Genomic DNA, 371357 nt, shown 5'->3' on the forward strand with positions numbered 1-371357 from the left:
GCGATCGGGGTCGGGCTGCTGGTACGCGGGTTTGGGGTCCTGGGCGAGTACCTGCTCGATCAGCCTGGGCAGATTGGTGCCCCACTCATCCCGATAGGCGGCAGCCTGCGCGCGGATTTGATCGGGAATCGATACGGTAACCGGCGCCGGCGGCGCGCCGGCAAACGCGCTCTGCGCATCGTCGAGTGCATCGGCGTAGGGAATATAGGGTTTGATATCCAGCACCGGGGTGCCATCCACCAGGTCGGCACCGCCGATAATCAGCTCGACTTTCGGATTGGTGCGCACTTCCAGCAGCCGCACCACCGACAGGCCGATATTGTTGGGGCGGAACGGCGAACGGGTGGCGAGAACGCCGAGTTTCTTGTTGCCACCGAGGCGCGGGGGACGCACCTTGGCGGACCACTGGCCGGCGGCCTGGTGGAACTGGAAGATCACCCAGATATGCGTATTTTCTTCCAGCCCGGCGACCGCGTCCGGCGTATCCAGCGGCGGCAACAGCTCAATTGAAGCGCGGCTGGCATCGGCCAGCAGCGGCTGGCGGGGAACGCCGAACTTCTCGCTAAAACAGGAGCGTACGCGCGCGATGGGTTCGACGTTCATTGAAGTCCGCAGTTATTTATCGATACCGCCGAGACAGAGGTACTTGATTTCCAGATAGTCGTCGAGACCGTACTTGGAACCCTCGCGGCCCTGGCCGGATTCCTTGACGCCGCCAAAGGGCGCCATCTCGTTGGAGACGATGCCCTCGTTGATGCCGACCATGCCGTACTCCAGCCCCTCGGCGACGCGCCAGATACGGCCAATATCGCGGGAATAGAAATAGGAGGCGAGACCGAACTCGGTATCGTTGGCCAGGCGGATCGCCTCCTCCTCGGTGGAGAATTTGAACAGCGGCGCTACCGGGCCAAAAATCTCTTCCTTGAACACGCGCATACTGTCGTCGACATCGGTCAGTACCGTCGGTGCATAGAAGCATTCACCCAGTTCGCTGGGACCGCCGCTGACAGATTGCCTGGCACCTTTCTGCAGCGCGTCGTCCACCAGTTCCTGCACGCCTTGCACCGCTTTACTGGTAATCAGCGGTCCGACTTCGGTGCCCTCTTCCGCACCGTTGCCCATCTTCAGCCCGTTGGCCGCTTCAATGAATTTTTTCGCAAATGCTTCGTAGATGCCTTCCTGCACAAAAATGCGGTTGGCACAGACACAGGTCTGGCCAGCATTGCGGTATTTGCAGATGATCGCGCCTTTGACCGCCTCATCGATATCCGCGTCGTCGAACACGATAAACGGTGCGTTGCCGCCCAACTCCATCGAGGTTTTCTTGACGGTCTCGGCGCACTGGGCCTGCAGCAGTTTGCCCACTGCCGTCGAACCCGTGAAGGTGAACTTGCGCACCAGCGGGTTGGCCGTCATCTCCGCGCCGATCTCGCGCGCGCTCCTGCCGGCCACCACGTTGAAGACGCCGGCGGGGATGCCGGCCTCTTCCGCCAGCACTGCCAGCGCCAGCGCCGACAGGGGTGTTTCCGATGCGGGTTTGGCGATAAAGGGACAGCCGGCGGCCAGCGCCGGAGCCATTTTGCGCGCGATCATCGCACTGGGGAAATTCCACGGCGTAATCGAACAGGTAACGCCAACCGACTGCTTGATCACGACGATGCGCTTGTCTTTGGATGGCGGCGCAATGACATCGCCGTAGACGCGCTTGGCCTCCTCGGCAAACCACTCGATATAGTTGGCGCCGTAGACGATTTCGGTCTTGGATTCGGAGAGCGGCTTGCCCTGCTCGGCGGTAAGGATTTTTGCCAGGTCGTCGGCATTGTCGATGATCAGGTCGTACCAGCGCCGCAGGATCTTCGCCCGCTCCTTGACGGTGGCATCGCGCCAGGCCGGCCAGGCCTTGCTGGCCGCCTCAATGGCGCGACGGGTTTCCGCAGCGCCGAGGCTGGCAACACTGGCGACTACCTCGCCGGTAGCCGGGTTGGTGACATCGAAGGTTTCGCCGGAATCGGCATCTATCCATTTACCGTCCACGTAGGACTGGTTGCGTAACAGCGAAGAGTTTTTCAGGTCCAGCATGGTGTTCTCCTTTTTTTACCCTCTCCCCAAGCCCCTCACCCACTAGTGGCAGAGGGGGCGCACAACCAGGTCCCGGGGAGGTCTCATCTAAAACCTCATCATTTATTTTTTCTTTTTAACAAACTTCATCAGGCGGCGCTTCTTGGCCTTCTGCCGATCGGTCAGTTTCTGTTTCTTGCCTGCATAGGGATTGGCCCCGGTGCGGAACTCGATCTTGACCGGCGTACCGTGCAGATCCAGGGCCTTGCGGAAAGTTTTCTCCAGGTAACGCACATAATGCGACGGGACCTGTTCGGTCTGGTTGCCGTGAATCACGATCACCGGCGGATTCTGGCCACCGGCGTGCGCATAGCGCAGCTTGATTCGGTGGCCGTGCACCAGCGGCGGTTGGTGCTCACTGACCGCCCACTGCAGGATACGCGTCAGGTGATTGGTGGACAGTTTGTCGGTCGCACTCTGGTAGGCCGACTCGATGGACTGATACAGGTTGCCGACACCGGTGCCGTGCAGGGCGGAAATAAAGTGAATATCGGCGAAGTCGACAAAGCGCAGGCGCCGCTCGAGCTCCGTCTTGACGAAATCGCGGTGATCGGCTTCGAGACCGTCCCACTTGTTCAATGCCACTACGAGCGCGCGGCCGGCCTGAATGACACTGCCCATCAGGTGCATGTCCTGATCCACCAGCCCCTCGCGGGCATCGATGACCAGAACCACCACATTGGCGTCTTCCACCGCCTGCAGGGTTTTGACGATGGAGAACTTCTCGACCGACTCCTTGATGTTCTTGCGCCGGCGGATGCCCGCCGTGTCGATCAGGGTGTAGGGTTTATCGTCGCGCTCGTAATTGATGTAGACGCTGTCGCGGGTGGTTCCGGGCTGGTCGTAGACGACAACGCGATCCTCACCCAGCAGGCGGTTCACCAGCGTGGACTTGCCCACATTGGGGCGGCCGACGATGGCAATCTTGATACCCTTGGCTTCTTCCTCCTCTACCGGCGCCGCCGCCTCCGGCAGATCCTCAACCACGCGCTCCATCAGGGCGCGCACGCCGCGGCCGTGAGTGGCGGTAGTGGGGAAAAGTTCGCCGATACCCAGCTCGTAGAAAGGGGCCAGCGCGATATCGGGATTGACGCCGTCTACCTTGTTGGCCACCAGGAACGTGGGTTTGGAACGCGTGCGCAGCTGGTCGGCAATCATCTGGTCGGCCGGTGTCAATCCGGCGCGACAGTCCACCAGAAACAGGACTATATCCGCCTCTTCAATGGCCTGCATCGACTGCTGTGCCATGGCCGCATCGATACCTTCTTCGCCGCCGCTGATACCGCCGGTGTCCACCAGGATGACATTGCGGCCGTTTATTTCCGCCTCGCCATACTTGCGGTCGCGGGTCAGGCCGGCGTAATTGGCCACCAGGGCATCGCGGCTCTTGGTGAGCCGGTTAAACAGTGTGGATTTGCCCACATTGGGGCGCCCGACCAGGGCGATAACAGGTAGCATAAAAATCTGGCTTGAGCCTATAGAAAAATTACAGTAACTACTCGTCCCCTCGGGACCCTGAAAAGAATGTCAGCCCTTTATGCGAAGGGCCTGATGCCGGTGGGCATTTGGGGAATGGTTGCCGATGAGGCTTTTTCCCAAATGGCCACCGCTAGCAGGGCCGCAAGGCCTTTCTTACTGGCATAAGGGACCAGCAGTTACAAAAATACAAACGCCCGCGCTAGGCGGGCGATCTTCATTCGCCTGCAAGCAGGCTCCTACCGCGGGCCTGCAGCCCGCCGGCGAACACAAGGTTCGCCATTACAAAATGACGGTCGATTTTCCGCGGAATTACTGGCGGCGCTCCAGGCGCAGGGCCACCAGCTTGCCGTCATCGGACAGCGCGAACAGGAGATCGCCATCCACCAGCATGGGGATACGTATCGGATCGCTGTCTACACGCTCGCGGCCGATAATGGTGCCTGAGACAGGATCCAGCACGTGCAGGTAGCCATCGAGGTCACCCACCACGAGCGTGTCGCCGAAATAGGCGGGCGCGCTCAGCTGGCGGCGCAGCAGGTCATCATTACTCCAGACGATCTGGCCATTGCCCACATTGTAGGCATAGACACTGCCGGAGGCATCACTCAAGTATACATTGCCCGCACCCACCGCCACGCTGTGGTTAGTGGAGGCATCGCGCGCCCAGAGGCCGCGGCCGTCTTCGCGGGACAGGGCCACCACGCGTCCCTGGTAACTGGCAGCGAAAACCAGATCACCGCGAACGACCGGCGCACCGTCGATATCCACGACACGCTCGAGTTCCGCGGAGCCCTGCGGGATCGCCACGCGCTGCTCCCAGCGCGGAACGCCGTCGCGCGCATCCAGGGCAATCAGCTTGCCGTTGTCGAGACCGGCGAGCACGTTACCACCGGAAATCACCGGCGCCGCAGTGCCGCGCAGCGTCAGAACCGGCAGCGCGGTGCTGTGGCTCCAGCGCTCCTCGCCGCTGGTGGCGTCCAGGCCGATCAGCTTGCCGTCGACAGTCTGCAAGACCACCACGCCGGCGCCAACCGCCGGGGCGGAAACCACTTCACCGGAAACCTGATAAGTCCACAGTTCCTTGCCGTCGTTCAGGTCCAGGGCCACTGCGCGACCGCGATAGTCAGCTACCACGACGATGCCGAGGCCAACGCCGACGCCACCGCTGATTTCGATGTCCAGTTCGGTTTTCCACTGGCGCTTGCCGGTGCTGCGGTCGAAGGCGAAAACGTCACCCTCGCTGTTGGCCGCCACCAACTTACCGGAGGCAATTCCCGGCTGCAGCATCGCGTACAGTTTGGCGTCGATATCGCCGATGCCGGCAGACCAGACCTTTTGCAGCTCGACACTGGGAGTGATGTCTACCAGCTCGACCGGATCAGTATCTTCCTTCTCTTCGTTGGAAGCACAGGCGGCCAGTGCCACTGCCAACGCTACGGCTGCGGCGCGGCTTGCCGCGCGGGAAAGAAATTTCATTGCTCGTCACTCTCCTGTGCCGGCTGGGTATTCTTTTCGCTGCTTTCCTCAGAGACGCCCGCTTCAGGCTGCGCGCTGCCCAGGTTATCGGCTTTCATGCGCAACAGTTGGGCGCTGCTCGCCTGCTCCGGCAGCAGCTGCGCCAGCGCCTGCTGGTAAGCGGCACGCGCGCCGTCTTTGTCACCCTTCTGCAACAGGATGTCGCCACGGGTTTCGGCATACAGCGCTGCGAAGGACGACGGTACCGAGCCGTCCAGCAGCTTCAGTGCTTCGTCGGGCTTGCCGCGCGCGGCCATTACCGACGCCAGCCGGCGCTTGGCCAGCAGCTGCAACGCAGTCTCATCGGCATTATCGAGTACCCACTGCAGTTCTTTTTCCGCAGTTTCCAGATCGTTGTTTGCCGCTGCCAGTGCCGCCAGGCGCAGGGATGCCTGACTCGCGTAGATACGTTTGGCAAAATCGGTCTTCAGTTGCTGGCCGATGTTTTTGGCGGTGGTCAGCTGCTTGTTATCCGGCGCCCCGTCGTTGGCAGAAACCGCCTCGACAAAACCCTGGTAGAGGTCGGAAGCTTCTTCCGCCTTGGCGCGCTCGGCGCCCTGCCACCACTGGTAGCCAAAGTAGCCCACCAGCGCCAGCACCACGCCAGTGACAATGCCCTTGCCGTTCTCCGCCCACCAGCGCTTCAGTGATTCTATTTGTTCTTGTTCGGTAAGATGGTCAGCCATTCGATAAATCGCCTTTCCTGTAAATTTTTAAATCTTCCCAGTGAAGTGGCCGCAGCCGCTTCCAGTTGTTTTGCCGGTCCGACCAGCGAGTTAGCTCTGCAGCAGCGCCGTCAATTCAGACAGTGCCACCGTTTGCTGCGGCGCCTCGGCGCGCAGGTATTTCACCGTGACCTGCCCCGCTGCAGCCTCGTCTTCACCTATGATCAGCGCATAGTCGGCGCCGCTCTTGTCGGCCTTTTTCATCTGGCTCTTGAAACTGCCTCCACCACAGTGCGTCTGCAGGCGCAGCCACGGCAATTCGTCGCGCAGGCGCTCGGCCGCGCCCAAGGCAGCCGATTGTACATCACCCACCGCCACCAGATAGGCATCCACCTGCTGGCCGAGTGCCTCCGGCAGTACCTCCAGGGTTTCCAGCATCAGCACCAGGCGCTCGACACCGAGCCCGAAGCCCACCGCCGGCGTCGACTTGCCACCCATCTGCTCCACCAGGCCGTCGTAGCGGCCGCCGGCGCAGACAGTGCCCTGGGCACCGAGGCTGTCGGTGACCCATTCGAATACGGTCTTGCCGTAGTAGTCGAGACCGCGAACCAGCTTCGGGTTGATTTCGTAGGCCACACCAGCCGCATCCAGCAGCGCGCGCAACTGATCAAAGTGCGCCGCCGATTCCTCATCGAGGAAGTCCAGTAGACAGGGCGCCTCCGCCAGCAGTTCCTGAGTCTGGGCGTTTTTGCTGTCGAGAATGCGCAGCGGGTTGCGCTCGAGGCGCCGCTGGCTGTCTTCGTCCAGCTGCTCGCGGCGGGCGGTCAGGTACTCGACCAGCGCCTCGCGGTAGGCGGCGCGGCTGGCGGAGTTGCCGAGGGAGTTGAGCTGCAGTTTGACATGCTCGCTGATACCCAGCTGGCGCCACAGGCGCGCGGTCATAATCAGGATTTCCGCATCGATATCCGGCCCCTCGATGCCGAACACCTCGACACCGAACTGGTGAAACTGGCGCAGGCGGCCCTTCTGCGGCCGCTCATAGCGGAACATAGGACCGAAATACCACAGGCGCTGTGGCTGAATCAGCAGGTTGTTCTGGATGGCCGCGCGCACGGTACCGGCGGTACCCTCAGGGCGCAGGGTGACACTGTCACCGCTCTTGTCGTCGAAAGTGTACATTTCCTTTTCGACAATATCGGTGGCTTCACCGACGGCGCGACTGAACAGCTGGGTGGCCTCCAGGTACGGAGTGCGGATCTCACTGTAGCCGTAGCGGGCGAAGAGTTCGCTCAGGGTGGATTCCACGTACTGCCAGACCGGTGACTGTTCCGGCAGCAGGTCGTTCATGCCGCGTATTGCGCGAAGCTGTTTCAACGGTGTTCCTTACTTTCCAACTCGAATGTATTCAATGCTGTTGTGTGGGCTCTACGCCCGCGATCAGCCTTGCGAATGGTCCCATAGACGGAGCCTGTGGCGGCCCCGCTGCCGGGAGCCTTTCGCTCAACAGCCCGATCGGCAATTGTTTCCCGAATGGCTCCCGGCAGCGGGGCCTTCGCATCAGGGTTGGGGATTTTGCCCCCCGGGCCTGCAATCACGCCTTGGCGATAATGTCTGCCTCGCGCTCTTCCTTGGCCGCGGCCTTTTCGCGGATCAGGCGCTCCAGGTCGTCGACCAGGTTGTCATTGGTAAACTTGCGGTTCGGCTGGCCATCGACATAGATGGCGTGGCTGGGAGTACCGCCGGCGAGACCGATGTCCGCCTCCCTGGCTTCACCGGGACCGTTGACGATGCAGCCGATCACCGCCACATCCAGCGGCGTGGTGATATCCTCGAGGCGCGTCTCCAGCTCGTTCATGGTCTTCACCACGTCGAAATTCTGGCGCGAGCAGCTGGGGCAGGCGATAAAGTTGATGCCCTTGGTGCGCAGGCGCAGGCTCTTCAGCAGGTCCCAGCCTACCTTCACCTCTTCGACCGGATCCGCGGCCAGGGATACGCGCAGGGTATCGCCGATACCGTCCAGCAGTAACGCGCCGAGGCCGATGGCAGATTTTACGGTTCCGGCGCGCAGGCCGCCGGCCTCGGTGATACCCAGGTGCAGGGGCTGCTCGATCTGCTGCGCCAGCTTGCGGTAGGCGGCGGTGGCCATAAAGATGTCCGAGGCCTTTACGCTCACCTTAAAGTTCTGGAAATCCAGGCTGTCGAGGATCTCCACGTGGCGCAGTGCCGACTCCACCAGTGCGTCCGGGGTCGGCTCGCCGTATTTTTTCTGCAGGTCTTTTTCCAGCGAACCGGCGTTGACGCCGATACGGATCGGGATATTCAGGTCGCGGGCCTTGTCCACCACCGCGCGAATGCGCTTTTCACGGCCGATATTGCCCGGGTTGATACGCAGGCAGTCGACGCCCAGGTCCGCCACGCGCAGCGCGATACGGTAATCAAAGTGGATATCCGCCACCAGCGGCACCGTCACCTGCTTCTTGATCTCACCGAACGCCTCGGCGGCGTCCATGCTCGGCACGGATACACGCACTATGTCCGCGCCGGCCTGCTGCAGGCGCTGAACCTGGTCCACGGTCGCAGCCACATCGCAGGTGTCGGTATTGGTCATGCTCTGCACCGAAATCGGCGCACCACCGCCGACGGGCACATTGCCCACCATGATCTGGCGCGACACGCGGCGAACGATGGGTGACTCGAATTGCATAGGGCTGACCTGGCAGTTTTACAGACTAAATATGAGGGGGGAGATTATAGAGAGATTGGGCGCAAACCTACAGGGTTCGCGCCCTCGGCAGGAAACAGAATACTATTCGCCGACGGTCAGGCGACGGGTACGGCGGCTGCCGATCGGGTCGCTGTCGATCAGCTCCCCCTGATAGCGCACATGAGTTCCGCTGGCATTGCCGAGCATCAGGTCGAAAGGTGGCTGCCCGGTCAGCACTGTCTCAGAACCGGCCGCCTGCAGCTTGGCCAGCAACACCGCGCCGCTCGCGTCCTTGACCTCGACCCAGGCCTCTTCGTCAAAATTGAGCTGCAGCTCCTCAACCACCGCCGCCGCAAAAGAAGCCGCGGGCACTTCCGCATCCGGCATCTCGGCAACTTCCGCTCCAGACACAGCCGCTGTGACAGCCGGCTCCGCGACCACTGGCTCGTCAGCAGCCACATCCTCTTCCGGCGCACTTGCCGACGCTGCCATCTCGGTAAAGTTACCCGCTCCCGGCTCCTCCTGCGCTGGCGCTGCAGCCACAACTGTGGCCGAGGCCTCATCACTGCCCGCAGGGGACTCAGCCTGCAAAGCCTGCGCCGGCTCAGTGCCTACAGCGGGCGACTGTGCCACCGCAGTGCCGGTCTCCCGCAGGTCCGACTCGTGCGCGGCAATTGCCATGTCTTCGCCCGACGGCTTCTGTGCAATAACTACCGGCGGTACCGCTTCGCGCCCGTTCATCCACCAGAAGACGCCACCGACCAGCAGCAGCGGCAACAGCGCGAGCCCCTTCAGGCTGCGTTTGCGCTCCGGCATCACGGGGCTGCGACTGACGTGGGCGACGATATTGCGGCTTGCCTCTTCGGCGGAGCAGTAACCGGCATAGGCCTGCAACACCGGCTCGGCGTCGATGCCCAGCTCCTTGCACGCATTGCGGATATAGCCGCGCACATAGATCGAACTCGGCAGGCGACTGTACTCGTCGCGCTCCAGCAACTCCAGCTTGTTGCCGACCATGCACAGGCGGCGGGACAACTCCTCCTGGCTCAGGCCGGCTTTCTCCCGCGCGCGCCGCAGTTGGCTGCCGGGCGAGTTATCGAGTAACTGCTCGCTGTCTGCCAGCGGGCGCTCTTGTGTAATTTCGGAAATGTTATCCGTCATTGGCCGTCATCTTTTGGTACTTCAGCGTTTCCGCCGAATAGGGATAAAGGTTTTTCAGCGCCAGGGCGTAACTCCTTTCCTTGTCCCGATTGCCAAAGATTTTCTCGATGCGGATACCCAGCCACAGTGACTGGGGAATCTGCCGGTTTTTAGCACTGTATCTGTCCAGGTAGTGCTTTGCCTGTGCATAGTCACCGGCGTCGAACTTAAGTTCCGCAAGCTCGAGCAGAGCCTGCGGCAGGTCGGCGCTCAGTGCCAGTGCACGGGTATATGCCGCTTCCGCCTCTTCCGGCTTGCCGAGCTTTACCGCGGTGCGGCCGTAGTTGGACAGGGCGTAGGAGCGACGGTTGTAAGTGAGATCCGCGGAGGCCTTTTCAAACTGCTCCAGCGCTTCCTCGAAACGCTCCTGCTGGTAGAGGAAGACACCGTAATTGGTGCGCGCCATCGAGAAATCGGCATCGTAGCGCAATGCCTTCTTGAAATGGGATTCGGCCACATCCAGCTCACCATCCGTCTGGTACAGCAGCGCGAGACCGTGATGGGCGCGTGGGTTTTTCTTGCCCAGCTCCAGGGCCTTGTTGAAATGGTGTCGCGCGGCCTCGCGGTTCTTGCCGTCCTGCAGATAGCGCAGGCCCAGCTGCACATGGGTCTCCAGCGCCTTCTCCAGATTGATTTCCGGGCGCGGCGGAAGACCGGTGGTCACACAACCACTCAGCCAGATACTGAGAATCAGTCCCGCCAGCGGCAGGGTTGGAATTTTCGCGAACACAACTTCACCCGTGTTTTTATAGTCTGTTTTAGCCCGGATATAAGACCGCCGGCCGCGCCCTCACCCACCTCTGCACGTTCAGCACATTTTCGCGGCCAATACGTGCAATAAGCGTGTATGTATGCCCTAAAAAACGCACTCTACGCACAGGACTCTGCGTGATCATCGCAGCCCGCGATGCCATGTCCGGACCTGTGGCGGCGTTGCTCAGCCGATAATGCGAACCGGGCTCTCAATATCGCCACGGCGCTCGGCGTTGCGATAGCGTTCGGAGCGGCGCGTGCGATCGTTGACACTGCCGGCCAGCTGGCCACAAGCCGCGGCGATGTCATCGCCACGAGTCGTGCGCACGGTTACCGTATAGCCTTTGTCCAACAAAATCTGTTGAAAGCGTCGCAAAGCATTGTTGCTGACCCGCTGATAGTCGGACAGCTCGAACGGATTGAAGGGTATCAGATTTATCTTGACAGGCACATCGCGCAGCAGCTCGGCCAACTGCTCGGCGTGTTCCGGGCGATCATTGATCTCCCGCATCATGGTGTACTCGATGGTCATCTTGCGATGGGTGTCGGGCATGCGCTCGATGTAGCGCTTGGCGCTATCGAGCAGCATCGCAATCGGGTACTTCTTGTTGATCGGCACCAGCTCGTTGCGCAGCTCGTCGTTGGGCGCGTGCAGCGAGATGGCCAGGCTCACGTCGGTGACATCCGCGAGGCGATCCAGCGCGGGCACCACGCCAGAGGTGGACAACGTAACCCTTCGCTTGGAGATGCCGTAGGCGTTGTCTTCCATCATCAGGTTCATCGCGTCGACCACATTGTCGAAATTGAGCAGGGGCTCGCCCATACCCATCATCACCACATTGGTCACTTTACGCGGACCTTTCGGTTGTAGCTGACCGAAAGACTTACAGGCAATCCACACCTGGCCGATGATCTCAGCCGCGGTCAGGTCGCGGTTAAACCCCTGCTTGCCGGTGGCGCAGAAGCTACAGTCCAGGGAACAACCCACCTGGGAGGACACACACAGGGTGCCGCGGTCACCGTCCGGGATATAGACCGTCTCGATCGCGTTGCCGCCCTCGACCTGGATCAGCCACTTGCGCGTGCCGTCGGCGGAATCCCACTGGCCCAGCACTTCCGGAGCGCGGATCTCGGCCACTTCTGCCAGCTTCTGGCGCAATGCCTTGCTGACATTGGTCATCTGGTCGAAGTCGTCCACACCGTTCTGGTGAATCCACTTCAGCACCTGAATGGCACGGAAACGCTTCTCGCCCAGCGATTCAAAAAACGCGGCCAGCTTGTCGACGGACAGGCCGAGCAGGTTGGTTTTGGACGTTTCGGTGATGCTCATGGATTCATTACCTCGACCCTAAGGCCTGTGGAGCGGTGCCGCTAGGAGACTCCCGGGCGGCCCTGCTACCGGGATTGGCTTGCGGGACACGCCGTGAATACATCCCTGTAGGCTTGTCGGCCGGGTCCCTCCGACCGACAGTCCCGCAAGCCAATCCCGGCATCAGGACCTTGCGCCTGGCTCACTGCTTCTTAATGAGCCAAGCTAGGCTTCAACCCAAATAGATCAACCGCGCGGGCAGATCTCGTCGTCGGCGAAGAAGTAGCTTACTTCGCGCGCGGCGGATTCAGCGGAGTCGGAACCGTGTACGGCGTTGGCATCGATGCTCTGGGCGAAATCGGCGCGGATGGTGCCGGCAGCAGCTTCCTGCGGGTTGGTAGCGCCCATCAGATCGCGGTTGGCCAGGACAGCGTTCTCGCCCTCCAGAACCTGCACGACAACCGGACCGGAAGTCATGAAGTCGACCAGATCTTTAAAGAACGGACGCTCTTTGTGCTCAGCGTAGAAGCCTTCTGCCTTCTCGCGGGACAGGTGCAGCATTTTCATGGCAACGATACGCAGGCCGGCTTTTTCGAAGCGGCTTTCGATTTCGCCGATTACATTCTTGGCTACCGCGTCCGGCTTGATGATGGAAAGAGTGCGTTCCAGGGCCATGTTGTTCTCCAATTAACAGTTTTTACATACAGAAAGAGCAACCTGATTAGTTGCTCTTCCCTGAATTCCCAGTTTACTCACGCTGTGAGCGCTCAAAAAACGAGCACCGCCATTTGCGGCGGGCGGATTATACGCATTACTGCGTGAACTTTGTACCGTTTCTCGCGACCGACTAATCCGTCTCTTCGATCCAGGCAGCCTGTATCGCCTCGAGGATTTTCTCGCCACAGCGGTCGGGATCGTCATCGAAATCGGGCAACTCCATGACCCAATTGCGCAGATCGACGAAATTGACCGTCAGCGGGTCGACGTTCGGATGGGTATCCACCAGCTCTATCGCGATATCGTTGATATCTGTCCATTTCATTGCGCTTTCCTCTGCTCGAGCTCGCGACCAATCGGTCAGTGTTTTTCCGAAACCTGATTGATAGTGTATTTGGGGATTTCGACTACCAGGTCCTCATCGTCCACAATCGCCTGACAGGACAGCCGCGATTCCGGCTCGAGGCCCCAGGCCTTGTCCAGCAGGTCTTCCTCGAGCTCGTCCGGTTCGCCGAGGGAGTCAAAGCCCTCGCGCACAATCACGTGACAGGTGGTGCAGGCGCAGGACTTTTCGCAGGCGTGCTCTATCTCAATGCCGTTGGCCAGCGCTGCGTCGCAGACACTGACACCGCTCTCCACTTCCACAACCTTGCCCTCGGGGCAGATTTCGGCGTGGGGTAAAAACACAATCTTCGGCATGGGTCACTGACTCTCTAGTGGTCTCAATTCGTAGCCGCCGCTGTTCACGACGCCAGTCTTGCGCCCGACCGGTGCCCGGTCGGGTCAGTCGTTATCAAATTCGTCCAGCGTATGGCCCTGCATGGCGCGCTTGATAGACGCGTCCATACGCCGCGCGGCGAAGGGTTCAGACAGCTGGTTTAGCGCGTCGATACGCTTGCGAATCTCTTCGGCATCACCGCCGTTGTGGGCGAGCTGCAACCCCTCCATGGCCCGCTCCAGCGCGGTCAACTCGCGCTCGTCGAGCAGCTCCGCGCCGTTTTCCTGCAGCGCAGCCAGCAGGCTCTCCAGCGCGCGTTCCGCCTCCAGCTGTGCCTCGCGCAGCGCCCGTGCGGCGATATCTTCCTGCGCGTGGGCATAGGATTCCTGCAACATGCGCGCAATGTCCTTGTCCTGCAGGCCGTAGGACGGCTTGACGCTGATATCCGCACTGACGCCGCTGCTCTTTTCCATGGCGGTCACCGACAGCAGGCCGTCGGCATCCACCTGGAAGGTCACGCGGATATGCGCCGCGCCGGCCACCATCGGCGGAATGCCGCGCAGTTCGAAGCGCGCCAGCGAGCGGCAGTCTTTGACCAGCTCGCGCTCGCCCTGCACCACATGGATGGCCATGGCCGTCTGGCCATCCTTGAAGGTGGTAAACTCCTGCGCCTTGGAGACCGGAATGGTCGTATTGCGCGCGATCAGCTTTTCCGCCAGCCCGCCCATGGTCTCGATACCCAGCGACAGCGGAATCACATCCAACAGCAGCAGGTCGTCGCGGGACTTGTTGCCCACCAGTACATCCGCCTGCAGCGCCGCACCGATGGCCACCACCTGATCCGGATCGATATCCGCGTGCGGCGCGCGGCCGAAGAACTGCGCGACCCGCTCGCGCACGCGCAGGGTGCGGGTGGAACCGCCCACCAGCACCACTTCCTGCACATCGTCGACCGACAGCTCGGCATCGCGCAGCGCGCGCTTGCAGGCGCGCAGCGTCTTGTCGATCAGCGGATCGAGCAGTTCGGCCATGGCGGATCGATCCAGGGTCCCGCTCCAGTCACCGTAACCCAGCGCCGCCTGCTCCTGCCCGCTCAGGGATTCCTTCGCCTCGCAGGCACTGTTCAGCAGGGCGCGCTGAGTCGCCACATCCAGGTTAGTGCCCAGGCCCGCCTGCCCGGCCATCCAGCCGGCAATCGCGCAGTCAAAATCGTCGCCGCCGAGGGCGGTGTCGCCACCGGTAGACAGCACCTCGAAGACGCCACGGGAGAGGCGCAGAATGGAAATATCGAAGGTGCCGCCGCCGAGATCGTAAACGGCGATGATCTTGTCTGCGGCGTCGACGCTCTCGTCACTCTGATCCAGGCCGTAGGCCACTGCCGCCGCTGTCGGCTCGTTGAGCAGGCGCAGTACTTTCAGGCCGGCGAGTTGCGCTGCGTCTTTGGTGGCCTGGCGCTGGGCATCATCAAAGTAGGCGGGGACGGTAATTACCGCACCATCCAGCTCGCCGCCAAGCGCCTCGCGACCGCGCCGCGCCAGTTCCTTCAGGATTTCCGCCGACACCTGCACCGGATTTACCGCACCTGCGACCGTCTCGATTGCGGGCATGCCACTGTCGGCAGCATCGCCACTGCCGTCTTGGGCAAACTTGTACGGCAGCTGATCGCCGAAACTCTTCACGTCGGCAATGCCGCGGCCCATCAGGCGCTTCACAGACAGCAGCGTGTTGTAGGGATCCTCGCCGGCGCGGCTACGCGCAGCAGCGCCCACAGTGACTGCGTTTTCCCCGTAGTGCACCGCAGACGGCAATATCACGCTGCCGTCCTCTGCGGCTATGGCCTCTGCCGAACCGCTGCGCACCGTCGCCACCAGCGAATTAGTGGTCCCCAGGTCGATGCCCACCGCGCGCTTGCGCTGGTGAGGTTCCGGGGTCTGCCCCGGTTCGGAAATCTGCAGTAATGCCATTGATTAACTCATCTTTGTAAAAGGTGACGTTAATAGCGGCGCACGGATGCGCCGCCGCTGGCCGTCGGCCAGCGCGAGCCCGTTAAATACCAGCAAGTTCGCACACTTGCGCCAGTATTTAACGGGCGACAATCCTGCAGGTCGGGATGACCTGCAGGATTGCCTAATAGTCGCCCAGTAAATCTTCTTCCAGTTCTTCTACCTGTCGCTGCAGTTTGACCAGAAACTGCAACTTGAGCAGGGAGTCTTTGGCTGCTGCGAGATCGCCCGCGGCGAAGACCTCGGCGAAATGCCTCTGCTCGCCGCTAAACAGGCCCTGCACCTCTTCACCCAGTTCTTCCAGCGCTGCGGCTGGATCCGTTTCAGTGGGCACTTCTTCCAGGCGCTCGCGCAGCAACATCTGCTGCATCAGAAATTCCACATCGGCAGTGGTCTGCTCGGGGCGCACTTCAACGCCTGCGAGCTTGAGCAAGTAACCAGCCCGCAAGACGGGATCGCGCAGAGTGGTGTGCGCCTCGTTGATGTGTGCGGCGTACTGCATGGCCAGCAGCTGCTCGCGGTCAGACCTGGACGCGTACTTGTCCGGGTGGAACTCCCGCTGCAACTCCCGGTAGCGATTCGCCAGCGCCGCGCGATCGACAGCAAATGCCGGCTTGAGACCGAATATTTCGAAGTAAGTCTGTTGCAGAGACATGTCGAATCACCCCTGGCATGCGGACACAGGCCAGCACTGCCGAATACTAAAAAGGCCGGCGTGCGCGACGCACCCGGCCTTACTGTGACGAGCGCCGCTCAAACGTGAAAGCTTTCGCCGCAGCCGCACTCGTTCTTCACATTCGGATTGGAGAAGGCAAACCCCTCGTTCAACCCTTCCTTGACGAAATCCAGTGCGGTGCCGTCCAGGTAGACGAGGCTCTTCGGATCCACGATCAGCTTGACGCCGTTCTGCTCGAACACCACATCGTCGGGCTCTGCTTCATCGACAAATTCCAGCACATAGGCGAGCCCCGAGCAGCCGGCGGTTTTCACACCGACACGGATGCCTATACCTTTGCCGCGGTTGGCGAGCTGGCGCTGGATATGCGCCTGCGCCGCCTCTGTCATGGTAATAGCCAAAACAATACCTTTACTGCTTCTTTGGGCCTTGCTGCCCGATGGCCTTAACCGGCCGCCTCTTCCTTCGCATCGCCCGCATCGGCGACCTGACCGCGCTTCTCACGGATATTGCGCACTGCCGCCTTGATGGCGTCTTCCGCCAACACGGAGCAGTGAATCTTCACCGGCGGCAGCGCCAGCTCTTCCGCGATAGCGGTATTCTTGATCTGCTCGGCTTCGTCGAGCGTCTTGCCCTTCACCCACTCGGTCAGCAGCGAGCTGGAGGCGATGGCGGAACCGCAACCGTAGGTCTTGAACTTCGCGTCCTCGATCACGCCGTTTTCGTCGACCTGAATCTGCAGGCGCATCACGTCGCCACAGGCGGGGGCGCCAACCATTCCGGTACCGACGTTTTCCGACTTGTCGTCCAGGCGGCCGACATTGCGCGGGTGTTCGTAGTGATCAATAACTTTATCGCTATAGGCCATGACTATTCTCCTAACTCTTGCTCGCGCTTAGTGGGCGGCCCATTCAATGGTATTTAGGTCGATGCCATCTTTGTACATATCCCAAAGCGGCGACAGCTCGCGCAGTTTCTCTACCGCCTTGCGCACTTCGGCCGCTGCGGTATCCACATCCTGCTCACTGGTAAAACGGCCGAAGCTGAAGCGCAGGGAACTGTGGGCCAGCTCGTCGTTGACGCCCAGCGCGCGCAGTACGTAGCTGGGTTCCAGGCTGGCGGAGGTGCAGGCGGAACCGGAGGAAATCGCCAGGTCCCGCAGTGACATAATCAGGCTCTCGCCCTCGACGAAGGCGAAGCTCACATTCAGGTTGCCGGCGACGCGCTGCTCGACGGAACCGTTGATGTGTACCTCTTCCATATCCTTGACCTGGTCCCAGAAGCGATTGCGCAGGGCCAGCAGGCGCTCGGATTCCGCCGCCATTTCCTCTTTGGCGATGCGGAAGGCCTCACCCATGCCAACGATCTGGTGGGTCGGCAGCGTGCCGGAGCGCATACCGCGCTCGTGACCGCCACCGTGCATCTGCGCTTCCAGACGCACGCGGGGCTTGCGGCGCACGTACAGGGCGCCGATACCCTTGGGTCCGTAAACCTTGTGGGCGGAGAAGGACATCAGATCCACCTTCAGCTCCTGCAGGTCGATCGGCAATTTGCCGGCACTCTGGGCCGCGTCCACATGGAAGATTATTTTTTTCGCGCGAAGGATTTCACCGATCGCGGCGATATCGTTGACCACGCCGATCTCGTTGTTGACGTGCATCAGGCTGACCAGGATGGTGTCCTCGCGCAGCGCTTCCTCGACCTGCTCCGGATAGACGATACCGTCGGCCCGCGGGTTGAGGTAGGTCACTTCGAAGCCTTCGCGCTCGAGCTGGCGGCAGGTGTCCAGCACCGCCTTGTGCTCGATCTTGGAAGTGATGATGTGCTTGCCCTTGCCCTGATAGAAGTGGGCGGCACCCTTGATCGCCAGGTTGTCGGATTCGGTCGCACCGCTGGTCCAGACGATCTCGCGCGGGTCGGCGTTGAACAGCTCCGCCACGTGGCGACGCGCTTCCTCTACCGCCTCTTCCGCTTTCCAGCCGAACAGGTGCGAACGCGATGCCGGGTTGCCAAAGTTGCCCTCCATCGTCAGCTGCTCCGCCATTTTGGCGGCGACGCGCGGGTCCACCGGGCAGGTAGCTGAGTAATCCAGGTAGATGGGAAGCTTCATAGTCATACCGATTCCGCTTAATAAATCTTCAAATCTCGCTGCCGGGCTCTTTTCAAACCGGGCAATTACAGGCCGCCGATCACGGCGATCCGCTCTTCCGGCGCACCGCGTAAGTCCTGGCGGCGCGCGACTTCCTGTACTTCCGCCCGCGCCACCAGATTGGCGAGGCTGATACCGCTCAGGAAGTTGTGAATCTGTTCGCTCAGGTCAGACCAGAGGTAGTGCGTCAGACACTGCTCGCCACCGGCGCAGTCCGCATTGCCGCCACAGCTAGTGGCGTCAACCGACTCGTTGACCGCATCGACTATCTGCGCCACAAAAATTTCTTCGCCGGACCGCGCCAGGCGGTAGCCGCCACCGGGTCCGCGCACACTGGAAACCAGGCCGGAATGGCGCAGGCGGGAGAACAACTGCTCCAGGTAGGACAGGGAGATACCCTGGCGTTTGGATATATCTGCCAGACTGATCGGGCCTCGATCGGCGTGCAGCGCCAGATCCAGCATCGCCGTGACCGCGTAGCGGCCTTTGGTTGTCAAACGCATCGTCAGCTCCCGACTGATCTACAGCCCGTTTTACGATCGGGGCGCGAGTATGGAATAACCTACCGGGTCAGTCAAGTATATAACCCCTGGGGGCAGTCAGGTATTCTCCCTTTCTCCATCCTTATTCAGGGCGACCCTAGTCCGGGCGACCCTAGTCCGGGCGACCCTAATCCGGGCGACCCTTGCCGCCGGTGCGATGGATGTAATTCTGGATCGCCGTCAGCCAGCCGCGCAGTATGCCCAGTTCCATATCGTCGGGGCGCACCCGACTGAACAGTCTGCGCAGGCGGGTCATTGTCTGGCGCGGGTTATCCGGATCGATAAAGCCGATCTGCCCCAGCGCCTGCTGCAGGTGATCGAAATAGAGCTCCATATCGCTGGCCTTGGCCGGCGGCCTGTCCCAGTCCGCGTAACTGAGTTCCGCCCCCTTCTCCGCCTCCAGTGCCGCCACGCGCACCTCATAGGCGAGCACCTGCACCGCGGTGGCCAGGTTCAGTGAGCTGTAGTCCGGATTGGCCGGAATATGGACATGGAAGTTACAGGCCTGCAATTCCTCATTGGTCAGCCCCCGGTCTTCGCGGCCGAACACCAGCGCCACCGGGTGGGTCGATGCCTCCGCCACGGCCCGCTCCCCGCACTGCCGCGGGGTCAGCAGCGGCCAGGGGATACGGCGTTCACGAGCGCTGGTGGCGACCACCAGGCCACAGTCGGCGACCGCTTCCTCGAGCGTGTCGACGACGACCACTTTATCCAGCAGATCCGCGGCGCCGGCCGCCCGCCAGACGGCGTTGGCGGCGGGGAATTCCCGTGGCGCCACCAGGTAGAGCTGGCTCAGCCCCATATTCTTCAGCGCGCGCGCGGCGCCGCCAATGTTGCCCGGGTGGGCGGTGTTCACCAGCACCACGCGCACATTGTCGAGCGCGGTGAGGGGGGAAGTGTCGAGAGGAGACTTGGCCATACTGTATGAATCGGATATCAGGTGTCGGGATAGCGCGGGCGCGCGAGTGTAGCAAATATGAGCGGGAATCCCTACAATCGCACCCGCCCGGCGAGCCCGCGGCCAGCTTTTTAACCCCTTCAACCACTTAGTGCGGAATAGTTATGGAACCCATGCTGAATATTGCCCTGCGCGCCGCGCGCAAGGCCGGTGAACTGATTGAACGAGCCTGGGAGCGCGGCGACCTGAAGCAGTTCGAGGAGAAGGCCCGCAACGATTTCGTCACCGAAGTGGACAAGGCCAGCGAGCAGGAGATCATCTACCACCTGCGCAAGGCCTACCCGAAACACAGTATCCACGGCGAGGAAACCGGCCTGCAGGAAGGCGCCGAGCCCGACTACGAGTGGATTATCGACCCCCTCGACGGCACCACCAACTTCATTCACGGCGTCCCGCAATTTGCGGTGTCTATCGCCTGCAAATACCGCGGCCGCATCGAGCACGCCGTGGTACTGGATCCGATCAAGCGCGAGGAATTCACCGCCAGCCGCGGCCGCGGCGCCGCCCTGAACGGCCGCCGTATCCGCGTATCGCCGCGCCAGAACCTGCGCGGCGCGCTGATCGGCACCGGCCTGCCTTTCAACGGCCCGGCCCTCGAGAATATCGATCCGTATCTGGACGCACTGAAAGAGATTGCCGGCCAGACCGCCGGTATCCGCCGCCCCGGTGCGGCAGCCCTGGACCTCGCCTATGTGGCGGCAGGCCGATTCGACGGTTTCTGGGAGATGTACCTGAACCCCTGGGATATCGCCGCCGGTTCACTGCTGGTAAAAGAAGCCGGCGGCCTGATCAGCGATTTCCGCGGTGGCGAAGACTACCTGGATTCCGGCCACCTGGTGTGTGGCACCCCGAAGGTATTCAAACCGCTGCTGCAAATCGTCGGTAAACACCTGGGCCGCGTGCGCTAAACCGGACAGGCATCCCTTGGCAAGGGCTGGGCGATCCGTGGGATACGCCCCGCCCTTCGCAATCCTCTCAGTCAATCACCGCAGCCAGCTCCAGCACCTCACTCTTCTTCGCTCCCGTGAGCAACTGCTCCAGCAACAGCGGCCGCCCGACATGGTGCCCCTGGATCAGGTCCACGCCGATGGTGCGCAGGCGCGCGGCGGTGGCTGCGTCTTCCACGTACTCGGCAATCGTCTTTGCACCCAGGCGGTGCGCCACCTGGTGAATGGACTCGACAATAATCAGGTCGACAAAATTGGACTCCACCTGCCGCACGAAGCTGCCATCGATCTTGATAAAGTCGATTGAGAAAGCCTTCAGATAATTGAAGGAACTGAGCCCGTTGCCGAAATCATCCAGCGCGACCTTGCAGCCCATCCTGCGCAGGGTGGCCACGAAGTGGCTGGCATTTTCCATCTGGTTGACCATCGCCGTCTCGGTGATTTCAAAACTGATCCGCGACAGCGGAATCGGCGTCTGCTCCAGTACCCGGATAACATGGGCCTGGAACTCCGAATCGCCCAAGGCATCTGCGGAGAGGTTCAATGCAAAGTTGATCCGCGCAGCGTCGACCTGTGCCGCGCGGCGAACCAGCACCTCATCCACCACCCAGCGGTCCACCTGTAACATCAGCCCATAACGTTCCGCCGCCGGAATAAATGCCGCGGGGAGAATCAGCTTGCCGCCGGCATCCACCATGCGCACCAAAATCTCGTAATGGTTGATCGCACTGATATCGCCGCCACAAGCAATCGGCTGGGCACAGAGTCGCAACTGCCCTTCATCGAGCGCCTCGCGCACTGCCGACGCCATGATGATCTCGCGGTGCTGCTCCGCGGCCGCACTTTGCTCCATTTCATAGATCATCACGGTGCCGCGGCTGGCATGTTTGGCGGAGTAACAGGCCACATCCGCCTGGCTTAGCAGGTCGCCGAGGCGGTCGTTGCGCCGGTTGATTTCCGTAATCCCGATACTCGCGCCCACGTCGTACACGCGCTCATTCCAGGGGAAGCGCAGTGTCACAATCTGCCGGATCAACTGCTCGCAGCGCAATTTAGCCTGCTCCTTGCTGCAGTTGCGAAACAGCAGGCCAAATTCATCGCCGCCGAGGCGCGCGACACTATCGGAGTTGCGCAGCAGTGCTCGCAGGTACTTGCTGACTTTCTTCAGCAGGGCATCGCCGGCGAGGTGCCCGGCACTGTCATTGATTACCTTGAAGCGGTCCAGGTCGATATATGCCAGGGCATGGCTTGTGTCACTGTCACGCGCATTTTCGATGGCATCGAGCAGTTCTCGCTTGAAAGCGTCGCGGTTGGGCAGGCCGGTGAGATCGTCATGAGAGGCCTTGTAACTCAGCTGCCGGATCAATTTGCGCGATTCGCTGACATCCTGGAATACCATGACCGCACCGAGTAAATCACCGCGCTCCGTCTTCAGTGGTGAGGCGGAATGCTTGATATCGTAGGTGCGTCCGTCACGGCTCTGCAGTACCGCGCCCTCGGTCCCGCGCACCGCTTCACCCAGCTGCAGACACTCCGCCACAGGATTGCCCAGCAACTCTCCTTCACGACCCTGCGTGACACGAAAGATGGCGCTGATCGGCTGGTTTTCCGCCTGCTGCAATGTCACTCCGGTCATCTGCTCGGCGATCGGATTCATGAAATTGACACACTGGTTGATGTCCGTGGAGATGACCGCATCGGCGATGGAGGAAAGAGTGACCTGCAACCGCTCCTTGGCCTCTCGCAGGCTGGACTCACTGCGTTTGCGCCAATCGATATCCTCTACCTGGGATACGGCATAGAGCGGCTCACCTTCAACGCCCCGCGCGAGGCAACAGGACAAATACCCCCATACCACTTCGCCGTCTTTGCGCACATAGCGCTTCTCCATTTGCGGTGCTTCCCGCTCCGCACCGAAGAGCTCCTCACAAAACGCCCGCGTATACGCCCGGTCGTCGGTATGAGTGATATCCACAACATTTCGCCCAACCAGCTCCTGCTCGTCATACCCGAGGAATTCACAAAAACTGCGATTGGCCCGCAGGATAGTCCCGTCCAGCCCCACCAGCAGCATGCCAATTCGGGACTTTTCCACCGCTGCGCGAAAACTGCTCTCCACTTCCACGATACGCGCGTTGCGAATGCGTTCGATGTTCGTATACACCGCCATAACATAGGCAGGGATTGCAGAACCGAAAATCGCCAGCACCAGAAGGCTGCCGGTTTGTTGCCCGGCTGCAGGAGTAATATGCGGGTTTGCGTGTGTATCAATACCGACATATGTCATTGTCAACAACAGGACCACACTGAAGATAACCGCCAGAGTCTGGAATAGCGGCAACCTCGTGGCCACCCAAATCAGCGGCAGAGCAACAAAGACAAAGTGCAGCAGTGCTACTTCAAGAATCAGGAACACGGCGACAATGGCGACAGCGGCCACAACCAGTAACCTGCCGAGCAGCGCGCGATCCAGCAGTCCCCGCAGCGACGCCAGACTGAAGTTCAGCGCAAGGGGCAGCAACACCAGAATGCCCGCGGCATCGGCCAGATACCAGGCTGGAAATATTGCGGAATATTCCATGCCGGTGCGTAACGACGCGATCGCCGAGCCGATACTGGCGCTAGCCAACGGCGGCAGCACTGCGGAAATCAGGATAAAGGTTGCCCAGCGCTCCAGGCTATCGAAGTAGCCTCCCGCTGGGAAAAAGCGCCGCAACATCAGGGCGGCGGGTAACACCTCGGCCAGCCCTGCCAGTGTATAGATCGAGGCCACACTGCCCTCGAACCCCATAGTCAAACCTGTCGTCACATTGACACAGAAAAATGTGCCGACGAACAGGGGCCAGTCGCGCAACCGGTGCCGGTACAGAAATGCGATGGCAACTGCATCTGCAAACCAGATAACCGCGCTGCCACCATTAAAGCTGAGGAACTGTTTACAGATAATGACAGAGGTAACGCTCAGTACGGCCATCAGCAGCACGGCGACCCAAAGGCGTAGTCGGGACTCCCGCCCTTCCGGGCGTCGATCCGGGAGCATTACAGACATCCACTTCCTCAGCTTATTAGTATCTTTCCGGGAATACGGCCTGATTATTTCTGATCAATAGGCGGTCTTGTGAAGACGCCAGTTTAGACGAGCGCGCGGCAATAAAGAATTGGATCTTCGTGCAAACACGTCCAATCCGCTGATTTATACCGAATCGGAAGCACAGCGCTCCAATACTTGGCACAACTGTACAAGTTCAAACTCTTCGGGGAGTGTCGCATCGAACTCCTCTTCGCGGCATTCACCTATGGCCACAAAGCGAATGGTTTTGGTCAGGGGATCGTCTTTCAGGATGCGCGCCAGATCGGCGGCCGACATACCCGGCACCGAACAATCGAACAACACGATATCCGGGCCCTGGGTTCGCGCGGTGAAAATCGCCTCCACCGCATCGGTTGCCACCAGGTGCTGGACCTGGGACGAGCCGCTCAACATGGATTTCAGGCGTTCAATTGCCGTGGGGCGGTTCTCGACCTGCAATAAACGACAGGGCGGCAACTTCACCGGTATGCTCGGCTGCGCGGACAGCAGCATCAGCTCGACTGGCGCATCTATCAAAGGAAACTCAATCCAGAAAACGGACCCCTGGTCCTCGTGGCTGTCGAAATCGATACGCCCCCCCATGGCCTCGGTCAGGCGCTTGGCGATCGCCAACCCGACGCCGGTACCTTCGATCTGTCCCTTTTCCGCCCCCAGTCGATTGAAGGGCTCAAATACTTCCGCGCGCCGCTCCTCGGGAATCCCCTTGCCCGTATCCAGGATACTGAGCCGCAGCCACCCCTCTGCCTGGGGTGCGAAATTGATCACCACGCGACCGTTCTCACGGTTGTATTTCACCGCGTTGCCGGCCAGGTTCAGCACCACCTGCTTAAAACGCACCGGGTCCGCGCAAATGAATGCGGACTCCCAGCCCAGGGGCTCAAAGATAAGGCTGACGCGGCGGGTTTCCGCGAGGGGCTCCAGCAGACGCTTGCAGTCGGCCACCAGTGCCGCGGGCTGCATCGGTTCCATAGACGGTGCCAGCCGCTGGCTGTCGATGCGAGCCAACTCCAGTACGTCGCCCACCAGGTGCAACAGGTGCTGGCCAGCGCGACGTATTTCGGCCAGCCGCTGGCGCTGGTCCGGGTTGAGGCTCTGGTCCAACTCCACCATCTGGCTGTAACCGAGAATCGCATTCAACGGCGTGCGCAGTTCGTGACTGAGGCTGAAAAGCAGGTCGGCGCGATTGGCGCTATCCTGGCGCAGCTGCTGCAGCTCCCGCTCGGCCCGCAGCAGTGCTTCCCTATTGCCGGTAATGTCCTGCAGCACACCCAGCACACGAACCGGTTCCCCGTCGCTGTTGCGCTGTGCCTGGCCGCGACAGCGCACCCAGACGATACCGCCGTCCCGGTGCCAGAGACGAAACTCAACATCGAGGGGCAGGCGCTCGCACACGTGATCCTTGAACGCCTGTGCGGCGCGGGGGAAATCTTCCGGCAACATCCGCGACTTCCAGTGTGACAGGGCGGTGCGCGCGTCCGTGTCCACCGGATTCTGCTCGAAACCGAGCATTGCCCAGCAGGCCCGATCCAGGACCACCTCATCGGCGCGGAGATCCCACTCCCAGAGACCGTCACTAACTCCGGCCAGGGCCTGCAGCGGGCGCTCACCGGGGAGTTTGCTCAGGTAGCGCCCCGAGAAGGCCTCGGTGTAGTCGGCGCAACTGCCGATAACGACACTTTCGCCATCACCGCCATCGACCGGCACGGCCCGCCCCCGGATTCTCAACCAATAGAGCTGACCGCTGCTATCGAAGGCGCGAAAGGCGGTATCGAAAGATCCGCCCTGGCTGCTGACGCGATGCCGCAGAGCGAGCAGCTTGTCGCGATCACCTGAGTGCACCAAACAGAGTTCGTCGCCGCTCCAGAGTCCGGCCAACGCCGCCGCTGCATCTTCCGCAAACATTGACCAGAACGCGCCCTGCGCCCGCCGCTGACCGCTGCGGGGATGCCACTCCCAGAGTCCACAGTCTTTATCCAGCAACAGGCTCTGTAGGTGGACCGCCTGCCGCGCCAACTGCTCGGGCGCGAGCGTATCCAGCTCGTCGGGCGCGGCCAGCTGCAGCGGCAAATCAGTAGTTTCGGGCGAGGATCCTTCGGACACGCGGGGCTCTTTTGATGCAATCGTCTTACCGACTAAGTGAATCATTTATGCCGAGGCGTGAAAAGAGGATCCTTCCACTCCAATAGAACGATGAAATCGTGGACAGCGAGGGCGGGCAGCAAGATTGGTTATAAAGCAGTCAAGGCGTGGGCCCGACCCCTGCTAAAAAAAGGCCCCGCAATGCGGGGCCTGAATCAGCGATGATGAGAGAAAACGGGAAGTCACGCAGTAATAACTATTTGCCATAACCCCGTGATGGATTCCCGGAGCGTGGATCTCGCGACCCACACCAGGGTTGTTGCAACCCCCATGCCAACTTTGTATTTAGCGAGATAGTAGGGTTCCCCGCCACACATTCGGATGCACAACCGACGGCAATTGAACCAACAATGCTCCCCTGCAGGCGAAGGCGCACCAAAAGCAGGCAAATTGTGACCGTACACCTTTAACAGTTCTCAAACTGCCGGCATCGGAGATGCCGAACTGCGGTCGATCGGTTAGCATCATCTGACAGTCGGGCGGCAAATGAATTGACTATACAGTCTCGGTTTACAATGAAGCACTACACAAGCCGACCCGCGCAGAAGCGTACATATAAGGTTGTTTTATGAATGCAGTCCCCGAAAAGTCCGGGCCGTCGACTCCACCTCGCCTGTGGGTGACCACCATCCTGTTTTCCAGTACAGCATTGGCCGCACTGATACTCGTGCCGCTGTACGGCGTGCTTTACGGCTATCACTGGTATCAGTGGCTGGCGTTCGCGGTTTACGGTGCTCTCTGTGGCTTTTCCATTACCGCCGGGTACCACCGCCTCTGGTCACACCGCACCTATGAAGCGCACTGGTCCCTGCGCCTGCTCTTCGCACTGTTCGGCGCCGCCTCCCTGCAGAACAGCATTCTGATCTGGTGCTCCGGCCACCGCCGCCACCACCGCCACGTCGACGACAACGAGCAGGATCCCTACTCCGCCAGGCGCGGTTTCTGGTTTTCCCATATCGGCTGGATGCTGCGCGATTACCCGAGTGGCAAAGTCGACTTTGACAATGCCAAGGACCTGCAGCGGGACAAGATAGTGATGTGGCAGCACAATCACTACATCGCTATTACGCTGGCGATGAACCTGGGCTTGCCGCTGCTGCTCGGCGTTTTGACCGGCGATATTATTGGCATGCTGCTGCTCGCCGGTGTGCTGCGGATCGTGGTCAATCACCACACCACTTTCTTTATCAACTCGCTGGCGCACATATGGGGCCGTCGCCCCTACACCGACGAGAACAGTGCGCGGGACAACGACCTGCTCGCTTTCTTCACCTTCGGTGAGGGCTACCACAACTACCACCACATCTTTCAGACCGACTACCGCAACGGTATCCGCTGGTACCAGTGGGATCCGACCAAGTGGCTGATCAAGTCCGCCAGTTGGCTCGGTTTGGCACGCAACCTGAAAACGGTGCCGACTATGCGCATCCAGCGCGCCATACTCACCATGCAGTTCAAGCGCGCGGAGCAGAAACTGCAACTATCCAGCCACAAAGAAAGCTGGCGCCAGCTGCTGGAAAAGGAAGCGCAGGAATTTTCCGCGGCACTGAACGAATGGAAGGAACTGCAGGCGCGCCGCTATGAGAACGCGCGTGAACGCCTTATGGCCAAGTGGGAGTCCGCCGCCATTCGCACGCGGGTCAAGGAGCTGGAATACAGCCTGAAGATGCAGCGCAAGCGCCTGCAGATCATGATGGAGCAGTTCCACCTGTGCCCGGTGTCAGCCACCTGAATAAAAAAGGCGAACCGATGGTTCGCCTCAGGTTGCTGACAAAGTTATGCAGTCAAAATTTAAGGCAAAGTGCTAGGACGAGTATTTCGAACCGTCGGCGACAGGGCCGAAGGCGCCGCGAATGCCTGCAGCGGCCGGACCGCCGCCGGAGCTTGCAGGGATGTATTCACAGCGTTTCGAAATGCTCTTCCTAGTGCTTGGCCGCCACCGCACCAGCTCAGAACCGGTTGCCGCTGACTTAACGTGTTCAGAGGTTCAGCGCCACAGATCAAATTTATTTTGCGGCGGCAAATTCCCGCACTGAATAGTTCACCCGATCTTCGACATTCTTTTCCAGCTGCTCCAGGTCCATCTTCTCGATATGCCTCAGGCGGGTGCAGAGCCCCACCCCATTGGCCACCTGAATCGCCAGGCCCGGCCGCGCATTGGCCTCCAGGAGTAGCGGGCCGCGCTTGCGGTCCAGCACAATGTCACAGCCGAGATATCCCAAACCCGTCATTTCGTAGCAGCTCGACGCCAGCCTCAGCAGATCGCGCCACCCCGGCACTTCCAGCTTGTCGAATGGCATCTCCGTATCCGGGTGCTTGTTGATACGCAGGCCGCGCTGTACGGCATGGCAGCTCTTCCCGGTGGCGAGATCCAGACCTACCCCGACAGCGCCCTGGTGAAGGTTCGCCTTGCCGTCGGAGTCGTGCGTGGAACAGCGCAACATGGCCATCACCGGGAAGCCGCGAAACACAATGACACGAATATCCGGCACGCCTTCGAACGAGTAGTTGTCGAAAATGGGATCAAAATCCACCAGGGCCTCAACCATTACCCGATCCGGCTTGCCGCCCAGGCTGTAGAGCCCGCTGGTAATGTTGCTGACATGCCGCAGAATATCCTCCGCCGTCACCTCGGCACCGGAGGGCTTCTTGTACCTGTCACCGTCACGGCCCACGATGACCAGGATGCCCTTGCCGCCGGATCCGCGCGCCGGCTTGATCACAAACTGCCACAGCGGTTCGATTATCTTCATCACCCGCGAACGGCTCGGCTGGGTTTCAAACGCAGCGATCAGCTCCGGGGTCGGAATACCGTAGCGCTTTGCCGCACGCTTGGTATTGAGCTTGTCATCGACAATCGGATATTTATCGCGGTCGTTGTAACGCGCAATGTAGTTGATATTGCGCGCATTCATTCCCAGGATCCCCAAGCGGTGCAGCGCCAGAGGCGAGACCATACCGCCGCGCAGCTTGGTGAGCATATGCTTCATGGAAAACCCGAGCATTTAACGCACCAACTGCCTAAAGCGCATCAGTTCGCCCAGCCGGTAGCCGGTGTAGTTGCCGATCACCAGGATCAGTGCCAGCAGCACCAGCAGCAGTTCGGGGAAATTGAATGTCCAGTGCTCGATATAGCTGTTGGTCATTACCCACCAGGCGAGCACCGCTACCAATAGGCTGCCGCCGGCCTGTACCACCACTTCGTAAGGGCCATCCTCCTCCCAGACGATGGACATGCGCTCAATGGTCCAGGCAAGGATGATCATCGGGAAGAAAGTTACCGTGAGGGCCTGTTCAATACCGAGCTTGTAGCTGATAACACTGATCGCCCCCATCAAGATCACCACCGTGACCACCACGGCGGCGATCCTCGCCACAAGCAGCAGGTTTAGTCGACTCAGATAGAAGCGCACCCACAAACCCAACACCAGGATCAGGGTAAAAATGGACAACCCGGTAAACAGCTGGGTTTCAATAAACGCAATGGCCAACAGGACCGGCATAAAGGTCCCTGAAGTGCGCAGCCCCACAAAGACTCGCAGGAGCACGACAACCAGCGCACCCACCGGCACCAACAGAATCAGTTTGAATATGCTCTGCTGCTCGATCGGCAGGCTGTAGATGGAAAAGTCCACCAGCGCCTCTTTTTCCTTGCTGGTGCTCAGCATCGATACATCCCGCGCCGGCACGTCGTTGGCGATCACCGAGAAGGTTACTTGAGAGTTGCGCCCCCCCTCGACGTCCAGCAGGCTCTTGCCACCGCGCTGCCAGATAAAAAAGTTCTTGGGCACACCCGGCGACCCGCTGGTAGGCTCAAACACCACCCAGCGCTTGCCGTCGTACACTTCGAGCAGGTCTTCCGGATCCAGTCGGCGGCGGTCGTCTTCAAGATACAGACCGCGAATACGATGCGCAGGGATATCCGCCGCCGCCAGCACGATCAGTGCCACGTCGACCAGGGAGCGATCCTTGTAATAGCCGAAAATGAGGTTGCGATCCTGATTTCCCTTGTCCGCCAGCGCGGTGAGAATCTGGGTCGTAAGCGTTCTGGGGTCGGAGGAGCGCTCGTGCGCGTTTTCCACCAGCGAGTATATGGCCAGGCGGACCGCTTCCTGTTCCCGCGCCTCCAGGAAAGGCTTCCGCACCTCGGTACTCAGGTCCAGCGGCTGCTCCAGCGGAGCCCCCGGCGTCTGGTGCACATCCAACTGATAGAACAGGGACTGAGCGCCACTGGCCGAGCGCCGCGACCACACGGCCCGGTACTCGTCGTTTTCCCGCACAATATTGAAGCCGTAGCCGGACGAGCTGAAGGTCTCGCCCAGAATCTCCATGTTGCGCTGCTCGCGCGGCAGAGTGAGAGCGGCCTTGACCGGACCCCCGTCCGCGTTGAAGCGCACCTTGGCCTCGATAGTCCAGACAGTGCGGTATTCTCCGGGCAAAAGCGGAAATCCGAGCTCCCGATTCTTGTAGATTGTGAGTCCCGCACCCATCAGTGCGAGCAGTGCAGCCAGAATATAGACCTGAGCGCGCGGCGACATTCGCCATTCCCCATAGTTCGAAAGGCGCCGGATATTCCGGGGCCCGGTATCTTTTCAGTTTATTTGGTGTTGGGCGCCTTGGGCTCGCCCTGGACGTTACGCCGGCTCACGTCGACAACCGCCGCGTCCTTGAGGAAATTGCGCCCGATCCGCATCGGCATATCGGAGCCGCTGCGATCGGTCAGGTTGACCTCTACCATGTGAGTGACTTCGCCCACAGTCAGGCTCATCTCTACCACCGGTCGCCGCTGGCTCTCAAAACCAGGACGCGCCACACGAATATGACGCTTGATCGGCAGTTCGACAGTCGTCAGATCTGCTTCGGCGCCGCTGTCAGGCGGCGCCAGCTTTAACCGCACCCACTCCTTGCCGTCACGTTCGAAACGCGTCAGCTCCTGCGCACTGAGTGTGGAAGTGGCAGAGCCGGTATCAATGACCGACTCGAGGAACAGGCCACCGGGCTCAATGGAAACGGTCTCGACTGCGCCCAGCACCAGCTTGTCTTTGGCGACGGGCACTTCGACCACCTTTTCGAATCTTCGTTCGATGACGCGCTCAACAACTTTCACTTCCGGCTCGGCACAGACGACCGCCACCGGTTCCGGACACTGAGCGCCCGGTCCTACGGGTTGCGACGCTTCGACAGTTTCAGTACCGGGCACAACGGTTGCCGCCCCCTTTTCCCAGGGAAAATGCAGCGACTCACAGCCCACCAGCAACTGAGAAACCAGCAACAACCATAGAGGGGAAAAAGTCCGCATTCTTATTAACTACCTTAGGGCCTTCTCGGCCGTCCCTGTGCGACTATCGCAATCTGGCTGTCCGTGCTTTTTATTTGCCGGAGAATCCCGCCTCCGCTTCATGCAAAGGGCGGATATTAGCGCATTCGCCCCGCCGCTGAACAGCGGGTCGCCCGGACAGGCTCCCGCCCGGCAAGGCCACGGTTCGCGACAGCGGGGCGGCTCGACGGGCGAAAGTATAGCCGGATCGACCGGTGGTCAGTGCTACCGAAGGCAGTGAATCCTCACTCACAAGCCGAGAAACCAGCGACCAGAAACTCCGCCGCCACGCACTGATTTCCGCGGAGTGCCATGACCCTGATGCTCCTACTTTGTATCCATCATCCCAGGGGGGTATAGTCGAGGGACATGGCTTTGTAGTCACAATAAGAATAAGACAATGACCGAGACAGCAAATCTGCGCGCCGCCAATGGCGGCCAGATTCTTGTACAGTGCCTGCTGACTCAAGGTGTAGAGCGCGCCTACTGCGTGCCGGGCGAAAGCTATCTGGCCGTGCTCGACGCCTTTGTAGACGCGCCGGAAATTCAGGTCGTCACCTGCCGGCAGGAAGGTGGCGCTGCGATGATGGCGGCGGCCGACGGCAAGCTCGCCGGTAAACCGGGAGTCTGCTTCGTCACCCGTGGACCCGGTGCCACCAACGCCAGTGCCGGGGTACACCTGGCGCGCCAGGCTTCGATTCCGATGGTGCTGTTTATTGGCCAAGTCGGCCGCGATACCCGCGACCGCGAGGCGTTCCAGGAAATCGACTATCGGCAGATGTTTGGCGGAATTGCCAAGTGGGTGGCGGAGATCGACAGCCCGCAGCGGGTCGCGGAATATGTGCAACGGGCGTTCGCGGTCGCCAGCGCCGGCCGACCCGGCCCGGTGGTGCTGGCACTACCCGAGGACATGCTTTGCGAAACAGTCCCATCCGCAGCCCCCATCCCTCCCCGCCACCCCAGAAGCCCGGCCCCCTCCGCAACCGATATCGAATATTTCCACCAACTGCTCAGCGCAAGCCGCCGGCCCCTGGTCCTGTGCGGTGAGGCGGACTGGTCCGGCGCGCGCGATGCGCTGCACGCCTGGTGCGAGAGCCAGCAGCTGCCGGTGGCAGCCGCATTCCGCTGCCAGGACAACTTCGACAACGACAACCCTCTGTACATTGGCGATATCGGCCTCGGCCTCAATCCGGCTTTGCGCCGGCGGATCGAGTCCGCAGACCTGGTAATCTGCCTGGGCGGCCGCTTCAGCGAGATCGTTACCCAGAACTACAGCATTTTGCAGGCACATACCGGGCAGAGAATCATCTATGTACACCCGTGTGCCGATGAACTGGCCGCGGCGCCGCCCGTCGATCTGGCCATCACCGCCAGCATGGAAAACCTGCTGCAAGCACTGCCTGTCAAACCTGTGCCGCCCACCTCTAGCGAGCGGCGCGAATGGATGGAAACCGCTCGCGCGGAATACGAGCAGTGGAACAGGCCGGGGGCGATTCCCGGCAGGCTGCAATACGGCGAGATAGTGGCCTGGCTGCGGGAGCAGCTGGATGACGACGCCATTATTTGCAACGGCGCCGGCAATTACGCGATCTGGGTGCATCGCTTTTTCCGCTATCGCCGCGCCAATACCCAGCTCGCCCCCATCAGCGGCTCCATGGGCTACGGCCTGCCCGCGGCGATCGCGGCCAAGTTGCGGTTTCCCTCCCGCCAGGTGGTCTGTTTCGCCGGCGACGGCTGCCTGCAAATGACGCTGCAGGAAATGGCCACGGCCTGTCAGTTCGGCGCCAACATCCTGCTGATCGTCGTGAACAACGGCAGTCTCGGCACCATCCGTATGCACCAGGAACGCACTTATCCCGGCCGCACCTCCGCCACCGACTTGTACAACCCGGACTTTGTCGCCCTGGCACGAGCCTATGGCTTTTATGCGGAATCCGTCGACGAAACGAAACAATTCGCCGCCGCCTATGCCGCCGCCATGGCCGCGAGCAGGCCGGCACTTCTGGAATTGAAGCTGCCGCTGGAGGCCCTGACACCCAACCTGAAACTTTCTGAGCTCGCGAAGCTCTCGGAACAATAGCGGGGAGAGACGATGGATTTGAATTTACTCGGCAAACGCGCACTGGTATGCGGTTCCAGTCAGGGAATCGGCCGAGCCTGCGCGGAACAGCTCGCCGCCCTGGGAGCATCGGTGGTGCTGTTTTCGCGCGACCGGGATAAGCTCGAAGCGGTACGGGAGACCCTGGACACCTCCGCTGGACAGGCGCACGCCGCACTGGTGGCGGACTTTGCTCACCCCGAACAGGTCAAGGCGGCCGTGGCGCAACTCCTGCAGGGAAGCGGCCCCTGCGAGATCCTGGTCAACAATACCGGCGGCCCGGCTCCGGGACCGGCCCACAACGCCGACCCACAGGCATTTGTCGACGCCTTCAACCTGCACCTGATCTCCAACCAGACTCTGGTACAGGCACTGCTGCCGGGCATGCAGAGCGCCGGCTACGGTCGCGTAATCAACATTATTTCCACCTCGGTCAAGCAACCCCTGAATGGACTCGGCGTTTCCAATACCGTGCGCGGCGCCGTGGCCAGCTGGGCCAAGACCCTGGCGAACGAACTCGGCCAGTTCAACATCACCGTCAACAACGTCTTGCCTGGCGCCACCGCCACGGTGCGCCTGGACGCCATTCTCGAAAACAAGACGAAAAAACTGGGCCAGAGCCGCGCAGAAGTGGAAGCAGCGGAAAAAGCGATGATCCCCATGAGACGCTTCGGCGAGGCAAGCGAAATCGCCAACGCGGTGGCCTTCCTCGCCTCACCGGCCGCCTCCTATATCAATGGCGTCAACCTGCCGGTGGATGGCGGCCGCACGGGATGTCTGTGATGACCACTCTGAATAACTGTATCGGCAACTTTATCGGCGGCGAAATCATACAGCCGGCGGCCGATGCGTCCCTGCTGGAAAATATCGAACCGGCCACCGGCCAGGTCTACGGGCACCTGATCGACTCGGACAATGCAGACCTGGAAGCCGCAGTGGCCGCCGCCGAGGGCGCCCTGCCCCACTGGCGCGCGCTCGAGCCGGACCAGCGCGCCCGCCATCTCGAGCGCATCGCCGACCTGATCGAGGAAAACCTCGACACCCTCGCCGAAGCGGAATCCCGGGACAACGGCAAGCCACTGGCACTGGCGCGCCGCGTCGATATACCCCGCGCCGCCGCGAACTTCCGCTTTTTCGCCCGTGCCATTACCCAGTTTGCGTCCGAATCCCACGCCATGGATGGTCGCGCGATCAACTATACCCTGCGCGCGCCACTCGGCATCGTCGGCTGTATCTCGCCGTGGAACCTGCCGCTTTACCTGTTCACCTGGAAGATAGCGCCAGCGCTGGCGGCGGGAAACTGCGTGATCGCCAAACCCTCGGAAGTGACCCCGACAACCGCCGGCATGCTCGCAGATATCTGCCGCCGCGCCGGCCTGCCCGCCGGTGTACTGAATATCCTGCACGGACGCGGCAACGGCATCGGCAGCGCGCTGGTGGCACACCCGAAAATCAAGGCCATTTCCTTTACCGGCGGCACCGCCACCGGTGCCCGAATCGCCGCCGCGGCGGCGCCCAGTTTCAAAAAGCTGTCGCTGGAGCTCGGCGGCAAGAACCCCACCCTGGTGTTTGCCGACTGCGACTGGGAGAAGACGCTCGACGGCGTGCTGCGCGCAGCATTGACCAATCAGGGGCAGATCTGCCTGTGCGGCTCCCGCATCTATGTGGAAGCTTCGATCTACGCGGAGTTCAAGGCTGCTCTGCTGGAGCGCGTGGCCAAGCTCCGTATTGGCGACCCCCTTACCGAGGTCGACCAGGGTGCATTGGTCTCCGCCGCCCATATGGACAAGGTGCTGAATGCAATCGCGCAGGCAAAAGAGGACGGCGGACAGATACTCTGCGGTGGCGAACGGCTGCAAATCGATGGACGCTGCCGGGACGGCTATTTTGTCGCGCCGACGCTGATCGAAGGGCTGCCAATCGACTGCCGCACCAACCAGAAGGAAATTTTCGGCCCAGTCGCCACCATCCAGCCCTTTTCCGACGAAAAGGAGGCGCTGCAGCTCGCCAATGGCACCGGCTATGGCCTGGCTACCTCCCTGTGGTCACAGAACCTGAGCCGCTGCCATCGCCTCGCCGAGCAACTGGATTTCGGCATTGTGTGGATCAACTGCTGGATGCAGAGAGACCTGCGCACCCCCTTCGGCGGCATGAAAAACTCCGGCGTCGGTCGCGAAGGCGGCTGGGAGGCGCTGCGCTTTTTTACCGAGGCGAAAAATGTCTGCGTTGATTATACGTGATCGCAAGGCCGAGCTCGGCAGGATCACGCCTGGATCGCTTCGCACGATACAAGGCCCTGATGCCGGTGGTCGGTTGGGAAATATTTACCGATCAGGTTTTTTCCCAAACGACCACCGGCAGCAGGGCCGATTCAAACCCCCGGCCAAGTCTCTACGCTTGAAGTTGAATGCAAACTGTAGGAAGAACAATGAGCGACGTTCTTAATTCCAGCAAAGCTCCCGAACCGGTAGGACTCTATCCGCATGCACGCCGGGTCGGCAACCTGCTGTTCCTGTCCGGTGTCGGCCCTCGTGTACGCGGCAGCAAGGAAATTCCCGGTGTGACGCTGAATCCGCAGGGGGAAATCGTCGATTACGATATCGCAACCCAGTGTCGCTCGGTATTCGACAATGTGCGCAACATTCTCGAAGAGTGCGGCTCCAGCTGGGAACAATTGGTGGATGTCACCGTGTTCCTAACCAATATGAAAGCCGATTTCCCGACCTACAACAGCATCTACGCCGAGTATTTCCGCAGTAACCAGCCGGCGCGAACAACGGTCGAGGTGCTGTCACTACCGACACCGATTGCCATCGAACTCAAATGTATCGCCACCATTGACTAGGCAGGGCCACCCCATGACAGACATCATGCCGCCGATCAATTTCCGTAAATGGATAGAAGAGCATCGCGAACAGCTGAAACCGCCCGTGTGCAACAAACTGGTCTTCGAGGAACAGGGCTTTTTTGTCATGGTGGTGGGCGGCCCCAACACGCGCAAGGACTATCACGTCGACGAGGGGCCGGAGCTCTTCTACCAGGTTGAAGGTGACATGCTGCTGAAGACGATTCAGCAGGGCCAAGTGGTGGATATCCCCATACGCGAAGGCGAGATGTTCCTGTTACCACCGCAGGTGCCCCACTCGCCGCAACGCTTTGAAAACACCGTCGGCCTGGTGGTCGAACGGAGACGCACCGACAGCGAGCTGGACGGACTGCAGTGGTATTGCGACCAGTGCAATCACCTGCTGTACGAAGAATTCTTCAAGCTGCGCAATATTGAACAGGACTTTCCGCCGGTATTCGACCGCTTCTTCGGCTCGGAGGAAAACCGCCGCTGCGACGCCTGTGGCCATGTTATGCCCCTGCCGGAAAAAGCATCCCACAGCAAGAGCGAAACATGCTGACCATCGATATTCACACGCACATACTCCCGGAAACCTGGCCCGACCTGAAAGAGCGCTACGGTTACGGCGGCTTCATTCACCTGGATCACCATAAGTGTGGCTGCGCGCGCATGATGCGCGAGGACAAATTTTTCCGCGAAGTGGAAAGCAACTGCTGGGATCCCCAGGTGCGACTGCAGGAGTGTGACAACTACGGTGTGCACGTGCAGGTGCTGTCCACCGTACCGGTGATGTTCAGCTACTGGGCCAAGCCCGAGCACACGCTGGACCTGTCCAAATTGCTGAACGACCACATCGCCGAAGTCGTGGCGGAGCAGCCGCACCGCTTCGTCGGCCTCGGCACCCTGCCGATGCAGGCCCCGGAACTGGCGGTCCGGGAGCTGGAGCGCTGCATCAACGAACTCGGTCTCGCCGGTGTACAGATCGGCTCCCACGTCAACGGCTGGAACCTGTGCGATGAAAACCTGGAACCCGTGTGGGCCGCAGCGGAATCTCTCGGCGCCGCCATTTTTGTCCACCCCTGGGAAATGATGGGCAGCGAGCAGATGCCCAAGTACTGGCTGCCGTGGCTGGTGGGCATGCCGGCGGAAACTTCGCGGGCCATCTGCTCGATGATCTTCGGCGGCGTGCTGCAGAGATTTCCCAAACTGCGCGTCGCCTTCGCCCATGGCGGTGGCGCCTTTCCCGGTACCATCGGCCGCATTGAACACGGCTTCGAGGTGCGCCCGGATCTCTGTGCCGTCGACAACGGTCACAGCCCCAGGAGTTATCTCGACAAGATGTATTTCGACTCGCTGGTACACGATCCACTGATGCTGAAGTACCTGATCGAACTGGCCGGCGCGGATCGAATTGCACTTGGCAGTGACTATCCCTTCCCGCTCGGCGAGCTGGAGCCGGGCAAGCTGATTAAATCCATGACCGTGGGCGACGACGTCAAAGCGCGCCTGCTGCACGGCACCGCACTGGAGTGGTTGGGACTGGAGCGGAGTCAATTCCTGCAAACACAGTGACCGCGGAGGTCGCCAGATGAAACTTACCGTGTCGTTGAATGGCTGTACCTATAGAGCAGATACCGAACAAGCGCAGAATATCGCCATACCGCTGAATTTCGATGGCGCGCAACCGAATCACTTCGGCGCACCTGTCGCCCGCGCCGAAACCCTCGAGGCAGAGGGATTCGTCGGCGATACCCGCCGCGGCGGCAGCTGTAATGTGTCCCAACTGACGCTGGTGCCGCACTGTAACGGCACCCATACCGAGTCCGTCAGCCATATCGTCGACGAACTGGTCCCCGTGGGCGAACTGCTCTCGCCGCTATTGCTCCCCTGCGTCGTCGTCAGTGTCAAAGCGGAGACACTCGGCAGCTGCAATGAATCCTATACCCCCAACCCCGAAACCGGCGATCTGGTAGTAAGCGGTAGACGGCTTGCCGAGGCACTCAGCCAGCAGCCGATGGCAAATTATTGCCAGGCAATTGTGATTCGCACGCTCCCCAACGACGAGGACAAATGTCGCCGCGCCTATACCGAAGGGCAACCGCCGGTATTTTTTTCCAGCGAGGCCATGGAATTGTTACTGACCTTCGATCACCTGCTGGTGGATTTCCCCAGTGTCGACAAGATGTACGACGACGGTGCACTGGATAACCATCATCGCTTTTGGCAGATAGCCGCAGGTAGTCACAGTATCGACTCAGGGGCGCGAAGCGAATGCACGATAACGGAGATGGTCTATGTAGCAGACTCGATGGCGGATGGTCTCTACCTGCTGAACCTGCAGATTCCCGCCTTCCGCACCGATGCCGCGCCCAGCCGCCCAGTGCTGATGCCCCTGGAAGAAATCGAGTAATTGCCGGATTCGAGACTCGGAAAAGAATGAAACAGCTGGATGCGAAGACCCTGATGCCGGTGGCCATTTGAGAAATGATTGCCGATGAGGCTTTTTCGCAGATGGCCACCGGCAGCAGGGCCGCCCGGGCCTCTCTTACCGACAACCAGGGCAAGTAGTTACGAATAATCAACAAAAAGAGTACCGCAGTATGCAATTCGAAGCAGGCCAGGAGTTCGCCCGCAAATTGGACCGCGAAGATCCGCTGGCGCGCTTTCGCGATGAGTTCAGTATTCCCACTCAAGCCAATGGCAGCCCCGAAATCTACCTGTGCGGCAACTCCCTCGGCCTACAGCCCAGGCGCGCGCGCGACTACGTCAATCAGGAGCTGGACAAGTGGGCGGCACTCGGCGTCAAGGGGCACTTCGACTGCGATTTTCCGTGGATGCCCTACCACGAGTTCCTCGCCGAAGCATCGGCGGATCTGGTCGGCGCGCAGACCGACGAAGTGGTGGTGATGAATTCCCTGACCGTCAACCTGCACCTGATGATGGTGAGCTTCTACCGGCCGACCAAACAACGCTACAAGATCGTTATCGAGGATCACGCCTTCCCGTCGGATCACTACGCGGTGGAAAGCCAGCTGCGCTATCACGGTATTGATCCCGCAGACGGCCTGCTGCTGCTGAAACCCCGCGCAGGCGAAGACCTGTTGCGCTTCGACGATATTGCAGCACTGATCGAGGAACAGGGAGACAGCATCGCCCTGATGTTGCTACCCGGTGTGCAGTACTACACCGGGCAGGTACTGCCGATGGCGGAGCTTGCCGAGCTGGCCCATCGCCACGGTATCCGCATCGGTCTCGACCTGGCGCACGCGGTGGGCAATATCCCGCTGCAACTGCACGATTGGAACGTGGACTTCGCCTGCTGGTGCAGTTATAAGTATCTGAACTCGGGCCCCGGTTCCGTGGCCGGCTGCTTTGTCCACCGCAGACACGCGCAGAACACCGACCTGCCGCGCTTTGCCGGTTGGTGGGGACACGACAAGCAGACCCGCTTTCGTATGGAGAACCGCTTCCAGGCGATACCGACCGCCGAAGGGTGGCAGCTCTCCAATCCGCCCATCCTGTCCCTGGCCGCTATTCGTGCCTCGCTGGATATCTACAGCGAGGCGGGTGGCATGGAGCCGCTGCGCAGGAAGTCAGAAAAGCTGACCGCCTATCTGCAGTTCCTGCTGAAAAGGGAAGTGAACCAATACATCTCCATTATCACGCCGGAGGATCCGGAGCAGCGCGGCTGTCAGCTTTCCCTGTGCTGCGATGCCAAACACCTGAGTGGCCGCGAGCTCTTCCAGCGCCTGGAAGAAAACGGAGTGACCTGCGACTGGCGCGAGCCCAATGTTATCCGTGTGGCTCCGGTGCCCCTGTACAACCGCTTCGAAGATATCTTTCGCTTCGTGGACATCCTCAAAACGGCTTGCAACGAATAACCGCGCAGACCATTCAGAAAGGGCTTTAGCTGATGCAGGAAAAAATCGTTATCGCCGGTGGCGGTCTGGTCGGCGCCATGGCGGCCGGCTTTCTCGCCCAGCGCGGCTTTCGCGTTGAAGTTTACGAGCGCCGCGAGGACTTGCGGGCACACGCTATCTCCGCCGGGCGCTCCATCAATCTGGCGCTGGCCAATCGCGGTATCTACGCGCTGGAAAAACTCGGCCTGATGGAGCGGGTATCGCAACTGCTGATCCCGATGCGCGGTCGTATGGTCCACGACGTAGACGGCAGTTGTAATCTCCAGCCCTACGGGCAGAGGCCGGAAGAAGTAATCTATTCCGTATCGCGGGGTGCACTGAACGGACTGCTGCTGGACGCCGCCGAAGCTTCCGGCAACGTCGACATTTTTTTCGAACAGGAACTGCTCGACATCGATTTCGACGACAAGCGCGCGCGCTTCCGGGACCACGCCGCAGACTCGGAAAAGCATGTACCCTTCGACCGCTTTATCGGCGCAGACGGCGCCGGATCGCGCGCCCGCACCCAGTTGCTGAATGAGGTGCACAGGGAGCAACCGGACAGCGAGTGCCGCGAGCAGATAGAACCGCTGGATCACCAGTACAAGGAACTCGAAATACCCGCCGGCGCCGACGGCGGTTTCCTGCTGGAAAGAGAGGCGCTGCATATCTGGCCGCGCGGCGGTTTTATGCTGATTGCACTGCCGAACCTGGACGGCAGTTTCACCGTGACCCTGTTCCTGCCGGCAAAGGCCAACGGCAGCCAACCCGGCTTCGATGCTCTGCAGACTGAGGCCCAGGTAGAGAACTTCTTCCGCCAATACTTTCCCGATGCTGCCGCACTGATGCCGACACTGCTGGAGGACTTCTTCCGCAATCCCTGTGGCCACCTGGGTACCGTGCGTTGCACCCCCTGGTGCTATCGAGACAGCGCGGTGCTGATCGGCGACGCGGCGCACGGCATAGTGCCCTTCCACGGTCAGGGAATGAACTGTGGGTTTGAAGACTGTGTTGCGCTGGACGACTGTATCGGGCAAACCCCCGGCAACTGGCGGGAAATTTTCCGGCACTACAGCGGGGCGCGCATTCCCAACGCCAACGCGATCGCCGATATGGCACTGGAAAACTACGTGGAGATGCGCAATTCGGTGCGGGATCCGAAATTTTTGCTGAAAAAGTCCATCGGCTTCGAACTGGAGACGCGCTTCCCCGACCACTTCACGCCCCGTTACGCAATGGTGATGTTTCACCGGCTGCCCTATGCCGAGGCCCAGCGCAAGGGCGAGATCAATCGGCGGATACTGTCCGAACTTGCCGACGGCATCGACTCTCTGGAGCAGGTCGACTGGGACAGGGCGAGAGTGTTGATAGAGGAACTGTTGCCGAATCAATAACCTCGATCTTTCCTGTAGGAGCCTGCTAGCAGGCGAATGACTGCGGAACTCCGCTCCTGTTCGCCTGCAAGCGGGCTCCTACAGGGGAGTTCACCGCTTGATTCGACGGTTTTTGGCACTAGCGCGGATATTGCACCAGCGGCCGCGATGATCGCGCCGAGATCTGTGCGTTCAGTGCACTTTGGCGGCGTACATGCATGCTTATTGCACGTATTAGCCGCAAAAATGTGCTGAGCGTGCAGAGATCAAGCGAGGGCGCGGCCAGCAGTGTTTGAGAACACTTTTTACCTCGACTAAAGCCTCAAAAAGTTTTTACAAGCAAAGACTTAGGTGCAATATCAAGCGGCCGGGCGCAATATCCGGGCTAGCCGCGCTGCAAGCGCTCGTCGATTTCCGCCAGCAGCTGGATCAGCCCGCCCGCGGTGTAGTCACCGCCGCGGAAGTACTCTTCCGCGATGGGCGCGATGCCGCACTGGTCCGGCAGTGGCCGCACATTCTCGATCAATTCGATCATGCGCGGCACAAACACGAACTGCAGCCATTGCGGCAGGGTGAGGGTATCCACACAGAAGGGTTCCGTGCTGGCCAGCGCCTCCGCGGGTGGCGCCTGGTCCTCCCACAGCTGCAGGCGGCGCAGCTCGGCCTCGAGCTTCAGCAACAGGGTGGCGACGTCATCGTAAATCGGGTTCATAGCTTTTACTTTAATCGATTCGACGGCTGAACGGCGGCAATGAGTCGAGAATCGCGCGCCCGTAGCGGCGCGTCACGACGCGCCGGTCGAGCAATGTAATGGTGCCGGTATCGCTCTCGGTGCGCAGCAGGCGTCCGCAAGCCTGTACCAGCTTCAGCGCGGCGTCCGGCACCGTGATCTGCATAAACGGATTGCCGCCCTTGGCCTCAATCCACTCCGCCAGCGCCGCCTCGATCGGGTCGTCCGGTACCGCAAACGGCAGCTTGGCGATAACCACGTGGCGGCAGTAGTCCCCAGGCAGGTCCAAACCCTCGGCGAAACTGGCGAGGCCGAACAGCACGCTGCTGCCACCCCCATCGACGGTTTCGCGGTGGATCTCCAGCAGCTGCTGGCGGGATTTCTGTCCCTGCATCAGGATGCGGTTGCGCCAGGTGCCAGGCAGTGCCTCGTAGACGGTTTCCATCTGCCGGCGCGAGGAGAACAGTACCAGCGCACCGCCGGTATCCTTCAGCAAGTCTGGCAGAGCGTCGATCACGGCATCGGTGTGCGCGTCGGCATTGCCGGCATCCACCGCACAGGTGGGTACTTGCAGGGTCGCGCGAGAGAAATCGAACGGGCTGGGCACCACCTGGTAGCTGGCGTTGTCCGGCGTTCCGGCGCGCATCTTCAGGCGATCGAATTTCCCCAGCGCCGTCAGGGTCGCCGAGGTCAGTACCGCGCCGTAGCAGCGACGCCAGAGGCTGTAGTCCAGGGTCTTGCCGGCCAGAATTGGCGAACTGCAGACTTCGAAGTCCGTCGAGCCACCCCAGTCCACCAGGGTGACCCAGCGCGCCTGCGGCAGGGCGCCGTCAGCATCCGGGCGGGAGTAATTGGCCCACAGCTGCAGGTTGGCCTCGGCGCGGCCATACCAGCTGCCCAGTTGCGGGTACCAGCGCTCCAGATCCACTGCCGGCACCGGCGAATGCGGATCCTCCAACAGCCGCTGGGCCGCCTGTAACATCTTGTTCAACAGGGATTCCAACTCATCGAAATCCTCGCGCAGCTTCTCCGCCAGCTGCATGATGGGCTCCGGCACCACGCCGCCCTCGAAGCGGTGGCGTACACCGCCGGGGCGATTGGGGCTGCCAGAGCGATTGGAGCCGCTGCCGCGGTCGTCCTCAAACTCGCACAGTTCCTCAATCAGCGGCCACATCTGCTCCAGCCCCTGCTTGGCAGACGTGAGCACGCCCGGTAGCTGCTCACCGCAGCGATCCAGTTCCGCACCGTCCCCGATCTCGCCGAGCATCTGGCCGAGATTCTTGTTCGCCTGCTCCAGCCAGCCGGTGGAGGCACCGACACGGCTGTGGTGGGAGAAGTGATTCAGGGCTTTTTCAGGCAGGTGATGCGCCTCGTCGAGCACATAGATGGTCTCCTCCGGCGGCGGCAGAATGGCGCCGCCGCCCAGGGCCAGGTCCGCCAGCAGCAGGTCGTGGTTGGCGACGATCACCTGGGTCTTGCCGAGGTTCTCGCGGGCGCGGAAGAAACTGCAGTTGGTCACGTGAGGGCAGCGCCGCCCGCTGCACTGACGATGGTCGGTGGTGATACGGCTCCAGTCTTCCACCTCGATGGTTTCCGGCCAGTTGTCGCGATCGCCATCCCAGCCGCCGGTGGCCAGGTTATCGGCCATGTCGCGGTACAGTTTGACGCTCTCCTCGCCAACCTGTGGCAATTCGTCTTCATAGAGGCCGAGGGAGATGCCGGTGCCGGTAGCTGAAGAGCTGGACAACAGCTGGTCCAGCTTGGACAGGCACAGGTAGCGGCCGCGGCCCTTGGCCAGCGAGAAATCGAACTCCAGGCCACTGAGGCGCGCCACTTCGGGCAGATCTTTGTGAATGATCTGCTCCTGCAGGGCCACGGTAGCGGTGGATACCACCAGTTTCTTGTCCTGGGCCTGAGCCAGGGGGATGGCGGCGAGCAGATAGGCCACCGTTTTGCCGGTGCCGGTACCGGCCTCGACCACGCAGATATGCTCGCCGTTGCATTTGGCGCTGTCGCGCTCGCCGCTGCCATCCTGAATGATGGCGCCCAGCGTGCGCGCGATGGCAGCTACCATCAGTTTCTGCCCATAGCGGGCCTTGAGGCCGCGCCCGGCGAGAAACTGGCTGTAGGCCGTCTGGATGGCTTTCTTGTCTTGGTCGTTTAGCAATGGAGAGATCTAATGCGGAATAATGAATTCGGAATGGTAACCGATTTCACTTCCTTACTCCGCATTCAAACTACTCATAGGCGAGCCGGGAAACCACCGGATTCGCGTAGCCCTGGATGGCAATGTCGCGCCAGCGCTCGTTGATGCGCGCCATGCGCTCCTCGAACTTCTGCCGGGTCTCTTCGTGTTCCGCCGGATTCCACGGCTTGGGCGGGTAGCCCACCGGCAGCGCGGGCACATCGCCGTAGATCTTCTCGTAGGCGATCAGGTTGGTGGGATGCAGCACGTAGTTGCCGATGACCTGGCGATCGATCTCCTCGGCGAGGGAATTCACATCGTGGAAATCCCCCTCGATCGGTTTGCCGAACGCGGCGTGTACATGGCCCTTCTGACCGATGACCCCTTTGGCGATGGCTCCCAGGTCCTCGTGCGCGCCCTTGCGGTACTCCTCCTTGTGCGCCTCGATATAGAGTTGCTTGGCCTTCTGCTCGTCACAGGGATCCCACTCGTAGGAGATGGACAGCGGCACTATGTGCAGCTTTCGCCAGAACTCGGCAAATGGCGTTTCCTTGTCCTTGGTCATGGCAAACATGGCCGCCAGCGCCGGATTGGTGCGGTCCAGGCCATCTTTGGCGCGGCCGGAACGCTGCGCAATCCACACGTGCTCGTTGTCGTTGACGATCGAGTAATAGATGTAGTTCGACAGCTGCACGGCGGATTGCAGCTTCTCGCGCCGGCTGCCGGCCTTGCGCTTCACGGTGAAGCACTTGTTCAGCTTCATGATGTCGGTGGCGAACTGCTTGGTGAGCAGGTTGTCGCCGATGGCGATGCGCGACGTCTCGTGCCCCTCTTTGAACATGGAGACAATCGAGAGCGCCGGATCCATGGCGATGTCCCGGTGGTTGCTGACGAACAGGCAGGCGCGGTCCCTCGGCAGGGTATCGAGGCCGGAGATGGTGAACTCGGTGGTGGTGCGGGAAATGACCTTGTCCATGTACTTTTCCACCACCTCCTGCACGCCGCGCACATCGTGTGCCTTGCGGAATTCAAAGCGCAGGAACATACGTACCAGCCAGGCCAGAGGGCGCTCCAGCTTGGCGAGTTTGGGTACCAGGAAGTGCGCAGCCGTACGTGACATCTCCGGATCGGCAATCAGCCGATCTATCACTTCGCGCACTTCTTCGTCGCGATACGGGCGAATATCCTCAAACTGAGCGGGATCCAACTCACTTGCTCTCATGAAATCACTACCTGCCGGGCCGCTGATATGCGGGATTGGCTCATTCTTATTGTGGACAACCGGCCCGAGTCGCGGGCCGGCGCAGAACATACCGGAAGCGCCGCCGAACTGCCAGCGCTGCGCCCGACCGGTCGGTTGACTGATCAGACAATGGCCACACGCTAAGTCGCCGCGAATCCAGCTCCGCTGGTCGCTCGAAGTGGACTTCACCGCCCACAGCCGGGAGAATAGACCGCTTAACTCCGTCGCCGACGGCTACAAGAAAGATAATGAACCCGGCCCCCGGGGCCACGCAGTAAACAGGGAGTTCACCTTGACCCAGTCCAGTTCCCAACACACCGAATCTGCAAGCGAGCCACGCGCACCCAGCCTGCTGGATGCCCTGATCCCCCTGGGGATATTGATCGCCCTCCTGTCCCTGTCGGTGTATTTCTACGGCGCCGACTCCTCCTACGGTCCCAACCAGATAGCGCTACTGCTCTGCGCCGGCGTCGTCGCGCTGATGGGCATGAAAAACGGCCACAGCTGGAACGACATGGAGGGCGGCATGCTGCACGGCATCGGCCTGGTGTTCGGCGCCATCCTCATTCTGCTGGCGGTGGGCGCGCTGATCGGCAGCTGGATCCTGGCGGGCACTGTGCCGTCGATGATCTATTTCGGCGTACAGATACTGTCGCCGCAGTGGTTCTACGCCGCCAGCTGCATCATCTGCGCCATCGTCGGCCTCAGCATCGGCTCCAGCTGGACCACCGCCGGAACCCTGGGTGTGGCACTGATAGGGATCGCCGGCGCGCTGGGCCTGGATCCGGCAATTACCGCCGGTGCAGTGATTTCCGGTGCCTATTTCGGCGACAAGATGTCGCCACTGTCCGACACCACCAATGTCGCCGCCGCGGTGACCTCCAACGATCTGTTCCTGCATATCCGCCATATGCTGTGGACCACCCTGCCGGCATTTTTCACCGCGCTGGTGATCTTCGCCGTGATCGGGCTTACCGCCGATACCGGCACTGCCTCGGCAACGGATATCGAGGAGCTACTGACGGCGCTCAAAGGCGAATTCAATATCTCTATCGTCAGCCTGCTGCCACTGGTGCTGCTGCTGTTTATGGCCTGGCGCAAGATCCCCGCCTACCCCACCCTGATTATCGGCGCGCTGGTCGGCTGCGCCATTGCGCTCATTTTCGAACCGGAGACCGCGCGCCGACTGGGCGGCGGCGAGGGCGCCCTGGCGGCGATCAAGGGGGCTTGGTATGCGCTGTTCGACGGCTACAAGTCCACCTCCACCAATGAGAGCGTGGCCGAACTGCTGTCCAAGGGTGGTATGAGCAGCATGCTCAACACCGTGTGGCTGATTATTTCGGCCATGGCCTTCGGCGGTGCCATGGAGCGCGCCGGCTTCCTGCAGGTTATCGTCGACTGGACCCTGTCTAAGGTGAAGACTGTCGGCGGCCTGGTGACCTCCACAGTACTGACCTGTTTCGGCATGAACGCCGCCGCCGGCGACCAGTACATGGCGATCATCATCCCCGGACGCATGTTCCGCGAAGCCTATGCCGACAAGGGCCTGCATGGCCTTAACCTGTCGCGCACGCTGGAAGACTCCGGCACCATCACCTCGGTGCTGATTCCCTGGAATACCTGCGGCGCCTTCATGAGCGGCACCCTGGGCATCGCCACTTTTAGCTATGCGCCCTACGCGCTGTTCAACCTGATCTGCCCGCTGCTGGCCATTGCCTACGGCTGGTTCCACTTCAAGCAGATGCCGCTGTCGGCAGCCGCTACTGCGCGCTGACAGCCGCAGGGCTCCGAATCGGCCCGCCAGCGGTGACCGCGCGAGGGAAAACACATCGGTAAATATCCCCCGCTCGGTCACCGCTGGCGGGCCTTATTCCTGGTCAGCCGGCATTCGGATGCACCCCGAGTTGAGTTATGAGTGAAAGTACAACCCTGAGCGCCCTGATCGGCGCAGCCAACTTCAAACTGCGCTGGTTCGATCTCGGCCGGCGCCTGCAGCCGGTGTCCCGCGCCACCGCCGATGCCTTCGAGGCCGGCCAGGCACCCTGGCCGTTTCCCTATCTGCGCCAGGCGTGGGCAGCGCTGCTGCTGTGGCCGGAGGAAGGCGGAGAGCCGGTCGTCTGGTTTCTGCGCCTGCCACTGGACGAACAGGGCAAGCTGCAGCTGCAGGCCAGGGACGCCTTTCTGCGCCAGCTGGCAATGAAACTCAAACAGAGCACGCCATCCGAATCGGCCGCGCAGCAGCTGCATGCGGCGCTCGAAGAGAGCGGCCTGCTGTTCACACCGGCGCCCGAGCGCCAGGCCAGCTTTCACTCCCGCGCAGCCCTGTTGCTGAAGCGGGAGCCAAGCTCGCACTACACAACCGCCCTGGCCTATTTCCGGGAGCCACAGTCTCTCCCTTGGGATCAACTGGCGATCCAGGGTATTGCCGATGTGGCGGCCCGCTGGGAAGCGGATCGCGAGATACTGCTGCAACAGCTGCCCACGCTGGCGCCGCCGGTGTTTATCAGCTTGTGCCAATGTCTGGAAAATGAAGCCACAGATCACCAGTTGGCGGCCGGGATCATCAAGCGTGCCGGCGTCGAGCTGGATAGCGACTCTCCGGACTTCGCCATTATCACGGCGGCTGTGCGCGGGGTCTCCCATTCTGTGGCCCGCGGGATGCGGCTGGAATTCCTGACGCGCCTGCTCAACTCAGCTGCCAGCGCGAATGGAGAGGTCCTCGCCGCCATTGGCAGCCGCTGTGCCTACGATCTCGCCGACCGCGAACTGGCCAGCCTCTGGCTGGCGGCGCTGGCGCAACTCGAAAATCAGTCGACTTTCAATCTGTTGATGTCCGACCTGATGTTCCTGCCCCAGGTTCGTTCGTCACTCCTGGACGCACTGCGGGACCCCGCGCGCCCGGAAGCACTCGCGCGCGCTTTCGGTGAATTTCTGCACGGTCCGAAACCAGTCCACTGAAGCGGATCGACAATCCGCCCGGGGCGACCGTGCCGCCCCTCCGCCGGGAATAATTCCAGCGGCCGCCTCAGCGCTAGCGCACAGGACCAGCGCCCACCTCCGCGCGCGGCGTGCCCCGGATCGCGAGTGGCCTACTATGATTTCTTGATTGCCACTCTTCGGCAAAAAAATTCCGCACGATTGCACCAACTCGATGAAAAAGCATTGCTCGGGAGCCGGCATCCTGGCCTGCGCCCTGTTGGCTGCGCCGGCCCTGGCGCAACCGCCGGAAATGATCGAACCCAGTATCCACTGGGCGTACGCTACTTTCTTCGGCACCGGCTGGTACAAGGTCAGCGACGAGAGCAGTGCCTATATTGTGCATGCCGCACCGCGCTGGATCCTCGGTGCGACCGGCGCCGACAATCCCGACGACCTCGACGTTACTTACAGGCTTCAGGTCCCACTGACGGTGGGAGTCGCCAAATTCGATTTCAATGACATCCCGGGCTTGATTGACCCCAACAACCTGAAGATCGCCAGTGCCGGACTCAGTCTCGACGCTGATATTTCCCTGACACCCCGCTTTTCAATTCGCCCTGCTATACAGACCGGTTACGGCAACGTGATCAACGACAGCGAGCACGCGTGGACCTACGCCACGGAGATCAGGAGCCGCTACAAATTTGAGTCAGGCAGGCTGGATTGGGCGATACTGGCTAATCTCGGTTACGTCGGTTACGACGCCAACGAGGGAGATTCGGATGATTTCGCATTTGCCGCCCTTGGCAGCGAGTTCGCCTACCCTGTCAACTGGCTGAGCCGCCCTGACAACCAGTCCATGTTCTACTGGCATCTCAGCTATATCGATTTTCTCGACAAGGTTCGCGTCAGGTCAGGTGTCGACCGCTTTGACTCTGTTGCCAGCTATTGGCAGGTCGGCGCCGCCATTGGCAGGCGCGAGAAACCGATTTGCATCGGCTTCCTGAAATTCGATCGCCTGGGGCTCGCATACAATTACAGCGCGACGGGTGAGTTGCGCGGCGTGAAACTTGTTTTCCGATCGCTGTATGATTTATGACATCAAAGCCCGGAGCAGCGGAACCGCTCAGGAAATTCCGCAGCTGTGCGACCGTCGAAAACTGGCACCAAAAATCACCACACCACCGCTGGAATAATTTTCCTCTCCATTTTTAAAAAAACCTTTCCGCCCACCGTGTCATGGACTACACACCAAATTGGCAGAAAACCCTTTAAATTTAGGTACGGTAGTACGACAAACTGGCACACAATTTATCCAGAGTTAACCGCTGGCGGCTATTTAAACCCTGCGCCTATTACACTCCATTGGGCGGTATCTTTGTAGAAAAGATTTTTACAAAGCAGACCAAACAGGTGACGTTTTATTGGCTATGCTAATGGCTGACATCAACGGAAAGGAGTTAGGGGATGAATTTCACTCCAGCCAAGTACTTAATGGGAATTATCAGTGCACTGGTTTTGGCGGGTTGCTGTGCAGCGCCTGCGCCACCGGCCTCCTGCCCTCCGGGCTCTGAACAAATTCCAATGTCTATGGCCTGCCCCGCAGACGCTGACTGCTGGATGGCTTCCGACGACGTGCGCTGCATGAAAGTGGTCAAGTAAGATCAGATTGCAGCAAAAACCGTGTGGTGATTCATACTCAATGAGGTTTTGAAGCGCGCCGGCACACAGCGGAATGAAACAGAGCCGCAGCCGCCGCAGAAGATCTGCGAAGCATCATTGATTATGAGTCACCACACCGAATGCCGCTTTTCGAAGCGGCATTTGTATTTATGGCCTCACCGTACGACTCGCCAAAAGAATCCAGTTCCCCAGCAGTCAGACGCTGGTCGGCCGCCCCATTTACCGTTAGCATTGACCGTCAGTGCAGGCCGACCAATCAAACGGCCTGCGATCCAGCTGCCGCAGGCCGCACCTTTCCGAAGAGCAATAAGCAACACTCACGATGACAAGCGAAACCCTTGCGGTCAGCCGCACCGCCGCACTTGCCCGACTGAAATCCCATCACGACAAGCACAAGTGGTCACTGCGGGAGCTGTTTGCCGGTGACCCTCAGCGGTTCGAGCGCTTCAGCGCCGAAGCGGCAGGTCTCTTCCTGGATTACAGCAAGAATCACCTGCGCGATGACACTCTGCGGCTTTTACTGGATTACACCGACCAGATCGACCTCAGCGCGCAGATTGCCGGGCTCCTCAGCGGTGCTGCCGTCAACAACACCGAGCACCGCCCCGCCCTGCACACTGCGCTGCGCTTCCAGGGCGAGCCCCGGACTGAACACGAGCAGGCGGTGGCTGATTGCCGCAACCAGATGCGGCAGTTCGCCGAAAAAATTCACAGTGGTGGCTGGCGCAGCTTCAGCGGCGAACCGATTCGCCACATCGTCAATATCGGTATCGGCGGTTCCGACCTGGGTCCGCGCATGGTGGTTGAAGCCCTGCGCCCCTGGCAGAGACCCGATATCTCCGTACATTTCGTGGCCAATATCGACGGTGCTGACCTGACGGATACACTGGCCGGACTGCGGGCGGAAGACACGCTGTTTATCGTCGCCTCGAAATCCTTCTCCACACTGGAAACTCTGCAGAACGCCCTGTCCGCACGCCAGTGGGTACTGGACGCCGGCTGCCGTGAAGACCAGCTGGCCCGGCATTTTGTCGCGGTCAGCAGCAATATTGTTGCGGCCCAGGATTTTGGCATCGCGGCGGAAAACATTTTCCCCATGTGGAACTGGGTGGGTGGCCGCTACTCGCTGTGGTCTGCCATCGGCCTGCCGATAGTGCTGGCCTGCGGTTTCGAAACCTATGAACAATTACTGGCCGGCGCCCATGCGATGGATGAGCATTTCGCCACCGCCGACTTTGCCGACAACCTGCCGGTGCTGCTCGCGCTGATCCACTTCTGGTACCGCCAGTGCTGGAATGCGTCCAGCCAGGCGGTGTTGCCCTATGCCCAGAGACTCGCCAAGTTTCCCGCCTGGCTGCAGCAACTGGATATGGAGAGTCTGGGCAAGGGCGTGGACCGCGACGGGCACCACCTGCAGTACCCGAGTGGCAGTGTTATCTGGGGCACGGAGGGCAGCAACGGACAGCACTCCTTCCACCAGCTGCTGCACCAGGGCACCGACCTGATCCCCGCGGACTTTATTGCCGTCAGGGAACCGACCTCGGCGTTGAAGGAGCAGCATCAGTGGCTGCTGGCCTGCTGTATCAGCCAGAGCCAGGCCCTGCTGCGCGGCAAGAGCCTGCAGGAGGCCCGCCAGGAGCTGGAGCAACAGGGCTATACCCACCGCGAGGCCCACGCGCTGGCACCGCACAAAGTGGTACCCGGCAACCGGCCGAGCAACACGCTGATTATGGAGCGACTGGATCCATTTAACCTCGGCGCGCTGCTGGCCCTCTACGAACACAAGGTATTTGTCGGCGGCTGCCTGCTGGGTATCAATCCGTTCGATCAGTGGGGCGTGGAGCTGGGCAAACTGCTCGGGGCACAGATTCACGCGGCGATCGGCGGCGAGGCGCCGCAAGACTGGGACGGCTCGACCCGCAACCTGCTCGAGCGACTCCTGTAATTTCGCGCAGTTACCAGGGCCTGTAGACACTAAGGCGCTGTTGGACTTCCCATTAGCGCCAGCCATCTCTCGATTCCCTTCAGGATCATATCCACCGCAAACGAGCCGGTGAACAGCGCCGTGATGCGCCCCGCCACCTCGACATATTTCCTGACATAGCGCTCCTGACGGGTCTGCACCCAGTCGTAGAGCATCTTCAGCAGAATCAGGGAAACCAGCGCGGCGGCCATCGCCAGGGTAATGGCCGCCGAGCCCCCTACGGCGCCCAGGCGGCTGCCGGCCAGGACGCTGGCACTGATGGTGCCCGGTCCGACAATAAATGGCATGGCGATAGCACCCGCCACTTCCTGCGAATGCAGGTTGATACTTTGAATCGGCGAACCGACGCCGAGGGTCAGGCGAATACCGATAATCAGGAACGTAATGCCGCCGAAGATCAGAAAGGCGAGAAAGCGCACCTGCAACACCTGATCGAATATCACTTCGCCAAACCACGCGAACAGCAAAAATACCGACAGACTGATCAGGAAGGCGCGCAGCAGCAGGCCGGAAAAAACCTTCAAATCCAGCCCGCGGATCAGGTCGAGCAGATAGACGCTCAGGATAAATGGGTTGAGCAGGACGAGCAGCAGCAGAAAGGATTTATTGAACTGCTCCAGGTCCAGTTCCATTGCCGCTCACTCGGTCTGTCAGGATTTTTCCGCCGCCATCTGTTTCATCAGCGGCTGGATCAGGTCCAGCGGCAGCGGGAATACAATCGTGGAATTCTTTTCGCCGGCTATATCGATCAGTGTCTGCATATAGCGCAGGGTGATGGCGTTAGGGTTTTTCGACAGCTGGTCCGCGGCCTCGGTGAGTTTTACCGCGGCCTGGGCCTCACCCTCCGCGTGAATCACTTTGGCACGCCGCGAGCGCTCCGCCTCCGCCTGCTTGGCGATCGCGCGGATCATGCTCTCGTCCAGGTCGATATGCTTGATCTCGACATTGGTGACCTTTACGCCCCAGGCATCGGTCTGCTCATCGAGAATCTTCTGGATATCCACGTTGAGCTTGTCGCGCTCGGACAGCATTTCGTCCAACTCGTGCTTGCCGAGCACCGACCGCAGGGTGGTCTGGGACAGCTGGCTCACCGCCTCGTGATAGTGCTCCACGTTGATGATCGCGGACTGCGGGTTGACCACCCGGTAGTAGACCACCGCGTTGACCTTGACCGAGACGTTGTCCTTGCTGATTACATCCTGGGTCGGCACATCCATCACCACCGTGCGCAAATCCACCCGCTCCATCGTCTGGATTATCGGAATGATAATAATCAGGCCGGGTCCCTTTACCGCCTGGAAGCGCCCGAGGAAAAACACCACGGCCCGCTCGTATTCCCGCAGGATACGAATGGCATACATCAGCAGCAGAACCACTGCTGCGACCAGTAACCCCATAAAGTAACTGACCATTCCGAACTCTCCTTATTTCGTTATTCCGTTGCGTTTGTTATCCCGGTTCCACGCGCAGGAACAGCCCGTGCTGCTCCACCACCTTGACCCGCTGCCCCGGCTGCAGCGGCTGGTCGCAGCGCGCCTGCCAGATTTCACCGTCCAGGTGCACCAATACATCGCCGTCCTGGATACCACTGACAATCGCTGTGCGCCCCACCAGGGCATTCTCGATCGCGACACGCGGCTTGCGCAGGCTCTTGCCCACCGCCATCAATATCCCGAGCAGCGCCAGCCCGCTGACACCGGCAATGGCGCCGATCAGTTTGCGCGACACCTGCATGCCCGGCACATCCGTATCGATCAGCATCACCGAGCCGATCACCAGCGCGATCACGCCACCGATACCGAGAGCGCCGAAACTCGGCATAAAAACTTCCGCGACGATCAGCAGTGCGCCGACAATAATCAGTGCCAGCCCGGCGTAATTGATGGGCAGCACCTGCAGTGCATAGAAGGCCAGTAACAGGCAGATGATGCCGACGATCCCCGGCACCAGTGCGCCCGGGTTGTAACCCTCGAAAATGAGGCCGTAAATACCGATCAACAACAGAATATAGGCTATCTGTGGGTTGGTGATCAGGGCCAGGATTTCGTTGCGCCAGTCCGGCTCGTAGGATTCCAGTGGCAGTTCGGCAATACTGGGGGAAATAGCAAGTTCTCCCTCTGCCAGGGCCACCTTGCGCCCGGCCACCTGCTTCAGTAGGTCCTCGTTATTCCCGGCCACTATGTCGATGACATTCTCTTCCAGCGCCTCGGTAGCCGTCAGGGTGGCCGCCTCGCGCACGGCCTTTTCCGCCCAGTCCGCATTGCGGTTGTGGCGCCTGGCCAGGCCGCGGATATAGGCCACCGAATCGTTCACCATCTTGCGTTCCATCGCGGTGCCGGAGGCTGGCGAGTCCTTTTTCTCGCCGTTTTTCCCCTCTTTGTCTTCCGTACTTTCTCCGCCTTTTTCTCCACTGGGTTTGTCGTCCGGTTGCTCGCCTGGCGCACCCGGCATGCCCCCCATCTGCACCGGAGTTGCCGCACCGAGCGTAGTGGCAGGCGTCATCGCGGCGATATGGCTCGCATAAAGGATATAGGTGCCGGCACTGGCGGCGCGGGCACCGGCAGGATGCACATAGGTAACGATGGGCACCGGCGAGGCGAGGATATGCTGGATGATATCGCGGGTGGCGGCATCGAGGCCGCCGGGAGTATCCATCTGCAGCACGATCAGCTGCGCGCCCTTTTCTTCGGCCTCTTCGGTGGCGCGGACGAAATAATCCGTGGTGGCGGGCCCTATGGGCCCGTCGATGGATAGCAGGGCCACATGGGGGCGTTCGATTGGCTGCGCGGCGGCGAGCGCCGCCAGCGCAACCAACAACAGGGTAAAACAAACCGGCAGCCGCCGGCGCGACCACAATGAATTCCGATTCGGCATGGCGTCAATCCTGGATACAGGAGAAGCGATAAAACCAGCCTAACAGATTGTCGCGAAAGCGGCGGCGCCCATCAGCTGTTCGCGACGGTTGTCGCCATCAAAGCGCCGCGCGCACAGGCTCCGGCAGCACAAGTACCCGCGAGACACCGCGCCCGCTGGACTGGGATGCCGCCTCCAGCTCGTCACCGTGAGCGACTATCACCTGCAGGTCTCCAAATCCATCTTGCTCCAGCTGATATCCCATGGCCTGCAGTGTCTTGTTCACCTCGGCGTCGAGACCACCCTGGTGGCGAATATGGTCTCTGGGCCACAACTGGTGATGGAATCGCGGCGTATCCACGGCGCGCTGCGCGTCCATACCGAACTCGACCACATTGAGCATCGACTGGTAAACGCTGGTGATGATTGTGGTGCCGCCGGGAGAGCCGGTCACCATTTTCACCGCGCCGTTTTCCAGCAGCATGGTCGGCGACATCGATGACAGCATGCGCTTGCCCGGGTGCACTGCGTTGGCCGCACCACCGAGCGCGCCGAAGGCATTGGGCACCCCCGGCTTAGCGCTGAAATCGTCCATCTCGTCGTTGAGCAGAAAACCGGCCCCCTCGACCACGACACCGGAGCCGAAACTCAGGTTGATGGTAGTGGTGTTGGAAACCGCGTTGCCCCAGCGATCGACGATGGAGAAGTGCGTGGTCTCCTCGCTCTCCGGCAATCCGGGCACTACTGCCGGTGTCGGGGAAATGGCGGCGAGATTGAGCTCCCGGCTGCGCTGCGCCAGGTAGTCGTCATCCAGCAGGCGCGCCACCGGGACCGGGTGGAAATCCGGGTCGCCGAGGTATTCGGCCCGATCGGCGAAAACCCGCTTGCCCACTTCCGCCAGCAGGTGCACATACTCGGCGCTGTTGTGTGTGGGAACCTGCCCCTCGAGTACACCATCGCGCACCCGGTCGTACATCTTCAGCCACTGGATGACGGCAATGCCGCCGGAACTCGGCGGCGGTGCAGAGACGATGCGGTAGCCGCGCCAGTCGGCCATCAGCGGCCGGCGCCATTTGGCCCGGTAATCGAGCAGATCCTTTTCCGTGATCAGGCCGCCGTTATCGCGCATAAAGTCCGCAATCAAGCGGGCCGTTTCGCCGCGGTAAAAGCCCTCAGCGCCGCGGTCGCGGATACGCGCCAGGGTGGTAGCCAGCTCCGGCTGGCGAAACAGCTTGCCGGCCCTGAGCTCACCGAAATAATCGGAGAAATTGACCGACGGATGATGTTCTTCCACATAGGTGGCAAATTCTTCGGCTTCGCGCGCCAGCGGCTCCGGCACCACAAAACCTTTTTCCGCCAGGGTCACCGCCGGCTGCACCAACGCAGCCCAGGGCATGGAACCGTGGCGCTGGTGCGCCTGCCACATCCCCTGCACAGTGCCGGGCACACCCGAGGCCAGGGAGCCGAACAGGGACAGGTCCGGCACCACTTCCCCGTCGTCATCGAGATACATGTCCCGATGTGCGGCCGCGGGCGCCACCTCGCGGTAATCGAGGAATTCCTGTTCGCCGTCCTTGTGGATCAGCATAAAGCCGCCACCTCCGATATTGCCCGCCTCCGGCAGCGTCACGGCAAGGACAAACTGCGCGGCGACGGCGGCATCCACGGCATTGCCGCCGCTCTGTAAAATCTGCGCAGCCACTTCGGCACTGAACGCATCGGGCATGGCCACGGCGGCCCGGCGCTCTTCGGCTTGGGCCAGTGATGCAACGGCAAACAGGAAAAGGAGACTGAAAAGGATGGTGCGCACGCGGAATTCCTTTTTTGTTTTTCTGCCAAGCTAACCCTGCCGGCCGGCAAACGCAACGATTGCGGCCAGCGGGGTTTGCCTACCGGACCGATCGGCAAACAATGACCGCGCTTGTGACAGGGCTGAATGGTGGGAGCTAGTGCACTACTCCCTTGCGGGAAGGCGTCGCCCGATACGCTTACCGGGACTTTTGACCGCTACCCCTGCGCCAACTCGGCGACGGGGGTAGCGAACAGGAGAGAGGCTTAGACTGGCGTGCGGCGCACGTGCCAGCGCACTTCGTGGGAGTACTGATCGACCTTGCCTTCCACCCCCAGCAGCAGCGCGAACAGCGCCATGCGTACCAGCAGGCCGTTGTCGGTCTGGCGAAAAATCGCCAGGCTCGGGTGTTCGTTCAGGTCGGTGTCCAGCTCGTTGGCCTCTGCGCGGGAGTCCCGCGGCAGCGGATGCATGATGACCGTGTTCGGCTGTGCGTGGCGGGTAAAGATTTCGCGGTTCAGACGGAAACGACCGCGGTACAGGTTGGCCTCTTCCTGGGAGGCGAAGCGCTCTTCCTGAATCCGCGTGGAGTAGACGATATCCACGTGGGAGATAGAGGCTTCCAGCTCATCAGACACGCTAACCTTGTGGCCGGCCGCGCGCAGTTTTTCCACCACATCTTCCGGCATCGCCAGCTCCGGCGGCGACACCAATACAATTTGTACATTGCTGAACAGGCACAGCAGTTTGCACAGCGAGTGGACGGTGCGGCCGTATTTGAGGTCGCCGATCATGGCGATACGGAACTCATCCAGGGAGCGACCGTGCGCTTCCAGCTCCTTGCGAATGGTGTAGAGATCCAGCAGTGCCTGGGTCGGGTGCTCGTTGGCCCCGTCGCCGCCATTGACCACCGGCACCCGGCTCGCGGCGGCAAACTCGGCCACGGAACCTTCCTGCGGGTGGCGCATGCAGATGACGTCGCTATAGCCGGACAGTACCCGCGCCGTGTCGTACAGGGATTCGCCCTTGGCCATGGCGCTGGCGGTAATGCCGACGGTTTCGCGCACGGTGCCGCCGAGCAGGTTGAATGCAGAACCGAAGCTGAGTCGGGTGCGGGTGCTGGGCTCGAGGAACATATTGCCGAGAATGGCCCCCTCCAGCACGCGGGTAACCTTCTCGCGGCGGGCGTAGGGGACCATGGTGTCCGCCACGGCGAAGACACGGTCGATATCACCGCGCTCGAACTGGCTGACGGAAAGGATATTGGCTCCGATAAAGTCCATTGTTACTCCAGTGATTGCGCCTTGTGGGCGCCAGTCTTTAGCGGGTGGCATTCTACTCGGGTGCCGGCAAAGCGCCTAGCGGCACGGGCCACAGCGACCCCGAACCCTACTTTTCCGGGTCCCGGGGCGGCGCCGCTGCCGGGAGCCGCCTGTTCAACAGCCTGATCGGCAATTGTTTCTCAGACGGCTCCCGGCAGCGGCGCCTTCGCATCCGGTTTCAGTGCGCTGATTTGGATCAGGCCAGCAGGCTGTCGCCCCAGCTCTCCAGCTGGTCGAGCAGCTCCACCTTCTGTGGAAACTGCGCCCGCAATGCGGCGATTTCCTCGAAATAGGCTTCCAGCGTGATGCTCGCGCCCGCGGCGGGATCGGTCAGGCGGCGGTAGCGCCACTGCTGCCAGCGCTGCTGTTCCTGCGCCGACAGGGTTTCCGGGAAGTTGCGCGCGCGCAGGCGGAACAGTAACTCCGGCAGACGCCGGTCGGCGAAGGGCACCTGCCCGGCCAGCGCCTCGGGGCCGCGCTCGGCGAGGTCGCGGTGCAGCTGGCGGCACAGGTCGCGGTCGTCGTCGTTGAGAAAACCGTCGTAGAGACTGGCTTCGACATCCCGCTGGGGGAATTCGCTGTCGAGAAACACCTGGTGCAGCTTCTCGGTCAGGTCGACGTCGCGCAGTTTCTGCCAGTTGGCTTCGCAGGCGGCCTTGTCGATGCCGAGTTCAGCCGCGCGCTTGTCGTCGAGCATCTTGGCCGGGGCCAGCACCGGACACTTGTTCAGGTACACCAGTTTCAACCCGACCGGCAATTCGCCCTCACCGAGCTTATCGCGGGCAGTGTAGAGGCGCTCGCGCAGGCGCTCCGCGTCGAGGCCGAACAGCGGCTCCGGATCCATGGCCAGGTTGGCGACGATGATCGCGTTGCGGTTCACCGGGTGGTTTGCCAGCGGCACTATGTAGGTGAGATGGCCCTGGGATGCGGGCACCTTGCCGGACACGTGCAGCAGCGGCGTGCGGTTGCGCAGATCGATCAGCTTGGCCGCCTCCTGCTTGCGCCGCAACCGGTAGACATAGTCGTACAGCTTGGGCTGTCTGCTGCGCACCAGTCGCGCCATATCGATGGTGGCACGCACGTCGGACAGCGCATCGTGCGCCCCTTCGTGGGCGATACCGTTGGCGGCGGTGAGTTCCTCCAGGCGGAAGGAGGGCACGCTCTCTCCGTTAGCGGCTTCTCGCTCCGGCCACTGGATGCCCTGGGGGCGCAGGGCGTAGGTGAGGCGCACCATATCGATGATGTCCCAGCGGCTGTTGCCGGAGCGCCACTCGCGCTCGTAGGGGTCCAGCAGGTTCCGGTAGAGGGTGTGGCGGGTCACCTCGTCGTCGAAGCGCAGGCTGTTGTAGCCGACGCCACAGGTACCGGGTGTGCCCAGCTCGGCGACAATGCGCTGGATAAACTCCAGCTCCGACACGCCTTCGGCCAGGGCGCGCTGGGGGCTGATACCGGTGACCAGGCTGGCCATCGGCTGCGGCAGGCAGTCGCTGGCGGGGCGGCTGTAGAGCATCAGCGGTTCGCCGACGATATTGAGATCCTCGTCGGTGCGGATGCCGGCGAACTGGGACGGCTTGTCCGCGCCCGGATCCGTGCCCCAGGTTTCGTAGTCGTGCCAGTAAAGTGTGGAATTGCTCACATGTCCCCCTGTTTTTGGGATGCATCATAGCATTGGGGGCTCGGGACTTAGACCGAAGTGTAGGATGGGCAAAGCGCAGCGTGCCCATCAATCGGCGCGGTGATGGGCACATCGCTGCGCTCCTTTGACTCGCGCCGTCCATGGCGCTCGCCCGCTTCGCGGGCGCCTTCCGCGTCCAAGTGGGCAGTCCCTGCCGATTTGTGCCCATCCTACCGGGCTCAGGGCTGGACAAAGATTCAAGCGCGGCACACCATTGCCCGACACTAATACAAGGAGAGTAGCCATGACCGTCAAACCCATTCCCGATGGATACCACAGCGTAACCCCCTACCTGAGCGTCAACGGCGCCGCCAGGGCGATAGATTTCTACGCGCAGGCGTTCGGCGCCCGCGAGCTGTTCCGCTTCCCGATGCCTGACGGCAGCATCGCCCACGCGGAAATCCAGATCGGCGACACCCGTATTTCGCTGGCCGACGACAATGAAGAGGGCGGTCTGCTGAGCCCGCAGGGCAGCTCGCCCGTCGGCCTGCTGCTGTACGTGGACGATGTCGACGCCGTCTTCACCCGCGCCGTCGAGGCCGGTGCCTCCGTCAAGCGTCCGCTGGAAGACCAGTTTTACGGCGATCGCAGCGGTACCCTGCAGGATCCCTTTGGCCATGTCTGGTTCCTGGCCACCCATATCGAGGATGTGCCGGAAGACGAACTGGAGCGCCGCGCGGCGGAACTCTCCTGAGCCGCCGGGCAACGGCTCCGGTCCTGCTGCTGGTGGCCAGTCGGGAAATATTTACCGATCAGGTTTTTTGCCGGCTGGCCACCAGCAGCAGGACCTCACGCAGTGCCGAAATCTCGGCGCCCGCTTGTCCCAAGTTCCGGGCGGCCGGTTGCAAAGCCGCCCCCGCCCATTAAAATCCCGCGTTCCCACGAATTACAGCAGCAGTCCCCTATGAATATTCGCCAACTCCTCTCCGACAAGTTCCAGGCCGCCATGCTTGCCGCCGGCATTCCCGAAGATTGCGGCCCGGTGGTGGCGCCGGCGAAGAAAGCGGGCTTCGGCGACTACCAGGCCAACGGCGCCATGGGCGCGGCCAAGCGCATGGGCACCAACCCCCGTGAACTGGCGGCGAAGATCCTCGAGCAGCTGGACCAGGGCGACATGATCGACAAGGTCGAGATCGCCGGCCCCGGCTTTATGAATATTCACCTGAGCGAACAGTGGCTGGCCGACAAACTGGCCGCCGCGGAGAAGGACGAGCGGCTGAATATCGCCGCAGTGGACCAGCCGCAGACGGTGGTGATCGACTACTCCCACCCCAACCTGGCGAAGGAGATGCACGTCGGCCACCTGCGCACCACCATTATCGGTGACGCCCTGGCGCGCCTGCTGGAATTCCAGGGCCACAAGGTAGTCCGCCAAAACCATATGGGCGACTGGGGCACCCAGTTCGGCATGCTGCTGGCGCACCTGTCCGACAAACTGGCCGACAGTGACGCCGAGGTAGCCTTGGCAGACCTGGAAGTGTTCTACCGCGAAGCCAAAGTGCGCTTTGACGAAGAGGAAGGCTTTGCCGACCGCGCCCGTGAATACGTCGTGAAACTGCAGGGTGGTGACGAGCAGTGCCTGAAACTGTGGCAGCAGTTTATCGATATCTCCATCAGCCACTGTGAGGAGATCTACTCCAAGCTGAACGTCACCCTCAAGCAGGAAGACGTCTACGCCGAGAGCCAGTACAACGACGACCTGCCGGTGCTGGTGAAGGAGCTGCTGGACCGCGGTATCGCCGTGGAAGACCAGGGTGCCATCGTCGTATTCCTGGAGGAAATGGCCGACAAGGAGGGCAACCCCAGCCCGATGATCATCCAGAAGAAAGGCGGCGGCTACCTGTATGCCACCACCGACCTGGCTGCCATCCGCTACCGTGCCAACCAGCTGCACGCGGACCGCATCCTCTACGTGGTGGACGCGCGCCAGTCCCTGCACCTGCAGCAGGCCTTTACCGCCTCGCGCAAGGCCGGCTTCCTGCCGGAGTCGGTCACTCTGGAACACTGCGCCTTTGGCACCATGATGGGCGACGACGGTAAGCCGTTCAAAACCCGCACCGGAGGCACGGTAAAACTGGCCGCACTGCTCGACGAAGCTATCGAGCGCGCCGAAAAGCTGGTGGCGGAAAAGAACCCGGACCTGGATGCCGACACCTGCGCCGAAATCGCGCGCAAGGTGGGTATCGGCGCGGTCAAGTACGCAGACCTGAGCAAGACGCGCACCAACGATTACATATTCGGCTGGGAAGCAATGCTGAGCTTCGAGGGCAACACCGCGCCCTACCTGCAGTATGCCTACACTCGCGTGCGTTCCATCTTCCGCCGCGCCGGCATCGAGCCGGGCGAACTGACCGGCGACATCCAGCTGGGTACCGCCGAGGAGCGCGCCCTGGCGGTCAAACTGTGCCAGTTTGGCGAAGTCCTGGATCAGGTTGCCAAGGACACCTTCCCGCACATGCTGTGCAGCTACCTCTACGATCTGGCCAGCGCCTATATGGCCTTCTACGAGGCCTGCCCGGTGCTGAAAGAAGGTGTCAGCGAAGAACAGAAAAACAGCCGCCTGCAGCTGTGCGACCTGGTCGCCCGCACCATCGCCACCGGGCTGGGCCTGCTCGGTATTGAAGTGATGGAGCAGATGTAACGCTCGCGCCCGCGCCAAGACCGGAATAGATTCCGGAGCGTGATGCTAAGGTCCTGTTGCCGGTGGCTATATGCCAGACCTTACGCGGCCAAGGATGGCCGCGTAGAGCGTACAGGGACGTATTCACAGCGTGTCTGGCATATAGCCACCGGCAATAGGACCGCCCGAAAACCGCGAACGAAAAACAAATCTTGAAAATACTGATCACCGGCGCCTCCGGCCTGCTCGGCCGCAGCGTCTTCAAGCAGCTCAATGCCAATCCCGCATTCGAGGTAACCGGCACCGCCTACTCCCGCACCGGCGACAACCTCCTACGACTGGACCTCACCGATGCTGCCGCCGTAGCGGAAATGCTGCGCAAGATTCAGCCACAGGTGGTCATCCACTGCGCCGCCGAACGCTGGCCGGATCGCTGCACACAGAATCCCGATGCGGCCTGGCAGCTCAATGTGCAGAGTACCGAGAAGCTGGCACAACTGTGCCGCGATATCGATGCACAGCTGGTGTATATCTCCACCGACTATGTGTTCGATGGCAGTGCGGCGCCCTACTCTGTCGACAACCAGCCCAACCCCATCAACTTCTACGGCCGCAGCAAACTGGCCGGCGAAGAAGCGGTACTCGGCAACGGCGATCACTGGGTACTGCGCGTGCCGCTGCTGTTCGGCCCGGTGACTTATCTGCGCGAATCCGGCGTAACCGCCCTGCTGGAAACCATTCGCAACCCAGAACCAACAGCGCTGGACGACTGGGCGATTCGCTATCCCACCAGCGTCGAGGACGTGGCCCAGGTTCTGGAACAGTGTCTGCTGAAGTCCAAGGCGGGCACCCGCTTTGCAGGCACTTACCACTGGAGTGGCGATATCGCCTGCACGCGCTACCAACTGGCCAAGCTCGTTGCGGAGAGCTGCGCGCTGACTGCGGACCACCTGTCGGGGGACTCCGCCCCGCAGTTTAACGAGCCACGCCCGTACAACTGTCAGCTGGACAAGTCGCGCCTTGCCGATATGGGGATTGAGGCCGGCGAACCGCTGCCGCAGCAGCTGGCGCGCTACCTGCAGCCGTTTCTGTAAACGGGCGCAACAGTAAGAAACCGCAGTGAAACTAGCGGAAACCGCCGTCAGGCGATTTCCGCAGGTGGGGATGAAGACGAGGAAATCCGGCTGGCCACCAGGGTCAGCCCGGGCATTTTTTCCAGCTGCCCGATAGGGGCCCGAATCGCTTCCGCAACCAGCGCATCCTCAAGCAGCTGCGATGCGGCGCTCAGTTGGTGGTTCTGCAAAACCCACAATTCCGAATACCAGGCCAGGGGGCCAGTTTCCTCCTGCGGTACGTCGACCACAGATTTTTGCATCAGAACCGAGATTCCAGCCTGTTCCAGCAACGTAAACAGGTGACAAACGAGCAATTGGTCGCTGGCGATGAAGATCCGTTGCGCCATGATCAGAATTTCCGCAATCCTTGCCGGCTGGCAGCCTCAGCAACTTCGTTATCTTTATATTTATCGCTTTCAGTGCCTCGAATAACGCCGAAAAAATATTCGAGTACCATTTAAGGTAGACCAGCAGCGGGAATTTCGCGACGCAATGCGGAGACCTGAAGCGCAATAACGCGCCAGGCTGCTGCCGAGGCGACGGCACCCGTACGCCGCTAGAATAAAATTGCACCAAAGTCGCAAAGACAGGATTTCGCGCACGTTTTTCTTCAAAAAACAGCACTTTTGACGCTAAAAACCGGCAGATTGCCGGCATCGCTCGCGATTGCTAAGATGCGCGCCGGCCGATACGGCTGCCATCCCGTTCTTTCCCAGGATCTGTTCCCCGTATATCCGCTGTGCGGAGACCGCGGACCTATTGAGAAAGCGGGACAGAGACCAGGTGCTATTTTTAACCGCGAGCGCACCAGCGACGACTCCCTGCGATTACAGGAACGAAGTTTATGACCCAGCCATCTCTTCAGCAGTTGGAACAACACGACGCCTTTATCTCCCGCCATATCGGCCCCGACGCCGAGCAGGTTCAGGCGATGCTGAAAACCCTCGGCGTCTCCAGCCTTGACGAGCTGATCGAGAAGACAGTACCCGAGGCTATCCGCAAAACCGACGAGCTGGACCTCGCGGATGCGGTCAACGAGGTAGAGGCGCTGGCTGAGCTGAAAGCACTGGCGGGCCGCAATAAGATTTACCGCACCTTTATCGGTATGGGTTACCACGACACCATCACGCCGAACGTGATCCTGCGCAACGTGCTGGAGAACCCGGGCTGGTACACCGCCTACACCCCGTACCAGCCGGAGATCGCCCAGGGCCGCCTCGAAGGCCTGCTGAACTTCCAGCAGATGATCATGGACCTGACCGGTATGGAGCTGGCCAACGCCTCCATGCTGGACGAGGGCACCGCTGCCGCGGAAGCCATGGCCATGTGCAAGCGCCAGGTGAAGCGCAACAAGTCCAACGTATTTTTCGTCGATCGGGACTGCCACCCGCAGACCATTGCCGTGGTCAAGACCCGCGCCGAGCACTTCGGCTTCGAAGTCGTTGTCGGCGATGTGGAAAAAGAGTTGCCGGCGGATCTGTTCGGCGCGCTGCTGCAGTACCCGGGTACTACCGGTGTCGTGCGCGACCTGTCCGACATCATCGCCAAGGTGCACGAAGCCAACGGCCTGGTGACCGTCGCCGCCGATCTGATGAGCCTCGTTGCGCTAAAGGCGCCGGGCGACATGGGCGCGGACGTAGTGGTCGGCTGTAACCAGCGCTTCGGTATCCCGATGGGCTACGGCGGCCCGCACGCCGGTTTCTTCGCCTTCCGCGAAGCTTACAAGCGCTCCGCGCCCGGCCGCATTATCGGTGTCTCCGTGGACAGCAAAGGCAAGCGCGCCCTGCGTATGGCCATGCAAACCCGCGAGCAGCACATCCGCCGCGAGAAGGCCAACTCCAATATCTGTACCTCCCAGGTACTGCTGGCGGTAATGAGCGCCTTCTATGCGATCTACCACGGTCCCGAAGGCCTGAAGACCATCGCCGCGCGTATCCAGCGCCTGGCTGATATTCTCGCCGCCGCACTGAAGAAGGAAGGCTTCGACCTGGCCCACGACAGCTGGTTCGACACCCTGACCGTCACCGTCGGCGGCAAGCAGGGCGAGATCTACCAGCGCGCCCTGGATGCGGAAATCAACCTGCGCAAGGTCGGCGCCGATGCCCTCGGCGTCAGCCTGAACGAGACCACCACGCTGCAGGACGTGTCCGACATCATCAACGCGTTCACCGGCACCGCGCACAGCCTCGACCTGCGCGCACTGGACAGCGAGATCGCCGCCAAGGGTCCGCAGGGCCTGCCGAACTCCCTGGTACGCTCCAGCGAATTCCTGACGCACCCGGTCTTCAACACCTACCACTCCGAGACCGAGATGCTGCGCTACCTGAAGTCCCTGGAATCCAAGGACATTGCGCTGAACCACAGCATGATCCCGCTGGGCTCCTGCACCATGAAGCTGAACGCCACCGCGGAAATGATCCCGGTGACCTGGCCGGAGTTCGGCAAGCTGCACCCGTTTGCGCCCGCCGACCAGGCCCAGGGCTACGCAGAGATGTTCCAGCAGCTGGAACAGATGCTGGCGGCCTGTACCGGCTACGACGCCGTGAGCCTGCAGCCGAATGCCGGCTCCCAGGGCGAGTACGCCGGCCTGGTGGCGATCAAGAAATACTTCGAAGCCAAGGGCGAGACCCAGCGCGACATCTGCCTGATTCCGGCTTCCGCCCACGGTACCAACCCGGCTTCCGCGATGATGGTGAGCATGAAGGTGGTTGTGGTTGCCTGTGACAACAAGGGCAACGTCGACATCGACGACCTGAAGGCGAAGATCGAAGAACACGGCGACCGCATCGCCGCGCTGATGGTTACCTATCCGTCCACCCACGGCGTGTTCGAGGAAGGCATCCGCGAGATCTGCGACCTGGTGCACCAGGCCGGCGGCCAGGTCTACATCGACGGCGCCAACATGAACGCCCTGATCGGCGTGGCCGCACCGGGCCAGTTCGGCGGCGACGTTTCGCACCTGAACCTGCACAAGACCTTCTGTATCCCGCACGGCGGCGGCGGCCCGGGCATGGGCCCGATCGCAGTTGGCAAGCACCTGGAGCCCTACCTGGCCGGTCACCCGGTGACCGAGGTACCGGGCACCGACACGGCCAACGGCACCATTTCCGCAGCACCCTGGGGCTCCGCCAGCATCCTGCCGATCAGCTGGATGTACATCCGCATGATGGGCAAGCAGGGTATGAAGCGCGCCACCGAAATGGCGATCCTGAATGCCAACTATGTGGCCAGGAAACTGAGCGAGCACTACTCACTGCTGTACACCGGCACCAACGGCTTCGTCGCCCACGAATGCCTGGTGGACCTGCGCCCGCTGAAAGAGGCGAGCGGCATCAGCGAGGAAGATATCGCCAAGCGCCTGATGGACTTCGGCTTCCACGCCCCCACCATGTCCTTCCCGGTGGCCGGCACCCTGATGATCGAGCCGACCGAAAGTGAGTCGCAGGAAGAACTGGACCGCTTCATCATGGCAATGGCCACCATCCGCCAGGAAATCCAGGATGTCATCGATGGCAAACACAGCGCCGAGGACAACCCGCTGCACAATGCACCGCACACCCTCGACGACGTGATGGCGGACCAGTGGGCTCACAGCTACTCCCGCGATGTGGCCGGTCGCCCGGCTGCGTGGCTGAAGGAACACAAGGTGTGGCCGGCTTCCAACCGTATCGACAACGTCTATGGCGACCGCAACCTGATCTGTTCCTGCCCGCCGGTTGAGAGCTACATGGAGTAACCTCTGTCCCGCAGCGGATGTAACTGGTAAATCAAAAATGGCGAGCTTTCTAGCTCGCCATTTTTTTGTGCCGTTGTTTGTCAGAGGTAGCTCAACCACCAGTCTTTGCGCCGCGCCTTGACCGCGGCGAGCCAGCGACAGAACGGATACAGCAGCGCGACCACTCCCAACCAGATCACATACACCATCGGTAACGGCAGGCCATAACCCTCGGGGAATGTCCACCAGCCGCCGGCGGCTGCGCGCCAGCCGAAGCCCTGCCACTGCGCCAGTCCCAGCGCCAGCAGGTGCGCGATATAGATATGCAGTATGTAGTAGGCGAAGGGCACCCGGCCGAAGGTATTGATCACATCAACCACCGAACCGCGCAGCCGCTCCGACCATGCCAGCAGCAACAGACCCGGGCCCAGGGTCATCAACAGGTAGAGCAGCGAGGGCGGATACTTCTCGAGATTAAAGAAGCTGACCAGAGTCATGGCGAAGCTCTGCTGGGCCTCCCACACTTCGGGATCGCCGTAAACATTGAACAGACGTAGCAGCAGGAACAGCCCAATGGCACCCCCACCGAGCCAGACCAGTGCACGGCGGCGCGTTTCGTCCGGATCTTTGTAGAGATCGGCCAGCAGGTAACCCAGTGGCATCACCGCCAGCCAGGGAATCAGCGGATACACGACCACCAGTGGTATTCCGGCGACCCGCGTAAAGATATCCTCGTGCAAGCCGTACCAGAGCGGCGGCAGCCCCTGTTCCGGCATTGGCAGGCGGCCATCGAGCAGGTTGTGGCCGGCAATCAGCGCCAGGCTCAGCAGCAAAAGCGGCAGGCGCGGAAGATGAATGAAGGCGGCCATGCTGATCATGCAAAAGCCGATCATCGACAAAGTCGTCAGCACCAGCGCATAGCCCTGCGGCTGGACAAAACTCCAGCCAAACGACATCACGGTCTGCTCGATAAAAATCAACCAGACACCGCGGGTCAGCAGGAAAATACTCAGCTCGCGGGGCGAGCGGCTCGCCCGCATAAAGCCCGCGCCCATACCCGCCAGCAGCACAAACAGAGGCGCGCAGAAATGCGTGATCCAGCGGGTAAAGAAATAGGCCGGACTGGTTTCGTTTAGGTCTTCGGGAGAGAACCTGGCCGACGAAGTGAAATCGCGCACATGGTCGAGGGCCATAATGACCATCACCAGCCCGCGCGCGAAATCGACCGAGACCAGGCGCCCGGCCCTGACCTCCGCCGCTGCGGCGACTGCGGGTTCCTGTACGGCGGCGACAGCAGGATTAACTGAAGCGGGGTTTTGCATGGCTGCACCCGTTTTTTAGATTATTGAGTTTGGGACACCACGAAACGTCAATGACAAGCCGCTAGTGGTTCAAGCGGTAAATTCGGTAACTAAAGCTCACCGCCACAGGCTCCGGGGCAAGGCGAAAAAGCGCAGGACTAGCAGGGCTAATTCAAGCTTTTTCAACGCCGAACCGGGGCCTGTGGCGAAGAGATCGGTTACTGAATTTACCGCTTGGATCACTAGCAAAGACCATTCGCGAGCGGATTGCAAGGCCGGGCCATACCAACCACGCCGGCATCCGGCCTACCAATAAAAAAGCCGGGGCACACTGCAGTGTCCCGGCTTCGCTTTTTCCGCGTATTTCAAATACTTGTCAGCGCTGCACACCTTCCCGGCATTCACCGCGCACTTCGCCGTTCATCGGCGATACGCTGCGCTCTATCACGAAGTAGCCGTCGAGGCAGAAGCCTGTTTCCTGCAGTTTCAGATTCAGGGCGTGGTCGAAATCCAGCCCCCGATTGCCAGGCGGTTGGCGACCCGGCATATCCTGCGTGCGCACCATGCCGCCGCGGGCAGTGGGGCTCTGGGTATAGGGCCCGCGCACCAGGGGCGTCGTCATTTCCAGCGCGTAGGTGAAACGCTTGGAGCCATTAGCAGAAATCTCGGTGTGGAAGGATTCCTTCAGACCGGGATTGGGCGCCGCCGGAGTACTGGTACAACCAGACAACAGCAGCACTGCAGTGGCCGCCCCAAATAATCCCAGTATGGGTCTGGCAAGAATTGGGAAAAAACGCATTCGCACTCCTCTCAGTTCGGGTTACCGCAGTCTGCTGACGGCGCTGGTCAGCTGCGGCGTTATTGCTCTTTAAGATATTGAATCAGCAGCCTGCGCTGCTGCGGGTCCTCGATACCGGCAAACATCATGCTGGTACCCGGCGCGAAGGTCGCGGGATCGGCTAGAAAGCGATCCAGGTTTTCCTCGCTCCACCGCCCCTCCAGCGAGCGCAAGGCCGGGCTGTATCGATAATCTTCAGCTCCCGCAATGGGCCTGTCGATGACCTGCGCCAGATTTGGACCGATATGGTGACCCGCCCCGCGCTGGTTGCTATGACAGGCGCCGCAAGCCATCCACAACGCGCGGGCCTGCTGACTATTATCCAAATCTCCCGATTCCGCATCAGCTGCAGGTTCGACGCGGATAAACGTACCGCGGTCTGTCATCAGCAGCAAGCTGCCGTCGGCAGCCTGGGCCAGATCCCGCAGGCGATCACCTATCTCGATCCGCTCCGTACCGATGATATCCGTTCCCCTGGCCTCCAGGCGAATCAGCGAACGGCCGCCGAGACTGGCCATGATCAGGTCATCTCCCCAGCGCGTGAACCGGGAGCCGTCCAATCGAATCAGGTTTGAGGCCCCTACCGATCGGGCCCAGATATAGGCGGGATCCGCGTAATCGCCGTGTTCGCGCCAGTCGGCGCCCGGCGGATAGTCATAGCCGGCATACAAGGTACCGTAGCTCACGCGGGGCCAGCCGTAATTGGCCCCCGCGCGGAGTACATTCAGTTCGTCACCACCGCGCGGTCCGTGCTCGGTGGACCACCAATTGCCAAACTGGTCCCGGGTCAGGCCCTGCGGATTGCGGTGCCCCAAGGTGAACAGCGTGGCTTCTCCGGTGTGGCGGTTTACCAGCCAGGTCTTGCCGTAAGAGGCGGCGGGATCCTGCACCAGATCCGGATTGTGCAGGCCCTCCATGTAGTGGTCACCGATTGTCAGCAGCAACTGATCCGCGTCGTACTGCGCAATCCGCCCCCCGGCCTGCAGCAGGGTGTCGTCCTCCCCCAGCCGATTGACACCCGCGTCGATTTTCAGGCACGGCCGGCTTTCAAACAGTGTCTGCCATTCGTGTTCGGGAACATCCGCAAAGGCGTTCTCGGTAATGCGAATGCCCGACAACCTGAAAACCACGCACTCTTCCTGCTCTTTCCAGAAGTGGTGGCTGGCATAGATATAGAATCCATCTTCGGCCTTCAGCGTATAGATATCCTTGACCCCGAAATGCAGGGGGATACGGGGATGACGCTTGGTCACCGAATGCCGCAGAAACCTTTCCTTTTCCACCGGCACGCTATAGGGAAGCCTCTTCAACGAGGAACTGTCCGGCCAGTTCATTTCTGCATAATTCAACTCGCCCTTCCGTGTGGCGATCAGATAACCGTTGCCCAGTGGAGTAAAACCGACATTGTCGCCAGGATTTTCCGGCATTACTTCCAGGCTGGTGAGAGACAACTCCAGAAGGCTGCTTTCGAGGAAGGACTGATTACTCGGGTGCCCACGAACTTTGGTCACTACCGCGCGAATCATGGTTTCCGCAAAATCGATCGGCCCGTAGAGTGGCTGTATATGCAGTTTCCCGGCCAAGCCGCCGACCAAAAAAGCAGCCGCCATCATGCCCAGGGCCAACACCGTCACCACGCCTTTCAGGTAGAAATTCCGTTTCATTCCTTTGACTCCCGATTGCAAGCAATAAATTCCTTTTTTCCGACCAGTCTGGACCTACAGCGCGAACCGACTGAGACGCCCGTCAGTCGTGAACGATCACAACCTCTCTCCAATTAGTTACTGGATGCCGACCAACAGCGCCAAGCAAAACCGGAAGCTCAGCGCTTCGATGCGCACACCATCATTCGCCCCGCACACAATGTGTTGCAGGCTATTTGAAGACGACGGTCTTGTTACCGTGAATAAACACCCGCTCCTGCAACACCAGTTGCAGCGCGCGGCTGAGTACCGACTTCTCCACGTCCCGTCCGGCCGCAGCCATCGCCTCGGCAGAGTAGGCGTGATCCACATGAATAACGTCCTGCTCGATAATCGGCCCCTCATCCAGGTCATCGGTGACGAAGTGCGCAGTGGCACCGATGATCTTCACGCCGCGCTCATAGGCCTGCTGATAGGGCTTGGCGCCGATAAAGGCGGGCAGGAACGAATGGTGAATATTGATGATTCGACCGCAATAGCGGGCCACGAATTCCGGCGTCAGTACGCGCATATATTTGGCCAGCACCAGGTAATCCGGCGCATATTCGTCGACCAGTGCCATGACCTGCTCTTCGTGCTGCGCCCGCGCAAGACCCTCCGCCGGCAGGCAGTGGAACGGAATATCGAACTTCTCCACCAAACCGCCGAGATCCGGGTGATTGCCGATCACCGCGGCAATCTCCACATCCAGCGCCCCCGCATAGCACTTCATCAGGATATCGCCGAGGCAATGGGGCTCGCGGGTAACCATCAGCACCAGCCGCTTGCGCCCGCTGGCCACCAGGCGGCGCATGGCGCCCGCCGGCAGGGCCATATCCAGATCTTCCAGCAGCGTGGCATCGTTGAAGATGCCCTCCAGCGCGGTGCGCATGAAGAAGCGCCCCTGCGCGCGATCGACGAACTCGTCGTTCTTGATGATATTGAGCTGGTGCTTGTAGCAGATGTTGGTGATCTTGGCGATCAAACCCTTGGCATCCGGGCAGTCAGTCAGCAGTATCTTCTTTTCCATGGTCGAAATTCAGGCCAAATATCCAGACCCCAAACTATACACTACACCGTTGCGCTACCGTAGGATGGGCAAAGGAGCGAAGCGACGTGCCCATCTTCAGACGCGGTTGATGGGCACGCTGCGCTTTGCCCATCCTACGACTCTCGAACTCGCCAAGCAGGAAAACTCATGGACAAGAACCTCTACGCCGACCATATCGCCACCCTGCGCAGCCGCTACGACGACATCATGGAGCAGTGCGGCTTCGACACCCTGAACGTATTCAGCGGTGCGCCCAAGGTGCAGTTCCTGGACGACAACTACTATCCGTTCAAGGTCAACCCGCAGTTCAAGGCGCTGGTGCCGGTCACCGACAACCCGCACAGCTGGGTGATCTACCGCCGCGGCCAGAAGCCGAAGCTGCTGTTCTACCGCCCCGTGGATTTCTGGCACTATGTGCCGCCGGCGCCGCAGACCTTCTGGAGCGATCACTACGATATCGAGCTGCTGAGCAAACCGGCGGACGCCAAGGCGTTCCTCAGCGCCGACTCTTCCCATGAAAGGGCCGCTTTTCTCGGCGAGATCTCAAGTTTTGAACAACAGGGTCTCGACGGCTGGCCGATCGGCATCCCCAACCCGGAAGAGCTGCTGGCGCGCCTGCACTGGGCCCGCGCCTACAAGACCCCGTACGAATTCGCCTGCCTGCGCGAGGCCAACCGCATCGCGGTGCAGGCCCACCGCGCTGCCGAAGCGGCCTTCCGCAACGGCGCCAGCGAGTTCGAGATCAATCTCGCCTACCAGCAGGCCGCCGGCCAGGGCGAGAACCGCATGCCCTACGGCAATATCATTGCCCTGAACGAGCACGCGGCGATCCTGCACTACACCCACCTGTCGGATCAGCGCCTGCCGGAAGCCGATCTGAAGACCTTCCTGATCGACGCCGGTGCCGACTGCAATGGCTACTGCGCCGACATCACCCGTACTTACGCCTTCCGCGACGGTGAGTTCGCCGAGCTGGTGGCGGCTATGGATGAGAAGGAACAGGAACTGGTCGCCGGCCTCAAGCCCGGCCTGCCCTACCCGGACCTGCACCGCGAATGCCACCACAAGGTCGGCCAGCTGTTGAGCCAGTTCGGCGTGATCAAGACCTCCGCCGAGAGCGCGGTGGAATCCGGCCTGACCGGCACCTTCATGCCCCACGGCCTGGGCCACTTCCTCGGCCTGCAGGTACACGATGTCGGCGGTCACCAGACCGCACCGGAGGGCGGTATCACCCCACCGCCGGTGGAATACCCGTTCCTGCGCACCAGCCGCACCATCGAGGAAAACCAGGTCTTCACCATCGAGCCAGGGCTCTACTTTATCGACAGCCTGCTGGCTGAGCTGAAAGATTCTGACCTGGCGAAGGAAGTGAACTGGGATAAGGTCGACGCATTGCGTCCGTTCGGCGGCGTGCGCATCGAGGACAATGTGATCGTGCACAAGGATCGTGTCGAGAATATGACCCGGGATTGCTACACAAAATAGTTCAATTGACGGCAGCCACTCTACCTGCGGCTGCACCTCAAGGGGCATGCCCCCCCACACACTACGCTCGTCATCCCGGCGAAGGCCGGGATCCAGAGATACGAAGGACAAACCTGGATGCCGGCCTACGCCGGCATGACGAAGTCGTGGGGCGGGCCAGCTCCCCCTTTCGCCTGTTTCATCAGCAGAAAATAAAACCCCCGTACTACCTTGTCACCCAAGTACAATCGCAATGACAGTCTAGTCATAATTTTTGGCGTGCAGATTTTCACTACGCAAAAGTATCCCCTGGCACTATTGCCGAGCCCCTAAAAAGCATCCAATCTGGGATGGCCAATACCAACAAAAAAGGCCCCCCAATGAAGATCTCTACTTTCCCTGCGGTACTTGCGGCAACACTGATTGCTGCCGCAAGCCAGTTGCACGCGGAAACCATCGAATATGTTTTCTACGACAAAGAAGGTGTCGCGGGTACAGAGGTAATCACACAGGACGGCGACAAAGTTTCCGGCGAACTTAAACTGGGCTGGAACAACCGGCGCCTGAGCTTGACGGAAAGTTTTACCATCGGCGACGCCGCCATGCCCGATGAACTGCATATCGAAGGCATCAGTCCCTTCGGTGCACCGGTCGACGAAAAGTTTTCACTGCAGGACGGTGTAGCCAACTGGAGCAGTACCGACGAGCGCGGCAACGCAAATTCCTCCGAGCCACAGTTTTACGTACCGAAAAACTCCACGCTGGCGGTACAGGCACAGCTGGTCAAGGCACTGCTCGCAGATGAGGACAACAGTGTCAATCTGCTACCCCAGGGACAGGCGCAACTGCGCCAGCTCGACACCGTGACCCTGCGTCAGGGGGAACAGGAACAGACCGTCTTTCTCTACGGGATCAGCGGGCTCTGGTTTACCCCTGACCTCGCCTGGTACGACGAGCAGGGCAACCTGTTCGCCTCTGATGAGGGAGGGTGGTTTGCGATACTGCGCAAGGGCTGGGACAAGTCACATCTGGCCAACCTGAAAGAGCGCCAGATCCACGCGGCAGATATCTACCTGCAGGAGCTGGCCAGCCAGCACACTCACAAGTCCGCAAAACCCATCCTGATCAACAACGTCAACCTGGTCGATGTGGAGGCCGGCGAGTTGCTGGAACGGCGCCATGTACTGATCGAAGGCGGCAAGATCACCCGTATCAGCGCCGCGCCAATCGCTGTCGCCGGCGCTACGCGGATTGACGGGCGCGGCATGACCCTGATGCCCGGCCTCTGGGATATGCACGGCCACCTGTCACCCTCCGACGGCACGCTCAATATGGCCGCCGGCATTATCAACGTGCGCGATATCGGCAACACCCATGAAAATATCATGCGCGTCACCGAGCTGTTCGAATCCGACAAGGTCATCGGCGGCGATGTATACCGCGCGGGCTTTATGGATCGCGAAAGCGAAAATGCCATGCGGATGGGCAAGACCGCCACGAGCCTCGACAACGCCAAGGAGATCGTCGACTGGTACGCCGAACGCGGCTATCAGCAGATAAAGACCTACAGCTCCATGGAGCCCGAGTGGATTGCGCCGCTGGCCGAACATATTCACAGCAAGGGTCTGCGCCTCTCCGGCCATATCCCCGCGTTTATGACGGCGGAAGAAGCCGTGGATGCGGGCTTCGACGAGATACAGCACATCAATATGCTGTTCCTGAATTTTATGGGCCACATCGATACGCGCAAAAAACTGCGTTTTACCGAGGTGGGTGAACACGCGCACGAACTGGACCTGAACAGCAAGGAAGTCGCCGCGTTCCTCGACAAGCTCGCCCGCAAAGGTACCGTCGTGGATACCACCACGACGGTGTTCAGTTCCATGCTGCTGCGCCAGCCCGGCAAGCTGGACCCGGAATTTGCCGATATCGCCGATCACCTGCCGGTCAATGTACGCCGACAATTTATCGGCGCCGAACTCGATGTCAAACCGGAGCACCGCGAGGATTACGACCTGTCTGCCGAAGCCCTGCTGAAAATGGTGCGCAAGCTGCACGAGCACAAAGTGCCGATGGTCGCCGGCACCGACGGCATTCCCGGATTTACGCTGCTGCGCGAACTGGAGCTCTACGCCAAGGCCGGCATTCCCAACGCCGATGTACTGCGCACCGCCACAGTGGTGCCGGCGAGAATTGTCGGCGCGCTGAATCACAGCGGTACCATCGATGTCGGCAAGGATGCGGATCTGGTCCTGCTCGACGGCAACCCGCTGGAGGATATCAGCGCACTGCGCCGCACCGCGCTGGTGATCGAGGGGCAGAACCTGTATCGACCGGATCAGATTTACCAGGCCCTGGGTATCAAGCCGTTTTACGAGTCGATCCCGTTCAGGCTGAATGGCTCAACGACAGTCGCCGCCAATTAATAGCGCCTAGGAGCGGCAGTTTGTGTCAATGTCGTCGTACCGCGCAGGCCGGTACCCAGTTTCTGGGTTTTATTCTGGATCCCGGTCTGCGCCGGGATGACGACATGAAAAATTTCCTGCCACTCCTAAAAATTCTGCATTCGCCAATCAAAAAAGCCCTCAAGAAGAGGGCTAAGATGACGAGACTCGAGGAGAGGAAAAAATTTCAGCCGAAACACCTTATGTCCAGCTGCGCATCCTGTGTCCCTTAACGGCGTAAAACAGGATAAACAGGTAGCAGGGCAATGCGATCCAGTAGGCGCTTACTAGCTCACCGGCCACCTCGGCAATCCTGCCGAAGGCCAGCGGAACGACCGCGCCACCTGCGATGCCCATAATCAACAAAGCGGAACCCTGGGCGGTGTATTTGCCGAGTCCGTCCAGAGCAAGCGGCCACACCGCCGGCCACACCAGTGCGTGGGCCAAGCCCATCAGTGCCACAAAAGTTACCGTGTCGGGGATCGGCGGAATGCCGGACCAGCCCCAGAGCACGCTGGCAATCGCCGTGCTCTCCGCGGAACTGAACAGCACGCCGATCACGCACAATCCACCGCCAATCGCCGAGCCGATGAGCGCCTGCTGCTGGCTGATCCAGCGCGGAATCCCTACAACGCCAATCAGATAGCCCACCACCATAAATGCCATCGTATAGGAGGTCAGCGAGGAAAAATTCGCCACGCCCAGCTGCTCGCCGTAAAGGCCGATGGTATCACCGGCGATAACCTCCACTCCCACGTAGGCAAATAGCGCAACTGCGCCCAGCACCACCTGCGGGAACTGCCAGATGCCGGACCTGGGCTCGCTAGCGGAAGCGTCGCCCTCGTCGATCTCCGGCAGCCGGGAAAATTTGACCAGGCCGACCAGCAGGAACAGCAACACCGACATGGCGATATAGGGCGCAATCAGGCGATCGGCAACCTCTTGCATTTTTGCCGCGCGATCGGCTTCCGCCAGTTGCGCGACTGCCTCCGAATTGAAGTCCGCCAGGCCCGACAGCACCAGGGCGGTAAAGGCCACCGGCGCCAGCACGCCGGCGCTCTTGTTAATGATGCCCATGATCGAGATACGGGTCGCCGCGCTGTGCGCGGGGCCGACTTTCACCACATAGGGATTGGAAGCGGTCTGCAGAATCGTCAGGCCACTGCCGAGGCCGAAGAGTGCCAGCAGGAAAATTGCGTAGCTGCCGGTCTGCGCCGCGGGAATAAAGATCAGCGCGGCCACCGCCATGATGGCGAGACCTATCGCCATGCCATCCCGGTAACCGGTGCGACGCAGGATAAAGGACATGGGCAGCGCCATAACCGTGTAGGCGATGTAAAACACAAAGGTTACGAACAGTGCCTGAAAGTCGTTCAGGTCACACAGAATTTTCAGGAACGGAATCAGTGAGCCATTCAACCAGGTTACAAAGCCAAAGATAAAAAACAGTACCCCGATAATGGCCATCGGCAGCAGGCTGCCCCTCGACTCGCTCACTGCATTTTCGTGGGAAACGACAGTGCTCATTGATTCTCCCGTCTATATTTCTATTTTTGTATGCAGCCCCCCGGCAACCGGAAAAGAATACTAAAGCCAGATGCGAAGACCCTGATACCGGGGGAAGTTTGCGGGACATTTCACGGCCATGGATGGCCGTGGATAGCGTACACGGACGTATTCACAGCGTGTCCCGCAAACTTTCACCGGTAGCAGGGGCGCTCAGGCTTCTCTTACTACCGAAGGGGGCAAAGGGGTCTCCGGCCGTCCCGGAGGCCCAGTACGCGAATTAGAAATTCGCACTGACGCCGAGATTAACCAGGCGACCGTAGCGCGCCAGGTGACTCACCTGATCCGGCCGCATGATGTAACCCCAGTTGCGCTCGTTGGTAATGTTGTTCACGCTGAGACTCATGTTGATGCTGTCGCTCCAGTCGTAGTCCGCACTGAAGTCAAACTGGCCGTAGTCGGCATCCCAGCTGGGGCCACCCCAGGCTTCCGGGTTGGTCATCACCTTGCCGCGCCAGTTGTAAGCCAGCCGAGCCTGGAAGGCATCGCCCTCGTAGTAAAACACCGCGTTGTAGGAGTTTTTCGGCATGCCCTGGAACGGCAGACCCGCCTCGCGACGCTCGCGGTCGTCGTACTCGCTGTCCACATAGGTGTAGTTCAGCTGCGTTCCGAAACCGCCGAAAACCCCGGGGAGAATACCGGCGAAAGACTGCTGGTAGGTCAGCTCAGTACCGCGTATCTCAGCACCCTCGTCGCCGTTGATCGCGCTGTAGACGGCAAAGTTGTGACCGTCGATGGTGCGCGTGCCGTTGCGCCCGGATTCGATAAAGGACTCGATATCCTTGATGAAGACGGTGCCGGTCAGGGCGCCGTAGTCAGAGAAATACCACTCGAGTCCGGTATCGAACTGGTTCGCGCGCATCGGCTCCAGCCCCGGGTTGGAAGTGTAGAGTTCGAACTCCCGCAGGTTCACGTAGCTGTAGGCCGTGAGGGAGTCAATCTGTGGCCGGGTGATCACCTTGGCCGCACTGAAACGGTAGATCAGGTCGTCGCGCAGGTTCCATTTGAAGTTCAGGCTCGGCAGCACATCGGTGTAGGAATCCTCGAAATTCATCTGGCGCTGGTAGTCGGAGACATCGCCGACATACTGCAGCTCACCCGGCTCATCCGCCGCCTCGAAGCGCACCGCGTCCACATCCAGGGAATAGCCGGAACTGGTCACCGTGGTCTCTATCGCCCTCAGCCCCAGGTTCAGGGTATAGGGCAAATCCAGCAACTCGCTCTCCAGGTTGGCCTGCACATAGGCCGCCAGGGTGGACTCACCCACGGCAAAGGAATCGTTGGGGCGGAACTGGGCCTTGACCAGGTCGTTGGCAGCATCGGCGCTGATGCTCTGGTAGAAAGCGAACAGCTTGTCGTAGTCGAAGCTGGCCCAGGGGGCCGGGTGCGAACCCGCTTCGCCGTCGAGGAAGTTATCGAAGCGCGGTGCTACTAAAACGTCCGCGGGCAGACGGAAGAGATCGAAACCGGCGATATTCTCGGCCGCAGACATATCCGGGGTGTATTCCGGGTATCTTTCAAAGTGCGCGCCGGCATTGCTGAAGATGGACGGGTTAACCGAGGAATAGGAATCCCGCTCCTTGGTTTGGTCGCCGTAGTTGATGCCGAATTGCACCGACGAAACGATGGAGTCCAGCGGTGCCCAGTCGCCGTCGAACTTAAACTCAGTCACCTTATCCCGAATCTCGTCACCGTAGTTGTAGCTGTAGTGAGCGCCGAACGGAGAGTTGTGGGACAGCGCTGGCGTCATGGTGATATCCGGCAGCAGGTTGCCGCCGGACTGGTCGATGCGGATCTCATCCACGAAGCCGCGCGCGACGATATAGCGGTTGTCGCCGTTGTTGGTGTTTGCCGATTCCGAGTGGGAGATATCCACGGCCAGGGTCAGGTTGTCGCGGACATGCCAGGCCACATTATTGCCCACCTGGAAGGTCTCGGTCTTGCGCGGCCTGGAGGTATTCAGCAACTCGGCCATGGCGCCGTCGCTCAGGGTCAGTGCGTTGACCAGGCCGTCCTGGTCGAAGCCCAGGTCGCTGACATTGGGAATGCCCGGGGTCCAGCTCTCGTCGTAGGTGACAAACGAAATCTCGTACTGCTCGCCGTTGGTGTCGTAGGACGAGTAAATACTGTCGAAATTCACCTCTATGTCGTCCCGCGGCCGCCACTGCAGGGCCAGGCTGGCACCGACGCGCTCGCGGGTGTCCTGCCAGTTGGTGTAGCGCACATAGCCGGGAATGATCGAGCCGTACTCGTTGTCCACCGCCGGGTCGAACTCACCATTGCCGTCCACGTCCTGGCGCACGGTGATCCAGTTTTCGTTGCCCAGGTTGTAGAAACCCTCACCCTGGTAGGCGTCGGTGCGCAGCGTGCGCTCCGAGTAGACCGCAGTCAGCAACGCGCCGAAAGTGCCGTCGGCAAATGTGTTGCTGACCAGGAAGGACGCCTGCGGATTCATCTCCTCGGTGCGGTCCTCGTAGATGCCCTTGACCGAGCCGGACACAGTAAGACCGGAGAAATCCAGCGGGCGGCGGGTCTGGATATTGATGACCGAGCCTATGCCACCCTCCTGGGTCTTGGCCACCGGCGACTTGTATACCTCGACACCCTTCAACAGCTCGGCGGCGATCAGGTCGTAGTTAAAATCGCGGCTGCTGTGCTCGGAGGCCATTCGGCGGCCGTTGATGGTGGTCACGTTGTAGTCACCACCCAGGCCGCGCACAGTGATGTTCTGGCCCTCGCCGGCATTGCGGGTAACGGTGATGCCACTCATACGCTGTAGCGCCTCGGCGATATTCTGGTCCGGGAACTTGCCGATGTCCTCGGCCATGATCGCGTCCACGACATTGACCGAATTTTTCTTGATATCCAGCGACGACTTGATACTGCTGCGGATACCGGTGACCTCTACCTCTTCCACAACCGAATCCGAGACCTGCTGCAGCTGGTCGGTATCCCTCTCCGCATCGGCCTCCTGTGCCATAGCCTGCGATGCCAAGACCAGAGCACCGATTGCCAGACTGAGGGTGTGCTTTTTACTTTTAATCATGGTTCACCTTCCCTTTTATAGTTTTGAGAGTGGTACAGCTCGGGCGCAGTGCGCCGTAAACCTGGCAATCAAATAGGTCGTCCTGACCCAATTGATTGTCGCCCGCGAAATCCGGGCGCAGATGTATGGATCTGCAGGTATTTCGCAGTCTCGCGCCGGCCCAGGGCCGGCGGCGTCACATCCATGTGCCGCCATTAACCCGGCAATATTTATCGCCGGCTTAAAAACCGCGGGCGTACGGCGGCCCCTTCGCCAGTTGCAGGCGAATATTCGTTATCGTTCGATGGAACTCGGCGGCCTTATGCGGCCGGATTTATCCGGCGGGCCCAAGGCCCGCCAATGGTCAGCTGACGACGCCCAGCGGTGTACCTGTCTGCCAGGCTCCGCGGGTAAAGTCAGGGAAGTCTTTGCTGTTGCCGCGGTCTTTCACCGAGAGCTCGGACAGCGGGGTCACCGCGGACCAGGCGGCCGCATCGTAGACGTCCTGATCGAGGGGCTGGCCGTTACGCAGGCAGTAGACCATGCGCCAGAACATCAGGAAGTCCATGCCGCCGTGGCCACCGTTGAGTTCGGCCTCCTTGCCCATGCGACGCCACAGCGGGTGATCGTACTTCTTGTACCAGTAGTCCATGTCGTAGTCCCACTCGTGGTAGCTCTTGCGGCCACCCTCCTCCAGCGCGATGCGGTTGGGGAAACCGGCGAAGGCTCCGTTGGTGCCCTGGATATGGTTAAGGCGCGTGTAGGGCCGCGGCGTGGTGGTATCGTGCTGGACCATGATGGTCCTGCCCTTGGCGGTCTTGATCAGGCTGGTATTGATATCACCGGCGACATAGTTGAGCTTGTTGCGCTGGTGATCAGCGGGGAACTCGCGCTCGGCGTAGGCGGCGCGCCCCAGGGCCGGGCTGCTCATGGAGTTCAGGTAATCGAAGCGGTCGCCGCGATTGATGTTCATGTACTGGGCGATGGGGCCCAGGCCGTGAGTCGGATAGAGATTCGCATCGCGCAGGGCGTGCCACTTAGTGCGCCAGGAGCCGGTCTTGCGGTCCATCTCCTTCATCTGCCAGCGCAGCTCGTGGATATAAGCGGCCTCACCGTGCAGCAGGTCGCCGAACAGCCCCATGCGCACCATATTCAGTGCCATCAGCTCGTCGCGGCCGTAGCAGACGTTTTCGAGCATCATGCAGTTCCGCTGGGTCTGCTCGGCGGTATCCACCAGCAACCAGGCCTCGTCGATGGTCAGCGCCGCCGGTACTTCCACCATCGCGTGCTTGCCGCTCAGCATCGTTTCCACTGCCATGGGCGTGTGCCAGCGCCACGGCGTGGAGATGATCACTATGTCGATGTCGTTGCGCTCCAGCAGGTCGCGGTAGGCGTACTCATTCTTGCCGTACGCCGCCGGGCGCGGCAGTTCCTTGCCCACCACAATATTGACCGCGCGATCCAGCACCTGCTGATCGATGTCACAGATGGCCTTGATCTCGACGCCGTCGATATTGCAGAAGTGCTGAACCGCGCCGACGCCGCGCTCACCCACGCCGATAAAGCCAACCCGGACTGTCTCCAGCGGCGGCACCACCAGCCCCATCACCGACTTCTGGCCGGCGACGGGGGAACCGCCTTTCATCTTATTGGTGGCGGCGCAGCCGGCAGCCGTTGCGGCAGCGGCTGCCGCCAGGCCCGCCTTGAGGAAATTGCGACGATCGATCGAACTCATTTTTATATTCACCTCGTGTCCAGATGGCCCGTATTCGCAGGCCTCCGACAATAACCAAGTGCGACCCACCGTTCAATAAAAAAATGCTTCGAAAACTTTCACTTTTAGATGAGGCGAAACAAGGTTTTCGCAAATTTAAACAACTAACCTATTGATACAAAATAGATTCTACAAAACGAAAGCAATTGAAAATAAAATCTTATTGAAAGCAAATGAAAGTTTCGTAGAATAGCGAAAGAACAACGAAGGGGCTGACCCGTGGCGAAGAACACGATCGAGAGAAGACACGACATCATCCAGACCGCCGTCGATAGCGGGCGCGTGCTGGTGCCGGAGCTGGCGGAAAAGTACAGCGTATCCGCAGTCACCATTCGCGGCGACCTCAACTACCTGCACAAGCGCGGCCTGCTGGTACGGACCCACGGTGGCGCCGTGGCCAGCAACCGCGTGACCCAGGAGCTGTCCGTACAGGAGAAGGTCGCCGAGCACCTGGACGTCAAGCGCCGCCTGGCCGCAGCCGCGGTGCGGGAGATCCACGAACAGGACACCCTAGTGCTGGACTCGGGCACCACCACCGCCGAGATCGCCAAGCAGCTGCGGGACTTCAAGCGCCTGCTGGTGATGACCAACGGCCTCAATGTGGCGCAGCAGCTGCTGGACGCCGAGGGGGTGGAGGTACTGATGACTGGCGGCACCCTGCGCAAGAAGTCGCTCTCTTTCTACGGCCGCCCCGCCGAAGAAACCCTGCAGTGCTACCACTTCGACAAGGTATTCCTGGGCGTGGACGGCATCGACTTCCAGGGCGGCATCACCACTCACTTCGAGTACGAAGCCAACCTGAACCGGCTGATGTGCAAGGTGGCACGCCAGGTTATCGCGGTGACCGACTCCTCCAAGTTCAATCGTTCCGGCGTGCACAAGATCTGCGATTTCGCCGACATTGACATACTGATCACCGACGCCGGCATCCCCGACGCCTTCCGCGAGGTAATCTCCGAGGCCGGCGTAAAGGTGGTCATCGTCGACTGAGTCAGGATTTTGAGTATCCAGAAGAATCACTAACAACAAGGAATCTCCATGCTGCAAGAATTGATCGCCGCGAATCTGGGTGGGCAGCCGCGCGGAATTTACTCCATCTGCTCCGCTCACGGCCTGGTGCTGGAGGCGGCGATGGAGCAGGCCGTGGCCGATGACACGCCGGTGCTGATCGAGGCCACTGCCAACCAGGTGAACCAGTTCGGCGGCTACACCGGCATGCGGCCGGCGGACTTTTTCGACTATGTGATGACGCTGGCTGACCGAGTCGGACTGGACGCCTCCCGCGTGCTGCTCGGTGGCGATCACCTGGGGCCGGTGTGCTGGCAGACGGAACCCGCCGAGATTGCTATGGGCAAGGCCCGTGAAATGATAGATGCCTATATAGCGGCCGGCTTTACCAAGATTCACCTGGACTGCAGCATGCCCTGTGCCGACGATCAGCTACCGCTGGCAGACGAAATCATCGCGACACGCGCTGCTGATCTGTGCAAGGTTGCCGAGCAAGCTGCCAAGCGCCGGGGCAACAGCAAAGACATTGTCTATATCATAGGTACAGAAGTACCCCCGCCCGGCGGCGCAAAAGAGGCGATTGCCACACTCGAGGTTACCGCCCCGGCGCATGCACGCAACACCATCGACCTGCATCGCGAGGCCTTCGCCCTGCTGGGGCTGGACAGTGCGTGGCAACGGGTGATCGGCCTGGTAGTGCAGCCGGGCGTGGAATTCGATCACACCTCGGTCATCGACTACCGGCCGGCGAAGGCGGCAGAGCTGAAATCCCTGGCCGGAGAAATGGGTAATGTCGCCTTCGAGGCCCACTCCACCGACTACCAGACACCGCAAAGCTATACGCAACTGGTACGCGACCACTTTGCCATTCTGAAAGTGGGCCCCCAGCTGACGTTTGCCCTGCGCGAGGCCCTGTTTGCGCTCAGTTATATCGAGGAAGAATTACCGGGAATCGACGCAAAGTCCGGCCTGCGTGAAGTCTGCGAGCGGCGCATGCGGGCGGAACCCAAATACTGGCAGGCATTTTACGAAGTCGCGGAAGAGCAACTGCCGCTGTACCGCCGCTATAGTTACAGCGACCGCATCCGCTACTACTGGCCCGACACGGAGGTGCAGCAGGCCACCACCAAACTGCTCGACAACCTGTCGCCTCAACCGATTCCGCTGCCCCTGATTAGCCAGTTTTTTCCGGAGGAGTACCGCGAAATCCGCGCGGGCGGGCTTGCCAATAATCCTCGCGCGCTGGTAAAGGCCCGCATCCGCAAGGTTATCAGCGCCTATGCCACCGCATGCTGGAAGCAGTAAAAACAGGATAACAATGATGTCCAAATATCTAGCGATCGACACCGCAGAACTCGTCGAACGAAACGGCGAACACACCGCCCGCGAAATTACCCAGCAACCGGATGTATGGCTGCGCACGGCCGAACAGATAAAGCAGCAGCGGGCCGAACTCGATGACTGGCTCACCCCCCTTCTCGACCGGCAGAACCTGCGTGTCATCCTTACCGGGGCCGGCACATCCGCCTACGTGGGCAATACCCTGGCCCCCTACCTGACGCAGGCAATGGCGCGGCGCATCGAGGCGATCAGCACCACCGACCTGGTCAGCAATCCACAGGAATACCTGCTGCGGCGGGTTCCCACGCTGCTGATTTCCTACGCCCGCTCCGGCAACAGCCCCGAGAGCGTCGGCGCCTATGACCTGGCCAACCAGTGTGTCGACGAGTGCTACCATCTGGTGATTACCTGCAACCGCGACGGCGAGCTGGCGACCCGCGCGCGGAATAACGACAACAGCTATTCGCTGCTGATGCTGGAAGAGACACTCGACCAGAGTTTTGCCATGACCAGCAGTTTCACGGCCATGCTGGTGAGCACCCTGGAAATATTTGCACCCCGGGCGGGACAACTGGAAAGGCTGGCCGAGGTTACTCGCGCTTTCCTCGAAACCCAACTCGACAGCACGCGCGCACTGGCCGCGCGAAACTTCCGCCGCGTGGTATTTTTGGGCGCCGGCGGCCTCAAGGGCATAGCCACAGAGGCCGCGCTGAAGATGCTGGAACTCACTGCAGGCAAAGTGGGTTGTTACGCGGAGAGCCCGCTCGGCTTCCGCCACGGCCCCAAATCAATGCTCGATGACGCCACGCTGGTAGTCCTGTTTCAGAGCAACGACGCTTACTGTCGCCGTTACGACGATGACCTGTACGAGGAACTGCGCCGCGAAGGCACTACCGAGTGGGTGGTTTGCCCGGCGGACAGTGTCGATACCGCTGGCCTCGCGGATGCCTGGCTGGCCCTGCATTACATAGCGTTTGCCCAGCTGCTGGCCTTCTATAAATCTCTCGAGCTGGGCATCACCCCCGACAATCCCTGCCCTACCGGTGAGGTCAACCGCGTGGTGCAGGGAGTGACCATCCACCCCTATACAGCGGAGTGCGCCAATTGATCTACGGGGTAGATATCGGTGGCACCAAGATCGAACTCGCCTGTTTCGACGACGAACTGAACCAACTCGAAAGTGAGCGGGTGCCGACCCCCGTCGACGACTATCAAACTTTCGTCGACACCCTCGTGGACCTGGTGGAAGCAGCGGACCGCCGCCACGGCTGCCGGGGGAAAATCGGCGTCGGCATGCCCGGCCTGATCGACACCGAAGGGCGATCACTGTCGGCCAACGTCGCCTGCGCCACCGGTAAAAAAGTGGCGGAATCGCTCACCACAAGACTCGGGCGACCGGTTGCCATTGAAAACGACTGCCGCCTGTTCGCCCTGTCAGAATCCCGCGGCGGTGCCGGCGAGGGCTTCCGCAATGTATATGGCGCAGTGCTCGGCACCGGCGCCGCCGGCGGCCTTGCCATCGACGGCCGCCTGTATCGCAGCCGTCAGGGCATCGCCGGGGAATACGGCCACCATCCACTGCCCGCCAGTCTGCAGCAAAAATACAACCTGCCTGTCTTTCACTGTGGCTGCGGACTGGACGGCTGCCTGGAAACCTATATCGCCGGCCCGGGCCTCACGGCATTGCACCGGCACCTGGCGCAAGAGGAACTCACTGTGCCGGCGCTGGTAGAGCGCTGGCGCGACGGGGAAAAAAGAGCCCTCGCCACCAAAGCGGCACACCTAGACTTACTGGGTGCAGCTTTCGCCAACCTGGTCCTGGCGTACGACCCGGACATCATCGTGCTGGGCGGAGGCCTGTCCCGCATACAGGAGTTCTACCGGGAGCTACCCGGCGCTATCGAGAAGCACCTGTTTCCCGGCTATACCGCACCGCCGCTAGTGCCAGCGAAATTTGGCGATGCCAGCGGCGCCCGCGGTGCCGCCCTGCTCGCCCTCCAGACTGAAGAACCCGATAAAAAATGAAAGCGACAAACTGCTACCTCCAGGCTTCCCGCATCATCACCGAGACCGAGGACCTGCTCGACCACTGCCTGCGCATCGAACATGGCCGCATCACCGACATTGCCAGAACCCCCGGCAGCGACTTGCCACTGATCAGTCTGCCGGACGCGACCCTGATTCCGGGCATGATCGACCTGCATATTCACGGTCGCGAAGGCTGCGACGTGATGGACGCGACCCCCGCGGCAATCGACACCATCTCAACCTCCCTCGCCCGCCACGGTGTGACCGGCTTTCTCGCCACGACGGTGACCAGCAGCTGGGAGGAGACACTGGCCGCTATGGAAAACCTCGGTAACGCCGCGCTGCAGACCCAGCCCGGCGCCCAGGTACTGGGCGGTTACAGCGAGGGATTGTTTTTCGCCAGCGAGCACAAGGGCGCGCACAACGAACATTTCTTCCTCACCCCCACCCGCGAGCGCATAGACGCACTGCTGGAAGCCGCCCGCGGGCAACTGAAAGTGGTGGCCCTGGCTCCCGAAGTGGAGGGTGCCATGGAGATCATTCCCTACCTGAAAGAAAAGGGAGTGCGGGTCATGCTGGGACACACCAGCGCCACTTACGACCAGACTGCGGCGGCGTTACAAGCCGGTGCCTGTGGCGGCGTACACGTATTCAACGGCATGCGCGGAATCCACCACCGCGAACCCGGCTGCACTGGCGCAGTGTTAATGCACGACGCTAACGTGGAGGTGATCGCCGACGGCGTACACCTGCATCCGGTGATACTACAGATGATCTGCAAGTTGAAAGAAACCCGGCAAGTAACCCTGATCAGCGACTGTATTAATGCCGGCGGACTGCGCGACGGGCGCTACACGCTGGGAAAAATGGAGGTCGAGCTGCGACAGGGGGTCGCCCGCACCGATAGCGGCTCTCTCGCAGGGAGCACTCTCACACTGGAAAAAGCGGTGGCCAACCTGCAACAACTGGCCGGCATCGCACTGCGTGAAGCGGTGCATATGGCCAGCCTGTCGCCGGCAATATTTCTCGGCATTGACCACCGCACCGGATCGATAGCAAAAGGCAAAGATGCGGATATCGCCATTCTCGACGGCGAGGGGAATGTGCGGGCCACTCTATACCGCGGTGACCTGATCTACTGTGACGAGAATATAAGCAGCCAGTTTAAAGGGCATCTGGAAATAATATAGGAGTGGCCACAAGCGGATGGCCGCCCCGCCACTCCTATAAATTTATCGATATCGTCGTGCCGGCGCAGGCCGGCAGCCAGTTTCAGGGCACAATTCTGGATCCCGGCCTGCGCCGGGATGACGATATTGAACTTAGCTCAGGCCAGCTCAGCACGCGCCGTGCGCGCCGCTTCCACCATATTCAGCAGTGATGTTCCCACCTCGGCCCAGCTGCGCGTCTTGAGCCCGCAGTCCGGATTCACCCAGAGTTTCTCCAGCGGGATCACCTCGGCGATTTTCTGCAATCGCGCCACCAGCTCCGCCCGCTCCGGCACATTGGGCGAGTGAATGTCGTAAATGCCCGGGCCTATCTCGTTCGGGTAACCGCCGTTTTTACCGGCAAAGGCCAACAGCAACTGCAGATCCGAGCGCGCCGACTCGATCGTAATCACATCCGCGTCCAGCGCGACGATCGCATCCATGATCGCGTTGAAGTTGCTGTAACACATATGGGTATGGATCTGGGTTTCCGCTTTTACCTGGCTGCAGGTATAGCGGAAACAGGCCACCGCCCAGTCGAAGTAGCCCCGATGTTCCGACTGTCGCAGCGGCAGCCCCTCGCGCAGGGCCGGCTCGTCGATCTGGATAATGCCGATACCCGCTGCCTCCAGGTCCAGCACTTCCTGGCGCAGCGCCCTGGCAATCTGCAGGCAGCTCTCACTGCGAGGAATGTCCTCGCGCGGGAAGGACCAGTTCAGAATCGTCACCGGTCCGGTGAGCATGCCTTTGACCGGCTTCTTGGTCAGGCTCTGCGCGTAGCGGCTCCACTCCACCGTCATCGGCTGCGGGCGGGAAATATCGCCGAAAATAATCGGCGGTTTGACGCAGCGGGAGCCGTAGCTCTGCACCCAGCCATTGCCGGTGTGCACGAAGCCATCCAGCTGCTCGCCGAAATACTCCACCATATCGTTGCGCTCCGCCTCGCCGTGTACCAGCACGTCCAGGCCGAGGATTTCCTGGCGGCGGATCGCCTCGGCAATTTCTGCGCGCAAATGGTCGACGTAATCCTGCTCACTGATCTCGCCGCTGCGGAACTGCCTGCGCACCTGACGCAGCAGGTCCGTCTGCGGAAAGGAACCGATGGTGGTGGTCGGCAGCAGTGGCAGCTGCCAGCGCTGGCGCTGCAGCGGTGCGCGCTCGGCGTAGGGCTGCGGGCGCCAGGAATCTTTCAATTCATCCCCAACGGAATCAATGGAGTCAGATTCGAATCGCGTGTAGCCATCTGTGCTGTGGGAGCCTGCCCTGCAGACGATTGAGGCGGCGCTATTGGCAGAATCCGTTTCGCCAGCAGGGCTGGCTCCCACCACGGAATCAATGGAGTCAGACTCGAATGGCGTGTAGCCATCTGTGCTGTGGGAGCCTGCCCTGCAGGCGATTGAGCCGGTGCTATCGCCAGTATCTTTTTCGCCAGCAGGGCTGGCTCCCACAAGGTGCCCTGGTTGCAGCAGGGTTTGCAGCTCTTTCAGTTCACACAGCTTCTGCCGGCTGTAGGCCAGCTTCTGCAACTGCGCTTCCGGCAGTTTCTTTTCCGTGTCGAGATCCACCGGGCAGTGCAGCAGCGAGCAACTGGCGGAGAGCCACAGGCGCTCGCCCAGCCGATCGGCCAGCGGCTTCAGTTCGCGCCGCCACCTGACCAGGTCGGCGCGCCAGATATTGCGACCGTTCAGCACACCCACCGACAGTACCTGTTCGTCGCGCAGCGCCGCTGTTGCCGCCGGCAGTTCCTCCGAAGCGCGCACGCAGTCGATATGTACACCATCTACTGGCAGCTCGAAGGCCAGCGGCAGATTTTCCCGCAGTGGCGAAAAATAGGTGGCGAGCAGTAACTTCAGGGACTGTGCCGCATCACCGATACGGCGGTACGCACCTGCGAAAGCGTCGCGCCACGCGGCCGGCAGGTCCAGGCCGAGAATGGGTTCGTCTATCTGCACCCACGTCACCCCGGTATCCGCCAGCTGCTGCAGCAGCTGTTCGTAACACGGCAGCAGTGCCGGCAGCAGCGCCAGCGCGTCTCCCTCTGCGCGCCCCAGCCACAAATAAGTGAGCGGCCCGATCACCACCGGCTTGGCCTTGTACCCTTGGGACTGGGCCTCGCGCACCTCGTCCAGCAGCCAGTCGCTGTCCAGCGCAAACTGCTGGCCGGTTGAGAATTCCGGCACCAGATAGTGGTAGTTGGTGTCGAACCATTTCGTCATTGCGCTGGCGGCCACCGGCTCACCGGACGGCGCGCGGCCGCGGGCAACACGAAAATACTGGTCCAGCTTGTTGTCCGCGGCGCCCTGGGCGAAGCGGGCCGGCACCGCACCGAACAGCAGTGTGTGGTTGAGCACCTGGTCGTACCAGGCAAAGTCGCCGACGGTTACCAGCTCCAGGCCGGCATCGCGCTGTGCCTGCCAGTTGTTGCGGCGAATGTCCGCGCCCACCGCCAGCAGTTCCCGCTGCGAGATCTCCCCGCGCCAGTAGGCCTCCTGGGCCTTTTTCAGTTCGCGACCGGCGCCGATGCGCGGGTAGCCGAGGATATGTGTCTGAGCCATCTGTAATTCCCCAATGCATTCCATGTTCGCCCACCCGTGGAGGTGGAATCCGAAATCGGGGTTGATTCTGCGGGCACGCTGTTATTCAATCAATTTCATATTTTTTGCCAGAAACATGAATATTTCTAAAGATGATTGAACTGCGGCATTTAAGGGCACTGACGACCCTGCGCGAGACCGGCAGCATGGTGCGCGCCGCCGAGCGCCTGCACCTGACCCAGTCCGCCCTGTCCCACCTGTTCCGCGAGATGGAGGAGCGTCACGAGCAGCCGCTGTTCGTGCGCAAGTCGCGGCCGCTGCGCTTTACCAGTGCCGGCCTGCGCCTGCTGCAGCTCGCGGACGAGGTGCTGCCGCGCGTCGCGGTCGCCCAGCGGGACCTGGCGCGGCTCGCCTCGGGCCAGGCCGGCCGCCTGAATATCGCCATCGAGTGCCACAGCTGTTACCAATGGCTGATGCCGACGCTGGACAAGTACCGGGACGACTGGCCGGAGGTGGAACTGGACCTGTCCAGCGGCTTCCACTTCGCGCCGCTGCCGGCGCTGGTACGCGGCGACCTGGATCTGGTGGTCACGTCCAACCCGGATCCGGACCTGAAAGGCATCCACTACCAGCCGCTGTTCGGTTTCGAGATGGTGCTGGCCATCAGCCGCAAACACGCGCTTTCGGAAAAACGCTGGGTGGTGCCGGAGGACCTCACCGATGAAGTGCAGATCACCTACCCAGTCGAGCGCGAGCGGCTGGATGTCTTCCAGCACTTCCTCGATCCCGCCGGTGTCGAGCCCGCCGACGTGCGCACCGCGGAACTCACGGTGATGATGGTGCAGCTGGCCGCCAGCGGCCGCGGTGTCTGCGCCCTGCCGAACTGGGCACTGCATGAATACTTACAAAAGGGATTTGTTGCGCAGCTGCGCCTGGGTGAGAAAGGCTTGTGGAGCACTCTCTACGCCGCCGTGCGCGAGGAAATGCTGGAGCAGGCGTATGTGGAGGATTTTCTGCAGACTGCGCGGGATACCTGCTTCGCCAATCTGAACGGCATTCGCGCAGTTTGATTTCCGGTTCGATTTTCCGGCGAACGCCGCACCGGGCGGGAAACATTTCCCACAATCCGGCGCGAAAAGTGGATAAGATAAGCCACAAAGAAAATAGGGAGATAGTTCATGACCGAACGCGTAGAGAAATGGCACCCCGTCAGCAAGGGGCTGCACTGGCTGATCGCCATTCTGATTTTGTGCGCCTGGGCCTCCGTCGAATTACACGAGCTCTATGAGAAAGGCGATCCAATGCGGGCGTGGTGGGAGTACCTGCATTTTTCTATCGGCTTCACCGTCCTGCTGCTGGCGATGCTGCGACTCTACTGGCGCGCAACCCACCCCCGACCGAAACTCTACGGCAGCCGCTGGCAGCGCCCGGTATCACTGCTGGTAGAGGCTTTACTCTATGTCGCCATGCTGGGCATGCCGCTGACCGGAATGGCCATGCGACAGTTTGCCGGCAAGGAAACTCCGCTGTTCTGGCTGTTCAATCTGCCGTCGTTTGTGGAGAAAAATATCGACGTGGCCAAGCAGTTCGCCTTTGTACACAAGGAACTGTTGTGGAACGCGCTGCTGGCATTGCTGGTGCTGCACATCTGCGGTGCGCTCTGGCACCACTTCGTCACGCGCGACGACACGCTGCGGCATATGCTGCCGTGGGTTAAATCCAGCTGATGATTACCGACAAATAAAAAAAGGGGAACCAAGTGGTTCCCCTTTTTTGTTACTGCTGCGGCTTGCGTTTTCTTGGCTTGGCCCCGCCGGGCTTGCCACCGCGCGGCTTGCCGCCGCTCACTACCTCACCCAGCTTGGCAATTTTCATCGGCCGGCCGGCCACCCGCACCTGCTTCAGGTGCTGGAATATCTCCTTCGGCATGCCTTCCGGCAGGTCCACCGTGGTGTATTCCGGGTAGATCTCGATGCGGCCGATATAGGAACTTTCCAGGTCCACTTCGTTGGCGATGGCGCCTACAATGTTGCCCGGCTTGACGCCGTGCTGGCGGCCGACCTCGATGCGAAAGCGTTCCATGCCCACGTCGGGCGGCGGCATCTTCTTGTCCTTCTCGAAACCGCCCTTCTTGCGACCGCGGCCCTCGAAATCCTCATCGCGATCCCAGCGCTCTTTCCTTTCCCTCTGCGGGCGCTCCTGCTCTTTGATCAGCAGCGGCTGGTCGCCCTGGGCCATCGCCGCCAGGGCGGCGGCCACGTCCAGCGGATCCGCTTCGGTCTGCGCCAGGTATTCCTCCACCAGCTGGCGATACGGTGCCAGATCGGTGTCGCCTTCCATAGTACCGGTGATGCGCTCGCGGAAGCGCTGCATACGCGCGCTGTTTACCTGGGCGGCGCTGGGCAGTTCCAGCTGTTCGATCGGCTTCTTGGTGGCCTTCTCGATAATGCGCAGCATACGGCGCTCGCGCGGCGCGACGAACAGGATCGCATCACCCTCGCGGCCAGCGCGGCCGGTGCGGCCGATGCGGTGAATATAGGCTTCGGTGTCGTAGGGAATGTCGTAGTTGATCACGTGGCTGATACGCTTCACGTCCAGACCGCGCGCCGCCACATCGGTGGCAACGACGATATCCAGCTTGCCGCTCTTCAGCTTGTCGATCACCTGCTCGCGCAGGTTCTGCGCCATATCGCCGTTCAACGCCGAACTGGCAAAACCGCGTGCGGCCAGCTTGTCCGCCAGCTCCACAGTGGTGTTCTTGGTGCGCACGAAGATGATGGTGGCATCCACCGGCTCTGCTTCCAGGATGCGGGTCAGCGCATCCAGCTTGTGCAGGCCGCCCACCGGCCAGTAGCGCTGGCGGATGGTCTCGGCGGTCTCGGTCTTGACCTTGATCTTCACTTCCACCGGGTCGTGCAGGTGGTCGCGGGCGATGCGCGCGATTTCCTTCGGCATGGTGGCGGAGAAGAGCGCGATCTGGCGCTCTTCCGGAATCTGCTCCAGCACCCACTGCACGTCGTCGATAAAGCCCATGCGCAGCATTTCGTCGGCTTCGTCCAGCACCAGCGTCTTCAGGTTGGACAGGTCCAGGGTGCCCTTGCGCATATGGTCCATCACCCGGCCCGGAGTACCCACCACCAGCTGCACGCCGCGCTTAAGCTGCTGAATCTGGCCGCGGTAGTCGGCGCCGCCGTAGATTGGCGCCACATGGAAACCTTTCAGGTTGGCGGCATAGGACTGACAGGCCTCGGCCACCTGAATGGCCAGCTCGCGGGTCGGCGCCAGTACCAGCGCCTGGGGGCGACGATCCTTCAGGTCCAGCTGCGCCAGCAGCGGCAGTGCGAAGGCGGCGGTCTTGCCGGTGCCGGTCTGCGCCTGGCCCAGTACGTCGCGGCCCTCTAATAAGGAAGGAATGGTCTGCGCCTGAATCGGCGAAGGCGTCTCATAACCCAGCTTTTGGACTGCGTTAAGGATGTCGGACGGCAGGCCCAGCTGGTCAAAACCAACGGGATTGGGGGTATCGGTCATTTCGGAGTTCACTTGATTCTACATAGGGGCCGTGCGGGAGCCATGTGCCCAATGGGCTAACCATAGCTCACCGCCAAAGATTGCTGGGCGTGGAGAAGAGCCCAGTCATAGCACCCGCTATTTCAAGCTCGTTCAACGCAGTACAGGGGCCTGTGGCGAGGAGGTCTGTAACCCAATTAGAGTGTCCCTTTCAGGGGCCCTGACGGCCGGGGACAAAAGGCCGCGCAGTCTAACAGGTTCGGCCAAATATGCCAGTCTATTTTTTAGCCAGCCGCACGAGTCGCCGCCCGGCGCTACCTCGCCGTGGCGGCTTGTCCAGCACCTGCGGTTGTCCGGGGAAGCTCCTCCGGCATCGCGCCCGCAAGTTCAGCGCAGACGCGTTCGAGCCCCTGACGCCAGCTGGGCATTTTTGTCTCCAGCCGCGCTTCCAGCTTGCTGCAGTCGAGTACCGAATAGGCGGGCCTAGTTGCGACAAAGGGGTACTCTTCGCTGGTGATTTTCTGCAGCAGCGGCTCCTGCCGCAGCAGACCGCATGCCACGCCCTGCTCCATCACCGCCTGCGCGAATTCATACCAGCTACAGGGCTCGGCATTGCTGCAATGATAAGTGCCCCACCGCAAATTCCCTTCGCGTTGATAGCGCTCGATAAACTGCCCGATAACAAAGGCAAGGTCACCGGCATAGGTCGGGCAGCCGACCTGGTCCCCAACTACGCTCAGTTCACTTCGCTGGGCGCCAAGGCGAATCATCGTCTTCACGAAGTTGTTTCCGCGAGCGCTGAACACCCAACTCGTTCGCAGCAACACGTGCTTCCGATTTTGCATACGCAGCAATTGCTCCCCCTGGAGCTTGCTGTGTCCGTACTTGTTTAACGGGGCAACCACGCTGCCTTCATGGTATGGCGTGGTGGCACTGCCATCAAAGACGTAATCGGTGGAAACATGAATAGTGGGTATTTGCAGTTCTGCGCAGGCCGCCGCAAGCCTGCCGACACTGACGCCATTGACCAGCTCCGCCAGCTGCGGCTCCGCTTCGGCCTGGTCGACCGCCGTAAAGGCGCAGGCATTGACCACCAGCTGTGGGCGCAGGTTCTCGACGGCGGCGGCAACCGTCTCCGGCTGCGCGAAATCCACAAGGTCCCGGCCCGGCGTCAGCAGCGCCCAGCCCGCCTGACCCAAAACTTTTCGGCATTCCCTACCGAGCTGGCCGGTAGCGCCAAACAGTAGGACTTTCACGGCACGGACTCTTCCCGGATCCCGCAGACGTACTGGGCAAGCGTCGGCAGGGCGGCGTCTTTATCCGAGAGGATGGGGTTTTGCAGCTGCCAGTCGATGGCCAGCTGCGGATCGTTCCAGACAATTCCGGCCTCATCGCTGGGATCGTAGTATTCGGTGCACTTGTAGGCCACGTCGGCCACGTCGGACAACACGGCAAAGCCGTGCGCGTACCCGGGCGGCACCCAAAGTTGCCGCTGGTTCTCGTCACTGAGAATCACGGCCTCGTGACATCCAAAAGTTGCGGATTCGGGATCAATATCCACGGCAACATCCAGAATTTTTCCACGAATAACACGCACGAGTTTGCCCTGGGGGTTATGTACCTGGGAATGTAAACCTCTGAGCACACCTCTTACCGAGCGCGAGTGGTTATCCTGCACGAAAGCGGCATAGATCCCCAGTTCAGCCCGATAGCGCTCCGCCTGGAATGTTTCCAGAAAGAACCCCCGGCCATCCCCAAATACTTTTGGCTCGACGATCATTACACCGGGCAGACAAGTCTCGATCACTTTCATGATTCAACTCAATATTCCAGCAGGTCGAGGAGGTACTCGCCGTAGCCGCTCTTGCGCAGCGAGCCCGCCAGCATCTGCAATTGTTGCTTGTCGATCCAGCCCTTGCGCCAGGCAACCTCCTCCGGACAGGCGACTTTCAGGCTTTGCCGCTGCTCTATCGTTTGCACGAACTGGCTGGCAGCGAGCAGCGAATCGTGGGTGCCGGTATCGAGCCACGCGGCGCCGCGGCTCAACACCTCCACATTGAGCTCACCGGCTTCCAGGTAAAAGCGGTTGAGATCGGTAATTTCCAGTTCGCCGCGCGAAGAGGGTTTGACCTCCCTGGCCAGGTCCACGACCTTTTCGTCGTAAAAATAGAGGCCGGTTACCGCGTAGCGGGATATCGGCTTGATCGGCTTCTCGACGATGTCACAGGCGCGCCCCGCCTCATCGAAGGAGACGACACCGAAACGCTGCGGATCTTTGACCGGATAGGCAAAGACGGTAGCGCCGCGCTGGTTTTGCGCCGCGCGCTCCAGCGCCGGCGTCAGGCCCTGGCCGAAAAACAGGTTATCCCCCAGAATCAGCGCGCAGGCTTCGCCGTTAATAAACGGTTCGCCGATTAGAAAGGCCTGCGCCAAACCATCCGGGGAAGCCTGCACCGCATAGTGCAGACTCATACCCCACTGGCTGCCATCGCCGAGCATCTGCGAAAATCTCGGCGTGTCCTCGGGCGTTGAAATAATCAGGACTTCGCGAATACCCGCCAACATCAGGGTTGTCAGCGGGTAGTAGATCATTGGCTTGTCATAGACCGGTAACAGCTGTTTGCACACGCCACCGGTAATCGGCAACAGTCGTGTACCGGATCCTCCGGCGAGAATGATTCCCTTCATCAATGTACCTCCTGCACGGCGCTTTGCGGCAGCAGCCCCAGGCGTTCGCCCTGGTAATCGCTGTGCTCCAGAGACTGGTACCAGTCGCAATTTTCCAGGTACCACTCAACCGTTTTATACAGGCCGGACTCGAAGCTTTCCTGCGGTTTCCAGCCCAGCTCCGCATGAATCTTCCTCGAATCAATGGCGTAGCGCTGGTCATGGCCCGGCCGATCCTGGACAAAGCAAATCAGGTCCTCATAGCGCTCGACACCCGGGGGCTTGTGCGGAGCCAAAGCCTCCAGAAAGTCACAGATTGTCCTCACCACCGCAATATTCTTGCGCTCACAGTGGCCACCGACATTGTAGGTTTCCCCTACCCGACCATGGGTTAACACGCGATAGAGCGCATCCGCGTGATCTTCCACATAGAGCCAGTCGCGTATCTGGCAGCCATTGCCATAGACCTGCAATGGCCTCCCAGCCAGCGCATTGATGATCGTCAGCGGTATCAGTTTTTCCGGGAATTGATAGGGGCCGTAGTTATTGGAGCAGTTGGTAACGAGCGTCGGCAGCCCGTAAGTGCGGTGCCAGGCTCGCACCAGGTGGTCACTGCTGGCTTTGCTGGCGGAATAGGGTGAGCTGGGCGCGTAGGCCGTTTCTTCTGAGAAATATCCCCGCGCACCGAGATCGCCAAACACTTCATCGGTGGAAACATGCAGAAAACGGAAGCACTCGCGCGCCGTTGCGGGCAGGCCAATCCAGTAATCCCGTGCCGCCTCCAACAGGTTGCAGGTGCCGACGATATTGGTCGCGATGAAGTCGCCTGGGCTATCTATGGAGCGGTCGACATGGGTTTCGGCGGCCAGATGCAAAACGGCCTCAGGGCGAAACGACTCGAACAGCTGCTCCAGCCCGTCCCTGTCGCGAATATCCGTGCGCCGAAACAGGTAGCGGCCATCCGCAACGCGCGGAATCGACGCCAGACTGCCGGCATAGGTCAGCGCATCGATATTCAGAACTACATGATCAGTCTGCTTCAGCAGAAAACGAACAACAGCGCTACCGATAAATCCAGCGCCGCCTGTCACCATTATTCTCATGGACAAAATTCCAGAAATCACCGAATCGCTGCGGCTACGGCAGACACTTCGCCCGAACTTATGCCGCGTAGTTATGTGGTGCCTTTCTGTATAGCCCTAACGAACAGCGAGCGCCTGTAGAAAGCTGAAAGTAAGGTGGTGACTGGTGCCGACATAGTAGTCTGTTGGCGCGCGAGATCGCGCTGGGGGGTTCGGTTGCCGGGAAGGTCTTCGCGGCGGGAATCAGCGGCTGGTTAATACAGGCTTGAAAAGAAGAACAGAAAAGGGGCCTCTACAAGCGTTACCTGTTGGCGCGAAGTATGGCGCAGGGGGAGGCCGTCACCTGCGCCGCGCATCGAGACCTAACCGATCTCGGCCGCTCCGGGAACTGAAACCGCCGCGGTAACCGGCACTTTCTGACGCACCGGCACAACGTGCATCAGGCGCTGCCAAGCAGCATCCACGGTAAGATTGAGATGCTTGCAAAAGTTGCCATCCAGCTGCGTGTGCTCGTAGAGATAGGTGCGGAATCGCTGGAACAACTTGGCGTCCACCGCATTGGGCTGCCGCCAGAAGCTGTCGAGATCCCCCTGGTGAGTCAAGCCGGCCATATCGTAGAGCGCCCGCCCCAGCACCTTGGTCGGAACCCGGTGCAGCAGCGCGGAGATACCGACAGTACTGTTGATCGTCACCAGGCCCTTGGCGTGATCCAGCAAGGTCGGCAGATGCAGGTCGTGGCAGTAGATTACCCGGCCGGAAACCTTGTGTTGTGCAGCCAGGGCATCGATCAGTTTCCGGTAGTGGCAAAAGCCGCGGTCCATCGGGTGGTGCTTGATGACCAGGGCCTCGTCCGCGGCCGCATTGCGGGCAAACGAGCTGATCACCACATCAATGGTGTTCTCGATCGACAGCAGATCCGAGTGGGTGCGCAGCTGGAAGTCGTCGCGGGTCTGCAGCGGCAACAGGTAGAAGCGCCGATCAAACCGCTGCAGGAGCTGCGGCAATACAGCACGCTGGGTGATTTTATAGAGCCCCTTGCGGTAAAAGCTTTTCAGCCAGCAAACGGCCTCGCCTTTCCAGTCGCGGTTGCGGTGATGGCGGTAGGCAGGGAACTCCGAGCGTGCGAGACGCGCGGCTACATAGTATCGGCTGGCGTACCAGGCGCGCTGCCAGAAAGTCATGCCGACGCGCAGCGAGGGCGTGCGCCCGCGGGGCTGGTAACTATCGATGGCGTTGTGTGACCAGTCCGTGGAGGAATAGGCGTTGACCCCGCCCCACTCGAGCGTCACGAAGTCCGGGCGCAGATAGCCCTCTTCAAACACGCCGAACGAGATTCCGAGTTCCTCGCATACGGCTCGGGCCGCGCGGTGATACTGGCGGCAATCGCCATAAACGAAAACGGCACGGATAGAGTGCTCGAGAAGATAAGCGCGGAAGAAAGCCGGCCAGTCCTGTTCGCGGCCGGTGAAATCAACCTGGAAATCGGCCCAGCCGAAGTGCCGGTCCCCACCGTTGAAATTGATCTTGTGGGTTTCCACCCCGAACGCCGACAGGCGCTTCGCCAATTTGGCAAAGAACGGGCCATGCGGGCCCTGTAGAAAGACAGCCGAAGCCATGAGTTCCCCCGATTACCGGCAAGCGGCCATTGCGCCCCGGTAAGTCTCATCCCGTCCTCAACTCCCCAGTTGAGGGTTCTGCGCACCTGTGTTCGGTGCTTCTAAAACGGGATGTCCCCAAAAGACAGTGTTTATTGACTCTGCTCGGCTTCCATTCCCCGGCGCCCTGCAGCCCCATACTGCGAACGCCAAAACTCCAATGTCCTATCGGAGAGATTTCAGGGGCTGAATCTTACCGGGATTTGTGCGCCAAGTCTCATTTTGTAATGCCGTGTAATGAGATCGGCCAATTTGCGTACAAAGTCCTCACCCCAGGGTATGGCAAGCAAACTTTGTTCCAGCCGGGACGGTCATCAGGAGAATTAAAGGTTGGTATTTTCGCGGCTAAAATGCCCGTGAAAATTGCGCTGCTCGCCACTGGCGAGCTTGCCCCGGTCCAGCTTCACCAGCACCTTGCCCCATACCCATTCGAACAGCCGCCCCGTGCGCTGCGGCCACAGGGTAAACAGGGGGTTGAAGGGGTTGTCCCGGGCCTGCATCCACACGGTCATCCGGTTGGACTTCTCCAGCGCTTCGCCACGGCGGTGGAAACCATACACATTGCCGATCACGAGAGTATTAGCCGGCACGCAGAACTTGCGCCGGGCAAAGCCCATCTCCGCCAATTCCGCTGCGGAAACCCGGAAAGAGCCATCCCAATAGCGGCCCGGCGCGCGCGCCGACCCTTTCTTGCAGGCTTCCAGGCTCTGCCGGTACTCCCATTTCAGCCGCCGCCAGGAGAGGCGGTGTGAGCCGGGCACATAGATGTAGGGGCCGTTGCGGTCATCCACGGCATCAACATAGAGCCAGCCCTTTACACAGGGATGAAAGGTATCCGCGTGCATATCCCGCTGCGGATCCGGGCGCGGCGTGACATTGGCGTGGTTGCACAGATTCTCGATATAGAACAGCGGCGGCCGGTTCTTGGAGGAGCAATAGCGCATCAGGCGGTCAAGCCGGGGATCGCGCACCAGGGCCTGGAACTCCGGCAGGCCGGAACGGACATCGTGTGTCATGAAGGTGCGCTGCGTGAGTGTTGTACCCTCGACGAACTCGCGCACGTCACCCTCGTAACTCTCCAGCTCGCGCGCCAGCCGCGCAAACTGCTCCGGCGGCAAGAAGTTTTCTTTCAGCACATAGCCGTCTTTCAGGAAAGTGCGCCGGTCCTCCGCCGGCACCAGCGGCGCCAGCAGTATTAGCCGAAAGCGGAACAGCGCCTGGGCGACAACCACACGCATTACATGCAGGCCGCAGCGGTTCAGCCAGTAGCTGCCGATAATCGGGTTGTTCTTGAAGCTCTTACCCCAGGCAAACAGCTCCAGCAGCCACTTGGGCCATTGCCACAAAAATTTAATCGATGACCGGGCCATGTTCTGTACTCAACATCTGTTGTCATTAGTCCGCGCCTGCAAGCGGACCTGTAGGAGCCTGCTTGCAGGCGAACGGCTGCGGAGCGTCAACCTATTCGCCTGCAAGCAGGCTCCTACACCGGCGCTGTACCGATAGCTGAACCCAATTCGAGACTAGCGGCGCAAAACCGGTTGCGGTTCCAGCGGTACAGTTGCATCGCCCAACCCGCTTCACGCTTGGGCCATTGCCCCAATAATTTCACTGATGACCGCGCCATGTTCAGTACTCAATATCTGTTGTCTTTGGTCTGCGCTGCAAGCGGATCTGTAGGAGCCTGCTTGCAGGCGAACGGCTGCGCACATCTACCTATTCGCCTGCAAGCAGGCTCCTACACTGGCGTTGTGCAGATAGTGGAATCCGATTCGAGGCTAGCGGCGCAAAAAACGGTTGCGGTACCAGCGGTACAGCTGCGTCGCCCAACCCGCCTCGCGCTGCCGGCTGCGCATCTGTTGCAGCAGGGCAATCGCCGTTTCCACATTGATATGGTCACCAGTGTGCGGGTCGACATACACCGGATATTCCAGCAGTACACCCGCCACCAGCGCATCGAGGGTCAGCTTGCGGCGGCGTCTTTCCTGGATTCCGGCCAAGACTTGAGTGACCATTTTCGCTTCATCGTCATTCCGGCGCAGGCCGGAATCCAGCGCCCCAGATTCAGCAGGTTGCGACAAAAGCAGCCGATCCTCCGTCACCCCCCAGCCGGCATAAAACGGCAGGCCGTAAGTCACCACTTTGCGCCCGCGCAACAAGGCCTCAAAACCGCTCAGCGAACAAAGGGTATGGACTTCATCCACCCGTTGCAGCAGCGTCGGCATTGCAATATCCGTCACCAGTGCATCGAACAGCGACGCGCCCTCGGAATCCAGTTCACCGATACGGCCACCGCTGACCACATCCGGATGCGGCTTGTAGACGATAAACGCATCGGGCTCCGCAGCGCGCACCGCCTGCAGCAATTCCCGATTCGTCTTGTAATGCGGCGAACCACGGGCAATGGACGCATCCGTCTCCACCTGCCCCGGCACCAGCACTATTTTCTTTCCCTCAGCGGCAGCAAACGCCGGCAGAACCCCATCGCCGACGTTGTACTTGCTCAGGCCGGAGGCTAGTAACTGCTCACGCACTGCCCTAGCCCGCGCGAGCGTGACGCTATCGAAATCGCGGTGATTGAGCAGCCATTCCAGGTCACTCGGGCGGCTGGCATCGTAATAGATACCGCGGCGATCCATCACCAGCGACAGCGGCGCGATCAGGTCCGCCCCCAGTCCGACCGAGCGCAGGAAGCCGTCTTCCATACGCCACAGCCCCACTCCAGCACGGTCGCACGCCATAGCGAATTCCGGGCGCAGGCTGCTAGCCCAGGCCACAACTCTGGAGCCCGGACGAGCCGCACTTAGCGCTGCAGCGTTAGCGGCTGCGAAGCGTAGCGAAGCGCCCGATGTGGGAGCCTGCCCTGCAGGCGATTCTCCGCCCCCACCTGACGATCGCCTGCGAGGCAGGCTCCCACCGCCGCCGAGAAAGGCCGGGATAAAGCCGCGCTTCCACGGCGAGAAGCCCGCCGCCAGCCAATCACCGCGCCAGCACTCGCGCTGGCGCTTCTGTTCGGCGATCAGGTAGATGGTATCTTCCAGGCTGCAGCGATCGCACGTATAGGGATTGATATAACGGCTGTAGCGCAGATAGGCGGCCGCGAAGACCTGCTCCAGCGAGCGGGCGAGGTTGCGGCGCTCGCATTGCACCCGGTCTGCGGTCAGGCCCCAGCCGGCAAAAAACGGCAGGCCGAAACAGTGCACCTTCTTGCCGGCCAGCAGCGCATCAAAACCGAACTGGCTGGTAACCACATACACTTCCTGCACCGCATCCAGCAGCGCCCAGGGGCAGATATCCTCCGCCAGTAAGCGGCAGCCGTGTTGCCGGGCCAGTTCGAGCAGGTGGCCGCGCTTTTTGCCGGCGATCACATCCGGGTGCACCTTCACACACACTTCGGCATCCGGATGCTCGCGCAGGGCGCTCTCCAGCATGGTGGTAAAGCTCGCCGCCGAGGCCTTGCCGAACTCGATGGCCGCATCACCCGCAGTCTGGTCCACTACAAGAATGCGCGGGCGCGGATCCGGCCACTCGATCGGCTCATCCGGGGCATGGTTGTATTTCGACAGGCGATAGTGGCACAGCAGCGCCATGGCCTCGCGGGCGCGGGCCAGCTCCGCATCGTCGAAGGTTGCATCAGCAATCAGAGATTCGAGATCGCTCGGCCCGGTGGCGTCGTAGTAGATACCGGTTTCATCGACCACCATGCTGTGCAGGCGTGCCCCATGCACACCGAGGCCCGCCGAGCGCAGGAAACCGTCCTCGATACTGAGATACGGCAGCCCGCGCGCAGCAGCCACTTTCCGCGCGCGCAACGTGGTGGGCTTGCGCCCCCAGCCGGCAATATGGGTAACGGCAAATGACGGCCGCAGGCGAAAATACTCGCAGGGCGCCTCGAGCAGCTTGTCGAGATTGGGCACACGCGCGATACCGCGCGAGCAGTAGCCGATCACGCGATCCCCGCTTACAGACACGCGCGCGCGCCTGCTAACAGTTGCTCACGCAGCGCGCCGTCGTCGGCCAGGCGCAGGATCGCATCCACCCACGCGCGCTGATCCATCGGCACCAGCAAGCCGTTGCGCTCGTGCTCGACGATATCGCCGTACACAGGGCCGGACGCATAAACGCCGACGGCGCCGGCCTGGGTGATATCAAAAAACTTGGTGTGCGAGCGGGCGCGGTTGAATCGGCTATTTATAAGCGGCGCCAGGCCAATGGCGCGGCCGGGGCGTCCTACCAAAGCCTGGTACGCGGGCCACTTCATCGGGTGCAGCACATGCACCCGCGGCAGCCCCTTGAACAGGCGGTTCACGGCGGCATCGCCTATCACCTCGAACATCAGCTGCTCGTTGCGCGCCAGCACATCCGCAATCACCGGGCGCAGCCAGCGTATATCCGCACCGTGGGAGGCGGAACCGTGATAAAACACCGTCAGTGGTGATATTTGTTCCTGCGGCATCAGTGGCCGGGGCGGCAGCAGTTGCGGTTGCCACTCGGCGTATTTCTGTTGCAGGTAGGGCGTGGAAACCAGCAGGCGGGCCCCGACCGTCCGCAGCCATTTCTGATGCGACCAGCTGTAGCGGACAATCTTTGCCTGGTAGCGCAGCGGCATGGTCGCAAACGCGCGCCAGTCGAACAGGTCGTCGTCCATAAAGAAATAGACGTTGGCGATGTCAGCGCGATGACGATCGATGAGGGACTGCCAAGGCTTTGGTACATAGCGGACAAAAATCACAGCCGCACCGGCCAATTTTTCCACCGGCGGCACTTGGGCGAAAGTACAGCGCACGGGCTCTATGCCCCTTTCCCGCAGGAAGGGAATAACGAAGTAATCGGTAGAGGGATTAGCATTCTCCTCTACGACAAAAACCCGGTCCCCCGCTTTCAAGACTTACTCCGTATTTGCATTACTGATATCAACCTTCGCTCACAGGAATACAGCACGAGCCTCGCTGCTCTGCGGAATCGCCCCAACGACCAATCCCGCCCCTCGTCATACCGGCGCATGACGGTATCCAGCCCCTCGGATTCCTCTATCACTACAGGAGCCTGCTCTCGGCGCAACAGCTCCGCGACAGCAACGCCGAGCCGGACTCAGACGCAACTGCTTACCCTTCTCCACGCCTCGCCAGTTCTCGCAGCTTTTTAATATCGCGGGAGTCGGCGCCCTCATCCTTGGCATAGGCCAGGAGCTCGTCGTAATCAACGTCGCAATGGCTAGCCACCAAAACTGCCTGGTCCCAAGACTGGCGATCGTTCCAGTGCCAAAAAGCGGCCAGACGATCCATCACACACAAGGTTGGTGTTATGACACGCAGCGGCCCCCACTTCGTGTCCATCCTCGGTATATCGTCGTGCTGCACCATACGGCTGCCAAACTCCAGGGGTGCCGCCGGGAACTCCAAAAACAGGTCGGTGTGCGGGTGCGTAAAATGGCGCTTGTCGCTCGCCAACGTAAATCCTAGAGGCGCCAACGCAGAGGACAACCGATCACGCCGCTCTGACGTGACGAAATCCAGATCCTTCGACTCGTACTGGTTGTCGGAATAAATACTGACAGCGCCACCACCAGACAAAGTGGCTTTAATGCCCGCTGCTTCAAGAGCCTGGCTGACAAGAGCGGCCAGCTCTACTGCTGATGTGTCCGCCTTGATCGCCATGGGCTACAGCTCCTTACCGCTACGACGCGGCCGCTGGCGCTGGCGAAAGTATTGCCGGGTGATTTCCTCGGGCAGACGCTCCAGCTCGGCCTCGAGGAATTTACGCAAGTCCTTCACCGTGGCGCTACGCGGGTTCCACGTGAACACCCGCGCCCGGCCGACCTCTCGGCTCACCAATATGCCGTCGGCTTCCAGGCGCCTTAGCTGCCGCTGGATAGCCATATGCGACACACCGAAAGTATCTGCGATCCGGCGGGCGTGGCCCTCGCCATAGTTCTGCAGGAACAGCAAAGTCTGCGCCGCAGATCTGCTACCGAACAGGGCCTCGAGTGCGGGATTCATGGGGAGACTCCATGGCTACAAACTGTGGCCATATTGCCACAGCTTGTAGCCATATGGCTACAACGTTAGGCCAGCCCCACCCTATATCGTCATTCCGGCGACTCGACGGAGCAGCGCAGCTCACGCCGGACTGCGAAGGCAAGGATGCCGAAGCGAGCACGCGCAAAGCGCGTGGCCCACAGGGCGTGGTGCAGGAGCACCACCTAATTCAGGTGCCACCAAACTGGATACCGGCATTCGCCGGTATGACGAGTATTGTTGACCAGCACTCAAACAGTAAACGGAAACACCAGCGGCAACAGCGCCAGGACAGTAACCGAGTAAGCGATCGTCAGCGGCAAGCCCGCGCGCATAAAATCCCTCAGGTGATAACCACCGAGGTTCTGCACCATCAGGTTGGTCTGGTAACCGAAGGGAGTCAGGAAGCTGGCGCTGGCCCCGTAGGCCACCGCCATGACGAACGGCGTCCAGCTCACACCGAAGCTCTCCGCCAGGCTCCACGCCAGCGGAAATGCCAGTGCGGCGGCGGCGTTGTTGGTCATTAACTCCGTCAGCGCCACCGTCAGCAGGAAAATGCCCACCAGTGCAACAAAGGGCCCCGCCCCCTGCAGACTGTTGCGCAGCCCGTCGGCCAGCAAATCCGCCAGGCCACTACCGGAGAAGGCCTCCGCCAGCACCAATGCGCTGGCGATAATCATCCAGATCTCAAACGGGAAACGGCGCTGCAGTTCGGTGGTTGAAACAATACCCAGGGCGATCATGCCGCCGAGCAGCAGGATCATGCCTTTCAGCAGTGAGAAATAGCCCAGCGCGGCACCGGCGATCACCACACCAAAGCCCAGCCCCAGCAACCAGTTGTCCCGGCGGGAAAGCTGACGCTGCACCTCGCCGCCACTGATCACGTAGAAGTTCTTGTCAATATTGCGGTGGTGCTTGAAATCGGACCCCACCGCGAGCAGCAGCGCATCGCCGGCCTGCAACTCGATCTCACCGAGCTTGCCCGACAGCCGGTCACCGCCGCGGCGCATCGCCACCACGGCGGCGTCGAAACGGGTGCGGAACTGGCAGCTCTTCAGGGTTTGCCCGAGGATGCTGGAGTTAGGCGTCAACACCACTTCCGTCAGGTTGATGTCCAGCGATTTGTCTTCCAGCGCAAACAAGTGCAGGCCCTGTATATCCTGCAGGCGCCCCAGGTCGCGCACGTCGCCACTGAAGATCAGCTTGTCGCCGGACCTGATCACTTCCGTCGGCGCCACCGGGCTGATCACCTGCCCGCCGCGCACGATCTCGATCAGATAGAGGGTTTCCAGCTGGCGCAGCTGGTTCTGCTCCACAGTGCGGCCATCCAGCGGCGAATCCGCCACCACTTCCGCCTCCAGCAGGTACTCGGCCACCGGCTCCTCCGCGCCCCGCCCTTCGGGCAGCAGGCGGTTGCACAGCAGCAGCACCACCAGTCCCACGACCGCAGCCGCCAAACCCACCGGCAGGAACGCGAAAAAATCCAGCCCGGCGACACCGCGATCCAGCACAAAGCTGTTCACGATCAGGTTGGTGGAAGTGCCGATCAGGGTCAGGGTGCCGCCGAGTATTGCGGCATAGGACAGCGGCAGCAGCAGCTTCGCCGCCGGGTATTTGCGCTGCGCCTTTACGCTGGAGGCCAGCGCGGCCACCACCGCGGTATTGTTCAGGAACGCAGAGCTCGCTGCAGTCGCAAAGGTCAGGCGCAGCAGGCTGCCCTTGAGGGAACCATTGATCAGGCGATCGGAGATGGCCCGCAGCCAGCGGGTCTTCTCCAGCCCCAGCGACACCAGCAGCAGCGCCACCAGCGTCACCAGCCCCGGGTTCACCGCCTTCTGTAACACCGACTCCGCCGGCACCAGCCCGGTAAGGAAACAGGCGGCCGCCGCCGTGGCGAAAACCATGGAAGATCGGAAGCGCGTAAAGATGAGGGCGGCGATTACCAGGAAAAAGATACCGGCAACGACGAGCTGGGTAAGTGTCATGGAGTCATATTGCCGGTTGGGTCACCCTGTTCGAATGACTACTTTTTATACATTTGATGTGGAATGGGCAATTATGCCAAATCTGCCGCCGCCGCCCAAAGTATTTACAGCTATCAGCTTATAGCCGGACTTTTCCATCCCAATCTGAGCCGGAATATGGAATCAGGCCAGCGAAAAATCCTCGTGCACCAGAGTGAGGTTCGGGTTGTAGGCCGGATCCGTGTCCAACTGATTTCCCCAGCGCTTGCGCATATACTCCGCCTCGCGCTGCGCCCGGCGGCGCTTGGCCATGGTGTCGTCGGCACCACGGGACACGGACTCGTGGTGATAGAGTTCCGCATTAGGCGTCCACAGATTGCGGTAGCCCGCCTCACGTACTTTCAGGCATAAATCCACGTCATTGAACGACACGGCCAGGTTTTCTTCATCCAGGCCGCCGACCTCTTCAAATACCGACTTGCGCAGCAACAGGCAGGCACCGGTTACCGCAGAAAGATTCTGCACCAGATGCAAACGGGAGAAATAGCCGTAGTCGTGGCGGTGGAAATATTTGTGGGCATGCCCCGCCACGCCACCGATTCCCAGGATCACGCCACCGTGCTGGATGGTATCGTTGGGGTAATAGAGCTTGGCCCCCACGCAACCGATTTCCGGTCTGCAGGCCTGGCTCACCATCTCACGCAGCCAGTCGCCATTGATCGGCTCAATATCGTTATTGATCAGGCCCAGGATCTCACCTTTCGCCAATCGCGCACCGAAGTTATTGATGGCGGAATAATTGAAAGGGTAATCCCAGCGGTGTACCGATACCCGCGGATCCGCGCTCACCTCGCGCAGGTATGCCAGCGTCCTTTCGCAACGACTCTGGTTATCGAGAATCAGCAACTCGAAATTCGGATATTCGGTACGGGCCAGAATCGCATCGACACAGGGCTTCAGGATGTCATAGCCATCCCGGGTCGGAACCAGCAGGCTGACCAGTGGCGTCAGTTCGGGCAAATCCCAACGTACACAATAGGTATTGGGCGCGCTGCCCGGCTCGACCCTGGCGGGAAGCGACTCGCGCTGCAGGTAATCGGCGACGGCACGCAGCCCCGCCTTCATTGCATAACCTTTATTGGCGCCGGCCTGTGCGGTGGATCCGGAAATAGCCCGCCAGTGGTACAGGACTTCGGGGATATGTACTACGTTATCAGCGTTTAAATACGGCAGGCAGCGGAGCAGCAAATCATGATCCTGGCTGCCCTCGGTACCCTCACGAAAGCCGCCAACTTTCTTAACCACATCTGCCTTTAATACCGTCAAGTGGCAGATATAGTTCTGCGACAGCAGCAGATCCGGGTTCCAGGCTGGCTTGAAGTGCGGATCGAAACGCTCACCGGCCTCGTCGATCTTGTCCTCATCGCTGTAAAGCAGCGCGGCATCTGGATTATTCTGCAGCGCAGCGACCACCCGCTCCAGCGCATGGGGCGCCAGCGTATCATCGTGATCCAGCAGCGCGACGAAATCACCAGTCGCCATCTCCAGCGCACTGTTGCTGGCGGCCGCAATATGGCCGTTTTGCTGCCGGAACACCACCTGAATACGCGAATCACGGGCCGCGCATTCCACCAGGAACTCCCGTAACTGGCTATTCCGGGAAGCATCATCGGCGATACAGAGCTGCCAATGCGGATAGGTCTGCGCCAGTACCGAATCGATGCAGGCGCGCAACATGGCGATATCAGTATTAAACGTGGGCAACAAAATGGATATCTGCGGCCTGCCGCTCCCGCCCGTGGAGAGAACACTGGTGCGGCGCTGTTCCACCTCGTAGATCCACTCGCGGTAGTCCCGCCCCTGTTTGCGTCGAGCAAAAGTGTCGTCGTAACGCTCAAGAGCCAGATCCAGCCAATTCAACCCGAGTTCCTTGGCCTGCTCCTTTACCCGCACAACCACCTGCGCCTTATCCAGGTGGCGGTATTGGGCATGCATATTGCAAAGACGTTGCGCCAAACGGTCGCGCGCGAACCAGGGCGCCAAACGCACAAAGTGAAAGTGCTCAATGGAAAAAGGCCCTGCCGCCTCCATCGGATCGAAACGGATTGCACGGACTGGCCGCGGGAAGTAAACCAAGCGCTTGGCTATCTTCCCGGCTCGCAACGGAAGAGAGAACCTCTCCTCCTCGTTAAAGTCCCTACCGGTATCTACATAGAGGCAGGCATCGGCGCCAGATTTGCAGTGGGAAATCTTCAGCTCCACCATATACCAGCCCGCCGCGAAACGATTTCTGCGGACGGTAAATTGCGGATCGACACCGAGTGAACACCACTGATAATCACTTTCCTCTGGGCCCGCAGGTTCAATATCCGCGAGTGGCTTGAGGCGGCGCGCCAGGTTCACCCGGAAAAGAGATTTAATAAAATCGATCACAATATGAGAATTCTCTGATTACTGCTGAAAACTCAGGACGGAGACTGGATTTTCCACGGACTACGTACCAGCGACTGACCGCTGGATGCCACCACGCACTCAACGAGGTCACCCGGCTTCAAATGCGAGATGTCGAAGCTGAAACCCACGAAACCACCCCGGGCAACGCCCTTCTCACGCAATCCTGGCCGGTCCTGATTAGCTACCGCTTCAGCAATTACTTCACCATTCACCCTAGCTTGAACTGTTACCGGATCATCACCTTCGTCTGCGACGGCCCAGCCGTCAAGGTTCTTGTCGCCCGCACGCATCAGGGTACCGGCGACGAACGGTTCCTGCCGCTCAAATAGGCGCCTGCGCCATTCGAACTGTTCTTTGGCCAAATTATAAAAGCGGATTTCCGCCGCATTCAGGCGGCGCAGTTCTGCCTCCTGCTCGGCAGTGACTTCATAGGGCTCTGTATAGCTATCCCGGCTCAAATTCTCACTTAAGGCCGGGATTTGAAGCCCAAACTTATGGTTTAGCAATGCCAGTGATTCCTGATAGTGTTCCGTAAAACCAAGAAAACCCAATGCCGGCCAAGGGAGGTGATCCAAAATTCGGCGTTGCCGATTGATATTTTGCTTCGCCCTATAAAAGGCTTCGAAATCTCCTGTGAAGCCATTGTGGCGCACGAAATGTCTGAACTCCGAAATGGTGCGCTGTATTGGATCACGAAGAAAAGTCACCATGCGTCTGATGCCGAAGATAGGCGCATAGCGAACGGCATGAAAGTGACCCGTTAGAAGCAGATAGCCCTCATTTTCAAACGCCTTTTTAAATCTCCATCCATCCGGAACTTTTGTCACCCAATGGTTCACTATCTCACTGGTTTCCGGTGATTCCGGGCCATAGTCTCGACAAATGCGCTCCGGACCAAAAAACGCATCCGCACCGTAACGAAAGCTAGTGCCCGCCGTCTTGGGGATATGGATAAAAACAAAAGGTTTCACTAAAGAACACAACCTTAAAAATATAAACTTTACATCCAACTCGCATCAGTGCATGCGAAAAATCAAGTAAACTTTGGCATCAAATATTACACTAGCCCAATTAAAAACCGTCATCGAAAGGAATAAATGCCTAAATAGCCATCGAATCGTAGTACTGATGGCTATTCAGCCAACGCCGAGAGTCCATACCGGGATCATGAATTGAGCCCACGAGCGACTATCGCACAAACTTAAACCAAAGACATTCCCAAGTAACTTTACCCTGCCCCCATTATTGAGGTGACGCCGCGAACTATTGCAAGGACCAAAACTAATCGAGCAATGTCTACCGACTAACGCGCAAGACCTTCAAGCCTCTATTAGTCAACTGATTAAAAATCCCGTAACCTTCTGACCTTGCCAACGAAATACCCCCACCTAAAAACTTAACCCCGCCCCCTTAAACTTTAACCAGCGATTATTAATCAGGGTGACGACAATATTAGCCTATAGCTCATAGCCAAAAATACAACCTCAAAAAATTACCAGAAAAATAAATTACTCACACTTACTATACGCCCGCCATCAAATCTATTGATTCCAAAACATGATTAGATTCAACAGTCCAAGGAGAAAAAATTGGCTTGTTAACGTCCTGCAAATCGCCAAAAACAAAACCATACTTTTTCTCTGTCGAATCATAAATATGCGCGTGCTGTCGAACTGTATGAGTAAAACTCTCAATATCTACAACTTTTACCCCAGGCCTACTGAATACCGAATTCAGCATTCCGCTACCAGAGGGGCCCACAACAAACTCTGCGTTGCGCATTAACCTTATTTGCTGTGAAAACGATAACGTCTCTGGATACGCAATTGAAAAGCCCAGATCCATCAGGCTTCGCTCTACCTCATCCTCATTAATTAATGGCCGATAATTCGGCCTGTTAATTTTAGAAAGATTCCGGGACAGGTACACTTTTTTAGAAAACTCAAAGTCATCAGTCGCAGTGGAGCCTGTAAAATCTGAAAACTCATCAATTAATTCATAAATATTCGGGTGAAAAGAGCCCTCCACATCAGTCTGGCCAACTGCAAAAAACTTCTCTAGTGGAACACCACAAATTTCACTAAATTCATAAACACACAGATGATCTAGTCTCAATAACAAAAGTGCACTCATCAACCAGGGAGTTCTTTCAGGAACCACAATATAATCGATTCGATCAATTGCATATCGAGATAGAATCAATAATTGCGGAAGCATCCTAAATAGAAAAGAGCCATAATTTCCAGACTCCACGCCATGAACAACTATCCCCACCCCCTTAGGCTGAACTCCGGAGTGAGGGGCTCGGTATGTGATTGAAAGTGAGTTCCTTCTATGTTTCCAAATATAGCCCTTATGCTTATTTAGCGGCTTTTTAATAAAATCATCTATTAATTTACTGCCAGAAAAATCGATGAGACTATCACAGCTTGATAAAAATGCATCTCGCCCAACAACCCTAGCGTCATCCAACTCCAAAACAGATACTGGCGCTTTATTGACAACTTTCTTTGATACACCTTTTAAGCAATCACTATCAAATGGATTGCCAATGATAAATTCTGGACCACGATGCGCGGTTTGCACAGCGCCGTACAAATCAACACAAAAATCACTCAAATCGGACGAGTTAACAGAAGTATAAAGCACATCATTTCTGCAAATGACATCAGGTGCCAGTTTGCGCCCACTTAAAAAATCCTCTATATCTTTTGCGCTTAACATATAAAACCAAAATAATGATTAAGGAGCCAAACCAACAATAAATTATCCAAATTAAATGAGGTGCTCACCAATTGTTCTAAGGCAATGAAAAATAAGGGATTCGTCTTCACGCCTCAGGATTCTACCCTCATCAAAAACTGTTCTATCTTTAAACAGAAAATTTCTCTTCGGAAAAAATTTTTCTCGAACACATTCATTTATGTCATCAAATTTTCTCTGAACAAGAACGTATTTTTCTTTTGTTAATCCTAGCCCAGCGCCAGAGGCTCTATCTGAAAGGAGATTTAGCACTTCCCGCCTAACTCGAATTTTAGTATCACGATCATCCAATCCTTTAACCAACTCATTCACCGATCTCAGGAGAGACTGCCCAAGATGAGTCACCGACTCATTCATAACCCCAACATTTAAATCCAAGCATGAGACAATATTCGAATCAATCGAGGATACAAAATCAACGAGCAAGTCACCCTCAATAAATTCTCGCCTGCTAAAAATTTTTGGGACCAGGCTACCTTGAGAAAACACCGATGACCACTGCTCTAAAATTTTGGAATAATTGTAATAATAGTTTTCAGGGACACATGAATTAAAAACAAAATCTTCAAACCCCACAGACTTCCCACTTTTAAGGGCAGTGGTATACAGAGAAACCGCGACGTCAGCCTGAGGCCTAAGATATATTAGAATTTCAATTTCCTCGAAAAACTCAATCAGCAAGTGTTTGAGTGACTCAACCTCATCCAAGAAAACTGTCCGAGAGTGAAAATGCTCACTAGATATAATTACCGTATGAATAGTATTATCGAGTTCACACAACTCCCTTCGGAATTTTTCAATAAAACTCTTATTGAATTTATTCCTAGATTCCACATCCCTTATTGACCGAGAGGAGAAAAAATCATCATAGCGATTTTCTCTCATACAATATGCTGCTAAAGCTCTATTATTTTTCTCGCCGGCGCAACGTAAAAAATGAAACCCCAGGTTCGAAAGTGCAGCCCTATTTCTAAACAGGGCCTCCTGGATAGTAGTGGTTCCAGTCTTTTCAGTCCCAATATGCAACAGCAATTTCATGAAAGAAAAAACACCTTTTCACATTTACACCAAAACAACGCATGAAACGCAAACATAATTTTCAACCCATAAAAATTCAAAATAAAAAAATTTTCGGGCTCTCTATAAATATAACAAACCTACTAAAAACAACTAAACTTCATAGCCAAGTAGCTGCAATTCTTCCCCCAGCTCTCTCGCAAATATGGCAGCAACTGACTGTTCCATCTCAGTCTTCCAGCGGCCAACTGAAGCTCCTACACTACTACTTGTAAAATGATGTGCGACTGCTTTTTTTTGTGATTCGACTTTTCCATAATCAAGATTCAAGCCGATCCATTCCCCGATGCTATTTGTGATTTCATATGGGTTACCCATAAACTCTTCATATTTGACCAAAAACCTTCTCTCATCACGCTCAATATTTGCAATGTGACGCATAAAGTTCCTCCTCATATTACAAAGCTTCAAAGCGTAACTTTCATCCGTATCATCTTTTTGCCACCCAAAGCCATTAAAGCCACGCTTTTTGTTAAAACTTTTTACAGACAAGAATTCATCCCTGGGATCTCTAAAAAGAAATAGGTTTTTAGCTTCAACAATATTGTTTATATCATCGCAAATATCGTGGACCACCTTCTCTGCATAATAGATTGGCTTGCTATCATCTATTGATTCCGACTGACATGCCGCGACCTGATGAGAAAACCCATTCCAAAGACGCCTTAACAGGTCATCTGAGAGTTTCTTACGATCAAATATCTCCACTTCCTGATATGGAATGGGGCCAACCCTATTCAGGGAGGAATTAAAAATGGTATCAGGATTCCAATCGGAGTCATTGTCCGCATCTTTTCCAACGATATTCGCCAACCGATGGAAATATGTTAAATGTCTTTTCTCAAAAGGGTAATCTCTATCGAAAATTACATTCTTCGAAGATCCCAGTACCTGCATCAGCAAAGTAGAGCCAGACCGTCCAAAACTACGAAGCATAATTGGAGTAATCATTACTAAACCTATAAGCTATAAATTAACTAACTATATAATTTCAGGTGAGCGCCGGCACACTCCGAGATAGACAGCGGTCGATTGATAGATTTAACTAGTGCTGACCAGTCCTCCTCCAAAACGGCATTTTTAACCTGATAAGCTAACGCATTCGCACTTCTGCTTCTAAAATGAACGCCGTTTTCCAAATGGGCTATTTTCTCCTCCATCCCACCGATATCACTGGCGATCAATGGCCGCTTGTGATTAAACGCCTCCTGAATGACCATTGGCGAATTCTCCCACCAAACTGAAGGGATAACCACCCAGTCAGTTTGCTCCATCAATCGTCCAATTTCGTTGGATTCATACGGCCCGTGCAGCGTAACTAAATCACCAAGTTCATCTAATAAACCCCGGATCTTCCCCTGAAAATCCTCGGTTTGCCCCTCGAGGTTGGCACCGTGGATATCCAGATGCACCTTTTTCTTTATCTCTTCAGGTAGCAACTTAAATGCCTCAAGGAGTACATCCACGCCCTTGAAAGGATTGATCTGGCCGAAAAACGCAAAGCGCCCACGTTCTTCGCCCTCTGCCAGTGGGCGCGGCAGCGGAGCCTCCACTTTTGGTTGCCCATTTTCGATCATAACCATTTTGGTCTCAGGAATGCCCCAGGCTTTGTAACGGTCGATCAGGAAGTGGCTAGGTGACACGAATACATCCACCAAGTCGAAAATAGATTTGATGTATTTTTCACGCAGAAAAAAGTCCGCAGCTGAGCGCTCTGGAAAGCAACGTGCACAATCGGTTGGCGCGGATTTGTAACAGAGCTTCATCTGCTTGCCCGGCTTGACCATCTGGCCATTATTGGCACAGATAGCCAGGTATTCGTGCAATGTCAGCACGATGCGTGCATTCGGCAGCGTGTTCTTTACCTCGCGGATCAATTCCAGGCCCATATGGATATAGTGGTGGAAATGCACCACTGTCGGCTGATAGCGCTCCAGCAGCCCGCGGAAGTCCTGCCACACATGCTTCTTGTTGCCGGACTGGAACAAGAAAAAGTCCGACATATGGGTGTGAAACAGAATCTCCCGTTCTGAGTTAATCGTCGAGAACGCGGAGCCACCGTGGGACGGCTGATCGGTACGGGCGAGGAAGACGGTATCCAGGCCCTGACGCTCGTATTCCTTGAACAGGTTGTAGGCAGCCACTTCGGCCCCGCCCTTGCTGTGGTCAGGGTGGCCGTGTGACACGATCAATATTTTGTGGTCAGTCATTGGTACTACCTCACGCCACCAATTCTTCAATCAGAGCACCCCAGCGCTCGGTGTGCTGCCAGGCGTTATAGAGCGTGATCTTGAACTTCCAGTCATGGTTCTCGAACAAATTCTGTGATTGTCGCTCCAGGTGATACAGCTTTTCATCACCGAGGACATAGTGTCGGTACCCAGCCTTTCGCAGCTTCAGGCACAGATCGGAATCCTCGAAGTCGCCCAGCACATAAGTTTCATCCAGGCCACCAACGGATTCGTACAGTGCTTTGGAGATAAACATACAGGCACCGGTAACTGCGGGAGCCTCTTCGACCGTCTCAGGTGAAACCAGCCATTCGGGCTTGCCTTTTCCGGGATGCTCGTTGAGCCAAAGCTGTCCATACTCTGCACTGCGGGAGAAGCTCATGCCCAGGTGCTGAATAGTCCCGTCGTCGTACACGAGTTTCGGTGCCACCACGCCGACGCTTTCGAGATCCGTTGCTTTGTGCTCTATTCGTGAAAGCCAGCCGCCCTCACTCGGGATAATGTCGGAGTTCAGCAGCACCAACTGGTCGCTGGTTGCGTAGCGCGCGCCCAGATTGTTCGCGCCCGCGTAGCCCAGGTTTCTGCCGGCATAGACCACCTTGAATGAAACCGGGAACAGTGCCGCCGTGTCATGGCAGAATGGCATGAACGCCTCATAGAGGCGTGGATCGTCGAGCACGTAAATTAGCTCTGTCTCGGCGAAATCTTTGTCGCTGGTGAATTGCGCCACCTGATGTAACAAAAAGTCGTAACGACCATATAGGGGCACGATCACGGATCGTTTTGGCGCTTCTATCGGCGCGCCGAACTGCACAACCTCGACTTCCGGCTCACCCAGTAGGCTTTGGCGGTTTTCCCAGAGCGCAGCCAGAGCGGGACCGACATGCTCTCGCATTACCTTCTGATAATCGCGTGCGCGCACATTGAAATTCACCAGAATCTGCTGGCTAGCCAGGGTGATGTCTTCACGGACAATACGCTGCTGCAGCGGGAGAATGGTCACAGCGCCCTGCTTGGTCAGCATGACGATCTCCAGAGCAGAACGCTCCATCAGATGCGGCATTGGAATCCAGGCATATAGGCCGGCTTTGTAATCTGCCGGGGCGGTACCGGGAAAGGCATCGAGCACGTCCTGGCGTGCGTAGCGCACGGATCTGTCCAGCAACTCACTGCTGTAGCACCCGTCAGAGGAACGCAACACCATCGACGCCAGCTCCTTCTGGCCGTCGAGCAGCCAACCCGCGAGGAAAACGCCTCGGCCCGGCACAGCCAGCACATTGTCCCAGTGCCAATTTACATGGGCGCGCAGCTGGCCTTCCTGCATGTGTGGGAATCCCTCGATCTCGTAGACCTTGGAGCCCATGACTGTGCGCAGGAGGTTAAACAGCTTTTGCTTTTCTTCGGCATTCCAGGTCGCACAGTGGCCAAACAGAGCTCCACCTGCCAGTGGTTCGAAGGGTTTTAACTCGGCCAGTTTACGATCACGGCCAGCCTCTACGGATAAGCGCAGCTGCGTATGATCGATTTCCACGCCTTCCGGGCACTCGAGTAACAGGCTGTACCCCCACCGGCGTACGGCGCCCTGAAAGCCGAACTGTTTATTGACATCCAGGCGGGTCGTTCGCAGCGTATACAAAACACTATTAGCGGCAGCTTTCTCGTTGTCGCCTGCATCTCCTACCATACTGACAAGGCGGAAGTTTACCGATTCGTATGCGGGGTGGAACGCCCACCCCTGAATCAGCAGGTAGCGCTGCCCCAAAATACCGCAGACATCCACCCAAACATGCGGGATGCCATCGCGTGGCTCCGTTATGCTCTCGCTTTTATCTGCAAACAAGAGCTGTGTCAGCTTACCCATACTAATGCCCCCCCAAGGGCTAAACCTGTCGCTCTAAATCTTGGTCAGTTCCTGTAACTTCCATCCATGATGGCTTGCCACCAGGCCTCGTTATTCAGGAACCAGTAAACAGTTTTTCGAAGGCCCGCCTCAAAGGTTTCCACGGGCTTGTAATTGAGTTCTTCGTTGGATTTCCGTGGGTCAATCGCGTAACGACGATCGTGGCCTGGCCTATCGGTTACGTAAGTTATTAGCTTCTCTGCATTTCCCGCCTGCACTTGCGCCGCATGGGGGAATTTATCTGCGAGGGTTGAATCCTCCGCGAAGGCTTTATTCGTCAGGTCGCAGATGAGCTTGACGATATCGATATTGGCCCACTCATTGATACCACCGATGTTGTAACACTCGCCCACCTGCCCTTTCTTGATCACGAGATCAATGCCGCGCGCGTGGTCTTCTACATACAGCCAGTCGCGGATCTGCTGGCCATCGCCGTAAACCGGCAGCGGCTTGTCCTGCAGGATGTTGGTGATTACCAGCGGGATCAGCTTCTCGGGGAAGTGATACGGTCCGTAATTGTTGGAACAGTTGCTGGTGGTAACCTTCAAACCGTAGGTATGGTGGTATGCGCGCACCAGATGGTCCGACGCTGCCTTGCTGGCAGAGTACGGGCTGTTCGGCGCATACGGTGTGGTCTCGCTAAATGCAGGATCGGTCGGGCCGAGCGTTCCATATACCTCATCGGTGGAGACGTGGTGGAATCGGTGATTCTCTTTATTCAGCCCTTCATCCAGCCAGATTTTCTTTGCGGCTTTGAGCAGGCTGTGGGTGCCGATGATATTGGTCTCAATAAAAGCATCCGGTCCGCTGATGGAGCGGTCTACATGGCTCTCTGCAGCGAAGTGCACCAGGGTGTCTATGTGGTGCTCCTTTAGCAGGGTTTCCACCAGTTCTGTATCGCAAATGTTGCCATGGCAAAAAACAAAGTTCGGGTTTTCCGCGACTGGATCCAGATTGGCCTTGTTGCCGGCATAGGTCAGGGCATCCAGCACGACGACTTTGTCCTGCGGGTAGGTCTTCATCCAGTAGTGGACGAAGTTGGCACCTATGAAGCCGGCGCCGCCGGTTACCAGTAGGTTGTTCATGGGTTTCTGTTACTTCCGTTTTTTCTGGGTCCCGGCCTTTGCTGGGATGACAAATCTTTGTTTCTGGATCCCGGCGTGCGCCGGGATGACGATCTTCTTTTTTTTGCATTCCAGGCTGCGCTGGAATTACGAATCTCTGTTCCTGGATCCCGGCCTGCGCCGGGATGACGAGGGAAATAGTTGTTACGTATCGCTCGATGCTGTTTTACCTGCCTTTTCGGCCAGGGCCTGGCGCAGGGACTGGCGCCAGTGGGGTAATTCCATTCCCAGTTCGTTCACCAGACGGCTTTTGTCCAGCACGCTGTATGAGGGCCGCGCGGCTGGGGTTGGGTAGTCCGCTGTGGTGATGGGTTTGATCTGTACGTTTTTCTCCGCGGGCAGCAGGCCGGCCGCCTTGCCTTCTTCATAGATCGCTATGGCGAAGTCGTACCAGCTGGCAGCGCCGGCATCGGTGCAGTGGTAGATGCCTTCCGCTCCGCTCTCGCTCGCCAGTGCGTATAGCGCTTTGGCCAGGGTGCCGGTCCAGGTTGGTGTGCCGATCTGGTCGGCGACTACACCGAGCTGTTCACGCTCTGCCATCAGGCGCACCATGGTGTTCATAAAATTGTTGCCGTGGGCCGCATAGACCCAGGCGGTGCGGACGATGACGGCGTGCGGCAGAATTGCCCGAACCGCTTCTTCACCCGCCGCTTTGCTTTCGCCGTAGATACCCAGTGGTCGAACTTGGTCGTCAACGGTGTACGGACTGGATTTTTGTCCGTCGAACACGAAGTCGGTGGAAACGTGAATCAGCCGAGCGTCGAACTCTCTGCAGGCCAGAGCCACGCTCTCGGCACCATTGGCATTGATCGCATAGGCCAATTCTGCTTCGGACTCTGCTTTGTCTACTGCGGTATAGGCGGCCGCGTTGATTACTACCTCAGGGCGCACTTCTTTCAGTGTTGCCATGACCGCGTCGCGGTTGCTGATATCGAGTTCTTGGCGATCCAGGGCAATCAGCTCTACCTCTGCCGGGCAGCGCTTTTGCAGTTCTTGGGCCAGCTGGCCGTACTTTCCGGTGACTAATATTTTCATGGCTTGCTAGTGTTTGATGTTCGTTTTTTAACGCTTCATTGCCCGGGCAATGGTGCAATCGACTGGTCTTTCCTGTTCGTTCGCTGGATCCCGGCGTGCGCCGGGATGACGAGACTGAGGTGTCAGTCGAAGGTCACTGCATCCCTTAATAACTTGCCTTCGGCATCCTTGGCGGACAGCCTTGGGGGTTCGCCGTGGACCAGGGGCCAGTCAATATTTAGGTCCGGGTCATCCCAGCGGATGGAGTGTTCGTGTTCTGGTGCGTAGTAGTCGGTGCATTTGTAGACGAACTCGGCGGACTCGCTGGTGACGTAGAAGCCGTGTGCAAAACCCTCGGGCACCCATAACTGGCGCTTGTTTTCTGCGGATAGAGTGACGCCTACCCATTGGCCGAAGGTCGGGGAGCTGCGGCGCAGGTCTACAGCTACGTCATACACTTCGCCCTGGGTGACGCGTACCAGTTTTCCCTGGGTTTGCTGGGTCTGGTAGTGGAGGCCGCGCAGGATGCCCTGGCCGGATTTGCTGTGGTTATCCTGTACGAACACGCGCTCCGCGCATTCGCGATCGAACACGTCCTGGCGGTAAGACTCGAAAAAAAACCCCCGTTCGTCACCGAAGACTTTCGGCTCAATAATTTTTACGTCCGCTATGGCGGTATCAATAACTTTCATACTACTGGTCTTGCATGTTTGTTTAGTGGCCGCGTTCTTTGCGCGGCCTTTCTATAAGCGCCTTAACAGCCTAGTTAGCGGGCAAACAGGTGATCGCTTTGGGATTCCGCTAGCACCTGTAGCAGGTATTGGCCGTAACCGCTCTTTAGCAGCGGCTGGGTCTGCGCTTCCAGTTGCTCGGCGGTGATAAAGCCCTTGCGGAAGGCCACTTCTTCCGGGCAGGCGACCTTGAGCCCTTGGCGGCGTTCGATCGTTTGCACAAAATGTGCCGCTTCCAGCAGATTGTCGTGGGTGCCGGTGTCGAGCCAGGCGGATCCGCGTCCCATCAGCTCGACATTGAGCAAGTCCTGCTCCAGGTACATTCGGTTGAGGTCGGTGATTTCCAGCTCGCCGCGGGCGCTCGGCTGGATTTCCTGCGCCAGGTCGCAGGCCTGGTTGTCATAGAAGTAGAGGCCGGTAACTGCGTAATTGGATTTGGGCTGTTCGGGCTTTTCCTCGATGCTGATGACCCTGCCTTCTGCATCGAACTCGGCCACGCCATAGGCGCGGGCATCGGCCACGTGATAACCGAAAACCGTTGCCCCACTTTCGCGATTATCCGCATTGCGAAGCACGTCACTGAAACGTTCTGCGTAAAAGATATTATCCCCCAACACCAACGCGCTGGGATTGTTACCTACGTGTTCGCGCCCGATGATAAAGGCCTGCGCAAGGCCATCCGGCGAGGGTTGCACCGCATAGCTGAGGTTGATACCCCACTGGGTGCCGTCGCCCAACAGGTTCTGGAACAGGCACTGTTCCTGGGGCGTGGTGATGATCAAAATATCGCGAATGCCCGCCAGCATCAGTGTGGTCAGCGGGTAATAGATCATCGGCTTGTCATACACCGGCATCAGCTGTTTGCTGACACCTTTGGTCAGCGGATACAGGCGCGTACCCGAACCGCCGGCCAGAATGATGCCTTTGCGATCCGACACCGCAGAACTGTTGGTCAACATAGTAACTCTCTGTTGCTAAACGCAGCATTGCGGACTGCAGGCGTCGGCCCGGCGCAAATCATCCCCACAATGACCCGATCCGCCAGCCAACTGTCTGGCCTACAGACGCAGCTGCTTCCCCAATTGGCGGCACCGGGCCGCCATTTCCCCTTTACTAAATCACTCTGCCATTTTTAGAAAGACAGCACCGCCGCAGTACCCACCGCGATACGGTACAGAATTTCCGTGACGTCTTTGGTTACCTGCAACTCGCTGGACTGGATCTTCGGCATCACCATGATTTCGTCGCCCGGGCGCAGCACGCCTTTCAGGCGGCTGTTAAATTTCCCGTCTTCGATGCGGCTTATGGTGCCGTCCAGGTGCAGGATCACCAGCTCTTCCTGGTTGGCGTTATTGGCAAAACCGCCGGCCAGTTCGATGTAGTCTTTCAGCTTGCGCTTCTCGTTGAATACCAGCGAGGTGGGAAAGACCACCTCACCGACCACGGAAATCGTTGAGGCTCTGACCGGCACAGCCAGTTCATCGCCATCTTCCAGCAGCATGGCGCCGGCGTTTGGTGTGTTGGCCAACACCACCTGGCCGCGCGGTTTGGCCTTGCGTGCCTGGGCAATAAAGTTTTGGATCATGGCGGCGTTATCCCGTTGCGCGCCTTTTTCCAGTTCGGTGTTGGGCTGGCGTGTCAGTACTTCCATCTGCAGCGCATCCAGCGAGCGCTCAAGGGCGACACGCTGCTTTTCCGCGACACTCTTGCGATACAGCTGTACTGCGGAGCGATCTGCATTGGCGCGGAAACTCAGCTGCGCCAGCAGGTATTCCAGGGTCGCGCCGTAAGGCAATACAAAAGTGGCGGGGCCATCGACTTCGCCGCTGACGCTGACGGATATGGATTTGATGTCGTTATCCCGAACCAGCTCGACCCGCGCCCCCGGGTACAACGGCGTAGCCAATGCTTCCGACAGCGGCTGGTAACTCGCCTGCTGCCGGTCATCAATTACCTGGGTAATGCGGGCAAAGTTGGCCTGCGGATCCGGCTTGGTGACCAGCAGCATTTCGCCGAGCTGGGTGTAGGGGCCGATAAACTCGATCTGTGCCGCCTGCTGCACGGCGCCCTCGATGGACACGGCACCGTTGCGCGGGCCGACGACGATGGCGTCGCCATTGCGCAGCTGCAGCGCGGGCATGGTGCCTTCGACGAGGAAGTTATAAAGATTGACCTTCTGTAGCAGCTGGTCGCCGCGCAGGACCTTCACATCGATAAAGCTGCCGCTGTCGTGCTCAATTCCGTTGGCGCTATCCAGGTAATAGAGAATGGAATCGGACGAAAATCCGCTATAAAGCCCCGGGCTGTTGACGTAACCGGTGACGAACACCTTGACCGGCTGGCTGGCCTCGAGGTTCGCGTAGGAGCGCACATTGTTCTTGAAGACGCGCTTTACATGGCGAAGTACGAATTCATTGAGCTCACCGTTTTTCACCCCGGCGACGCGCACCGGCCCGACTTCAGGCACAAAAATATTCCCCTGCGGGTCTACCGCCAGTGTGGCACTGAAACTGTAAGCGCCCCACAATTGCAGGTTAATCTGGTCGCCGACGGTAATCCGGTAGTCCGGGTTGAAGCCGTTGAAAGGCTGGTCTTTGAAGCCCCCTTGGAACAGCGACTGGCCGAAAACCGGCACGCTGGACTCGGGGATTTCGTTGGACGCATCTTTGTCCAGCTGCTGGGTTTCCAGCGCCTGAGCGTTTGGCCATACCAGAGCGGTCATCAGCCCCAGTAGTCCCCCATAGATTTTCAGTTTTTTTGCGATCATTTTTTTCGATCTTAAATTTTGTGTTAGGTCTTTGTTCTCTATGCCCGGATTTCGGTTGGCATAGTCCGGGTTGTATTTTTTCGCTGTAGCGGTCTGCTTGTAGGCGAACGGCTACGGAGTTCTGTTCTTTTCGCCTGCAAGCAGGCTCCTACATGATGGGCACGTCGCTTCGCTCCTTTGCCCATCCTACAAGCTTCGGCGTCCAAATCGGCAATCCTGCCGATTTGTGCCCATCCTACGAGCTTCGGCGTCCAAATTGGCAATCCCGCCGCTTTGTGCCCATCCTACGGGCTATGCCCGGATTTCGGTTGGAATAGTCCGGGTTGTATATTTTTCGCTGTAGCGGTCTGCTTGTAGGCGAACGGCTACGGAGTTCTGTTCTTTTCGCCTGCAAGCAGGCTCCTACATGATGGGCACGTCGCTTCGCTCCGTTGACTCGCGCCATCCATGGCGCTCGCCCGCTTCGCGCGCGCCTTCGGCGTCCAAATCGGCAATCCTGCCGATTTGTGCCCATCCTACGAGCTGGATTCCGGCCTGCGCCGGAATGACGAACTAGTTAAATCCTGTGGTCGCGAATGCTGGATACCAGCATTTTTCCGATGCCGTAAATCAGCAGTAGTATCACTGCTAGGCTGGCCAGGTTATATAGCTTGCGCGGGTACTCCGCGTCTTCCGCCAGCGATGGCCGGCTGACGACCATCAGGTGCTTGAGTCGGCCGGAGGCTTCCATGCGCGCGGTTTCCAGCGCCTTCAGCGATGCGGCGTAGGCATCGGTGGCGAACTGCAGGTCCAGTTCCAGATTCTGGAAGTGGGCATTAAGGCTATTGAGGCGCTGCTCGCCCTGCACTTCCGAGACGCCGACCAGGCGCTCTTTCTCTTCTGCTATCTGGTTTTCCAACGCATCGATCTCCGCCTTCAGCGAGACGATCTGGGAGGAGCTGGGATTCAGGTAAGTCCTGGCCGCGGTGAGCTTGGCGCGCTGCTCGGCCAGCTTGGCCTCCAGCCCCTGGATAATGCCGCTGATGCCTTTGGTGAGCTCTTCCGGGCTGACCACCTTGTTGCGGTTCTGGAAATCGAGAATGCTCTGCTTGGTACTGCGCAGTTTGCTCTGCGCCAGTTCCAGTTCGCTGCGCACAAACGCAACCTGCTTGTCGGCCAGCTGGTTGCTGATCGCATTGACGAAATCTTCGGATTTCTGCGTAACCGTCTCGATCAGGCGCCGAGCAAACTCGGGCTCGAAGGCCTGCATTTCGATGGTGATAATGCCGGTCGTCTCGTCGTGGCCGACGGCGATATGGTCACGGTAGTACTCCAGGTAGTCTTCCTGGGTAGCATCTTCGGCGAGGCGCGAATACCAATCGTAGCGATCGCTCTTGTAGTACTTCGCGAGGCCCATCGCGTCATCCAGATACAACGCCATATCCAGGGACTGGATATAGTTGACCACCAGAAAGGCATCCTGGCTGTCTGTGCCCATGCCAGGCACTAGGAAACCGAGGGTGGACGACATGCCCTGGCTGGAGCTGTTGTCTTTTACGATCAGCTGGGTGCTGCTGACATAGCGGTCTGACACCCAGAGAAGATAGTAGGCGCTTACCAGCAACAGCGGCAACGCGACACAGAGCGCCAACCCGCGCCAGCGGCGGAAACCGGAATTCCGGCCCTGCTCCGCCTGCGGCTCATTGGCAGCGACCTTCACTGCCTCAGAGGCTCTTTTAAGCGCACCGGCGTCGGTCTTGGGCTGTTGCTCTGCTGCGAGCGATTCAGAAGTTTCCATGGCAGCGTCTTATGCATTGAGCGCTTGCGCGGCTCGATTTTGTTGTTGTGCTTGAGGCTTTGGCAGCCCCGCTTGATACAAGGCAATCGCCTCATCCACGGTATCGAAGATCTTCAGCCCTTCCGGCCCCAGATAGATTCCTACATCGCAGTTTTTCTTCAATGTCGGCATCGCGTGGGCGACGATGATGAAGTTGGCCGTCTTACGCTTTTCCGCAATGATCTGTTCGCACTTGTGCTTGAAGTGCGCATCCCCCACCGACATCACTTCATCCACCAGGTAGCAATCGAAATCCACAGCAATACTCAGGCCAAATGCCAGGCGAGAACGCATACCGGAGGAGTAAGTCTTAACCGGCGCGTCGAAGTAATTACCGATTTCGGCAAAGTCCTGCACTTTGTCCAGCACCCGGCGGCGACTCTCGCCCCAGATGCCATGAATACCACAGATAAAGGCGGCATTCTCGCGCCCGGTCATGCTGCCCTGAAAACCACCGGCGAGGCCCATCGGCCAGGAGATACGTTGGTCGGTAATCACCCGCCCGTAATCCGGGTAGTCGATCCCCCCCATAATGCGCAGCAGGGTGGACTTGCCGGCACCATTGCGGCCGAGGATGCCGATATTCTTCCCCTCCGGGAAAATCGCATTCACATCCTTAAACAGCACCTTGCGGCCCTGAGGTGTGCGATAGGACTTGGTGAGGTTGCGCAGCTCTATCATCGGCTGCGCACCAGATCGCGCCACTGGCTACGGTAAACGAGCAAGCCGAAGCCGAGCATGCCCAGCGAGCAGAAAGCGAAATAAGGCAGGTTTGCGAACATGCCGTGATAGCTGGCAAACAGGCCTTCGCGGGTCAGCTCCACCACATGCAGGATGGGGTTCCAGGCCAGGTACGGGTGGTATTGCTCTGGAATTTGCTCCAGGGAAAAGAAGACACCGGACATAAAGTACAGCGGCCGCACGATCATCGGGCCAAACTTAGCGGCTTCAGGAAAGCGCTCACCAGCTACGCATAGGGCCAGGCTCATACCCAGGCAGAAGCACAGGTACAGCACGTTTACCGCAACCAGTAACAGGAAATCGTTGAATGTGGCAGATACGCCGAACCAGGCCAGTATCGCCAGCAGCGCGACCGTACTGAACAGATAAATGGCGAACTCCAGCAGCACCCGGGTCACGACGGCATCGAAAGGACGCAGCTGACGGTAGTTGAACAACCCCCGATTGGATTCCACTGCTGCAAGGGCTTTGGAAAAACTGTGGTTGAAGAACAGGAAAGGGGCGATACCTGCCAGCATAAACAGCATGGTGGGGATGCCCGGATAGAACTCCCGGCCCGCAAAGCTGAAGATAAACGCCAGCAACATGATATGCATGGCAGGCTCCAGCAACACCCACGCGTAACCCAGCTTCCACTTGCCGAAGCGGGTTTTCATCTCGCGCACCAGCAGCGCATGGATCACATCGCGCTGGATTTGCCAGGGTGTACGGTGGACAGTCGGGCCCATATTGGTCTTTTTCTTTGGGCTGGATGATGTTCAAACAGCCAGATTAATTAACGACAACTGTAACGGGCAAGTCTGGAATTACCTGAAAAGGTGTATAGCCCCCCGAGACCCAAAAAGTTACAGCCCCTGTAAAATTGTGGTGCAATTTTCACCAGCTGTGTCAGGTAAGTCAAGATAGGATGACTAAAAATTGGACGATTTCTGGCGTCCCTCATCTATTGTTTTTTGCCCCAGCACCCATTCCCCCCAAATTACAGGCGAGCATTCTAACTAAGGGGGGCGGAGCATACACGTCCGGCGCATTACACGCCATTACATGTGCACTGGCGCACATTTTTGCCTGCTCGTCGGCTTTTGCCCACCCCCTTCGCAGTCGCCAGTGCGACTGTGCGGGCGTTCTGCGTCATCGCTTTGTGGTGCCTTGTGAACTGGGGGATTTGCCTCGAGCACGCAGCTTTGCCAAATAACCCCCCGCTTCCTTGGCGACCATTCGAGCCTGCGGCTAGATCTGGGCGTGGGATGATTCGCGAGCTTGCCCGCTCACCCCTTCGGGGACGCTCGAGCGCGAGCCCGGCCGTGCGGGCGCTCTGCGGCACCGCTTTGCGGTGCCTTGTGAACCGGGGGCTTTGCTTTCCCCTCCCTGCTGAAGCCATTTTCGTATTTGGTGGCATTAAGGCTGCGTGCCCCGGCGGTATCGAATCGCTGACCTCAACACTGCAAGCGAAAATTTTGCGCAACCGCAGGGCCTCACCTGGGCCCACAAAAAAAGCCCGCAAAGCGGGCTTTTTGTTGGGGAAGTCGCCGCGAGGCGCGGCTAGTGCACAATCGCGCTACCGCACATACGGCTACCGTTGCGAGTAATTGTAGAAACTACAGCGGCTCGCTTATACCCATGTTCCGCCTCTTGCGAGCTGAACTCAGATGCGCCTATAGCGGCTGTTCCACCTGTGCTCACAAGAATTCACGAAATGGCACAAACCTCCATCATTGATTAGCCCAACTTACTCACACCTTTTAAATAGCTGCTTCTGTCCGCACTTGCCAGCAAGAGCCGGTGCTGTAGACGACAACATTGATGACTGGCTCGGCAACCTTCTGGGTGATGGTATTTCTGGGCCGCAGGTTGTTTCCCGGGCTTTTGCCCGCTCACCTCTTTGGGGTCGCTCGCGCGCGAGCCCGGCCGTGCGGGCGCTTTGTGGTGTCTTGTGAACCGAGGCTTTGCCTCGAGCCCGCAGCTCCACCAAATACGAAAAAGGCCGCATCCGAAAGGATGCGGCCTTTTTCGTATTTGGTGGAGCTAAGGCTACGCGCCCCGGACTAGGCGCCCCCGCGGTATCAAACCGCTTTCAGCGGTTCGATCCTCGCCCGGCCAAACAAAAAAACCCCCGCACCTTTCGGTGCGGGGGTTTCTTTGTTTGGTGGAGCTAAGCGGGATCGAACCGCTGACCTCAACACTGCCAGTGTTGCGCTCTCCCAGCTGAGCTATAGCCCCAAATTGTTGTGCTTTCCGTCGAAAGCGGGGCGCATTTTAACAATGCGTGGACGCCTGTCAACAAGAAAAATAACTTTTTAATCAATTAGTTAGCGACCGGGGCGTCGCCTTTGGTATTGGGGCGGGCCAGGGCCCGCGCCGCCTCTGGCGTCAGGCCACTTCTGCAGCCTGTTGCTCCGCGCTGGCCAGGTATTCCCGCAGGGTGCTGCCCACTTCCGGGTGGTGCAGGCCGTATTCGAGCTGGGCGGTCATGTAGCCGGTTTTGCTGCCGCAGTCGTGGCTGCGGCCGACGATGCGGTAGGCTTCGACCGACTGCATCTGCAGCAGCTCGTCGATCGCGTCCGTCAGCTGGATCTCGCCGCCGGCGCCGGGCTGGGTTTGCTCCAGCAGGGTCCAGATTTCTGCGGGCAGCACGTAACGGCCCACGACAGACATATTGGATGGCGCGTCATCGACGCTGGGCTTTTCCACCATGCTGTCGATCTTGGCGGTGCCGCCGCTCTGCAGGTCTGCGCCGAGGCAGTCCACTACGCCGTATTTGTTCACGTCTTCCCAGGCAACCGGCTCGACCATGATCTGGCCAATTTGAGACTTCTCGAAGTTTTGCACCATGGATGCCAGGTTGGTCGAGCGCAGATCCGCGGCGTACTGGTCGATCAGGACATCGGGCAGCAGCACGGCGAAGGGGTTGTCGCCCACGACCGGGCGGGCGCAGGCGATGGCGTGGCCGAGGCCCCTGGCTTCCGCCTGGCGCACGGAGATCACGGTGACGTCCTGTGGAACGATGGAGCGGACCTCATCCAGCAGCTGGCGCTTGAGGCGCTTTTCCAGTTGGGCCTCCAGCTCGAAGGAGGTATCGAAGTGGTTTTCGATAGCGTTTTTACTGGCATGGGTGACCAGCACGATTTCCTTGATACCGGCGGCAACCGCCTCGTTAACGACATACTGGATAAGCGGCTTATCCACAATCGGCAGCATTTCCTTGGGGATGGCCTTGGTGGCTGGCAGCATACGGGTGCCGAGGCCGGCAACCGGAATTACGGCTTTTTTAACAGCGCTCATTCTTCTGTTCCTATTAATACAGATTATTTTTTGAGCGACGCGCTGGGTTCAGCTGCGTGTCGCAACGATTTGTTAACAGCGAAAATAAAAAGGAGAGAAAAGGAGGCTAACGAGCGCGCGTCAGAGCGCAGCAATTCCTGCCGATAAACCGTCGGGCGCAGTGGCTTTACCCCCTGGCCACTTACGCCTTTCGCATGTGGGCAACCCCAACCTGGCAATCCGTGCCTACAACTTTTCCTAAACCATTTATCTCTGCTGCTCCGGTCGACCGGCTATTGCTCTGGCCGAAACTGCTTTGTGACTTGCATCACACTTTAGCAGAGCACCCATTCCGTGGAAAATTTCACGCGACGTAATTCCCACGAGCAGAATCCATTTATTGCTTGTCGGTAGTAATACTAGCCTCGAGTGAATGGACGGAATGGGACGCTGGAACACGATCTGAATAACTTCCGCAACACCGGGCACCTGATCGGCTCCTCCAGTGAAACATAAATCCACTGACCCAAAATGCAATCGGGCGACCTGTTGGCCGCCCGAATTCGATGGAGTATTAGCGAAGCCGATTATGCCAGCGACGCGTACTCCTTCTCCCAGCGCTTCAGCACCTTCTTGCCGGCGCCGCCGAGCACCTCGACGGCCTGGCGCAGGCGCGCGCGGCTGAGATCGGGGCCCAGCAGGACCATGGCGTCCATCACGGAGAAGGAGGCCGTGGTGCCGCTGATTGCTACGAACAGCGGCGCGTTAAAGTCCTTCAGCTTGATATCCATTGCAGTGGCGAGGTCTTTGACCGTCGCGAAGATACTGTCGCGATCCCAGCTGCGCAGGGTTTCCAGGCGCCACAGGGCAAATTGCAGCAGCTTCTTCTGTTCTTCCAGTTCCAGCTTGTTGCCGCTGAAGCTCTCCTCGTTCAGGCCCAGCTTGTCGGCGGCGAGGAAGCTGACCAGCGGAGCGAAGTCGCCAAAGGTCTCCATACGCTCACGGGCGTGCGGCAGCACCTTCAACAGGTTGTCGCGGTTGAACATCCACTCGGTCAGGCGGTCGGCCAGCTGCTCGTTTTCCAGCTCGCGGATCCACAGGCCATTCAGCCAGGACAGTTTCTCGACGTCGAACACCGGGCCGCCGAGGGATACGCGGTAGATGTCGAAATGCGCCAGCATCTCGTCCAGGGAGAACTTCTCGCTCTCATCCGGCATGGACCAGCCCATGCGGCCGAGATAGTTCAGCAGCGCCTCGGGCATAAAGCCGGCGCGCTGGTAATAGAGGATGGACGTGGGGTTCTTGCGCTTGGACAACTTGGTCTTGTCCGGATTGCGCAGCAGCGGCAGGTGGCACAGCACCGGCATTTCCCAGCCGAAGTACTCGTACAGCAGCTTGTGCTTGGGCGCGGAGTTGATCCACTCCTCGCCGCGCAGCACGTGGGTGATCTCCATCAGGTGATCGTCCACCACGTTGGCCAGGTGGTAGGTGGGCATGCCGTCTGACTTGAGCAGGATCTGCGCATCGACTTGGCCCCAGTCGATCTCGATGGGGCCGCGCAGCAGGTCTTCCACCACACAGGTGCCGCTCTCGGGCACGTTCATGCGCACTACATAGGGCTCGCCGGCGGCGCGACGCTGCTCGAACTCTTCCTTCGACAGCGCCAGATCGCTCGGCTTCAGCGCGGTGCGGCCGGCCTCGCGCAGCTGTTCGCGCAGTTGCTCCAGCTCCTCGGCGGTGCGATAGCAGTGGAACGCATGGCCCTTCTCGACCAGCTCTTCGCAGTACTTCTTATAGATGTCGCCGCGCTCGCTCTGGCGGTAGGGCCCGTGGGGGCCACCCACATCCGGACCTTCCTGCCAGTCCAGCCCCAGCCAGCGCAGGCTGTCGAGGATGGCCTGTTCAGACTCGGGAGTGCTGCGCTGCTGATCGGTATCCTCGATCCGCAGAACAAACTGGCCACCCTGGGCGCGGGCGAAGCACTGGTTGAACAGGGCGATATAGGCGGTGCCCACATGGGGGTCGCCGGTGGGGGAAGGTGCGATTCGGGTTCTTACGGTGGTCATATCAAACCTGGTTGGGATTGAAGTGGATCAAATTTGATCGTTTTGAGGCGCGGGATTATAGCGCCGGCGGGGCTCCGGGCACAGAGACAGCCACGAAGCTGACTTTCTGAACTAACTGGCACAAATTACTGCTATTAGACAAAAAACATACACAAAAACCGTGACTTGTATCACGGAAAAAGTATCATTGGCGCCAAATGCATGGACTGCCTTGACCAAAACAATAACATTAGTCGCAGTAAGGTATTCGCCTGCTTAATCGTCTCATATCACCAACATGAATTTATGGTCCCAGGAAGATTTGCCATGAATAAGAACTTTATTCGCACATTGGCCGCGACGGCGGCTTTTCTAGCCTCAGCCTCCACTTTGGCATTCAAAGATGGTACTGCCGGTTCGACTTCAGAAGGCGAGCTAAATATCAATTTGATCGTCGAAAAACAGATCTCTATCGCAGGTTTCGATAAGGATCTCACTCTCGATTCGGGTAACAGCTACACCGATTCAGAAAATGTTTGTGTTGGCCGGTTCGCTACTGACAGTTACTCGGTCAGTTTCTCTGGTGCAAATGCGAATGCAGGGGTTCAAGAGTTCCGCCTGTCCGATGGCGCAGCGACACCGACGTATGTTATCTACGAGGTTCGCTTCGATGACGATACAGATGCCGCAGATGTAACTGCAGTAGACGCGACCACTGGTGTCTCAGCTGGTCCCTATATCACGACAAATAATCTGAACTGCACCGGCGCCGGCGGGGCTGGCGATACTGACAATGCTCAAATACAGGTCAGTGTGAGCGCAGCCGAAATAAACGCTGCCGGAAATAGCGGCGTAAGCAGTTTCTCCGACGTGCTGACCGTCACAGTAACCGCCCTGTAACTCGAAACTGTATCCAGATGGCAACCTCTACGAACTTAGAGGTTGCCCATTGCCCTATGAAACGCATCACATGGCACTTCGCCCTGTGCGGCGCTCTCCTTTCCAACAGCGCGCCTACCATAGCGGCCGCGGCTGCGGCGTTTATTATGGAGACTGCGCCGCCCGCGGGGTTCGAAGAACTCACCGAACCCACCCCGTTGGTCGTGGATGTCTATTATGGCGGACGCCTGATCGACCGTAATCAGCGCGCCCTTGTCAGCCCCACTACCCTGAAATTCGAGCAGCCGACGGCACTGCTCGACAAACTGCCCAAAACTATTGCCAGGGAAAAACTGCTCGGTCGCCTTAGCCAAACACTCCCCACTAACAGTCACCTAGTTTGCAGGAGTAATCAACGCGTTCGCTGTGGTGTCGTGGAAGCCGCTGTGCTTGACGTTATCTACGATGCGGATCGCTTCCGCGTGGATATCTTCATCGGCGCCGACTATCTGCCAACGCGACAGGTTTTGGACGACCCCTATCTGCCACCGGCCAGTAACCAGTTTGCCCTGAGTCAACGCCTGTCTGGCAGCTGGTCCGGCTCCCGTTCCGAGCCGGAGAGCGATAGCCGGGACAGCCAGAGCGCCAGCTTGTTCGGGGAGTCGATCCTGAGCTTCGGTGAAAGCTCGTTGCAGGGGCGCTGGTCGGTCAGTGATACCTCCGAACCCGCAACCCAGATCACCGACCTGTATTGGACGAGGGACTACCGCGGCAAGGCCTTTTCGGTCGGGTTACTGCAACCTCGAGGCAGTAACAGTCGATTTATCAATAGCGGGCCCTTATACGGTGTCGAGTACTACCAGTCCAACAACACCCGCGTGGACGGTGATCTGCGTACAGGGACGCCTCTGGAGGTGTATCTGCCTGTGCGTGGGCGGGTGGAAGTCTACCGGGACGACCGTCTGATCCACAGCCAATTGATTGAGGCGGGCAACCAGCTGGTGAGCACTCGCAGTTTCCCCCAAGGAGCTTATCAGGTGAAGGTAAAGGCCTTCGCAGAGGACGGCCGCCCGCTGGAAGAATTCGAGCAGTTCTTCGCCAAGGATTCACTATTGCCCGCACCCGGAGAGTGGCAATGGAACCTCATGCTGGGCACACCGGCCGAGCGTGTCGACAACAGCTCCTCGATTCCCGACGCGCAAAGCAACTACTTGTTGCAAGCCGGCCTCGGGCGCCGGCTACTCGACAACCTGGGACTATTCGCCAGCACAACCCTGGGCGAAGGATCCCAGGCGCTGGAATTGGGGGGGCGCTGGATCACCCCCAATATCGATATTTCTCCGAGTCTTATAGGTACTTCAGACGGGCGCAGCGGTCGACGGCTGACCGTATCTCTGAAGAGTTCCTGGGCAACGCTACTGTTGCAGGAGAGCTATCTGGATTCCGTAGACGAAGCTTCCGTAGAGGACGCCCTACTCGAGCGCGGCTATCACAACCGCAGTGCCGCACTGAATGTACCGCTCGGCAAAGGACGCTTGAGTGCGCGTTACTCAATGAGAGACGCGGGCCAGGAAATAAATAACAGCCAGCTGCAACTGGCTGACATCGCAGTAGGAAACGATCCTCTGCGCACTATCGAATACCAGTACCCATTTGCACGCGCAAAGTCCTGGAATGGCGACCTACGGCTCAGTTACAACGATAGCGGTGACGAGCAACTGTTCAGCCTTAATGTACAGTTTCGCTACAACGACGGACCCTGGAACCACGGGGCCAGCTTGCGCACCGACAGCGGAGTGGACGAAGAGCGCCGTGAATTTGCTGGCTTCAGCAGCAGCTGGACCGATGGCGACTTGTGGGCCAGCGATGTACAGCAGCAAGTTTATGGCGAGACTGACGGCGATGCACTGTCACTGCGCAGCAACACACGGGTGGCCGGCCGTCGCGGTTATTTTGCATCCGCCCTGAATTACCTCGACAGAAACAACAAGACTCTGAGCTATGTAGGCAGCTTCAGCACGACGCTGGCGACAGACGGCGATCACTTTACCTGGGGCGGCGAGCAATCTTACGGCAGTGGAGTACTGGTAGGCATCAACGGCGCCGACGAAGACCAGTTCGAAATCCTCATCAACGGCCAGCGCCGAGGTTATGCAACTGGCGGTGAACAAACACTCATTAGCGTGCCAGCTTTTGACACCTATGAAATAGCTGTCAGGCCCCTCGGACAGGGATTCTACGACTTCCAGGACAACAGCGAGACCGTCACCCTTTATCCGGGCAATATCGCCAGCACCAGCTATGACGTAAAATCGCTGGTACTGGTAGTCGGCCGTATCACTGAAAATGGCAAGCCGGTGACAGGAGCGAGATTCAAGCTGGCGGGGCAGGAAACCGTAACCGATCAATTCGGGCTGTTCCAACTGGAGTATTACACTGCGCCACAACGACTCAATTTTTCCTATATCAACTGGAACCACTGCCAGGTGCCGGTTGTTGAGCAGAGTTCAGATAGAGACTGGCTGAATCTGGGCACCATAGAACTCAGCCAAGCGAAGTGTGATCGCGATGAAATTGCCCGCAATTAATCACTTTTTCCTGACGGCCGCAGTCTTCGTGTTAATAACCACAGGCGGAAGAGACGCGGTGGCAGCTTCGACGAATCAGGATCCCTGTGGTGACGGCAGTACCTCCAGCGGCGATGATATGTACATCGGTATCTGCGGCCTCGAAAACCAAACTTTCAATTTCACCTACGACAACACGATCGCATCACAGGGCGACATTGGTTTTCAGATCCGTAGCTGTGGACCAAAGAATCAAAATCACGTTGGCTGCGAGTTTGCCGCCAATTTTGAAGTAACTATTGATGACGATTTCAGCTCCGGCAATAGCTATTTACTTCACAACGCCTATGGCCAGACGTTGCCGGTCCACCTGTTCTTCGGAGAGACGGCGGCCAATACAAACAAGCTTGTACCCAACCAGCGTTTTACGGGTAACAACTCGCCCTTCCCCGGAGCCAGCAGAGGTGCACTGACGGATTACTTTCTCCGCGTGGAGCTTGAGTCTTTAATCCTGACCGGTTATTCCGGGAACTACAGCGGAACGTTCTATCTTTCCATCGACCAGCAGGACTTCTGCGAAACTGGTAAAGACGGCATCACCTACTGCACCACAGAGCTGATAAGGCTGCCATTCACCATTTCCATAACGGTGCCCCCCGTCATCCGTATCGCCGGCCTCACAGATTTGACCAGCACGCTGAACACCGGCGGCGATACCGTGATGCAGGACGATTTCTGTGTGTACAATCTCGGCGGCGGCTATTTCAAAGTGCTCGGACTGAGCAATACGAGCGGCGGCAGCGGCACTTTTTTGCTGCAGGGCCCCGTCACGCAAATACCCTACAGCGTGAAGATAGAGGATACCGGGGGCAGTTTGCCGGAATATTTGACGGAGGGAACCGAGAGCATCAACAATTGGTTGGGCTCAGGCACCAACGTCAACTGCAATGCGGGCGAGGAGAATATGCGCCTGACTATCCTGGTCAAATTTGCCGATGCCCAAGGGGCCGAAAGCGGCACCTATCAAGACACTCTGACTTTGACGGTCACTCCCCAGTAGGCCGGTGACTACACCGGCAGCCTCTCTTCACTGCTTTCTTTACCGTCATAAGCGTTTAGTTTCAGATAGCCCTTTCCCTGAGGCAATTTCAGGGTTTTGTAGGCGCCTGGATAAATGCGCCCGGAAAGCGGAATGGACTCACAGCGAGTTTCAGCGCGGCAAAACTCCAGTTTCCTGATTTCCACATTGATGTTGCCGCTATTGCGGAGCTTCCACTCCTCTCCCTCTTTTGCCAACTCCAGTTGGTAAGCACCGTCGCGCGGCTGAACAAAAATCAGAGCCTGATAGGCAACAAGAATTTTTACTCCAGTTGCCTTGGTTGTGATATCACCTACAACGGGCTTGAAGGTCACCCTATACACTGCTTCTTGTGCCAGATCTCTCTCCACCGACATAAGACGAAAACGCTTCTGCGACCCAGGAGGAATTATGGCTCGAGTTGGACTCACCAACAGCTTGTAGTCCTTAGGATCGGTAATGGGGACGACCCTTTCGTTCTCCTGGCCAGGGTTATCCACACGAAAAATTTCCGTCTGTAAATAGAGGGGCTCTCTGTCCGGATTTGAAACCACCACGTCATCGCGGGCATTGGGAACGTCATCCAGATACAGGATCATCTTGTCGAGGGACATCCCGGCCAGAGCAGACTGGGCCAGCAACATCAGACAAGCGGCAATTAATCTTTGCATTTTGCTCGAAATAGAACGACTGACTAAGAGGAAGTCTATTCTAGCGCCTACCGGCCCGAAACAACTACTGCGCCGCGATAATGATCGACTCGACACTTCGAGTGGCATCAACAGTTAAGCAGGTGCTGCCACTTTGTCCTGGAAGCAGCCTACTAGTGCCTCTATCACTGGTAAGTTCGACTGAGAACTGCCGAACAGGGATATTACTGAGACACAGTTGTTCAAGATCCCCGCCATCAATCTGGTGAAACTCCACTCTTGAGGGGATTTGTAGGGTGATACGGACGGAGGCCGATGCACTTACGCTGTCTGCAGCCGCAAAGGCCGGCAGTAGGCTGGCGCTCAAAACAAGAGCGGCCGCGGTCCTTCCCTGCCCCATTGCTGTCATTGCTGATCCCTGACGCTGGATACACGAAGCGCCCGAACCGATCGGCCGGGCGACCAGCCTTCAGTCTAGTCGGCCTTGTCCGGGGCTCCCGCTGGAATTCCTTTCCGCGCCAGATTTTCCGCTGTCACCGGCTTGCAACCACCGCCTCACCGTCTATTTTTTCCTGTAGGGCCGGTGGCGATCGCCGGTCCGTTGTACCAGTGGATCTGCGAGTGAGCGACCGCTCGCGTCATGATGACAATAATTCCCACTATCCGGACCTGACTCTCATGCTGATTGCGCATCGAGGCGATAAAAGCCGCCACCCGGAAAACACGATTGCCGCCTTCGAGGCCGCCCACAGCCTTGGCGCCTGCGCGATCAAGTGCGACATCCGGATCAGCGCCGATGGCACTCCCTGGTGCTACCACCGCGACACGCTGCACGTACCGGGCAGCGGCAAGGTGCGCCCGTTTCACGAGTTGAGAGACCGCGAGCTGCGCCGGCTCCCCCTGAACACCTTTACCCAGCTGGTGGATTGGGCCAGCTGCCACCGCCACCTGGACTGGTATATCGAGCTGGCGGAATCGAGCCTGATCAGCATGGGCCCGGACATAGCCGTGGAAACCGTCGTGGACCTGATGCGCCGGGAGTGCGAATCCTTCGCCCTGCTGACCCGGGATCACCGTAGCCTGCGCATGGCGCGCAGCCTCGGCTGCCACCGGGTGGCCCTGCAGGTGAACAGCGTGGTCCAGTGCCTGTCGGCGAGTGTCGTCACCCTGGCGCCGGATTACCTGTTAATTCGCGACAGCGAGGTTGAGATCGATGAGCTGCCGCCCGGCCCCTGGCAATGGGTGGTCTACGAGATCAATTCGGCCGCGGACGCAGTGCGCTGGCGCGCGCGTGGCGCCCACCATATTCTGACCGGCGACCTGCCGCTGTTGATGCGCTCGCGAGAAGCCAGCGATGTCTACGGATTTTGATGTTCTGGTAGTCGGCGCGGGTATCCAGGGAGCGGGCGCCGCAGAGGCACTGGCCAAGGCCGGCTATCGGGTGGTGATGCTCGAACAGCTGGGCATTGCCACCGGCACCTCCTCCCGCTCTTCCAAGCTGATTCACGGCGGCCTGCGCTATCTGGAGAGCGGCCAGTTCCAGCTGGTCTACGAGTGCCTGCGCGAGCGGCGCTGGCTACTGGAGAACAAGCCGCAGCTGGTGCACATGGTGCCCTTCTATATACCGGTGTATCAGTACAGCAAGAGGCCGGCGTGGATGGTGCGGCTGGGGCTGACCCTGTATGCACTGCTCGCCGGGGTCAGCAGCGGCTATTCCCGGTTCCGCGCAGTGCGGCAACGGGACTGGAAAAGGCTTGCCGGTCTCAACTGTGACGACCTGGTGGCGGTTTACCGCTATTACGATGCGCAGACCGACGATGCCGCGCTGACCCGCAATGTGGTCGAATCCGCGATGCTCGAAGGCGCGCAGCTGATCTGCCCCGGCAGCCTCGTCGGTGCCGAGCTGACCAGCAGCGGGGTGCGCGTCGACTATGTTGCCGACGGCCAGCTCAGCACACTGCGCACGCGGGCGCTGGTCAATTGCAGCGGCCCCTGGGTTGCCGATACCAACTCGCGTTGCACACCGCCCGTGCCCCTGCCCCCTATCGACCTGGTGGCCGGTACCCACATCCAGGTTCCGCTGTCCCTGGGCGAAAAGATCTTTTACGTCGAGGCCGAGGACGGCCGCGCGGTATTTGTGATGCCCTGGCAGGGAGAGACCCTGGTCGGTACCACCGAGCGCAACTATTTCGGCGATCCCCGCGATGTGCAGCCGACCATGGAGGAAGAGAGCTACCTGCTGCGCACCCTGCAGCGCTATTTCCCGCAGGCCCGCGGCCTGCAGGTGCACGATATCAGCGACAGTTTCGCCGGCCTGCGGGTGCTGCCGCAGATGGCAAAGAGCCCCTTCGCGCGGCCGCGGGAGACACTGATCTCCTGCGACAACGAAAAGCTGCCGAGGATACTGGCAGTGGCCGGTGGCAAGCTCACCAGCTACCGCGCCACCGCGCGCAAGATCATGAAGAAATTGCGCCCGACCCTGGAGGCGGACAATGCCGGCGCTGACGAAGTCGTCGCGCGCTGCGCCAACAGCAGCCTGTCGGAGAAGGAGCGCAATCTTTAATCCCTGTGGGAGCCTGCCCTGCGGGCGATAGTCTCCTGCAATGGACACTGTGTTTGCCATCCATGGGCGCGACACTATCGCGTTCGATCTGGCCCCGGCCCCGCCATCCTTGGCGGGTCGCCAATCCGCGGACAACGTATCGCTTTGTAGGCGCACGTCTTGGCCCTGCGAGGCAGGCTCGCACAATTTAGGGCATCGGCAGCGCATCCCCTATAATGCGCGGGTCTTTTGATTTCAGTGCTTTCCCGACCGCAGTTTTATGTCCGATTCCCTCTCCCACCGCTTCTGCACCGCGCCACTCCTCGACTGGAGCGACAGGCACTGCCGCTATATGTGGCGCCTGTTCAGCAAGCGCGCCCTGCTGTACACCGAGATGGTGACCACTGGCGCTATCCTGCATGGCGACCGGGAGCGGCACCTGCAGTTCGATGCGGCGGAGCACCCGCTGGCCCTGCAGCTCGGCGGCAGCGATCCGCGCGAGCTGGCCGAGTGTGCCCGTATCGCCGAGGAGTGGGGCTACGACGAGATCAACCTGAACTGCGGCTGCCCCAGCGACCGGGTGCAGTCGGGCCGTTTCGGCGCCTGCCTGATGGCGGAGCCGCAAGTGGTGGCCGAGGGCCTGGCGGCGATGCGCGATGCCGTTTCGATTCCGGTGACGGTGAAACACCGTATCGGCATCGACGACATGGAGGACTACGCCGGCCTGACAGCCTTCGTCGAGGCGCAGGCTGCCGTCGGCATCGGCACTTTCATCGTGCACGCGCGCAAGGCCTGGCTGAACGGCCTCAGTCCGAAGGAAAACCGGGAGATACCGCCGCTCAATTACGACATGGTATTCCAGCTGAAGCGGGACTACCCGCAGCTGGAAATCGTGCTCAACGGCGGCATCAACTCACTCGAGGAGTGCCGGCAACATTTGCGCCATGTGGATGGTGTTATGCTGGGGCGCGCGGCCTATCAGACCCCAGCACTGCTCGCAGAGGTGGACAGCGCACTGTTCGACGGGGAACCCGGCCCGGATGCGGCCCAGGTCGTGCAGCAGATGCTGCCCTATATCGAGCGGGAGATGAGCCGCGGCCAGCGCCTGAACCACATCACCCGGCACATGCTGGGGCTGTTTCAGGGGCTGCCGGGAGCGCGCCGCTTCCGCCGCCACCTTAGCGAGAACGCCCACAGGAAAGGCGCCGGCCCGGACGTGGTGGAGCAGGCGCTGGCGCTGGTGACGCAGGCCGCGTAACGCCGATATTCAGGAATTCAAGAGACAAGCGAGGGAGAGGAATGAACAAGCTGGAGCAACTCAAGCAGCGCAGCCAGGTGGTAGCGGATACCGGTGACATAGAAGCGATCCGCCGCTATCGACCTCAGGATGCGACGACCAATCCATCGCTGTTATTCAAGGCGGCGCAGCTGCCGCAGTATCGCGAGCTGATCGCCGAGTCGCTGGCCTGGGCCGAGCATCACTCCAGCCATAGAGAGCCGGCGGATATCGCGAAACTGGCGGCGATGAAACTGGCGGTGGCGATTGGTGCGGAGATCCTGCAACTGGTGCCGGGTGTGGTTTCCACCGAAGTGGATGCCCGCCTCTCTTTCGACACCCGCGCCACCATCGATTACGCGCGCCGCCTGATTGCGCTCTATGAAGCCGCCGGCGTGGCCCGGGAGCGGGTGCTGATCAAGATTGCCTCCACCTGGGAGGGCATCGCCGCGGCCTCGGTGCTGGAGCGCGAGGGCATTCACTGCAACCTGACGCTGCTGTTCAGCTTCAGCCAGGCGATCGCCTGCGCCGAGGCCGGTGTCACCCTGATCTCGCCCTTCGTCGGCCGCATCCTCGACTGGCACAAGGCCAACAGCGGCCGCGACGACTTCACCGCCGCGGACGATCCGGGCGTGCTGTCGGTGCGTAACATCTACCATTACTACAAGTCCCGCGGTTACGACACCATCGTCATGGGCGCCAGCTTCCGCAACACCGGCGAGATCGAAGCGCTGGCCGGCTGTGACCGCCTGACGATCAGCCCGCAGCTGCTGCAGGAGCTGGAAGAGGACGGCACAGCCTTGGCGCAGGGCCTGCCCGCACATGTGGATACGGAGCCGCGCCCGGCGCGTACTCTGGGCGAGGCGGATTTCCGCTACCAGCTCAACAGCGACGCCATGGCCACGGAGAAGCTGGCCGAGGGCATTCGCAATTTCGTACAGGACCAGGAGCGACTGGAAATATTGCTCCAGGGGCAAATGATGGGACACAGGGAAACCGATGCTGCGACAAATTCGTAAGCTATTCGAACAGATCGGCAACGGCGCCGATCTTGAAGTGCGCAATGAAAAAGACGTCCGCATGATCAGCGCCGCACTGCTGGCGGAAGTCGCCACCGTGGACCAGAAGCTGGACCCACGCGAGCAGGTCACCCTCACCCACGTGCTGCAGCAGCATTACCAGCTGCAGCCGGAGGACGCGCGGGAGATCGTCGAAGAGGCGCTCGCCCACCGCGATAGGGCCACCTCCCTGTATGAATTTACCCAGACGGTAAACCAGCAGTTCGACGAGAAAGACAAATACCTGTTGATTCGCCAGATGTGGCAGGTGGCGTTTTCCGACGACGTGATCGAGGCCTTTGAAGAACACATGATCCGCCGGGTGGCAGAACTGATCTACCTGCCGCACGGGCTGTTTACCCGGGCGCGGGCCGAGGCGAGGGAGATGCGGAAAGCGGAATGAGGAATGCGGAATGCGGAATGCGGAATGCGGAATGCGGAATGCGGAATGCGGAATGCGGAATCATGATGCAGGAGTCAGCGGCAGTGCCGCGCGCAAACTCTGATCGCGGCCACCGGCGGATGGCCACCCCGCCGCTCCTACAAGGGAATGCCAGATCTCGTATTCAGCATTCCGCATTCATCATTCCGCATTAAAGATCTCAGTGCATCCGCGCCGAGGGCTTGCCGATCGGCTCGCACTCCAGCTCCAGGGTATGCACCAGATCGCGGAAGGTCTCCGCGTTCTGCTCGTTCATGCTCATCAACACGCGGTGGGCTTCCAGCACCTTTTCCCGCGCCGCGCACTCGTCCGGTGTCTTGCACTGCAGCGGCTGGGTCTCGGCCTCGAAGTCGCGGTGCTCATCGCTGATTTCGATCAGCGCGTCAAAACCCATGGCATCCAGCAGGTGGCGGATGCCTTCGTCCGCGGACACGGCCAGCGGCTTCTGGCAGCCGCGCTCCAGCGCGCGAATCGCGATTTTTGCCATCAATCCGAGGGTGGTGCTGTCAACGCCTTCGGCCTCGTGCAGATCGAACACCACATCGGTGAAGTCGTCGTGCGCAAACATGTTGTCGATAAAGCTATCGAAAGAGGTGCACAGGTTGAGCCGCACGTCACCGACCAGTTTGATGACGTAGACGCCCGCGTGGGACCCAACCATGATTTGCCCGGACTGCATAACAACCCCTGGCACATCCGCGCTGCGGCAAGTACTGCACACAAGCAGATGGCGAAAGTTCACTTGTGGAGAACACAACCGCCGACGGCCGGGTAAAGCCATCGTGTCAGTTTGTGCTTAAAGTGAGCGGAGCTTACTCCTGCCCGCCAAGGCTGGCAAGGGTACTAAAGTCGGGGGTTCCAGACCTACTGGTCACTATTTGGCCATATATTGCCGTGAGAGGGTGGCGGTAAAGCCGGCGGCGCGGTTCACGGAGTCCGGACGATGGGCCCCGTCCGATCCGGCCCCGCCATCCCTGGCGGGTCGCTAAACCGCGCACGGCGCGTTGCGCCGTACACGCGCGCCGCCCTGCGAGTACGAAGTGTTCCGAGGGGGGATTTTCGCCATCCTTGGCGCGACACGGTGCCTCCGTTCGGGCCCCGGCCCCGCCATCCTTGGCGGGTCGCTAAACCGCGCACGGCGCAGTGCGCCGTACACGCGCGCCGCCCTGCGAGTACGAAGTGTTCCGAGGGGGGATTTTCGCCATCCTTGGCGCGACACGGTGCCTCCGTTCGGGCCCCAGCCCCGCCATCCTTGGCGGGTCGCTAAACCGCGCACGGCGCAGTGCGCCGTAAACGCGCGCCGCTTTGCGAGTACGAAGTGTTCCGAGGGGTGATTTTCGCCATCCATGGCGCGACACGGTGCCTCCGTTCTGGCCCCGGCCCCGCCGTCCATGGCGGGTCGCTAAGCCGCGCACGGCGCAGTGCGCCGTAAACGCGCGGCTTAGCCCTGTCGGAGGGTTAGTATGGTTACGTCGTCTGGCAGCGCTTCGTAGGTATCTACATGCAGCGCCGTGCAGAGGCTGTCGAGGTCGCCGCGGCTCTTGTTGATGGCCTGCAGCAGCTGTTCTTCCTTCTGCAGCAGGTCGCCTTCGAGCAGTTCCAGCACCCCATCTGAACAGGTTACCAGCCGCCAGCTGGACGGGAGTTTGGCGCACATCACCTGCCAGTCGCCCTGCTCGAACAGGCCCAGCGGGCGCCCCTTGCCGGGCAACCACTCGGCACCGTGGGTGGTAACCAGCGCGGGCATCGGCACCTGGCCGGCGACGGCGTAGTGCAGTTGCCGCGCCGGCCCATCGATCACCCCCACGAACATGCTGGCGTGCTTGTCCAGACGAGTAGACAGCAGTTCGCGGTTGATCAGACTGAGAATCTCCAGCAGGTCGCTGTCGAGCGTGTCCAGCTGCGCAAACAGCGGCCGCTCGCGCAGCAGGTGCATGATGCTGTGCTTGATCAGCGCCGTGACCAGTGCCGAGGACACGCCGTGCCCGGAGACATCCACCAGGTAAAAGGCGACAAAGCGCTCGCCGAACAGGCCGTAGTCGATGAAGTCGCCGCTCAGGTAGAGGGAGGGAATCAGGCGATAGGCGGCTTCGATGCCGCCGGGATAGCGGTATGGGGTGCGCGGCAACAGGTGCTGCTGCAGCAGTCGCCCGGCCTGCTGGTCCCGCTGCAGCAGCTCGACGTGATCGCGCAGCTCGCGGTTGCGCCGCTCCAGCTCCTCGCGATACTCGAGGTTCTGCTGCGCCAGGGTTTCCGCATTGGTGATGCGGCAGATGGCGTGGTCGATGACCTCGGCGTCTTCGAGTGGTTTGAGCAAATAGTCGCTGGCACCGAGGCGCAGCGCCTGCACCACATCGCCGACTTCACTGTTGGAAGCCAGCACCACCACGGCGGTATCGGGGGATACCTGCTTGATCTTGCGCAGCACTTCCAGACCGCCGATGTCCGGCAGGTGCAGATCGGTGATCACCAGTTGGAACAGCCCAGGGGCAAACCGGCTGATTCCCTCGAGCCCGCTCTGCGCTTCCACCACCTGATAACCGAGGCGCGAAAGCGCACCCCGTACGAATTTGCGGGCGCGCTCGTCTTCCTCGATCAGTAACAGGCTTCTGCGGCCGGCCATTCAGTGGCTCTTCTAGCGGTGAAAAGGAGGTGCGGGGTAATCAGAAGCCGAATACATCTTCTTCGGCATCTTCTTTAGTCTCTTCTTCGGCGCCTTCATCGGTATCGTCGCCAAAATCATCGGCTTCGACATCGGCGCCGAAATCGTCATCCAGCTCGCCGTCGTTGACCAGATACTCGCGCCGCTGCATATAGGCATCGCGCAGCAGGACATAGCGATCCCCCGACAGCAGCGACTCCGCCTGCAACAGGGCGGCGCGGGTTTGCACGATATCGGCGACCTTGAGCGTGTAGCGCGTGGGATCGTGTTCGACATAGGTCAGCGGGTTGGTATACCAGTCAACCACCCTGCCAGGAACGTCGCGCGCCGTGGACGGACCGAAAAACGGCAATACCAGGTACGGCCCGGAGGGCACCCCCCAAACCGCCAGCGTCTGGCCAAAGTCCTCGCCGTCGCTCTCTTCCAGGCCGATGTGCTGAGCCACATCAAACAGGCCAACCACACCCACGGTCGTGTTGACGAGGAAGCGACCCGCATCGTTACCGGCCTGGCCCCACTTGCCCTGCAACGCACTGTTGAAGCTGTTGGTGACTTCGCGCAGGTTGTCGAAGAAGTTACTGACACCGTACTGCATGAAGATCGGGGTAATCTGCCGATAGCTGGTGGCCACCGGCTTCAGCACCCAGCGGTCAGCAGTGTCGTTGAAGCGGAACATGGCGCGGTTATAGCCTTCCCAGGGGTCGCGCGCCGCCGGCTCCTCGTCACTGGCGAATTCGTCCGCCGGATCGAAACCGTACTCATCCTCGAGCGAGGAAGACTCTTGCGTGGCGTTGTCGGTATCGGCAGTTGCCGCGTCGCTGTCGCCGGCTGGCGCAGCGCCAGTGTCGACGGATTCACTTTGCCCGGCGGGATCCTGTGGAGCGGCAACTTCCTGTTCCGTCTCCGCAAAAGGATCCTGTGCCGCAAACGACAATACCGGCATGACGGCCATTGTCGCGGGAATCAACCAGAGCGAGATCAATGTGCGTCCTAGCAAAACTCTGCTCCTCTCTATCAAGTTACACATTGCGGCGATTCTAACGCCCCCGCAATGTGTAAACCACCCTCGCCAGCATAGCAGCCGCTATTCATCAAAGATGCAGGAGTTTCGGGCAAGGCTAAGCCCCGCGATCACACCGACACGCAACAGTTTCTGTAACAGCTCGCGACCGAACTTTTGCAGCGCATCGCTGTCCGTCTGGGGCATTTCCCCGGCCAGCTTCTGCAACAACTGGCGTCCGCTCAGGGCTTCAGCCTCTGCCAGCTGCAACAGGCGCGCGGTGACGGCGTTGATTTCCATAAACCCCACTTCGTCTTCGCGATCGCGATAAACCAGAAGAAATGTAGGGGTTTTTGGCGGTTCCTGCGGCTGGTAAGCGGGGCCAATTCTGTGCACCGGATAGCGGTAGCTGAGGCTCCAGACCAGTGGCGATACCACCGGCACCGAGGCCATAACGTCACCATCGGCGAGCAATCCGGCGGGAAACTCGGCCTCACTGACATCCAGCGCCAACTCCACCCATTCGTAATGGGCCAGTTCCAGCAGGAAGGGCGGGTCCCCCGCCTGGGTGCCGCGCTCGTTCTGCAGATAGTGCAGGAACTCCTCACTGATCTGTAAAAAGTACGGGCTGTGAGAGGTATGGCGGTGCACGAAATCGCGCACCATAGTGTGCCAGCGCTCATTGCTGTACAAACTGCGCAACACCGGGAAGCCGCCGGCGATAAACGACTCGATATTCTTGTAGATCAGGTCGCGGTAGATACCCATGCGCCGGTCCTCGATCTCCGCGGGCGGCGCACAGATATCCGGCGCGCGGAGGTGGGCGGCGAACTCGCGCTGCAATCGCTGAAACTTGCGGGGTTTATCAACGGCCGTGGACATAGCTCGCCTCCACGGACTGGGCGGCCTGTATGGCGCGGATGCGCGCCACTTCTTTCAGCAGTTGCGGCAGCGGCGGTATGTTGAAGTCGCGCTCCAGCAGTGTCGGCGCTGTGCCGTGAATCTCGTAGGCCTGCTCGAGTAGCTGCCACACCGGGTCGATCACCGCGGCACCGTGGGTGTCCACCTTGAGGTCGTCGGCTTCATCGTAGTGGCCGGCGACATGTATATAGCGTATGCGTTCGCCGGGAATTCCGCGCAGGAACTCGAGCGGATCGTAGAGGTGATTGATGGCGTTTACGTAGGTGTTGTTGACGTCGAGCAACAGGTCGCAGTCCGCCTCCTGCAGCACCGCATTGAGGAATTCCAGCTCGGTCATTTCCTGCCCCGGTGCGGCATAGTAGGAGACATTCTCCATCGCGATGCGCTGTTCCAGCACATCCTGCACGACGCGAATGCGCTCGGCCACATAGCTCACCGCTTCGGCGGTGAACGGGATGGGCAGCAGGTCGTACAGGTGGCCGTCGTCGGAGCAGTAACTGAGGTGTTCGCTGTAACAGCGAATGTTGTTTTCGCGCATAAACGCTTTGATGGATCGGACCAGATCCAGATCCAGCGGTGCCGGCGAACCAATGGATAGGGACAGACCGTGTATCACGAACGGGAAACGCTCTGTGTACTGGCGGAACCAGCGCCCGTAGCGTCCGCCGACACCGATCCAGTTCTCCGGTGCCACCTCGAGAAAATCCACCGCATCCGACGACAGGTCCTCGCCCATCATCGAACGGCGCAGACCGAGGCCGGCACCTTGAACCGGATATTCTCTTGTAGCCAATTTTTTCATCACTTATTTTTGCTGGCGATTTCGAGGGGCGGCATGCAAAAACGCCGCCCCTCTATAGGGCTAGAACCGAATTATCCGCCGCACTTGCCCTCGCCGCATTTACCTTCTTTCTTTTTACCCTCTTCTTTTTTACCTTCGCCGCATTTACCTTCGCCGCACTTACCTTCTTTTTTCTTGCCTTCTCCGCACTTACCTTCGCCGCATTTGCCTTCTTTTTTCTTTTCGCCTTCCTGCTCCTGATCGTTCAGGGCGAGGCTGTAGCCACTTGACAGTTCTTCGGCCGCGAAGGGGTTGGCACTGTCAGCCGCGGCGGACACATTGATGGCTGCCGTGGCGAGGAAAGCCGCGCCGACGGCCGCTGCAACCGGGGAAAGATGCTTCTTGCTCATAACAATTCTCCTGAAAATTACCCTGAGTAATAAAAGACACACATTGGGCGTGCCAATCCTCTGCGGAGTATAGTGCTACCGCAGAAAAACCAGTCATGCGTTGAGACAGGGCGCTATTCGGCCAATGTATATCGCCGTTTCCGCACTTTTATCCCTTTCTCAACCTTTTTGTCGCGCGAGACGATGAGATATTACAGCGCCGACGAAACAATCTTGCACCCCTTCTCGTCGCTACCGTTGCGCCGCCAATAACGGGGCCGATTGCTGAATTTCCACCCAGAGCTTATGCAGGCGCTTGCCCGATACCGGCATCAGGGTTTTCAGGGTTTGGGCGAACAGGGAGATACGGAACTCTTCCAACATCCAGCGGTACTGGTTGAGCTGCGGTTCGGCGGCCAGTGTTCTGGCTGCGTAACGCTCCGCCAGAACAAGATATGGCTCAGCGATCTTGTGGAATTCACCTTGCAGCTTGCGGTCGCGGTTTGGGTCCAGTGCCGCTTTTTCCAGGCGCAGCGCTATGCCTTTCAGATAGCGGCCGTACTGCCGCAACCACTCCAGCGGCGTATCGAACAGGAAACCGCGGTAGAAGAGTCCGCTCAACTGCTGCTGCATGTCCCCCACCGCCATGGCGACCGCCAGGTTTTTCTGCTGCTTTATCTGCTTTCGCAGCGGTACCAGCTGCGCCAGCGCCTTGACCAGCAGCTCTGCTATTTCCTGCGCGACACCGATCAGCTCACCGCTTTTTTCCAGCGCGGCCATGAACTCCGCTTCGGTGCGCGGCCACTGCTCGTCGGGCCAGAAAACCTCCCGCGCGGCGGCGAGCAATACGTCATCCGCCACCTCTTCGCGCCGGCCGAGATCCGCCGCCGACAGGCCCAGCTCCTTGCCGCGCAATAATTCCTTGCGCAGGTATTTCACCGGCTCGGGCAGGTGCAGCAGTGCCAGGCGGCAGATGCCGGCGCGGGACAAGCGCTGCGCCTCGGCCGGATTGTCGAGGAGTTTCAGCGATACGCTGTCTTTTCCTTCCACCAGGGCCGGATAGGCCCGCACCTTGAGGCCGCCCTGTTGCAAAGTGTGCGTTTCCGGCAGGTGGCCGAAATCCCAACTGGTGATGCCGTCGCGCTCGAAATCGTCACCGGCACTGGCCAATTCCTTCTGCACGCGATCGCGATAGCGCGCCTGTAGCGCCGCCAGGTCCCGGCCCTGATCGAGCAGCTTGCCCTCCTCGTCCAGCACCTGAATATTGAAACGATAGAAATCCTCCAGCGACTGCTCCGCCGATTCCCAGGCGGCATCCGGCAGTTCCTGGGCGGTCTGGCGGTGCAGCTCTTTGGCCAGCGAGTGCCACAGCGGTGTATTGTCCGGCTGCAGTTTTGGCAGCGCGCGGTCCACTGCCGCCGGTACCGGTACAAACACCTTGCGCCACTGCTTTGGCAGCGCCTTGATCAGCGCAATGCACTTGTCACGCAGAATGCCCGGCACCAGCCACGACAGTCGCGCCGCCGGAACCTGATGCAGGGCGCCGACGGGCACCTGAATACTCACGCCATCGTCGACACTGCCCGGCTCGAAGTGGTAGCTGAGCGGAAATACGATGCCACCCGCCTGCAACTCATCCGGGAACTGCGCCTCGCCCACATGTTCGGCACTCTGCTGCATCAACAGCTCGCGCGGGATGAACAGCAATTGCGGATCGGCGCTCTCCACCTTCTTGCGCCAGTGTTCGAAGCCGGCCAGGTTGACGATGTCCGCGGGAATGCGCTCGTCGAAAAACTGGAAGATCACCTGGTCATCGACGACGATATCGCGGCGGCGCGACTTGGCTTCCAGGTCCTCGAGCTCATGCAGCAGGTCCTTGTAGTGAGTGATGAAGCGGCCCTTGCCGCGGTAGCGCTGCTCGACCAAGGCCTGGCGGATGAAGACTTCACGCGCCGTTTGCGGATCCAGCTTGCCGTAGTGGATGCGCCGTTTCTCTACCAGTACCAATCCGTACAGGGATATCTTCTCGAACGCCATCACCTGGCCGGCACGGGCATCGTAGTGCGGCTCGAAATAATTGCGCTTCACCAGGTGCGCGGATGCCGCCAGCACCCAGTCCGGCTCTATCTTCGCCACCGTGTGCGCGAACAGGCGGCTGGTTTCCAGCAGCTGTGCCGCCACTACCCAGGGCGGTGGTTTCTTGAACTGGCCGGAACCGGGGAAGATATGGAAGCGGCGGTTGCGGCAGCCGATAAACTCCTTGTTCTCGTCGCGCACGCCGATATTGCCGAGCAGGCCCGGTACTATGGCGCGGTGCACGGCGGCATAACCTTGGGCGGAGTCGTCGGCCGCCTCGCGATTCTCCTTCAGTTTCAGTTCCCGGCAGGCTATACGCAGTTGGTGGTGTATGTCACGCCACTCGCGCATGCGCAGCCACGACAGGAAATTCTTCTGGCACCACTTGCGCAGCTGGTTCTGGCTGAGCTCCTGGCGCTGCGCCTCGAAGGTGTCCCACAGCTGTACAAAGGAGAGGAAGTCGGACTGTTCGTGCCGCCACTGGCGGTGCTTTTCATCCGCGGCCTGGCGCTTTTCCGCCGGCCGCTCGCGCGGATCCTGCACCGCCAGTGCGCTGACAATTATCAGCACCTCGCGCAGGCTGCCGCACTCCGCAGCCGCCATCAGCATGCGGCCGAGCCGCGGATCCAGCGGCAGACGCGACAGGGCGCGCCCAAGTGGTGTCACCCTGCCCTCGCCGTCCACCGCCTGCAGTTCCTGCAACAGCTTGTAACCGTCGTTGATCAGGCGCGGATCCGGCGGATCGACAAACGGAAAATCGCGGATATCGCCGATCCTGAGCTGCAGCATCTGCAGAATCACCGCGGCCAAATTGGTGCGCAGGATTTCCGCGTCGGTGAACTCCGGGCGCTGCTCGAAGTCGCGCTCCTCGTACAGGCGCACGCAGACGCCGGCGCTGACGCGGCCGCAGCGGCCGGCGCGCTGGTTGGCGCTCGCCTGGGAGACGGCCTCGACCGGCAAGCGCTGGATCTTGCTGCGGTAGCTGTAGCGGCTGATCCGCGCGGTGCCCGGGTCGATCACATAGCGGATGCCGGGCACGGTAATCGAAGTCTCGGCGACATTGGTGGCCAGCACGATGCGCCGCCCCCTGGAGCCGGATGCAGAGTGAAACACCCTGGCCTGCTCCGCCAGGCTGAGGCGCGCATATAGCGGCAGTATCTCCAGCTGCGGAATCTGCGCGTCCCTGAGGGCCTTGGCGCACTCGCGGATCTCCCGCTCACCGCTCATAAACACCAGAATGTCGCCCCCGGTGTGCCGGCCACCGGGGTGCCGGCCACCGCGCCGGCCGCTGCTCTTCTCTTCATGCAGCAGTTCTTCCACCGCGGTGATCACCTGTTCATTCAGGTCGGCATCGCTGTCCGCCGGTGGCCGATAGTGGATCTCAACCGGGTAGGTACGGCCGGACACCTCGATAATCGGCGCATCGTCGAAGTGCCGGGAAAATTTCTCCAGATCGATGGTGGCCGAAGTAATGATCAGCTTCAGGTCCGGGCGCTTCGGCAGAATGGTTTTCAGATAGCCGAGCAGGAAATCGATATTGAGGCTGCGCTCGTGGGCCTCGTCGACGATCAGCGTGTCGTACTTGTTCAGCAGCGGATCGCGCTGAATCTCCGCCAGCAGTATGCCGTCGGTCATCAGCTTGATATGGGTGTGCTCGGTGCTGTGGTCGGTGAAGCGCACCTGGTAGCCGACCGACTCGCCGAGCGGCTGTTGCAGCTCCTCGGCGATGCGGTTGGCCACGGTGCGCGCGGCGATGCGGCGCGGCTGTGTATGGCCGATCTGGCCGAAGATACCGCGGCCCAGCTGCAGGCAGATTTTCGGCAGCTGCGTGGTCTTGCCCGACCCCGTCTCGCCGGCGACCACCACCACCTGGTGTTTGCCGATCAACTCGGCGATCTCTTCGCGCCGTGCCACCACCGGCAGCCCTTCCGGCCAACGCACCTCGGGCAGCTTGCGCCGGCGCGCTTCCGCCAGCGCCATCGACGCCTCCACCTGTTCCCCCAGCTGCGTCAGCATGCGGTCAACCGGCTTGCCCTCCTTCTGGCGTCGGCGCGCGTTATTGAGCGATTTTCTCAGGCGAAAGCGATCCCCCCCCATACAGTGGGCGATCTGCGTATCCAGTGCGCTCAGCGCTTGTTTGGCTTCGATGTGACTCATGATCCGGGAAGAAACTGCAAACGCGCGATTATACCTGCCGCGGCCGTCGCCTTCACTGCAGTGAGTTTGCGCTTTTTGGCGCTCAACTATACTTGGGCAGACGCACGACTTTCCCCGTGGTCGCGGTCAATCGCCGCGCCCGCGGATGCATGCCGTAACTTGCGAGCTGTACCTATGCAAGATCTCAAACCCAAACCGCCGGCCAGCGCCGGAGAAATGCTCGGTCATCCCAAGGGGTTGTTTTTGCTCTTTGGCACCGAGATGTGGGAGCGCCTCAGCTACTACGGTATGCGGGGTATTTTCGTCTTTTACCTGACCTCGGCGGCAACCGCCGCAGTATTCGGCTGGGAGGCCCTGTCGGATACCGAACTGCAATCCAAGGCCCTGAGCTACCTGGGCTGGTATGCGATGCTGGTCTACCTGACACCGATTATCGGCGGCTGGGTGGCGGACAACAAATGGGGGCAACGGCGCTGCATCATGTTCGGCGGTGTGCTGATGATGCTGGGCCAGTTCTCCCTCGGCTTCCCCCACAGCTGGCTGCCGGACGGATCCGAAATCTACATGCTGTGGCTGGGTCTCGCACTGATGATTATCGGCAACGGGTTTTTCAAGCCGAACATCTCCACCATGGTCGGCGACCTCTACGATGAGGGGGACCAGCGCCGCGACACCGCCTTCACGATTTTCTACATGGGCATCAACCTGGGATCCATCCTCGGCTACCTGGTGATCGGCTGGATTGGTGAGAAGGTCAATTACCAGCTCGCCTTCTTCGTCGCCGGGCTCGGCATGCTGCTGGGCCTGATATTGCAGATGACCCAGGCCAAGCGCTACCTCGGCGAGATCGGCAACCAGCCGTCGGCGAAACTGGGCTTGAAACAGGAATCCGTCGACAAGCACGCGCCGCTCACACAGGAAGAGCGAGACCGTATCAAGGTGATCCTGATTCTCGGCTTGTTTACGGTAATTTTCTGGGCCGGCTTCGAACAGGCCGCCGGCTCGATGAACCTGTTTGCCAAATACAACACCGACCTGCACGTGTTCGGCTGGGAAATCCCGGCGAGCTGGCTGCAGATGGTCAACCCGCTGTTTATCATCATTCTCGCACCGATCATCGCCAGTATCTGGGTCGGCCTCGGAGACCGCGAGCCCAATTCGCCGACAAAATTCAGCATGGGCCTGGTGTTCCTGGGCCTGGGCTTTGTCGCCATGGTCGGTGCGGCACTGCAGATCGGCGACTCCGAGACCGTCAAGGCGAGCCCCTGGTGGCTGATCTTCGCCTACATTTTTCACACCATCGGCGAGCTGTGTCTGTCCCCGATCGGACTCTCCATGGTGACCAAGCTGTCGCCGCTGCGCTACCTGTCGCTGATGATGGGGCTCTGGTTTGCCTTTATCGGTATCGCCAACAAGGGCGCCGCGGAAATCGGTAAGCTGGTCGGCGAGTCTGGCCCGCTGGCAACTTTCGGCGGCGTCGCCATCGCCGCGATTGCCGCAGGCATTATCCTGTTCTTCCTGCGCAACAAGCTGGTGGATTGGATGCACGGCGCGGAAGAGGTGCACGTCAAAGTGGGCGACACCACCAAAGAGGAAATCAGCATCACTGCCGATCACGAGGGTACACCGCCCAGACATTTCAGCGGCTGACAGGGAATGCGGAATGCGGAATGCGGAATGCGGAATGCGGAATGCGGAATGCGGAAGAGGATGTGGAGCCCTTGCCGCCAGTCAACTTGTTTTCCTTGGCTTAGCTTAGGCGCGAACCAAATGTCCACCCGCAAACATGTAGTCGAATCGCGTATTCCGTATTCATCATTCCGCGTTCCGCATTAACCTCACCGCCCCTTCACCAGACAGGCGATCGCCCGGTCCAGCCCTTCCAGCGTCATCGGATACATATGATCGTGGACGAGGCGCTTGGTGAGGCCGATGCTCGGCGTGTACTGCCAGTATTCCTCACCGACCGGGTTCAGCCAGATTAACTTGCCGTAGGTATCGGTCACCCGCTCCATCCAGGCCGCCCCCGGCTCCTCGTTCATATGCTCGACACTGCCGTAGCGGCTGGTGATTTCGTAGGGCGCCATCGATGCATCGCCGACGAAGATCACCTTGTAGTCCTTGCCGTAGGTGCGCAGCACTTCCAGCAGGGGTGTTGTCTCGCTGTAGCGGCGCTGGTTGTCCTTCCACACGTGCTCGTAGACAAAGTTGTGGAAGTAGAAATATTCCAGGTGCTTGAATTCGGAGCGGCACGCGGAAAAGAGCTCTTCGCACACCCGCACATAGGGATCCATGGAGCCGCCGACATCGAAAAAGATCAGCACCTTCACTGCATTGTGGCGCTCCGGCACCATCTTGATATCCAGCAGCCCGGCGTTGCGCGCGGTCGAGGAAATGGTGTCATCCAGGTCCAGCTCCTCCGCGGCGCCGGTGCGAGCGAACTTGCGCAGTTTGCGCAGGGCGACCTGGATATTGCGTGTACCGAGGGCAATGCTGTCATCCAGGTTTTTGAACTGGCGCTTCTGCCACACTTTGGCCGCTGAGCGATTGCGACTGCTGCCGCCCACGCGGATACCCCCGGGGTGATAGCCGCTGTTGCCGAAAGGGCTGGTACCGCCGGTGCCGATCCAGCGATTGCCGCCGCTGTGGCGCTCTTTCTGCTCCTCGAGGCGCTTCTGGAATTCCTCCAGCAGCTTTTCCAGGCCGCCAAGACTCTCGATCTTGGCTTTTTCCTCTTCGCTCAGCTGCTTCGTGAATTCCGCTCGCAGCCAGTCTTCGGGAATCATCTGCTCGAGAATATCGTCGAGGGTTTCCAGGTCCTTGAAGTAGGCATCGAAAGCGCGATCGTATTTGTCGAAGTGTTTTTCGTCTTTGACCAGGCAGGTGCGCGACAGGAAATAAAACTCTTCCAGGTTGGCAAACACCAGATGCTGCTGCAGCGCCTCCAGTAGCGAAAGCAGTTCGGTGATGGAGACCGGCAGTTTGTAGCGGCGCAGGTTGAGGAAAAATCCGATGAGCATATCAGTTCCGACGTAGCCGAATTCGGGCTGTAGGAGCCTGCTTGCAGGCGAACAAGGGCGGAGTTCTGTAGCCCTTCGCCTGCAAGCAGGCTCCTACAGGGAAGATCAAGGATCTACCGGTTTTCCCGGCGAGCCATAAATGCCAGGCGTTCGAGCATGTGCACGTCCTGCTCATTCTTCAGCAGCGCGCCATACAGCGGCGGAATTGCGCTGCTGCTATCGCGGTTTTTCAGGACCTCTTCGGGAATATCGTCGGCCAGTAGCAATTTCAGCCAGTCGATCAGCTCGGAAGTGGAGGGTTTTTTCTTCAGCCCCGGTACGTCGCGCAACTGGAAGAAAATATCCATCGCCTCGCCTACCAGCTGCCCCTTAATACCCGGGTAGTGCACATCGACGATCTTGTGCATGGTGTCGCGGTCGGGAAAGCTGATGTAGTGGAAGAAGCAGCGGCGCAGGAAGGCGTCCGGCAGTTCCTTCTCGTTGTTGGAGGTGATGATCACGATCGGCCGCTGCCTGGCCTTGACGACTTCGCCGGTTTCGTAGACGAAAAACTCCATGCGATCCAGCTCTACCAGCAGGTCGTTGGGGAATTCGATATCCGCCTTGTCGATCTCGTCGATTAGCAGCACCACGCGCTCTTCCGCAGCGAAAGCCTCCCACAGCTTGCCACGTTTGATGTAATTGCGGATATCGTGCACCTTGTCCACACCCAGCTGCGAATCCCGCAGACGGGACACCGCATCGTATTCGTACAGGCCCTGCTGCGCCTTGGTGGTGGACTTGATATGCCACTGGATCAGCTTCAGTCCCAGGCTGCGCGCGACCTCCTCGGCCAGCAGTGTCTTGCCGGTACCCGGCTCGCCTTTGATCAGCAGCGGCCGCTGCAGGGTAACCGCCGCGTTGACCGCCATCTGCAGGTCTTCGGTGGCTACATAGCTATCGGTGCCGGTAAATTTCATCGTCACTCCAGTCCTGTTCGCACAAATCATCTAGTTGAGGCGAATATTAAATGATCAGGCGGGAGTGACGAAAGGCGGGAACGATCAAACTGCATGACATGCCCGCGTTGACGGGCATCGCTGAAGAATAGTGACTACTGCGCGTGACCAGTCAGGCCATCTGGGTGCGGCGGCGGTGTACGACCTGGCGCCCCTTGTCGGTGATATACCAGCGGATACCCAGGTGGCTGTGAATCTTGCCGACCATTTCCAGTACCAGCAGGCTGTTCAGGGCGCGGGCGGCGGAGTTGGTCTCCATACCGCCCTCCTGCACCATGCCGGAAAGGGAGCGGAACACACAGTCACCATTGTTCAGCAGGTTGAGCACATGCAGGGCATTTTCGTCCAGCTTGCGGATCTGATTGAAATCCAGTGCCGGGCCCTGGTCCGGGTCGCCCTCGATCTCGTGCTCCAGCAGCGGCATGATTTCCAGCTGCATGGCGCGCAATTCCTGCTCCAGGTTCTCGACCCGGGCGCGGGCGATGCTGGCATCGCGCAGCTGGCGGCGCGCGGCGTTGAAGACGAACATACGCGAGGCGATGGCGGCCAGCAGGCAGTAGCCGGTGAAAATCAGCAGGCGGGACGGATCACCCTGGATTTCGATCAACAGGTCGCTCTGGGTGAATTTCAGGAAAATCGGTACCATCAGCGCGCCGCAGAGCCCCATGATCAGGCAGCGCGCGAGGCCGGCGGGGTCTTCCTCGGTAAACAGCATCTGGTAATAGTTCACCAGGCCGCCGAGAATGCCCGAAACCAGCATTACCGCGGTCAAAATGAGCAGATGGTCGAGCATCCGTATTCCTCTGCCATGCACAGTTAGGACGATGCTGGCATTTTTCTAATTGGATCGACTCCGCGCCAATGGCGGAGCCAGCCTTATAGATATAGCAGCTGTCACCGTGGACAGTGGAGGCGGAGAGGGGATGCGGCGCCATTGATCAGGTATTGAGACGAGCGCCTCAGTCACCGGTGAGCAGGTGGCTCACTGCTCATTGAAATAGGGATCGTCCTCGAAGCGACGGCGCTTTTCGCGACGGTAGCCCAGGTACAGGGAAATCAGCCCCCAGATTGTCATCAGGCCCAGAGCCCCGCCGGTGGCAAACACCAGGTTGGCCGTCACTTCCGGAGAAGCCCCTTCCTCCTCGAACACAGTCTGGTAGACGAAGAGCGGCAATACCGGCAGGGCCACGGAGTCCTGCACTGTGCCGCGCGCGGGTATCAGCAATGCAGCGGCGAAAGTTACCAGCAGCGTGCGGCGCAACCAGCTCCACTTCCAGTTCCGCATAAACCACCACCCGGCCAGCAGCAACACCAGGGTGCCCGCAGCGTAAATCATCCATGCAATTCGAAACTCTTCGGACATTCAAATATCACCATTAAATAACTGTAAGAACCTCTGAAAAACGTAGCGAGCGGGTGACTGGTGGTGATCGCCGGAGCGCAGCAACCGGAGCGTACTTTAGTACGTGAGGATTGCGAGCACCGCCGGACGCCGCCAGGCGCACGCGCAGTAGTTTTTCAGTGGTTCGGCTCGTCACCTACCCATTGGACAATATGCTCTTCAAAATCGTCCGGGTGCACAAACTCTTCGCTCACCACGCATCCACGTACCGAGATACCCGCTTCGTGTATTGATTCGCTGCGCCCCGATACCAGCGGGTGCCAGTCCGCCAACGATCGCCCCTCGGCCAGGGTGCGGTAGGCACAGGTCGCCGGCAGCCAGCCGAATCCCTGCACATCCTGCGCGCGCAACTGGATACAGTCCGGTACATGCTGCTTGCGATGCTCATAGTCACCGCACTGGCAGGAATGTGTATCCAGCAGGCGACAGGCCACATTGGTGGTGTAGACCTCACCGCTATCCTCATCTTCGAGGCGATGCAGGCAGCAGCGACCGCAACCGTCGCAGAGTGATTCCCACTCCGCCTCGCTCATCTGTTCGAGGCTTTTGCGCTGCCAGAAAGGCTGGTCGGCCATAGCGTTCAACCTCAACGCTGCAGCTTGCTGTTTTTCGCTGCGATGGCACTCATCTCGGAATCGGCCACTGGCGGCATCTGCAGATAATAACCGCGCTCGCAAATCTCATTCAGGACCTTGTTCGCATCGGCGCGGGCCAGTTTCTTTTCCGGTGTCACCAGCATGGTGGTGACATGCTGCGGTTTGCCGAACAACTCCAGTAAATTTTCCGGTACCCGCAGGGTACCCTCGCGCTTGTCTACGTACAGGTACATATCGTCTTTCCGCGGACTGCGGTAAATATCGCACAGGATTTTCACGTAAGGGCAACTCTACTAACTGCTTGTCGTCTCTGGCTTTCTGGCTGGTTCGCAATCGAGGCGCAACTTCGCAGGCATGCTGACGCCTGTCAAGAAGTTGCAACGCTGAGTGCGGGCCAGCCAGAAAGCCCCGAAGGGCGCGGCCTGACAGGCGCTATCGCCGCGTTGGCTCGCTTGGCAAGGGCACCAAGCCTTCCTCTGCGCAAGCCGCCTTGCGATAGCGCCTGTCAGGTTGCGCAGAGGCACAATCATTTAATAGAGGTGCCCTTACCTTCCTCGTCACGCAGTGTCTTTAATACTTCGAGCAGCGGCTTGCCAATCACGTCACCGCGCCAGCCCTCGAGCCGCCCCTGTAATTCCGGGCGGGGGGCCTGCACCAGCACCTCCAGCTCTTTTTTGCGCACCAGAATTTCCGGGGGCAGGTGTTCCAGTTCGGCAATCGCATTGACTTCCTGCCGCAACAACTTGAGCCACTCGCCCTGGCGCCGGCTCAGGGGCTGCGGCAATCGCGGCGGTATCTCTTCACGCTCGGAGGCACTGGCAATAATCTGCAACAGCGTATCGCCGTGCTCGCGCAGCGTACGGCCCTCCAGGCCCGGCTGCGCCAGGGTAGCCTTGTGCTGGGGCAACTGCTGGGCCAGGTTCATGCAGACATTTTCTTTCAGCAGGTGATTGCGCGGCAGGTCCCGCAATCGCGCCTCCCGCTCACGCCAGGTGCACAGATCCTGTAGCGCCGCCAGCTGCTTGCCGCGCAGGCGCCAGGCGCCCTTCACTTTTTGATAGTAGAGCTCAGGGGGCTGCGGGTTTCGCGCAGCGGCGACCAGTGCAGCACAATCTTCCTGCAGCCACTCCAGGCGCTCCTGCTCCCGCAGTCGCTTCACCAACACGCCGTAAAGCAGTGGCAGCCAGGCGACATCCAAGGCGGCGTAATTTTTCTGCGCGTCACTGAGCGGGCGCTGCAGCCAGTCGGAGCGGGTTTCGCTCTTCGGCAGATCGATATTGAGCAGCTCCTTGACCGTTGGCGCATAGCCCAATCCTGCCCCCATGCCGGTGAGGGCGGCAGCGATCTGGGTATCGAAAATCGGTTCGGGAATCGCGCCCAGCAGTCGTTCCAGCGTTTCCAGGTCTTCACTGCAGCTGTGCATGATCTTGGTCACGCTGGTATCCAGCAGCAGCTCGCGCAGTGGCTGCAGGTTTTTTATCGCCAGGTTGTCGATCAGGTAACAGCGCTCGCCGTCCCCGACCTGCACCAGTGCCGGCTGCGGGAAAAAGGTGCGGCTGCGCATAAACTCGGTATCCAGGGCCACCGCATTCTGCTGCCGCCAGCGCGCGCACAGTTCCGCCAGCTGCTCCGCGCTGTCGATCCAGATTGGCGTCGTATCTACGTTGATCATCAGCGCCCTCAGCCGCCCGGAAAAAAGGAAGTTCGGCTGTTAAAAGCGTGGGCCAGGGTACCGCCGTCGATGTATTCCAGCTCGCCACCGATGGGAACGCCGTGGGCAATGCGGCTCACGCTGACCCCGCGCGCTCTGGCACGCTCGGCAATAAACTGCGCTGTGGCCTCGCCTTCGACGGTGGGGTTGGTGGCGATAATCAGTTCTTCCAGCGGCTCATTCGCCAGGCGCTGCTCCAGCAGGTCGATGCCGAGGTTCGCCGGACCAACACCGTCGATCGGCGACAGGTGGCCGTGCAATACGAAATAGCGACCGTGGTAATTGCCCGCCTGCTCAATCGCCAGCACATCCGCCGGTGTTTCCACCACACACAGGGAGTTCGGGTCGCGCCGGCTGTTGTTGCACAGGGCACAGATTTCCTGCTCGGTAAGGGTGCGGCACTGGCTGCAGCGGCCGACCTTGTCGACGGCCAGCTCCAGAGTGCGCGCCAGCAGACCGGCGGCATCGCGGTCTTTTTCCAGCAGATACATAGCCATGCGCTGCGCCGACTTGGGGCCAACGCCGGGCAGACAGCGCAGCGCGCGTATCAGGTCTTCAATTAGGGGACTAAACATAAATGTTGGAAATTATTCGCCAAAGTGCGTCTTAGAAAGGAAACTTGAAGCCTTCCGGCAGGTTCATGCCGGCGGCGAGGTTGCCCATCTGCTGCTTTTGCAGCTCCTGCGCTTTCTCCTCTGCACGGCGCACCGCATCGTTCACCGCCGCGGCCAGCAGGTCTTCCAGCATTTCCTTGTCTTCACTGAGCAGGTCCGGATCGATCTCCACCGAGATAACGTCGTGGCGACCGTTCATGGTGACCTTGACCATACCCGCGCCGGACTCGCCGCAGACGCGCAGATCGTTCAGCTCTTGCTGCACCTTCTGCATTTTTTCCTGCATCTCGGCCTGCATCTTCTGGGCCTGCTGCATCAAATCGCCCAAACCTTTCATATTCTGCTCAACCTCTATGATTTTCGGTGCACTCGCACCCAAATGGCATGATTAAAATCCGTCACTCGGCATCCACCAGGGACTCCACCGAATCGGGCTGGAGTTCAGCGCCGAGCTCCTGCTGCAGCTCCTGCACCAGCGGATCCGCCGACAGGGCATCGCGGGCGGCAGCCAGGCGCGCCTCGCGCGTCGCGGCGGCCAGGCGTGCCGGGGTGGTCCCCTGTACCTGTCCCACTTGAATGTGCACAGTGACCGACTGCTGGAAAAAGTCCCCCAGCAGGTCAGCGAGGCGCCGCTGGTGCACCTCGTCGTACAGACTGCTGTAGGACTCGTCCAGGGTAAAGGAAAGTATATTGTCATGCCGTCCCACCAGCTCCAGGTGGAAGGCAATGGAATGCAGGATACCGCTGACCCCGAGCTGACTGTAGAGTGCCGGCCAGCTGCCCGGTGACAGGGCATCGAGACGCGCACTCGCGGGCTTCTCGGCAACCGGCTGTTGCGGCTGCGGCCTGCTTTCCTGCGGCGGCACCGGCGCGGACTCGACCTGAGCCACCTGCTGTCGCAGCTGCTCTCGCAGTGCCGCGCGCGCATCCTGCTGTGCGGACAAATCTGGCGCGGCCGGCGGCGGAGGTACTGGCGCCGGCGGCTGGGGAGCGGGTGACGCCAGCTCCTCGGCAACCGCAACCGGTGCAGGCACCGGCTCCGGCGATCGCTCCACCACAGCCGCCTGCGGCGGCGTCACTGGCCCGGCAGTTTCGGCGGCCTGCGGTGGCATTGATTCCGGTTCAACGAGGGGCGGCGCCACGCGTTCCGCTGCCGGCGGCTCTGCCTGCGACTGCTCCATTCGGTGCGCTACAGCTTCGACAGGCGCCCCACCGGCTTCAGCCGGTTCCGGGTTCGTCAGGGGCTTTTTTTCCGCAGTCACCTCCGCAGCCGCCTCGGCTCCGGGCGTCCCTGCTGGCCGCTCGGCTGCCGGTTGCGGCTGCGCCGCATTGCTGTGCGGCAGGCTGGCGCGCGGGATATCTGCCACCCCCTGTGGGCGGAAGGCCAGCATGCGTAGCAGCGCCATCTCGAAACCGCTGCGCGGGTCCGGCGCCAGCGACAGGTCGCGACGCGCAAGCAACGCCATCTGATAATAGAGCTGCACATTTTCCGGGGCGATGCGCGCGGCATGCTCACTCAGGCGTTCGCCGTCACCCAGGGCGTTGTCGACGGATTGCGGCAGCACCTGGGCTACCGCAATACGGTGCAGGTTATTGGCCAGCTCTGCCAGCGCGGCGCTGTAGTCCGGCGCCTGCTGTGCCAGTTCCTCGACGGCGGCAAACAGGGCCGGCGCGCTCTCGTCGGCGAGCGCCTGCAGCAGCTTCCACACCAGGCCGGAATCGATGCTGCCGAGCATGGCTCGCACTTCCGCCTCGCTGATCTTGCCGCCGCCAAAGGCGATCGCCTGGTCCGTGAGACTCATGGCATCGCGCATACTGCCGTCGGCGGCGCGCCCGAGGTGCCACAGGGCCCCCTCCTCGAAGGGCACCATTTCCTGCTCCAGCACGAAGCGGAGGTGCTCCACCACCCGCTCCGGGCTCATATTCTTCAGATTGAACTGCAGGCAGCGGGACAATACGGTAACCGGCAGTTTCTGCGGATCGGTAGTGGCGAGCAGGAATTTGACGTGGGGCGGCGGCTCCTCCAGAGTCTTTAACAGCGCGTTGAAAGAACTGTTGGACAGCATATGCACTTCGTCGATCAGGTAGACCTTGTAGCGACCTCTCGTCGGTGCGTACTGGACATTTTCCAGCAGCTCGCGGGTGTCCTCCACCTTGGTGCGCGATGCCGCATCCACCTCGATCAGGTCGACAAAACGCCCCTCCGCGATCTCACAACAGGCCGTGCACTGACCACAGGGTTCTGAACTGACACCGCTTTCACAGTTCAGGCACTTGGCCAGGATGCGCGCGATAGTGGTCTTACCCACACCGCGGGTACCGGCAAACAGATAGGCGTGGTGCAGACGGCCATTATCCAGGGCATTGATCAGCGCCTGGAGCACATGCTCCTGCCCCACCATCTCCCGAAACAACCGTGGCCGCCACTTGCGCGCCAGTACTTGATAGCTCATCCGCTCTCCAGCGCCCGCCGGCGCCATTGCTGTGTCTTGAATTTTGGCGCCACTGGCGCGGGGGCCATTATACCGGCATAGACGGTGAGGCATAGCCAGGCCCGGTTAAGGCTTGATTCGATGGCCCCGCCCCTTCGGGTTGGGCCCTGCACAGGACGGCAACGCGGCTATCGAATTAAGTGTTATCAGGCCCTCAGCCCCTCGTCGCCGAGCGGAAGCCTGTGATATAACTGTGCGCCAGCTCGCAATACAACAACGATCCCAAAACCACAGCGGGCGCAGTACGGGGAAACCTCTTAGTAATGAACAAAGCTCGGAAAACGCTTCTGGAAAAGCTGTTTGCCGAACACGGCCAGGCATTGGTGCGCTTTGTGGCACGCATTGTCAAAAGCACCGAAGATGCCGAGGACATAGCCCAGCACGCCTACCTGCGCCTGCAAAAACTCAGCGACGAGAAAGAGCTGGATAACCCGCGCGCCTACCTCTACCAGATTGCAAACAACCTAGCGGTGGACCAGCTGCGCCGGGGCAAGCTGCATATGGAATACATCAGCCAGCAAATGCCCGCGGAAGGCGAAACCATTAGCGACGAGCACGCCGATCACCAGTCCCCTGAGCGGGTACTGGCGGCCAGACAGCAGTTACAGTCCATTTATGAGGCCATGGACAGCCTGCCGATCAAGTGCCGCCAGGCCTTCCTGCTACACCGGACTCGCGGACTTTCCTACAGCGAAATAGCCCAGGAAATGAACACCTCAGTCAGCAGCGTGGAGAAATACATACTGCAGGCACTCAAGGTGTGCCGACGCCGGGTTGAGGTAAATAGGTAGTCCCCGGGGAACAGGGCAGCAGTAAACGCATCCAACAACCCCGAATAGTTACTGCTACTTGGGCGCAGTTTTTATCCCTTCTATCGCAAATGAATTGCGGAAATGCGGACCGACGCACAGGCTTTGTGCACAGCCGTACCGAACTATTCACAAATTTACTTGAGGGAGACACCCGGTCGGTCGTCTTATCTCAGAGGCCGGTCATTTGAGCACAAAAACCGGCGCAAAGAACAAACAAAACGCTAAGATTGCGCGGCATTGGCAAAACTTATTGCGCCAGACGTGCAAAGCACGAAAAAAATCGCGCCAAATAGGCCGATTCAATAGAATGCACCAAAATAAAGCAGGACCGGGACGTCCTGACGGGGCGGGAAAGGACCAAACAAGGTAAACAGCGGTGAACACAGCGGGCGTACAAAACGTACAAAATGAAGACAGGCTGGACCAGGCATGCGCCTGGATCGCGCGCCTGCGCTCCGACACCGTCAGCGCCGCGGATCGCCGCGACTTTGCCGCATGGCTAACAGCGTCTGTCGAAAACCGCCACGCATTCGATGAAGTCACGGAACTGTGGGGCGACCTGGGTGCTCTTGCCCATATGCCGATTGACGAGCTTTACCCCGAGAGCCGCCCGACCGCTCAATCCTCTACTCAGCCCGGTAAGCACAAAGTGCGCACCTCACCTGGTGGCGCAGTGGCCGCCGATGGCTGGAACTTCGCCCAGTGGCTGATGGGTGGCGGCCTGGTTGCGGCCTGCCTGGTCGTGACCCTCTGGGTCGGCAACCAGTGGCTGACCGGTAACAAGGTCCGCGAACAGTCGTTTATTACCCAGGTTGGCGAAACCCGAACCGTAACCCTGGCCGACGGCTCCCAGATTCAGCTCAACACCAATACCGAATTACACGTGGCCTTCAGCCGCGAAGAGCGCCGCACCCAACTGGTGCGCGGTGAGGCCTACTTCGACGTAGCCCGCCAGACGGCCCGCCCCTTTACCGTTGCGGCGGGCAAGGCCAACATCCGCGTCCTGGGTACAGAGTTCAATGTGGAACGCAATCCTGACAGCACCCGTGTATCGGTAACCGGCGGCGTCGTATCAGTCAGCGAGGCCGAAAGCGCGCCGGGGCTGCAACCAGAGTCGGTCAAGCTGGTGAAGAACCAGAAAGTCAGCGTTTCCAGCGGCGGCCTGAGCGCTGTAGGTCGCACCTCCACAGAGGAAGCTCTCGACTGGACCCGCGGCGTACTGGTTTTCGAGCAGACCCCACTGGCGGAAGCACTCGTAGAGTTGAACCGCTACCTTAAGGTTCCCGCCGAAGCCGACCCCAGTGTGCGCGACCAGCTGCTGTCCGGCACCTTCGAGCTCTCCGACCCGGACAACACCCTGAAAGCCATATCAACGGCACTGAACCTGCACCAGGACCACAGCGATCCTAACCTGACTCTCTTGTCTCCCAAGCGCAACTAAGTTATAAAAGCCGCTTGGGCGATCGTTTATTGTACAGCCGCTGTACGCCCGCCCGACAACAACACTGAAATACAACAAAGTGTCCCGCGCAGCGTCGCGTGAGGGCATCATTGGCGAAACGGGCACACTCCATTGATTTCTCGGCACCGGGCCTCACTGTCGCTAGCGACTTTGCTGCTGCTCTCTGAAGGAGCCGTTGCCGCCTGCCCGAATTCCGGTGTCCACCTGCCCGCCGGCAACCTGGAGCGGGCACTGATAACGCTGGGTCGCGAGTGCAAGTTCTCGGTATTGGTACAGACCTCCTCCGCCGCGAGCTATAACCTGCCGGAGAAAATCCTCGACAGCGAGAACGGTGAGTTCGAGCAGGCCCTGCAACAGTTACTGCGGGGTTCACCCTTTACCTATGAACGCGTTGGACCCAGTGCCGTCGCGGTACTGACCCGCCCCGCCGAAGCGGAAGACGATACTGAAGCCCTGCCGGCACACACCGAAGAAATCACCGTTACCGGCCAAAGTCTTACCGGCAGTCACCTGCGCCACCTGCAGCTGGACAGCTACGCCCCTATCGACGTACTGGCTCAGCCGGAACTGGAGATTACCGGCGCCCAGACGATTGCCGAACTGCTGAAATTCCTGCCTGCTGTTTCCGGCAACTCCACGAGCACCTCGGTCAGCAACGGTGGCGACGGCACCGCCACGGTGACACTGCGCGGCCTGCCCGCCAGCAATACCCTGGTGCTGATCAATGGTCGCCGAATCGTCAGCAATGGCTTTGGTGGCGAAGCTGCCGACCTGAATACAATCCCGCTTTCGGCCGTGGACCGCGTCGAGATCCTCAAGGATGGCGCCTCTGCCGTTTACGGTTCAGATGCCATTGCTGGAGTGGTCAACATTATCCTGCGCCGCGACTTCGAAGGGCTGTCCCTGAACAGTTATTACGGCCAGGCCCAGCGCGGTGATCAACAGACGGAATCCCACCACATCACCTGGGGCAAAAACGGCGAGCGCGGCCACCTGATGCTGAGCCTGGCCCACTACAGCCAGGGCGCCCTGATGAGCCGCGACCGTGAATTGTCCGCATCCGCCGACAATCGCCCCCGCGGCGGCACCGATCAGCGTTCTTCCGCATCCCCTGAAGGATTTATCGCCCTGGACGGGGGCGAGATTCTCACCAATGCCGAAAATGACGGTTACCGGCAGTGGTCTTCGGATGACCGTTACGACTACCGCGAATACACCTCAGCGGTAGTGCCGTCTCAGCGACACTCAGCCTACCTGGAAGGCAATCTGGACCTGGGCGAGAACACGCTCGCTTTCGTCGAGGCCATGGGCATCCGTACGTCTGCCAAGACCACGATGGCGCCGACGCCGGTTTTCACCCGCTTTGACAATGGCGACCTGACTATCGCCGCTGACAACGTCTACAACCCTTTCGGTGAAGAGGTCGTCGACGTGCGCAAACGAGTGCTGGAGCTCGGCCCGCGCATTCAGAAGAATCGCACTGAAACCTGGCGCCTTAACTCCGGCCTGAAAGGTATGTGGGACAGCTGGGAATGGGAACTGACTGCAGCCTTCCACTACACCCGCGCGTCCGAGAGCCTGAACAACCTGATCGACCCCCTGGCCCTGTCACGCAGCCTGAAAGGTCCGGAAATCTGCGACCCGAATACTGGCTGCGTCGCGACCGACCTGCTGGGGCCGAGCGGCAGTATCGATGCCGCTCAGCTCGACTTCATCCGCGGCGGAAGCGTGGTCGAAGGAACAACTCGCATGTCGTCGCTGACCTATATCGTCAACGGCCCCCTGGGAAGCAACTATGCCGGTGATGTGCTCGCCGCCGCGGGCGCGGAGTTCCGCCGGGAAACCATCGACTTTCGCTCCAATGACGCGGGCGGGCTTTCCTTTATCGGCGGACACGCTTCGGGTTCAGCCGAGGGCGATCGCGTTATCGGCGAGGCTTTCGCAGAAATATCTGTACCGCTGGCGGAAGACAGCCTGTGGCTCGACGGCGCGATGCGCTTTTCCGATTACAGTGATTTCGGTCATACCGCCAATCCCAAACTGGCACTTCGCTGGCGCCCATCACCGTCGATGATGGTGCGCGCGAGCTATGCAACCGGCTTCAAGGCGCCGACACTGATCGATATGAACCAGAGCGGCTACCAGAGCCAGGAGTATCTGTTCGATCCCTGCACGCGCAGTGACGCCAATACCCTGCCCGGCTGCCGCGGCCAGGCCGATGTCGCGCGAATTCAGTACCTGACGGAATTCGGCGGCAACCCGAACCTGCAACCGGAAACCTCGGATAACCGCTCGCTGGGCCTGGTATGGACACCACGACGCTTGCAGGGATTCAGTGCAACGCTGGACCTGTTCGATATCCGCCAGAACGACGTTATCGATACCAGCCCGCAATATCTGATCGATAAAAATGCTTATTCGGCCCTGTTTACCGACCGGGTACTGCGCGACGACAGTGGCGACATCACCAAAATCTTCGCGACGCGCCTGAATATCGGCGCGCGCGAGGTAAGCGGCTACGACCTGACACTGCGCTACGAACACAACTCCGCAGAGATCGGCCAGCTGCGCTGGTCGCTGAACGGCAGCCACATGCGGCACTACCTGAACCAGGCCGCACCGGGCTCACCCGAGGAAGACCTAGCCGGCACCTTTGTCGACGCAGCGAGTGGCGGTGCCGGGTCACTCCCTCAATGGAAAGCCAACACCGGCGTCTACTGGCACAAAGGACGCTGGGAAGGCGGCTATACCGTTCACTATGTCAGCGAATTGGAAGAATCCTTTACGCTCAATGAAAAGCGCGTGACGCGCAAAATTAACAGCTGGTCAAGCCACGACCTGCAACTCGCCTACGCACTCCCCCTGGGGCTCCGATTTGCCGTTGGCATCGACAACCTGCTCGACCGGGATCCTCCTTTTGCCGCCACCGCGTTTAACGACAATTTTGACGGCCGCACTTACGATCTCAGCGGCCGCTACTGGTATACCACGCTGGCGTATAATCTCTAAACGCGACTCGCCCGCGCAAAAAAACGTTAAATTTTCCCGCCATTCATTCGACTTTCACTGATCGCAAAGCGGTTGCTTTGCCGACACAAAATTCTCTTGCGCGCCACACTTACGCGAACAAACTGAAGTGCACAAACGTACCAATAGACGCCCAATTGTTCGCTCGATCCGTTGACTGATGAAAAAATGTTCTAGTGTTTTAGCAAGCCTCTGTTGATAGTAGTTTGCAGTTGTCAGGGAGGGCACTGCCGCATTCGGCGTTTTGAACCGGTATCAGGAGAGGTATACCATGGACAGATCCCGTCTATCCCGGGCAATTAAGGGCGCAATCGCTGCCACGGCCGTTTCCACCAGTTTTGCTACTTTGTCGTTTGCTCAGGAAGTGGAGGAAGTTGTCGTCACTGGTACACGCATTCAGCGCGCTACCGACGCCCAAAGTGCGACTCCGATCAGTGTATTTGACGCCGCCGCACTGGAAGCATCCGGCCAGACTACGCTGGAGGACTTCCTGCAGGAAGTGCCATCCATGACCGGTGGTCAATTGGGTTCAACGGTCAACAACGGCAACCCCGGCCTCGCAACCGTGTCACTGCGCGGCCTCGGCTCATCGCGAACCCTGGTCCTCATGAACGGACGGCGCCTGAGCTCCTCCGGCCCCTCCACCGGCGTGGTAGACCTGAACACCATCCCGACTACCGCGATTGAACGTGTCGAAATTCTCCGCGACGGCGCCTCCACCATTTACGGTTCCGACGCCATTGCCGGCGTTATCAACATCATCACCAAGAAAAATTTCGAAGGTGCGGAGGTCAGGTTTGACGCGGGCACCTCGCAGGAAAATGACGGCCAGGAATATCTCGCAGCCTGGACATTCGGTACTAGCGGGGACGACGGGCACGTAATGCTGAACGTGCAGTACACCAAGCGTCAGGATATTTTCCAGGGCGACCGCAAATTTTCCGATTGTCCCCTGTTCGAATCCGGCGATCAGGTATTGTGCGGCGGCAGTGGCACGACCACTCCCGCGCGATTCTTTATCCCCAGCGAAGATGCCGGCCTGATAGTCGATCCGATCACCGGAGATGTACGCCTCTTTGACACGGCCCGCGACGGATTCAATTTTGCCGAAGTCAGCTACCTAGTTACGCCGCAGGAAGTGGTGACCTTTTACGGCTATGGGCAACAACAACTCTGGGACTGGAAGGACTTTACGACCTTCGAAACCTTCGGCGAAATACTCTATGCCAACCGCCAGTCCGATCAGCTGCTGGCCGCGGAAGGCACCTTCTTCCAGCCGACCGCGCCCGCGAGCAACCCGGGCAATCCCACCGGTGAGGATGCGATTATCGCCAGGCGCCTTGCCGAGACCGGCGGCCGCTCGTTCAACCAGGACCTCAACATGTGGCGCGGCGTTGTCGGCTTCATGGGCGAATTCTGTAACGAGTGGACCTGGGATATTTCCTACAACTACGCCCGCTGGATCGACTCCCAGATAGATCGCGGCCGTGCCAACCCCGGCCGCTTCACCACTATCCTCGACCCGGACCTCTGTGCCGACGACGAAGAATGCTCCGCGGCAGCCGATGCGGCCGGCGCAACCGCATGGAATCCGTTTGTCTCCGGTACCTTCACCCAGCCCTGGCAGGACTATGCCCTGGTAACCAACTCGCCGGTGGAGAAAGCCACACTGAACAGCCTGCAAGCCAACATCGTCGGCGACTTCTATGGCTGGTCAATGCCCAACACCAGCGAAGCAGTCCAGTGGGCTGCAGGCTACGAACGTCGCCGGGAGCGCACCGAGACAACCGTGGACGGCGCTGCCGCCCTGGGACAGATTTACTTCGTCAGTGGCGTAAACTGGGGCGGTGCCTACGACGTGGATGAGGTTTATGGCGAGGTACGCCTGCCGATCATGGAAGGCTGCGACTGGGCCGATTTGCTCGCAGTGGAAGCCTCCTTCCGCTATTCCGACTACGACAATATTGGCAGCCACACTGTTTGGGCGGGTGTCGTCGACTGGGCACCCATAGAGCAACTGCGCTTCCGTGGCACCTACGCCGAGGGCTTCCGGGCGCCGGGACTGGACGACCTGTTCCTGCCGCCCACCCAGTCCGCAGAGACCTACACGGACCCCTGTGTGAACTGGGGCGGCAGCTCCGACCCGAACGTGCGGGCCAACTGCGCCGCCGACGGGCTGCCACCGGACTTCGAGCTGGGCAGCTCCCAGGCCACCGGCCTGTTCGGCGGCAACCCGGACCTGGACCCAGAGACATCCGAGAGCTGGACCTTCGGCATCGTCTGGACACCCACTTTCGTCGAGGACCTGAGCTTCACGATGGACTATTGGAGAATCAAGATTGAGGACGCCATCGGCACCTTCAATACCAATACCATCGTCAGCAATTGCTACACCAGCCCAAATTTCAGCTCGCCGTCGTGCGACCTGATCACCGGCGCCGGGGCTGTCGGTGTGGCACCGCTGCCCACCGCACCCACCCGCCGCGCCCGAGACTTCACTATCGCCGGCCAGCTGCTGAACGGCCAGAACATCTCTACCTTCGAGACCGATGGCGTGGATCTGGGCGCGGACTACAGCATGGAGCTGGGCCCGGGAACATTCACCTTCAGCGGCAGCGCCACTTGGCTGCATGAATGGAAGTTTCAGGCCAGTGAGTTCGAACCGGAGGTAGATCTGGCGGGCAAATTCGGCGTCGACCCGGTAACCACGCGGATCGCAGCCTTTCCCGAATGGAAGATCTACACCAGCTTCGACTATGAATACGACTGCTGGGGAGCCACCACTATCGTGCGGATGGAAGGCGACGTGGACGATGTGAATCCCCGCGACACCGACCTGGCCACCCACGTGGACACCACCTGGTATATGGATTTCAACTTCCGCTACTTCCGCTGGGAAGGCATCACCATCGCTGGAGGCATCCGCAATATGTGGAACCAGCAGCCGCCCTACGTCACCAACAACGATGACATGAACACACTGCCGCTGAGCTACGATACTGTCGGACGCTTCTATTACGGCAGCGTGACCTTCAAGTTCTGATCCCCTTCGCCCCGCCCTTCCGGGCGGGGCATCTTTCCCCACTCCCAGCCCACGATTGGTTATTTTTCAACCAAAACAACCTCCCCAACCTGACATTACGAAGAATTGGAAAAAAAGTTGCGATTTCTTTGAGGGATCCCTGCGCCCGCCCGTCATTACCTTTGTTGGGAGGGAAGTGGCCGCTTGGGGGTAGCCATTTCCACAATCGCCATTCAAGGCAAAAGACTATAAATCCAACGATCAAGAGAGGATTTACAATGAAAAAGAACCTCCTGTCTGTAGCTGTTAAAGGCGCTCTGGGCCTGACCGCAGCTGCAATCATGGTTCCGGCTATGCCCGCCTTCGCTCAGCAAGACGCGGAAATGGTGGAAGAGGTTGTAGTTACCGGTTCGCGTATTCAGCGCGACGCCAACGAAACAAGCGTTAGCCCGGTAACTTCTGTAAATGCGGAAGACTTCAAGGCAACTGGTGTTGTCCGTGTTGAAGATCTGCTCAACGACCTGCCGCAAGTAGCAGCCACTCAGACCGCAGGCCAGGCCAACGGCGCAACCGGTACTGCCACTGTGGACCTGCGTGGCCTGGGCGCCCAGCGCACCTTGGTGCTGATCGACGGTCGCCGCATGCCGGCTGGCTCTCCGATTGCTGGCGGCGGCTCTGCTGACCTGAACCAGATTCCGGGCGCACTGGTAGAACGAGTAGAAGTACTCACCGGCGGTGCATCCGCAGCTTACGGCTCCGACGCGATCGCTGGCGTTGTGAACTTCGTCATGATGGACGACTTCGAAGGCGTTCGCTTCGAAACCCAGACCAGCGTCTATCAGCACAACAACGACAACAGCGACATGCAGGATCTGGTTACTGGCAGCGGCTTTGACGTCGCCGATGGCAGCGTAACCGACGGCGAAATCAACGATTTCTCCATGATCATGGGTGCCAACCTGGACAGCGGCCGCGGTAACGTTACCGCCTACGCCAACTACCGTAAGATCGACGCTGTTCTGCAGTCCGACCGCGACTACAGCGGCTGTGCACTGGGCGTCAGGACTCCGCCGAAATCAACCGTTACCGGCGTTCCAACCTCTGCCGATCTGAGCGATCGCTGTGGCGGCTCCGCTACTATGCCCACAGGCCTGTTCACTCCTTTTGATGGCGCCAACTACTACACCGTTTCCGGTGATCAGTTCGTACCTTGGGATGGCAGCCTCTTCAACTACGGACCGCTGAACTACTTCCAGCGCCCGGATGAACGCTGGACTATGGGTGTATTCGGTCATTACGACATCAACGAAAACGCTACCGCCTACACTCAGCTGTCTTATGCTGACGACCGCACTGTTGCGCAGATCGCACCGTCCGGTAACTTCTTCGTTACCGACAGCATCAGCTGTGACAACCCGCTGCTGTCCGCGCAACAGCGCGACACCATCTGTGGTGGACTGGGCGCCGGCGAGAGTGTTCCCTATTACATCGGCCGTCGTAACGTAGAAGGCGGTCCGCGTCAGGACGACCTGCGTCACACCAGCTTCCGCGGCGTATTCGGTGTACGCGGCGACATCAATGAGACCTGGTCTTACGATGCCTACGCCCAGTACGCTGAAGTAAGCATGGAAGAGACCTATCTCAACGACATGTCCGGGACTCGCATCATCCGCGCACTGGATGTGGTTACCGATAACCGTTTGGACAGCGACGGTAATCCGCTCGCAGCATCTTACGGCCAGCCGGTATGTCAATCCGTCCTCGATGGATCCGATCCGACCTGTGTGCCCTGGAACATCTTCCAGGAAGGCGGCGTGACCCCGGAAGCCCTCGATTACCTGATTCTGCCGCTGTTCGCACGCGGTACTACTGAGCAGGAAATCTACTCTGCGTACGTAACCGGTGACCTCACTGACTACGGCGTGAAACTGCCGACCGCCGATAGCGGCGTCGCGGTAGTAATGGGTGCTGAAACTCGCCGCGAGGCGCTGAACTTCAGCCCCGACAGTGGCTTCCAGTCCGGCGACGGCGCAGGCCAGGGCGGCCCGACCAAGCCAGTCAGCGGCTCCCTGAGCGTGAAGGAATTCTTCACCGAAGCCAATATTCCGCTGGTAAGCGGCATGACTGGTGCCGAGTACGCTGGTCTGGAAGTAGCCTATCGCTACTCCGACTATGACACTGGCGTCACCACCGACACCTACAAGTTCGGTCTGGACTGGCAGCCGGTTTCCGACCTGCGCGTCCGCGCCAGCTTCCAGTCTGCCGTTCGTCACGCCAATATTCGTGAACTGTTCACCGGCCAGGGTATCGCCCTGTTTGACATGAGCAGCGATCCCTGTGGCGGCGCAGCACCTTCGGCAAGTTTGGAAGAATGTGCGCTGACCGGCGTAACTGCAGCTCAGTACGGCAGCATTCCGAACTCTCCGGCGGGCCAGTACAACTACCTGCAGGGCGGTAACCCCGACCTGGCTCCGGAAGAATCCGAAACTATTTCTGCCGGATTCGTATTCACTCCGAGCTTTGTTGAAGGCCTGAGCGTGAGCCTGGACTACTTCAATATCGAAGTGACCGAAGCCATTAGCTTCGTAGATCCGCAAACCATCATCAGTCAGTGCATGGCGACCGGCGATGCAGCCCTGTGTGGTGCGATCAACCGCGGGCCAAACGGCAACCTGTGGATTGGCGATGCAAACGTTGTTTCCACCAACACTAACATCGGTTTCTTCGAAACTTCCGGTATCGATATCAACGCCAATTACGGCTTTGATCTCGCTTCCATGGGCTCTGTGGACCTGAACTTCATCGCCACTTACCTGACCAAGTGGGATCAGCAGGAGATTCCGGGCGCTGAAGTGGAAGACTGCGTTGGCCAGTGGGGCGGTTCCTGTGGTACTCCTACCCCGGAATTCGTCAGCACCCTGCGCGCGACCTGGGCCACTCCGGTCGGTGTTGACGTGACCGCCGCCTGGCGTCACATCAGCGAAGCTAACGACCTCAACACCATCGGTGTTAAGGATGTTAACGACGTAGTCCACACTGTTGACGTGAACCAGGACTTCGATGCGATGAACTACCTCGATCTGTCTGCCGCTTGGGCAGCCAGCGAGACCGTAGTGATTCGCGGTGGTATCAGCAATGTTACCGACGAAGAGCCGCCGCTGACCGCGAATGCTGGTGCCGGCATCTACGGAAACGGCAACACCTTCCCGGGCGTCTACGACTCTCTGGGTCGCTATGCCTTCCTGGGCATGACTGTAGACTTCTAATTCTAAGTAGTTAGATTAGAATTTCAGTCAAGAAGCGCGGCGGAGTTTTCCGCCGCGCTTTTTTTATCCAGCAAAATTGTTACAAGGACACATCAAGGCGATATAGTTACCTGTAGCAATAGTCCCAACATTAGTGAAAGTAGCCAAATCTGGACAAGTAATGCGAGAAGATCAGCCGGTAGTCGTAGAAAAGCTGTTTCAGAGCGCACACCGAGCTATGTCACAGAATCAGCCCCTAGTCGCGCGACATCACTTGGAACAGGCGCTTGCGATCGATTCCAAACAGGCAAAAATATGGCATCTCTTAGCAGATTCCCACCTCGCGACTCAAGACCTAGCCGGTGGTATCTCCATACTAGAAACTGCGCTGTGCCGCCACAACTTCACACCCGTAGAGCGAATTTCCCTCCAGATTCACCTTGCCAGCCTCTATATCAGGGCCGACGACCTAGGCGCAGCCTCCCAATGCATTGACCTAAAAGCGGTCATAAATCTGAAGAATCCCACACTGGCTGCACGGGCTGGCTATCTATTGGCAATATGTGAGGAGCACAGCGCTGCTCTGGCGGCTTTCGAAACCGCACTACCGTTACAGCCGAAGGACACTGAACTTCTGTTTAATACTGCTTCGACAAACCGGGCGATGGGCAACCTGGAAACTGCAGAATCAATGTACAACCGGGCCCTGAAATTAGCTCCAGACAACTATCCTGCCTACTGGCTGAGATCGACCCTCAGAAAACAGACAGAAGAAAGCAACCATATCCCCGAACTCGAAGTACTCGCATCAGCAAGTGCTACCCCTGCTGAAGGAAAAGTTCACCTGTACTACGCTCTAGCAAAAGAGCTGGAAGACCTGAAGCTGTATGAAGAAAGCTTTTCAGCCTTAATCAAAGGAGCCGAACTTAAAAAAAATTCCCTCGGATACAGCGTTGAACCTGACCTTATTGCAGTTGAGGAAATCCGTAAGACTTACAGCCCTGATACGATAGCCGACAAAGTAAATTCAAGTAATCAGAACGGGGAGGGCCTTATCTTTATTTTGGGTATGCCCAGAACTGGCTCCACCCTTGTTGACAGGATTCTCTCTTCCAACGAACAAGTAGACTCCGCGGGCGAACCAGACACCTTCGCCCAGATTTTTTACCGCGCAGCCATGCAGACCGCCCGTATCCGCGACTTCATCAGCGATTCGCAATTGCGCGCAATCCGCGGAAGCATCCAACTCGATTTTGAAAAAATTGGGCAGGATTATCAGCAAAAGCTCACATCAAGGGCAAAACAGAAAAACAGTCGCTATATTATTGACAAAAATCCAAGTAATTTCCTGTATCTTGGAGCAATCAAACTCGCACTACCTCACGCCAAAATAATACATATCAAGCGCAACCCAATGGACACGTGTTATGCGATTTTTAAAACACTGTTTAAGAATGGACACCCATACTCCTATGATTTACATGATCTCGCAGCATATTATTCCGCGTACGATCAACTAATGAACCACTGGAAGTCCATATTTGGCGCTGGCTACTTTGAGTTGAACTACGAAGATCTCGTCACTACTCCGGTGGAGACCTCCAAGGCGCTGATGCAGTATTGCGATCTAAACTGGTCTGAAAACTGCCTGGAGTTTCACAAGAATCGCGTGAAAGGCACTGCAACGGCAAGCGCTGCACAGGTGAGACAACCCATATACAGAAACTCACTGGAATTGTGGAAAAACTGTGAGAAGGGTTTGACGCCACTCAGGAGTCTATTGAAAGAAAAAGGGCTGATTTGACACCCGCAATGACGGCAATGCCGCTCACAGATACTTCTGCAGCGGCTCCAGATATTTTTCGTAATTCTTATGACGGCCTGAGGACTTCTTGTAAAGCGGCTTCCTGACCTGCCAAATGCTTGCAGTTTTTACCGAACCTTCGCCGCCGGTGAAATCCAGACAGGAATCCTCCCACTCGAGCCCTATGAATTCCAAAAGTCTTTCTAGATTCCCCCTGGGAGAACTCACAAAACTTTCATAATTCACCTCTTCGATAGAACTCGGAAACAGCGATTTCCAGTATTCCATCAGGCGAACATGTTGCTGGTAGTAATGTCCTATCGAGTCCAAGTCAACAGAATAGTTCATCGCATCCCCAAGCTGTTGAAAATAAATAGACAGGCAGTTATCCAGCAACTCTCTTCTTGTCCAAATGATTTTCGCAGCGGGGAATAAACTTTTGATCAATCCGACATGCAAAAAATTATCGGGCCGCTTGTCGGTCAAGTACTCCGGGCTGCCGAGCCTCTCCCGCAAAAACCGTCGGTATTCCCGAGCGGCGTTTTGGAAATATTCAACCTCCATCTTCCTCAGCGATCGCGGGTACCCACCACCAATCTGACGGACCAGCTGAGGGAAATATTCCAACTCACCACCAGCAGTTATCCGAGAGTGCCTACCAAGGAACTTTTCCAGTAATGTAGACCCTGACCGCAACATGCCGCAAATAAATATTGGGGTAAAATCAGTATTTTCAGAATGCGCGGAAGAGAACCAATTACTGGAAAAAGTCTCCATCAGTTCGGTTATGAATTTCTCTTGAAGATCCTTACGGTATTCGATAAATCTCGCGCGACCAATGTTATTCGCCGAATAATAAGCCTGAAACGCCTCCTCATAGCTAGCGCAATCATCCAGCACTTTCCCCAGCGCAAACCACAACTCTTCGCGCTCAAGCGGTGGAACCGAACTGTGTTGTAAAGCGGACTTTAGCTGCCTGATTATAGGATCATCTCGGCTCGTAACGTCGCCCAAATATGCCAAACGGCAAAGGGCCGGATAATAATCGTTCTGCTGCGCCAGCACATGGCGGTATAGAGACTCTGCTTTTTCCTTATGCCCGCGCTCCTCTTCCAAACCTGCACGATTGAATAGTGCAGGAGTGTAATTTGGATTTATGGTGAGTGCCCGCTCAAAACATTCCTCAGCTCGCTGCGGTTCGTTCAGCTCTGAATATACCAATGCAAGATTATTGAAAACCTCGTCTTGCCCACTGATTCCACGACTGATTGCTTCTTCATAGGCCTTTGCTGATTCGACCAACCTGCCAAGCTTTCTTAGCTGCAGAGCCAAGTTATACAGGCAATTAGGCAAATCTGGATTTAGGGACAGCGCCTGCTGGTAGGCACTCACACCTTCCTCCGGCAAACCCGCCGATATGCAAACAGATGCCAGCTTGATGACATAGTCAACACAAGTGGGATTAAGCCTCACTAAATCTTTCAGGATTTGGACGGCTTTTATTGTTTGCCCACTTCTCAAGTACAGCTGGCAAACTTCTGTGAGCACCTTTTCCCGCTCCAGACCGGAATTAAGCAGGGTGAGATATAGCTGTTCAGCTTCGGAGAAATGCGATGCGGCATATGCACTACGAGCACGCCGCAAAGTATCTACAAAGTTCGACCGATCTATCATTGCTCCAACCAAACAAGTCCGTAGATGAAAAATTATGGGATTGCAAACGATTAACCTAGACCACCTATTCAGGGTGCTTTTCACCTATCTATTGAATTAATTCAGGAAAGAACTCAACTCACCGCGGAGCGTTACGTTTGAATGCATCTCAGGAATAGCCTCGGGGGAGGAAGGGGAATCAACTCGAAACCAAACACTTCTCAAATAAAAATTGGATCGAAGCCAAACCAGCGCTTCAATACCAAATACTGACATTTGCCGCCTCTGAAGCCCAAACATAGTAAAAACCGAATATTTAGGAATCAGCCCTTCATCACAGGAGCCACCATGCAGCTTCAAATATATAGCCCCGACTTTGCATACCCTTCTAAATCTAGTGAATGCCTGATATCAGCCAGCTCATTATTGAATATAGACAGAACACTCATGACTTGTGACACAGCCATTTTTACTAAAAGCGGCTTTCGGTCCCGGCACTACAATCAACCATCAAAACCGCTTCTTTCTTAAGACATTACCGTTCAGTCATTTTTCATTTTACTGCGCGTATTTTTATCAAGCCCCTTTTTACTTTCGTACGCCATATTCTCCCACTCTTCGGCAGTCATGCAGGTCTTTTGCTTAAAGCGAGACCCTGTAATTGCGCGCACCTTGCAAATCTTGCCATCTTCCTCATTGGCAACCAGGCTGGCCGTTCCAGAACTCTGGGCCACGGGTGAAACAGGTTGTTCTTCACTCGCGCCCGATGTACAACCAGCTAACACACTGCAACTAAGCGCCAATGCCAAAAAGAATTTGATTTTCATATCGATACCCTTATATCAAAAAAACGACTTTAACAATCTTCCCTTTCAAGAAGCCGTAAAGCATTTTACCGCGCCAAATTATTTACGACCACCGGCAAATACAAAACACCTTTGACAAAGGTTCCCCCAACAAACGAACAAACACGTATTTCTCTTTCCAGACGAGCAGCCAGCTCTACCACACAACAGGAAGGAAGGGACGCCACAACCGCTATCACGAAGTTCTACCGCGGATACGCTAACTTGGCCGTAAAAGCTACCCTCCCCGTTTTCGGTCGCCTATCGATGAATCGCTCCAATACTCCATGCATACAAATGGAGATCTCAATAGACGTCGCTATGTTTGGCGCTGCAATGAGCTCGACAGCATCGCTGGGCACCACGCCATGACTACTGTCTATATCGGCCATGCCCAGATAAGAGCTACTGATGGGGATGACTGGAACAAGGCTTGCCAAAATCCACGCGCGGCGATGCGGCGTTGTCCACCGCAACCAAAAGCATCACCGGCTTTAACACTCCTACTGTATGCCCCAGCACGCGCGCCAATCTAGATCGGGCCCGGCATCAGGATTATTCCTCTTTATCGGTGATCGGATTATAAAGAAGAATGTGCCTCAAGTGCTTGTAGTGTCGGCAATTTGAGGGCTTAAATATACAGGCTTAAGTGCACCTAATTTTCTCACAGCAGTGCCGCGGTAAGGTACGACTAAAATCTATGCAGTCACACCGTGGCTTGCACACCAAATCAGCACCGAAATTCGATTTATCATGGACATTTGATGGATACACTAACCGCCTTCCTGACCCTCTTATTCGTCATGGACCCACTGGGCAACATCCCAGTTTTCCTCGCCGCGCTGAAGAACGTCCCGCAACGCCGGCAACTCTACGTCATCATGCGCGAACTGATCTTCGCGCTCATCGTGCTGCTGGTCTTCCTCTATGGCGGGCGCTACGTGCTGGCCTGGCTTGGGTTATCGCAGGAAGCCATACGCATTGCCGGTGCCATCATTCTGTTTTTGATCTCACTGCGCATGGTCTTCCCCACCGAGGGAGGCATCATGGGCGAGCGCCTGGAAGGAGAGCCATTCTTTGTGCCACTGGCAGTACCCTTGGTTGCCGGCCCCTCTACGATGGCCATCCTGATGCTGATGACAAACAGCGAGGGGGAGCAATTACTGGACTGGACGCTGGCCCTGTTGGGCGCCTGGGGTGTCTCTTCTGTAATACTGCTGGCGTCAGCGCCGCTGGCCCGATTGTTGGGGACCCGGGGCCTGATCGCTGTCGAGCGACTGATGGGAATGGTGCTGGTAATGCTGTCAGTTCAGCTATTTCTCGATGGGATGAAACAGAGCCTCGCCTAACGCCCTCCACTCTACAGCCTCCCTTGCAGGTAAGGGGGGCTGCTTATTTTTTAACCACCCAACACTCTTCACACCTCCAAGAAACTCCCTTCCCGACTCCATTGATCACTTTTCAACCAACAATCGCGAATTACTTGCAAACTTTACATTTAATATTCGCATACTCTTAAAGCATCAATTGAAATAAAAATATCATTTAAATTTTGCCTCAATAGGATGCACATATTTTCGCGCGATTATAAATAAACCATTAAGATCAAAATATAAACAGCAATTCGACCTGCTCAACGACGCCGCAATGTCACGATAGTTCCATAATGCTATTTGATGCATTAAAGTCAGCTCGCGCATTAAATGCTACAAGCTAATAAACGCATTATAAGTACCCTAAGTACATAAAAGGATGCATTATGATCAAGACCAAATTGAGCGTTGCCATTGCAGCTCTGGGCACTATCGCCAGCACTGGCGCCCTGGCCCAGGACGCAGTTCCCGGACCGGCAGTTGAAGAAGTAGTTGTTACCGGTTCGCGTATTGCCCGCGACCCTCTGTCTACTACAGGCCCTATTACTATTGTTGACTCCGAAGCGATCCAGCGCTCCGGTGTCGGCACCATCGACGAGCTGCTGAACCAGCTGCCGTCCATGGGTACCACCGGCATCAACGCCAACGACAACAACGGCGGTGCCGGCCTGTCTTTCGTGGACCTGCGCAACCTGGGCGCCGAGCGTACCCTGGTGCTGGTCAACGGTCGCCGCTTTGTATCCTCCAGCTCCGGCGTTGGTTCCGCGGTAGATATGAACAATATCCCGGTTGATATGATCGACCGTATCGAAGTGCTGACCGACGGCGCTTCCGCGGTATACGGCTCCGACGCCGTTGCCGGTGTTATCAACATCGTAATGAAGAAGTCCGTTGACGGCGTTCGTGTCAGCGCCCGCGCCGGCAGCAGCGAAAACGGCGGCGGCGAGAACGGCGAGTTCTCCATCACTTTCGGCAGTGAAGGTGAGCGCGGCAGCTTTATCGGCAATATCAGCCACGCACAGCGCGACGAAGTCACCTACAACGACCGCGATTGGGCCGGCCTGAACAGTTCCATGGGCCCCAACGGCAATATCTTCACCAACTACGGCAGCTTTACCGTTGGCGAAGACGGCAAGTCCCTGACTTCCGGCTACACCCCGTACAACATCGGTCAGCACATGTGGCTGGCTGGCTCCATGGAGCGCACCGCGGCGACCGTGAATGGCACCTTCTCCATTACCGATTCGGTAGAAGCCTACGGCGAAGCGAGCTACACGCAGAAGACCACCAACCAGCAGCTGGCCGCACAGCCGATGTACGCCGGTAACGGCCTGGCGCTGACCCCGGACCATATGCCGGCTGAAGTCCAGCAGCAGCTGCAGGATTCCTGGCAGGCAGCGGAAGACGCCTACCAGATCGAACTGGCCGCCTACAACGCCGCCTACGCCCAGTGGCAAGCCCAGGGCAGCCCGGCAGGTCTGGAGCCCAAAGAACCTTCAGCCGCTCACGGCACCGCCTGGGACGACGCAGGCGCCTTCGATGTACGCCTGCGTCCGGTCGACGGCGGCACTCGCGACTACGAGCAGACCACCGATACCTACCGCCTCATCGGCGGCCTGCGCGGTGACCTGGCCAATGGCTGGGGCTGGGATACCTTCCTGAGCTATGGCAAGAACGAAGGCGAGAACAGCATCACCAACTCGTACAACAAGGCCCGTCTGCAGGAAGTCCTGGACGGCACCTCCCCGATCGCCAACCCGCAGTTCCTCGGCGGCATCGGTGCGGACGTGATCGACTACATCCGCTACGACGACAAGGAAGACAACGAGTACGAACTGGTTAACTTCGGCGCCAGCCTGACCGGCGACATCGAAGCCATCCAGTTCCAGGGCGGCGCCCTCGGCTTCGCCACCGGTGTCGAGTACCGCGAAGAGTCCGGCGAGTTCAACCCGAGCGCCGAAACCCAGAGCGGCGACACCTTCGGCAACAAGCAGGACGCCACTGCCGGCGAGTATTCCGTGACCGAAGTATTTGCGGAATTCAACCTGCCGATCCTGGCCGGTGCCAAGTACGCGGAAGAGCTGTCTGCGGATATCGCGGTGCGTTACTCCGACTTCGACACCTTCGGCGGCCAGAGCACTGGCAAGATCGGCCTGGTTTACGCGCCGACCGAAGACATTCGCTTCCGCACCAGCCTGTCCACCGCGTTCCGCGCACCGGGCATCTATGAGCTGTTCAGCGGCGCCGCGCAGAGCTACGAGTACCTGATCGACCCCTGTGATAATGGCACCACCAACACCACTGGCGTAGGTTCTAACTGTCAGACGGAAATCGTTCAGTCTGGCAACCAGGTTCCGACCAATATTGGCGGCAACCCGGATCTGCAGCCGGAAGAAGCGACAACCTTCACTGCCGGCGTAGTGTGGACTCCGTCCTTCGCCGAAGATCTGTCCATCACCCTGGACTACTACGAGATCGAAGTGGAAGACGCGATCACCTCACCGGACCTGCAGCGCATCCTGGATGACTGCTACCGCGGTGGTATCGCGGCCGCCTGTGACCGCGTAGTGCGCAACAACAATGGCGCTGGCCAGATCATCGCCCTGGAAGGTGCACTGATGAACATCGGTGAAATCAACACCAAGGGTGTGGACATCGATGTGGTGCAGAACTTCCACTACGACGCCGGCCAGCTGGCCGTGCGCGCTCAGGCCACCCGCCTGCTCGAGTACGAGGAGTTCAACTCCCAGACCGGGCAGACCACCGATAAGCTGGACTATATCGGCACCTCCAACGAGGCCTACGTCAAGTGGCGCGGCCTGGCCAGTGCTACCTGGTATGCCGCTAACTGGGATCTGGGTGCGGAAGTCCAGCACCTGAGCGATGGTAAGAGCCCTTACCTGCGCCTGCCTTCACACACCTACCTGAACCTGCGTGCGGGTTGGGATGTGAACGACGCCACGCGCCTGACTGCGGGTATCGACAATGTGACCGACCGCGAGCCGGCAACCACCTCTGGTTCCGACTGGAACGGCACTTACGACTTCATGGGCCGTTACGCCTGGGCTGGTGTTAGCTACCAGTTCTAAGTGATGACTCAAGTAGTCGAAATGAGAAGGGGCGCCTCGGCGCCCCTTTTTTATTCTTGGTATCGCCTGCAGGGCAGGCTCCCACATCAGTAGCTGATTCTGTGGACAACCAACAGTGGGAGCCTGCCCTGCAGGCGATTTATCAGAGCCAGATAGCATCCCACAGCGGGTAGTCGCGCAAGGACTTTACCAGCCCAGCCCTCAGCGGATTCGCAACCACATAGCGTGCCATTGCAATCAAATCCTCTTCTTTCCTCAACGCGTGATCGTGAAAACCGCGCTGCCAGTTTCTATCCAGCTGCCGGTCTTGTCGTTTGAGCGCCTTACTGGTCTGTGATTTCACTTTCTGCACGATGGCTGAAAGTTCGGCGCCCTTTCGTATTTGCATCAGCCATTGAACATGATCAGGCATCACCACATAGCTCAGAGTTTCAGCTGATCGGCTTGAATGCATCAGCGCTCTCACAAACGCACGCCCCCGCTGCAAGTCAGAAAATATTGGCTGCCGCTGAAAGCAGTTGGCGGTAATCAGATATATACGGTTCGGCTCGCTGAATTGGCCGAAACGCAACCGGTGACTTTCGGGAGAGCTGTTCATCTTCCTTGAGTCGCCTGCAAGGCAGGCTCCCACACTGGCACCAACAGTTGTAGGAGCCTGCCCTGCAGGCGATTAATTACTGTGATTGTGCTTCGCGCTTCAGATAATCCAACTTGCGTGTGTAGGCATTAACCGTAGCCGGGTTATTCGCCAGGGAAAATGCCGCCCTGAAGCTCTCTCGGGAATCCTCAACTTCACCCAAGCGGAAGTTGGTCAGTCCCATCAGGAAATGAAAGCGGTGGTCATCCTCGTACTTCCACAGGGCACGGCGTAGCTGTTTTTTTGCCTGCTGATATTCGCCGTGCTCGTAGGCGTTGCGTGCCTGATAGAAGAGATAATAGGGATTGCGCTCGCGGTGATATTTCGCCCGCTGGGCGTAATGCTGGGCCAGTTCTTCACGACCACTGCGGCGGTAGAGACGCTCGAGGTTACTGATAGCCACCAGGTTGCCTGCGTTTAACGCCAATGCCTGGCGATAACTCTGCTCCGCTTCATATTGGTATTCAAAGCGGCTGTACAGAGCGCCGAGATTAGACCAGAGGTCACTGTCGCCGGGACGCAATTCCAACGCCTTGCGCAGATGCAGGAACGCCTGCGCGCGCTCGCCCTGCTGCATCAATTCGATTCCGCGATTACTGTAATACTGCGCAAAGGCGGCGATATCAGAGAGTTTGTACTGATCATAAATAGGGTCGTAGGCGGCAAGATTGAAATCCACCACCCGACGACCACGCGCACTTTCCGACACCATATTAATGTGGCGGTACACCACGAAAGTCTGCGCTTCGTCGTGGCCCCATACCGGCGGCACATCCACCTGATTGAAATACGCATCGGCACCCAGCTCGCGCGCCATGGCCACCATCATCAGCGTAAAGGCGAGGCAATTGCCGCGCTGCTGGCGATAGGTTTCCATCGCCGACAGGGTACTGCCCTCATCGTATTCGACGTGAAACTCGCGTCGCTCAAACGCGCGGGTCAGCGCCGCGAGCCGCTGGCGGGGACTGTCATCGGGGGCCACCGACGCCAGATAGACGCGCATTTCCGGCGTCAGCGCCAGCAGATCCTCATTGGGCAGGCCGGCCGTGTCGACAGGCTGACCGAGTATTACCGCGCCGCTCAGGGCGGATTGGATATTAATGTCTGCACTCCCGCTCGGCGGAGTGCTGGCGCAGGCAGTCAAGAAACACAGCAGAAGTATCAAGATCGGGGTTTTCATCATTATTTTCCCCTGTGGACCAAATTCTATACAGGATTTACCACTAAATGGGCCCGGTGTGAATACCCCCACGGCAAATCATACGGTTTCAACTGCAACGATTCGCCTGCCTATCAGACAACTGTTACACTTCTCGGGTTTTACTTGGAAGCTCTGGGCACAGTCCGCAATCCACTCGGGTGCGTTAACCAATGTGTTGGCTATCATCGCTCGAGACACCGGCTGACCGAGGTTCCCCATAACAATTACAGACAGAGGAACTTCTATGTCTTCTAATGTCGCGGACGTCACCACGACGGCCACTACTGCCGGCTCGGGCGAATTGCTCGGCCACCCCAAAGGGCTCTATATCTGTTTTGCGACCGAGCTCTGGGAGCGCTTCTCCTTCTATGGCATGAAGTATCTGCTCCTGCTCTACCTCACCAAGTATCACCTGTTTACCGATAGTGCCGGCTATGACGTGCTCGGCGCCTACGCCGGTCTCGTATACGCGCTGCCGCTGATCGGCGGCCTGCTGGCCGACCGCTACCTGGGTATGCGCAAGGCGGTACTGTTTGGCGGTATCCTGCTATGCCTCGGACACCTGCTGATGGCAGTGGAGGGCCACCAGGCCATTTCCTACGCGGCGGGCACCGTTCTCAGCGAAGCCATCACCCTGAATGACGGCACTGTGATTGCGGCCGGCACCACGCTGGCCAGCGATGTGGTGATTCAGGATGTGGTCGCCCTGAAGGTGTTCTTCATGGCGCTGGCATTGATCACCGTCGGTGTCGGCTTCCTGAAGCCGAACATCTCTACCATCGTCGGTCAGCTCTACAGCAAGAATGACCCGCGTCGCGACGCCGGTTTCACCATTTTCTATATGGGTATCAATATCGGTTCCTTTATCGCCACCCTGCTGTGCGGCTGGCTCGGGGAAACCTACGGTTGGGGCTACGGCTTCGGCCTCGCCGGTATCGGCATGGTGGTTGGCCTGATTACCTTCCTGTGGGGACAGAAGTACCTGGACGGCCTGGCCGAGCCGAGCCGCCCGGAAGTCTTGAAGGAGAAGGCTGTTGGCCCGATCAACAAGGAGTGGGCCGTGTACCTGGGCGGTATCGCCTCCCTGGCACTGGTCTGGTTCCTGGTGCAGAGCGAGCCGGTGGTACACCTGGCGCAAAACAGCCTGCTGATCGTCGCCATCGTCGGCCTGATCCTGTTCTCCATGCTGCACCAGGACAGCAAGGGCAAGGACATGATCGCCATCGGCATGGCCGCAGTGACCGCGGCGCTGGGCCTGATCTGGGCCTTCACCGACGTCGATGTCTGGCTGGGCGCCATGTTGCTGGGCCTGGTGGCCTTTATCGGCTACGGCTTCACCCGCCACTACAGCGAAGAGTTCTCCCGCACCGTGGTGCTGATGGTGCTGATCACGTCCACCATCGTGTTCTGGGCGCTGTTTGAGCAGTCCGCCGGCTCCATGACCCTGTATGCTGACCGCGTACTGGACCGCACCGTCGGCGACGGCGAGATCCGCGCATCCATGTTCGGCTCCCTGAATGCCGGCTTTATCATGCTGCTGGCCATTCCGTTCGCCGCCCTGTGGGTTTGGCTGGGCAAGCGCGGCTGGGAACCCAGCACGCCGGTCAAGTTCGGCCTCGGCATCATCCAGGCTGGCCTGGGCTTCGGCGCCCTGGTACTCGGCGCGGCCTTCCCGACCGAAGCCGGCAAAGTGGCAATGATCTGGCTGGTACTGGCCTACCTGCTGCACACCACTGGTGAGCTGTGCCTCTCACCGGTAGGCCTGTCCGCGGTGACCAAGCTGTCCATCGGCAAGGTGGTCAGCGTGAGCATGGGCACCTGGTTCCTGGCGACCGCCCTGTCCGAAACCGTGGCCACACGCATCGGCAAGATGGCTGCGGTGCCTCAGGACGGCGCTACCGATCTCGCCTCTACCCTGACCACCTACACCAGCCTCTACGAGTACCTGATGTGGTGGGGCCTGGGCGTCGGCGCGCTGATGATCATCATCTCGCCGCTGCTGAAGAAAGGCATGTGCGGCATCCGTTAATCGCGGATACCCAAAACGCAAAAAGGCCGCTGCGCAAACAGCGGCCTTTTTTATTTTTGTGGGAGCCTGCCCTGCAGGGCAGGCTCCCCCAGGCGAGTCCCGCGCCTCGATCATTATCCCAAAAGTAATCCGGCATTCAGCCAGATAAAGCGCAGCCCGATCACACACAGCAGACCGGCGAAACAGTTCTTCAGCAGCTGCGGTGACAACCGGTGAGCCAGGTTGGCACCGAAGCGGGCGAAGGGGGTACTGGCCAGCACAATGCCGAAAAATGCCGGCCAGTAGATATAACCGCTGCTCCACTGTGGCAGCAGTTCGTCGTCCCACCCCTGCACTGTAAAGCTGATGGCGCCGGCTACCGCGATCGGCAGACCACAGGCCGCAGAGGTGGCCACGGCGCGCTGCATCTGTACGTGACAGCGGGACAGGAAGGGTACTGTCAGCGAGCCACCGCCGATACCAAAGATTGCCGAGGCCCAGCCGATAAGCCCGCCGACACCAGTGAGAACCGGCGCTGCGGGAAGCCTGCCGCCGTCCTCCGGCAGCTGTCCGTGGCGCCGCCCTGCCAGCCACATCCTCACGGCAATCACCAGCGCGAAAATTCCGATCAACAGCTGCAGCCATGAGCCCGGCAGTAAGTGGGCGGTCACACCGCCGAGCCAGGACCCCAGCAATATACCCGGCGTCATGGACAGAAAGGTGGACCAGTCCACCGCGCCTTTCAGATGGTGAGTGCGGATAGAGCTGAGGGAAGTGATGACGATGGTGGCCAGCGAAGTTGCCACCGCCATATGGGTGAGGATTTCCGGTGCAATGCCCATGGCGGTGAACACCAGCACCAGTGCCGGCACTATGATCAGCCCCCCGCCAACACCAAATAGACCGGCGATGGTGCCGGCGGCGGCGCCGACCAGCAGGTAAATCAGCAGAGTTTCCATGCCCCCTCCCTCGAATGCTGCCGAATTGGACAATACTCCCTGTGGGAGCCAGCCCTGCTGGCGATATTAGAAGTGTTCAGTAGCGCGGCAGCTATCGCCTGCAGGGCAGGCTCCCACAGTGCGGACCGTTACTTAGCAGTCCCGCTTGTCGATCTGCAACCAGTCGAACCCCTGCTGCTGGCAGGCGAAAATACAGTTCGCAACGCGCTCGGCCGCGTCCGCCAGTGCCTCGCGGGCCAACGCTACGCTGTTGTTCTTTTCGCTGATATGGGCGACCACCAGGTGCTGCAACTGATCGCAGCCGACCCGCTGCAGAAAACCCGCGGCCTGCTGATTGCTCAGATGCCCGTAGGCTCCACCAACGCGGCGTTTCAGGGAGGGGGGATACGGCCCCTGGGCCAACATCTGCGGATCGTGGTTGGCCTCCAGCAACAGGGCGTCACAGTCGCCGAAAAATTCTTCGACATGGGGCGTTACGGTGCCGAGGTCGGTCAGCAATCCCAGACTGCTGCCTCGACTGCGGAACACGAACTGTGCGGCTTCACGGGCATCGTGGGGAACAGCCACCGGTGTGACGTGGATGTCCGCCACCGAAAACGGCTGGTGCCCCTCGATCAAGTGCAGCCTGGGCAATTTGCCGATATCGCGCGCGCGCAAGGTGCCGGGTGTCATGTAGACCGGCACCCCATACTTGCGCGCCAGCGGCGCCACCCCGGACAGGTGGTCGCTGTGCTCGTGGGTTACCAGGATCGCGGACAGGTCAGAGGGCGAAAGACCGAGCCGCGCCATACGCCGCTCGGTTTCCTTAATGGTAAAGCCGCAGTCCACCAGCAGGCAGTGGTCGCCGCTGGCGACCAGGGTGCCGTTGCCTTTGCTGCCGCTTCCCAGTGAGGCGAAGCGCAGGGCCATTGCCGGGCCCTTAAATCAGGTTCTGGCGGATGGCCAGCAGCAGTTGTGAAGCCTTGGCGCGGGACAACGGCTGGCCGCGGGTATTGCGCACCCTTACCTCGATCACGTCGTCGCCGCCGCGCAGCACTACCAGGTAGCCCGGGTACTCTGCCGCGGGTGCGCCACCGACACCGGGAATACCGGTAAACAGCGCCGGTTGGGCATCGCTGGTGGTGTCGATATTGGCCAGAATCTGCTGCAGGGTCACGCCCTCGGCGGCCTTGGCCTGCTTGTCCTCGCCCTTGCCGCCCCAGGAAAACCAGCCGCCCTCTTCTTCGGTAAGTTCGCGATTCTCGTCATAGGTGACATAGAAGATACCCATATCGGCATCTTCCCGGTGCAGACGGTAGGCCCCGGCATTGACGGCATGGGCCACTGTCGCCCAGGCGCGGTCCATTGCCAGTCCCATGGAGATATAGGGTTCGCGACCGGCCGGCTCCTGCACCTGGACCTTTATCGAAGTGCCGCCGATGGCCTGGGCCACCAGGGAAGCAGCGGCTCCGGTAGATTCTGCCGCGAGCGCAGACGACATCTCGTCGATCATCCAGCCCTCGCGCTCGGGATTGCTGGACTGTTCCGGCCAGTTAACGCTGGCAGTTGTCGGAGCCGAAGCCGGCAGCGAAAAGTGGCGCACGTGCACTTCGGTGGTGTCCGGCTGCACGCCCGACTCGATGCGCAGCTGGTATTTGTCTTTGACTTGCGGTGTTTCGTTAAAGGTGAGCCAGGTAGTCTCCATGATGCCCGCGCTGGCATCGGACGTTTCCAGTCGCAATCCGGACGTGCGCAGGAAGTAGTGCAGCTGCGGCCAGACTTCGGCCGGCGGCTGACTAACCAATACCCAGCGGCGGTTGCCCAGCTTCTGGATCTTGACCCTGTCCAGGCCCACATTGACCGACAGCGCCTGCGGGCGCGGCACCTCAAACTCGCTCTCGGCGAGCTGGTCACCGGCAATCTGCGGGACTTCGTACAGCTCCTCCTGGTGCTTGGCGGTTACACCGGCGGGCATCTGCAGCGGCGGCAGGCTGTCCGCGCGCTGGTAGTCGTTGCTGCGGTCGCGGAAATAGCCCTCTTTGCCGAACATGCCACAACCAGTCAGTGTGATACTGGCGATACAGAGTGCGGCTCCAGCGGTCAATCTTGTCATTATTGGGTTCCTAATTAGTCGTCGGTTCGCAGCGTCAGAGTACGCCTGCGCTGCGCAGTGCTTCGCGCACAGTGGCATGGTGTTCCGGGGAGAGGCTCGTGAGCGGCAGGCGGATACCACCGTCAATGCGCCCCATTTCCCGCAGTGCCCACTTCACCGGTATCGGGTTGGACTCCACAAACAGCACTTTGTGCAATATGCGGATGCGTTGATCGATCGCCCGTGCCGTCTCGGCGTCGCCGCGCAGTGCCGCCTCGCACATCTGCGCTACCGCAGCCGGCGCGACGTTGGCCGTCACACTGATATCGCCGTGACCGCCCATCAGCATCAGCTCCATCGCCGTGGCATCGTCACCGGAGTAGATGGCGAACTCTTTCGGCAGGGTTTCCAACAGCACCCGGGCGCGCTCCAGGTCACCGGTAGCCTCTTTGATGCCGACGATATTGTTGATCGCCGCCAGGCGCTGCACCGTCTCCGGCAGCATGTCCACGGCGGTGCGGCCCGGTACATTGTAGAGAATCTGGGGAATGTCCACGGCCTTGGCGACTGTCCGGTAGTGCTGGTACAGGCCTTCCTGGGTGGGCTTGTTGTAGTAAGGGGTGACCAGCAGGCAGGCATCGGCGCCGCATTTGGCGGCGTTTTCCGTCAGCTCGATCGCCTCGGTGGTGGAGTTTGCACCGGTACCGGCGATTACCGGGATGCGTCCGGCTACCTGGTCCACCACACGGCGGATCACTTCCAGGTGCTCGTTGACGTCGAGAGTGGCGGACTCACCGGTAGTGCCGACGGCGACCAGGGCCCGGGTGCCCTGCTCTATGTGCCATTCCACCAGGTTGTGCAGGCTGTCCCAGTCCAGGCTGCCATCTGCATACATTGGGGTAGCTAGCGCCACCATACTGCCGGTAAACATCCTTACTCCTTAACTATTGCACTTGGCCCGGGGGAAACACGCCGAAAAAAGAAACCGGTATGTTACTTAGGGCGCAGGATCTATGCCAGCGGCCAGGGCCTGATAATTCGGGAATCTATGGCCCTACTTCGCCGCTTTTCTGCGCTTCTTTTTCTTCTTGCGCACGCCTTCATAGACGTTGGGCGCCCCTTCCGGGCGGGTCTTGAAGCGGCGATGCACCCACATATACTGGTCCGGGTTCTCGCGCATGCGCGCCTCTACAAACTGATTGACCAGCACCGCGTCCTGCAGTTCGTCGCCGGACGGGATTTCCTCGATCGGCGGATAGACCTTGACCCGGTAGCCGGATCCGTCCTCGAGACGCGTCACCGTGTAGGGCACTACGAGCGCGCGCCCGACGCGGGCGAAGCGCGAGGTTCCCGTCACCGTTGCCGCCGGCACGCCGAACAGCGGTGCGAACACCCCCTGCTTGATGCCGTAGTCCTGGTCCGGCGCATACCAGACAGCGCGACCGCGCTGCAGCGCCCGCAGCATCCCGCGAACGTCCTTGCGCTGAAAGACTTCCGAATCCTCGCCGTGACGCTCGCGCCCCTTGCGCTGCATATAGTCATAGACCGGGTTCTTGTGCGGCCGGTACATGCCGTCGATCCTGTGGCACAGCGACATTAGCTGGGCACCGATCTCCAGCGTGGTGAAATGCATCGCCAGCAGCACCACCCCCTGGCCGCGGGACTGAGGCTCCTGCAGGTGTTCGAGGCCCTCGATGGTAAAGCGCTTGCGCAGCCAGCGGCTCGATCGGAACCAGGCCATGCCGGTTTCCATCAGCGCAATACCGTTGGAGTCGAAGTTGCGTCGCAGCAGCTCGGCCCGCGCCTCATCGCTCAGCTCGGGGAAGCACAGCGCCAGGTTGCGCTCGGCAATGGTCCGGCGACTCGGCGCCAGGCGCAGCATCAGGCGGCCCAGGGCGCGCCCGATGCCCAGTTGCCAGCGATAGGGCAGCTGGGCGACGAGGAACCAGAGCGCAAACAATAACCAGGTAAGCCAGTAGCGCGGGTGCAGCAGCGCCGCACGGAATCGGGGTTTTTCCATTGGATGTTGTTATCTGACCCGGGATTCAGGGCGCCGGGCGAGTTGGTCGAAAGCGGCGCATTATAGCGGAAGAAGGCGGGGACTGGGACGCAAGTGCGACAGGCGCCCCCGCGCTTCGATGCGCGGCGCGCCCGGGCATCACGAATCAGTGGCGCAGAAGGGTATCCAGCTCGTCGACCGCCTCACACCAGTCGGAATCATCCAGGATTGCCTCCTCCAGGAACTCGCGCTGTCCGTCGGACCAGAATGGCGCCTTGGACAGCTTTTCATCGCCCTGCAGATGGTGACGCGCCAGGAACTCGTCGATGGCAGCATCCTCCGAGGCCAGCCCCAGCTGGGCGAAGAGATCATTGAGGCTGTGATATCCGGTGGTTTCCATGGTTGCTCCCCGCTTGTGCGCTTGCCGTTCGGGCCGGCAAGCGAAAACCTATTCCATCAGTATAGATTGACGGGCCGGCAGCACTCAGGGAGCCGGATTGGGATTTGCCCCATGCACAGTCTCGATTGCGGCCAGTTGATCATCCGTCAAATTCACCTCTGCACTGGCGATGTTGCTGCGCAGCTGCTCCATCGTGGTCGCGCCGATGATATTTGAGGTCACGAACGGCTGCCGATTGACGAAGGCCAATGCCATCTGTGCGGGGTCCAGCCCGAACTCGCGCGCCAGCGCCACGTAGGCCTCGGTTGCCACTACCGCGCGCGGGCCGGTGTAGCGCTGGAAGCGCTCGTACAACGTCAGGCGTGCACCGTCGGGCTTGCTGCCGCCCAGGTATTTGCCGGACAGCACGCCGAAGCCGAGCGGCGAGTAGGCCAGCAGTCCGCACTGCTCGCGGATGGCCATCTCGGCACAGCCGATCTCGAAGGTGCGGTTCAGCAGGCTGTAGGGGTTCTGGATGGATGCTATGCGCGGCTTGTTGCCGTGCGCTGCCAGGCGCAAGTACCGGTGCATGCCCCAGGGGGTCTCGTTGGAGATCCCGATATGGCGCACCTTGCCGGCCTTTACCAGCTCGTCCAGCGCATCCAGGGTCTCGGCGATGGCGATGCCGTCGTCATCGCCGTGCTCGTAGCCGAGGCGGCCGAAGAAATTGGTCTGGCGCTCGGGCCAGTGCACCTGGTAGAGATCGATATAGTCGGTGCGCAGCCGCTGCAGGGAGCTGTCACAGGCCTCGAGTATCTGTGCGCGATTCAGGCGCGGGCCGCCGCGGACATGGCCGATCCCGGAGTTGGCTTCGCCGCGGCCGGTGACCTTGGTGGCGAGTACGAACTTGTCGCGATTGCCGCGCGCCGCCAGCCAGTTGCCGATATACGCCTCGGTGCGCCCCTGGGTCTCGGGCCGCGGCGGTACCGGGTACATCTCGGCGCAGTCGATAAAGTTCACCCCGTGATCCAGCGCGTAGTCCAGCTGCTCGAAAGCCTCCGCTTCCGTGTTCTGCTCACCGTAGGTCATGGTGCCGAGACAGATCAGGCTGACATTGAGATCGGTGGTGCCGAGCTGGCGGTATTCCATGGAGAAGCTCCTGCATCAAAGGGAGGATTATGCAGGCTTGGAGGGAGGAGTTGTAGGAGCAGCCTCGCGGCTAGCTAAATTCGGAGCGGCGTGAGGGTTAGAGCGCTTTTAGATAGTCATGGGGCGGCCCTGGTGCCGGGGGCGCTCGCTCAACAGCCTTATCGGCAATTGTTTCGCGAGCGCCCCCGGCACCAGGGCCTTCACTTCCGGGATCGGAAGCAGCAGATTATTTGAAATCCGCTTCGACTACCGGGCTGGTGTCCGCGTCGTAATCGACACCGTCGATACCGAAACCGAACAGCTTCAGGAAGTCCTGCTGATAGCCTTTGTAGTCGGTCAGGTCGAACAGGTTTTCCTCGGTCACTTCCGGCCACAGTTTCTCGATCTTGGCCTGGGTCTCCGGACGCAGTTCCTTGTCGTCCATGCGGAAACGGTTGGTGTCGTCCAGGCGCGGCGTATCGGTGTAGAGACCCTCGGTGTACAGGCGGTACAGCTGTTCGATACAGCCCTCGTGGGTGCCCTCTTCCTTCATCACCTTGTAGACGAGGGAGATATACAGCGGCATCACCGGGATCGCGGAGCTGGACTGGGTCACCAGTGCTTTCAGTACCGCCACATTGGCGTCGGCCTTGCCGCTGTCGCTGATCGCCTTGGCGGCGCGGTCCAGGTCTTCCTTCGCCTTGCCGATGGTGGCGTGGCCGTAGATCGGCCAGGTCAGCTTCTCGCCGATATAGGTGTAGGCAACGGTCTTGCAGCCGTCGGCCAGTACACCGGCCTGGTTCAGGGCATCCAGCCACAGTTCCCAGTCCTCACCGCCCATCACCTTGACGGTCGCGGCGATTTCTTCCTCGTTCGCCGGGTCGACGGAAATATCGGAGATTTCCAGCTTGTCGGTGTTCAGGTTCTTGGCGGTGTAGGACTTGCCGATCGGCTTCAGTACGGAACTGTACAGCTCCCCGGTCTTGGGGTCGGTGCGGCGCGGCGAGGCCAGGCTGTAAATCACCAGGTCGACCTTGCCCATGTCCTCTTTGATCATCTCAATGGCTTTGGCCTTGATCTCGTCGGAGAAGGCATCGCCGTTGATGCTCTTGGCGTAGAGACCGGCCTTATGCGCCTCTTCCTCGAACGCCGCGGAGTTGTAGTAGCCGGCGGAGGCGGTGCGCTTGTCGGTCGGCGGCTTCTCGAAGAAAACGCCCAGGGTCTTGGCACCGCAGCCGAAGGCAGCAGTGATGCGCGAGGCCAGGCCGTATCCGGTGGAGGCGCCCACCACCAGCACGTTCTTGGGGCCGTGCTCGATGGCCGGCTGGGATTTGATGAATTCAATCTGCTCGCGCACATTGGCGGCACAGCCCTGCGGGTGGGCGTTGGTGCAGATAAAACCGCGTACTTTCGGCTGGATAATCATGCCAGTCAGTCTCCCTCTTTCTCTGGGAATCGTGGTTGTTCGGTCACAAATTCGTCGGCGACGAATCTGGACGCCGTAGGCGACCGCCATGGATGGCGGGAGTGCAGATTTTGCAGGAGCGAAAATCTGCCGCCCGCCGGGCGAGCGCATCGACGCGCGAGTCACTTTGGTCACGCATTCTAATGGCAGATGCGCCCGAGTCCCATAGCGGCGGCCACAAGCTGGCGGAATCTCTGTCCAGAATATCCCCATACCCGGCCAAAGCGGCCACATCGACGGCATTCGCCCTATCCGGGGGCGACAGCCCTGCCACGGTGCGAGGTTGTATGGCACGACTGCGTCAATCTGGCGCCGATTTCACGGCGATCGGCGACATTTGTGTAACTTCGCGTTGGCACGCTGTATGCAATTCCATTGGTGGGATGGCGAGGAAACCGACAGAAAGTGCCGCTTTCGAGCCGTTCCGATGGGCGCGCAGGACAGCGCGGCCCGTTACTCGGCCCCGCACTTCAACCGGCGGGGCGTCACCAACCAAGGCAGGTAAGCGCCTTCAACTCAGGCAAGGTAGAGAGGTAAGCATGAAATACTACTCACGTCATTTCGTAAAACCCGGCGATCTCAACCCGGCACAACGACTGTTCGGTGGTCAGCTCCTGGCGTGGATAGACGAGGAGGCGGCGATCTTCGCCGGCTGCCAGATGGGCACGCCGATGGTGGTCACCAAGCTGATGTCGGAAATCGATTTCGTCAGCTCGGCCTTCTGCGGCGACGTGGTGGAGTTCGGCTTCGAGGTGGTGGCCATCGGCCGCACATCCCTGACAGTGCACTGTGAAGTGCGCAACAAGCAGACCCGCGAGCTGATTATTCAGGTGGAGCGCATCGTGTTCGTGGCCCTGGATGCACAGGGCAAACCGGCGCCGCACAAGAAAGCCGGCATGTCACTGGAGGAAGCACGCCTGGCCACACAGCGCGAGCGGGAGCTGCGGGAGCAGCGACTGGCCAGCTGATGTCTCTTAACTCTCGGGCTCCGCGCGGAGCCCGATCCCTTCGACGGCAGTATAATCACTCCTTTCCTGTACACGGCCACTGTCACCGTCATCCCTGTTTGATCTGAGATTCACCCCCAATGGCTGGGCAGTACCGGCCCTCGCCGATATCGACCTGGTGAATCTGCCCCGGGAAGAGATGAATCTCTTCCGGCAGTCCAAATAATTGAGCGGCCCGGTCGGCGGGTCATAACAACTCCCAAGAAGTAGACACTATGATTTTTCTACGCCGCTACGGCTTCCATATCGGACTGCTGACTGTCTTTGCCCTCACCTGGGCCTGGGCCGCCTGGCAACCGCTGCACCCGGACGACTGGCTGCTGGAAAATTACCTGGTGTTTATCGCGGTACCCATCGTGCTGCTGACCGCCCGCGCCTTCCGCCTGTCGAATATTTCCTATGCACTGATCACGCTGTTTATGTGTCTGCATGTGATCGGCTCGCACTACACCTATGCCGAGGTGCCCTTCGGCGCGACGCTGCAACAGTGGGTCGGCGCGGAGCGCAATATGTACGACCGCCTGGTGCATTTCTGCTTCGGCCTGCTGCTCGCCTATCCGGTGCGCGAGGTACTGATTCGCCTGGCCGGCCTGCGCGGCTTCTGGGCCTATTTCTTTCCCGTCGATGTCACCTTCGCGCTGTCCTCCATTTACGAGATCATCGAGTGGCAGGCGGCGGATCGGGTATCCCCGGAACTCGGCCTCGCGTTTCTCGGCAGCCAGGGCGACATCTGGGATGCGCAGAAAGATATGCTGCTGGCGGGTACCGGTGCCATTGTCGCGATGCTAATCGTGTTGCTGGCCAACCTGTGGCTGAATTCGCGAGCCTGGCAGGAGATCCGCAATAGCCTGCGCGTCCCCGGCGATGACCGCATCCTCGGCGAGGTGCGGCTCCGGGAGTGGTTGCGCAGGAGAGCGGGAAGGCAAGCTGCAAGGCTAGAAGAAAGGCGCGCTCGCCGCACGGCCGATGCCGAGCGTTAACCGGAAATGTAATTGAGCGGCAGCTGTGTGGTCTGCTTCATGGTTTCCATCACGAAGCTGGAGCTGACATCGAACAGATCCGCCTTGATCAGCTCCTTGTACAGGCGGTCGTAACCCGGCATATCGGTCACCACCGCCTTGATCAGGTAGTCCAGGTCGCCGCTCATGCGGTGCACCTCCAGGATCTCGGCGATACCTTGCACCACCTGGCTGAACTGCGCCGCCCACTGATCGTTGTGCTGGTTGGTGCGAATCGCGATATAAACCGTCAACGGCAGGTTGACCTTGTCCTGGTTCAGCAGCGTGACCCGCTCGCGGATTACGCCCTCTTCCTCCAATTTGTGGATTCGGCGCCAGCAGGCAGATTTTGAGATACCCACCCGCTCGGCAATGTCACCCACCGACAGGGTCGCGTCCCGCTGCAATAGCTCCAGTATCTGCCGGTCCTGCCGGCTTATCTTCGCCGCCACTGCCCCCACCCCCGTTTGATCGCGTCACCTGGCGTTCCCATTAGCATACCTTCAGTGAATAATCGTTCCGAGATTTAAGCATAAAAGAAACGATAGCTCGAAAAAAGCGACAGGCCCGACTCAGACAGAGACATTGTTTCGCTCCCAAGCCCCTACAGTATGCGCCTCGAACAAGCGTAGAGAAGTAGGGTATGAACGCACTAATAAATACGATTCGCGCATCGGTCATCGGGGATCTGCAGCCGGTCGAGACTCCCTTCGGCCGCAAGCCGCTGGTCTATGCCGATTACACCGCTTCCGGACGTGCGCTGGGCTTTATCGAAGACCATATCCGCACGCAGGTGCTGCCCTACTACGCCAACACCCACACCGAGACTTCCTATACCGGCGCCCAGACCACCGCCCTGCGCGAGCAGGCGCGCGACGAGATCCGCCGCGCGGTCAATGCCGGTGCCGACGACAAGGTGATCTTCTGCGGCGCCGGCGCCACTGCCGCGGTGCACAAACTGATCGATATCCTCAATCTGCGTCTGCCCGCAGACCTGGACCGCCGCTATCGGCTACAGGAGAAGATTCCACCCCAGGAGCGGCCGGTGGTGTTTATCGGTCCCTACGAGCACCACTCCAACGAGCTGCCGTGGCGGGAGAGCATCGCCGAGCTGGTCTGTATTCCGCTGGACAAAAACGGCATGCTGGATACGGAAGTTCTGGAAACCCAACTGCGCGCCTACGCCGACCGGCCACTGAAAATCGGCAGTTTTTCCGCCGCCTCTAACGTCACCGGCATCAAGACCGACGTGGATGCGGTCGCACGCCTGCTGCACCAATACGGCGCCCTGTCTTTCTGGGATTACGCCGCCGCCGCACCCTATGTCGCCATTGATATGACGGGTACAAAAACGGCGGAGGGCGACAGCAGTAAGGACGCCGTGTTTATTTCCCCGCATAAATTTATCGGTGGGCCCGGCACGCCGGGCATTCTCGTCGTCAAACAACAGGTATTGAACAATTCCGTGCCGGCAGTGCCCGGCGGCGGCACCGTGCTCTACGTGACGCCGGAGGACCACCGCTACCTGACCAACGCGGAGCGCAGCGAAGAGGGCGGCACGCCCGCGATTGTCGAGTCCATTCGCGCCGGGCTGGTCTTCAAGTTGCAGCAGGCGGTCGGCACCGACGAAATCGAAAAACGTGAGGCGGATTTCGTGCGCCGTGCGCTGGCGCGCTGGTCCAAGTGCGAGAATATCGAGATCCTCGGCAATCCGCAGGCGCCGCGCCTGTCCATTACTTCACTGCGCATCAAGTGGCGCGGCGACGATCTCCACTACGGCTTTGTCGTGGCGCTGCTGAACGACCTGTTCGGCATTCAGGCCCGCGGTGGCTGCTCCTGTGCCGGCCCCTACGGCCACGCACTGCTGGGCATGGATATGGACTACAGCAAGGCGCTGGAAGCCCAGTTGCTCGAAGGCTTTATGGTGTTGCGGCCGGGCTGGGTGCGCCTGAATTTCAATTACTTTATCGACGAAGAGACGTTCGAGTACCTGGTGCGCGCGGTGGAGCTGGTCGCGGAGCACGGCTGGAGACTGCTGCCCTACTACCGCTTCGACGGGTCACACGGTGTCTGGCGCTTCCAGGACATCAAGACCAGGCCCGCCGCCAGTCTGGCCGAGCTGGATTTCCACCAGCTCACGTTACCGGTCGAACCCACAGAAACCGACCCGGCCGACATCTCCCTGCGTGTGCAGCTGGCCGTGGCGGAACGGGAACTCTGCCGCGACAGACGCGATGCGGTGCGCTATAGCCTGGAACTGCCGGCGGAGGCGGAACAGCTGCGCTGGTTCGTGGCACCGCAGGAGGTAACGCGGGCGCAGGCACGTTAACGCGATCGCCGTAACCAACGGCTATCGCAGCTCCGGCGGGGTGGTATGCCTGATGGCCGCCATCCCGTCGAAAATCCAAGCATAAAACCACGAATAATTAATCTGGATGCCCCATGCTGTTGCGACAACTGTTCGATAACACTTCCTGTACCTTTACCTACCTGATCGCCGATGGCCCGGGCGGCCAGGCCCTGCTCATCGACCCGGTACTGGAAAAGCTGGAAACCTACCTGCGGTTATTCGACGAACTCGAACTCACCCTGGCCTACGCCATCGATACCCATGTACATGCGGACCACATTTCCGCATTGGGGAAACTGCGTGAATTTACCGGCTGTGAAACGGTGCACGGTGAGCGCTCACTCGCCCGCGGCATTAGCAGAAAGGTCGGCGACGGCGACTGGCTCCACCTGCAGCAGGTAAAACTGCAGGCCATCTACACGCCCGGCCACACCGATGACTCCTACTGTTTCCGGCTGCCGGCGAAGCCCGCCGACCTGCTGTTTACCGGCGACACACTGCTGATTCGCGGCACCGGCCGCACCGACTTCCAGCAGGGAGATGCCGAGGCGCAATACCGCAGCCTGATGGACAGAGTCTTGTGTTTCGATGACGACACTGTCGTCTACCCGGGCCACGATTACCGCGGTATGACCTCCAGCACCATCGGCGAGGAACGCCGGCACAACCCGAGACTCCAGGTCAGTGACCAGCGCGAATACGCGCAGCTTATGGGAGCACTAAAACTGGACAGGCCCGAGCACATGGATATTGCCGTGCCGGCCAACCTGAACGGCGGACTGCTGCGGGAAGCCGGATAACCGAGCCGCTGGTCGAGCGCCGCTCGACTAGCCGTGTACCTCGGATGGCCTGCCGTCGACTGCCTTGTCCGGCCGATAGAGGGTACCGAACAGCCAGTCGCCGATCGGGTAAGTGATATTGAAGTTGTACTTTTGCATCAGGCGCGGGTCGTGGTGCTGGGTATGCAGCCGGCGCAGCGCCGCCATGCCCGGTAAGCGACCAATCCAGGAATCCTCGCGCAGATGGTAGGCGAAGTGCAGCAGCTCGTAATTCAGGAAGTAGGCAAAGACGGCGGCCACATAGAGCCAGGCCACATTGACACCGAGCAGCCAATGCACCAGCAGCGCCGACGGTACCACCGTTAGCAACAGAAAGAACACTACCAGTACCGGAGGAAACAGCACCGCATGGAAATCGCGGCTGCCGTCAAAGGCCATGGCGTCGTGGCGAAAGAAGCGGTGATGGCGCAGGGTGTGACGCTGGTAGACACCACCGAGCCATTTGCGCCGGTGGTGCATCGGTCCTCGGTGCCCCCAGTATTCCATCAGATTGGTGTAGATAAAGGCGATGGGTACCGTTAGCCACTGATACCAGGTCGGCTCGCGAAGCTGTAACAGACTGCAGGCAATCACGGCGAGACTAGCGCTGACGGTAAAGGCCAGGTGCAACCAGCCGTTGTACCCGGCTCCGATAAACTCCGCCCGATAGCGCTGGCGGTATTCACTGAGGTTTTTATTGTTTTCCATCCGCGGCACTCATTCACAATAGTGATTGGTGGAGCCGCTGGAGCCCTCCTGCGGACACATCCCTAAAAACCTCTCGATATGCCACCCGCAAAACCGCCGGCAGGCTCCGGCAAGCGTAAGAAGCCTATCTTAACAGCAGCAGCGGTTGCTGAGTGCTCAGCAACATTTTCGCGGTAATACTGCCCAACAGCAGATCCCGCAGGCGGTTGTGGCTAAAAGCTCCCATCACGGTCAGATCGATATCGTGCTGTGCCTGGTAGGCGGTCAGCGCCTCGACGGTCTTGCCCTCGAGACGGCTTGCGGTCACCGCCAGGCCGGCATCGTCCAGCACCGCACTGGCTTCAGCCAGCAGTCCCTCTGCCGCTTCGGCGGGGCCGACAAAAACCAGGTGGCAGGAAAGCTGGCGGAACAGCGGGCTCCCGGCGACGAGTGCCAGCGCCTTGCGCGCCGCCTCGCTGCCGTCGTAGGCGAGCATGATGCGCTGCGGCGGCTGGAAATCCCGGTTCACCACCAGAATCGGCTTGTGCAGGGAGCGCACCACCGTTTCCAGTTGAGTACCCAGGCCCTGTTCTGAATCCTCACCGCGAATGCCCAATACCAGCACGCGAATACTGTCTTCCAGTTCGATCAGGGATTCGCTCAGACTGTCGTGGCGCTGGCAGGTGGCGACCTGCTCTACTCCTGCCTGCTCGGCGCGCTCCCGGGCCGCCTGCAACATCAGCTTGCCCTGCTCCACCATCAGGCGCGAACGCTGCTGCTCCAGCGCGGTCAGTTCTTCCAGCAGCTCTTCCTGGCTCCCCAGGCCGATACTGCCGGTGAGGTCGGCTACCGCCGGTACATTGCCGCGCTCGATATTGTGCAGGAGTTTCAGTGGCGCCGAGATTTTGACGGCAATCCAGGCCGCGTAGTCGCACACCGCACTGGTGTAACGGGAACCGTCGATACAGGACAGCACCAGCGGCCGCTGGCTGTGTCCGTTGACTTCTTTATTGTTATTGGCACTGCTAGTGACGGTCATCAGTGTCCTCCAAGGACTCTCTCGATTTCTTCCGGTTTATCGTGCACACCGAAGCGGTCGACAATGGTCTCGCTGGCCTCATTCAGGCCAATCAATTCTACCTGCGCACCTTCGCGGCGGAACTTGATCACCGCCTTGTCCAGCGCGTGCACCGCGGAAACATCCCAGAAATGAGCGCGGCTCAGGTCAATCACAACTTTATCCACCACTTCCCTGAAATCAAAGGCGGCGACAAACTTGTCGGCGGAGTTGAAGAATACCTGCCCTACGACTTTATAGGTGCGGCAGCTCTCGGCCTCGTCCAGCTCCCTGGTCACATACATAAAGTGACTCACTTTGTTAGCGAAGAACAGCGACGCCAGCAGCACACCGACAAATACACCATAGGCCAGGTTGTGGGTCCACACTACCACAACCACCGTGGCCAGCATCACCAGATTGGTGGACAGCGGCAGGCGCTTGAGATTCCGAATGGACTCCCAGTTAAAGGTGCCGATGGACACCATGATCATCACCGCCACCAGCGCGGCCATCGGAATCACCGCGACCCAGTCACTCAGGAACACCACCAGTGTCAGCAGGCCAACCCCCGCCACCAGCGTGGAGAGGCGACCGCGACCACCGGATTTCACGTTGATGACCGACTGACCGATCATCGCGCAGCCGGCCATGCCGCCCATCGCGCCGGCGGCAATATTGGCAACGCCCTGCCCCTTGCACTCACGGTTCTTGTCGCTCGGCGTGTCGGTGAGGTCGTCGACGATGGTGGCCGTCATCAGGGATTCCAACAGGCCCACGACCGCCAGGCCGGCGGAATAGGGGAAGATGATTTGCAGGGTCTCGAAGTTCAGCGGCACATCCGGCCACAGGAAGATCGGCAAAGTGTCCGGCAACTCGCCCATATCGCCCACGGTGCGGATATCCAGCCCCATAGTCACCGCCACTGCGGTCAGCAGCAGGATACATACCAGCGGCGACGGCACCGTCTTGCCGATCACCGGAATGTACGGGAACAGGTAGATAATGCCGAGCCCGGCCGCGGTCATCGCGTACACCTGCCAACTGCCGCCGATCAATTCCGGCATCTGCGCCATAAAGATCAGAATCGCCAGCGCATTCACGAAACCCGTCACCACCGCACGGGAGACAAAGCTCATCAGGCTGCCCAGCTTCAGGTAGCCGGCGATGATCTGCAGCACGCCGGTCAGCAATGTCGCCGCCAGCAGGTATTGCAGGCCGTGCTCCTTGACCAGTGTCACCATCAGCAGCGCCATGGCGCCGGTGGCGGCGGAGATCATGCCCGGACGACCGCCGACGAAGGCAATTACGACGGCAATACAGAAGGAGGCATAGAGACCGACTCGCGGGTCAACGCCGGCAATGATGGAGAAGGCGATGGCTTCTGGAATCAGCGCCAGGGCCACCACCAGGCCGGCCAGTACGTCGCGGCGGATATTGCCGAACCAGTCGGCTTTGGTTGAGGAGAGCAACATAGGAAGCAAATACGGAATTGGTCAAAAAAAGGCCGCGCACTCTACCACAAATGGCCCCCGACCCGCATTTCCCGCACAGGTCAGCAGCGCGGCTGTAATGGCGCCAAATGGAGCCTGTGTCCGCCGCCGCCAGGGGCGGACAGCGGACACCTGCAGCGGACACCTGCCAGGCTGTCCGCTGCCCCACAAAAATAAAAAAATCCAATTATTTCAATAAGTTGCAAAAACCTTAAAAACTGGCACAGCCCTTGCTCTAGTACCGGACAGGAAGGGACAAGGCCCGTCTTTCAGGCCCTGCATCCAAATTCGACTGCCGGCGCGTCACAACTTTCATAAGCACAGCGCCGGATACAAGAACTTAAAAAGAAACGCTGTACAGGAACATCGGCAATGATCAGAGACACCTCGGGGCAGGACGTACAAATCGCCGCAGTACCGCCGTGGAAAAACCCCAGAATACTGAAAATCGGCGGTGCCGTACTGGCGACCCTCGCCTTCCTCGCCTGGGGTATCAGCGCCTGGCGCGCCACCGGCTCGGTGGACAGCACCCTGTCGCTGTCGCGCATCAACGTCGCCCAGGTGGAGCGCGGCGATCTGGTCCGCGACCTGGTTGTTCAGGGTAAGGTAGTGGCCGCCAACAGCCCCACTCTGTATAGCCCGGCCCAGGGTATCGTCAAGTTCACCGTCAAGGCCGGTGACAATGTCGAGCGGGGCCAGCTGCTCGCCGAAGTGGATAGCCCGGAACTGTCCAATCAGCTGGCACAGGAGCAAGCCCTGCTCAACAAGCTGACCGTCGAACTGCAGCGCCAGAAGATCCAGGCCAAACGCCAGCAACTGGAAAACCAGCAGAAGGCCGACCTGGCCAAGGTCAATCTCACCGCCGCCCGCCGCGAACAGAAGCGCGCGGAATTATCCATGGAAAAGCAGATCATCTCCCAGCTGGACTTCGAAAAGACCGGCGACGATCTGGCGCGCGCACAGCTGGAATACGAACAGGCAGTGCAGAACGCCGAGCTGGAAAAAGAATCTCTCGCCTTTGAAACCCAGACCCTGGAACTGCAGGTCTCCCAGCAAAAACTGCAGGTCACGGACCTGGAACGCCGGGTGCGCGACCTGAAGATTCTGTCGCCGGTAAACGGCACCATCGGCAGCCTGGCCGTGGCCCAGCGCAGCGCCATACCGGCCAACGCCCCCCTGATCACCGTGGTCGACCTGACCAGTTTCGAGCTGGAAGCGGCGGTGCCGGAGAACTACGCCGACGACCTGGGACTGGCGATGGCAGTGGAAATCAACCTCGGCGGCAAGAAGCTGCCCGGTGAGATCACCGCGATATCCCCCGAAGTCATCGGTAACCAGGTACAGGCACGCGTACGTTTCACCGACGGACAGCCACAAAACCTGCGCCAGAACCTGCGCCTGACCGCGCGCATCCTGCTGGAAAACCGCAACGACGTAATGCTGGTCAAGCGCGGCTCCTTCCTCGACCAGAGTGGCGGCCGCTACGCATTTCGCCTCAATGAAGAGCAGCAGGCGGAGCGAGTGCCCATCCAGATTGGCGCACTCGGCTTGAGCCAGGTGGAAATCGTCTCGGGCCTGAAGGAAGGCGACCGCATTATCGTCTCGGCCGCCGAGGAACTGGAAAACGCACAACTGGTTGCACTCAAGCAATAAGTCACAGTTTTTAATCGAACAACATTCAACGAAAAATCAGAGTCAAAACAAAAGGGAAATTCGTCATGCTGAAAATGCACAATATCCGCAAGAGTTATCGCACCGATACCATAGAAACCCACGCGCTGCGCGATTTCAGCCTGCAAGTGAATGAAGGCGAATTCGTTTCCGTCACCGGCCCCAGTGGCTCGGGTAAGACCACCTTCCTGAATATCGCCGGCCTGCTGGAAACCCCGACCGGCGGCCAGTACCTGCTGGATGGCGAGGATGTCAGCAGCCTGAATGACCGCGACCGCTCGCGCCTGCGCAATGAAAAGATCGGCTTTATTTTCCAGGGCTTCAACCTGATCCCGGACCTGAACCTGTTCGATAACATCGACGTACCGTTGCGCTACCGCGGCTTCAACGCCAAGGAGCGCAAGAAGCGGATCGAGAAAGTACTGGAACAGGTGGGCCTGTCTGCACGTGCCAAGCATCTGCCGGCGCAGCTTTCCGGCGGCCAGCAGCAGCGCGTTGCCATCGCCCGCGCACTCGCCGGCGAACCGCGCTTCCTGCTCGCTGACGAACCGACCGGTAACCTCGATTCACTGATGGCCCGCCAGGTGATGGAGTTGCTGGAATTCATCAACGAGTGGGGCACCACCATCGTCATGGTCACCCACGATCCGGATCTGGCGCGCCGCGCGCACCGCAATATCCAGATTGTCGACGGCCAGGTTTCCGATCTGCAGCACGGCACCATCGGCGCCGCCCGTGAAATCGCCTGAGGGAGACTGACATGATCGGTTACTACATTTCCCTGGCGATGCGCAGCCTGCGCGGCACGCCGATACTGAGCACGCTGATGATCGCGGCCATCGCCGTCGGTGTCGGCGCATGTATGACGGTTCTGACCCTGAACTACATGATGTCGCAGAATGCGCTGGCCCATAAGGACGACGTGCTCTATGCGGTGCAGCTGGACGGCTGGGATCCGAACGAAGCGGCGGACACACCTAATGAGCTGCCGTGGCAGCTGACTTACCAGGACGCGACCGCGCTGCTGCGCTCGGATATTCCGACGCGCCAGGTTGCCATGCACCGTTTTGGCTTTACTGTCACGCTGGACGAGTCGGAGATGCGCCCGTTTACCGCCGAGGCCCGCATCACCACGGCGGACTTCTTCGGCCTGTTTGACGTGCCTTTCCTGTTTGGCGGCACCTGGGACGCGGCTGCGGATTTGTCTCCGGTGCAACAGGTGGTGCTGTCCAAAGCCACCAACGACAAGGTCTTCGGTGGAGAAATCAGTGTCGGCAAGACTATCAACCTGAACGGCGAACCCTTCACCGTGGTCGGGATCATCGATCACTGGGATCCATCCCCAAAGGTTTATGACCTGAACAACAGTCCCTTCGCCGAGAGTGAGGAAATCTACATACCGTTTGGTCTGCACCGCAAGTTCGAAATTTTCAGCTGGGGCAACACCAACGGTTGGTCCCATTCGAACGAAGAGGGTTACGAGGGATTCCTGCAGGGCGAGAGTGTCTGGATTCAATACTGGGTAGAGCTCGACTCAGCGGCACAGAAAGAAAAATACGAGGAGTTCCTGACCGGGCATATTCGCCAGCAGAAGGAGCAGGGCCGCTTCCAGCGCCCACTGAAATTTGCCCTGTCCAAGCCGTCCGAGTGGCTGGTGCTGAACGAAGTCCTGCGCGACGACAACCGCGTGCTCGGCTGGCTGTCGCTGGCCTTCCTGCTGGTCTGCGTCGTCAATGCGGTAGCGCTGCTACTCGCCAAGTTTTTGCGCAAGGCACCGGAGGCCGGCGTGCGCCGCGCACTGGGCGCCAGTCGCAACGCAATTTTTATCCAGCACCTGATCGAGAGCAGCTGTATCGGCGTGCTCGGCGGCCTGCTGGGTATTCTGCTGTCGCTGCTGGGACTCGGCGGTGTACGCCAGCTGGCCATGGGTAAGATCGACCAGATCGCCTCCATGGACTGGCTGATGGTACTCGCCGCAATCGGACTGGCGGTGCTGGCCAGCCTGCTGGCGGGCCTCTATCCGGCCTGGCGTATCAGCCGTACCAATCCCTCCATCTACCTGAAAACCCAGTGAGGACAGCGCCATGTTTGAATTGAAACCCATGTTGTCCGCCCTGTGGCGCAACAAGATTTCCGCACTGCTGATCGCGGTGCAGCTGGCACTGACGCTGGCGATCGTCAGCAACGCCACCGTGATTGTGCAGGACCGCCTGGAGAAAATGGCGCGGCCGACTGGCATAGCAGTCAGCGACATCATCTCCGTCACCTTTATGCCGGTGCCGGTAAATTACGATATGGCCGGCGCCGTTGCCGCGGACCTGGAATTACTGCGCAATATGCCGGGTGTCGTGGATGCAACCGTAACCAACCAGATCCCCCTGTCCGGATCCGGTTCGGCCAGCACCTATTTCACCGAGCCGAACCAGGAAATCGGCGGCGAGAACGCCAACTACTACCAGACCGATGAACACTTCATCGACACCCTGGGACTGAACCTGGTGGCCGGGCGCAATTTCACGCGCGCCGACTTCGATGTGATCGGTCCCAATGATACCTACGAACCGCGCGTCGCCATCATCACGCAGAAATTTGCCGACGTGATGTTTCCCGGCGAAGACGCCGTGGGCAAATACTTCTACAGCGGCGGCGACGGCGAACCGCGCGAGATCATCGGCGTGGTGGAGCGGCATCTGGGCGCCTGGCCCAGCTGGTCGAAGGCTGGCCAGGTGGCGTTCTATCCACTGCTGGTGACCGGCAATCACAAGCGCTACCTGATCCGCACCGAACCGGGCCAGCGCGACACGGTGTACAAGCAGATCGAGGAGAAACTGGCCGAGCGCGACCCGCAGCGAGTTATCCACCTGGATACTCTGTCCAAGAGAATGGCGCAGAGCTATATCAGTGACAATGTCATGGTGAAGGTCTTGTCTGCGGTGATGACACTGCTGACCTTTATCGTTGCCCTCGGCATTATCGGCCTGACAATTTTCTGGATTAACCAACGCAACAAGCAGATCGGTGTGCGCCGCGCTCTTGGCGCCACCCGCGCAAATATCAGCCGCTACTTCCTGGTGGAAAATACCCTGATTGCCGGCGCCGGCCTTGCGATCGGCATGGCGGCGGCGCAGGTGATCAATCACTTTATGGTGAACCAGTTCAGCCAGCCCGTCCTGTCGATACCGACATTGCTGGTCTGCGCGTTAATACTGCTCGGCGTCAGCGTAACTGCTGCCCTGGTTCCTGCCATTCGCGCGGCCAATATATCCCCGGCCATGGCCACCAGAAGCGTCTAAACGCTGTTTACTTCCAAAAAGTGCAAAAAGTAAGGGGGGGCGGATCCCCCCTTTTCTACTGTAACCACACTAAGGAAATCCCCATGCAAAAGCTGCTAGGAGTACTATTATTTTTTGCCATCCTCTCGGCCACGCTAGTTGCACGGGCCGAGGAGTACCCAGTAGTAGCCGGCCCGACAACACCCGAGAGCCTGATCGAGGAGATCTCTGCCGCAGACCACCAGCTTTTTAAAGCCGTTTTCAATGACTGCGACGTGCAAGCTTCGCAGGGCCTGGTAACGGATGATTTTGAGTTCTTCCACGACAAATGGGGCAAGACCGCCGATTCCGGTGCCGAGTTTCTGAACTCGATTCGCGATATGTGCGAAGGCCGCAAAACCGGCCGCAACGTGCCGGCGCGACGGGAGCTTATCGCCGACAGCGTCAAGATTTTCCCGCTAAATAATTTCGGAGCCATTCAAACCGGCACGCACAAATTTTACGGGCTGCCGCCGGGCAAGGCGCCGGTATTGCGTGAAACTGGCCAATTCACCCACGTCTGGCAAAAAGTATCCGGACAATGGAAGTTGGCCCGGGTTTTGAGCTACGATCACCAACCCGCCGCCGAGAGTTCCGAGTAACCTCCCGGCCCTCACAGCGCCAGGCGCCACCCACTGGCAGTAACGCCTGGCCGAACCAATCCCTTCTGCGCACCGCGTACCTGCCCGCCATTCCACGAATAGGGGTATGAAGGCATAATGTCAGCGCAGCCTCAATGACGGAACTCAATAGCGGCGAAGCAATGGAAAAGGTACTGATCATCGACGACAACCCGGGCATCATTTCAGCCCTTGAGTTGTTGCTGTCCCTGCACGGCATCGAGACAGTGAGCGCCGTCACCCCCCCAGCCGGCCTGCAGTTGCTGCGTGAAAATCCGGATATCAGCCTGGTCATACAGGATATGAATTTCACCGCGGACACCACGTCCGGAGAAGAGGGGCGCGAACTTTTCTTTGCCATCCGCGACATCAAGCCGGACCTGCCGGTAATTCTGCTCACCGCCTGGACGCAGCTGGAAATGGCCGTGGAGCTGGTCAAGGCCGGAGCGGCCGACTACCTGGGCAAGCCCTGGGATGACAACAAACTGATCTCGACTGTCAAAAACCTGCTGGAACTGAACGAGCTGCAGGAGCAACAGCGCAAGTCGCAGCTGCAGGCCCGACAGGCGCGCGAACAGTTGCGCCAGCATTTCGATCTGCAAAACATCATCTACCGCAGCGACGCGATGCAGAAACTGCTGGAAATGGCCACCCAGGTGGCCAGGTCCGATGTGGCGGTGCTGATCACCGGACCCAACGGCGCCGGCAAGGAGAAAATTGCCGATATCGTGCAGGCCAACTCGCCGCTGCGCGATGGCCCCTATATCAAGGTCAATGTCGGCGCGCTGCCGGAAGAGTTGATGGAAGCCGAACTCTTCGGTGCCGAACCGGGTGCCTATACCGGTGCCGGCAACCGGGCGCGCCAGGGCCGCTTCGAGACCGCCGACGGCGGCACCCTGTTTCTCGACGAGATCGGCGAACTCTCTGCCAGCGGCCAGGTGAAGTTGTTGAGGGTGCTTCAGACCGGCGAATTCCAGCGCCTCGGCAGCAGCCAGACACGCAAAGTCAAAGTGCGCGTAATCAGCGCGACCAACAGTGACCTGCCGCAACAGATTGCCGAAGGCAATTTTCGCCAGGATCTGTTCTACCGCCTGAATGTGATCGAACTGAAACTGCCACCGCTGTGCGACCGGCCCGAGGACATACTGCCTCTGGCCCGCCGCTTCCTCGACATGGGCCCCGGCGACGCGAAACAACTGTCACCGCAGGCGCAGTCGGCGCTGATGCGCTACCGCTGGCCGGGCAATGTGCGCGAACTGCAGAACACCATGCAGCGCGCAGCCGTGCTGAGCCAGTCCGATATCATCGACGAGCAGACCCTGGCACTGCCGGCCCAGCAGTACACCGAAAAGGTGGATGTCAGTTTCGAGCCCAGTCGCGAACTGCTCGAACAGACCCTGGCCAGCTGCAATGGTGTTATCGCGCAGGCGGCGCGGGAACTCGGCATGAGCAGGCAGGCGCTCTACCGTCGTCTCGACAAGTACGGTATTCCCTACTGATGTCCAAGCCGTTCTCTCTCGAAGGGCGCATTGCCGCCATCTCGGTCGCTGCGGTGATCGTCGGCACCAGTATTCCGTTCGCGCTGCTGTACTTCGGCATGGATGCACGCCTCGCATGGGCGGCGGGCCTTATGCTCGCCCTGCCGATCACCCTGTTCCTGCTCAGGTTTGTAACCGGCCCGCTCACCCGCACCCTGGGTGCCCTCGAAGGCGGACTGCTGAATTTCCGCGACGGCGATTTCTCGGTGTCGCTGGCAACAAAACGCGGTGACCAGCTCGGGCAGCTGACCAGTCTATACAACGAAGTCGGCGAGATATTGCGCCGTGAGCGCGCACATATCTACCAGCGCGAACTGTTGCTCGACACGGTTATCCAGAGTTCACCACAGGCGCTGCTGCTGGTGGACCAGGGTGATCACATCATTTACGCCAACAGCAGCGCCCGCCACCTGCTCAACAACGGCAAACCGATACAGGGCCTGACCCTCGAGCGCCTGCTGACAAGCTGCCCCGATGAATTGGCCGATGCCATAGCCAAGGGCGAAGACGGCCTGTTCGGTTACAGCGACGGCGACAACCGCCAGACACTGCATATCGGCAACAGTACCTTCGTACTCAACGCACAGAAACACCGCCTGATCGTTATTCGCGAAATGACCCGGGAATTGACCCGGGCCGAGGTGCAGGTGTGGAAGAAAGTGATTCGCCTGATCAGCCATGAACTGAACAACTCTCTCGCGCCCATCTCGTCGATGGCGCACAGCGGCAAGCTGCTGATCAAGCAACCGGGCAAGGAAGAGGCGCTGGAGAAAGTATTCGATATTATCGCCGAGCGCTGCCAGCACCTGACCGAATTCACCCAGGGCTACGCCCGCTTTGCCAAACTGCCGGCACCCAGCTGCGAGACAGTGCAGTGGCAGGAACTGATCGATCGTATCGCGCCGCTGCACGGGTTTACCTTGCAGGGCAGCCTGCCAAGCCGCCCCGGATACTTCGATCCGGTGCAGATCGAGCAGGCGCTGCTGAATCTATTCAAAAACGCCGCCGAGGCCGGCAGCGATAGCAGCAGCACCGAGCTTGAGATCAGTGTCAACTCTCAAGGACAGCTACTGATAGTGCGCGACCGCGGCTGTGGCATGAGTGAAAAAGTTCTGCAGCAGGCACTACTGCCCTTCTACTCCACCAAGCCCCAGGGTGTGGGGCTCGGACTCGCACTTTGCCGTGAGATTGTCGACGCCCACGGCGGCCATCTTCAGCTCCACAATCGCCCCGGCGGCGGCTTGCAGATCACTATCCGGCTACCCTGGTCAAAAGAATTCGATTAGTTTCGGCAAACTAATTTTCTTACTCTTTTAGGACAAAGTGTACCAACTTGGACCAAACCGGAAATTTATCTCACAAGTTGGCATCACATTCATTACGGTTAATCTCTCCCCACGCGTTAACCTAACAGTGGTCTGCGTGCATCAAGAATCACACAGGCCATTGCGGGCTAGGGACGGCTCGGAATCAGCGCAAGGCAGCGCTTATCTTCTTTTCCTCCCACGCATTCCGCCCGCCCGATCCATCCCTGGAAAATTTAAAAACAAGAGGGAATCATGCAGACACCATATCGTTTACTGGCGAGCAGTACGCTCGCGCTCAATCTACTGGCAGGCGGCGCCGTTGCTGCTGACAAGCCTATGCACACAGGTGGCCCCCTGGATCTCGCCGTCGCCAATGAAACCAAACTGATGGAGATGCTGAAGCGCTCCGGACGTATCAGCGAAAACGCCACCTTCACCGAAGCCGAACAGATTCTGCGCGATTATTTGAAAGAGCGCGCTGCACAGGGCCAGCTGCAGTCCAAAAAGATGGACTCTGAAGCTGGGCAAATGATGGCGAACTCCCACGGTGCCACCACGCAGGCATTGCAAAATGGCAACGGCAACAAACTGGGAATCGCCAAACAGCAGCGTCCCGCACCTTTGCAGCCTGAAAATTACGATGGCGAGACGCGCACCGCGCGCGTGCTCGCCATTCTGATGGAGTTCCCGGATTTCCCGCACAACAGCATCCAGGTCGGCGAATCCAATATGTATTACGAGGATTACACGACTGCACACTATAACGACCTGCTGTTCTCGAACAGCGGATTTACCGGCCCCGGGGGCGAAAACCTTCTGTCGATGCGGCAGTTCTACTGGCAGCAGTCCGGCAACAGCTATACCGTGGAAGGCGCCGTTGCCGGCTGGTATATGGCCGAGAATCCCGCTGCTTTTTATGGCAACAACGTAGACGGCGACGCCCGCGCCCTGGTCCGCGAGGCACTGCTGGCTGCGGCAGAAGATCCGGCAGTGAATCTGTCGGACTTCGATATCGAAGATCGCTACGACCTGGACGGCGACGGCAATTATTGGGAAGCCGACGGCCTCGTCGACCATGTCATGATCTTCCACTCTTCCGTCGGTGAAGAAGCCGGTGGCGGCCAGTTGGGCGAGGACGCCATCTGGGCACACCGCTGGGCACTGAGTTCCTACCTGGATGATGCTTTTCGTATTCCCGGAACTACGGCCGCGGTCGACTACTGGGGTGAAGAAAAGCCGATGGCGGCTTTCGACTACACCATCCAACCTGCTGATGCAGCAGCCGGGGTGGTCAGCCACGAGTATGGCCACGACCTGGGTCTGCCGGACGAATACGATACCCAGTACACCGGCCGCGGCGAACCAGTCTCCTCATGGTCTGTGATGTCCAACGGCAGCTGGGCGGGTGTGATTCCCGGCTCCGAGCCCACTGGTTTTTCCGCCTGGGCCAAAGAGTTCCTGCAGCACAACCACGGCGGCAACTGGCTGCACGGCGCCACTATTGCGTTCGAAGATATTCCCGCAGAAGGGCTGGAGGCATTGTTGGACGAAGCAGTGCACAAAGGCACTAACAACGATGCTGTGCGCATCGACCTGCCGCAAAAACGGTATGACATTACCGTGCCCGCCAGTGGCGAATACGCTTACTACAGCGGCAAGGGCAACAGGCTGAACAATTATATGCTGGTACCTGTGGACCTAAGCCAGGCCAGTAGCGCCAAAGTGACCTTCAAGGCCTGGTACGATATCGAACAGGATTGGGATTACGCATTCGTTGCAAGTTACGATACCCAAGGCCTGGTCTCCATCCCCGGGAACATCACCACAGACACCAACCCATACGGAAGCAACCCAGGGCACGGTATCACCGGCACATCGGGAGGCTGGGTGGATGCCGAGTTCGACCTCAGCGCCTACGCCGGCCAGCAGTTCTATCTGGTGTTTTTCTACTGGACCGATGCCGCTGTCGCCAACCCGGGCTTCTTCGCCGACGATATTCAGATCACAGTCGATGGCAACGCAGTGCTGGTAGATGATGCAGAAGCTAACAGCGCGTTTGGTCTGGCGGGCTTCACCCGCAACCCTGGCTACACGCTGCACGACCACTACTACCTGCTCGAGTGGCGCACTCATCGCGGTATCGACCAGGGGCTCGCCCATGTCAATGTCGCCGGCGAAATGCTGCCGTTTAACGAAGGCCTGGTTGTCTGGTACAGGGACACCATGTACGACGACAACTGGGTCGGCGTACACCCGGGCAACGGTTTCCTCGGCGTCGTCGATGCGGACCAGCACGCAAACACCTGGAACGACCACGCGGTGGCCTCTACCCGTTACCAGGTGCGCGACGCCGCCTTCGGTATCGACAAGTCAGAGAAAGTTACCCTCGACCTGATGGACAACTACAACCTGCTGCTGCGCGACAATCACACGCAGCGCAACGCGGTCTTCGACGATAGCAGTGATTTCAGCAACGCCGCGATTCCCGACGCCGGCCGGGCGATTACGTCATACGGTCTGAAGGTGCGCGTTGTATCGCAGAGCGATGACAAGTCTGTTGGCAAGGTACTTCTAGACCGCTAATCCTTCTATCGGGTTACAGGGCGGCACGCAATGTGCCGCCTCTCCAAATGAAACGAGATCGATTCTCAATTGCTTCTTGCCCCGCCTAATTTTTCCAATTTCGGCAAATTCTCTCGCTCAGACTAATCTGAAAGACAGAAACCCAATTCCCTCCCTCCAACTCTGCGAGGTCAACCTGTCATGAGTAAACGGAATCAGGGCATTACGCGGCGAAAGTTTCTCAAATTAACGAGTGGTTCGGTGGCGTTGTTGCCGGTTGCACTGATCGCCACCGACCGGGCGGTGGCGCAAGGCAAGGCGAAAAAGGAGGCGGTGCAATATCAGGACACGCCGAAGAATGGGCAGAAATGCATAGACTGCGTGCTGTTCGAGCCGCCCGAGGCATGCAAGGTCGTAGAGGGAAAAATTGCCCCCGAGGGCTGGTGCAGCCTGTTCGCGCCCAAACCCTCTTAATCAGAGCTAGCAATCAGGCGGGTACGCGCTGCTCGCCGCGCAACTTGCTCACATCGGCGCGCGGCGGCAGTCCGAACAGGCGGCTGTACTCGCGGCTGAAATGGGACGGGCTTTCGTAACCGACCCGGTAACTGGCCGAGGCTGCTTCGATTCCCTCGGTCAGCATCAGGCGACGCGCCTCGTGCAAGCGCAGTTTTTTCTGGAACTGCAGCGGCGACATACGCGTCACCTGCTTAAAGCTGTGATACAGGGACGACTCGCTCATGTTGGCCTCGTCAGCCAGGTCGCTGACACGCAGCGGTTCGGAAAAGCGATCCTTGAGAACCGCGATTACGCGCGAGATACGGTTGGCCTGGCTGTCCACCGAAGCGAACTTGCGCATGCGCGCGCCCATATCTCCCATCAATGCGCGATAGATAATTTCCCGACGCGCCAACGGCGCGAGTATCGGCGCATCGGCCGGGGAATCCAACAGACCCACCAGACGACTAACCGCATCGAGCATTCCCGCATCCATCTGTGCCACCGCAAGGCCACAGTTAATTTCGGGACATTCAAATTCCGCTTCCAGTTCCGGCGCCTTGTCGCCGAGTTCCAACACCAGGTCGGTAACTTCCTGCGGATCGATGATAAGCCTGATTGCCAGAAACGGGTGATCGGGAGAGGCGTTCTCCACATGGCCCAAAACCGGCAGGTGTACCGAGGACGCCACATAATTTAGCGGACCGTAGGAGATTTCCTTATCGCCCAGCTGCAGTGTCTTTTTCCCCTGCACAAGAAAACCGAGCGAAGGTTCATAAACGGAGGATACACAACTGGTGGCTTCATCCGAACGGATCAGGTCGACCCCGTCCAGAGCAGTTTCCTGCAGGCCCTGCTCCGGCGTCCAGCGCAGCATCTTGCTTACGAGGCTCTGGCGGGCCGTCTCCATATCCCTGGACATGGCAGCAGATTGCTTTAGTTCGATCGGCATTTTCATACCCCTCCCGCACCGGCATTCACCGGACAAAGTCATTCAGGTCTGCCGCGAGTATACGGAGATTTAGGCAAGCCGTTTAGAACATTGCAGAATTAGGCAATCACTCTGCAGTAATATGCAACTGCCTCACTCCTCTCCAGCCTTTGCCCTGCCTGCGCTGGCTGCAATGGACCCCTGCAGTGCTGCTAGCATAACTTTTTCGACTATAGAAATAACAGAAATAACGGTCGATCCCCCTCAAACCAACAACAGAATTAGGCAATCAATCCACAGTAACCGGATACCGTCCGCACACTTCCCACCGCTATGGTTTGCGTCCACTGGGAGAGAGGTTCCATCCCACCAGGAACAACGACAACTCTTCCGTAACCGAGGGAGCAAATACGTTATGGCAAGAAACCTGAAATTTATGCTGATCGGTTTGAGCGCACTGGTGCTGGCAGGATGCAGCACTGGGGAGTCAAACAGTCAGCAATCACCACCGCCGGCGGTGGAAGTGGCCGAAGTAGTGGCCGAGCCAACCACATTGTGGAGCGACTTTACCGGTCGTGTAGCCGCACCGGAAACCGTAGATTTGCGCCCCCGCGTCAGCGGTTATATTGACCGGGTGTCCTTTACCGAGGGCGATCTGGTGCAGCGCGGCGATGTGCTGTTTACGATCGATCAACGTCCTTACCGCGCGCGCGAACGCGCCGCGCAGGCAGAACTCGCCAGCGCACGCAGTCAACTGACCCTGAGCGAAGGGCGGGCGAAACGCGCGCAGCAGCTGCTGAACACACGCGCCATTTCCCGCGAGGAACACGACCAGCGTATAGCCGCGCGGGACTCCGCTCGCGCGGCGGTGAATGCCGCCGAAGCCGCACTGGAAACTGCGCGTCTCGAATTGCAATACACGGAGGTCAAGGCGCCGATCAGCGGTCGCGTCGGGCGAGCGTTCGTCACCCGCGGCAACCTGGCCAACGCGGACCAGACCCTGCTGACCACGCTCGTTTCCGTCGACCCCATGTATGTGTATTTCGAAAGCGACGAGCAGACTTTTGGCAGCAGCCGCGCGCTGCTGGCACAGGAGCAACGCCCACAAGTTCGCATAGGCCTGGCCGGTGAACAGGGTTATCCGCATCGCGGCCAACTGGATTTTATCGACAATCGCCTCGACAGCCGCACCGGCACCATGCAGTTCCGCGCGCTAGTGGCCAACCCCGACGGTATTTTTCAACCGGGCCAGTTTGCGCGGGTGGAAATGCCGACAGCAGAACTGGATCAGGCAGTACTGGTGAACAGCAAAGCCGTGCTAACCGACCAGGATCGCCGCTTTGTCTACCTGGTGAATGAAAACAATGTGACCGAACGCCGCGACGTCCAGACGGGCCCGCAGCAGGGTGAGATGACGCTGATCCGCAGCGGCCTGCAGCCCGGTGAGCGGATCGTGGTTAAGGGTGTGCAGAAAATTTTCTTCCCCGGCATGCCAGTGCAACCGGAACTGGTCGCGATGCGCACATCGGATGCTACCCAGCAACTGGCTGGTCGCTGATTCATTAAACCCGCCTCGCGGAGGCGGGTAACAAGGCGGAGCCGCCGCGATAGTTGCGCGGTTTCCGAACCACTCATCAAACCGTCATTTGGATCGCAAGATTAAAGTCGGTGCGACACTTGTGTCGTCGCACACGGGGTAACTGCGTATGAATTTTTCCCGCTTTTTTGTCGACAGACCCATTTTTGCGTCGGTGCTGTCGATCATTATTTTCGTCGTCGGCTTGATCAGCATTCCAGCCCTGCCCGTCAGCGAATATCCGGAAGTGGTACCACCGAGCGTTCAGGTGAGTGCGCGCTACCCGGGTGCCAACCCGAAGACCATTTCCGAGACCGTCGCCGCGCCGCTGGAGGAAGCCATCAACGGCGTGGAGAACATGATTTACATGAAGTCCGTTGCCAGCAGTGATGGCACTTTGGCTCTCAATGTCACCTTTGAGCTCGGCACCGATCCCGATCAGGCCCAGGTACAGGTGCAGAACCGGGTGGCGCAGGCCCTGCCGCGGCTGCCGGAGGACGTGCGCCGCCAGGGTGTCACCACGCAGAAGCAGTCTCCCAACCTAATGATGGCCGTGCACCTGATCTCGCCGGACGACCGCTTCGACGCGACCTATATCCGCAACTATGCGGTACTGCATATTCGCGACGAGCTGGCGCGCATCCCCGGTGTCGGTCAGGCGGGCCTGTTCGGCTCCGGCGACTATGCGATGCGCCTGTGGATCGATCCGCAGAAGGCCGCCGCGCTCGGAGTAACAGCGACCGACATAGTCGCTGCGGTGCGCGAGCAGAATGTGCAGGTGTCCGCCGGCCAGATCGGTGCGCAGCCGATGCCGGGGAAAAACGACTTCCTGATTTCCATCAATGCCAAGGGGCGCCTGGAAAGCGAGGAAGAGTTCGGCGACATTGTGCTGAAAACCGGCAGCGATGGCGAAATCACCCGACTCGCCGATATCGCCCGTATCGAGCTGGCCTCTTCGCAGGATGCCCTGCGCGCGCTGCTAAACGGACGCCAGGCGGTGGCACTGCCCATCTTCCAGTCGCCGGGTTCTAACTCCCTGGAGGTCTCCCAGGCAGTTCGGGAAAAAATGGCCGAACTGGATGACCAGTTCCCGGAGGGCCTCGAATGGGAAGTCGCCTACGACCCGACCGTATTCGTCAGCACCTCTATCCAGTCGGTGGTACAGACCCTGCTGGAAGCGGTGTTGCTGGTGGTACTGGTGGTTATCCTGTTCCTGCAGACCTGGCGCGCCTCGCTGATCCCGCTGCTGGCGGTACCGGTATCAATCGTCGGCACCTTCGCCGTGCTGCTGATGCTCGGCTTTTCCATCAACACGCTGACCTTGTTCGCGATGGTACTGGCGATCGGCATCGTCGTGGACGACGCCATCGTCGTGGTGGAAAACGTCGAGCGGAATATCGAAGAGGGGCTCACACCACTGGCCGCAGCCCACCAGGCCATGCGCGAGGTCAGCGGACCTATCGTCGCCATCAGTCTCGTGCTGTGTGCGGTGTTCGTGCCGATGGCATTTCTCGACGGCATTACCGGCCAGTTCTACCGCCAGTTCGCCACTACGATTGCCATTGCCACCATTATTTCCGCGATCAACTCGCTGACCCTGTCACCGGCATTGGCGGCGACACTGCTGAAGCCCCACGGGGCAGCGCCGGATGCGCCGGCGCGCCTGATCGATCGATTGTTCGGCTGGATTTTCCGCCCGTTCAACCGCTTCTTCCAGCGCAACTCGGAGCGCTATGAAGGGCTGGTCGGCCGCAGCCTGAAACGCCGCGGCCTGGTGTTCGGCGTCTATGCGGTACTGCTCGCCGGCACCTTTGTGTTGTTTAACCAGGTGCCGGGAGGTTTTATTCCGACCCAGGACAAAACCTACCTGGTGGGCAGTATTCGCTTGCCGGAAGGCGCTTCGCTGGACCGCACCGAGGACGTCGCCCGACGGGTCAGTGAGATCGCGCTCGCAACCGATGGCGTCTCCCATGCCGCCGCATTTGTCGGCTTCAACGCGCTGCAGAGCACCAACACACCGAACGTGGGTACGGTATTCGTGCTGTTCGACGATTTCAGTGAGCGCGATCGCAGCGCCCAGGAAATTGCCGCCGAACTGAACGGCAAGCTGGCACAGATCAAGGAGGGCTTCGCCGTCAGCTTTATGCCGCCGCCGATCTTCGGCCTCGGCGCCGGTTCCGGCTACTCGCTGTATGTGCAGGACCGCAGGGCGGCCGGCTACGGCGAACTGCAGAACGCCACCAACCAGCTGGCCGGCGCACTGAGTCAGGTGCCGGGACTGAGCTATCCGTTCAGCTCCTACCAGGCCAATGTGCCGCAGATGGATGCGGAAGTGGATCGGCTGCAGGCCAAGGCGCAGGGCGTGCGCCTGGACGACCTGTTCGGCACCCTGCAGCTGTATTTCGGCTCGATGTACATCAACGACTTCAACCTGTTCGGTCGCACCTATCAAGTGGTCGCGCAGGCGGATGCACCTTTCCGCGACGAGGTGAAAGACATCGGCAACCTGTACACGCGCAACGCGGATGGCGACATGGTGCCGCTGAATACCATGGTAGAGCTGCGCCAGAGCTACGGTCCCGACCCGGTGATCCGCTACAACGGCTATCCGGCGGCGGACCTGATGGGGCAATCCGATCCGAACATGCTGTCATCCGGTGAGGCACTGGCAACGGTGGAAGGAGTGGCCGGCCAGGCCCTGCCCCCGGGCATGCAGATTCAGTGGACGGATCTCAGCTTCCAGCAGGTCAACCAGAGCAACGCCGCCATGGTGGTGTTCCCGCTGGCCGTGCTGCTGGTGTTCCTGGTGCTGGCCGCGCTGTATGAGAGCTGGGTCATGCCCCTTGCGGTAATCCTGATCGTACCCATGTGTCTGCTGGCGGCGCTGTTCGGCGTGTGGTTGACCGGGGGCGATAACAACGTCTTCGTGCAGGTGGGACTGGTGGTGCTGATGGGCCTGGCCTGTAAGAACGCCATCCTGATCGTCGAGTTCGCCCGCGAACTGGAAATGAACGGTCACGATCCGGTGCGCGCCGCGCTGGAGGCCTGCCGCCTGCGTCTGCGCCCGATCATCATGACGTCCGTGGCGTTCATCGCCGGCGTGGTACCACTTGTATTCGCCAGCGGTGCCGGTGCGGAAGTCCGCAACGCGATGGGTATTACGGTCTTTACCGGCATGATCGGCGTCACCCTGTTCGGCCTGTTTCTGACGCCGGTGTTTTATGTAGCCCTGCGTAAACTGTCGCAGAAGGACAGCGCCGATACCGCTGGGGAGACAAAGGTGGAACGGGAAGTGCCACACCTGAACCAGCTGGCCGAGGCCGCGAACAGCTGACAGGCACGCAATCTAAACTGCCCGCTCTCGCCGGGCCGCCACGGAAGGCGGCCCGCCTCACAAATCCGATCCCGGCACCGACTCGCCCTGGGCTGCTATTGCAGCGGCCTCTCGTCGCCCCTGCTGGCGCGCGGGAAAACCAGCACGTACAGCCTGGTAACCACGGCTAGCGGAAGACAGGCGACGATAATGATGATCCCGAGCAGACCGCGCATAAAGTCGCTGCCCTCCCAGTGCTCCTCCTCGTCGGCCTCGAAAGAGCGCAGGCAATGTCCCGCCCCCTCGAGCGGCTCGAAGGTGAAATCAATGACTTTTTCCATCGTCTTCCACCAGGGGCGGAAAGGCGTTTCATGCTTGTTGGCAAAATAGCCGGTGCGCGCGGAGATGGTCGCATCGGGATTCCCACCGGCAATGGCATTGCCCAGCTGGTCGATCGCTATCAGTACGCCGCGAATCCAGCTCATTTTTTTATCATTCATAGGCGCTGCAGATCCTAAACGCCGTCGAAGAAATCCACCGCACCGGTTTCCAGCGAGTATTCGGCCCCGACAATCAGCAGCTCGTTCTTTTCCACCAGCTGCTCGAGAATCTGCGAGCCGCGACGCAGCTGGTTCGCCGACGCGCGAATATTGGCGCGCACGGCGCTTGGCGCCAGCTGATCGACATCCTTGCTGGGAGCGGCATCGAGTAGGGGTTCGACGGCCGGTCGAATACGGTCGACAATGGAACGCAGGTTCGGTGAACGGGTTTCCTGCGGGCGCACGAGCTGTTCCAGGGTGGCCTGAATCGCACCGCAGTTGGAGTGCCCCAGCACCACTACCAGCGGCGTGCCAAAGCGCTCGGCCGCAAACTCGATGCTGCCGATCTGTGAGGGCGCCACTACATTTCCGGCAACGCGTATCACAAACAGATCCCCGAGTCCCTGATCGAAAACCAGCTCCGCCGGCACCCGTGAATCCGAGCAGCCCAGAATAATGGCAAAGGGAGCCTGCCCCGCTACCAGCTCCTTGCGTTTACTTTCATCGATGCCGGAGTGTTCCCCCTGGCGACCAGCTACAAAACGTTGATTACCTTCCTGCAACCTTTGCAGCGCTTCCCGAGCCGACAACATATTCATTTCTCCTTCAGCACAATGGGCAAATTCTGAAAAAAACCGGCAAAGCATACACAAATTTGCCCGCAATTGTGCTGCGGCCACGCACATCAGGCCGAGCTGCAAGCAGAGGTCAATCTGAGGGTTTGTACGGAAATGCATGGCGCTCTAGTGGAACCTAGCGTCGAGACGCAGGCGCGAACCTGCGGCAACTACCCAACGCCCCATAGCATGGCAAGGCAAGACAAGGCACAACCAGGGTGCCGGTATCGACGACGCGCAGCAATACTACCGGTGTAGCGCTAGCTGATCGGCACCGTCATTACGGCCAGTTCGGCCGGTAGCTGATCACGAAAGGTGAAAAGGGACCCGCGCACCAGTTGCCATTGTCGAGCTGATAACAGTTCACGCCCTGCTCCATGCACTGACCCAAGCCGGACATGGGTACGTCATCGGCAATACAGAAACCTGGAAACGCCGGCATCTCAGCGACCGGCACCGTCCTGTAGGTATAGGCCTGCGGCGTACCGCACAGGTCGTCTCTGAAACCATCGAAGCTGGAGCCCGCACAACCAGCGATCATCAGCGCGGAAATAGGTGCAATCCACTGGCTACTTTTCATAATCGATACACCGACGGCCGCCAGAAATATCAAAACACTTGGCTGTTGCGGGGCAGATGGAACCGGGAGCCAGCTCCTCGGCATCGCCGGGACAAACAGAATCACCGGAGCTCTGGGCGGCGGGCGCTGCCGCGGGTGCCCGGTAGTCGCTGGGCGCCCGGTATTCCGCGGCGCGTGGAATCGGCCTGGTGGCCGGGTAAACCACCTCATCGCGGGTATCGGCAACGCCGCAACTGCCCAGCAGTGTGGCGGTGGCGAGAGCGGAAAAAACTATCGCACGATTTTGCATAGGCTGCGTCTCCGTCTTTGGCGCTCTCTGACCCGGCCGCACTCCTCCGCGAACAGAAGAGGACAGCAACGTCTTCAGGTAAAACCCGGGTGCAGTTCCCCGGGATTAATACACCCGAATTACCGGAAAAAACCAGCAGGCGGAGCCCACTTTACCCACTTCAGCATCTACCGAACAGTGCCGGCTGGCAGAGGGGGGCAGCTGGGAATTGGGCTGGTAGTGACCGACTTCGACAAAGTCGGCGCTGTGGCTGGCATCCTCGGGATCAAAGAAGAACGGGTCATCTCTGCCGTTGTTCTCGACGGGAAGAAATATGCAACCTTGCATCGCCAGTGCCGCCGCCAACGGCAAAGCGAATATCCCTATGCGCTTCATTTCCGAATACCTCTCGCTTTCAGAGCTGCGCTTTCGGTTGGTACATTTTCAGTTTAGTGGCGGCAGTTTCGGCCGGTGTCTTTACAGAAGGATTTATACGCAGAATTCTTTATTTTGGTGGAATGGCACGCCACCGATTCCGCTTGAGGGTTTTTGTGACAACTGAACACTGCGCGGGACACCAAGTTTTTGACCGGCGTCGCAAACCCGGTTTGGGGACATAAAAAAAGCGGCCGCAAGGCCGCTCTTTTTCAGACTGCTCAGTACATCAGAGCAGCAGGCGCCGCACATCGCCGAGCACACCGACCAGATAGGTCATAAAGCGGCCGGCATCGCCACCGTTGACTGCGCGGTGGTCGTAGGACAGCGTCAGGGGCAGCATCTGCCGCGGCACAAATTCCTTGCCGTTCCACACCGGCTTCACCGCCAGCTTGGACACGCCGAGGATACCCACTTCCGGTGAATTGACGATCGGCGTAAAGCCGGTGCCGCCAATGGCGCCGAGGCTGGAGATGGTGAAACAAGCGCCCTGCATGTCGCGCGGCTTCAGTTTGCCATCGCGGGCGGCAAGCGCCATCGCCGTGGCTTCTTCCGCCAGCTCGTACAGGCCCTTCTTGTCCACATCGCGGATGACCGGGACCATCAGGCCTTTCGGGGTGTCCACTGCCATGCCCACGTGCACGTAATCCTTGCGCACAATGTGCTCGCCGTCGTTGTGCAGTGACACATTGAAACTCGGCTCGGCGCGCAGGGCAGCGGCAACCGCTTTCAGCAGGAAGGGCACCGGCGTCAGTTTCACGCCGCGCTTTTCCGCCTCCGCTTTCATGGACTTGCGGAAGTCTTCCAGCTCGGTGATATCCGCGTCGTCGAACTGGGTGACGTGGGGCACGTTCAGCCAGTTGCGGGACATGTTGGCCGCGGTGATCTTGTGGATCTTGGTCATCGGCTCCACGTTGACCGGACCAAACTGGCTGAAGTCGATGTCCGGCATCGGCGCTATGCCAATACCGCCGCCGACACCAACCGCACCACTCTCGGCTTTCTTCACCTGTTCCTTGATATAGGCGTGCAGGTCGTCCTTGGTGACGCGGTTGCGGGGACCGGTGGGCTTCACCTTGTTCAGGGTCACCCCCAGCTCGCGGGCCAGCTTTCGCACCGCCGGGCCGGCATACACTTCCGCGGACGGCGTGAGGTCGCGCTCCAGCTGATAATCTTTCTGCGGCGCAGCCGGCGGCTCTTGTGAAACCGCTGAGGGCTCCTGTGAAACCGCTGAGGGCTCCTGTGACACCGCGGAGGGCTCCTGGGGAGCTGCCGCCGCCTCAGGTGCTGCGGCCGGTGCCGGAGCGGGGGCTGCTGCCGCGCCGCCGGCAACGGTTTTCATCACACCGATCACGTCGCCGGTGGAGACCTTGTCGCCTTCCTTCACGGAGATGGACACGATGGTGCCCGCCGCCGGCGAAGGTACATCCATGGAGGCCTTGTCGCCCTCCACCACGATCAGGGAATCACCCTCGCCCACTTCGTCGCCGGCAGCGACGGTGATTTCAATCACGTCCACCGCATCGGCGCCGCCGAGGTCGGGCACCTTGATTTCCTGTTCGGTTGCTTCGCCAGCGGGCGCTGCTTCCGCAGTCTCAGCCGGCTTCTCCTCTGCCTCCTTCTCGGCAGGCTCCTCTTTTTCCGGCTCCGCGGCGGGCTTTTCCTCCTCCGCCGCACCGGCGTCGGTCTCGATCTCACCGATCACGTCGCCCTCGGAGACCTTGTCGCCCTCCTTGATGGAGAGGCTCAGGATCTTGCCGGCCACCGGTGCCGGCACGTCCATGGAGGCCTTGTCGCCCTCGACGACAATCAGCGCATCCTCTTCCGCGACCGTATCGCCCACCGCGACGGAGATTTCGATTACATCAACCTGATCGGCACCGCCGAGATCAGGCACTTTAATGACTTGTTTTGCCATGTTGTTTGCCTTCCTTAATCAGCGGACCTTAAACCAGGCGCGGATTAACTTTTTCCGCGTCGACATTTAGTTTCTTAATGGCGTCCGCTACCTCGCTGGCGTCGATCACGCCCTGCTTGGCCAGGCCGGTCAGCGCGGCGATGGTCACATAGTTGCGGTCCACCTCGAAGAAGCGGCGCAGCTGTTCGCGGCTGTCACTGCGGCCGAAGCCGTCGGTACCCAGTGCGATCATGTCGCCGTCGATAAACTCGCGCAGCGGCTCGACATAGGCGCGGATGTAGTCGGTAGAGATGATCACCGGCGTTTCGTTGCCGGCAAACTGCTCGCTGATCCACGCCTGGCGCGGCGCTTCAGTCGGGTGCAGCATGTTCCAGCGCGCCGCGTCCTGGCCTTCGCGGGCCGCTTCGGTGGCGGAGGTCAGGTTCCACACGTCGGAGGTCACGCCGAACTGGTCGGCGAGGATATCCGCTGCCGCCAGTACTTCGCGCAGGATGGAACCGGCACCCACCAGCTGCACGTGCTTCTTCGCCGCCTTGCCCTTGCCGGGCTTGCGGGAGTTGCCTTCCAGCTTGTAGATACCGCGGATGATGCCTTCCTCGACACCCTGCGGCATTTCCGGCTGCAGGTAGTTTTCGTTCTCGATGGTGACGTAGTAGAAGAGGTTTTTCTGCTCTTCGTACATCTCCTTCAGGCCGTGATGCATGATCACTGCCAGGTCGTAACCGTAGGCCGGGTCATAGCTCTTGCAGTTGGGGATGGTGGCAGACAGCACGTGGCTGTGGCCATCCTGGTGCTGCAGGCCCTCACCGTTCAGCGTCGTGCGGCCGGCGGTGGCGCCGACCAGGAAGCCGCGCGCCTGCATGTCGCCCGCCGCCCAGGCCAGGTCGCCGATGCGCTGGAAACCGAACATCGAGTAGTAGATGTAGAAAGGCACCATCGGTACGCCGTGGTTGCTGTAGGCAGTGGCGAGCGCCATCCACGCGGACATGGCGCCGGCCTCGTTGATGCCCTCTTCCAGCACCTGGCCTTTCTTGTCTTCCTTGTAATACATGATCTGGCCGTGATCGACCGGAGTGTATTTCTGCCCCTGGGAGGAGTAGATACCCAGCTGGCGGAACAGCCCTTCCATACCGAAGGTACGGGCTTCGTCGGGCACGATGGGCGCGACGTTCTTGCCCATCTTCTTGTCTTTCACCAGCACCGACAGCGCGCGTACGAACGCCATGGTGGTGGAGATCTCGCGGTCGCCGGAGCCCTTGGTCAGCGCACTGAAGGCGTCCAGTTCCGGAATTTCCAGCTTCGCCACCTCGGTACTGCGGGACGGTACCGGTCCACCCAGCGCCTTGCGGCGCTCGGCCATGTATTTCATTTCCGGGCTGTCCGGCGCCGGGCGGTAATAGGGAACTTCCTCGATTTCCTTGTCGGTAATCGGGATCGCGAAGCGATCGCGGAAGCGCTTCAGCGCCTCGGTGTCCATCTTCTTGACGTTGTGGGTATCCATCGCCGCTTCACCGGCGGCACCGAGGCCGTAACCTTTTACGGTCTGCGCCAGGATCACTGTGGGCTTGCCCTTGCTCGCCATGGCTTCGGCGTAGGCCGCGTAGACCTTGTACGGGTCGTGACCACCGCGGTTCAGCTTCATGATCTCGTCGTCGGACATGTCCTTGACCATCTCAAGCAGTTCCGGGTACTTGCCGAAGAAATGCTCGCGGGTGTAGGCGCCGCCGTTGGCCTTGAAGTTCTGCATCTCGCCATCGACCACTTCGTCCATGACTTTCTGCAGCAGCCCCTTGTCGTCTTTTTCCAGCAGCGGATCCCACAGGCGACCCCACAGGACCTTGATCACGTTCCAGCCGGCGCCGCGGAAGACGCCTTCCAGTTCCTGCACGATCTTGCCGTTGCCGCGCACCGGGCCGTCCAGGCGCTGCAGGTTACAGTTGACCACGAACACCAGGTTCTCCAGGTTCTCGCGGCCGGCCATGGAAATGGCGCCCAGGGTTTCCGGCTCGTCACATTCACCGTCACCGAGGAATGCCCACACCTTGCGGTCGCCGCGCGGCGACAGGTCGCGTGCGGACAGGTAGCGCATGATGTGCGCCTGATAGATCGCCTGGATCGGGCCCAGCCCCATGGATACGGTGGGGAACTGCCAGTAGTCCGGCATCAGCCAGGGGTGCGGGTAGGAGGACAGGCCGGTACCGTTTACTTCACGGCGGAAGTTGTCCAGCTTGTCTTCATCAAAGCGGCCTTCCAGATAGGAGCGGGCGTAGATGCCCGGCGCGCTGTGGCCCTGGAAGAAGATCAGGTCGCCACGCTCTTCACCCTCGTTACCGCGGAAGAAGTAATTGAAGGCAACGTCGTACAGGGTGGCCGCGGAGGAGAAACTCGCGATGTGGCCGCCGAGGCTGTCACTGTTGGAGTTGGCGCGCACCACCATCGCCAGCGCGTTCCAGCGGATCAGGGAGCGAATACGGCGCTCCATGAACAGGTCGCCCGGCATACGCTTTTCCGCCTGGGTTGGGATGGTATTGCGGTACGGGGTAGTGATGGCCGCCGGCAGCTCCACGCCAATATTGGTGGCGCGATCAGACAGCTGCTTCAGCAGGAACGCAGCGCGCTCTTTGCCGCTGTGGCGGATGACCGCCTGCAGCGCGTCCAGCCATTCCTGCGTTTCCTGAATGTCAGTTTCTTCGTGCATCAAACAATGCTCCTCGGCGAATTGTGCGACGTCGAGTCGGTGTCTTGTTTCAGAGTAAATTTCGGAAACCGGGCAAAGTACAGAGCAGGCAGAAAATTGCTTCCTTTTTTCGGCTGTTCCGCCAATTCACCACCATCGTTGGCGGAAATGCAAAGTGGCGGGAACCGGTGAACAGGTACATGGCCTCACTCATCGGTTTCTCTGCCCACTTCTGCGGCGGAGAGGGGAAACGGCGCCTGTCTAATGCCGCGATTCTTTATCTTTGACTGTGAATTCTAGACCGGGCGGGGAGCCGCAGCGGCGGCCGAATTATCATCCCGGGCTTATAAGCGGGAGCGATTGTAGTATTACTACAAAACTTTTTCCAGATAGGACGATTAGTAACAATTAAAACCAAATCGCAAAACAAATATTTGCCATTCTGGCGTAAGCACGGAAGATATTGCGGGGGAAGGCGGAAATCCAACTACAAAATCCGGTCCCGAATTGATGGTTTGGTCACAACTGTACCGACTCGCCGCCGGGCAGATATTCCGCGTAGACGACATAGCGCAGCGGCCCGCCCGGATCGATCGCATTGAACGGATAGCAGGTGACCAGCAACAGCCCGGGCTCGGCGAAGATCGGCAGCTGCTCGCGCTCGCTGTCCACCACGCGCGTCGCAGTGACCCGGTAGCTGTGCCAGCGACCGCGATTGTCCTGCAGCTGTATCGGGCTGCCCGACTTGAGCCGGCCCAGCTCGCCGAAATGCGTATCGCGGTGCGCGGCGATCACCGTGGTGCGCGGTTCGGTGAGATTGCCGGGCTCGCCGGATCCCGCCAGCAGGCCCGGGCCGAATGCCAGTGCCTGGCCACTGGCACCGGCCAGCACTACCAGCGGATCCTGCGCATCGAGCTGCAACCGCGCCACCGGCCAGGTATCGGCCCACGGCCACGGCCTGGCCGCCTGCCCCGTCAGCAGTTGCTCTTCCCAGGCATCCTCGATCAGCACCTGTGCCAGCTCCGCCTTGGCCAGCAGCCAGGCAGCGCCGCCCAGCTGCCACAGGCCCGCGAGCAGACAAACGGCGTATAGTAAGGCACGCAGCATTAGCGAACCCTCACCCCGGCACCAACCGAGTCGCGCTCTATGGATCCGCGTACACAGCGCCCTGAAATGGTGGGCTGGGGCAGCAGCCTGCGCAGCAATTCCCGCAGGCGCCGCAGGGCGGCGCCCCTTGCCAGACGCCCCCGCCGCAATAGGCCGGCCATGGCGAGCAGGATGGCAGCGGCAAGCAGCTGTGCCTGCAGGCCGGCTGCGGTGCGCGGGTAGGTCTGGCGCTGCAACACCTGGCCGCGTGCTACCGCATTCGGCACCGGGCTTCTGGAGAGCCCCTCGCCCTGGGGGCGCACGACTGTTTGCTCCACCGCAACAAAGCTGGTGTAAGGACTCGCCAACTGGTGATTCAATGCCAGCTGCAGTATCTGTTCGCGCAGGGCCCTGCCCGCCTCATTGCTTTCACCCACCGACAGCTGCTGGTCGCGCAGCGCTTCTATTTTGCTTCGCGCCCAGACACTGCCGATACCCTTGCCAGTCTCGGCACCGCTGTGTTTGAGCGCCAGCTTCTGCACAAACTGCTGCCCGGCCAGGCGACCCCGCAGCTGCAGGTCGCCGCCCAGCTTGCCCCCATCGATTCTGGCCACCAGTTGCAGCGGCTCACCGCGATAGAGGTCCGGAATCCGCTTCGGGTAAGCATCGACAACCAGGCCGTGGGGCCAGCTCAACTGCAGGCCTGTGCTCAGTGGATTCTCCAACTTCGTGAACAGCGCCTGCATACGCTCCTGGACTTCGCCGAGGTCGCCGATAGTGACGGAGGTGCCGCGGCCGAACTGCGCCGCCTTGCGCATAAAGTGGCCGTTCGGCGCCGAACCAATGCCGACGGTAAACAGGCGCGTATTGTGCAGGGACTGCTGAATCAACTCGAACAGCGCGCGCTCATTGCCGACGGCGCCATCGGTGATAAACACCACCTGCCGCACCAGGCTGTCGTCGCCGGGCAGCTGCTGGCTCAGGGCCAGGCGCAGGGCCGGCGCCATTTCCGTGCCGCCGCGCGCCTGCAGCCCCTCGACCAGGGCGCGGGCGTGTCCGATATTGGCGCCAGTGGCCGCCACCGGGCGCGGAAACAACGCGCGGGTTTCACTATTGAATTCGATCACGTTGAAGCGGTCGCCGCCCTGAAGGCGCGACAACGCCAGCAGCAGACTCTCTTTGGCCTGGCGAATGGAATTGCCGCTCATGGAGCCGGAGGTATCGATTACATAGACCACTTCCCGCGGCAGGCGCCGCACCTGCGACGTAGCGTCCGGGGGCATTAACAAGACCTGCAGATAGGTACTCGCCTTTTGTTTCCCGCCTGCCGGACCGGCTGCGTCGGCAGGCGGCGCTGTGCGCTCGACAAACAGTGCCGCCCGCGGCTGTGCGGAAGGGCGCGGCCGCCAGTGCAGCGCAAAATCCCGGTCCATTACTGCCGGACCATTGCGCAACTGGACAGCGTAGCGACCATCGTCTTTCTTGCTGAAATCGATATCGTGATAAGGACTGGTAATCTCGGCCAGCGGCAGCCCGCTTTCGAGGTCGACTTTGATGGCAATTTTGTGGCTGCCGAGCTGCGTCAGTTCGGTGGCCGGCTGCATGACGGGTGTGATCTTATCGGCATCCGGCACCTGATCGGTGGGCAGCGCCCAGCCGCTGCTGTCGGCAGTCAGCTCCGCATTCACCACAGCGGAGCCCGGGATGTAGCGCGGCGTCAATGTTGTCGGCAACCGCAGGCTAAAGGCACCACCCTCATAGGCGACCGTTTGCAGGTAACGAATATAAACGCGCACCGTTTCTCCCGGCGCAATATTCGCCACCTTGTTGGTAAACAGGTTGGGGCGCTGCTGCTCCAGCAGTGCCGCGCGCTTGCCGGCGGCGCGGGCGGCGCGGTAAATCTTCGCCGCCTGCTCGCGCTCGCGCACTTTGCCGACAATGCGGCGATCGCCCACCTCAATTTCCAGGCCGGCAACGGCGGCCTGCTCTGGCAGCGGCAGCACATACACCGCTTCCCGCCAGGCGTCACTGCGGTTGGTGAACTCCTGCTGCAGGCGGACTTCCGCCACTAGGCCGCGCACAGAGATCTGCGCGTGACTGCCGAGGTGAACCGCCGGAACATAGCTGCCCTGCTGCGCGCCGCTGAACAGCAGGTCGCCGGCCTTCACATCGTTCAGCGTGACGGTTTCCGGCTGGGCCTGTGCCAGCGGCTCTGCCCGTGCGCCGACGGCGGCAACAAGCACCGCCAGCGCGGTTACCAGAAACAGCAGCCAGCGGCCGCGCTTACTGCTGCGGTAGCGGCGCCGATAATACTCTTCTGTCGGCAGCACCAGCAGCTCGCGCGGTATACGCTGGCCGGAAAAAATCGCCCTGCTCACAAGTGTCTCTCCAGTTTTGATTTGCACTGGTGACAATTAAAAGAAGGCAAACGGGCAAAAGCGGGAATGGATCAGGGCGGAATTGGGGGGGAATTGTGGCGAATTATGGCAATGGCGCAGCGTGCTGAAACAAAAAAACCGGCGCTAGCGCCGGTTTTTTTGTCTGCCAGGCGTTGGTCGCCCAGGCCCCTAATCGACCAAACCATAATCCTTGCGCAGGACCTCGATCAGTTCCGCCTTAGGATCGTCGGAAATTTCCAGCTTCTTGCCAGTGATCTTCTCGGCGATACCAATGTAAGTCGCGGATAAATCCATCAACAGGGATTCCGGTAGTTCGTTGCCGCGAGCCAGGGCCTGGCGCTCCGGCATGCGATCCTTGTTCAGCAGGATATCCGGATCCGGGAAGTGGTTCAGCAGTGCCTGGCGGAATCCTTCTTTGGAGTTTTCCACCACCTTGCCGTTGCGGTACTCCGCACCGTCCCAGATACGCGAGGAATCCGGCGTGCCCACTTCGTCCATATAGATCAGCTTTTCTTCACCGTGAGCATCGGTGACATAGCCGAACTCGAACTTGGTGTCGACGAAGATCTGGTCCAGTTTCTCCAGCTCTGCAGAGATTACCTCGAAGCCTTCCTTCAGCAGCTTTTCGTACAGGTCGATATCGTCCTGCGAGCGGAAGTTGAACGCCTCGAAATTGTCTTCAATATTGGCGCGGGTGATGTTCACATCGTCCGCTTCCGGCACTCCGGGAATACCTTTCAGGATGCCCTTGGTGGACGGGGTGATCAGCAGCTCAGGCAGCTTCTGGTCTTTCTGCAGGCCATCGGGAATTTCGATGCCACAGAACTCGCGCTCGCCCTTCTGATAAGAGCGCCACATGGAGCCGGTGATGTACTGGCGCGCAACCGCCTCGATCATGACCGGTCGCGCCTTCTGCACGATCCACACCAGCGGATGCGGGATATCGAGGATATGGCTGTCGGCCAACCCCTGCTCCCTGAACAGCTTGAACCAGTGATTGGAGATAGCATTCAGCGCTGCGCCCTTGCCGGGCACCCCGTGCATGCCGCCCTCGCCGGTCCAGATGCAGTCAAAGGCGGAGATGCGATCGGAGATCACCATTACCGCCAGCGGGGCGTCCGGGGCGACCGGATAACCCTTCTCTTCGATCAGGCGGCGGCTATCGGCTTCGGTCAGCCAGTAAACCGAGCGGACCTTACCGCTGTGAACGGGCTTGTCGGTGCGGATCGGCAGATCGTCGTTGACCGCCAGTACTTTACCAGCCAGGCTCATGGGTCATTCCTATTTGGGATGGGCTAAAAAGAAAGCGCGGGATTTTAGCAAAAGCCCCGGAAGCCAGACAGGGGGACAGCGCCGATTACTCGGCACCGCCCTCCGCAACTTCCTTGGCCTGCCACTCGGCCTGGTGCTCACTCGTCGGCCAGGCATTCATTATCGCCTTCAGCAGGGTCGCCAGCGGAATCGCAAAGAAAACGCCCCAGAAACCCCAGATGCCACCGAAGAAGAGCACCGCCAGAATTATCGCCACCGGGTGGAGATTGACCGCCTCGGAAAACAGCAGCGGCACCAGCACATTGCCGTCCAGCAGCTGGATAATGCCGTAGGCGATCATCAGGTAGAAGAACTCACTGCTCCAGCCCCACTGGAACAGGCCGATCGCCGCCACCGGGATAGTGACGACTGCTGCACCGATATAGGGGATCAGCACACTGAGACCCACCGCGACCGCCAGCAGCAACGCGTAGTTGACCCCCAACAGCAGGAAAGCCGCGTAGCTGACCGCCGCCACTATGCCGATTTCGATGACCTTGCCGCGCACATAGTTGGCGACCTGGTCATTCATTTCATGCCATATCTGGCGCATCATCGGCCGCTGCCGGGGGAGAAAGGCGGAGCACCAGTTAATCAGCTTGTCGGAGTCTTTCAGGAAGAAAAAGACCAGGATCGGTACAACCACGGCGTAGATCAGCAGACCCGCCAGAATCGGCAGATTGGCGAGGGAAAAGGTCAGCAGAGTCTGGGTCACGGAACCCAGCTCACTGCCGAGTGTATTGAAGATATCGTCAATCTGCTGCGCGGTAATCAGGCGCGGATAGCGCTCGGGTAGTAACAACAGCAGCTGCTGCCCCTGGTCGATCATATTCGGCAGCTCGGCGAACAACCGTACCAGCTGGCGCCAGATGATCGGCAGTACAACCAGGAACAAGGCGACGATGATTCCCACCAGCACCAGACAGGCCAGGCTGACCGCGAGCCAGTGGGGCACCTTCCAGCTTTTCAGTCGTTGCACCATGCCCTGCATCAGGAAGGCGATGATCAGCGCCGCCAGTACCGGCGTCAGCACCGGCCCCAATGTGGCCAGCACCACCAGCGCCGCCAGCAACAGCAGTACCAGCAACACCACCTCTTCCTGGCTGAAATAGCGGTTGATCCAACCTTTGACGATGTCGAGCATGAATTCCTAATTCTCGTTATTTGCCGGCACGCAGCCAGTAGTAAAAACAGTCTTCGGAGCGCTCGGCGCGCAGTAGCGACCTGCCGCTCAGTTCGGCGAAACTGTGGAAGTCGCGCCAGGAGCCTTCATCGCTAGCCAGCACCAGCAACAGCGTGCCCGCGGGATGCTCGCGCATGGCGCGGCGCATTGCCAGCAGCGGCTGTGGGCAGGGCAGTCCGCGCGCGTCCACCGTCACGGCGCCATCCCAGTCCGCGCCCCCATTGAGGTCGCTTTCGACGACGGATACTGTCATTTGCTCCTTGGTCACAATTGCTGTTTGCGGCGGATTATAGCGCGGATACTGCGCCAGATTCCGTGCAACCACAATGGCTGTGACGAACCGACGCAATAAGGCCGTGCGGTCACGGTTCACGAATTCGCGAACCTTCTCTCGCCCCACTGGTCAAATCCTCGACAGCCCGACAAGCTAGGGTATAGAGTTGGGCTATAGATCTCACCGAGGCAGACCGAGCAGTACTGAAAGATGACCGATCTCCACCAAATTGAGCCCCGGCGATCTGCCCGTCGCCCACTGCGGCAGCGCCTCAGCGGTGGCCTGGCGGCGCTGGGCATGGGATTCCTGCTCGGCGCCAGCCCCATCGCCGCAATCGCCGATGACAACCAGATCCAACTGCCCGAACTCGGCGACAGCAGCAGCGGCGTCGTGTCCCGCGCGCGGGAAAAAGAGCTCGGCCAGATGTGGCTGCGCATGTTCCGCAGCCAGGTACCTACGTCCAACGACGCCCTGCTGCAGCAGTACGTGGAAAACACGGTTAAGGGTCTGTCGGAATTCAGCCCGCTGGAAGACAAGAACATCGATGTGGTGGTGGTCAAGAACGACACCATGAACGCCTTCGCGGTGCCCGGTGGCATTATGGGCGTCCACACCGGCCTGTTTCTGTTCGCGGAGAACGAGGACCAGTTCGCCTCGGTCATCGCCCACGAACTGGGGCACCTGAGCCAGCGACACTACGCGCGATCGCTGGAGGCGCAGCGCAACAACACCATCCCCACCCTCGCCGGCATGCTCGGCGCCCTGGTGCTGGCCGCCACTGCCGGCGGCGATGCCGGCCTTGCCGCCATGACAGCCACCCAGGCGGCGGCCCTGGACAGCCAGCTGCGCTTCAGCCGCCAGAACGAGCAGGAAGCCGACCGCGTCGGCATCGAGACCCTGGCCAAGTCCGGTCGCGACCCGGAGGCCGCCGGAGAGATGTTCGAGCAGATGCTGAAGGCCACCCGCTACTATCGCCGGCCGCCGGAATTCCTACTGACCCACCCGGTTACCGAAAAGCGGATCGCCGACGCCAAACTGCGCGCCAGCCGCATGCCCGCCGCTCAAGAGAATGACAGCCGCGACTACCACCTGATGCGCGCACGCATCCGTGTGGCTGTGGAGCCGACGCCACAACAGGCGGTCAAACGCTTCCAAGCCGAACTGAACGGTATCAACGACAGCGAGGATGCGGCCCGCTACGGGCTGGTACTGGCGCAGACCGCCGCCGGCAAACCGGACTCGGCGCTGGAGACGCTGCAACCGCTGCTCGACCGCGAGCCCAACAAGGCCGCATTCGTGCTGGCGCGAGCCGATATCGATCTGACCCGACACGACTACACCAATGCCACCAAGCGACTGCAGCGCGCCCTGGACAGAAACCCCGGCGACCACGCCCTGACCATGGGCCTGGCCAATGCCCACTTCAAGGCGGGCAACTACCTGGCGGCGGAACGCATCCTGGCCAAACACAGCCGGCTGCGCAAGAAAGACCCCGCCGTCTGGTACCTGCTGGCAGAGACCCACGGCCTGGCCGGCGATATCATCGGCGTCCACGAGGCCCGCGCCGAGTACTACATTCTCAACGGGGTGTTCGACAAGGCCCTGCAGCACCTGCGCCATGGCATCCGCATGGCCAAGAGTGATTACCAGACGCACGCGATTCTGGAACAGCGTATGAAAGACGTGATCAAGATGCAGGAAAAAGCGAAAGAGCTGTAAAGAAATTTCCGGAAACAAAAAGAGCAACAAAAAGAGCGGCCATTGGCCGCTCTTTTTGTTTGGTATTGGGCCGATTAATCCAGCGGCTTGCGGAAGTCGAGCATCCGCTGCAGTGGCATCATCGCGCGCCGCCCCAGTTCCGGATCGACCAAAATCTCATTGTCGCCGCGCTCCAGCACGCCGCACAGATTCTCCAGTGAGTTCATTGCCATCCAGGGGCAGTTGGCACAGCTGCGGCAGGTCGCACCGGCACCCGCTGTCGGAGCGATGATCAGCTCTTTGTCCGGACACTGCTGCTGCATCTTGTAGAAGATGCCCTGATCGGTAGCGACGATAAAGCGCTTTTCCGGTCGCGTCTTGGCCGCGTTGATAATCTGCGATGTGGACCCCACCACGTCCGCCAACTCCACGACGGCAGCGGGCGACTCCGGATGCACCAGCACGACCGCGTCCGGGTACAGCGCCTTCAGGTCCTCGACACCCTTGGCCTTGAACTCCTCGTGCACTATGCATGAGCCATTCCACAGCAATACATCCGCACCCGTTTCGCGCTGCACATAGCTGCCCAGATGCTTGTCCGGCGCCCACAGGATTTTCTCCCCATTGGCATCCAGATGATCGACCACGTCCAGAGCGATACTCGAAGTCACCACCCAGTCGGCGCGCGCCTTAACGGCGGCGGAGGTGTTCGCGTAAACCACCACCGTGCGATCCGGGTGCTGGTCGCAGAAAGTGGCGAACTCTTCCGGCGGACAGCCGAGATCCAGGGAACAGGTGGCCTCCAGCGTGGGCATCAGCACGCGCTTGTTCGGAGTCAGGATCTTGGCGGTCTCGCCCATAAACTTTACACCGGCAACGACCAGCGTATCCGCCTGGTGCTCGGCGCCGAAGCGGGCCATCTCCAATGAGTCGGAGACACAGCCACCGGTCTCTTCCGCGAGCGCCTGTATCAGCGGATCCGTGTAGTAATGAGCCACCAGCACCGCATTCTGCTCTTTCAGCAGGCGTTTGATCCGCTCGCGCCACAGCTCCAGCTCCTCTTCGCTGTACTGGTGCACCGCCGGCTCTGCCAGGTGCGCCTGCACCAGCGAACGGGAATCTACAGTCTCTGCGGAAACTAACTTCTGACTCATGGCTAACTACCACTAGCGGAAAAGCGCGCATTATAGCGCATCGGCGTCACCTGCATCGCAATGGCATTCTAGTGCGAACAGAACCGCAATCCGCCTCTCCACCGCTGTGGGCGATGACAGAACGCGGTTGTCCGGGCAACCCGCGCACAGCGCAAAATTAAAAAAAAAGGGCTGCATCTGGCAGCCCTATAGAAGATGGTGGGTCGTGCTGGACTCGAACCAGCGACCAATTGGTTAAAAGCCAACTGCTCTACCAACTGAGCTAACGACCCGAAAGAGACGCGCATCTTACCGATCCGCAGAGAAAACTCAAGTCACTTCCGGTTTCCGCCAGCGGCGGGAGTGAACAATAAAAAAGGCCGCCTCTGGGCGGCCCTTTCGAAATATGGTGGGTCGTGCTGGACTCGAACCAGCGACCAATTGGTTAAAAGCCAACTGCTCTACCAACTGAGCTAACGACCCTTAGATGCCTCGACGTGAGGAGCTGCGTATCTTACGGATCTATTTCAAAAAGACAATAGCTACCCGTTAAAAAATCTAAAGAATTTAAGGGGTTAGCCCTGAACCGCACTGGGTTGAGGCCAGTCGCCATGTGGGAGCCTGCCCTGCAGGCGATGCAGATACTGCCCCTCTCCGGACCGTTCGCCTGCAAGGCAGGCTCCCACAATCAGCCGACATAGACCGTGGGGTCCGGCAGGCCGGCCTCGATGAATCCCGCCGCGCGCAGCCGACAGCTGTCACAGCGGCCACAGGCGGCGCCATTCGGCAGTGCCTGGTAACAGGATACAGTTAAACTGTAGTCCACTCCCAGTTCGGTACCACGGCGTACAATTTCTGCCTTGCTCATATGCATCAGCGGCGTGCGAACACTGAGTTTGTGCCCCTCCACACCCGCCCGGGTGGCCAGATTTGCCATTTTCTCAAAGGCCGCTATGTACTCCGGGCGGCAGTCCGGGTAGCCGGAGTAATCCACCGCGTTGACGCCGACGAAGATGTCCTGGGCCCCCAGCACTTCGGCCCAACCCAACGCGATGGACAGGAACACCGTGTTGCGCGCGGGCACATAGGTGACCGGGATGCCACTGGTCTCCTCCTCCGGCACCTCAATACTGTCGTCGGTCAGGGCAGAGCCGCCAATGGCACGCAGGTCCAGCTTGACCACCTTGTGCTCCCGCGCGTCCAGGTCCGCGGCCACCCGCTGGGCCGCCATCAGCTCGGCGCTGTGACGCTGGCCGTAGTCGAAGCCGAGGGCGAAGCATTCGTAGCCGTCCGCCCGGGCCATCGCCAGCACCGTGGCGGAATCCAGGCCACCGGATAGCAGAACCACTGCCTTTTTAGCCGTCATATCTTCCTCTTTGATCATTGCGCAACGACAGCCGCTGGCCGGGTCGAAGCGCCCGGCGAACTCCCGGCAGTTACACGCCGGGAATATCTCCCCACAGCAGTTTATGCAGCTGCATCTGCATGCGGACCGGCAGGCCGTCGTCGAGGATCCACTCCGCCAGCTGCCGCGGCTGCAGCTGTTCGTAGCTGGGGGAAAAGAGCACCTCACCCACCTTCTCCGACAGGCGGTACTGATCCAGCGTGAATCTGGCCCAGTCGTAGTCGCCGCGGTCACAGATCACGAACTTGATCTGGTCGCGCGCGGTCAGCGCGGCGATGTTCTCCATGCGATTGCGGTGCTGCTCGCCGGACGCCGGCGTCTTCAGGTCAACCACCCGCGAGACACGGGAATCCACATCCTCGATCGGCATGGCGCCACTGGTCTCCAAGGACACCGAATAGCCGGCGTCGCACAGGGCTTTTAACAGCGGCAGGCAATTCGGCTGTGCCAGGGGCTCGCCGCCGGTCACGCAGACATAGCGCGCCGGATAGCTCTGCACTTTCTGCAAAATCTGCTCCAGCGTCATGCGCTCGCCACCGTAAAACGCGTACTCGGAATCGCAGTAGGTGCAGCGCAGCGGACAGCCGGTCAGGCGCACGAATACCGTGGGCAACCCGGAATCCCGCGCCTCCCCCTGCAGGGAGTAGAAGATTTCGCTGATGCGGAGTGACTCCCCGCGCAAACGGTTTGACTCAGAGGACAGATCAGTCATATTCACCCGGCAAAAAAACAAACGCCCGGGCGGCTTTTGCCGACCGGGCGCGGGATCATAGAGCTTTTGTGATCAAAAAACCAGCGACGCCAAAGTCGCCAAGGTTCACAGATCTACTGGAAGTTCTGCTCCAGGTACTTCTTCGCCAGGTTCGAAGCGCGGGCATCGCTCGCGGCGACCTGTTCCAGCAATTCCCGGGCTTTCTGCTGGTCGCCGAGCTGGTGGTACACGGTACCCAGCTTATAGCGACCGTCCCACACCTTGGTGGAGTTGGGGTAGCTGTCCAGCAGCGCGACAAACCACTGACGGGCCTCTTCCAGGTTCCCCTGCACCAGAGCTATCTCACCCAGCCAGTAATTGGCATTGGGGGCGTACTGGCCGTTCGGGAAATCCTGCAGCAGGCGCTTGAATTCAGCGCTGGCGCCATCGTAATCACCGTTGCGGGCCATGCCGAAACTGTTCTGATAACGATCGCGTTCATCGGCGCTGGCCGCGGCGGGCTTGCCGTTGGTGGGGCGCTGCGCGCCGGCACCGGCACCGGCGCCCTCGCCATTTTCGGCGCCATTGCCGGAAGGCGGCTGCTGAGCGGGCTCAGTCCCCGACAGGCGGGCGATACGGCGATCCAGATCCATGTAGTCTTCGGTGCGCTGCTGCTTCAGGCGCTTGACCTCGTGACGCAGCTCTTCCACCGCACCGCGCAGCTCTTGTACTTCCTGCTGCAGCACCTGCATCTGGTAGTAGGCCTCCGCCTGGGGGTTGGCTTGGGCGGCATTCCGCTGGGCGCGTTGGGTGGACACCGATGCACGCGCTACCTGAGTCTGCGGATAGGCGGGTGCAGAATTAGTGGAATCCGGATACGAAGACGCCGACTGCTGCGAGCTGCCACCAGACAGGTCGACAATCGGCGCCTGAGAGAATACGGGCGATGCCGCAGCCATTACGGCTGCGGCGATCGCGACTTTTCTAATCGTAAAAGCCATTGGCATCCATTGACGATTAGTTAATCACAACGCGACGGTTCATTTTGCGCGCGCTTTCGCTGGAACCAGCTTGAGCCGGACGCTCTTCACCGTAGCTGATTACTTCCAGGTTAGCGGCGTCTACGCCCTGCAGCACCAGGAAGTCACGCACGGCGTTGGCGCGGCGCTCACCCAGAGCCAGGTTGTATTCGCGGGTGCCCAGTTCGTCAGCGTGACCTTCCAGGCGCACGGTTGCAGAGTTGCCGCGCATACGGTCAGCGTGCTGGATCAGCAGCTCGCGAGTAGTCGGCTTCAGCAGGGACTGGTCAAAGTCGAAGTAAACGACATTGTCCAGAGGTACTGCGGTTTCCTGGGCCGGGGTTTCAACAACCGGCTCTTGAACCTGGGTCATTTGCTGCTGCGCGCTGTCATCGGTGTCAGTGCTGGAACAACCAGCCAGTACTACCATTGCGCAAGCCAGGCCCAGGCCAGTTTTTACTGATTTCAACATAAGCTACTCCGCTTTTAGTGTTATCGAAAAATCGTGCAAGACTTTCATTTGGTCTTGGTTACAAGCCCGCCACAGGCAATGTGACGAGCACCCCGTTTCAATCAAAGTAAGGCGACCATGCCGGTTCGCGGACATCACCCCGCTGAGACGGCAAGTTGTACTTCACCCCGGCATCTAGCGATACCGCCGCTAGAATGCCCTTGTCCCCCCGCTTGGTAGCGTACATCAGCATGGCGCCGTTGGGCGCAATACTGGGGGATTCATCCAGAGTCGTCTCCGTGAGGACACGCATCCGGCCGGTATTGATATCCATCGTTGCAATCGTGAACACCCCCCTGCTGCGATGCACCACTACCAGCGTCTTCCCATCGGGTGACACACGCGGCCTTGCGTTGTAGTCGCCATCGAAGGTTAAGCGGTCTACTTGACCAGTGGCAAGGGTCAATTGGTAAATTTGTGGTTTACCTCCCCTATCAGAGGTGAAAACCAGTGATTTACCGTCCGGCATCCAGTTCGGTTCGGTGTCAATGGAGAAGTGGCGGGTCATCCGGGTGAATTTCCCGGTGTTCAGATCCAGCACATATATCTCCGGATTGCCGTCCTTGGAGAGCACCATCGCCAGTTTGGTTCCATCCGGCGACCAGGTAGGCGAGCTGTTGATCCCCTTAAAGTTGGTCAACTGCTGGCGCGAACCGGTGCTCAGGTTCTCGCGGAAGATCGCCGGGCGTCCGGTTTCAAAGGACACATAGGCGACTTCCTGCCCATTCGGCGACCACATGGGGGACATCACCGGCGCGCTGAAGCGGCGGATTTCCCGCGCCCGCGCCCCGTCGATATCGGCCCGCATCAGCGCATAGCTGGGGCGACCGCCGCGTTGTTCCTCCAGTACGTAGATCATTTCCGTGGAGAAGGCACCGCGAATACCGGTGATCGCCTCGAAGATCTCGTCAGCGGCGCGATGGGCAATATCACGCAGCTGGCGGCTGCCGCCGCTGACCTGCTTGGTGAACATTTTCTGTTGGCCGAAGATGTTCACCAGGTCAAAGGTCAGCAGGTAGCCTGCCGCCTGGGGCTCTATACGACCGGTAACAACGTATTCAGTTCCCAGAATTCGCCAATCGCGGAAAACAACTTCTTCCGGGTTCTTGGGAAACGACAGCATATCCGCCTGCGGCACCGGGGCGAACAGGCCACTGCGGCGCAAATCGGCGGAAATGATGCCGGATACATCCTCCGACAGCACGCCGCTGCCGGACCAGTTGAACGGCGACACGGCGATTGGCGTGGGATCGTCGATGCCGCTGGTGATATCCACCACCAGCTGGGCGCGGGCGCCCACGCTCAGCGATACGGCCACGAATACAGCAACTGTTTTCAGTAGGTTCTTCATCATTGGCGTAGATCTTCTACTCGAAAGTTCAATAGGGTCGTGCGGACTTCGCGTTCGAACACCGTCGGTTCCTCACGGGCCAGCTCCGCCACCTCGGGAAACACCTCGACCTTGCGAATGGCCTGCAATACCGAGCGGTCCAGGGCTGCATTGCCACTGCCCTCGATAATGTTGGTCGCCACCACCCGGCCGGTGGGTACAAAGTTGATTTGCACCACGGTGATCATGCCGTTACGCGCGCTGGGCGGTCGGCTCCACACGGATTCAATGCGCTGCTGGATTGCCTGGGCCACAGACATCACCGCCTGGACATCCTCCCGCGCATCCTGCAGCTCCTCCTCATCCTCGAGAGCTTCCTCAAAGGCGCTCTGGCGCTCGCGCTCCATCTGTTCCTTGCGTTCCTGCTCTTTGCGCTCCTTCTCGCGGCGGGCCTTCTCTTCGGCCGCCTTTTTCTTGCGTGCCGCCTCGGCCTTTTTCTTCGCCTCGGCTTCCGCTTTCTTCTTCTGTTCCAGTGCGGCGCGGCGCTTCTTCTCGGCCTCAGCCTGACGCTGGCGCTCGATTTCACGCTGCTGGCGCTGCTGGATCTTGTCGACCTTGGGCGGCGTCTTCTTCTTGGTCACCGTCGCGTCCACGGTGACCAGCTTGGCCTGCACAAACTTCGGCATCGGTTTGCGCTCCGGCTTGCTGGTCGCCTCCCAGCCGTATGTCAGCACGGCAATCAGCGCCCCGTGCAATACGAGACTGACAATGACCGCCAGTGCGTAAGAGCCTCCTTGGTATCTCATATAAGTACCAGCGCCCTACTCCTGTGGCGGTTCGGTGACCAGGCCGACACTGGGCGCCCCGGCCTGCTGCAGGTGGGTCATGGCGCTGACGATCAGCCCGTACTTGGCATCGGTATCGCCCCACACCAGCACCGGCGTCTTGGGCTTTTGACGCAAAACCTTGCCAACAGTTTCCTTGATCTCGGCCAGCGGCTTGGCCTGCTTCTCTTCCTCGCCCAGATTCAGGTAATAGGTACCGTCCGCGCGCACGGACACGATCAGCGGCTCGTCGTCGGTGTCCTCGATTGGCGCCGAAGGTGCATCCGGCAGATCAACCTTGACCCCCTGCATCAGCAGTGGTGCCGTGACCATAAAGACGATCAGCAGTACCAGCATCACGTCGATGTAGGGCACCACGTTGATCTCGGATACCAGCTTCTTCTTGGTTCCCTTGCGAAACACACTCATAGGGTTCGCCTATCTACTCAGCTGGAGTGCACTTTGCGGTGCAGGATGGAGGAGAACTCCTCGGCAAAAGTCTCATAGCTGGACAACAGCCACTCAGCCTTGGCCGAATAGCGGTTGTAAGCCATTACGGCCGGAATCGCCGCGAACAGCCCCATCGCCGTTGCCACCAGGGCCTCACTGATACCGGGCGCCACGGTGGCGATGGTGGCCTGGTGCATGGTGGCGAGGCCACGGAAAGAATTCATGATGCCCCAGACGGTGCCGAACAGGCCGATATAGGGGCTGACTGATCCGACGGTGGCGAGGAACGGCAGGTTCATTTCCACCTTTTCCTGCTCGCGGGACATGGCCACGCGCATCGCGCGCTCGGTGCCCTCCATGACGGCCTCCGGGCCGCTGCGGCCCTGCTGGCGCAGGCGGGTGAACTCGGTGAAGCCGGAGCGGAACAGCGACTCGACACCGTCGGTCTTGCCGCGCTCGGCGCGGGCATTGCCCTCGCGGAACAACTGGTTCAGGTCGGCACCAGACCAGAAGCGGCGCTCGAAGTTGTTCATCGCGCGCTTGGCGCGAGTCAGGTAGAGGCCGCGCTGAATGATCATGACCCAGGAGATCACCGAGGCCAGCAGCAGGAGCAACATGACCAACTGCACCAGCAGACTCGCGTTCTGTATCAGCCCCCACAGGGAGAGTTGTTCACCGGTTTCCATCTTCTATATGGCTGCCTTTAATGCTGAGTAAATGGGTTCGGGTAGCGCGCAGGGTCTGCGGCTGTCGTCCGAGACGCAGGCGACTTTGACCACAGCCTCGCAAATAATTTCATCGCCGCGCCATATTTTTTGCTCAAATGTCACCGCGGCGCGCCCCAGTTTGCCAATCGCGGCGCTGGCTCGCAATGCGTCGTCCAGCTGCGCCGAGCGGCGGTACTGGATTTCCGCCGAGTGCACCACCAGCAACAGCCCCTGCTGCGGCATGGCGGGCTTATCATAGCCGAGCGAGCGGACCAGTTCTGTGCGCGCGCGCTCCATATACTTCAAATAATTCACGTAATACACGATTCCGCCCGCGTCCGTATCCTCGATATAGACGCGGATGGGGATACTGAAAGCCTCTTTCACCCCTGCCCCTTCACTGTTCAGATGTTCAAATCGCGACCGGCGGCCGCGATGAAATGGTCATTATTTGCTGTCCGGCTTCGGCAGGCCGAAATGCTCATAGGCCAGCGCCGTCACCACGCGCCCCCGCGGGGTGCGGGCGATATAGCCCTGCTGGATCAGGTAGGGCTCGAGTACATCCTCGATGGTGTCCCGCTCCTCGCTGATCGCGGCCGCGAGGCTGTCGATGCCCACCGGACCGCCGTCGAACTTCTCGATCATCGCCAGCAGCATGCGCCGGTCCAGCTGGTCGAAACCGCGCGCGTCCACATTGAGCATATTCAGTGCGGCGTCGGCGATACCGCTATCGACGCTGCCGTCGCCCTTCACTTCAGCGTAGTCGCGCACCCGGCGCAGCAGCCGATTGGCAATCCGCGGCGTGCCGCGGGCCCGACGGGCCACCTCCAGTGCACCGCCCTCGTCCATTCCCACCCCCATCAGGCCGGCGGAACGGCGCACGATACTGGTCAGGTCGGCGACATTGTAAAACTCGAGCCGCTGCACGATACCGAAGCGGTCACGCAGCGGCGAGGTCAGCAGACCCGCCCTGGTGGTGGCACCGACGAGAGTAAACGGCGGCAGATCCAGCTTGATCGAGCGGGCCGCCGGCCCCTCGCCGATCATGATATCCAGCTGGTAGTCCTCCATGGCCGGATACAGGACCTCCTCAACATGGGGGCTGAGGCGGTGGATCTCATCGATAAACAGCACATCGCCCGGCTCGAGATTGGTCATCAGCGCGGCCAGATCGCCGGCCTTCTCCAGTACCGGTCCGGAAGTGGTCTTGATGGCCACATCCATTTCCGCGGCGATGATATTCGCCAGCGTCGTCTTGCCCAGCCCCGGCGGGCCGAACACCAGCGTGTGATCCAGGGCTTCACCGCGCAGTTTGGCGGCCTGGATAAAGATTTCCATCTGCTCGCGCACCACCGGCTGGCCGACATAGTCGGCCAAGGACTTGGGGCGCACGGCGCGATCGTACTGCTCTTCCTGGCCCGTAGGCCCTATGGGCTCGGGGGCGATGAGACGGTCGGCTTCGATCACAGAGGCCTCCTCGAATGCGGAATGATGAATGCGGAATGCGGAATACGCGGGCAGGCCCATTCCCGAAATCGAGCACTGTGCCCGCGGTCACGCGCTGTTGCCACCGTGGATTTTGATCGCGGCCATGGGCGGATGGCCGTCCCGCCGCTCCTATAGGGGGAGCGCGATAATTCATTCCGCATTCCGCATTCCTCATTCCGCATTTCTACACCCTTCCGCATTCATCAAGCCGGCGCCATGCTCTTCAGGGCGAGGCGAATCAGCGTGGCGCTGTCGGCGTCCGGCTGCTCCTTGCTCGCCTTCGCTACCATCTTGGTGGCTTCCGTCGGCTTGTAACCGAGCGCCGCCAGCGCGCTCTCCGCCTCGCCGGCGTGGTCGACCTTCGGCGCCGCTGCGGCCATCAGCGGGATATCGTTGGCGTCGCCGAACTGCGGCGCCAGCTTGTCCCGCAGCTCGATAATCAGGCGCTCGGCGGTCTTCTTGCCGACACCCGGCACTTTTACCAGGGCGGCGACATTGTCTTCCGCCACACAGCGGGACAGCGCGGCACCGTCGAGACCGGACAGTATCGCCAGCGCCATCTTCGGTCCCACGCCGTTGACCTTGATCAGGGTGCGGAACAGCTGGCGGTCGGCGTCGCGGATAAAGCCGTACAGTGTCTGCGCGGTTTCTGAAACCGCCAGATGGGTGTGCAGCTGCACCGCCTGGCCCAACTGCGGCAGCTCAAAAATCGTGGTCATGGGGGCGAGTACTTCGTAGCCCACTCCCTGCACATCCACCAGCAGCAGCGGTGGCTGAACCGCGGCCAGGGTGCCGCTCAGTCTTCCGATCATCAAAAATCGTCCCGTCTAGGAAATCTGGATTTGCACTGTAGGATGGGCAAAGCGCAGCGTGCCCATCAGCAGTGCCCGGAGATGGGCACGTCGCTGGGCTCCTTTGCCCATCCTACAAGTCGATTCAGTGCCACAGCCGCACACCATCAGGAGATACTCAGGCGGCCGCGGCGGAAGCGGCCGCGCGCGCCGCCGGCGGTCTGCACCAGGGTCTGCATCGTGTGCATATGGCAGAGGGCCACCGCCAGGGCATCGGCGGCGTCCTCCTGCGGCGATGCCGGCAGGGACAGCAGTGTCTTCACCATATGCTGCACCTGCAGCTTGTCCGCCGCGCCCGTTCCTACCACCGCCTGCTTCACCTTACGCGCCTCGTACTCGGCCACCGGCAGATCCGCATTGGTCGCGGCGACGATTGCCGCACCGCGGGCCTGCCCCAGCTTCAGGGCCGAACCGGCGCTCTTGGACATAAACACGCTTTCGATCGCCATCTGCGCCGGCTGATACTGCTGCGCTATCTGGCTTACCGCATCGAAAATAAGTTTGAGTCGCTCCGGCAGCGGTCCTTCCGGAATACGGATCACGCCACTGGCGACATAGGTGGCCTTGTTGCGCTGCACATCGATCAGGCCGTAGCCGGTTTTGCGCGAGCCGGGGTCTATGCCCAGGATGCGGGTCAAGGGCGGGTCCCCCGTCATATCTGTACGTTTATATAGTGGTGGGGAGTGTCCCAAGGTGGGGGGAAGGCGTCAAGGCAGTCGGTGGCGGATGGATTAAGGGGCGGACATAAGGCCGCCCCCTCGGACCCGGGTATCAGGCCAGCTGCTCCATCACCTCCGCGGGGATGTCGGCATTGCTGTAGACATTCTGCACATCGTCGAGGTCTTCCAGCATGTCCACCAGCGCCATCACTTTTTCGGCACCGTCCTTGTCCAGCGGCACGGTAGTGGACGGGATCATCGCGATCTCGGCATTGTCCGGCTTGAAACCGGCCTCGGTCAGCGCGTCCTTCACCGCCATATAGTCCTGGAACTCGGTGGTGACCTCGATGCTGCCGTCGTCATTGGTTTCGATATCCTCGGCACCCGATTCCAGGGCCGCCTCCATCAGCGCATCCTCGTCGACACCGGGTTCGAAATACAGCTGGCCCTTGCGCGAGAACAGGTAGGCCACGGAACCGTCGGTTCCCAGATTACCGCCGCGCTTGGAGAAGGCGTGGCGCACTTCCGCCACGGTGCGGTTGCGATTGTCGGTCAGGCACTCCACCAGGACCGCCACACCGCCGACACCGTAACCCTCATAAGTCACTGCCTCGTAGTTCTCGCCGTCGGCATTGCCGGCACCGCGCGCGATGGCCTTGTCGATGGTGTCGCGCTTCATGTTCGCGCCCAGCGCCTTGTCGATAGTCGCGCGCAGGGTCGGGTTGTCCTCAGGATTGCCACCGGCTTTCGCAGCTACGGTCAGCTCGCGAATGATCTTGGTGAAAACCTTACCGCGCTTGGCGTCCTGGGCCGCTTTGCGGTGTTTGATGTTGGCCCATTTACTGTGTCCGGCCATTTCTCGTCTCTCTTCAGTCAGCGTGTAGGATGGGCAAAGGAGCGAAGCGCGCGGAAAAATGCTCCCTACCATTTCCGCATTCCCGCCATCCATGGCGGGCTCGTGCCCATTACTACGATTTGATGGGCACGCTTCGCTTTGCCCATCCTACAAAATATCAGCCGATCTTCTCTTCTTTCTGGCGCAGGCGGATGCTCAGCTCACGCAGCTGCTTGGAATCCACGGTACCCGGTGCATCGGTCATCACACAGGCAGCACTCTGGGTCTTCGGGAAGGCGATAACATCGCGAATCGAATCGGTGCCGGTCATCAGCATCACCAGGCGATCGAGGCCAAAGGCCAGGCCACCGTGGGGCGGTGCACCGTACTTCAGGGCATCCAGCAGGAAGCCGAACTTCTCGCGCTGTTCCTGCTCGTCGATACCGAGAATGCGGAATACGACTTCCTGCATGGCCTGGTCGTGAATACGCACGGAACCGCCACCCAGTTCGGTACCGTTCAACACCATATCGTAGGCGCGGGACAGCGCACCCAGCGGATTCGCCTCCAGTTCCTCCGGGGAACAGGACGGCGCGGTGAACGGGTGGTGCAGAGCGGTCAGGCTGCCGTCATCGTCCTCTTCGAACATCGGGAAGGCCACTACCCACAGCGGCGCCCATTCACAGGTGTACAGGTTCAGGTCCGCACCCAGCTTGCAGCGCAGTGCGCCCAGGGCTTCCGACACGACCTTGGCCTTGTCGGCACCGAAGAAGATCAGATCGCCGTTCTCGGCTTCGAGGCGATCCAGAATGGCTGCGCGTGTCTCATTCGGCAGGAACTTAACGATCGGTGACTGCAGGCCGTTTTCCAGGTCGGACTTGTCGTTGACCTTGATATAGGCCAGCCCCTTGGCACCGTAGATACCGACAAACTTGCCGTAATCGTCGATCTGCTTGCGGGTCAGCTTGTCGTTGCCGCCGGGCACCTTCAGCGCGGCGACACGGCCCTTCGGATCGTTGGCCGGGCCGGAGAACACCTTGAAATCCACCTCGGTCATCAGATCCTTGATCTCGACCATTTCCAGCGGAATGCGCAGGTCCGGCTTGTCCGAGCCGTAGCGCAGCATCGCCTGGTAGTGGGTCATGCGCGGGAACTCGCCCAGGTCCACGCCCTTCAATTCCTGGAACAGGCTGCGCACCATGTCCTCGGTGATCGACATGATGTCCTCTTCATCGAGGAAGGAGGTCTCGATATCGATCTGGGTGAATTCCGGCTGGCGGTCCGCGCGCAGGTCCTCGTCGCGGAAGCACTTGGCGATCTGGTAGTAGCGATCGAAACCGGACACCATCAACAGCTGCTTAAACAGCTGCGGCGACTGCGGTAGGGCGAAGAACTTGCCCTCGTGGGTGCGGCTCGGCACCAGATAGTCACGCGCACCCTCGGGAGTGGCGCGGGTCAGGATCGGCGTCTCTATATCCAGGAAACCCTGTGCATCCAGGTAGTTGCGGATAGCGGTAGTCAACTTGGAGCGGAAGCGCAGGTTGCGCTGCATCTCGTTGCGGCGCAGGTCCAGGTAGCGGTACTTGAGGCGCACGTCCTCGCCCACCGCGGTGTGCTCGTCCAGCTGGAAGGGCACGGTTTCGGCGTTGTTGAGAATTTCCAGATCGGTGCCGTAAACCTCCACTTCACCGGTAACCATATTCGGGTTCACCGCTTCCGCTGCGCGCGCGCGCACGCGACCGGTGACCTTCAGCACATATTCGCTGCGCACACTGTCCGCGGTCTGGAAATGCTCCGCGGCGTCCGGGTCAAACACCACCTGTACGATACCGTCGCGGTCGCGCAGGTCGATAAAAATCACTCCGCCGTGATCGCGGCGGCGGTCTACCCAGCCGCAGAGGGTTACTACACGGTCGATGTCCGCGGATCGTAGGGCGCCACAGTAGTCGCTGCGCATGGATGCTTTCCCGTTGTTTTACGTTAGACGTTGTCGATAGATAAATAGAGGGGGCCGCCGTCCGGCACCCCGGGCTCAGCTGGCCTCGGCCGTCTTGGCCGCCGGCTTGTCGGACTTGGCCGCGTCCCCAGCAAGATTTTTCTTACCGCCGGTTTTGAAGTCGGTCTCATACCAGCCGCCACCCTTGAGGCGGAAACCGGCTGCGGAAATCTTCTTGCGCAGCTCCGCCTTGTCGCAGGCGGGGCAATCGGTCAGCGGAGCATCGCTCATGCGCTGCAGGGCCTCCATCTCGTGGCCGCAGGCATTGCACTGGTATTCGTAGATCGGCATGGCTCAATACACGGTACTTAAGGGGGGCGCAGATTATACATGAGCACTTCGGAGGGAAGAAGCAGTCCCCGCGAAGGAGCGCCCCGGGGAGCACCAGGGCCCAACTTCCGGGACCAAAATAGTAAAAAAAGCACTATTTTTCCCGTATTTTCCCGTGCGGGCGAACAAAAACTATATATACTTCCCCTCAACACCCGCTGTGGTGAGCCTGACCGGGCCACGACACAGCGGGGGTAAGAACACACTTTTCACTGGAAAAACACTAATAGAAGGAAGCTACTCATGGCCGCACGCAAGAAAGCCGCAGCTAAGAAAGCCCCCGCCAAGAAAACCGCAGCCAAGAAGGCCCCCGCCAAAAAGGCAGCAGCCAAGGCTGCTCCGGCCAAAAAAGTGACTGCAGTCAAAGAGAAGTACACAAAAACCCAGATCCTGAACCAGATCGCCGAGAGCACCGAGCTGTCCCGCAAGCAGGTTCAGGCGGTACTGGACGAGCTGACCAACGTGATCGAAGGCCACGTGAAGAAGCGCGCGGTTGGCGAATTCGCCCTGCCCGGCCTGCTGAAAATCACCACTGTGAAGAAGCCGGCCAAGAAGGCTCGCAAGGGTATCAACCCGTTCACCGGTGAAGAGACCATGTTCAAGGCCAAGCCGGCCAGCATCCAGGTGAAGATTCGCCCGCTGAAGAAGCTGAAGGAAATGGCCGAATCCTGATTCGCGCCCCTCGGCAAAAAACCCCGCCACGGCGGGGTTTTTTAATGGGCGACCCGGTCCCTGTCTCCCTCTCCCGCGGACATTTAGCGTAAAATGGCCGCCCCAGAAGCAAAAAACACTGAACAATCCCTATGCGCGCATCCCGCTATCTGATCGCCACCCAGAAAGAAACCCCCAACGACGCCGTCGTCATCAGCCATCAGCTGATGCTGCGCGCCGGCATGATCCGTCGCCTCGCTTCCGGCCTCTATACCTGGCTGCCCACCGGCCTGCGGGTCCTGCGCAAGGTGGAGCGCATAGTGCGCGAGGAAATGGATCGCGCCGGCGCACTCGAAGTGCTGATGCCGGTGGTGCAGCCGGCCGAACTGTGGGAGGAATCCGGCCGCTGGCAGCAGTATGGCCCGGAACTGCTGCGTATCCAGGACCGCCACGAGAATCCTTTTTGCCTGGGCCCGACCCACGAGGAAGTGATCACAGACCTGATCCGCAACGAGATCAGCAGCTACAAGCAGCTGCCGGCCAATTTCTACCAGATTCAGACCAAGTTCCGCGACGAGATCCGCCCCCGTTTCGGCGTGATGCGCGCGCGCGAATTTACCATGAAGGACGCCTACTCCTTCCATGTCGATGCCGATTCCCTGCAGGAAACCTACGACGTGATGCACGGTGCCTACTGCCGCATCTTCGACCGCATCGGCCTCGACTACCGCCCGGTACTCGCCGACACCGGCTCCATCGGCGGCTCCAGCTCCCATGAATTCCACGTGCTGGCGGCGAGCGGCGAGGACGATATCGCCTTCTCCACTGTTTCCCGCTACGCCGCCAACGTCGAACTTGCCGAAGCAATAGTGCCGGCCGGCGAGCGCCTGGCTGCGACCAAATCCATGGAGGAAGTGCACACCCCCGGGCAGAAGACCATCGCCGCGGTGAGCGAATTCCTGCAAGCGGATCCGGCGCACTCGGTGAAGACACTGATCGTGCTCGGCGAGTGCGACGAGGGTCCGGAATCAGAAGCCAGCGCACCGCTGGTAGCCTTGATTCTGCGCGGCGACCACGAACTCAACGAACTCAAAGCGGAGAAACTGCCGGGCATCGCCAGCCCGCTGCAGTTTGCCCCGGAGCAGCGCATCGCCGACGAGCTGGGCTGCGGTATCGGCTCTCTGGGTCCGGTGGGCCTGGAGATCGACATCGTCGTCGACCGCTCCGCCGCCCACCTGGCCGACTTTACCTGCGGCGCCAACAAGGACGATTACCACCTGACCGGCGTCAACTGGGACCGCGATGTAGAGCTGGGCCGCGTCGAGGACCTGCGCAACGTGGTCGCCGGCGACCCCAGCCCGGACGGCCAGGGCAGCCTGGAAATCAAGCGCGGTATCGAGGTGGGCCACATCTTCCAGCTCGGCGACAAATACAGCCGCGCGATGAACGCCAGCGTGCTGGACGAAAACGGCAAGGAACAGGTCATGGCCATGGGCTGCTACGGCATCGGCGTATCCCGCATCGTCGCCGCCGCCATAGAGCAGAATCACGACGATGCCGGCATCATCTGGCCGGACGCCATCGCGCCGTTCCAGCTGGCCATAGTGCCGATCAATATGCACAAGAGCGACGTGGTGCGCGAGAAGTGTGAGCACCTGTACGAATCCCTGCGCGACAAAGGGATCGACGTGCTGTTGATGGACGAGCCCAAGGCCCGTCTCGGCGCCATGCTCGCGGACGTCGAACTGCTGGGCATTCCCCACCGTATCGTCGTCGGCGATCGCGGCCTGGAAAAGGGCGTGGTGGAGTACAAGGGCCGCCGCGATGCCGAAAGCCAGGAGTTCGCCGAGTCACAACTGGAGGAGGTGCTGCTGAAGTTGATCGGCAGCTAACAACCAATACCATCGTCATGCCGGCGCAGGCCGGCATGGCGATTACGCGGCCCCCGACCCGCAATCCGCAATTGCCGCTGCCCTTCCTCCGCGCCTTTCCGTAAAATCCCCTGTCATGATAAGAAAAACCCTGATTACACTGCTGCTCGGCCTGCTTGTCGCCGGCGCCCGGGCCCAGGAGAAGATTCCGGAGATAGACCCGGAGCTGCGCCTCGCCCTGCAGGATGCGGTCACCCAGGCCGACAGCTTTGCCGACCGCTTCGACGCCGAGGTGTGGCTGATGGCCAAATCCCAGCCGCTGGCGCGCTACATCAAGGATCCCCAAAAGCGCATGCACGTACTCAAGGCGGTACACCGCGAGGCCACTCTGGCGGGGCTGCGCCCGGAAATCGTTCTCGCGGTCATCCAGATAGAAAGCGCCTTCGACCCCTACGCAGTGTCCCGGGTCGGCGCCCAGGGCATGATGCAGGTGATGCCCTTCTGGAAGAAGGAAATCGGCCGGCCCGACGACAACTTGATCGATATGGACACCAACCTGCGCTACGGCTGCACCATCCTCAAACACTATATTGGCAAGGCCAGGGGCAACCTCGCCAACGCCCTCGCCTACTACAACGGCAGCTACGGCCGCCACACCTACTCCAGCAAGGTGCTGGATGCCTGGGCGACGCGCTGGAGGTAAGTGATGAGTGTCAGCTATGTGTTTTTTACCGGCAGCGCCTGTGCATTGCTGCTGCTGGCAGTGGCCAAACTGGCGATCAGCTTCCGGCAGCAGGCGGCCGGCCGTTGGCTGATACTGCTGCTCGGCGGAGTCTTCTTTTACCTGCTGCGCCCGCTACTCCCGGTGGAGAACGCCTGGATTGAAGTACTACTGGACCTGCCCACCGACCTGGTGCCGGCCGCCTTCTGGCTGTTTGCGTTCACGCTGTGCAGTGAGTGCGACCGATTCCCGCGCTGGGGCTGGGGCCTGGTGGCGCTGTCGATCGCGGTCAGCACCGCGGCCAATCTCGACCTCAGCATCCTGGCGGGGCCCCACGAGGCGCTGTACATACTGTCGCAACCGTTCAAGCTGGGCCTGATCACCGCCGGCATGCTCGCACTGCTACAGCAGTTCCACTCCGACCTGGTGGAGGCCCGCCGGCGCCTGCGCGCCGTGCTGCTGATCGCGGTCGGTGGCTATATGCTGATCGTGATCTGCGCCGAATTCCTGTTCTCCTATCAGCCGGTGCCGGCAGGTGTGCCGACGCTGCACGCAGTGCTCGCCAGCCTGCTGACCCTGGCGGCCTGTCTGTGGCTGCTGGCTGTGTCACCCAGTGCGCTGGCGGAGTCCCTACCCCAGGTTGCGGAGCCGGAAATCGAGATCAACGAGACAAAAAACGAGCCGCCGTCGCTGGACGAACAGCAACGTCTGTTACTGCAGAAGCTGCAGGCGCATATGCAGAGCGGCGGTTACCGACACACGGGGCTGACCATCCGCGAGCTGGCCGATCAACTGCATGCGCGCGAGCATGTTCTGCGCGCGCTGATCAATCGCCACCTGGGCTATCGCAACTTCAACGAGTACCTGAATCAGTTCCGCATCGACGAGGCCAGCGCGCGCCTGGCAGATCCGGACCAGGCGCACCTGCCGGTGCTCACCATCGCCCTGGATATCGGCTACCGTTCCCTGAGCCCGTTCAATGCCGCCTTCAAGCGGCGCCACAGCCTGACGCCCACGGAGTACCGGCGGGAAAAACTGCCGGCCTGATACGCCTGTTTTCGGATTCCGTCAGCTCTTTTTTCAGTTTCAGCAAGCACTAGCGCCCGCTTTGCGCCAGACTCAGCGCACCACCTCGGGGCTTGCGACAAACGCTTCCCCTTGCAGAGGCTGGCACCAAAAGAATAAAAAGGTGAGGGTATGGAGTTCTTCTGGGAACTGTCGCTGGACTGGACGGATCACTTCCAGCGCGATCTTTTCCGCTACCTGCTGGCGGCGACCGCCGTCAGCCTGTCTGTAAGCTGGCTGTTCCGCGGCTGGATGGATAGGCGTCGCATTCAGAATCGCCGCGCCGGCTGGAAGGACATCCGCCGTGAGATCAGCTTCTCCATGCTCACCCTGGGCGTCTTTGCCACTGTCGGCATCATTACCAGCATCCTGCGGGACTGGGGTCTGGTGCAACTCTACTGGCAGTGGAGCGACTATCCGCTGTGGTGGAACCTGCTCAGCCTGCCCGTCGTCATCCTGCTGCACGACGCCTACTTCTACTGGACCCACCGGGGCATGCACCACCCGAAGCTGTTCAAGCATTTCCACCGCGTACACCACCTGTCGCGCACGCCAACCCCATGGGCCGCCTACAGTTTTTCTATCGGCGAGGCCGCCCTGATGGCGGTCTTCTCGCCGCTGATCCTGATGCTGATGCCGCTGCACGTGCTCGTCTGGCTGGCATTTATCTTCGTCATGATCTTCCGCAACGCCATGCTGCATGCCGGCTGCGAGTTCCACCCACGGAGCTGGGTGGACGGGCCGCTGGACTTTATGACCACCACTACCCACCACGATCTGCACCACCAGCGCTTCCAGGGTAACTACGGTTTCTACTTCACCTGGTGGGATCGCTGGATGGGTACCGAATTCAAGAATTACAAAGAAGAGTTCCGCCGTGCGGTAGACGGAAAAGCCAACGGCAAGGGAGATTCAGAGAAGACGTCGCCGCAGATTGCGGCCTGAGAATTGCGGCTGATCGGCAGATGTCCGCATGCTCTTGCGCGGCCCCTTGGGCCGCGCTTTTTTATGCACCGCTTTCAGTGGCCATACTCTAGCGGCAGCCAGCGCGTTTCGCGATAACAGAAAATCCCCCAGACCAACAGCAATAGCTCCAGGGCGAGAAAGACACTATTGCGCCAGTCGACGCCACTGATCATCAGCATGCCGTAAAGCCGCCCGCAGGCGAACCCCAGATAGGCCAGTACCAGTGAGGCGTAGGCCACCCTGCGGTGCTGCCTGATCGACAGCGCTATCGCCAACGCCGCTGCAATTGCCAACATGAATCCGCCAAATGTCGCGAGGAACTCCGGCACCGCAGTCGGCGCCAGGAAGCCGAGATCGATTCCAGCGGCAAGCTGCTCCGGGCGCACGAATGCCGCGACACCGATGGCTGCGTAAATCAATAGATTGACGACCAGGTAGGTCTTTCCGAAATATTTCAATCGCCGCTCCTGTAGATAACCTGTCGCGAAATATTCTCTGCGGTCGCTCGCGCAACTGTCGCTGCGTTTAGGATAGCGGCCTATCACCGGACTGCGCTACCAACGGGGTTGTCAAGAAAGTGAGAACAGATCCCAGCCCGCCACTGCCAGTGGCAAGTCCAGTTTCGCCATCCATACTTAGCTGTCTAACGCTCTTCCGCCCGTCGGGGCCAGAAGTGATTGGCCTGTTTTTCGGCTACTAAAGTGCAGCCACTCTCCCAGCGAGTAGCAGCGCTCCACGAACAAAAAGCGGAAGAAATCAGGTGACCGCACACACATCATCTATTTCGCCCCGACGAACGCGCGCACCGAGAAAAGGAATTCAGCAATGAGCAATAAACTGTTAGGCGACCCGCTGGTACATTTCATGCTGATCGGAGGACTGCTGTTCGGTATCAACGCGCTATTCAGTGAGGAAAACGCGGCCCGCGACGAGATCGTCGTCAGCCAGAGCCAGATCGACCACCTGGCTGCGGTATTCGAGCGAGGCTGGCAGCGCCCGCCCAGCGAGGGGGAGCTGGACGGGCTGGTGGAAAACTTTATCCGCGAAGAGGTCCTCTATCGCGAGGCGCAGAAGCTGGGGCTGGATCAAAACGATACCGTGATCCGTCGCCGCCTGCGCATGAAAATGGAGTTTCTCGCCAGGGACCTGGTCAACGCTGTTGAACCTGGCGACACCGTACTGCAAACCTACTTTGGCGAGCACCGCGAAAGCTATCGGCAGCCGGCTCGATTGACCTTTCGCCAGCTCTATTTCGATAGCGGCGCACGCGCATCGGCCAGCGACGACGCCCGCAGCGCCCTGATTCAACTGAATAACGGCGCCGAAGCCGATGACTTCGGCGACAGCAACCTGCTGCGGGCCGAGTACACGGAGGAATCCGCCGGCCGCGTAGACCGACTGTTCGGCGAGGGTTTTGCCGCCCAGCTCGGCGAACTGCCAAGCGGCCGCTGGGCCGGCCCGCTTCAGTCGGCTTACGGCCTGCACCTGGTATATCTGGAGGCATACGAACCGCAGCGGCCGGCGGCGTTCGCACCGGTGCGCGCGCAGGTACTGCGCGACTGGCAGCTGGAGGAACAGAAAAACATTCTGCGGCGCCAGTATGAGGCCTACCGCGCCACCTACGATGTGCGCATCGAGGGCGAGCTGCGCGACGGAACCGGACAGGTGGCCCAGCAATGAAACGCCTGCTCACGTTACTGCCGGCACTGCTGCTTCTGCTACTTGCGCTACGGGCCGGCGCCCACGAGCTGCGCCCCGCCTACCTGCAGATAGAACAGCGCACAGGACAGGAGTTCGCGGTTTCCTGGCGCGTACCGGCACGCGGCGACCTGCGCCTGTCGCTGAACGTCCGCTTCGACCAGGGTGTCACGCCCCTCGGGCCGCCCGTCGGCCGCATCGCCAACGGTTACTACACCGAGACCTGGTCAATCCTCCACGAAAGCGATCTGGCGGGTGTCTCCGTCACCATTGACGGGCTCCAGAACACCATGACCGATGCGCTGGCACACATCCGCTGGCGCGATGGGCGTGAACAACTACAGCGCCTGCTGCCGGACAGACCGCAGTTTGTCGTTGACCGCAAAGCCAGCAGCGGCCAGATCGCGACCACTTATCTCGTGTTGGGTATCGAGCATATCCTGCTCGGCCTGGACCACCTGCTGTTCGTGCTGGCGCTGGTATTGCTGGTCCGCAGCTGGAAGCCGCTGGTCGCCACGATCACCGCCTTTACCCTGGCGCACAGTATTACGCTGGCCGCAGCCGTGCTGGGTTTCGTGTCAGTACCACAGGCACCGGTAGAGGCGGTCATCGCACTCAGTATCGTGTTTGTGGCCAGCGAAATTCTGCAGAGAAGGCGCGGCCGCGACTCATTGGCGATCAGGAAACCCTGGCTGGTGGCCTTCGGCTTTGGCCTGCTGCACGGGCTCGGTTTTGCCGGCGCTCTCACCGAAATCGGCGTGCCCCAGCACGCCATTCCACTGGCACTGGCGCTGTTCAATATCGGCGTGGAGGCCGGACAGCTGGCGTTTATCGCAGCGGTCGCGGCTGTGTTCGTATTGCTACAGAGGCTGCCGCCGGTGCAGCAGTGGCAGCTGCGGACTGGCCAATCGGTGGTGACCGTCGCCAGCTGGCCCCTGGCCTACCTGGTGGGAGGGCTGGCGGCCTGGTGGCTGCTCGACCGGACCCTGTCGATGTTGATTTAAATAGGCAAATAAAAAGGGGGCGCTTCGCACCCCCAGATTGCTGACAAAGTTATGCAGTCAAAATTTAAGGCAAAGTGCTAGGACGAGTGTTTCGAACCGTCGGCGACAGGACGTCGCCGCCGGAGCTTACAGGGATGTATTCACAGCGTTTCGAAATACTCGTCCTAGTGCTTGGCCGCCACCGCACCGGCTCAGAACGAAATGCGGGGTTTATCAACAGTCTGGGGGCGCTTCGCGTCCCTTTTTCTAATCAAATTCAACCGGTGAACTCAGCCGGCAAGAAATACCCGCCTCAGTCCTGAAACAGCAGCTCCAGCGGATAGCCGGTAAACGGCTTGGTCTTCTCGATCACCAGGTGGGAAGTCATGCGCGAGATAGCCGCGTCTTCATTGGCCAACAGCTGCTCGGATACGCGGTTAAAGTCGGCCGCGTCCGGGCAGACGAAACGCAGCATATAGTCGAACTCTCCGGACATCTTCACGCAGGACACAATCTGCGGAATATCGTTGATGGCGCGGCGGAAGCTTTCGCTGGTGCGGGCATCCTGGCGCTTGAGCGCCACGTTGACGTAGAACTCGGCGTGGCGCACCTTGTCCAGATTGACCTCGGCGAGAAACTCGCGAATATAGCGCTCGCTGGTCAAACGCTTTACCCGCGCCAGACAGGCGCTCTCGGACAATCCGATCTGTTCACTCAAATTCAGGTTGCTGATGCGCGCATTGGTCTGCAGCACCTGCAAAATACGCAAGTTGTGCCGGTCGATTTTCACACTCTTGATCTTCCGTAAGAGAGGGTTCTGTTGCCTGGAAAAGGGGCAAGGATAGCGGCAATCGCCGGCGGCCGAAACATCCGCACCCACAACCGCCCCTTCACATGGGTGAATTCACACCGGGTGAAGCCACACCGGGTGAAGCCATACCGGCAGAAGCCGGTATGGCGGTTGTAAGATTCTAGCGGAGGTCAGCTCGCCTGGCGGCTGCCGGCGGTAACGAAGCGCTCGATGCGGTCCAGCGCACGGGAAAGCTCGCCTTCATCGGCGGCCAGCGTCAGGCGTATGTGGTTGACCGCGCTGGGGCCGAAAGGAGCGCCGGGCAGGACGGAAACCCGCTCGGCATCCAGCAGCGCCTCGGCAAAGGCCTGGCCGCAATTCCCCTCTTTCGAGTGGGCCACCTGGGACACGTCCACCATGACGAACATGCCCGCTTCCGGTGAGTAGCAGCTGAGGCCGGGGATCCTGCCGATGCGCTCGACGATCAGGTCGCGGCGCTTCTCGTAGGCATCGCGCATCTGCTTGACGAAATAGGTATCGAACTCCAGCGCGAAGGCGGCCGCCTCCTGGATGAACTGCGGACAGCCGAAGATGGTGGCGCCGGCGAACTCGATCAGGCGATCGACCAGCGGCCCGCGGGCAACGGCCCAGCCCAGGCGCCAGCCGCTCATCGCGTGGGACTTGGACAGGCCGTCGATGACGACGATATTGTCCAGCTCTTTCGCCGCGGTACGCAGGGAGGTGTGGCGGCGCGCGAAGGTGATCATCGAGTACATCTCGTCGCACACCAGCCAGATATTGCGCTCGCGGCAATAGGCGGCCAGTTCGCGCAGCTGTTCCGGCGTCGCCATGGCGCCAGTCGGGTTGACCGGGGTGTTGATCATCACCACGCGCGTATCGTCGCCAATGGCGGCCTTGATGGCTTCTACGTCGAAGGCGAAATTGTTTTGCGCCGGGCAGGCCACGCGCTTCACGTTCAGGCGCAGGGAATCACAGATGGGGACATAGCCGATATACATCGGCTCGGGGATGACGATCTCCTCACCCGGGTTCAGCAGGCAGGACAGCACCGCATAAATCGCATTGGTACCGCCGGGGAACACCACCACGTCATCGGGGTTACAGGGATGCGGTGACACCTTGCTCTCGATGTCGGCGATGGCGCGGCGCAGCATGGCCTCGCCCGCCGCCGGCGAGTAGTGCGTGCGGCCGACGCCCAGGCGGGCGCGGGCAAAATCGAGAATCGGTTCCGGCGTGTCGAAATTAGGATCACCCACACACAGGAAGATAACGTCCTCCCCCTTGTCAGCCAGTTCGTGGGCGCGATCACTAACTGCCCACACGTCGGCGTCGGCACTGTCGAGGGCTTCACTCTGGAGACTGAATCGAGGCTTGAACTTCGTCACGGACATCACTTTGCGGTTGTTATTCATACTTCTAACTTAACAACCGCGCGAGTAATCGATGGCGCTATAGCGGGGCAAATTGCGCATTCCCCACCATTTTTTTTGCAATTACCGCAGAAAATTCTGTGACATTTTTATTGCAGGAAGAAGTGTGACCACCAGGCTGTTTTCGTTTCCATCCCGCTTTTCCCTAGCGGCGGAGGCTAAAAACGATAGTTCAGGTTCACACCGCCTACGGTATCTTCCGGACGCACCAGGATATTGCCGGACAGCTGCAGTTTCTCGGTGATATTGAGCCCCACCAGCGCGCCGACGCCATTCTGGAAGAACCCGGCGTTCTGGCTGTCGTAGGCCGCCAGGTAGGCGCTGTTGCCGGGGATGGACTTGACCCCGATGCCCACTTTGGCGACGTCGTCACCGCCGTTGTGCTCCAGCCAGACTTCGCCGAACCAGCGCCAGTCGGCTTTCTCCGGTCCGTTGTAAAAGAACCCGGCGCGCAATCTATAGTACTCGCGGTCCTGGTGGCGCACGGCCAGGCCCAGCGGATCCACCGCCACTCCCCGGATGCCGATATAGGTCGGCTGCCGCCGGGTGTCTTCCCGAAAGCTGTCCACATCGACCTGGGTCCAGGCCGCAGAGATAAAAGGCCCGGCCTGGCACGGCAGCGCGGGTGCGGTGTCGTAGCCGGCGCGGGCAAATAAACTGACGGCATCGCCATCGGTGTCCGCATCGATCCTGGTACTGAACGTACTGCCGAGGCGGATACGGCGATCGACATCGTAGTAATCTGTACCGCTGAAGGTTACGCCGCCGTCGACAAAAAACCGCTCGTTATCCCAGCGCGCGAGCCCGGACAGGTTGAAAGAGCGCGCCTTCAGTGACAAGTCTCGCGGCGTGTAATAACTGTTGCCGAAGGAAATGGCCAGCGCCCACTCAAAGCTGTCGGTGGCGGCAAAGCTCATGCCGAGCAGGCCATCCCAGCCCAGATCCTCCTCGCTGGGGGCAGGCCCCTGACCGAGTTCGGTCGTGGCCAGCGTGCCACCGAAAAACACCGTGGTAGTCGGGTCGCGGAAACGCTGGGCCACCAGGTGATGATCGATATTCGTCTGGTGCAGGCGCGTATTCTGGTACCCCAGATCCGGCAGCATCGCAAAACCTACCGGCGCACTCAGCACCGAAAAATAGTAATCACCCAGGGCTTTCTGCGCCGCCACTGTCGGGTGGATACCGTCATTGAAAATTAGCTGGTTGGCATTAGGCGCGCTGCCGGTTTCGCTGTAGATCGGATTCGGATTGGCACAGCCGCCGGCGGCGTAACAGGTGGCGGACTGATTGATGTTGGCGAAACCGAACCGCGCCGGCTGATCGAGCGCCAGCTGCAGGATGCCCGCGGTGTCCAATATCAGCACATTGCCGACACGATTCAGATCTATACGCAGCCGGTTGTTGAACTGCACCGTGCCGGCATTGGCTGCGTTGACTGCCGCGGCGCCAAGATCGTTTAACCGCGGCGTATCACCGATCCATGGCACATTGGAAACCACCACATAGCGCGCGCCCGCCCGGCGCAACTCGCTCGCGGCGGTAACGAGAAAATTGACTGAACGCCGCACACGTTCGGGCGAGAGGGTGCCGCCGACAACACCGGCAAGGATGTCGTTACCGCCACCGTTGAGATAGTAGAGCGTGTTTCTCGCGACACCGTTCTGCGGCAGGTAGCCCTGGCCGGTGGCGAAGGGCACCCCAGTGAGAGTGATATTGTTGTTTGGATCGTCCACCAGTGCCTGTAGTGCCGCCGGATTGCCGAAGGCCGCCACCGCCTCCGCCACTTCTGCCGGCGACAGGTAGGGGCTCTCTCCGGCGGCCGGGTCGCAGACCCCATCGCTGCCGCAGCGGCTGGAATCGGGGAGAATCGTCGTCAGCGGGTTGTGATCGGCCACAGTGGTATTCGGAAAGAGCTGGCGAAAACGCTGCGGTCCGACCAGGTCCAACAATACGTCTGCGGTGCGATTGCCGCCTACCGCCCAGTCGTTGCCGTTGGCCAGTACCGAGCCGGCGACCTGCTGAAACTGCTGTTCCGGCGTGCCCGGAGCCGGTGCGCAGGGAATGGCACCACCGAATGCCGGCCCCAGCCCCGAACAAGACGGTGTCAGCGGTGCCAGCCCGAGGTCCTGCGCGAGAAAGCTGACCGAAGGCTGCTTCGGTAAAATACCGTCGGGATCACTGCTGGTAAAAATGCCCGCATTGCCGGCGTCCGACAGGCTGTCGCCGAACACGACGATATTGCGATAGAGCAGCGTGCTGTCATCATCGGCAAGTGCGGTGACGGCAACAGCGAAAGCCGTTGCCGCGCAAATTGATTTGACGGTGAACCCCATTGCGCACTCCATTGCGTACTCGTCAGATCGCGATGGGGCAAGTATAGCCACGCAGCTTCTTACCACGCAGATCCTCACCACGTGGCTGCGAGAGACTGCTAGCGGCGATGATCCCGCTTCATTTCAAAGCGGCAAAAACTTCTATCGCGTGTTTGCGACTCTGCCCGACATCGCAGATGGGAGGCGGGTAGTTCTGCGACGGCGGCGGACAGTGAATCTCGTCATCGCCGAGTTCACGCAGCTCCGGCACGAAGTCGCGAATAAATTCACCGTGACGATCGAATTTTTTCGACTGACTGTAGGGATTGAACACGCGGAAATAGGGCGCGGCGTCAGTGCCGGTGGATGCGGCCCACTGCCAGCCGCCGTTGTTAGCGGCAAAGTCCGCGTCCAGCAGGTGCTGCATGAAATAACGCTCGCCCCAGCGCCAGTCGATGAGCAGGTTCTTGCTCAGGAAAGAAGCCACCACCATACGCAGGCGGTTGTGCATCCAGCCGGTCTGGTTCAACTGGCGCATGGCGGCATCCACGATCGGCACGCCGGTTTTCCCGTCGCACCAGTGCCGGAACTTGTCCTGATCGTAGGACCAGGGCACCTTATCGGTTTCCGGTTTAAACGGTTTGTGCTTGCTCAGCTGCGGAAACGCGACCAGCAGATGGGTGTAGAACTCTCGCCAGATCAGCTCGCTCAGCCAGCAGCTGATACCGTCACTGCCACCGGCCCACTGGCCGTTGTTCAGTGTCAGCGCCATATGCGCGCACTGGCGAATCGAAATGGCGCCGCAATTCAGGTAGGGAGACAGGCGCGAGGTGGCATCGATGGCTGGATAATCGCGCTCATCCTCGTAGCCGTCGATGTCCTCGCGAAATTCCCGCAGACGCTTGGCCGCGGCTTTTTCGCCCGGCTTCCAGCCCAGCAGTTCCCCTTTTTTTTCCGGCACCGCGTGGTAGCCCGGCAATTGCGCGGGAATAGTCTGCACCAGGTTGTGTTCGCCCCGCACTTCGATCCAGCTGGGCCAGTTGTCGTCTTCCTCCATTGTGCGCGGCTGAGGCAGGGGCGCAAAATCCGTGCCGCCACACTGCTCGATAAAGGTGTGCTTGAACGGGGTGAATACTTTGTAAGCGTCACCGCTGCCGGTTTTTACTGCGCCCGGGGGCAGCAGGGTGCGATCGGTACAGTACTCTATCGGCACATCGATTTTTTTCAGCGCCTCGCGCACGTCGCTGTCGCGACGCCGCTCATTGAGCGGATACTCGGCGTTGGCAAACAGCGCATCGATCTTCAGTTTCTGCGCAATCTGCACCATCGCGCGCGGCACCTGCGCGAACTTCTGCAATTCGAGGAAGTAGAGAGGGATATGGCGTTCGGCGAGGCTCTGCTGCAGCTCGCGCAGGCAGGCCAGCCGAAAGGACACCACCGGATCGCCTTCGTCGTGACTGCGCCAGGTCTGAGGACAAGCGATAAAGATTGCCGCCACCTGCGCGCAACTCCTGGCCGCGTGATAAAGCGCAGTATTGTCCTGTATCCGCAAGTCGTTACGCAGCCATACCAGTCCGCGCTGAAAAGCAAAACGACTGCTCATTGCAATTGCTCCCGCAATTCTCGCAGCGCCAGCGCTGTCTCCGCGGGCAGCCGCCGGCAGTGCCGCCGCTCGATCAGTTTGTCGTGATCGCGACGCTGCAGATTGACGAATCCGCCCGCGAGCCACAGCGGTGATTTCAGGCTGCGCAGCGCCCGCTCCAGGCCGGTACCGAGTACGGCCATTGGCAGCGCATTGTGGCTATAGCAGATAACGCCGTCCGCTTTGAGCTTGTCCTCGGCGAAGGCGAGCTCACCCAGCTCCGCATCGGGCCCCAGGTTGATCACCTCGAGACCGGCGGCGATCAACACCGCGCAGAACAGCAGCGCAAACGCCTGCTGATCAGCGCCGGAAAAACCAACCAGCAGCAGTTTGTGTGGCCTGGTGCCACCGCGACGCAGGTTCTTGCGGCTGGCGCTGACGATCAGCGTCAGCTGTTCGATCAGCAGCTGCCAGAAAAAAGCCTGGGTGACACTGCAGCCAAAACGCCCCTGGCTGCTGAGAACCTTGTGTAGCGGTACCAGCCATCGATCCAACAACAGCGGCAACGGGTAACTGGACAGCAGTTGCTCCAGTTGCCGTTGCAGTTGTGGTGCCGAGAAATTGTCGATGGCCGCTGCGGTTTCCTGCACCAAACGGCTCCAACTGTCCGCGGGCTCGCCATTCACCAGCGCTTCACTTGCGGCCACGCCTTTTTCGCGCCCGTCTTGCAGCAGTGGGCGCACCTGGCCAATCGCCACGCCGCGGGCCAGCCAGGTCAGGATTTCCTCGATTCGCTGTACGTCCAGCTCACTGTACAGACGGTGTCCCTTGCCGGTGCGCGCGGGCACCAACAGGCCGTAGCGGCGCTCCCAGGCGCGCAGGGTTACCGGATTGACGCCGGTGCGCTCGGCCACTTCGCGGATCGGCAGCAGTGTGTCCGGTTGCAGTTCTGTATTTGCCATCGACTCTGTCTCAGCGAAACTCACACAGCCCCATTTCCGCCGGCTCCGCGGCGAGCAGTACCTGGCTGTGAATAAAGTGGTGCGGGCTGCGGGGCAGGTAGTGCCGCAGCATGGTCAGTGCCGCGGACAGGGGTTTTAGCCCCAGGCGATAGTCTTCGATCAGCTGCGCCAGCTCACTTCTCTCCTCATTGCTTAGAAAGGCTTTCAGGTGGCCCTGAATGTGCATCAGCGCATTGGTTCGCTCCTTGCGACTGGCCGGGTGGGCGAGAATTTCCATGATCCTGCCGCGCACCTCATAGGCAAACTGCTGCGGTTCCATGGCGCGCGTATTGGCCGCGAATTGCCCCAGCTCGCGGGTCATCTGCTGGTGGTGCGCCATCAGCAGGTACTTGTAGGCGGTATAGAACTCGATCACCCGCGCGGGCCGCGGGTCCGGCGCCACATAGCGGTGCCAGGCATCGTAGGCGAAGACGCGGGTGAGGAAGTTTTCGCGGATGTCGCTGGCATTCAGTCGCCCCACTTCTTCCAGCGGCAGATGCGGAAAGCGCTCGCGCAGGCGCGCGGCAAAGAGGCCGGCTCCGTGCCCCAGGGCATCCGGACCGTCAGCCTTGAAATGCGGTGTGGTGCGCAATCCGCAACTGGGTGACTTCTGCATCAGGATAAAGCCGCGCAGGTGCTGCACTTCCGGTGCAATACGATCCGCGTATTCCTCTAATGCATCGGTAACATCCAGGGTTCCATCATCGCGACCCACCGCGCGCAGGCGGTCGCTCACTATCAGGTGAATCGGCGGCCGCGGCACGCCCAGACCGATCGCGACCTCCGGGCAATAGGGGTGCAATTCGAAGCATTGGGCCAGGAGCTGGGTACATACCTTGCTGTGCTTGTGGCCGCCGTTAAACCGCACCGGGTCGCCGACGGCACACTGGCTGATACCCACCGGAATCTTCTGTGTCCGCAGTTGGATGTTCATGAAAGTTGTACACGCACGCCAATTTGTACAACTTTTATAGCGTGGCACATCAACTTATACAATATTTTTTCCTGTACAACCTGGTGACCACAGGCCCCTGAGCCCCGCACCGCTTGCGCAAACAGGTGCCGCAGCTACAATGCCAAACCCTCCCGAGAGCTATGGTTTTGGCCCATGATTCCAGCACTGCGCGAAGTCGACGAGGTACAGGCGCTTTACCTTCAGTATCTACAGGCATTGTCTGACGCTGGTTTTCGCGGCGATATCAGCCCCAGTTATGCCAGCCGCACCGTGCTGGCCACCGACAACTCCATCTATCAGGTGCTGCCCCAGGCGGTGGTCTACCCCCGCGACGTGCGCGACCTGCAACTGCTGGCAGAGCTGGCCGACCGCGACGATTTCCACCAGATAGTGCTGTCACCACGCGGCGGCGGCACCGGCACCAACGGCCAGTCCCTGACCGACGGCCTGGTGGTGGATATCTCCCGCCACATGAACCGTATTCTCGAGATCAATGCGGAACAGCGCTGGGTGCGCGTGCAGGCGGGCGTGGTCAAAGACCAGTTGAACGCTGCCCTCAGGCCCCACGGCCTGTTCTTCGCGCCGGAACTCTCCACCAGCAACCGCGCCACCATCGGCGGCATGATCAATACCGATGCCTCCGGCCAGGGCTCCTGCGTCTACGGCAAGACCCGCGACCACGTGCTGGAACTCTCCACCGTATTGCTGGGGGGGGAACTGTGGCAGTCGGCGCCGATCGATGATGCGCAGCTGCACGAGATCAGTCGCCGCGACGGCCGTGTCGGCAAGGTCCACCGCACCTGTGACGATATCGCGCGGGACAAGGCCGGGCTGATCGAACAGAAATTCCCCAAACTGAACCGCTGCCTGACTGGCTACGACCTCGCCCACCTGCGCACGGCCACAGGCGACGACAGCAGCTTCAATCTGAACAGCGTGCTGTGCGGTTCCGAAGGCACCCTCGGCTTTATTGCCGAGGCCAAGCTGAACCTGCTGCCGATTCCGCAATGTGTGGCGCTGGTCAACCTGAAATACGACCAGTTCCAGGACGCGCTGCGCGACGCCAATGACCTGATGCGGGCCGGCCCCATGTCCATCGAGACCGTGGACAGCAAGGTTCTGCAGCTGGCGATGGAGGATATCGTCTGGCACAGCGTCAGCGAGTTCTTCCCGGCTGAACCTTCCACCGGAGTACAACAGCGCCCGGTCAAGGGCATCAACCTGGTGGAGTACACCGCCGAAACGGAGGAAGAGCTGGATCGGGCGCTGGAAAAATTCACCGATCATGTCAAGGCCGCGATCGGCCAGTCGGGCAAGAGCTTCGGCTATTCCATCGCCCGCGGCCACGCCGAGGTGAACCGTATCTGGGCCATGCGCAAGCGCGCGGTCGGTTTGCTCGGCAATGTACAGGGCGAGAAGCGCCCGATTCCGTTCGTCGAGGACACCGCGGTACCGCCGGAGAACCTGGCGGACTTTATCGCCGAATTCCGCGCCGTGCTCGATGAAGCCGGCCTCAGCTACGGCATGTTCGGCCACGTGGACGCCGGCGTACTGCACGTGCGCCCGGCCATCGACATGAAGGATCCCGAGCAGGCGGCACAGATACGGCCGATCACCGACAAGGTCGTCAAGCTGACGCAGAAATACAAGGGCCTGCTGTGGGGCGAACACGGCAAGGGCGTCAGGTCCGAGTATGCGCCGGAGTTCTTCGGCGAACTCTACCCGGAGCTGCAGAAGATCAAGGCCGCCTTCGATCCGCGCAACCAGCTGAACCCGGGCAAGATTGCCACCCCCAGTCGCGCCTCCGGCCTGCTGAAAATCGACGAGGTCACGACCCGCGGCGAACTGGACCGGCAAATCCCGGTGCAGGTCTGGGACGGTTACAGCGAGGGGGTGCACTGCAATGGCAACGGCGCCTGCTTCAACTGGAATCCGGACGACGCCATGTGCCCGTCCTACAAGGCCACCCGCGAGCGCATCCACTCGCCCAAGGGCCGCGCCTCGCTGATGCGCGAGTGGCTGCGGCTGCTGAGCCAGCGCGATGTGGATGCCGTGGAAGTCGCGCGCAAGGTGCGCGAACAGTCTTTCTTTGTGGGGCTGCCCGGGCGAATCAAGAACTCCCTGGCCCGGGCCCGCGGCGAATACGACTTCAACCACGAAGTGAACGAGGCCATGCAGGGCTGCCTCGGCTGCAAATCCTGTGTCGGCCAGTGCCCGGTGAAGGTGGATGTACCGGAGTTCCGCAGCAAGTTTCTCGAGCTCTATTACAGCCGCTACCTGCGGCCGCTGAAGGACTACTTCGTCGGCGGCCTGGAATTTCTGGTACCGCACCTGGCGAAATTGCCGCAGCTGTACAATTTCCCCTTGGGCCTCAAGCCGGTGCAATGGCTGCTGGAGCGCGGCCTGGGCCTGGCGGACAGCCCATTGATGGCGGAGAAAACCCTGCGCGAGACCATGGACGAGCTGGGCGTCCCTCTTGCCAGTTCTGCCAGGCTCGACGCACTCGGCCCGGCACAGCGCGACCGTGCGGTGATCATTGTCCAGGACGCTTTCACCAGTTACTTCGATGCCGGGGTGGTCAGCGACGTGTTGCGGCTGCTGAAACAGCTGGACTTTGTACCCCTGGTCGCTCCATTTCGCGCCAATGGCAAGCCACTGCACGTACACGGTTTCCTGCGCCAATTCCGCCGCGTGGCAGAAGTTAACAGCCAGATGCTGAACGAGTTGGCCGCAAGCGGTGTACCGCTGGTCGGCGTGGATCCCTCGATGACCCTGACCTACCGCGCCGAATACCGGAAACTGCTGGGCGAAGGTGCGCCCCAGGTTCAGCTGTTGCAGGAGTGGCTGGCGACACAGCGGCAGCACCTCGAACAACAGCGCCCACGGGTGCGCCCCGGGAGTTTCCGCCTGCTGCCGCACTGCAGTGAGCAGACCAACGCGACTGCCTCCCTGCGGGATTGGCAGAGTATCTTTGCCGCACTGGGCCTGGAACTGCAGACCGAGAGCCTCGGCTGCTGCGGTATGGCCGGTACCTACGGCCACGAGACCGCCAACAAAGAGACCTCCCGAGTGATCTTCCAGCAATCGTGGGCGCCGCGACTGTCGCAGAACGGCACCAGTGATGGAGACCAGCTGCTCGCCAGCGGCTATTCCTGCCGCTGCCAGAGCAAGCGCTTCGCGGGTGTGTCTTTGCGCCATCCATTGCAAGGAATGCTGGCGCAGTTGGAAAAATAAGGGTTTACTGACAGGTAGACCCCAGACAACGCGGAGCTGCCGCTCCGCAACGCAGGCAATGCCTGCAGGAATGGCCGATGTACCGACCCCTGACCAACTTGCTGCTCTGCGCAGCGCTGCTTGCTCCGGGCGCCACCTTGGCGCAGGCCGAGCCGCAGCAGTTGGTCGACCAGGCAGAGGAGTTCGCCATCGAAGGTGATTTCGATGCCGCCCTGCCTCTTTACGAAAAGGCAATCGCCGCCCTCGCCCCCCAACCTAAACAGCAACAAGCTCTGCGCTACCGCTACGGTATTGTGCTCAACGCCCTCGGCGCACATGCGCGCCCCGACCTCTACCCTCTGGCGCGGGCGCAATTCGAATCGGTACTCAGCTACCTGGACGGCGGCGCAAGCCTGGAACACTCAGCCGCGCGGGTGCGTTCGGCGCTGGCCCACACCTACCATCAGCAGGCTGGCAGCGAAGAGGATCCGATTCAGCGCGCGCACCTGCTGCGCACCGCATACCTCGTGTACAGCGGTGCAGCCCAAGACCTGGCCGATGAAAGGGAATGGCACAACCTCGCCATCACCTATTTCAACCTGGGCCAGGTATGTGAGTGGCAGGGCAACCTGGAAGAGGCCGTCGAGTGGCTGGAAAAGGCGGTATCGCTGGACCGGCAACACGGCTTCCCAGACCTCGAAGAGGATCGCAACTATTTACTGGCCCTGCGCGAGCAGATTAACCCCCCGGCCCGCGCCAGCACCACCGCGCTTTAGCCCGCCCGGGCAAAGCCTTCCCATGGGACAAACGTCCTACAGCTGCTGTAATTTTCGCCGTTTCAGGTGCACCTTTTCCTACTAAAGTCGGTATTTAGCGGCTAAACAGCACTTCTTGAACCACCAGTCACAAATAATTACAGAGAAATTTTTTACTTTTACGCATCGGGTCGGCAAGCAGGTTCTGGGTAAATTTTACTCAAAAGTTAGAATGACATCGCTGTCAGTGGTTTTTGGGCTGCTGAAACCAATTACCAACGCTGTCATCTGTTTTTCGGTTATCCGGTTACAGAAAATTCATTTGCAAGGATCACTTTTCAGAATCTTTTTATTTTTAGCCATATTGTTCTAGCCACGTGAATTAGGCAGCCAATACATACGGCTTCCTGGCGATTCGCGGGGAAAAGTTGATCAGGGGTTCGTTGCCGGTAATATAGCCCTCAGCTGATTAATTATTGGTCAGTTATTTCCAAAGACTCTTGGAAATTTCGCGAGCACATTTTGGCTTGCGACCATTTGACACCTGGAGGTATCGGGACATGGTGAAACAGACTCTGCGCAATTCAGTATTTATTATGATCGCTGTCCTTTCGGCAGCCGTGAGCCTGAATGCATCAGCCGCCATACAAAAGACAATGACCGTTCACGCAACCGCCTATAACTCAGTACCGGGTCAGACTGACGACGACCCCTGGGTAGCGGCCTGGAACAACCGTCTGCGTCCGGGTGACAAAGTGATCGCCGTTTCCCGCGACCTGGAGAAACACGGCCTGACCAACGGCGCCAAAGTACAGATCGAGGGTCTGCCCGGCACCTACACGGTACGCGACCGTATGAACAAGCGCTTTAAGAACCGCATCGATGTGTGGATGGAAAAAGACATCAAGAAAGCGCGCAAGTGGGGCAAGAAAACTCTGAAGATCAAATTCAAGCCGGTCAAGTAACCCGCTCCCGCAAAGATTAATCGCCCGGGTTATCCCGGGCCCCTAGAAAGCCCCGCCCTCCAGCGGGGCTTTTTTTATCGCGGCTCAACGCAAAATACTCCCGCAAATGTTCAGGGTTCCGTTTCCGCGGTGATTCCCGGCAACTCTTCGCACTTGGCGTTTTCGGTGTAAAAAATACTTGGCTGGCGGTTTTCGTTGAAGCGGTGCTCCAGACCATCATCACCAAAGACAATCAGGTATTCGGATTTGATCCAGGTGTTGCCGTCTCGGTATTCACTCAGCCACAAGAGGGAAGGCTGGCCCTCATAACACTGGCCGTAAAACATGCGTGTTTTTTCCACCAGCTGTTTGCTCTCATAATCGAGATATTGACCGGGGTAGGTGTAGCGGTCGCTACTACCCGGATCCCCTTCTTCGCCGCTCACCCCGTTGCCCGGCCGCGGGATCTTGTGGATATAGATAGATGTATTCTCATCGCAGTCCACGCAACTGCGCCCGGCGACGATGGCATAACCGTGTAACTCGGAAATCAGCTTAACTTCTTTCAGCGCAGTCTTGAGAACCTGGTGGTCGGATAGCTGGATGTTTTCCGCTACCGCAAAGGGGCAGGCAAGCAGGAGAAGTGGAAAACAGAGCGCTTTCATCGGGAAGGCAACCGCCGGCTTGATCGCGCCGCCGGAGACAATCGTTCCGTGCTTGTCTCGCGACGGTGCTGTGATTGGGTTGTGCTATCACACTGTCGCGATTCCCTTCATCTCTAACGATAGCAGCCACTCTCCCGGTGCGCTCGATCCAGGCCAAAACGGCATAACTGCCAGTAGCAAACCGATATTCAAGGGAATAAGAAGTCGGCACCGGTCAATGCACCGGTGCCGGGTGGCGTGGTGGAGGAGTCTGGCCGGTCACACTACCAGCTCTCGTCGGTCTCCTGGACCGGGCCGACGAAGGTCTCGATGCCCTCGTCACGCAGCGCGTCGAGCGCCTCTTCCAGGGCTTCTTCTTCCGTATCGAACGAGTCCTCCCACACCGTGGAATTATTGTTGTCATCGACAACTTCCAGCAGCCAGCCGCCCTCGCCATCCTCGTATATATCGATATGGACGGACACTTCGCCTTCGCGGTAGCTCTGACTCAATTCCGACGCTTTCGGTGCAAATTCTTCGTCCATGGGGAAATGCCTCGCTGTGGCTTCTGACTCGTAGGGGCCAGACTGTGACAACTTGTAGCCCACCGGTCAACTAGATAGTTGCTGGACCGGTTGGGCCGCCCGATCGACCCGCCGGGCATGCCCGACTGCCTGATAAATGTACGACAGTTGCCGCGGATTGCGATAAAATGCGCGGCGATTTTTTATGCCCCGGATTTACGTTCCGGCCCGCAAAGAGGAACTCTTGTGAACCAACCCATGAACCAGATCGTCGTCTGTGCGTTGTATAAATTCGTCACCCTGGAGGATTTCACCTCCCTGCGTGACCCCCTGCTGAATGTCATGTTGGAAAACAGCGTGCGCGGCACCCTGCTGCTGGCCCGGGAGGGCATCAACGGCACGGTTGCCGGCTCCCGCGAGGGCATCGACTCCCTGCTCTCTTATCTGACGTCAGATCCGCGCCTGGCGGAACTGGACTACAAGGAATCCTATACCGACCAACTGCCGTTCCTGCGCAGCAAGGTCAAGCTAAAGCGCGAGATCGTTACCATGGGGGTCGAGGGCATAGACCCGCGCCGCACGGTGGGCACCTACGTGCGGCCGGCGGACTGGAACGCGCTGATCAGCGACCCGGAAGTGGTCCTGATCGATACCCGCAACGATTACGAGTACCAGGTCGGCACCTTCAAGAATGCGGTGAATCCGAACACCACTAGTTTCCGCGAGTTTCCGCAGTACGTCAGCGACAACCTCGACCCGGCCAGGCACAAGAAAGTTGCGATGTTCTGTACCGGCGGTATCCGCTGTGAAAAATCCACCGCTTATCTGAAGGAACAGGGTTTTGAAGAGGTTTACCACCTGCAGGGTGGCATCCTCAAATATCTGGAGGAAGTGCCGAAAGAAGAAACCCTGTGGCAGGGCGAATGCTTTGTATTCGATGAGCGCGTGACCGTCGACCACGACCTGCAGCGCGGCAACTACGACCAATGCAATGCCTGTCGTATGCCGGTAACCGCTGAAGAAATGCAGTCACCGAAGTTCGAACAGGGTGTCAGTTGCCCCCGCTGTTTCGACCAGGTCTCCGAGACCGACCGCGCCCGTTTCCGCGAGCGGGAAAAACAGATTCAGCTGGCCAAAGCACGCGGTGAGGAACACCTCGGACAGGAAGCGCGGCAACTGACCGCTGCGCGCCGTCACCAGAAGCAGGAAGACCGCCGCCGTCAGGCGGAAGCGCAGGACGCCTAAGCGGTTACCGATAGTCGCGACGCCAGGGACGGCGACTCATCTTTCGTCTGCAGTAGCCAGGCTTCCGCTTCTGCCTCAATATCGAATTCCCGGGAGCTGTGCCCGCGCGATTTGGCCTCGCTGGCAACCATCAGCGAGGAATAGCGATTCCGGGAATACAATACGGCGATATGTGCCCTACCCAGCACAGGATGCTCGGCGAGGAAGCGGCCGAGCCGGCGCTGCTCTTCCGGCGCGATCACCGAGCGTGCGTAGCGCAGATCCACCAGCAGCCGCAACGGTGTGCGATGTTGGAATTTCTCCGCCACTATTCCGACAGCTTCCATACGTTCCGCCAGCCCGACGGTGCCGTAAAACAGTATCCGGGCGATGCCGACTTCGGGTCTATAAGTGATGTGAAAATTCATCGCTGCGAAGCACCTGCGCCTCATCATTGTTATTTTTAGTGAACCACTTCACATCTGTGGTGAGAACAGAATCACCAGTATAAATATCTCCCTTTCCGAGTACACCCGAATTTGCACGATTGTGAGCTGCGAAAAGCAAAATGACGCCTAATGGCAAGAATGAAGGCGGCGCAAGTCCCGGAAGAGAGGAAACCATCACCACCGCAGAGATGCAGTGGCTCATAGTCGAGAGGCTACTAGCGGGAATGGCAGGTCCACCTGGTCGCCGACCGTTGGCTGCACAACCACGCCAACGCTTCGGACTCCACCAGAAATGGCCTGATGCTGTCACTGCGCCCGGACATCCGCTGCGCCATCAGTGCCACCGGACTGCAACCGGTGCGATACAGTACCGCGATCCTGGCCCGCCGCAGGACCGGATGCCCCAGTACAAAGTCGACAAACTGGCGCTGCTCGGCCGATGTCATCGCAGTTTCCGCATAGCGGGTATCGACAAACAGGCGCAGCTGCCGCAGGTGACGGAACTTCGCCGCTACCTGACCGGCAGCCTGCAGGCGCTCGGCCAGCCCCACCCGGCCGATAAAATGAAGCCGGACAATACGCCCGGCCAGTTGGTAGCGGATTTGGAAATTTCGGGACATCCAGTTTTCCGTGTGAACTGCAATTTCACCACTCCCGAAAACCAGTGGCGCGAAAGTATTGCCCTGAATATATTAGGAACGATATCCCGCCAAAACCACTTCGTTAAAAAATTTATCCGTTTGTGAACCGATTCTCGAGTCCACTCAACTTATTTCGATTTCCGGTAACAGCTCGTCGCCGACACTGAGCCAGATCTGAGCGGCGGCGCGACGGGCAATGTCGCGGTAAAAACCGGCGATTTCCCCCTGCGGTTCCGCGGCGACACTGGGCAGGCCGCTGTCGGTCCCCTCGCGGATTGCCATTGCCAGCGGCAGCTGTCCCAGCAGGCGCGTGTCGTAATCGGCGGCGATACGCTCACCGCCGCCACTGCCGAAGATGGGCTCACTGTGTCCGCAATTGGTGCAGGTGTGCAGCGACATATTCTCGACGATGCCCAGTACCGGCACCGATACCTTGCGAAACATCTCCACGCCCTTGATCGCATCTTTCAGCGCGAGATCCTGGGGTGTCGTCACAATTACCGCGCCGGCGAGCGTAGTTTTTTGTGCCAGCGTCAGCTGAATGTCGCCGGTGCCCGGCGGCATGTCCACAACCAGATAATCCAGTTCTCCCCACAGCGTCTGCGTCAGTATCTGATTCAGCGCGCCGCTGGCCATGGGGCCGCGCCAAACCGCCGGTGTATCCTCGGTCATCAGGTAGCCGAGGGACATGGTCTGCAGCCCCTGCACCTCAACCGGGACGAAGAACTTCTGCTCCTTCACCTGAGGGCGCGCGCCCTCGGTACCGAGCATGGTGGGCAGGCTGGGGCCATAGATATCCGCATCCAGCAGGCCGACACGGGCACCCTCGGCGGCCAGCGCCAGGGCCAGGTTCACCGCGGTGGTGGACTTGCCCACGCCGCCCTTGCCGGAGGCCACCGCGACGATATTCTTTACGCCCTGCAGGGGTCCGGGTACATCGCCCGCCGGCGTGGCCGGTATATCGCTGAACAGCTCAAACTGCAGCTGGCTGCCGCCCAGGGGGCCGCCCTTCAGCAGCGGCAGGCAGGCCTCGTGCACTCGCGCGCTCCAGCTCTCTTCCTCGCTGGCGCAGGGGTAGCCCAGCGTGACGCCGACAAACACCGTGTCGCCCTCGAAGCCGACCTCGATCTCCGCATCCAGCTCGTCCAGCGGCAGGCTGGTAGCCGGGTCGTGCAGCTGGCCGAGGCACTCCGCCAGGCGCTCCAGTTCCGTCTGCACCTCTTCCGGCAGGTCTTGGTGGTCGTGGTCGTGCTGGTGATCGCTCACTGTGTTTCCCTCGCGGTGAATACTCGATGGGCGGCATTGTGTCGGATAGGCCCCGCCAGCGCCAGCGCGTCCCACCGGCACCACTTCTCCGGGTGCCGCCACAGGCCCATTTCTGCTATATTCCGCGGTCTTTTGACGATGTCCGGCCGCTTATCTGCGAGCCCTGGCCACAACCCCTCAGCCGATGGAAGAACCGATGTCAGAAACGCGCCCCGCCCCGAGAAAAATCCTCGTTACCAGCGCACTCCCCTATGCCAATGGCTCCCTGCACCTGGGCCATGTGCTCGAATATATCCAGACCGACATCTGGGCGCGTTTCCAGCGCGCGCGCGGCCACGACTGCCTGTATATGTGCGCCGACGATGCCCACGGCACCGCCATCATGCTGAAGGCCGAACAGCTGGGGCTGACCCCGGAACAGCACATCGCCAAGATGCAGGCCGAACACGAGCGCGACTTCGCCGACTTCCTGATCGGTGTCGACAACTACCACTCCACCCACTCGGCGGAGAACCGCGAGCTGTCCGCGATGATCTACCAGCGCCTGAGCGAAAACGGCCATATCGCCTCGCGTACCATTACCCAGGCGTTCGATCCGGAGAAGCAGCTGTTCCTCGCCGACCGCTACATCAAGGGTACCTGCCCGCGCTGTAGCACGCCCGACCAGTATGGCGATAACTGCGAGGCCTGTGGCGCCACCTACAGCCCCACCGAACTGATCGACCCGGTCTCCGCCATTTCCGGCGCGACCCCGGTAGAGAAGGAGTCCGAGCACTTCTTCTTTACCCTGCCGGCCTTTACCGACTTCCTGAAAGACTGGACCCGTTCCGGCACCCTGCAGGACGAAGTGGCGAACAAACTGGCGGAGTGGCTGGAGGAAGGCCTGCAGGAGTGGGACATCTCCCGCGACGCGCCCTACTTCGGCTTCGAGATCCCGGACGCACCGGGTAAATACTTCTACGTATGGCTGGACGCGCCGATCGGCTATATGGCCAGCCTGAAAAATTACTGTGACCAGAACGGACTCGACTGGCAGGAGTACTGGAAGAAGGACAGCGACGCCGAGGTGTATCACTTTATCGGCAAGGATATCGTCAACTTCCACGCCCTGTTCTGGCCGGCGATGCTGGACTCCGCGGATTTCCGCACGCCGACCAAGGTGTGCGTGCACGGCTTCCTGACCGTGAATGGCAAGAAGATGTCCAAGTCCCGCGGCACCTTCATCAACGCGCGCAATTACCTGGACCACCTGAACCCGGAATACCTGCGCTACTACTTCGCCGCCAAGCTGACCGCCGGCGTCGACGACCTGGACCTGAACCTCGACGACTTTATCGCCAAGGTGAATTCGGACCTGGTGGGCAAGGTCGTCAATATCGCCTCGCGCACCGCCAAGTTCGTCAGCAAGTCCGGCGGCGAACTGGCCGCAGAACTGGCGGATGAGAAACTGTGGAACCAGTTTGTCGAAGCTGCGCCGCGCATCGCCGATTACTACGAAAACCGCGAATACGCCCGCGCCATGCGCGACATCATGGCGCTGGCGGATGCCGCCAATGCCTGGATCGCCGACAAGGCCCCCTGGTCGCTGGCCAAGGAGGAAGGCAAAGAGGCTGAAGTACTGGCCATCTGCTCCCAGGGCGTCAACATGTTCCGCGCCCTGATGACCTGGCTGGCACCGGTGCTGCCGAATACCGCGGCGAAAGCGGCAGAGTTCCTGAACTGCGAACTCGACTGGCACGCCGCAACCACCCCGCTGGCCGGCCACGCGATCAGCAAATTCAATCCACTGCTGCAGCGCGTGGAAAAAACCCAGGTGGACGCCGTTATGGAAGCCGCCAAGGAGTCCCTGGCGCAGCTGCAGGCGGAAACCAAACCGGCCGGCACCACGGGCGCCGTGGACAAGGGCCCGCTGGAAGACGAGCCGATCGCCCCGCAGATCGAATTCGACGATTTCGCCAAGGTGGATCTGCGCATCGCCCTGATCGCCAAGGCGGAACACGTGGAGGGCGCCGGCAAGCTGCTGAAGCTGACCCTGGACCTCGGCGGCGAGACACGCCAGGTGTTCGCCGGCATCAAGAGCGCCTACAAGCCGGAAGACCTGGAAGGCAAGCACACCGTCATGGTGGCCAACCTGGCGCCGCGCAAGATGCGCTTCGGTGTCAGCGAGGGCATGGTCCTGGCTGCCGGCCCCGGCGGCAAGGACCTGTGGATCCTCGAACCCCACGTCGGCGCCAAGCCGGGTATGCGCGTGATGTGATCGCGAGCAGCAGCAACTATCGTAAGGGCGAACTAATGGTTCGCCCTTTTGCCATCGACAAGGACTGAATCATGCGCGGCGTTTTCCTCGATACCCTGACCATGAAGCTGGACGAGCTGGACACCTCGGCCCTGGAGAAATCCCTGGACCACTGGGATTTTTACGAAACCACCGCGCCAGAGGAAACGGCCGCGCGCATTAAGAGTGCGGATGTGGTCATCACCAACAAGGTGGTACTGGACCGCGCGATTATTGAAAAATCTCCCCAGCTGAAACTCATCTGCGTTTGTGCCACCGGCACCAACAATATCGACATGGATGCGGCGCGGGAGAGCAAAATCCCGGTGCGCAACGTACAGGGCTACGCCGGCGCATCGGTGCCACAGCATGCACTGACGCTGATCCTCGCCCTGGCCACTCGCTGGCACGATTACCACACCGATGTCCGATCCGGCCATTGGACTCGTTCCCCCATCTTCTGCCTGCTGGAGCACCCGGTGATGGAACTGGCCGGCAAGAACCTCGGCATTATCGGCTATGGCGATTTGGGCCGCAAAGTTGCAGACCTCGGCCGAGCACTGGGAATGAATATTCTGGTGGCCGAATCGTTTGTCGGGCAACAGCAACAGGACCGGGTGCCGCTGCAGCAATTGTTGGCAGAATCCGATGTAATCAGCTTGCACTGCCCGCTGAGCGAACACACGGAGAAACTGGTCGACAAAGCTTTTCTCGCTGCAATGAAACCCGGCGCGCTGCTGATCAATACCGCCCGCGGTGGCCTGGTGGATGAAACGGCGCTCGCCGACGCGTTGCGCAGTGGTCACCTCGGCGGCGCAGCGCTCGATGTACTGAGCGTGGAGCCGCCACCCGCGGACCACCCGCTGCTGGCCGATGATATCCCCAACCTGATCATCACGCCGCACAACGCCTGGATCAGCCGCGAGAGCCGCCAGCGATTACTGGATGGCGTGGTGAAAAACATCCGGGAGTGGCGCTCGGCAGAGTGAACCGATAACGCAGTCGTTTGCATTTTTCCCGCTGTTCTAGTTGCGCTACCGGACAGGAAAAGCTATCCAGTGCAGTGGATTCAGAACAGCCCCGCCTGACTGTTTCTGTACGAATCTCTGGCCCGCCACAGGCAGCAACCGATTTCGCGCGGCGACTGCCGGAGCAACTGCACCGCCTCGAATATGCTGTAACTAATTCACCGGCCACCTTGCTCAAAGGGATAGCATGAGTCACCTCGGCTGGGCGCTCGCGATTGCCCCACTCGCATACATACTGGTCCGCGTCCGGCAATAAAACTGGGTGGAGACGGTGACCACAGTTTTCCGCGCACATCGCTATCAGATGTCCGGCATTCCAGTACCGGCCAGTCGGTGACCCACAAGTCTGCAAAATCTGACTTGAATCGTGGTGATCGACCGCCGCGACTATACGATATGGGGACAATCCAATCGCTTGTAAGGAGAGTCTTATGGCGACCGCAAAATCTCCCTATGGCAATAGCCAGGAAAAGTTGAAACAGGCCTACCACCTAGCCGGTGAGGCTGCGCACGATGCGGCAGACAATCTTAAAGCGCGTGCAAAAACTTCCGTGGAGACAAACAAGAAGCGCGCGACTGATATGGCCGAAAGAGCGGAATCCTCAATTCGACAGCATCCTGTCCTGAGTGTTAGCTGCGCCTTCGCGGTTGGTTGGGTGATCGCAAAACTGTTGAAGTAGCAACGATCAGTCAATGGCTGTGGGGAGCCTGATCAATGGCAAACGCAAGAAAGCCCGAACATTCAGACGAGACACCGGAACCGGCTGCGCAATCGCGCAGCCGGGACCAATTCAGCTCGCCACCTGAAGATGGAGATGACTCGGAACCCAGTGCGCTGGCACGCGCCGATGCCACGCTGACCCTGCTTTCCGCCTGGCTCACAAACTTCCAGGCACTGATGCGACTGGAATTCAGCCGCACGATTGCGGCCAGCAAGCGGATCATCGCCTTAAACCTGCTGCTGTTGCCTCTGGCGGTGACATTCGTGCTGAGCCTATGTGGCGGTGTCGGCCTGATCGGCTATCGGCTGTCGCAATCTGTCTATATTGGATTTTTCGTCTTTATTCTGACACAGCTTGCAGTTCTGGCGGCGATTCTCCTCTACCAGAGAAAGTTGAGCTCGATGCTGGGCTTCGACGAAACCAAACGACAGGCGCACCAGGCAAAAGAGGCATTGAGTGATGTCTTTGAGAGCTTTAAATAAACGTATTCAGAACTGCAGCCGGGACATGGACCGGCAGCGCAGCTGTGCGCAGCGATTGCTGAATCAACAGAAAAGCGATTTTCTTCAGCAGGTGCCGACCATTCCGCTGCCGGCCGCTATTGGCCTGGCGTTCGTCGGGGGTTTTGTCGCCGAGCGTATCCTTAAAACCTCGGCCCCCTCACGTCTGTGGCACTACTATCTGACCTGGCGGGCATTTTAATCCGGCAGTGGTAATCGCCCTCCACGTGCACGGACACCACCCTCCAAAGCCGCCACTTTGACCCCAGCGCCGGCTCCGCTAAAGTTATGGCCGTAGCAACAGGTTCTACTGCCATGACTCCCAGTACCCCAATCCCGGCCACGTCGGCACCAGCGCCCACGCAGCAGGCCCCCACGGCCGTTGAAGAGGCTGCGGAACGCCTCGCCGGATTTATCCACCGCCATCCGCGCCTGCTGATTCTCACCGGAGCCGGTGTCAGTACGGACTCCGGCATTCCGGACTACCGCGACCAACAAGGCGCCTGGAAACGCAAACAGCCAGTGCAGCACCAGGATTTCATGGGAAGTGCGGCAACCCGCCAGCGCTATTGGGGACGCAGCCTGATTGGCTGGCCGGTGATTCGCAATTCCCGCCCCAATCCAGCCCACCGCTATCTGGCGGAGCTGGAGCTACGGCAGCACACGGAGCTGCTGGTCACCCAGAATGTAGACCGGCTCCACCAGCGTGCGGGCAGTGAGCGGGTGCTCGACCTGCATGGACGCGCCGACCAGGTTGTGTGCATGGCCTGTGGTTATCGCTGCGATCGCCAGGAAGTGCACGATCGCTGTTTTTCACTGAATCCAGCCTTTCAGCAATATCAGGCCGCCACGGCGCCGGATGGCGACGCCGACCTGGAGGCGGATTTCAGCAATTTCCACGTCGCCGACTGCCCAGACTGCGGCGGCATCCTGAAGCCGGATGTGGTTTTCTTTGGCGATAACGTACCCAAAGACCGCGTACAGCAAGCGCTGGATGCGCTGCAGGCCAGTGATGCGCTGCTGGTTATTGGCTCGTCACTGATGGTGTATTCCGGCTTTCGCTTCTGCCGTTATGCGCAGCAGTGGCACAAACCGATGGCGGCGCTGAATCTGGGCCGCACACGGGCTGACGACCTCCTGGATCTCAAGCTAAATGCGCGTATTGCCGAAACACTGCGCATTGCACTGGCTCGTCTGTAGCGCGCCGAAAGCACATCGAAAACGCTCGCCAAACCTCGTCTCACACATCAGAGTCAGACGGCATCATGCACAGCATCTCCCCGTACGGCCCACAAAAAATTGGCACTTGGTTTGCCACGCAAGAACTGATTTTTACCAAAATCTACTGACTGATCGCACGGCGCATATGCGCTTCGTCCTTCTAGATAGCTAATAAACCTGATCGTCCCAAGCGCCGGAGACTCCGCATTACCACCTGCTAGCCGTGCGATCTCCAGCCCCATCAATAAGATCTGCATCGCCGAGTAACATGGACATAATGGAAGAGATCAACGATACACGCACAGCAACCAGACAAGCCTCGCCGCGTGTATATAGCCCCGAAGAAACGCGCCTGGACGTACCACAAGATCCGCTTATCGAACGCAGCGTGACCGGCGCGCGAACACTGCTCGAATCCTGGGAGCGAACTGACCACAATGGCGCTCCCCGCGTTGCACAGGCCGCGGCGAATTTTTATCTACCTTCCCTGCCCAAATGCCCGGGGCACAACACGCCACATATCGTGCTGTGGGAAAAAGATGGATTACCCGACGGCATATTGATCGGACATCGCAGTGTCCGGCGATCCCGGCTATCGCTCGCCAAAATCCCCATCCCGATGCCGCGCCTGCGCCGGCTGGAGGTCACCACCGGCGGGCTCGAAACACACTCCCGTGAAACCGCCCGCCGCCAGGCGGCATATCTGCGCCGGCTCCTGAGATCCCGCGAATTCGACTGCATTACGATTTGCAACTTGCCACTGGATAGCGAAATTGGCCGTATCCTGAACGGCGGGCTGAGATTCCCCGGCGATGGCAAGCCCGACGTTGCAGGCCACTGGTTCACTGAACTGACCGACGAACGCGGGCACCCCATCGTCTCTCATTCCGCAAAAACACGCGGCTCCTTTCGGCGCATGGACCGCAAACTGTGCAAGTTGTTTGCTGACCGGGTGGAACTGCGCGAATTCCACGCTCCTGACCAGGTAAAGGAATTCATCTCTGCGGCGGCGCGAATCGGCGAGTGTAGCTACCAGCACGCTATGGGTGTCGGTGTGCAAAATGATGCATCGTGGCGCGAAAAACTCAGGCTTTACGCAGATTACGGCAGCCTGCGCGCCTACCTGCTGGTGGGCGATGGCAAACCCCTGGCCTACGCGGTGGGCGCTCTGTGGGGCAATACCTATTCGGGAATTGCGACTTCTTTCCTGCCGGAGTTTGCCACTGTATCACCCGGAGGCTATCTGCTCCGCAGGATGATCGAACAATTTCAACAGGCGGGCATTCGCTGGTTCGACCTTGGAGTTCCGGACTACGACTACAAGAAAGTCTACGGCACCCTGCGACGGGAAGTCGCAACATTTTGTTTTTTTGCAACAACACCGGCAGCAAAGACGGCGACCTTACTCGATAGCGGCGTCGCGAACTTACGGAAAACCGTGCGTCGCTTACGATCGAGCAAGGAGTGACATGCCGGTTGCGGCGCGAATTGCGGCGGTAAAATACAAGTTGCCAACTGCGCGCTCCTGCATCGGCGCCCCCGTGTGATTCGATGATCCCATGCATCCCACGGGCCATTTATCGCGGGCATCCACCGCCGTCAAATAGCGCTCGTCCGGCGATCACCCCAATTAACTATCTTCACTATCGCCGAGCTTATCCTGGGTGCGGGTTTCGAAATCTGAGGCGTGATGGCGCTCGTGCAACTGGGAACTCGGTTCGCCCCAGGTGCGATTGACCATGCGGCCGAGCTGCACTGCGGGTCGCTCGGCAATCTCTTCGGCCCAACGCACCACATTTTTGTAGGCGTGCGCCTCGAGGAATTCGGCTGCCTCATAGACCTTGTTCTTGACCAGTGCGCCGTACCAGGGCCAGATCGCCATATCGGCAATGGTGTATTCACGGCCGGCGATGTACTGGTGCTCGGCCAACTGCCGGTCCAGCACGTCCAGCTGCCGCTTCACCTCCATGGCATAGCGGTCGATCGGGTACTCATATTTTTCCGGCGCATAGGCATAGAAATGGCCGAAACCGCCGCCGAGAAACGGTGTACTACCCATCTGCCAGAACAGCCAGTTCAGCGTCTCCGTGCGCTGCGCCGGTGTGTGCGGCAGGAAGGCGCCGAATTTCTCTGCCAGGTAGAGCAGGATGGAGCCGGACTCGAACACCCGAATCGGCGGGTGCATGCTCTGGTCCACCAGCGCCGGAATCTTGGAGTTGGGGTTGATGTCGACGAAACCGCTGCTGAACTGATGCCCCTCGGAGATATCGATCAGGTAGGCATCGTATTCGGCGCCATCCTGCCCCAGCGCCAGCAGCTCCTCCAGCATGATGGTCACCTTTACCCCGTTGGGTGTTCCCAGCGAATACAGCTGCAGCGGGTGCTTACCCACAGGAAGCGCCTTGTCGTGGGTCGGGCCGGCGATGGGGCGATTGATATTCGCAAACTGCCCGCCGCTGGCTTTGTCCCAGGTCCAGACTCTGGGCGGGGTGTAGGTTTTGTCCGTCATACATTGACTCCGCTTTGATGTATTTGGCCGACCGTGTGCACCGAACAGAATATACCGGCCGATGCAGCCCACTGACATACGAATACTGCCACAGGGAATAGCCAGTTATACCAGTTCGGGCCTGAGGCCCGCGGTGACACGGGGTCACCGGCGAGTGGCAACATATCGCGAAACATCAAACGCCGTCATTGCTCAATACTGGAAAAGAATTGCGGAGATCTGCGCTAGATCACCCCAACTCAAACGTGGTGATACCGTAGATCCTTTCCATCGGCTGCTGCGGGTCTTCGCCTGAATACATGCGCGCAGTCTCAAACACCATCTCCATCTTGTGCCGCTCTACCAGTGCCAGGGCGTGCGCATTCGATTCAGGAATGTCCAGAAATACCTGCCGACCTGTCGGCACACTGGCCGTCAGCGCCTGATAGAGCCGCTCGGCAATGTCGGAGTTGTCCGCGAACAACGGCCCTATCTTGTAGCCTTCCTGGCAGGTGCGCAGCACCCCGTAGCCGCGCAACTGTTCGTCCTCGACGCACCCGAGCGCCACCGAGTCCGGCTGGTTGATCCAGACACGCAGGAAGGCATCGCGCGGCCCGGGAAACAACTGCCGATCGTAGGCCACCAGGCTATCGAAGGGCACCCAGGACAGCGGCACGACCGCGTGCGTGTCCGGTGCCGCGCCGACCGCCTGTCCGGTCAGCCCGAGGTAGCGCATATTGCGGTAGGCGAGTATGAAGCCGGATTTGCGGTAGCTTTCCTGCATGGCAACCACCCCATCGAGGCCCATGTTTCGCTGCCCCAGATGCTCCATCGCCACCCTGGCGAGTTGCTCCCCATAACCCTCACCGCGGTGCGCGGGATCGACGATATAGAGGCCGAGAAAGCCGAAATCCTCGCCATAGCGCACAGCGGAAACACAGCCAACGGGCTGGTCGTCGAGCAGGCCGAGAAAGAAACCCTGGGGATCCGCCGCATAGAAGCAGCCGGCATCGTGCAGCCCCGGATTCCACCCCTCCCGCGCGGCCCATTGCAGCGCGATGTTCAGTTCGGATGGTTCCATGGGCCTGATGGTGAACCTGGAAGTTGCCATATCAGAGCGCCTCCCGCCGCAAATTAACAACTCCCATTTATTATGGTCGTCGTCGCAGTGACGGCAGTGAACCGCACCAATTCGGCGCCCGTGTTGAAGGCACCCCGGCACTCCCCCATAATACCGGCCCTGCGCGGCATTCCACGGTCGCTCGAGGCCCGGTGCTAGTCTGATTAGGCACCGAACGGCTTTCCGACCTCGGTTCGCAATACCTCCGCCGCACGATTCAAACCGGACTATCTATGACCGAATTTGCCGTCATCCTGCTCAGTACCATTCTGGTCAACAACTATGTGTTGGTGCAGTTTCTCGGCCTGTGCCCGTTTATGGGGGTTTCCAACAAGCTGGAGACTGCGGTGGGCATGGCGGGGGCGACCACCTTCGTACTGACGCTGGCGTCCATCTGCTCCTATCTGGTGAACACCTACCTGCTGGAGCCATTCGGTATCGAATACCTGCGCACCATCTCTTTCATCCTGGTAATTGCCGTGGTGGTGCAGTTCGCGCGCATGTTTATCGAGAAGACCAGCCCGCTGATGTACAAGGTCCTGGGCGTCTTCCTGCCACTGATCACCACCAACTGTGCGGTGCTCGGCGTCGCCCTGCAGAACACCATGAAGGCGCACACCTTCGTGCAGTCCACCCTCTATGGTTTTGGCGCCGCCGTGGGTTTCTCACTGGTGTTGATCCTGTTTTCCTCGATGCGCGAGCGACTCTTCGCCGCGGATGTACCGGTGCCGTTCAAAGGCGCTGCGATCGGCATGATCACTGCCGGTCTGATGTCGCTGGCCTTCATGGGCTTCAGCGGACTGGTTTAGGGTTGCGCGATGCTGGACTGGCTTAACGAAATCTCCACACCACTCCTGATTCTCGGCGGTATGGCGCTGGCCTTTGGCGCGCTGCTGGGATTTGCCGCCGTGCGCTTCAAGGTGGAAGGCGATCCGCTGGTAGAACAGGTGGATGCGCTGCTGCCGCAGACCCAGTGCGGCCAGTGCGGTTACCCCGGCTGCCGCCCCTACGCCGAGGCAATCGTGCATGGCGATGCCATCAACAAGTGCCCGCCCGGCGGCCAGGCGACGATCAACGAGCTGGCCAACCTGCTCGATATGGAGCCGATGCCGCTGGACGCCGAGCACGGTGTCGAAGACGTAAAAAAGGTGGCCTTTATCCGCGAGGCCGAGTGCATCGGCTGTACCAAGTGCATCCAGGCCTGCCCGGTGGATGCCATCGCCGGTGCGGCCAAATATATGCATACGGTGATCGTCGACGAGTGCACCGGCTGCGACCTGTGTGTCGAGCCCTGCCCGGTGGACTGTATCGATATGGTGCCGCTGGAATCCTCCCTGCAAGACTGGCACCCGGATAAGCCCATCGACGGCGTGCAGCTGATCGCCAGCGACAGGCCGCAGCGCGGGACCATCACCAGTGATAGCGCCCGCGGCGGCAACAATAAGAGGGACGCAGCTTGAGCCCGGAACAGGAAAAGGTCAGCGCCACACAACAAAGAGAAGAGCGCCGGCAGTCAGTCGAGGAGCGCCGCGCTGCCCGTGAGCAGATGCTGATCGCCAGTGAAAAGGCGCGCGAGCTGCGCCCGAACGACTTCCCCGGTGGCGTGCACCCGCCGGAAAACAAGCACCAGTCCACCGGCGAACCCATCGGCTCCATTGCACTGGCGGAGGACCTGGTCGTGCCGCTGCTGCAGGGAGCCGGCGCCACCTCACTGCCGCTGGTAAATCTCGGCGACTATGTGATGAAAGGCCAGAAGATCGCCGAGGCGGACGGCCTGATCAGCTGCCCTGTGCACGCACCCAGCTCCGGCAAGGTAGTGGCCATCGAACCCTGCGCGGTGCCGCACCCTTCCGGCATGCCGGCGGACAGCATCGTGATCCGCACCGACGGCGAGGAACGCTGGTGCGAACTCGAGCCCTGTGAGGACTTCCGCCAGCTCGAGCCGGTAGAACTGCTGGAAAAGATCCGCGAATGCGGCATCGCCGGCATGGGCGGCGCCGGCTTTCCCACCGCGGTCAAACTGGATCCCCACGGCGGCGCCGAGATCGATACCTTGATCGTCAACGGCACCGAGTGCGAACCCTATATCACCGCCGACGACATGCTGATGCGCGAACGCGCCGCGGAGATCATTGCCGGTGTAAAAATACTCGCCTATATCCTCGACGAGCCGGAGCGGGTGCTGATCGGCATCGAGGACAACAAGCCGGAGGCGATCGCGGCCATGCGCGAGGCGGCGAAGGACACCCGCTTCGATATCGTCGTCTTCCCGACCAAGTACCCGTCCGGTGGCGAAAAGCAGCTGATCCAGATACTTACCGGGCGCGAGGTACCCAACCAGGGCCTGCCCGCCAATGTCGGTATCGTCTGCCAGAACGTGGGCACCGCCCGCGCGGTATACCGCGCAGTGCGCTTCGGCGAGCCGCTGATCAGCCGCGTCACCACCGTGGTGGGCGAAGCGCTGGAGCGGAGCCGCAATATCGATGTGCCGATCGGCACCCCCATTCACCATATTCTCCAGCAACACGGCGCCCATCGCGGGCGAATGCAGAAAGTGATCATCGGTGGCCCGATGATGGGTTACACCATCGACGACGAAAACGCCCCGGTGATCAAGACCACCAACTGCATTCTGGTGCCCACCGCGGAGGAGCTGCCGCCCTCGCCGCCGGCCAAGGCCTGTATTCGCTGCGGCTTCTGTGCCGAGGCCTGCCCGGCCTCATTGCTGCCGCAGCAGCTGTACTGGTATGCGCGCGTCGAGGATCGCGAGAAACTGCAGGCCTATAACCTGTTCGACTGTATCGAGTGCGGCGCCTGTTCCTATGTATGCCCCAGCACCATTCCGCTGGTGCAGTACTACCGCGCCGCCAAGGGCGATATCCGCATCGCCGAGGCGGAAAAGGAAAAATCCGACCGCGCCCGCGACCGCTTCGAGTTTCGCAAACTGCGCCTCGAGAAGGCGGAAAAGGACAAGGAAGCCAAGCGCGAAGCGCGGCGCAAGGCCGCCGAGCAGGCCCGCCAGCAGCGCGAACAGAGCCCCGAATCGCCGCAGGCCACTGCCGGGCGACAGGACGCCGACATGGTTGCCGCCGCCCTGGCGCGGGTAAAGGCCCGCCAGGAAGATCCACAGCAGCAGCTGGCCCGCGCCCAGCGTTCGCTGACCAGCGCCGAGGGCCGCGTCGAGCGCCTGCGCGGCAAGCTGGAAGGGGCCGAGGGCAGTCAGCGCGACCAGCTGGCGGCACAGCTCAAGGCGGCCGAGCTGAAACTGCAGGAAGCGCGACAGAAGCTGGACCAGGTGCAAGCCAAGCCCTCCGCGGCGGCGGATGCCGTCGAGGTGCAGGGCGCCGTCGCAGCGCCGGAAGAGAAGTCCAAGGCGCAGATGGCCATCGAGAAAGCCAAAGCCGCGGCCGCAGCCCGCGCCAGCATGACTGATGCGGACAAACTGGCCGCCGATATCGAGGCGCTGAAAGCGCGCGTGGCCAAGGCCGAGGCACGACTGGAAAAAGCCCGCGCAGAAAATGACAGCAACGTCAGCGCCTTCGAGGCGGCACAGGAAAAGATGCAGAGCAAACTGGAAGAGAAGATGCGCGAGCAGAATCAGCAGCTGGGTGGGGAAAAATAATGGCACTGATGCGCGCCACTTCCCCCCACGCCCGCTCCGGCGACGACTCCGCCAAGGTAATGCTGCAGGTGGCGGCCGCCTCCATTCCCGGGGTGCTGGCGCTGGTGATCTATTTCGGCATCGGCGTGCTGATCAATATCGCCCTGTGCACAGTGACCGCACTGGCCTGTGAAGCGGCGGTGATGAAGCTGCGCGGCCGCCCGGTCGGCTTCTACCTGCGGGACTACAGCGCACTGGTAACCGCGCTGCTGCTGGGAATCGCACTGCCCCCCTACTGCGCCTGGTGGCTGCCAATGATCGGCAGCGCCATCGCCATAGTGCTGGCCAAGCACCTCTATGGCGGCATGGGCTATAACCCGTTCAATCCGGCCATGGTCGGCTACGTGGTGCTGCTGATCAGCTTCCCGGTGGATATGACCCGCTGGGTCGGCCCGGCGGAAGTCATCCAGGGCGCGCCCAGTATCGGCGAGGCCTTCGCGCTGGTATTCGGCAACTTCAGCGTGGATGGCTTTACCCGCGCCACGCCACTGGAAATCGTGCGCCTGAACGAGTCGGTACTGCTGTCACGCCTCTACGAATTGGAGCCGGTACTCAACAAGGGCACCATCGCCGGACTCGGCTGGGAGACCGCCAGCATCGGCTTCCTGGTCGGCGGCCTGTTCCTGCTGTACCGGCGCATCATCACCTGGCATGCGCCGGTGGCCATGCTGGTGGCCTTGACCCTGATGTCACTGCTGTTCTACGACAGCGGCAGCTCGCTGTCCGAGGGCTCTCCCGCGCTGCACCTGTTTTCCGGTGCCACCATGCTCGGAGCCTTTTTCATCATTACCGATCCGGTCAGTGGCGCCACCAGCAACAAAGGCCGACTGATTTTCGGCGCCGGCGTCGGCCTGCTGACCTATGTGATCCGCGCCTGGGGCGCCTACCCGGATGCCGTGGCGTTTGCCGTGCTGCTGATGAACTTCGCCGCGCCGACGATCGACAATTACACATTGCCGCGGACTTACGGCCACAAGCGAGCGCGCCACGCCACCGACGTGGAGGAGCAGTGATGCTGAAGCAATCGATGGCGACGAATGCGGTAGTGCTGACGCTGTTCGCCCTGGTCACCGCCGGCACCCTGGCGGTGACCCAAATCACCACCCGCGAACCGATAGAGCGCGCCATACGCGCGGCATCGGCCAAGGCCCTGCTGGAGATCATTCCACTGGAACGGCACAGCAATGACCTGCTGGTGGATACCTACCCGGTGCCCAAGCCCTACTGGGGCCAGCTGGGCTTGCACGACGGTGGCGATATCAATCTGGCGCGGGAAGAGGATGGCCGCATCTCCGCGGTGATCATCCCGGCGGTGGCGCCCGATGGCTACTCAGGCCCGATCAAGCTGCTGGTCGGTGTGAACCGCGACGGCACCGTGGCCGGCGTGCGCGTGACCAGTCACAGCGAAACCCCCGGCCTCGGCGACAAGGTGGACCTGAAGAAGAGCGACTGGGTGCTGCAGTTTAACGGCAGGTCGCTGCAGGATCCGCCCGGAGCCCAGTGGAAGGTGCAGAAGGACGGCGGCGACTTTGACCAGTTTACCGGCGCAACCATTACCCCGCGCGCGGTAGTAAACGAGGTGCGCCAGGTACTGGAGTTCGTCGCCAAGCATCACGAACAGATTTACAGCGCGCCGGTGTCCAAGCGCGCCGTGGAAGTGGAGCAGCCCGGGGGCGCCGAGCCCGAAGCGGCGGAACCCGACTCGGAGAAGAACTGATGGCTAGTCCTGGCTACGGGGAAATCACCCGCAATGGCCTGTGGAACAACAACCCGGCACTGGTGCAGTTACTGGGCCTGTGCCCTCTGCTGGCAGTGACCGGATCGGTGGTCAATGCCATTGGTCTGGGCCTCGCCACCACCGGCGTACTGGCCTGCTCCAACCTGGCGGTGTCCCTCGTGCGTCACCAGATGCCGGACACCGTGCGCCTGCCGGTTTCCGTGATGATCATCGCCACCTTCGTGACCTGCGTCGAGCTGCTGATGAAGGCCTTCACTTACGAGCTTTACCTCGTGCTGGGTATTTTCATCCCCCTGATCGTGACCAACTGCGCCATTCTCGGCCGCGCCGACGCCTTCGCCAGCAAGAACCCGGTACTGCCATCACTGGTAGACGGCTTCATGATGGGAGCCGGCTTTACCGCCGTGCTGATCGTTATCGGCGCCGTGCGCGAGATCCTCGGCCAGGGCACGCTGTTCGCAGACATGGACCTGCTGCTGGGACCGATGGCAAAAGACTGGGCCATCCCGGTGCTGGGCGGGAACTATCCCGGCTTTCTGGTGGCGGTATTGCCGCCCGGGGCTTTCCTGGTAGCCGGACTGCTGATCGCGGCCAAGAACGCCATCGACGCAGGCATAGAACGCCGTCGCAGCCAGCAGATCAAGGTAGTGCCGGGCACCAAGCGGGTGCGTGTTACCGGCAAAATAACCTGACCAAGAGCCTCCTCTGGCGGCAGTGGCCGAACGCTGCTGCCGCAGATCACTCGCTCCACATCCACCCTGTAAGACACTGTAATGGCATTGGCACTACATTCGACATTGCGGCGGTAGCCATTTCCGATTGTTTCGCTAGAATGGGACGCCCGATCAGGATTCACATCGGCAACGAACAATAAAAACAAGGAAATCGCTATGACTGTGGACAATGGAAAGTCTGAACTTGTTTACCACGGCCGCCGCGCCCAGCGCGCCGACAGCCGCCAGCGCCGCAAAGCCATTCTCGAGGCCACCCTGCGACTGATCGTCAAAGAGGGTATCCGCGGTATCCGCCACCGCGCCGTGGCCCGCGAAGCCAGCGTGCCGCTGGCCGCCACCACCTACTATTTCAAGGATCTGAGCGACCTGATCAGCGACTCATTTACCTACTTTGTCGAGCAGGGCCTCGAAGAAACCCGCCAGTTGCAGGAAGACAGCTTTGCCGCTGTGCGCAGCCTGCAGGCGGAGGAGCGCGCCTCTGGTGAGGGCCGCAAGCAGCTGATCCAGCAACTCACCCGCTTCATTCTCACCCATGTGCGCGCCCAGGCCGGAGACCGCGACCGCCGACTGATTGAGCTGGCCTTCCGCAACGAGGCCCTGCGCAACGAGCAGCTGACCCGCGCCATCCGCATGGCCAACCAGGCCACCGAGTCGGTGATCGGGGAGTTTTTCAAGCTGCTCGACCTGCCAGATGCCCAGGCGGCAGCGCAGATTGTTCACGGCACCATTCTCAACCTGGAATACCAGATTCTCAGTGGCGCCATAGCACTGGACTCCCCCCTACTCGAGCGCACCGTAACCATGATGATCCGGGGCCTGATTCCGGCAACGGTCACCGTTACCGAGATGGCTCCACAGAGCTGACCGCTGTCCGGCGCAGGTTTCTTCCGCGCCGGCACCCCCTCCCCCCACAGTCTCTTTCCCTGCGGTACGGCTCCCGAGTGCAGGCTAACCTCAATAGAAACCCGCAAGCTCTTCGCGCTAGGACTCCATGGGTACGCTACTTTGCCGTGTCGTTCACTGCACCCTGCTCACACTGCTATGCCTCGCTGCGCTTGCGTGTGAGCGGGCGGCGCGCGATACCACAGAAACCACAGAATCGGCGAAGACCGCAAAGAAAGACAGCGACACGCTCGGCTGGGCACCGCAAATCCAGGGCGAATACCCGATCGAGCTCTTTGACAACTACACCGAAACCGGCGACCTGGAGCGGATCCAGAAGCGCGGCCGCCTCCGCCTGCTGGTAGATCCCGGTCGCTCCAGTATGCTCAAACGTGCGGCAACGCAACAGGACGTCGAAATCGCCCAGGCGCGATTGATGGCGCAGAAGCTCGGACTCGAGCTGACGGTGCTGCAGGTCGCTCAGTTTGCCGACCTGATCCCACAGCTCAACGCCGGCAAGGGCGACCTGATCGCCAACAACCTGATCGTAACTGAGGGGCGGCGCGAGCAAGTCGAGTTCTCCGCACCGAGTGCAGAAATCCAACTTATGCTGGTGTCGGGGAAAGCGACGCCCGCAGTGGGTGACAGCGACAACCTCGCGGGCAAAACGCTGACGGTAACCGCAGGGACAAAATTTGTGGAGCGCGCCCAGGCTTTTGCCCGACAGCATCCTGGGCTGCAGCTCGACATCAGCGACCAGAACTATATGGACATCCTTGTCGACGTCGCTAACGGCAAGACCGACTTCACCATCGTCGATGAGCTGCTGCTGGAATTGACCCAGCAGTTTCGCGACGACCTGAAGGCCAACCGCATTTTTCCCGAAAAGTACGAATTGGCCTGGGCGATCCGTCAGAACTCACCGCAGTTGCTCGGGGCAGTCGACGACGCCGTGCGCCATATCCGCCTGACTCGCCCCAGCCGACGATCAACCGGCGACCTGGACGCCATCCAGCAGCGCGGTGTACTGCGCGCCGTGACCCGCAACCACCCCGGCACCTATTTCATGTGGAAGGGCCAGATTCTCGGCTTCGAGTTCAGTCTGCTGGAAAAATATGCCAACAAACTCGGTGTGCGCCTCGAAATCATCGTCGCGGAACGCCACGACGACTTTGTGCGCGCACTGCAAAACGGCGACGCCGATATTGCCGCAAGCCTGCTTTCTGATACTGAACGCCGCCGGCAAAAAGGCATGGCCTTCTCCAGCTCATATATCGACACGCCGACGGGCATAATCGCGCGCCGGGATGACACCATCGCATCCGTCGGTGAACTGGCCGGCCGCACTGTCTATGTCCGCAAGTCCGGCAGCCATTACGATACGGCCCTGCGCCTGCAAAAAACGGTGCCACAACTGCAGATAGAACTGGCGCCCGAGGAACTCGATATCCAACAGATCATCGATCGCGTTGGCGAAGGGAAATACGACCTCACCATTGCCGACGAAGTGTCCTACAAAATAGAAAGAGCCTGGCGCGATGATATCGCGTTCCCCCTGGAGCTGCCGGACGAGAAAAGCAGTTACTCCTGGATGCTGCGCGACAGCAACCCCCAACTGCTCGAGTCAATCAACGGCTTCTTTGCCAAGCGCAAAGTCGGCGATGTGCTGCCAACGCTTTATACCCGATATTTTGATCGCCCCAAACGCACGCGCGAGGAAATCACGCAACTGAGCAAGAAGGGCAACATCTCTCCATTTGATGATCTGGTGCGTAACTACGCCGAGCAGTTTGGCTTCGACTGGCGGCTGGTCGTCGCGCAGATGTTTCAGGAGAGCGGCTTCGACCCGAAGGCCAAGTCCTGGGTCGGTGCCCAGGGCCTGATGCAGGTAATGCCGGATACCGGCAAGCAGGTCGGTGAATCGGACTTATTCGACCCGCGCACCAGCATCAGGGCCGGAATCAAATATCTCGACTGGTTGCACGGCAAGTTCGTCAATCGGGGCTTAAACCCTGAGAACAGCATGTGGTTTACCCTTGCCGCATACAACGCTGGTCTCGGTCATGTATTCGATGCACAGGACCTTGCCGAACAGAAAGGCTGGGATCGCGACACCTGGTTCGACAACGTCGAGAAAGCCATGCTGCTTCTCGCCGAGCCAATCTATTACAAGCGCGCCCGCTACGGTTATGCCCGCGGTCAGGAGCCTTTCGACTATGTCCGCAAGATAGAGAACCGTTTTCGGCACTTTGTCAGCCTGCTGGACGCACACGACCGGCAACAGCAGGTAACTCGGCGCGCTCCCGGCGCTTCGATCTTTCCCGAGCGCGACCTTCTCTCTCCACTCTTCTCATACAGAATTCAGAGCCACGCGAAAACCCTGTCGGCAGGCAGCGAAGCAGCAGCGAGTTGGCGTCGGCTAGACTGAAATAATGTCTGCGAAAGTTTCCGCTGAGTCCTGTTCATGCAAATCCCGCTGACACGATTACTGTGGCCCTTGCTGGCGATTGTTCTGCTTGTCACCGCCTGCGGCGATCGGGGTTCCCCGGAAAAGCCCGCGCCCTCCCCGGAGCCGGGCGCGACCAGCCAGTCCCAAGAGAGACCCGGCACGGCGGACAGCCGCGAGGAACAGAAGCGGGACACGAGAGACAAACCTCTGGACTGGGCTCCGGAAATACAGGGTGAATACCCTATCGATCTCTATAACAACTACACCGAAACCGGCGACCTGAAGGCCATTCGCAAGCACGGCAAATTACGCATTCTCGTGGACACCAGCACCACGGAATCCCTGCACCGTGCCGCAACCCGACAAGACATCGAAATCGAGCTGGCCAAACGACTGGCGCGAACACTGAAGCTCGAACCGATAGTGCTCTATGTCGACGACTTTGATGAGTTGATTCCGCAACTCCTCGCCGGCAAGGGCGATCTTATCGCCAACCACCTGACGCGCACGCCGGAACGAGAACAGCAACTGAGTTTTTCCGAGCCCCATGACGTCACCGATCTGGTGCTGGTGTCCGCCGCCGATGCCGACAAGGTAACCGCGAGTTCAGACCTCTCTGGCAAAACCCTGATCGTCACTGAAGGGACAACTTACGAAAGCAAGGCCCGCGAACTGGTAGAAGATTACCCGGGCTTGAAACTCGAGGTCGTAGACAGAAACTATGTCGATCTCGCTGTGGATGTCGCTCTGGGCAGACACGATTTCACCATCATCGACGAGGTGATATTGGATCAGGTACTGCAGTTTCGCCAAGACCTGCAAAAAAACGTGATTTACAAGAAAGACCAGTTTCTCTCCTGGGCGGTGCGCCCCGACTCCCCCGAGCTACTCAAGACGATCAACGACAAAATCCGTCACGTTCAACTCACGCGAACGACCAAGCGTATGACGGAGGACCTGCCAAACATTCAGGCTCGCGACCTGCTGCGGATCGCCACCCGCAATAACGTCGGCAGCTATTTCATGTGGAAAGGGCGCGTACTGGGTTACGAATTCGAGCTGGCGGAGGCCTTTGCCAAAGATATCGGTGTGCGCCTGGAAGTGATTGTGGCACCCGAGCACGACGATTTCATTGAAATGCTGCAGGAAGGCAAGGCCGATATCGCTGCGAACCTGCTGGCTATCACCTTCAGGCGCCAACAGCAGGGTATGAAGTTTTCCGAGCCTACCCACCGGGCGAGGGTCGTTGTCGTATCGCGCAAGGGGGTCGACATTCCCGATCTGCAGGCCTTGGCCGGCCATACCGTCTATCTGCGCGAGAGCAGCAGCCACTACGACCTGCTACAGGAGATTCAAAAGAAGGTCCCCGAGCTCAAAATCGAACTGGTTCCGGAAACCATGGATATCCAGCACATCATCGACAAGATCGGCGAGGGGGAATACGACCTGACCTTTGCCGACGATCTGACCGTGGATATGGAGCTCACCTGGCGCACAGACATCCAGATAGCACTGGACCTGGACGACGAGCATGAGCACGCGTGGATGATGCGCAAGTCCAATCCGGAACTGGTTGCGGCCGTCAATAAGTTTCTGAGAAAACCCAAGACAAAGAAATTGCTAGCGCAACTCTATACCAAGTACTTTGATTCCCCCAAGCATGTACGCCCCGAGATCAGGAAGCTTTCCGTCAACGGCAACATTTCACCCTATGACGAACTGGTGCAGAAATATGCTGAAGAATACGATTTCGACTGGCGCCTGGTCGTCGCGCAGATGTTTCAGGAGAGCAGTTTCAACCCCAAAGCCAAATCCTGGGTCGGCGCGCGCGGCCTGATGCAGGTGATGCCGGCCACCGGCAAGCAAGTAGGGGAAGCCAACCTGTTCGATCCGGAAACCAGCGTGCGGGCGGGCCTCAAATACCTGGACTGGCTACATCAGAAATTTGTCAATCGGGAACGTATCAGCCCGGAAAACGAAATGTGGTTTACGCTCGCCGCCTATAATGCCGGCCTCGGTCATGTTTACGATGCCAAGGACCTGGCGGAGGAAATGGGCTGGGATCGCAAGGTCTGGTTCGGCAATGTCGAAAAAGCCATGCTGCTATTGTCCGAGCGGAAATACTACAAAAAAGCACGCTATGGCTACGCGCGCGGCCGGGAACCCTACGACTATGTGCGCAAGATTGAGGCGCGCTTTCGCACCTATGTCGCATTGCTGGACGCCTATCGGCGCCAGCAGCAGGCAGCATCGATAAGTTGTCCGGCCATGCCACCCTGGGCAGTAAAGTACCTGGAGGCCTGCATATCCGAAGTATTTGTTGCGGATCGGACTTCACTGGTACCCGACCGCTTCAATTGACTGTCAGCCAAAAAGAAAAAACGGCAGCTGACAGGCTCGATCGCCTGCCAGCTACCGTTATTTCCATCAGATTCCATCGCGCAAAAATGCTGACTCGGGCAGCGCCCTTCAGGAACAGCTACCCGTCATTGAGGCAACCCACTCCCGCAACAGCGCAGTGCCCTCCTCGTGTACCAGACTGCGTCCCAGCTCCGGCATCATCGCACCGGGGTCAGTGGACTCTATGCGGAAGTTCAGGATCGACTTGTCCGGCGCACCCGGAACAATCGCGAACAGGCGGTTGCCACTGCCAGTACCGGCGGCCACCGGCGGCTTACACAGTCCCAGGCGGCGCCGGTCCTGCTCGCTGTGGGCCAGCATCAGTCCGGACGTATCCGCGGCACCTGCGGGGTTGTGACAGTGTCCGCAGTTGATGTCCAGATATGCGCGTGCCCGCTCTTCCAACGACAGGCTCGTATCGGAATAATCTGCGTTGTGCGGTATTCCATCGAACTCCGGCAGTTCACTCAGGTAGCCGATCTGCTGCCAGTGCAGCAGCTGATTCTGAACACCGGTGGCATAGGCGTAGTCCTTGTTCAGGTGACGCGCCCGCGGCCCCAGCGGCATTATCGCTTTCTGCGTGTGATTGTCGGCGTGACAACCCGCGCACTGGTTTGCGTCGGGGACCACGTAGGTAAAAGCCGCACTTTCACCACTCGCATCCACTAACTGCAGGCGGCTGGCATCGCCGGCAATCTCCAGTGTTGCGTCCGTCTGCTCGGCATTCCAGACATAGGGCAGCGCCTGCCAGCCGTCGGCCCGCTTAACCAGGATGCGGGTTTCGATCAGACGCACGTTTTCCAGGTCCAGGACTTCGCCGGCCCTGCCCTCGATATAGTCACTGCTGTAATCGTCGGTGCGTACCACAGCGCCGCTGGCGTCCTTTGGATAGTAAAAGGTCTTGCTGAGCACCGTGCCGACCGGATAATCGAAACGCTCGTTACCGTATTTGGCAGAACTTCCAGCCGGCATCCACACAGTACGAAGCTTGTGGGCGTAATCGGTAAACAGTGCGGTATTCAGATCGTACGGGGTAACACCACTGTTGGGCGTCAGCGCTCCATCAATCACTTCCACGACATGCCAATCACTCAGGCGCTCCGGAACGGCGTCGCGTTCGTAAACGGTAACCTGTTGTCTTGGTGCATCACAGCCGCTTAGCACGGCTGCGAAAATTGGGGCCAGCACCGCGCCCCCCAACCAACCGGGTAAAAAGCGTTTACGCATCGGCCGCCTCTACTTGAGCTACTTCATCTTCTGCGCTAGCCGGCTGATCGAATTCCAGCACAATCTGCGGCAATTTCTTCAGGCTGCATTTGTGCGGAGTGATATCGGTGGAGATATTCTTGAAGTCGTTGGACGCATCGACGTTGATGATGCCGGCATCACCATTATCGATACACAACTTCAGCCCCTCCGGAACCTGGCCGTCCACCATTTTCTTTGCATCTACCACGCCATCCCACAGGATGTCCGGCAGGCTGCCACCGAGACCATATTTGGCCAGTTTCAGCGCTTTCAGCTCCAGGTGATCGGGAGAGCTGCCGCCGCCGGTGAACTGGTTGCCATAGATATAGATGCCTTCAGGGTAAGGATCGAAAGCTTCCTGGGTCGACTTGTCACTGTAATAGCCGGCCATGTAATAACTGCTGACGATCACATTGGCGGTGTCGTTATCGGAAATCTCGTTATTAAAGATTTCCACATTGTCATTGGAGTTGATCACCACCCCGGAGCCCGCCGGAACTGCGGCCACCGGCGTGCCTTCATGGCCAAAGTTTTCGGTGTTGTTCTGGAAAATCTTGTTGTTGTAGACGCGGGTGCTGTGGCCCGGCTGCGGCAGGTTGGGCATGTTGAACACCAGGATGCCGCCGGTATTGTTGGTGGCCACGTTGTCGTACACGTCCGCGCCGATGGTGTTTTCAATCTCGATACCGGCAACATTGAACTCCGCACGGTTGTTGCGCACGATCACATTGCGCGACTGGCCGACGTAAATACCGGCATCGGATGCGCCGATCGCCACAGTGCCTTCCACCAGGGTGTTTTTGGTTTGTACCGGGTAGATACCATAGGCACCGTTTTCCGTAGAGGGGCCGTTGGTCCACTCCACGCGGATATTGCGAATGATGATGTTCTCACCCTCATTGACCTTGAGGGCGTCACCGATGGTGTCCTCGATCGCCAGATTTTCAATGATGAAATCACTCGCGTTGACCAGCAGGCCCTCGGCCCCCTGAATCTGGTCCTTGAAGGACAGGATTGTCTTGTCCATGCCGGCACCGCGAATAGTCACACCGTCCACGTTCAGGGACAGGCTGCGGTTGAGCTGGAACTTGCCAGCCGGTAACTCGATGACGTCACCGGGCTGTGCCGAGATCAGTTGCTTGAGCAGATTCTTCTGGAAGTCGGCGGATGCGCTTGCCTGGGCTTGATCGACCTGGCTCTCTTTCTTCTCCGGGGAACAGGCTGCGGCCATTACAGCAGCCAGCGCCACGCCTACATACGCTGCGGTCTTCATGCTTGTTTTCCTTTTATTCGAATTATTCCGCGTGACAGCGCGCCATGACTCTAATAAGTACGATTGTACCAATTTGATTGCGCAAAAAACGGCCGCCAGTCAGCGGGACCGATACTATCCAATCGGTCAAAGCCCAGCAAGGTACTTTTGGGACAGGATCCCTCTTGCCGGACGCGGCGTCCCCCTGTAGTGTCAGGCTCAAGTAGCCAGGATGAGCTGCCAAATGATGAAAAATCGCGCCCTGCTATTGGCCCTGACCAGCGGCCTGAGTATCGGCACCCAGGCAATGGAAACCCTGGAACTGGAAATAGTCACCCCCGATGGCCACAGTTACCGAGCCGAACAGGTACTCGATGAAAATTTCGAGTCCTTTGACTCCGGGGCTATTCCGGGCGAAACACCCCCAAGGGAATACCAGGCGATTCGCTGTGATGGCCCCTGGGGTGCAATGAAATACCGCCTTAAGCTGGCCAGTGGCCCCGGCTACCAACTCTACGCCAAGGGCGACAGCCTGCGCCTGCAGATCGTTGAGCACTCAGTGATCAGCGAAGATCAGACGATTGCCGCAATGAGCATCCACTGCATCGATACCGAGCCGCGGCAGGTTGTGAAAGCGGTCTACGAGATTGAGCTGGACAGGAGGAGAGCTTCGGCGCAGCAACTGCAATTGGCCAATGGCTACCAGCTGGAATATCGCTATTTGCCTTAAAGGTAGCCCGCGGGAATACAGAAAGGGCGACCAATGGCCGCCCTTTCATTTATCCGGATCCGCGATTGGCTTCAGTGGAATACCGGCGCAGAGATATAACTCCAGAAGAGTACGGTTCCCACCATCACCAGCACCGCCACCACCAGTGACACGGTCACTATCGCACTCGCGAACAGGAAGCCGCGCTCCTCCGACACCCCCATGACGATGGGAATACCGATATACAGGAGGTAAACCGCGTAGGCGACAGCCAGAGTAGCCAGCAGAATATCCAGCCATAACAGCGGATAGAAACCGGCGGCACCGGCGATAAAAATGGGCGTTGCGGTAAAACCGGCGATCACCATCCCCTTCATCGGATAGGTCTTGGCGCCGTAGGTCTGTGCCATCCAGTGAATGAAGTAACCTATCGCCACGACCGCCAGCACCATGGTGCAGTAGAACACCGCCACAAGCTCCAGGGCACTTTCACTGGTAATTCGTACCGGCTCACCGCCACCAATACTCCAGCCCACCTTGGTGGTGCCAAAATACCAGGCCAGGGCCGGCAACAGGGCCAGCACTATGACATAGGGGATTTGCCGTCGGAGATTTTTCTCCGAAAGGTTTCCGATGAGCTGCCACTGCCGGCGCGGCTGTAGCAACAGTCCGAACATATGGATCAACATCCCGTTTTCCTCACTCACTGCAAGGAACCATGGGCGAGACCTAGTTGCTCAATTTGATCTGGGAACTGCTTGTCAAAATGAGGAATACCGCTAAAAGGTCATTCCCTAAGTTCCAGTTCTTTTTTTATTGTGTCGACTCAGTTGTAGGTATTTCCGTCGTTCAAGTCAACGACCGCAGACAGATTGGCGGCAAAGATTACATGAATGTTTCTACTGGGAACATTTACTGAAGGGAGGTTGCTACCGATCAACCCGGAAGCCGCCTTGAAGTGCTGCGGGGACAGAAACAGCCTTGTGACCGCCCCCGCAAAATCATCGATCAGTCGACGCTGATCGGCTCTATCGGATGCATCCAGCCGAAACGGTCTTCGCCGCGCCCTTCCTGGATATCCAGCAGCGCCTGGCGCAAGCGTTCGGCAACAAGGCCAGGAGCCTTGGCCACCGCATAGCTTTCGCCGCCATCTCCGAATACGCTGATCGAACTGATAATGGCGGCTGTGCCACAGGCGAAAGCCTCTTCGCAGGTGCCATCCGCGACCTGTCGGAGCAGCTCATCGATGTCGATCGCACGCTCATGGACTGTGAAACCGAGGTCACGCGCCAAATCGATCACAGAATCCCGCGTGACACCCTCCAGGATGGAGCCATTCAGCGCCGGAGTGTGCAGCTCGCCCCCCATCACCGTGAAGAAATTCATACCCGAGAGTTCATCCACCGTTTGGCGGTTGCCCGGGTTCAGCCACAGGGACTGGTCGTAGCCACGTTTTTTGAGTCGCGCGATGCTGAGCAGTGAGGCCGCATAGTTACCCCCGACCTTGGCATCGCCGGTACCGCCCACCGCCGCGCGGGAATCTTCGCGCTCAACCCACACACGCATATTGCCCGCGTGATAGGCTTCGGACGGGCTGGCAATCACATAAAACTCGTAGGACGTACTGGCAGAAACCGTCAGGTCCGCCTGAGTGCCGATCAGGAAAGGTCGCAAGTACAGCGACTCACCGCTGGTCGCCGGCACCAGATTCGCACAGTAAGCCGTCACTGTGCGCACCCCCTCCATAAACAGGGCTTCCGGCACGGGCGGCATACACAGGCGCTCGGCCGAATGCGCCAGGCGCGCCGCATTACGTTCCGGCCGGAAAAGGCTAATACCGCGTTCCGGCGTACGGTAGGCCTTCATCCCCTCGAAACAGGACTGGGCGTAGTGCAGTACCTTTGCCGCGGGATCCAGCGACAAAGGCGCGTAGGGAACCAGCTCACCACTGCTCCAGCAACCGTCCTGGCAAACGGCGCGAAACATAACGGGCGCCATAACAGAACCAAAGCCCAACTTCTCGGGCATTTCAAATCCGCGCAGGCTGGTCGCCACGGCAGGATCAATATAAACGCTCACCGGCACTCTCCTCTCATTCCGATGCGCTGATTATGGCGCTTGCCGCGCATCAATCCAAATACACGGCCTGCCCGAACCACACTGGGCGCAATCAGAAAGACAAAATATACAAATTATTAGGATGAAAATCCCAACTTGCAGTATCGCGGCGCTCCAGCACTCTGGAATGCGCGACAACCGCTGATAAAAGCTTTTGCCACCTTCTCACTGCTGGAGTGACTATTTTTAGCTCAACCGTCATATTTTTCCGCCGCCCCGCAAACTTTTGGCACTTACTTTTCCGATCAGTCCTCCGCACGCCCCTCCGGATTCCGCAACGCTGCTAAACCCAGATGGTGGAGCTGCACCCGTTCACAAATCGGTTGTCAGGCCGTCGAATCTAACGCCAGCAAGATCAGGAGGCGGAATGCGCTAGCTATACTCATTGATACGCACCCAAGGAGCCTGACAAGAGCCTCCAGGCGCGTTTTCACAGGCGGTGACGCGGAGTTAAACCGCAAACCGACAACCTGTCACCGGAAATAACACGCTCCGGGCACGTCAGGGATTGTGAGAGAACCACACTTCAGGGAGAGAGAACCCGCCCAGCGCCACGGCCTGAGCGGAACCAGTGCCCGCTATTCCGCGCTGTCGGCCATACGCACGACGGCAGGAATCGGGTGAAGCAAAACATGGAACGGAAGTGGTTCAATCGTGACACAGACAGATATCAGCAACACCATTGCTATCGGCTTGATGTTTACAGCCACAGCTCTGCTGTGTGGCGGCGCCTACGCTGATGTTGGCGCGCCCGTCATCGAAGATACCAATGCCCCACCCCAGGCCTTCATCGAAGCCGCCTCAAAACCACTGCAAACCACACGACGTCAGCTGCGCCCATCTGAAGTCGTGGACAGCTATCGCGCGCGCATCGAGGAAATGGAAGCGCAACACGGAGCTTACGGCGCGGGTATAGACGAGCAACTGCTCGGGCTCGCGACGGCCCTGCAAAAGGCCGGACAACACGAGGAGGCCATTGAGGAATTTCGTCGCGCCATGTTGATCAACCGGGTTAATGAAGGGCTCTACTCATTAAACCAGATCCCCATGATCGAGCACATGATCGAAAGTCAGATCGCGCTCAGCGAGTGGGAAGACGCCAACGACAACCAGCAGTATCTCTACTGGCTGCACGCCCGAAACTACGGTGAGAATGATCCTCGCATGCTGCCGGTGATCAACGACCTGAGCCGCTGGCATCTGCAGGCCTATACCGAGGAAAAAGGCGACACGCTGTTTGAACACCTGATCAGCGCCACCAATCTCTACGAACTGGCGGTAGATATCATCACCCAGAATTTCGGTGCCAACGACTTGCGCCTGGTGGATGCCCTGCGCGGACTCAAGGCAACCAACTACTACCTCGCCACTTACAAAGGCGAACCCCAGCCCCCGGTAGTCATCAATACCAGCTTTGGCGGCGGCGGCAGTGTCGACCCAGCTCAACGCTCGAAACTGGACAACTACCGCATGAACAGTTTCAGTACCGGGAAAAACGCTATCGCCCGCATTGTTGACGTCTACCAGAAAAACCCGCATTCCCCGCCGGCAGCTTCCGCAAAGGCCAAAGTAGAGCTCGGCGACTGGTACATGATGTTCAACAAATGGCATTCCGCAAGGAAAACCTACGGTGAGGCCTACCAGGCGCTGTGGGACAACGGCGCCACCAACCAGGAAATCGAAGATATATTTGGCCGCCCTGCGGCACTGCCGGCGCTGCCGATGCTGGAAGAAGATCGCAAGGCACTGACGGAGTCCCACGTTACCGTTTCCTACGACGTCACCGCCTTCGGCAAAGCGCGCAATATAGAGATACTGAGAGCATACCCCGACCGGGTCGCTACCCGCTCACGGGTACGCAATGTATTGAAGCGTGCAAAGTTTCGTCCCCGTTTTGAAAATGGCGAACCGGTGGAAACCGTCGGCATAGTGCAGAGGTTCGTTTTCGAGTGACGCAACTGACATGCGCAAATCTGGCGCTACAGTAAACAGCGGCGACAAACCCCGGATAACAGCCGCTGTCGAATCACTAAGTTGGCCGCAGCAACCTAATCCGTTGCTGCAAAAAAAGCAGCCGAGTCGGCCCGGAGCCTTCTCGGCTTTTGCCGCAAACCCACACGCCCGACAGCGCTCGCAGGGCGCCTCAGGAGAGACAAGATGACACTATGGAAAGCGGTACCCAAAGAAATCCGGCAATCTGCGTACTGGCGCACCCTGGTCTCAGTCACCGTACTGAGTGCGGCTATCGTCGGTTGCAAGAGCCAGCAGAGTCAGTCGCAACCGCCGGCCCAGCCATCGCAGTCGTCTTCCAGTTCATCATCTCAACCGCCGTCGACAGCCTCATCCAGCAGCAGTTCTTCGAGCCGCAGCCAACCACAGACTGCGAGTAGCGGCATGCCCTCGACCAGCTCTTCACGCCAGCCGAGCCAGAGCATGCCCGGCAGTAGCAGCAGTAAACCGAGCATGGAAATGCCGAGCATTGAATCCGGCCGCGAATCCAGCGACGCAGCCAGCACCGCCTCCGGTACGGAACAGTCGTCGCAGCGCCGGGGTACTGCCGGCGACAGCATGCCGGATCCGACTGCGCGGAACCGCAATCCGCCGACGCCGGTTTACAGTGACTCCGACGAGCGCCCTGAAGACAGCCGCATGCCGCCGGACCCGTCGACCAAGAGCCAGGGCGAACCGCCGGATGAAGTCGATTTTTCCGAGGAAGAGCAGACTGCCTCATCCAGTGCGTCTTCGAGTAGCTCCTCCTCTAGCAGCGCATCGTCGAGCAGTAGTTCTGCCAGTAGTGCCTCCGCCTCCAGCAGTTCGGCATCCGGTCAGCCGGCCAGTGGCGGCAGCGCTGCACCCAATGAGTCTCCGGCAACGGCGGCCGAGCGGGTGGCGGAGCTGGAGGGCCAGTTCGACACCACGATGGCCACTTATGACGGCATGATCCTGCGAGAGCGTGACTACGTCCGCAACCGTCCCAGCTCCGCGCAGGACAAAGATGAAGAATCCATGGACGAACCGCCGCCCGGGGAATCTCTGGAAGACCTGATCGAATCCGCCGAAGCGGAAATACCACCGCCCCCTGGAGGCGGCGGAGAGGGCGGCAGCGGCCCCGAGCAGAACAACTCCAGTGGCCAGGCTACCGGTCCCGGACTCCCCACAGCGGGACGTAAGGGCGAGTACAACCACACCAACTCCCCGACGGTGGTACCAGCCGACATTCCCAGTGGCAATGACGACGACGTGGTGGCGCGGCAGATCCGCGAAGCCGCCATGCGCGAGTCAGATGCGGAGTTGCGGGAAAAACTGTGGGAAGAGTATCGGAAATATAAAAACGCGCAGAAGTGACAGCGGAGGAAGTCGAAATGTTTCTTTTCAACAGGATTGATAGCAGCCGTGGCACCGGCAACCGATTGTTGAGCCGAGGCCTGTTGCTGCTGCTTTTACTGGTTATTGGTGCCTGTACAACGACGGAAGTGCGGACGACGGCATTTACGCCACTGACGGTAGAGGATGCCACCATTGCGGAGCAGCGGCTGCTGGACGTAGGCATAGTGCAGTTTGACCCCGGCCTGGACACCGCCGAAGCGGATGAAGATGAACTGGTGTTCCCCGAATTGCGCCAGGCCGAGTCCAGGTACTTCGCCGTCACCCTGGCGGATTCCCTGCAATCCAGTCAGGGCTGGGGGGCCGTGCGGGTTATTCCCTCCGAACGTACCAATATCGACGTCACCGTCACCGGCCGTATCGTGAAATCGGATGGGGAAACCCTGACCGTCGACGTCACGGTTACCGACTCCCGCGGGCAGCGCTGGTTCACCAAGGAGTATTCGGAAGTGGCATCCCACTATGCTTACGACCGCAAGCACCCCACCAACGGTGACGCCTTCCAGGGTATTTACAATCGCATTGCCAACGACATGCTCGCCTACCGACAAAAACTCTCTGACCGCCAGATTGCCGAGCTGCGCACCATATCCGAGATGCGTTTCGCCCGCAGTTTTTCCCCAGACGCGTTTAACCGCTACCTCGTTCAGAATGGTGACGGCATCTACCATCTGAATGCGCTGCCGGCGGAAAACGATCCTATGTTGCAGCGCGTACGCCGTATCCGCGAACGCGATTATCTCTTCGTCGATACCCTGCAGGGATACTACGGCACCTTCGTAAAGTCCATGGAAACCCCCTATCAGGAGTGGCGCGCCATGAGCTACGGCGAAGTGAAGCAAATGCGTGAGCTGAAGCGCAAGGCGCGCAACCATACCATCATGGGCGCGGCAGCCATCATCGGCGGTATCGCCGCCGCGGGCGCTGGAGCCGGTAGCGCGCGCGCCGCTGGACAGGTGGGCATCGCCGGCGGTGGCTACCTGATCAAGAGCGGTTTCGACCGCCGCAGCGATGCCAAAATGCACATCGAAGCACTGCAGGAGCTGGGTGACTCCATGCAGGCCGAGGTAGAGCCACAGATCGTCGAACTGGAAGATCGCACAGTGACGTTAAGTGGTACCGTGGAGAACCAGTATCGCCAGTGGCGTGAAATACTGAAGGAAATATATGAAACAGAAACCGGCGCCCTGGACACCAGTATCTGAACCCTTCAGACACACGGCCGAAAACCGGCTAACGAGAGCGCCCATTACCGGGCACTCTCGTTATTCGGGTATATCCCTGCGGACCGGATACATCACACAATAAATCAGCACAGCGGAGCCACTATGCAACACCGCGACGAGCCTTCAGAAGATATATCTCCGATACAGCCCGCAGATTTCAGCTTTGGCGCTGGCAACCCACAGAAAAAGACATCCACGGGCGCCTCCTCTGCCGTTAATGGGAAATTGGCAAACCCGCAGATTCGGTCCGCAATCGTCGGGGTTCTGCTATTGCTTGGCGTTGTCGGGGTTTTCTGGTTACTCCCGCAGATGGTGGAAAAACCCGCAGCACAGCTTCCGACAATCTCGAAAACCGTACCGCAAAATCCGGGGCAGGCAAAAATACAGGCGTCCCCTTTCAGCGATGCCGAAATCGCACAGCAGCGCCGCGAGGTGCAAAAGGTGCTGCAGGAAATTCTGACGCTGAAAGAGGAATTGCAAGAGCGCCAAATCGAGACCTGGGCCAACGAGGATTTTTCCACCGCGCAGGCCCTGGCCGAGGAGGCAGACGGTATTTACCGGCAGCGTAACTTCAAATCGGCGCTGGATAAATATCGAGAATCACTAGCCGCATTCCAGCAGCTGCGCGATGGCATTCCAGAGCGGATTGAAAAACACCTGGCCGCAGGTCACCAGGCTCTCGATAGTGGCGATGCAGAGGCCGCACACGAGGCTTTTGATCTGGTACTGACAATTTCCGAAGATCACCCACGGGGACTCAAAGGCAAGGCCCGAGCAGAACTATTGCCAGATGCCTGGCGCCATTTCACCGAAGGCAAACAGGCCTTTTCCGCTAATGATCTGGATACCGCGCGGGAAGCGCTGCAGCAGTCCCTGGCCGTGGATCCGCAAACCCGCCTCGCCAGCGAGCTACTGCCGAAAGTGCTGAGCGCCATCACCGAACGGGATTACAGTGCGGCGATGTCCGCCGGCTACGCCGCCATTGCCGAACAGGACTTTACCTCGGCCAAGACAGCCTTTGAGCGCGCCCAGAAGCTCAAACCCAGCGCCGAAGAAGCTGGTATCGGGCTTCGCCAGGCGCGCAACGGCGCCGAGCAGATCCGCGTCGACCAGTTATTCAGCAGTGCCCGCCAACAGGAGCAGACGGAAAACTGGCACGGCGCGGTGAAGAGCTATACAGCACTGCTCAAGCAGGATGGCAGCCTCGTCGCCGCGATTACCGGCAAGGCGCGCGCAGAAGCCAGGGCGCAACTGGATGATCAGTTACAGGACCTGCTGAAAGACCCCCTGACCCTGGGAACCAGCAAGCGCAATCAGTTCGCACGCCAGGTTCTCGCCGATGCCCGGCAGCTCAACGCCGGTACCCCGCGCCTGCAACAACAGATAGAGGACCTGGAAAACGCACTTACCCGGGCGCTGATCCCCCTGCCGGTAAGGTTCCGGTCGGACCGTAGCACCAGTGTCACCATTTACCACGTGGGCCGTTTGGGCAATTTCGACCAGCGCGAGATCACGCTGAAACCCGGCCGCTATACGGCGGTAGGTACCCGAGAGGGATATCGCGACGTACGACAAGAGTTTACCGTCGTTCCCGGTGAAGAGACCCCGATCGTCGTTATTCAGTGCGGCGAAAAAATAATCGGCGCCAATAATGGTTAGCACTCCGAACCCCGCCCACGAGTACCGATCAAAGACTGTACGGTTCTTCGCAACTGCACAAAAGCTGGACGGAAACGCCAAGACGGTTAGCGCGAAAAGATGATTCCTATGCCAAACGACGCGCCAAAACCCATGCGGATCACGCCAGCGAGCTAAGCTGTAGTGCACAGTGGAAGGCTTACTGGCCCGGCTCCGGCGCCGCCAGCTTTTCCTCAGCGCTAAGACAATGGCACCACTGCAATTGCGATAAATCGATAAGTGCGCGGTAACAGGGAATCATAAATGACAGCGAAGGAAGCGGTACCCGTTCGCGACAATGGTCCGGCGGAAGATGACTTCTCAATAATCGAGCCCGCAGGCTTTATACCGGTACAGGTAGAATCCGGCGGCAAGAGGCTTTTGCTGTCGCCGCGTGCACTCACTATCGCCGGCAGCCTCCTGTTGGGCATGCTTGCACTGGTCTACCTGCTGGTCGCGCGCTCACTGATCTTCGAAACCCAGCCCGCCGATGCCGACGTCAGTGTCAGCGGCTTAGCGCTGCCCCTCGGCGATGGACACCTGGTCCTGCCCGGCCATTACAGCTACACCATCAGCGCATCCGGTTACCTGCCGAAAAGCGGCGAGGTGGACGTGAGCAGCGACGGTCACAGCCGCCATGTCGTTGCCCTGGAAAAAAAACCGGGACATTTACAGGTTGTCAGCGACCCTCCTGTAGCGCTTCGCATACTCGTCAACGGCAGCGACGTCCCGAGTGAAAACGGCCTGGCGAAAAATATTCCCGCCGGCACCAAGCGCATCACCGTGGTGACCGACCGCTACCTGCCCTACACACGGGAAGTGGAGATCGAGGGCCTCGACAACACCCAGCGGTTGCAGGCCAAACTGCGCCCGGCGTGGGCCAATGTGCGCATCAGCAGTAACCCGCCCGGCGCGACTGTGTCGGTCGGGGGCGAGGTGCTGGGCACCACCCCGCTGAACGCCGAGCTTATCCAGGGCGACAGACAGGTCAGCCTATCGCTGCCGGAATACAAGACTGTTGAGATCCCTGTGGCCGTCACCGCTGGAGTAGATCAAACCCTTGCACCGGTCGATCTCAGCGCCGCCGATGGCCTGTTGCGCGTGGTCAGCAAACCGGAAGGTGCCGGCGTCACCGTCGATGGCGAATTTCGCGGCCATACACCGCTGGAACTGGAACTGTCATCGGGCGGTCAGCACCAGCTGCGTTTCTTCAAGGATGGCTACGCCTCGGTGGAACGCACCATCGACGTCGATGCGGGTGTCGAGCGGGATCTGAATATCACCCTGGACGCCGTATACGGCCGCGTACGCATTTCCAGCAGTCCGGCCGATGCCCAGGTCTTTATCGACGGCAGATTGGCGGGTGTTACCGGCGAAACATTCAATCTGCCGGCGCGCAGCCACAGCATCCTGGTGAGAAAAAGCGGCTACGTGGATTATGAAACAAGCGTAGTGCCCAGCTCCAAACTGGAACAGACCATTCGCGCCGTACTGCTGACTGCCGACGAGGCACGCTGGAGCAGGATCCCCACCGAAATCTCGCACCCGGCTGGCGGCGTCATGAAACTGATGCGGCCCAATGCACACTTCACCATGGGCTCCTCGCGCCGCGAACAGGGCCGGCGCGCCAATGAAGTTCTGCGACAAGTCGCGCTGGACCGGCCTTTCTATCTCGGCACCACCGAAGTGACCAACCGCGAATTCCGCCGCTTCAGGCGCATGCACAGCTCTAGTCACGTGAACGGCGTCAGTCTCGACAATGACAACCTGCCCGTGGTCAACGTCAGCTGGAGCGATGCCGCCATGTTCTGTAACTGGCTGAGCGAGCGAGACGGACTCTCCCCCGTCTACCTCACCGAACGCGGCAGCATCGTCGGCTTCGATGCCGGAGCAAACGGTTACCGCCTACCTACGGAAGCCGAATGGGCCTGGGCGGCGCGCTATGAACAGGGGGCCATGCGCAAGTTCCCCTGGGGTGACGAGCTCCCGGTAAGGAGTAACTCCGGCAATTATGCCGACAACAATGCGGCGCAGCTGGTTCCGGCCGTATTGCGTACCTACAGCGACCGCTACGCGGCCACCGCCCCGGTAGCCACGTACAGCCCCAATAGTCTCGGGCTCCACGATCTCGGCGGCAACGTTTCCGAGTGGATTCACGATCTTTACACCATTGGCACCGGTCTATCGATGCGGCGCGAGGAGAACCCGGTGGGCCCACAGAACGGGGACTATCACGTGATACGCGGCTCCAGCTGGCGCCACGCGGGGTTGACCGAACTGCGCCTGTCCTACCGCGATTATGGCGCCGAACCGCGCAACGATGTCGGTTTCCGCATCGCGCGCTGGGTGAATTAGGAGAGCAGATATGAAATGGACCCTTATTTTGCTCAGCTTGCTGTACCTATCATTTCCACTCTCCGCCCAGGAGCAGCCACAGGAACAGGAAGAAGAACCGGTTAAGGTGGCGCAGGCCAAACCCGATAAGGAGACCGAGAAATCCGACGCAGATGATTACAAAGCTTCCGAGGAAATCTCCGAGGACCTGTCGGTTTCCTACCCGGTCGACATTTAGTGGGCGAACACTAGAAAGAGAACGATTATGAAATTCAAATCCTCCGACTTTATCTTCCAGCTGTTCGCGCTACTCGGTGCGATCATTCTGGTCCACGCAATTTATGTTGCCATTATCAGACCCAACGCGGATGCCCTGATCGAAGAGCAGCTGGCCAGGGAGGCCGCGGGGGAGACCTATATACAGCAACGGTCACTCTATATCGTCATGCGCGACTATGAGCAGGAAGCCTGTTTTGTGCTGATGCTCTGGGCCTTCGCCATAATGGGACTGAAAGCGCGCCGCAGCATGCGGGAGCGGCAGCTGCTGGACAAGGCGCTGCTGAATGTCAGCGAGGGAACCCCCATACTCCCGGAGGACGCACGGGATCTATCCAGGCCCATACAGGCTCTGCCGGAAGAGGAGCGGAACTTCCTCCTGCCGCGCGCGCTACTGACCGCCCTGCAGAGATTCGGCTCTACCAGAAATGTCGCCGCCGTCTCCAACTCCGTAAAGGAAGTCTGTGAAACAGAGGGCGACCGACTCGATTCGGAACTGGCCATGGTTCGCTACATCACCTGGGCCATACCCTCCATCGGATTTATTGGCACCGTGCGCGGTATCGGCGAAGCGCTGTCACAGGCGCACCGCGCCGTGGAGGGCGATATTGCCGGCGTCACCGTGAGCCTGGGTGTCGCCTTCAACTCCACGTTTATCGCCCTGGTCATCAGTATCGTCATCATGTTCTTCACCCATCAGTTGCAGCTGATGCAGGAGAGGCTGGTGCTGGATACCCAAAACTACTGTGACAACAATCTGCTGCGGTTCTTGAAGGTCAGTTAGCAGGAGCAGTTCGCAGGCAGAGACAACCGCTCTCCTGCAGGAAAATTCAGTCGATGCGGTAACTTGCAGAAAGAGGAATTAGCAGATGGGACAAGGAGTCCTGGAAATCAACGACAGTGGTCTGCGCGTCTTTGTCGGCATGGATGAAGTCTTGGAAAGTCCCGGTGTCGCCGTCATTGAACATCAACAGATTCTGGTCGGAACGGCTGCACTGATGCGGGCCCGCAGCCACCCAACCCGGGTGAACAACCAATTCTGGCGCCGCCTGAGCCTGGAGTCTCTGAAATCCGAGAATGTACGCTGCCGCCACCACGCGGACCTGGCTTACTGCCACCTACACGAGATTTCCGAGCACTGTGACCTACCCGACGAAGTGATGCTGGCGGTACCGGGCAATTTCACTCGCGAACAACTGGCACTACTGCTGGGGATCATCAAAGAGAGCCCGATCAATGCCGTTGGCATGGTCGATGCGGCCACCGCCTGTATCGGCAACCTGGCTCCGCGCGGCGCCCACCTCCACATTGAACTGCAGCTCCACCAGACGCTGGTCAGCCGCGTCGCTGTGCACGAGCAGGCCGTGCTGGACATTGCTGAAACGGTAAACGACGCGGGAACCCTGAACTTCCTGGATGCCTGGGCACGGGTCTTCACCGATGCGTTCATCATGCAGTGCCGCTTCGATCCATTGTATTCGGCGGAAGCAGAGCAACAGCTCTACGATATGATGCCGCAGTGGGTAAGTCGGGCCATGCGCCAGGGCGAAGTGATGGCCGAGCTGGACGACCGCACCGCTAAAGTCAGCCTGCGCCAGCTGCAGGACGCCAGCACGCCGATTCTGTCGCGGGTACGCGCGATGATCGAGAACCTTGGCGAATCCAACAGCGTGGTGTTTGTCTCCCACCGCTGGGCGGAAATTCCCGGCGGCGCCCAGCTGGCTGAGCGCATTCACCTGCTGCCACACAACTGTGTCGCCCAGGCCGTCGCCAAGCGCTGGGGGGAAATTCACAGCGAAACCGCCGCACTGCGGATGGTCAATGCGTTGAGCGCCGCACCGGCCAACGAGGTTGCGGTGCAGGTCAACGCTGCCGCGGAAGCGGCTGCCACACACCTGCTGTTTGGGCACCGCGCTCTCGCCGCGCAACAACCCCTGTTTGTGTTCTGGCACGAGGACAAGTTCAGCGTTACCCCCACGCCACCGGATCATCCCGCCGCCACCATCACCAGCCATGCCGGCAAACTTGCCCTGCGAGTAGACGCCGGCACCCGCCTGATGCTGAACGGTGAGGAAATTGCCGCCCCGGTAAACCTTAGTGCCGGTGACAGAATCGGAGTTGCGGATTTCGACGACGTGATCACCGCAATCAGCGTGGAGCAATATGGCGCGTAAGAAACGTCGGTTTTCCACATTCAGCCTGTCGTTCCTCGACATCATGTCCTGTGGTTTTGGCGCAGTGGCTTTGATCTTCCTGATCATCAAGCACGGCTCAGACCACGAAATTGAGGTCGAGACGCAGGACCTGAGCGCTGAGGTCAACCTGCTGCAGGAAGAAGTGGAATTCGGTCGCGAGCACCTGGTGCTGGCCCGCAACACCCTGGATATAACCAGTGACGAACTGGCCGAAGCACAGGGCCTTGCGCGCCGGATCATCGAACAGATAGAGGCCGTAAAGGGCAACATCGCCGAGATCGACAGTACTGACGAAGAAGAGGACATCAAGCGCTTACAGGAAAAGCTGAAAAAGCTCGAGCAGGCGAAAAAAGACCTGGAAGAGGAAAACAAGAAACTTGGTAACAATGTGCGCAAGTATGTTGGAGACGGCGACCGCCAGTACCTCACCGGTCTGCGCCTGGGGGGCGACCGCATTCTGATCTTGCTCGACTCCTCTGCCAGCATGCTCGGCGACGAACTTATCAAGGTTATCCGCACACGCAATATGTCGTCGCGGGTCAAGCGGGAAACCGAAAAATGGCGCCGCGCGGTCAATACGGTTTCCTGGTTGACGGCACAATTCCCCCAGGACAGCCAATACCAGATCTTTACATTCAACACCAATTTCCGCGCCGCTATTTCCGGCACGGAGGACCGCTGGCTGAACGTGGATGATCGCGACCAACTGGATCAGGCGATCAAGGAACTGGGTAAGATAGTGCCGGACGGTGGCACCAGCCTGGAACGGGTGTTCAATGGGATCAACGGCATGTCGCCACTGCCGGACAATATCATCCTCATCACCGACGGCCTACCCACCCAGGGCATGAAAAAGCCGCGCGCTACCACCATTTCCGGGCGTGACCGGCGCGACCTTTTCAAGCGTGCTGTCAGGGTGCTGCCGAAAAATGTGCCGGTCAATGTCATTCTCGCGCCCATGGAGGGGGACCCTTTCGCCGCCAGCGAATTCTGGAAACTCGCCATGGAAACCCAGGGTTCCTTCCTTGCTCCATCGAGGGACTGGCCATGAGGGCACATCGAGAAATCGTCACGAGCGAGTGGCTGGTGGTGGGCGCCCGAGCGCTGGAAGCGGAGTGTACTTTAGTACATGAGCAATCCGAGCACCGCCGGACGCCGCCAGGCGCACGCGCAGTAGATTTATGGAGGTGCCCATGAGGCGCAACCGCAATAAACGAGGGCAGGAAGAGTTCAGCATCTCCTTTCTCGACGTCATCTGCTGTGGCTTCGGCGCCATCGTGCTATTGCTGATGATCGCCAAGACGGCGGAACCGGTTATTCTCGAGGAATCCGAAATTGACTTGGAGGGCCAGGTCAGGGAGCTGCAACAGCAGCTGGCTGAAATTCGCGGTGAAACCAGCGTCCTGAACCGAGACCTCAACGCCAAGCGCGAACAGCTGGATATCGAGCGCCTGCGCATCGCCAACCTGCGCGGCGAACTCGATTCTCTGCAGGCCCTTTATGCCAGCAAAACGGAAGGCCAGAGCGAAGAGGGCAAACTCAAGGGCGAACTGACCGTGGCGCTGCAGAGCATGACTGATGAAATGCGCCGCCTTCTCGGTGAGAATTACCAGCGCAAGAACAATGTCATCGGCGGCATCCCCGTAGACAGTGAGTATATCCTGTTCATCATCGACACCTCCGGCAGTATGTTCAATTACGGATGGGACAGAATGATGAACGAGATGGTCAATACGCTCGACCTCTACCCGAACGTTAAGGGCATTCAGGTAATGAATGACATGGGGGACTATATGTTCTCCAACTATCGCAACAAATGGATTCCTGATACCGCCGGACGCAGGCAGGCGATTCTGGAGCGACTCCGGTCGTGGAATCCTTTCAGTAACTCGAGTCCCGTCGAAGGCATTCAAAAAGCGGTCCGCAGTTTCTACGACCCGAACAAGAAAATCAGCATCTACGTACTCGGGGATGAATTCACCGGAAAGTCCATCCGCAACGTAATGCTTGCGGTGGATCGAGTGAACGCGCAGCATGGTGAGGCCAAGCGCAACGTGCGCATACACGCGATCGGGTTTCCGATACAGTTTTCCCGCCCACCACACCTGCAGACCACCGGCCTGAGATTTGCCGCCTTGATGCGTGAACTGACTTATCGCAATGGCGGTACATTTGTCGGATTAAACGATTTTCGATAGCCGAGAGCAATCGGGGAGACGAACATGGAGTACCCAGGAAATGGATTTTCGACAATGTCGAAATTCACAATACTTTTAGCCGCAATACTGATCTCGGCGTGTTCACATACTGTGCGTGTGGACGGTAGTTACCCCCAGCCCGTTGGGCAGCAGCATCCGCTGACCGTCGGTATCTATCTGAGTGATGAATTTCGCAATTTCACCTATCACGAGGACAGTGAAGACCGTGAAGAGTGGAATATCAATACGGGGCGGGCCCAGAAGAATCTCTTCGAGACGGTGCTCGGCTCCATGTTTACCGAAGCGATACCGCTCGCCCGCTACCCACAGGACCTGCCGAAGAATGTCGAACTGGTGATAGTGCCGGAAATTCGCGAACTCCAATTCACAATGCCGCGTGAAACGCGCGTAAACATCTTTGAAGTGTGGATCAAGTACGACATGAATGCCTACGACCAGCAGGGTGAGTCGATCGCCAGCTGGGTGATCACCGCCTACGGCAAGACCCCAACGGCATTTCTGAAGTCACAAGAGGACGCGCTTGCCCAGGCCATCAACGTCGCACTGCGGGATGCCGGCGCAACCCTGTACACGGGGTTTGCCAAAGTTCCGGAACTGCAGGCGTTGCTGGCGAATAAGCAGCGCGCCCTATCGATGAAGCAAACGGATCCCGCGGAAAACCAGCCCACGGAATAGCAGGAGGTTGTCGTGTACAAGTCTTTTTTTGCGCTAAGTCTGATATTTTTGAGTGGCTGCACAACCGTCGTAATCGACGAATACCGCCGCAGCGACGGGGAGCTGGCCGAAGGGGATACCGTGGTTATTCTGGGGCGGCGCCACTCCAGTGATTATGAAACGGAACCAGACCTGATCGACTGTGTCGGCCAGCAGCTGCACAATCCGGATCGGGGCGTCAATGTGATTCCGGAAAAACAGTTTATGGATGCCATGTACCCCTGGTTCGAACCGCGCACGGCGCCCATGCATGTGCGCTCACTGGATCGCCTGATGGAAATCCCCAACGTGCGCGAGCGCATGGAGACCTACGGGGTCAAATATATTGTATGGATTGACGGTTCCACGGAGACCACAGCCAGCGCCGGCTCGATCGGCTGCTCGATCGGCACCGGTGGAGCTGGCTGCTTCGGTTTCGGCACCTGGGACAAGGAGTCCGATTACGAAGCTTCAGTGTGGGATTTTCGCGATCAGGAACTGTCCGGCAAGCTCAGCGCGGACGCCAAAGGGACATCTTATATGCCGGCTATTGTGATTCCTATTCCGCTGATTGCGCGGGTACAGAACAACGCCTGTAAAGGCATGGCCGCGCAGCTACAGGAATTCCTGTTGCCCGCACAGGGCAGCAAGTCATAGCGCTGAAAATAATTTAGGGAGGGAAAGTGACATGCATTATTTCAATAAAATACTCACCTGCGCTCTGATCGCGGCATCTGCAGGCTGCGCTTTCAACCCGGCCACCAATCGGCCTGATCTCGTACTGATGTCGGAAGAAAAGGAAATAAAAATTGGCCAGGAGATGCACCAGAAGCTGGTCGAGAGTACACCGATATACAACGATCCGGTGTTAAATGCCTATATCGAACACGTTGGTCAGAAGGTGGCAGCAGCCAGCGACCGACCAGAAATAAAATATCACTTCACGATCATCGATAGCCAGGACATCAATGCTTTCGCCCTCCCCGGCGGCTATGTCTATATCAATCGCGGCCTTTTGACCTACCTGCACTCTGAGGCAGAGATGGCAGCGGTGTTGGCCCATGAGATCGGCCATATCACCGCACGCCACGCGGTGCGGCAGAAGACGGCGGCCACCGGCGCCGGCGTGGCGTCAGTACTATCCGTACTGGTCACCGGTAGCGGCGTCGTCGGCGATGTCGCAAACCTCTGGAGTACCGCGGCCGTCAAGGGTTACGGTCGCGACATGGAACTCGAAGCGGATCGCTTTGGTGCGCAGTACATGTACAACGCCGGTTACGATCCCCAGGCGATGATCAATGTCATCGGCCTGCTCAAGGATCAGGAGACCTTTTCGCGTCGTCGCGCGCGATTGGAGGGTAAGAAGCAGCAGACTTACCACGGTGTATTCTCCACCCATCCGCGCAACGATATCCGCCTCCAGGAAGTCGTGAAGGCCGCCGGCGATCTTCCAGAGGACAAGAAGACCACCAAGGTAGAATACTACCGCGAAAAGACCGACGGCCTCGTATACGGCCAAAATGCGCATGAGTCGGAAAAAAACCGCTACAACCATCAACGGCTGGGCTTCTCACTGCTCTTCCCGGAAAACTGGAAGGTTGATAATCAACGCTCTGCCATCGTCGGCACAGCGCCGGACAACAGCGCAACCATCACCATCAAAGTCGCGCAACGCAAGAGCAACCAGCCCGCCGACATGGCCCTGCGTGAAGTCTACGACGTTCGCACCCTCGAACAGGGCGAAAAGCTGAACCAATATCGCCTTGAGGGTCACACCGGCAAGCTGCCATCCGCAGGTGCCGAGGCTCCCGATCGGGTCGCGGTGCTGTACTACGGTAGTCGTCAATATATTCTCGAGGGAAAAGTTAACCAGGACTCTGCCCAGGATGCAGAAGCGCTCAATGAATATGATAATTTGTTCCTAACCAGTATCCGCAGCTTCCGGCCCCTGCGAAAAACTGACATTATCAAACCCGATATCAAGCGCGTCCGCTATGTAAAGGCCAATGACAAGACGACCTTCGCATCGTTGGCGCGGCATATGGAGATCGGCGAGTATGCGGAAGAGCAACTGCGCCTGCTAAACGGCTACTATCCGCGCGGCGAGCCCAAGCCCGGAGAATGGATCAAGATAGTGGAGTGATGTCGCAGCGCAGCTACGGGATGCCGCGAGTGCATCCCGTCTGCCTACTCCGGCGAGAGATAGTAGGAATTACCTCCGGGCCCGCTAATAACAATAACGCTTTGGCCCACAGCACGAGAAGCGACAATAAAGTACAGATAATAATAAGGAGCAAGCCATGTTCGGCATGATGATGCAATCCCAACTTACACTTACCGAAATCATGCGTCACGCGCAGAACAATTTCCCCAACAGTGAAATTGTTTCAGTCACCGCGGACAACCCGCAGCATCGCTACACCTATCGTGAAGCCTTCGCGCGCGCCGGCCAGCTGGCCAATGCACTGAAGAGACTCGGCGCCCAATCGGGTGACCGCATCGGCACCCTGGCCTGGAACGACTACCGCCACTTCGAACTCTACTACGCCACCTCCTGTAGCGGCCTCGTTTGCCACACTATCAATCCGCGCCTGTTCCCGGAACAGCTGGCCTATATTATTGATCATGCAGAAGATCGCTGGCTGTTCATCGACCCGATGTTCGTGCCGCTGCTGGAGGCCCTGTCGGAAAAGCTCACAGGAGTCAGAGGTTTTGTGGTGCTGACCGACCGGGCTCATATGCCCGATACGACTCTGCCCAATGTTCACTGCTACGAAAGCCTGCTCGAATCCGAGTCCAGCGAATTCGCGTGGCCACAGCTGGACGAGGATTCCGCGGCGGCGCTCTGCTATACCTCGGGAACCACGGGCAACCCCAAAGGGGTACTCTATTCACACCGCGCCATGGTACTGCACACCTACGGTGTACTGATGCCCGACGTATTTGCATTGCAGGGCAGCGAAGCGGTCTTGCCGGTGGTGCCCATGTTCCACGTCAACGCCTGGTCGATCCCCTACGCGGTACCGGCAGTGGGGGCCAAACTGGTATTTCCCGGCCCCAAGATGGGCTGCGGCGAAACCCTGAGCAAGTTGATGCAACGGGAAGGTGTCACCATCGCCGCCGGCGTACCCACGGTATGGCTGGCCCTGCTGAAATATCTGCGCGAAAACGGCGAGACCATTCCCAGCCTCAATCGTGTCGTGGTCGGAGGCTCCGCCTGCCCGTGGACCATCATGCAGGAATTCGAACAGAAGCATGGTGTTTACACGCACCATGCGTGGGGCATGACGGAAATGAGCCCGCTTGGTACCTACAATGCGCGCGTTCCCGCCTCGATTCCCATGGATGAGGCCCGGGTGCTGCGCCTCAAGCAGGGCCGCGCGGCGTTTGGTGTCGAGATGCGCATCGTCGATGATAAGGGCCAGCCCCTGCCGCACGACGGTATTGCGTTCGGTGCGCTGCAGGTGCGCGGCCCCTGGGTCTGCGAACGCTACTTCAAGGCCGAGGAATCCGCGCTGACCGCCGACGGCTGGTTTGACACCGGCGATGTGGCGACAATTGACCCCAAGGGTTATCTGGGAATTACCGACCGCACCAAAGACGTGATCAAATCCGGCGGCGAGTGGATCTCCTCCATTGAACTGGAAAACTTTGCCATGACCCTGACCGGCGTGGCCGAGGCGGCCGTTATTGGTGTTGCCCATGAAAAATGGGCGGAGCGCCCACTGCTGGTACTCGTCCCCACCCCCGGAGCGGAGCTGGATCCGAAAGCGATTCTCGCCGAATTCGAGGGCAATGTTGCGAAATGGTGGATACCGGATGATTGCATCGTCGTCACCGAGCTCCCCCACACTGCAACCGGCAAAATCAGCAAGAAGGACTTGCGCATGCAGTTTGTCGATTATCAGTGGCCAGAGGAAATTACCGCTTAATTCGCTACAAGATCCGCTGCGACCCGATTTCGGTCGCGGCGGATGCGCCCGCTCAGCAGCCGCCGAGCCCACCTGCCCCGATATATTGCTGTCATATTTTTTTAGTAAAACAAACCGAAACAGCAACTATTATTCGCAAACACAATGATCAGATTTGCCTTGACTGCACTGGCCGCGGTCGCCAGCCTGACCTTAACGTTGCCCGCAATGGCAACGACGGCCTCGACGCCCAGCCCGCCTCAACCGATTGTCATCGCCCACCGGGGCGCCTCCGGATACCTGCCTGAGCACACGCTGGAAGCCAAGGCACTCGCCTATGCGATGCGGCCGGATTTTATCGAACAGGATCTGGTGCTCAGCAAAGATGACCACTTGATCGTGATGCATGATATTTACCTGGACGCTACCACCGACGTAGCCGAAGTCTTTCCGGGGCGCGCCAGGGCAGACGGCCACTTCTATACCATCGATTTCACGCTGGCCGAGCTGAAAAGACTCCGCGTCACTTCCACGTTCCTTTCTACCGAGCAGGGCACCATCGCCAAGTACCCCAACCGCTTTCCACTTTGGCAATCGAGTTTTCAACTGTCCACTCTGGCAGAGGAAATCGAGCTGATAGAGGGGCTTAACCAAACACTGGGTTACGATATCGGCATCTACCCCGAGATCAAAAAACCTTATTTTCACCATATGGAAGGTAAGGACATCGCTGCGCTGACCCTCGCCGAACTGAAAGAGTACGGATACACCAGCAGGGAGCGGAAAATCTACCTGCAGAGCTTTGATGCGGAGGAACTACAGCGCATCAAACGGGAACTGATGCCGCGCCTCGGCATGGACCTGCCGCTGATTCAGTTGATCGCGGTCACCGCCTGGGGAGAAAAGCAACTGCAGGTCGACGGGAAAACCAGCAATTACGATTATGATTGGATGCTGACAGCAGCGGGACTGGAGAGAATCGCCAGTTACGCCGATGGCATCGGGCCCTGGCTGGGCATGTTGGCACGGATAGAGGGCGGCCAACTGCACACCACCGAACTGGTACAGCAGGCGCACCGGCAGAGCCTGCAGGTACACCCTTATACCATCCGTGCCGATCCGAGTGAAATACCTAAGGAAGTGGGGACCTTTCGCCAACTCCTGCATATTGCCGTACACGGTTTCGGTGTCGACGGTCTCTTTACCGATCACCCCGACAGGGTTAGGACCTACCTCACACGGGAAGCATCCGGCGATCGCCACAACTGACAAATTGCTGGCAGTCGGCCGTCACCCCGGAAAGACAGCGGCAAAGCCGGCGCGATACGCCGGCTACTGCTCAGTAACCTCCTCGCGATAATCGGCCACTTTATTCCGCCCGCAGCTCTTGGCTTCATACAGGGCGCGGTCGGCATGTGTTAGCAAAGTCTCGATCGTGCACCCCGGCGCCCCGCAGGCGATGCCGATACTCGAGGTAAATTGCAGGATGTCTTCGCCGGTATTCAGCCGGATTTTGGCAATATAGTCACGCAGGCGCTCGGCGGTCAATCGCGCATTCTGCCGGTCTTCCGTGATCAACAGACCAAACTCCTCGCCTCCCAGCCGGCCAAAAATATCCGTCTCACGGATCTGTCCGAGAATGGTCTCGCTGAAGGAGCGCAGCGCCTCGTCACCCATGCAGTGACCATGAGTGTCATTGATAGACTTAAAGTGGTCGATATCGAACATCAGCAGGCTGACCGTCTGCCTCTGTCGCTGCGCCAACTTCAGATGGAGCCTGGAATCGGCGAGGAAACTGCGGCGATTGCGAATACCCGTCAGAGGATCCGTGCGCGCCTCCATTTCGGCCTGGCGCTTGGCGGCCTCCAGCTCGCGGGTGCGAGCCCAGACCAGCGCCTGCAACTCGGCCTTGGAGCGCTCCAGATGCTTGCGATACTGGTTTTCCGCAACCTGCTTTTCCTGGCGCAAGCGGCGAACCTTGATGCCGATTGCCGCCATTATGGTCAGCATTTCTGTAAACGAAGCAAACGGCGGCCAATAGTAGTTGATGAAGTTATGCTCCACATAGCCCAGGTCCCGGAAGGCCTGCACGACCAGCCCGATCATCAGCAGGCTCCACGCCAATGCGAACACTATCGCTTCCCGTGACCCTTGCCGCCAGCGCACCAGGCCGACGACCGGCATAACCGGATACAGGAGTAGCGCAAGCGTGATCGTAATCAGGGCGAGGACTTTGATGGACAACAGCGCGCCGATCAGCAGCAAACTCGCGTTTGCCATCATCAGCAACACGACACGGTCCAGTTTGGGCGTGAACCGCCGGGTCTGCAGAAAAATGCGGGCGAAAACGAGCCCGCATAAGATCGTCACCGCACCACTGATGGACATGTAACGCCACTCGAAATTGTCGCGGATCAGATATTGGTGCGTATAGCCGAGAATGGTCGCCCAGACGGTTATTTTCGACAGCGCATAGATGGAATAGGCATAGTATGTCCGGCTGCCAGTCGCGATACCGCCAACCAGTGAAAAAATCGACATCAAGAAGAAACCGCCGAACAGGAAGGCGATGGATGCGGTCTCGACAGTGTGGCTGCTGCGCAGATTGTCGGGAGTCCAGATGCGCATGCTCGGGAAGACATACCCCGCCTCATCGGAACTGAACTTGAACATGAACTCCCTTGTCTCTCCGGGAGCCAGCTCTACAGGAACAATAAAACGATTGTGAGAAACCGGCCTGTGATCAAAGGGTTCGCGCATCGACAGGGTGAGCAGATGTTCATAGTCGCCGGCTGTCCCCCGGCTTCTTTGAAAGGCGGCCAACTCAATCAGCTGGTGATCGACATATTCGATATCCAGGCTGAGCGGGGCGGCGGTGGTATTGTGCAGAGCAAAGCGGGACCAGAATGCACCTTTTTTTAGTCCGGTCGACCCAGCGCCAGGCAAAGGCCCAAAGCTCCCCCCCTCATAAAGCTCAACCACGTTTGCCAGGGACTGACTATTGCCCGGGTCGTGCCAGGTTTCCTGCTGCCCGGTTAATTTATCACCGTTTTCGCGACCGTCGACCGCTATGGGATCGGCGGCAGCGGCACTGATAGGCACAGCCAGAAACAGCAGGAGCATGCCCAACAGTGGAATCAGTGGAGCTTTAGCGGAGAGCGCTTTCCTGCGCACAGCAAATCCCTGTCTGAGGTGCCTTCTTATCATAGTTATTCAAGCCGTGATGCATTCGCCAGCGGTCGCGACTGCAGGGAATCAATGCAATTGCTATTGGGTAAACATCCAGAGGTCTGCAGCCCGGAAGGTTACTACAGATCCTTAGTTTAAGAAATTTGAATAAGTCGACAGACAGCTCGGAGGGATTCCCCTATGGCGACCGGCAGGCGGCATCAACGACACAATAGACAGGTGAGGGCAAAATGACCGCTCTACGAACGGCCATCAGACTGTTGATAAACCCCGCATTCCGTTCTGACCAAAAGCGGTGGCGGCCAAGCACTAGGACGAGTATTTCGAAACACTGTGAATACTTCCCTGTAAGCTCCGGCGGCGACGGTCCGGCCGCTCCAGGTATTCACGGCGCCTTTGGCCCTGTCGCCGACGGTTCGAAATACTCGTCCTAGCACTTTGCCTTAAATTTTGACTGCATTACTTTGTCAGCAACCTGATGACCGCTCTACGAGCGGCCAGTTTGCTTAATCGAACTTGGAGAAATCTGCCGGGCGCTTTTCCATGAAAGCCGTCGCCGCCTCCTTGAATTCCTCCGAGGTCAGGCGGCTCTGGAAGTGACTCCCCTCCTCCTTCATCACCGCCAGCCCCCGCTCATAGCCGCCAGCGCGCAACAGCTGCTTGCTCAAGCGCACCGCTTCCGGCGCCTTTGCCGCCAGCTCGGCGGCCGTCTCGCGGGCCCGGGCCAGGGTCTCGTCGGCGGGCACCGCGGCATTACAGATGCCCAATGTCACCGCTTCATCAGCGCCGAACTTCTTGCCCAGCAACAGCAGCTCGGAGGCCTTGGCGTGCCCGGCGAGGCGCGGCAGGAAGAAACTGGAAGCGTATTCGGGGCACAGCCCCAGGTTTACGAACGGCATCTGGAACATGGCGTCGCTGCCGGCGAAAGCCATATCACAATGCAGCAGCATGGTGGTGCCTATGCCGACCGCCGGGCCATTCACGGCGGCGACTACCGGTTTGGGGAAACTGTAGAGTGCAACCATAAACTGAAATACCGGCGAGTCGGCCGCGGAGGCGGAACCGCCGAGGAAGTCCATCAGATCGTTGCCACTGGTAAACACGCCTTCGGCACCGGAGATAATGACAACGCGGACCTCGCTATTGGCCGCGGCCGTGTTGAGCAGTTCGGCCATGGCACTGTACATGGCCATGGTCAGCGCGTTTTTGCGCTCGGGACGGTTGATGGTAATTTCCAGGATACGGTCGCGGACCTGGGCCTGAATTTCTGCGCATGGGCTTTGCATGTTGATCTCCGGATTGCGAACACCACGGGGACAGCGTCACCGCCCCCTGAGCGGCAAGTCGCAAACGCGGTTGCAACTGACACGGCGACCGCGGACTTTAGCCGCTTTTTCAAGAGCCCCCATATTAGCCGCTGCGGGCACACGGGCGAGTTCAGAATCGACCACATTCGTTGACGCGAGCGGCCGTCTCTCACTGCTGCAGCGCTATTTGCGAATAACCGAATCCCGGCGCAACGGTTGACACATGCAGTGCACACCACCTCCTCCCGGCGTGATCATGGAGATATCGGGGTCGATCACCTCGAGGCCATGGGCGCGGCATTTTTCCGCAAGCCCCCGGTTGGCCTTGGGCAGCATAACGCGGTCATTGCCGAGGGCGACCACATTGACGCCCAGCTCCAGTACCTGCGGAAAGGGAATGTCGATAATGCTGATCTTGCGGCTTTTGAACCACTGCACCAGCTCCGGCTCCACGGCGTCCACACAGATGGCCGCGAGTTTTTCCGCCAACATCGCCACCAAAACATCGATATGCAGAAAGAAGGGATCAAACGGGTAGCCCTTTACTTCCCAGCCCTCTTTTTCCACCCAACTCTTCATCTGCGCAAAGCCCTGCGGGCTGGTGCGCTCACCGGAATAGCCACACAGGATGACGCCGGGTTCCAGCACCATGAAATCCCCTCCCTCGAGGGAACCGGCGGTGATCACATCGTAGATGGGGATATCCAGCGCCGCGTACTTTTTCACGACTGGCGCCCATTCGCCGCGGCGCCAGGGACTGTACATCTGCGTGATAATCGGGCCCCAGGGGGTCATTACCGACGAGTCGCGACCATAAATCTGGTATGGCAGCGCACTGTCCGCGGGAATGATGTGAGTATTTACTCCCGAATGGCGATAGGCGTCGAGCATTTCCGCATGCTGGGCCGCAGCCACCTTGTGATCGAACTTCCTTCCGAGGCGCTCGGCGCGGCGTGCACTGGCGTTGCCTGAGCGCCAACGGAAGTTGTCCACCGGGCCGATCAATACGTCGCGCAGCAGGCCGTACTCGGAGTCCATTCCCCAGTTTTCCAGTGGCTGGGTACCGCCTTTGTCTTGGCGGCGCTTTAAGGTGAATTCTGTCATTGGCTTCTGCTCCAGTTTCGTTCTTACCGGCGAACTCGCTTGCGACACTCGCTGGCGGAATTTTCGAAGACAGCAGCTTCAGGCTACGCCGGCTCTCGCCAGCATCGCGTGCAGCAGCACATTGCAGCCCGCTTCCAGGTGCTCCGGCTCGGCGGATTCGGCCTCGTTGTGGGACAGACCGCCGGCACAGGGCACAAAGATCATCGATACCGGCGCCACACGAGAGACGTAGACAGAGTCGTGGCCAGCACCGGAGACCATGCGGCGGTGGCTGTAGCCCAGCTGCTTCACCGCACTGTTGACCGCCTCGATGCAGGTTTCATCAAAAACCACCGGGGGCGAGTGCCACTCCTCGCGCACGTCTATGGCCGCGCCGGTGGCTTCCTCAACCTGTTCCGCCAGCCGGTAAAGGGTGCGGTGCAGGTGCTCCAGGCCTTCCGGCTGCGGATGGCGCAAATCCAGTGCCAGCACCACCTTTTCCGGTACCGTATTGCGGCTGCCGGGTTCAGCGCGCAGGTCGCCGCAGGTCATGCGGGCGTCACCTGAGTAAGCCTTCACTTCGCTATAAAGGCGCTCGCACAGCCAGGCCAGGGCCTGCACCGGATCACGCCGGTCCTCCATGGGTGTCGGGCCGGCGTGGCAGGGGGTGCCCCAAAAGGTGACGTCGTACCAGCGTATGCCCTGCACCCCGGTGACCACACCGATAAGCTGATCCTGCTTTTCCAGAATCGGGCCCTGTTCTATATGGGTTTCGAAAGCGGCGGTAATGGGCCTGGGTTCCGCGGGCTCATCACCCAGGTAGCCGATACGCTCGAGCTCCGCACCGATGGTTGCGCCGGATTTATCGGTGCGGCTGTGACCATAGTCGAGGCTGAACTCGCCGGCCCAGACGCCGGAACCGATCATTGCCGGCGAAAAGCGCGCCCCCTCCTCGTTGGTCCAGACCACCACTTCCAGTGGCGCCCGGGTCTTGATACCCCGCTCATCCAGGGTGCGCAGCACCTCCAATCCAGCCAGCACACCGTAGACACCATCGAACTTGCCGCCGGTCGGCTGGGTATCCAGATGGGAACCGGTGATTACCGGGGGCACAGCGCTGTCGATGCCGGCGCGGCGGGCGAACATATTACCCATGCGATCGATGCGGATTTCACAGCCAATGTCGCGACACCAGCGCAGGAAGAGATCCCGGCCCTGCTTATCCTCGTCGGTCAGCGCCTGGCGATTGCAGCCGCCGGCGGGCGTCGCGCCGATCCTGGCCATCTCCATCAGGCTGTCCCACAGGCGGGCGCCGTCGATACGCAGATCTTGTGCAGTATTTTCCATTCAGGGAGCTCCGGACCTTATAATGGCCCCAACATTGACGTCATTTCTGAAATTTTAGTTTTGATTGGACCTGTTTGAAGAGAGCATTGTTTCGCAGCCGATCAACATACAACCAGGTGTGAGTTTTCCATGACCGTTACTTATAGCTCCTATCTCAAAGTAGACGACTTGCTGCAGTGCCAGAAGCCACTCTCCGAGGGCCCGGAACACGACGAACTGCTGTTCATCATCATCCACCAGAGCTATGAACTGTGGTTCAAGCAGGTATTGCATGAGCTGGACTTCCTGGTGCGCCTGTTCAATGCCGGCGATCGCAACCGCGCACTGCATACCCTGAAGCGCGTGGACACCATTTATCGCACACTGATTCAGCAGGTCGACATCCTCGAAACCCTGACCCCGCTGGAATTCATGTCGTTCCGCGATCGCCTGTCCACGGCCAGCGGTTTCCAGTCATTCCAGTTCCGCGAGCTGGAATTCCTGTACGGCGCCAAGGATGCGAAGAAGCTGGAAAACTACGAGCCCGGTTCAGACCACTACCAGCGTCTGCAAAAGCGCCTGCAGGCACCGACCCTTTGGGATGCCTTCCTGAAGTTCCTCGCCCATGAGGGACACAAGGTTCCGGAAAACGAACTGAAGCGGGATTTCAGTCAGGTGGCGGAGCCCTCTCCCGCGGTGCAGAAGATTCTGATCGACGTCTATCGCAACGATCCGCTGGTCAGCGAAATCTGCGAAGCACTGGTGGATATCGACACATCACTGCAGCAGTGGCGTTACCGCCATGTGAAGATGGTGGAACGCACCATCGGCAGCAAGATGGGCACCGGCGGCTCCTCCGGCGTAGGTTACCTGCAGGGCACGCTGTTCCGGCCGGTATTCCCGGATCTCTGGGCTATCCGTTCAGAATTCTGATCGAGGGGGCCCACCAGCCCCTGCCGGCACTGCGGGCAAGAGCGGGTGACTTGAAGGGGAATTGCAGACACAAAAAAAGCCAGCGATCGCTGGCTTTTTTTGACTCGAGAAATACTTATTTCTCGAAAGGTACCAGAGACACCTGGATACCGGGACTCACTTCCTTGGCCGCATCGGCAATCTGGACGTAAGTGTCGGCGCTGGACTTGTTGTGCGCACGCACGATTACGATGGCCTGCGGGTTTTCCGCGTACAGCTGGGCGATACGAGCACGAACAGCACGGCTGTCAATACGGCTGGCACCCATCCAGATCTCGTCGTTGGCATTTACGGTCAGCAGGATGTTCTGCTTGTCCGGATCCGGCGGAGTCTGCTGGGTCTGATCCGGATCGGGTACGTTTACGTCCAACGCTTTCTCTTTAACAAAGGACGCCGTTACGATGAAAAAGATCAGCATGATAAACACGACGTCCAGCATAGGCGTCAGGTCAATATCTGCTTTTTCCTCTTCTACGGCCTTACCGCGTCGTCTACTCATAAAACACCGTACAGTTATCTAATGCGAATGTCGCCGGATTGACCGGTCTAATCAGGTGGGCAAGATTGCCGTGATTTTGCCAGCATTGCAAGTGCAACGTACCCAAACAAGAAAAAATGCTTAAATATCAATAAGTTACAACCGCAACAGGTCGGTCGCGCTCACTTTTTGAACAGACCTTCCGATTATCGGCCGGCCAGGTAGCCCTGGTAATCCGGCACCTCGCGCTCGAACGCGGATTCCATCAGCGCCGACTGCACCATCATGTCGGCACTGCTGGAATTACAGGCCACGGGGATGTTCCACACCGCCGCTATGCGCAGCAGGGCCTTCACATCAGGGTCGTGGGGCATGGGTTCAAAGGGGTCCCAGAAAAAGATCAGCAGGTCAATTTCACCCTGACAAATCTTCGCCCCCAGTTGCTGATCACCGCCCATTGGACCACTGAACAGTTTCTCCACCTGCAAACCGGTCGCGGCCTCGATCTTGCTACCGGTCGTGCCGGTGCCCAACAGCTGGTGCCTTTGCAACAGCTGCCGATGGCGACTGCACCACTCGATCAGTGCACCCTTGCGATTGTCGTGGGCGACCAGGGCCACGCGTTTCCTGGCGGGCAAAGGCTGTGAAATAAATTCCATCCTGTCCTCGATACAGTGACTTGCTTCTATATTACCGCGATGCGGCAGGGAGCCAACCCGACACGCTCCCAACGCCATATATTCTACCCACAGTCTCCGTCGCCGGCCTCCCCCGGGGAATTAGCGTCTCCCCCTGCCACATCGGCAGCGGACAGCTATAATGCGTCGCTATTCGCACCGGTTAAGGATGTTAAATAATGAGTGTCGGAGCCTGGGAGCCGGAAAACGGCCCACTAAAAGACAGTAGTAGCGATGAAATCAATCGCGAACAGCTAAAGCGACTGATTCTCGCCGTGCAGATGCCGCAACCTCTGCAGGAAGCGCTACATGAACCGGACAGACAGGCCTCTGGACTGATACGCCTGCCGGCACAGCTCTGGCTCGATGAGAGCCAACATTGGGACAGCGAGCAGCTGTGGTTCCTGATCCAGTTCTTTACCCTGGCGGAAATGCAGCTGCCCGGGTGGGATGCCGGTGCGGAATCGGCAGTAATTCCACTGGCTAAAGCCCTGCGGCAACGCAAGACACCGCTCAGCCGGGAACAGCTCCTGTGGATCAAACAGAACTCCAGCAACCGCTACCTTCCCTACGGACCGCTTTAATCCGCACGCCTGATGAGTGGCGGGCAGACAGATAGCCCGCCAGCCCCCTGCTTCCACTACTTTCAGTCGCCCCCCGACCAATGCACTCCCAAGGCCTGAAATCCGGCCGGAAGCCGCGAGTACTGTCCCAATAATTCTCCTAACGGAGGGGCACACCGATATCTGCAGGCCCAGTCGGTACAGTCGCGCAAGGAGAACGTGTGGAATCAGGAACAGTGGAAGAGCTGCAGGGTTTCCCCTTCACGGGTGCCCCCGCCCAACGGAAAAAGGCTGGGAGCAAACACCGGCTGTAGAACCTCCCAATGAGATCATTCGATCTGCAGACGACAAACTACACGGCGGCAAAGCGACGGGGCCTGAGCGCGACAAAACGCTATGCCAGCCCCCGCTAATAAAGGCAGCCATACAAAAGCTCAATCCTGCAACCTGAACAGCTGCCCCCGCAGCAGCCCTATATCGCCGGGGGTGCGATAGTTCCCGGGCAGATGTCGCCAAAGTACAAAGCCGTCGCGATCCAGCAACCACTGACTCGGCCGCGCCGCCCGCGATACGTGCGCACACAGAGCAAGGGGAGACCCACCGCTTGCGACAACAACGGGATTCTCTCCGCTCCCCGACGCAAGCTGCACAAACATCACCCCGGGCAAATCTTTCGTCCAGTGCGACCAGTTTCCAAGAGGCTCAGTACTGAATATCACCAGGCCAATCTGCCGCCGCTCTAACTCGGGCAGTAATTGGGCCAGGTCCAGCAGCTGCGCACGGCTATCCGCGCAAAAGCTACCGCGCAGAAAAACCAGCAATAAACCCTCGAAATCTCCCCGCCGACAAGCATCCGCAGAGTGCCAACTCTCTCCGTTGACCATCTTCATGGGCGGGAAGAGGCTGTCGACATCCGGTGAATCCGGGTGACGCAGGGCGCTGAGATGAAACAGGTAAATCAGCACGATAAAAAGATTATAAATTGCCAGGTAAACCGGCATCCCTTTTTCACTATCGCTAAGCAGCGCAACTGCCAACCCTGCCAAAACTGCCGCAAATGCGACAGGCTCGCGCTGATCACCTCGATATTTGTATGGCGAAAGGAAGCGCAGCAACATCCACAGCGGGAGCCCCCACGCATTAATCAAAAGCCCTATCCAGGCAATATTGCCAGTGTAAAGACATTGAAAAATTGCCCAAAAACCGCAGCTCCAGAGCCAGACAAACGCAATTACGGTAAAAAAAACCTTAAATTTATTCATTACAGAGTAAAAATGCCTTTAAAACACTTGCAAACAAGCATACAAATAAGCTGCAATTAGCGCGATGATTTCCGGGGGCTTCTCTGTCAATTATTTTCCGCGATAAATCTTTGTTTCGCACCACCCAAATCGGTGCGCTACAAGCGGAGAATAATTGGTAGAGGTGCCCCTTCATCTACAACAATACTTACTACAGGGATATTTTATGGCTGCACGTAAAAAGAGTACTGCAACAGTTAGCCCCATCGCCAAGATGGAAGCTGAACTGAGTGCACTGAAGTCCAAACTGGCACAAGCCCGCGCCAAACAGGAAAAAGACGCGGCTTCTACCGCCGACAAATTGGCCAAGGATGCCGCCAAGGCAGCTGCCAAGGCCAAAACCACATCCGCCAAGGTAAAAGCTGCACGCGCCAAGAAGAAATCCGCTGCGCAACAAAAGCAGTTGAAAGCAGCTCAGGCCGCGGCCGCTACCGCCAAGAAAGCTGCGGACAATGCCAAGGCAGCCGCTGCTGAGGCCAAGAGCCAGCTGGCTACCATCAAGGCTGAGAACAAGCTCATCACCCAGGTTGCCAAGGCTGTAGCCAAGGAAGAAGCTGCCGTAGCCAAGAAACTGGCCGCCGCTGCGAAGAAAGAAGCCGCTGCCGAGGCCAAGAAAGCAGCAGCCGCCGCCAAGAAAAAAGCCGCAGCAGACAAGAAGAAAGCTGCTGCAGCTAAGAAGAAGGCCGCCGCTGCTGCCAAGAAGAAGGCCGCTGCAGAGAAGAAGAAAGCCGCCGCTGCTGCCAAGAAGAAGGCCGCTGCAGAGAAGAAGAAAGCTGCCGCTGCCAAGGCCAAAGCCAAGGCCGCCGCTAAGAAAAAGCCCGGCCGCCCGAAAAAGGCCGCTGCCAAGAAGGCCGCTGGTCGCCCGAAGAAGGCTGCCGCCAAGGCTGGAGCAAAGAAAGCTCCGGGTCGCCCGAAAAAAGCTGCCGCCAAGACTGCAGCGAAGAAAAGCCCGGGTCGTCCGAAGAAGTCTGCCGCCGCGAAACGCGGTCCTGGCCGTCCGAAGAAGGCCAAGTAACAGCGCCTTCCAAAATGGGCGAATTCACATTCGCTGCCATACAAACCCCGGCCTTTGCCGGGGTTTGTCTTTTAAAGCACTGACTATTCGCTGTTCAGGCGCAGTCCCTCAATCTGATGATCGCGCCCCAATTCAAACACGCAGTCTGCGCGCGCCGGCATCTCGTCCAAGAGATTTCGGGTAATCCGCTCATAGTGCTGTACAAACCGCGCCAGCTCGTCATCACTCATGCCTCTGCCGCTGCGCGCACGCAGCTTCTGCTCTTGCAGTCTCCGCCACTCCAGCACGCACTCCATACTCGGCACCTTCAGCATCAGTAACAGGTCCAGCATGGCGAATAGCTCGCGATAGGGGCCGGCGAGCTGTGTGTTGACGTAGCTGCGCCAGATACCCGCGGCATCCTCCCGCCTCTCCAGCGCGTTAATCGCGGCTTCTGCGCCTTGCCAGGGCCTCGCTCCCACACACCAGCCCTCGAACAGCAGAATATCCACCCGCCCCCGGTGGATCGGCCAATCACAGCGCGGTGCACGGTCATCGATGGATTTGTCGAACTGCGGTATCGGCGTCTCGCTGTGGGCGTCCGCATTGCAGAGAGCAGCGATGGTATCCAGGCCCAGTTGCACATCGTGGGTACCGGGCACACCGCGGGTAATGAGCAGCGGGTGTACCGTCTTGGCCAGCCCCTGGCGCTCCGTCTTGGTGAGATAGATGTCATCGAGGGAGAAGCCGGCACAGCGCAAGTCCATCTGCGCCCACACCAGCTGCAGAAAATCCGTCAGCGTCGATTTACCGGATCCCTGACCGCCACATATGCCCACGACCAGCGTGCGCTCCGGGGAGCGCCTGTCTGCCAGCCAGACGGCCAGGGGTAAGTAGTACTGCTCGATCAGTCGATAAAAGGATTCCGGCAGCTGGTGCTCGGCGACAAATCGGTTAATTGGCGAGCGCAGCCGGTCCCGTAGCTCGGCTGCGCTTGTGTCGATAGATCCAGGCCAGATGTCTGCCATTGCTTCTGTTCTTCCCCCTGAGACTGAATCGGCCGGTGTCGGGACCGATTCGAATGTTTACTCAAATCTGCTCTGCAAAACCCGTGCGCGTTCTTTACTTAGCCCTCGCCCCACTGATTGCCACGAATTTGCGGCGGTAAGATGCCGCGCAGCAGTTCGCGCAGCCGCCCCGGCAGCACCAGCATCACCGGTGTCACTATCAGCGTGAGTAGCGTCGAGAAAGACAGTCCGTAAACAATCGCACTGGCGAGCTTGACCCAGAAGGACGCGATGACACCCGCGACTACGACATTGCGCCCCATCATATCCACACTCGCCCCCAGCGCCAGCGGCAACAGGCCGAGTATGGTTGTGGCCGTCGTCAGGAATACCGGCCGCAGTCGCTGGGCGGAGGCTTTCACCGCCGCTGCCGCCGGTGTCAGTTCCGGCTCGCTGTGGCGTACATAATTGTAGGTGTCGATCAGCACGATATTGTTGTTCACCACGATACCAGCCAGCGCCACAATGCCCACACCCGTCATAATGACGCTGAAGGTGCTCTGCGTCAGCAACAACCCGAGCATCACGCCAAGGGTGGACATCACTACGGACGACAGGATCAACAACGACTGGTAGAAGCTGTTGAACTGGGTCACCAGCAGGATAAACATCAGAAACAGCGATAACAGGAAAGCGACTCCCAGAAACGCCAGCGATTCGTTCTGCTCCTCGTCGGCGCCGCGGAACAGCAACTCCACACCGGGCGCCACCGGGTTATTCTCCAGCCACGCGCGAATCTCCCGCACCTTGTCGTCCGGCAACACCCCCTCTTCCGCGTCTGCCTTGACCTGCATACGGGTGATTCCGTCGATACGCTCGATCTTGTCCACCTTGGGCTTGGCCTCGGTGTGGACAAAACTGCTGATCGGCACCGCGCCGCGGGGCGTGTTGACCTTGAGCTGGTCCAGCGCGGTGATACCGCGGGCCCTCTCCGGATAGCGGATGCGGATATCCACCTCTTCGTCGCTGTCGTCCGGGCGGTATTCAGCCATGCGTACGCCATTGGTCACCAGCTGTACCGCGCGCCCCACTTCGGTGAGATCGGCACCGTAGAGGGCCGCCTTGGCCCGATCCACTTTTACCTCCCACTGGATACCCGGCAGCGGGGCCGTATTAACGATATCCCGCAATCCCCCGAACTCGTTTTCCAGGGCGCGATGCAGACGCCAGGTTTCCGCCAGCAGGGTACCGTAATCCTGTGCACGCAGTTCCAGCACGATATCCTTACCCACCGGCGGGCCGCCCTCGAACACATTGGCCGTCACCTTGATACCCGGAAAATCGCTCGTGCGCGCGCGGATATCGGCAAAAATATCGCGACTGCGCCGCTCGCGTTGCTCCGCCGGCTGCAGTTCAACCAGCATGTTGGCTATCTGGTCCGGAGCGCGATCACTGTTGCCGGAAAGGCCGCCGGAGCCGATTGCGGTATAGCCGACGCGTACCTCCGGCACCGCCAGCACGACCTTTTCCACCTGCGCCACCAGCACTTTTTTCTCCGCCACCGACAGATTGCCCTGCGCACGTATCTCCACATTGCCGTACTGTTCTTCGGTTTCGGTGAAAAACTCAACCCCGGCGCCAAAGCGGCCAAAGGCGAAAAAGATTCCGAACAGAACCAGCACAGTAGCGACGAAAGCGCTCAATGGCCGGCGCACCACTTTCTCGAGCATTCGCGCGTAGGTACCGGTTATACCGGCCAGCCCGGTTGGACGCCCCACTTCCAGTTGTTTCAGGTACTGCTGCGTGGCGAGATCGAGATTGCTCTTGCCGAAAAGCGAACCGATCACCGGAGCGAAAAACAACGCGTACAGCAGGGAGCCGGCGAGTACGGCGAATACGGTGACCGGCAGATAGCGCATGAACTCGCCCACCACACCGGGCCAGAACATGATGGGCAGAAAGGCCGCCAGCGTGGTACCGGTGGAGGCTACCACCGGCCAGAACATGCGCCTGACCGACAGCACATAGGCAACGCGAGCGGACATGCCCTCTGCCATTTTGCGGTCGGCATACTCTGTGATGACGATGGAGCCATCGATCAGCATACCCAGCGCCAGCAGCATGCCGAACATCACCATAAAGTTGAACGAATAGCCCAGATACCAGGTGATGATGGAGCCGAATAGCAGTGAAAACGGAATGCCGAGTCCCACCAGCATGCCAGAGCGGAAGCCCAGCGCTGCCACGACAATGATCATCACCAGCAGCATTGCAGTGAGGATATTGCCCTGCATCTCGCTGACCATGTCGCGGGCGAACTGCGACTGGTCAAAGACGAAATTGACCTCAACCCCGCGGGGCAGTGACTGTAGCTCGCCCTGCACCACCGCACGCACCGCATCCGCCACCTCTACCGAGCTGGCCTCACTGCGTTTTTCCACATTAATGGCGAGACCGGGGCGGCCATTGACACTGGTGTAGCTGGAGGCATCTTTGAAAGTGCGGCGAATATCGGTGACATCCCCGAGGGTAACCACCCCGTCAGCGGAATTTTTCAGTGGAATACCATAGACATCCTGGGCAGTCTCAATCAATCCCGGCACCTTGACCGAGAAACGGCCGCGATTGGTTTCCAGTTCGCCGGCCGGAATCAGCAGATTGTTGCCGAGCACCGCCGTGATCAGCTGACCGCTGGTAATCTGGAAGTGCTCCAGACGCACCGGGTCGATAGTGGCCTCGACGACCTCCTCGCGATTGCCGCGCAGATCCGCACTGAGCACATCGCCAATATTCTCGATCTTGCGTTTCAGGTGCTGGGCACTCTGCAGCAGTGCACGCTCCCCCACATTTTCGCCAGCGAGGGTGACAACAATGGACGGGAACGGCTGTGCGGAGGCCTCCTCGACCACGGGTTCCTCCGCATCCCGCGGCAGTTCTGCCTTGGCGCGGTCTACGGCGTTGCGAACCTCGTCCACCGCATCTTCTACGGCGATGGCGGAATCGAATTCGACCACCAGGTAAACCAGCGACTCCCGCGCCGTGGAAATCACTTCCTCCACGCCTTCCAGCGCGCGGATTTCCTGTTCCAGCGGCCGCACCAGCAATCGCACACCGTCTTCCGGAGAGATACCCTCGTGGGATACCTGCACTATCACAAAAGGTGGATTAACCTCCGGGCTGGATTCCACCGTCATGGCCGCGCGCGCCACCAGCCCCACGAATACGATCAACAACATCAGGCTGATGGTGCTGCGATAGCGGTCTATGGCGCTGTCCAGGAGTCTCATTGCACCTGCCCCTCGCTCGATGTCTCCGCTTTATTGGCGACGGGCACAACAGTGGCCGCCGGCGCTGCTGCGCGCTCAGCGGGTGCCGGCAGGTCGCTCTGCGACTCCAGTTCCACCTCTACTATCTCACCGGGAGTCACATATTCCTGGCCGACGGTGATCAGCGTCACTCGCTCCGGCAAGCCACTCACCCAGACGCCGGCATCGCCATCGCCGATCAACCGGACATTGGCAAAATGCACGCGGTTCTCCTCATCCAGAATACGCAGCCCGAGATCTCCGCGGTCGTCGAGTGTCAGTAGGGAGGAATTGATGCGATGGGCCATGATTTCACCGGTGGGCAGTGCCAGCCGGCCGCTAAGTCCACCGCGCAGTACCCCGGCCCCATTATCCACGGCGACTTCCACCCGATAGGCGCGGGTAATTTCGTGAGCCTGCTGGCTGATGTAACGCAGGCTCCCCTGGACCAGCTGCCCCTGCTGCAGTTGCGCACTGGCAGGTCCTCCTGGAATCAGGTTGCCGACCTGGGATTCGGAAACCTCCCCCACCACCAGGATCGGATTCAGCTCCAGCAGCGTGGCGCACTCCTCGCCGAGGCGAATATAGTCGCCCAGCTCCACCGCACGGCTGTTAACCACGCCGTCGAAAGGCGCGCGTATCCGCAGGTTTTCCACCGCCACTTCGGTGCGCCGGTAATCTGCGCGCGCATTCGCCAGGGCCACCTCCTGCTGAGCCATGGCCGATTCGGACTGCAGGCCCTTTTTCTGCAGCCGCCTGGCGCCCGCGTAATCCAGTTCCGCCTTGCGCAGCGCCGCCCGGGCGCGATCAAGCTGTTCGGGACGATCCTCGGGGTCAATCTCACAGATGACCTCGCCTTTTTTCACTGCGCGCCCCTCTGCCACTGGCAGGCCGATAATGGCCCCATCCAGTTCAGCCCGCAGCCGCACGCGCCGGTTTGCCTCTGTATGCCCGTTAACCAAAACCCGCGTAGCGTAGGGCTGCGCATCAACCCGTCGCGCCCGGACGCGAATGCCCTCGCCGGTGGCCGCCGCCGTGACCGAGGCGTCTCGCTCCGGGTCCGACGCATTCCCGGAAACAAGCAGCCCGCTCAGCAGCCAAAGCAGCGCCAGCACTGCAACGATAGTGGCGATGCGGTAATTGCGCTGGCGCCAGAAGGAGACAAGAAAGTTCATACCCAATAAACCTGTGCGGAGGGAATTCATTCGAACGGGGAATACCAAGCTGTTGCCGCAACCTCCGTATTCCGGCAGGGGAAAATTGTAGCCGCAGAGCAATTTTCACGCAGTGGCGTTTTCTGTCGAAATATGAAATTCGCAAGCGAAGCGCTGTCACTGTTCGGGGTTATACCGCCGCATTGCGACAAAAATACAACGCCTTAGCAGAGACGTATGATCAGGATGGAACCTGACGCAGGGTCAAGGTCAAGGTCAAGGTCAAGGTCAAGGTCAAGGAGAGAGTCTGCCGGGGAGAAACATCTTCCACCCCGGCAATACGCCAGAAAATATCAGGAGAGCATCGACTCGAGGAAGTCGGACATATCGGGCTCGTCATCCATCAGTTCGCCAGAGCCGAACTCTGCATTCCAATCCAGCAGAATCCGGGCCAGAGCCCGCGCCTGGTCAGCCAGAGCCAACAACTCCTCCCGGCAATTTTTCGGCCCCGTATACAATTTGAGCTTGCGGTGACTATCGGCCAGCTGGTGACCGGGATATTTGGACCGGTAAACTTCCAGTTTCCAGCGCAGCGAATGCACCATGTTGCGGTAAAACACCAACTTGGTCGGCAGCTGTAACAAAGAAAAATCGTCCAGGTCGCCGAACAATGTACAGTCCAGCCCCAAAACCTGGATATCACGACTGGTGGGCGCCGCAACTATGGTTGCACTACGCGGTTCCGCCAGCAGCATCGACAAATCACCGAAGACTTCGCCGGGCCGGATAATCGCCAGCGGGCGCTCACCGGAACTGTGCGCGCCCCCCTCGGCGCTGTCGACATGTACATGCAACTCCCCACGCAACAGGAAATAGACCCACTGATCCACATCGCCCGCACGCAACAACTGCTCACCCGGTTGCAGGCCGACCAGACGTGAACGTTTCAGTAAAACATCATATTGCCACTCACTGGTGGCACGAATGTCACGAAACAAATGAATGACGTTGAGCAGGCGATCCACGGCATCCCGCGGATAATCACTGAGTGGCTTTATATCCATTCGCTACTTAAAAATTAGTGAAATTATCTCTACTCCGGGCGGAACCGCTGCCGAAGCAATTTAAAAAGAAGATATTTAAACAATACCAATCTACCGCATTCTATCGGTAGAGTGATCACTATCTTCCCCGAGATTTCCCGAAATTGGAAAAACGAGACATTCTACGTGTTTCAGGGTTGAACTCCATTGCAGTTGCAGTAGAGTTAGGCACAGTTCAGGTTACTTTGGGCGGTAGTGCCAGGCAGGCAGTGCACTTTTTAACCTGACGGGCGCGCCTCGGGGGAGGGGGTGCCACAACTCTTATCCGCCGGATTCTTCCCATCCGGAAATAAAGACACCGCAAAACAATGAAACCGATAAAAATCGTCATCGCACTTCTGGCGTTTGCGACAGCCTTATCCGCACAAGCTGCACCACTGCTGAACGGACTCGCGCTGGAGCAGCAATTCAATAAAGACCGCTATATCGCCGCGGTATATTCGGACACTCTCGGCAGCAGCGCCAGCGTACTGCTCGACAACAACACAACGCGCCGCCTGGAAGTGCGCGTGGTCGCCGACAGCCTGTCGGCACGACGCTTCCGCAATCAGTGGATGGAAGGTATTGCCATCAACAACCCCGGCGACACCCTGAGCGGTCAGGCCGACAACATGGTGACCTTCGCCAACCTGTTCAAGGGTCGTTTTGTTAAGGGCGATCAACTGGCGATCGACTTCGATGGAAATTCGGGTGTCACCACAGTTACCCTGAATGGCGTTACCCTCGGCAATATCCGTAATCGCGACTTCTTTAATACCCTGCTGCGTGCCTGGATCGGCCCAGTACCGCCCTCAAGTGATTTCCGCGATGGCCTGCTGGTGGCCGGCCAGGTGTCTGCAGGCCTGCGTGCCACCTATGAACTGCTCGAACCCAGCAGCGCACGCATTGCCCAACTGACCAGCGAAGTTGCGGAGGCGGGAGAAGAGCCTGCGGCAGAGCCGGAAGTCGCCGCCGCGGAACCGGTTGCGGCGAAGCCCCAGCCCACCAAACCGAAGCTGGCCGCCGATATTCCGCCGCCCACCCTAGCGGCCATCGGCAACAAGCCCAACGCTGCCGCCAATGCTGCTGCATCACCCGCCCAACCGAAGCCGCAACCGGCTAAAGTTGCAACGAAGCCGAGTGCACCACAGCAAATGGCCGACGACGAAGACGAAGACGAAGGCCCGCTGACCGCAGATTTGATCCTGGCTCGCCAGATCTACCACTCCATGCTGCTGCGCCATACGTTCAAATATATCCGCTACCCGAAACGCGCCCAGGAGCGGGGCCAGGAAGGCAGCGTACGCATGAACGTGACCATCGACTCCAAAGGCCAGGTCAAGGATGTGCAGACTCTGCAGGAATCCCGCTACGCGACGCTCAACCGCGAGGCCCGCGAAGCGGTCGAGCGCGCCGGCCCCTACCCCGCCGCGCCGCCGCAACTGGCCCGGGACAACTACCGCTTCTCAGTGCCGATCACCTTCCGCCTACCGGACTGATCGGCCCCTGAGCACCAACCAAGCCTCGCAATCGCGGGGCTTTTTTGTGTGGACGCTAGCGTACTTTTCCATTTCGTCCCTGCTAACCAACCACTGTCGCTCTAACATTCACCCTTCGCTCAACAAGAGTGAACGCAGCGATATTGCGCCAACCGGCCGGAACTTCCCTATCCCGCCTATTCACTTTCCAGGCACATCGAGCCTGCCAGCCACGCCTCTAGCTCCATCGCCTTCGCTCTTATCGGGAATTCTTAGACTCCGCAAAAAAAAGCCCCCTGGTCCGAAAACCAGGGGGCAAGATACATCCGTATGGAGAGTTTTTATTATTTTCCAGCGACCAAGCTTAGAACTTGTAGTTAACGCCAGCCGATACGTAGCGACCAAGAATGTCGTAGTAACCGAGAGCGGCAAAGGAGTTCACACCTTCCGGCGGTTCCACGTCGAACACATTGCGCACTGACAGTCGAGCGCTCAGGTTGTCAGAGAACTGATAACCCACATGAGCGTTGTTCAGCCAATACTCCGGGATAACCCGGATGTCGCGAGACTCGGCGGTATCATCGTTGTCCACGTTGGCCTCGCCGATGTACTGCGTGTTCCAGCCGGCGGTCAGGTTATCCAGGGTGTAATTCACGCGGAAGCCGGCCTTCAGCTCAGAGAAACCGTGCTCGCCCTTGTCAACTTCCAGATCCGCACCGGTTACGGAGAATTGCTGCTCCTTGATATGGAAGACATTCGCACCCACGTCGAAAGAGCCCGGGACACCCCAGCTGTTCATATCAAAGCTGTAACTCAACTCGGACTGAACGCCGCGGAAGTTGTAGAAGCCGGCGTTGCGGAAGCCAGTAGTGAAGTCGACGATCTGGAAGTTGGAATCCCGCACGAAGTCTCCACAGGCCACGTTGCCCTGTTCTCCGTCGTAGCAGGCCTCCATCAAGGTGGTAAGAGAGAAGTTCTGAATAGCATCCTGGATATCGATGTTAATCCAGTCCACCGTCATCTCCAGCCCTTCGGCGAAGCCCGGTGCCCACACGAAGCCCCAGGTGGAGGACTCTGCACGCTCGTTGACGAGGTCCGGGTTCCCGCCCACCTGGCCAACCGCTGTGGCGTTTACAACGGTGGACTGGAAGGCTCCGGAATCATAGGCGACGCCAGCCGCCGCGGCCTCGGCCTGACAGTTGGCCAGACGCTGTGCCGGGTTTTCGCCCTGGCCGACAAAGCGCGTGTCACAGGGGTCATTGGCGAACGAGAAGGTCTCGGACAGCGGCAGGAAGGCCTCGGTTACCGCCGGTGAGCGGATGGCCTCGGTGACATTTCCGCGCAGGGTCAGAGAACCCATGACCGGCAGATCCAGCATGATGCGGGTGCCGACGCTCCAGGTGTCGTCCGCACCGGCCTGCGAGTGGTCTACGTTACGCCAGGAACCCTCGAGTTCCATGCCCTCGACCATTGGAATCCAGTCACTGCCGATCACCGGAATCAGCGTCTCGGCGTAGAACTCCTTGGTATCGAAGCCACCGGATAGTGGCGACAGCGCAGCGCTGCGGCCGAGGCCCTGGGCCATAAAGTCATCCGGTTTGAAGGAAGAGAACTCGTCGCGCATCTCGTAGCCGAATGCGACCGCCAGCGGACCCGCCGGCAGGTTCATCACTTCGCCGCCCATATTGAAGCTGATGACTTCTTGTTCCAGTTCGCCATAGGTGAAGCCTGGAGTGGTCACGTAATCGATAGCCGCTTGATCGGTGACTATGCCCATGATGTTGAGCGGCACACAGTCTGGATCGGCGGAAACACAGACGATATTACCGTTGGCATCTGTGGTGACATCAATGGCCTTCTCGTAGTTTTCTTGTACCAGCTGTGTGCGGAAAGACGTGGATTCGGTCTTACCCTTGTTATAGGAGAAGTCCCAATTCCAGTCGCGCCCCATCAGGTCGAAATCGCCCTTAACGCCCAGCACATAGCGGAACATCTCGTTCTCGCCGCCGGTGGCTCCACTCTGTGCGAGATCGTCCATGCCCTTTCTGCAGGTAGAAAGTGCCACCCGCCGGCACGCCGTTGGCCATCAGCAACTGGCGGTCGGCATCGTTCAGATAGGGGTTGTCGATAGAAAGGGGCAGCGCCGCCGAATCACCGCCGAATAGGCCGGACTGATAGAAGGGTTGCGCATTCGGATCTGAAGACTCCGCCGTATAGAAATTGACTTCCGCGTAGGCGGTAATCTGATCGGTCAGATCGAAGTGACCCATGGTATTGAACAGGTTGCGTTCGATCGGCGCGCGGATGGAATCGTAATCCTGCAACAACAGGCCGTCACCGCCCTCAAATGTGATCGCGTTGCCGGTTGGCTGGCCAATTTCGATCTGCGTCAGATGCCCATCGCGGCCGAAGCCGATCGGATTGCCATCGCCATCCACCATGTAGAGACCGAACGCATACAATGGCGCGCCACCGAGCGGAGTAGCATTACTGGCTGTAGGAATACCTTCTTGAGTCAACACGGCGATGGAACGGCCTTTGCCAAAGTAACGGTCGACGATGCCATCGTCCGCACCGGTGTTATCCGGATTATCGAAGAAATAGTAATAGTCGCGACCAAACGGGCGATCGTTCATCAGCACCGCGTCGGTCTTGTTGTATTCGTAACTGGCCACGACGTTACCGCGGCCGTCGGCAAAGTTCTGGCCGAAGGTTACGGAAGCTTTGTGATCGCCGGCGTCGTTCTCACCCTCGGCAAAACCACTGGAAAAATCGGTTTCAATACCTTCGAAGTCATCCTTGAGGATGACGTTGATGGTGCCGGCAATGGCGTCGGAACCGTAGATCGGTGCACCACCGATGGAAACCACCTCGACGCGGTCGATCAGCGCCGTGGGCAGGGAGTTCAGGTCCACCTGCAGACCGCCGGTCGCGCCGAAGGCCGAGGGCGCGTTGGAGGAAACGACGCGCCGACCGTTAACCAGCGTCAGGGTGCGCTGTGAACCCAAACCGTAGAAATCCGCATAGCTCTGACCCACATTGTTCGGATCCGACTCGGACAGGCTGGTGCCGGACGGAATCATGGTCGGCAAACTGTTCAGCGCGTCGGCGACATTGGTAAAGCCGTTCTGGTCAAAGAAGTCCTTATCCACTGCTGTGGCAGGCTGCATGGTGTCAAAACCAGCGCGCGGAATGCGGGAGCCAGTTACGTACACCTCTTCCAGCTGGACGGCCTTCTTCTCGGCATCGGTATCCTGCGCAAAGGCGGGCATGACCGGAACCATCAGCGCTGCGGCGGAAAGTCCCAATGCCCCCTTAACCGCCACAGATAGGAGGTTCTTTTTCATGTTGGATCCTCATTTTTATAATTAGATTTATACGTTGTGATCACAAATGGCCATTTATCCCGATAAACTGCATGGAAACGGTCATTTCATCCCAACATAATCTTTAACGCAGGATAAATTGACCCCCTCAAATAAATGACTGACCATTCCATCCCAGGCAGTCGAAAAACCGATTTTTTTCCATTAATTGGAAGGTCAAAAAAGGACACGCACAAAAACCATACAAATCACTAAATTTGGAACAAACTGCCCAACAAAACGCGGTATCAGTGATAGGGGTTACTATTTTGTTTGCCTCTGGGCCTTATACGCACAATGCGACGACCACATAGATACTTTTGGTCACAAAATCAACGGCGTATCGATACCGCAAGTGCTTGCGCTCTCCAAGCAGAAATTTATTCAGCCCCAGGCAGCATTCTTGTTTCTGAAAAGCCAGCGCCCCGCATCCACCGCCGTGAGCCCACACCTAATCGCAGTCAGGTTGCCCCATCCTGCTGCAACGGCTTACTATCGAGGCGGAATAATCAGCCCAACAAAGGCCAATAATGAACAAACTACTCCTATCTCTCGCCATCGCCGGCATCGTCGCCGGCTGCTCCAAATCCGAAGCCCCTCAATCCCAGCAGAGCGCCAGCGACTCCGCTAAGAGCGCCGCTGTACAGCAGGTGGAACTCGGTTCCGGTATCGAACTCGGGGCGATGGACACCAGCGTTCGTCCGCAAGATGACTTCTTCGCCTACGTCAATGGCACCTGGATGAAGAACACCGAAATCCCCGCGGACAAGTCCCGCTGGGGCGGCTTCACCATCCTGCGCGACAAGAGCACCGAGCAGGTCAAGGCCCTGATTATGGAAGCCGGCGAAAATGCCAGCAGCGCCGGCGCCAAGCAGATCGGCGACCTGTACAACAGCTTCATGAACGAGAAGCTGATCGAAGAGAAAGGCCTGGCTGCACTCAATAGCGAACTGGCCAAAGTGGATGCGATCAAAACCCGTACCGACCTGACCGACTACTTCGCCTACGCCGATACCGCTGGCTTCGATGCACCCTTCGGCGCTTTCATTTACCAGGACATGAAAGATGTGGAGAACTACATCGCCTTCATGTGGCAGGCCGGTCTCGGCCTCCCGGATCGCGACTATTACTTCGACGATTCCGAGAAGGGCCAGAAGCTGCAACAGGCCTACATGGATTACCTGGTCAAGGTACAGCAGCTGGCCGGTCTGGAAGAGGCAGAAGCCTATGCGGACAAAATTTACGCGCTGGAAAAAAGCCTGGCTGAGCATCACCGCAGCCGCGTGGACAACCGCGATCCGGACAAATACTTCAACAAGAAATCCGTGGAAGAACTGGCCGAGCTGATGCCGGCGGTGAGTTGGGACAGCTACCTGCCCAAGGCCATGCTGGACAAAGCCGACAACGTAGTGGTTGGCCAGCCCGAATACCTCCAGGCAGCCAACGACATTGTCGCCGATACCGAAATGGACACCTGGCAACGCTACTTGAAAATCAAAGTGCTGAGCGCCATGGCGCCCTATATGCACAGCGACCTGGCCCAGGCCCATTTTGATTTTTACAGCACCGCGGTGCGCGGCGTCGAACAGATGGAACCGCGCTGGAAGCGCGCTGTACAGTTCGTCAACGGTTCTGTCGGCGAGCTGGTGGGCAAGCGCTATGTTGAAAAACACTTCCCACCGCAAGCCAAGGCACGCATGGTGCACCTGGTGGACAACCTGAAGGCGGCCTACCGCGAATCTATCGAATCCCTGGAGTGGATGGGCGAAGAGACTCGCAAGCAGGCACTGGACAAGCTGGCCAACTTCACCACCAAAATCGGTTACCCGGACAAGTGGCGCGACTACAGCGACCTGCAGGTGAGCGCCGACGACCTGGTGGGCAACGTATTGGCAGCCAACCTGTTTGAGGCCAGCTACGAGCGCGGCAAGCTGGGTCAACCGCTCGACCGCAGCGAATGGGGCATGTCACCGCAAACAGTGAATGCCTACTACAACCCGGCGATGAATGAGATCGTATTCCCCGCCGCCATTCTGCAGCCGCCCTTCTTCAACATGCAGGCTGATGATGCTGTGAATTACGGTGGTATCGGCGGTGTAATCGGCCACGAAATCGGTCACGGCTTCGACGACAAGGGCAGCAAGTTCGACGGCAAGGGCTACCTGAACAACTGGTGGACCGACTCCGACCGCAGCAACTTCGAGCAGCTCACCGGCAAGCTGGTGGCCCAGTACAACGGCTACGAACCCATCGACGGCGAGCACGTCAACGGCGAGCTGACCCTGGGTGAAAACATTGGTGACCTGTCCGGTCTCGGCATCGCCTACAAGGCCTACAAGATGTCCCTGAACGGCCAGGAAGCGCCGATCATCGACGGCTTCACCGGCGACCAGCGCCTGTTTATGGGCTGGGCCCAGGTATGGCGCAGCAAGATCCGCGACGAAGCCCTCAGTGAGCGCCTGAAAACAGATCCGCACTCCCCGGCCGAGTATCGTGTGAAAGGTGTACTGCCGAACCTCTCCGCGTTCTACACCGCTTTCGAAGTCAAGGAAGGCGACGGCATGTACCTGCCGGAGGAAGAGCGCGTGGTGATCTGGTAAGCCCGATCATTCATCTGCACGCCGAAAGCCCCGCATTGCGGGGCTTTTTTGTATCCGTGAAACCAGACTGCCGGCTTAACGCGACAGCAAAATTTAACGTACCATAGGCCAAAACCGTCAATAAGGAACGACGACCATGGCCCACAAGAACCAGTTCCAACTGCTGGCCAGCCGCCGCTTTCTGCCATTTTTCCTGACCCAGTTTCTCGGTGCCTTCAACGACAATGTGTTCAAGAGCGCACTGATGGTGATGATTGCCTTCCGCCTCGCCGCGGATCAGGCCAATGCGCTGAACAACCTGGCCGCCGGTCTGTTTATCCTGCCCTTTTTCCTGTTCTCCGCCACTGCCGGCCAGCTGGCGGACAAGTATGACAAGGCCTTCCTGATCCGCCGCATCAAACTGGCGGAGATCGGTATCAGCCTGGTGGGTGTGGTGGCGCTGATCAGCGGCAGCAATACCCTGTGCCTGGCGGTGCTGTTTCTGCTCGGCGTGCAGTCCGCGTTTTTCGGCCCGATCAAGTACGCGATACTGCCGCAGCACTTGCGCAAGACGGAGCTGGTGGGCGGCAATGCCCTGGTGGAGATGGCCACCTTCGTCGCCATACTCGGCGGCACCATCGTCGGCACCATCCTGTCCGGTGCCAGCGATAGCGGCGGCGGCAGCGAGTGGATAGGCGGGCTGATTATTGCCATCGCGATCGTGGGCTACCTGGTCTGCCGCGTGATTCCGGACGCGGCTCCGCCGGTGCCGGACCTGAAAATCGATCTGAACCCGGTAAGACAAACTGCACACGTACTGCGCGAAGTCGCCAAGACACCGGCGATCTTCTACGCGATTGTCGGTATCTCCTGGTTCTGGCTGCTCGGCGCCGCCTACCTGACCCAGATACCCAGTTTCGGCAAGAACGTATTGGGCGGTGACGAACCGCTGGTGGCGCTGTTGCTGTGCAGCTTTACCATCGGTGTCGCCATCGGCTCACTGCTGTGCGAACGACTGTCCGGCGGCCGCATCGAACTGGGGCTGGTGCCACTGGGCGCCGCCGGTCTTACCTACGGCGGTATCGCCCTGTCGGTAATCGGCGGCAACCTGGCGCCGCTCGAGGAAGTCTCGCTGGCCGCCTTCTGGGGCAGCCCGGGCGCCCAGATGTTCCTGTTCCACCTGGCGCTGATCGGCGTTTTCGGCGGCCTCTACATAGTGCCCCTCTATGCAATGATCCAAGAGCGCACCGCCAAAGCCCTGCGCGCGCGGGTGATCGCCGTGACCAACATCATGAACTCGCTGTTCATGGTGGTCTCCGCAGTACTCGGCATCGTCTTCCTGAGTCTGCTCGACTTCTCCATCCCGCAGTTCTTTATGGTGATCGCGCTGATGAACGCGGCCGTGGCGATCTTCGTCTTCAGCAAGGTGCCGGAATTCGCTATGCGCCTGCTGGTGTGGCTGCTGTCCCACACCATGTACCGGGTCAGACACGAGGGGCTGGAGCAGATCCCCGCCGAGGGCCCGGCGATCATCGCCTGCAACCACGTCAGCTACGTCGACGCCCTGCTGCTCGCCGGCGCGGTGCGCCGCCCCATCCGCTTTATCATGTACAAGCCGATCTATGAGATCCCGGTACTGCACTTTATCTTCCGCACCGGCCGCGCGATCCCGATCTGTTCCAGGCAGAAAGACCCGGAAGGCTATGCCCGGGCGTTTGAAGAGATCGAACAGGGGCTGAAGGATGGCGACCTGCTGTGCATATTTCCCGAAGGCCAGCTGACCAAGGACGGGGAAATGCAGCCCTTCAAGGCCGGCATCGAGAAAATCCTGCAGAAAACCCCGGTGCCGGTCATTCCGATGGCGCTGCGGGGGCTGTGGGGCAGCTTCTTCAGTCACAAGGACGGTCACGCATTCACGACCTGGCCGAAAAGATTTTGGTCAAGTGTGAGCGTGGTCGCCGGCAAGCCGCTGGATGCCGATACGGCCAAGTCAGATCACCTGCACCAGGTAGTCCTGGGGTTGCGCGGGGAACGGCTCTGACAGTGTGAAAATGCAACACACACTTTGTTGTCACAAATCAAATAAGAAAATTGACCGAGACACTGCCACATGCAATTCATGAAGATATTCGTCGCCCCCCTGCTGGCACTGACTGCCACCGGCACTATGGCCGCTGAATTCACTAAGGGGCCATTGATCAGCCAGTACGGGGCTCATGCGGAAGTCAAACAGACACAGCCGTTGAGTGGAAAGGAATCCTTCAAGGTCGCTTTCGATGTTGCCGAGCAGGGCGAAACGGGGAAAGTGAACCGCAAGATCGAAAGTCTCGCCCGCTTCCTCAACATGCACACCAATGCCGGCATCCCCGCGGAAAATATCCAGCTCGCGCTGGTGGTACATGGCAAGGCGGGATTTGATCTGCTCGACGACGCCAATTACAAGGCTCGTTTTGACAGCGAGAATCCCAATGCCGCCCTGCTGGAGGCGCTGCTGAAAAACAAGGTCCGCATCATTATTTGCGGACAGTCGGCCGCCTATCATGGTATTGAAAATTCGCAGCTCGTTAACGGCGTGGAAGTCGCTCTGTCGGCAATGACCGCGCACGCGCTACTGCAGCAACAGGGCTACACCGTTAACCCGTTCTGAATGGACTGGTTAATGGCAGCCGCCGAGGGTTTATTGGGCTCCCCTCGAGCCGCGCCCAATAATTTCTCCGGCTCAGCCCCGGCGGACCTCGACCCTGTACAGCCCCCGCCAGGGTTCGACTCTGAACTCGACCGGCAGGAACTGCTCAATCAACCACATCACTGTCCGCGCGTGTTGGCTGACCTTGCGCACCAGGAATCGCGAAGTATCCCGAGCCTGCGCCGCGTATATCAGCAATTGGTCGCAAGCGTGAATATCCACGGCGGCCCCAGTTTCCAGTTCAGCGCGCAGCGCATAGCCCGCATCTGCACCCAGCCGCTCGGCGGGTACGCCGCGCTCCGCCACGCTCGCCGCCCCCAATACTGCATGCTCCGTTTCGGCGGCCAGCACTATGGCCCCGCCCGTGCCGAACGCATCGGCAGCCCCCAGCACTTTGACGCCGATCTGCATTGCCCCAAGATCGGCCAGGGCATCGCGGGCTGCCGCAGCCATACGCTCGGGAATATGTCGCGGCAGGTGCGCAACATGAGCCACGCCATTAATCTGCCGCAGAGCTCCGGGCTGTTCTGCCAGCAGCGGCCGCAGCGCGCCGCAAGGCTCCAGCTGCAAACTCACAGCCCCGCCTCCCTTCGGGTAGTAGCCATGGCGAACTGACTCGACACGCACCTTGACGCCCATACGCGCGAGCCAGGGCAGAAACACCATCAGCAGATAATCGACCGGCGGCGCCATCTTCACGTCCGTTCCGCCGGTTACCGTCAGCTCCACCAGTTTGTCGGCATGCAGCGCCACCGGTAGCAGGGCCTGCAATACCAGCACAATGCTCCCCGCAGTGCCGACATCAAAACGGTAGTCACCCCCACGAATACGGTCGGGCCTGTAATAAATTTCTGTCGCGCCGATTTCGGCCCCTTCGAGGGAACCGCCGGCGACCTCAGCCACGGCCCGCAGCGCTGTCAGGTGCTGCGCCATCAGACCCGGCTTGGCACGTTTCGCGCGGATATTTTCGAGTTGCAGCGGACGGCCGCTGATTGCGGCCAGTGCCACCGCGTAGCGGCTCAGCTGGCCACCGCCCTCGCCGTAGCTGCCGTCGATGACCAGACAGGTCAACGCATAACCTCCTTGAGTTGTTCCGGGTCAGGGAAAGATATTGACACTGATGGCCGAATCATAAATTTCGACGATCTTTCCTGGGTCACGGTCGCGTGCAGGGATCAGTACTGTGCCGTATGCACATCGCGGTTGATGCAACCGGCGGCAGTATGCTGCGCGACTAGAGCGACTCCACATAGAGAGTGCACAGCGTCCACGTTGACCGCATCGCCAGGCCGTACCTCGTTATTGAATGTTGAGCGCACGTTTTACCGATTCACCCCATGGCTCACTGGCGTAGAACCAGTGGCCATCCTGCCCTTCCCGCAGAATCGAACTTACGTTGGTTCTGTACCACTCATCTCGAGGACCAGGCAAGTACACCACAGCCCGCTGCGTGTCCGGGTCCCACACGTATCCGAGTGCGTACTTGAGTTGCACGGTGCTCCGTGGGACTTGAACCCAAAAATATACGACATAGCGCGCCAACCCAGCAGGCGGTTCCTCGATTACGCCTGAATCCCAGTCGGCGAAGTTTCCGCGCCACACGTTTGCACCTATGGCTTCCGCATCGGAGGTGTGGACAGGAGCCTTCAACCCCGGGCCGGTGATCGACAGCTCCACCGTGACTCCCTTTCCATAGGCCACATTCGTCATGGCCTGCATAATGACCAGCATCGCGAAGCAGAGGAATCCTGCCCTCATGTGCGCCTCCAAGCGGACTGAATCGCTAATCATTTTTATCTTAGCCCAAGCCGCCACATCTCCCGCGCCACGCATTTCTTGAGACTCTTCGGGGGGGAGAAGGTAAAGGAGCTTCGGGCTTGACGGCACCTCAGTCGGTTAGGCCGATGAGCGCGGAGAGGTTTTGCATATTCGATGTAAAATGAAGCCCCGCACGGGCGGCGAGGCTCTATGGAGAAAGGCGGAGGCTGAACTCCGCCACTGGCTGAGATATCGGTCGGTAAGCGCTCTTAATTGTCAGTCGGTATCCGCCCCAGATCACCTTCCATTTCCACAGTAAGGAAGGACATTACCACCCAGGCGGCGACATTTTGCTGCAGGATCTTCGGGTCCACCTTGTCCAGGGTGTCATTGGGCGTGTGGTGGTAGTCGAAGTAATCGCTGCCATCCTGGTAGAGACCGAAAGCCGGCACGCCCTGGGCGACGAACACACTGCTGTCCGGGCCGCCGCTGGATTTGTTGTTGCCGCGCTCGATACCGAGCGGTGCCAGCAGCTGCATCATCTGGTCGGCAATGGCGAACTTGCTCTCTGGCAGGCGGGTGTCGAAGCGCCAGATCTTGCCGGCGCCAAAGTCGGATTCGGACACCGCAAGGATGTTGTCGAGCTCGCTGCGGTGCGCTTCCACATACTGCTTGGCGCCCACCAGACCGATTTCTTCGGCGCCGTACAGTACTACGCGCAGGGTGCGACGCGGGCGCTGGGGGAGTTCAGCAATCAGGCGGGCGGTTTCCATCACGATGGCCACACCGGCGCCGTCGTCCAGCGCGCCGGTGCTCTCATCCCAGGAATCCAGGTGGGCGCCGATGATCATCACTTCTTCCGGTTTCTCACGGCCGGTGATCTCACCGATGACATTGAAAGACGGGCCGTCTTCCAGATGCTGGTTATGTACGTCGAGCTGGACCTGTACCGGTTTGCCACGCTTGAGCATGGCTTCCAGCAGGTTGGCATCCGGAGCGGACAGGGCCAACGCCGGTACCGGGCCTTCCACACCATTGATAGACATCATGCCGGTATGCGCAAAGCGGTCCGAGTCGGTGCCCACGGAGCGAATCAGCAGGGCTGCAGCGCCTTTCTCGGCAGCCGCGCGCATGCCCTTGCTGCGTCCGCCGACGGCCGGGCCGTAGCCCTCACCGGTGCGGGCGCGCTCCATGCGCTTGTTGATAAAAGCGATCTTGCCCTTCACTTTGCGCGCCGGCGCCTTGATCAGTGCTTCCACATCCGCGAATTCCACGATCTCGGCGGTGAGTCCACCTTCCGGTGTACCGACGCTGTAACCGAGGGAGGTCACCACCAGCGGCTGCGGAAAAGGTGCCACCACGCGCGCGTGGGCATGGCCGCGATTCCAGCGCGGCACTTCAATCTGTTCCGTGTAGACGCGATCGAACCCCAGCGCTTTCATCTTTTCCTGTGCCCAGGCCACCGCGCGGCGGTCGCCTTCGGAGCCGGCGGGGCGCGGGCCGACCTCCACGGTCAGGGATTCGACAATACTGTAGGCATCGGAGGACTCCAGCGCGCGATCGCGCAGTACTTCCGCAACAGACAGGTCCTCCTGGGTCAGCGGTTTGGCCTGAGCTGCGCTAACGGCCAGTGCCGCGATCAGCCCCCCGGTCAGGGTCAGCAATGGTCTGAACATGGTGTAATCCTTGGTTAATGCTCGTTGGATTATTATTTGGATTCTTTTTCGATTCCGGCGGCCAATAGACGGCGCCGCACATCGCGCAAACGCTCCAGTCCCGCTTCGCTAAACAGGTGGGGCGAACCACCGGTATATTCACTCTCTTCGATGTCCAGGCATTCCAGACGCAGTTGCTCCAGCAGCGGATCGTGGCGCATCGGGTAGCCGATGAGTACCCGCCACTCGTTATCGTCCGCCTGGCCGGCGATCACGTCTTCCAGCCCCTGGAGAAAATCCTGGCGATCCATGCGGAAGCGCGGCGTGCGCATATGCATCAGCCCCCAGATTATCAGGGCGAAGACACAAAAGGAAAGCAGCAGGGTTATCAGTATTGTCATTACCTCAGGCCTCCAGCAGCAGCTTGAATGCCACGGCGATGGTGGCGAGGATAATGACCGGCTTGATCAGCTTTGCCCCGCGGGAGATCACCAGGTTGGAGCCCAACCGCGCGCCGATAAACTGCGCCACCGACATGCTGATAGCAAGCCCCAGCAACAGGTGGCCACCGAGCATAAAGATCAGCATCGAAGTGCTGTTGGTGGCCAGCACCAGCGGCTTGGTGTGCGCGGTGGCCTTGCGCATGTTGTAACCGAGCAGTGCAGCGAATGCCAGCGCGTAGATGGAGCCCATGCCCGGGCCAAAGAAACCGCCGTAAAAACCAATGCCGCCGCCAACGAGTATGTTGAACGGGCCATTGCCCATACGCGGCGCGGCGTCCATGTCGGAAATACGCGGCGAAAACATAAAGTAGATGGCGATGGCGATCAGCAGAATCGGCAGCAGGGTTTGCAGCTGGTCACCGCCGAGCTGCGTCACGCTCCAGGTGCCCACTACCGACCCGGCAATTGCGGCTAGTAGCCCCGGCCACAGCGGGCGCAGGTCCAGGTGCCCTTTCTGCAAGAAATTGATTGTCGACGACAGGGTGCCGAATACGCTTTGGAATTTGTTGGTGCCTAGCGCGTCCAGCGGTGGTACGCCAGCCCACAACAGCGCCGGCAGGGTAATGATGCCGCCGCCACCGGCGATGGCGCTGATAAAGCCCGCGGCGAAAGCCACCGCGGTCAGTATCAGGTAGGTGATAAGGGAGAGGTCGCCGGTAAACTGCTCCACTTTTTCTGGTTCGCTATTTCTCTTGTTTATCCTCGACTTCTTCCACAAAGTCGGTCTGCTTTTCCGGGTTGCGGCCCTGGTACTTGCTGAAGCGGCGTTGTATCTCGCGCATATCCACTTCCAGTTCTCCGGTGGGGCGGTAGAGGGAATCGATGCAGATGCGCTTGTTGGGGAAATCCCAGGCGATGATCAGGATCGGCACTTTGGCCGCGTAGGCGATGCGCAGGAAACCGTTTTTCCACTTGGTCACCTTCTTGCGCGTGCCTTCCGGCGTAATGCCCACCCACATTTTTTCATTCTCGCGGAACTGGTTGGCCACCTGCTTGGCCATGCCACCCGGCGCGGCGCGGTCGGTGGGGATGCCGCCAAGCGCCATAAAGAGTTGCTTGAACGGGAAGAAAAAGGCCTCCTTCTTCATCATCCAGGAAATCTTGACCTTCAGCGCCAGAATAAAAGGCATGGCGACGACGAAGTCCCAATTGGAGGTGTGCGGAGCCAGCGCCACCATCACCTTCTTTTCCGGCGGAAACTCGCCGTCGAAACGCCAACCGAGCATTTTGACAATCAGCAGGCCTATGCACTTGGTAAACCAGTTGCCGATGCGCGGCACTTCTTCGGGTAGGTTTTTTGGAATGCTCACTTTGTTCTTTCTCTCAATTTACCACGTGGTCCGCGGTCTGGCCTTGCTTCCCGGCGGACCTGCAACCGGGGACTGTTTGCGGGACACGCCGTAAATCCATCCCTGGAGGCTTGTCGGCGAGGTCCCTCTCGCCAACAGTCCCGCAAACAGTCCCCGGTGTCAGGCCCTTCGCATTACGCTCAGTGCTCTCGCACCACGTAGTCAGTGCTCGCGCGTCGCGTAGAAACGAACGTCGGGGTAGCGCTCCTCCGCCAGCTGCAGGTTGACGCGTGTCGGCGCCAGATAGGTCAGGTGGCCGCTGCCGTCCAGGGCCAGGTTGGTGCTGGCCTTGCGCCTGAAGTTTTCCAGCTCCTTGGCGCTCTCACTGTCCACCCAGCGCGCGGTGTTCACATTTACGTTTTCGTAAACGGCTTCCACCTTGTATTCGTCTTTGAGGCGGTAAGCCACCACCTCAAACTGCAGCACCCCCACCGCACCGACGATGATGTCGTTGTTGTCCAGCGGGAAAAACACCTGGGTGGAGCCCTCTTCCGACAGCTGCTGCAGGCCCTTCTGCAGCTGCTTCAGTTTCAGCGGATCTTTCAGGCGTATGCGGCGGAACAGTTCCGGCGCAAAATTGGGGATGCCGGTGAACTTGAGCTGCTCGCCCTCGGTAAAGGTATCGCCGATCTGGATGGTGCCGTGGTTGTGCAAGCCGATAATGTCACCGGCAATGGCCTCTTCCACATGGGTGCGATCGCCGGCCATAAAGGTTACCGCATCGGCGATCTTCACGTCCTTGCCGATACGCACGTGTTTCATTTTCATGCCACGGTTGTAGGTACCGGAGCAGACGCGCATAAAGGCGATGCGGTCGCGGTGTTTCGGATCCATATTCGCCTGGATCTTGAACACGAAACCGCTGAACTTGTCTTCACTCGGTTCGACTTTGCGCTCGTTGGTGTCGCGAGACTGCGGACCCGGCGCCCACTCGACAAAACCATCGAGCATCTCGCGCACGCCGAAATTGCCGAGTGCGGTACCGAAGAACACCGGCGTCAGGTCACCGGCCAGGTAGGCGTCCAGGTCAAATTCATGGGTGGCGCCGCGCACCAGTTCGATCTCCTCGCGGATATCGTCGGCGTACTCGCCCAGCAGTGCGGTCGCCTCGGCGGACTCCAGTCCCTTGATCTGAATGTCATCGGGAATGGTGTGACCCTGCCCCTGTTTGAACACGTGGATAGTGTCCGTGTAGAGGTTGTAGACGCCCTTAAAGTTCTTGCCGGAACCCAGTGGCCAGTTGATCGGCGCCGCCTGGATATTCAGCACTTCCTCGATTTCGTCCATCACCTCGATTGGGTCGCGGATATCGCGATCCAGCTTGTTGATAAACGACAGGATCGGCGTGGTGCGCAGTCGGCAGACATTCATCAGTTTGATGGTGCGATCCTCGACGCCCTTGGCGCCGTCGATGACCATCAGCGCGGAATCCACCGCCGTCAGTACCCGGTAGGTATCCTCGGAGAAGTCCTCGTGGCCCGGGGTGTCCAGCAGATTGACGGTGCGCCCCTTGTAGGGGAACTGCATCACCGAGGAGGTCACCGAGATGCCCCGCTCCTGCTCCATGGTCATCCAGTCGGAGCGCGCGTGGGGGCCCTTCTTGCCCTTCACCGAGCCGGCCAGCTGGATCGCATTCCCGAACAGCAGCAGCTTTTCGGTCACCGTGGTCTTACCGGCGTCCGGGTGGGAAATGATTGCGAAGGTACGGCGGCCGTTGTAGCCCGCCAGGGATGAACTCTGACCCATAATCTAGATTTGGTAACTCGGCGTTGTGCGAAAAACAAGGCGCGCATTATACACGTCGGCAGCGGCCTAAGGGGGCTGGTACACTGCGGAATTTGGGCCCTGGAGCCAGGCCGAAACAGCGAAATTCAGGAGGTGAACCATGAGTCGGGAACGCTTACAGGCAGTGCGGGAAGAGCTGGCGCGACAGGGAGTGCAGGCCTTCCTGGTGCCGCGCGGCGACGAATACCAGAACGAGTATGTGCCCGCCGCCGACGAACGCCTGGCCTGGCTGACCGGCTTTACAGGCTCCGCCGGCATGGCGGTGGTCGGCGCGGAGCACGCGGCGCTGTTCGTGGACGGCCGCTACACCCTGCAGGCGCAGCAACAGCTGGGCGACCAGCCAATCGATCAGGAAAACCTGGACAACAGTGTCATCGCCGACTGGCTGTGTAGTCAGCTGAAAGAGGGGCAGTCACTGGGATATGATCCGCGCCTGCACACCGAACCCGGCCTCGCCCTGCTGAAGAAGCGCCTCGGCGAGCGCGATATCACCTTGCGCCCGCTGGAGCAGAACCCGATCGACGCCGCCTGGAACGACAGGCCGGCCACACCCTGCGGCCCGGCGCGCCCACACCCCCACACCTTTACCGGGGAGCACTCTAAAGAGAAACGCCAGCGCATCGCCGAATTTCTCGCCGACAAGCGCGCCGATGCCCTGTGGCTCCCCAACCCCGAGGTCTGCGCCTGGCTTTTCAATATTCGCGGCGACGATGTGCCACACCTGCCGGTGGCACTGGCCAGCGCCCTGCTCTACCGCGATGGCACTGCCACCCTGTACCTGGCTGAAGAGGCAGTCGGCGGGGCGCTGATCGAACACCTGAACAGCGATGTCGATATTGTCAGCGATAAGAACGACCTGTTCGCTGCCGCCAAACGCCACCATGTGTCGAAGGTCTGGGTGGATCCGCTGATCACTAACTGCTGGACGCTGCAGCAGCTGCGCGCGCTGGATATCGAACTGCTGCCAGAGCGCGATCCCATTACCCAGGCCAAGGCCTGCAAGAATCCGGTAGAGCTGGCCGGCTCCCGCGCCGCCCACGAACGCGACGGCGCCGCCCTGTGCGAGTTTCTCGCCGAGCTGCCGGATGCCGTTGCCGCCGGCGCCCCCGATAACAGCTTCGGCGAACTGGAGGCGGTGCAGCTGCTGCGCGCCAAGCGCGAGCAGCGCGAGGGTTTCCGCGATGACAGCTTCGACTCTATCTCCGGCTACGGCCCCAACGGCGCCATAGTGCACTACCGGGTCGACCGCGAATCGAGCCTGGCCCTAAAACCCGAGGGCATCTACCTGATCGATTCCGGTGGCCAGTACCCGGACGGCACCACCGATGTCACCCGCACCGTGGCCCTGGGAGAATTCCCGCAACTGGCGAAGGAGCACTTCACGCGCGTGCTCAAAGGCCATATCGGTATCGCCACGCTGCGTTTCCCCAAGGGCACCTGCGGCGAGCAGATAGATGCCTTCGCACGCAAGTCACTGTGGGACGCTGGCCTCGACTATGCCCACGGCACCGGCCACGGCGTCGGCAGTTTCCTCAGCGTGCATGAAGGACCGCAGCGGATCGGCAAGGCGAGTACCGGCGTCGCACTGCAGCGCGGTATGATCCTGTCGAATGAACCAGGCTTCTACCTCACCGGCCAGTACGGCATCCGTATCGAGAATCTGATCTTCGTGAAGGAGAGCGAGCACTACCACGACTTCCTCGAATTCGAGGAGCTGACCCTGGTGCCGATAGAGCGGAAACTGATCGATACGGACTTCCTGACCCAGCAGGAAAAAGACTGGCTGAACAACTATCACCAGCGGGTGCGGGAGACACTGCTGCCGCTGGTGAACAAAAAGACGCAAACGTGGCTGGAAGCTGCCACACGACCTATTGAGTGAATACGGAAATTCCGTTGCCATCCCCCGGACTCGATCCGGGGCCCAGCATCGGAACCCGGCGCGGACACCGGGCGCCGCCGGCGCGAGACTGCAATCATTGCGACAGCGTATCGGCGCATGTCCTGCGCCGCGGCGCTTAACGGAACGGCTACTGAGCCGGCAGTTTAATCCCCATCTCCTCGTCGGCGGCGCGACTGATAATATCCCGCCGCAGCCACCAGCAGGCCAGTGCGCCGAGCAACAGGTTGGCTGCAGCGGTGGCAGCGAACAGGCCGGTGATGCCCCACAACTGGTTGCCCAGCCAAGCCAGCGGCAAATAGATACCGAGCACGCGCAGGAAGGAAATCAGTGTGGCCGGCAGCGGCCGCCCCAAACCGTTAAAGGCCGCATTGGCGGACATCACGAAACCGTAACCGGCGTAACTGAACGGCACCAGCGTCAGGTAGGCGACGGCCACCGCCAAGACTTCCGGCGAGTCGCTGAACAACCGCACCAGTGGCTCGCCGACAAAATACAGCGCGACTGCCAGCGTCAGGCCGAAAGCCACGCAGAAGCGTGCCAACACACGGACGGTTTCGCGCATGCGCTCCACCTTGCCGGCACCGGCATTCTGCCCCATAAAAGGACCGACCACCGACGACAGTGCGTAGAAGACGATCAGCGCCACCGGCTCGATGCGCAGTGCCACCCCGAGACCGGCCACCGCATCGGCGCCGTGCACCGCCACCAGCGCCACCACCACGCCGCCGGCCATCGGGATAATCACGTTGGTGGCCACCGCCGGCAGGCCGACGGCCAGCACCTGGCGCCATGAAGCGAACAGGGAGTCCAGATTCCACCGCGGCGCCGCCATCAGGTGTTCGCGGCGGATCAGGAAATACAGGGCGGCGACAAAGCTGATGCCGCGCGCGATTACGGTGGACAACGCCGCGCCCTGCAGCTCCAGCCGCGGGAAACCCAGCAAGCCGAAAATCAGCAGCGGATCCAGGATCAGGTTTAGGACCGCCACTCCCACCATGATACGCCCGGTCAGGGAACTGTTGCCTATCGCGCGCAGTGACGACAGGGCCACCATCGGCACCACCGCGAACACCGCCCCCAGAAACCACGGCACCATGTAATCGGCGATCAGCGGCAGCATCTCCTCGCTCGCGCCGAGCAGCCGGAACAGCGGCTCGATAGTGGCGAGACCGATAACAGTGATACACACCGCAACCAGCAATGCCAGCAACGACGCGTCGGTCACCAGCCGCCGTACCCGCTCGTGATCGCCGGCGCCATAGGCCCGCGCCACCGCCGACGAGGTACCGGCGCCGAGGCCGATGGCGAAGCTGTTGATCACCATCACCACCGGAAAAGTAAAACTCATCGCTGCCAGCTGTGCCTTGCCCAGCTGCGCAACGAAGTAGGTATCCACCACGTTGAAGGACATGGTGGCGAGGATGCCCCACACCATCGGCAGGGCCAGGCGCTGCAGATGACCGGCCACCGAACCCTCGAGCAGAGAGGGATTATTTTTGGATAACACCATGAACAACTCTTCGTGGGAGATAGGAGTTTCCACCAGACTGCGGCGGACAAATAAGAATTTCGGAGAAGCGGCATTCTACCAGCAGCGCGATTGCGGATCATTGACAGTGGCCGCACCACTGCCGCAACCCGGCAGCCGTTTTAGCGGGAACGGCTCATCAACAGCGCGTCTTCGCGCAAACCAGCGTCGGCCGGGTAGTAATTCTTACGTACTCCGTCCTCGTGAAAACCCAGTTTGCGATAGAGGGACAAAGCGGCGCGATTGGAAGCGCGCACCTCCAGCAACAGGCGGCAGATTTCCACCGGCAAGCGCGCGATCAACTCGGCCAGTAGCGATTCGGCGATTCCGCGCCGGCGCCAGTCCGGGGACACCGCCACGTCGAGAATTTCGGCCTCATCAAACAGCAGCGATATCACGCAGCAGGCGATGACCTCCCCTTCCGCGGACAGCAGTAACCAGCACTGGTGGCCGCCTTCGAGACTGTCGCGGTACTGTTTTTCGCTCCACGGGTGGCTGTGGGCGCGGCGCGCCAGGTCTGCCATTGCAACAGAGTCCGCCGCACTGGCGGCGATCAGTTGGGCTCCGGGAATATCGAGCGAGGGGAATACGGGGGTCATTTAACCCTATTTTTTTCGGGGAGAGTGTGCTCGGGATAGGTCTTTTGCAGCAGTTGCCACAGGGCGCGCTTGCGTTGCGGCTCCTGCAGCAGTTGGCTCAGGCTCGGCATGGCGATCACGCGGATGCCGTTCCAGTCGTTTACCGGCTGCGCCAGCGGTACCGGTGCACAGAAATCGCGGGCCTCGCGCCCCATCAGCCAGATCGACTTCACCGGGCGGCGTGCACTGGCCGCCTCCAGCCAGCTGGAACAGGTATCGCGGGCCTCGGAAGCGTCGGCAGCGGGGCCAAAGCGGTTCTCCGCCAGCGGCCAGCGCAGCCGATCCTGTTCGCGCGGCAGCTGATGCCAGCCCAGCGCGCGGGCGATATTGTTGAAGAGTGCCTCTACCGGCAGCGCGGCGCCCGGCTCGCGGCTGTCCACGGCCAGCAGCTCTTCACCCAGCCACCAGCAGCTGAGCACAAACGGCTGCACTTCCTGGCGCGGCGGCGCCACCTGGGTCACCGCAGCGGCCTGCGTCGCGGGTTTAACCCTGGTCTGCTCGGTGATAGCGCCGATATCGCGCAGCACCTGCGCTTCCGTGGCCCGGGCCTGTGGCGCTGGACCCGCCTCTGCGGGGGCGACCACCATCTGCGCCGCGGACTGCGGCAATGGATTTGCGACCGCTGCGCGCATCTGCTGTAGCGGCGTTGCGGGTTCAGGTTGCGCAGCTTCCTGAGGCGGCAATTCCGCCTGGCGCGGCTGCGGCGCGAGCGGCAGCACAAAGCGTGGCATATAGCTGGCCACGCCCAGGACTGACAAATATTCCGCTCGCTGCAGTTCGTTCACTTACACGCCTTTCTTCTTGCGCTCTCCGCTGGCGAGCAAGTTTAACGCATCCAGGTAGGCCTGTGCGGAAGCGACGAGAATATCGGTATCGGCACCGACACCATTGACCAGCCGGCCATCCCGCTCCAGGCGCACGGTCACCGTGCCCTGGGAGTCGGTCCCCTGGGTGACCGCGTTCACAGAGTAGAGCTTCAGCTCGGCCTTGCTGTCCGCGATCGATTCGATGGCCTTGAAGGTCGCGTCGACCGGGCCGCTGCCGTAGGCCTCGGCGCGGTGCGACTCGCCTTCGATCAGCAGACGTATATGCGCCTGCGGCAGGGTACCGATCTTGCTGCGCACTTCGAGATCTTCCAGCTGGAAGTGCTCCACCGGCGCTTCGACGCCGGCCACCAGCGAGTGCAGGTCCTCATCGAAGATTTCGTGCTTTTTGTCCGCCAGCTCTTTGAATCGCTCAAAGATCAGCTGGAATTCACCGGCATCCTCAAAGTGGATACCCAGCTCCTCGTAACGCGCCCTCACCGCGGCGCGACCGGAGTGCTTGCCCAGCACCAGACGGTTGTGTCCCCAACCAACATCTTGGGCGCGCATGATTTCGTAGGTCTCGCGATGCTTCAGCACGCCGTCCTGGTGAATGCCGGATTCGTGCGCGAATGCGTTGGCACCGACGATCGCCTTGTTCGGCTGTACCGGGAATCCAGTGATGGAGGACACCATGCGCGAGGTGGGGACGATATGCGTGGCGTCGATCTGGGTTTCCACCGGATAGAGGTCCTGGCGGGTACGCACCGCCATTACGATCTCTTCGAGAGACGCGTTGCCGGCGCGCTCGCCGAGGCCATTGATGGTGCACTCGACCTGGCGCACGCCATTCATGACGGCGGACAGGGAGTTGGCGACAGCCAGCCCCAGATCATTGTGACAGTGCGTCGAAAATATCGCCTTGTCGGAGTTGGGCACACTCTCGATCACGCGCTTGAACATGGCCCCGTACTCGCCCGGCTCGCCGTAGCCAACCGTGTCTGGAATATTGATGGTGCCGGCACCGGCGTTGATCACCGCCTCGATGATGCGATACATGAATTCCGGTTCGGAACGACTGCCGTCCTCGAGGGAAAATTCCACATCGTCGGTAAACTGTCGCGCAGTCTTCACCGCCTCGACCGCCTGGCGCAACACATCCTCCGGCTCCATCTGCAGCTTGTACTTCATATGGATCGGCGACGTGGCGATAAAGGTGTGGATACGCGAGGCGTTGGCGTTCTTCAGCGCCTCACCGGCGCGGATGATATCTGGCCCCACGGCGCGGGCCAGGCTGCACACGCGGGAATCCTTTACCGCTTCGGCGACGGCCTGTACCGCCTCAAAATCGCCGGGGCTGGCGATCGCGAAACCGGCCTCGATCACATCGACGCGCATACGCTCCAGCATACGCGCAATGCGGATCTTCTCATCTTTGGTCATGGAGGCGCCGGGGCTTTGCTCGCCGTCGCGCAGAGTGGTATCAAAAATGACTAATTTATCTTTATTTGTACTCATTTTGGGCTCATCTCCTAATCTCGCCCGAGGCTAAACAGCGGCCGCGCCGCTGTCTACGCGCGAAAAAAATACAGTGTGGAATTCTGCCGGAAGGTATGGGAATAAAATTATATGCCGCAGCGCGGCAGTCGCAGCGAGAAAGCTAGGGCGCGATAGAGGTGCCAGGAATTGAAATGTTCAGTTTGCATGGCAATTGCTGCGCTGGATTGGAGTTTCGGCATTATGTGCCGCAGGAAGCCCGAAGGTCAACATGCATCCTAATAAACGCAAAAATAATCACGCTTATTAGGATGAGAGTCTCGCCAGCTGAAGGTTTTGCTGCTAAAAAGCTTTTGCAGCGGCGAAAGCTCGGGCGCCTTCAATCGGCAGAAGGAACCGGATCAGACGCCCCGCACCCTCCCAGCTTTGCCAAAAACGCCCACAGCTGGCTGCGCAACTGCTCCACCTCCTGCGGAGAAACAGCGGATGCGTCGAGCTGTCGCGCCACCCATTCCTGCGCACGCGGCTTGAGTCCGCGGCCGGCATCGGTGACTTCCACCAACGTCACGCGCTCGTCCCGGGCCGCCCGGCGGCGCACGACCAGGCCGCGCTGCTCCATGCGCTTCAACAGCGGCGTCAAGGTTCCGGAGTCCAGCATCAGGCGCCCACCCAGGGCGCCGACACTGACATCGGCATCCTCGCGCTCTCTCTGCTGATCCCACTCCCACAGCACCAGCAGCACCAGGTACTGGGGATAAGTGATGCCCAGGTGCTGCAGCATCGGCTGGTAGGCCCGGGTCATGGCCCGCGATGCCGCATACAGGGCGAAGCAGAGCTGGCGATTCAGCGCCAGCGCCCCGTTGTCGTCGTCGCAGATTGCCATCAGAGCAGCTGCTCAATTTCTGTTTCCAGCGCCTCCGGCTTATCTTTCGGCGCAAAGCGCTTCACCACCTGGCCATCGCGACCGATCAGGAATTTGGTGAAGTTCCATTTGATGCCCTCGGTACCCAGAATACCCGGGGCCTGCTTCTTCAGCTGCACGAACAGCGGATGCGCACCTTCACCGTTCACCTCCAGCTTGGCATAAACGGGAAAACTGACACCGTAGTTAAGCTCGCAGAACTGCTGGATTTCGTCATCGCTGCCCGGCTCCTGCTTGCCAAACTGGTTGCAGGGAAAGCCCAGCACAGCCAGCCCGCGGTCCTTGTACTTGTTGTGCAGCGCCTCCAGCCCCTTGTACTGCGGAGTGAAGCCACACTTACTGGCCGTGTTAACGATCAGCAGCACCTTGCCTTTGTATTCTTCCAGCGAGGAAGTGCTGCCATCCGCCGCCTGAACCGGAATCGAATAAAGTTCGCTCATGGAGTTTCTCCCACTCAATGCAATTAGATTGTGCACAATCTAATTGCACAAAATACAAAATGCAAATTTTCTTAATGAAAGAAGAGCCTCCCAGGCTTTATTATGAGAATAATTATCAATAATATTATGCACCAAATTACCAACGCCTTTTGCGTCAACTAAAAGGACAATCCATGCGCGTCACACTGCATCTGGCCCGCCTACTACTGGCGATGTTCGCCCTAACCATTACCCCAGTGCTGGCCCAGCAGCCGGATCTCAATGAACAGGAACTGCGCCAGCTGATGCAGATGGCGGAATACATTGGCGTCGATTACTCGGAAGCGGTGGAGAAGGGAGAAATCATCAACGCGGACGAATACGCGGAGATGGAGGAGTTCGCCCAGCTGCTGGTCGATCGAGGCGAAAAGCTGTCCGCCGCCCCCGACGCCGAGACCATCCGCCAGGAGGCAGCGGCCTTGCAGGCGGCCATCCAGCGCAAGGCCAGCCTCGCCGAAGTGCAGGTCCACACTGCCAATCTGCGCCAGGGGCTGCTCTCCATCGCCCCCGCACTGTCACTGCCGCAGCAGTTGCTCAGTGTTGAGGAGAGTCGCGCCCTCTACCAGAGCCAGTGCATTGCCTGTCACGGCACGGGTGGAATGGGCGACGGCCCGCTAGCAGCGCAACTAGAGCCCGCCCCCACGAATTTTCACGAACGCGAACGCGCGGAGAACCGCTCACTGCTGGGACTCTACGATGCCATCAGCAACGGTATCGACGGAACCGCGATGACTGCGTTCAGTAATTTGAATGAACAACAGCGGTGGTCGCTGGCATTCTACGTCGGCGGCCTCGCATTCAGCGGCGAACAGGCCGACACATCGAGCAGTGAGCTGACCTTGGCAGATCTGGTGATGTACAGCCCGCAGGTGTTGGGCAACGACCGCCCGGAAGTGCCGGCCGAAATCGTCGCCGCCCTGCGTGCCGACCCGACACCGCTGTTTGCCAAGAGAGATGGCGAGGGCAGCAAACCTCTCGACACCGCGCGCAGCCAGCTGCAAAAGTCCCTCACCGCCTTCCAGCGGGGTGACTACGCCAGCGCCCGCACCCTGGCAATCAGTGCCTACCTGGACGGCTTCGAACTGGTGGAAGGCACTCTCGATTCCCACGATACGGCACTGCGCAAATCGATCGAGCGCGACCTGCTGGGCCTGCGCGCAAAACTCAATACGAAGAGCGATCCGCAGGAAGTCGAACAACAGGTGGCTCTGATACTGCAGCGTCTCGACGAGGCCCAGGCGCAGCTCGAGCAATCCAACCTGTCCGGCACTGCACTGTTCCTGGCCAGCCTGATTATCCTGCTGCGTGAAGGCCTGGAAGCACTGCTGGTGGTCATTGCACTGACGACTATCCTGATCAAAACCGAGCGCGGCGACGCGCTGAAATATGTGCACTTCGGCTGGATCGCCGCCTTTATTGCCGGCTTCGCCACCTGGCTGGCTGCGCAGCGGCTGATCACCATCAGCGGCGCCAGCCGCGAGGTCATGGAAGGTGTCGCAGCACTGGTCGCCGCCGCCGTGCTCTTCTATGTGGGCTACTGGATGCACAGCAAAACCCACGCCCAGGGCTGGCAGAAATACATCCGCAACAGTATCGACCGCAGCCTGACCACCGGTACCCTTTGGGGTATTGCCGCCCTGGCATTCCTGGCGGTTTACCGGGAAATTTTTGAGACCATCCTCTTCTACCAGGCGCTGCTGACCCAAACCTCGGCCGGCCAGTACAGCGCCCTGTGGGGTGGCGTTGGCGCCGCAGTGGTGCTGCTGGCATTCCTCGGCTGGGCAATGGTGCGCTACTACGCACACCTGCCGATCGGCAAGTTCTTCTCGGTAACTACGTTTATCCTGCTGGCGCTGTCTTTCGTCCTGGCGGGCAAGGCAATCGCCGCACTGCAGGAGGCCGCGCTGATTAGCATGACGCCGCTACCGGTATCCTTCTCGTTCGACTGGCTGGGCATCTATTCCACCTGGGAAGGTATCTGCTTGCAGGCCGCCATCCTTGTCGCCGCCGCGTGGATCTGGCTGCGCGGCCGCCGCCCGGTGACGACCGGAGAGACCGTCAAGGCATAAAAAAATACCCCGCTTCGGCGGGGTATTTTTTTGTCTGTCCGTTTTTACTTCTCGCCTGTACTCAGCGCAGTTTGAATCCCAGCTCCGCCTCAATCTGCGCACGCGTCCACAGGCTCCAGTCCGCTGCACCCTGTTGCGCTTCGTTGTCGACCGACTCCACAATCCCTCTACTCAGGGCCGGCCACGCCAGCACCGCCGGCGACGCCGATTCCGCGAAGCTGAAGAAGAGTTCCGGGGCCGGCAGTATCCGTTGCAGGCTTTGCAACAGCGGCTGCCAACCGAGAGGCAAAATGGCTTCCGCCAGCTTCCACGAAGGGGCCGGCGCCTTGGCGGCCTGCGCCACCAGATAGCGGTAACGCACACGCGCCGCCGTGAGCAACTGCTCGCTCGCGAAATGCATACAGCCGTCAACGCGCCGCTCGGCACAGAGCAAACAGCTGCCCTCGGGAAGAGCCAGCTGCTGGGCGTCATCCGCACTCAGGTGCCAGCCGCCCTCCTCAGCCGCACAACCACAATGGGGGCAGGCATGCTCCACCGCGTCGGCGGGCAACTGCAACGGCAGACTGTTTACCCCCGGCCGCCAATAGCAGGTGGAATCGGCGAAATAACTATCGCCGTGACTGCGCACGTGAGAGGTGAATTCAAACCTGGCGGCACTGGCACCTCGCCCCGCTGCCGCCTCCAGGCAGGCTTTGCACAGTGTGAAAGGGCCCTGTCCGTGCGACTCGTTTATCTGCTTGAGGTCTGTCCCGACCCAGGCGCTGCGTGATTCGCTCTGCAGCGCACCACAGCACGGAAATACATGGACCAGGGAATAGAAGTCACGGCGCCTTCGTGGATCATCCAGTTCCGGGGCATCGGTACCGAATACCATTACCGGGTGTCCCCGATAGCGCCAACCGGCAGAGCAGGAATCCAGATCGCCAATACTCACCTGCAAGCCGGACTGCAGCTCGCGCGCGAGGGCATTCCTGTCCACCGCTGTCGATACCGCGTCACTATCGCCAGCCGCCGCAACCTCATCGGTAGGGTCATCCGCTACGGCGACGTCGATGTCCGCAGCAACATCCGCCGGTACTGGCCCACTCGCACTGGGCGCCGATCCGCGCAGTTTTGCCAGAGCCTGTTTCCACAGTGCCACTAGATGGCCTCCTCTAAAATTCTATGAATCTGCGCTTCCGAGTTGGTAATTACCCGAAAGGCAACCCGTTTGGATTTTTCCGGGTCCTCACTGCCGTCCGCCCGCAGAACCGGGCGCGCAGACGAGTAACCAACTGCGGCCACCAGCGCCAACATGCCGGGCACTTCATCGGCGGGAACAAGTCCGTGCACGAAGTGCAGGACCTCGCGCGAACGGTTCTGCGACAGGCGCAGATTATTAAAGTAATTCTCTCTCGAACTGCCCCCGGCTCCCCACTCGGAACTCGTATGCCCCTCGATGTGAATTGCCCTAATGGAACCCAAGAAGGGCTTCAGCGCGGCGATATAGCGTGGGAAAAAGCTTTCCATCACCCGCTGCGCATCCTCGTTCATCTCCGCGGCGCCGGTGGAAAACATCGCGTCGGAGTTATTGAAAGCAATAATCAAACGATCCTTATCGATCGTCGCCCCCCAGCGCGGAAGGTCACTTTCAAACTCGTGCATCAGTGTCTGGTAAATCGCCAACTGGTTATCGCGGTAGGACTGCGCCAGTGCCCGGATCTTTTCCCGTTCCTCCATCATCGAGCGCATCATCACAATGGAGATGCACAGGAACACCATCATCAACCCCGCCATCAGGTCGGAGACGCTCAGCCATTCACTCTCTTCGCTGGATCCGCGTCTGGCGGAGAGACTATTCAGCATAATCAGCTTCCCGCACCTGTAGGCGCCGCATCTGCGCCAACAGTTTCTGGTAGTCACGCGTGAAGTTACCGCTGACCGTTGCCAGAGCCTCCCCCATCGCCGCAAGCACCTGTTCTACCTGCGCGGCCATCACCCGATCCATCTGTTCGTACTGGCGGCGGATCGAAACGTCCGCATCCTTGAGCTCTTTCCGTATAACCTCTGCCAGTGCCTGCAACATCTCTCTATGGGTAGCGGCAATCATCTGCGCCAGTTCCCGCATCGACTCACGGTGGCTCTGCGCGGACGCATTGACCAGATCCTGCATCGCCTCGGGGTCGAGTGCCTTTAGGTTGTCCAGCGCCGAAGACAAATGCTGGAAGCGCTCGGCGAGGGACTGGGTCTGGCTCTGCAGCACCGCGTTGATGGCCGCGAGGTTTTCGTCGACTCCTTTTTGCGCCGCCACAACGCCCTGCGACAACTGCTCGATATTCTGCGGCAATTGCGGCACCAGCGCTGCCAACTGCTGCACTGATTCGTGTTGTGCTCCGAGTATTCGCGCCAGCTGATCCGTCTGCTGCCCCTGCCGCTCGAGCAACTGGTCCAGCCCACTGTAGAGCCTGGGCAACTCCGCGATGCGGTCGTACATCTCCTTCAGCACTGTCTGCTGATTGATCAGCGTCTGCTGGCTCTCGTCACAACGGCGGCTCCAGGACTCCACGCGGTCGGCATGTGCCCGATACTCGCCGGCAGCAGTCGCCAGGGCCGGCTGCAAGTCGGCCAATTGGGTGCAGAAACCCTGTAGATTGTCCCCGAACTGCGACTGTATCCGCAGATTGAACTCGGCGACCACGTTCTCCAGCCGGCTCACCAGTTCTTCACTGGTCCGCTGGGTAAAGCTCTCCAAAGCGGTATGCAGTTGGAGCAGGTTATTGTTCAGATCGTCGATGGTGGCCGCACCCTGTACCGGGTCTGTGGGCAGGCGCAACATGCGACTGAACACACGCAGCAGCAAAGACAGTGCCAGGCCAATTACGCTGGTGATAAAGGCCGTTTTCAGCCCCGCCATCAGATCGGCAATACTGCGATCGATCTCTTCCAGCGAGAAGTCGTACAGGCCGATGATGATGCCGATAAAAGTGCCGAGAATACCGAGAGAAGTCAGGAAGCCTGGCCCCTGCTCCACAAATTCACGCCCGCGCCCGATAAATCGCAGGATCAGCGCCAGCGCAAAAATTGCCAGCATCAAAACAAGGAATCCGTCGGTGACCGCCGCAGGGGTCAGCGACAAGAACACCTGATGTAACAGTCCCGACATTGTCTAAACCTCAGAGAATTTCTTTAACGCAAGCTCGTGATAGAAAGCACCGCTGGGCAGCTTGCCATGGCCCTGGCCCGCAAGCTGCAGACGCGGCAATGCACGGATGATTTCTGTCACATTCGTGAAATGCGATTTGTGTTCACCGAGCGGAAACTCCTTTACCAGAACGCGCTCGTTCGCCTGCACCTCAAAAACAGAGGGACGCTGTGCGAGCCGCTCCCGTTTGCAAAACACAATATGCAGCAGCCCGCTGGGTTTCAGCTTCGACAGGAGGAGTTCGCTCAACACCAGAGCCTCCTCCGGACTGTAAAAACTCAGCAGGTCCCAGGTAAGAATCGCATCGCAGGGTTCCAGATCGGCAAACTTGGCGAATGCGGAGCGAATCGCCTGGCAGCCCTCTTCACCACGCTGCTTGCGCCACTGGATAGCGGCGTGTAAATCAAGCACGAATAATTCGCCGGCCTGCTGCTGCAAGGCACCGATATTGCGCCCGCTCTTTGGGCCACAGTCCATCACCCGGCTGACCGGCGACTTACGCGCGGACTGCATCGCACTGTCCAGTCCAACCAAAGACAGCGCCTGGCCAACGTCGGCCGCGGAAAAATAGTTCGTCACATCCGAAGCGGTGCCAGGTCTGACCTTGCCCGCCGGCGCACCGCTATCGTATTCAAAAAAATACTCAAACAGGTCCTTGCGCATACCCTGGCGCTTTACCAGAGAGTTACTCAGGTTAAAGCGTCCGAGGCTCTGCATCAGGGCTACTGTGGAGTGCCCCTGGTAGGCAACACAGGGATATTCCGGATCGTCGGCAGTTTCGTAGGTAAAGTCCCGCAACAACTTGAATTTAGCCGGCCTCTTTGGCGCCGTAGCGCCGGTATAAATCATGGCGTGCAACAAAGTGCCGCGCTTTAGATTTGGTCGCAGCAGCTCGATCAGATAAGAAATCAGTTCCGGAGTCAGGAAGTTCAGCAGGTCCCAGCACAGAATGACATCGAACTTTATCTTTTCCGGCTTGCTGACCAGGTGGCTCTTCAACGCCGCCTTGAGATCCGACGACTGCTGGTTATCGGCGAAAAATTCGATCAGGTCTTCGATATAGCAGGGACAGTTCATCTGCAGAAATGCCTGGGTGGAACCAACAGCCAGTGGCCCCAGATCCAGAATGCGATATCCCGGCTGAATGATTTCCTGATTGAGCGCTGCCAGGCCAAAAGAGTGATGCTGCATACATCTCGTCTCGAAACACCACATTAAGGCAACGGACGAGCGGTGCCTTCAGACACCGCTCGCCGAATTGCCCGGGGACCGATATTAAGCTTCGGTTTCCGCTTCCAGGTCCGCCTCGGCGTAGTCGGCAGCAGCGGAAGTGGAGAACAGACCGCTGCTGGAGCTTGCAGCCTTGGTCACGCCTTCGGCGTCACGCGGCGGCAGGCTCGGGTGAACCAGCTTTTCCTTGAATTCATTGATGCGCTCTTTCATTTCCGCATCGGTGTCTACCATGTCCATGGAACCGCGGAACTTACCGCCGTCATCCAACTGAATACGCGGAGCGGTCAGATTGCCCTTTACCACAGCGGTGCGACGGATTTCGATCAGCTCTTCCGCCAGCGCATCACCGGTAAGAGCACCCTCAACAGTGATGTTCTTCGCATGAATATTGGCATTCAGCTCACCGCCTGCACCCACGGAGAGGTTGTGTCCCTCCATGATCACAGTGCCCTCGATTGTGCCTTCGATATGGAGGCTCTCATTACCGATCAGTTCGCCGCGGAATTTAATGTTTTTACCGATCACGGACTTCTCAAAATCATCGCCCATATGGGAGCCGCTCTGCGGGGCGGAACTGCCCTGGTCCATAAAGCCGTCCAGAAAGCTGTTGGAGCTCTCGTCGTTAGACTGTTGCTCATCGTTTGCCATGTTGTACTCCTCATTAGGGATAGCTGGTTGGGTGCCCCATTTGCCATACATCACACAACCAGGGCATTTATTCTTTCGCCATCTTCGCGGCGATATAACCGTTCGATGATAAGGGGCAGAGCGACAACTGACATGTCGCAAAAGTCATTTTTTTACGTGGTACTGCCGTGTTTTTGTCTGAGGTGTGACTTTTTTCACAATTTGGCGAGGAACTTCGGTAGGGCTTGGGAGAGGGAACAGATCAAGAATTTATCAGGCCGGTACAACCAATAGACAGATCGTGGAAAATTCAGACTGTGGGCAACCAAGCCGCTTCCCACCCTAAGGTCGACATGGGCGCGCACCCCCTTTCTGCTTCGGCGGCCACATCCACAACACAAAGCGCTTCCCGCCATTGAAGCTGCGTGGCGCAAGTTCAGTCGCAGCAGAATATCGATTTATGCGCGGCGGTGCTTGTCTGTGTTATTCACAGAATTCTTGGACAGAGCTGTGCATAACTCTGGAATATCGACGACAAGGCCCATGACTGCGCAAGTTACCGAAGCCGTATAAAAAAACCGCACCTCACGTAAGGGAACAGCGATGTCAAACAGCGTGCATTCTACTTTTCCAAAATTTACGTAACCCCTTAATTGTCAACGGAATTTTTATTTTTTGTGGCAGCTATATCGCAGCTTACCTGCACAGTTTTCCGCGGCCCGGCAGGCTTCACTTTCGAATAACCAAAAGTCCTATACGACGGATGGAAGTCAGCCCTGTTACTAACAGAAAGCTTGGACAGACCTGTGAATAAGTTTGGGATATCGCGATTGCCGCACGTGGTTACGCCAGTTCGGTGAGCAGGGTAAAAAAGCAGCGGTTGGTTAGCGGGCAGTTCTGCAGAATCCTAGCTGCAGCGCATCCGATAATTCTACTGATAGATGGTAGATATGCCGTCACTCCTTCCGAGCGTGAAGCCATCAATACAAGGCCCTCTCACCTGCCCGCACAGGTCTCTGTTGCCAGGAACGGATGTGCGATGCCGTAAACGAAAAAGGGCCACCCGTTTGGGTGGCCCTTTCTTTTATTTAGAAGTCCGTATGTAGGGGCGACTGGCTTTTGTGTTGCCTTCCATGGCGTAGCTCC

300 protein-coding genes, 3 tRNA genes and 1 pseudogene (1 of these 304 only partly in view) are annotated in these 371357 nt (G+C 59.6%); 115 read left to right on the forward strand and 189 right to left on the reverse strand.

Annotated elements, in window-relative coordinates; genetic code table 11:
• From tsaA to trmJ, 20 genes are all read right to left on the reverse strand, one after another.
• Positions 1–603: the 5' portion of a tRNA (N6-threonylcarbamoyladenosine(37)-N6)-methyltransferase TrmO gene (gene tsaA, locus BUC36_RS10605; RefSeq protein WP_073274945.1), read on the reverse strand. 84 nt of this gene lie to the left of the window's left edge; the window shows 603 of its 687 coding nt (coding positions 1–603); the start codon lies at positions 601–603; its stop codon lies beyond the left edge, outside the window.
• Positions 604–615: 12 nt separating this feature from the next.
• Entirely contained in the window at positions 616–2079 is a 1464-nt protein-coding gene (locus BUC36_RS10610; protein WP_073274947.1) for an NAD-dependent succinate-semialdehyde dehydrogenase, read from the reverse strand.
• A gap of 102 nt (positions 2080–2181) precedes the next feature.
• Positions 2182–3576, reverse strand: a complete 1395-nt coding sequence (gene der, locus BUC36_RS10615) for a ribosome biogenesis GTPase Der (protein ID WP_073274949.1) — start codon at positions 3574–3576, stop codon at positions 2182–2184.
• Positions 3577–3906: 330 nt separating this feature from the next.
• On the reverse strand, positions 3907–5073 hold the full coding sequence (bamB, locus tag BUC36_RS10620) for an outer membrane protein assembly factor BamB (RefSeq protein ID WP_073274951.1): 1167 nt from the start codon (positions 5071–5073) through the stop codon (positions 3907–3909).
• Positions 5070–5798, reverse strand: a complete 729-nt coding sequence (locus BUC36_RS10625) for a YfgM family protein (RefSeq protein WP_084535911.1) — start codon at positions 5796–5798, stop codon at positions 5070–5072. Before BUC36_RS10625 ends, bamB begins: the two co-directional genes overlap by 4 nt.
• Before the next feature lie 90 nt (positions 5799–5888).
• Positions 5889–7151 carry a histidine--tRNA ligase gene (gene hisS, locus BUC36_RS10630; RefSeq protein ID WP_073274953.1) on the reverse strand — a complete coding sequence of 421 codons (1263 nt, stop codon included), beginning with the start codon at positions 7149–7151 and terminating at the stop codon, positions 5889–5891.
• 217 nt (positions 7152–7368) lie between these two features.
• Positions 7369–8481, reverse strand: coding sequence for a flavodoxin-dependent (E)-4-hydroxy-3-methylbut-2-enyl-diphosphate synthase (gene ispG / locus BUC36_RS10635; RefSeq protein WP_073274955.1), 1113 nt, complete (start codon positions 8479–8481; stop codon positions 7369–7371).
• 102 nt (positions 8482–8583) lie between these two features.
• The gene (locus BUC36_RS10640) at positions 8584–9642 is read right to left on the reverse strand and encodes a RodZ domain-containing protein (protein WP_073274957.1); all 1059 of its coding nucleotides are present in this window, start codon (positions 9640–9642) and stop codon (positions 8584–8586) included.
• Entirely contained in the window at positions 9632–10411 is a 780-nt protein-coding gene (pilW, locus tag BUC36_RS10645; protein WP_073274959.1) for a type IV pilus biogenesis/stability protein PilW, read from the reverse strand. Before pilW ends, BUC36_RS10640 begins: the two co-directional genes overlap by 11 nt.
• Positions 10412–10618: 207 nt before the next feature.
• Positions 10619–11764, reverse strand: a complete 1146-nt coding sequence (gene rlmN, locus BUC36_RS10650; RefSeq protein ID WP_073274961.1) for a dual-specificity RNA methyltransferase RlmN — start codon at positions 11762–11764, stop codon at positions 10619–10621.
• 225 nt (positions 11765–11989) lie between these two features.
• The gene (gene ndk, locus BUC36_RS10655; RefSeq protein ID WP_073274963.1) at positions 11990–12418 is read right to left on the reverse strand and encodes a nucleoside-diphosphate kinase; all 429 of its coding nucleotides are present in this window, start codon (positions 12416–12418) and stop codon (positions 11990–11992) included.
• Between the two features lie 172 nt (positions 12419–12590).
• Positions 12591–12785, reverse strand: a complete 195-nt coding sequence (gene iscX, locus BUC36_RS10660; protein WP_073274965.1) for a Fe-S cluster assembly protein IscX — start codon at positions 12783–12785, stop codon at positions 12591–12593.
• Positions 12786–12820: 35 nt separating this feature from the next.
• Positions 12821–13159 (reverse strand): ISC system 2Fe-2S type ferredoxin, encoded by a 339-nt coding sequence (gene fdx / locus BUC36_RS10665; protein ID WP_073274967.1) that lies wholly within the window; start codon positions 13157–13159, stop codon positions 12821–12823.
• 84 nt (positions 13160–13243) lie between these two features.
• Positions 13244–15142 carry a Fe-S protein assembly chaperone HscA gene (hscA, locus tag BUC36_RS10670; protein ID WP_073274968.1) on the reverse strand — a complete coding sequence of 633 codons (1899 nt, stop codon included), beginning with the start codon at positions 15140–15142 and terminating at the stop codon, positions 13244–13246.
• A gap of 163 nt (positions 15143–15305) precedes the next feature.
• Positions 15306–15836: a Fe-S protein assembly co-chaperone HscB gene (gene hscB, locus BUC36_RS10675; RefSeq protein ID WP_073274970.1), complete on the reverse strand. Its 531-nt coding sequence runs from the start codon at positions 15834–15836 to the stop codon at positions 15306–15308.
• Between the two features lie 98 nt (positions 15837–15934).
• Positions 15935–16258, reverse strand: a complete 324-nt coding sequence (iscA, locus tag BUC36_RS10680) for an iron-sulfur cluster assembly protein IscA (protein WP_073274972.1) — start codon at positions 16256–16258, stop codon at positions 15935–15937.
• 44 nt (positions 16259–16302) lie between these two features.
• Positions 16303–16725 (reverse strand): Fe-S cluster assembly scaffold IscU, encoded by a 423-nt coding sequence (iscU, locus tag BUC36_RS10685; protein ID WP_073274974.1) that lies wholly within the window; start codon positions 16723–16725, stop codon positions 16303–16305.
• A 27-nt stretch (positions 16726–16752) separates the two neighbouring features.
• Positions 16753–17967, reverse strand: coding sequence for an IscS subfamily cysteine desulfurase (locus BUC36_RS10690; RefSeq protein ID WP_073274976.1), 1215 nt, complete (start codon positions 17965–17967; stop codon positions 16753–16755).
• 65 nt (positions 17968–18032) lie between these two features.
• Positions 18033–18509 (reverse strand): Fe-S cluster assembly transcriptional regulator IscR, encoded by a 477-nt coding sequence (gene iscR, locus BUC36_RS10695; protein WP_073274978.1) that lies wholly within the window; start codon positions 18507–18509, stop codon positions 18033–18035.
• Positions 18510–18675: 166 nt separating this feature from the next.
• Complete coding sequence (gene trmJ / locus BUC36_RS10700) at positions 18676–19467, reverse strand: tRNA (cytosine(32)/uridine(32)-2'-O)-methyltransferase TrmJ (protein WP_073274980.1); 792 nt, start codon at positions 19465–19467, stop codon at positions 18676–18678.
• Between the two features lie 143 nt (positions 19468–19610).
• Between trmJ and BUC36_RS10705 the strand changes: the two genes are divergently transcribed.
• Positions 19611–20414 (forward strand): inositol monophosphatase family protein, encoded by an 804-nt coding sequence (locus tag BUC36_RS10705; RefSeq protein ID WP_073274982.1) that lies wholly within the window; start codon positions 19611–19613, stop codon positions 20412–20414.
• A gap of 67 nt (positions 20415–20481) precedes the next feature.
• On the opposite strand, the gene BUC36_RS10710 is transcribed toward BUC36_RS10705, so the two are convergent.
• Together BUC36_RS10710 and BUC36_RS10715 are read right to left on the reverse strand one after the other, a co-directional pair.
• Complete coding sequence (locus BUC36_RS10710; RefSeq protein WP_084535915.1) at positions 20482–23502, reverse strand: EAL domain-containing protein; 3021 nt, start codon at positions 23500–23502, stop codon at positions 20482–20484.
• 144 nt (positions 23503–23646) lie between these two features.
• Entirely contained in the window at positions 23647–25644 is a 1998-nt protein-coding gene (locus tag BUC36_RS10715; protein WP_234994964.1) for a hybrid sensor histidine kinase/response regulator, read from the reverse strand.
• 607 nt (positions 25645–26251) lie between these two features.
• Here BUC36_RS10715 and BUC36_RS10720 point away from each other — a divergent pair.
• Positions 26252–27415 carry an acyl-CoA desaturase gene (locus tag BUC36_RS10720; protein WP_073274986.1) on the forward strand — a complete coding sequence of 388 codons (1164 nt, stop codon included), beginning with the start codon at positions 26252–26254 and terminating at the stop codon, positions 27413–27415.
• A 274-nt stretch (positions 27416–27689) separates the two neighbouring features.
• On the opposite strand, the gene BUC36_RS10725 is transcribed toward BUC36_RS10720, so the two are convergent.
• The 3 genes from BUC36_RS10725 to BUC36_RS10735 are packed head-to-tail and all read right to left on the reverse strand — an operon-like array spanning position 27690 to position 30982.
• Positions 27690–28688: an alpha-L-glutamate ligase-like protein gene (locus BUC36_RS10725; protein WP_200797258.1), complete on the reverse strand. Its 999-nt coding sequence runs from the start codon at positions 28686–28688 to the stop codon at positions 27690–27692.
• Complete coding sequence (locus BUC36_RS10730; protein WP_073274988.1) at positions 28689–30221, reverse strand: inactive transglutaminase family protein; 1533 nt, start codon at positions 30219–30221, stop codon at positions 28689–28691.
• Positions 30222–30280: 59 nt separating this feature from the next.
• A complete protein-coding gene (locus BUC36_RS10735; protein WP_084535919.1) occupies positions 30281–30982 on the reverse strand; it encodes an ATP-dependent zinc protease family protein in 702 nt (233 codons plus the stop codon).
• 418 nt (positions 30983–31400) lie between these two features.
• Here BUC36_RS10735 and BUC36_RS10740 point away from each other — a divergent pair, with 418 nt between their 5' ends.
• From BUC36_RS10740 to BUC36_RS10780, 9 genes are all read left to right on the forward strand, one after another.
• Positions 31401–33080, forward strand: a complete 1680-nt coding sequence (locus tag BUC36_RS10740) for a thiamine pyrophosphate-binding protein (RefSeq protein WP_073274992.1) — start codon at positions 31401–31403, stop codon at positions 33078–33080.
• Between the two features lie 12 nt (positions 33081–33092).
• Positions 33093–33881, forward strand: coding sequence for an SDR family oxidoreductase (locus BUC36_RS10745; RefSeq protein ID WP_073274995.1), 789 nt, complete (start codon positions 33093–33095; stop codon positions 33879–33881).
• Positions 33881–35338, forward strand: a complete 1458-nt coding sequence (locus BUC36_RS10750; RefSeq protein WP_073274996.1) for an aldehyde dehydrogenase — start codon at positions 33881–33883, stop codon at positions 35336–35338. The genes BUC36_RS10745 and BUC36_RS10750 overlap by 1 nt, the downstream gene beginning before the upstream one ends.
• 188 nt (positions 35339–35526) lie before the next feature.
• Positions 35527–35943 (forward strand): RidA family protein, encoded by a 417-nt coding sequence (locus tag BUC36_RS10755; protein WP_073274998.1) that lies wholly within the window; start codon positions 35527–35529, stop codon positions 35941–35943.
• A gap of 13 nt (positions 35944–35956) precedes the next feature.
• Positions 35957–36505, forward strand: coding sequence for a 3-hydroxyanthranilate 3,4-dioxygenase (locus tag BUC36_RS10760; RefSeq protein ID WP_073275000.1), 549 nt, complete (start codon positions 35957–35959; stop codon positions 36503–36505).
• Positions 36499–37518: an amidohydrolase family protein gene (locus tag BUC36_RS10765; protein ID WP_200797259.1), complete on the forward strand. Its 1020-nt coding sequence runs from the start codon at positions 36499–36501 to the stop codon at positions 37516–37518. Before BUC36_RS10760 ends, BUC36_RS10765 begins: the two co-directional genes overlap by 7 nt.
• A gap of 16 nt (positions 37519–37534) precedes the next feature.
• Complete coding sequence (locus BUC36_RS10770; protein ID WP_073275002.1) at positions 37535–38356, forward strand: cyclase family protein; 822 nt, start codon at positions 37535–37537, stop codon at positions 38354–38356.
• A 190-nt stretch (positions 38357–38546) separates the two neighbouring features.
• On the forward strand, positions 38547–39827 hold the full coding sequence (gene kynU, locus BUC36_RS10775; RefSeq protein ID WP_073275004.1) for a kynureninase: 1281 nt from the start codon (positions 38547–38549) through the stop codon (positions 39825–39827).
• Between the two features lie 32 nt (positions 39828–39859).
• Positions 39860–41239 (forward strand): FAD-dependent oxidoreductase, encoded by a 1380-nt coding sequence (locus tag BUC36_RS10780; protein WP_073275006.1) that lies wholly within the window; start codon positions 39860–39862, stop codon positions 41237–41239.
• Between the two features lie 364 nt (positions 41240–41603).
• Here the strand turns inward: BUC36_RS10780 and BUC36_RS10785 are convergent, their stop codons facing one another.
• The 3 genes from BUC36_RS10785 to BUC36_RS10795 all read right to left on the reverse strand — a co-directional run bounded on the left by BUC36_RS10785 (position 41604) and on the right by BUC36_RS10795 (position 45355).
• Positions 41604–41930: a YqcC family protein gene (locus BUC36_RS10785; protein ID WP_073275008.1), complete on the reverse strand. Its 327-nt coding sequence runs from the start codon at positions 41928–41930 to the stop codon at positions 41604–41606.
• A gap of 10 nt (positions 41931–41940) precedes the next feature.
• Positions 41941–44115: an ATP-dependent DNA helicase DinG gene (dinG, locus tag BUC36_RS10790; RefSeq protein WP_073275010.1), complete on the reverse strand. Its 2175-nt coding sequence runs from the start codon at positions 44113–44115 to the stop codon at positions 41941–41943.
• A 70-nt stretch (positions 44116–44185) separates the two neighbouring features.
• On the reverse strand, positions 44186–45355 hold the full coding sequence (locus BUC36_RS10795) for a 1-acyl-sn-glycerol-3-phosphate acyltransferase (RefSeq protein WP_073275489.1): 1170 nt from the start codon (positions 45353–45355) through the stop codon (positions 44186–44188).
• A 313-nt stretch (positions 45356–45668) separates the two neighbouring features.
• Here BUC36_RS10795 and nhaC point away from each other — a divergent pair, with 313 nt between their 5' ends.
• The 4 genes from nhaC to pgi all read left to right on the forward strand — a co-directional run bounded on the left by nhaC (position 45669) and on the right by pgi (position 51923).
• Positions 45669–47150: a Na+/H+ antiporter NhaC gene (gene nhaC / locus BUC36_RS10800; RefSeq protein ID WP_073275491.1), complete on the forward strand. Its 1482-nt coding sequence runs from the start codon at positions 45669–45671 to the stop codon at positions 47148–47150.
• 137 nt (positions 47151–47287) lie between these two features.
• On the forward strand, positions 47288–48334 hold the full coding sequence (locus tag BUC36_RS10805) for a DUF3549 family protein (protein WP_073275012.1): 1047 nt from the start codon (positions 47288–47290) through the stop codon (positions 48332–48334).
• 193 nt (positions 48335–48527) lie between these two features.
• Positions 48528–49394 carry a hypothetical protein gene (locus BUC36_RS10810; RefSeq protein ID WP_073275014.1) on the forward strand — a complete coding sequence of 289 codons (867 nt, stop codon included), beginning with the start codon at positions 48528–48530 and terminating at the stop codon, positions 49392–49394.
• Between the two features lie 906 nt (positions 49395–50300).
• A complete protein-coding gene (gene pgi / locus BUC36_RS10820; RefSeq protein WP_073275018.1) occupies positions 50301–51923 on the forward strand; it encodes a glucose-6-phosphate isomerase in 1623 nt (540 codons plus the stop codon).
• Between the two features lie 29 nt (positions 51924–51952).
• On the opposite strand, the gene BUC36_RS10825 is transcribed toward pgi, so the two are convergent.
• The 6 genes from BUC36_RS10825 to sbcB all read right to left on the reverse strand — a co-directional run bounded on the left by BUC36_RS10825 (position 51953) and on the right by sbcB (position 59562).
• Positions 51953–52594 (reverse strand): MarC family protein, encoded by a 642-nt coding sequence (locus tag BUC36_RS10825; RefSeq protein ID WP_073275020.1) that lies wholly within the window; start codon positions 52592–52594, stop codon positions 51953–51955.
• 18 nt (positions 52595–52612) lie between these two features.
• Entirely contained in the window at positions 52613–53374 is a 762-nt protein-coding gene (locus BUC36_RS10830; protein WP_143186955.1) for a slipin family protein, read from the reverse strand.
• 37 nt (positions 53375–53411) lie between these two features.
• Positions 53412–54836: an NfeD family protein gene (locus tag BUC36_RS10835; RefSeq protein WP_073275022.1), complete on the reverse strand. Its 1425-nt coding sequence runs from the start codon at positions 54834–54836 to the stop codon at positions 53412–53414.
• Between the two features lie 97 nt (positions 54837–54933).
• On the reverse strand, positions 54934–56625 hold the full coding sequence (ggt, locus tag BUC36_RS10840) for a gamma-glutamyltransferase (protein ID WP_073275024.1): 1692 nt from the start codon (positions 56623–56625) through the stop codon (positions 54934–54936).
• A gap of 245 nt (positions 56626–56870) precedes the next feature.
• Positions 56871–57887, reverse strand: coding sequence for an aspartate carbamoyltransferase (locus tag BUC36_RS10845; protein ID WP_073275026.1), 1017 nt, complete (start codon positions 57885–57887; stop codon positions 56871–56873).
• A 235-nt stretch (positions 57888–58122) separates the two neighbouring features.
• The gene (gene sbcB / locus BUC36_RS10850; protein ID WP_200797260.1) at positions 58123–59562 is read right to left on the reverse strand and encodes an exodeoxyribonuclease I; all 1440 of its coding nucleotides are present in this window, start codon (positions 59560–59562) and stop codon (positions 58123–58125) included.
• A 283-nt stretch (positions 59563–59845) separates the two neighbouring features.
• Between sbcB and BUC36_RS10855 the strand changes: the two genes are divergently transcribed.
• The 3 genes from BUC36_RS10855 to BUC36_RS10865 all read left to right on the forward strand — a co-directional run bounded on the left by BUC36_RS10855 (position 59846) and on the right by BUC36_RS10865 (position 63315).
• The gene (locus BUC36_RS10855) at positions 59846–60295 is read left to right on the forward strand and encodes a VOC family protein (protein ID WP_073275030.1); all 450 of its coding nucleotides are present in this window, start codon (positions 59846–59848) and stop codon (positions 60293–60295) included.
• A gap of 210 nt (positions 60296–60505) precedes the next feature.
• Positions 60506–62242, forward strand: coding sequence for an arginine--tRNA ligase (argS, locus tag BUC36_RS10860; RefSeq protein WP_073275034.1), 1737 nt, complete (start codon positions 60506–60508; stop codon positions 62240–62242).
• 191 nt (positions 62243–62433) lie between these two features.
• Entirely contained in the window at positions 62434–63315 is an 882-nt protein-coding gene (locus BUC36_RS10865; RefSeq protein ID WP_159436009.1) for a dTDP-4-dehydrorhamnose reductase family protein, read from the forward strand.
• Between the two features lie 47 nt (positions 63316–63362).
• Here BUC36_RS10865 and BUC36_RS10870 read toward each other — a convergent pair whose 3' ends face one another.
• Positions 63363–63683, reverse strand: coding sequence for a hypothetical protein (locus tag BUC36_RS10870; protein ID WP_073275038.1), 321 nt, complete (start codon positions 63681–63683; stop codon positions 63363–63365).
• A gap of 497 nt (positions 63684–64180) precedes the next feature.
• Between BUC36_RS10870 and gcvP the strand changes: the two genes are divergently transcribed.
• Entirely contained in the window at positions 64181–67072 is a 2892-nt protein-coding gene (gene gcvP / locus BUC36_RS10875) for an aminomethyl-transferring glycine dehydrogenase (protein ID WP_073275040.1), read from the forward strand.
• Positions 67073–67152: 80 nt separating this feature from the next.
• Here the strand turns inward: gcvP and BUC36_RS10880 are convergent, their stop codons facing one another.
• From BUC36_RS10880 to purU, 4 genes are all read right to left on the reverse strand, one after another.
• Entirely contained in the window at positions 67153–68373 is a 1221-nt protein-coding gene (locus tag BUC36_RS10880) for an acetyltransferase domain-containing protein (protein WP_073275042.1), read from the reverse strand.
• 355 nt (positions 68374–68728) lie between these two features.
• Positions 68729–69151 (reverse strand): hypothetical protein, encoded by a 423-nt coding sequence (locus BUC36_RS10885; RefSeq protein WP_143186956.1) that lies wholly within the window; start codon positions 69149–69151, stop codon positions 68729–68731.
• A 59-nt stretch (positions 69152–69210) separates the two neighbouring features.
• A complete protein-coding gene (locus BUC36_RS10890; protein ID WP_073275046.1) occupies positions 69211–70854 on the reverse strand; it encodes a PQQ-dependent sugar dehydrogenase in 1644 nt (547 codons plus the stop codon).
• A 211-nt stretch (positions 70855–71065) separates the two neighbouring features.
• Positions 71066–71902 carry a formyltetrahydrofolate deformylase gene (purU, locus tag BUC36_RS10895; protein ID WP_073275048.1) on the reverse strand — a complete coding sequence of 279 codons (837 nt, stop codon included), beginning with the start codon at positions 71900–71902 and terminating at the stop codon, positions 71066–71068.
• A gap of 168 nt (positions 71903–72070) precedes the next feature.
• Here purU and pepQ point away from each other — a divergent pair, with 168 nt between their 5' ends.
• Together pepQ and BUC36_RS10905 are read left to right on the forward strand one after the other, a co-directional pair.
• Entirely contained in the window at positions 72071–73408 is a 1338-nt protein-coding gene (gene pepQ, locus BUC36_RS10900; RefSeq protein WP_073275050.1) for a Xaa-Pro dipeptidase, read from the forward strand.
• Between the two features lie 359 nt (positions 73409–73767).
• Positions 73768–75813 (forward strand): amidohydrolase family protein, encoded by a 2046-nt coding sequence (locus BUC36_RS10905; RefSeq protein WP_073275051.1) that lies wholly within the window; start codon positions 73768–73770, stop codon positions 75811–75813.
• Positions 75814–76032: 219 nt separating this feature from the next.
• Here BUC36_RS10905 and BUC36_RS10910 read toward each other — a convergent pair whose 3' ends face one another.
• The 3 genes from BUC36_RS10910 to BUC36_RS10920 form a co-directional block, all read right to left on the reverse strand.
• Positions 76033–77358: a sugar MFS transporter gene (locus BUC36_RS10910; RefSeq protein WP_073275053.1), complete on the reverse strand. Its 1326-nt coding sequence runs from the start codon at positions 77356–77358 to the stop codon at positions 76033–76035.
• A 259-nt stretch (positions 77359–77617) separates the two neighbouring features.
• Positions 77618–80443 (reverse strand): TonB-dependent receptor, encoded by a 2826-nt coding sequence (locus tag BUC36_RS10915; RefSeq protein ID WP_073275055.1) that lies wholly within the window; start codon positions 80441–80443, stop codon positions 77618–77620.
• A gap of 343 nt (positions 80444–80786) precedes the next feature.
• On the reverse strand, positions 80787–82157 hold the full coding sequence (locus tag BUC36_RS10920; RefSeq protein ID WP_073275057.1) for a Gfo/Idh/MocA family protein: 1371 nt from the start codon (positions 82155–82157) through the stop codon (positions 80787–80789).
• Between the two features lie 258 nt (positions 82158–82415).
• On the opposite strand from BUC36_RS10920, the gene agaR reads away from it, so the two are divergent.
• From agaR to nagA, 5 genes are read left to right on the forward strand one after another with little or no spacing between them, the layout of a single operon-like run.
• On the forward strand, positions 82416–83186 hold the full coding sequence (agaR, locus tag BUC36_RS10925) for a transcriptional repressor AgaR (RefSeq protein WP_073275059.1): 771 nt from the start codon (positions 82416–82418) through the stop codon (positions 83184–83186).
• A gap of 48 nt (positions 83187–83234) precedes the next feature.
• A complete protein-coding gene (locus tag BUC36_RS10930) occupies positions 83235–84509 on the forward strand; it encodes a D-tagatose-bisphosphate aldolase, class II, non-catalytic subunit (RefSeq protein ID WP_073275061.1) in 1275 nt (424 codons plus the stop codon).
• A gap of 16 nt (positions 84510–84525) precedes the next feature.
• Complete coding sequence (locus tag BUC36_RS10935) at positions 84526–85653, forward strand: SIS domain-containing protein (protein ID WP_073275495.1); 1128 nt, start codon at positions 84526–84528, stop codon at positions 85651–85653.
• Positions 85650–86570 carry an ROK family protein gene (locus tag BUC36_RS10940; protein WP_073275063.1) on the forward strand — a complete coding sequence of 307 codons (921 nt, stop codon included), beginning with the start codon at positions 85650–85652 and terminating at the stop codon, positions 86568–86570. The genes BUC36_RS10935 and BUC36_RS10940 overlap by 4 nt, the downstream gene beginning before the upstream one ends.
• Positions 86567–87763 carry an N-acetylglucosamine-6-phosphate deacetylase gene (gene nagA, locus BUC36_RS10945; RefSeq protein WP_073275065.1) on the forward strand — a complete coding sequence of 399 codons (1197 nt, stop codon included), beginning with the start codon at positions 86567–86569 and terminating at the stop codon, positions 87761–87763. Before BUC36_RS10940 ends, nagA begins: the two co-directional genes overlap by 4 nt.
• 137 nt (positions 87764–87900) lie before the next feature.
• Here the strand turns inward: nagA and metE are convergent, their stop codons facing one another.
• Positions 87901–90336 carry a 5-methyltetrahydropteroyltriglutamate--homocysteine S-methyltransferase gene (gene metE, locus BUC36_RS19225; RefSeq protein ID WP_234994965.1) on the reverse strand — a complete coding sequence of 812 codons (2436 nt, stop codon included), beginning with the start codon at positions 90334–90336 and terminating at the stop codon, positions 87901–87903.
• Between the two features lie 131 nt (positions 90337–90467).
• Here metE and BUC36_RS10965 point away from each other — a divergent pair, with 131 nt between their 5' ends.
• Together BUC36_RS10965 and BUC36_RS10970 are read left to right on the forward strand one after the other, a co-directional pair.
• Positions 90468–91385 (forward strand): LysR family transcriptional regulator, encoded by a 918-nt coding sequence (locus BUC36_RS10965; protein ID WP_073275069.1) that lies wholly within the window; start codon positions 90468–90470, stop codon positions 91383–91385.
• Between the two features lie 108 nt (positions 91386–91493).
• Complete coding sequence (locus tag BUC36_RS10970; RefSeq protein WP_073275071.1) at positions 91494–92042, forward strand: cytochrome b; 549 nt, start codon at positions 91494–91496, stop codon at positions 92040–92042.
• A 49-nt stretch (positions 92043–92091) separates the two neighbouring features.
• On the opposite strand, the gene BUC36_RS10975 is transcribed toward BUC36_RS10970, so the two are convergent.
• The 30 genes from BUC36_RS10975 to gltX form a co-directional block, all read right to left on the reverse strand.
• The gene (locus tag BUC36_RS10975) at positions 92092–93843 is read right to left on the reverse strand and encodes a DEAD/DEAH box helicase (protein WP_073275074.1); all 1752 of its coding nucleotides are present in this window, start codon (positions 93841–93843) and stop codon (positions 92092–92094) included.
• Positions 93844–94136: 293 nt separating this feature from the next.
• A complete protein-coding gene (gene rfbD, locus BUC36_RS10980) occupies positions 94137–95078 on the reverse strand; it encodes a dTDP-4-dehydrorhamnose reductase (protein ID WP_073275076.1) in 942 nt (313 codons plus the stop codon).
• Positions 95075–95635 carry a dTDP-4-dehydrorhamnose 3,5-epimerase gene (rfbC, locus tag BUC36_RS10985; protein ID WP_073275078.1) on the reverse strand — a complete coding sequence of 187 codons (561 nt, stop codon included), beginning with the start codon at positions 95633–95635 and terminating at the stop codon, positions 95075–95077. Before rfbC (BUC36_RS10985) ends, rfbD (BUC36_RS10980) begins: the two co-directional genes overlap by 4 nt.
• An 8-nt stretch (positions 95636–95643) precedes the next feature.
• Positions 95644–96510 carry a glucose-1-phosphate thymidylyltransferase RfbA gene (rfbA, locus tag BUC36_RS10990; RefSeq protein ID WP_073275080.1) on the reverse strand — a complete coding sequence of 289 codons (867 nt, stop codon included), beginning with the start codon at positions 96508–96510 and terminating at the stop codon, positions 95644–95646.
• Positions 96510–97592, reverse strand: coding sequence for a dTDP-glucose 4,6-dehydratase (gene rfbB / locus BUC36_RS10995; RefSeq protein WP_073275082.1), 1083 nt, complete (start codon positions 97590–97592; stop codon positions 96510–96512). Before rfbB (BUC36_RS10995) ends, rfbA (BUC36_RS10990) begins: the two co-directional genes overlap by 1 nt.
• Before the next feature lie 341 nt (positions 97593–97933).
• Entirely contained in the window at positions 97934–99187 is a 1254-nt protein-coding gene (locus BUC36_RS11000) for a capsule biosynthesis protein (protein WP_073275084.1), read from the reverse strand.
• 362 nt (positions 99188–99549) lie between these two features.
• Positions 99550–100572 carry a phytanoyl-CoA dioxygenase family protein gene (locus BUC36_RS11005; protein ID WP_159436010.1) on the reverse strand — a complete coding sequence of 341 codons (1023 nt, stop codon included), beginning with the start codon at positions 100570–100572 and terminating at the stop codon, positions 99550–99552.
• Positions 100573–101004: 432 nt separating this feature from the next.
• Positions 101005–103197, reverse strand: coding sequence for a capsular polysaccharide biosynthesis protein (locus BUC36_RS11010; protein WP_200797261.1), 2193 nt, complete (start codon positions 103195–103197; stop codon positions 101005–101007).
• Complete coding sequence (locus BUC36_RS11015) at positions 103188–104111, reverse strand: glycosyltransferase family protein (RefSeq protein ID WP_073275090.1); 924 nt, start codon at positions 104109–104111, stop codon at positions 103188–103190. The genes BUC36_RS11010 and BUC36_RS11015 overlap by 10 nt, the downstream gene beginning before the upstream one ends.
• A 220-nt stretch (positions 104112–104331) precedes the next feature.
• Complete coding sequence (locus BUC36_RS11020; protein WP_073275092.1) at positions 104332–104883, reverse strand: hypothetical protein; 552 nt, start codon at positions 104881–104883, stop codon at positions 104332–104334.
• A gap of 3 nt (positions 104884–104886) precedes the next feature.
• The gene (locus BUC36_RS11025) at positions 104887–105225 is read right to left on the reverse strand and encodes a Fic family protein (protein WP_073275094.1); all 339 of its coding nucleotides are present in this window, start codon (positions 105223–105225) and stop codon (positions 104887–104889) included.
• A gap of 269 nt (positions 105226–105494) precedes the next feature.
• On the reverse strand, positions 105495–107228 hold the full coding sequence (locus BUC36_RS11030) for an SLC13 family permease (protein WP_073275097.1): 1734 nt from the start codon (positions 107226–107228) through the stop codon (positions 105495–105497).
• 162 nt (positions 107229–107390) lie between these two features.
• Positions 107391–109640, reverse strand: a complete 2250-nt coding sequence (locus BUC36_RS11035) for a glycosyltransferase family 2 protein (RefSeq protein ID WP_234994966.1) — start codon at positions 109638–109640, stop codon at positions 107391–107393.
• 32 nt (positions 109641–109672) lie between these two features.
• Positions 109673–110632: a sulfotransferase family 2 domain-containing protein gene (locus BUC36_RS11040; RefSeq protein ID WP_159436011.1), complete on the reverse strand. Its 960-nt coding sequence runs from the start codon at positions 110630–110632 to the stop codon at positions 109673–109675.
• Between the two features lie 550 nt (positions 110633–111182).
• Positions 111183–112385 (reverse strand): glycosyltransferase family 61 protein, encoded by a 1203-nt coding sequence (locus BUC36_RS18595; protein WP_084535923.1) that lies wholly within the window; start codon positions 112383–112385, stop codon positions 111183–111185.
• Positions 112386–112436: 51 nt separating this feature from the next.
• Positions 112437–113462: a hypothetical protein gene (locus tag BUC36_RS11050; RefSeq protein ID WP_084535925.1), complete on the reverse strand. Its 1026-nt coding sequence runs from the start codon at positions 113460–113462 to the stop codon at positions 112437–112439.
• 132 nt (positions 113463–113594) lie between these two features.
• Positions 113595–114452: a sulfotransferase family protein gene (locus tag BUC36_RS11055; protein ID WP_143186958.1), complete on the reverse strand. Its 858-nt coding sequence runs from the start codon at positions 114450–114452 to the stop codon at positions 113595–113597.
• A 26-nt stretch (positions 114453–114478) separates the two neighbouring features.
• Entirely contained in the window at positions 114479–115711 is a 1233-nt protein-coding gene (locus tag BUC36_RS11060; RefSeq protein WP_073275106.1) for a glycosyltransferase family 4 protein, read from the reverse strand.
• Positions 115712–115721: 10 nt separating this feature from the next.
• Positions 115722–117593: a glycosyltransferase gene (locus tag BUC36_RS11065; protein ID WP_073275108.1), complete on the reverse strand. Its 1872-nt coding sequence runs from the start codon at positions 117591–117593 to the stop codon at positions 115722–115724.
• 44 nt (positions 117594–117637) lie between these two features.
• Entirely contained in the window at positions 117638–118717 is a 1080-nt protein-coding gene (gene rfbB / locus BUC36_RS11070) for a dTDP-glucose 4,6-dehydratase (RefSeq protein ID WP_073275110.1), read from the reverse strand.
• A gap of 183 nt (positions 118718–118900) precedes the next feature.
• Positions 118901–119791: a dTDP-4-dehydrorhamnose reductase gene (rfbD, locus tag BUC36_RS11075; protein WP_073275112.1), complete on the reverse strand. Its 891-nt coding sequence runs from the start codon at positions 119789–119791 to the stop codon at positions 118901–118903.
• Between the two features lie 122 nt (positions 119792–119913).
• Complete coding sequence (rfbC, locus tag BUC36_RS11080; protein ID WP_073275113.1) at positions 119914–120462, reverse strand: dTDP-4-dehydrorhamnose 3,5-epimerase; 549 nt, start codon at positions 120460–120462, stop codon at positions 119914–119916.
• 74 nt (positions 120463–120536) lie between these two features.
• On the reverse strand, positions 120537–121460 hold the full coding sequence (gene rfbA / locus BUC36_RS11085; protein ID WP_073275115.1) for a glucose-1-phosphate thymidylyltransferase RfbA: 924 nt from the start codon (positions 121458–121460) through the stop codon (positions 120537–120539).
• Positions 121461–121633: 173 nt separating this feature from the next.
• Entirely contained in the window at positions 121634–123268 is a 1635-nt protein-coding gene (locus BUC36_RS11090; protein ID WP_073275117.1) for a polysaccharide biosynthesis/export family protein, read from the reverse strand.
• A gap of 556 nt (positions 123269–123824) precedes the next feature.
• A complete protein-coding gene (locus BUC36_RS11095; protein WP_073275119.1) occupies positions 123825–125045 on the reverse strand; it encodes a KpsE/RkpR family capsule polysaccharide export protein in 1221 nt (406 codons plus the stop codon).
• Positions 125046–125054: 9 nt separating this feature from the next.
• Complete coding sequence (locus tag BUC36_RS11100; RefSeq protein WP_073275121.1) at positions 125055–125765, reverse strand: ABC transporter ATP-binding protein; 711 nt, start codon at positions 125763–125765, stop codon at positions 125055–125057.
• Positions 125762–126553: an ABC transporter permease gene (locus tag BUC36_RS11105; RefSeq protein ID WP_073275123.1), complete on the reverse strand. Its 792-nt coding sequence runs from the start codon at positions 126551–126553 to the stop codon at positions 125762–125764. The genes BUC36_RS11100 and BUC36_RS11105 overlap by 4 nt, the downstream gene beginning before the upstream one ends.
• 1416 nt (positions 126554–127969) lie before the next feature.
• Positions 127970–128045: transfer RNA gene (locus BUC36_RS11110), tRNA-Ala, on the reverse strand.
• A gap of 150 nt (positions 128046–128195) precedes the next feature.
• Entirely contained in the window at positions 128196–129107 is a 912-nt protein-coding gene (gene galU / locus BUC36_RS11115; RefSeq protein ID WP_073275125.1) for a UTP--glucose-1-phosphate uridylyltransferase GalU, read from the reverse strand.
• 566 nt (positions 129108–129673) lie between these two features.
• On the reverse strand, positions 129674–131152 hold the full coding sequence (gene gltX, locus BUC36_RS11120; protein ID WP_073275127.1) for a glutamate--tRNA ligase: 1479 nt from the start codon (positions 131150–131152) through the stop codon (positions 129674–129676).
• Positions 131153–131458: 306 nt separating this feature from the next.
• Between gltX and BUC36_RS11125 the strand changes: the two genes are divergently transcribed.
• From BUC36_RS11125 to BUC36_RS11140, 3 genes are read left to right on the forward strand one after another with little or no spacing between them, the layout of a single operon-like run.
• Positions 131459–132031, forward strand: a complete 573-nt coding sequence (locus BUC36_RS11125; protein WP_073275129.1) for a hypothetical protein — start codon at positions 131459–131461, stop codon at positions 132029–132031.
• Positions 132032–132087: 56 nt separating this feature from the next.
• A complete protein-coding gene (locus BUC36_RS11135; protein WP_159436012.1) occupies positions 132088–134598 on the forward strand; it encodes a TcfC E-set like domain-containing protein in 2511 nt (836 codons plus the stop codon).
• The gene (locus BUC36_RS11140; protein ID WP_143186959.1) at positions 134579–135637 is read left to right on the forward strand and encodes a hypothetical protein; all 1059 of its coding nucleotides are present in this window, start codon (positions 134579–134581) and stop codon (positions 135635–135637) included. The genes BUC36_RS11135 and BUC36_RS11140 overlap by 20 nt, the downstream gene beginning before the upstream one ends.
• 8 nt (positions 135638–135645) lie before the next feature.
• Here the strand turns inward: BUC36_RS11140 and BUC36_RS11145 are convergent, their stop codons facing one another.
• Positions 135646–136326: a fimbrial biogenesis chaperone gene (locus tag BUC36_RS11145; protein WP_073275135.1), complete on the reverse strand. Its 681-nt coding sequence runs from the start codon at positions 136324–136326 to the stop codon at positions 135646–135648.
• A 600-nt stretch (positions 136327–136926) separates the two neighbouring features.
• Between BUC36_RS11145 and BUC36_RS11150 the strand changes: the two genes are divergently transcribed.
• From BUC36_RS11150 to BUC36_RS11170, 5 genes are all read left to right on the forward strand, one after another.
• Positions 136927–137676 (forward strand): glycerophosphodiester phosphodiesterase family protein, encoded by a 750-nt coding sequence (locus BUC36_RS11150; protein ID WP_234994967.1) that lies wholly within the window; start codon positions 136927–136929, stop codon positions 137674–137676.
• Positions 137660–138868 carry a glycerol-3-phosphate dehydrogenase/oxidase gene (locus BUC36_RS11155; RefSeq protein WP_073275139.1) on the forward strand — a complete coding sequence of 403 codons (1209 nt, stop codon included), beginning with the start codon at positions 137660–137662 and terminating at the stop codon, positions 138866–138868. The genes BUC36_RS11150 and BUC36_RS11155 overlap by 17 nt, the downstream gene beginning before the upstream one ends.
• 259 nt (positions 138869–139127) lie before the next feature.
• Positions 139128–140105 (forward strand): tRNA dihydrouridine(20/20a) synthase DusA, encoded by a 978-nt coding sequence (gene dusA, locus BUC36_RS11160; RefSeq protein ID WP_073275141.1) that lies wholly within the window; start codon positions 139128–139130, stop codon positions 140103–140105.
• Between the two features lie 41 nt (positions 140106–140146).
• Positions 140147–141142, forward strand: a complete 996-nt coding sequence (gene tal / locus BUC36_RS11165; RefSeq protein WP_073275143.1) for a transaldolase — start codon at positions 140147–140149, stop codon at positions 141140–141142.
• Positions 141123–141584, forward strand: coding sequence for a tellurite resistance TerB family protein (locus BUC36_RS11170; RefSeq protein ID WP_073275145.1), 462 nt, complete (start codon positions 141123–141125; stop codon positions 141582–141584). The genes tal and BUC36_RS11170 overlap by 20 nt, the downstream gene beginning before the upstream one ends.
• A 199-nt stretch (positions 141585–141783) precedes the next feature.
• On the opposite strand, the gene BUC36_RS11175 is transcribed toward BUC36_RS11170, so the two are convergent.
• From BUC36_RS11175 to hrpA, 7 genes are all read right to left on the reverse strand, one after another.
• Positions 141784–142302 (reverse strand): STAS domain-containing protein, encoded by a 519-nt coding sequence (locus tag BUC36_RS11175; RefSeq protein WP_073275147.1) that lies wholly within the window; start codon positions 142300–142302, stop codon positions 141784–141786.
• Positions 142303–143064: 762 nt separating this feature from the next.
• The gene (locus BUC36_RS11180; protein WP_073275149.1) at positions 143065–144246 is read right to left on the reverse strand and encodes a PP2C family protein-serine/threonine phosphatase; all 1182 of its coding nucleotides are present in this window, start codon (positions 144244–144246) and stop codon (positions 143065–143067) included.
• 40 nt (positions 144247–144286) lie between these two features.
• On the reverse strand, positions 144287–145282 hold the full coding sequence (locus BUC36_RS11185; protein WP_234994968.1) for an MlaA family lipoprotein: 996 nt from the start codon (positions 145280–145282) through the stop codon (positions 144287–144289).
• Positions 145283–145369: 87 nt separating this feature from the next.
• On the reverse strand, positions 145370–146167 hold the full coding sequence (locus BUC36_RS11190) for an HvfC family RiPP maturation protein (protein ID WP_073275151.1): 798 nt from the start codon (positions 146165–146167) through the stop codon (positions 145370–145372).
• Positions 146151–147008, reverse strand: coding sequence for an HvfB family MNIO-type RiPP peptide maturase (locus BUC36_RS11195; RefSeq protein WP_073275153.1), 858 nt, complete (start codon positions 147006–147008; stop codon positions 146151–146153). Before BUC36_RS11195 ends, BUC36_RS11190 begins: the two co-directional genes overlap by 17 nt.
• A 71-nt stretch (positions 147009–147079) precedes the next feature.
• Entirely contained in the window at positions 147080–147397 is a 318-nt protein-coding gene (locus tag BUC36_RS11200) for an HvfA family oxazolone/thioamide-modified RiPP metallophore (protein WP_073275155.1), read from the reverse strand.
• Positions 147398–147628: 231 nt separating this feature from the next.
• Positions 147629–151609 carry an ATP-dependent RNA helicase HrpA gene (gene hrpA, locus BUC36_RS11205; RefSeq protein WP_073275157.1) on the reverse strand — a complete coding sequence of 1327 codons (3981 nt, stop codon included), beginning with the start codon at positions 151607–151609 and terminating at the stop codon, positions 147629–147631.
• 174 nt (positions 151610–151783) lie between these two features.
• Between hrpA and BUC36_RS11210 the strand changes: the two genes are divergently transcribed.
• Positions 151784–153259, forward strand: a complete 1476-nt coding sequence (locus tag BUC36_RS11210) for a peptide MFS transporter (RefSeq protein ID WP_073275159.1) — start codon at positions 151784–151786, stop codon at positions 153257–153259.
• 188 nt (positions 153260–153447) lie between these two features.
• On the opposite strand, the gene BUC36_RS11215 is transcribed toward BUC36_RS11210, so the two are convergent.
• The 10 genes from BUC36_RS11215 to dnaX all read right to left on the reverse strand — a co-directional run bounded on the left by BUC36_RS11215 (position 153448) and on the right by dnaX (position 162403).
• Positions 153448–154629 (reverse strand): vWA domain-containing protein, encoded by a 1182-nt coding sequence (locus BUC36_RS11215; RefSeq protein ID WP_073275161.1) that lies wholly within the window; start codon positions 154627–154629, stop codon positions 153448–153450.
• 113 nt (positions 154630–154742) lie between these two features.
• Positions 154743–155588, reverse strand: a complete 846-nt coding sequence (locus BUC36_RS11220) for an AAA family ATPase (protein ID WP_073275163.1) — start codon at positions 155586–155588, stop codon at positions 154743–154745.
• A 151-nt stretch (positions 155589–155739) separates the two neighbouring features.
• Positions 155740–156420: a YEATS-associated helix-containing protein gene (locus BUC36_RS11225; RefSeq protein ID WP_073275165.1), complete on the reverse strand. Its 681-nt coding sequence runs from the start codon at positions 156418–156420 to the stop codon at positions 155740–155742.
• 189 nt (positions 156421–156609) lie between these two features.
• Positions 156610–156990 carry a hypothetical protein gene (locus BUC36_RS11230; RefSeq protein WP_073275167.1) on the reverse strand — a complete coding sequence of 127 codons (381 nt, stop codon included), beginning with the start codon at positions 156988–156990 and terminating at the stop codon, positions 156610–156612.
• Between the two features lie 155 nt (positions 156991–157145).
• Positions 157146–157604, reverse strand: coding sequence for a YcgN family cysteine cluster protein (locus BUC36_RS11235; RefSeq protein ID WP_073275169.1), 459 nt, complete (start codon positions 157602–157604; stop codon positions 157146–157148).
• An 11-nt stretch (positions 157605–157615) separates the two neighbouring features.
• Positions 157616–157903, reverse strand: a complete 288-nt coding sequence (locus BUC36_RS11240) for a YcgL domain-containing protein (RefSeq protein WP_073275171.1) — start codon at positions 157901–157903, stop codon at positions 157616–157618.
• Positions 157904–158151: 248 nt separating this feature from the next.
• Positions 158152–159297 (reverse strand): ribonuclease D, encoded by a 1146-nt coding sequence (gene rnd, locus BUC36_RS11245; RefSeq protein ID WP_073275173.1) that lies wholly within the window; start codon positions 159295–159297, stop codon positions 158152–158154.
• An 8-nt stretch (positions 159298–159305) separates the two neighbouring features.
• Positions 159306–159911 carry a recombination mediator RecR gene (gene recR / locus BUC36_RS11250; RefSeq protein WP_073275175.1) on the reverse strand — a complete coding sequence of 202 codons (606 nt, stop codon included), beginning with the start codon at positions 159909–159911 and terminating at the stop codon, positions 159306–159308.
• A gap of 31 nt (positions 159912–159942) precedes the next feature.
• A complete protein-coding gene (locus BUC36_RS11255; RefSeq protein WP_073275177.1) occupies positions 159943–160287 on the reverse strand; it encodes a YbaB/EbfC family nucleoid-associated protein in 345 nt (114 codons plus the stop codon).
• Between the two features lie 61 nt (positions 160288–160348).
• Complete coding sequence (gene dnaX, locus BUC36_RS11260; protein ID WP_073275179.1) at positions 160349–162403, reverse strand: DNA polymerase III subunit gamma/tau; 2055 nt, start codon at positions 162401–162403, stop codon at positions 160349–160351.
• Between the two features lie 302 nt (positions 162404–162705).
• On the opposite strand from dnaX, the gene BUC36_RS11265 reads away from it, so the two are divergent.
• The 6 genes from BUC36_RS11265 to BUC36_RS11290 all read left to right on the forward strand — a co-directional run bounded on the left by BUC36_RS11265 (position 162706) and on the right by BUC36_RS11290 (position 175814).
• The gene (locus tag BUC36_RS11265) at positions 162706–163233 is read left to right on the forward strand and encodes an RNA polymerase sigma factor (RefSeq protein ID WP_073275181.1); all 528 of its coding nucleotides are present in this window, start codon (positions 162706–162708) and stop codon (positions 163231–163233) included.
• A gap of 397 nt (positions 163234–163630) precedes the next feature.
• The gene (locus BUC36_RS11270; RefSeq protein WP_073275183.1) at positions 163631–164695 is read left to right on the forward strand and encodes a FecR family protein; all 1065 of its coding nucleotides are present in this window, start codon (positions 163631–163633) and stop codon (positions 164693–164695) included.
• Between the two features lie 171 nt (positions 164696–164866).
• Entirely contained in the window at positions 164867–167725 is a 2859-nt protein-coding gene (locus BUC36_RS11275) for a TonB-dependent receptor (protein ID WP_234994970.1), read from the forward strand.
• A gap of 289 nt (positions 167726–168014) precedes the next feature.
• Positions 168015–170786, forward strand: coding sequence for a TonB-dependent receptor plug domain-containing protein (locus BUC36_RS11280; RefSeq protein ID WP_073275185.1), 2772 nt, complete (start codon positions 168015–168017; stop codon positions 170784–170786).
• Positions 170787–171043: 257 nt separating this feature from the next.
• Positions 171044–174031, forward strand: coding sequence for a TonB-dependent receptor domain-containing protein (locus BUC36_RS11285; RefSeq protein WP_073275187.1), 2988 nt, complete (start codon positions 171044–171046; stop codon positions 174029–174031).
• Positions 174032–174191: 160 nt separating this feature from the next.
• The gene (locus BUC36_RS11290; RefSeq protein WP_084535931.1) at positions 174192–175814 is read left to right on the forward strand and encodes a tetratricopeptide repeat-containing sulfotransferase family protein; all 1623 of its coding nucleotides are present in this window, start codon (positions 174192–174194) and stop codon (positions 175812–175814) included.
• Between the two features lie 24 nt (positions 175815–175838).
• On the opposite strand, the gene BUC36_RS11295 is transcribed toward BUC36_RS11290, so the two are convergent.
• Both BUC36_RS11295 and BUC36_RS11300 read right to left on the reverse strand, forming a co-directional pair.
• Positions 175839–177488, reverse strand: coding sequence for a tetratricopeptide repeat-containing sulfotransferase family protein (locus tag BUC36_RS11295; RefSeq protein ID WP_084535933.1), 1650 nt, complete (start codon positions 177486–177488; stop codon positions 175839–175841).
• Positions 177489–178009: 521 nt separating this feature from the next.
• Entirely contained in the window at positions 178010–178294 is a 285-nt protein-coding gene (locus BUC36_RS11300) for a hypothetical protein (RefSeq protein WP_143186961.1), read from the reverse strand.
• 782 nt (positions 178295–179076) lie between these two features.
• Between BUC36_RS11300 and BUC36_RS11305 the strand changes: the two genes are divergently transcribed.
• Together BUC36_RS11305 and BUC36_RS11310 are read left to right on the forward strand one after the other, a co-directional pair.
• A complete protein-coding gene (locus tag BUC36_RS11305; protein WP_073275196.1) occupies positions 179077–179661 on the forward strand; it encodes a MarC family protein in 585 nt (194 codons plus the stop codon).
• Between the two features lie 410 nt (positions 179662–180071).
• A complete protein-coding gene (locus BUC36_RS11310) occupies positions 180072–182774 on the forward strand; it encodes a TonB-dependent receptor plug domain-containing protein (protein ID WP_073275198.1) in 2703 nt (900 codons plus the stop codon).
• Between the two features lie 142 nt (positions 182775–182916).
• Here BUC36_RS11310 and BUC36_RS11315 read toward each other — a convergent pair whose 3' ends face one another.
• Together BUC36_RS11315 and BUC36_RS11320 are read right to left on the reverse strand one after the other, a co-directional pair.
• A complete protein-coding gene (locus BUC36_RS11315) occupies positions 182917–183372 on the reverse strand; it encodes an REP-associated tyrosine transposase (RefSeq protein ID WP_073275200.1) in 456 nt (151 codons plus the stop codon).
• 76 nt (positions 183373–183448) lie between these two features.
• A complete protein-coding gene (locus tag BUC36_RS11320) occupies positions 183449–184591 on the reverse strand; it encodes a transglutaminase domain-containing protein (protein ID WP_073275202.1) in 1143 nt (380 codons plus the stop codon).
• 265 nt (positions 184592–184856) lie between these two features.
• Here BUC36_RS11320 and BUC36_RS11325 point away from each other — a divergent pair, with 265 nt between their 5' ends.
• Complete coding sequence (locus BUC36_RS11325) at positions 184857–186641, forward strand: peptide MFS transporter (RefSeq protein ID WP_073275204.1); 1785 nt, start codon at positions 184857–184859, stop codon at positions 186639–186641.
• A 113-nt stretch (positions 186642–186754) separates the two neighbouring features.
• Here BUC36_RS11325 and BUC36_RS11330 read toward each other — a convergent pair whose 3' ends face one another.
• From BUC36_RS11330 to fabV, 8 genes are all read right to left on the reverse strand, one after another.
• Positions 186755–187579 carry a sulfite exporter TauE/SafE family protein gene (locus BUC36_RS11330; RefSeq protein ID WP_073275206.1) on the reverse strand — a complete coding sequence of 275 codons (825 nt, stop codon included), beginning with the start codon at positions 187577–187579 and terminating at the stop codon, positions 186755–186757.
• Between the two features lie 132 nt (positions 187580–187711).
• The gene (locus BUC36_RS11335; RefSeq protein WP_073275208.1) at positions 187712–188488 is read right to left on the reverse strand and encodes an MBL fold metallo-hydrolase; all 777 of its coding nucleotides are present in this window, start codon (positions 188486–188488) and stop codon (positions 187712–187714) included.
• 10 nt (positions 188489–188498) lie between these two features.
• Positions 188499–189671: an outer membrane protein assembly factor BamC gene (gene bamC, locus BUC36_RS11340; RefSeq protein WP_073275210.1), complete on the reverse strand. Its 1173-nt coding sequence runs from the start codon at positions 189669–189671 to the stop codon at positions 188499–188501.
• A 34-nt stretch (positions 189672–189705) separates the two neighbouring features.
• Positions 189706–190581, reverse strand: coding sequence for a 4-hydroxy-tetrahydrodipicolinate synthase (gene dapA / locus BUC36_RS11345; RefSeq protein ID WP_073275212.1), 876 nt, complete (start codon positions 190579–190581; stop codon positions 189706–189708).
• Positions 190582–190704: 123 nt separating this feature from the next.
• Complete coding sequence (lpxL, locus tag BUC36_RS11350; RefSeq protein ID WP_073275214.1) at positions 190705–191670, reverse strand: LpxL/LpxP family Kdo(2)-lipid IV(A) lauroyl/palmitoleoyl acyltransferase; 966 nt, start codon at positions 191668–191670, stop codon at positions 190705–190707.
• Between the two features lie 145 nt (positions 191671–191815).
• On the reverse strand, positions 191816–192049 hold the full coding sequence (locus BUC36_RS11355) for a DUF2789 domain-containing protein (protein ID WP_073275216.1): 234 nt from the start codon (positions 192047–192049) through the stop codon (positions 191816–191818).
• Positions 192050–192133: 84 nt separating this feature from the next.
• On the reverse strand, positions 192134–193177 hold the full coding sequence (locus BUC36_RS11360; RefSeq protein WP_073275218.1) for an NADP(H)-dependent aldo-keto reductase: 1044 nt from the start codon (positions 193175–193177) through the stop codon (positions 192134–192136).
• Positions 193178–193403: 226 nt separating this feature from the next.
• The gene (gene fabV / locus BUC36_RS11365; RefSeq protein ID WP_073275220.1) at positions 193404–194582 is read right to left on the reverse strand and encodes an enoyl-ACP reductase FabV; all 1179 of its coding nucleotides are present in this window, start codon (positions 194580–194582) and stop codon (positions 193404–193406) included.
• Between the two features lie 578 nt (positions 194583–195160).
• Between fabV and BUC36_RS11370 the strand changes: the two genes are divergently transcribed.
• A complete protein-coding gene (locus BUC36_RS11370) occupies positions 195161–195589 on the forward strand; it encodes an acyl-CoA thioesterase (protein ID WP_073275222.1) in 429 nt (142 codons plus the stop codon).
• A gap of 254 nt (positions 195590–195843) precedes the next feature.
• Entirely contained in the window at positions 195844–196608 is a 765-nt protein-coding gene (locus BUC36_RS11375) for a DUF2238 domain-containing protein (protein ID WP_073275224.1), read from the forward strand.
• Here the strand turns inward: BUC36_RS11375 and BUC36_RS11380 are convergent.
• On the reverse strand, positions 196605–197078 hold the full coding sequence (locus BUC36_RS11380; RefSeq protein WP_084535935.1) for an Lrp/AsnC family transcriptional regulator: 474 nt from the start codon (positions 197076–197078) through the stop codon (positions 196605–196607). The two genes, BUC36_RS11375 and BUC36_RS11380, sit on opposite strands and share 4 nt — an antisense overlap.
• A gap of 191 nt (positions 197079–197269) precedes the next feature.
• On the opposite strand from BUC36_RS11380, the gene BUC36_RS11385 reads away from it, so the two are divergent.
• Together BUC36_RS11385 and BUC36_RS11390 are read left to right on the forward strand one after the other, a co-directional pair.
• Complete coding sequence (locus BUC36_RS11385; protein WP_073275226.1) at positions 197270–198955, forward strand: aminotransferase class V-fold PLP-dependent enzyme; 1686 nt, start codon at positions 197270–197272, stop codon at positions 198953–198955.
• A 113-nt stretch (positions 198956–199068) separates the two neighbouring features.
• Positions 199069–199776 (forward strand): MBL fold metallo-hydrolase, encoded by a 708-nt coding sequence (locus tag BUC36_RS11390; RefSeq protein WP_073275228.1) that lies wholly within the window; start codon positions 199069–199071, stop codon positions 199774–199776.
• A gap of 27 nt (positions 199777–199803) precedes the next feature.
• On the opposite strand, the gene BUC36_RS11395 is transcribed toward BUC36_RS11390, so the two are convergent.
• The 3 genes from BUC36_RS11395 to BUC36_RS11405 all read right to left on the reverse strand — a co-directional run bounded on the left by BUC36_RS11395 (position 199804) and on the right by BUC36_RS11405 (position 203013).
• Positions 199804–200502 (reverse strand): sterol desaturase family protein, encoded by a 699-nt coding sequence (locus BUC36_RS11395; protein WP_073275230.1) that lies wholly within the window; start codon positions 200500–200502, stop codon positions 199804–199806.
• Positions 200503–200626: 124 nt separating this feature from the next.
• A complete protein-coding gene (locus BUC36_RS11400; RefSeq protein ID WP_073275232.1) occupies positions 200627–201520 on the reverse strand; it encodes a universal stress protein in 894 nt (297 codons plus the stop codon).
• Positions 201520–203013: a SulP family inorganic anion transporter gene (locus BUC36_RS11405; protein ID WP_073275234.1), complete on the reverse strand. Its 1494-nt coding sequence runs from the start codon at positions 203011–203013 to the stop codon at positions 201520–201522. Before BUC36_RS11405 ends, BUC36_RS11400 begins: the two co-directional genes overlap by 1 nt.
• A 390-nt stretch (positions 203014–203403) precedes the next feature.
• Between BUC36_RS11405 and BUC36_RS11410 the strand changes: the two genes are divergently transcribed.
• The 9 genes from BUC36_RS11410 (at position 203404) to BUC36_RS11450 (ending at position 214514) form a co-directional block, all read left to right on the forward strand.
• A complete protein-coding gene (locus BUC36_RS11410) occupies positions 203404–204684 on the forward strand; it encodes an efflux RND transporter periplasmic adaptor subunit (protein WP_073275236.1) in 1281 nt (426 codons plus the stop codon).
• Positions 204685–204749: 65 nt separating this feature from the next.
• Complete coding sequence (locus tag BUC36_RS11415) at positions 204750–205451, forward strand: ABC transporter ATP-binding protein (protein ID WP_073275237.1); 702 nt, start codon at positions 204750–204752, stop codon at positions 205449–205451.
• Positions 205452–205462: 11 nt separating this feature from the next.
• Positions 205463–206776, forward strand: coding sequence for an ABC transporter permease (locus BUC36_RS11420; RefSeq protein WP_073275238.1), 1314 nt, complete (start codon positions 205463–205465; stop codon positions 206774–206776).
• Positions 206777–206786: 10 nt separating this feature from the next.
• Complete coding sequence (locus tag BUC36_RS11425; protein ID WP_073275239.1) at positions 206787–207995, forward strand: ABC transporter permease; 1209 nt, start codon at positions 206787–206789, stop codon at positions 207993–207995.
• Between the two features lie 83 nt (positions 207996–208078).
• Positions 208079–208615, forward strand: coding sequence for a nuclear transport factor 2 family protein (locus tag BUC36_RS11430; RefSeq protein WP_073275240.1), 537 nt, complete (start codon positions 208079–208081; stop codon positions 208613–208615).
• Between the two features lie 134 nt (positions 208616–208749).
• Complete coding sequence (locus BUC36_RS11435) at positions 208750–210132, forward strand: sigma-54-dependent transcriptional regulator (protein WP_234994971.1); 1383 nt, start codon at positions 208750–208752, stop codon at positions 210130–210132.
• Positions 210132–211457 carry a sensor histidine kinase gene (locus BUC36_RS11440; RefSeq protein ID WP_073275242.1) on the forward strand — a complete coding sequence of 442 codons (1326 nt, stop codon included), beginning with the start codon at positions 210132–210134 and terminating at the stop codon, positions 211455–211457. Before BUC36_RS11435 ends, BUC36_RS11440 begins: the two co-directional genes overlap by 1 nt.
• Positions 211458–211730: 273 nt before the next feature.
• Positions 211731–214061, forward strand: a complete 2331-nt coding sequence (locus tag BUC36_RS11445; protein ID WP_159436013.1) for an immune inhibitor A domain-containing protein — start codon at positions 211731–211733, stop codon at positions 214059–214061.
• Positions 214062–214301: 240 nt separating this feature from the next.
• Positions 214302–214514: a high-potential iron-sulfur protein gene (locus BUC36_RS11450; protein WP_159436014.1), complete on the forward strand. Its 213-nt coding sequence runs from the start codon at positions 214302–214304 to the stop codon at positions 214512–214514.
• Between the two features lie 13 nt (positions 214515–214527).
• On the opposite strand, the gene BUC36_RS11455 is transcribed toward BUC36_RS11450, so the two are convergent.
• Positions 214528–215487 carry an AraC family transcriptional regulator gene (locus BUC36_RS11455; RefSeq protein WP_073275511.1) on the reverse strand — a complete coding sequence of 320 codons (960 nt, stop codon included), beginning with the start codon at positions 215485–215487 and terminating at the stop codon, positions 214528–214530.
• A 394-nt stretch (positions 215488–215881) separates the two neighbouring features.
• On the opposite strand from BUC36_RS11455, the gene BUC36_RS11460 reads away from it, so the two are divergent.
• Both BUC36_RS11460 and BUC36_RS11465 read left to right on the forward strand, forming a co-directional pair.
• The gene (locus tag BUC36_RS11460; RefSeq protein WP_073275244.1) at positions 215882–217024 is read left to right on the forward strand and encodes an efflux RND transporter periplasmic adaptor subunit; all 1143 of its coding nucleotides are present in this window, start codon (positions 215882–215884) and stop codon (positions 217022–217024) included.
• A 148-nt stretch (positions 217025–217172) separates the two neighbouring features.
• Positions 217173–220376: an efflux RND transporter permease subunit gene (locus BUC36_RS11465; RefSeq protein WP_073275245.1), complete on the forward strand. Its 3204-nt coding sequence runs from the start codon at positions 217173–217175 to the stop codon at positions 220374–220376.
• Positions 220377–220471: 95 nt separating this feature from the next.
• Here BUC36_RS11465 and BUC36_RS11470 read toward each other — a convergent pair whose 3' ends face one another.
• From BUC36_RS11470 to BUC36_RS11525, 12 genes are all read right to left on the reverse strand, one after another.
• Positions 220472–220855, reverse strand: coding sequence for a hypothetical protein (locus tag BUC36_RS11470; protein WP_073275246.1), 384 nt, complete (start codon positions 220853–220855; stop codon positions 220472–220474).
• A gap of 14 nt (positions 220856–220869) precedes the next feature.
• Complete coding sequence (locus tag BUC36_RS11475; RefSeq protein ID WP_073275513.1) at positions 220870–221487, reverse strand: carbonic anhydrase; 618 nt, start codon at positions 221485–221487, stop codon at positions 220870–220872.
• A gap of 304 nt (positions 221488–221791) precedes the next feature.
• Positions 221792–222091: a hypothetical protein gene (locus tag BUC36_RS11480; RefSeq protein WP_143186962.1), complete on the reverse strand. Its 300-nt coding sequence runs from the start codon at positions 222089–222091 to the stop codon at positions 221792–221794.
• A complete protein-coding gene (locus BUC36_RS11485) occupies positions 222081–222380 on the reverse strand; it encodes a hypothetical protein (protein WP_073275250.1) in 300 nt (99 codons plus the stop codon). The genes BUC36_RS11480 and BUC36_RS11485 overlap by 11 nt, the downstream gene beginning before the upstream one ends.
• A 105-nt stretch (positions 222381–222485) precedes the next feature.
• On the reverse strand, positions 222486–222755 hold the full coding sequence (locus BUC36_RS11490; protein ID WP_143186963.1) for a hypothetical protein: 270 nt from the start codon (positions 222753–222755) through the stop codon (positions 222486–222488).
• 268 nt (positions 222756–223023) lie between these two features.
• Entirely contained in the window at positions 223024–224712 is a 1689-nt protein-coding gene (aceF, locus tag BUC36_RS11495; RefSeq protein ID WP_073275254.1) for a dihydrolipoyllysine-residue acetyltransferase, read from the reverse strand.
• 28 nt (positions 224713–224740) lie between these two features.
• Positions 224741–227410: a pyruvate dehydrogenase (acetyl-transferring), homodimeric type gene (gene aceE / locus BUC36_RS11500; protein WP_073275256.1), complete on the reverse strand. Its 2670-nt coding sequence runs from the start codon at positions 227408–227410 to the stop codon at positions 224741–224743.
• A 498-nt stretch (positions 227411–227908) separates the two neighbouring features.
• Positions 227909–228496 carry a class GN sortase gene (locus BUC36_RS11505; protein WP_073275258.1) on the reverse strand — a complete coding sequence of 196 codons (588 nt, stop codon included), beginning with the start codon at positions 228494–228496 and terminating at the stop codon, positions 227909–227911.
• A complete protein-coding gene (locus tag BUC36_RS11510; RefSeq protein ID WP_073275260.1) occupies positions 228496–230853 on the reverse strand; it encodes a marine proteobacterial sortase target protein in 2358 nt (785 codons plus the stop codon). Before BUC36_RS11510 ends, BUC36_RS11505 begins: the two co-directional genes overlap by 1 nt.
• Positions 230854–231042: 189 nt before the next feature.
• Complete coding sequence (locus tag BUC36_RS11515) at positions 231043–232146, reverse strand: phosphoribosylaminoimidazolesuccinocarboxamide synthase (protein ID WP_073275261.1); 1104 nt, start codon at positions 232144–232146, stop codon at positions 231043–231045.
• 85 nt (positions 232147–232231) lie between these two features.
• Positions 232232–233329, reverse strand: a complete 1098-nt coding sequence (locus tag BUC36_RS11520) for an AI-2E family transporter (protein ID WP_073275262.1) — start codon at positions 233327–233329, stop codon at positions 232232–232234.
• Positions 233330–233345: 16 nt separating this feature from the next.
• Positions 233346–233636 (reverse strand): sulfurtransferase TusA family protein, encoded by a 291-nt coding sequence (locus tag BUC36_RS11525; protein WP_234994972.1) that lies wholly within the window; start codon positions 233634–233636, stop codon positions 233346–233348.
• 216 nt (positions 233637–233852) lie between these two features.
• Here BUC36_RS11525 and BUC36_RS11530 point away from each other — a divergent pair, with 216 nt between their 5' ends.
• On the forward strand, positions 233853–235361 hold the full coding sequence (locus tag BUC36_RS11530; protein WP_073275263.1) for a M48 family metalloprotease: 1509 nt from the start codon (positions 233853–233855) through the stop codon (positions 235359–235361).
• Positions 235362–235435: 74 nt separating this feature from the next.
• On the opposite strand, the gene nadA is transcribed toward BUC36_RS11530, so the two are convergent.
• The 18 genes from nadA to BUC36_RS11620 all read right to left on the reverse strand — a co-directional run bounded on the left by nadA (position 235436) and on the right by BUC36_RS11620 (position 249530).
• Entirely contained in the window at positions 235436–236494 is a 1059-nt protein-coding gene (gene nadA, locus BUC36_RS11535) for a quinolinate synthase NadA (RefSeq protein WP_073275264.1), read from the reverse strand.
• 196 nt (positions 236495–236690) lie between these two features.
• Positions 236691–236766 (reverse strand) — tRNA-Lys (locus BUC36_RS11540).
• Positions 236767–236880: 114 nt separating this feature from the next.
• Positions 236881–236956 (reverse strand) — tRNA-Lys (locus BUC36_RS11545).
• Between the two features lie 205 nt (positions 236957–237161).
• Positions 237162–237839 (reverse strand): 7-cyano-7-deazaguanine synthase QueC, encoded by a 678-nt coding sequence (queC, locus tag BUC36_RS11550; RefSeq protein WP_073275516.1) that lies wholly within the window; start codon positions 237837–237839, stop codon positions 237162–237164.
• A 70-nt stretch (positions 237840–237909) separates the two neighbouring features.
• The gene (queE, locus tag BUC36_RS11555; protein WP_073275265.1) at positions 237910–238590 is read right to left on the reverse strand and encodes a 7-carboxy-7-deazaguanine synthase QueE; all 681 of its coding nucleotides are present in this window, start codon (positions 238588–238590) and stop codon (positions 237910–237912) included.
• Between the two features lie 113 nt (positions 238591–238703).
• Complete coding sequence (gene ybgF / locus BUC36_RS11560; RefSeq protein WP_084535942.1) at positions 238704–239570, reverse strand: tol-pal system protein YbgF; 867 nt, start codon at positions 239568–239570, stop codon at positions 238704–238706.
• A 16-nt stretch (positions 239571–239586) separates the two neighbouring features.
• Positions 239587–240060: an OmpA family protein gene (locus BUC36_RS11565; protein ID WP_073275266.1), complete on the reverse strand. Its 474-nt coding sequence runs from the start codon at positions 240058–240060 to the stop codon at positions 239587–239589.
• 97 nt (positions 240061–240157) lie between these two features.
• On the reverse strand, positions 240158–241453 hold the full coding sequence (gene tolB, locus BUC36_RS11570; protein ID WP_073275267.1) for a Tol-Pal system beta propeller repeat protein TolB: 1296 nt from the start codon (positions 241451–241453) through the stop codon (positions 240158–240160).
• On the reverse strand, positions 241450–242235 hold the full coding sequence (gene tolA / locus BUC36_RS11575) for a cell envelope integrity protein TolA (protein WP_073275269.1): 786 nt from the start codon (positions 242233–242235) through the stop codon (positions 241450–241452). The genes tolB and tolA overlap by 4 nt, the downstream gene beginning before the upstream one ends.
• A gap of 15 nt (positions 242236–242250) precedes the next feature.
• Entirely contained in the window at positions 242251–242682 is a 432-nt protein-coding gene (tolR, locus tag BUC36_RS11580) for a protein TolR (protein ID WP_073275271.1), read from the reverse strand.
• Between the two features lie 17 nt (positions 242683–242699).
• Positions 242700–243389 (reverse strand): protein TolQ, encoded by a 690-nt coding sequence (gene tolQ / locus BUC36_RS11585; protein WP_073275273.1) that lies wholly within the window; start codon positions 243387–243389, stop codon positions 242700–242702.
• A gap of 3 nt (positions 243390–243392) precedes the next feature.
• Positions 243393–243797 (reverse strand): tol-pal system-associated acyl-CoA thioesterase, encoded by a 405-nt coding sequence (ybgC, locus tag BUC36_RS11590; RefSeq protein WP_073275275.1) that lies wholly within the window; start codon positions 243795–243797, stop codon positions 243393–243395.
• A gap of 60 nt (positions 243798–243857) precedes the next feature.
• A complete protein-coding gene (gene ruvB, locus BUC36_RS11595; RefSeq protein WP_073275520.1) occupies positions 243858–244877 on the reverse strand; it encodes a Holliday junction branch migration DNA helicase RuvB in 1020 nt (339 codons plus the stop codon).
• A gap of 224 nt (positions 244878–245101) precedes the next feature.
• Positions 245102–245710, reverse strand: coding sequence for a Holliday junction branch migration protein RuvA (ruvA, locus tag BUC36_RS11600; protein WP_073275277.1), 609 nt, complete (start codon positions 245708–245710; stop codon positions 245102–245104).
• A 146-nt stretch (positions 245711–245856) separates the two neighbouring features.
• A complete protein-coding gene (ruvC, locus tag BUC36_RS11605; protein WP_073275279.1) occupies positions 245857–246405 on the reverse strand; it encodes a crossover junction endodeoxyribonuclease RuvC in 549 nt (182 codons plus the stop codon).
• Positions 246406–246520: 115 nt separating this feature from the next.
• The gene (locus tag BUC36_RS11610) at positions 246521–247264 is read right to left on the reverse strand and encodes a YebC/PmpR family DNA-binding transcriptional regulator (RefSeq protein ID WP_073275281.1); all 744 of its coding nucleotides are present in this window, start codon (positions 247262–247264) and stop codon (positions 246521–246523) included.
• A gap of 157 nt (positions 247265–247421) precedes the next feature.
• Complete coding sequence (gene aspS / locus BUC36_RS11615; RefSeq protein ID WP_073275283.1) at positions 247422–249200, reverse strand: aspartate--tRNA ligase; 1779 nt, start codon at positions 249198–249200, stop codon at positions 247422–247424.
• Positions 249201–249275: 75 nt separating this feature from the next.
• Positions 249276–249530 (reverse strand): FmdB family zinc ribbon protein, encoded by a 255-nt coding sequence (locus tag BUC36_RS11620; protein ID WP_073275285.1) that lies wholly within the window; start codon positions 249528–249530, stop codon positions 249276–249278.
• A gap of 282 nt (positions 249531–249812) precedes the next feature.
• Here BUC36_RS11620 and BUC36_RS11625 point away from each other — a divergent pair, with 282 nt between their 5' ends.
• From BUC36_RS11625 to BUC36_RS11645, 5 genes are all read left to right on the forward strand, one after another.
• Positions 249813–250241, forward strand: a complete 429-nt coding sequence (locus tag BUC36_RS11625; RefSeq protein WP_073275287.1) for an HU family DNA-binding protein — start codon at positions 249813–249815, stop codon at positions 250239–250241.
• Between the two features lie 131 nt (positions 250242–250372).
• On the forward strand, positions 250373–252112 hold the full coding sequence (locus BUC36_RS11630) for a proline--tRNA ligase (protein ID WP_073275289.1): 1740 nt from the start codon (positions 250373–250375) through the stop codon (positions 252110–252112).
• 115 nt (positions 252113–252227) lie between these two features.
• Positions 252228–252794, forward strand: a complete 567-nt coding sequence (locus BUC36_RS11635) for a lytic transglycosylase domain-containing protein (RefSeq protein WP_073275290.1) — start codon at positions 252228–252230, stop codon at positions 252792–252794.
• 3 nt (positions 252795–252797) lie between these two features.
• The gene (locus tag BUC36_RS11640; RefSeq protein ID WP_073275293.1) at positions 252798–253859 is read left to right on the forward strand and encodes a helix-turn-helix transcriptional regulator; all 1062 of its coding nucleotides are present in this window, start codon (positions 252798–252800) and stop codon (positions 253857–253859) included.
• A gap of 150 nt (positions 253860–254009) precedes the next feature.
• On the forward strand, positions 254010–254822 hold the full coding sequence (locus BUC36_RS11645; RefSeq protein WP_084535944.1) for a sterol desaturase family protein: 813 nt from the start codon (positions 254010–254012) through the stop codon (positions 254820–254822).
• A gap of 74 nt (positions 254823–254896) precedes the next feature.
• On the opposite strand, the gene BUC36_RS11650 is transcribed toward BUC36_RS11645, so the two are convergent.
• Positions 254897–255301, reverse strand: a complete 405-nt coding sequence (locus tag BUC36_RS11650) for a DUF4345 family protein (RefSeq protein ID WP_073275295.1) — start codon at positions 255299–255301, stop codon at positions 254897–254899.
• Between the two features lie 367 nt (positions 255302–255668).
• Between BUC36_RS11650 and BUC36_RS11655 the strand changes: the two genes are divergently transcribed.
• Complete coding sequence (locus tag BUC36_RS11655) at positions 255669–256523, forward strand: peptidyl-prolyl cis-trans isomerase (RefSeq protein ID WP_073275297.1); 855 nt, start codon at positions 255669–255671, stop codon at positions 256521–256523.
• Positions 256520–257545 carry a HupE/UreJ family protein gene (locus BUC36_RS11660; protein ID WP_073275299.1) on the forward strand — a complete coding sequence of 342 codons (1026 nt, stop codon included), beginning with the start codon at positions 256520–256522 and terminating at the stop codon, positions 257543–257545. The genes BUC36_RS11655 and BUC36_RS11660 overlap by 4 nt, the downstream gene beginning before the upstream one ends.
• 292 nt (positions 257546–257837) lie before the next feature.
• Here BUC36_RS11660 and BUC36_RS11665 read toward each other — a convergent pair whose 3' ends face one another.
• From BUC36_RS11665 to BUC36_RS11690, 6 genes are all read right to left on the reverse strand, one after another.
• Positions 257838–258314, reverse strand: a complete 477-nt coding sequence (locus tag BUC36_RS11665) for an Lrp/AsnC family transcriptional regulator (protein ID WP_073275301.1) — start codon at positions 258312–258314, stop codon at positions 257838–257840.
• A 191-nt stretch (positions 258315–258505) separates the two neighbouring features.
• Positions 258506–259747 (reverse strand): pyridoxal phosphate-dependent aminotransferase, encoded by a 1242-nt coding sequence (locus tag BUC36_RS11670; protein ID WP_234994973.1) that lies wholly within the window; start codon positions 259745–259747, stop codon positions 258506–258508.
• A 176-nt stretch (positions 259748–259923) separates the two neighbouring features.
• Positions 259924–262098 (reverse strand): autotransporter outer membrane beta-barrel domain-containing protein, encoded by a 2175-nt coding sequence (locus BUC36_RS11675; protein ID WP_073275302.1) that lies wholly within the window; start codon positions 262096–262098, stop codon positions 259924–259926.
• A gap of 118 nt (positions 262099–262216) precedes the next feature.
• Positions 262217–263680: a deoxyribodipyrimidine photo-lyase gene (phrB, locus tag BUC36_RS11680; protein WP_073275304.1), complete on the reverse strand. Its 1464-nt coding sequence runs from the start codon at positions 263678–263680 to the stop codon at positions 262217–262219.
• Positions 263677–264621: a MerR family transcriptional regulator gene (locus BUC36_RS19360; RefSeq protein WP_073275306.1), complete on the reverse strand. Its 945-nt coding sequence runs from the start codon at positions 264619–264621 to the stop codon at positions 263677–263679. Before BUC36_RS19360 ends, phrB begins: the two co-directional genes overlap by 4 nt.
• A gap of 10 nt (positions 264622–264631) precedes the next feature.
• Entirely contained in the window at positions 264632–265594 is a 963-nt protein-coding gene (locus tag BUC36_RS11690; RefSeq protein ID WP_073275308.1) for a YbgA family protein, read from the reverse strand.
• A gap of 174 nt (positions 265595–265768) precedes the next feature.
• Between BUC36_RS11690 and ydiJ the strand changes: the two genes are divergently transcribed.
• The 3 genes from ydiJ (at position 265769) to BUC36_RS11705 (ending at position 270548) form a co-directional block, all read left to right on the forward strand.
• Positions 265769–268849, forward strand: coding sequence for a D-2-hydroxyglutarate dehydrogenase YdiJ (gene ydiJ / locus BUC36_RS11695; RefSeq protein WP_073275310.1), 3081 nt, complete (start codon positions 265769–265771; stop codon positions 268847–268849).
• A gap of 77 nt (positions 268850–268926) precedes the next feature.
• A complete protein-coding gene (locus tag BUC36_RS11700) occupies positions 268927–269604 on the forward strand; it encodes a tetratricopeptide repeat protein (RefSeq protein WP_073275312.1) in 678 nt (225 codons plus the stop codon).
• A 635-nt stretch (positions 269605–270239) separates the two neighbouring features.
• On the forward strand, positions 270240–270548 hold the full coding sequence (locus BUC36_RS11705) for a 3D domain-containing protein (RefSeq protein WP_234994974.1): 309 nt from the start codon (positions 270240–270242) through the stop codon (positions 270546–270548).
• Between the two features lie 110 nt (positions 270549–270658).
• Here the strand turns inward: BUC36_RS11705 and BUC36_RS11710 are convergent, their stop codons facing one another.
• Positions 270659–271192 carry a hypothetical protein gene (locus BUC36_RS11710; protein ID WP_073275316.1) on the reverse strand — a complete coding sequence of 178 codons (534 nt, stop codon included), beginning with the start codon at positions 271190–271192 and terminating at the stop codon, positions 270659–270661.
• 263 nt (positions 271193–271455) lie between these two features.
• Positions 271456–271716 (reverse strand): baseplate wedge protein 53, encoded by a 261-nt coding sequence (locus BUC36_RS11715; RefSeq protein WP_073275317.1) that lies wholly within the window; start codon positions 271714–271716, stop codon positions 271456–271458.
• A 237-nt stretch (positions 271717–271953) separates the two neighbouring features.
• On the opposite strand from BUC36_RS11715, the gene trhO reads away from it, so the two are divergent.
• Positions 271954–272940, forward strand: a complete 987-nt coding sequence (gene trhO, locus BUC36_RS11720) for an oxygen-dependent tRNA uridine(34) hydroxylase TrhO (RefSeq protein WP_073275319.1) — start codon at positions 271954–271956, stop codon at positions 272938–272940.
• On the opposite strand, the gene BUC36_RS11725 is transcribed toward trhO, so the two are convergent.
• The 4 genes from BUC36_RS11725 to apbC form a co-directional block, all read right to left on the reverse strand.
• Positions 272937–273347, reverse strand: a complete 411-nt coding sequence (locus BUC36_RS11725; protein WP_073275321.1) for a hypothetical protein — start codon at positions 273345–273347, stop codon at positions 272937–272939. The two genes, trhO and BUC36_RS11725, sit on opposite strands and share 4 nt — an antisense overlap.
• Positions 273325–273570: a hypothetical protein gene (locus BUC36_RS18805; protein WP_143186965.1), complete on the reverse strand. Its 246-nt coding sequence runs from the start codon at positions 273568–273570 to the stop codon at positions 273325–273327. Before BUC36_RS18805 ends, BUC36_RS11725 begins: the two co-directional genes overlap by 23 nt.
• Positions 273571–273583: 13 nt before the next feature.
• Complete coding sequence (locus tag BUC36_RS18810; protein ID WP_143186966.1) at positions 273584–273988, reverse strand: hypothetical protein; 405 nt, start codon at positions 273986–273988, stop codon at positions 273584–273586.
• A 144-nt stretch (positions 273989–274132) separates the two neighbouring features.
• The gene (gene apbC / locus BUC36_RS11735; protein ID WP_073275325.1) at positions 274133–275275 is read right to left on the reverse strand and encodes an iron-sulfur cluster carrier protein ApbC; all 1143 of its coding nucleotides are present in this window, start codon (positions 275273–275275) and stop codon (positions 274133–274135) included.
• Between the two features lie 196 nt (positions 275276–275471).
• On the opposite strand from apbC, the gene metG reads away from it, so the two are divergent.
• From metG to BUC36_RS11770, 7 genes are all read left to right on the forward strand, one after another.
• Complete coding sequence (metG, locus tag BUC36_RS11740) at positions 275472–277532, forward strand: methionine--tRNA ligase (protein WP_073275327.1); 2061 nt, start codon at positions 275472–275474, stop codon at positions 277530–277532.
• A 71-nt stretch (positions 277533–277603) separates the two neighbouring features.
• Positions 277604–278539: a D-2-hydroxyacid dehydrogenase gene (locus BUC36_RS11745; protein WP_073275329.1), complete on the forward strand. Its 936-nt coding sequence runs from the start codon at positions 277604–277606 to the stop codon at positions 278537–278539.
• Between the two features lie 470 nt (positions 278540–279009).
• Positions 279010–279258, forward strand: a complete 249-nt coding sequence (locus BUC36_RS11750; protein ID WP_073275331.1) for a hypothetical protein — start codon at positions 279010–279012, stop codon at positions 279256–279258.
• 35 nt (positions 279259–279293) lie between these two features.
• Positions 279294–279782 (forward strand): hypothetical protein, encoded by a 489-nt coding sequence (locus tag BUC36_RS11755; RefSeq protein ID WP_073275333.1) that lies wholly within the window; start codon positions 279294–279296, stop codon positions 279780–279782.
• Between the two features lie 25 nt (positions 279783–279807).
• Complete coding sequence (locus BUC36_RS11760) at positions 279808–280002, forward strand: hypothetical protein (RefSeq protein WP_073275335.1); 195 nt, start codon at positions 279808–279810, stop codon at positions 280000–280002.
• 113 nt (positions 280003–280115) lie between these two features.
• Positions 280116–281000, forward strand: a complete 885-nt coding sequence (locus BUC36_RS11765; protein WP_143186967.1) for an NAD-dependent protein deacetylase — start codon at positions 280116–280118, stop codon at positions 280998–281000.
• 298 nt (positions 281001–281298) lie between these two features.
• On the forward strand, positions 281299–282489 hold the full coding sequence (locus BUC36_RS11770) for a GNAT family N-acetyltransferase (protein ID WP_159436015.1): 1191 nt from the start codon (positions 281299–281301) through the stop codon (positions 282487–282489).
• 162 nt (positions 282490–282651) lie between these two features.
• Here BUC36_RS11770 and yghU read toward each other — a convergent pair whose 3' ends face one another.
• Positions 282652–283530 (reverse strand): glutathione-dependent disulfide-bond oxidoreductase, encoded by an 879-nt coding sequence (gene yghU / locus BUC36_RS11775; protein WP_073275341.1) that lies wholly within the window; start codon positions 283528–283530, stop codon positions 282652–282654.
• A 229-nt stretch (positions 283531–283759) separates the two neighbouring features.
• Positions 283760–284620 (reverse strand): GNAT family N-acetyltransferase, encoded by an 861-nt coding sequence (locus tag BUC36_RS11780; protein WP_073275343.1) that lies wholly within the window; start codon positions 284618–284620, stop codon positions 283760–283762.
• A 242-nt stretch (positions 284621–284862) separates the two neighbouring features.
• On the opposite strand from BUC36_RS11780, the gene rsxA reads away from it, so the two are divergent.
• The 9 genes from rsxA to BUC36_RS11825 all read left to right on the forward strand — a co-directional run bounded on the left by rsxA (position 284863) and on the right by BUC36_RS11825 (position 296454).
• A complete protein-coding gene (gene rsxA / locus BUC36_RS11785) occupies positions 284863–285438 on the forward strand; it encodes an electron transport complex subunit RsxA (RefSeq protein ID WP_073275345.1) in 576 nt (191 codons plus the stop codon).
• Between the two features lie 9 nt (positions 285439–285447).
• Positions 285448–286089 (forward strand): electron transport complex subunit RsxB, encoded by a 642-nt coding sequence (rsxB, locus tag BUC36_RS11790; RefSeq protein WP_073275347.1) that lies wholly within the window; start codon positions 285448–285450, stop codon positions 286087–286089.
• Positions 286090–286175: 86 nt separating this feature from the next.
• A complete protein-coding gene (gene rsxC / locus BUC36_RS11795; RefSeq protein ID WP_073275525.1) occupies positions 286176–288251 on the forward strand; it encodes an electron transport complex subunit RsxC in 2076 nt (691 codons plus the stop codon).
• Positions 288251–289303 carry an electron transport complex subunit RsxD gene (gene rsxD / locus BUC36_RS11800; RefSeq protein ID WP_073275349.1) on the forward strand — a complete coding sequence of 351 codons (1053 nt, stop codon included), beginning with the start codon at positions 288251–288253 and terminating at the stop codon, positions 289301–289303. The genes rsxC and rsxD overlap by 1 nt, the downstream gene beginning before the upstream one ends.
• Positions 289303–290007, forward strand: coding sequence for an electron transport complex subunit RsxG (gene rsxG / locus BUC36_RS11805; protein ID WP_073275351.1), 705 nt, complete (start codon positions 289303–289305; stop codon positions 290005–290007). Before rsxD ends, rsxG begins: the two co-directional genes overlap by 1 nt.
• Positions 290007–290720: an electron transport complex subunit E gene (locus tag BUC36_RS11810; RefSeq protein WP_073275353.1), complete on the forward strand. Its 714-nt coding sequence runs from the start codon at positions 290007–290009 to the stop codon at positions 290718–290720. Before rsxG ends, BUC36_RS11810 begins: the two co-directional genes overlap by 1 nt.
• A 198-nt stretch (positions 290721–290918) precedes the next feature.
• Positions 290919–291626, forward strand: coding sequence for a TetR/AcrR family transcriptional regulator (locus BUC36_RS11815; protein WP_073275355.1), 708 nt, complete (start codon positions 290919–290921; stop codon positions 291624–291626).
• A gap of 127 nt (positions 291627–291753) precedes the next feature.
• Complete coding sequence (locus BUC36_RS11820; protein WP_073275357.1) at positions 291754–294072, forward strand: MltF family protein; 2319 nt, start codon at positions 291754–291756, stop codon at positions 294070–294072.
• Between the two features lie 36 nt (positions 294073–294108).
• Positions 294109–296454, forward strand: coding sequence for an MltF family protein (locus BUC36_RS11825; RefSeq protein WP_084535950.1), 2346 nt, complete (start codon positions 294109–294111; stop codon positions 296452–296454).
• 108 nt (positions 296455–296562) lie between these two features.
• Here BUC36_RS11825 and BUC36_RS11830 read toward each other — a convergent pair whose 3' ends face one another.
• Entirely contained in the window at positions 296563–297720 is a 1158-nt protein-coding gene (locus BUC36_RS11830) for an SO2930 family diheme c-type cytochrome (RefSeq protein ID WP_073275361.1), read from the reverse strand.
• The gene (locus BUC36_RS11835) at positions 297713–299014 is read right to left on the reverse strand and encodes a parallel beta-helix domain-containing protein (RefSeq protein ID WP_073275363.1); all 1302 of its coding nucleotides are present in this window, start codon (positions 299012–299014) and stop codon (positions 297713–297715) included. The genes BUC36_RS11830 and BUC36_RS11835 overlap by 8 nt, the downstream gene beginning before the upstream one ends.
• A gap of 223 nt (positions 299015–299237) precedes the next feature.
• Here BUC36_RS11835 and BUC36_RS11840 point away from each other — a divergent pair, with 223 nt between their 5' ends.
• On the forward strand, positions 299238–299723 hold the full coding sequence (locus BUC36_RS11840) for a hypothetical protein (RefSeq protein WP_073275365.1): 486 nt from the start codon (positions 299238–299240) through the stop codon (positions 299721–299723).
• 71 nt (positions 299724–299794) lie between these two features.
• Here the strand turns inward: BUC36_RS11840 and BUC36_RS11845 are convergent, their stop codons facing one another.
• Positions 299795–300391 carry a Yip1 family protein gene (locus BUC36_RS11845; RefSeq protein WP_073275367.1) on the reverse strand — a complete coding sequence of 199 codons (597 nt, stop codon included), beginning with the start codon at positions 300389–300391 and terminating at the stop codon, positions 299795–299797.
• Between the two features lie 319 nt (positions 300392–300710).
• Positions 300711–301781 carry a branched-chain amino acid aminotransferase gene (locus BUC36_RS11850; protein ID WP_073275527.1) on the reverse strand — a complete coding sequence of 357 codons (1071 nt, stop codon included), beginning with the start codon at positions 301779–301781 and terminating at the stop codon, positions 300711–300713.
• 693 nt (positions 301782–302474) lie between these two features.
• Here BUC36_RS11850 and BUC36_RS11855 point away from each other — a divergent pair.
• Complete coding sequence (locus BUC36_RS11855; RefSeq protein WP_073275369.1) at positions 302475–303773, forward strand: energy transducer TonB; 1299 nt, start codon at positions 302475–302477, stop codon at positions 303771–303773.
• Between the two features lie 368 nt (positions 303774–304141).
• On the opposite strand, the gene BUC36_RS18990 is transcribed toward BUC36_RS11855, so the two are convergent.
• Positions 304142–304285, reverse strand: a complete 144-nt coding sequence (locus tag BUC36_RS18990) for a hypothetical protein (RefSeq protein WP_159436016.1) — start codon at positions 304283–304285, stop codon at positions 304142–304144.
• 4 nt (positions 304286–304289) lie between these two features.
• Here BUC36_RS18990 and BUC36_RS11860 point away from each other — a divergent pair, with 4 nt between their 5' ends.
• The 14 genes from BUC36_RS11860 (at position 304290) to glpQ (ending at position 321004) form a co-directional block, all read left to right on the forward strand.
• A complete protein-coding gene (locus BUC36_RS11860) occupies positions 304290–305165 on the forward strand; it encodes a hypothetical protein (protein ID WP_143186968.1) in 876 nt (291 codons plus the stop codon).
• Positions 305166–305182: 17 nt separating this feature from the next.
• A complete protein-coding gene (locus BUC36_RS11865) occupies positions 305183–306409 on the forward strand; it encodes a hypothetical protein (RefSeq protein WP_234994975.1) in 1227 nt (408 codons plus the stop codon).
• Between the two features lie 330 nt (positions 306410–306739).
• On the forward strand, positions 306740–308089 hold the full coding sequence (locus tag BUC36_RS11870) for a tetratricopeptide repeat protein (RefSeq protein ID WP_234994976.1): 1350 nt from the start codon (positions 306740–306742) through the stop codon (positions 308087–308089).
• 282 nt (positions 308090–308371) lie between these two features.
• Complete coding sequence (locus tag BUC36_RS11875; RefSeq protein WP_073275375.1) at positions 308372–310462, forward strand: PEGA domain-containing protein; 2091 nt, start codon at positions 308372–308374, stop codon at positions 310460–310462.
• Positions 310463–310472: 10 nt separating this feature from the next.
• Positions 310473–310679 (forward strand): hypothetical protein, encoded by a 207-nt coding sequence (locus tag BUC36_RS11880; RefSeq protein ID WP_073275377.1) that lies wholly within the window; start codon positions 310473–310475, stop codon positions 310677–310679.
• A gap of 27 nt (positions 310680–310706) precedes the next feature.
• The gene (locus tag BUC36_RS11885; protein ID WP_073275379.1) at positions 310707–311501 is read left to right on the forward strand and encodes a MotA/TolQ/ExbB proton channel family protein; all 795 of its coding nucleotides are present in this window, start codon (positions 310707–310709) and stop codon (positions 311499–311501) included.
• Between the two features lie 85 nt (positions 311502–311586).
• Positions 311587–312891, forward strand: a complete 1305-nt coding sequence (locus BUC36_RS11890) for a hypothetical protein (RefSeq protein WP_073275381.1) — start codon at positions 311587–311589, stop codon at positions 312889–312891.
• Complete coding sequence (locus tag BUC36_RS11895) at positions 312881–313963, forward strand: VWA domain-containing protein (RefSeq protein ID WP_073275383.1); 1083 nt, start codon at positions 312881–312883, stop codon at positions 313961–313963. The genes BUC36_RS11890 and BUC36_RS11895 overlap by 11 nt, the downstream gene beginning before the upstream one ends.
• A gap of 142 nt (positions 313964–314105) precedes the next feature.
• Positions 314106–315110: a vWA domain-containing protein gene (locus BUC36_RS11900; RefSeq protein ID WP_073275531.1), complete on the forward strand. Its 1005-nt coding sequence runs from the start codon at positions 314106–314108 to the stop codon at positions 315108–315110.
• 117 nt (positions 315111–315227) lie between these two features.
• Entirely contained in the window at positions 315228–315806 is a 579-nt protein-coding gene (locus BUC36_RS11905; protein WP_234994977.1) for a hypothetical protein, read from the forward strand.
• A 12-nt stretch (positions 315807–315818) separates the two neighbouring features.
• Complete coding sequence (locus tag BUC36_RS11910; protein ID WP_073275388.1) at positions 315819–316481, forward strand: hypothetical protein; 663 nt, start codon at positions 315819–315821, stop codon at positions 316479–316481.
• 31 nt (positions 316482–316512) lie between these two features.
• On the forward strand, positions 316513–317967 hold the full coding sequence (locus BUC36_RS11915; protein WP_073275390.1) for a M48 family metalloprotease: 1455 nt from the start codon (positions 316513–316515) through the stop codon (positions 317965–317967).
• A 157-nt stretch (positions 317968–318124) separates the two neighbouring features.
• Positions 318125–319756 carry a long-chain-fatty-acid--CoA ligase gene (locus BUC36_RS11920; protein WP_073275392.1) on the forward strand — a complete coding sequence of 544 codons (1632 nt, stop codon included), beginning with the start codon at positions 318125–318127 and terminating at the stop codon, positions 319754–319756.
• Positions 319757–319900: 144 nt separating this feature from the next.
• The gene (glpQ, locus tag BUC36_RS11925) at positions 319901–321004 is read left to right on the forward strand and encodes a glycerophosphodiester phosphodiesterase (protein ID WP_073275394.1); all 1104 of its coding nucleotides are present in this window, start codon (positions 319901–319903) and stop codon (positions 321002–321004) included.
• 63 nt (positions 321005–321067) lie between these two features.
• Here the strand turns inward: glpQ and BUC36_RS11930 are convergent, their stop codons facing one another.
• From BUC36_RS11930 to BUC36_RS11945, 4 genes are all read right to left on the reverse strand, one after another.
• Positions 321068–322909, reverse strand: a complete 1842-nt coding sequence (locus BUC36_RS11930; RefSeq protein WP_234994978.1) for a sensor domain-containing diguanylate cyclase — start codon at positions 322907–322909, stop codon at positions 321068–321070.
• A gap of 521 nt (positions 322910–323430) precedes the next feature.
• Complete coding sequence (locus BUC36_RS11935; RefSeq protein WP_073275396.1) at positions 323431–324210, reverse strand: enoyl-CoA hydratase; 780 nt, start codon at positions 324208–324210, stop codon at positions 323431–323433.
• A gap of 204 nt (positions 324211–324414) precedes the next feature.
• Positions 324415–325335 carry a dimethylarginine dimethylaminohydrolase family protein gene (locus BUC36_RS11940; protein ID WP_073275398.1) on the reverse strand — a complete coding sequence of 307 codons (921 nt, stop codon included), beginning with the start codon at positions 325333–325335 and terminating at the stop codon, positions 324415–324417.
• A 78-nt stretch (positions 325336–325413) separates the two neighbouring features.
• Positions 325414–326661 (reverse strand): Zn-dependent hydrolase, encoded by a 1248-nt coding sequence (locus BUC36_RS11945; RefSeq protein ID WP_073275400.1) that lies wholly within the window; start codon positions 326659–326661, stop codon positions 325414–325416.
• Between the two features lie 123 nt (positions 326662–326784).
• Between BUC36_RS11945 and BUC36_RS19305 the strand changes: the two are divergent.
• Positions 326785–327258, forward strand: a pseudogene (locus BUC36_RS19305) (tryptophan 2,3-dioxygenase family protein); the annotation flags it as partial.
• A gap of 78 nt (positions 327259–327336) precedes the next feature.
• A complete protein-coding gene (locus tag BUC36_RS19310) occupies positions 327337–327573 on the forward strand; it encodes a tryptophan 2,3-dioxygenase family protein (protein ID WP_268778222.1) in 237 nt (78 codons plus the stop codon).
• 115 nt (positions 327574–327688) lie between these two features.
• Here the strand turns inward: BUC36_RS19310 and BUC36_RS11955 are convergent, their stop codons facing one another.
• Together BUC36_RS11955 and BUC36_RS11960 are read right to left on the reverse strand one after the other, a co-directional pair.
• Positions 327689–328111, reverse strand: a complete 423-nt coding sequence (locus tag BUC36_RS11955; RefSeq protein WP_073275404.1) for an ExbD/TolR family protein — start codon at positions 328109–328111, stop codon at positions 327689–327691.
• Positions 328112–328296: 185 nt separating this feature from the next.
• A complete protein-coding gene (locus BUC36_RS11960; RefSeq protein WP_073275406.1) occupies positions 328297–328749 on the reverse strand; it encodes a methylglyoxal synthase in 453 nt (150 codons plus the stop codon).
• A 197-nt stretch (positions 328750–328946) separates the two neighbouring features.
• On the opposite strand from BUC36_RS11960, the gene BUC36_RS11965 reads away from it, so the two are divergent.
• Positions 328947–329351 carry a hypothetical protein gene (locus BUC36_RS11965; RefSeq protein ID WP_073275408.1) on the forward strand — a complete coding sequence of 135 codons (405 nt, stop codon included), beginning with the start codon at positions 328947–328949 and terminating at the stop codon, positions 329349–329351.
• Between the two features lie 413 nt (positions 329352–329764).
• Here BUC36_RS11965 and BUC36_RS11970 read toward each other — a convergent pair whose 3' ends face one another.
• Positions 329765–330592: a hypothetical protein gene (locus BUC36_RS11970; protein ID WP_073275410.1), complete on the reverse strand. Its 828-nt coding sequence runs from the start codon at positions 330590–330592 to the stop codon at positions 329765–329767.
• A 154-nt stretch (positions 330593–330746) separates the two neighbouring features.
• Here BUC36_RS11970 and BUC36_RS11975 point away from each other — a divergent pair, with 154 nt between their 5' ends.
• The gene (locus tag BUC36_RS11975) at positions 330747–331646 is read left to right on the forward strand and encodes a hypothetical protein (RefSeq protein ID WP_200797262.1); all 900 of its coding nucleotides are present in this window, start codon (positions 330747–330749) and stop codon (positions 331644–331646) included.
• 83 nt (positions 331647–331729) lie between these two features.
• Here BUC36_RS11975 and BUC36_RS11980 read toward each other — a convergent pair whose 3' ends face one another.
• The 4 genes from BUC36_RS11980 to BUC36_RS11995 form a co-directional block, all read right to left on the reverse strand.
• Positions 331730–332653, reverse strand: coding sequence for a hypothetical protein (locus BUC36_RS11980; RefSeq protein WP_073275414.1), 924 nt, complete (start codon positions 332651–332653; stop codon positions 331730–331732).
• Between the two features lie 98 nt (positions 332654–332751).
• Positions 332752–335919 carry an efflux RND transporter permease subunit gene (locus tag BUC36_RS11985; protein ID WP_073275416.1) on the reverse strand — a complete coding sequence of 1056 codons (3168 nt, stop codon included), beginning with the start codon at positions 335917–335919 and terminating at the stop codon, positions 332752–332754.
• Positions 335916–337112 carry an efflux RND transporter periplasmic adaptor subunit gene (locus BUC36_RS11990; protein ID WP_073275418.1) on the reverse strand — a complete coding sequence of 399 codons (1197 nt, stop codon included), beginning with the start codon at positions 337110–337112 and terminating at the stop codon, positions 335916–335918. Before BUC36_RS11990 ends, BUC36_RS11985 begins: the two co-directional genes overlap by 4 nt.
• Before the next feature lie 332 nt (positions 337113–337444).
• On the reverse strand, positions 337445–338116 hold the full coding sequence (locus BUC36_RS11995) for a Crp/Fnr family transcriptional regulator (RefSeq protein ID WP_234994979.1): 672 nt from the start codon (positions 338114–338116) through the stop codon (positions 337445–337447).
• A gap of 386 nt (positions 338117–338502) precedes the next feature.
• On the opposite strand from BUC36_RS11995, the gene BUC36_RS12000 reads away from it, so the two are divergent.
• On the forward strand, positions 338503–339672 hold the full coding sequence (locus BUC36_RS12000) for a TonB family protein (RefSeq protein WP_073275422.1): 1170 nt from the start codon (positions 338503–338505) through the stop codon (positions 339670–339672).
• 343 nt (positions 339673–340015) lie between these two features.
• On the opposite strand, the gene BUC36_RS12005 is transcribed toward BUC36_RS12000, so the two are convergent.
• Both BUC36_RS12005 and BUC36_RS12010 read right to left on the reverse strand, forming a co-directional pair.
• On the reverse strand, positions 340016–341689 hold the full coding sequence (locus tag BUC36_RS12005; RefSeq protein ID WP_073275424.1) for a TonB-dependent receptor domain-containing protein: 1674 nt from the start codon (positions 341687–341689) through the stop codon (positions 340016–340018).
• Entirely contained in the window at positions 341619–342998 is a 1380-nt protein-coding gene (locus BUC36_RS12010) for a TonB-dependent receptor plug domain-containing protein (RefSeq protein ID WP_084535952.1), read from the reverse strand. The genes BUC36_RS12005 and BUC36_RS12010 overlap by 71 nt, the downstream gene beginning before the upstream one ends.
• Before the next feature lie 548 nt (positions 342999–343546).
• On the opposite strand from BUC36_RS12010, the gene BUC36_RS12015 reads away from it, so the two are divergent.
• The 3 genes from BUC36_RS12015 to BUC36_RS12025 all read left to right on the forward strand — a co-directional run bounded on the left by BUC36_RS12015 (position 343547) and on the right by BUC36_RS12025 (position 348242).
• Positions 343547–345616, forward strand: coding sequence for a M13 family metallopeptidase (locus BUC36_RS12015; RefSeq protein WP_073275428.1), 2070 nt, complete (start codon positions 343547–343549; stop codon positions 345614–345616).
• A gap of 136 nt (positions 345617–345752) precedes the next feature.
• Complete coding sequence (locus BUC36_RS12020) at positions 345753–347636, forward strand: MFS transporter (RefSeq protein WP_073275430.1); 1884 nt, start codon at positions 345753–345755, stop codon at positions 347634–347636.
• A gap of 69 nt (positions 347637–347705) precedes the next feature.
• Complete coding sequence (locus BUC36_RS12025) at positions 347706–348242, forward strand: DsrE family protein (RefSeq protein WP_073275432.1); 537 nt, start codon at positions 347706–347708, stop codon at positions 348240–348242.
• 72 nt (positions 348243–348314) lie between these two features.
• On the opposite strand, the gene rtcA is transcribed toward BUC36_RS12025, so the two are convergent.
• The 7 genes from rtcA to prfC form a co-directional block, all read right to left on the reverse strand.
• Positions 348315–349352, reverse strand: a complete 1038-nt coding sequence (gene rtcA / locus BUC36_RS12030; protein WP_200797263.1) for an RNA 3'-terminal phosphate cyclase — start codon at positions 349350–349352, stop codon at positions 348315–348317.
• A gap of 228 nt (positions 349353–349580) precedes the next feature.
• Positions 349581–350039 (reverse strand): hypothetical protein, encoded by a 459-nt coding sequence (locus tag BUC36_RS12035; RefSeq protein WP_143186969.1) that lies wholly within the window; start codon positions 350037–350039, stop codon positions 349581–349583.
• A 269-nt stretch (positions 350040–350308) separates the two neighbouring features.
• Positions 350309–351715 (reverse strand): M20/M25/M40 family metallo-hydrolase, encoded by a 1407-nt coding sequence (locus tag BUC36_RS12040; RefSeq protein ID WP_073275435.1) that lies wholly within the window; start codon positions 351713–351715, stop codon positions 350309–350311.
• Positions 351716–351747: 32 nt separating this feature from the next.
• Entirely contained in the window at positions 351748–352095 is a 348-nt protein-coding gene (locus BUC36_RS12045; RefSeq protein ID WP_073275437.1) for a hypothetical protein, read from the reverse strand.
• Between the two features lie 4 nt (positions 352096–352099).
• Positions 352100–352867, reverse strand: coding sequence for a TSUP family transporter (locus tag BUC36_RS12050; RefSeq protein WP_073275439.1), 768 nt, complete (start codon positions 352865–352867; stop codon positions 352100–352102).
• A 13-nt stretch (positions 352868–352880) separates the two neighbouring features.
• Positions 352881–353507: a lysophospholipid acyltransferase family protein gene (locus BUC36_RS12055; protein ID WP_234994980.1), complete on the reverse strand. Its 627-nt coding sequence runs from the start codon at positions 353505–353507 to the stop codon at positions 352881–352883.
• Positions 353508–353708: 201 nt separating this feature from the next.
• Entirely contained in the window at positions 353709–355292 is a 1584-nt protein-coding gene (gene prfC / locus BUC36_RS12060; RefSeq protein ID WP_073275443.1) for a peptide chain release factor 3, read from the reverse strand.
• 139 nt (positions 355293–355431) lie between these two features.
• Here prfC and BUC36_RS12065 point away from each other — a divergent pair, with 139 nt between their 5' ends.
• A complete protein-coding gene (locus BUC36_RS12065) occupies positions 355432–357213 on the forward strand; it encodes an aminopeptidase P family protein (RefSeq protein ID WP_073275445.1) in 1782 nt (593 codons plus the stop codon).
• A 148-nt stretch (positions 357214–357361) separates the two neighbouring features.
• Here the strand turns inward: BUC36_RS12065 and BUC36_RS12070 are convergent, their stop codons facing one another.
• The 6 genes from BUC36_RS12070 to BUC36_RS12095 all read right to left on the reverse strand — a co-directional run bounded on the left by BUC36_RS12070 (position 357362) and on the right by BUC36_RS12095 (position 363062).
• Positions 357362–358744 carry an MATE family efflux transporter gene (locus BUC36_RS12070; RefSeq protein ID WP_073275448.1) on the reverse strand — a complete coding sequence of 461 codons (1383 nt, stop codon included), beginning with the start codon at positions 358742–358744 and terminating at the stop codon, positions 357362–357364.
• A 140-nt stretch (positions 358745–358884) separates the two neighbouring features.
• Entirely contained in the window at positions 358885–359361 is a 477-nt protein-coding gene (gene rimI, locus BUC36_RS12075; protein WP_084535955.1) for a ribosomal protein S18-alanine N-acetyltransferase, read from the reverse strand.
• Positions 359358–360185 carry a hypothetical protein gene (locus tag BUC36_RS12080; protein ID WP_073275450.1) on the reverse strand — a complete coding sequence of 276 codons (828 nt, stop codon included), beginning with the start codon at positions 360183–360185 and terminating at the stop codon, positions 359358–359360. The genes rimI and BUC36_RS12080 overlap by 4 nt, the downstream gene beginning before the upstream one ends.
• Positions 360186–361721 carry a 2-isopropylmalate synthase gene (locus BUC36_RS12085; protein WP_073275452.1) on the reverse strand — a complete coding sequence of 512 codons (1536 nt, stop codon included), beginning with the start codon at positions 361719–361721 and terminating at the stop codon, positions 360186–360188.
• Between the two features lie 358 nt (positions 361722–362079).
• Complete coding sequence (locus tag BUC36_RS12090; RefSeq protein ID WP_073275454.1) at positions 362080–362583, reverse strand: MarR family winged helix-turn-helix transcriptional regulator; 504 nt, start codon at positions 362581–362583, stop codon at positions 362080–362082.
• Positions 362583–363062: a glutathione peroxidase gene (locus BUC36_RS12095; RefSeq protein WP_073275456.1), complete on the reverse strand. Its 480-nt coding sequence runs from the start codon at positions 363060–363062 to the stop codon at positions 362583–362585. The genes BUC36_RS12090 and BUC36_RS12095 overlap by 1 nt, the downstream gene beginning before the upstream one ends.
• Positions 363063–363235: 173 nt before the next feature.
• Between BUC36_RS12095 and BUC36_RS12100 the strand changes: the two genes are divergently transcribed.
• On the forward strand, positions 363236–365170 hold the full coding sequence (locus tag BUC36_RS12100) for a cytochrome c/FTR1 family iron permease (protein WP_073275458.1): 1935 nt from the start codon (positions 363236–363238) through the stop codon (positions 365168–365170).
• 61 nt (positions 365171–365231) lie between these two features.
• Here the strand turns inward: BUC36_RS12100 and BUC36_RS12105 are convergent, their stop codons facing one another.
• The 5 genes from BUC36_RS12105 to BUC36_RS12125 form a co-directional block, all read right to left on the reverse strand.
• On the reverse strand, positions 365232–366311 hold the full coding sequence (locus BUC36_RS12105) for a hypothetical protein (protein ID WP_073275460.1): 1080 nt from the start codon (positions 366309–366311) through the stop codon (positions 365232–365234).
• A complete protein-coding gene (locus BUC36_RS12110) occupies positions 366311–367015 on the reverse strand; it encodes an OmpA/MotB family protein (RefSeq protein WP_073275462.1) in 705 nt (234 codons plus the stop codon). The genes BUC36_RS12105 and BUC36_RS12110 overlap by 1 nt, the downstream gene beginning before the upstream one ends.
• Positions 367005–368312 carry a MotA/TolQ/ExbB proton channel family protein gene (locus BUC36_RS12115; RefSeq protein ID WP_073275464.1) on the reverse strand — a complete coding sequence of 436 codons (1308 nt, stop codon included), beginning with the start codon at positions 368310–368312 and terminating at the stop codon, positions 367005–367007. The genes BUC36_RS12110 and BUC36_RS12115 overlap by 11 nt, the downstream gene beginning before the upstream one ends.
• A gap of 3 nt (positions 368313–368315) precedes the next feature.
• Positions 368316–369542: a hypothetical protein gene (locus BUC36_RS12120; RefSeq protein ID WP_073275466.1), complete on the reverse strand. Its 1227-nt coding sequence runs from the start codon at positions 369540–369542 to the stop codon at positions 368316–368318.
• An 84-nt stretch (positions 369543–369626) separates the two neighbouring features.
• Complete coding sequence (locus BUC36_RS12125) at positions 369627–370232, reverse strand: bactofilin family protein (RefSeq protein ID WP_073275468.1); 606 nt, start codon at positions 370230–370232, stop codon at positions 369627–369629.
• Between the last annotated feature and the right edge of the window lie 1125 nt (positions 370233–371357).

The organism is Microbulbifer donghaiensis (genome assembly GCF_900129095.1).
In the GTDB taxonomy this organism is placed as follows: domain Bacteria; phylum Pseudomonadota; class Gammaproteobacteria; order Pseudomonadales; family Cellvibrionaceae; genus Microbulbifer; species Microbulbifer donghaiensis.

What these genes read in the sequence shown, in the direction of transcription:
- BUC36_RS11315 (WP_073275200.1), bottom strand. Translation starts at nt 183,372, where the DNA reads ATGAACAGCTCTCCCGAAAGTCACCGGTTGCGTTTCGGCCAATTCAGC.
- rfbD (WP_073275112.1), bottom strand. Translation starts at nt 119,791, where the DNA reads ATGAAAATATTAGTCACCGGAAAGTACGGCCAGCTGGCCCAAGAACTG.
- BUC36_RS11770 (WP_159436015.1), top strand. Translation starts at nt 281,299, where the DNA reads ATGGAAGAGATCAACGATACACGCACAGCAACCAGACAAGCCTCGCCG.
- rlmN (WP_073274961.1), bottom strand. Translation starts at nt 11,764, where the DNA reads ATGAGCATCACCGAAACGTCCAAAACCAACCTGCTCGGCCTGTCCGTC.
- rsxD (WP_073275349.1), top strand. Translation starts at nt 288,251, where the DNA reads ATGGCACTGATGCGCGCCACTTCCCCCCACGCCCGCTCCGGCGACGAC.
- BUC36_RS11835 (WP_073275363.1), bottom strand. Translation starts at nt 299,014, where the DNA reads ATGAAGACCGCAGCGTATGTAGGCGTGGCGCTGGCTGCTGTAATGGCC.
- BUC36_RS11710 (WP_073275316.1), bottom strand. Translation starts at nt 271,192, where the DNA reads ATGAAAGCGCTCTGTTTTCCACTTCTCCTGCTTGCCTGCCCCTTTGCG.
- BUC36_RS12085 (WP_073275452.1), bottom strand. Translation starts at nt 361,721, where the DNA reads ATGAGTACAAATAAAGATAAATTAGTCATTTTTGATACCACTCTGCGC.
- BUC36_RS10725 (WP_200797258.1), bottom strand. Translation starts at nt 28,688, where the DNA reads ATGCTCGGGTTTTCCATGAAGCATATGCTCACCAAGCTGCGCGGCGGT.
- BUC36_RS11445 (WP_159436013.1), top strand. Translation starts at nt 211,731, where the DNA reads ATGCAGACACCATATCGTTTACTGGCGAGCAGTACGCTCGCGCTCAAT.
- BUC36_RS10805 (WP_073275012.1), top strand. Translation starts at nt 47,288, where the DNA reads ATGAGTGAAAGTACAACCCTGAGCGCCCTGATCGGCGCAGCCAACTTC.
- nadA (WP_073275264.1), bottom strand. Translation starts at nt 236,494, where the DNA reads ATGAGTCAGAAGTTAGTTTCCGCAGAGACTGTAGATTCCCGTTCGCTG.
- BUC36_RS12045 (WP_073275437.1), bottom strand. Translation starts at nt 352,095, where the DNA reads ATGACAATACTGATAACCCTGCTGCTTTCCTTTTGTGTCTTCGCCCTG.
- BUC36_RS11475 (WP_073275513.1), bottom strand. Translation starts at nt 221,487, where the DNA reads ATGTTGTCGGCTCGGGAAGCGCTGCAAAGGTTGCAGGAAGGTAATCAA.
- BUC36_RS11210 (WP_073275159.1), top strand. Translation starts at nt 151,784, where the DNA reads ATGCAAGATCTCAAACCCAAACCGCCGGCCAGCGCCGGAGAAATGCTC.
- BUC36_RS11945 (WP_073275400.1), bottom strand. Translation starts at nt 326,661, where the DNA reads ATGGAAAATACTGCACAAGATCTGCGTATCGACGGCGCCCGCCTGTGG.
- BUC36_RS10930 (WP_073275061.1), top strand. Translation starts at nt 83,235, where the DNA reads ATGCTGCAAGAATTGATCGCCGCGAATCTGGGTGGGCAGCCGCGCGGA.
- BUC36_RS11920 (WP_073275392.1), top strand. Translation starts at nt 318,125, where the DNA reads ATGTTCGGCATGATGATGCAATCCCAACTTACACTTACCGAAATCATG.
- BUC36_RS10780 (WP_073275006.1), top strand. Translation starts at nt 39,860, where the DNA reads ATGCAGGAAAAAATCGTTATCGCCGGTGGCGGTCTGGTCGGCGCCATG.
- BUC36_RS10870 (WP_073275038.1), bottom strand. Translation starts at nt 63,683, where the DNA reads ATGGCGCAACGGATCTTCATCGCCAGCGACCAATTGCTCGTTTGTCAC.
- BUC36_RS11415 (WP_073275237.1), top strand. Translation starts at nt 204,750, where the DNA reads ATGCTGAAAATGCACAATATCCGCAAGAGTTATCGCACCGATACCATA.
- BUC36_RS11725 (WP_073275321.1), bottom strand. Translation starts at nt 273,347, where the DNA reads ATGAATTTTCACATCACTTATAGACCCGAAGTCGGCATCGCCCGGATA.
- BUC36_RS11760 (WP_073275335.1), top strand. Translation starts at nt 279,808, where the DNA reads ATGGACCGGCAGCGCAGCTGTGCGCAGCGATTGCTGAATCAACAGAAA.
- BUC36_RS11705 (WP_234994974.1), top strand. Translation starts at nt 270,240, where the DNA reads ATGACCGTTCACGCAACCGCCTATAACTCAGTACCGGGTCAGACTGAC.
- BUC36_RS18810 (WP_143186966.1), bottom strand. Translation starts at nt 273,988, where the DNA reads ATGTCCCGAAATTTCCAAATCCGCTACCAACTGGCCGGGCGTATTGTC.
- BUC36_RS11225 (WP_073275165.1), bottom strand. Translation starts at nt 156,420, where the DNA reads ATGCTCGACCATCTGCTCATTTTGACCGCGGTAATGCTGGTTTCGGGC.
- BUC36_RS10810 (WP_073275014.1), top strand. Translation starts at nt 48,528, where the DNA reads ATGAAAAAGCATTGCTCGGGAGCCGGCATCCTGGCCTGCGCCCTGTTG.
- kynU (WP_073275004.1), top strand. Translation starts at nt 38,547, where the DNA reads ATGCAATTCGAAGCAGGCCAGGAGTTCGCCCGCAAATTGGACCGCGAA.
- BUC36_RS11320 (WP_073275202.1), bottom strand. Translation starts at nt 184,591, where the DNA reads ATGAAAACCCCGATCTTGATACTTCTGCTGTGTTTCTTGACTGCCTGC.
- BUC36_RS11635 (WP_073275290.1), top strand. Translation starts at nt 252,228, where the DNA reads ATGATAAGAAAAACCCTGATTACACTGCTGCTCGGCCTGCTTGTCGCC.
- hscB (WP_073274970.1), bottom strand. Translation starts at nt 15,836, where the DNA reads ATGTCTCTGCAACAGACTTACTTCGAAATATTCGGTCTCAAGCCGGCA.
- BUC36_RS11295 (WP_084535933.1), bottom strand. Translation starts at nt 177,488, where the DNA reads ATGATAGATCGGTCGAACTTTGTAGATACTTTGCGGCGTGCTCGTAGT.
- BUC36_RS10610 (WP_073274947.1), bottom strand. Translation starts at nt 2,079, where the DNA reads ATGCTGGACCTGAAAAACTCTTCGCTGTTACGCAACCAGTCCTACGTG.
- BUC36_RS10690 (WP_073274976.1), bottom strand. Translation starts at nt 17,967, where the DNA reads ATGAAGCTTCCCATCTACCTGGATTACTCAGCTACCTGCCCGGTGGAC.
- BUC36_RS12065 (WP_073275445.1), top strand. Translation starts at nt 355,432, where the DNA reads ATGAGTCGGGAACGCTTACAGGCAGTGCGGGAAGAGCTGGCGCGACAG.
- BUC36_RS11195 (WP_073275153.1), bottom strand. Translation starts at nt 147,008, where the DNA reads ATGAAAAAATTGGCTACAAGAGAATATCCGGTTCAAGGTGCCGGCCTC.
- rsxC (WP_073275525.1), top strand. Translation starts at nt 286,176, where the DNA reads ATGCTGATCGCCAGTGAAAAGGCGCGCGAGCTGCGCCCGAACGACTTC.
- BUC36_RS18595 (WP_084535923.1), bottom strand. Translation starts at nt 112,385, where the DNA reads ATGTTAAGCGCAAAAGATATAGAGGATTTTTTAAGTGGGCGCAAACTG.
- fabV (WP_073275220.1), bottom strand. Translation starts at nt 194,582, where the DNA reads ATGATTATCCAGCCGAAAGTACGCGGTTTTATCTGCACCAACGCCCAC.
- BUC36_RS10935 (WP_073275495.1), top strand. Translation starts at nt 84,526, where the DNA reads ATGTCCAAATATCTAGCGATCGACACCGCAGAACTCGTCGAACGAAAC.
- BUC36_RS11875 (WP_073275375.1), top strand. Translation starts at nt 308,372, where the DNA reads ATGACAGCGAAGGAAGCGGTACCCGTTCGCGACAATGGTCCGGCGGAA.
- BUC36_RS11840 (WP_073275365.1), top strand. Translation starts at nt 299,238, where the DNA reads ATGATGAAAAATCGCGCCCTGCTATTGGCCCTGACCAGCGGCCTGAGT.
- BUC36_RS10745 (WP_073274995.1), top strand. Translation starts at nt 33,093, where the DNA reads ATGGATTTGAATTTACTCGGCAAACGCGCACTGGTATGCGGTTCCAGT.
- tolA (WP_073275269.1), bottom strand. Translation starts at nt 242,235, where the DNA reads ATGAGATACCAAGGAGGCTCTTACGCACTGGCGGTCATTGTCAGTCTC.
- BUC36_RS11885 (WP_073275379.1), top strand. Translation starts at nt 310,707, where the DNA reads ATGAAATTCAAATCCTCCGACTTTATCTTCCAGCTGTTCGCGCTACTC.
- BUC36_RS11880 (WP_073275377.1), top strand. Translation starts at nt 310,473, where the DNA reads ATGAAATGGACCCTTATTTTGCTCAGCTTGCTGTACCTATCATTTCCA.
- BUC36_RS12000 (WP_073275422.1), top strand. Translation starts at nt 338,503, where the DNA reads ATGAAACCGATAAAAATCGTCATCGCACTTCTGGCGTTTGCGACAGCC.
- BUC36_RS11290 (WP_084535931.1), top strand. Translation starts at nt 174,192, where the DNA reads ATGCGAGAAGATCAGCCGGTAGTCGTAGAAAAGCTGTTTCAGAGCGCA.
- rsxG (WP_073275351.1), top strand. Translation starts at nt 289,303, where the DNA reads ATGCTGAAGCAATCGATGGCGACGAATGCGGTAGTGCTGACGCTGTTC.
- BUC36_RS11660 (WP_073275299.1), top strand. Translation starts at nt 256,520, where the DNA reads ATGAAACGCCTGCTCACGTTACTGCCGGCACTGCTGCTTCTGCTACTT.
- dusA (WP_073275141.1), top strand. Translation starts at nt 139,128, where the DNA reads ATGTCCGATTCCCTCTCCCACCGCTTCTGCACCGCGCCACTCCTCGAC.
- BUC36_RS10830 (WP_143186955.1), bottom strand. Translation starts at nt 53,374, where the DNA reads ATGGTCAGTTACTTTATGGGGTTACTGGTCGCAGCAGTGGTTCTGCTG.
- BUC36_RS11810 (WP_073275353.1), top strand. Translation starts at nt 290,007, where the DNA reads ATGGCTAGTCCTGGCTACGGGGAAATCACCCGCAATGGCCTGTGGAAC.
- BUC36_RS10920 (WP_073275057.1), bottom strand. Translation starts at nt 82,157, where the DNA reads ATGAGTTCGATCGATCGTCGCAATTTCCTCAAGGCGGGCCTGGCGGCA.
- BUC36_RS11655 (WP_073275297.1), top strand. Translation starts at nt 255,669, where the DNA reads ATGAGCAATAAACTGTTAGGCGACCCGCTGGTACATTTCATGCTGATC.
- BUC36_RS11135 (WP_159436012.1), top strand. Translation starts at nt 132,088, where the DNA reads ATGAAACGCATCACATGGCACTTCGCCCTGTGCGGCGCTCTCCTTTCC.
- gcvP (WP_073275040.1), top strand. Translation starts at nt 64,181, where the DNA reads ATGACCCAGCCATCTCTTCAGCAGTTGGAACAACACGACGCCTTTATC.
- rfbA (WP_073275115.1), bottom strand. Translation starts at nt 121,460, where the DNA reads ATGTTGACCAACAGTTCTGCGGTGTCGGATCGCAAAGGCATCATTCTG.
- BUC36_RS10970 (WP_073275071.1), top strand. Translation starts at nt 91,494, where the DNA reads ATGACCGAACGCGTAGAGAAATGGCACCCCGTCAGCAAGGGGCTGCAC.
- BUC36_RS11860 (WP_143186968.1), top strand. Translation starts at nt 304,290, where the DNA reads ATGCCGAGCATTGAATCCGGCCGCGAATCCAGCGACGCAGCCAGCACC.
- BUC36_RS11865 (WP_234994975.1), top strand. Translation starts at nt 305,183, where the DNA reads ATGTTTCTTTTCAACAGGATTGATAGCAGCCGTGGCACCGGCAACCGA.
- BUC36_RS12025 (WP_073275432.1), top strand. Translation starts at nt 347,706, where the DNA reads ATGCAATTCATGAAGATATTCGTCGCCCCCCTGCTGGCACTGACTGCC.
- BUC36_RS10755 (WP_073274998.1), top strand. Translation starts at nt 35,527, where the DNA reads ATGAGCGACGTTCTTAATTCCAGCAAAGCTCCCGAACCGGTAGGACTC.
- ybgF (WP_084535942.1), bottom strand. Translation starts at nt 239,570, where the DNA reads ATGGCTTTTACGATTAGAAAAGTCGCGATCGCCGCAGCCGTAATGGCT.
- pgi (WP_073275018.1), top strand. Translation starts at nt 50,301, where the DNA reads ATGACAAGCGAAACCCTTGCGGTCAGCCGCACCGCCGCACTTGCCCGA.
- BUC36_RS12095 (WP_073275456.1), bottom strand. Translation starts at nt 363,062, where the DNA reads ATGAGCGAACTTTATTCGATTCCGGTTCAGGCGGCGGATGGCAGCACT.
- der (WP_073274949.1), bottom strand. Translation starts at nt 3,576, where the DNA reads ATGCTACCTGTTATCGCCCTGGTCGGGCGCCCCAATGTGGGCAAATCC.
- gltX (WP_073275127.1), bottom strand. Translation starts at nt 131,152, where the DNA reads ATGACCACCGTAAGAACCCGAATCGCACCTTCCCCCACCGGCGACCCC.
- rfbC (WP_073275113.1), bottom strand. Translation starts at nt 120,462, where the DNA reads ATGAAAGTTATTGATACCGCCATAGCGGACGTAAAAATTATTGAGCCG.
- BUC36_RS10855 (WP_073275030.1), top strand. Translation starts at nt 59,846, where the DNA reads ATGACCGTCAAACCCATTCCCGATGGATACCACAGCGTAACCCCCTAC.
- BUC36_RS11940 (WP_073275398.1), bottom strand. Translation starts at nt 325,335, where the DNA reads ATGACAGAATTCACCTTAAAGCGCCGCCAAGACAAAGGCGGTACCCAG.
- BUC36_RS11520 (WP_073275262.1), bottom strand. Translation starts at nt 233,329, where the DNA reads ATGCTCGACATCGTCAAAGGTTGGATCAACCGCTATTTCAGCCAGGAA.
- BUC36_RS11105 (WP_073275123.1), bottom strand. Translation starts at nt 126,553, where the DNA reads ATGGGCCCGACTGTCCACCGTACACCCTGGCAAATCCAGCGCGATGTG.
- yghU (WP_073275341.1), bottom strand. Translation starts at nt 283,530, where the DNA reads ATGACGGACAAAACCTACACCCCGCCCAGAGTCTGGACCTGGGACAAA.
- BUC36_RS11480 (WP_143186962.1), bottom strand. Translation starts at nt 222,091, where the DNA reads ATGAAAAGTAGCCAGTGGATTGCACCTATTTCCGCGCTGATGATCGCT.
- rimI (WP_084535955.1), bottom strand. Translation starts at nt 359,361, where the DNA reads ATGACCCCCGTATTCCCCTCGCTCGATATTCCCGGAGCCCAACTGATC.
- rfbA (WP_073275080.1), bottom strand. Translation starts at nt 96,510, where the DNA reads ATGAAGGGAATCATTCTCGCCGGAGGATCCGGTACACGACTGTTGCCG.
- BUC36_RS11100 (WP_073275121.1), bottom strand. Translation starts at nt 125,765, where the DNA reads ATGATAGAGCTGCGCAACCTCACCAAGTCCTATCGCACACCTCAGGGC.
- BUC36_RS12100 (WP_073275458.1), top strand. Translation starts at nt 363,236, where the DNA reads ATGCGCGTCACACTGCATCTGGCCCGCCTACTACTGGCGATGTTCGCC.
- phrB (WP_073275304.1), bottom strand. Translation starts at nt 263,680, where the DNA reads ATGAGCAGTCGTTTTGCTTTTCAGCGCGGACTGGTATGGCTGCGTAAC.
- BUC36_RS18990 (WP_159436016.1), bottom strand. Translation starts at nt 304,285, where the DNA reads ATGCTCGGTTTACTGCTGCTACTGCCGGGCATGCTCTGGCTCGGCTGG.
- BUC36_RS10910 (WP_073275053.1), bottom strand. Translation starts at nt 77,358, where the DNA reads ATGAGCACTGTCGTTTCCCACGAAAATGCAGTGAGCGAGTCGAGGGGC.
- BUC36_RS10890 (WP_073275046.1), bottom strand. Translation starts at nt 70,854, where the DNA reads ATGAAACGGAATTTCTACCTGAAAGGCGTGGTGACGGTGTTGGCCCTG.
- BUC36_RS12005 (WP_073275424.1), bottom strand. Translation starts at nt 341,689, where the DNA reads ATGGACGATCTCGCACAGAGTGGAGCCACCGGCGGCGAGAACGAGATG.
- BUC36_RS11935 (WP_073275396.1), bottom strand. Translation starts at nt 324,210, where the DNA reads ATGCAAAGCCCATGCGCAGAAATTCAGGCCCAGGTCCGCGACCGTATC.
- BUC36_RS11310 (WP_073275198.1), top strand. Translation starts at nt 180,072, where the DNA reads ATGATCAAGACCAAATTGAGCGTTGCCATTGCAGCTCTGGGCACTATC.
- tolR (WP_073275271.1), bottom strand. Translation starts at nt 242,682, where the DNA reads ATGAGTGTGTTTCGCAAGGGAACCAAGAAGAAGCTGGTATCCGAGATC.
- BUC36_RS11420 (WP_073275238.1), top strand. Translation starts at nt 205,463, where the DNA reads ATGATCGGTTACTACATTTCCCTGGCGATGCGCAGCCTGCGCGGCACG.
- metE (WP_234994965.1), bottom strand. Translation starts at nt 90,336, where the DNA reads ATGGCTCAGACACATATCCTCGGCTACCCGCGCATCGGCGCCGGTCGC.
- BUC36_RS11565 (WP_073275266.1), bottom strand. Translation starts at nt 240,060, where the DNA reads ATGTTGAAATCAGTAAAAACTGGCCTGGGCCTGGCTTGCGCAATGGTA.
- BUC36_RS10885 (WP_143186956.1), bottom strand. Translation starts at nt 69,151, where the DNA reads ATGCGTTTTTTCCCAATTCTTGCCAGACCCATACTGGGATTATTTGGG.
- BUC36_RS11170 (WP_073275145.1), top strand. Translation starts at nt 141,123, where the DNA reads ATGCTGCGACAAATTCGTAAGCTATTCGAACAGATCGGCAACGGCGCC.
- BUC36_RS11175 (WP_073275147.1), bottom strand. Translation starts at nt 142,302, where the DNA reads ATGCAGTCCGGGCAAATCATGGTTGGGTCCCACGCGGGCGTCTACGTC.
- BUC36_RS11030 (WP_073275097.1), bottom strand. Translation starts at nt 107,228, where the DNA reads ATGACACTTACCCAGCTCGTCGTTGCCGGTATCTTTTTCCTGGTAATC.
- BUC36_RS11230 (WP_073275167.1), bottom strand. Translation starts at nt 156,990, where the DNA reads ATGTCCGAAGAGTTTCGAATTGCATGGATGATTTACGCTGCGGGCACC.
- BUC36_RS10975 (WP_073275074.1), bottom strand. Translation starts at nt 93,843, where the DNA reads ATGACCGATACCCCCAATCCCGTTGGTTTTGACCAGCTGGGCCTGCCG.
- ispG (WP_073274955.1), bottom strand. Translation starts at nt 8,481, where the DNA reads ATGCAATTCGAGTCACCCATCGTTCGCCGCGTGTCGCGCCAGATCATG.
- BUC36_RS11095 (WP_073275119.1), bottom strand. Translation starts at nt 125,045, where the DNA reads ATGGAAACTTCTGAATCGCTCGCAGCAGAGCAACAGCCCAAGACCGAC.
- BUC36_RS11465 (WP_073275245.1), top strand. Translation starts at nt 217,173, where the DNA reads ATGAATTTTTCCCGCTTTTTTGTCGACAGACCCATTTTTGCGTCGGTG.
- iscX (WP_073274965.1), bottom strand. Translation starts at nt 12,785, where the DNA reads ATGAAATGGACAGATATCAACGATATCGCGATAGAGCTGGTGGATACC.
- metG (WP_073275327.1), top strand. Translation starts at nt 275,472, where the DNA reads ATGTCAGAAACGCGCCCCGCCCCGAGAAAAATCCTCGTTACCAGCGCA.
- BUC36_RS11965 (WP_073275408.1), top strand. Translation starts at nt 328,947, where the DNA reads ATGAGTGTCGGAGCCTGGGAGCCGGAAAACGGCCCACTAAAAGACAGT.
- BUC36_RS12090 (WP_073275454.1), bottom strand. Translation starts at nt 362,583, where the DNA reads ATGGCAATCTGCGACGACGACAACGGGGCGCTGGCGCTGAATCGCCAG.
- BUC36_RS11530 (WP_073275263.1), top strand. Translation starts at nt 233,853, where the DNA reads ATGACCGATCTCCACCAAATTGAGCCCCGGCGATCTGCCCGTCGCCCA.
- BUC36_RS11470 (WP_073275246.1), bottom strand. Translation starts at nt 220,855, where the DNA reads ATGAATGATAAAAAAATGAGCTGGATTCGCGGCGTACTGATAGCGATC.
- BUC36_RS11145 (WP_073275135.1), bottom strand. Translation starts at nt 136,326, where the DNA reads ATGCAAAGATTAATTGCCGCTTGTCTGATGTTGCTGGCCCAGTCTGCT.
- BUC36_RS11390 (WP_073275228.1), top strand. Translation starts at nt 199,069, where the DNA reads ATGCTGTTGCGACAACTGTTCGATAACACTTCCTGTACCTTTACCTAC.
- BUC36_RS10740 (WP_073274992.1), top strand. Translation starts at nt 31,401, where the DNA reads ATGACCGAGACAGCAAATCTGCGCGCCGCCAATGGCGGCCAGATTCTT.
- BUC36_RS10705 (WP_073274982.1), top strand. Translation starts at nt 19,611, where the DNA reads ATGGAACCCATGCTGAATATTGCCCTGCGCGCCGCGCGCAAGGCCGGT.
- hrpA (WP_073275157.1), bottom strand. Translation starts at nt 151,609, where the DNA reads ATGAGTCACATCGAAGCCAAACAAGCGCTGAGCGCACTGGATACGCAG.
- rfbC (WP_073275078.1), bottom strand. Translation starts at nt 95,635, where the DNA reads ATGAAAGTGATCGAGACTTGTCTGCCCGGTGTAATGATCGTCGAGCCA.
- aceF (WP_073275254.1), bottom strand. Translation starts at nt 224,712, where the DNA reads ATGGCAAAACAAGTCATTAAAGTGCCTGATCTCGGCGGTGCCGATCAG.
- tolB (WP_073275267.1), bottom strand. Translation starts at nt 241,453, where the DNA reads ATGATGAAGAACCTACTGAAAACAGTTGCTGTATTCGTGGCCGTATCG.
- aceE (WP_073275256.1), bottom strand. Translation starts at nt 227,410, where the DNA reads ATGCACGAAGAAACTGACATTCAGGAAACGCAGGAATGGCTGGACGCG.
- BUC36_RS11815 (WP_073275355.1), top strand. Translation starts at nt 290,919, where the DNA reads ATGACTGTGGACAATGGAAAGTCTGAACTTGTTTACCACGGCCGCCGC.
- rfbB (WP_073275082.1), bottom strand. Translation starts at nt 97,592, where the DNA reads ATGAGAATAATGGTGACAGGCGGCGCTGGATTTATCGGTAGCGCTGTT.
- BUC36_RS11900 (WP_073275531.1), top strand. Translation starts at nt 314,106, where the DNA reads ATGAGGCGCAACCGCAATAAACGAGGGCAGGAAGAGTTCAGCATCTCC.
- BUC36_RS11255 (WP_073275177.1), bottom strand. Translation starts at nt 160,287, where the DNA reads ATGAAAGGTTTGGGCGATTTGATGCAGCAGGCCCAGAAGATGCAGGCC.
- BUC36_RS11845 (WP_073275367.1), bottom strand. Translation starts at nt 300,391, where the DNA reads ATGTTGATCCATATGTTCGGACTGTTGCTACAGCCGCGCCGGCAGTGG.
- BUC36_RS11065 (WP_073275108.1), bottom strand. Translation starts at nt 117,593, where the DNA reads ATGGGTAAGCTGACACAGCTCTTGTTTGCAGATAAAAGCGAGAGCATA.
- BUC36_RS10835 (WP_073275022.1), bottom strand. Translation starts at nt 54,836, where the DNA reads ATGCCGAATCGGAATTCATTGTGGTCGCGCCGGCGGCTGCCGGTTTGT.
- BUC36_RS11890 (WP_073275381.1), top strand. Translation starts at nt 311,587, where the DNA reads ATGGGACAAGGAGTCCTGGAAATCAACGACAGTGGTCTGCGCGTCTTT.
- BUC36_RS11090 (WP_073275117.1), bottom strand. Translation starts at nt 123,268, where the DNA reads ATGATCGCAAAAAAACTGAAAATCTATGGGGGACTACTGGGGCTGATG.
- BUC36_RS11335 (WP_073275208.1), bottom strand. Translation starts at nt 188,488, where the DNA reads ATGGCCCTGCGCTTCGCCTCACTGGGAAGCGGCAGCAAAGGCAACGGC.
- BUC36_RS11200 (WP_073275155.1), bottom strand. Translation starts at nt 147,397, where the DNA reads ATGAGCAAGAAGCATCTTTCCCCGGTTGCAGCGGCCGTCGGCGCGGCT.
- BUC36_RS11330 (WP_073275206.1), bottom strand. Translation starts at nt 187,579, where the DNA reads ATGGAAACTCTGCTGATTTACCTGCTGGTCGGCGCCGCCGCCGGCACC.
- dnaX (WP_073275179.1), bottom strand. Translation starts at nt 162,403, where the DNA reads ATGAGCTATCAAGTACTGGCGCGCAAGTGGCGGCCACGGTTGTTTCGG.
- BUC36_RS11215 (WP_073275161.1), bottom strand. Translation starts at nt 154,629, where the DNA reads ATGCTCATCGGATTTTTCCTCAACCTGCGCCGCTACAAACTGCCGGTC.
- BUC36_RS11980 (WP_073275414.1), bottom strand. Translation starts at nt 332,653, where the DNA reads ATGGCAGACATCTGGCCTGGATCTATCGACACAAGCGCAGCCGAGCTA.
- BUC36_RS10760 (WP_073275000.1), top strand. Translation starts at nt 35,957, where the DNA reads ATGACAGACATCATGCCGCCGATCAATTTCCGTAAATGGATAGAAGAG.
- BUC36_RS11915 (WP_073275390.1), top strand. Translation starts at nt 316,513, where the DNA reads ATGCATTATTTCAATAAAATACTCACCTGCGCTCTGATCGCGGCATCT.
- BUC36_RS11180 (WP_073275149.1), bottom strand. Translation starts at nt 144,246, where the DNA reads ATGGCCGGCCGCAGAAGCCTGTTACTGATCGAGGAAGACGAGCGCGCC.
- BUC36_RS11610 (WP_073275281.1), bottom strand. Translation starts at nt 247,264, where the DNA reads ATGGCCGGACACAGTAAATGGGCCAACATCAAACACCGCAAAGCGGCC.
- rsxA (WP_073275345.1), top strand. Translation starts at nt 284,863, where the DNA reads ATGACCGAATTTGCCGTCATCCTGCTCAGTACCATTCTGGTCAACAAC.
- queE (WP_073275265.1), bottom strand. Translation starts at nt 238,590, where the DNA reads ATGACTGATCTGTCCTCTGAGTCAAACCGTTTGCGCGGGGAGTCACTC.
- BUC36_RS11690 (WP_073275308.1), bottom strand. Translation starts at nt 265,594, where the DNA reads ATGAACATCCAACTGCGGACACAGAAGATTCCGGTGGGTATCAGCCAG.
- BUC36_RS11645 (WP_084535944.1), top strand. Translation starts at nt 254,010, where the DNA reads ATGGAGTTCTTCTGGGAACTGTCGCTGGACTGGACGGATCACTTCCAG.
- purU (WP_073275048.1), bottom strand. Translation starts at nt 71,902, where the DNA reads ATGGAAAAGAAGATACTGCTGACTGACTGCCCGGATGCCAAGGGTTTG.
- ydiJ (WP_073275310.1), top strand. Translation starts at nt 265,769, where the DNA reads ATGATTCCAGCACTGCGCGAAGTCGACGAGGTACAGGCGCTTTACCTT.
- BUC36_RS11305 (WP_073275196.1), top strand. Translation starts at nt 179,077, where the DNA reads ATGGATACACTAACCGCCTTCCTGACCCTCTTATTCGTCATGGACCCA.
- BUC36_RS11405 (WP_073275234.1), bottom strand. Translation starts at nt 203,013, where the DNA reads ATGTTGCTCTCCTCAACCAAAGCCGACTGGTTCGGCAATATCCGCCGC.
- rnd (WP_073275173.1), bottom strand. Translation starts at nt 159,297, where the DNA reads ATGATCAACGTAGATACGACGCCAATCTGGATCGACAGCGCGGAGCAG.
- BUC36_RS11780 (WP_073275343.1), bottom strand. Translation starts at nt 284,620, where the DNA reads ATGGCAACTTCCAGGTTCACCATCAGGCCCATGGAACCATCCGAACTG.
- argS (WP_073275034.1), top strand. Translation starts at nt 60,506, where the DNA reads ATGAATATTCGCCAACTCCTCTCCGACAAGTTCCAGGCCGCCATGCTT.
- rsxB (WP_073275347.1), top strand. Translation starts at nt 285,448, where the DNA reads ATGCTGGACTGGCTTAACGAAATCTCCACACCACTCCTGATTCTCGGC.
- galU (WP_073275125.1), bottom strand. Translation starts at nt 129,107, where the DNA reads ATGAGCGCTGTTAAAAAAGCCGTAATTCCGGTTGCCGGCCTCGGCACC.
- BUC36_RS11820 (WP_073275357.1), top strand. Translation starts at nt 291,754, where the DNA reads ATGGGTACGCTACTTTGCCGTGTCGTTCACTGCACCCTGCTCACACTG.
- pepQ (WP_073275050.1), top strand. Translation starts at nt 72,071, where the DNA reads ATGGACAAGAACCTCTACGCCGACCATATCGCCACCCTGCGCAGCCGC.
- BUC36_RS11155 (WP_073275139.1), top strand. Translation starts at nt 137,660, where the DNA reads ATGTCTACGGATTTTGATGTTCTGGTAGTCGGCGCGGGTATCCAGGGA.
- BUC36_RS11325 (WP_073275204.1), top strand. Translation starts at nt 184,857, where the DNA reads ATGTCTTCTAATGTCGCGGACGTCACCACGACGGCCACTACTGCCGGC.
- lpxL (WP_073275214.1), bottom strand. Translation starts at nt 191,670, where the DNA reads ATGGAAAAACCCCGATTCCGTGCGGCGCTGCTGCACCCGCGCTACTGG.
- BUC36_RS10735 (WP_084535919.1), bottom strand. Translation starts at nt 30,982, where the DNA reads ATGCGGACTTTTTCCCCTCTATGGTTGTTGCTGGTTTCTCAGTTGCTG.
- nagA (WP_073275065.1), top strand. Translation starts at nt 86,567, where the DNA reads ATGAAAGCGACAAACTGCTACCTCCAGGCTTCCCGCATCATCACCGAG.
- BUC36_RS11265 (WP_073275181.1), top strand. Translation starts at nt 162,706, where the DNA reads ATGAACAAAGCTCGGAAAACGCTTCTGGAAAAGCTGTTTGCCGAACAC.
- BUC36_RS10880 (WP_073275042.1), bottom strand. Translation starts at nt 68,373, where the DNA reads ATGCAAAACCCCGCTTCAGTTAATCCTGCTGTCGCCGCCGTACAGGAA.
- iscR (WP_073274978.1), bottom strand. Translation starts at nt 18,509, where the DNA reads ATGCGTTTGACAACCAAAGGCCGCTACGCGGTCACGGCGATGCTGGAT.
- BUC36_RS11355 (WP_073275216.1), bottom strand. Translation starts at nt 192,049, where the DNA reads ATGGAAACCACCGGATATCACAGCCTCAATGATCTCTTCGCCCAGCTG.
- BUC36_RS10730 (WP_073274988.1), bottom strand. Translation starts at nt 30,221, where the DNA reads ATGTCGCCGCGCGCTCAGGTCTATATTCTGGCTGCACTGCTCGCACTG.
- ndk (WP_073274963.1), bottom strand. Translation starts at nt 12,418, where the DNA reads ATGGCCCTGGAACGCACTCTTTCCATCATCAAGCCGGACGCGGTAGCC.
- BUC36_RS11140 (WP_143186959.1), top strand. Translation starts at nt 134,579, where the DNA reads ATGAAATTGCCCGCAATTAATCACTTTTTCCTGACGGCCGCAGTCTTC.
- BUC36_RS18805 (WP_143186965.1), bottom strand. Translation starts at nt 273,570, where the DNA reads ATGAGCCACTGCATCTCTGCGGTGGTGATGGTTTCCTCTCTTCCGGGA.
- BUC36_RS10770 (WP_073275002.1), top strand. Translation starts at nt 37,535, where the DNA reads ATGAAACTTACCGTGTCGTTGAATGGCTGTACCTATAGAGCAGATACC.
- BUC36_RS10765 (WP_200797259.1), top strand. Translation starts at nt 36,499, where the DNA reads ATGCTGACCATCGATATTCACACGCACATACTCCCGGAAACCTGGCCC.
- BUC36_RS10915 (WP_073275055.1), bottom strand. Translation starts at nt 80,443, where the DNA reads ATGATTAAAAGTAAAAAGCACACCCTCAGTCTGGCAATCGGTGCTCTG.
- ruvC (WP_073275279.1), bottom strand. Translation starts at nt 246,405, where the DNA reads ATGACGGGGGACCCGCCCTTGACCCGCATCCTGGGCATAGACCCCGGC.
- BUC36_RS11515 (WP_073275261.1), bottom strand. Translation starts at nt 232,146, where the DNA reads ATGAGCCTGGCTGGTAAAGTACTGGCGGTCAACGACGATCTGCCGATC.
- recR (WP_073275175.1), bottom strand. Translation starts at nt 159,911, where the DNA reads ATGTTTAGTCCCCTAATTGAAGACCTGATACGCGCGCTGCGCTGTCTG.
- BUC36_RS11700 (WP_073275312.1), top strand. Translation starts at nt 268,927, where the DNA reads ATGTACCGACCCCTGACCAACTTGCTGCTCTGCGCAGCGCTGCTTGCT.
- BUC36_RS11960 (WP_073275406.1), bottom strand. Translation starts at nt 328,749, where the DNA reads ATGGAATTTATTTCACAGCCTTTGCCCGCCAGGAAACGCGTGGCCCTG.
- BUC36_RS11395 (WP_073275230.1), bottom strand. Translation starts at nt 200,502, where the DNA reads ATGGAAAACAATAAAAACCTCAGTGAATACCGCCAGCGCTATCGGGCG.
- BUC36_RS11675 (WP_073275302.1), bottom strand. Translation starts at nt 262,098, where the DNA reads ATGGGGTTCACCGTCAAATCAATTTGCGCGGCAACGGCTTTCGCTGTT.
- BUC36_RS11505 (WP_073275258.1), bottom strand. Translation starts at nt 228,496, where the DNA reads ATGCTGCGTGCCTTACTATACGCCGTTTGTCTGCTCGCGGGCCTGTGG.
- BUC36_RS10710 (WP_084535915.1), bottom strand. Translation starts at nt 23,502, where the DNA reads ATGTCTGTAATGCTCCCGGATCGACGCCCGGAAGGGCGGGAGTCCCGA.
- BUC36_RS11455 (WP_073275511.1), bottom strand. Translation starts at nt 215,487, where the DNA reads ATGCCGATCGAACTAAAGCAATCTGCTGCCATGTCCAGGGATATGGAG.
- BUC36_RS11630 (WP_073275289.1), top strand. Translation starts at nt 250,373, where the DNA reads ATGCGCGCATCCCGCTATCTGATCGCCACCCAGAAAGAAACCCCCAAC.
- BUC36_RS11955 (WP_073275404.1), bottom strand. Translation starts at nt 328,111, where the DNA reads ATGAGTAGACGACGCGGTAAGGCCGTAGAAGAGGAAAAAGCAGATATT.
- hscA (WP_073274968.1), bottom strand. Translation starts at nt 15,142, where the DNA reads ATGGCATTACTGCAGATTTCCGAACCGGGGCAGACCCCGGAACCTCAC.
- BUC36_RS19360 (WP_073275306.1), bottom strand. Translation starts at nt 264,621, where the DNA reads ATGGCAAATACAGAACTGCAACCGGACACACTGCTGCCGATCCGCGAA.
- BUC36_RS10625 (WP_084535911.1), bottom strand. Translation starts at nt 5,798, where the DNA reads ATGGCTGACCATCTTACCGAACAAGAACAAATAGAATCACTGAAGCGC.
- trmJ (WP_073274980.1), bottom strand. Translation starts at nt 19,467, where the DNA reads ATGGCCAAGTCTCCTCTCGACACTTCCCCCCTCACCGCGCTCGACAAT.
- fdx (WP_073274967.1), bottom strand. Translation starts at nt 13,159, where the DNA reads ATGCCGAAGATTGTGTTTTTACCCCACGCCGAAATCTGCCCCGAGGGC.
- tolQ (WP_073275273.1), bottom strand. Translation starts at nt 243,389, where the DNA reads ATGGAAACCGGTGAACAACTCTCCCTGTGGGGGCTGATACAGAACGCG.
- BUC36_RS12040 (WP_073275435.1), bottom strand. Translation starts at nt 351,715, where the DNA reads ATGTTCAGACCATTGCTGACCCTGACCGGGGGGCTGATCGCGGCACTG.
- BUC36_RS11745 (WP_073275329.1), top strand. Translation starts at nt 277,604, where the DNA reads ATGCGCGGCGTTTTCCTCGATACCCTGACCATGAAGCTGGACGAGCTG.
- BUC36_RS10965 (WP_073275069.1), top strand. Translation starts at nt 90,468, where the DNA reads ATGATTGAACTGCGGCATTTAAGGGCACTGACGACCCTGCGCGAGACC.
- BUC36_RS11000 (WP_073275084.1), bottom strand. Translation starts at nt 99,187, where the DNA reads ATGGCTTCGGCTGTCTTTCTACAGGGCCCGCATGGCCCGTTCTTTGCC.
- BUC36_RS11220 (WP_073275163.1), bottom strand. Translation starts at nt 155,588, where the DNA reads ATGAAATTTACCGGCACCGATAGCTATGTAGCCACCGAAGACCTGCAG.
- BUC36_RS10845 (WP_073275026.1), bottom strand. Translation starts at nt 57,887, where the DNA reads ATGGACTTTATCGGAGCCAATATCCTTTCCGTCAGCCAGTTCGAGCGC.
- BUC36_RS11190 (WP_073275151.1), bottom strand. Translation starts at nt 146,167, where the DNA reads ATGTCCACGGCCGTTGATAAACCCCGCAAGTTTCAGCGATTGCAGCGC.
- tal (WP_073275143.1), top strand. Translation starts at nt 140,147, where the DNA reads ATGAACAAGCTGGAGCAACTCAAGCAGCGCAGCCAGGTGGTAGCGGAT.
- BUC36_RS11620 (WP_073275285.1), bottom strand. Translation starts at nt 249,530, where the DNA reads ATGCCGATCTACGAATACCAGTGCAATGCCTGCGGCCACGAGATGGAG.
- BUC36_RS11020 (WP_073275092.1), bottom strand. Translation starts at nt 104,883, where the DNA reads ATGGCGATCAAGGCGGACACATCAGCAGTAGAGCTGGCCGCTCTTGTC.
- BUC36_RS11410 (WP_073275236.1), top strand. Translation starts at nt 203,404, where the DNA reads ATGATCAGAGACACCTCGGGGCAGGACGTACAAATCGCCGCAGTACCG.
- BUC36_RS11765 (WP_143186967.1), top strand. Translation starts at nt 280,116, where the DNA reads ATGACTCCCAGTACCCCAATCCCGGCCACGTCGGCACCAGCGCCCACG.
- BUC36_RS11050 (WP_084535925.1), bottom strand. Translation starts at nt 113,462, where the DNA reads ATGAAATTGCTGTTGCATATTGGGACTGAAAAGACTGGAACCACTACT.
- BUC36_RS11870 (WP_234994976.1), top strand. Translation starts at nt 306,740, where the DNA reads ATGGTGGAAAAACCCGCAGCACAGCTTCCGACAATCTCGAAAACCGTA.
- BUC36_RS10905 (WP_073275051.1), top strand. Translation starts at nt 73,768, where the DNA reads ATGAAGATCTCTACTTTCCCTGCGGTACTTGCGGCAACACTGATTGCT.
- BUC36_RS11055 (WP_143186958.1), bottom strand. Translation starts at nt 114,452, where the DNA reads ATGATTACTCCAATTATGCTTCGTAGTTTTGGACGGTCTGGCTCTACT.
- dapA (WP_073275212.1), bottom strand. Translation starts at nt 190,581, where the DNA reads ATGTTTACCGGCAGTATGGTGGCGCTAGCTACCCCAATGTATGCAGAT.
- BUC36_RS11435 (WP_234994971.1), top strand. Translation starts at nt 208,750, where the DNA reads ATGACGGAACTCAATAGCGGCGAAGCAATGGAAAAGGTACTGATCATC.
- BUC36_RS11125 (WP_073275129.1), top strand. Translation starts at nt 131,459, where the DNA reads ATGAATAAGAACTTTATTCGCACATTGGCCGCGACGGCGGCTTTTCTA.
- BUC36_RS10795 (WP_073275489.1), bottom strand. Translation starts at nt 45,355, where the DNA reads ATGAGAGCAAGTGAGTTGGATCCCGCTCAGTTTGAGGATATTCGCCCG.
- BUC36_RS11375 (WP_073275224.1), top strand. Translation starts at nt 195,844, where the DNA reads ATGATTTTTCTACGCCGCTACGGCTTCCATATCGGACTGCTGACTGTC.
- BUC36_RS11430 (WP_073275240.1), top strand. Translation starts at nt 208,079, where the DNA reads ATGCAAAAGCTGCTAGGAGTACTATTATTTTTTGCCATCCTCTCGGCC.
- BUC36_RS11640 (WP_073275293.1), top strand. Translation starts at nt 252,798, where the DNA reads ATGAGTGTCAGCTATGTGTTTTTTACCGGCAGCGCCTGTGCATTGCTG.
- BUC36_RS12015 (WP_073275428.1), top strand. Translation starts at nt 343,547, where the DNA reads ATGAACAAACTACTCCTATCTCTCGCCATCGCCGGCATCGTCGCCGGC.
- BUC36_RS12020 (WP_073275430.1), top strand. Translation starts at nt 345,753, where the DNA reads ATGGCCCACAAGAACCAGTTCCAACTGCTGGCCAGCCGCCGCTTTCTG.
- aspS (WP_073275283.1), bottom strand. Translation starts at nt 249,200, where the DNA reads ATGCGCAGCGACTACTGTGGCGCCCTACGATCCGCGGACATCGACCGT.
- trhO (WP_073275319.1), top strand. Translation starts at nt 271,954, where the DNA reads ATGAACCAGATCGTCGTCTGTGCGTTGTATAAATTCGTCACCCTGGAG.
- BUC36_RS11400 (WP_073275232.1), bottom strand. Translation starts at nt 201,520, where the DNA reads ATGACCGTCACTAGCAGTGCCAATAACAATAAAGAAGTCAACGGACAC.
- BUC36_RS11025 (WP_073275094.1), bottom strand. Translation starts at nt 105,225, where the DNA reads ATGAATCCCGCACTCGAGGCCCTGTTCGGTAGCAGATCTGCGGCGCAG.
- bamB (WP_073274951.1), bottom strand. Translation starts at nt 5,073, where the DNA reads ATGAAATTTCTTTCCCGCGCGGCAAGCCGCGCCGCAGCCGTAGCGTTG.
- BUC36_RS10825 (WP_073275020.1), bottom strand. Translation starts at nt 52,594, where the DNA reads ATGGAACTGGACCTGGAGCAGTTCAATAAATCCTTTCTGCTGCTGCTC.
- BUC36_RS11360 (WP_073275218.1), bottom strand. Translation starts at nt 193,177, where the DNA reads ATGGAATACCGCCAGCTCGGCACCACCGATCTCAATGTCAGCCTGATC.
- prfC (WP_073275443.1), bottom strand. Translation starts at nt 355,292, where the DNA reads ATGGGTCAGAGTTCATCCCTGGCGGGCTACAACGGCCGCCGTACCTTC.
- BUC36_RS10640 (WP_073274957.1), bottom strand. Translation starts at nt 9,642, where the DNA reads ATGACGGATAACATTTCCGAAATTACACAAGAGCGCCCGCTGGCAGAC.
- BUC36_RS11280 (WP_073275185.1), top strand. Translation starts at nt 168,015, where the DNA reads ATGGACAGATCCCGTCTATCCCGGGCAATTAAGGGCGCAATCGCTGCC.
- BUC36_RS10750 (WP_073274996.1), top strand. Translation starts at nt 33,881, where the DNA reads ATGACCACTCTGAATAACTGTATCGGCAACTTTATCGGCGGCGAAATC.
- BUC36_RS11440 (WP_073275242.1), top strand. Translation starts at nt 210,132, where the DNA reads ATGTCCAAGCCGTTCTCTCTCGAAGGGCGCATTGCCGCCATCTCGGTC.
- BUC36_RS11985 (WP_073275416.1), bottom strand. Translation starts at nt 335,919, where the DNA reads ATGAGACTCCTGGACAGCGCCATAGACCGCTATCGCAGCACCATCAGC.
- BUC36_RS11300 (WP_143186961.1), bottom strand. Translation starts at nt 178,294, where the DNA reads ATGAAAATCAAATTCTTTTTGGCATTGGCGCTTAGTTGCAGTGTGTTA.
- BUC36_RS12125 (WP_073275468.1), bottom strand. Translation starts at nt 370,232, where the DNA reads ATGGCAAACGATGAGCAACAGTCTAACGACGAGAGCTCCAACAGCTTT.
- BUC36_RS11060 (WP_073275106.1), bottom strand. Translation starts at nt 115,711, where the DNA reads ATGACTGACCACAAAATATTGATCGTGTCACACGGCCACCCTGACCAC.
- BUC36_RS11755 (WP_073275333.1), top strand. Translation starts at nt 279,294, where the DNA reads ATGGCAAACGCAAGAAAGCCCGAACATTCAGACGAGACACCGGAACCG.
- BUC36_RS10785 (WP_073275008.1), bottom strand. Translation starts at nt 41,930, where the DNA reads ATGAACCCGATTTACGATGACGTCGCCACCCTGTTGCTGAAGCTCGAG.
- rfbB (WP_073275110.1), bottom strand. Translation starts at nt 118,717, where the DNA reads ATGAACAACCTACTGGTAACCGGCGGCGCCGGCTTCATAGGTGCCAAC.
- BUC36_RS11460 (WP_073275244.1), top strand. Translation starts at nt 215,882, where the DNA reads ATGGCAAGAAACCTGAAATTTATGCTGATCGGTTTGAGCGCACTGGTG.
- glpQ (WP_073275394.1), top strand. Translation starts at nt 319,901, where the DNA reads ATGATCAGATTTGCCTTGACTGCACTGGCCGCGGTCGCCAGCCTGACC.
- BUC36_RS11825 (WP_084535950.1), top strand. Translation starts at nt 294,109, where the DNA reads ATGCAAATCCCGCTGACACGATTACTGTGGCCCTTGCTGGCGATTGTT.
- iscU (WP_073274974.1), bottom strand. Translation starts at nt 16,725, where the DNA reads ATGGCCTATAGCGATAAAGTTATTGATCACTACGAACACCCGCGCAAT.
- BUC36_RS11385 (WP_073275226.1), top strand. Translation starts at nt 197,270, where the DNA reads ATGAACGCACTAATAAATACGATTCGCGCATCGGTCATCGGGGATCTG.
- BUC36_RS11285 (WP_073275187.1), top strand. Translation starts at nt 171,044, where the DNA reads ATGAAAAAGAACCTCCTGTCTGTAGCTGTTAAAGGCGCTCTGGGCCTG.
- BUC36_RS11715 (WP_073275317.1), bottom strand. Translation starts at nt 271,716, where the DNA reads ATGGACGAAGAATTTGCACCGAAAGCGTCGGAATTGAGTCAGAGCTAC.
- BUC36_RS10720 (WP_073274986.1), top strand. Translation starts at nt 26,252, where the DNA reads ATGAATGCAGTCCCCGAAAAGTCCGGGCCGTCGACTCCACCTCGCCTG.
- BUC36_RS12010 (WP_084535952.1), bottom strand. Translation starts at nt 342,998, where the DNA reads ATGAAAAAGAACCTCCTATCTGTGGCGGTTAAGGGGGCATTGGGACTT.
- BUC36_RS12115 (WP_073275464.1), bottom strand. Translation starts at nt 368,312, where the DNA reads ATGTCGGGACTGTTACATCAGGTGTTCTTGTCGCTGACCCCTGCGGCG.
- BUC36_RS11235 (WP_073275169.1), bottom strand. Translation starts at nt 157,604, where the DNA reads ATGGCCGACCAGCCTTTCTGGCAGCGCAAAAGCCTCGAACAGATGAGC.
- BUC36_RS11750 (WP_073275331.1), top strand. Translation starts at nt 279,010, where the DNA reads ATGGCGACCGCAAAATCTCCCTATGGCAATAGCCAGGAAAAGTTGAAA.
- BUC36_RS12070 (WP_073275448.1), bottom strand. Translation starts at nt 358,744, where the DNA reads ATGGTGTTATCCAAAAATAATCCCTCTCTGCTCGAGGGTTCGGTGGCC.
- BUC36_RS11990 (WP_073275418.1), bottom strand. Translation starts at nt 337,112, where the DNA reads ATGAACTTTCTTGTCTCCTTCTGGCGCCAGCGCAATTACCGCATCGCC.
- ruvA (WP_073275277.1), bottom strand. Translation starts at nt 245,710, where the DNA reads ATGATCGGAAGACTGAGCGGCACCCTGGCCGCGGTTCAGCCACCGCTG.
- BUC36_RS11970 (WP_073275410.1), bottom strand. Translation starts at nt 330,592, where the DNA reads ATGAATAAATTTAAGGTTTTTTTTACCGTAATTGCGTTTGTCTGGCTC.
- BUC36_RS11490 (WP_143186963.1), bottom strand. Translation starts at nt 222,755, where the DNA reads ATGAAGCGCATAGGGATATTCGCTTTGCCGTTGGCGGCGGCACTGGCG.
- BUC36_RS11670 (WP_234994973.1), bottom strand. Translation starts at nt 259,747, where the DNA reads ATGAATAACAACCGCAAAGTGATGTCCGTGACGAAGTTCAAGCCTCGA.
- BUC36_RS11370 (WP_073275222.1), top strand. Translation starts at nt 195,161, where the DNA reads ATGAAATACTACTCACGTCATTTCGTAAAACCCGGCGATCTCAACCCG.
- BUC36_RS11830 (WP_073275361.1), bottom strand. Translation starts at nt 297,720, where the DNA reads ATGCGTAAACGCTTTTTACCCGGTTGGTTGGGGGGCGCGGTGCTGGCC.
- queC (WP_073275516.1), bottom strand. Translation starts at nt 237,839, where the DNA reads ATGACGGCTAAAAAGGCAGTGGTTCTGCTATCCGGTGGCCTGGATTCC.
- BUC36_RS12035 (WP_143186969.1), bottom strand. Translation starts at nt 350,039, where the DNA reads ATGAGGGCAGGATTCCTCTGCTTCGCGATGCTGGTCATTATGCAGGCC.
- BUC36_RS12110 (WP_073275462.1), bottom strand. Translation starts at nt 367,015, where the DNA reads ATGCTGAATAGTCTCTCCGCCAGACGCGGATCCAGCGAAGAGAGTGAA.
- BUC36_RS11625 (WP_073275287.1), top strand. Translation starts at nt 249,813, where the DNA reads ATGGCCGCACGCAAGAAAGCCGCAGCTAAGAAAGCCCCCGCCAAGAAA.
- bamC (WP_073275210.1), bottom strand. Translation starts at nt 189,671, where the DNA reads ATGACAAGATTGACCGCTGGAGCCGCACTCTGTATCGCCAGTATCACA.
- BUC36_RS11485 (WP_073275250.1), bottom strand. Translation starts at nt 222,380, where the DNA reads ATGCAAAATCGTGCGATAGTTTTTTCCGCTCTCGCCACCGCCACACTG.
- BUC36_RS11425 (WP_073275239.1), top strand. Translation starts at nt 206,787, where the DNA reads ATGTTTGAATTGAAACCCATGTTGTCCGCCCTGTGGCGCAACAAGATT.
- BUC36_RS11895 (WP_073275383.1), top strand. Translation starts at nt 312,881, where the DNA reads ATGGCGCGTAAGAAACGTCGGTTTTCCACATTCAGCCTGTCGTTCCTC.
- BUC36_RS12120 (WP_073275466.1), bottom strand. Translation starts at nt 369,542, where the DNA reads ATGCAGCATCACTCTTTTGGCCTGGCAGCGCTCAATCAGGAAATCATT.